The 356,804-nt window shown below is 66.8% G+C and carries 333 protein-coding genes, 2 tRNA genes, 1 other RNA gene, 3 pseudogenes and 3 riboswitches (1 of these 342 only partly in view); of the genes and pseudogenes, 170 read left to right on the forward strand and 169 right to left on the reverse strand.

All coding sequences use genetic code 11. The features are described from left to right. Positions 1-193 carry the 3' portion of a DUF3579 domain-containing protein gene (locus J2W36_RS00490; protein ID WP_307687692.1) on the forward strand. 134 nt of this gene lie to the left of the window's left edge, so only the last 193 of its 327 coding nucleotides appear in the window; its start codon lies beyond the left edge, outside the window; the stop codon is at positions 191-193. Between the two features lie 161 nt (positions 194-354). Here the strand turns inward: J2W36_RS00490 and rpsT are convergent, their stop codons facing one another. Then, positions 355-672: a 30S ribosomal protein S20 gene (gene rpsT, locus J2W36_RS00495; protein ID WP_307687693.1), complete on the reverse strand. Its 318-nt coding sequence runs from the start codon at positions 670-672 to the stop codon at positions 355-357. A gap of 217 nt (positions 673-889) precedes the next feature. Here rpsT and murJ point away from each other — a divergent pair, with 217 nt between their 5' ends. Genes murJ through J2W36_RS00515 form a run of 4 tightly spaced genes read left to right on the forward strand, consistent with a single transcriptional unit; the run spans position 890 to position 5,313 of the window. Then, the gene (gene murJ / locus J2W36_RS00500; protein ID WP_307687694.1) at positions 890-2,455 is read left to right on the forward strand and encodes a murein biosynthesis integral membrane protein MurJ; all 1,566 of its coding nucleotides are present in this window, start codon (positions 890-892) and stop codon (positions 2,453-2,455) included. Between the two features lie 54 nt (positions 2,456-2,509). After that, positions 2,510-3,358, forward strand: a complete 849-nt coding sequence (locus J2W36_RS00505) for a SirB1 family protein (RefSeq protein WP_307687695.1) — start codon at positions 2,510-2,512, stop codon at positions 3,356-3,358. After that, on the forward strand, positions 3,358-3,798 hold the full coding sequence (locus tag J2W36_RS00510) for a bleomycin resistance protein (RefSeq protein WP_307687696.1): 441 nt from the start codon (positions 3,358-3,360) through the stop codon (positions 3,796-3,798). Before J2W36_RS00505 ends, J2W36_RS00510 begins: the two co-directional genes overlap by 1 nt. A 12-nt stretch (positions 3,799-3,810) precedes the next feature. Then, the gene (locus tag J2W36_RS00515; RefSeq protein ID WP_307687697.1) at positions 3,811-5,313 is read left to right on the forward strand and encodes a M81 family metallopeptidase; all 1,503 of its coding nucleotides are present in this window, start codon (positions 3,811-3,813) and stop codon (positions 5,311-5,313) included. A 37-nt stretch (positions 5,314-5,350) separates the two neighbouring features. On the opposite strand, the gene J2W36_RS00520 is transcribed toward J2W36_RS00515, so the two are convergent. Continuing rightward, entirely contained in the window at positions 5,351-6,643 is a 1,293-nt protein-coding gene (locus tag J2W36_RS00520; RefSeq protein ID WP_307687698.1) for a D-amino acid dehydrogenase, read from the reverse strand. A 92-nt stretch (positions 6,644-6,735) separates the two neighbouring features. Next, a riboswitch (glycine riboswitch) is annotated at positions 6,736-6,841 on the reverse strand. Continuing rightward, positions 6,842-6,947: riboswitch (glycine riboswitch) on the reverse strand. It abuts the riboswitch before it with no gap. 91 nt (positions 6,948-7,038) lie between these two features. Here J2W36_RS00520 and yccS point away from each other — a divergent pair. Beyond that, positions 7,039-9,261: a YccS family putative transporter gene (gene yccS / locus J2W36_RS00525; RefSeq protein WP_307687699.1), complete on the forward strand. Its 2,223-nt coding sequence runs from the start codon at positions 7,039-7,041 to the stop codon at positions 9,259-9,261. Positions 9,262-9,368: 107 nt separating this feature from the next. Here the strand turns inward: yccS and J2W36_RS00530 are convergent, their stop codons facing one another. From J2W36_RS00530 to J2W36_RS00555, 7 genes and pseudogenes are all read right to left on the reverse strand, one after another. Beyond that, positions 9,369-9,509, reverse strand: coding sequence for a hypothetical protein (locus J2W36_RS00530; protein WP_307687700.1), 141 nt, complete (start codon positions 9,507-9,509; stop codon positions 9,369-9,371). Between the two features lie 24 nt (positions 9,510-9,533). Further along, positions 9,534-9,731: a hypothetical protein gene (locus J2W36_RS00535; protein WP_307687701.1), complete on the reverse strand. Its 198-nt coding sequence runs from the start codon at positions 9,729-9,731 to the stop codon at positions 9,534-9,536. A gap of 352 nt (positions 9,732-10,083) precedes the next feature. Further along, entirely contained in the window at positions 10,084-14,046 is a 3,963-nt protein-coding gene (locus J2W36_RS00540; RefSeq protein WP_307687702.1) for a hemagglutinin repeat-containing protein, read from the reverse strand. Positions 14,047-14,049: 3 nt separating this feature from the next. Continuing rightward, a complete protein-coding gene (locus J2W36_RS00545) occupies positions 14,050-14,376 on the reverse strand; it encodes a hypothetical protein (RefSeq protein WP_307687703.1) in 327 nt (108 codons plus the stop codon). Further along, a complete protein-coding gene (locus J2W36_RS00550; protein WP_307687704.1) occupies positions 14,373-15,518 on the reverse strand; it encodes a colicin E3/pyocin S6 family cytotoxin in 1,146 nt (381 codons plus the stop codon). The genes J2W36_RS00545 and J2W36_RS00550 overlap by 4 nt, the downstream gene beginning before the upstream one ends. Before the next feature lie 34 nt (positions 15,519-15,552). After that, a pseudogene (locus tag J2W36_RS26530) lies at positions 15,553-15,627 on the reverse strand (ESPR-type extended signal peptide-containing protein); the annotation flags it as partial. 119 nt (positions 15,628-15,746) lie between these two features. Continuing rightward, positions 15,747-17,546, reverse strand: coding sequence for a ShlB/FhaC/HecB family hemolysin secretion/activation protein (locus tag J2W36_RS00555; protein ID WP_307687705.1), 1,800 nt, complete (start codon positions 17,544-17,546; stop codon positions 15,747-15,749). A 244-nt stretch (positions 17,547-17,790) separates the two neighbouring features. On the opposite strand from J2W36_RS00555, the gene J2W36_RS00560 reads away from it, so the two are divergent. The 16 genes from J2W36_RS00560 (at position 17,791) to J2W36_RS00635 (ending at position 33,792) form a co-directional block, all read left to right on the forward strand. Next, positions 17,791-18,204 carry a DUF3830 family protein gene (locus J2W36_RS00560; RefSeq protein WP_307687706.1) on the forward strand — a complete coding sequence of 138 codons (414 nt, stop codon included), beginning with the start codon at positions 17,791-17,793 and terminating at the stop codon, positions 18,202-18,204. Positions 18,205-18,285: 81 nt separating this feature from the next. Beyond that, a complete protein-coding gene (locus J2W36_RS00565) occupies positions 18,286-20,604 on the forward strand; it encodes an FdhF/YdeP family oxidoreductase (protein ID WP_307687707.1) in 2,319 nt (772 codons plus the stop codon). Further along, entirely contained in the window at positions 20,588-21,460 is an 873-nt protein-coding gene (fdhD, locus tag J2W36_RS00570) for a formate dehydrogenase accessory sulfurtransferase FdhD (RefSeq protein ID WP_370869228.1), read from the forward strand. The genes J2W36_RS00565 and fdhD overlap by 17 nt, the downstream gene beginning before the upstream one ends. A gap of 67 nt (positions 21,461-21,527) precedes the next feature. Further along, complete coding sequence (locus tag J2W36_RS00575) at positions 21,528-22,133, forward strand: DUF3305 domain-containing protein (RefSeq protein WP_307687708.1); 606 nt, start codon at positions 21,528-21,530, stop codon at positions 22,131-22,133. Then, positions 22,126-22,755, forward strand: a complete 630-nt coding sequence (locus tag J2W36_RS00580) for a DUF3306 domain-containing protein (RefSeq protein ID WP_307687709.1) — start codon at positions 22,126-22,128, stop codon at positions 22,753-22,755. Before J2W36_RS00575 ends, J2W36_RS00580 begins: the two co-directional genes overlap by 8 nt. Then, positions 22,715-24,790, forward strand: a complete 2,076-nt coding sequence (locus J2W36_RS00585) for a 4Fe-4S binding protein (RefSeq protein WP_370869239.1) — start codon at positions 22,715-22,717, stop codon at positions 24,788-24,790. The genes J2W36_RS00580 and J2W36_RS00585 overlap by 41 nt, the downstream gene beginning before the upstream one ends. After that, positions 24,787-25,407 carry a TorD/DmsD family molecular chaperone gene (locus J2W36_RS00590; RefSeq protein ID WP_307687711.1) on the forward strand — a complete coding sequence of 207 codons (621 nt, stop codon included), beginning with the start codon at positions 24,787-24,789 and terminating at the stop codon, positions 25,405-25,407. The genes J2W36_RS00585 and J2W36_RS00590 overlap by 4 nt, the downstream gene beginning before the upstream one ends. 128 nt (positions 25,408-25,535) lie before the next feature. Then, on the forward strand, positions 25,536-25,763 hold the full coding sequence (locus J2W36_RS00595; protein ID WP_307687712.1) for a formate dehydrogenase: 228 nt from the start codon (positions 25,536-25,538) through the stop codon (positions 25,761-25,763). A 10-nt stretch (positions 25,764-25,773) separates the two neighbouring features. Continuing rightward, on the forward strand, positions 25,774-28,776 hold the full coding sequence (locus J2W36_RS00600) for a formate dehydrogenase subunit alpha (RefSeq protein WP_307687713.1): 3,003 nt from the start codon (positions 25,774-25,776) through the stop codon (positions 28,774-28,776). 93 nt (positions 28,777-28,869) lie between these two features. Continuing rightward, entirely contained in the window at positions 28,870-29,493 is a 624-nt protein-coding gene (gene fdh3B / locus J2W36_RS00605) for a formate dehydrogenase FDH3 subunit beta (protein ID WP_307687714.1), read from the forward strand. Continuing rightward, positions 29,490-29,738 (forward strand): hypothetical protein, encoded by a 249-nt coding sequence (locus tag J2W36_RS00610; RefSeq protein WP_307687715.1) that lies wholly within the window; start codon positions 29,490-29,492, stop codon positions 29,736-29,738. The genes fdh3B and J2W36_RS00610 overlap by 4 nt, the downstream gene beginning before the upstream one ends. A gap of 12 nt (positions 29,739-29,750) precedes the next feature. Then, positions 29,751-30,983: a formate dehydrogenase subunit gamma gene (locus J2W36_RS00615; protein ID WP_307687716.1), complete on the forward strand. Its 1,233-nt coding sequence runs from the start codon at positions 29,751-29,753 to the stop codon at positions 30,981-30,983. Next, positions 30,980-31,396 carry a hypothetical protein gene (locus J2W36_RS00620; RefSeq protein WP_307687717.1) on the forward strand — a complete coding sequence of 139 codons (417 nt, stop codon included), beginning with the start codon at positions 30,980-30,982 and terminating at the stop codon, positions 31,394-31,396. Before J2W36_RS00615 ends, J2W36_RS00620 begins: the two co-directional genes overlap by 4 nt. A gap of 67 nt (positions 31,397-31,463) precedes the next feature. Then, positions 31,464-32,474: an aldo/keto reductase gene (locus J2W36_RS00625; protein WP_307687718.1), complete on the forward strand. Its 1,011-nt coding sequence runs from the start codon at positions 31,464-31,466 to the stop codon at positions 32,472-32,474. A 24-nt stretch (positions 32,475-32,498) separates the two neighbouring features. Beyond that, a riboswitch (yybP-ykoY riboswitch) is annotated at positions 32,499-32,664 on the forward strand. 19 nt (positions 32,665-32,683) lie between these two features. Beyond that, positions 32,684-33,256 carry a manganese efflux pump MntP gene (gene mntP, locus J2W36_RS00630; RefSeq protein WP_307687719.1) on the forward strand — a complete coding sequence of 191 codons (573 nt, stop codon included), beginning with the start codon at positions 32,684-32,686 and terminating at the stop codon, positions 33,254-33,256. After that, a complete protein-coding gene (locus J2W36_RS00635; protein WP_307687720.1) occupies positions 33,253-33,792 on the forward strand; it encodes a cytochrome b in 540 nt (179 codons plus the stop codon). Before mntP ends, J2W36_RS00635 begins: the two co-directional genes overlap by 4 nt. 58 nt (positions 33,793-33,850) lie before the next feature. On the opposite strand, the gene mnmH is transcribed toward J2W36_RS00635, so the two are convergent. From mnmH to J2W36_RS00660, 5 genes are read right to left on the reverse strand one after another with little or no spacing between them, the layout of a single operon-like run. Continuing rightward, entirely contained in the window at positions 33,851-34,927 is a 1,077-nt protein-coding gene (mnmH, locus tag J2W36_RS00640) for a tRNA 2-selenouridine(34) synthase MnmH (protein ID WP_307687721.1), read from the reverse strand. After that, entirely contained in the window at positions 34,920-35,717 is a 798-nt protein-coding gene (phnE, locus tag J2W36_RS00645; RefSeq protein ID WP_307687722.1) for a phosphonate ABC transporter, permease protein PhnE, read from the reverse strand. The genes mnmH and phnE overlap by 8 nt, the downstream gene beginning before the upstream one ends. Next, positions 35,714-36,544 carry a PhnE/PtxC family ABC transporter permease gene (locus J2W36_RS00650; RefSeq protein ID WP_307687723.1) on the reverse strand — a complete coding sequence of 277 codons (831 nt, stop codon included), beginning with the start codon at positions 36,542-36,544 and terminating at the stop codon, positions 35,714-35,716. Before J2W36_RS00650 ends, phnE begins: the two co-directional genes overlap by 4 nt. Continuing rightward, complete coding sequence (locus J2W36_RS00655) at positions 36,541-37,362, reverse strand: phosphonate ABC transporter ATP-binding protein (protein ID WP_307687724.1); 822 nt, start codon at positions 37,360-37,362, stop codon at positions 36,541-36,543. The genes J2W36_RS00650 and J2W36_RS00655 overlap by 4 nt, the downstream gene beginning before the upstream one ends. Positions 37,363-37,369: 7 nt before the next feature. Continuing rightward, positions 37,370-38,227 (reverse strand): putative selenate ABC transporter substrate-binding protein, encoded by an 858-nt coding sequence (locus J2W36_RS00660; protein WP_307687725.1) that lies wholly within the window; start codon positions 38,225-38,227, stop codon positions 37,370-37,372. Positions 38,228-38,321: 94 nt separating this feature from the next. On the opposite strand from J2W36_RS00660, the gene selD reads away from it, so the two are divergent. After that, positions 38,322-39,398 carry a selenide, water dikinase SelD gene (gene selD / locus J2W36_RS00665; RefSeq protein ID WP_307687726.1) on the forward strand — a complete coding sequence of 359 codons (1,077 nt, stop codon included), beginning with the start codon at positions 38,322-38,324 and terminating at the stop codon, positions 39,396-39,398. A 29-nt stretch (positions 39,399-39,427) separates the two neighbouring features. On the opposite strand, the gene J2W36_RS00670 is transcribed toward selD, so the two are convergent. The 6 genes and pseudogenes from J2W36_RS00670 to J2W36_RS00685 all read right to left on the reverse strand — a co-directional run bounded on the left by J2W36_RS00670 (position 39,428) and on the right by J2W36_RS00685 (position 42,110). Beyond that, the gene (locus J2W36_RS00670) at positions 39,428-39,913 is read right to left on the reverse strand and encodes a GNAT family N-acetyltransferase (protein WP_307687727.1); all 486 of its coding nucleotides are present in this window, start codon (positions 39,911-39,913) and stop codon (positions 39,428-39,430) included. Between the two features lie 169 nt (positions 39,914-40,082). Next, positions 40,083-40,424: a zinc ribbon domain-containing protein YjdM gene (locus J2W36_RS00675; RefSeq protein WP_307687728.1), complete on the reverse strand. Its 342-nt coding sequence runs from the start codon at positions 40,422-40,424 to the stop codon at positions 40,083-40,085. A gap of 75 nt (positions 40,425-40,499) precedes the next feature. After that, positions 40,500-40,689, reverse strand: a pseudogene (locus tag J2W36_RS26535) (IS30 family transposase); the annotation flags it as partial. A 13-nt stretch (positions 40,690-40,702) separates the two neighbouring features. Beyond that, positions 40,703-40,873 (reverse strand): annotated as a pseudogene (locus tag J2W36_RS00680) (helix-turn-helix domain-containing protein); the annotation flags it as partial. Positions 40,874-40,890: 17 nt separating this feature from the next. Next, the gene (locus J2W36_RS26540) at positions 40,891-41,175 is read right to left on the reverse strand and encodes a DUF3253 domain-containing protein (protein WP_370869229.1); all 285 of its coding nucleotides are present in this window, start codon (positions 41,173-41,175) and stop codon (positions 40,891-40,893) included. Beyond that, the gene (locus J2W36_RS00685; RefSeq protein ID WP_307687729.1) at positions 41,172-42,110 is read right to left on the reverse strand and encodes a LysR substrate-binding domain-containing protein; all 939 of its coding nucleotides are present in this window, start codon (positions 42,108-42,110) and stop codon (positions 41,172-41,174) included. The genes J2W36_RS26540 and J2W36_RS00685 overlap by 4 nt, the downstream gene beginning before the upstream one ends. Before the next feature lie 106 nt (positions 42,111-42,216). Here J2W36_RS00685 and J2W36_RS00690 point away from each other — a divergent pair, with 106 nt between their 5' ends. The 3 genes from J2W36_RS00690 to J2W36_RS00700 all read left to right on the forward strand — a co-directional run bounded on the left by J2W36_RS00690 (position 42,217) and on the right by J2W36_RS00700 (position 43,816). Then, positions 42,217-43,221, forward strand: a complete 1,005-nt coding sequence (locus J2W36_RS00690; RefSeq protein WP_307687730.1) for a zinc-dependent alcohol dehydrogenase family protein — start codon at positions 42,217-42,219, stop codon at positions 43,219-43,221. Between the two features lie 89 nt (positions 43,222-43,310). Next, a complete protein-coding gene (locus J2W36_RS00695; RefSeq protein ID WP_307687731.1) occupies positions 43,311-43,556 on the forward strand; it encodes a type II toxin-antitoxin system Phd/YefM family antitoxin in 246 nt (81 codons plus the stop codon). After that, positions 43,556-43,816: a Txe/YoeB family addiction module toxin gene (locus J2W36_RS00700; protein ID WP_307687732.1), complete on the forward strand. Its 261-nt coding sequence runs from the start codon at positions 43,556-43,558 to the stop codon at positions 43,814-43,816. Before J2W36_RS00695 ends, J2W36_RS00700 begins: the two co-directional genes overlap by 1 nt. A 39-nt stretch (positions 43,817-43,855) precedes the next feature. On the opposite strand, the gene J2W36_RS00705 is transcribed toward J2W36_RS00700, so the two are convergent. After that, the gene (locus J2W36_RS00705) at positions 43,856-44,596 is read right to left on the reverse strand and encodes an SDR family NAD(P)-dependent oxidoreductase (RefSeq protein ID WP_307687733.1); all 741 of its coding nucleotides are present in this window, start codon (positions 44,594-44,596) and stop codon (positions 43,856-43,858) included. A 117-nt stretch (positions 44,597-44,713) separates the two neighbouring features. On the opposite strand from J2W36_RS00705, the gene J2W36_RS00710 reads away from it, so the two are divergent. The 3 genes from J2W36_RS00710 to J2W36_RS00720 are packed head-to-tail and all read left to right on the forward strand — an operon-like array spanning position 44,714 to position 48,617. Further along, positions 44,714-45,607, forward strand: a complete 894-nt coding sequence (locus tag J2W36_RS00710) for a LysR family transcriptional regulator (RefSeq protein WP_307687734.1) — start codon at positions 44,714-44,716, stop codon at positions 45,605-45,607. Positions 45,608-45,659: 52 nt separating this feature from the next. Then, positions 45,660-48,176 carry an ABC transporter permease gene (locus J2W36_RS00715; RefSeq protein ID WP_307687735.1) on the forward strand — a complete coding sequence of 839 codons (2,517 nt, stop codon included), beginning with the start codon at positions 45,660-45,662 and terminating at the stop codon, positions 48,174-48,176. Positions 48,177-48,197: 21 nt separating this feature from the next. Beyond that, entirely contained in the window at positions 48,198-48,617 is a 420-nt protein-coding gene (locus J2W36_RS00720) for a group II truncated hemoglobin (RefSeq protein ID WP_307687736.1), read from the forward strand. Between the two features lie 3 nt (positions 48,618-48,620). Here J2W36_RS00720 and J2W36_RS00725 read toward each other — a convergent pair whose 3' ends face one another. After that, the gene (locus tag J2W36_RS00725) at positions 48,621-49,277 is read right to left on the reverse strand and encodes a Smr/MutS family protein (RefSeq protein ID WP_307687737.1); all 657 of its coding nucleotides are present in this window, start codon (positions 49,275-49,277) and stop codon (positions 48,621-48,623) included. Continuing rightward, positions 49,278-49,955, reverse strand: a complete 678-nt coding sequence (gene radC, locus J2W36_RS00730; protein WP_307687738.1) for a RadC family protein — start codon at positions 49,953-49,955, stop codon at positions 49,278-49,280. Between the two features lie 61 nt (positions 49,956-50,016). Between radC and J2W36_RS00735 the strand changes: the two genes are divergently transcribed. The 6 genes from J2W36_RS00735 (at position 50,017) to J2W36_RS00760 (ending at position 55,551) form a co-directional block, all read left to right on the forward strand. Beyond that, positions 50,017-50,475: an FKBP-type peptidyl-prolyl cis-trans isomerase gene (locus J2W36_RS00735; RefSeq protein ID WP_307687739.1), complete on the forward strand. Its 459-nt coding sequence runs from the start codon at positions 50,017-50,019 to the stop codon at positions 50,473-50,475. Further along, complete coding sequence (gene ispH, locus J2W36_RS00740) at positions 50,472-51,443, forward strand: 4-hydroxy-3-methylbut-2-enyl diphosphate reductase (protein ID WP_307687740.1); 972 nt, start codon at positions 50,472-50,474, stop codon at positions 51,441-51,443. Before J2W36_RS00735 ends, ispH begins: the two co-directional genes overlap by 4 nt. An 11-nt stretch (positions 51,444-51,454) precedes the next feature. Continuing rightward, a complete protein-coding gene (locus J2W36_RS00745; protein WP_307687741.1) occupies positions 51,455-52,447 on the forward strand; it encodes a threonine/serine dehydratase in 993 nt (330 codons plus the stop codon). Between the two features lie 50 nt (positions 52,448-52,497). Beyond that, positions 52,498-53,841, forward strand: a complete 1,344-nt coding sequence (gene serS, locus J2W36_RS00750; protein WP_307687742.1) for a serine--tRNA ligase — start codon at positions 52,498-52,500, stop codon at positions 53,839-53,841. Positions 53,842-53,897: 56 nt separating this feature from the next. Beyond that, a tRNA-Ser gene (locus J2W36_RS00755) sits at positions 53,898-53,987 on the forward strand. Between the two features lie 130 nt (positions 53,988-54,117). Further along, positions 54,118-55,551: a sensor histidine kinase gene (locus J2W36_RS00760; protein ID WP_307687743.1), complete on the forward strand. Its 1,434-nt coding sequence runs from the start codon at positions 54,118-54,120 to the stop codon at positions 55,549-55,551. Between the two features lie 20 nt (positions 55,552-55,571). Here J2W36_RS00760 and J2W36_RS00765 read toward each other — a convergent pair whose 3' ends face one another. The 7 genes from J2W36_RS00765 to J2W36_RS00795 form a co-directional block, all read right to left on the reverse strand. Next, positions 55,572-56,168 carry a response regulator transcription factor gene (locus J2W36_RS00765; RefSeq protein ID WP_307687744.1) on the reverse strand — a complete coding sequence of 199 codons (597 nt, stop codon included), beginning with the start codon at positions 56,166-56,168 and terminating at the stop codon, positions 55,572-55,574. Positions 56,169-56,231: 63 nt separating this feature from the next. Further along, entirely contained in the window at positions 56,232-57,554 is a 1,323-nt protein-coding gene (locus J2W36_RS00770; RefSeq protein WP_307687745.1) for a tryptophan--tRNA ligase, read from the reverse strand. 13 nt (positions 57,555-57,567) lie between these two features. Continuing rightward, entirely contained in the window at positions 57,568-58,239 is a 672-nt protein-coding gene (locus J2W36_RS00775) for a site-2 protease family protein (RefSeq protein ID WP_307687746.1), read from the reverse strand. A 34-nt stretch (positions 58,240-58,273) separates the two neighbouring features. Beyond that, the gene (locus tag J2W36_RS00780) at positions 58,274-58,909 is read right to left on the reverse strand and encodes an L-threonylcarbamoyladenylate synthase (RefSeq protein ID WP_307687747.1); all 636 of its coding nucleotides are present in this window, start codon (positions 58,907-58,909) and stop codon (positions 58,274-58,276) included. Positions 58,910-58,960: 51 nt separating this feature from the next. Continuing rightward, positions 58,961-59,902: a DMT family transporter gene (locus J2W36_RS00785; protein ID WP_307687748.1), complete on the reverse strand. Its 942-nt coding sequence runs from the start codon at positions 59,900-59,902 to the stop codon at positions 58,961-58,963. Then, a complete protein-coding gene (locus tag J2W36_RS00790; RefSeq protein WP_307687749.1) occupies positions 59,899-60,753 on the reverse strand; it encodes a 3',5'-nucleoside bisphosphate phosphatase in 855 nt (284 codons plus the stop codon). The genes J2W36_RS00785 and J2W36_RS00790 overlap by 4 nt, the downstream gene beginning before the upstream one ends. Before the next feature lie 67 nt (positions 60,754-60,820). After that, positions 60,821-61,840: a transporter gene (locus J2W36_RS00795; RefSeq protein ID WP_307687750.1), complete on the reverse strand. Its 1,020-nt coding sequence runs from the start codon at positions 61,838-61,840 to the stop codon at positions 60,821-60,823. A 175-nt stretch (positions 61,841-62,015) separates the two neighbouring features. On the opposite strand from J2W36_RS00795, the gene ppk2 reads away from it, so the two are divergent. The 20 genes from ppk2 (at position 62,016) to J2W36_RS00895 (ending at position 87,920) form a co-directional block, all read left to right on the forward strand. Continuing rightward, positions 62,016-62,930 (forward strand): polyphosphate kinase 2, encoded by a 915-nt coding sequence (gene ppk2 / locus J2W36_RS00800; RefSeq protein WP_307688019.1) that lies wholly within the window; start codon positions 62,016-62,018, stop codon positions 62,928-62,930. A 55-nt stretch (positions 62,931-62,985) separates the two neighbouring features. Beyond that, positions 62,986-64,020: an extracellular catalytic domain type 1 short-chain-length polyhydroxyalkanoate depolymerase gene (locus tag J2W36_RS00805; RefSeq protein WP_307687751.1), complete on the forward strand. Its 1,035-nt coding sequence runs from the start codon at positions 62,986-62,988 to the stop codon at positions 64,018-64,020. Beyond that, complete coding sequence (locus J2W36_RS00810) at positions 64,017-64,967, forward strand: LysR family transcriptional regulator (RefSeq protein ID WP_307687752.1); 951 nt, start codon at positions 64,017-64,019, stop codon at positions 64,965-64,967. The genes J2W36_RS00805 and J2W36_RS00810 overlap by 4 nt, the downstream gene beginning before the upstream one ends. A 96-nt stretch (positions 64,968-65,063) precedes the next feature. Beyond that, the gene (locus tag J2W36_RS00815) at positions 65,064-66,524 is read left to right on the forward strand and encodes a sulfatase family protein (protein WP_307687753.1); all 1,461 of its coding nucleotides are present in this window, start codon (positions 65,064-65,066) and stop codon (positions 66,522-66,524) included. A gap of 4 nt (positions 66,525-66,528) precedes the next feature. Then, on the forward strand, positions 66,529-67,890 hold the full coding sequence (locus tag J2W36_RS00820) for an FAD-binding oxidoreductase (protein WP_307687754.1): 1,362 nt from the start codon (positions 66,529-66,531) through the stop codon (positions 67,888-67,890). After that, on the forward strand, positions 67,860-68,837 hold the full coding sequence (locus tag J2W36_RS00825; RefSeq protein ID WP_307687755.1) for a Bug family tripartite tricarboxylate transporter substrate binding protein: 978 nt from the start codon (positions 67,860-67,862) through the stop codon (positions 68,835-68,837). Before J2W36_RS00820 ends, J2W36_RS00825 begins: the two co-directional genes overlap by 31 nt. Before the next feature lie 93 nt (positions 68,838-68,930). Next, positions 68,931-69,848 (forward strand): LysR family transcriptional regulator, encoded by a 918-nt coding sequence (locus J2W36_RS00830; RefSeq protein WP_307687756.1) that lies wholly within the window; start codon positions 68,931-68,933, stop codon positions 69,846-69,848. 127 nt (positions 69,849-69,975) lie between these two features. Beyond that, positions 69,976-71,298 (forward strand): arylsulfatase, encoded by a 1,323-nt coding sequence (locus J2W36_RS00835; RefSeq protein WP_307687757.1) that lies wholly within the window; start codon positions 69,976-69,978, stop codon positions 71,296-71,298. 78 nt (positions 71,299-71,376) lie between these two features. Beyond that, on the forward strand, positions 71,377-72,366 hold the full coding sequence (locus J2W36_RS00840) for a Bug family tripartite tricarboxylate transporter substrate binding protein (protein WP_307687758.1): 990 nt from the start codon (positions 71,377-71,379) through the stop codon (positions 72,364-72,366). A 120-nt stretch (positions 72,367-72,486) separates the two neighbouring features. Continuing rightward, on the forward strand, positions 72,487-73,755 hold the full coding sequence (urtA, locus tag J2W36_RS00845) for an urea ABC transporter substrate-binding protein (protein WP_307687759.1): 1,269 nt from the start codon (positions 72,487-72,489) through the stop codon (positions 73,753-73,755). A gap of 138 nt (positions 73,756-73,893) precedes the next feature. Continuing rightward, the gene (gene urtB / locus J2W36_RS00850; protein ID WP_307687760.1) at positions 73,894-75,477 is read left to right on the forward strand and encodes an urea ABC transporter permease subunit UrtB; all 1,584 of its coding nucleotides are present in this window, start codon (positions 73,894-73,896) and stop codon (positions 75,475-75,477) included. Then, positions 75,474-76,688: an urea ABC transporter permease subunit UrtC gene (gene urtC / locus J2W36_RS00855; RefSeq protein ID WP_307687761.1), complete on the forward strand. Its 1,215-nt coding sequence runs from the start codon at positions 75,474-75,476 to the stop codon at positions 76,686-76,688. Before urtB ends, urtC begins: the two co-directional genes overlap by 4 nt. Further along, positions 76,685-77,563, forward strand: coding sequence for an urea ABC transporter ATP-binding protein UrtD (gene urtD / locus J2W36_RS00860; protein ID WP_307687762.1), 879 nt, complete (start codon positions 76,685-76,687; stop codon positions 77,561-77,563). The genes urtC and urtD overlap by 4 nt, the downstream gene beginning before the upstream one ends. Before the next feature lie 246 nt (positions 77,564-77,809). After that, complete coding sequence (gene urtE / locus J2W36_RS00865; RefSeq protein ID WP_307687763.1) at positions 77,810-78,502, forward strand: urea ABC transporter ATP-binding subunit UrtE; 693 nt, start codon at positions 77,810-77,812, stop codon at positions 78,500-78,502. Between the two features lie 104 nt (positions 78,503-78,606). Then, a complete protein-coding gene (locus tag J2W36_RS00870) occupies positions 78,607-80,142 on the forward strand; it encodes an efflux transporter outer membrane subunit (RefSeq protein WP_307687764.1) in 1,536 nt (511 codons plus the stop codon). Between the two features lie 4 nt (positions 80,143-80,146). After that, the gene (locus J2W36_RS00875; RefSeq protein ID WP_307687765.1) at positions 80,147-81,319 is read left to right on the forward strand and encodes an efflux RND transporter periplasmic adaptor subunit; all 1,173 of its coding nucleotides are present in this window, start codon (positions 80,147-80,149) and stop codon (positions 81,317-81,319) included. Beyond that, positions 81,316-84,480, forward strand: coding sequence for a multidrug efflux RND transporter permease subunit (locus J2W36_RS00880; protein WP_307687766.1), 3,165 nt, complete (start codon positions 81,316-81,318; stop codon positions 84,478-84,480). The genes J2W36_RS00875 and J2W36_RS00880 overlap by 4 nt, the downstream gene beginning before the upstream one ends. Continuing rightward, positions 84,477-85,175 (forward strand): heavy metal response regulator transcription factor, encoded by a 699-nt coding sequence (locus J2W36_RS00885; protein WP_307687767.1) that lies wholly within the window; start codon positions 84,477-84,479, stop codon positions 85,173-85,175. The genes J2W36_RS00880 and J2W36_RS00885 overlap by 4 nt, the downstream gene beginning before the upstream one ends. Further along, positions 85,172-86,569 carry a heavy metal sensor histidine kinase gene (locus J2W36_RS00890; protein WP_307687768.1) on the forward strand — a complete coding sequence of 466 codons (1,398 nt, stop codon included), beginning with the start codon at positions 85,172-85,174 and terminating at the stop codon, positions 86,567-86,569. The genes J2W36_RS00885 and J2W36_RS00890 overlap by 4 nt, the downstream gene beginning before the upstream one ends. Positions 86,570-86,648: 79 nt before the next feature. Then, positions 86,649-87,920, forward strand: coding sequence for an MFS transporter (locus tag J2W36_RS00895; protein ID WP_307687769.1), 1,272 nt, complete (start codon positions 86,649-86,651; stop codon positions 87,918-87,920). 8 nt (positions 87,921-87,928) lie between these two features. Here the strand turns inward: J2W36_RS00895 and J2W36_RS00900 are convergent, their stop codons facing one another. Together J2W36_RS00900 and J2W36_RS00905 are read right to left on the reverse strand one after the other, a co-directional pair. Further along, positions 87,929-88,663, reverse strand: coding sequence for an amino acid ABC transporter ATP-binding protein (locus J2W36_RS00900; RefSeq protein WP_307687770.1), 735 nt, complete (start codon positions 88,661-88,663; stop codon positions 87,929-87,931). Positions 88,664-88,701: 38 nt separating this feature from the next. Further along, positions 88,702-91,704: an FAD-dependent oxidoreductase gene (locus tag J2W36_RS00905; protein ID WP_370869230.1), complete on the reverse strand. Its 3,003-nt coding sequence runs from the start codon at positions 91,702-91,704 to the stop codon at positions 88,702-88,704. Positions 91,705-91,729: 25 nt separating this feature from the next. Here J2W36_RS00905 and J2W36_RS00910 point away from each other — a divergent pair, with 25 nt between their 5' ends. From J2W36_RS00910 to J2W36_RS00940, 7 genes are all read left to right on the forward strand, one after another. Further along, complete coding sequence (locus J2W36_RS00910; protein WP_307687772.1) at positions 91,730-92,626, forward strand: dihydrodipicolinate synthase family protein; 897 nt, start codon at positions 91,730-91,732, stop codon at positions 92,624-92,626. 86 nt (positions 92,627-92,712) lie between these two features. Beyond that, positions 92,713-93,543: an ABC transporter substrate-binding protein gene (locus J2W36_RS00915; protein WP_307687773.1), complete on the forward strand. Its 831-nt coding sequence runs from the start codon at positions 92,713-92,715 to the stop codon at positions 93,541-93,543. A gap of 6 nt (positions 93,544-93,549) precedes the next feature. Then, entirely contained in the window at positions 93,550-94,275 is a 726-nt protein-coding gene (locus tag J2W36_RS00920; protein WP_307687774.1) for an amino acid ABC transporter permease, read from the forward strand. Positions 94,276-94,357: 82 nt separating this feature from the next. After that, positions 94,358-95,044 carry a GntR family transcriptional regulator gene (locus J2W36_RS00925; RefSeq protein WP_307687775.1) on the forward strand — a complete coding sequence of 229 codons (687 nt, stop codon included), beginning with the start codon at positions 94,358-94,360 and terminating at the stop codon, positions 95,042-95,044. Beyond that, positions 95,041-95,541: an EVE domain-containing protein gene (locus J2W36_RS00930; protein WP_307687776.1), complete on the forward strand. Its 501-nt coding sequence runs from the start codon at positions 95,041-95,043 to the stop codon at positions 95,539-95,541. Before J2W36_RS00925 ends, J2W36_RS00930 begins: the two co-directional genes overlap by 4 nt. Continuing rightward, positions 95,538-96,134, forward strand: a complete 597-nt coding sequence (locus tag J2W36_RS00935; protein ID WP_307687777.1) for a GNAT family N-acetyltransferase — start codon at positions 95,538-95,540, stop codon at positions 96,132-96,134. Before J2W36_RS00930 ends, J2W36_RS00935 begins: the two co-directional genes overlap by 4 nt. Before the next feature lie 92 nt (positions 96,135-96,226). Further along, positions 96,227-96,802 (forward strand): hypothetical protein, encoded by a 576-nt coding sequence (locus J2W36_RS00940; protein WP_307687778.1) that lies wholly within the window; start codon positions 96,227-96,229, stop codon positions 96,800-96,802. 43 nt (positions 96,803-96,845) lie between these two features. On the opposite strand, the gene J2W36_RS00945 is transcribed toward J2W36_RS00940, so the two are convergent. The 14 genes from J2W36_RS00945 to J2W36_RS01010 all read right to left on the reverse strand — a co-directional run bounded on the left by J2W36_RS00945 (position 96,846) and on the right by J2W36_RS01010 (position 110,838). Further along, positions 96,846-97,583: a DUF2894 domain-containing protein gene (locus J2W36_RS00945; protein WP_307687779.1), complete on the reverse strand. Its 738-nt coding sequence runs from the start codon at positions 97,581-97,583 to the stop codon at positions 96,846-96,848. Positions 97,584-97,586: 3 nt separating this feature from the next. Then, positions 97,587-98,234: an OmpA family protein gene (locus tag J2W36_RS00950; RefSeq protein ID WP_307688020.1), complete on the reverse strand. Its 648-nt coding sequence runs from the start codon at positions 98,232-98,234 to the stop codon at positions 97,587-97,589. Beyond that, positions 98,234-100,327: a DUF802 domain-containing protein gene (locus tag J2W36_RS00955; protein ID WP_307687780.1), complete on the reverse strand. Its 2,094-nt coding sequence runs from the start codon at positions 100,325-100,327 to the stop codon at positions 98,234-98,236. Before J2W36_RS00955 ends, J2W36_RS00950 begins: the two co-directional genes overlap by 1 nt. Before the next feature lie 19 nt (positions 100,328-100,346). After that, the gene (locus J2W36_RS00960; protein ID WP_307687781.1) at positions 100,347-101,117 is read right to left on the reverse strand and encodes a DUF3348 domain-containing protein; all 771 of its coding nucleotides are present in this window, start codon (positions 101,115-101,117) and stop codon (positions 100,347-100,349) included. Positions 101,118-101,172: 55 nt separating this feature from the next. Further along, positions 101,173-102,123 (reverse strand): hydroxyacid dehydrogenase, encoded by a 951-nt coding sequence (locus tag J2W36_RS00965; RefSeq protein ID WP_307687782.1) that lies wholly within the window; start codon positions 102,121-102,123, stop codon positions 101,173-101,175. Positions 102,124-102,127: 4 nt separating this feature from the next. Beyond that, complete coding sequence (locus J2W36_RS00970) at positions 102,128-103,057, reverse strand: SMP-30/gluconolactonase/LRE family protein (protein ID WP_307687783.1); 930 nt, start codon at positions 103,055-103,057, stop codon at positions 102,128-102,130. A gap of 24 nt (positions 103,058-103,081) precedes the next feature. After that, on the reverse strand, positions 103,082-103,969 hold the full coding sequence (locus tag J2W36_RS00975) for an amidohydrolase family protein (protein ID WP_307687784.1): 888 nt from the start codon (positions 103,967-103,969) through the stop codon (positions 103,082-103,084). A gap of 112 nt (positions 103,970-104,081) precedes the next feature. After that, positions 104,082-105,038: a tripartite tricarboxylate transporter substrate binding protein gene (locus J2W36_RS00980; RefSeq protein ID WP_307687785.1), complete on the reverse strand. Its 957-nt coding sequence runs from the start codon at positions 105,036-105,038 to the stop codon at positions 104,082-104,084. Positions 105,039-105,114: 76 nt separating this feature from the next. After that, entirely contained in the window at positions 105,115-106,095 is a 981-nt protein-coding gene (locus J2W36_RS00985) for a Bug family tripartite tricarboxylate transporter substrate binding protein (protein ID WP_307687786.1), read from the reverse strand. Between the two features lie 80 nt (positions 106,096-106,175). After that, on the reverse strand, positions 106,176-107,138 hold the full coding sequence (locus tag J2W36_RS00990) for an NAD(P)-dependent oxidoreductase (protein ID WP_307687787.1): 963 nt from the start codon (positions 107,136-107,138) through the stop codon (positions 106,176-106,178). After that, positions 107,135-107,821: an RraA family protein gene (locus J2W36_RS00995; RefSeq protein ID WP_307687788.1), complete on the reverse strand. Its 687-nt coding sequence runs from the start codon at positions 107,819-107,821 to the stop codon at positions 107,135-107,137. The genes J2W36_RS00990 and J2W36_RS00995 overlap by 4 nt, the downstream gene beginning before the upstream one ends. Before the next feature lie 65 nt (positions 107,822-107,886). Beyond that, on the reverse strand, positions 107,887-108,894 hold the full coding sequence (locus tag J2W36_RS01000; protein WP_307687789.1) for a Bug family tripartite tricarboxylate transporter substrate binding protein: 1,008 nt from the start codon (positions 108,892-108,894) through the stop codon (positions 107,887-107,889). Positions 108,895-108,907: 13 nt separating this feature from the next. Continuing rightward, positions 108,908-109,819, reverse strand: coding sequence for an amidohydrolase family protein (locus J2W36_RS01005; RefSeq protein ID WP_307687790.1), 912 nt, complete (start codon positions 109,817-109,819; stop codon positions 108,908-108,910). A 23-nt stretch (positions 109,820-109,842) separates the two neighbouring features. Further along, the gene (locus J2W36_RS01010; protein ID WP_307687791.1) at positions 109,843-110,838 is read right to left on the reverse strand and encodes a Bug family tripartite tricarboxylate transporter substrate binding protein; all 996 of its coding nucleotides are present in this window, start codon (positions 110,836-110,838) and stop codon (positions 109,843-109,845) included. A 109-nt stretch (positions 110,839-110,947) separates the two neighbouring features. On the opposite strand from J2W36_RS01010, the gene J2W36_RS01015 reads away from it, so the two are divergent. Then, the gene (locus J2W36_RS01015; RefSeq protein WP_307687792.1) at positions 110,948-111,733 is read left to right on the forward strand and encodes an IclR family transcriptional regulator; all 786 of its coding nucleotides are present in this window, start codon (positions 110,948-110,950) and stop codon (positions 111,731-111,733) included. A 60-nt stretch (positions 111,734-111,793) separates the two neighbouring features. Here J2W36_RS01015 and J2W36_RS01020 read toward each other — a convergent pair whose 3' ends face one another. The 16 genes from J2W36_RS01020 to J2W36_RS01095 all read right to left on the reverse strand — a co-directional run bounded on the left by J2W36_RS01020 (position 111,794) and on the right by J2W36_RS01095 (position 128,102). Next, the gene (locus J2W36_RS01020) at positions 111,794-112,393 is read right to left on the reverse strand and encodes a hypothetical protein (RefSeq protein ID WP_307687793.1); all 600 of its coding nucleotides are present in this window, start codon (positions 112,391-112,393) and stop codon (positions 111,794-111,796) included. Positions 112,394-112,664: 271 nt separating this feature from the next. Then, the gene (locus J2W36_RS01025) at positions 112,665-113,135 is read right to left on the reverse strand and encodes a hypothetical protein (RefSeq protein ID WP_307687794.1); all 471 of its coding nucleotides are present in this window, start codon (positions 113,133-113,135) and stop codon (positions 112,665-112,667) included. Then, positions 113,132-114,598, reverse strand: coding sequence for an MFS transporter (locus J2W36_RS01030; protein WP_307687795.1), 1,467 nt, complete (start codon positions 114,596-114,598; stop codon positions 113,132-113,134). Before J2W36_RS01030 ends, J2W36_RS01025 begins: the two co-directional genes overlap by 4 nt. Before the next feature lie 101 nt (positions 114,599-114,699). Beyond that, positions 114,700-115,902 (reverse strand): MFS transporter, encoded by a 1,203-nt coding sequence (locus J2W36_RS01035; protein WP_307687796.1) that lies wholly within the window; start codon positions 115,900-115,902, stop codon positions 114,700-114,702. Beyond that, positions 115,899-116,651, reverse strand: coding sequence for an aspartate/glutamate racemase family protein (locus J2W36_RS01040; RefSeq protein ID WP_307687797.1), 753 nt, complete (start codon positions 116,649-116,651; stop codon positions 115,899-115,901). Before J2W36_RS01040 ends, J2W36_RS01035 begins: the two co-directional genes overlap by 4 nt. Before the next feature lie 16 nt (positions 116,652-116,667). Then, positions 116,668-118,080 (reverse strand): dihydropyrimidinase, encoded by a 1,413-nt coding sequence (hydA, locus tag J2W36_RS01045; RefSeq protein ID WP_307687798.1) that lies wholly within the window; start codon positions 118,078-118,080, stop codon positions 116,668-116,670. Positions 118,081-118,109: 29 nt separating this feature from the next. Continuing rightward, on the reverse strand, positions 118,110-118,916 hold the full coding sequence (locus J2W36_RS01050) for an SDR family NAD(P)-dependent oxidoreductase (RefSeq protein ID WP_307687799.1): 807 nt from the start codon (positions 118,914-118,916) through the stop codon (positions 118,110-118,112). Continuing rightward, positions 118,909-119,901, reverse strand: a complete 993-nt coding sequence (locus J2W36_RS01055; RefSeq protein WP_307687800.1) for an NAD-dependent epimerase/dehydratase family protein — start codon at positions 119,899-119,901, stop codon at positions 118,909-118,911. The genes J2W36_RS01050 and J2W36_RS01055 overlap by 8 nt, the downstream gene beginning before the upstream one ends. A 164-nt stretch (positions 119,902-120,065) precedes the next feature. Beyond that, on the reverse strand, positions 120,066-120,830 hold the full coding sequence (locus J2W36_RS01060) for an ABC transporter ATP-binding protein (protein ID WP_307687801.1): 765 nt from the start codon (positions 120,828-120,830) through the stop codon (positions 120,066-120,068). A 4-nt stretch (positions 120,831-120,834) separates the two neighbouring features. After that, positions 120,835-121,659 (reverse strand): ABC transporter permease, encoded by an 825-nt coding sequence (locus J2W36_RS01065; protein ID WP_307687802.1) that lies wholly within the window; start codon positions 121,657-121,659, stop codon positions 120,835-120,837. Between the two features lie 12 nt (positions 121,660-121,671). Beyond that, a complete protein-coding gene (locus tag J2W36_RS01070) occupies positions 121,672-122,673 on the reverse strand; it encodes an ABC transporter substrate-binding protein (protein WP_307687803.1) in 1,002 nt (333 codons plus the stop codon). Positions 122,674-122,837: 164 nt separating this feature from the next. Next, positions 122,838-124,199, reverse strand: coding sequence for an amidohydrolase family protein (locus tag J2W36_RS01075; protein WP_307687804.1), 1,362 nt, complete (start codon positions 124,197-124,199; stop codon positions 122,838-122,840). 27 nt (positions 124,200-124,226) lie between these two features. Further along, positions 124,227-125,042, reverse strand: coding sequence for an ABC transporter permease (locus J2W36_RS01080; protein ID WP_307687805.1), 816 nt, complete (start codon positions 125,040-125,042; stop codon positions 124,227-124,229). A 1-nt stretch (position 125,043) separates the two neighbouring features. Then, on the reverse strand, positions 125,044-125,910 hold the full coding sequence (locus tag J2W36_RS01085) for an ABC transporter permease (RefSeq protein WP_307687806.1): 867 nt from the start codon (positions 125,908-125,910) through the stop codon (positions 125,044-125,046). A 4-nt stretch (positions 125,911-125,914) separates the two neighbouring features. After that, positions 125,915-126,958: an ABC transporter substrate-binding protein gene (locus tag J2W36_RS01090; protein ID WP_307687807.1), complete on the reverse strand. Its 1,044-nt coding sequence runs from the start codon at positions 126,956-126,958 to the stop codon at positions 125,915-125,917. Between the two features lie 52 nt (positions 126,959-127,010). Continuing rightward, positions 127,011-128,102: an ABC transporter ATP-binding protein gene (locus J2W36_RS01095; RefSeq protein WP_307687808.1), complete on the reverse strand. Its 1,092-nt coding sequence runs from the start codon at positions 128,100-128,102 to the stop codon at positions 127,011-127,013. A 265-nt stretch (positions 128,103-128,367) separates the two neighbouring features. Here J2W36_RS01095 and J2W36_RS01100 point away from each other — a divergent pair, with 265 nt between their 5' ends. Beyond that, a complete protein-coding gene (locus tag J2W36_RS01100) occupies positions 128,368-129,801 on the forward strand; it encodes an amidase (protein WP_307687809.1) in 1,434 nt (477 codons plus the stop codon). A gap of 15 nt (positions 129,802-129,816) precedes the next feature. Here J2W36_RS01100 and J2W36_RS01105 read toward each other — a convergent pair whose 3' ends face one another. Beyond that, positions 129,817-130,551 carry a GntR family transcriptional regulator gene (locus tag J2W36_RS01105; RefSeq protein WP_307687810.1) on the reverse strand — a complete coding sequence of 245 codons (735 nt, stop codon included), beginning with the start codon at positions 130,549-130,551 and terminating at the stop codon, positions 129,817-129,819. Positions 130,552-130,699: 148 nt separating this feature from the next. Between J2W36_RS01105 and J2W36_RS01110 the strand changes: the two genes are divergently transcribed. Next, positions 130,700-131,434, forward strand: coding sequence for a maleate cis-trans isomerase family protein (locus J2W36_RS01110; protein WP_307687811.1), 735 nt, complete (start codon positions 130,700-130,702; stop codon positions 131,432-131,434). Positions 131,435-131,494: 60 nt separating this feature from the next. Here J2W36_RS01110 and adh read toward each other — a convergent pair whose 3' ends face one another. Further along, complete coding sequence (gene adh, locus J2W36_RS01115) at positions 131,495-133,015, reverse strand: aldehyde dehydrogenase (RefSeq protein ID WP_307687812.1); 1,521 nt, start codon at positions 133,013-133,015, stop codon at positions 131,495-131,497. A 216-nt stretch (positions 133,016-133,231) separates the two neighbouring features. On the opposite strand from adh, the gene J2W36_RS01120 reads away from it, so the two are divergent. Next, on the forward strand, positions 133,232-135,100 hold the full coding sequence (locus J2W36_RS01120) for a sigma-54-dependent Fis family transcriptional regulator (RefSeq protein ID WP_307687813.1): 1,869 nt from the start codon (positions 133,232-133,234) through the stop codon (positions 135,098-135,100). A 68-nt stretch (positions 135,101-135,168) separates the two neighbouring features. Here the strand turns inward: J2W36_RS01120 and J2W36_RS01125 are convergent, their stop codons facing one another. The 4 genes from J2W36_RS01125 to J2W36_RS01140 all read right to left on the reverse strand — a co-directional run bounded on the left by J2W36_RS01125 (position 135,169) and on the right by J2W36_RS01140 (position 138,365). Beyond that, positions 135,169-136,236 (reverse strand): NAD(P)-dependent alcohol dehydrogenase, encoded by a 1,068-nt coding sequence (locus tag J2W36_RS01125; protein WP_307687814.1) that lies wholly within the window; start codon positions 136,234-136,236, stop codon positions 135,169-135,171. A 108-nt stretch (positions 136,237-136,344) separates the two neighbouring features. Further along, complete coding sequence (locus tag J2W36_RS01130; protein ID WP_307687815.1) at positions 136,345-137,175, reverse strand: urease accessory protein UreD; 831 nt, start codon at positions 137,173-137,175, stop codon at positions 136,345-136,347. A gap of 20 nt (positions 137,176-137,195) precedes the next feature. After that, positions 137,196-137,717 carry a nucleoside deaminase gene (locus J2W36_RS01135; RefSeq protein WP_307687816.1) on the reverse strand — a complete coding sequence of 174 codons (522 nt, stop codon included), beginning with the start codon at positions 137,715-137,717 and terminating at the stop codon, positions 137,196-137,198. A 114-nt stretch (positions 137,718-137,831) separates the two neighbouring features. Continuing rightward, the gene (locus tag J2W36_RS01140) at positions 137,832-138,365 is read right to left on the reverse strand and encodes a C40 family peptidase (protein WP_307687817.1); all 534 of its coding nucleotides are present in this window, start codon (positions 138,363-138,365) and stop codon (positions 137,832-137,834) included. 173 nt (positions 138,366-138,538) lie between these two features. Between J2W36_RS01140 and J2W36_RS01145 the strand changes: the two genes are divergently transcribed. Genes J2W36_RS01145 through J2W36_RS01155 form a run of 3 tightly spaced genes read left to right on the forward strand, consistent with a single transcriptional unit; the run spans position 138,539 to position 141,017 of the window. Continuing rightward, positions 138,539-139,615, forward strand: a complete 1,077-nt coding sequence (locus J2W36_RS01145; protein ID WP_307687818.1) for an aromatic ring-hydroxylating dioxygenase subunit alpha — start codon at positions 138,539-138,541, stop codon at positions 139,613-139,615. Between the two features lie 56 nt (positions 139,616-139,671). Then, positions 139,672-140,283: a sulfite oxidase-like oxidoreductase gene (locus tag J2W36_RS01150; RefSeq protein WP_307687820.1), complete on the forward strand. Its 612-nt coding sequence runs from the start codon at positions 139,672-139,674 to the stop codon at positions 140,281-140,283. Continuing rightward, a complete protein-coding gene (locus tag J2W36_RS01155; protein WP_307687821.1) occupies positions 140,283-141,017 on the forward strand; it encodes an FAD-binding oxidoreductase in 735 nt (244 codons plus the stop codon). The genes J2W36_RS01150 and J2W36_RS01155 overlap by 1 nt, the downstream gene beginning before the upstream one ends. Here the strand turns inward: J2W36_RS01155 and J2W36_RS01160 are convergent. From J2W36_RS01160 to J2W36_RS01175, 4 genes are all read right to left on the reverse strand, one after another. Next, on the reverse strand, positions 141,002-141,406 hold the full coding sequence (locus tag J2W36_RS01160) for a VOC family protein (protein WP_307687822.1): 405 nt from the start codon (positions 141,404-141,406) through the stop codon (positions 141,002-141,004). The two genes, J2W36_RS01155 and J2W36_RS01160, sit on opposite strands and share 16 nt — an antisense overlap. Then, positions 141,403-142,422: an isopenicillin N synthase family dioxygenase gene (locus J2W36_RS01165; RefSeq protein ID WP_307687823.1), complete on the reverse strand. Its 1,020-nt coding sequence runs from the start codon at positions 142,420-142,422 to the stop codon at positions 141,403-141,405. The genes J2W36_RS01160 and J2W36_RS01165 overlap by 4 nt, the downstream gene beginning before the upstream one ends. A gap of 16 nt (positions 142,423-142,438) precedes the next feature. Then, positions 142,439-143,467 carry an ABC transporter substrate-binding protein gene (locus J2W36_RS01170; RefSeq protein WP_307687824.1) on the reverse strand — a complete coding sequence of 343 codons (1,029 nt, stop codon included), beginning with the start codon at positions 143,465-143,467 and terminating at the stop codon, positions 142,439-142,441. A gap of 212 nt (positions 143,468-143,679) precedes the next feature. Further along, on the reverse strand, positions 143,680-144,372 hold the full coding sequence (locus J2W36_RS01175; RefSeq protein ID WP_307687825.1) for a FadR/GntR family transcriptional regulator: 693 nt from the start codon (positions 144,370-144,372) through the stop codon (positions 143,680-143,682). Between the two features lie 207 nt (positions 144,373-144,579). Between J2W36_RS01175 and J2W36_RS01180 the strand changes: the two genes are divergently transcribed. From J2W36_RS01180 to J2W36_RS01215, 8 genes are read left to right on the forward strand one after another with little or no spacing between them, the layout of a single operon-like run. After that, positions 144,580-145,263 (forward strand): amino acid ABC transporter permease, encoded by a 684-nt coding sequence (locus J2W36_RS01180; protein ID WP_307687826.1) that lies wholly within the window; start codon positions 144,580-144,582, stop codon positions 145,261-145,263. 18 nt (positions 145,264-145,281) lie between these two features. Further along, positions 145,282-145,932 carry an amino acid ABC transporter permease gene (locus J2W36_RS01185; RefSeq protein ID WP_307687827.1) on the forward strand — a complete coding sequence of 217 codons (651 nt, stop codon included), beginning with the start codon at positions 145,282-145,284 and terminating at the stop codon, positions 145,930-145,932. Beyond that, positions 145,916-146,644, forward strand: coding sequence for an amino acid ABC transporter ATP-binding protein (locus J2W36_RS01190; RefSeq protein ID WP_307687828.1), 729 nt, complete (start codon positions 145,916-145,918; stop codon positions 146,642-146,644). The genes J2W36_RS01185 and J2W36_RS01190 overlap by 17 nt, the downstream gene beginning before the upstream one ends. Positions 146,645-146,683: 39 nt before the next feature. Continuing rightward, positions 146,684-147,460 carry a transporter substrate-binding domain-containing protein gene (locus tag J2W36_RS01195; protein WP_307687829.1) on the forward strand — a complete coding sequence of 259 codons (777 nt, stop codon included), beginning with the start codon at positions 146,684-146,686 and terminating at the stop codon, positions 147,458-147,460. A 52-nt stretch (positions 147,461-147,512) separates the two neighbouring features. Continuing rightward, positions 147,513-148,523 (forward strand): zinc-binding alcohol dehydrogenase family protein, encoded by a 1,011-nt coding sequence (locus J2W36_RS01200; protein WP_307687830.1) that lies wholly within the window; start codon positions 147,513-147,515, stop codon positions 148,521-148,523. Between the two features lie 7 nt (positions 148,524-148,530). Next, a complete protein-coding gene (locus J2W36_RS01205) occupies positions 148,531-149,685 on the forward strand; it encodes a mannitol dehydrogenase family protein (protein WP_307687831.1) in 1,155 nt (384 codons plus the stop codon). 24 nt (positions 149,686-149,709) lie between these two features. Next, a complete protein-coding gene (locus J2W36_RS01210; RefSeq protein ID WP_307687832.1) occupies positions 149,710-151,248 on the forward strand; it encodes a UxaA family hydrolase in 1,539 nt (512 codons plus the stop codon). Further along, complete coding sequence (locus J2W36_RS01215; RefSeq protein ID WP_307687833.1) at positions 151,248-152,216, forward strand: sugar kinase; 969 nt, start codon at positions 151,248-151,250, stop codon at positions 152,214-152,216. Before J2W36_RS01210 ends, J2W36_RS01215 begins: the two co-directional genes overlap by 1 nt. 9 nt (positions 152,217-152,225) lie before the next feature. On the opposite strand, the gene J2W36_RS01220 is transcribed toward J2W36_RS01215, so the two are convergent. From J2W36_RS01220 to J2W36_RS01260, 9 genes are all read right to left on the reverse strand, one after another. After that, a complete protein-coding gene (locus tag J2W36_RS01220; RefSeq protein ID WP_307687834.1) occupies positions 152,226-152,699 on the reverse strand; it encodes a nucleoside deaminase in 474 nt (157 codons plus the stop codon). Positions 152,700-152,777: 78 nt separating this feature from the next. Next, positions 152,778-153,548, reverse strand: coding sequence for an ABC transporter permease (locus J2W36_RS01225; protein WP_307688021.1), 771 nt, complete (start codon positions 153,546-153,548; stop codon positions 152,778-152,780). Next, entirely contained in the window at positions 153,548-154,414 is an 867-nt protein-coding gene (locus J2W36_RS01230) for an ABC transporter ATP-binding protein (protein WP_307687835.1), read from the reverse strand. Before J2W36_RS01230 ends, J2W36_RS01225 begins: the two co-directional genes overlap by 1 nt. After that, on the reverse strand, positions 154,414-155,439 hold the full coding sequence (locus tag J2W36_RS01235) for an ABC transporter substrate-binding protein (RefSeq protein WP_307687836.1): 1,026 nt from the start codon (positions 155,437-155,439) through the stop codon (positions 154,414-154,416). The genes J2W36_RS01230 and J2W36_RS01235 overlap by 1 nt, the downstream gene beginning before the upstream one ends. A gap of 194 nt (positions 155,440-155,633) precedes the next feature. Next, positions 155,634-157,934: an NADP-dependent malic enzyme gene (locus tag J2W36_RS01240; protein ID WP_307687837.1), complete on the reverse strand. Its 2,301-nt coding sequence runs from the start codon at positions 157,932-157,934 to the stop codon at positions 155,634-155,636. 130 nt (positions 157,935-158,064) lie between these two features. Then, entirely contained in the window at positions 158,065-159,138 is a 1,074-nt protein-coding gene (locus J2W36_RS01245; RefSeq protein WP_307687838.1) for an AI-2E family transporter, read from the reverse strand. Positions 159,139-159,177: 39 nt separating this feature from the next. Continuing rightward, positions 159,178-159,888 carry a GntR family transcriptional regulator gene (locus J2W36_RS01250; RefSeq protein ID WP_307687839.1) on the reverse strand — a complete coding sequence of 237 codons (711 nt, stop codon included), beginning with the start codon at positions 159,886-159,888 and terminating at the stop codon, positions 159,178-159,180. Next, positions 159,885-161,192, reverse strand: coding sequence for a C4-dicarboxylate transporter DctA (locus tag J2W36_RS01255; protein ID WP_307687840.1), 1,308 nt, complete (start codon positions 161,190-161,192; stop codon positions 159,885-159,887). Before J2W36_RS01255 ends, J2W36_RS01250 begins: the two co-directional genes overlap by 4 nt. Before the next feature lie 120 nt (positions 161,193-161,312). After that, positions 161,313-162,800: a nucleobase:cation symporter-2 family protein gene (locus J2W36_RS01260; RefSeq protein ID WP_307687841.1), complete on the reverse strand. Its 1,488-nt coding sequence runs from the start codon at positions 162,798-162,800 to the stop codon at positions 161,313-161,315. A gap of 113 nt (positions 162,801-162,913) precedes the next feature. Between J2W36_RS01260 and J2W36_RS01265 the strand changes: the two genes are divergently transcribed. The 3 genes from J2W36_RS01265 (at position 162,914) to J2W36_RS01275 (ending at position 175,048) form a co-directional block, all read left to right on the forward strand. After that, positions 162,914-163,804 (forward strand): LysR family transcriptional regulator, encoded by an 891-nt coding sequence (locus J2W36_RS01265; RefSeq protein ID WP_307687842.1) that lies wholly within the window; start codon positions 162,914-162,916, stop codon positions 163,802-163,804. A gap of 122 nt (positions 163,805-163,926) precedes the next feature. Next, on the forward strand, positions 163,927-173,292 hold the full coding sequence (locus J2W36_RS01270) for a YDG domain-containing protein (RefSeq protein ID WP_307687843.1): 9,366 nt from the start codon (positions 163,927-163,929) through the stop codon (positions 173,290-173,292). Positions 173,293-173,353: 61 nt separating this feature from the next. Beyond that, positions 173,354-175,048 (forward strand): ShlB/FhaC/HecB family hemolysin secretion/activation protein, encoded by a 1,695-nt coding sequence (locus J2W36_RS01275; protein ID WP_307687844.1) that lies wholly within the window; start codon positions 173,354-173,356, stop codon positions 175,046-175,048. A 32-nt stretch (positions 175,049-175,080) separates the two neighbouring features. On the opposite strand, the gene J2W36_RS01280 is transcribed toward J2W36_RS01275, so the two are convergent. From J2W36_RS01280 to J2W36_RS01295, 4 genes are read right to left on the reverse strand one after another with little or no spacing between them, the layout of a single operon-like run. Next, on the reverse strand, positions 175,081-176,304 hold the full coding sequence (locus J2W36_RS01280) for a M20 family metallopeptidase (RefSeq protein ID WP_307687845.1): 1,224 nt from the start codon (positions 176,302-176,304) through the stop codon (positions 175,081-175,083). Next, on the reverse strand, positions 176,301-178,091 hold the full coding sequence (gene uraD, locus J2W36_RS01285; protein WP_307687846.1) for a 2-oxo-4-hydroxy-4-carboxy-5-ureidoimidazoline decarboxylase: 1,791 nt from the start codon (positions 178,089-178,091) through the stop codon (positions 176,301-176,303). Before uraD ends, J2W36_RS01280 begins: the two co-directional genes overlap by 4 nt. 1 nt (position 178,092) lies before the next feature. Next, entirely contained in the window at positions 178,093-179,076 is a 984-nt protein-coding gene (puuE, locus tag J2W36_RS01290) for an allantoinase PuuE (protein WP_307687847.1), read from the reverse strand. A 7-nt stretch (positions 179,077-179,083) separates the two neighbouring features. Beyond that, complete coding sequence (locus tag J2W36_RS01295) at positions 179,084-179,749, reverse strand: GntR family transcriptional regulator (RefSeq protein ID WP_307687848.1); 666 nt, start codon at positions 179,747-179,749, stop codon at positions 179,084-179,086. A gap of 84 nt (positions 179,750-179,833) precedes the next feature. Here J2W36_RS01295 and uraH point away from each other — a divergent pair, with 84 nt between their 5' ends. Beyond that, entirely contained in the window at positions 179,834-180,184 is a 351-nt protein-coding gene (gene uraH / locus J2W36_RS01300; RefSeq protein WP_307687849.1) for a hydroxyisourate hydrolase, read from the forward strand. Between the two features lie 11 nt (positions 180,185-180,195). Here uraH and J2W36_RS01305 read toward each other — a convergent pair whose 3' ends face one another. Beyond that, the gene (locus J2W36_RS01305) at positions 180,196-180,711 is read right to left on the reverse strand and encodes a hypothetical protein (protein WP_307687850.1); all 516 of its coding nucleotides are present in this window, start codon (positions 180,709-180,711) and stop codon (positions 180,196-180,198) included. A 53-nt stretch (positions 180,712-180,764) separates the two neighbouring features. On the opposite strand from J2W36_RS01305, the gene xdhC reads away from it, so the two are divergent. The 5 genes from xdhC (at position 180,765) to J2W36_RS01330 (ending at position 186,494) form a co-directional block, all read left to right on the forward strand. After that, positions 180,765-181,583, forward strand: a complete 819-nt coding sequence (xdhC, locus tag J2W36_RS01310; protein WP_307687851.1) for a xanthine dehydrogenase accessory protein XdhC — start codon at positions 180,765-180,767, stop codon at positions 181,581-181,583. Between the two features lie 203 nt (positions 181,584-181,786). Continuing rightward, positions 181,787-182,992: a urate hydroxylase PuuD gene (locus J2W36_RS01315; RefSeq protein ID WP_307687852.1), complete on the forward strand. Its 1,206-nt coding sequence runs from the start codon at positions 181,787-181,789 to the stop codon at positions 182,990-182,992. Between the two features lie 153 nt (positions 182,993-183,145). Next, positions 183,146-185,314, forward strand: a complete 2,169-nt coding sequence (locus J2W36_RS01320) for a TonB-dependent receptor (RefSeq protein WP_307687853.1) — start codon at positions 183,146-183,148, stop codon at positions 185,312-185,314. Between the two features lie 66 nt (positions 185,315-185,380). Continuing rightward, positions 185,381-185,803, forward strand: a complete 423-nt coding sequence (locus J2W36_RS01325; RefSeq protein WP_307687854.1) for a hypothetical protein — start codon at positions 185,381-185,383, stop codon at positions 185,801-185,803. Positions 185,804-185,825: 22 nt separating this feature from the next. Further along, entirely contained in the window at positions 185,826-186,494 is a 669-nt protein-coding gene (locus J2W36_RS01330) for an Asp/Glu/hydantoin racemase (RefSeq protein WP_307687855.1), read from the forward strand. Positions 186,495-186,497: 3 nt separating this feature from the next. Here the strand turns inward: J2W36_RS01330 and J2W36_RS01335 are convergent, their stop codons facing one another. Next, positions 186,498-187,895 carry an 8-oxoguanine deaminase gene (locus tag J2W36_RS01335; RefSeq protein WP_307687856.1) on the reverse strand — a complete coding sequence of 466 codons (1,398 nt, stop codon included), beginning with the start codon at positions 187,893-187,895 and terminating at the stop codon, positions 186,498-186,500. Between the two features lie 38 nt (positions 187,896-187,933). Between J2W36_RS01335 and J2W36_RS01340 the strand changes: the two genes are divergently transcribed. After that, complete coding sequence (locus J2W36_RS01340; protein WP_307687857.1) at positions 187,934-189,280, forward strand: glycerate kinase type-2 family protein; 1,347 nt, start codon at positions 187,934-187,936, stop codon at positions 189,278-189,280. A 21-nt stretch (positions 189,281-189,301) separates the two neighbouring features. Here the strand turns inward: J2W36_RS01340 and arsH are convergent, their stop codons facing one another. The 6 genes from arsH to J2W36_RS01370 all read right to left on the reverse strand — a co-directional run bounded on the left by arsH (position 189,302) and on the right by J2W36_RS01370 (position 194,877). Continuing rightward, on the reverse strand, positions 189,302-190,021 hold the full coding sequence (gene arsH, locus J2W36_RS01345) for an arsenical resistance protein ArsH (protein WP_307687858.1): 720 nt from the start codon (positions 190,019-190,021) through the stop codon (positions 189,302-189,304). After that, a complete protein-coding gene (arsC, locus tag J2W36_RS01350; RefSeq protein WP_307687859.1) occupies positions 190,005-190,436 on the reverse strand; it encodes an arsenate reductase (glutaredoxin) in 432 nt (143 codons plus the stop codon). The genes arsH and arsC overlap by 17 nt, the downstream gene beginning before the upstream one ends. Before the next feature lie 30 nt (positions 190,437-190,466). Next, positions 190,467-191,747, reverse strand: a complete 1,281-nt coding sequence (locus J2W36_RS01355) for an arsenic transporter (protein WP_307687860.1) — start codon at positions 191,745-191,747, stop codon at positions 190,467-190,469. Next, positions 191,741-192,064 carry an ArsR/SmtB family transcription factor gene (locus J2W36_RS01360; RefSeq protein WP_307687861.1) on the reverse strand — a complete coding sequence of 108 codons (324 nt, stop codon included), beginning with the start codon at positions 192,062-192,064 and terminating at the stop codon, positions 191,741-191,743. Before J2W36_RS01360 ends, J2W36_RS01355 begins: the two co-directional genes overlap by 7 nt. A gap of 73 nt (positions 192,065-192,137) precedes the next feature. Further along, entirely contained in the window at positions 192,138-194,018 is a 1,881-nt protein-coding gene (locus tag J2W36_RS01365) for an FUSC family protein (RefSeq protein ID WP_307687862.1), read from the reverse strand. Between the two features lie 25 nt (positions 194,019-194,043). Beyond that, positions 194,044-194,877 (reverse strand): alpha/beta hydrolase, encoded by an 834-nt coding sequence (locus J2W36_RS01370; RefSeq protein ID WP_307687863.1) that lies wholly within the window; start codon positions 194,875-194,877, stop codon positions 194,044-194,046. A 261-nt stretch (positions 194,878-195,138) separates the two neighbouring features. Between J2W36_RS01370 and xdhA the strand changes: the two genes are divergently transcribed. The 7 genes from xdhA to J2W36_RS01405 all read left to right on the forward strand — a co-directional run bounded on the left by xdhA (position 195,139) and on the right by J2W36_RS01405 (position 205,080). Then, entirely contained in the window at positions 195,139-196,740 is a 1,602-nt protein-coding gene (gene xdhA, locus J2W36_RS01375; RefSeq protein ID WP_307687864.1) for a xanthine dehydrogenase small subunit, read from the forward strand. Between the two features lies 1 nt (position 196,741). Then, positions 196,742-199,180 (forward strand): xanthine dehydrogenase molybdopterin binding subunit, encoded by a 2,439-nt coding sequence (gene xdhB, locus J2W36_RS01380; RefSeq protein WP_307687865.1) that lies wholly within the window; start codon positions 196,742-196,744, stop codon positions 199,178-199,180. A gap of 46 nt (positions 199,181-199,226) precedes the next feature. After that, entirely contained in the window at positions 199,227-200,180 is a 954-nt protein-coding gene (locus tag J2W36_RS01385) for a LysR family transcriptional regulator (protein ID WP_307687866.1), read from the forward strand. Between the two features lie 10 nt (positions 200,181-200,190). Next, on the forward strand, positions 200,191-201,723 hold the full coding sequence (locus J2W36_RS01390; RefSeq protein WP_307687867.1) for an ABC transporter ATP-binding protein: 1,533 nt from the start codon (positions 200,191-200,193) through the stop codon (positions 201,721-201,723). Beyond that, on the forward strand, positions 201,716-202,819 hold the full coding sequence (locus J2W36_RS01395; protein ID WP_307687868.1) for an ABC transporter permease: 1,104 nt from the start codon (positions 201,716-201,718) through the stop codon (positions 202,817-202,819). Before J2W36_RS01390 ends, J2W36_RS01395 begins: the two co-directional genes overlap by 8 nt. Continuing rightward, positions 202,819-203,739, forward strand: a complete 921-nt coding sequence (locus J2W36_RS01400; RefSeq protein WP_307687869.1) for an ABC transporter permease — start codon at positions 202,819-202,821, stop codon at positions 203,737-203,739. The genes J2W36_RS01395 and J2W36_RS01400 overlap by 1 nt, the downstream gene beginning before the upstream one ends. Positions 203,740-203,910: 171 nt before the next feature. Beyond that, positions 203,911-205,080, forward strand: coding sequence for a BMP family ABC transporter substrate-binding protein (locus J2W36_RS01405; RefSeq protein WP_307687870.1), 1,170 nt, complete (start codon positions 203,911-203,913; stop codon positions 205,078-205,080). A 60-nt stretch (positions 205,081-205,140) separates the two neighbouring features. Here the strand turns inward: J2W36_RS01405 and J2W36_RS01410 are convergent, their stop codons facing one another. Continuing rightward, positions 205,141-206,460: an MFS transporter gene (locus J2W36_RS01410; RefSeq protein WP_307687871.1), complete on the reverse strand. Its 1,320-nt coding sequence runs from the start codon at positions 206,458-206,460 to the stop codon at positions 205,141-205,143. A gap of 79 nt (positions 206,461-206,539) precedes the next feature. Between J2W36_RS01410 and J2W36_RS01415 the strand changes: the two genes are divergently transcribed. Then, positions 206,540-207,508, forward strand: coding sequence for a LysR substrate-binding domain-containing protein (locus J2W36_RS01415; protein WP_307687872.1), 969 nt, complete (start codon positions 206,540-206,542; stop codon positions 207,506-207,508). Positions 207,509-207,548: 40 nt separating this feature from the next. On the opposite strand, the gene J2W36_RS01420 is transcribed toward J2W36_RS01415, so the two are convergent. From J2W36_RS01420 to J2W36_RS01435, 4 genes are read right to left on the reverse strand one after another with little or no spacing between them, the layout of a single operon-like run. Then, on the reverse strand, positions 207,549-208,841 hold the full coding sequence (locus tag J2W36_RS01420) for an NAD(P)/FAD-dependent oxidoreductase (protein WP_307687873.1): 1,293 nt from the start codon (positions 208,839-208,841) through the stop codon (positions 207,549-207,551). Beyond that, complete coding sequence (locus J2W36_RS01425; RefSeq protein WP_307687874.1) at positions 208,838-209,596, reverse strand: amino acid ABC transporter ATP-binding protein; 759 nt, start codon at positions 209,594-209,596, stop codon at positions 208,838-208,840. Before J2W36_RS01425 ends, J2W36_RS01420 begins: the two co-directional genes overlap by 4 nt. Further along, positions 209,593-210,261 (reverse strand): ectoine/hydroxyectoine ABC transporter permease subunit EhuD, encoded by a 669-nt coding sequence (gene ehuD, locus J2W36_RS01430; protein WP_307687876.1) that lies wholly within the window; start codon positions 210,259-210,261, stop codon positions 209,593-209,595. The genes J2W36_RS01425 and ehuD overlap by 4 nt, the downstream gene beginning before the upstream one ends. A 19-nt stretch (positions 210,262-210,280) precedes the next feature. Next, on the reverse strand, positions 210,281-211,048 hold the full coding sequence (locus tag J2W36_RS01435) for an ABC transporter substrate-binding protein (RefSeq protein WP_307687877.1): 768 nt from the start codon (positions 211,046-211,048) through the stop codon (positions 210,281-210,283). Between the two features lie 178 nt (positions 211,049-211,226). Here J2W36_RS01435 and J2W36_RS01440 point away from each other — a divergent pair, with 178 nt between their 5' ends. Next, entirely contained in the window at positions 211,227-212,027 is an 801-nt protein-coding gene (locus J2W36_RS01440) for an IclR family transcriptional regulator (RefSeq protein ID WP_307687878.1), read from the forward strand. A 39-nt stretch (positions 212,028-212,066) separates the two neighbouring features. Here the strand turns inward: J2W36_RS01440 and J2W36_RS01445 are convergent, their stop codons facing one another. Both J2W36_RS01445 and J2W36_RS01450 read right to left on the reverse strand, forming a co-directional pair. Beyond that, positions 212,067-213,518, reverse strand: coding sequence for a SulP family inorganic anion transporter (locus J2W36_RS01445; protein ID WP_307687879.1), 1,452 nt, complete (start codon positions 213,516-213,518; stop codon positions 212,067-212,069). Positions 213,519-213,607: 89 nt separating this feature from the next. After that, positions 213,608-214,867, reverse strand: coding sequence for a phosphatase PAP2 family protein (locus J2W36_RS01450; RefSeq protein WP_307687880.1), 1,260 nt, complete (start codon positions 214,865-214,867; stop codon positions 213,608-213,610). Positions 214,868-214,969: 102 nt separating this feature from the next. On the opposite strand from J2W36_RS01450, the gene J2W36_RS01455 reads away from it, so the two are divergent. From J2W36_RS01455 to J2W36_RS01505, 11 genes are all read left to right on the forward strand, one after another. After that, positions 214,970-216,016 carry an adenosine deaminase gene (locus tag J2W36_RS01455; RefSeq protein ID WP_307687881.1) on the forward strand — a complete coding sequence of 349 codons (1,047 nt, stop codon included), beginning with the start codon at positions 214,970-214,972 and terminating at the stop codon, positions 216,014-216,016. A 93-nt stretch (positions 216,017-216,109) separates the two neighbouring features. After that, positions 216,110-216,895 (forward strand): GntR family transcriptional regulator, encoded by a 786-nt coding sequence (locus tag J2W36_RS01460; protein WP_307687882.1) that lies wholly within the window; start codon positions 216,110-216,112, stop codon positions 216,893-216,895. A 301-nt stretch (positions 216,896-217,196) separates the two neighbouring features. After that, the gene (locus J2W36_RS01465) at positions 217,197-218,450 is read left to right on the forward strand and encodes an ABC transporter substrate-binding protein (protein WP_307687883.1); all 1,254 of its coding nucleotides are present in this window, start codon (positions 217,197-217,199) and stop codon (positions 218,448-218,450) included. 23 nt (positions 218,451-218,473) lie between these two features. Then, positions 218,474-219,403 (forward strand): carbohydrate ABC transporter permease, encoded by a 930-nt coding sequence (locus J2W36_RS01470; RefSeq protein ID WP_307687884.1) that lies wholly within the window; start codon positions 218,474-218,476, stop codon positions 219,401-219,403. Continuing rightward, entirely contained in the window at positions 219,400-220,233 is an 834-nt protein-coding gene (locus tag J2W36_RS01475; protein WP_307687885.1) for a carbohydrate ABC transporter permease, read from the forward strand. The genes J2W36_RS01470 and J2W36_RS01475 overlap by 4 nt, the downstream gene beginning before the upstream one ends. A 19-nt stretch (positions 220,234-220,252) precedes the next feature. Continuing rightward, the gene (locus tag J2W36_RS01480) at positions 220,253-221,437 is read left to right on the forward strand and encodes an ABC transporter ATP-binding protein (RefSeq protein ID WP_307687886.1); all 1,185 of its coding nucleotides are present in this window, start codon (positions 220,253-220,255) and stop codon (positions 221,435-221,437) included. 43 nt (positions 221,438-221,480) lie between these two features. Next, on the forward strand, positions 221,481-222,467 hold the full coding sequence (locus tag J2W36_RS01485) for a 2-hydroxyacid dehydrogenase (RefSeq protein ID WP_307687887.1): 987 nt from the start codon (positions 221,481-221,483) through the stop codon (positions 222,465-222,467). A 46-nt stretch (positions 222,468-222,513) separates the two neighbouring features. Further along, a complete protein-coding gene (locus tag J2W36_RS01490) occupies positions 222,514-223,569 on the forward strand; it encodes an L-idonate 5-dehydrogenase (protein ID WP_307687888.1) in 1,056 nt (351 codons plus the stop codon). Between the two features lie 19 nt (positions 223,570-223,588). Further along, the gene (locus J2W36_RS01495) at positions 223,589-224,356 is read left to right on the forward strand and encodes an SDR family oxidoreductase (protein ID WP_307687889.1); all 768 of its coding nucleotides are present in this window, start codon (positions 223,589-223,591) and stop codon (positions 224,354-224,356) included. A gap of 115 nt (positions 224,357-224,471) precedes the next feature. Continuing rightward, entirely contained in the window at positions 224,472-225,383 is a 912-nt protein-coding gene (locus tag J2W36_RS01500; protein ID WP_307687890.1) for a tripartite tricarboxylate transporter substrate binding protein, read from the forward strand. 43 nt (positions 225,384-225,426) lie between these two features. Continuing rightward, positions 225,427-226,674, forward strand: coding sequence for an enolase C-terminal domain-like protein (locus tag J2W36_RS01505; RefSeq protein ID WP_307687891.1), 1,248 nt, complete (start codon positions 225,427-225,429; stop codon positions 226,672-226,674). An 81-nt stretch (positions 226,675-226,755) separates the two neighbouring features. Here J2W36_RS01505 and J2W36_RS01510 read toward each other — a convergent pair whose 3' ends face one another. Further along, positions 226,756-228,873 carry a TonB-dependent siderophore receptor gene (locus J2W36_RS01510; RefSeq protein ID WP_307687892.1) on the reverse strand — a complete coding sequence of 706 codons (2,118 nt, stop codon included), beginning with the start codon at positions 228,871-228,873 and terminating at the stop codon, positions 226,756-226,758. Positions 228,874-229,258: 385 nt separating this feature from the next. Between J2W36_RS01510 and J2W36_RS01515 the strand changes: the two genes are divergently transcribed. Genes J2W36_RS01515 through J2W36_RS01525 form a run of 3 tightly spaced genes read left to right on the forward strand, consistent with a single transcriptional unit; the run spans position 229,259 to position 230,674 of the window. Further along, positions 229,259-229,897 carry a PAAR domain-containing protein gene (locus J2W36_RS01515; protein ID WP_307687893.1) on the forward strand — a complete coding sequence of 213 codons (639 nt, stop codon included), beginning with the start codon at positions 229,259-229,261 and terminating at the stop codon, positions 229,895-229,897. A gap of 32 nt (positions 229,898-229,929) precedes the next feature. Beyond that, positions 229,930-230,265 (forward strand): M35 family metallo-endopeptidase, encoded by a 336-nt coding sequence (locus J2W36_RS01520; RefSeq protein WP_307687894.1) that lies wholly within the window; start codon positions 229,930-229,932, stop codon positions 230,263-230,265. Positions 230,266-230,284: 19 nt separating this feature from the next. After that, positions 230,285-230,674, forward strand: a complete 390-nt coding sequence (locus J2W36_RS01525) for a hypothetical protein (RefSeq protein WP_307687895.1) — start codon at positions 230,285-230,287, stop codon at positions 230,672-230,674. Between the two features lie 199 nt (positions 230,675-230,873). Here J2W36_RS01525 and J2W36_RS01530 read toward each other — a convergent pair whose 3' ends face one another. From J2W36_RS01530 to purM, 5 genes are all read right to left on the reverse strand, one after another. Continuing rightward, positions 230,874-231,854, reverse strand: coding sequence for a GlxA family transcriptional regulator (locus J2W36_RS01530; protein ID WP_307688022.1), 981 nt, complete (start codon positions 231,852-231,854; stop codon positions 230,874-230,876). Between the two features lie 38 nt (positions 231,855-231,892). Further along, positions 231,893-232,531: a DJ-1/PfpI family protein gene (locus J2W36_RS01535; RefSeq protein ID WP_307687896.1), complete on the reverse strand. Its 639-nt coding sequence runs from the start codon at positions 232,529-232,531 to the stop codon at positions 231,893-231,895. After that, entirely contained in the window at positions 232,528-233,112 is a 585-nt protein-coding gene (locus J2W36_RS01540; RefSeq protein WP_307688023.1) for a cysteine hydrolase family protein, read from the reverse strand. The genes J2W36_RS01535 and J2W36_RS01540 overlap by 4 nt, the downstream gene beginning before the upstream one ends. A gap of 93 nt (positions 233,113-233,205) precedes the next feature. Continuing rightward, entirely contained in the window at positions 233,206-234,252 is a 1,047-nt protein-coding gene (locus J2W36_RS01545; RefSeq protein ID WP_307687897.1) for an AI-2E family transporter, read from the reverse strand. Positions 234,253-234,264: 12 nt separating this feature from the next. Then, the gene (gene purM / locus J2W36_RS01550; RefSeq protein ID WP_307687898.1) at positions 234,265-235,305 is read right to left on the reverse strand and encodes a phosphoribosylformylglycinamidine cyclo-ligase; all 1,041 of its coding nucleotides are present in this window, start codon (positions 235,303-235,305) and stop codon (positions 234,265-234,267) included. Positions 235,306-235,470: 165 nt separating this feature from the next. On the opposite strand from purM, the gene hda reads away from it, so the two are divergent. From hda to J2W36_RS01575, 5 genes are all read left to right on the forward strand, one after another. After that, a complete protein-coding gene (gene hda / locus J2W36_RS01555) occupies positions 235,471-236,157 on the forward strand; it encodes a DnaA regulatory inactivator Hda (protein WP_307687899.1) in 687 nt (228 codons plus the stop codon). Between the two features lie 28 nt (positions 236,158-236,185). Next, positions 236,186-237,868 (forward strand): polynucleotide adenylyltransferase PcnB, encoded by a 1,683-nt coding sequence (gene pcnB / locus J2W36_RS01560; RefSeq protein ID WP_307687900.1) that lies wholly within the window; start codon positions 236,186-236,188, stop codon positions 237,866-237,868. A gap of 13 nt (positions 237,869-237,881) precedes the next feature. Further along, positions 237,882-238,337 carry a 2-amino-4-hydroxy-6-hydroxymethyldihydropteridine diphosphokinase gene (folK, locus tag J2W36_RS01565; protein ID WP_307687901.1) on the forward strand — a complete coding sequence of 152 codons (456 nt, stop codon included), beginning with the start codon at positions 237,882-237,884 and terminating at the stop codon, positions 238,335-238,337. Positions 238,338-238,456: 119 nt separating this feature from the next. Beyond that, positions 238,457-239,101 (forward strand): DUF47 domain-containing protein, encoded by a 645-nt coding sequence (locus J2W36_RS01570; protein ID WP_307687902.1) that lies wholly within the window; start codon positions 238,457-238,459, stop codon positions 239,099-239,101. 13 nt (positions 239,102-239,114) lie between these two features. Beyond that, entirely contained in the window at positions 239,115-240,119 is a 1,005-nt protein-coding gene (locus J2W36_RS01575; protein ID WP_307687903.1) for an inorganic phosphate transporter, read from the forward strand. Between the two features lie 6 nt (positions 240,120-240,125). On the opposite strand, the gene J2W36_RS01580 is transcribed toward J2W36_RS01575, so the two are convergent. After that, positions 240,126-240,572 carry a TM2 domain-containing protein gene (locus J2W36_RS01580; protein WP_307687904.1) on the reverse strand — a complete coding sequence of 149 codons (447 nt, stop codon included), beginning with the start codon at positions 240,570-240,572 and terminating at the stop codon, positions 240,126-240,128. Positions 240,573-240,579: 7 nt separating this feature from the next. Next, on the reverse strand, positions 240,580-241,116 hold the full coding sequence (locus J2W36_RS01585; RefSeq protein WP_307687905.1) for a GNAT family N-acetyltransferase: 537 nt from the start codon (positions 241,114-241,116) through the stop codon (positions 240,580-240,582). 177 nt (positions 241,117-241,293) lie between these two features. Here J2W36_RS01585 and rpsP point away from each other — a divergent pair, with 177 nt between their 5' ends. The 7 genes from rpsP (at position 241,294) to hisC (ending at position 246,435) form a co-directional block, all read left to right on the forward strand. Next, complete coding sequence (gene rpsP / locus J2W36_RS01590) at positions 241,294-241,557, forward strand: 30S ribosomal protein S16 (RefSeq protein WP_307687906.1); 264 nt, start codon at positions 241,294-241,296, stop codon at positions 241,555-241,557. A 16-nt stretch (positions 241,558-241,573) separates the two neighbouring features. Next, a complete protein-coding gene (gene rimM / locus J2W36_RS01595; protein ID WP_307687907.1) occupies positions 241,574-242,128 on the forward strand; it encodes a ribosome maturation factor RimM in 555 nt (184 codons plus the stop codon). 11 nt (positions 242,129-242,139) lie between these two features. Next, the gene (trmD, locus tag J2W36_RS01600) at positions 242,140-242,892 is read left to right on the forward strand and encodes a tRNA (guanosine(37)-N1)-methyltransferase TrmD (RefSeq protein WP_307687908.1); all 753 of its coding nucleotides are present in this window, start codon (positions 242,140-242,142) and stop codon (positions 242,890-242,892) included. Positions 242,893-243,010: 118 nt separating this feature from the next. Beyond that, complete coding sequence (gene rplS / locus J2W36_RS01605; RefSeq protein ID WP_307687909.1) at positions 243,011-243,397, forward strand: 50S ribosomal protein L19; 387 nt, start codon at positions 243,011-243,013, stop codon at positions 243,395-243,397. A 252-nt stretch (positions 243,398-243,649) separates the two neighbouring features. Continuing rightward, complete coding sequence (locus J2W36_RS01610; RefSeq protein ID WP_307688025.1) at positions 243,650-244,279, forward strand: CoA pyrophosphatase; 630 nt, start codon at positions 243,650-243,652, stop codon at positions 244,277-244,279. 55 nt (positions 244,280-244,334) lie between these two features. After that, positions 244,335-245,330 (forward strand): CobD/CbiB family protein, encoded by a 996-nt coding sequence (locus J2W36_RS01615; RefSeq protein ID WP_307687910.1) that lies wholly within the window; start codon positions 244,335-244,337, stop codon positions 245,328-245,330. A 13-nt stretch (positions 245,331-245,343) separates the two neighbouring features. Beyond that, positions 245,344-246,435 (forward strand): histidinol-phosphate transaminase, encoded by a 1,092-nt coding sequence (hisC, locus tag J2W36_RS01620; RefSeq protein WP_307687911.1) that lies wholly within the window; start codon positions 245,344-245,346, stop codon positions 246,433-246,435. Positions 246,436-246,445: 10 nt separating this feature from the next. Here the strand turns inward: hisC and rsgA are convergent, their stop codons facing one another. From rsgA to J2W36_RS01635, 3 genes are read right to left on the reverse strand one after another with little or no spacing between them, the layout of a single operon-like run. Further along, a complete protein-coding gene (gene rsgA, locus J2W36_RS01625; RefSeq protein ID WP_307687912.1) occupies positions 246,446-247,387 on the reverse strand; it encodes a ribosome small subunit-dependent GTPase A in 942 nt (313 codons plus the stop codon). 18 nt (positions 247,388-247,405) lie between these two features. Beyond that, positions 247,406-247,750, reverse strand: coding sequence for a 4a-hydroxytetrahydrobiopterin dehydratase (locus tag J2W36_RS01630; RefSeq protein ID WP_307687913.1), 345 nt, complete (start codon positions 247,748-247,750; stop codon positions 247,406-247,408). A gap of 18 nt (positions 247,751-247,768) precedes the next feature. Beyond that, entirely contained in the window at positions 247,769-249,028 is a 1,260-nt protein-coding gene (locus J2W36_RS01635) for a M48 family metallopeptidase (protein ID WP_307687914.1), read from the reverse strand. A 77-nt stretch (positions 249,029-249,105) separates the two neighbouring features. Here J2W36_RS01635 and orn point away from each other — a divergent pair, with 77 nt between their 5' ends. Together orn and J2W36_RS01645 are read left to right on the forward strand one after the other, a co-directional pair. Then, positions 249,106-249,702, forward strand: coding sequence for an oligoribonuclease (gene orn / locus J2W36_RS01640; protein WP_307687915.1), 597 nt, complete (start codon positions 249,106-249,108; stop codon positions 249,700-249,702). A gap of 247 nt (positions 249,703-249,949) precedes the next feature. Beyond that, positions 249,950-251,824, forward strand: a complete 1,875-nt coding sequence (locus tag J2W36_RS01645) for a DEAD/DEAH box helicase (RefSeq protein ID WP_307687916.1) — start codon at positions 249,950-249,952, stop codon at positions 251,822-251,824. A gap of 122 nt (positions 251,825-251,946) precedes the next feature. Here the strand turns inward: J2W36_RS01645 and J2W36_RS01650 are convergent, their stop codons facing one another. Then, a complete protein-coding gene (locus tag J2W36_RS01650) occupies positions 251,947-252,081 on the reverse strand; it encodes a hypothetical protein (protein ID WP_307687917.1) in 135 nt (44 codons plus the stop codon). A 172-nt stretch (positions 252,082-252,253) separates the two neighbouring features. Here J2W36_RS01650 and J2W36_RS01655 point away from each other — a divergent pair, with 172 nt between their 5' ends. Beyond that, positions 252,254-253,030 (forward strand): EAL domain-containing protein, encoded by a 777-nt coding sequence (locus J2W36_RS01655; protein ID WP_307687918.1) that lies wholly within the window; start codon positions 252,254-252,256, stop codon positions 253,028-253,030. 32 nt (positions 253,031-253,062) lie between these two features. Here J2W36_RS01655 and J2W36_RS01660 read toward each other — a convergent pair whose 3' ends face one another. Both J2W36_RS01660 and J2W36_RS01665 read right to left on the reverse strand, forming a co-directional pair. Next, a complete protein-coding gene (locus J2W36_RS01660; RefSeq protein ID WP_307687919.1) occupies positions 253,063-253,674 on the reverse strand; it encodes a Dps family protein in 612 nt (203 codons plus the stop codon). 174 nt (positions 253,675-253,848) lie between these two features. After that, positions 253,849-253,924: transfer RNA gene (locus J2W36_RS01665), tRNA-Lys, on the reverse strand. 177 nt (positions 253,925-254,101) lie between these two features. Between J2W36_RS01665 and J2W36_RS01670 the strand changes: the two genes are divergently transcribed. Further along, on the forward strand, positions 254,102-254,971 hold the full coding sequence (locus J2W36_RS01670) for an alpha/beta hydrolase (protein WP_307687920.1): 870 nt from the start codon (positions 254,102-254,104) through the stop codon (positions 254,969-254,971). Between the two features lie 19 nt (positions 254,972-254,990). Here the strand turns inward: J2W36_RS01670 and J2W36_RS01675 are convergent, their stop codons facing one another. After that, on the reverse strand, positions 254,991-255,968 hold the full coding sequence (locus J2W36_RS01675; protein ID WP_307687921.1) for a GMP reductase: 978 nt from the start codon (positions 255,966-255,968) through the stop codon (positions 254,991-254,993). 318 nt (positions 255,969-256,286) lie between these two features. Further along, positions 256,287-256,940, reverse strand: coding sequence for an OmpW/AlkL family protein (locus tag J2W36_RS01680; protein WP_307687922.1), 654 nt, complete (start codon positions 256,938-256,940; stop codon positions 256,287-256,289). Between the two features lie 230 nt (positions 256,941-257,170). Between J2W36_RS01680 and azu the strand changes: the two genes are divergently transcribed. After that, positions 257,171-257,623, forward strand: coding sequence for an azurin (azu, locus tag J2W36_RS01685; RefSeq protein WP_307687923.1), 453 nt, complete (start codon positions 257,171-257,173; stop codon positions 257,621-257,623). 44 nt (positions 257,624-257,667) lie between these two features. Beyond that, a complete protein-coding gene (locus J2W36_RS01690) occupies positions 257,668-260,070 on the forward strand; it encodes a UvrD-helicase domain-containing protein (RefSeq protein ID WP_307687924.1) in 2,403 nt (800 codons plus the stop codon). 31 nt (positions 260,071-260,101) lie between these two features. On the opposite strand, the gene J2W36_RS01695 is transcribed toward J2W36_RS01690, so the two are convergent. The 3 genes from J2W36_RS01695 to J2W36_RS01705 are packed head-to-tail and all read right to left on the reverse strand — an operon-like array spanning position 260,102 to position 262,326. Next, positions 260,102-260,893 (reverse strand): BPSS1780 family membrane protein, encoded by a 792-nt coding sequence (locus J2W36_RS01695; RefSeq protein ID WP_307687925.1) that lies wholly within the window; start codon positions 260,891-260,893, stop codon positions 260,102-260,104. Between the two features lie 9 nt (positions 260,894-260,902). Next, positions 260,903-261,955, reverse strand: coding sequence for a homoserine kinase (locus tag J2W36_RS01700; RefSeq protein WP_307687926.1), 1,053 nt, complete (start codon positions 261,953-261,955; stop codon positions 260,903-260,905). Positions 261,956-261,963: 8 nt separating this feature from the next. After that, positions 261,964-262,326, reverse strand: coding sequence for a hypothetical protein (locus J2W36_RS01705; RefSeq protein ID WP_307687927.1), 363 nt, complete (start codon positions 262,324-262,326; stop codon positions 261,964-261,966). Between the two features lie 98 nt (positions 262,327-262,424). On the opposite strand from J2W36_RS01705, the gene polA reads away from it, so the two are divergent. From polA to J2W36_RS01720, 3 genes are all read left to right on the forward strand, one after another. Continuing rightward, the gene (polA, locus tag J2W36_RS01710; RefSeq protein ID WP_307687928.1) at positions 262,425-265,244 is read left to right on the forward strand and encodes a DNA polymerase I; all 2,820 of its coding nucleotides are present in this window, start codon (positions 262,425-262,427) and stop codon (positions 265,242-265,244) included. Between the two features lie 156 nt (positions 265,245-265,400). Next, positions 265,401-266,693: a M20/M25/M40 family metallo-hydrolase gene (locus J2W36_RS01715; protein ID WP_370869234.1), complete on the forward strand. Its 1,293-nt coding sequence runs from the start codon at positions 265,401-265,403 to the stop codon at positions 266,691-266,693. A 10-nt stretch (positions 266,694-266,703) separates the two neighbouring features. Continuing rightward, on the forward strand, positions 266,704-267,609 hold the full coding sequence (locus J2W36_RS01720) for a LysR family transcriptional regulator (protein ID WP_307687930.1): 906 nt from the start codon (positions 266,704-266,706) through the stop codon (positions 267,607-267,609). A 41-nt stretch (positions 267,610-267,650) separates the two neighbouring features. Here J2W36_RS01720 and J2W36_RS01725 read toward each other — a convergent pair whose 3' ends face one another. Next, a complete protein-coding gene (locus tag J2W36_RS01725) occupies positions 267,651-268,856 on the reverse strand; it encodes a D-amino acid dehydrogenase (protein ID WP_307687931.1) in 1,206 nt (401 codons plus the stop codon). Positions 268,857-269,069: 213 nt separating this feature from the next. Here J2W36_RS01725 and J2W36_RS01730 point away from each other — a divergent pair, with 213 nt between their 5' ends. The 5 genes from J2W36_RS01730 (at position 269,070) to J2W36_RS01750 (ending at position 273,103) form a co-directional block, all read left to right on the forward strand. Further along, positions 269,070-269,948 (forward strand): transporter substrate-binding domain-containing protein, encoded by an 879-nt coding sequence (locus J2W36_RS01730; RefSeq protein WP_307687932.1) that lies wholly within the window; start codon positions 269,070-269,072, stop codon positions 269,946-269,948. 3 nt (positions 269,949-269,951) lie between these two features. After that, positions 269,952-270,701 carry an aspartate/glutamate racemase family protein gene (locus tag J2W36_RS01735; RefSeq protein WP_307687933.1) on the forward strand — a complete coding sequence of 250 codons (750 nt, stop codon included), beginning with the start codon at positions 269,952-269,954 and terminating at the stop codon, positions 270,699-270,701. A 141-nt stretch (positions 270,702-270,842) separates the two neighbouring features. Further along, positions 270,843-271,751: a dienelactone hydrolase family protein gene (locus J2W36_RS01740; RefSeq protein ID WP_307687934.1), complete on the forward strand. Its 909-nt coding sequence runs from the start codon at positions 270,843-270,845 to the stop codon at positions 271,749-271,751. 118 nt (positions 271,752-271,869) lie between these two features. After that, positions 271,870-272,751: a ZIP family metal transporter gene (locus J2W36_RS01745; protein ID WP_307687935.1), complete on the forward strand. Its 882-nt coding sequence runs from the start codon at positions 271,870-271,872 to the stop codon at positions 272,749-272,751. 136 nt (positions 272,752-272,887) lie between these two features. Further along, entirely contained in the window at positions 272,888-273,103 is a 216-nt protein-coding gene (locus J2W36_RS01750; protein WP_307687936.1) for a hypothetical protein, read from the forward strand. A 90-nt stretch (positions 273,104-273,193) separates the two neighbouring features. Here the strand turns inward: J2W36_RS01750 and J2W36_RS01755 are convergent, their stop codons facing one another. From J2W36_RS01755 to J2W36_RS01790, 8 genes are all read right to left on the reverse strand, one after another. Beyond that, positions 273,194-274,903: a DUF3300 domain-containing protein gene (locus J2W36_RS01755; RefSeq protein ID WP_307687937.1), complete on the reverse strand. Its 1,710-nt coding sequence runs from the start codon at positions 274,901-274,903 to the stop codon at positions 273,194-273,196. Between the two features lie 158 nt (positions 274,904-275,061). Continuing rightward, positions 275,062-275,688: a DUF3299 domain-containing protein gene (locus J2W36_RS01760; protein ID WP_307688026.1), complete on the reverse strand. Its 627-nt coding sequence runs from the start codon at positions 275,686-275,688 to the stop codon at positions 275,062-275,064. 19 nt (positions 275,689-275,707) lie between these two features. Continuing rightward, a complete protein-coding gene (locus tag J2W36_RS01765; protein ID WP_307687938.1) occupies positions 275,708-276,970 on the reverse strand; it encodes an ABC transporter permease in 1,263 nt (420 codons plus the stop codon). Beyond that, positions 276,967-277,671, reverse strand: coding sequence for an ABC transporter ATP-binding protein (locus J2W36_RS01770; RefSeq protein WP_370869235.1), 705 nt, complete (start codon positions 277,669-277,671; stop codon positions 276,967-276,969). Before J2W36_RS01770 ends, J2W36_RS01765 begins: the two co-directional genes overlap by 4 nt. Before the next feature lie 7 nt (positions 277,672-277,678). Beyond that, positions 277,679-278,233: a DUF2796 domain-containing protein gene (locus tag J2W36_RS01775; RefSeq protein WP_307687940.1), complete on the reverse strand. Its 555-nt coding sequence runs from the start codon at positions 278,231-278,233 to the stop codon at positions 277,679-277,681. After that, complete coding sequence (locus J2W36_RS01780) at positions 278,230-279,135, reverse strand: sulfurtransferase (RefSeq protein WP_307687941.1); 906 nt, start codon at positions 279,133-279,135, stop codon at positions 278,230-278,232. Before J2W36_RS01780 ends, J2W36_RS01775 begins: the two co-directional genes overlap by 4 nt. A 19-nt stretch (positions 279,136-279,154) precedes the next feature. Continuing rightward, positions 279,155-280,072 (reverse strand): DMT family transporter, encoded by a 918-nt coding sequence (locus J2W36_RS01785; RefSeq protein ID WP_307688027.1) that lies wholly within the window; start codon positions 280,070-280,072, stop codon positions 279,155-279,157. Positions 280,073-280,114: 42 nt separating this feature from the next. After that, positions 280,115-281,257, reverse strand: coding sequence for an aromatic ring-hydroxylating oxygenase subunit alpha (locus tag J2W36_RS01790; protein WP_307687942.1), 1,143 nt, complete (start codon positions 281,255-281,257; stop codon positions 280,115-280,117). A gap of 175 nt (positions 281,258-281,432) precedes the next feature. Here J2W36_RS01790 and xseB point away from each other — a divergent pair, with 175 nt between their 5' ends. Genes xseB through dxs form a run of 3 tightly spaced genes read left to right on the forward strand, consistent with a single transcriptional unit; the run spans position 281,433 to position 284,530 of the window. Next, positions 281,433-281,702, forward strand: a complete 270-nt coding sequence (xseB, locus tag J2W36_RS01795) for an exodeoxyribonuclease VII small subunit (protein ID WP_307687943.1) — start codon at positions 281,433-281,435, stop codon at positions 281,700-281,702. A 41-nt stretch (positions 281,703-281,743) separates the two neighbouring features. Beyond that, complete coding sequence (locus J2W36_RS01800) at positions 281,744-282,649, forward strand: polyprenyl synthetase family protein (protein WP_307687944.1); 906 nt, start codon at positions 281,744-281,746, stop codon at positions 282,647-282,649. Between the two features lie 30 nt (positions 282,650-282,679). Next, a complete protein-coding gene (dxs, locus tag J2W36_RS01805) occupies positions 282,680-284,530 on the forward strand; it encodes a 1-deoxy-D-xylulose-5-phosphate synthase (RefSeq protein ID WP_307687945.1) in 1,851 nt (616 codons plus the stop codon). 45 nt (positions 284,531-284,575) lie between these two features. Here dxs and J2W36_RS01810 read toward each other — a convergent pair whose 3' ends face one another. From J2W36_RS01810 to J2W36_RS01830, 5 genes are all read right to left on the reverse strand, one after another. After that, a complete protein-coding gene (locus tag J2W36_RS01810) occupies positions 284,576-285,298 on the reverse strand; it encodes an ABC transporter ATP-binding protein (RefSeq protein ID WP_307687946.1) in 723 nt (240 codons plus the stop codon). Further along, positions 285,295-286,119: an ABC transporter ATP-binding protein gene (locus J2W36_RS01815; protein WP_307687947.1), complete on the reverse strand. Its 825-nt coding sequence runs from the start codon at positions 286,117-286,119 to the stop codon at positions 285,295-285,297. Before J2W36_RS01815 ends, J2W36_RS01810 begins: the two co-directional genes overlap by 4 nt. Further along, positions 286,116-286,979: a branched-chain amino acid ABC transporter permease gene (locus tag J2W36_RS01820; protein ID WP_307687948.1), complete on the reverse strand. Its 864-nt coding sequence runs from the start codon at positions 286,977-286,979 to the stop codon at positions 286,116-286,118. The genes J2W36_RS01815 and J2W36_RS01820 overlap by 4 nt, the downstream gene beginning before the upstream one ends. After that, entirely contained in the window at positions 286,979-287,860 is an 882-nt protein-coding gene (locus tag J2W36_RS01825) for a branched-chain amino acid ABC transporter permease (protein WP_307687949.1), read from the reverse strand. Before J2W36_RS01825 ends, J2W36_RS01820 begins: the two co-directional genes overlap by 1 nt. A gap of 130 nt (positions 287,861-287,990) precedes the next feature. Continuing rightward, positions 287,991-289,148, reverse strand: a complete 1,158-nt coding sequence (locus J2W36_RS01830) for an ABC transporter substrate-binding protein (RefSeq protein WP_307687950.1) — start codon at positions 289,146-289,148, stop codon at positions 287,991-287,993. A gap of 162 nt (positions 289,149-289,310) precedes the next feature. Here J2W36_RS01830 and J2W36_RS01835 point away from each other — a divergent pair, with 162 nt between their 5' ends. Together J2W36_RS01835 and J2W36_RS01840 are read left to right on the forward strand one after the other, a co-directional pair. After that, entirely contained in the window at positions 289,311-290,408 is a 1,098-nt protein-coding gene (locus J2W36_RS01835; protein ID WP_307687951.1) for a TRAP transporter substrate-binding protein, read from the forward strand. Between the two features lie 60 nt (positions 290,409-290,468). Next, on the forward strand, positions 290,469-291,749 hold the full coding sequence (locus tag J2W36_RS01840; RefSeq protein WP_307687952.1) for an SUMF1/EgtB/PvdO family nonheme iron enzyme: 1,281 nt from the start codon (positions 290,469-290,471) through the stop codon (positions 291,747-291,749). 19 nt (positions 291,750-291,768) lie between these two features. On the opposite strand, the gene J2W36_RS01845 is transcribed toward J2W36_RS01840, so the two are convergent. Further along, on the reverse strand, positions 291,769-292,863 hold the full coding sequence (locus J2W36_RS01845) for a substrate-binding domain-containing protein (protein WP_307687953.1): 1,095 nt from the start codon (positions 292,861-292,863) through the stop codon (positions 291,769-291,771). A gap of 139 nt (positions 292,864-293,002) precedes the next feature. Here J2W36_RS01845 and J2W36_RS01850 point away from each other — a divergent pair, with 139 nt between their 5' ends. Genes J2W36_RS01850 through J2W36_RS01860 form a run of 3 tightly spaced genes read left to right on the forward strand, consistent with a single transcriptional unit; the run spans position 293,003 to position 295,272 of the window. After that, on the forward strand, positions 293,003-293,749 hold the full coding sequence (locus tag J2W36_RS01850) for an ABC transporter permease (RefSeq protein WP_307687954.1): 747 nt from the start codon (positions 293,003-293,005) through the stop codon (positions 293,747-293,749). After that, a complete protein-coding gene (locus J2W36_RS01855) occupies positions 293,746-294,438 on the forward strand; it encodes an ATP-binding cassette domain-containing protein (protein ID WP_307687955.1) in 693 nt (230 codons plus the stop codon). Before J2W36_RS01850 ends, J2W36_RS01855 begins: the two co-directional genes overlap by 4 nt. Next, entirely contained in the window at positions 294,439-295,272 is an 834-nt protein-coding gene (locus J2W36_RS01860; RefSeq protein WP_307687956.1) for an ABC transporter substrate-binding protein, read from the forward strand. Positions 295,273-295,281: 9 nt separating this feature from the next. Here the strand turns inward: J2W36_RS01860 and J2W36_RS01865 are convergent, their stop codons facing one another. Genes J2W36_RS01865 through modA form a run of 3 tightly spaced genes read right to left on the reverse strand, consistent with a single transcriptional unit; the run spans position 295,282 to position 297,457 of the window. Continuing rightward, on the reverse strand, positions 295,282-296,010 hold the full coding sequence (locus J2W36_RS01865; protein ID WP_307687957.1) for an ATP-binding cassette domain-containing protein: 729 nt from the start codon (positions 296,008-296,010) through the stop codon (positions 295,282-295,284). Then, positions 296,010-296,663, reverse strand: a complete 654-nt coding sequence (modB, locus tag J2W36_RS01870; protein ID WP_307687958.1) for a molybdate ABC transporter permease subunit — start codon at positions 296,661-296,663, stop codon at positions 296,010-296,012. Before modB ends, J2W36_RS01865 begins: the two co-directional genes overlap by 1 nt. Positions 296,664-296,665: 2 nt before the next feature. Next, positions 296,666-297,457 (reverse strand): molybdate ABC transporter substrate-binding protein, encoded by a 792-nt coding sequence (gene modA / locus J2W36_RS01875; RefSeq protein ID WP_370869236.1) that lies wholly within the window; start codon positions 297,455-297,457, stop codon positions 296,666-296,668. 61 nt (positions 297,458-297,518) lie between these two features. On the opposite strand from modA, the gene J2W36_RS01880 reads away from it, so the two are divergent. Beyond that, positions 297,519-298,289 carry a TOBE domain-containing protein gene (locus J2W36_RS01880; protein ID WP_307687961.1) on the forward strand — a complete coding sequence of 257 codons (771 nt, stop codon included), beginning with the start codon at positions 297,519-297,521 and terminating at the stop codon, positions 298,287-298,289. Positions 298,290-298,334: 45 nt separating this feature from the next. On the opposite strand, the gene J2W36_RS01885 is transcribed toward J2W36_RS01880, so the two are convergent. Beyond that, on the reverse strand, positions 298,335-299,501 hold the full coding sequence (locus tag J2W36_RS01885) for a helix-turn-helix domain-containing protein (RefSeq protein ID WP_307687962.1): 1,167 nt from the start codon (positions 299,499-299,501) through the stop codon (positions 298,335-298,337). 158 nt (positions 299,502-299,659) lie between these two features. On the opposite strand from J2W36_RS01885, the gene J2W36_RS01890 reads away from it, so the two are divergent. From J2W36_RS01890 to J2W36_RS01920, 7 genes are read left to right on the forward strand one after another with little or no spacing between them, the layout of a single operon-like run. Next, the gene (locus J2W36_RS01890; protein ID WP_307687963.1) at positions 299,660-300,148 is read left to right on the forward strand and encodes a (2Fe-2S)-binding protein; all 489 of its coding nucleotides are present in this window, start codon (positions 299,660-299,662) and stop codon (positions 300,146-300,148) included. 14 nt (positions 300,149-300,162) lie between these two features. Beyond that, the gene (locus tag J2W36_RS01895; protein WP_307687964.1) at positions 300,163-302,607 is read left to right on the forward strand and encodes a xanthine dehydrogenase family protein molybdopterin-binding subunit; all 2,445 of its coding nucleotides are present in this window, start codon (positions 300,163-300,165) and stop codon (positions 302,605-302,607) included. Between the two features lie 14 nt (positions 302,608-302,621). Then, entirely contained in the window at positions 302,622-303,413 is a 792-nt protein-coding gene (locus J2W36_RS01900; protein WP_307687965.1) for an FAD binding domain-containing protein, read from the forward strand. A gap of 7 nt (positions 303,414-303,420) precedes the next feature. Next, entirely contained in the window at positions 303,421-304,320 is a 900-nt protein-coding gene (locus J2W36_RS01905; protein WP_307687966.1) for an AAA family ATPase, read from the forward strand. A 19-nt stretch (positions 304,321-304,339) separates the two neighbouring features. Continuing rightward, positions 304,340-305,533, forward strand: coding sequence for a vWA domain-containing protein (locus J2W36_RS01910; protein ID WP_307688028.1), 1,194 nt, complete (start codon positions 304,340-304,342; stop codon positions 305,531-305,533). 39 nt (positions 305,534-305,572) lie between these two features. Continuing rightward, complete coding sequence (locus J2W36_RS01915; RefSeq protein WP_307687967.1) at positions 305,573-306,136, forward strand: SRPBCC family protein; 564 nt, start codon at positions 305,573-305,575, stop codon at positions 306,134-306,136. Continuing rightward, the gene (locus tag J2W36_RS01920; RefSeq protein WP_307687968.1) at positions 306,136-307,149 is read left to right on the forward strand and encodes an XdhC family protein; all 1,014 of its coding nucleotides are present in this window, start codon (positions 306,136-306,138) and stop codon (positions 307,147-307,149) included. The genes J2W36_RS01915 and J2W36_RS01920 overlap by 1 nt, the downstream gene beginning before the upstream one ends. A 38-nt stretch (positions 307,150-307,187) precedes the next feature. Here the strand turns inward: J2W36_RS01920 and J2W36_RS01925 are convergent, their stop codons facing one another. From J2W36_RS01925 to J2W36_RS01940, 4 genes are read right to left on the reverse strand one after another with little or no spacing between them, the layout of a single operon-like run. Continuing rightward, positions 307,188-307,976: an SDR family oxidoreductase gene (locus tag J2W36_RS01925; RefSeq protein ID WP_307687969.1), complete on the reverse strand. Its 789-nt coding sequence runs from the start codon at positions 307,974-307,976 to the stop codon at positions 307,188-307,190. Next, positions 307,973-308,566: a cysteine hydrolase family protein gene (locus tag J2W36_RS01930; protein WP_307687970.1), complete on the reverse strand. Its 594-nt coding sequence runs from the start codon at positions 308,564-308,566 to the stop codon at positions 307,973-307,975. The genes J2W36_RS01925 and J2W36_RS01930 overlap by 4 nt, the downstream gene beginning before the upstream one ends. Beyond that, on the reverse strand, positions 308,563-309,048 hold the full coding sequence (locus tag J2W36_RS01935; RefSeq protein WP_307687971.1) for an aromatic-ring-hydroxylating dioxygenase subunit beta: 486 nt from the start codon (positions 309,046-309,048) through the stop codon (positions 308,563-308,565). The genes J2W36_RS01930 and J2W36_RS01935 overlap by 4 nt, the downstream gene beginning before the upstream one ends. Continuing rightward, positions 309,045-310,337 carry an aromatic ring-hydroxylating dioxygenase subunit alpha gene (locus J2W36_RS01940; protein WP_307688029.1) on the reverse strand — a complete coding sequence of 431 codons (1,293 nt, stop codon included), beginning with the start codon at positions 310,335-310,337 and terminating at the stop codon, positions 309,045-309,047. The genes J2W36_RS01935 and J2W36_RS01940 overlap by 4 nt, the downstream gene beginning before the upstream one ends. 188 nt (positions 310,338-310,525) lie before the next feature. Between J2W36_RS01940 and J2W36_RS01945 the strand changes: the two genes are divergently transcribed. Together J2W36_RS01945 and J2W36_RS01950 are read left to right on the forward strand one after the other, a co-directional pair. Then, positions 310,526-311,716, forward strand: a complete 1,191-nt coding sequence (locus tag J2W36_RS01945) for an ABC transporter substrate-binding protein (protein WP_307687972.1) — start codon at positions 310,526-310,528, stop codon at positions 311,714-311,716. Positions 311,717-311,830: 114 nt separating this feature from the next. Next, positions 311,831-312,883, forward strand: a complete 1,053-nt coding sequence (locus tag J2W36_RS01950; protein ID WP_307687973.1) for an AraC family transcriptional regulator — start codon at positions 311,831-311,833, stop codon at positions 312,881-312,883. A gap of 58 nt (positions 312,884-312,941) precedes the next feature. Here the strand turns inward: J2W36_RS01950 and J2W36_RS01955 are convergent, their stop codons facing one another. The 24 genes from J2W36_RS01955 to gyrA all read right to left on the reverse strand — a co-directional run bounded on the left by J2W36_RS01955 (position 312,942) and on the right by gyrA (position 340,480). Then, positions 312,942-315,194 carry a xanthine dehydrogenase family protein molybdopterin-binding subunit gene (locus J2W36_RS01955; protein WP_307687974.1) on the reverse strand — a complete coding sequence of 751 codons (2,253 nt, stop codon included), beginning with the start codon at positions 315,192-315,194 and terminating at the stop codon, positions 312,942-312,944. Between the two features lie 10 nt (positions 315,195-315,204). Continuing rightward, a complete protein-coding gene (locus J2W36_RS01960; protein WP_307687975.1) occupies positions 315,205-316,194 on the reverse strand; it encodes an FAD binding domain-containing protein in 990 nt (329 codons plus the stop codon). Then, positions 316,191-316,889 carry an aldehyde dehydrogenase iron-sulfur subunit PaoA gene (gene paoA, locus J2W36_RS01965; protein WP_307687976.1) on the reverse strand — a complete coding sequence of 233 codons (699 nt, stop codon included), beginning with the start codon at positions 316,887-316,889 and terminating at the stop codon, positions 316,191-316,193. Before paoA ends, J2W36_RS01960 begins: the two co-directional genes overlap by 4 nt. A gap of 175 nt (positions 316,890-317,064) precedes the next feature. Then, positions 317,065-317,436: a monovalent cation/H(+) antiporter subunit G gene (mnhG, locus tag J2W36_RS01970; RefSeq protein WP_307687977.1), complete on the reverse strand. Its 372-nt coding sequence runs from the start codon at positions 317,434-317,436 to the stop codon at positions 317,065-317,067. Beyond that, the gene (locus J2W36_RS01975; RefSeq protein ID WP_307687978.1) at positions 317,433-317,711 is read right to left on the reverse strand and encodes a K+/H+ antiporter subunit F; all 279 of its coding nucleotides are present in this window, start codon (positions 317,709-317,711) and stop codon (positions 317,433-317,435) included. Before J2W36_RS01975 ends, mnhG begins: the two co-directional genes overlap by 4 nt. Beyond that, entirely contained in the window at positions 317,708-318,199 is a 492-nt protein-coding gene (locus J2W36_RS01980) for a Na+/H+ antiporter subunit E (RefSeq protein ID WP_307688030.1), read from the reverse strand. The genes J2W36_RS01975 and J2W36_RS01980 overlap by 4 nt, the downstream gene beginning before the upstream one ends. Beyond that, complete coding sequence (locus J2W36_RS01985) at positions 318,199-319,896, reverse strand: monovalent cation/H+ antiporter subunit D (protein ID WP_307687979.1); 1,698 nt, start codon at positions 319,894-319,896, stop codon at positions 318,199-318,201. Before J2W36_RS01985 ends, J2W36_RS01980 begins: the two co-directional genes overlap by 1 nt. After that, positions 319,893-320,237: a Na+/H+ antiporter subunit C gene (locus J2W36_RS01990; protein ID WP_307687980.1), complete on the reverse strand. Its 345-nt coding sequence runs from the start codon at positions 320,235-320,237 to the stop codon at positions 319,893-319,895. The genes J2W36_RS01985 and J2W36_RS01990 overlap by 4 nt, the downstream gene beginning before the upstream one ends. Next, positions 320,237-323,206, reverse strand: a complete 2,970-nt coding sequence (locus J2W36_RS01995) for a monovalent cation/H+ antiporter subunit A (RefSeq protein WP_307687981.1) — start codon at positions 323,204-323,206, stop codon at positions 320,237-320,239. Before J2W36_RS01995 ends, J2W36_RS01990 begins: the two co-directional genes overlap by 1 nt. Before the next feature lie 189 nt (positions 323,207-323,395). Further along, a complete protein-coding gene (locus J2W36_RS02000) occupies positions 323,396-324,616 on the reverse strand; it encodes an alpha/beta hydrolase (protein WP_307687982.1) in 1,221 nt (406 codons plus the stop codon). Between the two features lie 129 nt (positions 324,617-324,745). Then, a complete protein-coding gene (locus J2W36_RS02005; RefSeq protein WP_307687983.1) occupies positions 324,746-326,059 on the reverse strand; it encodes a TRAP transporter large permease in 1,314 nt (437 codons plus the stop codon). Positions 326,060-326,068: 9 nt separating this feature from the next. Then, positions 326,069-326,602, reverse strand: coding sequence for a TRAP transporter small permease (locus J2W36_RS02010; protein ID WP_307687984.1), 534 nt, complete (start codon positions 326,600-326,602; stop codon positions 326,069-326,071). A 3-nt stretch (positions 326,603-326,605) separates the two neighbouring features. Then, entirely contained in the window at positions 326,606-327,574 is a 969-nt protein-coding gene (locus J2W36_RS02015) for a TRAP transporter substrate-binding protein (protein WP_307687985.1), read from the reverse strand. Positions 327,575-327,764: 190 nt separating this feature from the next. Further along, positions 327,765-328,091 (reverse strand): ComEA family DNA-binding protein, encoded by a 327-nt coding sequence (locus tag J2W36_RS02020; RefSeq protein ID WP_307687986.1) that lies wholly within the window; start codon positions 328,089-328,091, stop codon positions 327,765-327,767. Between the two features lie 128 nt (positions 328,092-328,219). Beyond that, positions 328,220-329,404 carry a lipopolysaccharide assembly protein LapB gene (lapB, locus tag J2W36_RS02025; RefSeq protein ID WP_307687987.1) on the reverse strand — a complete coding sequence of 395 codons (1,185 nt, stop codon included), beginning with the start codon at positions 329,402-329,404 and terminating at the stop codon, positions 328,220-328,222. Then, the gene (locus J2W36_RS02030) at positions 329,394-329,711 is read right to left on the reverse strand and encodes a LapA family protein (RefSeq protein ID WP_307687988.1); all 318 of its coding nucleotides are present in this window, start codon (positions 329,709-329,711) and stop codon (positions 329,394-329,396) included. The genes lapB and J2W36_RS02030 overlap by 11 nt, the downstream gene beginning before the upstream one ends. A 40-nt stretch (positions 329,712-329,751) precedes the next feature. Beyond that, the gene (locus J2W36_RS02035; protein WP_307687989.1) at positions 329,752-330,069 is read right to left on the reverse strand and encodes an integration host factor subunit beta; all 318 of its coding nucleotides are present in this window, start codon (positions 330,067-330,069) and stop codon (positions 329,752-329,754) included. Positions 330,070-330,224: 155 nt separating this feature from the next. After that, positions 330,225-331,910, reverse strand: coding sequence for a 30S ribosomal protein S1 (gene rpsA / locus J2W36_RS02040; protein WP_307687990.1), 1,686 nt, complete (start codon positions 331,908-331,910; stop codon positions 330,225-330,227). Positions 331,911-332,069: 159 nt separating this feature from the next. Beyond that, positions 332,070-334,085, reverse strand: a complete 2,016-nt coding sequence (locus tag J2W36_RS02045) for a bifunctional 3-phosphoshikimate 1-carboxyvinyltransferase/cytidylate kinase (RefSeq protein WP_307687991.1) — start codon at positions 334,083-334,085, stop codon at positions 332,070-332,072. 3 nt (positions 334,086-334,088) lie between these two features. Further along, positions 334,089-334,991, reverse strand: a complete 903-nt coding sequence (locus J2W36_RS02050) for a prephenate dehydrogenase (protein WP_307687992.1) — start codon at positions 334,989-334,991, stop codon at positions 334,089-334,091. 4 nt (positions 334,992-334,995) lie between these two features. Beyond that, entirely contained in the window at positions 334,996-336,120 is a 1,125-nt protein-coding gene (gene pheA / locus J2W36_RS02055; protein WP_307687993.1) for a prephenate dehydratase, read from the reverse strand. Positions 336,121-336,135: 15 nt separating this feature from the next. Then, positions 336,136-337,257, reverse strand: a complete 1,122-nt coding sequence (gene serC / locus J2W36_RS02060; RefSeq protein WP_307687994.1) for a 3-phosphoserine/phosphohydroxythreonine transaminase — start codon at positions 337,255-337,257, stop codon at positions 336,136-336,138. Then, positions 337,257-337,844 carry a DUF2059 domain-containing protein gene (locus tag J2W36_RS02065; protein WP_307687995.1) on the reverse strand — a complete coding sequence of 196 codons (588 nt, stop codon included), beginning with the start codon at positions 337,842-337,844 and terminating at the stop codon, positions 337,257-337,259. Before J2W36_RS02065 ends, serC begins: the two co-directional genes overlap by 1 nt. Beyond that, the gene (gyrA, locus tag J2W36_RS02070; RefSeq protein ID WP_307687996.1) at positions 337,841-340,480 is read right to left on the reverse strand and encodes a DNA gyrase subunit A; all 2,640 of its coding nucleotides are present in this window, start codon (positions 340,478-340,480) and stop codon (positions 337,841-337,843) included. The genes J2W36_RS02065 and gyrA overlap by 4 nt, the downstream gene beginning before the upstream one ends. Before the next feature lie 224 nt (positions 340,481-340,704). Here gyrA and ompA point away from each other — a divergent pair, with 224 nt between their 5' ends. From ompA to ssrA, 4 genes are all read left to right on the forward strand, one after another. Then, complete coding sequence (ompA, locus tag J2W36_RS02075; RefSeq protein ID WP_307687997.1) at positions 340,705-341,364, forward strand: outer membrane protein OmpA; 660 nt, start codon at positions 340,705-340,707, stop codon at positions 341,362-341,364. 121 nt (positions 341,365-341,485) lie between these two features. Next, on the forward strand, positions 341,486-342,196 hold the full coding sequence (ubiG, locus tag J2W36_RS02080; protein ID WP_307687998.1) for a bifunctional 2-polyprenyl-6-hydroxyphenol methylase/3-demethylubiquinol 3-O-methyltransferase UbiG: 711 nt from the start codon (positions 341,486-341,488) through the stop codon (positions 342,194-342,196). Then, positions 342,193-342,864: an HAD family hydrolase gene (locus J2W36_RS02085; protein WP_307687999.1), complete on the forward strand. Its 672-nt coding sequence runs from the start codon at positions 342,193-342,195 to the stop codon at positions 342,862-342,864. The genes ubiG and J2W36_RS02085 overlap by 4 nt, the downstream gene beginning before the upstream one ends. Positions 342,865-342,876: 12 nt before the next feature. Next, positions 342,877-343,263: a transfer-messenger RNA gene (gene ssrA, locus J2W36_RS02090) on the forward strand. 548 nt (positions 343,264-343,811) lie between these two features. Here the strand turns inward: ssrA and J2W36_RS02095 are convergent. Beyond that, positions 343,812-344,072: a hypothetical protein gene (locus J2W36_RS02095; protein ID WP_307688000.1), complete on the reverse strand. Its 261-nt coding sequence runs from the start codon at positions 344,070-344,072 to the stop codon at positions 343,812-343,814. Positions 344,073-344,219: 147 nt separating this feature from the next. On the opposite strand from J2W36_RS02095, the gene J2W36_RS02100 reads away from it, so the two are divergent. The 10 genes from J2W36_RS02100 (at position 344,220) to ntrC (ending at position 354,481) form a co-directional block, all read left to right on the forward strand. Further along, the gene (locus J2W36_RS02100; protein WP_307688001.1) at positions 344,220-344,960 is read left to right on the forward strand and encodes a pseudouridine synthase; all 741 of its coding nucleotides are present in this window, start codon (positions 344,220-344,222) and stop codon (positions 344,958-344,960) included. A 75-nt stretch (positions 344,961-345,035) separates the two neighbouring features. Beyond that, positions 345,036-346,040, forward strand: coding sequence for a YncE family protein (locus J2W36_RS02105; protein WP_370869237.1), 1,005 nt, complete (start codon positions 345,036-345,038; stop codon positions 346,038-346,040). Continuing rightward, positions 346,027-346,833, forward strand: a complete 807-nt coding sequence (locus J2W36_RS02110; protein WP_370869238.1) for a polysaccharide deacetylase family protein — start codon at positions 346,027-346,029, stop codon at positions 346,831-346,833. Before J2W36_RS02105 ends, J2W36_RS02110 begins: the two co-directional genes overlap by 14 nt. 39 nt (positions 346,834-346,872) lie before the next feature. After that, positions 346,873-347,844, forward strand: coding sequence for a sterol desaturase family protein (locus J2W36_RS02115; protein WP_307688002.1), 972 nt, complete (start codon positions 346,873-346,875; stop codon positions 347,842-347,844). 37 nt (positions 347,845-347,881) lie between these two features. Next, entirely contained in the window at positions 347,882-348,763 is an 882-nt protein-coding gene (locus J2W36_RS02120) for an EI24 domain-containing protein (protein WP_307688003.1), read from the forward strand. Continuing rightward, the gene (locus tag J2W36_RS02125) at positions 348,760-349,560 is read left to right on the forward strand and encodes a competence/damage-inducible protein A (protein WP_307688004.1); all 801 of its coding nucleotides are present in this window, start codon (positions 348,760-348,762) and stop codon (positions 349,558-349,560) included. Before J2W36_RS02120 ends, J2W36_RS02125 begins: the two co-directional genes overlap by 4 nt. 146 nt (positions 349,561-349,706) lie before the next feature. Continuing rightward, positions 349,707-351,122: a type I glutamate--ammonia ligase gene (gene glnA / locus J2W36_RS02130; RefSeq protein ID WP_307688005.1), complete on the forward strand. Its 1,416-nt coding sequence runs from the start codon at positions 349,707-349,709 to the stop codon at positions 351,120-351,122. A 141-nt stretch (positions 351,123-351,263) separates the two neighbouring features. Then, complete coding sequence (locus tag J2W36_RS02135; protein ID WP_307688006.1) at positions 351,264-351,791, forward strand: hypothetical protein; 528 nt, start codon at positions 351,264-351,266, stop codon at positions 351,789-351,791. A 1-nt stretch (position 351,792) separates the two neighbouring features. Next, a complete protein-coding gene (gene glnL, locus J2W36_RS02140; protein ID WP_307688007.1) occupies positions 351,793-352,869 on the forward strand; it encodes a nitrogen regulation protein NR(II) in 1,077 nt (358 codons plus the stop codon). Between the two features lie 22 nt (positions 352,870-352,891). Further along, the gene (gene ntrC / locus J2W36_RS02145; protein WP_307688008.1) at positions 352,892-354,481 is read left to right on the forward strand and encodes a nitrogen regulation protein NR(I); all 1,590 of its coding nucleotides are present in this window, start codon (positions 352,892-352,894) and stop codon (positions 354,479-354,481) included. A 10-nt stretch (positions 354,482-354,491) separates the two neighbouring features. On the opposite strand, the gene J2W36_RS02150 is transcribed toward ntrC, so the two are convergent. Next, positions 354,492-354,920 carry a hypothetical protein gene (locus J2W36_RS02150; RefSeq protein ID WP_307688009.1) on the reverse strand — a complete coding sequence of 143 codons (429 nt, stop codon included), beginning with the start codon at positions 354,918-354,920 and terminating at the stop codon, positions 354,492-354,494. Positions 354,921-355,029: 109 nt separating this feature from the next. After that, a complete protein-coding gene (xth, locus tag J2W36_RS02155) occupies positions 355,030-355,815 on the reverse strand; it encodes an exodeoxyribonuclease III (protein WP_307688010.1) in 786 nt (261 codons plus the stop codon). 231 nt (positions 355,816-356,046) lie between these two features. Here xth and J2W36_RS02160 point away from each other — a divergent pair, with 231 nt between their 5' ends. Beyond that, positions 356,047-356,526 carry a hypothetical protein gene (locus J2W36_RS02160; protein ID WP_307688011.1) on the forward strand — a complete coding sequence of 160 codons (480 nt, stop codon included), beginning with the start codon at positions 356,047-356,049 and terminating at the stop codon, positions 356,524-356,526. Beyond that, on the forward strand, positions 356,523-356,729 hold the full coding sequence (locus J2W36_RS02165) for an RAD55 family ATPase (protein ID WP_307688012.1): 207 nt from the start codon (positions 356,523-356,525) through the stop codon (positions 356,727-356,729). The genes J2W36_RS02160 and J2W36_RS02165 overlap by 4 nt, the downstream gene beginning before the upstream one ends. Positions 356,730-356,804: the final 75 nt, after the last annotated feature.

Raw genomic sequence — 356,804 nt, forward strand, 5'->3', positions numbered from 1 at the left:
CAGCCACCTGAGCTATTCGCCCTGGTGCGTGCCCACCACGATCAACGGCGTCAAGTGCGTGGTGGTGAATCGCGACCTGCGCGATCACGAAGTCATGGCCTGGGATTTCGTCATGAACTTTGCCCGCGACAACGGGCTGCAGATCGCCGAGGCCTGTCTGGTGCCCGACGCGGCGCCACCTGCCAAGGGTTGAGTGCGGCGGCGGGCTCTCGCTCGCGCCTGCGCATCGTTTCTTTTTCCATCGATCGCCCATGAAAAAACCGCCCGAAGGCGGTTTTTCACTTTTTTGCTGCAGCGCACCCCGATCAAACGGCGGACTGCCTGATCAGGCGGTCCGGGCTGTTTGCCTGAAGATCAGGCGGCGGCGGCTGCCGGAGCAGCGAGTGCCAGGGCCTTGACCTTGGCGGACAGACGGCTCTTGTCGCGAGCGGCCTTGTTCTTGTGGAAGATGCCCTTGTCGGCGACGGTGTCGACGATGCTCTGGGCCTTGGCGAAGAGTTCGGTCGCCTTGGTCTTGTCGCCGGCCAGCACGGCCTTTTCGACATTCTTCACGGCGGTGCGGTACTTCGAGCGCAGCGAGGTGTTCGCGGCGTTGAGCTTGACGTCCTGGCGGACGCGCTTGCGACCGGAGGCGAGGCGGGGGTTCTTCTTTTTGGGCTTAGCGGATGCCATAGTATGTGTTTCCTAGTGTCTGAGGATGATGCAGCAAAGCCAAAGATTATAGCTCGCCCCCAGGCTGCGCGCACTTCGTGTCGCTTCGCCTTCCCCCTACCGGGGGCAACACCGGCGGCCCGGCGGAGCCGGTTCCGCGGTGTTTCTGGTGTTTTTGGCTCGCGCCACTTCGTGGCGCATTGCCCGGCGGCCGGGGTGGGGCGCCTACACTTCTTGGGTGTCGCTGTTCAAATCTGCCTCTGCCGTCTCGCTCTTCACGCTCGCCTCGCGAGTCACAGGGCTTCTTCGCGACCTGCTGGTGGCTTCGGTGTTCGGGGTCAGCCCGCTGACTGACGCCTTCAACGTCGCCTTCCGCATTCCCAACCTGTTTCGTCGCGTGCTGGGCGAGGGCGCGTTCAGCCAGGCTTTCGTGCCGGTGCTGGCCGCCACCAAGACCGAGCACGGGGACGAGGGCGCCCGCGCGCTGGTCGACCATGTGGCGACGCTGCTGACGTGGACGCTGGTGCTGCTCTGCGTGGCGGGCGTCGTCGGGGCGCCTTTGCTGGTGTGGGCCATGGCCAGCGGCCTGGGCCAGACCGAGCGCGGCTACGACGCGGCCATCGTCATGACGCGCTGGATGTTTCCGTACATCGGCTTCATGTCGCTGGTGGCGCTGGCGGGTGGCGTTCTCAATACCTGGCGCAAGTTCGCGGTCCCGGCCGCCTCACCGGTGCTGTTGAACGTGGCGATGATCGCGTCGATCGTCCTGGGGGCGCCCTTGTTCCGGCGCTGGGGCATCGAGCCGATCTACGCCCAGTGCGTGGGCGTGATGGTCGGCGGCGTGCTGCAACTGGCCATCCAGCTGCCAGCCTTGCGCCGGATCGGCATGCTGCCGCGCGTGGGCCTGCGCTGGGCAGCGCTGCGTGCGGCATGGGTCGACCCGACCACCCGCAAGATCCTGCAGCTGATGCTGCCCGCACTGCTGGGCGTCAGCGTCGCGCAGATCTCGCTGCTGATCAACACGCAGATCGCCTCGCATCTGGCGCCAGGCAGCGTCACCTGGTTGAGCTATGCCGACCGGCTCATGGAGTTCCCGACGGCGATGCTGGGCGTTGCGCTCGGCGTGGTGCTGATGCCGCAACTCGCCGGCGCGCGTGCCGCCAAGGACGACGCGCGCTACTCGGCCCTGCTCGACTGGGGGCTGCGGCTGGTCGTGCTGCTGTCGGTGCCATGCGCGGTGGCGTTGCTCGTGTTCGCCACGCCGCTGGTGTCGGTGCTGTTCCACAACGGTGCGCTCACGGGCACCGACGTCGAGCGCATCGCTGCCGCGCTGACCTCCTATGGCGTGGGCCTGCTGGGCATCGTGGCCATCAAGGTGCTGGCGCCAGGTTACTACGCGCGCCACGACATGCGCACGCCCATGCTGATCGCGGTGTGTGTGCTGGTGCTCACGCAGGTGCTCAACTTCTTCCTTGTACCGCTGCTGCAGCACGCGGCGCTGACGCTGTCGATCGGCATCGGCGCCATGGTCAACGCGCTGTGGCTGTTGATCGGCCTGCTGCGCCGTGGCAGCTACCGGCCGGAGCCGGGCTGGGGCCGCTTCGTGCTGCAGGTGACGGTGGCCGTGCTGCTGCTGGGGGCTTTTCTGATGTGGGGCGCGCAACACTTCGACTGGATCGCCTTGCGCGCACAGCGCCTGTACCGCGCCGGGCTGCTGGCTGCGATGGTGGCGGGGGCGGGGCTGCTCTATTTCGGCGCACTCACGGCCATGGGCCTGCGGCTGCGCAATTTTGTCAAGCGCTGAAGCGCATTGAAAAGCGTCTTGACGCTCCCTGCGCGCTCCTCTACAAAGAGACACATGACCTTCAGCTTCCCCACGCCGACCGCACTCGACTATTTCGGTTCGCTCGTCCGGAGCGACGAGGCCTTCCCGCTGCTCGAAGCTGCCGCCAGCCTGGCGCAGGACGAGTACCCCGAGCTCGACGTGCAGCAGGTGCTCGGCGACGTCGACCAACTGCTCGCTCGCCTCAAGCGCCGGTTGCCTGCAGACGCCGCGCCGCTCGCGCGCCTGCGTGCACTCAACCAGTTCTTCTTCCACGACCTGAACTTCGGCGGCAACGTCAACGACTACTACGACCCCGACAACAGCTACCTGAATGCGGTGCTGCGCACGCGCCGCGGTATTCCGATCTCGCTGGCGGTGCTGTGGATGGAGCTGGCGCAAGGCCTCGGACTGGAGGCGCGTGGCGTGTCCTTCCCGGGCCACTTCATGCTCAAGGTCACCTTGCCCAAGGGGCAGGTGGTGATCGATCCGTTCACCGGCAAGTCGCTGTCGCGCGAGGAACTCACCGAACGCATTGAACCCTACAAGCGCAGCAGCGGGCTGGTGGGCGACTTCGATGTGCCACTGGGGCTTTATCTGCAGCCGGCGTCGCCGCGTGAAATCATCGGGCGCATGCTGCGCAACCTCAAGGAAGTGCACCAGGCGCAGGAAGACTGGCAGCGCGTGATTGCGGTGCAGGACCGGCTGGTGGCGCTGCTGCCCACGGCCTGGAGCGAGCACCGCGACCGCGGACTGGCTCATGCCGGGCAGGGCAACTACACCCTCGCCGTGCGCGACCTGGAAACCTACCTGCAGCATGCGGACGATGCGCTGGACATCGACGCTATCGCTGAACACATCGCCGAACTTCGCCGGGCCGGCTGATGGACCCGGTGCTCAAGGCTGTGGCGCCGGACCTGGGCGCGTTGCACCAGTTTCACGGCGTGCAGCCGGTGCTACCTGTGGCCGACGCGGCCCGCGCCGCGCGTTATTTCTGCGAGGTGCTGGGTTTCGAACTCGACTTCATCGCGGGCGAGCCGCCGAGCTATGCGCGCGTCAAGCAGGGCGTGCGCAAGCCGGGTGAAGCGGGCTGGGGTGACCCGGTCTATCTGCGGCTGTGGCAATGCAATACGCGCGAGGCCCGGCCCTGGCGCGGCGAGATCGTGATCCACGTCGGGTACGACGTCGACGGCTTGCACGCGGCCTACGTCAAGCGCGGCGTGAGCGTGATCGAGCCCCCGACCTCGCAACCTTGGGGCCTTCGTGAGTTCGCCATCCGCGAGCCCGATGGGCATGTGCTGCGCTTTTGCGGCTATCTGGGTTGATCTGAGAATGCCATGAAAGTCTTCATCGCCGGTTTCCAGCACGAGACCAACACCTTCGCGCCCAGCAAGGCCGACTGGGCTGCCTTCCACGCGGGCTCCAGCTTTCCGCCTTACCGGCGCGGTGCGGCCGTCGTCCAGTCGTACGCGGGGCGCAACATTCCCATCGGCGGCTTCATTGATGCGGCGCGCGAGAAGGGCTGGACGCTCGTGCCTTCGGCCTGGGCCGGTGCCACGCCGTCGGCGCACGTGACCGAAGACGCCTTCGAGCGCATCTCGGCGGCCATCACCGAGGACCTGGCGTCGGCACTGGCCGACGGCGGCATCGACGCGGTCTACCTCGACCTGCACGGCGCGGCCGTGACGGAACACCTGGAAGACCCCGAGGGTGAACTGATCGCACGCATTCGCGCGCGGGTCGGCCCCGACGTGCCGATCGTCGCCAGCCTGGACCTGCACGGCAACATCACCGCGCAGATGCTGGCCGAGGCCGATGCGCTGGCTGCCTACCGCACCTATCCGCACGTCGACATGGCCGACACCGGCCGCCTCGCGGCAACGCTGCTGGAACGCCGCATGGCGCGCGGTTCGCGCGAGCCGCTGCATGCGCGGCGGCTGGGTTTCCTGCTGCCGTTGAATGTGCAGTCGACCATGATCGAACCGGCCGCGTCCGTCTATGGCCTGCTCAAGGACCTCGACGTGAAGCACGACGCAGTGCTGAGTTTTGCCACCGGCTTCCCGGCCGCCGACATCGCCGAGTGCGGGCCGGTGGTGTGGGGTTACGGCGACGACGCCGGTGCCGCCGTGGCCACGCTGTACGAGCGCATCGATCAGCCGCGTTCGCAGTGGCGGCTGGACGTGCTGGAACCCCGCGTGGCGGTGGCGCGCGCCCTGGAACTGGCCGAAGGTGCGCGCCAGCCGGTGGTGATTGCCGACACGCAGGACAACCCCGGCGCGGGCGCCGACAGCAACACCACCGGCATGCTGCACGCCCTGCTGGCCGAAGGCGCGGGCAAGCGCTTTCCAGGCCAGGTCGCGCTCGGGCTGATGTTCGACCCAGGCGCTGCGGCTGCGGCCCGCGCCGCTGGGGTGGGCGCGCAGATCCGCATTGCGCTCGGTACCTCGGTGCCCACCTGGGGCGGCCAGTTCAGCGATGCGCCGGTCGAAGGCGTGTTCACCGTGACCGCGCTCAGCGACGGCCAGGTGCAGGGCAAAGGACCGATGTCGCGTGGCGGCACCGTGTCGCTCGGGCCGAGCGCCTGCCTGGAGATCGAGGGCGTGCGCATCGCCGTGGCCAGTGGCAAGAGCCAGATGCTCGACCGGGAGTTCTTCCGTTACCTGGGCATCGAGCCCGAGGCGATGAAGGTGCTGGTCAACAAGAGTTCGGTGCATTTTCGCGCCGACTTCGCACCGATCGCCAGTGCGATCCTGGTCGCCAAGGCGCCCGGGCCGATGGCGGCCGATCCGGCCGACCTGCCCTGGACCCGGCTGCCCGCCACGATGGCGTTGCAGCCCTGATACCCGGGCGCTGCTGCTCAGTCTGCTACCAGTCTGCTCATCCGCCCCGGCCGGTGAAGGCGAAGTCGACCTCCGGCGCAAGGCCGCTCACGATGCGCGCGATCGATTTGCCAGAGCCGCAGGCATGCGTCCAGCCCAGCGTGCCGTGGCCGGTGTTGAGGAACAGATTGCCGATCTTCGTCTTGCCGATCATCGGCACGTTGCTGGGTGTCGCGGGGCGCAGGCCGGTCCAGAACTGGGCTTGCGTCGCATCGCCGGCGCCGGGGAACAGCGCCTCCACGCGGCGCACGATGGCCTCGCAGCGCACGCGGTTCAGGTCGCGGTCGTAGCCGTTGAGTTCAGCCGTGCCGGCAATGCGAAGCACGTCCCGCCCTGGCAGGCGGTCGTTGGCCGCGGAGGTGTAGCGCGAGAAAACGAGCTTGAACTCGTCGTCGGTCAGCGAAACCTGATGCGCCTTGGCGGCGTCCTTCACCGGCATCGTCACAGAGTAGCCCTTGGCCGGGTAGATCGGCAAGCGGATGCCCAGCGGTGCCGCATACAGCGGGCTCAGCGAGCCCATGGCCAGCACGAAGGCATCGCCACGGATGCGCTGGAAGCGGCCTTCGTCGTCCGTCGCTTCCACATGGTCGATGCTGCCGCCGGCTTCACGCAGCGCAGTCACGGTGTGGCTCATCAGGAACTTGACGCCGGCCGCGCGGGCCAGTGCAACGAGTTCGCGCGCGAAGCGGTTGGCGTCGCCGGATTCGTCCTCCGCCGTGTAGGTCGCACCGGCGAGCTGCGGCCGGATGTGGGCGAGTGCCGGCTCCAGCTTTACGGCCTCGTCGGCCGAGATCACCTGCCGGTCGCAGCCGAGCGCGCGCATCTGCTCGGCCGGCTTGAGCGCACCGTCGAATTCCTTTTGCGTCGTGTAGAAGTGCAGGATGCCCTGCGTGCGCTGGTGGTAGTCGATGCCCGTGTCGCGCCGCAGCTGCTGCAGCGTGTCCCGGCTGTAGGTGCCCAGCCGCACGATCTGCTCGATGTTGTGGCGGGTGCGCGCCGGCGTGCATTCACGCAGGAACTGCAGGCCCCACAGCCATTGCCGCATGTCGGCGCGGATCCGAAAGAGCAGGGGAGCGTCTTCCTTGCCCAGCCATTGCAGCACCTTGAGCGGTGCACTCGGGTTGGCCCAGGGCTCGGCATGGCTCACCGAGATCTGGCCGCCGTTGGCGAAGCTGGTTTCAGCGGCCGGTGTGGCCTGACGGTCGATCACGGTCACCTCGTGACCGAGTTGCTGGAGGTAGTAAGCCGAAGTGACGCCAAGCAGGCCGGCACCGAGAACAATCACGCGCATGTCGAGAACCCTCAAAGGTTGCAGCGCCCGGACTGTGCGGATTCGATTGCGTTGCGCAAGGCGGCAGGCAACCGGACGCGGATGTCCAGGTGGCCGCTCCCCCTGTCCTTGGTACCTGAGAGTTTCACCTGCTGCGCCCGCAACAGGTTTGCTCCTTCGGTGCATCACATGGCGTGATGGCTCTCCAGACGGCTTTGATGGTGTGTTGCAGTACAAGCCCTGTTCAAGGGCCGACCTGAGCGTTCATGGGAGTTTGCGCCTTCGGTGGGGCAACCTGGGTTGCCCGCTCTCCTGCAGCGCAGGATTGTAAGCGCACTCTCTCTTGCGTGCGTTGTGCGTTATGTCCGGGCGTCCGAGGCCGGTGGCACATATAGTGCTGAACAAAAAAACACATCATGAATTCCCAGACTCTCGACACCCTGCGCGAATGGCTGCGCGCCTTCGCCGGCCGGGCCCAACCGCTGCGCGTGTTGCTGACGCTCGGCAGCCTCATGGCGCTGGGCGTAGGCAGCGGCCATCACGACGCGATCATTCCCCTGTTCCTCGGCGCCATCGCGAGCGCGCTGGCCGAGACCGACGACAGCTGGCGTGGCCGGCTGCGCTCGCAATTGCTCACGCTGGTGTGCTTTGCGGGCGCGGCCGTCGCGGTCGAACTGCTGTTCGGCCACACCGTCGCGTTCATCGTCGCCATGGCCCTCGCGGCGTTCTGGCTCACGATGCTCGGCGCGGTCGAGGCGCGCTACAAGGCCATCGGCTATGCCACGCTCATCCTGGCGATGTACACGACGCTCAGCCTCGATCACCACACGGGGCAGGGCGGGGTCGGCGGCTGGCGCCAGGCCTTCTACCTGCTGGCCGGCGCGACCTGGTACGGCATGTTCTCGGTGCTGTGGTGCGCGATATTTCCGGCCCAGCCGGTGCAGGATCGGCTGGTCAGGCTGTTCTGGGTGCTGGGCGACTTCGTGCGCTTCAAGGCCTCGCTGTTCGAACCGCTGCGCGGCATCGACATCGAGCGCAAGCGGCTGTCACTCGCACAACTCAATGCCGAGGTCGTCGCGGAGCTGAATGCTGCCAAGGAAAGCATCTTCCGGCGCATCGGCGCGCGTGCGCCCACGGGGCGGATATCGCGTTACCGCGGCCTCTACCTGATCGCGCAGGACGTGCACGAGCGTGCCAGCTCGTCGCACGACGACTACAACGCGCTGGCCGACGCCTTCTTCCACAGCGACCTGCTCTACCGGTGCCAACGCGTGCTGTCGTTGCAGGGGCAGGCGTGCCAGCGGCTGTCGATGTCGATCGAGCGCCGCGAGCCTTTCGTGATCGACAGCGCCAGCGTGCAGGCGATGGCCGACCTGCGAGGTGCCGTCGAGCACGAGCGCGAAAGCGCGCTGACACCCGAGCGCCAGGCGCTGCTTGCGTCGGTCGATGCACTTGCACGCAACCTGGCACAGCTCGATGGGCAGCTCGCCGGCGCCAGTCAGCCGTCCGCCCAGGCGGGCCGCACGGAGATGGGCCTGTTCGACCGGTCGCCTAGGTCGTGGCGCGACATGGTCGAGCGCGTGCGCCGGCAGCTTTCGCCGCGCTCGGCGCTGTTCCGCCACGCGTTGCGGCTGGCCGTGGCGCTGACCGCAGGCTACGTGCTGATGCTGCTGATCCACCCCGCGCAAGGCTACTGGATCCTGCTGACGACGCTGTTCGTCTGCCAGCAGACCTATGGCGAGACAATTTCACGCATGGGTCAGCGCATCACCGGCACCGCCATTGGCGTGGTGCTCGGCTGGGCCTTGCTCGAACTGTTTCCGCAGCCGCTGCTGCAGTCGCTGCTCGCGGTCGCCGCAGGGGTAGTTTTCTTTACCTTCCGGCAGTCGCGCTACATGCTGGCCACCGCAGCCATGACCTTGTTGGTGCTCCTGTGTTTCAACCAGGTGGGCAACGGCGCCGGGCTCATCGTGCCGCGGCTGGTCGACACCGCCATCGGCAGTGCGATCGCGGGCCTGGCCGTGCTGCTGGTGTTTCCGCACTGGCAGGCGGGCCGCATCAACGAGACGGCCGCGACCGCCATGCGCACGCATGCAGGTTACCTGCGCCAGATCGTGGAACAGTACCGCTCGGGCGCGCGCGACAACCTCGACTACCGGCTGGCGCGCCGCAACGACCACAATGCCGATGCCGCGTTGTCGACCGCCGTCGCCCACATGTTCCGCGAGCCGGGCTTCGTGCGGCCCCGCGGGGGGGTGGTGCTGCGTTTCCTGATCCGTTCACACACGCTGCTGAGCTACCTGTCGGCGCTGGGTGCGCATCGCGCCGCGTTGCCGAACGCCCAGCGCGCGGCCGTGTTGCGCGAGGCGGCAGAAAGCGCTGCCAAGGCGCTGGAGGCGCTGGCGGCCGAACTGCAGAGCGGTGAGCCTGCCGCGCCGCGGGATATGGCATCGGCGGCCGAAGAGGTGGCAGTGCGCGCAGCATTGGCCGACGTGGTCGGCCCCGACGACGAGTCGGACCAGGCCGCCCGCCTGTTTCGCACGGAGCTCACGCTGGTCTGGCTGCAGATCGACGCGCTGCGGCTGCACGCGCGGGAGTGGCTGGGCAAAGGCGAGGCTGCGCAGGGGCTGCGTGATTAGGGTCGTATACCGGCGGGCGGATTCAACGTCAATTGCACAGCGATTCGATCCTGTTCGGCCGCGCTCGCATGCTCGCCGCCGGCCTTGGCGCTGCTGGTGCTGACACTTCACACGCCTGCGCCCTCGCTGACAGTGCCGCCTACGCTTGTCTGCGTGCCTTCGAGCGTCAGGTCGCGACCGGCCACTAGCTGCAGGTCCTGGCCCATCGTCACCTGGCTGACGTTCGCCTGCGTGTCCTCGCGCGACATGCTCGACGCGTCGATCTGCGCCTGTTAGCTGCTCGCGGTCGCAAAGCTGTCGAACTTCACGTCGCGGCCAGCCCCGATGAAGCCCGTGCCGCCCGAGCCGATCCGCCCGGCGGTATTGACCACGTCGCGCCCCGCGTCGATCACCAATCGGTCCTTCGCCACGATGCGCGCCACGTTCGACAGGCTCGTGATGTTCCCGGCCGCCGTGACCTGCGCGCCCACTGCCACTAACCTGGAAGCACCCGGCCCAGGTACTCTCGCGCGAAGACGACGATTGCAATGCATGTGGTCACGACAGCTACCGTGGTGATGATTCTTCGCAGCATGGAGGAGCGTGTTTCAGTCAACCATGCATGGGTCGTGAAAAACGCCCCGGCGATGACGCCAACTATCGCACCCAAGACCACGAACTGCAGCCATTCCCTCGGAGCAGACCAGCGCCATCTATTCAAAAAAATCCATCGAAGTAGGGGCAGCAAGAGCACTTCGTTGGCAATGACCATGAAAACGATTGTGAGCCCGGAGATCAGGGCTGAGAGAGCGAACCGTTTCAGCCAAAAGGAGCCACCCATGTTCATTTGCCTTGCCTCTGACCTATGGCGTTCTTGATCTCGTTGCCGAATCTCTCCTGCACCAAGCTCGATCCGACATTCCCTAGTGCGCCTGGAATCGCACTAGGCGTATTCGGACGAGACATCCCCATTCCCATGTCAATCCACTGAGGACGATACCAATTCTGTGGATCAACTGCCCTTTGAACCCCGCCCTGCACGCCAGCGCCAAGCCCGTAACCCACCACGGTTCCGACGGCTGCAGCCCCCATCCCTGCATTCGGGTTCTCGCCCTTGATCCCTGAACCGAGCACCGATCCACCCGTGTTGATCATGACGGACGAGCCTAAGCCCAAGCCGGATGTCAAGAAGCCAGTGCCGCCTGCTATGCCCACATCGAGCCAATCGGTGGGCTGCCCTCCAGACTGAAATGCATAGTTGGCGAGCGCCCCCACGCCCGCTCCAAACACCTTCACTCCTGTTGCTGCGCCAGCGCCACCCATCAGGTACCCCAGCCCAACCATCCCCGCCCCGGCCACCGTGGCGCCGACTGGATCGTTTTGGATGTTGCTTGCCACCAGTTGGTTGTAGGTCTTGCCGGTTGGCAGTTGCCCAAGCCCTCGGTCATAGCCTTCTTGGTTGCCGCTGATGTATTGGCTGTTGAAGTCCGCGTTCGCATAGTTCGGATCGGTTTTCGAGGCGTTGCAGTTGAGGTTCTGGCAGCCGATGACGCCTCGTACTTCGTAGTCGTGAACGCCGCCGGTGCCTTCCGCGGTGTCCTTGTCCGAATTCCGGAGCATCTCCGCGACGATACGCCCCTCGGCATCGCTTTCGCTGATGCCGAGCTTCTTGGCAACGAGCTTTGCATTCTTCTTCGCGTAGTCATATTCGCGTTGATGCAACTGCCTGTTGTTCAAGTCTTCGTTGAGCCCTGCCGCTGCTCCGCCAGAGCCTCCAACCGATGCGCCAAGGCCAGCTGCCAGACCCGCACCCACCGCCCCTTTCACCGAGTCGGGCAGGTCTTTGGTCAGGTCGCTGATGGCCGGCGCCGCAAGCGCTGCGAAGCCAGCTCCTGCCGCACCTTGCATGCCACCGGTGAGCCCGCCGAGCAGCGCGTGGGCCAGGCTGCGGTTCGTGCCGCCTTCGTCCCACGCCTTGGCTTCTTCCTCCTTGCCTTCGCGCCGCAGCTCTGCGGCCTTGTCGCCCGCATAGTCCCCCACGGCCTTGCTGGCATTCGCGCCGAACCCCTGCGTGATCTGCGCCTGCGCCTGCACATCCTTGACCAGGGTGTCGGTGTTCCAGGTCTTCGCGAGTGCATGGGTGCTGTCGGTGTCGGTGCGCACCGCCTCGTCACCGGCAATGCCGCTAATGCCCGATCGGGTCACGCTTGTCTCATGGCCCGACGCCTTGCCGGCACCAGCGCTGCCTCCGGTTCGGGTCGGCAGGGCGTAGCCGTTCTTGTCGCTGCCGCCCGAGAGGCCCACGCCCAGGGTCGCACCGCTGGCTTTGTAGGTGTCTCGGTTCACGATGTCGCTGGTCGCGATGCTGGCGGTCTGGAAGCTGTTCATCTTCCCGTCGATGGCCGCCTGCGTGCTGCTGATGACGCCGCCCTTGAGGTCGGTATCGCCTTGGACGTTCACATCGAAGCCGCCATCGCCGGCCTTGATGCCCGACCGTTCGGTCACGCTCGCATACTCGCCACTGGCCTTGGCGCTGCTGGCGCTGACGCTGGCACTCCACACGCCTGCGCCCACGCTGACAGCGCCGCCCGCGCTCTGCTGCTTGCTGTCGGACTTGGCGCGGTCCTGCAGGCTTTCGATGCGCAGGTCGCCGCCCACATCGGCCTTGACCGCGTTCGCCGCCACCACCGCCCCCCGCAGCGTTGTGTCGCCCCCGCTCACCAGCGTGGCTTTGTCGCCGGCCGTCACGTGGGTGTTCGTGTACAGCGTCTCGGTGCCGTCGGAGCGGCCCTTGCTCTGACTGGCACTTGCGTTGACGAGGAAGCCGCTGGTGCCGAAGCTCACGCCGAGGCTCGCCGCGCTGCCTTTGTTGGTGCTGTGTTGGTCCCAGTCGTTCTGCGCTGCCAGCAGGCTGATCTGGTTGTCCGCCAGCAGGGTGACACCTTGCCCCGCACGGATGTCGCCGCCCTGGACGGTGAGGTTGCTGTCGGTGCCCGCACCTGTCGCCGCGATCACCACGTTACCGCCGCCCACCACAGTGCTGCCGCGTGCAGCGTCGCTGTGCTCGGTGCTGTTGCTCTGGTTGCGGCTGCTGCCAATGCTGATCGACAGGTTGATGCCGGCCGCCTGGCTCGGGCTTTGCGCGACGGTGTCCACCACGCTCTTGGCGCCCATTGCCACGCTGGCGGCGCCCAAGGCTTGCGCGCGGGCATTGCCGGTCTGGCCGACGGCGCGTGCCGTGCTTGCGACGCCCTGTGCGGCGGTGAGAACGGGCGCCGTCGGCGCAATCGTCAGCCCGCCGGAGCGTTGCTTTTGTTCGGTGTCGCTCCGGTAGGTCTCGCGCGCCTCGACGATGTCGACGTTCTTGGCCAGGATGCCGACGTCCCCGCCGGGCGCGAGCACGTCGCTGCCCACCTGCCGGTACGTGTTGCCAGCGACCATGGTGACGTTGCCCGCGATGGCGCCGATGGTGCTCGCTGATGCGGTGGTGCTGGCCGATTTCTGGTCTTCGCTTTGCGCACGGCTGCCGATGGTCACGCCGATGCCGCCGCTGCCCATGAGACCGGATTTCTTCTCCTCATGGAACTGGCTCTGCGTGAAGGTGTTCGTCGCCGCTTCAATGGCGATGTTGTTCTTGGCCATCAGCGTGGTGCCCTGGTCGGCGATGATTTCGCTGCCGGTGACTTGGAGGTCACGGCCTGAAGACAACATGACCGTCTTGCCGCCGACCGAGCTACCCGCCGCCACGTCGCTGCCTCGCGTTTCGCTGTCGGTCGTCGACTTCTTCGACAGGAAGCCATTGCGATTGCTATGGGTGAAGTCGTCCGATGCCTGGGTCTGACGGGTCGTATCGATCACGATATCGCGGCTCGCGCCGAGGGCGGTCGCGCCCTTGGCGTCCAGCTGGCTCCCGGTCACCGTCAGGTTGCCCGCCTCCTGCGTCCCCGCATTGGCCGTCAGGTCACCCCCGGCCTTCACGCTCGCTCCCTGCACCGTCGTCTGGCTGCGTGTCTGCCGGTATTGCGTCCCGACGGGATCGCTGCGCTGGTCGCTCGCCTGGCCGCTGGTGGCTGCTTCAAGGCTCAGGTCGCCGCCTGCGCGGAGGAGGGCGGTGCCGCCCGAGCTCGCCTGCGTACCTTCGAGCTTCAGGTCGCGACCGGCCACGATCTGCAGGTCCTTGCCCACCGTCACCTGACCGACGTTCGCCTGCGTGTCCTCGCGCAGCATGCTCGATGCGCCGATCTGCGCCTGATAGCTGCTGCCGGTCGCCAGGCTGTCGAACTTCAAGTCGCGGCCAGCCCCGATGCTGGCCGTGCCGCCCGAGCCGATCCGCCCGGCGGTGTCGACCACGTCGCGCCCCGCGTCGATGACCAGCGCGTTGCCCGCTTGGATGCGGCCGACGTTCGACAGGCTGGTGATGCGCCCGGCGGCCATGACCTGGGCGTCGTTCTGCCCGTAGGTCTGCGTCTTCGTCAGTGTTTGGTTGAGGATGTCGCCCCCCGCCTTCAGGCCCACCGCGTCCGCCTGGATCACGCCGCCCTGGTTGACGATGTCCGCGCTGGCCACGAGCACCGCGCGCTGCGTGTTCGCACCGCCGAGGGTGCCGCCCCGGTTGACGATGTTCCCCGCCTCGATGCGGATGTCGTCGCCGGTGATGAGCGCGCCGCCGGGCTTGACGGCGTTGGGGCCCGTCTGCGCGACGTACACCTTGGGCACCAGCACGTCCTGCGTGCTGCCGTCGGGCAGGGTGACGGTCTGGGTCTGCATCCAGACGATGTCGCTGGTGAGCGTGGCCGCCCTATACATAGGTCAGATGTTTTCAATAACCTTTGGGCATTTAATGTGTTTGAGTATCTGAGTCTCCCCTTCAGAAATGACCCACCAACCAAAGTCTAGGTAATTCAATTTTTTCCCGCAGCGTGCGCAATTTTCTGGCCAACCGGAGTATCTCCAGCTTGCCAATGTACGCCAATTTGCACCTTGCGCTTTCGCCGTCCACTCATGCCGGGTCAGATTCAGCAAGCTCGCAACTTCTGCTGAAAACTCTGACTCAATTATTGAATCAAAAATTAAATCAGCTTCGTCTTCATTTAGCGAGCCATGATGGACTTCATTCAATATGTCTAGATTTTTCATAGCTTAATGCGCCTTCCGGGGACTGGTGGCTTGTAAAGCTCACCCGTGACCGGATCTATCGAGCCCAAATGGTTTCCACGTCGATCGTATTGTTCGATATCATTGTGTGTATAGTCCCATTCATAGTATCGCTTCCCCGACCCACTGCCAGACGTTTTTCTCCCATTGCCAGCGTTATCAAGATCTGCCCAAACGGGACTATCTTGTTTTGAGGGATTAGAGTTTTTTCCCTCATTGAGCGTCAGCGTAGCTGTGTTTGCTTGATTTGGCTTGGAAGCCGCCCCCAGTTGCGCCATTGCCTGATAGGCTCGGTATATTGGACCCAGCACCGGATTGCTGACGACGAGATCATCTAGGCTGGGAAGCCCTGGGAGCATCAACGGCGGCGATCCTCCCACCCACTGTCCACTCTTAGGGTCACGATAACCCTGATCTGCACTCGAAGCACTGTTGCCCCCTGCGACAGCGGCCCCTGCGGCTGCGCCCCCACCCGTTGCTCCTATGCCAGCCAGTGGGAACACGACCGACGTGTTCGCGCTGCCTCCCCCGCCGACGACCGTGTCAGCGCCACCCGGTGTGCCAAAGTAATCCTGCCCAATACCGACGGCAGCAGTGAAGAAGCTCTGAAGGTTTTGAAGCTGCTGCTTCTGCTCGGGCGTCAGGCTGAGGTCGTTCTGCAACCGGTCGAACTCGCTACGTGCCCGATCGATCTCGTTCGGCGCCATTCGTCCGGATGCATTGCCTCCAGCCAGCAGGGCATTGATTTTCTCAACAAGCTGCGGCGTCATCTCCACCAAGATGCCGGTCGCTGTGGACGTGATTCGCACCTGCGCATTCACGTCTTTCAGAAGCTCGCCGGCCGCCCAACTCGGCCTCAGCCCGTTGCTGCCGTCTCCGGTGCGCACATGTGCGTTGCCTGCAGCGCCCGAAATGCCCGATGGCGTGATGCTCGTGCTCCCGCTGCTCGCCTTTCCGGCGCCGATCGACGATGTGCTGTTGTAGCCCGCCGCGACGCTGTAGCCCGACGCATTGAACGTATCGACGTTGACCACATCGCTCATCTTCAGGCTGCCCGTCGTGAAGCCGTTCTTGCCCCCATCGACCGCCTGGTCTGACCGCGGCGCTGCCTGCGCCTGCGCCACCGCGGGTCGCCTTGCGCGCGCCACGGCCGGTGCTTCGGGCCGTCTCCTGCACCACCATGCGCATCCCGCGCGCGGCGTTGAAGACGATTCGGTAGAGGTGCTTGTTCATTGTTTTTTCTCCCTGCTATTCATCACGATGGAGTTCGCGTGAGTTCGATGCGCGCGAGCACGAGAACTGCGGCCAGAACGGAGCCGAATGAAACGTAGCGACGCGCAGTATTTGTCATGTCAAAAGCTGTAATTCAGGTTGAAACCCGCAGTGGTCTTCGCGGTGCGATAGCCCTCGGGTTTGCTGATGGGCACTCCGATGAAGAGGTCGTAGCTCAGGCCTTGAACGGCGCCTCGCACGCCGATCGCACCGCCCATCAGATGGCGCCCGTACATGAGACCGGCCGATGGCCCGCCGATCGCGCCGTAGTCCAGCCCCGCGTACAGCTCGGCACCGGTCTGGCCCAGCGCCCAGCCCAGGTCGTTGCGCACGAGCCAGCCGCGGTCGCCCATCAGGCTGCTTTCGCCGTCGAAGCCGCGCACCGTGTAGCGTCCGCCGATGGAAAAGCGGTCCTGCGGCGTGAGCGGCGTGCGGTTCCATTGCGCGCGCCACAGCGCGATGTAGCGCAGCCTCTGGCCGCCCGCCGCAAAGGGCAGGTTCAGGCTGGCATCGGCGGTGAACATGCGCATGCGCGAGGTGCCTTCGTCGAAGCCTTCCTCGGGGGCTGGCAGCGCGCCGAAGGCGCCGGTGCCGCGGCGGTACTGCAGGTTGGCGTCCAGCGTCGCCCCGTTGCCGAAGACGTCAAAGAACTCCCGGTGGTTCATCCCCAGCTCCCAGCCACCGACCACGCGGCGCTGCACGCCGATCTCGGTGTCTTCAACGAAACTGTTCGACGCACGCCGAAAGCCGCGCAGCGACACGGTGGTCTTGCGCTGCTGGTCACGGTAGATCAGCCGCGACAGGCGCAGCTCTGCGTTGCGTGATTCACCGCTGTAGACGTAGCTCTGCAAATAGCCAGCGACCGACTGGTGATACCTGTTCTGGCTGGCTGTCGCGCCCAGCAGCCAGTCGCCGTAGGGAATCGAGTAGTGCAGCGTCTGGCCGCTGGTGCCCTGGCCGCTGTGGTTGAAGGCGTCGTGGTTCAGGCTGACATAGGCCAGGTCGTTCAGGCCGAGTGGGCCGTCCCAGGCGAGGGTCAGGCCAGCCTGGGTGCGGCCGGTGGTCTCGGTGCCGCTGTCGTCCAGGCTCAGGGTGGTGCGCAGCGGCGACTTGCGCGTGTACTTGACGACCAGGTCGCTGTCGCCAGGGTGCGCGCCCGCGGCGGTGGAGGGCTCGATCTGGATGTCGGCGTCGGCCGTGGGCAGGCGCTTGAAATTCTCCAGTGCCTGTTCGATGTCGCGCAGGTTGAGCAGATCGCCCGGCCGCGCGGCAATGGCGTTGCGCAGGTCGGTGGTGGCGTTCGAACCCTCGGCGAAGCGGATGGCCGCGATGCGCCCGGGCACGAGCGTGAGGGTCAGCGTGCCTGAGGCGAGGTCCTGTGGTGCCGCGAGCACCCGGGTGGTGACCCAGCCGCGGCCAATGAGCGCCTGCTGCACGCGGGCCAGAACGATGTTGACGCCCGCGGTGCCCAGGCAGCGGCCCAATGGCGCCTCGGTGCCCCCGCCGGCGGCAGCGACTTCGCCGGCGGCGGACAGCGCCCACTCGAAGTCTTCGGCGCGTTCACCCGCGAGTATCAGCCGGTCGATCTGAAAGCAGGGCGTCTCGGCCTCGGGCAAGCGGTTCGCCAGGAGCCCTGCTGGCGCCGGCAGGCGGGCGTCGACCCTGGGTTCCTGCTGTTGGCGCAGTGCGCGTTCACGCTCCTGCTGTCGCTGTTCATCGACGAAGGGCCCGAAGGCCCGCGGTGCCGAGGCATTGGCCTGCGCCCAGACGCCGTGGGTCGCGCACAGCCAGATTGCGGCGACAGCACACGGGCGCAGTGCCGCTCGCCGTGCATGCGTCCGCCCTTGGGCTCCACGCCCCACCGCCTGTCTGTTCGACATTGCTCCTCCCTGTACCTGCTCTTGAGGCGGGGATTCTGGCGACGGACTCGGGCTTCAAACGTCAATGAATGTGGCCGAAGCTTGAAGCTGGGCAAATTGACGGCGTTTGTGTGAAAGATGCCGCAGCTTCTAAGTGGGTGAAAAAAGACGATTCGTAACTCTATGTGGAGCAGACCGCGCCATGTGCCCACAGCATGGCGCCCGACTTCGCGAGCAAGATGTCGGCATCCGCGACAATTCAGCGATGTCACGTCTACAAATCACTGCCGCTGGCCTTCGCTTCGTGGCCGAAACCCATCCCGACGCGCCGCTCACCGTCGCTGCCTTCCTCAAGCTGCTGCCTTATCGCCAGAAGATCATCCACGTCCGCTGGAGCGGCGAGGGCGTCTGGGTGCCGCTGGGCGACTGGAAGCTGGGCGTCGATTTCGAGAATCACACCGCCCATCCGTCGCGCGGCGACATCCTGTTCTATCCGGGCGGCTACAGCGAAACCGAGATCATCTGGGCCTACGGTTCGTGCAGCTTCGCCAGCAAGATGGGCCAGCTCGCAGGCAACCATTTCCTGACCATCGTCGAGGGCCAGGAGCAACTGGCGGCGCTGGGCCGCAAGGTGCTGTGGGAAGGTGCGCAGGACGTCGTGTTCGAACTGCTGGACTGACGGCGTCCGTCATTCGCATCTTGAATCGCCGCATGTCGCGATTCAATTGGACAGGTGCGCGTCGGTGCCCAACACTGCCGCATGAAAGAACAGAAGATCGAGCGCTACACCGGCCCGGCCGGTGGTTGGGGTGCGTTGCGCAGCGTCACCCAGGCGCTGCTGCGCCAGGACATTCCGGTCAAGGGGGCCCGAACGCTGTTGTCGGCCAACCAGCCCGACGGCTTCGACTGCCCGGGTTGCGCCTGGCCCGACCGCAACCATGCGTCGAGCTTCGAATTCTGCGAGAACGGCGTCAAGGCCGTGGCGGCCGAGGCCACCGCACGGCGCGCCGGCCCTGAACTGTTCGCCAGGCACACCGTGGAAGAACTCGCCGCCCAGAGCGATTTCTGGCTCGAAGACCAGGGTCGGCTCACGCACCCGATGGTCTACGACGCGGCCAGCGACAGGTACGTGCCCATCGCATGGGATGCGGCCTTTGCACTGGTCGCCCGGCACCTGAATGCCTTGCCCGACCCGAACCAGGCGGTGTTCTACACGTCCGGGCGCGCCAGCAACGAGGCGGCGTTTCTCTACCAGCTGTTCGTGCGCGAGTACGGCACCAACAACTTCCCCGACTGCTCGAACATGTGCCACGAGCCCAGCGGCAGCGGCATGCGCGCGCAGTTCGGCGTGGGCAAGGGCACGGTGACGTTGCAAGACTTCGAGCTGGCCGACGCCGTCTTCATCTTCGGCCAGAACCCCGGCACCAACCACCCGCGCATGCTTGGCGAACTGCGTGCCGCGCACAAGCGCGGCGCGCGCATCGTGAGCTTCAACCCGCTGCGCGAGCGCGGCCTGGAACGCTTTGCCGACCCGCAGGACAAGCGCGAGATGGCGACCCTGGGCTCCACCGACATCAGCACGCACTACTACCAGTTGCGTGTGGGCGGCGACCTGGCAGCAGTCAAGGGGATGATGAAGCACCTCGTCGAGCGCGAGGATGCGGGCGAGCGGCTGTTCGACCGGGCCTTCATCGCCGAGCACACGCGCGGCCTCGACGCGCTCATGGCCGACCTGCGCACGGAACCGTGGGCCGGGCTGGTGGAGGAATCGGGCCTGACCGAGGCGCAACTGCGCGCTGCGGGCGACGTGTATGCGGCGGCCGAGCGCACCATCGTCTGCTGGGGCATGGGCATCACGCAGCACCGCGACGCGGTCGCGACCATCCAGATGCTGGGCAACCTGCTGCTGCTGCGCGGCAACGTCGGGCGGCCCGGTGCCGGCCCCTGTCCGGTGCGCGGGCACAGCAACGTCCAAGGCGACCGCACCATGGGCATCTGGGAAAAGCCGCCGGCTGCGTTGCTCGACCGGCTCGGCGAGGTGTTCGGGTTCGAGCCGCCGCGCACGCCGGGCTGGGACACGGTGGAGTCGATCCGCGCGATGCGCGAAGGCAAGGGCCGGGTGTTCTTCGCGCTGGGCGGCAACTTTGCCGCGGCCACGCCCGACACCCATGAAACCTGGAAAGCGCTGCGCCAGTGCGATCTGACGGTGCATGTCACGACCAAGCTCAACCGCAGCCATGTCGTGCATGGGCGCGAAGCGCTGATCCTGCCGTGCCTGGGCCGCACCGAAATCGACATGCAGGCCACCGGCGTGCAAGGCGTGACGGTGGAGGACTCGATGAGCATGGTGCACCTGTCCAGCGGCATCAATCCGCCGGCCTCGCCGCACCTGCTGTCGGAGCCCGCCATCGTCGCGCGCCTGGCGGCCGCGACCATCGGCGAGCGCAGCCGCACGCCGTGGCTGCAACTGGTCGAAGACTACGGACGCATCCGCGACAAGATCGAGGCCGTGTTCGACGACTTCAAGGACTTCAACGCGCGCGTGGCGGTGCCGGGGGGCTTTCGGCTGCGCAACACGGCGAGCGAACGCGTGTGGAACACCCTTTCGGGCAAGGCCGACTTCTTCGTGCACGCGGTGCCGCGCGACACGCCGTCGCACCGTGCGCGGGCGCTGCGGCGCGACACGGTCGTCTTCACGCTCATGACGACGCGGTCGCACGATCAGTACAACACCACCATCTACGGGCAGGACGATCGCTACCGTGGCGTGTTCGGCCAGCGCCGTGTCGTGTTCATCCATGCCGCCGACATCCAGGCGCTGGGCATGAAGGATGGCGACTGGGTCGACCTGCAGACCGTGTGGGACGACGGCCAGCAGCGCCGCGCCGACCGCTTCAAGCTCGTGGCCTACGGCATTCCGCGCGGCAACCTCGCGGCTTACTATCCCGAGACCAACGCGCTGGTGCCGCTGTCCGCGGTCGCACTTCATGCAGGCACGCCCACCTCGAAGTCGATCCCGGTCGTGCTGGTGCCCTCTGCGCCGATCGATGCACACTCGGGGAATGACGCCCTTGACTGACGACGCTTCCGTTTCATTCACGCTGCCCTCGCTGTCGCCGCAGACCGTGCGCGCGTTCGATGCGGCCCATGCCGAGGGCATGCCGCGCACCGACACGCTGGCCGCCGAGGTGCCGGTAGCGCTGGTCTTCAACGGCATCTCCCATGCGGTGATGATGGCCACGCCGCAGGACCTGGACGATTTTGCGCTCGGCTTTGCGCTGAGCGAAGGCATCCTCGATCAGGCGCACGACTGCCGCGACATCGTCGTGCAGTCGCTGCGCGCCGCCGACGCGGGCCTGCCCGGCGGCATCGATGCGGTGGAGGTGCGGCTGGAGATTTCCACCCGCGCCTTCGAGCGGCTGAAGGGCCGTCGCCGCAGCATGTCGGGCCGCACGGGCTGTGGCGTGTGCGGCGTGGAGAGTTTCGCTGGCCTCGAGCTCACGCCCGAGGCGCTGCCGGCGCACGGCTGGATCGACCGCGTCGATCTGCCGACCGTGCTGCGTGCGCTCGACGCACTGCCTGCGCGCCAGGTGCTCAACGCCGAGGCCGGCGCGATCCACGCGGCGGGCTGGGCCACGCTCGACGGCGCGCTCACCGAAGTGCGCGAAGACGTGGGGCGCCACAACGCGCTCGACAAGCTCATCGGCGTGCTCGCCGCGCAGGGGCAGCTCGGCACGCCGGGCTTCGTCGTGCTGTCCAGCCGTGGCAGCCACGAGCTCGTTCGCAAGTGCGCCCGCGTGGGCATCGCCGCGCTCGCCACCATCTCCGCGCCGACCGCCATGGGCGTGCGCGTGGCCGAGATGGCCGGCGTGCGGCTGTGGGGCATGTGCCGCTCGCCCAAGGCGGTGCGCTACACGTCCGGGCGGGGCGCCTGATTGCACACCGTGCTGCCGCAAGCCCCGCGCCCCGAAAGGAAACGCCGCATCGGCTATCGTGCTGCGCATGCCGTCGCCCGCTGAAACCCCGGAAACCCCACCGTCCCGCACCGAACGCGAACGCCCTTCGCTCGACGTCGCCGTGCTGATGCGGCGCGAGCGCGTGCACGGCCCGTCCGCCCACTGGCAGCCCTTTCGATGGGTGCTCGACAGCGTGGTGCCCGACGCACCTGCCTTTGGCGACGCCCCGCGCTGCCTGCGGGAGCAGGACGGCGAAGCGCTGTGGCTGCATCCCGGCTTCAAGGCCGAGTTGTTCCGAGACGACGCCGAGGGCTATCACCTGAACGTGACCACCCCGGCGCCCTGCTGGTTCGTGCTGTGGCGCATGGAAGTGGCGCCCGCCGAGGGCACCGAGCCCCGCGCGATGCCGGTGGTCGTGAGCCTGAGCTACAACGAGGCCGGCCGCTGGCTCGATGCGCAGGAGACGGTCGAGCAGGTGCCCGCGCCGCCCGAGGTGGTCGACTGGGTGCGCGGGTTCGCGTCGGCGCATTACGTGATCGAGCCCAAGAAGCGCAAGCGACCCGAGAGTTTCCGCCCGCTGGTCGACCGCTTCGGCAATGCGGCCAGCGTGAGCACCGAGAAAAAGCGCGGCCGGGGCGCAGGCGATGTCTGAAGGCTTTTTCGACCGCTGGTCCCGGCGCAAGCAGCAGGCGAGGGAGGAACCCGCGCCCCCCGCGCCCTCTGCGCTCCCCGTAGCGCCGGCCGAGGCGGCAAGCCCCCCGCCGGAACTTTCGCCGGAAGAGGAGGGCGTCACCACCCCGAGCACTGCAGGGCCGCCGCCGCTGACGCTGGCCGACACCGAAAGCCTCACCATCGGGTCGGACTTTCGCCCCTTCGTCGCCAAGGGCGTGCAGCCCGAGGTCAAGAACGCCGCCTTCCGCAAGCTCTTTGCCGATCCGCACTTCAACGTGATGGACGGCATGGATACGTACATCGACGACTATTCCAAGCCCACGCCGATCCCCGACAGCGTGCTGCGCCAGATGGCCAGTGCCAAGTTTCTCAAGCTCTTCGAGGAGGAGGAAGGCCCAGCGCCCGAACTCGCACCCGAACAAGCCCAGGAAAGCGATGGCGTCCCGGACGTGGCACAGTCGGACGCCCCCGGGAATCTCCCCAGCCCGCTGGTTGCCGATGCGCAGCCTGCCAGCCACATGACCGATGACCCAAACGCTGATCTGCGACTGCAACCAGACGATGCCGCTCGAGCCGAAGATGCTCGGGCGCGCGCTGGCTGAAGACCTTCCCCTGCATTCCTCCCTGTGCCGGCGCGAGGCGCCGGCTTTCCAGCGTGCGGTGCAATCGGGCGACGAGGTCATCGTCGCCTGCACGCAGGAGCGGCGGCTGTTCAATGCGCTGGCCGACCAGACCCCCGACGCCACGTCGCCGATTCGCTTCGTCAACATCCGCGAGACCGGTGGATGGGGGCGCGACGCCAGGAATGCGGGCCCCAAGATCGCCGCGCTGCTGGCGGCTGCGGCGCTGCCCGAGCCCGATCCGGTCGCGACCGTCGGCTATGCGAGCCAGGGCCGGCTGCTGATCGTCGGTGCGCTCGACATAGCCGAGCGTGCCGCCGCGCTGGTGGCCGACACGCTCGACGTGACGATCCTCTCGCAAGGGCAGGGCGTCGCAGGCGGCGCGCAGGAACGCCGCTGGCCAGTCGTTGCGGGCCGCGTCGAGACGCTGACCGGCTGGCTCGGCGCCTTCGCGCTGACGCTGGTGCGTGACAACCCGATCGATCTCGACCTGTGCACCCGCTGCAACGCCTGTGTCACCGCCTGTCCGGAGCAGGCCATTGGCCTGGACTACCAGATCGACCTGGCCAAGTGCACGTCGCACCGCGACTGCGAGCGTGCCTGCACGGTGGCCGGCGCGATCCGCTTCGACCGCACACCGGACCGCGTCGCTGCGTCCTACGACCTGGTGCTCGACCTCGGCGCTGTGCCGCTGATCGACTGGCACGCGCCGCCGCAGGGCTACTTCCACCTGGGCGAGGGGCTGGCCACGGCCGAGGCGCTGCAGACGCTGCTGAATCTGCGCGAGATGGTCGGCGAGTTCGAGAAGCCCAAGTTCTTCGACTACAAGCAAAAGCTCTGTGCGCACAGCCGCAATGAGCAGCTCGGCTGCAACGCCTGCGTCGAGGTCTGCTCGGCGCACGCGATTTCCAGCGACAAGGCGCGCCAGCGCATCGTCGTGAACCCGAACCTTTGCGTCGGCTGCGGCGCCTGCACCACGGTGTGTCCCACCGGCGCGCTGGGCTACAGCTACCCGCGCGCGCCTGACCAGGGCGGCAAGCTGCGCACGTTGCTGTCGACCTATGCACACGCCGGCGGACGCGATGCCGTGCTGCTGCTGCACAGCCAGGAGGCCGGCCAGACGCTGGTCGAGCGCCTGGGGCGCGACGCGCAGCTCGGCAAGGCACAGGGCGTACCGGCGCAGGTGATACCGGTCGCGCTGTGGCATGCGGCGAGCACCGGCATCGACCTGTGGCTCGGCGCGATCGCCTTCGGTGCCTCGCAGGTCGTGGTGCTCTCGACGGGCGAGGAAGCGCCGGCCTACCTGGCCGCCCTGAAGCAGCAGATGGACATCGCCCAGACATTGCTGCGTGGACTCGGCTACACGGGCAGCCATTTCCGGCTGATCGAGGCGGCCACGGTGGCGGCGCTGGACACGGCGCTGGCCGGCCTGTCGGGCACCCGCCAGTTGCGGCCGGCCGAGGCGGCGCGTTTTGCGGTCGCGGCCGAGAAGCGCAACACGCTGGAACTGGTGCTCGACCACCTGATGGAAGGCGCCCCGGCGCTCAAAACGGCCGAGGCGCCGCTCACCATTGCGCTGCCGACGGGCTCGCCCTGGGGTGCCATCACTGTGAACAAGGACAGCTGCACGCTGTGCCTGGCCTGTGTGAGCGCCTGCCCGGCCAGCGCGCTGCAGGACAACCAGAATGCGCCGCAATTGCGCTTCATCGAGAAGAATTGCGTGCAATGCGGCCTGTGCGAAAGCACCTGCCCCGAAAACGCGATTGCGCTGGTGCCGCGCCTGCTGGCCACGCCCGAGCGCAAGCAGCCCGTGCTGCTCAACGAGGCCAAGCCCTGGGCCTGCATCCGCTGCAGCAAGCCCTTCGGCACCCAGAAGGCGATCGAGTCGATGCTGGGCAAGCTTGCAGGCCATGCCATGTTCCAGGGCGAGGCGCTGGAGCGCCTGAAGATGTGCAGCGACTGCCGCGTCATCGACCTGTACAGCGCCCGCAACGAAATGAAGATCACCGACCTATGAGCGAACGTTTTCCCGCCACGTCGGCGCTGGACGAGGAACTGGCACGTGCCGAGGTCTATGGGCTGCTGTCGCGCCTGTGGTTTGCCGCTCCCGACGGCGAGCTGCTGGCGGCATTGCAGGTGGCGCCGACCGAGGCCCCGGCGGCAGGGGCATACCTGGAAGAGCCATGGCGCCAGTTGGTAGGCGCCGCACGCGAGACCGACGTGGCCGCCGTGGCCGCCGAATACGACGCGCTCTTCGGCGGCATCGGCAAACCCGAGGTCTACCTGTTCGGCTCGCACCACCTCAGTGGTTTCCTCAACGACAAGCCGCTGGCCCAGTTGCGTGGCGACCTCGCCCGGCTGGGCCTGACGCGCGACGAGGCCATCTACGAAACCGAGGACCACATCGCCTGCTTGTGCGAGGTGATGCGCTACCTGATCGCGGGCGACGACGTGGCCGTGGCCAACCTGGCCCAGCAGCAGCGCTTTTTTGCCGCGCACGTGCAGTCGTGGGTCACGGGTCTGTGCGCGGCGGTGGCCGGGCATGCCAAGGCACGGTTCTATGCAGCGCTCGCCGTCTTCACCGCCGCATTCGTCGAGGTCGAGGCCCAGGGTTTCGACATGCTCGAGGGCTGAGGCAAAGAGCCCTCGTCCGGCTGCGCGAATGGCGCAGTCCCACACGGGGACTTAAGGGTCTCGACTAGTATCCAAACCTATGCAAATCGGTTCATATCTGATTTGTGCCAGCCACTCCTGGAGTTGATATGCAGGACAGCCAGTCTTCGGGCGCCACGCCGCCCTCCCGCAGGGGATTCTTTTTCGGTGCTGCCGCCGTCGGCGCGGCCACTGCCGCCGTGGCCGTGTTGCCACGGATCGTCGATGCGCCCGCACCCGTCGAGGCCGCCGCGGCACTGCCGCCCGCACCGGAGAACGGTGGCGGCTATTCGCTGAGCGAGCACGTCAAGCGCTATTACCGCACCGCTGCGGCCTGAGAAAGCGTCCATGCTGCTGACCAAGAAGCGTCCTGCCGTCACGAACGACGGCCCTTCGCAACCTGCCGCATCCGCGGCCACCGCTGCGTCGCCCTTCCTGCACAGTCTGCGCCGCGGGCTGTCCAACGCGCTGCCGACCATGGACCGCCGCGCCTTCCTGCGCCGCTCCGGCCTGGGGGTCGGCGTGGGCCTGGCTGCCGGCCAGCTCACCTTGATGCGCCGTGCCAGCGCCGCCGATGCGAGCCGACCGACGGCCATCGGCGCGGGCAAGATCGAGGTCAAGCGCACCGTGTGCTCGCACTGCTCGGTGGGCTGCGCATCGGACGCAGTGGTCGAAAACGGCGTCTGGGTCCGGCAGGAGCCGGTGTTCGACTCGCCGATCAACCTCGGCGCGCACTGCGCCAAGGGCGCGGCCTTGCGCGAGCACGGCCATGGCGAGTACCGGCTGCGCTACCCGATGAAGCTGGTCAACGGCAAGTACCAGCGCATCAGCTGGGACACCGCGCTCGACGAAATCTCGGCCCGCATCAAGGATCTGCGCCAGGCCAGCGGGCCGGACTCGGTCTACTGGATCGGCTCGTCCAAGCACAGCAACGAGCAGGCCTACCTGCTGCGCAAGTTCGTGAGCTTCTTCGGCAGCAACAACTGCGACCATCAGGCGCGCATCTGTCACTCGACCACGGTGGCTGGCGTGGCGAACACATGGGGCTACGGCGCCATGACCAATTCGTACAACGACATGCGCGGCGCCAAGGTGGCGATGTACATCGGTTCGAACGCGGCCGAGGCGCACCCGGTGAGCATGCTGCATCTGCTGCACGCCAAGGAAAACGGCTGCAAGGTCATCGTGATCGACCCGCGCTTCACCCGCACGGCGGCCAAGGCCGACGAATACGTGCGCATTCGCTCCGGCTCGGACATCGCGTTCCTCTTCGGCATCCTGCACCACATCTTCAAGAACGGCTGGGAAGACAAGCAGTACCTCAACGACCGCGTGTTCGGCATGGACAAGGTGCGCGAGGAGGTCATGACCAAGTGGACGCCCGACAAGGTCGAGGAGGCCTGCGGCGTCAAGGAGGCGCAGGTGCTCAAGGTGGCGACCTGGCTCAACGAGAACCGCCCCGGCACCGTCGTCTGGTGCATGGGCCAGACCCAGCACACCATCGGCAATGCCATCGTGCGGGCCTCTTGCATTCTCCAGCTCGCGCTCGGCAACATCGGCAAGTCCGGTGGCGGCACCAACATCTTCCGTGGCCACGACAACGTGCAGGGCGCGACGGACGTCGGCCCGAACCCGGACTCGCTGCCGGCCTACTACGGCCTGGTCGACGGCTCGTGGCGGCACTTCGCCGACGCCTGGGGCGTCGACTACAACTGGCTCAAGAGCCGTTTCGCCTCGCCCGTGATGATGACCAAGCCGGGCATCACGCTGTCGCGCTGGATCGACGGCGTGCTCGAAAAGAACGAGCTGATCGATCAGGACTCGAACCTGCGCGGCGTCGTGTACTGGGGCCACTCGCCCAACTCGCAGACGCGCGGGCTGGAGATGAAGCGCGCCATGGACAAGCTCGACCTGCTGGTGGTGGTCGACCCGTATCCGTCGGCCACTGCGGCGATGGCCGCCATGCCCGGCACGGCGGGTGACCTGAACCCGAACCGCGCGGTCTACCTGCTGCCAGCTTGCACGCAGTTCGAGACCAGCGGCTCGGTGACGGCGTCGAACCGCTCGATCCAGTGGCGCGAGAAGGTGATCGAGCCGCTTTGGGAAAGCCGCAGCGACCACATGATCATGCAGCAGTTCGCCGACCGCTTCGGCTTCGGCAAGGAGCTGAGCAAGAACTTCCGCATGCAGAAGGTCAAGGGCATGGACGAGCCCGTGCCCGAGGACATCCTGCGCGAAATCAACAAGAGCTGCTGGGCCGTGGGCTACACCGGACAGAGCCCCGAACGCATCCAGGCGCACATGCGCAACATGGGCGCCTTCGACGTGCGCACGCTCAAGGCCAAGGGTGCCGTCAAGGACAAGGTCAACGGCTACGACATTTCGGGCGACTACTTCGGCCTGCCGTGGCCCTGCTACGGCACGCCCGCACTCAAGCACCCGGGCTCACCCAACCTGTACGACACCTCCAAGCACGTGATGGACGGCGGCGGCAACTTCCGCGCGAACTTCGGCGTGGAGCGCGACGGCCAGAGCCTGCTGGCCGAGGACGGCTCGCATTCGATGGGGGCCGACATCACCACTGGCTACCCCGAACTCGACCACCTGCTGCTCAAGAAACTGGGCTGGTGGGACGAACTCACCGAGGCCGAAAAGGCCAAGGCCGAGGGCAAGAACTGGAAGACCGACAACTCGGGCGGCATGATCCGCGTGTTCATGCAGAACCACGGCTGCCACCCCTTCGGCAACGCGAAGGCGCGCGCCGTGGTCTGGAACTTCCCGGACCCCATTCCGCAGCACCGCGAGCCGCTCTACGGCAACCGGCCGGACCTGATGGTCAAGTACCCGACGCATGACGACAAGATGGCGTTCTGGCGCCTGCCCACGCTCTACAAGAGCATTCAGCAGAAGAACATCGCCGACAAGGTGGCCGACCGGTTCCCGCTGGTGCTGACGTCCGGGCGCTTGGTCGAGTACGAAGGCGGCGGCGAAGAAACGCGCTCGAACCCCTGGCTGGCCGAACTGCAGCAGGAGATGTTCATCGAGATCAACCCGAAGGTGGCGGCCGAAAAGGGCATCTCCAACGGTGGCCGCGCATGGGTGCACACGCCCACCGGCGCGAAGCTCAACGTGCAGGCGCTGGTGACCGAGCGCGTCGGCCCTGACACGGTGTTCATGCCCTTCCACTTCTCTGGCCACTGGCAGGGCGTGGACATGCTGCCGTACTACCCCGACGGCGCGCATCCGATCGTGCGCGGCGAAGCGATCAACACCGGCACCACGTACGGCTACGACAGCGTGACGATGATGCAAGAAACCAAAACGACGATCTGCAACGTCGAGAAAGCCTGAAACGATCATGCGCCCCCACGCTCATCACTTCGTGTATTCGCTGCCCCCCGAGGGGGCGTTGACCTCCTTTGAGGCGGCTCGGCAGGAGGCCCCATGGCAAGAATGAAGTTCGTCTGTGACACCGAGCGCTGCATCGAATGCAACGGCTGCGTCACCGCATGCAAGAACGAGAACGAGGTGCCGTGGGGCGTGAACCGCCGCCGCGTGGTCACGCTCAACGATGGCGTCCCGGGTGAGAAGTCGATCTCGGTGGCCTGCATGCACTGCTCCGACGCGCCCTGCATGGCGGTGTGTCCGGTGCAGTGCTTCTATCGCACGGAAGAGGGCGTGGTGCTGCACGACAAAGACGTCTGCATCGGTTGCGGCTACTGCTCTTACGCCTGCCCGTTCGGCGCGCCGCAGTTCCCTTCGCAAGGCACCTTCGGCGTGCGCGGCAAGATGGACAAGTGCACCTTCTGTGCCGGCGGCCCCGAAGCCAATGGCTCGGAAGCCGAGTTCGAGAAGTACGGCCGCAACCGCCTGGCCGAAGGCAAGCTGCCGGCCTGTGCCGAGATGTGCTCGACCAAGGCGCTGCTCGCCGGCGACGGCGATGTGGTGGCCGACATCTTCCGCACGCGCGTCGTGCATCGCGGCAAGGGTGCCGAAGTCTGGGGTTGGGGCACCGCTTACGGCTCGCAGCAGGCCGGCAACCCGCCCGCCACCGAGGTCAAGCGATGAGCCGCGCATTGACGCTTGCGTGTATCGCCGCCGGCGTGGCGTTGCTGGCCGCTTGCGGCGAGAAGCCGCAGACCAACACCCATGGCGTGAGGTTCGACGCGGTGCCCTGGAGTGGCACGGGCACCCAGTCGAACACCGGCACCGCGTTCACGGCGCCGGGCTGGAAGATCGGCGACAAGACCGCGTGGGAGCAGCAGATCAAGACGCGGATGAACGGTCAGAACGAGTACGTCAAAGAAAACTGAGCCGGAGGCGAAATGAGACATGCGCTGACAGCTTTCGTGATGGCGGCCAGCCTCGGCTGGGGTACAGCCTCGGCGCAGGCGCCCTCTGCATCGCCCGCACCAGCTGCACCCGATGCAACGGCGACGGCGACCCTGACACCCACGCCGCAACTACAGCCGGCCACCGGCGGCATCCAGGGCCAGAACATCTTCGAGGTCAAACCCGAAGCCAGTGCCGACCCGAACTACGCCACGCAGACCAATGGCGAGCGCATGAAGGTGCAACCGGGCAACAACGCGCCCATGTGGCGCCAGGTCGGCAGCGGCGTGACCGGCTACAGCAGCCTGCCGCTGTCGGAGGCGCCGGAAGCGGGCAACCTGATCCAGCGCTTCGTGCAGTACCCGGGCTCGCGTTTCACCAACGCGGGCGAAGCGTGGCGCCAGGTGCGCAACGACTGGATCATTCCGTACGGCGCGGCGCTGTTGTTCGTGGTGCTGCTGGCGCTGGCGATCTTCTATTTCGCGCGGGGCCCGATCGGCCTGCATGGCAAGGAGACGGGCCGCAGGATCGAGCGCTTCACACCCTTCGAACGCGCGACGCATTGGTCGAACGCTATCGCCTTCGTCACGCTCGCGGTCAGCGGGATCGTCATGGCGTTCGGCAAGTTCTTCCTGCTGCCGGTGCTCGGCAGCGCGCTGTTCGGCTGGCTGGCCTATGCGCTGAAGAACGTGCACAACTTCGTCGGGCCGTTGTTCGTGATCACCACGCTGTTCATGATCTTCACCTTCATCCGCGATAACTTTCCCAAGAAGGTCGACTGGGACTGGATCAAGAGCGCGGGTGGCCTGTTCGGTGGCCGCGAGGTACCGTCGCATCGCTTCAATGCCGGCGAGAAGCTGGTGTTCTGGGGCGGTGTGCTCTTTCTCGGCACCATCGTCATCGGTTCGGGCCTGTTCCTCGACAAGCTGCTGCCGGGCTTCGTCTATACCCGCGGCGAAATGCAGGTTGCACACATGATCCACGCTGTTGCAACGATGCTGATGATGGCCATGATCATGGGTCACATCTACATCGGAACGCTGGGCATGAAGGGCGCCTACAAGGCCATGCGCACCGGCTATGTCGACGAGACCTGGGCGCGCGAACACCACGAACTCTGGTACGACGACATCGCCGCCGGCAAGATTCCGGCGCAGCGCACGCCCGCGCCGGGCAGTGCCTCCACCGCCGCGCGCGCGATGCCTGTGCAAGGGACTTCCACATGATCAAGAACAAGTTCAAGAACACGCTCGTCATGGCGGCCGGCATGGCATTGACTGGCATCGCCGTGTCGCCCGCCATGGCCAAGCTGGCTGCGCCCACCCCCGAGGCCAAAGCCAAGGCCGACGAGACTTCGGCCAAGGCCGCCTGGAGCGCCCGCATGGACGGCTACAAGCTGTGTCAGGCGCAGGACCAGGTGGCCGCCAAGTACCGCGCCAGCGCCGCGGCCGCTGGCAAGCCGGTGCCGACACCGAGCGCCACGCCACCCTGTTCCGACCCCGGCCCCTTCGCGTACGCCGCGCCGGGCGAGGCCAAGCCCATCGAGGCGGCGGGCGCGCACTCTCCGGCCACCACGGCCGCTTCGCCGCCCAACACCAACCAGCCGTCGTCCGAAGCGCATCCGGCCACCAAGAAGTAACGTTGGCGCCTGCAGGCAGGGCGAGGATTGTCTAGACTGGTCGGCCACCCCGCACAAGGACCGCCCGATGAGCATCCCCACCACCCGCCTCGGCCGCACCGGCCTGACCGTGTCGCGCCTCGCGCTCGGCACCATGACCTTCGGCCTGCAGACCGAAGAGTCGGTCTCCCATGCCATCCTGGACAAGGCCACTGACGCCGGCATCAACTTTCTCGACATCGCCGACGTGTACCCGCTGGGCGGGGGGCTCGACACCGCCGGGCGCACCGAGGAGATCGTCGGCCGCTGGCTGAAGAACCAGGGCGCGAGCCGGCGCGACAACTTCATCGTCGCGACCAAGGCCGTCGGCAAGATGGGCCCGAACGCTTGGGACCAGGGCGCGTCGCGCAAGCACCTGCTGAGTGCCATCGACGCATCGCTCAAGCGCCTACAGCTCGACCACGTCGACCTGTACCAGTTGCACAGCGACGACCGCGAGACGCCGCTCGACGAAGCCATCGAGGCGATGGACACCATCGTCAAGTCGGGCCGTGCGCGCTACATCGGCGTGTCGAACTTCCTGGCCTACCGCCTGGCGCGCGCGCTGGGTCGCGCCGACTTCCTGCGGCTCACGCGCTTCGTGTCGGTGCAGCCGCGCTACAGCCTGCTGTTCCGCGAGATCGAGCGCGAACTGCTGCCGCTGGTCGGCGAAGAGGGCCTGGGCGTGATTCCGTACAACCCGCTGGCCGGTGGCCTGCTGACCGGCAAGTACAAGCCGGGCGCCAAGCCCGAGGAGAACACGCGCTTCACCCTCGGCACCGCCGGGGCGATGTACCAGGACCGCTACTGGAACGAGCGCAGCTTCAATGCCGTGCAGCGCCTGCATGCCGTCGCCGAAGAAGCGGGTGTGCCATTGGCAACGCTGGCCGTGGCCTGGGTGATGGCCAACCCGCTGATCACCGCACCGCTGCTCGGCGCCAGCCGGCCCGACCAGCTCGACGCCACGCTGGCGGCAGCCGAGTACAAGCTCGACCCGGCGCTCAAGACGAAGCTCGACGAGCTCACCGCTGAATTCCGCAAGGGTGACGCGCCGCGCTGAGTGCGCGCCCCTTATACTGGCCGTCCCTTTGGGGAGTAGCCGGCTTCCGCTTCTGGAAGCGCCTGCGTCAACACACTCGGCATCTTGCATGCTGTGGCGCAGGCAACCGTTCTTCGGTTGGCGAGACCATCGGCATGTCACCGCGACGCAGGTCGGGCAGTGGTGACGTGCCGTTGCGCTCTCGCCCGACCCTATAGAACGAATCCCACATGAATTTCGCTTCCACCGCGTTGCTGGCGCTGGCCATGTCGACCGATGCCTTTGCCGCGGCCGTCGGCAAGGGCACCGCACTGCAAAAACCGAAATGGTCCGAGGCGCTGCGCACAGGTGCGATCTTTGGCGTCATCGAGGCGATCACGCCCGTGATCGGCTGGGGTCTCGGGTTGGCCGCCGCCGATTACGTGAAGACCTGGGACCACTGGATCGCGTTCGTGCTGCTGCTGGTGCTCGGCGGCCGCATGGTCTGGGTCGCCGCGCGGAAGCCGGCCGAGGCGGAGGCCGAGAAGCCGCGCAGGCACGGGTTCTGGCTGCTGGCAGCGACCGGATTCGCGACGAGCATCGACGCGATGGCCGTCGGCGTGGGCCTGGCCTTCCTGAACGTGAGCATCCTTCCAGTGGCCGCCGCGATCGGCGTGGCGACCTTCGTGATGGTCGCCCTCGGTGTGATGGTCGGTCGCGTGCTGGGTGACGTAGTCGGGCGTTGGGCAGAGGCGATCGGCGGCATACTGCTCATCGGCATCGGCTCTGTCATCCTCTACGAACACCTCACGGCCCTCACATGAACACCCCCATCGGATCGCGCTACCCGGCCTTCCTGCGGCACACGCACTGGATCACGTTCGTTCTCGTGCTCCTGGCCTACATCACCATCAACGCGAGGAAGTTTCTTGAACGCGGCTCCGCGGAGCGCCTCTTCGCCGTCGAGTCGCACTTCCTGCTCGGCATGCTGGTGTTGCTGATCACCGTGCCGAGGATTGTCGTGCGCCTGCGGCACGCGGCCCCGCCGATCGTCCCGGAGCCCGGCGTGGCTTCTCGTCTGGCAGCATGGACGGCGCATCTGGCGCTTTTCGTGTTCCTGGTAGTGCAGCCGGTGCTGGGCATCGCGTCCAGGCTGCTTTCCGGCCGCGGCATCGGCTTGCCGTTGACCGAGTGGGCGATTCCCTCGGTCGGTGCCGCGCAACCCGAGCTGGCGGAATCCCTGGAGCATCTGCACGAGTTCGTCGGCGAGGCCTTCTACTACGTGATCGGCATCCACATCCTGGCGGCGCTCTGGCACTGGCTCGGCCGGCGTGACAACGCGCTGCAGCGGATGCTCTAGCCGCAAGCGCGGCGGGCGTGGTGGCCGGAGCGCGCCGGCCCGCGCCGGCCCGTGCCGGTCAAGTCCGCGCTGGCAGTTGCCGGATCGCCTCGGCCACCGCCTCGATGCCCGCAGGCGTCAGGTCCGACGCCGCCACCCGGTCGCGCTGCGGCCAGGCCGTGAAGTGCCGGGCCTGGGAGTGCGCATAGTGCGGGTCGTAATGCAGCGTCATCAGCTCTGCGAAGAGCGGCGGCAGTTCACCGGCCTCGGCCCAGGCCTGCCAGCGCTGCACGGTTTCCTTGCCCTGCATTTCCTTGAGCCGGCCCAGCGTCTCGGCCAGCCCGCCGCGGTCGTCGGCCAGATAGGCGTAGTCGCGCAGCAGGTAGTCGAGCCGCGCCTCGGGCGTCGCCTCGACCTCGATGCAGTGCGCCGCGCGCATGCGCGTCACCAGCGGCACCGGCAGCGCGATGCGGCCGATGCGCGCGCTCTCGCCTTCGACGTAGAGCGGGCGCGACAGGTCGAGGTTCTCCAGCGCGGTCGCGATGAGCGTCTCGAAGCGTTTCTGCGACGGCTGCGGCACGCCGGGCAGGCCGCCCAGCAGCGAGCCCTTGTGGCTGGCGCAATGCTCCAGGTCGAGCACCTGCTCGCCGCGCGCTGCCAGGGCTTCGAGCACCCGCGTCTTGGCGCTGCCCGTGGCGCCGCAGATCACCAGCAGCTGCAACCGCGGCACCACCGTCTCGATGATCTGCAGCACATGGTGGCGGAAGGCCTTGTAGCCGCTCGCGAGCTGGCGGGCGTCCCAGCCGACCAGGCGCATCCAGTTGACCATCGATCCACTGCGCAGCCCGCCGCGCCAGCAATAGACCATCGGCCGCCAGTCGGCGGGCTTGTCGGCCCATTGCTCGCGCAGGTGGCGCGCAAGGTTGGCCGCGACCATCGCACCGCCCACGCGGCGGGCCTCGAAGGCGCCGGTCTGCTTGTAGAGGGTGCCGACGATGCGGCGCTCGTCATCGTCGAGCACCGGGCAGTTGACGGCGCCCGGGATGTGGTCGAGCGCGAACTCGGACGGCGAACGCGCGTCGATGATGGTGTCGAAGTCGTGCCGGTCGGTGACGCGGGTTGGCCGTCGGCGATGGTTGTTGTTGTCTTCAGGCATAGGCAGGACCCAGTGTGCGCCGCAGCCGGCCGCTGGCGAAGTCGACCAGCACCACCAGCGCGAACATGGCGATCAGCACCGTCATGGCCTGCGGCTGCTGGAAGATCGACAGGTGAAAGTACAGCAGCTGGCCCAGCCCGCCGCCACCGACGAAGCCCAGCACCGCCGCCATGCGGATGTTCATTTCCCAACGGTAGAGCGTGTACGCCAGCCACTGGGGCAGCACCAGCGGCAGGCTGCCGTAGGCGAAGGCCGCGACTGCGCCTGACCCGCTGTGCCGCAGTGCCTGTTCCGGCTCGCGCGGCGCGTTCTCCAGGCTCTCGGCGAAGAGCCGCCCCAGCACGCCCGTGGTGTGCAGTGCCAAGGCCAGCGCCCCCGCGAAGGGGCCGATGCCCGCGGCCAGCACCATCAGCGCGGCCCAGACCAGCTCGGGCACGCTGCGCAGCAGGTTCAGCACGAAGCGCGACACCTGCCGCGCCACGGCACCGCCACGACCCGACGCGGGCAGCGCCAGCACGGCACCCGCCGCCACGGCCAGCAGCGTGCCGAGCGCGGAGACGGCCAAGGTCTGCAGCGCGCCCCATGCGGTCTTGGCGACGAAGCCGGCCGACAGGTCGGGCGGGAAGAACTCGGCGATGAAGGTGCCCATGAAGCCCAGCGACTCTCGCGTGAAGAGCGCGCGGTAGTCGATGGCGAGGTAGGCGAAGCTCGCGACCACGGCCGCCAGCACGAGGCCGAGCACGGCCCAGCAGCGCAGGCAGGGCGGCGGCGCGGTGGGCATGGCGTTCATGCGAGCAGCTTTCTCAGCGCGTTGCTCAGCGCATCCGCCAGCAGCACCAGCGCCAGGAACACCAGCAGGATGCTGCTCGCCTCGCCGCCGTTGAGCATCTTCATCGATTGGTCCATCAGCTGGCCCAGCCCGCCTGCGCCGACGAAGCCCATCACCACCGACGCGCGCACCGCGCATTCCCAGCGGTACACGGTGTACGAGACGAGCTCCTGCGCACAGTGGGGCAGCAGCCCGTAGCACAGGGCCGATAGCCGGCTGCTGCCCGCTTCGAGCAGCGCGCGCGAGGGGCGGGTGTCGGTCGACTCCAGCACCTCGGCGTACACCTTGCCCAGCATGCCGCCGTAGGTGATGGCCAACGCCAGCACGCCTGCGGCGGGGCCGAGACCCAGCGCCCGCACGAAGATCAGCGCCCACACGATCTCGGGGATGGCGCGCATCACCATCAGCACGCTGCGTGCGGCCTGCCGCACCACGCCCGCCCGCACGCGGCCCGGCCCCGGGCCGATGCGCGACACCGACAGCGCGCGCGTCGTGACGAAGGCCAGCGGCGTGCCGATGACGAAGGCCAGCGCCGTGCCGGCCGTGGCCATGGCCAGCGTTTCGAGCGTGGCCTTGAGCAGCAGCGCGAGGAAGGCCGGCGCCGTCTCGGGCGGCAGGAAAGCGCCGAGGAAGCCGCCGATGACCTGCAGGTTGCCCGACGCGAACAGCGCCGCCGGATTGAACTCAGCCAGCTTCAGCATCGGCCAGGCGATGACCAGCGCCGCGAGCAGGCCAACGAGGCGGCGCCGCGCGGCCGGGTCGTGCAGTGATGCGCTCGCCGGGGTCACAGGCAGTCCGGCCGCGGCACCGCCACGGCGGCGGCACGCACGGGCAATGCATCCGGCGTGCCCTGCATCGGCAGCACGCCTTCGCTCGCGTACAGCGCCGTCAGCATCTGCGGCGTGACGTCGCCCACCGGCGCGTCGAACAGCACCTGCCCGTCGCGCATGCCGACGATGCGCGGAAACCAGCGCAGTGCCAGGTCGACCGCATGCAGCGAAGCCACCAGCGTCGCGCCGGTCGATTCGCTCTGCGCCACCAGCTGCTGCAGCGTGGCGTCGGCCAGCGTCGGGTCGAGCGCGGACACGGGCTCGTCAGCCAGCAGCAGGCGCGGCCGCTGGTACAGCGCACGCGCAATGCCCACACGCTGCAGCTGCCCGCCCGAGAGGCGGTCGCAGCGGTCGAACAGGCGGTCTTCCATCGCGACGCGCGACAGCGCCTCGTGCGCGCCTGCGATGTCCGACGGATGCAGCAGCGATGACAGTGCCCGCAGCGCCGACCATTCGCCCAGCCGCCCCGACAGCACGGCCGTCACCACGCGCAGCCGCGGCGCGATCGGCGGGCTCTGGTGCACCGTGCCGATCTGCGCGCGCAGCTTGCGCAACGCAGGGCCGGCGATCTGCCACGGCGCCGTGTCGAGCAGCGTGGCCGTGCCTTCGCTCGGCCGCAGCGCGGCGCCGAGCACGCGCAGCAGCGTCGTCTTGCCCGCGCCCGACGGCCCGATGACCGCGAGCCGTTCGCCCGCGCGTGCCGCCAGCGTCACGCCCTGCAGCGCACGGTGCCCGTTCGGATGCACCAAGCCGACGGCGGCCAGCGAGAAGCTCATCTGCGGATTACTTGATCAGGCCGGCCGACTTGCCCGCCGTCTCGATGCCGTCGTAGTTCGACGACTTGGTGGGGATGAACTTGCTCGCGCGCTGCAGCGCCATGATGTCCTTGTCCGCCGGGTTGGCCGGGTCGAGCTTGAGGAAGGCGTCGGTCAGCTTCTTCTGCAGGGCCGCGTCCATGCCGGGGCGCACCGTCCAGTTGTAGTCGTAGTAGGTCGGCGTGGTCGCCAGCACGCGCACCTTGGCGGCGTTGGGGTTCTTCGACTCGACCAGCTTGTCCCACACCGACGCGTTGAGCACGCCCGCTTCGGCGCGCGATGCGGCCACGAAGGCCACCGTGGCGTCGTGCGCGCCCGAGAACGCGACCGTCTTGAAGTCCTTCTCGGGGTTGATGCCCGCCTGCAGCAGGAAGTAGCGCGGCATCAGGCTGCCCGAGGTCGAGGAGGGCGCGCCGAAGGCGAAAGTCTTGCCCTTCAGGTCGGCCAGCGTCTTGGCGGTGCTGTCGATCGGCACGATGAACTTGCTGGTGAACACCTCATCTTCGGCGCGCTGCACGATCGGCACCGCGCCGCCGTTGGTGCGGATGCGCGCCTGCACGTAGGTGAAGCCGCCCAGCCAGGCCAGGTCGATCTTGTTCGTGGCCAGGCCCTCGACCACCGCGGCGTAGTCGGTCACGGGCGTGAACTGCACGTCCATGCCGGTTTCCTTCTTCAGGTAGTCGCCCAGCGGCGCGAACTTGCGCTGCAGCTCGGTCGGCGCCTCGTCGGGGATGGCCGACACGCGCAGCACCTTGCCCTGTGCGGAGGCGCCGAGCGCGGCGAAGGAAAGGGACAACGCAAGCGTCAGTCGGAGGATCGTTTTCATGGGGAGGCGCCTCGGAGGCGTGCGGACAAGGAGAGGGCGCCATTGTAGAAAGCACACGACGTACAAGGCGGGCTGGCGATTCGATAATCCCTGCATGAACCCCACGCCCATGAACCCGCTCGCGCCGCTGCGCCTTACCAGTTTTTCGCACGGCGGCGGCTGCGGCTGCAAGATCGCGCCCGGCGTGCTGTCGGAGATCCTCAAGAACAGCGGGATCGGAGGTAACGGCCTCATCCCGCCCGAGCTGCTGGTCGGCATCGAGACCGCCGACGACGCGGCCGTCTACAAGCTCAACGACAGCCAGGCGCTCATCGCCACCACCGACTTCTTCATGCCGATCGTGGACGACCCCTACGAGTTCGGCCGCATCGCCGCCACCAACGCCATCAGCGACGTCTACGCCATGGGCGGCAAGCCCATCATGGCGCTGGCCCTGGTCGCCATGCCCGTCAACCAGCTGCCGCTCGAAGTCATTGGCGACATCGTGCGCGGCGGCCAGGACGTGTGCCGCGCCGCCGGCATCCCCATCGCGGGCGGCCACACCATCGACTCGGTCGAACCCATTTACGGCCTCGTCGTGATGGGCCTGGTGCACCCCGACCGCGTGCGCCGCAACGCTGGCGCCCAGCCCGGCGACGTGCTCATCCTCGGAAAGCCGCTGGGCGTCGGCGTGCTGTCGGCCGCGCTGAAGAAGGAGCAACTGAGCGAATCCGGCTACCGCCAACTGATCGACACCACCACGAAGCTCAACACCCCCGGCATCGCGCTGGCGCAACTCGACGGCGTGCATGCCCTGACCGACGTCACCGGCTTCGGCTTGGCCGGCCACGCGCTGGAACTGGCGCGCGGCGCGGGGCTGATGGCCGTGATCGAGTGGTCGAAGGTGCCGCTGCTCGACGGCGTGGAGGCGATGGTGGCCGAGGGGGTCGTGACCGGGGCTTCGGGGCGGAACTGGGCGGCGTACGGGGCGGATGTCCAACTGGCCGAGGGGCTGCCGGCGACGGCGCAGAGTCTGTTGAGCGATCCGCAGACTTCGGGGGGGCTGTTGGTGAGTTGTGCGGCGGAGGCTGTTGACGCGGTGCTGGAGATATTCAGGGGGGAGGGGTTTGGGGCGGCGAAGGTGATTGGGCGGGCGGAGGCAGGACTGCCTGGCCTAACAGTGCTGCTCTGAATGGTGTCCCCGCGCGGCTGGTGACGGCTTCATTCAGGCAGTCTCAACTGGTAGAACCGGGTTGAGGCGGCAACTCTTGGAAAGGTCGCGGGCAGTGCGCTCTCCGGTATGCGGGTAAAGCCGTTTTTCTCGTAGAACCGATGCGCTGCGAGATAGCGCTTTGTCGTGCCGAGAAAGATGTTGGACAACGTCCCCTTCGATGCCTCGATCAGATGCCCGAGAAGCAGGGCGGCAACCGAGTGTTCCTTGCCCCGATGCGTGGCCCTGACGAACATTTTTCGGAGGGCGCCATTGCGATTCCCGATGTCGCGCAGCGCGATGGTTCCGACCACTTGTCCGCCGTCAAGTGCGACCCAGAACCCGCCACAGCCAGACTGATAGAAGTTCGGGATGTCTAACAGGTCTGGTTGGTTCTCTATGGCCGAGGGGAAGCCGAACTCTTCCTGTTGAATAGGAAGAATGACGTCGATGACGTCGGCTTGAAAAGTACTGGAGAACGGTGCAATTTCGATCATGCGGTGGGGTTTCGCTATGAAGTCCAACGAAAACAGCTAACCGGCGCCGCCTGCACCGAGGCGCTGAGCGAAGCCGAGGAAGTAGAGAGACGAGCAAGAGCAGAAGACAGTGCAGGCGGGGTCCGAATTGAGCGCAGGGTGAGTGCTGGTGTTCGATTAGTCGAAAGGCTCAACTCTTTTTGACAAATTCTGATTTCAGGTTCATTGCGCCGAATCCGTCGATTTTGCAATCGATGTTGTGATCGCCATCCACTAAGCGAATATTTTTGACTTTGGTGCCCATCTTTAGCGGAGACGTGCTTCCTTTGACTTTTAGATCTTTGACAAGGGTGACGGAATCACCGTCTTTCAGGACGTTTCCGTTGGCATCACGGACGATCATTTCCTGTTCGCGATGATCTGATTCCAATTTCGAGGCCCATTCGTGTCCGCATTCCGGACAAATGAACACACTTTCGCCCTCATAGGTGTATTCGGAGTTGCATTTTGGGCAGTTTGGTAAATTTTTCAAGGTTTAACATCCTTTGTTGAAGTTTCAGATGAATATCGAAAGGCGGATTCAAAAGTGAAGTGCAACGCCCTGAGTTCAATGAATCAAGTTTGAAGAGTGCGAGCTGTTGAGCAGCAAACTCGCGATAGACGGCCATTGGAGATCGTACGCCCAACCCCTTGCGCGGACGGTCGTTGATCTCGTCGGCAATGGCATCGAGTTGCGCCTGGGTGTAGCCCGACAGATCGATGCCCTTTGGGGTACAGGCGCGCGAGCGCCAAGGCGATCTGCTCGGGCGACTCGCGGCTGATGGTGCTGGTCGGGCGGTTGAGCAGGCGGGCCATGGCACGGATGCTGTAGCTTTGCTGCTGCAAGCTCGCCAGCGTCATGCGGTCTTCAGGTTGGAGATAAGTGTTTTCTGGGACGAGGCGACATCGACGGACCTTGCAGGGGCAGGTGCTGCAGTTCACTTTTGAATCCGACCCCTTTATGGACGCCGAATCCGAATCGGCCCACCCCTCGAAAGCGCATCTACTTCCACTTTTCCCCGCGTGACCTTCACCCGGCCCTGCGTCGCAAGCTGCGCAGCCACCCGCCGAACATCAGGCATTTTGGCCCGCCAAGCCTTTTCATCTGCCACCATCGCACGCGCCACATCCGACGGACAGATCGAGGCCGAAGGCGCGCGTGCAGCCAGCAGTGCCAGAATCGCGCCTGCGATCGCTTCGTCCTCTTCCGGACTCGGGTCACCGGCCGCCGCGTCGGCACTCACGGTGCAGACCCCGCCGCCAGCAACCCCGGCATCCGCTCCGCCAGCAGATCGATCACCACCCGCACCTTCATCGGCAAGGTGCGCATCCTTGGCCAGACCGCATTGAGTTCATAGCCGAAGGGCAGGGCTTCTTCGAACACGCGCACCAGCCGCCCCGCCGCGACGTCGCGCGCGGCCATCCACACCGGCAGGCGCGCCAGGCCCCAACCGGCGATGGTGGCGTCCATCACCACATCGTGCGAGTCGAAGACAAAGCGCGATTCGATGTCGAGCGGGAGGACGATGGCTGCGTTTTCTTCCGCTGACGCAAAACTCCAGGGCTGCCGCCAGCCGCCCCGCGCGTAGCCCACGAAGCGATGCGATTCGCGTTGCTTCACGAGCTCGTCGAAGGACGCCGGTCGCGGGTGCTCCGCGAGGTAACCCGGTGCCGCGTAGACCGCCATCACTTGCCGGCCCAGAGGCCGCGCTGCCAGCGTCGTGCTGTCGTCGAGCACGCCGCTGCGGATGGCCAGGTCGATGCCTTCTTCGATCAGGTCGACCCGCCTGTCGCTGTAGCTGATGTCGAAGGTCAGTTGCGCGTGGCGCTCGCCAAGCTCGAACAACAGCGGCGTGATCAACGGTCGGCCAATGATGATGGGCATGGTGAGTCGCACGCGGCCCATCGGCGCTTGCCGTCCGGCTTCGAGCGCTTCGCCCGCAGCGGTCAGCTCGTCCAGCGCCCGCCGGCACCGCTCGTAATAGGACTGTCCGGGCTCGGTCAGGCGATGGCTGCGCGTGGTGCGGTGGAAGAGCCGCGTGTCGAGTCGGGCCTCGAGCCGCGCAACGCTCTTGCCGACCGCGGAGCGCGTGAGCTTCAGTTTGTCGGCAGCCGCCGAGAAGTTGCCGGTTTCGACCACCGCCACGAAAACCTCGATACCGTCCAGACGTTCGCTCATTGGGGAATTCTAGGCCGCAATCTGGCAACGAATAAGCATCACTGGGGACGCAGGAGAATCAATAGCATCGAGCGCATCGACATCCCTATTTGGAAGAGAACCCTCCATGACACGCACGATCCAACGTTGGCAGATCGAGTCCTTCGACCGCCGCAGCCTGAGGCAGGTCGAGGCGCCGATGCCGTCGCCCGCAGCCGGCCAGATCCTGGTTCGCACGCAAGCGGTCTCGCTGAACTACCGCGACCTGATGCTCACGAGCAATACCTACGGGTGGGCGCCGCCCTTGCCCTTCACGCCAGGCTCCGACCTGGCCGGCGTGGTCGAAGCCGTGGGCCCGGGCGTAACGCGTTGGAAAGGCGGCGAGCAGGTCATCGGCACCTTCGTGGCCGGGTGGATCGACGGCCAGGCGCCTGCGGGCACTTTCTCGCTCGGCGGCCCCGGGCCGGGCGCCCTGGCCACGCATGTGCTGCTCGACGCGCACTGGGCCGTGGCCGCGCCGCAAACGCTCCATGCCGAACAGGCGTCGACCTTGCCTTGCGCGGCGCTCACGGCCTGGTTCGCCCTGTTCGAGGAAGGCTCGCTCAAGGCCGGCGACATGGTCTTGATTCACGGCACGGGTGGCGTCGCGTTGTTCGGGCTGCAGTTCGCGGCGATGCACGGCGCAACGGTGATCATGGTGTCGGGCGGTGCCGAGAAGCGCGACAAGGCACTGGCGCTCGGCGCTGCACATGTCCTTGCCCGAGATGCGGACTGGCCGGTAGAGGTCAAGCGCCTGACCGGTGGTCGCGGCGCCGATCACGTGCTGGAAACCGTCGGCGGCGCCAATCTGGGCCGCTCGCTGACGGCCTTGGCGCAAGGGGGCCGGGTATCGCTGATCGGCGTGATCGATGGCGGCAGCGTGGAGGCATCTGCCTTCGACATCATCCGAAGCCGGGCGGTCGTTCAAGGCATCAGCGTGGGGCATCGTCGAGCGCTGGAAGACATGGTCCGCGCCATCGATGCGACGCACCTGCAGCCCGTCATCGACAAGGTCTACGGCTTTGCGGATGTGCCGGCGGCTTTCGCGCAGTTGGAACGCGGAGCCTTCGGCAAGGTGGTCGTCGCGATGTGATCGCGGGCGACTGACTGGGTCGGAGCCATGTGCTCATGTTGACGAAGCGTTCGTTTTTTCGTACGCTTGGTGTTCTTTAGGAGCGTGCAATGACCCCCCCGATCACCGCAAGCGAAGCCCGCGCAAGCCTGTATCGGCTGATCGATCAGGCGAGCGAGTCGCATCAGCCCATCCTGATTGCCGGCAAACGCAGCAGCGCGGTGCTGGTGTCGGCCGACGACTGGCAGGCCATCCAGGAGACGCTGTATCTGCTGTCTGTTCCCGGTATGCGGGAGTCCATTCAGGAAGGCCGGGCGGAGCCCTTGGGCAAGAGCGCGAAGAAGCTCGACTGGTAATGTGGACCATCGTGTATGCGAAGCATGCCGTCAAGGACGCCGGCAAGCTCGCATCGGCCGGGTTGAAGGGCAAGGCGCAGGCCCTTCTCGACGTTCTGGCGGTCGACCCTTTTCAGAACCCGCCGCCCTACGAAAAGCTGGTGGGTGACCTCGACGGCACCTACTCCCGGCGGATCAACATCCAGCACCGGCTCGTCTACGAAGTCTTCAAGAAGGAGCGCACCGTTCGCGTCCTTCGCATGTGGAGCCACTACGAATGAAGTGACGCGTGGCTCCCCGGAGACTGCAGGCAGCAAACTCTAGAACACCATCCCACCCGCCACATCGATGGTGGTCCCCGTCACCCACGCTGCATCCTCAGACACCGCATACGACACCGCCGCCGCGATGTCGCTCGGTTGCCCCACGCGGCCCAGCGGCGTCTTGCCCACCAGATAGTCCGTCATGTCCTTGGCGGATTCGGCGTTGCCTTCGGTGGTGACGAAGCCGGGGGCAATGCCGACGACGCGGATCTGGCGCGGCCCGAGCTCGGCGCCCAAGGTGCGCGTCAGCGTGTCGACCGCACCCTTGGTGGCGCAGTAGACATGCACCATCGGCAACGGGCTCTTGGCGACACCGGAGCTGATGTTGACGATGACGCCGCCAGCGGGCAGAACGCGTGCGGCCGCCTGGGTCATGAGCAGCAGGCCGCGGACGTTGATGTTGAAGTGTTCATCGATGCTCTGGGCGCTGAGCGACTCGAGCGAATCGACTTTGTAGACACCGGCGTTGTTGATCAGGATGTCGAGCCGGCCAAAGTGCTTCAGGGCGGCATCGACCAGCGGTTGGATCTGTTCCGGTTTGCCGATGTCGGCCTTCACGGCGAAGGCCTTGCCGCCCGCTGCGACGATCGCTTGCACGACGGCCTGCGCATCTTCTTCGCTGCGCGTGTAGTTGACGATGACCGATGCGCCGTCGGCAGCGAGCCGCTTGGCGATGCCGGCGCCGATGCCTTTGGATGAGCCGGTGACGAGGGCGACCTTGCCGGAGAGATTGCGCATGACGATGTCCTTGGAAGTGGAATGTGCACGGGAAAGCACGCACGTTAGCCATGCCATGGCTTTAGATAAATGGCATTGAGTCGAAAGCGGTATGAAGGTCAGCTTCACAATCGCCGCATGTCATCCGATCTCTTTCCCGCCATTGCCGCGTTCGCACGCGTCGCGCATCACGCCAGCTTCACCCGGGCCGCGGCAGAGCTCGGCGTGTCGCCGTCGGCGCTGTCCCAGACCCTTCGCATGCTGGAAAGCCGGCTCGGTGTACGGCTGCTCGACCGGTCGACGCGCCGCGTAGGCGTGACCGAGATCGGCCAGCGATTTCTGTCGGACGCGCGGCTCGGGCTCACGGCCCTCGAAGCCGCCGTCGAGGCGGTGAACGAAAGCCGCGAGAAGCCCACCGGCCTGCTGCGCCTGAACCTTTCGCGCACGGCCGCCGACATCCTCGTGATGCCGCATCTGGTCGCGTTCACCGACGCGTACCCGGCCATCACGCTGGAGTTGAATTGCGACAACGCCTTCATCGACCTCATCGGCAACGGCTTCGATGCCGGCATCCGGCTTGGCGAGAACCTGGCGCAGGACGTGGTGGCCGTTCCGCTGAGCGGCCGGCAGCGCATTGCAACCTTTGCCGCGCCGCAGTACCTGCAGGATCGTATGGCGCCGCGCACACCCGACGACCTGAAGGACCATCGGTGCCTCAATGCGCGGTTGGGCGACAGGATCTATCGCTGGGGGTTCTCGCACAAGGGCCGCGACTTCGACATCGAAGTGCCCGGCCCCTTGGTGACCAACGATGGTGAGATTCTTCTGGCGGCGGCGCGCGCCGGTGCCGGCATTGCCTGCGCGTTCGAAGCGCAGGTGCAGGACGACCTCGCCGCTGGCCGGTTGATGCCCTTGCTCAAGCCCTGGTGGCCGACTTTTCCCGGCTTCTGCCTGTACTACCCGAGCCGCGTGCACATGCCGCGCAAGCTGCGGGTGTTCATCGACTTCATGCAACAGCGCTTGAACGGCTGAGCGCATCACCCCATAACCGCAGGCCTACCCCACCTCAGCTATCGTCCACCCCATGACTTCCTCCCTTCGCCTCGGTTGGCGCACCCTCTGGCGCGATCTGCGCGCTGGCGAGCTGCGGCTTCTCATCGTTGCCGTGCTGCTCGCGGTCGCCGCGCTCACGGCCGTCGGTTTCTTCGCCGATCGGCTCAAGGGCGGGCTGCAGCGCGATGCGCGTCAGCTGCTCGGCGGCGATGCGGTGCTGGCCAGCGACAACCCGACGCCACCGGCCTTCCTCGAGCGCGCACGGTCGCTCGGCCTGGACGCCACGTCGACCTACGGCTTCCCGACCATGGCCCGCGCCTCCGAGGAGCAGGGCGGGGCCAGCAAGCTGGTGTCGCTCAAGGCGGTGACCACCGGCTACCCGCTGCGCGGCAGCGTGCAGGTCGCGACCACGAGCGACGGCCCCGGCCAGTCCACACGGGACGTGCCGGCGCCGGGCGAAACCTGGGTCGACGCGTCGCTGCTCGAATCGCTGGGCCTGAAGGTGGGCGACATGCTGCTGCTGGGCGATGCCGGCCTGCGCGTGTCGCGCGTGATCACGCTGGAGCCTGACCGGGGCGGTGGCTTCGCGAGCTTCTCGCCGCGCGTGATGCTCAATCAGGCCGACGTGGCGCGCACGGCGCTCGTGCAGCCGGCCAGCCGCGTCAGCTACCGTTTCGCCGTGGCCGGCGACGACCGGGCGGTAAAGAGCTTCAGCGAATGGACCGAGGCAGCGCTGAAGAATGGCGACCTGCGTGGCGCGCGGCTCGAGTCCCTGGAAAGCGGCCGGCCCGAGATGCGCCAGACGCTCGACCGTGCCGAGAAATTCCTCAACCTGGTGGCGCTGCTCGCGGCGCTGCTGAGCGCGGTGGCCGTGGCGCTGGCGGCGCGCGGCTTCGCGGCCAGCCACCTCGATGACTGCGCGATGCTGCGCGTGCTGGGCCAGAGCCAGCGCACGATTGCCGGCGCCTACGCCTTCGAGTTCTTCATCGTCGGCCTGGTGGCGAGCGGGTTGGGCGTGGCGATCGGCTTCGGCGTGCATTACGCCTTCGTACTGCTGCTGGCCGGTCTGGTCGAAACGGCGCTGCCCGCGCCCACGCTGTGGCCGGTGGCCTTTGGCCTGGGCATGGGGCTGGTGCTGCTGTTCACTTTCGGGCTGCCGCCCGTGCTGCAGCTCGCGCGCGTGCCGCCGCTGCGCGTCATCCGGCGTGATGTCGGCGGGCTCAAGCCGGCCTCGCTCGCGGTGCTGGGCATTGGCGCGCTGGGCTTCGTCGCAATGCTGCTGGCGGCCAGCAGTGACCTGAAGCTGGGGCTGATCGCGGTCGGCGGCTTCGCGGGCGCGGTGGCGGTGTTCGCGGTGCTGAGCTGGGTCGCGGTGAAGGTGCTGCGCCGCAGCGTCAATGAGACCACGGCGCCCCGCTGGCTCGTGCTGGCCACGCGGCAGATCTCGGCGCGGCCGGTGTACGCGGTGGTGCAGGTCAGTGCGCTGGCCGTCGGCCTGCTGGCCCTGGTGCTGCTGGTGCTGCTGCGCACCGACCTGGTGTCGAGCTGGCGCCGCGCGACGCCGCCCGACGCGCCCAACCGCTTCGTCATCAACGTGATGCCCGACCAGAGCCAAGCTTTCCAGAAGTCGCTGCGTGATGGCGGTGTCGCCAAGTTCGACTGGTACCCGATGATCCGAGGTCGCCTGGTCGCGATCAACGACAAACCCGTTTCGCCCGACGACTACACCGAGGACCGCGCCAAGCGCCTGGTCGACCGCGAGTTCAACCTGAGCAACAGCGCCGAGGCACCGCCGCACAACGGCATCACCGCCGGCGCCTGGAAGCCCAATGCACCGGGCGAGGTCAGCGTGGAAGACGGCCTGGCCGAGACGCTGGGCCTGAAGCTGGGCGACACGCTGCGCTTCGACATCGGCGGCATCCAGAACGACGCGCGCATCACCTCGCTGCGCAAGGTCGACTGGGGTTCGCTGCATGCCAACTTCTTCGTGATGTATACGGTGGCCGAGCTGCCCGACGTGCCGGTGACCTACATGGGCGCCTTTCGCGCGCCCGAGACCAAGGGCTTCGACAACGCGCTGGTGCGCGCCTACCCGAACGTGACCAACGTCGACATGAGCGCGACCATCGGCCAGGTGCAGCGGGTGCTCGACCAGGTGATCCGCGCGGTGGAGTTCCTGTTCGGCTTCACGCTCGCGGCCGGCCTGGTGGTGCTGTTCGCTGCGGTCACGGCCACGCGGGAAGAGCGCGCCCGCGAATTCGCGGTGATGCGTGCGGTCGGCGCGCGCGCGTCGCTGCTGCGGCAGGTGCAGCGTGCCGAGTTGGCGGGCGTCGGGTTGCTGGCGGGCTTCCTCGCGAGCATCGCCGCGTCGGCCATCGGCTGGGGCCTGGCGCGCTATGTGTTCGATTTCACCTGGACGGCGTCGCTGTGGGTGCCGGTCGCCGGCGCGCTGGCCGGCGCGGTGCTGGCGCTGGCGGCCGGCTGGTGGGGCTTGCGCGAGGTGCTGCGCCGGCCGGTGGTAGAAACGCTGCGCCGCGCCGCGGAGTAGCGCTCACCCCGAGGTCACCCTATGCAGATTCAAGAGAAAACCCCCTTCGCCACACCCTTCGAATGGATCGGCGGCGAGCCCAAGGTGCAGGCGCTGGTCGACCGCTTCTATGACCTGATGGAACTGGAGCCCGCGTACGCGCAACTGCGTTCGGTTCATGGCAACACGCTGGACAACGCGCGCCAGCGCCTGTTCTGGTTCCTGTGCGGCTGGCTGGGCGGTCCTCAGCATTACACCGACCGCTTCGGCCACCCGATGCTGCGTGCCCGCCACCTGCCGCAAAGCATCGGCGGCCACAGCATCGGCATCCGCGAGCGCGACGAGTGGCTGGCCTGCATGGACCAGGCGATGGGCGAGACCGGGGTGCCCGACGACCTGCGCGCGCGACTGCGCGATTCCTTCTTCCAGACGGCGGACTGGATGCGCAACCGGGGCGGGTAAGGCTCAGCGCCCCACCGGCGCCAGCAGCACCACCAGCGCCCCTGCGCCACCTTCGGCCGGCTTGGCCTGCACGAAAGCCAGCACCTCGTTCTTCTGGATCAGCCAGCGCTGTGTCTTGGTCTTCAACACCGGCTGCTTGCCGGGTGAACCCAGCCCCTTGCCGTGGACCACGCGCACGCAGCGCATGCCGTGCTTGTGGGCCGTGCGGATGAAGTTGCCCAGGGCATCGCGGGCCTCGTCGCTACGCATGCCGTGCAGGTCGAGCTGGCGCTGGATCGACCATTCGCCTGCGCGCAGCTTGCGCGTGATTTCGGTGCTGATGCCGGGGCGCCGGAAGCTCATGGCGTCGTCGACGTCGAGCAGCGTGGTCACGTCGAACTCATCGGACAGCGATTCGCGCAGCACGCGCTGCTCGTCGAGCTGGTGCTGCACCGGAATGGGGGCGGGCGGCTCGGGCGACAGCGGCACCGCCGCCGGCCTGCGCAGCGGCTGCGTGGCGCCGATCGCGCGCGAGAACAGGTCGCGCTCGGCCAGGCGTTTTTGCTCGGCGGCGGCGCGCGCGGCCGCAGCGGCTGCTTCGCGCGCGCGGGTTTCCGCCAGCGTGTGCTGCACCTGCTTGAGGTCGGCCAACGTCTTGAGTGCAGTGGGCTTGTTTGCCATTCAGATCAATCCTCGCTGCGCCATCGACAGCGTCTTTCCGGCGCCGACGATCACATGATCGAGCACACGCACATCGACCAGCGCCAGCGCGGTCTTGAGCGTCTGCGTGAGCGCCTCGTCGGCGCGCGAGGGCTCGACGCCCCCGCTCGGGTGATTGTGCGCCAGCACCACCGCCGCGGCGTGGTGGTGGAGCGCGCGCACCACCACTTCGCGGGGGTATACGCTGGTCTGGGTCAGGGTGCCGCGAAACAGCTCCTCAAGCACGATCAGGCGGTGCTGCGCGTCGAGAAAAAGCACGGCGAAGATTTCGTGCGAACGCGCGGCCAGGTGCAGCTGCAGATACTGGCCGACCGCATCGGGCGAGTCGAACACGGCGCGTTCGCGCAATTGCTGTGCCATGGCGCGGCGCGCCAGTTCGAGCACCGCCACCAGTTCGGCCCGCTTGGCCGTGCCACCCAGGCCCTTGATCGGCTTCAGGTCGTCGGGTTGCGCATGCAGCAGGCCGGCGATGCCGCCGAAATGCGCCAGCACCTCGGCGGCCAGCACCAGCACGTTCTTGCCGGGCAGGCCGGTGCGCAGCAGCAGCGCCAGCAATTCGGCGTCGCCCAGCGCACCGGCGCCTCGCGCGATGAGTTTTTCGCGCGGGCGCGCGTCTGCCGGCAGGTCTTTGAATGCCATTGCTGCGGCGGGCTGTGCCCGTCCTCCCTAAAATGGCCTCCAGTTTATCGGGACGCCCACTTTGTCTTTGCCTTCGACCCCTGCCGTGGTTTCACCCGGCGCCTTTCTCACGCTGCACTACCGGCTGGCCGGTCCTGCGGGCGACATCATCAACACCTTCGCCGAAAAGCCTGCGACGCTGTCGCTGGGCACCGGCGAGCTGTCGCCGGCCGTCGAGCAGCGCCTGATGGGGCTGGAGGAGGGCACGCGCGCCACTTTCGACATTCCGGCTGGTGAAGCCTTCGGCGACCGCAACCCCGACATGCAGCAATGGGTCGCCAAGACCCTGCTGGCCAAGATGGGCGACCCCGACGAACGCTATGCGGTCGGCGACGTGGTGCAGTTCCCCACGCCCGACGGCCTGGGCAGCTATGCGGGCGCGGTCATCGCCGCCAACGACACCGCCGTTCAGTTCGACTTCAACCATCCGCTCGCAGGCCAGCCAGTGACCTTCGAGGTTCAACTGATCGGCGTGTTGTGAGCGAGTCCGGCGTCAGCGAGATTCTGCTTGCCGAGCCGCGCGGCTTCTGCGCGGGCGTGGACCGCGCCATCGAGATCGTCGAGCGCGCGCTGGCCAAGTTCGGCGCGCCCATCTACGTGCGCCACGAGATCGTGCACAACACCTACGTCGTCAACGAGCTCAAGTCCAAGGGCGCGATCTTCATCGAGGATCTGGCCGAGGTGCCGCCCGGCGCCACGCTGATCTTCAGCGCGCACGGCGTGAGCAAGGCTGTGCAGGAAGAAGCGCATGCGCGCGGCTTCGAGGTGTTCGACGCCACCTGCCCGCTGGTGACCAAGGTCCACGTCGAAGTGGCCAAGCTCGCCAAGGAAGGCTTCGAGTTCATCATGATCGGCCACAAGGGCCATCCGGAAGTCGAAGGCACGATGGGCCAGCTCTCCAGCGGCATCCACCTGGTCGAAGACGTGGCCGACGTGGCGCGCGTGCAGCCGGGCCAGAGCGACAAGCTGGCCGTGGTCACCCAGACCACGCTGTCGGTCGACGACGCGGCAGAGATCGCCGCGGCCGTGCGCGCACGCTTCCCGAAGATTCGCGAGCCCAAGCAGCAGGACATCTGCTACGCCACGCAGAACCGCCAGGACGCGGTCAAGATCATGAGCCCGCAGGTCGACATCCTGATCGTGGTCGGCAGCCCGACCAGCTCCAACAGCAATCGCCTGCGCGAGCTGGCGCAGCGCCTGGGCACCGACAGCTACATGGTCGACTCGGCCGAAGAATTGAGGCCTGAGTGGTTCGAGGGCAAGTCGCGCGTGGGCCTGACGGCCGGCGCGTCGGCGCCCGAGGTGCTGGTCGACGAAGTGATCGACCGCGTGCGCGCGCTCGGCGCGGTGTCCGTGCGCAAGATGGACGGCATTCAGGAAACGACCAAGTTCCCGCTGCCCAAGGGCCTGAAGCTCGACGACCAGTCGCTGCCAGGGCATATTTCGTGAACGGCGACGGCATGACCCCCTCCATCCACCCCGCATCGAATCCAGCACCAGCAGCCGACTGGCATGCCGATGCCCAGGCGGCCGCGCAACGCATCGCCGCGGGCGCGCCTGGCTTCCTGCGCGAGACGCCGCTGTGGAAGCTGTCCCCCGCCACCTTCGGCCTGGCGCTCGCGCCCGGCGTCGAGCTCTGGCTGAAGCTGGAGCACCTGCAGGTCGGTGGCAGCTTCAAGGCGCGCGGCATGATGAACCGCCTGCTGGCCCACGACATTCCCGCCAGCGGCGTCGTGGTGGCGTCCGGTGGCAATGCTGGCATCGCCACGGCGGCCGCGGCCCGCGCCCTGGGCGTGCGCTGCGAGGTGTTTCTGCCCGGCGTTTCGCCCGAGGCCAAGCGTGCCAAGCTGCGCGCGCTGGGCGCGCAGGTCACCGTGGTCGGCGAGATGTACGCCGAGGCGCTGGCCGCTTGTCTTGCGCGCCAGCGCGATTCGGGCGCCTTGCTAACGCACGCCTACGACCAGCCCGAAGTGGTGGCCGGCGCCGGCACGCTGGGCATCGAGATCGAGGCCCAGGGCGGGTTGCCCGACACGGTGCTCGTGAGCGTGGGCGGCGGCGGCCTGATCGGCGGCCTGGCCGGCTGGTTCGGTGAGCGCAGCCGCGTTGTCGCGTTGGAGCCCGAACGCGCGCCCACGCTGTACCGTGCCCGCGAGGCCGGCGAACCGGTGGACGTCGACGTCAGCGGCGTGGCGGCCGACTCGCTGGGCGCGCGCCGCATCGGCGACATTGCCTGGCAGGTCACCCAGGAGCATGTGCGCGATGCATTGCTGCTCGACGACGATGCGATCCGCGCCGCCCAGGTGTGGCTGTGGAAGGAAATGAAGCTGGGCGTGGAAGCCGCTGCGGCGCTGCCGCTGGCTGCGCTGCAGACCGGCGCCTACGTGCCGCGCGCGGGCGATAAGGTGTGCCTGATCGTGTGCGGTGCCAACGTGGACCCTGCCACGCTTCAGTGAGATCGGCCAGGAGCGGGGAGAGCGGCGCTTGCGCCGCCTAAAATCGCGGCATGCTCGACATCACCCTGCTCCGCAAAGACCTGGCTGCCGCCGTCGCCGGCCTGGAAAAGCGCAAGAAAAACCAACCCTACCTCGACGTCCACGCCTTCACGGCACTGGAGTCCGAACGCAAGATCCTGCAGACCCGCACCGAGGAACTGCAGGCGCGCCGCAATGTGCTCAACAAGCAGATCGGGCCGCTGAAGGCCAAGGGCGAGGCGGGCGCTGCCGAAGTGCAGGCGCTCATGACCGAGGTCAACGCGCTGAAGGCCGAGCAGGAATCGCAGTCCCGCCGACTGGAAGCGATCCAGCCCGAATTGCACGCGTTGCTCCTGGCCGTGCCCAACCTGCCGCATGCCAGCGTGCCGCTTGGCGAAGACGAGACGGGCAACGTCGAGATGCGCCGCTGGGCACCGCAGGGTGGGGCTGGCGCGTCGGCCACGCCGCTGGCTTTTACGCCGAAGGACCACGTCGATCTGGGCGCCCCCCTGGGCCTGGACTTCGAGATGGGCGTCAAGCTGACCGGGTCGCGCTTCACCGTGATGAAGGGCCCGATCGCCAAGCTGCACCGTGCGCTGTCGCAGTTCATGATCGACCTGCAGACCGAACGCCACGGCTACACCGAGTGCTATGTGCCGTACATCGTGAACGCGGCCACGCTCAGCGGTACCGGCCAGCTGCCCAAGTTCGAAGGCGATCTGTTCGCTGCCAAGAAGGGCGGGCAGGACGGAGAGCCTGCGCCCGACCATTCGGCGCTGTACCTGATTCCGACGTCCGAAGTGCCGCTGACCAACTTCGTGCGCGACGAGGTCGTGCCCGAGGCGCAGTTGCCGATCAAGCTCACGGCGCACACGCCGTGCTTCCGCTCGGAGGCGGGCAGCGCCGGCCGCGACACGCGCGGCATGATCCGCCAGCACCAGTTCGACAAGGTCGAGATGGTGCAGATCGTGCATCCGGAGAAGAGCTACGAGGCACTCGAAGCCATGACCGGCCATGCCGAGGCCGTGCTGCAGGCGCTGGAGCTGCCGTACCGCGTGGTGCTGTTGTGCACCGGCGACATGGGTTTTGGCGCGACCAAGACCTACGACCTCGAAGTCTGGCTGCCAGCGCAGGACACCTACCGGGAGATCAGCTCGGTGTCGAACTGCGAGGCGTTCCAGGCGCGTCGTCTGCAGGCGCGCTTCAAGAACGCCCAGGGCAAGAACGAACTGGTGCACACGCTCAACGGTTCGGGCCTGGCCGTGGGCCGCGCGCTGGTGGCTGTGCTGGAAAACCACCAGAACGAAGACGGATCGATTCGCGTGCCGGTGGCGTTGCGCCCCTACCTGCGTGGCGTGGAAATCCTCAGCGCCTGAAGAAATTTTGCGGCAACGCTGAAAAATCCTCTATAATCGAAGGCTCGACAGACACCGGAGAGGTGGCAGAGTGGTCGAATGTACCTGACTCGAAATCAGGCGTACTAGCGATAGTACCGAGGGTTCGAATCCCTCCCTCTCCTCCAGTTAAAGTACCCCACATGCTGGGGTATTTTTTCGTCTGCGTTTTCGTCTGAATTTGTTGCGGGCGCGGCGACTCCCCATCCTTCACGCGGCAGCCCGAGCCATGCCTGGGGCGTCCGCACCAGGTACGCAATGAACGATCGTTCTTCGTCTTTCGCCCTGCACGGCCCTTCTGCATTGGCCGGCCGCACGACCGCCCCCGAATCTGCGGACGAGGCCGAATCCTGGGTCCGCGGCGAGATGATCCGCAGTCTCATGCGGTTGTCGCGCGGCTCTTATCTCGTGGCTGCGGCGTTGATGCCTGCCATTGCCGGGCTGAGCTGGGGCTATGTGCCCGCATGGCAACTTCTGGCCTGGCTCGCGTTGGGCTGCGTTGCCACCTGCTTGCGCATGTGGGGCATGCGCCGCTATGCGCAAAAGTACGCCGATCAGGACTCTGCCGCGCAGCAGCACTTCGTCGACCACTACAGCATGCTCTGGAGCGCCAGTGCGGTGCTTTGGGGCATGTCGGTGCTGCTCTTCTTCGAGCGTGTGCCATTGGCCAACCAGTACATGAGCTGGTTGATCGTGGCCGGCGTGGCCACCTTTCCGCTGAACGGGCTGGCGCTGTATCCGCGCCTGCTGCAACGCTATGTGAACGTGCTTTTCAGCACCATGCTGCTCGCGGTGATTTTCCGGCTGGCGCAGCGTGGCTTCGACACGCCGCATTCCCACTATGTGTTTCTGCTGCTGCCCACGCTGCATTGGGGACTGTTGCTGCGCGCCGGCCGTCGGGTGCATGAGACCACGCGCAACAGCTTCGAGCTGCTCTTTCACAACCACATCCTGATCAAGTCGCTCACGCAGCAGCGCCAGGCGGCCGTGGCGGCCGTCGCCATGAAGAACCGCTTCCTGGCCAGTGCGGCGCACGACATGCGCCAGCCGGTGCTGGCGCTGTCGCTCTATGCGGACTGGCTGCGCAACGAGCCCGACCTGGTGCACGAAATCGCGCCGAAGATCGTGCGTGCCACCCATGCGGTCAATGCGCTGTTCGATTCGCTGTTCGACCTGGCGCGCATCGACGCGGGCCAGGTCAAGCTGCGCATCGAAGCCGTCGATGTCAGCCAGCTGCTGCGCGACCTTGAGCTGCAGTATCGGCCGGTGGCTCAGGCCAAGGGCCTGCAATTTCGCGTGCATGTAACGCCGGGCACCGTCATGACCGATCCGATCCGCGTGCGCCGCATGATCGGCAACCTGCTGGCCAATGCCATCAAGTACACCGAGCGCGGCGGCGTGCTGCTGGCGTCGCGCCAGACCGCCAACGGCCTGTGCGTCGAGGTCTGGGACACGGGCATCGGCATTGCGCGTGAGCACCTCGGCGACATTTTTCTCGAGTTCTACAAGGTGGCCGACCACTCGGGCACATCGGATGGCTTCGGCCTGGGGCTGGCGATCGTCAGTCGCCTGTCGCACGCGCTGGGCCATCCGGTGACGGTGCGTTCGCAGCCCGGGCGAGGCAGCATGTTCCGTGTGGCGCTGGTCGACGCCGACGAGTCGCAGGCACGCGTTTCGAGCGCCATTGGCTAGCCGCCGCGCGCTCCCGGCGCTCAGGAGTTCGACAGCAGCCCGTGGTTGCGTGCGTGGTGCAGGGCCTGCGTGCGGCTCTTGACGCCCAGGCGGCGGAACAGGCGCCACAGGTGCACTTTCACCGTGTGCTCGCTGATGTCCAGTTCGGTGGCGATGTCGCGGTTGCTCATGCCACGGTCCAGCATGGCGATGAGCTGGGTCTGGCGCTTGGACAGCTTGCTGCTGGCTGCCATTGCTTCGTCGCCTTCGTTGTCGGCCATCAGAAGGCCCCGCAGTGCGGCGGCGAGTTCGGCCGCGCTGGCGGATTTCTCGATGTAGGTGTCTGCACCCGATTCGATGCAGGCCTCTTCCATGTCGGCGGCCGGCGAGGCCGAATACACGGCGATCGGGATGCCCGGATAGGCCTGCTTGACGCGCACCACGCCTGAACATTCGGTGGCGTCGGGCAGCTTCAGGTCGAGGCAGAAGAGGTCGGGTGCGCCGTGTTGCTTGACGGCGGCTTCCAGCTTGTCGAGACGATCGAGTTCGACGATGTTTTCCGACGGCTTGAGGCGGCGCAGGACCATCACGATGGCATCGCGCATGAGGGGGTGATCGTCGATGACGTAAATGCTCATGATTTATGGCTCTTTTTCAGATGGCGCTGGGGGCTGCTGCTGAGGTTGCTCGAACGGGCGGGTTCATTGTCCCGGTGCGGGTTCGGCGAAGGCTTCCAGGGCCTCGGCTGCAGCCTGAAGTCCGGCATGGTCGAGAGGTTCCAGCTGGGCGCCCAGCGCAGCCAGGCCCGCACCGCGCTGTTCCTGAAGGGCCGCGATGGCGCGGCCGGCTTCCTGCGGCGTGGCAAAGCCCTTGCTTTGCAGCAGCAGCGTGCCGCGTGCATCGTTGAGCTTGAAGTAGAACTGGCCGTCGCGCTCGCGGTATTGCTTGAAGCTCGGCCTGGCGACCTTGGCCGCCTTGGCGCTGGCGCTGCCCGCGTCCTGCGCAGCCAGGTTGCGCAGGCCGACCGCATGGCGCAATTCGCCGATGAAGGGGCGGGCGATGGCCCGCGCCTTCTCGGCACCGGCCAGCAGGATTTTCTCCAGGCGCGCCGGATCGGCGAGCAGCGATTCGTAGTGCGCGCGCATCGGCGCGATCTCGCGATCGATGCGCTCGAACACCGCCTGCTTGGCATCGCCCCAGCCGATGCCGTCCGCGAAGGCGCGGCGCAGCGATTCGGTTTCTTCGGGCTCGGCAAACGCCTGGTAGATCTGGAACAGGGCCGATCCTTCGGTGTCCTTGGGTTCGCCGGGCGCGCGTGAATCGGTCACGATGCTGCCAATGAGCTTTTGCAACTGCGCCCGGGGTGTGAACAGCGGGATCGTGTTGTTGTAGCTCTTGCTCATCTTGCGCCCGTCGAGACCGGGCAGGGTGGCCACCGCCTCGTCGATCTCGGCTTCGGGCAGCGTGAAGTGCTCGCCATAGAGATGGTTGAAGCTCTGCGCCATGTCGCGCGCCATCTCGATGTGCTGGACCTGATCGCGGCCCACCGGCACCTTGTGCGCGTTGAACATCAGGATGTCGGCGCCCATGAGCACCGGGTACATGAACAGGCCGGCCGTGACGTCGGCGTCGGGGTCCTCGCCCCGGGCCACGTTCTTGTCGACCGAGGCCTTGTAGGCATGGGCGCGGTTGAGCATGCCCTTGCCGCTCACGCAGGTCAGGAACCAGGTGAGCTCCGGTATTTCGGGGATGTCCGACTGGCGGTAGAAAGTCACCCGCTCCGGGTCGAGCCCGCACGCCAGCCAGCTGGCGGCGATCTCGCGCGTCGAGCGTTGCACGCGGGCCGGTTCGCCCACCTTGATGAGCGCGTGGTAGTCCGCAAGGAAGTAGAAGCTCTGCACGCCAGGCTGGCGGCTGAAACGCACCGAATGGCGCACCGAGCCGACGTAGTTGCCCAGGTGCGGCGTGCCGCTGGTGGTGATGCCGGTGAGGACGCGGACGGGAGCAGGGGAAGGAATGGCCATGGGAAAAAGAAACTCAGCCCATCAGGGCAGTCAAGGGAGTGATCAGCAGGCGGATGGCGCGGTAGCCGAGTGCCATGAGCGGGCTCAGCCAGTAGGTGCTCACGATGCCCGCGATCACCAGGCCCATCACGATGAAGAAGCCAAAGGGCTCGATGCGCGCGAGCAGGGTCTGTGCGCCGCCGCGCGGCAGCAGGCCCGCCAGCACGCGGCCGCCGTCGAGCGGTGGCAGCGGAAAGAGGTTGAACGCCCACATGACGAGGTTGACGAGCACCCCGCCCTGCGCCATCTTGATGAAAAAGGTCTCTTCGATACCGGACGCTACCAGGGCCACCAGCAGCAGGGCCCAGCCGATGGCCATGGCGAAGTTCGATCCTGGGCCGGCGAGTGCCACCCAGATCATGTGGCGCTTGGGGTTGCGCAGCATCCCGAAGTTGACTGGCACCGGCTTCGCGTAGCCGAACAGGAAGGCGCCCGAGGTCGCGAAATAGAGCATCAGCGGCATCAGGATGGTGCCCACCGGATCGATGTGGCGCATCGGATTGAGCGTCACCCGCCCCATCCGGTAGGCCGTGTCGTCGCCGAAGTAGCGCGCCGCGTAGCCGTGGGCCGCTTCATGGACCGTGATCGCGAAGATCACGGGCAGCGCATAGATCAGGACCGTTTGAATGAGATTGGAAATATCCACGCGTCGATTGTGTCAGACGCACACCGGCGTTCGCTTACAGGCCCAGCACGGTGAGCGCGCCGCGGCCTTCGCGAATGAGCGTGGGTTCGAGCCCGGTGGCCAGTGGCGTGAGGTCGACCACGGTGGTGGGCTCCAGCGGGCAGGCGCCGGCATCGACCACGCCACCGATGAGCTTTTCGAAGCGCGCGCGGATTTCCTGCGCGTCATTCATCGGGGCGGTCTCGCCCGGTGCGATCAGCGTGGTTGCCAGCAGCGGCGCACCATGCAGCGCCAGCAGTTCGCTGAGTACGCGGTGGTCGGGCACGCGCAGGCCGATGGTCTTGCGCTGCGGATGGCTCACGCGGCGCGGCACCTCCTTGGTCGCCTCCAGGATGAAGGTGTAGGGCCCCGGTGTCGCGGCCTTGAGCAGGCGGTACTGCTTGTTGTCCACGCGCGCATAGTTGGCGAGCTCGCTCAGGTCCCGGCACAGCAGCGTGAGGTGATGCTTGTCGTCGACCTGACGGATGCGCCGCAGCTTGTCGACCGCGTCCTTGTCGTCGAGATGGCAGACCAGCGCATAGCTGGAATCGGTAGGAACGGCGATGACTTCGCCGCGTTCGAGCAGCGCCACGGCCTGCTTGAGCAGCCGTGGCTGCGGGTTCTCTGGGTGGACTTCGAAAAACTGTGCCATAGGTGTCTAGGTGGGGGCGAGCAGCCTGAAAGCAATCCGCTCGCGGGGATTTCAGGCCTCGGCGGGCTCGATGGGCACGCGGCGCTCGCGCACGGTCAGCCAGGCGCCGGCCGCGCCGCACAGCGCGATCAGCCCCATGCCGGCGAGCGACACGGCGTCGGGCACGTGCGAAAACATGATCCAGCCGCCAAGCATGGCGAACCCGATCTGCGCGTACAGGTAGGGCGTGAGGGTGGAGGCGGGTGCCCGCTGAAAGGCCAGGATCAGCAGGAAATGACCCACCGTTCCCATGAAGCCCATCAGGCACAGCAGCGCCCACCAGTGCCAGGACGGCAATGTGCTCCAGACGAAGGGCAGGGCGCACGACGCGATCAGCGTACCGACCCAGCCGGTGTAGAAGTGCATCGTCAGCGGGTTCTCGGTTTGCGCGAGCTTGCTGGTGAGGACCTGAAACCACGCGTTGGTCAGCACCAGCCCGGCCGGCAGCAGCACTGCCCAGCTGAAGGCGCCGCCGCCCGGCCGCAGGATGACCAGCGTGCCTGCGAAGCCGCCCGCCACCAGCGTCCACCGCAGCGGCGAGACCTGCTCCTTGAGCACCGTGGCGGCCAGCAGCGTGACTGCCAGCGGCCCCATCAGCACGATGGCGGTGAATTCCGGCAGCGGCATGTAGCGCAGGCTCAGGAACGCGAAGATGCTGGTCGCCAGCAGCAGCGCGCCGCGCAGCACGTGGTAGCGCGGATGCGCGGTGCGCAGCAGCGACGTGCCATGCAGGGGCAGCAGCACGACCGAGGTGGCAACCGCCTGGAAGGCGTAGCGGAACCACACGCCCATCAGAATCGGCACCGCCGTGACGGACACCTTGGTGGCGGTGTCGAGCGTGGAAAAGCAGGCGACCGCCAGGATCACCAGCCCGATGGCCGCAAGAATGCGTTCGGACGCCAGGTCGCGCGTGCTGACGACCGCTGCGCGTTCGACCTCGGGCGTGCCGCTCACTGGATGCGGTCTTCGAGCAGTTCCCAGACAGGAGTGAGCGTGCCGGGCAGCAGGGGCAGCTTGCCCAGGTCGACGTGGCTTTCGTCGGGGCTGTGGAAGTCGCTGCCGCGGGAGGCCGCAAAGCCGAACTCGATGGCCTTGTCCGCATACTCGATGTATTCCGCGGGCGCATGGCTGCCGGTCACGACCTCGATGGCGCGGCCGCCATGGGCCTGGAATTCGGTGAAGAGCGCGTATTCCTCGTTGGGCGTGAACTTGTAGCGCCCGGGGTGAGCGATCACGGCGATGCCTCCGGCGTCGGTGATCCAGTGCACCGCGTCCTTGAGCGATGCCCAGCGATGCGGCACGTAGCCCGGCTTGCCTTCGGTCAGGTACTTGCGAAACACTTCCGCGGTGTCCTTGCACACGCCCGACTCCACGAGGAAGCGCGCAAAGTGGGTGCGCGAGATCAGTTCGGGGTTGCCCACGAACGTCAGGGCACCGTCGTAGGCACCCTCGATGCCCACCTTGGCCAGGCCCGCCGACATTTCCTGCGCCCGCACGCCGCGGCCGCCGCGCGTGGCGATCAGTCCGTCGCGCAGGCCCGCGTCGTCGGGGTCGAAGCCCAGGCCGACGATGTGCACCGTTTCATTGGCGAAGGTGACCGAGATTTCGGCGCCGGTGAGGTACTTCATGCCCGCTGCATGAGCAGCGGCGCGCGCCCGGTGCTGGCCGCCGATTTCGTCGTGATCGGTCAGCGCCCAGAGCTCGACGCCGTTGCCGGCCGCGCGCACGGCCAGTTCCTCGGGGGTGAGGGTGCCGTCGGAGACGACGGAATGGCAATGGAGATCGGCGTTGAGTATGGAGGGCACGCACCCATTTTAGGACGTATGCCCCAATGGTGCAGGAGGCGGGCCATCCACGCGGCCTGGGTGGGGGCTAGCTGCGTTTCGGGCCTTTCTTGCGAAAGGCGATCCATGCGGCCACGGCCGTGAAGCCTGCCACCAGGGAGACGACGATCCAGAAGCCGTGCTTGTGCTCGGCCAGCGGAATGCCGCCCACGTTCATGCCGAACAGGCCGGCCAGGATGTTGATCGGCAGCGCCAGCACGGTGACGATGGTCAGCACGAACAGGCTGCGGTTGTTGTCCTCGTTCACGCTGGCGGCAATTTCCTCCTGCAGCAGCTTGATGCGCTCCTGCAGCCCTTGCATGTCGCGCAGCACCACCGAGAATTCTTCGGTCGAGCCACGCAGTTCCTGTACGTCGTCCTCGGCCATCCAGGCCGGCGGATGCTGCAGCAGCCGGAACAGCGCCGCAGGCTCGGGTGCCAGCAGGCGCTGCAGGCGCACCAGCAGCCGGCGCAGCACGCCCAGGCGGGCGCGTTCGTGGTCCAGGCGTTGCGCCAGCAGTTCGTCCTCGATCTCGTCCACGCGGGCGGTCACGCCGCGCACGATGCCCACCAGCCCGTCGGCCTGGGTGCGCATGAGCTGTTCGAGCAGCACCACGGGCGAGCGTGGCAGCTCGCCGCGCCGCACGGCCGTACGCAACGCGTCGACCGAACGCAGCGGCTGCGCGCGCGCTGTGACCACCAGCCGCGGCCCGACGCCGATCCAGAGCGTGGCGATGTCCGATGGCTCGAAACCGAAGTCGAAATGCACGTCGTTCACCACGGCGATCAGGTGCTCCTCGTCGCGCTCGATGCGAGTGGAATGCGAGCCGTCCTTGAGCGCTTCGAAAAAGGCGTCGGGCAGCTCGGCATGGCGCACCAGCCAGCGCTCGGCCTGGGCATGGCTCAGGTTGAAGTGCAGCCAGACAAACGCATCGCCCGCGTCCGTGGGGCTGGCAAGCCAGGCAGCGGCCTCGGCGGAGTCGATGGCGCGCGCGCCCTCTGTCGCAGAACTGTCAAAAAGGTAGCCGCAAATCAGGCCCGCTTCGTCGCCACCGTAGAGGGGGCTCATGGCGCCAGCCGGGGGCGTGGTCATCGCGTGGAAATGGGGTCGGGTATCGGGATGCCGATCCTGACGCAAGAATGTGACAGCCGCATGTCAAGGGGTGGCGTCTGTCATGCGCACGTCATGTCGGCCCGCCAGCATGCGGGTAACCACCTTTCCCGCTTCGAGCGCCATTTTCATGATGCTGCCCCCCATGCAACCCGACCACGACGAACTCATGCAGCGCATTGCGCGCGATCTGATCGACAGTTACGACGAGGAGCTCGAGTTGGAAATCGAAGACCGCCATGTCGACGAAGCCGGTGCGCCGGCGAGTGTCGACAAGGCAGCGCGTGCGGCCTATTTCCGCGAACTGTTCCGCCTGCAGGGCGAACTCGTCGAACTGCAGGACTGGGTGCAGCACAGCAAGCAGAAGGTCGTGATCCTCTTCGAAGGGCGCGATGCCGCCGGCAAGGGCGGCGTCATCAAGCGCATTACCCAGCGGCTCAACCCGCGCGTGGCACGCGTGGCGGCGCTGCCGGCGCCCAACGACCGCGAGCGCACGCAGTGGTACTTCCAGCGCTACATCGCCCACCTCCCGGCTGCTGGCGAAATGGTGCTGTTCGACCGCAGCTGGTACAACCGCGCCGGCGTCGAAAAGGTCATGGGCTTTTGCACCGACGACGAGTACGAGGAGTTCTTTCGCAGCGTGCCCGAGTTCGAGAAGATGCTGGTGCGATCGGGCATCAAGCTCATCAAGTACTGGTTCTCCATCACCGACGATGAGCAGCACCTGCGCTTCCTCGGCCGCATCCACGACCCGCTCAAGCAGTGGAAGCTCAGCCCGATGGACCTGGAAAGCCGCCGCCGCTGGGAGGAATACACCCGTGCCAAAGAGGTCATGCTCGAGCGCACGCACATCCCCGAGGCGCCCTGGTGGATCGTGCAGGCGGTCGATAAGAAGAAGGCGCGTCTGAACTGCATCGCCCACCTGCTCGAGCAATTGCCCTACCAGGACGTCCCGCACCCGCCCGTCGAGTTGCCCGCACGCGTGCGCAACCCTGACTACCTGCGCCAGCCAGTGCCTGAGAACATGTACGTGCCCGAGCGCTACTGAGGCAATTTCTCAGGCGTATCGCGGCACGCGGCGCGGAAACTGCTACCGTGCGCCCATGGCCCGCCGTTCCACCACCTCCGCGCTGACGCGTGCCTACGCGCGCAACCTGCGCGTGCTCACCAATGCGACGCTGGGCGCCGGCAAGCGCGTCGCGGCGAAGATGCAGCAGGCGGCGGTCCAGCAGAACAAGCCGCCACCCGGGCCGGGCGAGTGGCTGGCCGGCATGGCGGTCGGCCCGGCCGGGGCGCGGCGCTATCACCTGTACCGGCCGCCCGGCCTGAAGCTGGCCCAGGGCGAGAAGCTGCCCCTGCTGGTCATGCTGCACGGCTGCGGCCAGACCGGCCGCGACCTCGCCGAGAGCTCGCGCATGAACCGCCTTGCCACGCGCGAGCGCTTCCTCGTGCTCTACCCCGAGCAGGACCGCATGGTGAATCCGCACGGTTGCTGGAACTGGTACGACACCCGTTCCGGCAAGGCCCGCGCCGAGGCGACCACGCTGATGGCTGCGATCGACCAGGTCTGTCTCTTCCATCCGGTGGACCGCGACCGCATCGCCGTCGCCGGGCTCTCGGCTGGTGCGAGCATGGCGGTGCTGATGGCCACCCACTTTCCCGGCCGCTTCAAGGCCGTGGCGATGCATTCGGGTGTCGCACCCGGCGCGGCGCAGTCGTCGGCCACCGCGCTGGGCGCGATGCGCGGCAGGCGTGCGCCGGTGGTGCCAGTCACGGCCGTCGGCAAGGCCATGGGCGCGGCCGCAGTGGGAGCCAGTCTTCCGCCGCTGCTGGTGCTGCATGGCGATGCCGACAGCGTGGTTACCGCAGGCAATGCCACCGACACCGCCGCGGTGTGGGCGACCGCCACCGGCGCGCGGCCTGGCGCGCCGCGCATGCTGCAGCGCGGCCAGCGTCGGCCGATGCGCGTCACCGACTTCACGCGCGACGGACGCACCCGCGTGCGGCTTTGCGAGATCGGCGGCCTGGGCCATGCGTGGAGCGGCGGCACCTTGCGGCAGGCCTTCAGCGACCCGGCGGGGCCGGACGCTTCGAAGCTGATCTGGGCGTTCGTGTCGAAGCAGTTTCAGGACGCATGAACGTCACGCTTCGCCAGCTCAGGTACTTCGTCGAAATCGCGCGCAGCCGCAGTTTCTCGCGTGCGTCCGAGCACCTGAACATCGCGCAGCCGGCGCTGAGCCAGAATATCTCGGCGCTGGAAGAAGACCTGGGCAGAAGCTTGTTCGACCGCCGTCCGCGCGGCGTCGAGCTCACCGCCGCGGGACATCGCTTGTTGGCCAGCGCAATGGAACTGCTGGCGCGTGCCGATGGACTCAAGGGCGACCTCGAAGGCGGCGAAGCGCGCCCAGCCGGCGCGGTGCGTTTGTGGGTGGCAGGCTCGCTCGCGGGGACGTTGGTCGCGCCGCTGTTCAAGGCTGTAGCGGCGCAGTGTCCTGGCGTCGAGCTCACGGTGCGCGAAGGGCTGTCGTTCGAGGCGCCTGCGCTGGTTGAATCGGGGCAAGCGCATCTGGCCGTGATGCCCAGCCCGTCGGAACTGCAGGGAATGGAATCGCTGCCTATCTTCGAAGAGCGCTTCATGCTCTTCGGCGCGCATGCCCTCATGCGCCGCAAGCCGGACGAGATCGCTTTTTCCGATGTCGTGGACTTGCCGCTGGCCGAGCCCGACCGCGCGCACGACCTGCGCAAGATCATCGAGCGCGCAGCCAATGCCATCGACCGGCGACTCGATGTGCGCTACGAACTCAACAGCCCCGCCATGCTTGTTGGCGTGGTGAAAGAAGGGCTCGCCTTCTCGATCATGCCTCCCAGCGCATGCCGTGAGGCCGTCGCGGCAAGGGCCATTGCGGGGCGGCCCGTGGTGGGCCCTGAACTCTCGCGCGTGCAGGCCGTGGTGTGGCCGCGCGACCGGGCCTTGACGGCAGCGGCGTCGGTGGTGCGCGACATGCTCGTCAAGCTGATCCGCGAAATGGTGCAGGACGGCCGCCTCGAAGGACGCCTGATCGGCTCGACCCATAAGAAAAAATGATCTCGTGCCATCCGTAGACGGTATTGGATTTGTCCAGCCCGCGCGATCACAGTCTTTCCAAAGGGCATGCCCACAGGCCCTCACCGGAGACAAAAAATGGCACAGAAGAACGTCGTGGTCATCATGTCCGATGAACACGATCCACGAATGATGGGTTGCTCAGGGCATCCTTTCGTCCAAACTCCCAACCTCGACGCGCTTGCCGCGCGCGGCGTGCGCTTCACCAGCGCTTACACGCCCAGCCCCATCTGCGTGCCGGCGCGCGCGGCCTTCGCCACGGGACAACGCGTGCATCAGCTGCGCCTGTGGGACAACGCGATGCCCTACACGGGAGAGCAACGCGGCTGGGGCCATGTGTTGCAGCAGCACGGCGTGCGCGTCGAAAGCATCGGCAAGCTGCACTACCGCAACGAAGAAGACCCGGCCGGTTTCGACGCCGAGCATCTGCCGATGCACGTCGTCGGTGGGCACGGCATGGTGTGGGCTTCGATCCGCAACCCGTACCGCCCACGCCCCGACGGCCCGCGCATGCTGGGCGAGCGCATCGGCCCGGGCGAGTCTTCCTACACGCAGTACGACCGCGCTGTGACGCAACGCGCCGTCGAGTGGCTGCAGGACGCCGGAACACGCAAGAGCGAAGCTGAAAGCGAGAGCTTCGTGCTCTACGTCGGCCTCGTCGCGCCACACTTTCCGCTCGTCGTTCCCGAAGCGTTCTACAAGCTCTATCCGACCGACAAGATGCCCGAGCCCAAGCTCACGGCGGCCAGCGGCTACCAGCGCCACCCGTGGGTGCAGGCGTACTGCGACTTCATGGGCTCGGACGAGAAATTCGTCGATGAAGCCGAGCGCCTGCGCGCCTTCTCGGCCTACTATGGCTTGTGCACCTGGCTCGACCACAACGTCGGACAGATCCTCGGTGCGCTAAGTGCTGCCGGCCTGGACGACACGACGCAAGTGATCTACACCTCGGACCACGGCGACAACCTGGGTGCACGCGGCGTGTGGGGCAAGTCGACGCTGTACGAAGAGAGCGCGAAGGTACCCATGCTGATCGCCGGCCCCGGCATCGCGCCTTCGGTCTGCGAGACGCCGGTCGACCTGCTCGACCTGTTCCCGACCATCCTGCTGGGGGCTGGCATCGATCCGGCGCCCGAGATGGGCGACCGGCCCGGTCGCGCATTGACCGACTTGGCCACATCGGCGCCTGACCTGGAGCGCCCGATCCTCAGCGAATACCACGCAGCCGGCAGCAACTCCGGCGGTTTCATGTTGCGCAAGGGGCGGTGGAAGTACCACTTCTACGTGGGTTTCGCGCCCGAGCTGTTCGATCTGCAGAACGATCCTGAGGAACTGAACGATCTGGCCGCCAGCCCCGCGCATGCGGATGTGATCGCGAAGCTGCACGCGGCCCTGCTTGCCATCTGCGATCCCCTGGCTGTGGATGCCCAGGCACATGCCGACCAGGCCGCACTGATCGAACACCATGGTGGCCCCGAAGCGGCGCACAAGCTCGGCTCGTCCACCTCGACGCCCGTCAAGCTCCCCGCTGCGGCCTGAGCCCGTGGACGCGCGTTTTCTCAACGATTGGAGCGGTGTCGCCGCGGGCACGCCAAGCGAAGTCCATCGGCCGACGAACACCGACGAGGTCGCTGCCATCGTGCGCCGCTGCCAGGTGCAGAACCAGCGCATCACCGTGCAGGGCGGCATGACAGGCCTTGCCGGTGGCGCGGTGCCGGGCGACGGGGACGTAGTGATCAACCTGGAACGCATGAACCGCGTCGAGGAGGTCGACGCGCTCGAAGGGGTGATGCTTGTGCAGGCCGGCGCCACGCTCCAGCAGGTGCAGGAGGCCGCGGCGCAGCACGGCTGGATGTTCCCGCTCGACCTCGGCGCGCGCGGCAGCTGCCAGGTCGGCGGCAATGCCGCCACCAATGCGGGCGGCATTCGCGTGATCCGCTACGGCACCATGCGCGATGCGGTGCTCGGCGTGGAGGCCGTGCTGGCCGACGGAACCGTCGTCTCGTCGCTGTCGCGGCTGGTGAAGAACAGCACGGGCTTCGATCCGCGCTTTCTTTTCATCGGCACCGAAGGGACGTTGGGCATCATCACGCGGCTCACGTTGCGGCTGCAGCCGCCGATGGGCGAGCTGTCGACGGCCTGGGTGACGGCCTCGCGCTTCGAGGCGCTGCCGGAACTGCTGCGCGGGCTCAAGTTGCGGCTCGGTCCGTCGCTGTGCGCCTTTGAGTTCATGTCGGGCGCTTTCGTGTCACTGGCCGCTCCGCTGTCTGGCCAGGAGCCGCCGGCCGCCGCGTCGATGCCTTGGCATGTGCTGATCGAAGCCTCGGGCGCGCCCAACCGGTCGGCCGATGAAGAACTGCATGCGGCGCTGGCCGATGCGATGGAGGCGGGCCATATCGACGACTGCGCACTGGCGAGCACCATCGCGCACCGGCAGGCTTTCTGGCGCCTGCGTGAGTCCATCCCCGAGGTGCTCACGCACCTGAAGCCAACAGCCGCGCTCGACATTGGCATGCCGTGGACGCAGACCGCCGACTATATGAAAGAGGTCGGTGCAGCGCTCGCCTTGGCGCAGCCCGACGCGCAGCACCTGTTCCTCGGCCACCTGGGCGACCACAACCTGCACCTGATCAGTGGCCCGGTCGACGCACAGGGCTTGCATGCGGTGGACGAGATCGCCTATCGCGCACTGCGGGGCCGCCACGGCACCATCAGTGCCGAGCACGGCGTGGGCCGCCTGAAGAAGCCTTACCTTCACATGACGCGCTCGCCTGGCGAGATCGAACTCATGCGGCGCCTCAAGCAGGCGATGGACCCGGCGCAGAGACTGAACCCGGGCCGGATATTCGACGACGATAAAAACGGAGACACACGATGCAACGCAGAACCGCGCTCGCCACCCTAGGCGCCTCGATGCTGGGCGCCATGGCACCCGCATGGGCGCAGGGCTTTCCTAACGCAGCCGTCAAGCTGATCGTGCCGTATTCGGCCGGCGGTGGTGCGGACGCCGTGGCGCGGCTGCTTGCGCTGGGCATGGGAGAGGAACTCAAGCAGGGGGTGATCGTCGACAACCGCGCGGGCGCAGGCGGCATGGTCGGGGCCGAGGCCGTGGCCAAGGCAGCGCCCGACGGCTACACCGTGCTCTTCGCGGGCAATCCCGAACTCACCATCGTGCCGTGGCTGCATCCGAAATTGTCCTATGCGCCGCTGACCGATTTCACACCCCTGGTGTTGGTGTCCCAGTCGCCGAACGTGCTGGTGGCGAATGCATCGCTGTCGGCGAAGACATTGCGTGCCGCGCTGGAGACCGCGCGCAAGGCGCCCGGCGGCATCACCATCGGCACGCCGGGCAACGGTACGCCCCAACATATTGCGGTGGAACTGCTCAAGCAGCAGTCGGGCATGGACATCGTGCATGTGCCCTACAAAGGGGCGAGCCCGGCCACAGTGGCTGCACTGGGCGGTGAGGTGTCGTTCGCACTCGTCGGCGCGCCGCCGTTGTTACCGCACCTGGCTTCCGGCAAACTCGTCCCGTTGGCCGTGACGCAACCGAAGCGCTCGCCCCTTCTGCCCGAGGTGCCCACGTTGGGCGAAGCCATCGGCCTGATGCGAGACGACGACTTCGTGGCCTGGTATGGGGTGCTGGTGCCTTCACGCACGCCGCCCGAGACCGCAAAGCAGCTCGAAAAAGCAGCATTCGCGGTTCTGAAACGCTCCGACACTCAGGCCAAGCTCGCTTCGCTCGGCACTGACCTCGTCGCGTTGCCCACAGACAAGTTTTCAGAGCGCATGCGCAATGAAAGCAAGCGCTACTCGGAGATCATCCATCGTTTCGGCATTAAAGCGGCCTGAAGCGGCAGGGGGCGCACGGCTTCCTGGACATGGGGCCGGGCCGTGGAGAGGTCCGGCTTCGCAGTCACCGCGTTATGGGGCAAAGTCGAACAGATGAGTTTCTCCCCCACTGATATCACCTACTTCCTCGAAGTGGCGCGCCAGAGTCATGTCGGCCGTGCGGCCGATGCCGTGGGCGTGACGCAGCCCGCGGTCTCCAAGGCAATTCGACGGCTGGAAGACGCCGTCGGCGTTGCGCTGTTCGAGCGTGGCGCGCACGGCGCTCGCCTCACCGCCGAGGGCCAGCTCTTCCTCGAATCGGCGCGGCGCTTCGACGCCGAGCACATCGAGCTGATGCGTTCCGCCACCGAGCTGCGCGCGCAGCATGCGGGCCTCTTGCGCGTGGGCCTGACCAATGCGGCCAGCGACGGCCCCGCCGTGCGCGTGCTGTCGGACATGGTCCGCCGTCGGCCCGGTCTGCGCCTGGCGATGGTCATCGGCAAGTCCGATGCGCTCAACGATGCGGTGGCGAAGGCCGAGCTCGACGTGGCTGTCGTGCCGTCCTATCCGGGCATCTCCTTGAGCTGCGACCAGTTGGCGCTGAGCGAGGACACGGTGCGCGTCGCTGCACGTATCGACCATCCGCTCGCGCGGCGGACCGCGCTGGCGCCGGCCGACCTGGCTGATTGCGCCTGGGCCATGCCGAGCCGTCAGAGCGCCGCGCGCCGCCTGGTGACGCAGATCTTCGAGCAGGCCGGCGCACCCGCGCCGCGCGTCACGCTGGAGGCCGACTACATGTCGGACGCCGCGATGGGGCTGATCGCCAGCACCGATCTGCTGGGCCTGGTGCCAGCCTCGGTGATGCGCGCCTGGCGCGGCCGCGTCGAAGCGTTGCCCTTGCCGATGCTCGAACTGCGGCGCACGCTGGTGCTGCTCACCCGGCCGCAGGCCCGATGGTCACCGCTGATGGCGGCCTTCCGCGACCAATTGCTGGCGGACAGCGCGCCGCCTGCTGCGGCCATCCCCCGCTGATCCCGGCGAGGGGCACGGCGCGTTGCCGCGCATTCCTGTTCGTTATCGGATTCTCTATCGCAGGGAATGGCGTCTGGCACCGGTCTGGCTAGATTGAAGCGACCTACAGCTTCAGCGAGAACTGACCGTGAATCCACCCAACATCGTCCTCATCGTTGCCGACAACCTCGGCTGGGGCGAACTCGGCTGCTACGGCGGCGGCGCGCTTCGCGGCGCACCCACGCCGCGCATCGACGCACTGGCCCGCCAGGGCCTGCTGCTGCAGAACTTCAATGTCGAGAGCGACTGCGTGCCGACCCGGTCCGCGCTGATGAGCGGGCGGCATCCCATCCGCACCGGTTGCCTGCAGTCGGTGCCGCCGGGCCTGCCGCAGGGCCTCACGCGCTGGGAGGTGACGCTCGCCGAACTGCTGTCGGCGCAGGGCTATGCCACGGCGCACTTCGGCAAGTGGCACCTCGGTGATATCGAGGGCCGTTATCCGTCGGACCGCGGCTTCGACGAGTGGTATGGCATCCCGCGCACCACCGACGAAAGCCAGTTCACCTCGACGGTCGGCTTCGATCCGTCGGTCGCCGACATCCCGCACATCATGCGCGGGCGTCGGGGCGAGCCGTCGGAGATCGTGAAGGTCTACGACCTCGACAGCCGCCGCGGCATCGATGCCGAACTCGTCGAACACTCGCAGGCCTTCATGCAGCGCCACCATGCAGCGCGCAAGCCTTTTTTCCTGTACCTGCCGCTGGTGCACCTGCACTTTCCGACTTTGCCGCATCCGGACTTCGCGGGGCGCACCGGCGCGGGCGACTTCGCGGATTCGATGGTCGAGATGGACCACCGCGTCGGCCAGATCGTCGACGAGGTCGAGCGGCTCGGCATTGCCGACGACACGCTCTTCATCTTTTGCAGCGACAACGGACCGGAGTTCCGTGCGCCGTACCGCGGCACCGCAGGTCCCTGGCGGGGCACGTACCACACCGCGATGGAAGGCAGCCTGCGCGTGCCGTTCATCGCGCGCTGGCCGGGCAAGATCGAGCCCGGCCGCATCAGCAACGAAATGGTGCACGTGACCGACCTCTTCACCACGCTGGCGGCCGTGGCCGGCGCACCGCTACCGGACGACCGCCCCATCGATGGCGTGGACCAGCGCGCCTTCCTCTTCGGCGAAGAAGAGAAGTCGGCGCGTGAGGGCTTTCTTTTCTACATCAAGAACGACCTGCGTGCGGTGAAATGGCGCGACTGGAAGCTGCACTTCTACTGGGAGCCGGAGGTGAACGAGGGCAAGGGCAAGCTCGAGTCGCCCTATCTTTTCAACATCACGCGCGACCCCAAGGAAGAGACCGACGTCCTGGTCTTCAACACCTGGGTGCTCGGCCCCGTCCTGCGCATGGTGCAGGCCTTCAACCAGAGTTGCCAGCAGTTTCCGAACACGCCGCCGGGCAAGGCCGATTGAGTGCACGCCATTGGTTTCCCCGGTCCGCGTTGCTCTGATAGGCACGCTCATTCCCTGTCCTGCATCCTTGGAGTTCCTATGTCTTCCCAATCTTCTTCTCGTCGGCGCCTTGCATTGACCTTGATGGCGTGGTCGACGGCCTTCGTGCTGCCGCTGTCCAGCCATGCCGCGGGCGACCCGGCCGCGTGGCCGAATGCGAAACCGATCACCTGGATCGTCGGCTTCCCGCCGGGTGGCACGGTGGATGTGTTGACCCGTATCGCCGCGCGCAAGCTGGCCGAGAAGACCGGGCAGTCCGTGGTCGTGGACAACCGGCCTGGCGCGTCAGGGGCACTGGGATTGCAGGCGGCTGCCAAGGCGGCGCCCGATGGCTACACGCTGATCACGGTGCCGGGCCCGATCCTGCATGCCGCTCAGCCGCCAGAGCTCGGCAAGGAGCTGGTGGCCATCGCGACCCTGGCGCAGGGGCCGATGGTGCTGGTCAGTGGCCTCGCGAATCCGCCGGCCAACGTGGCCGAGCTGGTCAAGGCGATGCAAAAGGACCCGAAGGCCTGGAGCTACGCCAGCTCGGGCACCGGCACCTCGCAGCATCTTGCCGGTGAACTGTTCAATGTGACGGCTGGGACCGCCATGACGCACATCCCGTACAAGGGCGGCGGCCAAGCGGTGGTCGACGTGGTCGGCGGGCAGGTGCCGCTCGCCATGCTGGGCGTGACGCCGGTGCTGCCGCACATCAAGTCCGGCAAGCTCAAGGCCTATGCCGTGACGACGACCTACCGCATTGAAAGCCTGCCGGACGTGCCGACGATGCAGGAGGCCGGCCTCAAAGGCTACGACGCCGCGCAGTGGTACGTGGTTGGCGCGCCCAAGGGCCTGCCGGCCGAGCAGGCTGCGCGCTTGAACGCCTGGCTCAACGAGATCGGCGCGTCCGCGGACATGAAGCCTGCGCTTGTCACCAGCGGCTCGGTTGCCGGCAAGGGCAGCGCCAAGGATGCACAGGACTTCGTCGCGGCCGACACCCGCAAGTGGAAGGAACTGGCGAAGAAGTCGAAGCTCGACCTCGAATGACTTGGCGATGCCCCATACGCCACCCGGCGTATTGGTCGGCACCGCTGTAGTCCGGACACTCTCTCCATCGTCGGCAAACAGGCTGGCGAACGGTTCTTAAACACCCAGGAGAAGAGTCACATGCAACGTCGTTTCACCCTCAAGGCGCTGACAGCCAGCGTCGCGCTCGCCGCCCTCGGCACGGCTCCCGCCTTTGCCGCCGACACCATCAAGGTCGGTGTGCTGCACTCGCTGTCGGGCACGATGGCGATCTCCGAAACCGTGCTCAAGGACACGGTGCTGATGGCCATCGAGGACATCAACAAGAAGGGCGGCGTGATGGGCAAGCAGCTCGAACCCGTGATCGTCGACCCGGCCTCCAACTGGCCGCTGTTTGCCGAGAAGACCAAGCAGCTGCTCGGCCAGGACAAGGTGGCGGTGATCTTCGGTTGCTGGACGTCGGTGTCGCGCAAGTCGGTGCTGCCGGTGGTCGAGGAAATGAACGGCCTGCTGTTTTACCCGGTGCAGTACGAGGGTGAAGAGCTGTCGAAGAACGTGTTCTACACGGGTGCGGCACCCAACCAGCAGGCCATTCCGGCTGTCGACTACCTGATGAGCAAGGAAGGCGGCGGCGCCAAGCGCTGGGTGCTGCTGGGCACCGACTATGTGTACCCGCGCACCACCAACAAGATCCTGCGCGCCTACTTGAAGAGCAAGGGCGTGAAGGACACCGACATCGACGAGAAGTACACCCCCTTCGGCCACAGCGATTACCAGACCATCGTCGCCGACATCAAGAAGTTCTCGGCCGGCGGCAAGACGGCGGTGGTGTCGACCATCAACGGCGACTCCAACGTGCCCTTCTACAAGGAACTGGGCAACGCCGGCCTGAAGGCCAAGGACGTGCCGGTCGTTGCCTTCTCGGTGGGTGAAGAAGAGCTGCGCGGCGTGGACACCAAGCCGCTGGTGGGCCACCTGGCCGCATGGAACTACTTCATGTCGATCAAGAACCCGACCAACACCGCTTTCATCAAGCAGTGGAGCGACTACGCCAAGGCCAACAAGATCCCTGGCCACATGGACAAGCCACTGACCAACGACCCGATGGAAGCCACCTGGATCGGCATCCACATGTGGAAGCAGGCCGTCGAGAAGGCCAAGTCGACCGACACCGACAAGGTGATCGCCGCCATGGCCGGCCAGACCTTCAACGCACCGTCGGGCATCGTCTCGAAGATGGACGAGAAGAACCACCACCTGCACAAGAGCGTGTTCATCGGCGAGATCAAGGCCGACGGCCAATTCAACGTGGTGTGGAAGACGCCGGGCCCGGTCAAGGCCAAGCCGTGGAGCCCGTACATCGAAGGCAACGACAAGAAGCCCGACCAGCCTGCCGGCAAGTCGATGTAAGTTGGCTCGCCCCCCGGATGCGGCGCACTGCGTGTCGCCTCCTCCCACCCCCTACCGGGGGCAACACCTGCGGCCCGGCGAAGCCGGTTCCGCGGTGTTCCTGGTTCAGCCCATAGAGAGATTGCTGTGCAGTTACACATGCGCTTCCTTCATGCGTGCGCGGCGGTTTCGCTTGCGCTTGCCGCGGTTTCGTCCGCGCACGCGCTGAGCTCCGAAGAAGCCCGCGCCATCGCCTCGGGCGACACCGAGGCCCGCATCGCCGCGCTCGACAAGGCGGTGCTTACCGCCGACGAGAAGACGGCGGCCTTCATTCAGGCGATGGCCGACGACGCGGTCAAGTACACCGCGGACAAGGTCTTCGTCATCAAGGACGACAAGGGTTATGACCCGGTCACCGGCATCGAGCTGAAGGTGCCCGACGACGCCGAGGATGTCGTCAACAACAACCTGATGCGCGGTGCCTTCGACGCCGCGCAGGCCGTGCTGCGGCTCACCAGCAAGGACGACAAGGTGCGTGCCGAAGCGGCGCAGGGCCTGCTCAAGGAGCCCAGCGAATCGCGCCTGCCGGCGGTGGAAAAGGCACTGGCCGCCGAGACGGATCCGTCGATCAAGGCCCAGCTCGAACTGGTGCGTGCCGCATCGATGCTCAACAGCGCAGACGCCGCCAAACGCATTGCGGCGGCCAAGGCTTTGGGCGAGCGCAAGAGCCCCGACACCAAACTTCTGCTCAATCAGCGGCTGGCCGACGAGACCGATGCCGGCGTGAAGACCGCGATTCTGGCTTCGGTGGCGAGCATCGACGGTGCGCTGGTCTGGGGCGATCGCATCAACGCGATCTTCAGCGGCATCAGCCTGGGCTCGGTGCTGCTGCTGGCCGCACTCGGCCTGGCCATCACCTATGGGCTGATGGGTGTGATCAACATGGCGCATGGCGAGCTGATGATGATCGGCGCCTATGCCACCTACGTCATGCAGACGCTGTTCCAGAAGTACCTGCCGGAGGCTGCCTTCGGTTGGTACCTGGTGGCTGCCATCCCCGTGTCCTTCATGGCGTCTGCGCTGGTCGGTGCCGTGCTCGAACGCGGCGTGATCCGCTTCCTGTACGGCCGGCCGCTGGAAACGCTGCTCGCGACCTGGGGCATCAGCCTGATGCTTCAACAACTGGTGCGCACGCTCTTTGGCGCGCAGAACGTCGGCGTGGAGAACCCCGGCTGGATGAGCGGCGGCTTCACCATGCTGAGCAACGTGACGCTGCCCTGGAACCGCATCGGCATCGTCGTCTTCGCGGTGCTGGTGCTGCTGGCGATGGGTTGGCTCATCGGCCGCACGCGGCTCGGCCTGTTCGTGCGTGGTGTGACGCAGAACCGGCCCATCGCCTCGTGCATGGGCGTGAACACCGCGCGCATCGATACCTACGCCTTCGCGCTGGGCTCAGGCATTGCCGGCCTGGCGGGCTGCGCGCTGAGCCAGATCGGCAACGTCGGCCCCGACCTCGGCCAGAGCTACATCGTCGACTCGTTCATGGTGGTGGTGATGGGTGGCGTCGGCCAGCTCGCTGGCACCGTCTACGCCGCGATGGGGCTTGGCATCCTGAACAAGTTCATCGAAGGCTGGGCCGGCGCGGTGCTCGCGAAGATCGCGGTGCTGGTCTTCATCATCATCTTCATCCAGAAGCGGCCGCAGGGCATCTTCGCGATGAAGGGCCGGAGCGCAGAAGCATGAGCAAGGTTGTTCTTCCCACCAAGGGTCCATTGCTGACTGGCAAGGGCTGGACCGTCTTTTTCGTCGCGCTGATCGTCGTGTGCGCCGTGGCGCCCATGCTCAACCTGCTGGTGCCGCGCGAGAGCATGTTCTACATGAGCGACTATGCGGTGGCGCTGGTCGGCAAGATCATGTGCTACGCCATCTGCGCGCTGGCCATGGACCTGATCTGGGGCTACACCGGCATTCTGTCGCTCGGCCACGGCATGTTCTTCGCGCTGGGCGGCTACATGATGGGCATGTACCTCATGCGCCAGATCGGCCGCGACGGCAACTACAAGAGCGACCTGCCGGACTTCATGGTGTTCCTCGACTGGAAGACGCTGCCCTGGCACTGGACCTTCAGCGACAGTTTCGTCATGACCTTGATCCTGATCGTCGTGGTACCCGGCCTGATCGCCTTCGTGTTCGGCTTCTTCGCCTTCCGTTCGCGCATCAAGGGCGTGTACTTCTCGATCATCACGCAGGCCATGACTTTCGCCGCAATGCTGCTGTTCTTCCGCAACGAGACAGGCTTCGGCGGCAACAACGGCTTCACCGACTTCAAGCGCATCCTCGGCATCCCGATCGCGACGCAGGAGATGCGCATGACGCTGTTCGCGCTCACCGGCGCAACGCTGCTGGGCTTCTTCCTGTTCAGCAAGTGGCTCATCGGCAGCAAGTTCGGACGGGTGCTGCAGGCCATCCGCGACGCGGAGACGCGCGTGATGTTCTCGGGCTACAACCCGCTGCCGTACAAGCTCACGATCTGGGTCATCTCTGCCATCATGTGCGGCGTGGCCGGCGCGCTGTATGTGCCGCAGGTCGGCATCATCAACCCGAGCGAGATGAGCGCGGCCAACTCGATCGAGATCGCGGTGTGGGCCGCCGTCGGCGGGCGCGCAACGCTCATTGGCCCGATCATCGGCGCCTTCATCGTCAACGGCGCGAAGAGCTGGCTGACGGTGGCCTACCCCGAGTACTGGCTCTACTTTTTGGGCGCGCTGTTCATCGCCGTCACGCTGTTCTTGCCGAACGGCATCGTCGGGCTGGTGCGCAAGTGGCGGTCGAAGGGCAAGAACACGTTGAGCGATGGTCGCCTGGAAGCCCAGCGCGCGCTGGCCGCATCCGAAGGCGTGGAACCGAGCGCTCTGCCACCGATCGCTGTCGAGCCGAAGGGAGCCCGCGCATGACCCCCGACCTGATGGAATCCGGCGCCCAGCGCACGGCGCGTGCCCACGGCCTGCCGTACCCCGGCGGCAGCACCGAATCCGGTGGCCGTGCCGCCGACTTCGGCCGGCATGCGACGCCAGGCGAAGTCGACATCACGCACGGTCGCATCCTCTACCTGGAGGACGTGTGCGTGAGCTTCGACGGCTTCAAGGCGATCAACAAGCTCAGCCTGGACATCGCGCCCGGCGAGCTGCGCTGCATCATCGGCCCGAACGGCGCCGGCAAGACCACGATGATGGACATCATCACCGGCAAGACACGGCCTGACAGCGGCACCGTGTTCTTCGGCAGCACCATCGACCTGCTGCGCCACAAGGAAGCCGAGATCGCCCAACTGGGCATCGGCCGCAAGTTCCAGAAGCCGACCGTGTTCGAGCAACTCACCGTGTTCGAGAACCTCGAGCTCGCCCTGAAGACCGACAAGGGCGTGAAGCGCTCGATGCTGTTCAAGCTCGATTCGGCGCAGAGCGACCGGCTGGCCGAGATCATCGAGACGATTCACCTGGCCGACAGCGTGTCGCGCATGGCAGGCAACCTGAGCCACGGCCAGAAGCAGTGGCTGGAGATCGGCATGCTGCTGATGCAGGACCCGAAGCTGCTGCTGCTCGACGAACCCGTGGCCGGCATGACCGACGAGGAAACGGCGCGGACGGCGGAACTGTTCCTTACGCTGAAGGGCAAGCACTCGCTGATGGTGGTGGAGCACGACATGAGCTTCATCCGCACGATCTCGGAGATCGTGACGGTGCTGTGCGACGGCTCTGTTCTGGCGCAAGGCACGTTGGATGAGGTGCAGGCGGATGAGCGGGTGATCGAGGTTTATCTTGGGCGTTGAATTGCGCCACCCCAAGCCCGGCAGGCGGTGCGGGCCGGGCGATCCCCTCTGCGCCGCTGAGGAGTGCAGCCTGTCGCGGACCAGGGCTCGCGATTGTCTGAGCGCAGCGAGTTTGAGCGAGACCCCGCGAAAGGCGAGCACCGCAAGGCAGCCCGAAGGGCCGGCGCAGTGGGGTCGTCTGGCCCGTGCCGCCTGCCGGGCGCCCACCCACGGGACGCAAAACCCAAGCTGACCAAGGAACAAAGAATGCTCACAGTCAAGAACATCCACCAGTACTACGGCGGCTCCCACATCCTGCGCGACGTGAGCTTCACCGCCACGCTCGGCAAGGTCACCGTGCTGCTCGGCCGCAACGGCGTCGGCAAGACCACGCTGCTCAAGTCGCTGATGGGCCTGGTGCCGATCAAGAGCGGCAGCATCGAATTCGACGGCCAGCCGATCCAGAAGCAGACGCCCTACGAGCGTGCCCGCGCCGGCATGGGCTTCGTGCCGCAGGGCCGCGAGATCTTCGCGCGGCTGACGGTGGAGGAGAACCTGCGCATGGGCCTGGCGTACAAGAGCGGCAGCACGCCGATTCCGGCCGAGCTGTTCGAGCTGTTCCCGATCCTCAAACAGTTCATGAACCGCCGCGGCGGCGATCTTTCCGGCGGGCAGCAGCAGCAGCTGGCCATCGCCCGCGCGCTTGCGCCCAAGCCCAAGCTGCTGATCCTCGACGAGCCGACCGAAGGCATCCAGCCGAGCATCATCAAGGACATCGGCCGTGTCATCCGCATGCTGGCCGACCGCGGCGACATGGCGATCGTGCTGTGCGAGCAGTACTACGACTTCGCGCAGGAGCTGGCCGACGACTACCTCGTGATGGAGCGTGGCGAAGTCATCGCGCGCGGCCTGGGCAAGGACATGGAAGCCAACGGCGTCCGGCAGCTCGTCGCCATCTGATCGTCGGCTGGCAGGCCTGTCCGGGGCGGTGCATCCCAAACTGACAAAACCGTCATTCAGCCGACAGCGTGCAGTCGGCGCCGGGTCCCTAGAGTGCATCCACCATGGACCGATCCGATGCACCTGTGCGCCTTTTTTTCGCCACACCCAGACTGACGGCGCTGGCCCTGGCCGCGTTGCTCGCTGGCTGTGCAGTCGGCCCAGACTATGTCCGACCTACGGTGGAGGTACCGGCGGCCTACAAGGAAGACAGCGGCTGGAAGCCCGCCACACCGCAGCTCGTCGACGCCTCCCGGCCCTGGTGGGATCTCTACGGCGATCCGACGCTGAGCGCGTTGATGGCGCAGGCGAACCGGGCGAACCAGAGCATCAAGCAGTCCGAGGCCGCCTACCGCCAGGCGCGTGCCATTGCCGATGCGGCGCGTGCCGGCTTCTGGCCGACGGTGGGGCTCAATGGCGGTGCCAAGCGCGCGAAGACCAACACCGACGGCATCAAGCTGGGCGACAACTACAGCCTCGGTTTTTCCGCAAGCTGGGAGCCGGATGTGTGGGGCGCCGTACGACGCGCGGTCGAGGCCGACGATGCCGGCACGCAGGCCAGTGCGGCCGACCTGGCGGCGGCCAAGCTGAGCATCCAGTCGACGCTGGCGCAGGACTATCTGCAACTGCGCGTGACCGACCTGCAGCGCCGCCTCTATGCGGCCACCACCGATGCCTATGCGAAGTCGCTGGCGCTCACCCAGCACCAGTACGCGGCCGGTGTGGCGCTGCGTTCGGACGTGGCGCTGGCTGAAAGCCAGCTTGCCTCTGCCCAGGCCCAGGCGGTCGATCTCGACGCGACGCGCAACCAGCTTGAACACGCCATCGCGGTACTGACCGGCCAGCCGCCGTCGACCTTTGCGCTCGCGCCGCTGGACGCGACAAGCGACGCCACGCTGGCGAACATTCCCGTGATCCCGGCCGGCGTGCCTTCCACGCTGCTGGAACGCCGGCCCGACATCGCGGGCGCCGAGCGCCGTGTGCTGGCGGCCAATGCCAACATCGGCGTGGCGCAGGCGGCCTTTTTCCCGGAACTCGTGCTGAGTGCGAGCGGCGGCTTCAGCAGCGGGAGGATCGGCGCGTTGTTCAACACGCCTAGCCGCGTGTTCTCCCTCGGTGGGACCCTGGCCCAGACGCTCTTCGACGGCGGGCTTCGCCGCGCGCACAGCGACCAGGCCATCGCCACCTACGACGCGACCGTGGCCCAGTACAAGGAAACCGTGCTGGCCGCTTTCCAGCAGGTCGAGGACGACCTTTCCACGCTGCGGGTGCTCGAAGGCGAATCGACGCTGCAGGCGCGAGCGGTGGCCGCATCGCAGCTGTCGGAACGGCTTGCGCTGAGCCAGTACCGTGCAGGCACCTCGAGCTACCTGAACGTGGTGACGGCGCAGGCGCAGTCGCTGTCGAACCAGCGCAGCGCGGCCCAGCTTCTGGGGCGGCGGCTCAGTGCCAGCGTCTCGCTGATCGCGGCCACTGGCGGCGGCTGGCACGCGAACGATCTCGCCACCGCCCCGGACGCCGCTGCCTCCTCTTTCTCCTCCTCTCAACCCCCCGTGCCGCAGCAGGCCGCTGCCGACCTGCACGCCCGCGCCGGAAGCTGATGCCATGACCACGACGAACCCCTTCCTTCAACGCCGCACCCGATGGATCGCCGGTGCCGCCTTCCTGGTGGTGTGCGGCGGCGTGGCCTGGTCGCTCCACCGGCCGGCCCGTGCCGCAGCACCTGAGGCCGCAGCGAAACCGCCGCCGGTGCAGGTGACGACGACCCGTGTCAAGCAGCAGGACGTGCAGGTCTACAGGGCCGGCATCGGCACGGTGAACTCGATGGCCACCGTCACGGTGAAGGCGCGCATCGACGGCCAGCTCGACAAGGTCGGCTTCACCGAAGGGCAGGACGTGAAGGCGGGTCAGTTGCTGGCCCAGCTCGACCCACGCACGCTGCAGGCGCAGCTCGCGCAGTCGCAGGCCGCCCGTGCCAAGGACCAGGCGCAGCTTGCCAACGCGCAGGCCGACCTGCAGCGCTACACCACGCTGATCGCGCAGGATGCGGCGACCCAGCAGCAGCTCGACACCCAGAAGGCCTTGGTCGCCCAGCTCGCGGCGGCCGTGCAGACCGACAGCGCAGCAGTGCAGTACGCCCAGGTACAGCTGAGCTTCACCCGCATCGTCTCGCCCATCGACGGCCGCGCGGGCGCGCGGCTGGTCGACCCCGGCAACATCGTGCACGCCGCCGACACCGGCGGGCTGGTCGTGATCAACCAGATCGATCCGATTGCCGTGCAGTTCACGCTGCCCGAGGACGCGGTGCAGGACATCCACCGCGCGCAGCAGCAGGGCACCCAGCCGCTCGGCGTGGTGGCGTACGACCGCAGCGGCACCGAAGTGCTCGGTACCGGCAAGCTGATCCTGTTGAACAACCAGATCGACACCACGACCGGCACCGTGCAGCTCAAGGGCAGCTTCGCCAACCCCACGCGCGCGCTGTGGCCCGGCCAGTTCGTCAACGTGCGGCTGCAACTTGGCCTGCGCCACAACGCGCTCACCGTGCCGGCCGCTGCCGTGCAGCGCGGCCAGGACGCGACCTATGTGTGGACGGTGAGCGACGACGGCACCGTGGCCAGCACGCCGGTGCACGTGGTGCAGATCGCCGATGGCACCGCCGTGATCGACAAGGGCCTGACCGGTGGCCAGCGCGTGGTGGTCGACGGGCAGTACAAATTGCGCCCGGGTGCGCACATTGCCGAGCCTGCCAGGCCTGCAAGCGGGAGCGCCAATTGAGCATTTCCGCTGCCTTCATCAAGCGTCCCATTGGCACCACGCTGCTGGCGATCGCCATCCTGTTGGTCGGCGCGGCGGTGTTTCCATTGCTGCCGGTGGCGCCGTTGCCGCAGGTCGACTTCCCGACCATCCAGGTGTCGGCGTCTTTGCCAGGGGCCAGCCCAGAAACCATGGCGTCGAACGTGGCGCAGCCGCTGGAGCGCCAGTTCTCTCTGATCGCCGGGCTGTCGCAGATGACCTCGACCAGCGGCCTTGGCTCGACCCAGGTCACGCTGCAGTTCGACCTCGATCGCAGCATCGACGCGGCGGCGCTGGACGTGCAGGCCGCCATCAACGCGTCGAGCGGCCAGTTGCCGGCCAATCTGCCGAGCCCGCCGACCTTCCGCAAGGTGAACCCGGCCGATTCGCCGATCCTGATCCTGGCGGTGCAATCGAAGACGCTGCCACTGACCGAGGTCAACGACTATGCGGACAACATCCTCGCGCAGCAGATCTCGCAGATCTCCGGTGTGGGTCTGGTCAACATCGGCGGCGTGCAGAAACCCGCGGTACGGGTGCAGCTCGACCCGGCCAAGCTCGCCGCGCTGAACCTGAGCCTGGAAGACGTGCGCACCGTGCTGTCCTCGGCCACGGTCAACGCACCCAAGGGCACGATCGACGGGCAGAACCAGAGCTTCACCGTCTACACCAACGACCAGCTGCTCAAGGCCGGTCCATGGAACGACGTGATCCTGGCCTACCGCAACGGCGCGCCGATCCGGGTGCGTGACCTGGGTGTGGCGGTGGACGGTCCCGAGAACGCGAAGATCGCCGGCTGGGCCTATGCGGGCGCCGCGGCGCCGGCTGGCAACACCGTGCAGAACGGCCGCTCCATCGTGCTGGCCATCACCAAGCAGCCGGGCGCCAACGTGATCGACACGGTCGACCGCATCAACGCCGCGCTGCCCCGCCTCAAGGCCTCGATCCCGCCAACGGTGGAGGTCAATGCCATCATCGACCGCACCGAGACCATCCGCGCATCGGTCAAGGATGTGGAATTCACGCTGCTGCTGACCATCGCCCTGGTGGTGATGGTGATCTTCCTGTTCCTGCGCAACGTGCCGGCCACGCTGATCCCGAGCGTGACGGTGCCGCTGGCGCTGCTGGGCACCGTGGCCGTGATGTACCTGGTCGGCTACAGCCTGGACAACCTGTCGCTGATGGCGCTGACCATCGCGGTCGGCTTCGTGGTGGACGATGCCATCGTGATGCTGGAGAACATCTACCGCTACGTGGAAGAGGGCATGAGCCCGATGGAGGCCGCATACAAGGGCGCGAGCGAGATCGGCTTCACCATCATCTCGATTTCCGTATCGCTGGTGGCGGTGTTCATTCCACTGCTGCTGATGGGCGGCATCGTCGGGCGGCTGTTCCGCGAGTTCGCAGTCACGGTCACGCTGACCATCGTGGTGTCGGTGGTGATCTCGCTGACGCTCACGCCGATGCTGTGCTCGCGCTTCCTGAAGAACGAGCATGCCCGCCAGCACGGCCGCATGTACCAGCTGTTCGAACGCGGCTTCGACAAAATGCTGGGCGGCTACAAGCGCGGCCTGCATGTCGTGCTCGACCACCAGTTCCTCACGCTGTGCGCGTTCATCGCCACGGTGGCGGCCACCGCTTTCCTGTTCGTGGTCATTCCCAAGGGTTTCTTTCCGCAGCAGGACACCGGCTTCATCTCGGGCTTCGCCGAATCGGCGCAGGACACGTCCTTCTCGTCGATGAACGCCCGCATGATCGCGCTGGCCGACGTGGTGCGGCGCGACCCCGATGTGACGGGCTTTGGCATGAACGGCAGCTCGTCGACCTTCAACACCGGCAGCTTCTTCATCAGCCTGAAGCCCAAGGAAGAGGGCCGCACGGCCACTGCCGACGAAATCATCGCGCGGCTGCGCCCGCAGCTCGCCCGGGTGCAGGGCGTGAACCTGTTCCTGCAGGCGGGCCAGGACATCCGCGTGGGCGGACGGTCGTCGCGCACGCAGTACCAGTACACGGTCACGGACTCCAACCTCGACGAGCTCAACACCTGGGCGCCCAAGCTGCTGCAACGCTTTCGTCAGCTGCCCGAGCTGACCGACCTGGCGTCCGACCAGCAGAACGCAGCGGCCTCGGCCGTGCTGACGATCGACCGCGACCGGGCGTCGAGCTTTGGCATCACGCCGTCGACCATCGACGCTACGCTCTACGACGCCATCGGCCAGCGGCAGGTGGCGCAGTACTTCACGCAGCTCAACAGCTACCACGTGGTGATGGAGGTGACGCCCGCGCTGCAGCAGGATCCGTCGCTCTTTGGCAGGCTCTACCTGAACTCGCCATTGACCGGCCAGCAGGTGCCGCTGTCGACCTTCGTGAAGGTCGACACCAGCAAGACCGCCTACCTGGCGATCAACCACCAGGGCCAGTTCCCGGCGGTGACGATCTCGTTCAACCTGGCGCCGGGCCATGCGCTGGGCGAAGCGGTCGACGCCATCAACAAGGCGCAGGCCGACATGGGCCTGCCGCAGTCGCTCACCGGCGCGTTCCAGGGCACGGCGCAGGCCTTCCGCGATTCACTGTCTTCGCAGCCGTACCTGATCCTGGCGGCGCTGGTGGCGGTGTATATCGTGCTGGGCCTGCTCTACGAGAGCTACATCCATCCGCTGACGATTCTCTCCACGCTGCCCTCGGCCGGGGTGGGTGCGCTGCTGATCCTGATGGCCGGCGGCTACGATCTGAGCGTGATCGCGCTGATCGGCATCATCCTGCTGATTGGCATCGTCAAGAAGAACGGCATCATGATGATCGACTTTGCGCTCAAGGCCGAGCGCGAGCAGGGCATGGCGCCGCAGGAGGCGATCTACCAGGCCTGCCTGCTGCGCTTCCGGCCGATCATGATGACGACCATGTGCGCGCTGCTGTCGGGCCTGCCGTTGATGCTGGGCCACGGCTCGGGCTCCGAGTTGCGTCGGCCCCTGGGCTACGCGATGGTCGGCGGTCTGATACTGTCGCAGGCACTCACTCTGTTCACGACACCCGTGGTCTACCTTTACCTCGATCGCGCCCACTACTGGTACCAGCGCCGCAAGGAGGCCCGTGCGGCCCGCAAGGCGGCGCGCCTGCACGGCACCCCCGCCGCCGCTCCATGAAGATCCTGATCGTCGAGGACGAGCTCAAGACCGCCGACTACCTGCACAAGGGGTTGACCGAGCAGGGTTGCGCGGTCGACATGGCCCACAACGGCCTGGACGGTCAGCACCTGGCGATGCAGCACGACTACGACGTGATCGTGCTCGACGCGATGCTGCCTGGCCTCGACGGTTTTTCGGTGCTGCGGTCGCTGCGCACGCTCAAGCAGACGCCGGTGATCATGCTGACGGCACGCGACAGCGTGGAGGACCGCATCAAGGGCCTGCACGACGGTGCCGACGACTACCTGATCAAGCCCTTCTCCTTCCTTGAACTGCTCGCGCGGCTGCAGGCGCTCAACCGGCGCGGGCGCACGCAGGAACCGATGCAGTTGCGCATCGCCAACCTGCAGATCGACCTGCTGAGCCGCAAGGCCGCTCGTGGCGGCATACGCATCGACCTCACAGCCAAGGAGTTCGCGCTGCTGGCCGTGCTGGCGCGGCGCCAGGGTGAAATCCTGTCGAAGACGGCCATCGCCGAGCTGGTCTGGGACATGAACTTCGACAGCAACACGAACGTGGTCGAGGTGGCGATCAAGCGGCTGCGCGACAAGATCGACGTGCCCTTCAGCGCCGGGTCGCCCAAGCTGCTGCACACGATCCGCGGCATGGGCTACGTGATGGAAGTGCGCGCGGAGGAGGGGCCGCCGGCGTGAGGCGATCGATCACCACGCGTCTGGTGCTCATGTTCGCTGCGGCGGCGCTGGCGACCTTTGCGCTCATTGGTGCGGCGCTGCAGGGCGTGCTCGCGCGCGAGCTGGAACGCCACCAGCACGATGAACTCGCCACCACGCTCAAGGGCCTGCAGTACTGGATCCAGACGATCGGCACGCCCGAACGCTGGACCCGGGTGCAGGCCCGCATGGACGCGCTCACGCCCGAGGACGGCAGCCTGCGCTTCTGGGTGCTGAGCGACGATCCGCGCTTCCAGTACGGCAAGGGGTTGGCCGAGATCGACGGTCTGGTGCGCGAGGCCGACGGGCACGGCAGCAACGTCATGCTGCCCGGCCAGGACCGGCCGTTCCGCACGCTGTCGGTGCGCATTCCCCCCTTCGAGAGCCGGCCCGCCGTGCGGCTGGTCGTCGGCCGCAACTCCGAGCCCTATGCCCGAACGCGCGAAACCTTCCTCACGGCCCTTGTCGCGCTGGGGTTGGGTGCGATGCTGGTGGTGGCGTTTGCCGGCTACTGGATCGCGCGGGTCGGCCTGCGGCCTCTGCAGCAACTGTCGCAGGAGGCCCAGGCACTGCGGCCCAAGACGCTCTCGCAGCGGCTGCAGGCCGAGGCGCTGCCGGTCGAGCTGTCGGCGCTGGCCGAAGCCTTCAACGGCGCACTCGCGCGGCTCGAACAGGCCTATGCCCAGCTCGAGGCCTTCAATGCCGACGTCGCGCACGAGCTGCGCACGCCGCTGGCCAACCTGATCGGCGGCACCCAGGTGGCGCTGTCGCGCCCGCGTGCTGCGCCGGAACTGCAGGAGGTGCTGGCCTCGAACCTCGAGGACCTGGAGCGGCTGCGTTCCATCGTCAACGACATGCTGTTCCTCGCGCGCGCCGACCGGGGCGAGGTCGCCACCGGGCTCATGCTCACGCCGGTGGCCGAGGAAGTGCGCAAGACCATCGAGTTCTTCGAATTCGTTCTCGACGAGACCGGTGGGCAGGTGCGCGTCGAAGGCGACCTGACAGCGCAGGCGCAGCTCGAGCGCGCGCTGTTCCGCCGGGCGCTGTCGAACCTGCTGCAGAACGCGATCGAGCATTCCGGCCCCGGCACCGTGGTGACGGTGACGCTGCGCGAGGAGGCCGACGGCACCTGGATCCGCGTGTCCAACCCCGGCGCGCCGATCGGCGACGATCACCTGCCGCACCTCTTCGACCGCTTCTACCGGGTTGACGAAGCACGCCGTGGGCAGGGCGAGCACCACGGCCATGGCCTGGGTCTGGCGATCGTCAAGGCGGTGGCCGCCATGCATGGCGGGCGGGTCGGCGCGGCGAGTGCCGACGGGATCAACACCTTCGGTTTCAGCGTTTCGGCAGGGATGGCGACACGGGAAGACTGAGCCGACTGCAGTCTGGTGCTGCCCGTGGTACGGTCGCGGTATCAGGGTAATCACCCATTCGCCAGCCATTGCACATTCGATGAATCCCGCCAGCGCTTCCACGCCCGTCCCGCCAGGCTCTTCGGGCCCCACGGCGTCCTCCTCGCCCTTGTCGCCCGTGACCGACGCCGAGCGCGACCGCACCCTGATCAAGGCCGTGCTGGCCCTGGGCGTCGGCGGCTTCGCCATCGGCACGGGCGAATTCGTCATCATGGGTCTGCTGCCCGAGGTCGCGCGCGACATCGGCGTGAGCATTCCGCAGGCGGGCCACGTGATCAGCGCCTACGCGCTGGGCGTCGTCATCGGCGCGCCTGTGCTCGCGGTGCTGGCCGCCGGGTGGCATCGGCGAGCGCTGCTGATCGCGCTGATCGCCTTTTTCGCCGTCGGCAACTTTGCCAGCGCGCTGGCGCCGGGCTACCTGTCGCTGAACCTGCTGCGCTTTGCGACCGGGCTGCCGCACGGCACTTACTTCGGCGTGGCCGCGCTGGTGGCTGCCACGCTGGCACCTCCCGGGCGCCGGGCGCGCGCGGTCGGCATGGTGATGCTCGGGCTCACGGGCGCCACGCTCGTGGGCGTGCCGATCGCGGCCTGGCTCGGCCAGCTCTTCGGCTGGCGCGCGGCCTTCGTCTTCGTCGGCCTGATCGCGGCGCTGGCCATTGTGCTGCTGCACCGTGCCATTCCCGACATGCCGGCGGCTGCTGGCGCCAGCCCGATGCGCGAACTGGGTGCCTTCAAGCGCAAGCAGGTCTGGCTCACGCTGGGCATCGCGGCCATCGGCTTTGGCGGCATGTTCTCGGTGTTCAGCTACATCAAGCCGACGCTCACCGAAGTCACGGGCCTGGCGGTGGGCGGCGTGCCGGTCGTGCTGGCGCTGTTCGGCCTGGGCATGGTGGTGGGCAACCTGATCGGATCGCGCCTGGCCGACAAGTCGTTGATGCGCACCATCGGCGGCCTGCTGCTGTATGCGGTGGTGGTGCTCACGGCCTTCAGCTTCAGCGCGCACTACCTCGTGCCCATGGGCATCAATGTGTTCCTGATCGGCACCACGGTGGCCATCGGCCCGGCGCTGCAGATCCGCCTGATGGACGTCGCCGGAGACGCGCAGACGCTGGCCGCCGCGCTCAACCATTCGGCCTTCAACATGGCCAATGCGCTGGGCGCCTGGCTCGGCGGCATGGCCATCAGCGCCGGCCTGGGCTGGACGTCGACCGGCTGGGTCGGCGCGCTGCTGGCGGTCGCCGGTTTCGGCATCTTCTGGTGGTCGCTCTCGGCGCAGCGCCGGTCGCTGCGGGTGGCGGCGGGGCGCGCCTGAACTGGCGTTCAGTGCTGCAGGATCTTTGAGAGAAACTGCTGCGCGCGGTCGGAGCGCGCGGCGGTGTTGCCGAAGAACTCTTCCTTGGCGCAGTCTTCCACGATGCTGCCGCCATCCATGAAGATCACGCGATTCGCCACCTTGCGGGCAAAGCCCATCTCATGGGTGACGCACATCATCGTCATGCCGTCGCGGGCCAGGCTCACCATGACGTCGAGCACCTCGGTGACCATCTCCGGGTCGAGCGCGGAGGTCGGCTCGTCGAACAGCATGGCAATGGGGTCCATCGCCAGCGCCCGGGCGATGGCGACGCGCTGCTGCTGACCGCCCGAGAGCTGCGACGGGTACTTGTGCGCATGCGCCTGCATGCCCACGCGTTCGAGCAAGGCAAGCGACTTGTCGCGCGCCTGCGAGGCCGAGCGCTTCAACACCTTGCGTTGCGCCAGCGACAGGTTCTGCTCGATCGACAGGTGCGGGAACAGCTCGAAGTGCTGGAACACCATGCCCACGCGTGCGCGCAGCGCATTGAGGTCGATCTTCGGGTCGCCGACCGACACGCCATCGACCTTGATGATGCCCTTCTGAAAGGGCTCCAGCGCGTTCACGCACTTGATGAGCGTCGACTTGCCCGAGCCTGACGGGCCGCACACCACGACCACCTCGCCCTTGCGGATGGTGGTGGTGCAGCCGGTCAGGACGCGGAAGTCGCCATACCATTTGCTCACCTGTTGAATCTCGATCACGCGCGGGCTCCTTGGAAGAATGCTGAAGAGGGAAGAGGTCAGAGAAAGCGGTCGATGCGAAACGGCCGCAGGTCGACGTCGGCGTGGCCGTGCACCATCAGTTGGGTGACGAGCCAGGCCGCGATCGGTGCGAGCGTGTAGCCGTTGGAAGTGACCGCGTTGTAGAAGCCCGGCACGCCCGGCACGTCGCCCAGGATCGGCGCGCCGTCGATGTTCACGTTCATGCCGGCCCAGCTGCGCACCATGTGCAGGCCACTGACGGCCGGCAGCACGCCGCGCGCTACCCACAGGCTGCCCTCGATGCTCGCGCGTTCGGCGCGGTTCAGGCGCATGCCTGCATCGAAGGCGGCCGTCCAGCCGCCTCCGATGATCAGGCCTCCGCTGGCCGCCTGCTTGAGGCTCAGGTGGCGGTCGGCATGCGCAATCAGGTGATCGACCAGCGGTGGGGCGGGTTCGGTCACGATCATCTGCAGCGGTGCCCCCTTCACCGGAATGCGCACGCCGAGCATGTCGCCCACGGTGCTCGACCAGGCGCCGCTCGCGTTCACGATGCGGCCGGCGCGGATCGGTCCGCGCGAGGTCTGCACCAGGAACCCGGCCGCGTTGCCCGGCAGCCGTTCGATGGCCGTCACATTGCAGCCTCGCTCGAAGCGTGCACCGCGTCGCGCGGCGCGCGCCGCCACCGCATAAGTGGCGCGCAGTGGGTTGATCTTGCCTTCCATCGGGCAGAGTTCGGCGCCCAGCAAGGCGCCCGACAGCGCGGGTGAAAGCCGGCGCAGTTCGGCGCCGTCGATCACGTGCGCGTCGATGCCGCGGCTGCGCTCGAGCGCAGCCTTGGCTTCGATGAAGCGCATGCCAGCCTCGCTGTCGGCAACCATCAGCCCACCGGTGATCTTGATCTCCAGGTCTTCGCCGCAGTCGGCTTCGATCTCCTGCCACAGGCGCACCGACATCGGCCCAAGCGGCAGCGTGTCCGCCGCCGGGCCGCCGCCCTGCTGCGCCTTGGCGCCGAAGTCGAAGGACAGCAACTGCACGTGCAGGCTGCCCGCGTTGGCGCCGGAGGCCTGCAGGTTGAGTTCGTCGCGGTCGATCACCATCACGTCCTGGTCGGCCTTCGAGAGGTAGTAGCCCAGGCAGGCACCGAGCACGCCCGCGCCGATCACCACGACGTCGGCCTGCTGCGCTGCAGGCAGTGCGCCGTGCACGACGGGGCGTGCCAGGTTGGGGGTGATGGCCGGCTTGTGGCCGCCCCACTCGGGCTTCTCGAAACCGAGGGCACCCGCGGGCACCGGGCGTGCGGGCGGGCGAGGAGCGAAGTACTGGTCGGGCTCCGGTGCACGCCCCGTCATCTCGCCGACCAGGCGTGCGGCTGTCACCGCACAGTAGCGGCCCTGGCAGCGGCCCATGCCCAGGCGCGTGTTGCGCTTGAGCGCGGCCAGCGTGTCGCGGCCGGCACGGATCTGCGCCCGCACTGATCCGAAGGTGATGTCTTCGCAGCGGCACAGCAGCGTGCCGTCGCTCACGCAGGCCAGCGACACCGGCGGCGCCGCGTAGAGCGACCACAGCGCCTGCTGGAAGCGTTCGGCCTGATGCAGTTGGGCGAGCGTGACGGGCGACGCCTCGGCGACCAGCCCGAGCGCCCGTGCGGCCGAGGCACCGGCCAGGGCGCCGCGTGCGAGCGCCACGCGCGCGCCGCCCAGGTCAGCGCCGTCGCCGACCACGAACACGCCGGGCAGGCTGGTGGCGCCGTCTTCGCGCGTGATGGTGGCCAGGTGGCCGACATGGCGATCGACCGTGCGGTGCGCGCAGCCCAGCATGCGGGCGAGCTCGGTCGATGGAATGAAGCCGTAGCCCAGGCAGAGCGTGTCGGCATCGAAGGACAGCGGCGCACCCTCGGGCCGGCCGGCCGCGTCGAGCGCGGTGGCCACGACGCCGGCCACGCGGTCAGTGCCGGTGGCCGCAGTCACCTGATGTCGCCACAGCACCGGCACGCCATGCGCGCGCAAGGTGCGCAGGTAATGCCAGCCTTGCCACAACAGATCGGGCGCGGTGCGCGCCGCGGTGATCAGCGCGCGGGCATCGCGCAGCGTGGGCCGTGCAGCCGATTCGAGCACGGCCACCACATGGGCACCGCCGGCGACCAGTTCGGCGGCGAGCTGCAGGTTGAGCGGGCCGTTGCCGGCGATCAGCACGCGCTGGCCGGGCGCCACGCGGTAGGCGCGTGCCAGCGTCTGGCCCGCACCCGTGGTCATCACGCCGGGCAGCGTCCATCCCAGGAAGGGCACCGGACGCTCGTAGGCACCCGGTGCCACCACCAACTGGCCGCAGGTGACGACATGGGCGCGCCCGCCGAGGAGCGCGCCGACCTCGGTCGGCGAAAAAGCCGCCCACACCTGCGCGCCCTGGTGCACGACCACGCCCGACGCGCGCACCTCGCGCTCCAGCGCCAGGCCCTCGGCGAACTGCCGATCGGCCGGGGTGGCGGCCTGATGCGAAGGCGCCAGCGGCTTGTAGAACTGGCCGCCGCTCTGCGGGCGCTCGTCGAGCACGATGACCTGCGCACCCGCGCGGCGCGCAGCCAGCGCGGCGGCCAGACCCGCCGGCCCGGCACCGATCACCAGCACGTCGCAAGCCAGCGTGGCCGGTTCGGCATCGGCAGGCGGGGTGAGGGCGCGCAGCGGATCGTCGGCCGTGCCGGCGGGCATGGCCGAGCGCACCTGTTGACCATCGGCCGCCTTGGTCAGGCAGGCGCGCTGGCTGGCCTGGCCGTCGACCGTGACCAGGCATTCGAAGCATGCGCCCATGCCGCAATAGATGCCGCGGCGTTCGCCGCCACGCGTGGGCCGCAAGGGGGCGATGCCGGCGGCGGTGAGCGAGGCGGCGATGGTTTCGCCGTCCAGCGCGTCGATCGGCTGGCCGTCGTACCAGAAGCGGATGGGCTGGCCGCTGGCGGCGATGGAGGGGTGGGACAGGCGGGACAAAAAGATTTTTGACTTCGTATTCGGTATACGTATACTACATGTATACGTTAATTCCGTCATCCGAATTCAGACCCGAGGACGCTTCATGGCCGCTTTTCGTGGCACCTACACGGTGCTCATCACCCCGCTGACCGCCGACGGCAAGCACGTGGACGTGCCAGCGCTCAAGAAGCTGGTCGACTGGCAGATCGAAGAGGGCATCCACGGGCTGATCCCGCTGGGCAGCACGGGGGAGTTCCTGTCGCTCGACCCCGAGGAGCGCAACCTGGTGATCGAGACCTGCATCACCACTGCAGCAAAACGTGTGCCCGTGTTGATCGGCACCGGCGCCGAATGGACCGATGAGTGCGTGCGGCTGAGCCGCGAGGCCGAATCGATGGGCGCTGACGGCGTGATGATCATTCCGCCGTTCTACAGCTCGCCCACCGACGATGAGCTGTTCGCCCACTACCGCAAGGTGGGCGAGGCGATCAACGTGCCGATCATGGTCTACAACAACCCGGCGACGGCCAACGTCGACCTCAAGCCCGAGCTGGTCGCGCGCCTCTCGCGCATCGACAACTGCAGCTACATCAAGGAGTCCACGCTGGAGGTGACGCGCGTGCGGGACATCATCGAGCTGTGCGGCGACCGCATGACGGTGTTTGCCGGCATCCTCGGCTACGAGTCGTTCTGGCTGGGTGCACAGGGCTGGGTGGCGGTGTGCTCCAACCTGATCCCGAAGATGTCGGCGCGTCTGTTCGAGCTGGTGGCCGACGAGCGCAACATGCCCGCCGCGCTGGCGCTCTACAAGGAAATGCTGCCCATCGTCCGCTGGGTCGGTGGCCATCGTTACGTGGCTGCGTCCAAGGACGGCCTGGGGATGATGGGCCTGCCGGTCGGCCAGCCACGGGCGCCCCGCCTGCCGCTGCCCGAGGCCGATGCGCGCGACCTGCGCGCCGCGCTCGACAGGCTCGGGCTGCTCGATTCGATCCCTGCCTGAACGCCACCTGAGCGCCGTCCCCTCCGTCCCGCCGCATCCACCTGCCTTTCCGTCCTCCCAGTCTTTCACTTTTCCCAGGAACCGCCATGAAACTGCTTCCCGCCCTCGTCTCGGCCGCTGCGTTCTTCGTCTTCTGCATGGGCAGCGCGAACGCACAGGCCTGCAAGTCGCCCGTGCCCGACGCGGCCCTTGTCAAGAAGGGCACGCTCACGATGTCGGTCAACCCGACGCTGCCGCCGATGCAGTTCGTCGATGCCACCGGCACGCTCAAGGGCATGCGCGTGGAGCTGGGCGAGATGATCGCCAAGCGCCTGTGCCTGACGCCCGAGTACGTTCGCATCGAGTTCTCGGCCATGGTGCCGGGCCTGCAGGCCGGCCGCTGGGACATGATCAACACCGGCATCTTCTACACCGAGGAGCGCGCCAAGATCATGCAGATGCTGCAGTACGAAGACCAGGCGATCAGCATCAGCACGGCCAAGGGCAACCCGCTGAAGATCGCCAGACCTGAAGACCTGTCGGGCAAGACCATCGGCGTGGAGATCGGCGGCTTCGAGGAGCGCAAGACGCGCGAGCTCGACAAGCAGCTCACCGACAAGGGCATGAAGGGTATGAACATCCGCACCTTCGAGAACTTCGCCATGTCGTTCCAGTCGCTGCGCGCAGGCCAGGTCGAGGTGGCGCTGTCGATCGACTCCACCGCGGCCGAATACCAGAAGCGCGGCGACTTCGACCGAGTCCTCAGCGGCCTGTTCCCCACGCCGGTGGCCCTGGCCACCAAGAACAAGGATCTGGCCGAAGCCGTTGCCAAGGTGCTCAACGCGATGAAGGCCGACGGCAGCTTCCAGAAGCTGCTCGACCAATACGGCGTGAAGTCGACCGACGGCCCGGTGCTGGTGCGCGGCCCTGCGGCCTGATCGTCCATGGCACAAGGCTGGAACTGGCAGGGGTTCGCCGACTACCTGGTCAACCCCTACATCCTGCAGGGAGCGATCACCACGCTGTGGCTGACGCTCGCCTCCATCGCCGGCGGGCTGGTGCTGGGCGGCGCACTCGCACTGGCCCGGCTGTCGAGCCGGCTGTGGCTGCACGCCCCGGCGCACTTCTACATCTGGGTGTTCCGCGGCACGCCGCTGCTGGTGCAGCTCATCATCATCTACACCGGCCTGCCGCAACTGGGGCTCAAGCTCTCGGTGGTCGAGTCGGCACTGCTCGGGCTGATCCTCAACGAGGCGGCCTATCTGGCCGAGGTCATCCGCGGCGGCATCCAGGGCGTGCCCGCGGGACAGGTGAATGCGGCCCGCGCGGTCGGGCTGAGTGCCAGCCAGTCGATGCGCTTCGTCGTGATGCCGCAGGCCATGCGCCTGATCGTGCCGACGCTGGGCAACAGCATCAACGGCCTGCTCAAGACCACCTCCGTCACCTCGGTCATCTCCATGGAAGAGCTGCTGCGCCGCACACAGGTGCTGATCCAGGAGAAGTTCATGGTGCTCGAATTGTTCGTGGTCGCGGCGCTGTACTACCTGCTGATGACCACGGCGTGGGACTTCGTCCAGCGGCGCATCGAGCGCCACTACGGCCGTGCCTACCGCACCAGTTCGGCCGCCGCCGCACCGGCCACGGACGCGGGTGCGCTCGCTTCCCGCTGAGGCCGCAGGGCAGGGCGGTGCAGGCGGCTCGCTCAGCCAGCCTGCTAAGCTTTTGAATCCGCTTTCGGAAAAAAACGCCCGCATGCCCAGCCTTCCCAGTCCCGCCCAGCCTGCCACCATCACCATCGCGCCGCTCGACGTGCGTTCGGCCAGCCTGGCCGAACAGGCGTATGAACGCCTGCGCGGCCTGATCCTCGATCGGCAGATTCCCGCGGGCAGCCCGCTGCAGGAGGCACGTCTGGCCGACGATCTGCGCATCTCGCGCACCCCCATGCGCGAGGCGCTGGTGCGCCTGGCCGGCGAAGGCCTGCTGGTGCGGCGCGATGCGCGTTCCTACGCGGTGCGCGCGCTCGGTACCAAGGAGTACTTCGACTGCATGCGGGCGCGTGAGGTCATCGAATGCGAAGCCATCGGGCTGGCCGTGGGCAAGGTGTCCGATGCCGAACTCGACCAGTTGGCGCGCGAGGTCGAAGCGCTCAATGCCGGCGAGCACGACGAAACCGAGCATTGGCATTTCGACGATCGCTTTCACGTGCTCATCGCCGGCGCCAGCGGCAACGTCGTCTTTCCGCGGCTGGTCGAGGAGCTGCGCGTGAACGCACGCCTGTTCCGCCTGCACAGTCCCCTGCATCGCCAGCGCGAGAACCACGACGAGCACGGCGAGATCATCCGCGCCCTGCGTGCGCGCGATGCCGGTGCGGCGCGCGATGCCATGCGCGCCCACCTGCGCAGCCTGCAGGAAGACGTGCGCCGCGCGATCATCGAATGACCCGTGTGCTCGAGGAAGCCGCCGTGCCCCCCGCTCCCCGCTACTGGCTGATGAAGTCCGAGCCCGACGAGTGCTCGATCGACGATGCGCTGGCCGCGCCCGATGCCACCGTGGCGTGGACCGGCGTGCGCAACTACCAGGCGCGCAACTTCATGCGCGACGCCATGCGGGTCGGTGACGGCGTGCTGTTCTATCACTCCAGCTGCGCCGAGCCTGGCATCGTCGGCATCGCGCGCGTCGCGTCGGGCACGCGGGCCGACCCGACGCAGTTCGACGCGGCATCGCCGTACTTCGATGCCACGTCCCGGCTCGACGATCCGCGCTGGCTGCTGCTGGACGTGCAGGCCGTGCGCAAGACCCGGGTGCTCGGGCTGCCCGAACTGCGCGCCGTGCCTGCACTGGCCGACATGGTGGTGCTGCGCAAGGGCAACCGGCTGTCGGTGATGCCGGTGGAGGCCGCGCACTGGGCGCTGATCGTGGGGGAGTTGCTGGCATGAGCGAATCCAGCCACCCATCGATGGCATCGGCATTGGCTCCGATGCAGCTGGTCTGGCCTTCGCCGCTGTACCTGCCGAGCTATGTGGCGGCGCTGGAGCGCGGATGGTCTCCCAACAATCTGCGCCCCGAGGCCGCACAGGAAGAACTGGCCGCCATCCAGGCCGACCCGTCGGGCTTCCTTGACGGTCTGATCGATCGCGACGCCAAGGGGCCGCCCGTGCACTTGCCTGACGGCGGCACAGTGCCGAAGCTGCCGGGTTACCGGCGCTGGATGTGGGACGACGAGTTCTGCGGCAGCATTGCGCTGCGTTGGCAGCGTGGCTCCAACGCGCTGCCGGACTACTGCCTGGGCCACATCGGGTATGCCGTTGTGCCCTGGAAGCACAGGCGCGGCTATGCGACACAGGCCCTGCGCGCGATGCTTTTGGAGGCACCGTCGGCAGGTCTGTCTTATGTCGAGATCACGACCAGTCCGGACAACATCGCGTCGCAGCGTGTCATCGAGGCCAACGGTGGCGTTCTGGTGGAACGCTTCGACAAGCTTGCCAGCTTGGGCGGGACGCCGGAGTTGCGCTTTCGCATTGCGTTGTGAGCTGGGGCAGACGCGCCGGGGCGTATCGTGACATCATGAAGCATCCCTTTTCGAGGTCATGTTTCATGCGCTTGTTACTCTCCACTTTCGTTTTGTCCGCAGTCGCAACCGTTGCCTCCGCGCAGGTGGCCGAGCCCGTGGTGCGCCTGCGTGGCACCGTGCAGGCCGTGACGCCCAACACGCTGACCGTGAAGGTGCGCAGTGGCGGCGACACCGTGGCACTGGCGATCGCCGACAAGCTGGTGGTGCAGGAGGTCTACCCGATTGCACTCGGTGACATCCGGCCCGGCAGCTTCATCGGCACAGCCGCCACGCCGATGCCGGACGGCACGCAGCGCGCGATTGCCGTGACGGTGTTTCCGGAATCCGCGCGAGGGCTTGGCGAAGGCCACAGGCCCTTCGACCTGCAGCCCGACAGCACCATGACCAACGCGACCGTGGCCGACCTGGCGGAGGCGCCAACCGGCCGCACGCTGCGCCTGAAATACAAGGATGGCGAGAAGACCGTCGTGGTGCCGGCCGATGCGCCGGTCGTCACCTTCCGTCCGGGCGACCGCAGCCTGCTGGTGCCCGGCGCCAGCGTGTCGTTGACTGCCCAGGTGGTGAATGGCAAGCCGACGGTGCAGCGTATCAACGCCGGGCGCAACGGCTTCGCGCTGCCTTATTGAGCTTGACGAGACTGCGGCGTGGCCTGCGGGCGCGCCGGGTGCCTCACGCGGACTTTGGGCGCACGGTCTTCCTGGCGCCCGTGGGGCCCTTGTCGGCTTTATCGGACTTGTCGCCTTTGGACGATTTGGCTACTTTGGCACCCTCGGCGCGGGGCGTCTCCGTGCCGGCCGACACACCGCCCGACCCGTGCATCTGCTCGATCGACAGCAGTGCGTCCGCATAGGACATGAACTGGTTGAAGTACGCCGGCGAAAGCTCGCGCATGAGTGTGAGCGAGCGGTGCAGCAGGTGGTGCGAGTTCAGCGGGCCGGCGTTCTCCGGTACCGCGGCCAGCGACTGCACCCAGCGGCGATCGGCACTGAGCCGGGACCAAGTGCTGCGGAAGTAGCTCAGCGTTTTCAGCTCGGGCACCGTGCCCGCCGTCCTCAAGCCGTCACCGACATCGTTCGGCAACCCGGACGACTGCCGGGCGATGTGGTCGACCAGTTCTGCGAGCGGGCCACGCGATGGAGGCGGCGCCGCAGCGGCCTTGTGTCGCGCAGGAGCGGGCGCCGCGGTTGCCGCCGGCATCTTCTCCAGCGCCTGGGCATACGCCGCCATCAGGGTGGCGAGCCTGGCGTCCAGCACGCGCCGCGCGGCGCCCCGGTGCCCCGCAGCGCGGCGCGCCATGGCTTCGATCAGGCGAAAGCGCACCGGGTCCAGGCGCTCGCCGCCGCGCGCACGCCAGGCGTCGAGCGTGGCCTCCGCTTTGTCTTCGTCCGTGCGTGCGACCACGTCCATCGCCTACTCCCGCGGCTTGGCAGGCGACGCCGACGGACGGGGCGTGGGCGCCATCTCCACGCGACGGTTCTTCGATCGGCCCTCGGCATCGGCGTTCGACGCCACCGCCTGCTCGGAACCGAAGGCGGCAGCGAAGATCAGCGCCGACGGAATGCCTTCCTCGATCATCACGCGCGTCACCGTGAGCGCGCGCTGCGCCGACAGCTCCCAGTTGTCGGCGAAGCGGCGGTTGCCGTCGCGCACCTGGCGATCGTCGGTGAAACCGCTGACCATCAGGATCTCGTTGCGCGATTGCAGGTAGGCCGTCAGCGGCGCCGTCAGGCTCTTGAGGAGCTGCCGGCCCTCGGGCTGCAACTCGGCCGAATTGAGCGCGAACAGCACGCTGCCGTTGATGCCGATGCGTCCGTTGGTCAGCGTCACGCGGCCGGCCGCCAGCGGTGTGGCCAGCGCTTTTTCCAGCGTCTGCAGGCGCTGTGTCTCGGCCTGCCGCTGCTTGACCTCGGATTCGAGCTGCGTGGCGAGCTCGAGCTGGATGCCCAGCGCGCAGACCAGGATCAGCACGAAGGCGCCCAGCAGCCCGGCCATCAGGTCGCCGAAGACCGCCCACACCGGCACGGCGGATTCAAGGCCGGCGTCGAAGTCCTCGGTCATCATGCGTCGCTGCCCACAGCCGCGTGCTGGCGGGTGGCGAGCTGCTGCAGGTCTTCGACGATCTGCTTTTGCGACATGATGCTCAGGTCAATGACTTCGCGGGCCTGTGCCACGTAGTAGGCGAGCTGCTCGTCGCTGCGTGCCATCGACTTGCCGAGCGCGCCTTCGATGCGCTGCAACTGTGCGCCCAGCTTGTCGCTGGATTCGCCGAAGCGCTGCACTGCCGCACCGAAGGCCTCGCCCAGGCTGGCCACTTCAACGGCACTGCCCGTCATCTGCGCAGTGACCTCGGCCATCTTGCCGGTTTCGGCATCGACCTGCGCGGTAAAGCGGTTGCCCACGCGGTCGAGCAGGTCGGCCGAGGTGGTGACCAGGGCGTCGATGGCGGTGCGCTGTTCGGTGGACGCGTGGTTCACCGCATCGAGCAAGGTCTCCAGCGTGCCCAGGATGCGGCTGCGTTCGTCGAGCATCGCGTTGTCGCGCGCCATGCTGTCGGCCAGCTTCTGGCGCAGCTCGACGATCACCTCGGCTGCGGCGCGCGGTGCTTCGGCCGCGGTCTGCATGAGCTGGGCGACTTCGGCGATGGTGGCACGCGCGTGCGCGTCGGTCTGTGCCGCCATCTCGCGGGCAGTGTCGGCCAGCGTCTTGCCAACGGCCTCCTGCTGGGCGGCGGTGCGCGCGCCGGTTGCCTGCCATTCTTGCTGGAGCGATGCGGCCATCGCTGCCAGCGCATCGGTCCAGGCCGTCAGGCGCTGGGTGTCGCGCGCCGCAAGCTCGGCCTGCAGGCCGGCGTGCGATTGGTCGACCGTGCGCAGCAGCGACGCGGCATGCCCTTCGAAGGTGGCCGCCGCCGCGACCAGCGCGCGCTGCGTGTCGCCCGACAGCGCCTGGCTCGTGCGCTCGTGCTGCGCCAGCGCGCCCTGCCAGGTATCGGCCACGCTGCCGACCGTGCGCTCGAGCCGGGCCGCAACGCCGTCGACCCAGGCCGACGAGCGCTGGTCGAAGGTCGTCGTGAACTGGTCGAGCGCACCGCGCAGGTCGCTGGCCTGGGCCGCGTTCGTGTGCCGCTGTTCGGCGAGTGCGGCCTTCCAGAGTTCGCCGACGTTGGCGGTGGTGGCCTCCAGCCGGCTCGACAGGCCGTCGAGCTGCCGTTCGACGGCCTGCGCCACCGTGCCGTGCAGCGCAGCCGTCTCGCGCGCGATGCCGCTCATGGTGGCCTCGACCACCGGCTGGATGGTCGCGCCGGCGATGCGGGCGCCTTCGGTCAGGCTCTCCTTGAGCGAACGGTCGACCGAGGCGGCCAGGCTTGCGTAGGCGGTCTCGGCCTTGCCGTGGAAACCGTCCTGGCTGGCGAGCAGGCGTTCGTTGAGCGCCGCGCTCTGGTGTTCCATCGCGTCCATCATGCGTTGCAGCCGGTCGACCAGCGCGGGCATCAACTGGCCTTGCTGCTCCAGCAGCCGGAACGAGGCTTCGCGCTGATGGGCCAGCGAGAACACGCGCAGCGTGGTTGCGATCTTCGTGTCGAGCAACTGGGCGGCCTGCAGCCGGTCGCGGCGGCACAGGGCCGACACCAGGCCGAGCATGGCCGAGGCGGCCACGCCGGCCAGCGAGGTGCCGAACGCCAGGCCGAGGCCACGCACGGGTGCGGCCAGCGACGAGCGGATGGCCAGCAGGTCCGACGCGCTTTCGAGCGCCAGGCCGGTGCCGTTGAGCGTGACCACCATGCCCAGAAAGGTGCCCAGCATGCCCAGCAGCACGAGCAGGCCGGCCAGGTACGGCGTCAGGGCAGGGCCGGGCAGGCCGACGCGTTCGCCTTCGATGCGCAGGCGCACCGCGTTGCGCAGCGACGGGTGCAGCGTGTCGAGCCAGGGCCCGAGGCTCGGCGGTGCGGCCGGCATGTCGGAAACGGCGCGTGCAAGGGTGGCTGTCGCCTGGTCGAAGCGGCGCAGTTCGGCGGCACCCATCAGATAGAAGGCGCCGATCAGCAAGGTGATGAGCAGTGCCAGCGGATTCGAGCCGATGTAGCCGATGGCGACCCAGGAGATGGCCGCCAGGCCCAGCACGAAGGCGATGTAATGAAGAAGTCGGGTCATGCGTTGTGCGTCGTTCAGTTCACTTCATGCGAAGGGCATCGAGGAGCCCTTCGACCGGTTGCAATCGAATATCCAGTTCTGCCAGCAACACGCCCTGCATGTCCTGGCAGAACGCGTCCAGCCAAGCGCCGTCGGGCAGTGCGCTCGGGCCGGGCACGTGTTCCGGCGGCTCTGCAGCACCTTCGGCAGGCGCGGCGCGCTCGCCGTCGTGGGCCGACCTCAGGCGCGCGAAATGCCTTTCGAGCAGCGTGGGCACCGTGGCCAGCAGCGCGTGCTCGCGTGCACCCAACGCCTGTTCCATGACCCCATCCACCGCAGCCAGGCGCGCCATGTCGGGCGATCGCGTGGCCAGCGCGGCACGCACCCTGCTGCGCAAGGGGGCGATGCGCGTGACCATCGCCTGCTGCCGGGTGAGGTAGCGCCGCCGATAGGGCGCAAAGGCGCTGCTCGCGCTCATCGACGCATCGGGCGCAAGGGCCGGCGCATGGCGGGACACCTTGCCGGGCGGGGTGGCGAAGTCCTCGGCGATGTCGTTCATCAACATCGTGCGCACCCGCAGGCATTCGGCCTCTTCGGCACCGACCGACGCCGCGCGGGCGCCGGCGGGTGCAGCCATCAGGCCGCCGTCGAGCGCCGTCGACAGCGCGATCGCATCCGTCCAACGCAGCCATTGGCTGAGTCGGTCCGCAAAGGATTGTCGGGATTCGGGGACGTCGGTGTCCCCCAGTCGAGCGAGCAAGCGAATGAGCGCCGGACCGGTGAAACCTGCGCGCCTTGACACTTGCACCATACCGCCGGGTCGAAAAACCCGCCAGTCTACACTGCTGCCTTGGGCGGGGCCGGCGTCAGCCTGCAGCGCCGGCTTCGCGGGTTTCCGGGCGCCCGAGATGCCGAAGGATGTTCTCCGCCGCCCCGACGGCCATGCCGCGCAGCCCGCCGTCGGTGGTGCCGCCGATGTGGGGCGTGAGGACCGCGTTCGGGGTGCCGAGCCACGGCGAGTCTTCGGCCATCGGCTCGACCGCGAAGCAGTCCATGCCCAGCTGCAGGTGGCCGGCCCGGAGCCGGGCCTGTATCGCTGCCTCGTCGATCAGCCCGGCGCGGGCGGTGTTGATGACGATGGCGTTCTTCTTGAGCAGGCCGAGCCGGCGCGCATCCAGCAGGCCGCGGGTGGTGTCGTCCAGCGGGCAATGCAGCGAGAGCACATCGCACAGCGGCAGCAGTTCTTCCAGCGCGCACAGGACGACGCCTGGGGGCAAGGTGGACGGCTCGATGTACGGATCGCACACCCGCACGTTCATGCCGATGGCCAGGGCGAAGCGCATCACCCGCGCACCGATCGAGCCGCAGCCGACGATGCCGAGCGTCGCGCCCGACAGTTCCAGCCCCATGTAGCCGGCCTTGTCCCAGTGGCCGTCATGCATCCGCCGGTCCAGCCAGGGGATGCGGCGCGCGCAGGCCAGCATCAGGCCCAGTGCGTGCTCGGCGACGGCCTGGCTGTTGGAGCCGATGGCGGCGACGGCCGCGATGCCCAGTTCGCGCGCGGCCTGCTGGTCGATGGCGTCCATGCCGACGCCGTGGCGGCCGACCACCTTCAGGCGCTGCGAGGCCGACAGCACGCGGCGATCGATCCGCCCGTAGCGCGCGAGGATCGCGACCGGTTGCGCGCGCTCGCACAGCGCGACGAGTTCGTCCTGCGTGAACTTGGCGCCGGTGTAAACCAGCCGGTAGCCAGCCAGCAGGGCGACGGCGTCCGGATGGATCTTCGCTTCGGTGACGACGATGGTGTCGGTGGCCATGGCGCTACCTGCTCCCTGCCGCCGCGCGATGCAGCGCCAACCCCGGCACGCCCGGCTCCGCGCGCAGCACCGCGCCGTGGGTCGAGTCGGTGACGTACAGCGTGCCGCGCCCGGGCCCGCCGAAGGCCAGGTTGGTGATCGACGCGCCGGGCGCGCCGCGCAGCACCAGTTCGGGCTCGGCGCGGGTATTCAGCACCCAAACGTAGCCCAGGCCCGGGTTGGCCACGAGCAGCCGGCCGCTTTGATCCACGGCCAGGCCGTCGGGGCCGCTGGCGCCGTAGGAGGTGAAGAACTGGCTCACCTTGGAGACGCTGCCGTCCACGAGCAGCGGCACGCGCCAGACGCAGTTGCCCCGCGTCACCGCGAGGTACAGCACCTTCTCGTCCGGCGACAGCGCCACGCCGTTGGGGCTGGGCACGTTCCCCAGGAGCAGGTCGAGCTGGCCCGAGGGGCGCAGCCGGTACAGGCGGCCCGTGGGGTCGTGCAGGCCAGTCTGCCCCTGGTCGGTGAAGTACAGGTTGCCCTGGCTGTCGAAGACCAGATCGTTCACGCCCTTGAAGCGTTCGCTGTTGCGGCGCTCCAGCCAGGGCTCGACCCGGCCGCTGGCGATGTCCAGTCGCATCAGACCGTTCTTGTAGTCGGTGATGAGCAGGGTGTGCGCGTCCATCAGCTTCATGCCGTTGGGTTCGCCGTCGTACTCGGCGACCAGCGTCCACTCGCCCGCTGCGTCGATGCGGAAGATGCGGCCGAACGGAATGTCGGTCACATACAGGTTGCCCTGGTCGTCGACCACGGGGCCTTCGAGGAAGGACTCCGTCGGATGGCCGCCCCGGTTGGCCCGGCTCCAGTCGCTGTGCTGGCGCTCGCGGAACCGGTCCGGCAGGCGGGTGAAGGGCTGGAGGTCGGCGACCTGGGGTGGCTGGAGCAGGAACATGGCGGTGTCGTGAGGTCGGTGGGGTCAGTCGAAGCCGTACAGGGCGGCGGGGTTGTCGACGAGGATGCGGTCGATCTGCTGGTCGTTGGCGCACCAGCTGCGGAACCGGTCGAGCAGTTGCGCGTCGTCGATGCTGCCGGCCGACGCGACGGTGTGGGGCCAGTCGCTGCCCCAGAGCATGCGCTCGGGCGCCACGGCCAGCAGCGCTCGCGCCACCGCGTCCTTGGCTTCATGACCCGGCGCACCGGCGTCCGCCTCGATGTACGGGGCGGAGAGCTTCATCCACGTTCGGCCGCCGTCGAGCAGCGCGCGCACCGACGCGAAAGCGTCGCCGTCCGCGCCGTCCATCGAGCCGATCAGCCCGAGATGGTCGATCACCAGCGGTACCGGCAGCGACCGCAGCACCGGCGCGAGTTCCACCAGCGTGCCCGGCCGCGCCAGCACCTGGACGTGCCAGCCGAGCGCGGCGACCTTGTCCGCCAGCGTGGTCAGCATCTGCGGCGTGGTCAGGCCCCAGGACTGCGGGCTGTAGAAGTTGACGCGCAGGCCGCGGATGCCGTGCCGGTCGAGGCGCTGCAGCTCGGCGGCATCGATGTCCGCATCGACCACCGCCACGCCGCGTGCCTGCGGACCGAGTTCCGCCAGCGCGGCCAGCGTGCACCGGTTGTCCACGCCGTAGGTCGACGGCGTGACGACGACGGTGCGCGTCGTGCCGATGCGCTGCTGCAGCAGCCGGTAGGCCGGCACGTCGGCCACCGGCGGCGTGCGACGCCAGTGCGGCGACGGCGGGAAGCGCGGATCGAAGATGTGCATGTGGCTGTCGCAAGCGCCCGCCGGCAGCGCGCGTGCGGGCGCCGCGGTGCCGGCCGAATGCGGGACGACGATGCTCGCCACCTCAGTTGAATCCGACATGACCGAAGCCAGGAACACCGCGGAACCGGCTTTGCCGGGCCGCCGGTGTTGCCCCCGGCGAGGGGGTTGGCGCAGCGACACGCAGTGCGCGAAGACTGGGGGAGAGCCTCATTCAGTCGACCTTGATGTTGCCCTTGCGGATCACGGCCGACCACTTGGCCGATTCCTTCTGCAGGAAGTCGGCGAACTCGGCGGGCGTGTTGCCGACCGGCTGGGCGCCCATGTCGGCGAAACGCTTCTTCAGCTCTTCGTCCTGCAGCGATTCGGCGACCGCCTTGTGCAACTGTTGCACCACGGCGTCGGGCGTCCCTGCGGGCAGCAGCAGACCGTTCCATTCGTAGGCTTCGTAGCCGGGCAGCACGGATTCGGCCACGGTCGGCACGTCGGGCAGCAGAGGGGAGCGCTTGGGCGAGGAGATGGCGAGGGCGCGCAGCTTGCCCGAGCTCACCAGCGGATTGCTCGCGGCCAGCGTGCCGAACATGAAGTCGACCTGGCCGCCCATCACGTCGGAGATCGCCGGGCCGCCGCTCTTGTAGGGCACGTGCAGCATGTCCAGGTTCAGCCCCTGGCGGTACAACTCGGCCGCCAGGCGCTGCACCGTGCCGCTGCCGCCCGAGGCGAAGGTGAGCTTGCCGGGCTCGGCCTTGGCTTTGGCGACCAGGTCCTTCTGGTCCTTGATCGGCGACTCCTTGCGCACGATCAGCACGTTGGGCGAGAGCGACACCAGCGACAGCGGCTGGAAGCTCTTGCCCGTGAAGCTCAGGTTCGCGTAGAGCGAGGGGTTGATGGAGAACGGCGTCGCGTCGTACAGCATGGTGTAGCCATCGGCCGGTGCGCGCGCGACGAAGGCCTGGCCGATCGTGCCGCTCGCGCCCGGACGGTTGTCGATGATGACGCTGGTGCCCAGCTTGGCCCCCATGCGCACCCCAAGCTGGCGGGCCAGCGCGTCGGCGGCGCCGCCGGGCGCGTAGGGGACGACGATCGTGATCGTGCGCTCGGGGAAGGCCGCATGCGCGGCGCCGGCGATCACGGCGCAGGCCACGACCAGGGAGTTCAGAATCTTTTTCATGTCTCGATCTTTCTCGTATCGGTGAACAGCGCAACGGGTGGTTGTCGACGGGAATCGGCAGGCCGATCGCGGCGACTCATTCGAGCTTCAGGTTCAGCCCGCGGGCCGTCTTGGTGGCGGCCTTGATTTCGTTGTCGAGTTGCGAGGTGAAGGCGCCGCCGCAGGTGTTCTGCGGCTGCATGCCCAGGCCGCGCAGCTTCTCGGCGGTGGATGGCGCGCGGGCAAAGTCGCCGGACACCTGGGTCAGCTTCGCCAGGATCTCGGGCGGCGTGCCGGCCGGCGCGAGCAGGCCGTACCAGGCATCGGCCGAGTAGCCCTTGACGCCCGATTCCTCGAAGGTCGGCACATCCGGCAGCAGCGGCGAGCGCTTTGGCGACGCCACCGCCAGTGCGCGCAGCTTGCCGCTTTGCACCTGCGGAAGTACCGAGCCGAGCGTGGCGAAGGAGCTGTCCACCTGGCCGCCCATCAGGTCGGTCACAGCGGGTGCGGCGCCCTTGTACGGAATGTGGTTCATGCGCGTTCCGACCAGGCTGTTGAACTGCTCGCTGGCGAAGTGCCCGCCGCTGCCGCTGCCAGGCGTCGCGTAAGTGCGCTCGCCGGGGTTCGCGCGCACTGCCTGCAGGAATTCGGACAAGGTCTTGACCGGCATCGACGGCCCCACCACGAGCACCGTCGGACTGACGGCCAGCGAACACACCGGCGCAAAGGAACGCAGCGCGTCGAACTTGACCCGGTTGCTGTAGAGCGCCGGGATCATTGTGTGGTTGAGCGCGCCCAGCAGCAGGGTGTAGCCATCGGGCGGCGCGGAGGCCACGGCTTCGGCCGCCAGGATGGTGTTGGCGCCGGGCTTGTTGTCGACCACGATGGGCTGGCCGAGCGCGCGCGAGGCGAAGTCGCCGAAGGCCCGGGCGACCACGTCGGTCGGTCCGCCGGCCGGGAAGCCGACGACGAGGCGAATCGGCTTGGTCGGATAGTTGGCCTGCGCTTGCGCGAAGGGCGCGAAGGCGGCGAGGCCGAGCAAGGCCAGGACGGCAGTGGTGCGAGCGGTGAAATGCATCTCGTGTCTCCTTCGGTGTTCGGATGCCGCCCGGCTCCTCTGCGGAAGCCTGGGTCGGCGCTGTCGGGCTGCGGGCCCGTTCAGGCGACGGCCGAGGGCTCTACGCCCTCGATCACCGAGCGCACGTTGCGCGCCGCGGCGGTGCCCATGTTCACGTAGGCGTCGCTCGTGACGCCGCCGATGTGCGGGCTCAGGATGAAGCCCGGCAGGTCCTTGAACACGTTGTCGGCCGCGAGCGGTTCGACGGCGAAGCTGTCGAGCCCGGCGGCGCGCACCTGGCCGCTCTGCACGGCGGCCAGCAGCGCGGGTTCGTCGATCAGGCCGCCGCGCGCGGTGTTGACCACGATCACGCCCTTCCTGCAGCGCGACAGGCTGGAGGCGTTGAGCAGGCCGCGGTTCTCGTCGGTCAGGGGACAATGCAGGGAGATCGCGTCCGATTCGCGGAACAGGGTTTCCATGTCCACCACCTGGATGTAGTCGGGCAGGTCCTTCGCGAACGGGTCGAAGCCGATGACCTTCATGCCCATGGCGTCGCACATCTTCGCGAAGCGTTGGCCGATGGCGCCCAGGCCCACCAGGCCGATGGTGCGGCCGCCGAGCTCCAGGCTCTTGTGCGTGGCCTTGTCCCAGTGGCCGGCGTGCATGCGCTCGTTGAGCTGCGTGACCGACTTGGCGCAGGCCAGCAGCAGCGCCAGTGCCTGCTCGGCCACCGCGGCAGCGTTGGCGCCGATGGCCGCGCGCACCGCGATGCCGCGCGCGGCGGCCGCCGTCTTGTCGATGGTGTCGGTGCCGCTGCCGTGCTTGGAGATCACCTTCAGCGACGGTGCGGCGTCCATGGCGGCGGCGTTGACGCCGTTGTAGCGCACGATGACCGCGACCGGGTCATGGGCATGGCACAGCGCCACGATGTCGTCGGCCGTCGGCGTCTTGCCGGCGTAGACGACGTTGTAGCCGTCGAGCAGCGCCAGCGCCTGGGGCGCGAGGTCGGCGCCGGTGACCAGCACCACGGGCCGCTTGGCAACGGATTCGGGCAGGGCGCTCACAGCGATTCGCCTTCCTTCAGCACGCCGGCCGCGCGCAGGGCCGCGGGCAGCCATTTGCTGGCGGTATCGCCACGACCGATGGCGTCCAGGCGCGCGGCTTCGTCGGCCACCTTCTTCACGGCCAGGTCCATCATGCCGGGCGCCTTGGCGCGCTCGATCACCGTCACGCCATCGGCGTCGCCGACGACCAGGTCGCCCGGGTTCACGGTGATGCCGCCCGCGGAAATCGGGTGGTTGATGCGGCCGGGCACGTACTTGGTCGGGCCGGCAGGGTTGAAGCCGGCACTGAAGACGGGGAAGTCGAGTTCGAGGATTTCCAGCTTGTCGCGGATCGCGCCATCGACGATCACGCCAGCCAGTCCGCGCTTCTTGCAGGCGCTGAGCATCAGCGTGCCCATCAGCGCGGCGGTCTGGTCGCCCTTGCCGTCGATGACCAGCACGTCGCCGGGCTGGGCCAGGGCGATCGCGGCGTGGATCATCAGGTTGTCGCCGGGGCGCACTTCGACGGTGAACGCCGGGCCGGCGACGATCATCTGCTTGTCCACCGGCGCGACACGCGCGTGCATGGTGCCGCGGCGGCCCGCCACGTCGGCCAGGATGGCGGCCTGGAAGGTCTTCGCCTGGGCGACGACTTCGGGGGCGACACGTTCGATGTCGCGGATGATTTCTGGGAGCTGGCTCATGGGATGGTCCTGTAGGTAGACGGTCGGAAATGGAGAAGGAAAAACGGGAGTGCGGCGGCGCAAGCTCAGTCGAGCTTGATGTTTCCGTCGCGGATGACCTGGGCCCACTTGGCGGAGTCGGCCTTCTGCAGATCACCGAGCTGGCGGGGCGTGCCGCCGACCAGGGTGACGCCCAGGCGGTTGGCCAGCGCGACGATGTCGGCGCTCTTGAGCGCCTTGTTGATCTCGGCGTTGAGACGCCCGACCACATCGGCGGGCGTGCCGGCCGGTGCGAAGACCGCCTGCCATTGCTCGACCACGAAGTTCGTCATGCCCGACTCGCCCATGGTCGGCACGTCGGGCAGTGACTTCAGGCGCGCGGCAGAGGTCACGGCCAGGGCGCGCAGCTTGCCGCTCTGCACGTGCTGCAACGCGGCGGCCACGGGCGCGAACATGAACTGCACCTGTTCGCCCAGGGTGTCCTGCAATGCGGGGGTGTCGCCCTTGTAGGGCACGTGGATGAACTTCGCGCCCGTCTGCTGGCTCAGCAGCTCCCCCTGCATCTGCAGGATGGTGCCGCTGCCGCCGGAGGCGTAGGCCAGCTTGCCTGGCTGCGCCTTCGCTGCGGCGACCAGCTCGGCCACGGTCTTGAAAGGCTGCTTCGCACCGACCACCAGGATGTGCGGGATGGTGCCGATGGTGACCACCGGCTCGAAGCCGGCGATCGGGTCGTAGGGCAGCTTGCCCATCAGGTGCGGCGCGATGGCCTGCGGGCCGATCGAGGTGCCCAGCAGCGTGTAGCCGTCGGGTGCCGACTTGGCCACGTAGGCCGCACCGATGGTGCCGGTGGCGCCGGCGCGGTTGTCCACGATCACGTTGGTGCCGAGCCCGGCGGAAATGTGCTGTGCCACGCTGCGGCCCAGCACGTCGGTGCTGCCACCCGGAGGGTACGGCACGACCCAGGTGATCACCTTGCCGGTGGGCCACTGGCCCTGCGCGTGCGCCAGCGGCGCCATGGCGGTGAGGCTGGCTGCGGCGGCCAGTGCGAGCACGTGGCGGCGGGAGATGGGCGTGGCTGTGTCTTTGATGTTCATGTCGCTTGTCTCGTCAGGAAAGGGAGGCCGGGCGGACCGGTGTGAAGCCGTACAGGGCGACGGGGTTGTCCACCAGCACGCGGCGCAACGTGGCCTCGTCGCCGCACCAACGTGCGAGGGCGTCGACCTGCACCGCGTCGTCCGGCATGGGATGCCGGCCGGCGGATGCGGTGGCATGCGGCCAGTCGCTGCCCCAGACCACGCGGTGGGGCGCGGCCTCCAGGTAGCTGCGCGCCAGCGCGTCGAGCGCGGCGTCGTCGGCGCGGTGCGTCGCGCTGACGATGTAGCCGCCCGACAGCTTCACCCAGGCGCGGCCTTTGCGCAGCAGGTCGAGCACCAGCGCATGCGCGGCATGCCGGCCGGCGTCGGCCGGCGCGATGCGCCCGAGGTGATCGAACACCAGTGCCACCGGCAGATCGCGCAGCACCGGCGCCAGCGCCAGCAGCGTGTCGGGCGGTGCCAGCAACTGGAGGTGCCAGCCCAGCGGCGCGATGCGCTCGGCCATCGGACGCAGCGACCCGGCGGGCGGGTGTGCGCCGAGCGACAGGTTGAAACGGATGCCGCGCACGCCCAGGGCGTGCAGCGTCTGCAGCGCCTCGTCGGACACTGTTTCGTCGAGCACGGCCACCCCGCGTGCGGTATCGCCGAGCGCCGCAAGGCCGGCGAGCATGCAGCGGTTGTCGATGCCGTAGGTGGAAGGCGTGACCAGCACGACGCGACCGGTGCCGATGCGCCGCTGAAGCAGACGGTAGTCGTCCACCGACGCGTCGGGCGGCAGCAGCCGGGCATCGGGCGTTGCAGGGAAGCGCGCGTCGTACACATGCACATGGCAGTCGCAGGCCCCCGCCGGCAGCGCCGTCTGCGGCGGCGCTGTGCCGTCGGAGAATGGCACTTTCAGCCATGGGGCTTCGATCGTCCGGGGCATGGGGGCGCGTGCTTCAGAGGCCATCAGTCGATGGTCGCGCCCGATTCCTTGACGATCTTTCCCCAACGCGGAAGGTCGGCCTTGAGCAGCGCAGCGAAGGCTTCCGGCGTACCGCCCATCACGTCGCCGCCGTCGGCCTTGAGCTTGGAGGCGGAATCCGGGTTCTGCAGCACCTTGTTGATTTCGGTGTTGAGGGTCTTGACGATGGCCGCCGGCGTGCCGGCAGGCGCCAGGATGCCGAACCAGGAGACGGCATCGGAATTCTTGTAGCCCGCCTCGGCCAGCGTGGGCGTGTCGGGCAGTTGCTCGGAGCGCTTGGTCGAGGTCACCGCCAGTGCGCGGATCTTCTTGTTGCGGATCTGGCCGATGAGCGTCGGGATGGAGGATGCGTAAATGTCGATCTGGCCGCTGACCAGGTCGGTCAACGCCTGTGCGGCGCCCTTGTACGGCACATGCTGCAACTCGATGCCGGCCGCGTTCTCGGCGATTTCGCTCGACAGGTGAGCCACCGTGCCGTTGCCTGAATAACCCAGCGTGAGCTTGCCGGGCTTGCCCTTGGACGCGGCGACCACATCGCCAAAGGTCTTGTAGGGCGACGATTCGGACACCGCGAAGACGATGGGCGAATTGCTTACCAGCACCACGGGCGTCAGGTCCTTGAGCGGGTCGTAGGGCAGCTTGGAATACAGCGCCGGGTTGATCGCCAGGTTGCTGGTCTGCCCCATCACCAGCGTGTAGCCGTCGGCCGGTGCCTTGGCAACCTGGTCCACGCCCAGGTTGCCGCCGGCGCCCGGGCGGTTGTCGATGACGATCGTCCACTTCAGCGTCTCGGTCAGCTTCTGTGCCACGGTGCGGGCAATCAGGTCGGTGCCGCCGCCGGGTGGGAAGGGCACGACCAGGCGGATCGGCTTGTTCGGGTAGGCACCTTGCGCAAACGCAGAAGGGGTCGCAAAGGCGCTCACCGCCATGGCAGCGGCTATCAGGCAGGCGCGGCGGCCGAGGGTCGTGCGTACGGTCATTTTGTCTCCGATAAAGGGTGGGTGGCTGTCGCTGTGCAGCCGTGCCCGGACTGTAGTTAGGCGTTTCAATCCATACAATATGGTTTCGACTGTCGAAACATGGGTCAATATGCGAAACGGATTTAAGGGCAAACCCGAAGCTGAAAAAGGTCCGGCGTCGCCCGGTGAACCGAGCACAGGCAGCGTCGTCGCGGTGGCCAGGGCCGTGCAGTTGTTGGGGGCTTTTGCACTGGGCGAGGCGCAACTCAGCCTGGCGGAATTGAGCCGCCGATGCGGCCTGCACAAGACCACCGTGCTGCGCATCGCACGCACGCTGGCCATGCATGGCTACATGGTCCAGCGCGAGGACGGCGAATGGCGCCTGGGGCCGGCATCGGGCTGGCTGGGCGCACGCTACCAGTCGGCATTCGACATGCAGAACGTGGTCGAGCCGATGCTGCGTGACCTGACCCGGCTGACCGGCGAAAGCGCGGCGTTCTACGTGCGGGAAGGCGATTTCCGCACATGCCTTGTGCGGGTTGAAGGCCCGCATCCGCTGCGCCACCACGCACGCATGGGCGAGGCGCTGCCGCTGAACCGCGGCTCGCCGGGCCGGGTCATCCTGGCTTTTTCAGGCGAGGCTGGCGCGGTCTACGAAACCATCCGTGCGCGCGGCTACCACCTGTCCATCGGCGAGCGCGAGAAGGGCGTCGCAACGGTGTCGGCACCGGTGTTCGGACTCAACTGGCGGCTGCTCGGCTCGGTGTGCATCTCGGGCCCGGCGTCGCGTCTGTCCGAAGAGCAACTCACCGCCATGGCACAGGACGTGATGGGTTCGGCCAATCAGCTTTCCTACAGCCTGGCGGGCGCCGCCTCGACCAACACGCCTTCCTTCATCAGCACCTGGCACCCTTGACCAGGCGCGCTCGCTACCCAGGCGCAGGCCTCGGCCCGTACGAGCGCCGGTCTGGCCAACCTAATCGGCAAAGTTCTCCGTATAGCCCAGCAACAGCGTGCGGCGCCCCGTCAACAGCAACGCGAGCGCGTTCCATGCCGCCGCCGCTGCGTCCGCATCCTCGGAGGGGTAAATCATCGCGAGGTCGCGCACGAGTTGGCGGGCCGCCTTCTCGTCGGGCGCTTGCCTGCGCACGAAGCCCAGCCATGAGGCACCGATGCCGAAAAAGCGGTAGCCGTGCGTGGCCTCGAGCTGGCGGATGAGCGCGTGGTTCTGGAACACGTTCCAGTCGGCCGAGAAGTAGCCGTTGGGCAGGCCAGCGATGAGCAGGTCGTCGCGGGCCACAGGCAGGCGCTGCACGTAGACGTTGTCGTCGTTGGCCAGCAGCTGATCGGGGTCGCGGTTCATCGCGACCAGCGCCTCCACGTCGGCCTGTGAACTCAGCCGCGCCTGTGCCAAGGCACGCCAGTCCTGCTGCAACGCGGACACGTCGAGCTGCGCCTGCACGTGCGCAAGCTGCCGGGCCTCGGAGGCGTGAACGGACACCGGATCGTCGTAGTCCACCTCGGCCTCCGGGCCGTCGTCCGCGGGCTGGAGCAGCTCGTGGTTGCTGGCGTGCATGCTCGTATAGCAGCACTGGCCCGGATCGTCGAGCGTGCACAGGAAGCGGTGACCCGGCTCGCGCTGGCGGGAGGTCTTCCAGGCAGGCCAGCACCTCGGCCAGCGACGCGATGTCGCTCAGACGGACACAGGTGAAGGTATTGACTGTTTTGAATGGCAGTTTCTCGCTGAGATCGACGGGGATGATCTGCATGCCGTTTCTCCTGGAAGCTTCGTGTGTTCGTCGCGGATGAGCTGTCGCGCGCCTCTGCAGAATGCTGGGACTTCGAACCTACTTCGGCGCCTTGCGCTCAGTCTTGCGTTCCGAATGGACCGGACCCGGCACGATCGACGCTGCGGGGGGATAGGGATAAGGGGGTGGAGGCTTGGCTGCATCCATCACGCTGTCCTGCGGCTCCCGAGCTTCCTGCAGCAGCCGTTCGGCCTCCTGCTCTGCCTGCTCGACATCGCGAGTCGCCTGGCTTTCCTGCGGCAAGGCGATGTCCATGGGCATCATCACCGTGTCCGAGGTCGTTGCGCTCTCGGTGGTGGTGGTGGGGACCTCGGTGGTGCGCCTGCCGTCTTGCGACAGCGCGCCGAGGGCACACACGATCACCAGCAGTCCCCAGAGACCGCCGATCTTCCAGCGCGACGGCGTCTTGCCGTTGAAGCGGAACCACTGCGGCCGCACCAGGCTCATGAGCAGGCTGACGGCGCACACCGGGCTCAGCAAGCCGAACCAGAGCGCCAGCGGTGTTGTCATGCGTCGTGTCCCTTTCGCGCGGTTCCAGTGGTTGCCGTGTCGTGCGTGCTCATGGGCGGTGCGATGTCTTCGAGCGCGCGCCGTTCCGCGTCCACGCCATAGCGCCATGCAAGCAGCCCGGCTGCGATCACCAGCACGGCGCCAATCGCATAGCCTACAGCCACTGCGCTGCGGTCACCCGTGGCGATGAGGGTGCCAAAAAGCCAGGGTGCGACGAATCCGCCCGCACCGGTGCCCACTGCATAGAACAGCGAGATGGCCAGGGCACGCATCTCCAGCGGAAACACCTCGCTCACGGTGAGGTAGGCCGAACTCGCCGCGGCCGATGCGAGAAAGAACACGGCCGACCAGGCCAGTGCCTGACTCATCGCATCGAGCCAGCCCTGCATGAAGGCCCAGCCCGTGATGCCAAGGCCGACACCCGAGAGCACATAGGTCAGGGCGATCATGCGGCGCCGGCCCACGCGGTCGAACAGCGGGCCGAGCAGCAGCGGCCCGAGCACATTGCCGAGCGCAAACGGAAAGATGTACAGCGCCACGCGACCTTCCGGCACGCCGTAGAAGCGCGTGAGCACCAGTGCGTAGGTGAAGAAGATCGCGTTGTAGAAGAAGGCCTGCGAGACCATCAGCGCCAGCGCGACGATGCTGCGCTGGCGGTAGCGGTGCAGCAGCACCTGTGCGATCTCGCGCAGCGTCGGGCTGTGCCGTTCGCGGTAAGCGACCGATCCGACGGCCACGGGCAGCGGGCCGTGCTGCGCTTCGACCTGGGCCTCGATGTCGCGCACCACCCGCTCGGCCTCGTCGGCGCGCCCGTGCGAAATCAGCCAGCGCGGGCTCTCCGGCACATCGCGCCGCACCAGCAGGATGGCGATGGCGAGCGCGCCGCCCAGCGCAAAGGCGGCGCGCCAGCCCCACACGGGGCCCAGCACCTGCGGGTCGAGCAGCACCAGGCTCAGGCCGGCACCGAGCGCCGCACCCAGCCAGAAGCTGCCGTTGATCGCCAGGTTCACGCGGCCGCGCACGCGCGCCGGAATCAGCTCGTCGATGGCCGAATTGATGGCCGCGTACTCGCCGCCGATGCCCACACCGGTGATGAAGCGACACACCGCGAAGAACGCGAAGTGGGGCGAAAAGGCGGTCGCGAGCGTGGCCGCGGTGTACACCGCCAGCGTGATCAGGAACAGCCGCTTGCGGCCCAGCCGGTCGGCCAGTCGGCCGAAGATCAGCGCGCCCACCACGGCGCCGCCGATGTAGAGCGAGCCCGACGCGCCCACCTGGGCCGCGGTCAGGCCGAGCGTGTCGCCGCGTTCCAGCACGCCGCCGATGGAGCCGACCAGCGTCACTTCCAGGCCGTCGAGCACCCAGGCCACGCCGAGCGCGATCACCACCCGCCAATGCCAGCGCGACCAGGGCAGCCGGTCGAGCCGAGCGGGAATGTCGGAGTGATGCACGGTGGTGGTCATGCGTGCGTACCGTACGGGATAAGCCGCCGCCTGGCTGTCGGCGGATGTCGCGTGCGCCGTCGACGCGCCGCTCAGGTGCCGCGGTGGGCTCAGCCGTAGGCTCAGCGGGGTGGGCGCTGCAACGGATTCGGCGGATGCAGCGGGCGGCGCAGCAGCAGGAGGCCCATGATGCTCGTGGCCGTCAGCAGGGCCGCGAAAGCAATGGGGGTGCCGAAGGCCTTGCCCAGCGCCGCAAACGTCAGCGGCGCGATGGCGATGCCCGTGTAGCTGAACAGCAGCGCGGCACCCGTCACGGCGCCGGCGCGTGCCGGTCCGGCGATGCGCGCGAGCTCGGCAATCATCACGCCGTTCCAGCCGCTCGCGCTCAGGCCGACCAGCATGAAGAGCACGCCCAGTGCCGCCGGCGGCGGCGTGCCGGGCCACAGGAAGAGCAACAGGCCGGCGGCACCCATTGCCAGACCCAGCCCGCCCAGCAAATGCAGGGTCGGCATGCCGGGGCGTTGCGCCACGCGGCCCCACAGCAGCCGGCCGACGAGGCCTGCACCCTGCATCAGCGCCAGCCAGCCCGCTGCCGCGGGCACCGGCAACTGCCAGTGATGCACGGCATGACTCATCGAGAAGAAGTTGAGGCTCACCTGTGTGGCCATGTAGACGACCATGGTGAACGTCAGCAGGCGCAGCGCTGGCGATGCCACCAGTTCGGCCAGGCCGCTGCCGTCGCTGGTGGCTGCGAGGGTTGGCGCGCCGCCGTCGCTGCGAACCAGGCCGATGCACCACAGGCCCACCGCCAGCGCCAGCACCGCCACCAGTGCAAAGGGCCAGGCCGCATGCTGCACCAGCAGCAGCGGCAACAGCAGCGAACCGGCGATGGCGCCGATCTGGTTGCCGGTCTGGCGCACCGAAAAGATCCACGGCCGCCGCGCCAGCGGCGTCACGCGCGCCAGCACCGAAGCGCTGGCCGGTGTCTCGGGGCCGAAGGCGAAGCCCAGCAGCAGCACGGCGGGCCAGGACGACCATCGCGCAGGGCCGACGCCCAGCGCTTCGACCGACAGGCACGTCATTGCAAGCGTGACCGCGGCCATGCAGAGCCCGGCAAGCTGCAGGTCGCCCAAGCGGCGTATCAGCCAGCCCGCGGTCACCGAGGAGAGCGCGCCGATGCCGAACATCACGCTGCCCAGGATGCCGAGCGACTGCACGTCGACGCCCAACTGCGGCGCCAGCACCGACAGTGCAAAGACGCCCATGGCGACCATCGCCTGCACGGCCGTCATGGCCGGCAGCGTGCGCGCGATGGCGCTGCTCAAGAAGGCATCCGGCGGTCGAGCAGCCGTGCCAGCGCGTCCGGCAGGCCGCGGTTCGGCTTGAGGGGCGGTGGTGCAAAGCTGCCGGCGGCGGCCTTTCCGGGTTGCAGCGCGACGAGGCTTTCCGCGTGGCGCACCGCGCTCGACACGCCGTCGACCACCGGCACCGGCAGTCGGCCGTGCAGCGCGCGCGCCAGGCCTGCCAGTGGCGCACCGGCCAGCACGATGACCTCGGCGCCGTCTTCTTGCACGGCGCGCTCGCACAGTGCCAGCAGCGCTGCTTCGTGTTCGCCCTGCACGTTGCCGATGCTGGCCAGCGGCCGGTCGAGCGCGCGGATGCTGGCCAGTCGGCCGACCAGCCCGTTCGCCTCGACCACCTCGCGGTACCAGGCCTGGATGCGTTGGGAGATCGCGATGATCGAAAAGCGATGGCCCAGCAGGCAGGCGGTGGCAAGCGCCGATTCAGTCATGCCGAGCACCGGGATCGGCATCGCCTCGCGGATGCCCGCGAGCCCCGGGTCGCCGAAGGCCGCGAGGATCACCGCATCGTGGCCGACATGGTGCTCGGCCGCGAGCTGCGCGCAGGCGTAGGCGCCGATGAGCGCCTCGAAGCGGGTCTCGATGTAGGCCACGCCGAAGGGCGCCGTCTGCATCGTGATCTGCGTGCCCGGCGATGCGGTGCGCCGCGCCTCGGCCTCGATCAGTGCGGTGACGCTCTCGGAAATGTTGGGGTTGATGACGAGCAGGCGCATGGCGGGCGATGTTCGCTCAGCGGCGACGTGGCATCAAGGTCGGGATGCCGCAGACCAGCAGTTCGCCGCGGCCGGGTTGTGGGTGGAAACTGCCGTCCCACACCACTTCGCCGCGCGCGAGCGTCACGCCGGGCCAGGCCTTCAGCGTCATGCCTTCGTAGGGCGTGTAGTCGACCTCGTGATGCAGCTGCTCGTTCTTCAGCACGAACTCACGTTCGTCCCAGATCACCAGGTCGGCATCGGCGCCGACGGCGATCGTGCCCTTCTTCGGATGCAGGCCATACGCCTTCGCAGGGCCGGTGGCGGTCAGCTCGACGAAGCGGTTTTCCGTCATGCGGCCGGCCAGCACCCCTTCGGACCAGAGCAGCGCCATGCGCGTCTCCAGGCCCGGAATGCCGTTCGGAATGTGGCGGAAGGCGACCTCTTCGCCGCCGGGCTTCTTGCCTTCCGGCGCGTCGTACTTGAAGGGCGCATGGTCCGACGAGAACACGGTGAACAGGCCGTCGTTCAGGCCATCCCAGATCACCTGCTGGTTCGCCTTGTCGCGCGGCGGCGGGCTGCACACGCACTTGGCGCCCTTGTAGCTGTCGTCGATGCCGAGGTCTTCGGCCGTGAGGAACAGGTACTGCGGGCAGGTTTCGGCAAAGATGTTGAGCCCGTGCGCGCGGCCCCAGCGGATCTGCTCGACCGCCTCGCGGCCCGACACGTGGACGATGAGGATCGGCACGTCGACCAGCTCGGCCAGCGCGATGGCACGGTGCGTGGCTTCGCGCTCGACCAGCATCGGCCGTGAGTGCGCATGGAAGCGCGGCGCGGTGCGGCCGGCTGCTTCGAGGCGTTTGGTCAGCCATTCGATGCAGTCGGAATTTTCCGCATGCAGCATGGCCATCGCCCCGTGCTCGCGGGCCACGGACAGCACGTCGAGGATCTGGCCATCGTCGAGCTTCATATCGTCGTAGGTCATGTAGATCTTGAACGAGGTGAAGCCTTCCTTGATCAGTGCGGGCAGCTCTTCTTTCAGCACCGTGGGCGTTGGGTCGCTCACGATCAGGTGGAAGGCATAGTCGACATGCGCCTTGCCTGCGGCACGCTGGCGATAGTCCTCCACCGCGGCTCGCAGCGACTGGCCCTTCTGCTGTGCGGCAAAGGGAATCACGGTGGTCGTGCCACCGCAGGCCGCCGAGCGCGTGCCGGTGTTGAAGTCGTCGGCGTTGCGCGTGGGCGGCGCCATCGGCTGGTCGAGGTGGCAGTGCGCGTCGACGCCGCCGGGCGTCACGGCACGGCCTGCCGCGTCGATCTCGCGCGCACCGGCGCCCAGCCGGGCGCCCAGTTGCACGATGCGGCCGTCGGCGATGCCGATGTCGCAGTCGAAGGTGTCGGAGGCGGTGACAACGCGCGCGTTGCGCACGACAAGGTCGAAGTCGGTCATGGTGTCTCTGTGGGTGAGGGTTGCGTGGTTCAGGCGGCCATCCAGCCGCCATCGACCATCAGTTCGGCGCCGGTGATGAAGCTGGCGTCGCTGCTGGCGAGGAAAAGAACGGCCTGCGCCACATCGTCGGGGCGGCCGAGTCGGGGCCAGGGTGTGCGGCGGTGCGCACGCTCCAGCACGTGGGGGTCGACCGCGCGGCCGCCCGCGCCGGTCTGGATCTTGCCGGGCGCAACCGCGTTGCAGACGATGCCCTGCGCGGCGTAGTCGGTCGCGACCTGGCGCGTGAGGTAGGCGATGCCGGCCTTGCTGGTGCCATAGGCCAGGTCGCCGGGCGCGGCGATCATGCCGTGCTGCGAGGAGAGGTTGACGATGCGCCCGCGCACCTCGTCCGTGGCGTCCTGCGTGACCATCTGACGCACCGCCGCGCGGCAGCAGCGGTACACGCCGCCGAGGTTCACGTCGAGCACGCGCTGCCAGTCGGCCTCGTCGAGTTCGAGCAGCGGGCGCGCATGGCGGATGCAGGCGTTGTTGACCAGCAGGTCCAGTCGGCCATGGCGCGCCACGGTACCCGCGACGAGCGCATCGACTTGGGCGCTGTCGGCCACGTCGGTGCGAACGAACTCGGCGCTGCCGCCTTCTGACGCGATCAGCTCGGCCGTGGGCTCGCCGCCTTCGATGACCTCGGTGCCGATGTCGGCAATCACCACCGTCGCGCCATGGCGCGCGAGCAGCCGTGCGATCGCGCGGCCGATGCCCGATGCGGCACCGGTGACGATGCAGATGTGGCCTTGCATGCGGCGGGCGTCGACGGGGAGAAGGGCGGCGAGTTCAGACATGGTGCGCAGCCTGCAGCCAGGCGTGGAAATCGGCCGAGGCCGCGGGCAGGTCGAAGCGTGGCGCGAAGCCGGTGTCGGCCCGCAGCCGTTCGATCGACATCGGCGCGCGGTCGTAAGGTGCGTAGTACGAGACGTTGGCTTGTTCGTCGTCTCTGTCCGGCTGTGCGATGCGCCAGTCGAATCCGGGCTGCCATTCGGCGACCTGCTGGCACCACTGCGTCATCGACCACTGAAAGCCGGCCGCGAGGTTGTAGACCGGCGAGGTCGGCGATGCATGGTCGAGCAGTGCAGTCAGTGCCGCTGCGGCATCGCGCACGTAGAGCCAGTCCCGCCTGCTGTCGCGTGGCAGCCGGACGGCGCGGGCACTGTGCGCGTGCTGCAGCACCTGGTAGGGCGCGCTCAGCGTGTCGCGCACGCCGGTTTCCGATTCCCACGGTCCGAAGCAGGTACCGAGCCGTCCGATGCGCAGGTCGATGCCGTGCAGCGAAGCCAGCCGCAGTGCGGCCGATTCGGCCGTCTGCTTCGAGATACCGTAGAGCCCTTCGGGCTGTGGGGGCGTGTCGACCTCGTCGAGCAGCGCAGCGGTGCGCCCGCTGGCGCCGTACACAGAGCCCGAGCTGCCCAGCAGCACACGCGGCTTTCGCGCCGTGGCCGCAGCGTTCAGCGCTGCGAGTACGCCACCGACATTCACCTCGAAGATTGCCTGCGGCATGGCGCACTCGCGCCCAGCATCGGCCGTGATCGCGGCCAGCAACACCACCCGGTCGACGTGATGCATGCGCATCGCGCGGCCCAGCATCTCCGAATCGCGCACATCGCCGCCGATCGCAGCGAAACGGCCCGGCAGCGCTGCGAAGGCGCACAACGCGGCAGTGGGCGGTGGCGCGAGGTCGTAGCCGATGACGTGGTCGCCGCGCGCGAGCAGATGCTCCGTGAGCGCCAGGCCCACGAAGCCGCTTGCACCGGTAATTAAGACATTTGGCATGTCAGCTTCTCAGCGGGCTGTGCTGTGATCCGCGACGCATGAAACCGACGTACGCAAGGCCAGGACCACCGCGGAACCGGCTTTGCCGGGCCGCCGGTGTTGCCCCCTGAAAGGGGGGTGGCGAAGCGACACGAAGTGCGCGAAGACTGGGGGTGAGCTTCATCTTAGGCTGCAAGCGCCTCGGGGCGCAGCAGATTCAGGATGTGGCGCTTGTAGTCGTTGAACTGCGGGCTGGTCGCATCGCGGGGGCGCGCCAGGTCGATCGGTATCAGCTCGCGGATGCGGCCGGGCCGCGCCGACATCACGGCCACGTGCGTGCCGAGCGCCAGCGACTCATCGATGCCATGCGTCACGAAGACGATGGTGCTTTGGCTTTCGCGCCAGATGCGCACCAGCTCGGCGTGCATTTCCATCTTGGTCTGCTCGTCGAGCGCGCCGAAGGGCTCGTCCATCAGGATCACCTCGGGGTTCATGAGCAGGGCGCGGGCGATGCCCACGCGCTGGTTCATGCCGCCCGACAGTTCGCTCGGGAAATGGTTCTCGAAGCCGGTGAGCCGCACCATGTCGATGAAGCGCTGCGCCTTCTCGCGGCGCTCGCGCTTGTCCATGCCGCGCATCGTGAGGTGGAAGGCCACGTTCTCCCAGACGGTGAGCCAGGGCATCAGCGTGGGCTGCTGGAAGACGAAGCCGCGGTCGGAGCCCGGCGCACTCACGACCTGGCCGCCGACCGAGACCGTGCCGCTGCTGGGCTTGTCGAAGCCCGCGATCATGTTGAGCAAGGTCGACTTGCCGCAGCCGCTCGGCCCGAGCAGGCAGAGGAATTCGTTGCGGCCCACGCTCAGGCTGATGTCGTCGAGCGCCTTGACTGTGGTGTTCCGCTTGGGGTCGTTGAACAGGCGCGAGACGCGGTCGATGGTGATGAGTGCCATGAGATCAGCCTTCCTTGGCTTGCAGGGTGGAGCCGCGTTGCCAGCGCAGAACGCGCGCAGCCACCAGCTTGATGACGAGGTCGCTGAGGTAGCCCAGCAGGCCGATGCTGACCATGGCCGCGATCACGAGGTCGTAGCGCAGGAAGTAATAGGAATCCCACAGCACATAGCCGACACCGCTCTTCACCGCGACCATCTCGGCGGTGACGGTGAGCATCCAGGCCGAACCGATGGCGATGCGCAGGCCCGAGAAGATGCTCGGTAGCGCGGCCGGAAAAACGATGTGCGTCAGCAGCTTCTGCGGCGTGCCGCCGGCCATCGCGCCCGCGCGCAGCAGGTTGCGGTCGACCGTCTTCACGCCGTGGATGGTGCTCAGCAGCACCGGGAAGAAAGAGCCGAGGAACACCAGGAAGATGGCCGGCTTGTCGGCGATGCCGAACCAGATGATGGCCAGCGGAATCCACGACACCGGTGGCACCGGCCGCAGCACCTGCAGCACCGGCTCGATCAGCTTCTCGACAGTGCGCGACCAGCCGATCGCCATGCCGATGCCCACGCCCAGCACGGTGGCCAGCGCGAAGCCCGAGAACACGCGCGTTGCGCTGGCGGCCGTGTCCATGATCCAGTGGCCGCTGTAGCTCTGGGTGTTTCCATCGGTCGCGAAGATCCAGTCGGCCCAGGCCACCAGCACCTGCGACGGTGCCGGAAGCAAGGCGCGCGGCAGGACGCCGGAACGGGAAAACACCTCCCAACCGACGAGAAGCAGCACCGGCACGATGGCGCGCTCGATGCGGCGGTAGAAGCTGCCGAGGAAAGAGGTGCCTGCCATCACGTTGCGGCCTCAGTAACCTAGCGCCGACTTGGGCTTGCCCGTGGCGGCCTCGAGGAAGCGGTAGTCCATGTTCTTCTCGATCGCAGCCGACACGTCGGAGTTGATGTACTTCAGGTCGCGCATCATCGCGCCGATGGCGACCGCCGGGCCGCGGTACATCTTGTAGTCGGGGTACAGGTTCTCGACGGCGCCTGCGGCGATCGCCTTGTCCAGGCCGGTGACCTTCTGGATGGTGTCGACGAACAGGCCCTTGTCGGCGACCATCATGTCGTTGACCTTGATGATCGAGCGCACGGTTTCTTCGACGGCCTTCGGCTTGCTCGCGATCACGTCGGAGCGCGTGACGATCAGGTTGGTGAGCTTGCCTGCGGCCTGGTCGTAAGGGTAGGCGAAGAACTTGGCGGCGCCGAGCTGGCGGATCTGCGTGGCGAAGGGGTCGACCGAGCAGATGAGCTCCACCTCGCCGCGGCGCAGCGCCTGCACGTGGTCCGATGGGTTCGGGATATTGATGAACTGCACGTCCTTGTTGACGTCAATGCCCTGCTTGGCAAAGGCGCCGCGCATGTGGATGTCCTGCGCGTTGCCGCGCGAGGCCGCCACGCGGAAGGGCTTGCCGGCCGCCTTGTAGTCGGCGATGACCTTCTTCAGGCTGGCCCAGTCGTTTTCCTTGATGGGCAGGTCGTTGCCCACCAGGATCTGCGAGCCGCCATTGACCTGGCCCGAGATGGCGACCACGTCGAAGCCCTTGTCGAGTGCGGTGGCGTAGTGCAGGTAGGTGACCTGGGCCACGTCGATGCTCTTGGACAGCAGCGCGGTCAGCACGTCGTTGCCGGTGTTGAAGCCAATGGCTTCGAGTTTCACGTTGACGGCGTTCTGCGGCGTGAGCGACAACGGGGTGCAGTGCGCGCACTTGGCATAGCCGAGCTTGATCTCGGGCGTGCCCTGGGCCTGGCTGGCCAGGGGCAGCACGGCGGCCACCGCCAGCACGAATTTCGCAATGGATCTGAACATTCGGGTTCCTCGGAGAGTGTGGATGGACGACTGAAGTGGCGCCGCCTTCCGCAGATGCAGCAAGTGCTGTGCCAGACTGTATCCAATCTACAGGATCAGATTGGATACAAAGTGTCGTTTGATGGTGCGCCATGCACGCTGTGGGGGCGGGCGCCGCACCGGTCTCAGCGCCAGTAGGGCTTGCCCTCGGCGCCCCAGAGCGCGCGGGCGGCGGCCTCGGCCTCTGCGCAGATGGCTTCCATGTCAACCTGCGTGGGCAGGCCGTTCTCCACGAGGATGTCGCCTGCGACCATCACCAGCTGCACGTCACGCCCTTGGCCGGTGTGCACCAGATTGCCCAGCGGGTTGACGTGGGGGCGCAGGTGCGGCCGGTTGCCGTCGAACACCACCAGGTCGGCCGCCTTGCCGACTTCGAGGCTGCCGATCTCGTCGGCCATGCCCAGCGCCCGCGCGCCGCCCATCGTCGTCATGTGGAACACATGGTGCGGCTGCCAGTGGTCGTCGACGCCGCCTTCCTGCACGCGCGCGGTGACGAGCGCCCAGCGCATCAGCTCGACCATGTCACCGTGCTGCGTGTCGGTGGCCAGCGCGATGTTCACGCCGGCCCGCTTGAGCATCGGCGTGGGTGCGAGGCGGCCGGAGGTGGCGTTGCACTTGGGGATGTGCACGGCGTGCGCACCGGCCTGGGCCATCTTCGCCACGTCGCTTTCGCTCACGTAGATGCAATGGCCGCCCATCAGGCGGTGGTTCAGCAGGCCGGTCTCCTCCAGCACCTCGGTCGAGCTGCGGCCGGTGCGCTCCTTCACTCGGTCGACCTCGGTGCGGCTCTGGCCCAGGTGGGTGCTGACGACCAGGTCCTTCGCCTGCGCCGCTGCGGCGATCTCGCGCAGGAAATCGTTCGAGCAGGTGTCGACCGCATGTGCGGCCAGATTCACGCGCACACGCGGATGCCCGGCCCAGCGCGCCTGCAGTGCCAGGCCTGCGTCGAGCGTGCGGCGGCCAATGGCGGTGCTGTGATGCCAGTCGCCATGCGCGACGCGCGAGAAGTCAACGTCGTGGATGCGCCAGCTCGGGCACAGGCGTACGCCGAGCTCGAGCATCGCCTCGGTGCCGACGTCGGCGTGCACGAAGTTGTCGCCGATCACGGTGGAGCCGAAGAGCAGCGCCTCGAGCGCGCCCAGCCGTGCCAGTGCGCGCGCCTGCGCGGGCGTGACACTGGTGCCCTTGGGAATGCCCGGCGTGTACGACGGCGCGAAACCCAGGTCGGCCGCGACGCCGCGCACCATGGTCAGCACGCTGTGGGTATGCGTGTTGACGAAGCCCGGCGTGACGAAGTGCCCGGGCAGGCGCAGCGTGCGCGCCGCGGTGTAGCGCTCGGGTGGCCGGCGGTCGAGCCATGCGATGCGGCCGGCGGTGATGCCGATGGCACAGTCGCGAAGCTCGGGCTGCAGCGGGTCTGCCGTCAGCGCGATCGCGTCGAGCAGCAGCAGGTCGAAGTCATGGTTGGTGGTGATCGGATCGGTCATGCCGTTCCTCGCGGTGGGCCCGGCGCGTCACCGGATGCGTTTGCTGATGCCGGTCAGGCGCTCCATCACGATCATCAGGATCAACGTGACGAGCACCATCAGGCTGGAGACGGCCGCGATGCTCACGTCGAGCCGGCCTTCGAGGTCCTGCCACATGCGGATCGGCAGCATGTCGGTGGACGCGTCGCGCAGGAAGAGCGACACCGGCACGTTGTCGAACGAGGACATGAAGCTGATGAAGGCACCGGCCGCGATGCCCGGCGCGATCAGCGGCAGCGTGACGCGGCGGAAGGTGTAGCTGCGGCTTGCGCCCAGGCTGGCCGAGCTTTCGAGCAGCGCGGGCGGCATTTGCGACAGCGCCGCGACCGTGGTGCGGATGACGTAGGGCACACCGACGACCGTGTGGCCGACGACCAGCGTCCATAGCGACAACTCGACGCCGATGCGCGAGAAGTAGATGAGCGAGGCGAGGCCAAAGGCCAGCGCGGGCAGGATGAGCGGCGACATGAAGAAGGCGTCAAGGACGCGCGCCATCGCCTTCTCGGAGCGGGCGATCGCCATGGCGGCCCCGACACCGAGCACCACGGCGATCAGGGTCGAGGCGCTCGCCACCTTCAGGCTGTTGAGCGCTGCGTACTGGAGCTGGAACGCGTCGGGCAGCGACGCGTACCAGCGCATCGAATAGCCCGGCGGCGGGAACTTGAGCGAGTAGCCGTTGGTGAAGGACAGCACGATCACCACGACCGTGGGGGCAAGCAGCAGCAGCGTCGCCAATGTGGCGATGGTGCCCAGCACGGCAGTGAGGGCGATGCTAGAGGCTTCGTGTTTGCGGCCGGCGCTCATTTCAGTTTCCCACTTGCCCACGGCTCAAGCGACCGAGGTAGTTGAACAGCGTCACACAAGCCATCACCGCGACCAGGAACACCAGCGAGATCGCTGCAGCGAACGGCCAGTTCTGCAGCGACGAGGCCTGCTGGTAGATGTACATCGGCATGAACAGCATCTGCCCGCCGCCGATGAGCGACTGCGAGATGAAGGCCGTGATGCTGGCCGCGAAGGTCAGGAGGCAACCGGCAAGGATGCCGGGCAGCGTCAGCGGAAGGGTGATCTTGACGAAGGTGCGCAAGGCACTTGCACCGAGCGCCGACGACGCGTCTTCGAGGTTCGGGTCGAGCTTCTGCAGCGCGGTGATGAGCGGCAGCGCCATCAGCGGCAACTGCACGTTGGCCAGCGCGACGATCAGCCCGCCGCGCGTGTACAGCAGCTTCACTGGCCCCTCGATCCAGCCCAACTCCAGCAGCACCGAATTCACGATGCCCTGGCGCCCCAGGATCACGACCCACGCAAAGGTGCGCACCACCACGCTGGTGAGCAGCGGCATGACGATGATGAGCATCAGCACCTTCTGCATGGGGCCGGGGCTGCGCACGTAGCTCCAGGCGAGCGCATAGCCCAGCACCAGGCACAGCAGCGTGGTCTGCACGCCGAGCCAGAGCGTGTCGAACAGCACCGGCAGCGTGAAGCCGTCGGTCGCGATCTTCACGTACTGGTCCGGGCCGACGGCCTTGAGCTCGGGTGTGGTGTAGAAGCTGATGGCGATCAGCAGCAACAGCGGCGCGAGGAAGAACAGCACGAAGAACGCCGCCAGCGGCGAGGCGAACGCAAGGCTGTAGCCCGTGACGGGTGGGCCCTTGATGCTGGCGGTGCTCATGGACTCAGACCTTGATCTCGCGATTGAAACGGTCGATCCAGCTGGCGCGGTTCTCGTTGATCTTCTTCCAGTCCTGGAACACGAACTTCTTCTTCATGTCGGCCGTGTCCTTGGCCAGCACCTTGGCGATCTCGCCCTCCATCTTGACCTTGCCGTTGGTCGGCACCACCAGGTAGGGCGCCTGCATCAGCCTGCCCTGCACCTCGGGCGACAGCGCCACGTCGATGAGCTGGGCGGCCAGCGCCTTGTTCGGCGAATTCTTGACGATGTGGATGCTGGTCTTGAAGGCGATGGCGCCTTCCTTGGGCGCCACGAATTCCACCGGCACGCCGCGTGCCTTGAGGATCTGGATCGCATTGAAGTTGCCCGGGCTGATGTCGATCTGCCCCTGCTGGAACAGTGCGGCCAATGCGCCCGGGTTGGCGGCGACGGCCGCCAGGTTGGGCTTGAGCTTGTCGATGGCCTTGAAGCCTTCTTCGACGTTGCCTTCGTTGCCGCCGTGCATGCGCGCGATCTCCACCAGGAAGCCGGTGCCGAGTGTCGAGTTCAGGTTGGTGATGCCGACGCGGCCCTTGTACTCCGGCTTCCACAAGTCGGCCCACGAAGTGGGAGGCGTCTTGACCTTCTCTGGGTTGTAGGTCAGGCCCACGACCTGGAAGAACATCGAAGGCCCCATCGGGTCCTGCGCCTCGGGGATCAGGTCCTTGTAGTTCTTGCTGGATGCGACCGGGAAGGGCTCGACCAGGTCCTGCCCGATGGCGGTGAGTGCCGGACCCGGATCGTGCAGCATCACGTCGATCGGCGGGTTGGTGCGTGCGGCCGAGACCTTGGCGATCTGGTCGACCGAGAGCATCGCGTCGAGCAGCACGTCCTGGCCGCTGGCTTTCTTGAAGGCGGGCACCAGGACGTCGCGGTGCGCCTCTTCCCAGCTGCCGGTGAAGGTGGCGAACACCAGCTTGCGCGCCTGCGCGTGGCTGATGCCCGGAAAGAGCTCCATCGCGCTCAGGGTGAGCGCGCTGCCGAGCAGTTGACGACGGGAGAGTTGCATGGCGAACCTCTTGAAGTGGAAGGAGGAAGAGAAAAGAAGAGAAGAGAAGAAATCAGGGCGCGGCGAACACGGTCACGCTGGCCTGCGAGGCGGGTCGCACCCACACGGCAGCACCGCTGTCGCGCGGCCCGGTGCCCGGCGCGCGCGGCTCCGACAGCTTGAGCCGCTGGCCGTTGCGGGTGCGAATCTCGTGGACGATGGTCGCGCCCAGGGGCATGCCGAGTTCGACCTGGCCTTCGAGCGCGCCCGCGGGCGTGTCGCTCAGACGCAGGTTCTCCGGGCGGATGCAGGCGACCACCTGGCTGCCGGGGCCGAGCGCAGGGTCGGCCGGCGCGCGGGTGGCCAGCAGGGTGCCGTCTTCCAGCCGCACCAGGGCGCCTTCGGCCGTGAGGCTGTCCAGCGTGGCGGGCAGCACGTTGGCGGTGCCGACGAACTGGTTGACGAAGTAGGTCGCTGGCGTGTCGTACACGGCAGAGGGCGCGGCGAACTGCTCGAGCCGGCCCTGGCTCAGCACGGCCACGCGGTCGGCCATGCCGAGCGCTTCTTCCTGGTCGTGCGTGACGATGATGGCCGTGGTGCCGGCTGCGCGCTGGATGCGCTTGATCTCGATCTGCATGTCCAGGCGCAGGCTCTTGTCGAGCGCGGAAAAGGGTTCGTCGAGCAACAGCACGCGCGGCTCGATGGCCAGCGCACGAGCCAGCGCCACGCGCTGCTGCTGGCCGCCCGACAGCTGTTTGGTGAGGCGGTCGGCCAGATGGCCCAGCTGCACCATCTCCAGCATTTCTGTGGTGCGCTTGCGTGCCGCGTTGCGGTCGGTGCCGCGCGCCGCCAGCCCGTAGCCGACGTTGTCGGCCACCGTCATGTGCGGAAAGAGGGCGTAGTTCTGGAAGACGATGCCCACGTTGCGGCGCGCGGGCGGCAGGTCGTCGATGCGGCGCTCGCCGATCACCACCTTGCCGGAGGTCTGCGTGATGAAGCCCGCAATGATGCGCAGCAGCGTGGTCTTGCCGCAGCCGCTGGGCCCCAGCAGCGCGACCAGCTCACCCGCGGCGACCTCGAGCGTGACGTGATCGACCGCGAGCGAACCGCCATAGCGGTGCACGATGTCGTCGAGGGTGAGGCTTTGTCCGGCGGTCGATTGCATGCGAATGTCCATGCAATCCGTGTGCCAACTTTGTATCCAATCTTTCTTTGCATGGATTTGCGTGAAAGCCCCATGGGGTCACCTGCTTTCCCCAGAGGTGAACGGGGCGGTTTCGATGGCGCGAAGGCTGGAATCAGTCTTGCATCAGGAACTCCCGAAGCGCAGTGCGCTGTGGTAATCCGGTGCAGTGACGCACCAGATTGGATACAAAATAATGGGGATGGTGCATCCAGCCATCCATTCCCGCCGACTCAAGGATCACCCGATGACCTCCAGCATTCACCAATGGACCGCCCGCCACCTGGCCGCGCAGGTGGCCGCGCGTGCGGTTTCCGCCACGGATGTGGCCGAGACCATGACCGCACGCATCGTTCGCCTGGAGCCACAGCTCAACGCCTTTGCCGACTTCGATGCCGACGTTCCACTGGCGGCTGCGCGCGAGGTCGACGCGCGGCTGGCCGCCGGCGAGCAGTTGCCGCTGGCCGGTGTGCCATTCACGGTCAAGGACAACCTCTGGCTGGGCGGCCGGCCGGCCACCTTCGGCTCCAAGGTGTTCGAGGAGTTCGTTGCGCCGCGCGATTCCTGGAGCGTTGCGCGGCTGCGCGCGCTCGGCGCCGTGCCGCTGGGCGTGACCAACTGTTCGGAGTTCGCATGCAAGGGCATCACCGACACGCCGCTGCACGGCACCACGCGCAATCCCTGGGACCTGCAGCGCACGCCGGGCGGTTCGTCGGGCGGTGCGGTCGCTGCCGTCGCATCGGGCATCGGCCCGCTTGCGCTGGCCACCGATGCGGGCGGTTCGGTGCGCCGGCCTGCCGCGCACACGGGCCTGGTCGGCATGAAGCCCACGCTCGGGCGCGTGCCGGACCCCTGGGGCTTCGACGACCCCAACCATCTGCTGTCGGTGGTCGGCCAGATCGGCCGCAATGTGGAAGACGTCGCGTTCATGCTGGACGCACTCACCGCCTGGGTGCCGGCCGACCCGCGCTCGTCGCCCACCTTCGCCATGCCCGATGCGCTGGCGTCGCTGAAGACGCCGCTGACGCCGCTGACGCCGCTGCGCGTGGGCTGGTCGCCCCAGTTGGGCTGCGGACTGGCGGTGGACGCCGATGTCCGCGCCACGCTGGAGGCGGCCGTGGACCGCCTGCGCGCGGCCGGCTGGGCCATCGAGTGCATCGACCCGGCGTGGCCACCGCAAGCGCGCGAGTACCCGTTGATTGCGCTGCAGCAGGTGGGGCTGGCGCAGCGCTTTGGCGCGATCTGGCGCGCCACGCCCGATCGCATCGACCCGGACATCGGCGCACAGATCGAGCTGGGGCTGCAAGTGCCGGCTACGCGCGTGACCGAACTGCTCAAGCTGCGCGAGGCCTTTCACGACAGCTTCACCGCACTGTTCGCGCGCTGCGATGCGCTGCTGTGCCCGTCGAGTCCGGTCGAGGCCTGGCCGGTGGGCAGCCTGGGACCCAGCGAGATCGGTGGACTGCCGGCCGGACCGCGCGGCCATGCGGCCTTCACGCCCATCTTCAATTACGGCAGCGTGCCCGCCCTTTCCTTGCCTTGCGGGACCGGTCGTCAGGGCCTGCCCGTGGGTCTGCAGATCGCCGGGCCGCGCTTTGCCGACGCCCGCGTGCTGCAACTCGCCTGGCATGCCGAGCAGGTGCTGGGCACGGGACCGTTCTCGCCGATGATGCGGGCCTGACCCGCGGCTGCGGCGTCAGCCGAACAGCACGTCGGCCAGGTCGACTTCGGCCACGGCCTGCGCATCGAGCTTGAGCGCGTTCTCGATGTGATTGAGGTGATCGATCATCATGCGCGAGGCGCCTGCGGCGTCGCCCGCCTCGATGGCGTCGATCAGCAACGCATGCTCGTCGTTCGGGCAGGCCACGGCGGTGGGCGCCTCGAAGGTCAGGATGGCCAGGCAGGTCAGCGGCGTGAGTTCGCGCATCAGCCGCGCGAGAATGCTGCTGCCCGACACTTCGGCCAGCAGCACGTGGAAGTCGCCTGACAGCCGTACGGCCTGGCGCCGGTCGCCGCGGGCATGTGCCTGCTGCTCGCGCTTGACGAGGGCGCGCAGTTGCTTGACGGCGGTGGGGGCCTTGCCCGCGGCGATGCGTTCGATCAGCCGCACCACGGCCGCAGGCTCCAGCGTGCGCCGCACCGACAACACGTCGTGCGCTTCTTCGGCGCTCGGTGTGGTCACGAAGGCGCCGCGATTGGGGATGAGGGTGACCAGCTGCTCGACCGCCAACCGCTGCAGCGCGCCCCGCACCTGCGTTCGGCTCACCGAAAAAAGCTCGGCCACCCGCTCTTCCGACAGCTTGGTGCCGGGCAGCAGCCGGTGTTCGACGATGGCGTCGTAGATGCTTTGGTGGATGTCGGCCTGGCTGGCCGCCACGCTGCGTGCGCCCGGCAGGGCGGATTTGGCTGGGCTGGATTTCGATTTGGTCATGAAGGGTCGCTCGATGCTGCCATTCTCCAAGCAAGACGCTCGCCAGCGCTGCGCTGGTGGATACAAATAATTCATGCGATCGTATCCAATAGGTGCGAGCTGGCATGTTTCTGGCAGCGAGCCGGGCGATATGAACAAAGACAACACCATGCCACCACGCACCCTCCTTGGAATGCTGACCCCCTCATCGAATACCACGCTGGAGCCTGTCACAGCGGCCATGCTGGCGGGCCTGCCCGAGGTCAGCGCCCATTTCGGCCGTTTTCGCGTGACCGAGATCGCCTTGTCTGCGGGCGCGCTCGCACAGTTCGACAACCGCGAGATCCTGGCGGCGGCCGAACTGCTGTCGCATGCGCGCTGCGAGGTGATCGGCTGGAACGGAACCTCGTCGGGCTGGCTGGGGTTTGCCTCGGACCTCGCGCTGTGCGATGCCATCGAGCGCGCGACGGGTGCCAGGGCGTGCACCTCGGTGCTGGCGCTCAACGAGGTGCTGCAGGCCACCGGGGTGAAGCGCCTGGGCTTGGTATCACCCTACCGCGCCGATGTGCAGGCCGCCATCGTGCGCAACTACGCGGCCGAAGGCATCGACTGCGTGGCCGAGCGGCACCTGGGCCTGCAGGACAACTTTTCCTTTTCCGAAGTGGACGACGCGCAGATCCGCAGCATGGTGCGCGACGTGATGGCCGGCCCCGCCGACACCCGGCCGCAGGCGGTGGCGATCTTCTGCACCAACCTGCGCGGTGCACCGCTGGTGCCGGAACTGGAGGCCGAATTCGGCGTGCCGGTGTACGACACGATCGCCACGGTGGTGTGGAAGGCGCTGCAGCTCGCGGGTATCGACACGCGCCGCGTCACGGGGTGGGGCAGCCTGTTCGAGCGCTGACCCCTTCCTGTCGGCACGGGTGAAGGCCATGCGGCGCGTTTGCGCACGCCGTGGACTGGATCAGAAGAAACCGAGCTTGTTCTCGCTGTAGCTCACCAGCAGGTTCTTGGTCTGCTGATAGTGATCGAGCATCATCTTGTGGTTCTCCCGTCCGATGCCCGACTGCTTGTAGCCACCGAAGGCCGCATGCGCCGGATACTGGTGGTAGCAGTTGGTCCAGACCCGTCCTGCCTGGATGCCGCGGCCCATCCGGAAGGCGCGATTGCCGTCGCGACTCCAGACGCCGGCGCCCAGCCCATACAGGGTGTCGTTGGCGATGGCCAGCGCTTCGTCCTCGTCCTTGAAGGTCGTGACCGACAGCACCGGGCCGAAGATCTCCTCCTGGAAGATGCGCATCTTGTTGTGGCCCTTGAAGACGGTCGGCTGCACGTAGTAGCCGTCCTTCAGGTCGCCTTCGAGCACTTTGCGCGCGCCGCCGGTCAGCACCTGGGCGCCCTCCTGCCTGCCGATGTCGAGATAGGAAAGGATCTTCTCGAGCTGCTCGCTGGAGGCCTGCGCACCGATCATCGTCGACATGTCCAGCGGGTTGCCCTGCGTGATGGCGTTCACGCGCACCAGCGCCCGTTCGATGAAACGCTCGTAGATCGATTCGTGCACCAGCGCGCGCGACGGGCAGGTGCAGACCTCGCCCTGGTTCAACGCAAACATCGCGAAGCCTTCGAGCGCCTTGTCGAAGAAGCCGTCGTCCTTGTCCATCACGTCGGCGAAGAAGATGTTGGGCGACTTGCCGCCCAGCTCCAGCGTGACGGGAATCAGGTTCTGGCTCGCGTACTGCGCGATCAGGCGGCCGGTGCCGGTCTCGCCGGTGAAGGCGATCTTGGCGATGCGGTTGCTCGATGCCAGCGGTTTGCCCGCTTCCACCCCGAAACCGTTGACCACGTTGAGCACGCCCGGAGGCAGCAGGTCGGCGATGAGTTCCATGAGCACGAGGATCGATACCGGCGTCTGCTCGGCTGGCTTGAGCACCACGCAGTTGCCAGCGGCGAGTGCGGGCGCGAGCTTCCACACGGCCATGAGGATCGGGAAGTTCCACGGAATGATCTGTCCCACGACGCCCAGCGGTTCGTGGAAGTGATAGGCGAAGGTCTCGTGGTCGATCTCGCTGATACCGCCTTCTTGCGCGCGAATGCACGACGCGAAGTAACGGAAGTGGTCGGCCGCCAGCGGCAGGTCGGCCAGCGTGGTCTCGCGGATCGGCTTGCCGTTGTCCCAGGTCTCGGCCGCAGCGAGCATGGGCAGGTTTTCCTCGATGCGCTGCGCGATGCGGTTCAGGACGTTGGCGCGGTCGGTCGGTGAGGTCTTGCCCCAGGCGGTCTTGGCCTTGTGCGCTGCATCCAGGGCTCGGTCGATATCCTCGGCCGTGGAGCGCGGAATCTCGCAGAAGGCCTGCCCCGTCACCGGCGTGAAGTTCTCGAAGTACTGACCGCCAGAAGGTGCGACCCATTCGCCGCCGATGAAGTTACCGTAGCGCTTCTTGAAGTGAACGGCAGTTCCGAATTTGCCGGGTTCGAGCATGTCCATGTGTGTCTCCGTTGGATTGGCGCGCCACGACATGCGGCGCGTCGATGTGGGTTTGCAAGGCGTGTACCCGTCGAACTCGGTGGAATCCCTTGCTGCTGTTTGCCTCTTGAACGCGCGCCAGGCATGGTTTCCAATCGCGTTCTGCGACATATCCATGCGAATATCGCGTCAAGAATGTCGCAATCTGCGAAACAGAGACTCTGTCGGAGACAGGCCATGACCGAGACACATCCGAGCGCGGGCCAGGTTGCACTGGCGCGCGAACGCTTCTTCGAACAGGGGCTCGATCCGGCCCCGTGGATCGCGCCGCACATTTCGAGGTCCTGGCGACGCAGTCAACCGGTGGCGCACGCTGCACCGGCGCCGATGGGGCGTGTCATGCTGGACGAACGGCGCGAGCAAGCGATGCGCCTGCTCGCCTGCGCACAGGCCGAACTCGAAGGGCTGGCCGAGCACGCCACCGGCCATGGCTGCGTGGTCGTGCTGACGGATGCGCACGGCCTGATCCTGGAAGAGATCGGCAGCCCGGATTTCCTGCCCAAGGCCGAACGTTTCGCGCTGCTGCCGGGTGTCGACTGGTCGGAGCCCGCCTGCGGCACCAATGCGATCGGCACCGCCTTGGCCGAGCGCGAGGCGCTGACCGTGCTGGGGCGAGAACACTACCTCGCGCAGAACAGCGCGCTCGGCTGCGCGGCAGCACCCATCTTCACCAGCCGCGGCGGGATCGCTGGCGTCCTGGACATCTCTGGCGAGCCGCAGCAGATCAACCAGCATGCATTGGGCTTGGTTCGCATGGCGGCGCAGCAGGTCGAACACCGGCTGATGCGCAGCCAGACGCAGGGTCAGGTGCTGCGGTTTCATCGCCGCCCGGCGCTGCTCGGCTCCGCACGCGAGGGGCTGATGCACGTCCTGGAGGGGCAGATCGTGGGCGCCAACCGGGTGGCGCTCGAACTCTTCGGCATGTCGTGGGAGCAGCTGCTCGACCAGGACGTCGAATCCCTGCTCGGACGTCGCTGGACACGGGTCGAACAACAACGCGGCCTGCTCACGCTGCCCGATGGCGATCAGATCGCCGCCATCATGGAAGGGGCGGCGCGCGCCGAGGCGCGGCCGCATCGCGTCGCGCAGGCGGCGCTGCCGGGCATCGGTTGCGCCGCGCCAAGCCCGCACACCGATGCCGTCCTGCCGCTGCTGAGCCAGGCCGTGCGCGTGCTGAACCAGGGTGTCTCGGTGCTGATCGCGGGCGAGACGGGCAGCGGCAAGGAGGTGTTCGCACGCCGGCTGCACCAGGGCGGACGCCGCAGCGGCGGGCCGTTCGTGGCGGTCGATTGCGCATCGCTGCCCGAGACGCTGATCGAGGCCGAGCTGTTCGGCTATGCCGAGGGCGCCTTCACGGGCGCGCGTCGCCGTGGCATGCCCGGACGGATTCGCGAAGCCGACGGTGGCCTGCTGTTTCTCGACGAGATCGCCGAGATGCCGCTGAGCCTGCAGAGCCGGCTGCTGCGTGTGCTCGAGGAGCGGGTGGTGACTCCGCTTGGCGGTGGCCCCAGCGCGGCCGTGGATTTCGACCTGGTCTGTGCGACGCACGCCGACCTGCCAGCGATGGTCGCCGCCGGGCGCTTCCGCGCCGATCTGATGTACCGGGTCGCAGGCTTCGGCGCTTCGCTGCCCGCCCTGCGTGAGCGCACCGATCGTCGTGAACTCATCACTCGCCTGTTTGCGGAGCTGGGCGGCAGCGGCAAGCGACTGCAGCTCCAGCCGGATGCGCTGGATGCGCTGACGGCCTACCGTTGGCCTGGCAATGTGCGGGAGCTGCGCAGCGTGCTGCAGACGCTCGTGGCGCTGGCCGACCCGGACGATCTGGTCGGCCTGACGCATCTGCCGCTGGCCGTGCAGGGCGGGCCTACGGCCATCGGCTCGAACGCAGACCTGCCTGGGACGGCGCCGATGCCTCTGGCGACGATGACCCGGCAACGGATCGATCAGATCCTGCAGGACTGCGGCTTCGACGTGGCGGCGGCTGCATCGCGGTTGGGCGTGCATCGCAGCACGGTCTACCGGCATCTCGCGCGCCAGCGCAAGTGACTTGCAGCGCCACCGTCGCGCAAGGAGTGCATGCAGATGCCGTGCGCGGGTTGGTCCCGCCGGACGGTTCAGGCCGCCACGGCGTCCTGAACTGTCGCCATGTCGACCACGAAGCGGTATTTCACGTCGCTCTTGAGCATGCGCTCGTAGGCGTCGTTGATGCCTGCCATTGGAATGACCTCGATGTCCGAGACGATGCCGTGCTCGGCGCAGAAGTCGAGCATTTCCTGCGTTTCCGGGATACCTCCGATCAGCGAGCCAGCCAGGCGGCGGCGCTTCATGATCAGGCCGAACACGTTGGGCGACGGGTGCGGTGTGCCGGGCGCGCCCACCAGCGTCATCGTGCCATCGAGCTTGAGCAGCGCGAGGAAGGCGTCGAGGTTGTGCGGTGCGGCCACGGTGTTGAGGATGAAGTCGAAGCTGTTGGCGTGGGCTGCCATCTCGTCCTCGTTCTTCGAGACCACGACCTCCTTGGCGCCCAGGCGCAGCGCGTCGGCCTTCTTGCCGGCCGAGGTGGTGAAGAGCACCACGTGCGCGCCCATGGCCGCCGCGATCTTTACACCCATGTGACCCAGGCCGCCCAGGCCGACGATGCCGACTTTCATGCCGGGGCCGACCTTCCACTGGCGCAGCGGCGAGTAGGTGGTGATGCCGGCGCACAGCAGCGGCGCCACGGCGGCGAGATCCTTTTCGTCGTGCGACACGCGGAGCACGAACTTCTCGTGCACCACGATGTGGTCGGAATACCCGCCCAGCGTGTTGGCGCGCGAAACCTGCTCGGGGCTGTCGTAGGTGCCGGTGAAGCCGTTCTCGCAATACTGCTCCAGGCCATCGTTGCAGGGCTGGCAATGCTGGCAGCTGTCGACCATGCAGCCGACGCCCACCACGTCGCCGACCTGGAACTTGGAGACACCGTCACCCACCGCTGAGACGCGGCCGACGATCTCGTGGCCCGGCACGCACGGGTAGTTGGCGGGCCCCCATTCGCTGCGCGCGGTGTGCAGGTCGGAGTGGCAGACGCCGCAATGCAGGATGTCGATGGCGACATCGCGCGCAGTCGGCGTGCGGCGCTCGAAGCTGAAGGGCGCGAGGGGCGTGGTGGCCGAGGTGGCGGCGTAGGCGTGGGTGAGCGTCATGGGGTGTCCTGAAGGGCGTGATGCAAGGGAAAACCCTCAGACCTTAGCGCGATTTCGATGCCCTCACAGCACGTTGCCGCACCCCGTCACCCCGGTATGCGCGATGTCCTACATCGACCAGATGCGCGGCGAACTCGCAGGCAGGTTCCAGCGGGCGGCGCGCCAGGCCTGCCAGACCTGGCGCAGCAGCTGCATGGCCGGCTCCACCACCGGTGCGAGCACGCGCAGCACGACGATTTCGCCATGCGGGCTGGTCGCGCCCGCGCTGCCAGCCAGCGTGTGCACGTCGGCCAACCCGCGCGCGATGTCGAGCAGTGCGTCGCGTTGCGCGCGTGGCATCGGCGTGCCTGAAACGAAAAACAGCGACGCGATGCAGCAATGGCCAGCCAGGCCGATGGGGCTCCGCAGCAACCGGTGGTCGGTCGCGTCGATGCGTCCGCGTTCCAGCCAGACGCCGGGCACCTCGATGTGCTGCAGCAGGCTGCCGCGTTCGAAGGGTTTGCCGGCGTTCGGCAGGCCCAGCGCCGTCACGTCCCAGCCCATCAGCTCGGCCCCGGGTGCCACGTCGAGCGTGATGCGGTTCTCGGCACGGCAGCCGCTGTAGCAGATCGCCTCCAGCGGCAGCCATTCGAGCCGTGCGCCGGCGTCGAGCCGGATGCGCGTGCGTTGCAGCGCGAGCTCGCCGTCGGACCGGTAGAAGCGCGAGGCGCCCGGCGTGGTGACCAGGCCGTGGCTGCCGGCAGTGGCCGTGATGGCGATGTCCAGCGTGTCACCGCCGACCAGGCCCCCCGGCGGGTGCACCAGCACGTTGTGGCAGATCGCGTCGCCTTCGGGGTAGAGGCTCTGCAGGATGCGCAGCGGGCCGTCGTGGCGAAAGCGAGCGACGCTGCGCGGATGGTCGTGGGTGTAGTCGAGGTCGAGTCGGGCGTGCCAGGGCATGGGTGGAGTTTAAGGAGCCGTCAGGCCTTCCAGACACCCTCGTGCGCCGCGCTCGCCTCGTCGACCAACGCCGGTCCGATGCATTCGATCGGGTGCGGCGAGGCACGGAACACGTCGCGGCACGACAGTTCGGCGTCGCGCTGGTCCTGGCGTTCGCCGCGGAAGGCACGCAGTCGCTCGGCGTCGATGCCGAAGACCACGCGGCCGATGTTCGACCAGAAGATCGCGCCTGCGCACATCACGCAGGGCTCGGCCGATGAATACAGCGTGGCGCTGGCAAGGACGTCGCGCGGCACGCGCCTGTCGGCCAGCGCGCGGATGGCGTTGACCTCGGCATGGCCGGTGCAGTCGCCGGTTTCGGTCGAATTGCAGTAGCCCTCGGCAATGATTTCGTTGTCGGCGGTGACGATGATCGCGCCGAAAGGCCGGTTGCCGCGCCGGCCGGACGCATGCGACCAGATGATCGCCTTGCGCAGGTAACGGCCGTCGCGCTCGTCGAGCTCGGTGACGTCGGGAAGGTGTGGGGTTGGGCTGGGGCGCATGGGGTCATTGTGCGTTCGTGGCTGAACGCGCCTTCGGTTGCTCGGGACGGCACACGACGAGCGATGCACGACGCGTGCCAGCCACAGGACGCGGTGTATTTCAGGGCTGGCGAATCAGGGCCGGCGAACCGCCAGTGTCTGGCGCGACCAGTAGGGGCCGGCCAGACGGTCGAGCCGCACCTCGCCGCCCGTGGAAGGGGCATGCACGAAGCGACCCTCGCCCACATAGATGCCGGCATGGGTGGGCCGCCCTGCGCCGAAAAGCACTAGGTCGCCCGTGCGCAGTTCGTCCACGCCGACCGGTTGGCCGAAGTCGCTCAACTGCGACACGGTGCGCGGCGGCACCAGCCCTGCGCGGGTGCGGTACACATAGCCGATCAGCCCGCTGCAGTCGAAGCCGCCTTCGGGCGTGTTGCCGCCGTAGCGGTAGGGCGTGCCGACCAGGCCGAGCGCGTGGATCGCGATGTCGCTGGACTGTTCCTGCGTGAGCGTCGGATAGAACACGGGTCGCGGCGCATGGGCGGTCGAACGTGCGCGCGGCGGTGCGCTGCCGCAGGCGGCCAGCAGCAGGCTGGTGGCACCGCCGCCCAAGGCCAGGAGAAAGTGCCTGCGCAGGCGGTCGCGGTCGGCGGCGTCGGTGGCTGTCATGCCGCGAGCGTAAGCCAAGCGTGCATTTCGTCTCCGATTGCGAGACAATCGGGCTCGCGATTTGCAAGGCATTTCGCGCAGAGTAGAAGCGTTCAGCCCGGATGGCGTCGGCAGTCGGGTCGGAAATTGCTCTTTGAAGTTCGTTCCCCACACGCAACCCAAGGAGTCGATGCATGCTCGTCACCCAACAACCCGTTTTCCGCAAGTTCTGGCACGCCGTCATTCCGCTGACCGCGCTGGCCGACGGCCCCCGGCCCTTCAAGCTGCTCGGCGAGGACATCGTGCTTTTCCTCGATGCAGACGGCCAGCCCGCCGCGCTGCGTGACCGCTGCTGCCACCGCACCGCCAAGCTGTCGAAGGGCTGGTGCGTCGACGCCGAAGGCCAGGCCTGCGGGCAGGGCGCCATTCAGTGTGGCTACCACGGCTGGACCTACGACCGCAGCGGCCAGGTGGTGCGCATCCCGCAGTACGAGGCCGACCGCAAGATTTCTCCCGACTACAAGACTGCGGCCTACCACTGCACCGCGCGCTACGGCTATGCCTGGGTCGCGCTGGAAGACCCGATTGCCGACATTCCGGAGATCCCGGAATTCACCGACCCGGCCTACCGCACAATCCACCAGTTCTACGAGGAATGGCAGACCAGCCCGATGCGCGCGCTGGAAAATTCCTTCGACAACTCGCACTTCAGCTTCGTGCACCGCGCCACCTTCGGTGTGGCCGCCAGCCCCAAGCCAAGCAAGTACAACCTGGTGGAAAACGAGAACGGCTTCTACGCCGAAACGGTGATCGAAGCGGTCAACCCCGAGAAATTCCACGCGATCAGCGGCGTGACGGAGCCCATCACGACGCGCCACATGCGCAACGCCTACTTCCTGCCGTTCTCGCGCCGCCTGGACATCGAGTACCCGTCGGGCATCCGCCACATCATCATCAACTGCTTCACGCCCATCGACGACGGCCGCATGCAGCTGTGCCAGTGGCTGTTTCGCAATGACACCGAGGCGCAATGCAAGGCGCAGATGCTGATCGACTTCGACGAGGAGATCACGCGCGAGGACAAGGACATCCTGGAGTCGACCGACCCCGACGCGCTTGTCGACACGCGCCGCCGTGGCGTGGAATATTCCATGGAGTCCGACAAGCCTGGCATGTTGATCCGCAAGCACCTGATGCAGCTGCTCGCGCGCCACGGCGAGCCGGAGGTGTATCGCGGCATGAAGGTCATTGCGCTGGCCCAGGCGGCCTGACGCGGGCGCGTGACGCCACAACGCACTACGATGGGCGCTTCCCACCAGGAGCACCCATGGTCACCACCCGCGGATTCACAGGCAGACGGCCGTCTTCGCTCAAGGCTCCCCGGCTGCCGCCCGGCCAGTTCGAGACCGACGACTTTCCTGTGCTCTCCAAGGGGCCTGCGCCGCGCATCGACCTGGCCGCCTGGCGCTTCACGCTGAGCCACGGGCCGCGCCCGCTGGCCAGCTGGAGCTGGGCCGAGTTCGACGCGCTGCCGCGCACCACCTGGCAAGGCGACATCCACTGCGTGACGACCTGGTCGAAGTTCGACACCACCTGGGAGGGCGTGAGCTTCGACGACCTGCTGGCCGCCGCGGGCGTCGAGGCGCCCACGGCCTACCTGCTGGCGCTGTCGCTGGACGACTACGACACCAACGTGCAGGTGGCCGATCTCACGGGCGGCCGCGGCATGGTTGCGACCCGCTTCGGTGGCGAGCCGCTCACCGCCGAGCATGGCGGGCCGGCGCGGCTTCTGGTGCCGCACCTGTACTTCTGGAAGAGCGCCAAGTGGGTCAAGGGCCTGCGCTTCACCGCGCGCGACGAGGCCGGCTTCTGGGAGCTGCGCGGCTATCACATGCGCGGCGACCCCTGGCGCCAGCAGCGCTACTCGGACGACCCCTGATGGCCGTCGTGCCATCGCCCTGGCATGAAGCCACCGTGTTGCGCATCGAACGCGCCACGCCGCGCAGCCTGAGCGTGTTCCTGCGGGCACCGGTGGCGCGGTCCGTCGCGGGCCAGCACCTGGTGGTGCGCCTGAGCGCGCCTGACGGCTACGAGGCCAGTCGCAGCTATTCGATCGCTTCTGCGCCCGATGCGGCCGACATCGAGCTGCTGGTCGAGCGAATCGACGACGGCGAGGTCTCGCCCTTCGTGCACGACGTGCTGCGCCCGGGTGACCTGCTCGACGTGCGCGGGCCGCTGGGCGGCCACTTCATCTGGCGACCCGAAGGCAGCGGGCCGTTGCTGCTGGTCGCCGGCGGCTCGGGCATTGCACCGCTGATGGCGATGGTGCGCGACTGGGCGCGGCATGCGGCCAGCGTCCCGCTGCTGCTGATCGCGTCGGCGCGACGCTGGGACGACCTGGCCTTCCGCGACGAACTGCTGGCCTTGCAGGCGCGCGAAACGCAGTTCGCCTTCGTCGCCACCACCACGCGGGAAGCGACTGCGCGGCCCGGTCACTTCAACCAGCGTCTGGACGGTGCACTGCTGCGCCAGTGCCTGCAGCGCTGGCGCCAGGCGCCCCAGCACGTGTACGTCTGCGGCGCCAACCGCTTCGTCGAAGCCGTGGCCGGCGGGCTGCTCGACGCGGGCGTGCCCGCGAGTGCCATCCGGACCGAACGCTACGGCGGTGCTTGATGCGCGCTGAGCCGGAACACCTGTTGCTCCGGATCGCACAGCACAGCCTGCCACTGGCCGTAGTAGGTGGCGTAGGGTGCCTTGACGATGCGCCCGCCCAGCGCCGACACCCGTGCCGTCGCGGCGTCGACGGCGGCCGGCGTGTCGAGCATGAAGGTCGCGAAGCCCGTGACGGGCGGCGGCTGCGTGGCCGCGTCCGGCATGCGGTTGGCCAGGTTCAGCAAGGCGTAGGCCGGCTGCGCGTTGAAGCCGAATTCGACGCCCTCGTGCCGGAGCGCGCGGTAGATGGGCGAGCGGATCGCCTCGGCCTCGGGCCATCCGAGGAGCGCCCGGTAGAACTGCATCTGCGCTTCGATGTCTTCGCACAGCAGGTTGAACCAGAGCTTCATGCGGCGGCCGCTGCGGCTTTCAGCCCATAGGTCTTGCGGTACATCTCGCTCAGGTGTTCGCCTGCCGTGCAGGCCGCATGGCGCGGGGTTTCCCCGGCGGGCACGGTGCCGGGCACGGGCTCGATGCGCGCGAGATAGTCAGGCTCGTAGAAGAAGGGGATCGAGTAGCGCGGCGCGCCGCCCGAATGCAGATTGCGCACGCGGTGCGGGTTGGAGTGGTACAGGCCATTGGTCCAGCGTGGAATCATGTCGCCCAGGTTCACGACGAAACAGCCGGGCACCGGCGTGGCCGCGACCCAGGAACCATCGGGCATGCAGACCTCCAGTCCGCCGTGCGCGTCCTGTGCAAGGATGGTGAGCGCACCCCAGTCGGTGTGCGCGCCGGCACCGAACGTGCGCTCGTCCGCGCCTGTGGGATGGGCCGGGTAGCGCACCATGCGCAGCGTCACCATCGGGCTCTCGGCCGTGTGGTCGAAGTAGTGTTCCGACAGGCCCAGCGACAGCGCCATCAACTGCATGAGCCGCTGCGACAGCGCCAGCATCGTGCGGATGTAGCGCTCGCACTGCGCGGGTGCCGCGGGCAGTTCGGCCGGCCACTGGTTGTGGCCGTAGGTCTGGTAACCGGCCTGCACATACGGGTGGTCCGGCGGGTACGCCATGCCGCAGTAGAAGCTTTCCTTCAGGTCGGGGCGTGCCGCCGCGTCGAGCGTCTGCTCACCGAGGTTTTCAAAGCCGCGCATCGTCGGAGAATGCCGCATCGACAACGCCTCGCGCGTGGCGGCAGGCAGGTCCAGCAGCGTGCGGGCGAGGGCGAACTGCCGTGCCACGAGCTCGGCGTCGACGGCATGGTTGCGCACGTAGAAGAAGCCCGATGACATCGCCGCGGCGCGCAGCTGCCGAGCGACCTCGGCGCTGCGTGGACCGTTCGGCACAAGCGCGCCTTCGAGGTCGAGCACCGGGATGGGTAGGGCGGTGGCGTCTGCGGCGGCCGGGGCCGCGGGCCTGGAAGGCGACATGGCGCTGACCTCGGCCTCAGGCCTTGAGCTTGCGGTCTGCGGCCGTGGGCAGGAAGCGGTCGGTCCAGATGTCGGCCACCGCGGGGCTGCTCTTCAGGCCAAAGGCGCCGACGGTCTCGTCGATGGTGGCCTGCAGGCGCGCGGGCGTGGCGGCGCCCCAGCCGTTGGCGCGTGTCTCGGGCGTGTGCATGGCGCCGTCGACCACCAGCTTCAACCGTTCGAATTCGATCTCTTCGCTGGCAAGCGGCTCGCGCGCCTTCACCGCGGCGGCGCCGGCCTTCACGTCGGCCATGGCTTCGATCCAGCCGCGCGTCGTGGCCTTCACGAAGGCCTTCATCGCCTCGGGTTGCTCCTGCATGCTCTTGCCGCTGGCCACCAGGCCGTTGCCGTACGACTTCATGCCGAGGTCGGAGAAACGGAACACGGTGATCTGCTCGGGTCCCATGCCGCGCGACTTGAGGTTGAGCAGGCCGGTGAAAAAGAAGTAGGCCGCGGCGTCGAAGTCGCCCTTGACGAAGCGCGTGTCGCCGATGTCGGGCGCGACGTTCTCCCACTTCACGCTTGCCGGGTCGAAGCCCTGGGCCTTGGCAAAGGCCGGGAAGAGCTTGCGCGAGGCGTTGAACGGCTGGCCCAGGATCGACTTGCCGGCCAGGTCCGCCGGGGCCTTGATGGGACCGTTCTTGCGCACCAGGATCGCGTTCGGATTCAGGTCGTACTGGATGGCCACCGCGCGCAGGCCAGCCGCAGGATTGTTGACGTTGAACTCGACCATGGTCGCGAGGTCGGCCGAGGCGCAGTCGTAGGCGCCGCTGCCCACCAGGCTGATCGCCGCTGCCGAGCCATTGCCCGTGTCGATGGCGACGTCGAGCCCGGCGTCCCTGTAGTAGCCGCGTTGCTGCGCGAGCAGGAAGCCGGCGGCGGTGGCCTCGACCTTCCAGCCAAGATTGAACTTGAATTTCTGGAGCGAGCCCTGGGCCCGAACGAAAGGGGTGGCGGCGGCGAGGGCGCTGGCGCCGGCGGCGCGCAGCAGGGAACGACGTTGCATGAATGACTCCGTAGAACGAGGGCGGCAAGAACAACCTGGACGCAGCGCGAACGCTGCATCAGGAGCAATTTCCGGCCGTCGACTGCAGGCCGTGCACCAGCCCCGGGCACGTCGCGCTGCGAAACGGTGAACGCTTCTACTCCGTTGCCAGAGCTGCAGCTTTCATGCCAATGGCCATGCCAACCCCGCGCCGTCGGAGGGGGCCGCGGTCCTCAGGGCATGACCCAGCGATCGGCCGCGGCGCGGATGTGCGAGCGCATGGCCGACTCTGCGAGCAGGGGGTCACGCTGGTGGAGGCAGCGCAGGATCTGCTCGTGCTCGGCCAGTGCCTCGTTCCAGGTCGGCCGGCCTTCAAGGCGTTCGCGCATGTGGCTGGCCAGTGGCCCGCGCCGCTCGTCGAACAGGGTGCCCACCAGGCTCACGAGGATGGAATTGCCCGTCAGCTCGGCGATGCGCACATGGAACTCCCGGTCGTGCTCGAGCACGTCGCGCCCGGCCACGATGTCCGCCCGCATGGCCTCGACGCTCTCCTGCACGCGGGCCAGCCCCTCGGGTGTCGCATGCGCGCAGGCCAGCACGATGACGGCGCCTTCGAGCGCACCGCGGGCCTGCATCAGCTCGGCCGGACTTTCGCCCATCGACGGCGGCAGGGGTGAGCGTCGCAGCGTGCGGTTGCACACGTACACGCCCGACCCCATCCGGATCTCGACGCTGCCCTCGATTTCGAGCGCGATCAGCGCCTCGCGCAGCGACGGGCGTGACACGCCGAGCTGCTGTGCGAGGTCGCGCTCGGGCGGCAGCCTGTGGCCGTCCTTGTAGTTGCCCTGCTGGATCAGCAGGCGCACCTTGTCGGCGATCTGCTGGTAGAGGCGGCGCGGTTCGAGCGATTTAGCGAGGTCGTTCATGGGCAGGGCTCAGATTGGTCAGTCAATGTGGTTAGACCAATTACGGAGTTTGCGTGCATTCTGGCGTCGTCGCTCGCCAGTTTTGCTCTTTTCTCGTCGTTATTCTCCAAATCGGGGTTTACCCGGTAAGGCCAATTTGCAGTTTGCGGTTCAATTGGCCTTACCAAAGAACGAGGGCCATGCACCCTCCTGCACCAGGCCTCCACCGTGAATTACTCCTTCGACTTCTCCGCGCCGCTGGCCTACTGGCCTGACCTGCTGGCGGGCGCGTGGACCACGCTGACCCTGTCGCTGGCATCGACCTTCTTCGGCTTCCTGCTCGGCGTGTTCTGCGCGCTGGCCAACACCGGCAACACCCGGTGGCTGGCGCGGCTGGCCGGCGTCTACATCGAGGTGGTGCGCAACACGCCGCTGCTGGTACAGGTATTCATCGTTTACTTCGGCCTGTCGTCCATGGGTCTGCAGGTCGGCGCCTTCACCGCGGCCACGGTGGCATTGGTGGTCAACGTGGGTGCCTACACCAGCGAGATCGTGCGCGCGGGCATCGAATCGATCCCCAAGAGCCAGCTGGAAGCGGCCGAATGCATGGGCCTGTCGCGCTGGCAGATGCTGCGCCATGTGGTGCTGCCACCAGCCATCGAGCGCGTGTTCCCGGCGCTGTCGAGCCAGTACGTGCTGCTGATGCTGGCCTCGTCGATCTGCTCGCAGATCTCGGCCGAAGAATTGACGGCGGTGGCCAACCGCATTCAGTCGGACACCTTCCGCTCGGTCGAGACCTACCTCATCGTGGCGGTGGCCTACCTGGCGATGTCGCTCGTCATGCGCGGCGTGTTGTGGGCGGTGGCCATGGTCGCCTTCCCGCGCCGTCGCCGCCTGGGCACGCCCCTGTAAACCGAGGAGATGCACATCATGGGTTTCCTCAACGCTGCACATTTTCAATTCCTGTTCAACGGCCTGCTGTGGACGGTCGGGCTGTCGCTGCTGGCCTTTGCCGGCGGCGGGCTGCTCGGCTTTGCCGTGGCGCTGGGCAGTTCTTACGGGCCGCGCTGGTCGCGCCTGGCCGTGTCGGTCTACATCAAGCTGATCCAGGGCACGCCGCTGCTGGTACTGCTGCCGCTGGCGTACTTCGGCCTGCCCTCGCTGGGGCTGAACGTCGCGCCGCTCACCGCGGCGGCCCTGGCGCTGTCGATCTACGTGTCGGCGTATCTGGGTGAGATCTGGCGTGGCTGCATCGAATCGGTGCCGCGCACGCAGGCCGAAGCGGCCGAGTGCCTGGCCCTGCGTTGGCACCAGCGCGTGTGGAACGTGATCCTGCCGCAGGCCGTGAAGATCGCCACGCCGCCCACCGTGGGCTTCATGGTGCAGATCGTGAAGAACACGTCGCTCGCCTCGGCGATCGGCTTCGTGGAATTGGCTCGCGCGGGCCAGATCATCAACAACTCGACCTTCGAGCCGTTCGTCATCTTCGTGATCGTGGCGGCCTTGTACTTCGCCCTGTGTTACCCGCTGTCGGTGCTGAGCCGCCGCCTTGAGAGGAGCTTCCATGTCGCCCATCGTTGAGATCGAGAACATCTCCAAGTGCTTCGGCACCACCCGCGTGCTCGAGGGCGTGTCGTTCACGGTGAAGAAAGGGGCGGTCGTGGCCATCATCGGCCAGAGCGGCTCGGGCAAGAGCACGGCGCTGCGTTGCATCGACCGGCTGGAGACCGTCGACCAGGGCCGCATCCGCGTGTGCGGCCACGAGGTAACGGCGCCCGGGCTGGACCTGCACCAGCTGCGCCGCGACGTGGGCATCGTGTTCCAGAGCTACAACCTGTTCCCGCACCTGACCGTGCAGGAGAACATCATGCTGGCGCCACGCCTGGTGCAGAAGGTTGCCAAGGGCGAGGCCCGAGAGCGCGCGCTGGCCGTGCTCAACCAGGTCGGGCTGGCCGAGAAGGCCGACTGCTACCCCTCGCAGCTCTCGGGCGGCCAGCAGCAGCGCGTGGCCATCGCACGGTCGCTCGCCATGCAGCCGCAGTTGATGCTGTTCGATGAGGTCACTTCGGCGCTCGACCCGCAGCTCACCGGCGAGGTGCTGCGCGTGATGGAAAAGCTGGCGGCCGATGGCATGACCATGATCCTGGTCACCCACGAAATGGCCTTTGCCCGCAAGGTGGCCGACGAGGTCATCTTCATGCACAAGGGGCGCGTGTGGGAGCACGGCCCGGCTTCCATCCTCGACGCGCCGGCCACGACCGAGCTGCGCGATTTCGTCGGCAACGGGCTCTGAGCCCGCCTCCTTTTCTTGAATTCACAACGGAGACATTCCATGCACAGCAAGCGTTCCCTTCTGATCCGCAGCCTGGTCGCCTCGGCCGCCCTGCTGGCCTTCGGCGCCGGCACCGCCCATGCCGACCTGCTCAAGGACATCCGCGAGGCGAAGAAAATCCGCATCGCGCTGGACACCGGCTCGCCACCCTACGGCTTCGTCGACGACGCCATGAAGCCGGTGGGCTCCGACGTGGAAACCGCGCACCTGCTGGCGCAGGACCTGGGCGTGGCCATCGAGATCGTGCAGACCACCAGCCCCAACCGCATCCCGTTCCTGCAGACCGGCAAGGCCGACATCGTGGTGGCCTCGCTGTCGGTCACGCCCGAGCGCGAGAAGGTCATCGACTTCTCGGTGCCGTACGCGCAGATCCTTGCGGTGGTCGCCGGTCCCAAGGGCGCGTCGATCAAGAGCTTCGAGGACCTCAAGGGCAAGCGCGTGGCCACCACGCGCGGCTCCAACAACGACAAAGTCGTGACCACCGGTGCCAAGGACGCGCAGATCGTGCGCTACGACGACGACGCCACGCTGGTAACCGCGGCCGTGAGCGGCCAGGCCGACATCATCGCCACCTCGCCGGCCATCGTGAGCACCGTGCTGGCCAAGTCGCCGCAGAAGGACCTCGAGCAGAAGTTCGTGATGCAGACCGTGCCGCTGGGCATCGGCCTGCGCAAGAACGAGCCCGAACTCAAGGCCTGGATCAACGACTGGGTCGCCAAGAACACGGCCAACGGCAAGCTCGCCGTCATCTACAAGAAGTACCACGGCGGCCAGTAAGCCACTGCCCTGCCGCTCTTTCATCTCCTTCGCACCCACCCCTGGAACCACCATGCTGACCGTGATCTGTGAAACCCCCGGCACCCTGCGCGCCGAGCAACGCGAACGCCCCGTACGCGGCGACGGCGAAGTGCTGTTGCGCGTCAAGCGCGTTGGCGTCTGCGGCACCGACCTTCACATCTTCACGGGCAACCAGCCCTTCCTGCAGTACCCGCGCGTCATGGGGCACGAACTGTCGGGCGTGGTGGAAGAGGGCGTGCCGGGCGGTCGGCTGGCGGCGGGCGACACCGTCTACGTCATGCCCTACATCTCCTGCGGCACTTGCGTTGCCTGCCGCCAGGGCAAGACCAACTGTTGCGTGAACATCCAGGTGCTGGGCGTGCATCGCGACGGCGCCTTCACCGAATATCTGTCGCTGCCCGAAGCTTTCGTGCACAAGGCCGACGGCGCCACGCTTGACCAGGCCGCGATGATCGAGTTCCTCGCCATTGGTGCACACGCCGTGCGACGCGGCGACGTGCAGCCCGGCCAGCGTGTGCTGGTGGTGGGCGCGGGCCCGATCGGCATGGCCGCCATGATCTTCGCGCGCCTGCGCGGCGCACAGGTCACGGCCATCGACGGCCGGCAAGACCGCGTGGACTTCTGCCAGCGGGAGCTGGGTGTGGCCCATGCCGTCACACTGGGCGAGGGCGACGAGGCGAAGCTGTCGGCCGTCACGCAGGGCGAATTCTTCGACCAGGTCTTCGACGCCACCGGCAACGCCAAGGCCATCGAACGCGGCTTCGCGTTCGTGGCGCACGGCGGCAAGTACGTACTGATCTCGGTGGTGCGCGACACCATCACCTTCTCCGACCCGGAATTCCACAAGCGCGAGACCACCCTGCTGGGCAGCCGCAACGCGACCACCGAAGACTTCGAGACGGTGCTAGCCGCGATGCGCGCCGGCCAGGTGCCGACCGCTGCACTCAACACCCACCGCATGGCGCTGGCGGACGTGCCCGCCGACTTTGCGCAGCTGCTGGACCCGTCGCGCGGCGTGGTGAAGGCCATCGTGGAAGTCTGAACGCGCCATGGCCCAACCCATCCTTCAATTCGGCACCAGCCGCTTCCTGCAGGCGCACGTGGACCTGTTCGTCTCCGAGGCCCTGGCGGGCGAGGGGGGCGCGGGCGACGCACTGGGCGGCATCACGGTGGTGCAGACCACCGACCGGCCTGATGGTGCGGCACGCATTGCCGCGCTGGCGCAGGGCGGTGGCTATCCCGTGCGCATCCGCGGGCTGGCCGGTGGCCAGCGCGTGGACCGCGCCGTGCAGTGCACGTCGGTGCGCGAAGCCTGGCAGGCCTCGACCCATTGGCCGCAACTGCGCGACGCCGTGGTGCGCGACGTGCGCGTGATCGTCTCCAACACGGCCGACAAGGGCTACCTGCTCGACACGCGCGACAGCGCCGACGCATTGAAGGCCGGCCATCCGCCGCCGCACAGCTTTCCGGCCAAGCTGCTGGTGCTGCTGCACGGGCGCTGGCAACACGCGCCGGCCGCCCCCCTCACGCTGCTGCCCTGCGAGCTGATCGAGCGCAACGGCGATGTGCTGCGCGATGTGGTCGCCGGCCTGGCTGCCCGCTGGCAGCTCGCGCCCGCTTTCATGGACTGGTTGGGTGCCCACTGCGTCTGGGCCAACTCGCTGGTCGACCGCATCGTGTCCGAAGCCATCGAGCCCGTGGGCGCCGTGGCGGAACCCTATGCCGTGTGGGTGATCGAGCGGCAGCCGCGCCTGCAGTTGCCTTGCACGCACCCGGCGATCGTGCTGACCGACTACCTCGCGTTCTACGAGCGCCTGAAGCTCTTTTTGCTGAACGCAGGCCACACCTACCTGGCCGAACGCTGGCTGCAGGACGGCCGCTCGGCCGACGAGACTGTGCGCCAGGCCATGGCCGACGCCGACCTTCGCAGCGGGCTCGAGGCCCTGTGGACCGAAGAAATCCTGCCTGTGTTCGATGCGCTGGGCGCGTCGGCGCGCGCGCAGGCCGACGCCTACCTGGTCGACGTGCGCGAGCGCTTCGAGAACCCGTTTCTCGACCATCGCATCGCCGACATTGCGCAGAACCATGTGCAGAAAAAGCAGCGCCGCTTCGGCCCGATCGTGGCGCTTGCGGCCGAGCGTGCGCCGCAGTTGCAGCAGCCACGTCTGCAGGCGGCCCTGGCCTCGGCCGCGCCTGTTCACTGATACCTGACCCTTGCCCTTGCTTCGATGACGACCGACACGCCGACCACTCCCCCCGCCCTGCAACTCGGCGCCGCCGACAACGTGGCCGTCGCGCGCCATGCGCTGGAGGCCGGTACGCGCGTCGTCGTGGGCACCCACGAGGTGGTGTTGCGCGATCCGATCGCCTCGGGCCACAAGCTTGCGCTGGTGCCCATCGCCCGGGGCAGCATGGTGCTGAAGTATGGGCAGAGCATCGGCGTTGCCACGGCCGACATTGCGCCGGGCGACCACGTGCACGTGCACAACGTCGGCATGGCCGAGCCGAGCCACGCGCATGCGGCCGGTGCCGGCTACCGTGCCACCTCCATGCAGGCCGACGCGCTCACCTTCGATGGCTACGTACGTGCCGATGGCCGCGTCGCCACGCGCAACTACGTGGGCGTGATCTCCAGCGTGAACTGCTCGGCCACGGTCTGCCGCCACATCGCCGACGCCTTCAGGGGCGAGGCGCTGGCGGCCTTTCCGAACGTGGACGGCGTGGTCGCCATCACGCATGGCAGCGGCTGCGGCATGGGCGGCAACGGTGAAGGGCTGGCGCTGCTGCAGCGCACGCTGCGCGGCTATGCCAACCATCCCAATTTCGCAGGCGTGCTGGTCATCGGCCTGGGTTGCGAGGTCAACCAGATCGCGCCGCTGGTGGAGACGCTGACCGCGCGCAGCCCCGGCATGTTCGCCACCCTGACCATCCAGGACGAGGGCGGCACGCGCGAAACCATTGCCCAGGGCAAGCTGCTGGTGCAGGACATGCTCGCCCAGGCCGACCAGGCGCGGCGCTCGCCGGTGCCGCTTCGCCACCTTGCGCTGGGCCTGCAATGCGGCGGGTCCGACGGCTATTCGGGCATCAGCGCCAACCCGGCACTGGGTGCGGCGGTCGACCTGCTGGTGCGCCATGGCGGCACCGCCATCCTGTCGGAAACGCCCGAGATCTACGGCGCCGAGCACCTGCTGACGCACCGTGCAGCCACGCCCGCGGTGGCCGACAAGCTGCTGGAGCGCCTGCGCTGGTGGGAGCGTTATGCGGCGCTGCACGGTGGCGACCTGAACAACAACCCGTCGCCCGGCAATAAGGCCGGCGGCATTACCACCATCCTGGAGAAATCGCTGGGTGCCGTGGCCAAGGCGGGCTCGACCGGTCTCATGGATGTCGTCGAATACGCCGAGCCCGTGCGCACGCAGGGTCTGGTGTTCATGGATACGCCGGGCTACGACCCGGTCTCGGCCACCGGCCAGGTGGCCGGCGGCGCCAACCTCATCTGCTTCACCACGGGCCGCGGCTCCACCTACGGCTGCAAGCCCACGCCCTCGCTCAAGCTGGCGACCAACACGCCGATGTTCGAGCGCATGTCGCTCGACATGGACTTCGACTGCGGCGGCATCGTCGACGGGCGGCAGAGCATCGCCGAAGCCGGCGAAGCGCTGTTCCGGCTGATGATCGCCACGGCCTCTGGTGAGCGCAGCCGCAGCGAGGACAACGGCCTGGGCGACAACGAGTTCCTGCCGTGGCAACTCGGCGCGGTGATGTGATGCAACCCGCCACGACCTTCGAGGCCCCTGCGCCCGTGCTGGACGTGCTCACCGTCGGCGAGCCCATGGCGCTCTTCATGGCCACGTCGCCCGGCGAACTGCATGCGGTGTCGGACTACCGGCGCGTGGCCGCGGGCGCGGAGCTGAACGTGGCCACCGGCCTGGCCCGGCTCGGCTTGCGCACGGGCTACATCACGCGCCTGGGCGCCGATTCGTTCGGTCGCTTCCTGCAGGGCGAGTTGGCCCGTGAAGGCATCGACGAGCGCCACGTGGCCATCGATGCGGCGCACTCGACCGGCTTCATGATGAAGACGCGCGCCGACGATGGCCGCGACCCGCAGATCGAATACTTCCGCAAGGGCTCGGCCGCCAGCCACCTGTCGATCGCCGATGCGCCGGCGGGCGGCTTTCCTGCGCGCCACCTGCATCTGACTGGCATCACGCCGGCGCTGTCGCCCGCCACGCGCGAACTGGCATTCCATCTGGCGCGGCAGGCGCGGGCCGCTGGCGCCACCATCTCCTTCGACCCCAACCTGCGCCCGCGCCTCTGGCCGTCGCGCGAGGCGATGGTCGACTGCATCAACGCGCTGGCGGCGCTCAGCGACCTGGTGCTGCCCGGTCTTTCCGAAGGCGAGTTGCTCACGGGGCACACCACGCCTGAAGCCGTGGCGGATTTCTACCTGTCGCAAGGTGCGCGGCAGGTGGTGGTCAAGCTCGGGCCCGAGGGAGCGTTCTTTGCGGAGCAAGGCGGCGCGTCCGGCATCGCGGCGGGTCTGCCGGTCTCGCGCGTGGTGGACACGGTGGGTGCGGGTGACGGCTTTGCAGTGGGCGTGGTCAGCGGCTTGCTCGAAGGCCTGACGCTGACGGGTGCCGCGGCGCGCGGCAATGCGATCGGTGCACGCGTGGTGCAGTTTCCCGGCGACTCCGACGGCCTGCCGACCCGCGCGGAGCTCGACGCCGCGCGCTGAAGACCCGGTTCAGCGCTTCCAGAAGCTCCGATGGGGCGCGGTGATTTCGGCCTCCAGCGCCGGCACCGGGCCGATCACCTCCGTCGGACGTTGCCCACTCGCCAGCACCGTGCGGCAGGGCAGGCTCAGCGTCGGGTTCTCCGGATGGTCCCCCGTCAGCGCCAGCAGTGCAGATTCTTCCGCGCCATACACCACGCGGCCGATGCCTGCCCAGTACACCGTGCCCGCGCACATGGCGCAAGGCTCGAAGGTGGTGACCAGCGTGCACTGCGCCAGGTAGGCGCCTGGATAGTTGGCTGCAGCCGTTCGCGCCAGCGTCGATTCGGCATGGTTCACCGTATCGATGTTGCCCTGTTCGGCCAGCACCGTGTCGCCGTCGGGTGCCACCAGCAGCGCGCCGAACGGATGCCGGCCCATTGCCATCGCGCGCAGCGCCACCTGGTTGGCGCGCCGCAGTGCGACCACTGTCTGTGCGGGCGTCATGGATGTTCCTGCCTTCTCGCCAAACACCGCGGAACCGGTCTTGCCGGGCCGCTGGTGTTACCCCCGGCAGGGGGCGAGCTAATCATTTTGTGAGCCGCGGTGGGCCCAGCCCGTGGTGTGCTTCTCGATCGCGCTGAAGAGCTCATACATCAGCATCGCCATCGCCCCGACGACCATCAGGCCGGCGAAGGCCAGGCCCATTTGCATGGACGAACCTGCCGAGATCAGCAGGTAGCCGATGCCCTCGTTGGCCGCCGTCATCTCGGACACCGTGGTGCCGACGAAGGCCAGCGTGATCGCCACCTTCAGCGATGCGTAGAAGTAGGGCATCGAGCGTGGCAGGCCGATCTTCACCAGCACGTCCCAGCGCTTGGCGCCCAGCACGCGCAGCACGTCTTCCAGCTCGGGCTCGAGCGTGGCCAGGCCTGTCGCGATGTTCACCATGATCGGGAAGAAGCTGATGAGGAACGCCGTCAGGATGGCCGGGCCGGCGCCGATGCCGAACCACACCACCAGGATCGGCACGAAGGCGGCCTTGGGCAGCGCGTTGAAGGCCGTCATGAGCGGGTACATCGCCGCGTAGGCCAGGCGCGAACTGCCGATGACGAAGCCCAGCAGCACGCCCACCACGATGGCCATGCCGAAGCCGACCATCGTCACCCAGAAGGTGCGCCAGGCATGGCCCGCGATGATGAGCTTGAACTCCCAGAACTGCGTCCAGATGCGCCAGGGGCTCGGGAAGATGAAATCGGAGACTTCGAAGGCCGAGCAGACGATCTGCCACAGCACGATCACCGCCACCAGCAGCAGCCAGGGCGACCAGCGTTCGATTTGCTTGGTGTTCTTCATCATGTCGCGGAGGTTGCGGCAGCGGTCTGTGCTGCGCTGATGCCGGTGTTTCGGATGGCACCGATGTGCCCGCGCAGTTCCAGCACGATGTCGGTGAACTCCTTGGTGTAGGTCACTTCCAGGTCGCGCGGGCGCGGCAGTTCGATCTCGCGCCGGACCACGAAGCGCCCCGGGCTCTTGCTCATCACGTACACCGTGTCGGCCAGGAAGACCGATTCGCGCAGATCGTGGGTGACCAGGATCACGTTGAACTGCTGCTCGGTCCAGAGGTCGCGCAGGATGCACCAGAGCTCTTCGCGCGTGAACGCATCGAGTGCGCCGAAGGGTTCGTCGAGCAGCAGCATCTTGGGCTCGTGGATCAGCGCGCGGCAGATGCTCGCGCGCTGCTGCATGCCGCCCGAGAGCTGCCACGGGAACTTGTCCTCGTAGCCGGCCAGGCCGACCTTCTGCAGCAGTCGGCGGGCGCGCTCGACGTATTCCTTGCGCTTGGCCTTGAAGGTCGAGCGGTAGGGTTCGACGATCTCCAGCGGGAGCAGCACATTGTCGACCGTGGTGCGCCAGGGCAGCAACGACGGTGCCTGGAAGGCCATGCCGGAAATCTTGAGCGGACCGGTCACCGGTTGGCCGTCGATGCGGATCTTGCCCATCGACGGCATTCTCAGGCCCGTCGTGAGCTTCATGAAGGTCGACTTGCCGCAGCCCGAAGGGCCGACGATGGCAATGAATTCGCCACGCTTGACCTTGAGGTCGATGGCCTCGACCGCGAAGTGGTTCTCGCGCAGCAACTGCTCGTTATAGGCGAGCCAGACGTCCTGGAAGTCGACGAAAGGCGCGTTGGCGCCCCCGGTGGCAGGTGCCGTTGCCATCACTTGTGCAGGATGTTCAGCTGCGCAGCCGGTGGCAGCAGCGTGCCGTTCCACACCGCGTCGGCGCTCACGCGCGTCTTGGTGTTGAAGGCGTCCGACACCTGCGAGGCCATCAGCGACAGGCGGCCCGGGTTGATGGCGCCGAAGCCTTCGGCACGCGCGTCGGGGCTGTTGATGACGGTGTCGATGGCCAACTGCAGGCGGCGCGTCTCCAGCTTGCTGTCGATGATGCCGTCGCGCGCCTTGACCGATTCAATGGCCACGGCCGGGTTTGAGATCACCTCGGCAGCGCCTTTGGCAAATGCGGTCAGGAACGCCTTGACTGCGGCCGGGTTCTCCTTGATGAGCTTGGGCGACGCGATGATCACGTTGCCGTACAGCTTGACGCCGTAGTCCGGGTAGGGCAGTACGACCACGTCGGAGGCCTTCGCGCCGCGCGCCTCCAGATTCAACAGCGAGGTGAAGGTGAAGCCCGTGATGGCATCGATGTCGCCGCGCATCAGCATGGTCTCGCGCAGGGTCGGGTCCATGGCGGTCCAGCTGACCGCGCCCACGCCATTGGCCTTGGCGAAGATCGGGAATGCGCGGCGGCCGGCGTCGAACACCGGTGCGCCGAGCTTCTTGCCGGTGAGGTCGGCAGGCTTGGTGATGCCGCTCTTCTTGAGCGCCATGACCGAGGCCGGTGTGTTGTTGTAGACCATCATCACCGCGACCGGCTTGTTCGGACTGTCGGGATTGTTGGCGTGGAATTCCATCAGCGCGGCCATGTCGGCAAAGCCCATGTCGTAGGCGCCCGAGGCCACGCGCGTGACAGTGCCGCCCGACCCGTTGCCCGCATCGATGGCGACATCCAGGCCGGCGCCCTTGAAGTAGCCCTTGGCGGCGGGATGCAGGAACAGGGCGGCCGGGCCTTCGAAGCGCCAGTCGAGTTGGAACTTGATCGGCGTTTGCGCATGCGCGGTGCCCAGGCCCAAGCAGAGGGCCGAGGCGGCGAGGAAGGACTGGAGCAACTGGCGCTTATTCATGGAGGACGTCTCGGTAAGGAAATGTCTTCCATTCAAGCAATATCGATGCCCGCACGCCATTGGTGCGAATCCGCAGAAGGCTCCAAACAAGTGCATGGCGCAATGCTCGGCTGTCACCGAGCACGCACATGGCAAAAGCAAGGCAAAACGCCCCATCGATTGCACCTCGATGGGGCGTTTTCAGCGTGCGTGCACTATTTCTGGATTGAGGCCTGCGCGACCGCCAAGGCCGTCATGTTGACCACGCGGCGCACGGTGGCCGACGCCGTGAGGATGTGCGCGGAATGCGCGGCACCCAGGAGCACCGGGCCGACCGTGACGCCGTTGGCGCCGGTCATCTTGAGCACGTTGAACAGGATGTTCGCCGCGTCCAGGTTCGGGCAGATCAACAGGTTGGCCTGGCCGGTGAGGGTGGAGTCGGGCAACACATGGCGGCGCACGTCTTCGGAAAGCGCCGCGTCGCCGTGCATCTCGCCGTCGCATTCGACGTCCGGTGCCATCTTGGCGAAGAGGTCGCGCGCCAGGCGCATCTTGCGCGCCGATCCGCGCTCGGACGAGCCGAAGTTCGAATGCGACAGGAATGCCACCTTGGGCGGCAGGCCGAAGCGGCGCACCTCTTCGGCCGCCATCATGGCGATGCTGGCGAGCGTTTCAGCGCTCGGGTCTTCATGCACGCTGGTGTCGGCAATGAAGAGCGTGAACTTCTCCAGCGTCAGCGCATTCATGGTGGCGAAACCCGGCGAGCCGCGCTTGACGCCCAGCACTTCGCGCAGGATCTTCAGATGGCTGTCGAAGCGGCCGACCAGGCCGCAAAGCATGGCGTCGGCGTCGCCCAGATGCACCATGAGCGAGGCGATGGTGGTGTTGGAGCGGCGCACCATCGCCTTGGCCGCCTCCGGCGTGATGCCGCGGCGGCCCATGAGCTGCTGGTAGCTTTCCCAGTACGTGCGAAAACGCGGGTCGTCTTCCGGATCGACGCAGTCGACGTCCACGCCAATGCGGATACGCAGGCCGGCCTTCTGGATGCGCGAGGCGATCACGCCCGGCCGCCCGATCAGGATCGGCTGCGCCAGGCCTTCGTCGACGGCGGTCTGTGCCGCGCGCAGCACGCGGTCATCTTCGCCCTCGGCATAGGCCACGCGTTTGGCGGTGGCGGCCTTGGCTGCGGAGAACACCGGACGCATGAACATGCCCGTCTGGTAGACGAACTGGGTGAGGTGTTGCCGGTAGGCCTCGAGGTCTTCGATCGGCCGCGTGGCAACGCCTGACGCCGCGGCCGCCTTGGCGACGGCGGGCGCAATGCGCAGGATCAGGCGTGAGTCGAAAGGCTTGGGAATGAGGTACTCGGGGCCGAACACCAGTTCCTGGCCGGCGTAGGCGGTGGCCACCTCCTCGCTGATGTCGGCCTTGGTCAGGTCGGCGATCTCGCGCACGCAGGCGAGCTTCATTTCTTCCGTGATCTTGGTCGCGCCGCAGTCGAGTGCGCCGCGGAAGATGTACGGGAAGCACAGCACGTTGTTGACCTGGTTCGGGTAGTCCGAGCGGCCGGTGGCGATGATGCAGTCGGGCCGAACGGCCTTGGCGAGTTCCGGGCGGATCTCGGGTTCCGGGTTGGCCAGCGCCAGGATGATCGGCTGCGTGCCCATGCTCTTGACCATGTCGGCCGTCAGCACGCCCGGCGCCGAGCAGCCGAGGAACACGTCGGCCTGCTGCACCACGTCGGCGAGCGTGCGCGCGCCGGTGTCCTTTTGCGCGTAGCGTGCCTTCGATTCGTCGAAGCCGCCGGCGCGCCCCATGTAGATCAGGCCCTTGGAGTCGACGGCATGGATGTTCTGCGGCTTGGCGCCCAGGCCGACCATCACGTCCAGGCAGGCCAGCGCGGCGGCGCCCGCACCTGAGACGGCGATCTTGACGTCCTCGATCTTCTTGCCGACCAGCTCGAGGCCGTTGAGCAGCGCTGCGGCCGAGATGATGGCGGTGCCGTGCTGGTCGTCGTGGAACACCGGAATGTTCATGCGCTCGCGCAGCTTCTTCTCGATGTAGAAGCACTCGGGCGCCTTGATGTCTTCGAGGTTGATGCCGCCGAGCGTCGGCTCCAGTGCCGCGATGATGTCCACCAGCTTGTCGGGGTCGTTCTCGGCCAGCTCGATGTCGAACACATCGATGCCCGCGAACTTCTTGAACAGGCAGCCCTTGCCCTCCATCACCGGCTTGGAGGCCAGCGGGCCGATGTTGCCCAGGCCCAGCACGGCGGTGCCATTGGTCACGACGCCAACGAGGTTCCCCCGCGAGGTGTATTCAGCGGCCAGTGCCGGGTCGGCGGCGATGTCCAGGCAGGGATAGGCCACGCCCGGAGAGTAGGCCAGCGACAGGTCGCGCTGGTTGAGCAGTGGCTTGGTCGGCGTGATCGAGATCTTGCCCTTGACGGGGCTGCGGTGGTATTCGCGTGCGGCATCGCGCAACGCTTCTTCAGCGGGGGAGAGGGGTGTGGACATGGCGCTCCTGTGGTTCTTTGCGACCTGGGAAGGCTACCCCAAAGCACAGGGCTTCGGCCTTGTGGCAAATACCGAAGTTGCATGGATGCGCGATCTCCCCGAGGTTCGCCACCTTCGGGGAGGGCGGCGCTCAGGGCACCGGTGGCGCGTTGCCGTCTTCGTCGTTCGAAGCGGAGAACAGGCTCCAGGCGGCCATGAAGAGCGCGGCGATCACCGGGCCGAGCACGAAACCGTTGATACCGAAGATCGCCATGCCCCCGATGGTGGACATCAGCACGATGTAGTCGGGCATCTGGGTGTCCTTGCCCACCAGCAGCGGGCGCAGGATGTTGTCGACCAGGCCGATCACGAACACGCCGACGAAGATCAGGACACCGCCCTGCACCCATTGCCCGGTCGCCAGGAAATAGATGGCCACCGGTCCCCAGATGATCGCAGCCCCCACCGCCGGCAGCAGCGACAGGAAGGCCATCAGCACCGCCCACAGCAGGGCGCCCTGCACGCCCAGGAACCAGAAGGCCAATCCGCCGATGGTGCCTTGCGCCACCGCCACGGCCACGTTGCCCTTGATGGTCGCGCGGATCACCGTGGTGAACTTGTTGAGCAGGTAATGCGTGTGCGGCTTGGCGAAGGGCAACGCGTCGCGCACCGTCTTGGACAGCGCACCACCGTCGCGCATGACGAAGTACAGCAGGTACAGCATCACGAAGAAGCTGACGACGAAATTGAAGGTGTTCTGGCCGATCGTCAGCGCCTGGCTTGCCACCACCTGGCTGCCTTGGGTGGCCACGTCCGAGATGCGTGCCTGCCAGGCGGCCATGTTCCCCAGGTTGAAGCGGTCGAGCAGGCTGATGATCCAGCGTGGCGTGGCATCGAGGATCTGCTGGAAGTAGCTGGCGAAATTCAACTGGCCGGAACGGATGTTCTGCGTGACCAGCACCACCTCCTGGATCAGCGACACCGTCACCGCCGCCAGCGGCAGGATCACGATCACCAGGCAGATCGTCAGTGTGGCGAGGGCGGCCAGGTTGCGACGGCCCGGCATCCTGCGCAGCAGCCGCTTGTAGAGCGGCGTGAACAGGATTGCCAGCGCAACGCCCCACATCACTGCGCCGAAGAACGGCAGCAGGATCCAGATGAAGGCGCAGGTGACGGTCAGCAGCATCAGGAGAAATGCGCCGCGCTGGACTTGAGGTGAATTCATGGTGACCGGAAATGTAGCCGACCGGATTCCCGGCTCCTGTCAGCCGCCGCGCCGCGCTGCCAATGGAGCCAGCGTTGTGCGCAATCGTTCACGCCGGTCGGGCGCCGCCGCGTCTGCGATGTCGAGCGCCTGCTCCACGTTGCCGATGTGCGCGATCATCAACGTGCGGGCCAGGCCGTGGTCGCCGGCCTCCAGCGCAGTCACGATGGCTGCGTGTTCCGCGCACGACCGGTCGGCTGCGTGGCGCGACTGGTAGAGCGTGGCGGCCAGCGTGGTGCGCGCCGTCAGGTCCCGCAGCACGTCGGCGAGCAGGCGGTGGCCCATGCGTTCGGCCAGGCACACGTGAAAGTCCGCCAGCAGGAAGGCGCGGGTGGCGGCGTCTGCGCCATCGACGGCGCTTTGCTCATCGGCCACGTGGCGCCGTAGCGCACCGATGACCGCCTGCAGCGGCCGGCCCGCATCCTCGAGGATGCCGGCCTCGACGATGCGGCGGGCAGCGAAGGCGTCGCGTGCCTGCGCTGCCGAGGGCTTCACCACGTACCACCCGCGCTTGGACTGCACTTCCACGAAGCCGCGCGCCTGCAACTGCATGAGGGCCTCGCGCACCATGGTGCGGCTCACCCCGAAATGGTCGGCCAGCGCCTGTTCGCCCAGCCGCTCGCCTGGCGCGAGCTTCTGCGCGAGGATGGACTCCACCACGCGCTCGGCGATCCGGGTCGGGCTGATGTCGGGTGGCCTGGCCACGCTCATGCGTGCTGGGCCTCGGGCGCGTCCTCGACGTCATCGTGCGGCAAGGCGCGCCCGTCGAGCACCGCATGGGCGCGCTCGCGGTCGATGTCGCCTTCCCAGGCAGCGATTGCCACCGTGGCCACGCAATTGCCCACCAGGTTGCCCAGCGCGCGCGCGATGCCCATGAACCAGTCGACCGACAGCACCAGCACCAGGCCGATGGCCGGGATCGCCGGGATGGCGTGCAGCGTGGCCGCCAGCACCACGATGGCCGAGCCTGGCACCCCATGGGCGCCCTTGGAAGTCACCAGCGCGATCGCCAGGATGGTCAGCAGGTCGGCCATGCCGATGGGCGTGTTGGTCGCCTGCGCGATGAACACGGCCGCCAGCGTGATGTAGATCGAGAAGGCATCGAGGTTGAAGGAGTAGCCGGTGGGAATCACCAGGCCCACCGTCGAGTCGCGGATGCCCATGCGGCGCAATTTGGCCATGACCTGCGGCAGCACGCTGTCCGATGAGGTGGTTGCGAAGACGATGGCCAATTCCTCGCGCAGATAGCGCAGCAGCTTGATCAGGCTGAAGCCCGACAGCCGCATCACCAGACCCAGCACCACGAAGACGAACGCCAGCACCGCCCCGTAATACAGTGCCACCAGCATGCCCAGTTGCTTGAGCGAGCCGATGCCGTAGCGTCCCACCGTGAAGGCGATCGCGCCGAGCACACCCAGCGGCGCCAGCTTGATGAGGATGCCCATGATCTTGAACAGCACCAGCGACAGCGCATCCACCACCGCCGCCACCGGCCGGCCGCGTTCACCCAGCAGCGACAGGGCGCAGCCGAAGAGCACGGCGATCAGCAGCACCTGGAGCACGTCGCCGGTGGCGAACGCACTGACGATGTTGGTCGGGATGAGCTTCATGAGGAACTCGACCGTACCCCCACCGGTGAGCTTGCTGGCGTTGTCGACATAGCCGCTCATGGCGCTGGCGTCCAGCTGGGCCGGGTCGACGTTCATGCCAACGCCCGGCTTGAAGACGAAGGCGAGGACCAGGCCCATCACCAGCGCGACCGTGGTGAGCACCTCGAAGTAGATCAGCGCCTTGATGCCCACCCGCCCCACGCGCCGCAGGTCGCCGGCGCCGGCGATCCCGTGCACCACCACGCAGAACACCAGCACCGGAATGATCATCTTGATCAGCTTGATGAACGCGTCGCCCAGCGGCTTGAGCTTGACGGCCAACTCCGGAAAGAAAAGCCCTGCGGCCACGCCCAGCACGAGTGCAAGGACGACCTGACCGAAGAGGGAGGTGGCAAAACGGCGCATCGGACGGCTTTCCAGTATCTTGTGTTTTTTTTATGCATGCAAGAAATGAGGAGTCTTGCATGCAAGAAATGTAGACAAGATCGGGCGCGTTGCCTTGCGGGTATTCCCGCGGCCTGACGCTCAGTGCGCCTCGGCCTGCCGGGCCGCAGCGATCACCGCGGCATCGTCCTGGCGGGCGCCGTTCAAGAACAGGTTGAGCAGCACCGCCGTGATCGATGCCAGCAGGATGCCGGACTCGATCAGCGAATGCAGCGCGTGCGGCATCCATTGCTTGAAGTTGGGTGCGATCAGAGGAATCATGCCGATGCCGATCGACACCGCGACGATCATCGCGTTGTGGCGGTTGGTCTTGAAGTCCACACCCGAGAGGATGCGGATGCCGGTGGCGGCCACCATGCCGAACATCACGATGCCCGCCCCGCCGAGCACCACCGTGGGCAGCGACTCGATCAGCGCCGCCATCTTGGGCAACAGGCCCAGCACGATCAGGATCACGCCGCCCGCCACGCACACGTAGCGGCTCCTTACGCCCGTCACCGCCACCAGGCCCACGTTCTGCGAGAAGCTGGTGTACGGGAAGGTGTTGAAGATGCCGCCAATCAGCGTGCCCAGGCCGTCGGTGCGCAGGCCCTTGGCGAGGTCCTGCTGCGAGACCTTGCGCCCGGTCATCTCGCCCAGGGCGAGGAACATGCCCGTCGACTCGATCATCACCACGATCATGATCAGCGTCATGGTCAGGATCAACACCGGGTCGAACAGCGGCATGCCGAAGTGAAAGGGCATGACGATGTCGAACCACGGTGCCTTGCCCACCTTCTCGAAGGTCATGATGCCCAGGGCCGTGGCCACCACCGCGCCGATGGCGATGCCCAGCAGCACCGAGATGTTGGCAATGAAGCCGCGCGCGTACTTCACGATCAGCAGGATGGACACCAGCACCACGGCAGCGACGCCGAAGCCCGTGAGGTCGGCGTACTTCGGGTTGGGCACCGTGGGCATGATGGCAAAGCCCTTGGGCACGGCCGGAATGGCGCTCCCGGGCGAGGTGACGTCGGCCAGCCATTTGACGTAGGCAGGGTCGACGATGGAGGGGGCCGTCGGACCGAACGGATTGCCGAAGATCCAGTTGATGCCCACGCGCATCAGGCTGATGCCGATGACCGCGATGATCGTGCCCGTGACCACGGGCGGGAAGAAGCGCAGCAGGCGGCTGACCAGCGGCGCAATCAGAATCGAAACGACGCCAGCGCCGATGATGGCGCCGAACAGCAACTGCGCCCCCGCCACGCCGGGATTCGCGTTGGCAATGGCCACCATGGGGGCCACCGACGCAAAGGTCACGCCCATCATCACCGGCAGCCTGATGCCGAACCACTGCGTCGCGCCCAGCGACTGGATCAGCGTGGCAATGCCACAGCAGAAAAGGTCGGCCGAAATGAGCAGTGCCACTTCGCTGGGGCTCAGCTTGAGTGCGCGCCCGACGATCAGCGGCACGGCCACCGCACCCGCATACATCACCAGCACATGCTGCAACCCCAGCGCGCCGAGCTTGCCGATGGGAAGGCGCTGGTCCACGGGGTGAACTGCGTCGGAAGCTGAAGAACTCATGAACGACTCCTGGCCGAAAGTGCGGGCACGCCGGGCGTGCGACGGCCGCAAGAATAGAGGTTCGGCTTCCATCAGAAAAGACGCACAATTCAATAAATCAATCGTCTTTCACGATGAAACCAAATCTGAGCGAGCTGCAGGTGTTCGTCACCCTGGCCGAAAGCAGTCATTTCACGCGGGCGGCAGAGCGTCTGGGCATCTCGCAGTCTTCGTTGAGCGCGGCGCTGGTCAAGCTCGAAAAGCAACTGGGTGCCCGGCTGTTCGATCGCCACACGCGGGCCTGCAGCCTCACGGACACCGGGGTCGCACTGTTGCCCGCCGCGCGGCGCCTGCTGGCTGACTGGGAGCATCTGCTGTCGGACGCCCGCGACTTCGCGCAGTTCACGCGTGGGCGTGTCACCGTTGCGGCGCCCAACGCGCAATGCGCGCTGTTGCTGCCGCCCGTGATCCGGGCCTTCCGCGAAAGCCATCCGGGCGTGCGCGTGGTGCTGCACGACGTGCCCGAGCACGAGGTGCACACCCTGGTGCGCACCGGCGCCGCCGATCTGGGCATTGCCACGCAGACCGACGCCCGCATCGACCTGACGGCCACTGCGCTGTTCACCGACCAGTTCGTCGCCGTGTTGCCGCCCGGGCATGCGCTGAGCGCTCGGCGATCGCTGGAATGGGCGCAGTTGGCGCGCGAATCGATCATCGGCTACCTACCGGGCAATCCGGTGCGTCGCCTGCTCGACGAAAAGCTCGCCGATCGCGGCATCGCACTCGACTACGCCTTCGAGATCGCCTTGCCCTGGACGATGATCGGCCTCGCGCGCGAAGGACTGGGCATCGCCGTGGTCACGATGGCGCTGCGGCCGCTGGCACAGTGGCACGGGCTGGAGGTGAGACCCATCGGGCGGCCTCAACTGGCACGCACGCTGGTGCTGCTGCGCACGCCAGGCAACTCGCTGTCGCCAGCGGCAGCGGCCTTTCGGGACTTGCTGACGGGTGCGACGCCTGCCTGAATCAGGTCGACACTTCGAACGGTACGGCATGCGAAGCAAGGACGGTAAAGGCCCTCACATCGCGGCTTCGAAAATGGGACGTACGTTCACACTTGCATCTGTCCTATTTTGTTACAAATGCAATGTCCACCTTCCGTCACGGCTCGTTCAATCGCGCATTCTCACTGGTCTGGAATGAACAATCGCAGGCGTGGGTGCCCGCGCCGGAGGGCTCCCGAGCTCGTGGCAAACGCGGCGCGACGGCGATCGCCGCTGCCGTCCTGACAACGCTGGCGGGCTCGGCGTATGCCGACGGTGCGTTACCGACAGGCGGGACGGTGACCGCCGGCAGTGCCTTCATCGGACAAGTCGGTTCGGCCATGACCATCCGGCAGGCCAGCGACAAGGCGGTCATCGACTGGAAGGGCTTTAGCATCGGCGCGGGCAACAGCGTGACTTTCGCCCAGCCGTCCAGCGCCTCCATCGTGCTGAACCGCGTGGTCGGGCAGGACCCGACGCAGATTCTCGGCACCATGCAGGCCAACGGGCAGGTGTTCCTGGTCAATCCCAACGGCGTCGTGTTCGCGCAGGGCGCTCAGGTGAGTACGGCCGGCCTGGTCGCCTCTACGCGCGACATTGCCACCACCGATTTCATGAACGGCCGATTTGCCTTCAGCGGCAGCGGCACTGGCCGCGTGGTGAACCAGGGCACACTGGCGGCGCAGAGCGGTGGCTACGTGGCGTTGATCGGCGCGCAGGTCGTCAACGGCGGCACCATCCAGGCACCCGGCGGCGACGTGCGCATGGCCGCGGCCGACGCCGTCTCGCTGCGCATCGACGGCGCTGGTCTCACCGGCTTCACGGTCGAACGCGGCACGCTCGACGGCCTGGCGGCCAACCAGGGCCTGATTCAGGCCGCGGGCGGACGCATTGCACTGACGGCCGACGCGGTCGACGCGCTGTCCCGCGCGGTGGTCAACCACACCGGCATCATCGAGGCACAGAGCGCCGAGGGCCGCAATGGCGTGGTTGAACTGCGCGGTGATGCGGCCGTGGGCCAGGTTGGGGTTTCCGGTCGCATCGACGTGTCTTCAGCGAGCGGCGCCGGCGGCGTGGTCGGCATCACCGGCCGCGAGGTGGCTCTAGAGGGTACGGCTGCCATCGACGCGTCCGGTGCCACCGGCGGCGGCATGGTGCGTGTGGGCGGCGGTTGGCAGGGCAAGGACGCGGATCTGGCGAACGCGTCGAAGGTCGCCATGGCGCCCGGCGCGACGATCGACGTCAGCGCCAGACAGCGCGGCAACGGCGGAACCGCCGTGCTTTGGTCGCAGGACTACACCGCCTTCTCCGGCAGCATCGCCGCGCGTGGCGGTGCATCGGGCGGCAACGGCGGCAAGGTCGAGACGTCTTCGCACGACCTGCTGCAGGCGCTCGGCCGCGTGGACAGCACGGCGCTCGCCGGTCTTGGCGGCGCGTGGCTGCTGGACCCGTACAACGTGACCATCGCCTCGTCAGGCGCGGCTGGCACGGCCTACGCTGCCAACTATTCGCCCACGGCCGATTCGACCATCCTGGCGAGTTCTATCGCCAGCTCGCTCAACGCCGGCACCAATGTCACCATCACCACTGGCAGCTCGGGCACGTCGGCGGGCAACATCACCGTCGCCGCGCCGATCACGGTGAGCAACAACAACTACTTCGTTGGCCCGACGCTGACCCTGCAGGCGGCCAACGACATCAACGTCAACGCCGCGATCACCAACAGCAGCACGACGCCGAACAATCGGCTGAATGTGGTGCTCACGCCCGGCAACTCCGGTTCGGTCAACTTCGGCGCCACCGGCAGCATCACCACGCACGGCGGCAACGTCTACGTCGGCGCCCTGTCTGGCACGGGCACGGCAGAAACCGTCTCGGCCCAGGGCAACAACCTCACGATGACGGCCGGCAGCTTCATCGAGACCAACGGCGGCATGCTCGACGCCCGGGTCAACGGCAGCATTTCCCTGGCCGCAGGCAGCATTCGTAGCGACGGCAGCAACTCGGCCTACTACACCACCGCCCCCACCACCGGCTCGCAGCGCGGCATCGCCATCCACTTGGCGGCCGCCGCCATCGACAGCACCAACACCAGCGCGACCACCGCAGACATCCGCACGCAGGTCGATACCTCGCTGCAGGCCGGCAGCGTGGGCAGCAGCGCCAACCCGATCAAAATCGGCACTGCTGGCGCCTACGATGGCTACGGTCGGCTCACGGTAAGCAACAGCACGGGCAGTTCCTACGTGAACGAGGTGGGTGCGTACCAGTCGTTCGCGACGGTTGCGGTCAACGTCGGCTCGCAGGCCTCGGCCACGCAGGACATCCGTATCCTGGGCGACTTCGGCGGCAACGGCCACGACGGCACGGGCCACATCCTGGTGCAGAACGATGCCAACGGTGTGACCGCATTGAACACCGGTGATATCAACACCGTTGGCAGCGGTCGCGCGACCAGCGTGGAGGTTGCAGGCAACACCCTCACGTTCGCCGACAACGCGGTGAAGACCGGCGACGGCTACTTCTCCGCATCGGCCACGACGCTCAAGGGCGCGGCCGCTGGCAACGGCGTTGCCGACATCGTTTCGGCCGATATCCGCCTGACTGGCGCCGACGTGGGCGCGCAGTCCCATCCGATCGAGCTGGCCACCACGCCCGGATACAACCTGCCCTATTACAACTACAGCAGTCTCACAGTCAGCAATACCGGCGGATCAACCTACCTGAAGGTCGTGGACGATTCGTTCAACTACATCAACCTCAGCAACGTCAAAGACGCAGGTTCGCACCACATTCTGTTTTCGGGCGGCGACCACATCGACTACTCGACGGATGGCGGCAATGTGGTGCTGCCCACCCTCAGCGGCGGTGCGACCGACGGCAGCACCTTCTTCGCTACGACCGGCATCGACACCACGCGCAGCCCGACGAACCCGCGCTACCTGGGGATGACCGCCACCAGCGGCGGCTTCGTGTTCGACGACAACTCGGTCAATCTCGGCGCCGGCAGCTATTCAGTCGTGATCCCCAGGTCCAACGCCACGGGCACCATCGCGGCGCAGAACACCTATAACGCCAGCGCGCCGGTGGCTCAGATCACGGCGGGCGACGTGTCCTTCAACGTGCAAAACGATGTCACCCCGGGTGTCACCACGATTGGCGATGGTGGCAAGGACATCCAGATCGCCCAGGGGGTCGGCGCTGCCGGCAACACCCTGTCGGTCTCAACGCAGCAGGGCAACGTGAACATCCACGAGCTCACGCAGAACCACTTCAAGTCGATCCAGCTCAACCTTGGCTCGGCGAGCGCCGCGCAGACCATCGCGATCGACCTGGCCGGTGCCGACGACATCAACTTCAGCGATTCAGGCAGTCTGGTGCTGGTTGACCCCACCAAGGTGGCAGTCTCCGCCAACAACCGCAATTTCTCGCTCAGCGCCTACGAACGCAATATCGAGACCGATGGCAACGCGCTCACGACCGGCTCTTACTCGCTGAGCACCGGCCAGCTGCTCAAGCTCAACGGCGACGTGCGCACAGACGGCGGTGACATCAGCCTTTCTGGCTCGCGCGGCGTGGATCTGATGAAATCCGTGCGGGTCGACAGCAACGTCGGCCGTCTGGGCGCTGGCGGAAACATCAACATCGGCACCGATTCGTCCACGCCGAGCTACACCGTCTCTTCCACCGGCGGGCAGAACACGCTGACGGTGGATTCGAGCTCGATCGACAACATCGGCGGCAACATCGGTTTCTCGAGCAACGTCGATTCGCGGGCGGGCGCCTTCCTGGCCGGCCTGACGCTCAATGCCGGCGGCGCCGCCCCCACAGCGGCTGGCGTCAGCAACGACGGCAGTGTTTCCATCGGCAGCTACAGCAACAACAACGCCAGCGCCAGCAGCATCCTGCTCAAGGGCAGCTTCGCCTCGACCGGCCTGAACTACCTGGCCAGCCTGTATGGCCAGACCATCGATACCGAGCAGGGCAACACCGGCTCGGCCGGCAACATCACTTTCGGTGGAGGGGAGTTCTCAAGCAACGCCAGCTATGGCGCGCTGAAGTTCGATGCCAGCACCACCGCCACCGCAGGCAACGGCGGCAGCGTCAACCTGGCCACCCGCCATGACCTGGGCCGGACCCTGCTTGCCGGCGCGATGACCGTCACCGCCACCGCAGGCACGGGCGGCACGGCCGGCGACATCACGCTGGGCGCGGTGAGCACCAGCAACGCCAGCTACAACGGCACGGGCGCCGGCTCGCAGAGCTACACCGGCGGCGCCATCACGTTGACCGACAACCTCACCACGACCAACGCGGCCATCGGGCTGAACGGCAGCGCGATACGCATCGGCGCCGCGAGCGTCGTCATCGACACCAACAGCAGCAACAGCGGCAACTCGGGCAGCGTGACGATGTCGGGCGCACTGGCGGGCTCGGTGACGGGCGCGCTGCTCGCCATCGACACGACGTCTTCGTCCGGTAGCGGCGGTGCGGTGAGTCTGGGACAGGGCGCGGGCAATGGCGGCGGCCATTACCTGGGCGGCTTGAACATCAACACCGCGCGCGGCGGCAGCGGCACCCATGGCGCCATCAACCTCTCAGCCGCGGTGGCCACCGAGGGCACCCAGACCTACGCGGGTGGCGTTGTCTCCAGCACTGTCGGGCTGTCGACCAACGGCGGCGACATCGACCTGCGCAGCGCGGCTGGCATCGCACTCACTGGTACGGCCGGCGCGGCCTACACCATCAGCACCGACCGTGCGGGCGGCAGCAACGATGCCGGTGCGCTATCACTCGGCGCGTTGGCGCTCAACGGCTCCTACGCCCTCAGCATTGACACCACTGCAGACGGCGGCGGCGCGGGCAAGGCGCTGAGCCTCAATGCCACGGGCGCGACGACCGCGTTCGCGTCGGTCAGTACGGCGTCCAGCAACCTGGTGCTCAACGGCACGGTGCGGGCTTCCGGCCCCGTCACCATGGAAGCGCGCGGCGCCACGTCGAACCTGACCATCGCCAACACCGGCTCGGTCGTCACCACCAACGCCAGCGACATCGTGCTGGCCGCAGGCGGCAACTTCACCAACAACAAGGGCGCGACCGGCATCGTGCCAGGCTCGGGCGGGCGCTATTTTGTCTACGCCAGCGATCCTTCCCTCAGCACCGAGGGCATGACGGGCTACAGCAAGCACTACAACCAGACCTATACAGCAGGGGCCACGCCCGCATATGCCAGCAGCACCGGCAACTGGTTCCTGTACGCCATCGCGCCGGTCGTCAGCGTGGTTCCGAACGCCACCAGCGTGGTCTACGGCAGCGCGGATCCGTCGACCGCACTGACGGCCGGCAACTACCACGGGCTGATCGACGGCGACACGCTGTCGTCCTTTGGCGGCAGCCAGGCGCTCACGCTGGCCTCGGCCGGAACGCTCTCCGGCGCGGGCTTGCGCCAGGCGGGCAACTACGCATACACGCTCAACGGAACGCTCACCGACAGCCTGGGCTACACCTACGCGCCCTTCGCGCAGAGCCTGACCGTGACACCGCGCGCGCTGGCGCTGAGCGGCATCGCTGTGAGCAACAAGGCCTACGACGGCACCACCGTCGCAACCATCACCGGCATGGCGTCGGCCTCGGCGGCGCTCCCGGGCGATTTTGTGACCGTCTCCGGCACGGGCACTGGCTCCTTCGCTAGCGCCAATGCCGGCGGCAACATCGCCGTGACGGTCGGCGGCTACGCCATTGGCGGCACTGACGGCGGCAACTACCTCGCCTCGCAACCCACAGGCCTGCAGGCCAGCATCACGCCCAAGGCACTGACGATCGCCGGCAGCAGCGTCGTCGCCAAGACGTACGACGGCGGCACCTCGGCCACCATCGTGGCGGGCAACCTCAACGGTCTGGTCGGCAGTGAGACATTGGGCGTGTCCGGCAGCGGCACCTTCGCCGACAAGAACGCGGGCACCGCCAAGAACGTGACGACGGCCTACACGCTGGCCAACGGCACGGACAACAACGCCGGCCTGGCGTCGAACTACAGCCTGGCCGGTCAGACGCTTGCCGGCGACATCGTGGCCAAGACGATCGCGGTCACCGCCACCGGGGTGAACAAGACCTACGACGGTTCGACCTCGGCCGCCGCCACGCTGGCGAGCGCAGGCATCGTCGGCAACGACGTGGTGAATTTCTCCGGCAACGCGACCTTCGCCGACAAAAACGCCAGCACCGGCAAGACCGTGACCGTTGCCGACATGACCGCCGCCGGCACCGATTCGGGCAACTACAGCATCGCCAACGCCACCGCCACGACCACCGCCGACATCTCGGCCAAGGCCATCACGGTGACCGCAACCGGCGTCGGCAAGACCTATGACGGCACGACCGGGGCGACGGCCACCCTGGCCAGCACCGGCGTGATCGGCAACGACGTGGTGAGTTTCAGCGGCAACGCCAGCTATGCCGACAAGAACGTCGGCGCCAACAAGGCCGTGAGCGTGACTGGCATCGGTGCAAGCGGCGCCGACGCGCTCAACTACACCGTGTCCTCCAGCAGCGCCGCCACCACCGCAAGCATCGTCGCCAGGACCATCACGGTTGCGGCCACGGGTGTGGGCAAGACCTACGACGGCGGCACCTCGGCCACGGCCACGCTGTCGAGCGCTGGCGTGGTCGCGGGCGACACGGTGAGCTTTGGCGGCAGCGCCAGCTTCGCCGACAAGAACGCCGGCACCGCCAAGGCGTTGAACGTGACCAACATCGGCAAGAGCGGCGCGGACGCGGGCAACTACCTGTTGTCCGGCACCACGGCCGCGACCACGGCGGACATCGCCGCCAAGGTCATCACCGTAACCGCGACCGGCCTCGGCAAGACCTACGACGGCACCACCGCCGCCACGGCCACGCTGGCCAGCAACGGCGTGATCGGCAACGACGCGGTGAGTTTCAGCGGCACCGCCACGCTCGCCGACAAGAACGTCGGCACCGGCAAGGCGGTCAGTGTGGCCAACATCTCTGCCGACGGCGCGGATGCGGGCAACTACACCTTCAACACGACGGCGGCCACCACCGCCGCCGTGACGGCCAAGACCATCACCGTCGCCGCCACCGGCGTAGGCAAGACCTACGACGGCACCACCGCAGCGAACGCCAACCTGGCGAGCGCGGGCGTGGTGGCCGGCGACGCGGTGAACTTCAGCGGCACTGCCAGCTATACCGACAAGAATGTCGGCACGGGCAAGACGGTCAACATCGCCGGTATCTCCAAGAGCGGTGGGGACGCGGGCAACTACCTGCTCACCGGCACCACGGCCGCGACGACCGCCGATATCGCCGCCAAGGCCATCACCGTCGCCGCAAGCGGTGTCGGCAAGACCTACGATGGCACCACCGCCGCGAGCGCCGACTTGGCGAGCGCGGGCGTTGTGGTCGGCGACACGGTGAACTTCAGCGGCTCGGCCAGCTATGCCGACAAGAACGCCGGTACGGGCAAGACGGTGAATGTCGCCGACATCTCCAAGAGCGGCGCGGACGCGGGCAACTACCTGCTCACCGGTACGACGGCCGCCACCAGCGCCGACATCGCGGCCAAGGCCATCACCGTCGCCGCGACCGGTGTCGGCAAGACCTACGACGGCACGACGGCCGCCGCGGCCACCCTGGCGAGCAGCGGCGTTGTCGGCAACGACGTGGTGAACTTCGACGGTACCGCCAGCTATGCCGACAAGAACGCCGGCACGGGCAAGGCGGTCAATGTTGCCGGCATCTCCAAGAGCGGCGCAGACGCGGGCAACTACCTGTTGTCCGGCACGACGGCCACAACCACGGCCGACATCGCGGTCAAGGCCATCACCGTCGCTGCAACTGGCGTCGGCAAGACTTATGACGGCACCACCGCCGCCACGGCCACCCTCGCGAGCAGCGGCGTCGTCGGCAACGACGTGGTGAACTTCAGCGGCACCGCCAGCTATGCGGACAAGAACGCCGGCATGGGCAAGACGGTCAACATCGCCGGCATCGCCAAGAGCGGCGCGGACGCGGAAAACTATGTGCTGGCGACCACCGGCGCGAGCACCACGGCGGACATCGCCGCCAAGGTCATCACCGTAACCGCGACCGGCCTCGGCAAGACCTACGACGGCACCACCGCCGCCACGGCCACGCTGGCGGGCAACGGCGTGATCGGCAACGATGCGGTGAGTTTCAGCGGCACCGCCACGCTCGCCGACAAGAACGTCGGCACCGGCAAGGCGGTGACGGTCGCGGGCATCGCTTCCAGCGGCGCGGACGCGGGCAACTACACCTTCAACACGACAGCGGCCACCACCGCCGACGTCGCGGCCAAGACGATCAACGTTGACGCCACTGGCATCGGCAAGACCTACGACGGCACCACCGCCGCGACCGCCAACCTGGCGAGCGCGGGGGTTATCGCGGGCGACACGGTGAACTTCAGCGGCACCGCCAGCTATGCCGACAAGAATGTCGGCACGGGCAAGACGGTCAGCATCGCCAACATCGCCGCCAGCGGCACCGACGCGGGCAACTACATGCTGGCAAACACCGGTGCAAGCACCACAGCCGACATCGCTGCCAAGGCCATCGCCGTGACCGCCAGCAGCGCCGGCAAGGTCTACGACAGCACGACGGCGGTGGGCGTGAGCCTGACGCCGGTCGGCATCATCGCGGGCGACACCGTGACGGTCGCGGGCGCGGCCACCCTGGCCAATGGCAATGCGGGCACGGACAAGGCCGTCGCGGTCACCGGCATCACGCTGGGCGGCAGCGACGCTGGCAACTACCGCGCCGACAGCACGGCCAGCACCACCGCCACCGTTGCGCCGCGCCAGCTCGCCGTGGCGCTGCAGGGCCCGGTCGCCAAGTCCGAGGACGGCAACAACACCGCCACGCTGAGTTCGGGCAACTACGTCATTGCCGGCCTGGTCGGCGGCGACGCGATCAGCATCACCCACGCCACCGGCCTCTATGCCGACGGTAAGGTGGGCTCCGACAAGCTGGTTTCGACCACGCTCGGCGCGGGCGACTATCAGGCCTCCGGTCAGACGCTGCTTGCCAACTACCTGCCCTATGTGGGACCGGTGAGCGGCGCGGTCGGGCTGGTGCAGGACGCGACGACCACCTCATCCGGCTACCGGGCGGCGGTCAGCAATGCCGTCACGGCGGCCCTGGCAATCGCACCGCAGGCCAGCGACGTGCAACTTTCCCTGAACAGCGCCGCGCCGCTGCCCGAGGCGGCCGCGCAGTCGCAAGCCTCCGGCGCGCAGGCCGAGAGAACGATAGGCGAGGGGGGCGATGCCAGCCCGCCGCGCCAGGGCACCGCGCGCCGCAGCGAAGTCACAGCGGTCAGCTCCAACAGCGCCGAGAACCTGATACAGCGCCGCACCTTCAGCGTGGCCGACGGCGGCATCCGCCTGCCGGCCGGCGTGCGAGGCTCCGACAGGGACGCCTCCCAGTAAACCGACGCCGCGCGAAGTGCGCGGCCGTCCTCTTCACCCCGAATTCGAGATCAAACCGTCCATGAGCATTTCCATCACCGAGGCTGGCAGCAGCCGCAGCCGGCTCAACCTGAGCATCCTGGCCCTGCTGGCCGCCTTCCCTGCGCTGCCAGCGCTGGCCCAGGGCATTGCGCCGCCCGACGCCGGGCAGGTGCTGCGCGACCTGCGCCCGTCGCTCGAGAACGCGCCACGCGGCAATATCACGCTCGCGCTGCCGGCCGATGCCGACACCAGCGCGGACACCGGCCTGCGTTTCCACGTCCGCGAGATCCGCCTGCAGGGCATGCAGCAGATCGACGAGGCCACGCTGCATGCCTTGGTCGCACCGCTCGAAGGCGGCGAAACCACGCTCGGCGGCCTGCGCCAGGCGGCCCAGCGCATCACGCAGTTCTACCGCCAGCGCGGCTTCATCGTCGCGCGTGCCTTCGTGCCCGCCCAGCAGTTGACCGACGGTGTGGTCACCATCGCGGTGCTCGAAAGTTCCATGGCCTCCTATCGGCTGGACAACCGCAGTACCGTGCGCGATGACGCAATGTCCCGCGTGGTCGATGCGCAGTCCATGCAGGACCAGCCCATCGTGGCCGACCGCATGGACCGCACGCTGCTGCTGCTGGCCGACCTGCCCGGTGTCGGCAACGTCAATGGCGACTTGAAGCCTGGGGAGAAAGTCGGCACTTCCGATCTGGTCATCCATGCCGAGCCCGGCAAGAGCATCGAAGGCGATTTCTCCGTCGACAACTACGGCAACCGCTTCACCGGGCAGAACCGTGCCAACGCGCACCTCACCTTCAACAACCTCAATCATGCGGGCGACCGGCTCGACCTCCGCGGCACCGGCTCCAACCAGGACCTGCTGTCCGGCCGTGCCGCCTACGACATGCCGCTGTCGGGCAACGGCCTGCGCGGCGGCCTGGCGCTCAGCAGCACCCGCTATGAACTCGGCCGCGAATTCGCCAATCTCGACGCCAACGGCACCGCCCGCACCGCCAGCGCCTACGCCAGCTACCCGCTGCTGCGCGGCATCAACCAGAACGTCTGGTTCGCGGGCTCGCTGGAATACCGCGCGCTGCGCGACCGGGTGGGGCTGATCTCCTCGCAGACCGACAAGCAGGCCCGCGTCGCAACGCTGGAAGCCTATGGCGACCTTGCCGACTCGCTGGGCGGCGGCGGTTACAACACGTGGCGAATCGCCGGCACCGGGGGCCAGCTGGACATCCAGACGCCCGCGGCGGAGGCCATCGATGCCGCAGGCCCCCGCGCCGCCGGCGGCTATGGCAAGCTGCAACTGGCCGCCAGCCGGCTGCAAAGCCTGCCGGGCGACTTCACGCTGGCGGTGCAGGCCTCCGGTCAGGTGGCACACAAGAACCTGGACTCGTCCGAGAAATTCGTGACGGGCGGCGCCTACGGCGTGCGCGCCTATCCGCAGGGCGAGGGTGTGGGCGACGACGGCTGGTTGCTGAACGTGGAACTGCGCCGAAGCATCGTGCCGGGCTTGCAGGCCAGCGTCTTCTACGACGCGGGCGGCGCCCGTTTCAGCCACGACGCTTACGCCACCGGCCGCAATCGCGAGACGCTGCGCGGCTATGGCTTCGGGCTGCAGGGCCGGTGGAAGGAGTTCTACGGACAGGCGACCATCGCCTGGCGCGACGGCCAGGCTCCCTTGACCGCACCTGACCGCAATCCACGTTTGTGGCTAGCGACCGGCTGGCGGTTCTGAGGGGGCGCGCTGGACGCAGGAGCGGCAGGAGATCAGGCCAGCAGGTCCGCCAGCGTTCGCGCGATCACCTTGGTGGCGCGGCGCAGGTCTTCGAGCACCAGGCGTTCGTCGCTGCGCTTGGCGTGCGACTCCAGCACGGTGCGCGGGCCGGCACCGTAGATCACGCCCGGAATGCCGGCTTCGCCGTAGAGGCGCACGTCGGTGTAGAGCGGTGTGCCCATCGCCTTGATCGGCTCGCCGAAGAGCGCCTGGCCATGCTTCTGGATCGCCTCGACCAGGGGCTGGTTGCCTGCCAGCGGGCGCATCGAATTGGCCAGCAGCAGGCGCTTGATATCGACCGTGATGCCTGCGAAGCTCGCTGCGGCGTCGGCAATCACCTGGCGAATCGATGTTTCGACCTCTGCCGGGTTCTCTTCGGGAATCATCCGGCGGTCCAGCTTGAAGACCACCTTGCCGGGCACCACGTTGGTGTTGGTGCCGCCTTCAATGCGGCCCACGTTGAGGTAGGGATGGTCGATGCCATCGACCGCCGAAGTCTGTTGTTTGTAGAGCGCGTTCTGTGCGTAGAGTGCGTTCAGGATGTGCACCGCCCCCTGCAGCGCGTCGACGCCGGTCGACGGAATGGCCGCGTGTGCCATCTTGCCGTGCACCGTGACTTCCATCTGCAGGCAGCCGTTGTGCGCGGTGACCACTTCGTAGCTGAAGCCGGCGGCGATCATCAGGTCGGGCTTGGTCAGGCCCTTCTGCAGCAGCCAACCGGGGCCGAGCAGGCCGCCGAATTCCTCGTCGTAGGTGAAGTGAAGCTCGACGCTGCCCTGGGTCGGTCGTGCGACCGCTTCCAGCGCGCGCAACGCGAAGGTGAAGCTCGCGAAGTCGCTTTTGCTCACGGCGGCCGCGCGCGCATAGAGCTTGCCGTCCTCGATCTCGCCGCCGTAGGGATCATGGGTCCAGCCTTCACCGGGCGGCACGACGTCGCCATGCGCGTTCAGCGCGATGGTCAGGCCGTTGCCGTAGCGCCGGCGCACGATCAGGTTGGTGATCGATTCGAGGCCGTAGTCCTTGACCTCCTGCGCGGGCACCGGGTGCTGCTCGGCGTCGAAGCCGAAGTCCTTCAACAGCTCGGCCGTGCGTTCGGCATGCGGCGCGTTGTTGCCCGGTGGCGTGTCGGTGGGCACGCGCACCAGTTGCTGCAGGAATTTCACTTCGTCGTCGAAGTGGGCGTCGATCCAGGCGTCGAGTGGGGCGTAGTCGGTCATGGGGTCGGGGGAATCTGTGCTTCGGTCGCGAGGTTGTCGAGCAGGTGCTGGAAGGCTTGCACCGCCAGCTGGATGTCGTCGTTGGTGCTCGATTCGAGCGGGTTGTGGCTGATGCCGGCATTCAGGCCACGCACGAAGAGCATGGCTTGCGGCATGACCTCGTGCAGCTTCATGGCGTCGTGGCCGGCGCCGCTGGGCATGCGGAAAAGCGGCAGCCCCAGCGCGTCGACCGCCCGTTCCCAGCGTTGCTGCCAGTCGGGCGCGCTCGGCGCGGCGGCGGCCTTCATGGCCAGTTCCATGCTGAAGCCCAGCCCCCGGCGCTGCATGATGTCGCGCAACGCGGCCGTCACGTCATCGACCATGGCATCGCGCTGCGCGTCGGTTGGCGCTCGCAGGTCCAGGCTGAACTTGCAGCGGCCGGGCACCACGTTGATGGAACCACCCGGCACTTCGAGCATGCCGACGGTGCCGACCGAGTCGCCGTCGCGGGCGGCACGCTGCTCGACATAGAGCATGAGTTCGGCCACGCCGGCCGCGGCGTCGCGGCGGCGGTCCATCGGCGTGGTGCCGGCGTGGCTGGCCATGCCGATCGCTTCGCAGACATAGCGCACACCGCCGTTGATGGACGTGACGATCCCCAGCGGAATGTCGAGCTCGTTGAGCACGGGCCCCTGTTCGATGTGCACCTCGACGAAGCCCAGGTAGCGGGCCGGATCGCGCTGGATCGCCGGAATGTCCGCCTCGCGCAGGCCGGCGTGCTGCATGGCCTGGCGCATGGTGACGCCGTCGGCGTCCTTCTGCTCGAGCCACATGGGATTGAAGTGGCCGATGAGTGCGCCCGAGCCCAGGAAGGTCGCCTTGTAGCGCTGGCCTTCTTCTTCCGCAAAGCCGACGACCTCGAAGGCGAAGGGCAGGCGGCGGCCTTGCCGCTTGAGTTCACGCACGCAGGCAATGGGCACGAAGATGCCGAGCCGGCCGTCGTACTTGCCGCCGTTGCGCACCGTGTCGTAGTGTGAGCCGGTGAGCAGGGCGCGCGCACCGGGCGTGGCCGCTTCATAGCGGCCGACCACGTTGCCGACCGCATCGATCTCGACGGTATCGAAACCGACCTCGCGCATCAGCGCGGCAATCTGCGCGGCGCAGGCGCGGTGTGCATCGGTGAGGTAGGTGACGGTGAGCTGCCCTTTCTCCTGGAAGCCCGGGTCGCTGTGCACGGCCAGTTGCTCATGCCAGTCCCACACGTCCTTGCCCAGGGTGGGCTGCATGCCGAACTTGTCGTTCAGGCGGATTTCGGCAATGCGGTGGATGTTGCGCAGCGACTCGGCACGCTCGAAGTCCGGATGGTGGTCGAGCCGGCGCGTGAAGGTGTCGATGATCTCCTGCTTGCGCAGGCCCGTACCGCGCGGCCCGCGCACCGCCAGGATGAAAGGAAAGCCGAACTTCTCGCGGTACGCGAAGTTGAGCTGCGCAATGGTCGCCAGCTCTTCGGGCGTGCAGTCGGTCAGGCCGGCCTTGCGCTGCTCGTGGGTCGACTCGGCCGTCAGCGTCTGGCTGGTCATGGCCTTGCCCGCGAGCTCGGGGTGGGCGCAGATGAGCGCGAGCTGCTCGTCGGGCGTCGCGTCGTTCACCGCACGCGCCATCGCATGCTTGAGGTGCTGCAGCGAGCGGAACGGCGCGGCGGCGAGTGCGCGTTGAGCGACCCACGGCGAATGCTCGTAGGTGCCTTCGAGCAGCGTGACCGCCTCCTGCGGCGTGGCCGCGTTGAGCGCGTCGATGGTGAGGGTCATGTCAGGCTCCTTGGGCTGGCGTGGCGGCGGGCACGGGTGCGGTGAACGGATGCGTCTGTTTCCAGTGGCGCGCGATGTCCACACGGCGGCAGACCCAGACGTGTTCATGGCGCGCGACGTGGTCGAGAAAGCGCTGCAGCGCGGTGATGCGGCCCGGGCGTCCGAGCAGGCGGCAGTGCATGCCGATGCTGAGCATCTTCGGCCGGTCGTCGCCGGCCGGATCACCCTCGGCATAGAGCGCGTCGAAGCTGTCCTTCATGTACTGGTAGAAGGGGTCGGCATGCGAGTAGCCCTGCGGCAGCGCGAAGCGCATGTCGTTGCAGTCGAGCGTGTACGGCACGATGAGCTGCGGCACGACGCTGCCGTCGGTCTTCTGCACATGCATCCAGAAGGGCAGGTCGTCGCCGTAGTAGTCGCTGTCGTACTCGAAGCCGCCGAAGTCGGCCACCAGCCGGCGCGTGCGCGGGCTGTCGCGGCCGGTGTACCAGCCGAGCGCGCGCTCGCCAGTCAGGCGTTCGATGGCCGCCATGCCCAAGGCCATGTGCGCGCGCTCGGTGGCTTCGTCGACGTGCTGGTAGTGGATCCAGCGCCAGCCGTGGCAGGCGATCTCGTGGCCCAGTTCCTTGAAGGCGGCCGTGAGCTCGGGGTGGCGCTCGAGCGCCATGCCCACGCCGAACACCGTCAGCGGCAGGCCGCGCTTCTCGAACTCGCGCAGGATGCGCCAGACACCGGCACGCGAGCCGTATTCGTAGATGCCCTCCATGCTGATGTGGCGCTCGGGGTAGCTCGCCGGATTGAACATTTCCGACAGGAACTGCTCCGAACCTGCGTCGCCGTGCAGCACGCTGTTCTCGCCGCCTTCCTCGTAATTCAGCACGAATTGCACCGCGATGCGCGCGCCTTGCGGCCAGCGGGCGTGCGGTACGTCGCGGCCGTAGCCGATCAGGTCGCGGGGGTAGGAATGGGTGGAGTCGTAGGTGGTCATGGCATTTTCAGGACAGCGCCAGCGCGATGTCGCTGGTCGGCACCTTGCGGTCGAAGGTGAGGCTGGCCTCGACGTGTTCGAGGTGTTCGGTCATCAGGCGCACGGCGCGCTCGGCATCCTTGGCCGCCAGGGCACGCACGATGTCGGCATGCTCCTCGTTCGAATGCTCGGCGGCGCTGCTCGACTGGTACATGAGCGTGATGAGCGCGCAGCGCGAGATGAGTTCGCCCAGCATCTGCGCGAGCACCTCGTTGCCCATGAGCTCGGCCATGCGCACATGAAAGTCGCCCAGCAGCTCGGTGCGGTCGGACACGTCGGCGCGTACCACGGCGGCCTTCTCCAGCGCCACGTGTTCGCGCAGCGCCTTGATGCGCGCGGGAGTGACGTTCGCGACGAACTCGCGCGTCATGCCGGCCTCCAGCATCCGACGCACGGCGAAGACCTGGCGCGCTTCTTGAATGGTAGGTGCGGCGACGAAAGCGCCGCGCGCGGGTTCCATGCGGATCAGATGGTTCTGCGACAGCTGGAACAGGGCTTGCCGCACCAGCGTGCGCGACACCCCGAAGTGGTCGGCCAGCTTCTGCTCGGCCAGCTTGGAGCCCGGTTGGAGTCGATGCTCCACAATGGCCTTGGTCAAGGCGTCGACAATCGCGCGCGTGGTGGTCGAGTCCATGGGGCGGATGATAGCGGCATCGCCAATAACTGTATACACTTTTGTCGACCGGATTGTCCGGCCGCAATTTCAGGAGCAAATCGCATGGGCTTGAGCACCCACGTTCTGGACACGATGCACGGCGCGCCCGCTGTCGGCATGTCGGTGGCGCTGTACGTCACCGACGGCGAGCAGGCTACGCTGGTCAAGCGTTTCACGCTGAACGCCGACGGCCGCACCGACGCGCCGCTCTACGACAACCACACGCTCAAGGTCGGTACCTACAGGCTGGTGTTCGACGTGGCGGCGTACTTCAAGTCACGCGGCGTCGTGCTGCCGCAGCCGAACTTCCTCGATCGCGTGGCGCTCGACTTCGGCGTGGCACACACCGACCAGCACTACCACGTGCCGCTTCTGGTGAGCCCGTGGGCGTACTCCACCTACCGCGGCTCGTGACCCCGCTTCGGCTACTGCTGGCCTTCGGTCAGTGTGTCGAGCTGGAACTTGCCGCCCTGGTCCCAGAGCCAGGTGTCCGTCCAGATGACCGGGCCCAGCTGCGTGGCGGCCGGGTAGGGCGCTGCGGCCAGCACGGTGCGCTCGATCTCGGCGATCACTTCGGGGGCGTGCTGCGGCGCGCGCATCCAGTGCATGGCCGTGACCTTGCCCTGGGCATCAAGGTGCACCTGCAGCGTGCCGACCGCATACAGCACCGGCGGCAGCTTGCCGGGGTAGATCCGGTCGCCGTTGGCGTCGTAGATGTGGCGTGCGGCGTCGCGGCGGTAGTCACGCGGATTGGCGGCATTGGAGCTGCGCGGCGTTCTGGCGGGGGATTGCGCGGGTGCCGACGTGGCGTCGGACAACTGGCCGGGCACGCTGCCATGGGAGGTCGCGCCAGGGCCGGTGCTGCCGCAGCCGGCCATCAGGAGCGTGGTGAGCAGCGCGGCGCCGAGCGCGGCGCGGCGGGGAGTGAACGGGAAGGTCATGGCCGGGGTTATACCGTGGCACGGCGGCGCGCCTGCAACAGAAGGTCAGGGCGATGAACGGCCCGCTTGACGAACTGCTCGGCCGACTGGCGCGTGAAGACGCGGTGCTGGTGCGCGTCACGCAGACGCAGGGATCGGTGCCGCGCGAAGCTGGCACTTGGATGGCGGTGTGGGCCGATGGCCTGACCGGCACCATCGGCGGCGGCCAACTCGAATTCCAGGCCATCCAGCAGGCGCGAGCGTTCCTGGCCGATGCGGCGGCTGCACTGCCGACCGGCGCGCAGCGCTGTCCGCTCGGGCCGAGCCTGGGCCAGTGCTGCGGTGGCGTGGTGTTCCTCGGGTTCCAGCGCGTGGGCGCCGCCGACCGCGTTGCGCTGCAGGGGGCGCTGTCGTCGCGCTTTGCGCCCGTGGCGCTCTTCGGTGGCGGCCATGTCGGCGCTGCGCTCGCGCGGTTGCTGGCCACGCTGCCGCTGGCTGTGCGCTGGATCGACAGCCGCGAAGGCGTTTTTCCGCCCGCGCTGCCGGTACAGGTCGAGATCGACCATTCGGAGCCGGTGCAGGATGCGGTGGCCGGCCTGACGCCGGGTTCGCGCGTGCTGATCATGAGCTTCAGCCATGCCGAAGACCTGGACATCGTCATCGCCTGCCTGCGCCGCCTGCGCGCGCAGGACGACTTGCCCTACATCGGCCTGATCGGCAGCAAGACGAAATGGGCGACCTTTCGTCATCGGCTGTCCGAGCGCGGCTTCACCGATGCCGAGCTGGCGCGCGTCACGTGTCCGATCGGGGTGCCGGGGATTGCAGGCAAGGAGCCTGAAGTGATCGCCGTCGCGGTGGCGGCACAGTTATTGCAAACGATGCACAACGGCTGAGGGCACCCGCCCTGGCCGGTGCGGAAAAAAGTCGCAATCCGGCCTCAATGCTGTATACACTTCAGTCCACAACAAAGCCGCAGCGGAGCGAGGCCGACCCTTGTCAGGCCTGCGTTCGCGGCATTTTTCTGCTTACAGCGCCCGCAGTGGTGAGCAGTGCAAACCCGTTCTTCGGCGCCCCACGCGCCGACTAGGTTGAGAGCATGGAAAGCTATTACCTCGACTGGGCCAACCTGCTGCTGCGCTGGGTCCACGTCATCACCGCCATCGCCTGGATCGGCGCCTCCTTCTACTTCGTGATGCTGGACAACAGCCTCGAAAAACCGCAGGACGCCGAGTCGCTCGACAAAGGCGTCGGTGGCGAACAGTGGGCGGTGCACGGCGGCGGCTTCTACAACATGCAGAAGTACGCGCTGGCCCCGAAGAAGCTGCCCGACCACCTGCACTGGTCGTACTGGGAGAGCTATTCCACCTGGCTTACCGGCTTCGCGCTCTTCACGATGTCGTACCTGTGGAATGCCAGCACGTACCTCATCGACAAGTCCAAGATGGATTGGCAGCCGGGCGCCGCCATCTCGGTGGCACTGGCCTTCTTCGTCGTATTCTGGATCGTCTACGACGGCATCTGCCAGATCTTCGGCCGTCGCAAGCACGGCGATGCGATCGTCGGCGTGCTGGTCGCGATCTTCGTCGCCTTCGCCGCCTGGCTGGCCTGCCACTGGTTCGCCGGCCGCGCGGCCTTCCTGCTGGTCGGCGCGATGATGGCCACGACCATGAGCGGCAACGTGTTCTTCTGGATCATCCCCGGCCAGCGCGAGAACGTGGCACTGATGCGCCAGGGCAAGCCGGTCAACCCGATCCACGGCCAGCGCGGCAAGCAGCGCAGCGTGCACAACACCTACTTCACGCTGCCGGTGCTGTTCGCGATGCTGAGCAACCACTACAGCTTCACCTACACGCACAAGTACAACTGGGTGGTGCTGCTGCTCATCATGCTCGGCGGCGCCGCCATCCGGCAGTTTTTCGTGGTGCGCCACCGCTTCAAGCTGGGCAATGCGAAGAATCCGCTGCCTTACGCGATGGTCGGCGTCGCCGTGCTCGGGCTGACCATCGTCTGGATGAAGCCCGAGCCCGTCGCGGCACCGGCGCCCGGCACGCCCGTGGCGACGGTGAGCTTCGGCGAGGTGCAGAAGGTGCTGGAGCAGCGCTGCTACATGTGCCACGGCGCCGCGGTGCAGATGAAGAACGTGCGGCTGGACACGCCCGACCAGGTCGCATTGCACGCCCAGGCGGTCTACCAGCAGGCGGTGGTCACGAAGATCATGCCGATGAACAATGCCACCGGCATCACGGATGCGGAACGTGACCTGATCGGGCGCTGGTTCATCGCCGGCGCCAAGACCCACTGACGCGCGGCAGGCAGACCTTGCCGCTGCCAGATTTCACACGGAAGACCGGTTCCAGTCAGGTTGACTGGCTATAGTCCCGCGGTCCCCGCAAGCCAGAACGCGAAAGAAGTTCCAGCCAGCGAACGTTGTCAAACGCTCCACCTGGTCTTCTTCATGCTTCTCTCCATTCCCACGGCGCGCTGCGCCGTCGCGCAGGCCGCGCTCATGGTGCTGGCCGCCTACGCCGTCACGGCGCAGGCGCAAACCCTCCCACAAGTGGACGTCACGTCGGACCAGACGCACGGCGCGGACTACGCGCCCGCCGACAGCACCACCGCGGCCAAGGTGAACGCGCCGCTGCGCGACATTCCGCAGACGGTCAACATCGTGACGCAGGAAGTCATGCGCGACCAGGGCGCCCGCAGCGTGCAGGACGTGATGAAGACCGTGCCGTCCGTCGGCCTCGCCACCGGCGACGGGCAGCGTGATGCGACCGTGATCCGCGGCTTCACCGCGCTGTACGACATCTATCTCGACGGCGTGCGCGACGATGCGCAGTATTTTCGCGACCTCTACAACATCGAGCGCGTCGAGGTCCTCAAGGGCCCGGCCGCGGCGCTCTACGGCCGAGGTTCGTCGGGCGGGCTGATCAACCTCGTCACGAAGAAGCCGTCCTTCACAGCGGGCGGTGATGTCGGTGTGACCGTCGGCAGCTACGGCCTCAAGCGCACCGACTTCGGCATCAACCAGCCGGTGAACGATAACCTCGCCGTGCGGCTCGACGGCGCGCTGGAAGATTCCGACAGCTATCGCACCAACGGCTACGTGCGCAGCCAGGCCATCTCGCCCAGCATCCTGTGGAAAGACGCCGACCAGAGTCTGCTGGTGCAGTTCAACTACCAGCACCAGGAACGCAGCATCGACTTCGGCGTGCCGGGCCTGGCGTCCACCGGCCGGCCGGCGGACGTGCCGCGCAACACCTACTACGGCGCGGCCGACGCCAACCGCCTCGATCACACCATCTCCACGATGGAGGCCAGCACCATTCAGTACAAGCGGCGCCTGTCCGACACGACGGGGTTCACCAACACGCTGCGTTACTACGATTATTCGCTCGACCGGCGCCACACCCGGATCGGCTCTGTCAACGACAGCGGCGCGGTGCCATTGGCGCTGCTGTCGCGTGGCTCAGTCCAGCGCTACGAGCATGGCTGGTTCAACCAGTCCGAGATCAGCCACGACCTGACGCTCGGCGACACCACGCACAAGCTTCTGTTCGGCATCGAGGTCGGCGAGCAGGACCGCTTCCAGGCCGTCACCAACGCGGCCACCAACCGCGCCGGGTATTCGTTCAGCACCCCTGTTTTCGCGCCGGTCGTTCGCGACCTGCCGTACGACGTGCCGCTGTCGCAGGCGTCTTCCCCGACCACGGGCTACACGGTGAACACCACGCGCAGCGCCTATGTGCAGTCGCTGTCGACCTGGACGCCGACCATCAAGACCCTGGTCGGCCTGCGCTACGACGTCTTCGGGCAGAAATACGACGACCAGTTGCCGGCCAACGCCGACCTGTCGCGCACCGATCGCAACTTCTCGCCGCGCGCCGGCCTGGTGTGGCAGCCCACGACGACCCAGAGTTACTACGTCTCGGGCACCCGGTCGTACCAGCCCTCGGGCGAAGCGGGCCCGCTGGCCACCAACAACGCAGACCTCCAGCCCGAGCAGAGCACCAACTGGGAAGTGGGTTCCAAGACCGACCTGTTCAATGGCGCCGCCTCGGTCACCGCGGCGATCTACCAGTTGACGCGCAGCGACGTGAAATACACCGACCCGGTGCTGAACAAGCTGGTGAACATCGGCGAGCAGCGCGCCCGCGGCCTTGAACTGAGCTTCGCAGGCCAGATTGCGCTGGGCCTCCAGTTGCTGGCCGGCTATTCGTACCTTCAGGCCGAAGTGACGCGCGGCGTGGGAACGGTGACTGCACCGTTCTCGTCCGCCAAACCGACTCCCCTGCAGGGCAAGACGCTGGCGCTGGCGCCGCGCAACAGCCTGAACCTGTGGCTGCTGAAGTCGCTGGACGCCTGGGTGCCTGGCGTGCAGATCGGCGGTGGCATCACGGCACGCAGCTACGAGTACGCCAACGTCGACAACGCCGTCCGGCTCCCAGGCTATCTCACGGCCGACATGGCGGTGTATTGGCGCCCTGCGCCCAAGGGCTGGAGCGCAGCGGTCAACCTGAAGAACGTGTTCGACAGGCATTACTACATATCGGCCAACAACGATGTCGGCATCCTTCCCGGTGCGCCGCGCTCCATCGAATTGAGTGCGCGCTACAGCTTCTGAGGCGGTGCCGGCAGCGTACGCTGATTGACAATGGCGCTTTCCAGACCAAGGAGGCGCTTGCGCACCATGTTGACTCATGCCATCCAGCACGTCGGCGACGATCTTCCTCTCGAGCCGCAAGGCGCGACCAACTTCATCGCGTTTCGCCAGGCCATCGATGCCTTTCCGTGGGCCGACGAACATGCGCAATGGGACGAGCGGCAAGAAGGCCCGTTTCCGGCGCTGGTGTTGCAGAACGCAGCAGAACAGCGCCAACTCTGGGTCACCGCCCTCAGCGCCGACCTGGCCGGCGAGTACCAACTGCAATCGGTGTCGATGCAGCTTCGCAAGGGCTTCTTCGGCAAAGCGAAGATGGAGCAGGACGCGACGGTGGTCGACGCGCACGACCGCACCGAAGTCGATCGTCTCTGCGAGCTGTTCTGCGACGCGCAGTACGAGGCGCTGGACCGTGAGGTCGAGCGGCTGGCGGCACGCGCCAGCGATGATTGAGCAGAGCGATTCGAACCGGCCTATGCACGATCACATTGCCTTTGTGCATACGTCGCCCGTCCATGTACGAACCTTCGACGGCCTGATGGCAGAGCTGGCGCCGGAGCTTCGCGTACGCCATGTGGTTGCGAAGGAACTGTTGGCGCTGGCGATGAAGGTCGGCACGAACGACCCAGGGCTGGCCGAACACATCCAGCGCCGCATGCGCGAGGCTGCCGCGACCGGCGCCCGAGTGGTCGTTTGCACCTGCTCCACGATCGGCGGCGTGGTCGAACAATCACCGACCGACGGCCGCTACGTTGCCGCCCGGATCGACAGGGCCATGGCGGATCGAGCCGTGACGGCAGGCTCGCGCGTGCTGGTCGTGGCTGCGCTCGAAAGCACGCTGGCACCGACATACGAACTGCTCATGGATTCGGCCCGGACGCTCGGTCAGGAACTGCGCGTCGACTGTCTTCTCGTGCCCGATGCGTGGGCGCATTTCGTGGCGGGCGAGACGCAAGCGTATGTCGATTGCGTGGTGGCCGCCGTGGCCGCAGCCGTGCCTCCTCCCGGCGTCGTGGTTCTGGCACAGGCATCGATGGCGCCTGCAACACCGCTGTTGGAGGTAATCGGCATCAACGCGGTGTCGAGCCCACGCCTCGGCGTACAGCGCGCCATCGCGCAGTTTCAGGCGCAGGCGGCCCGCTGACCTTCAGCGTGCCGCAAGCGCCAACGTCACAGCCAGCCGGTTGTGCCGCTCCACCAGCGGCCCCAGATCGACGGTCGCTAACTGACCCTCTCTCACCACCACGCGCCCATTGACCACCGTGTACGCCGCCTGCGGGCTGGCGCACAGCAGCAGGCTCGCAACCGGGTCGTGCACCGCGCCGCCGGCAAAGGCGACGGTGTTCAGGTCGAACAGCGCCAGGTCGGCGCACATGCCTGGCGCGAGGTGGCCGATGTCGGTTCGGCCCAGCACCTCGGCACCGCCGCGGGTGGCGATGGCGAGCGCGTCGCGTGCCGTCATTTCCGAAGGGCCGTGGTCGCAGCCGAAGGGTTCGAGCGATCGGCCCACGCGCGCCAGCAACAACGCCTGACGTGCTTCGTTGACCATGTGCGCGCCGTCGTTGCTCGCACTGCCGTCCACGCCCAGACCCACCGGCACGCCGGCATCGAGCATGCGGCGGATGGGCGCGATGCCCGAGGCGAGCCGCATGTTGCTGCAGGGGCAGTGCGCCACGCCGGTCTTGGTCTTCGCGAAGAGCGCGATGCCGGCAGCGTCGAGCTTCACGCAGTGCGCATGCCACACGTCGTGGCCGAGCCAGCCGAGGTCCTGCGCGTACTCGGTGGGCGTGCAGTTGAACTTCTCGCGGCTGTAGGCGATGTCGTGGTCGTTCTCGGCCAGGTGGGTGTGCAGTCGCACGCCTTGTCCCTTGAACGAGCGCGCCAGCAGCGCCGATTCGCGCATCAGGTCGCGGCTCACGCTGAAGGGCGAGCAAGGCGCCACCGCCACGTTCACCATCGCGCCGTGTGCGGCGTCGTGGTGCGTTTCGATCAGGCGCTGCGTGTCGGCCAGGATGGCGTCTTCGCGTTCGACCACGCGGTCGGGCGGCAGGCCGCCCTGCGAGGCGCCGACGCTCATGCTGCCGCGGGTCGCCACGAAGCGCATGCCGATCTCGCGCGCCGCGTCGATGCTGTCGTCCAGCCGCACGCCGTTGGGGTAGATGTAGAGGTGGTCGCTGCTGGTGGTGCAGCCCGACAACAGCAGCTCGGCCATGGCGACCTGGGTCGACACGTGCACCATTTCCGGCGTGAGCCCCGACCAGATCGGGTACAGGCCGCGCAACCACGAGAACAGTTCCGCGTCCTGCACGGCAGGAATGGCCCGCGTGAGCGACTGGTACATGTGGTGGTGCGTGTTCACCAGCCCAGGCACGACGAGATGGCCGCGCGCATCGATCACCTCGTCCGCCGTCTGCGGCAAGTCGGCCGTCGATCCGATGGCCTCGATGCGGTTTTCGCGCACGAAGACCGACGCATCGCGCCACTCGGTGCGGTTGTCGTCGAAGGTGGCGACGCAGGTCGCGTTGCGGATCAGCAGGGTGGTCATGGCGCGAGCAGACAGAATAGAGTGTGGAGACAACGCAAATGATCGCACCGAACACCTCTTCCGAAGCACCCGGCGTGCCCGATGCACGCACTGCCCCGCGCGAGTTCCTCGCGCATCTGTACGGCGTTGCCGTCGAACGCGCCTTGCCGCTCATCGGCATGGCGCCGTGCCTGCCAAAGCCGCCCAACGGCCGGACGCTGGTGCTGGGCGCCGGCAAAGCCGGCGGCTCGATGGCGCAGGCGCTCGAGGCCCTGTGGCCGGCCGACGCACCGCTGTCGGGCCTGGTGGTCACGCGCTACGGCCACATCCCGCTGCGGCCCGACGGGCTCGCATCGCGCATCGAGGTTGTCGAGGCCGCGCACCCCGTGCCCGACGCGGCCGGGTTGAAGGCGGCGGAGCGCATCCTGGCGCTGACCGAAGGGCTCACGGCCGACGATCTGGTGCTGTGCCTGATCTCCGGCGGGGGGTCGGCGCTGCTCACGCTGCCGGCCGACGGACTGACGCTGGAAGACAAGCAGCGCATCAATACGCAACTGCTCGAGAGCGGTGCCCACATCGGCGAGATGAACTGCGTGCGCAAGCACCTGTCGCGCATCAAGGGCGGCCGGCTGGCGGCGGCCTGCGCGCCGGCGCGGGTGGTCACGCTCACCATCAGCGACGTGCCGGGCGACGACCCGGCTGTCATCGCGAGCGGCCCCACGGTGCCCGACGCCACCACCTGCGCCGACGCGATGGTGATCCTCGATCGCTACGGCATCGAGGTGCCGGCGCCGGTGCGTGCGCAGCTGGAAAGCGGCGCGCTCGAAACACCCAAGCCGCAAGACGCCGTGTTCCAGGGCCACACCACGCACCTCATTGCGACGCCGCAGCAATCGCTCGAAGCGGCGGCCGACGCCGCACGCGCGGCGGGTATCGAAGCGCACATCCTGAGCGACGAGATGGAAGGCGAATCACGCGAGGTCGGCAAGGTGCATGGCGCGCTGGCGCGTGCGGTCGCGCTGCGGGGGGCGCCCTTCGCGAAGCCCTGCGTGATCCTCTCGGGCGGCGAGACCACGGTGACGATCCGCCCGCGCCAGCCCGGCCAGGCCAAGGGCCGCGGAGGCCGTGCCGGCGAGTTCTGCCTGGGCCTGGCTGGCGCGCTGGCCGGCCAGCCCGGCGTGTGGGCGCTGGCGGCGGACACCGACGGCATCGACGGCGTGGAGGACAACGCCGGCGCCTTCGTCGCGCCGGACACCCTGGCGCGCGCGACGGCCCAGGGCCGCAAGCTCGCCGACCACCTCGACCGCAACGACGCCTATGGCTACTTCGAGGCCATCGGCGACCTGCTGGTCACGGGGCCGACCCACACCAACGTCAACGACTTCCGGGCGCTGCTGATTCTCTGAGCGGCGTGCCTCTCAGCCATCTCAGATGGCGCGCTGATTCACGCGTGCCGAGAGCTGCTCCGCGCTTTCCCTGCGCTCGCTGTAGCGGTCCACCAGGTAGCCGGCCGCGTCGCGGGTGAGCAGGGTGAACTTCACCAGTTCCTCCATCACATCGACCACGCGCTCGTAGTACGCCGACGGCTTCATGCGGCCGGCATCGTCGAACTCCAGGAACGCCTTGGCCACCGACGACTGGTTGGGGATGGTGACCATGCGCATCCAGCGCCCGAGCACCCGCAGCTGGTTGACGGCGTTGAAGGACTGCGAGCCGCCCGACACCTCCATCACCGCCAGCGTCTTGCCCTGCGTGGGCCGTGCGGCCCCGATGGACAAGGGAAGCCAGTCGATCTGCGCCTTCATGAGGCCGGTCATGGCGCCGTGGCGCTCGGGCGAGGTCCAGACCATGCCCTCGGACCATTGCGCCAGGTCGCGCAGCTCCTGCACCTTCGGGTGATCGTCGGGCGCGTCGTCCGGCATCGGCAGGCCGCGTGGGTCGAAGATGCGCGGCTCCGCGCCCAGGGCCTGCAGCAGCCGTGCCGCCTCTTCGGTCAGAAGGCGGCTGTACGAACGCTCGCGCAGCGAGCCGTAGAGCAGCAGGATACGGGGCGGGTGCGCGGCCCGCTCGGCCGGGTGCAGCCGTTGCAGATCTGTCTTGTGGAAAAGCCCGGCGTCGATGTTGGGAAGCTCAGGACTTGTCGACACGCTGCCCCTTCGCGTCGACCACCGCTTCGCCGTCTTCCTTGGCGAACGCGCCCTGTTGGGGTTGCGGCAGGATGTCAAGCACCACCTCCGACGGCCGGCACAGCCGGGTGCCCAGCGGCGTGACGACGATGGGCCGGTTGATCAGGATCGGGTGCTGCAGCATGAAGTCGATGAGCTGCGCGTCGGTCCACTTCGGGTCGCCGAGGCCGAGCTCGTCGTAGGGCGAGCCCTTTTGCCGCAGCACGTCGCGCACGGGCACGCCCATCGCGGCGATCAGGCGTTCGAGCGTGGCGCGGTCGGGCGGGGTCTTGAGGTACTCGATCACGGTGGGATCTTCGCCCGAATTGCGGATCAGCGCGAGCACGTTGCGGGAGGTGCCGCAGGCGGGGTTGTGATAGATCGTGATGTGGGTCATGGGGATCGATGAAAGGATGGTCGTCGGGATTCAGCCGAGGCGGAAGGCCAGTGCGGCCAGGGTGGCAAACAGCACCGGCACGGTCAGCACGACACCGACCTGGAAGTAGTAGCCCCAGGCGATGGTGGTGCCCTTTTTCGCCAGCACGTGCAGCCAGAGCAGCGTGGCCAGGCTGCCGATGGGCGTGATCTTCGGGCCGAGGTCGCAGCCGATGACGTTGGCGTAGATCATCGCTTCCTTCACCACGCCGGTGGCACCCGAAGCGTCGATGGACAGCGCGCCGATCAGCACGGTGGGCATGTTGTTCATCACGGACGACAGCAGCGCCGTGAGGAAGCCGGTGCCCAGCGCCGCGCCCCAGACGCCGCCCTGCGCAAAGACGTTCAGCAGCCCGGCGATGCGGTCGGTGAGCCCGGCGTTGCGCAGACCGTAGACCACCAGGTACATGCCGAGCGAGAAGATCACGATCTGCCAAGGTGCGCCGCGCAGCACCTTGCGCGTGCTGATCACCGAGCCGCGCGCCGCCACGGCCAGAAGCAGGGCGGCACCGACGGCGGCCACCGCGCTCACCGGCACGCCCAGCGGCTCCAGGCCGAAGAAGCCGATGAGCAGCAGAACCAGCACCACCCAGCCCGCGCGGAAGGTCGCCCGGTCCTTGATCGCGGCCGAAGGCGACTTGAGTTGCCCCAGGTCGTAGGTGGCAGGAATGACGCGCCGGAAATACAGCATCAGCACCGCCAGACTGGCCAGCACCGAGGCCATGTTGACCGGGACCATCACCGCGGCGTACGCGTCGAAGCCGATCTTGAAGAAGTCGGCCGAGACGATGTTCACCAGGTTCGAGACGATCAGCGGCAGGCTGGCGGTGTCGGCGATGAAGCCGGCCGCCATGACGAAGGCCAGGGTGGCCGCCGGCGTGAAGCCCAGGGCGACCAGCATGGCCATGACGATGGGCGTGAGGATCAGCGCCGCGCCATCGTTGGCGAAAAGCGCCGACACGGCCGCGCCGAGCAGCACGATGAAGGCGAACAGCAGCCGCCCGCGGCCGCCACCCCAGCGCGCGACGTGCAGGGCGGCCCATTCGAAGAAACCGGCCTCATCGAGCAGCAGGCTGATGAGGATCACGGCCACGAAGGTGGCGGTCGCGTTCCAGACGATGCCCCAGACGACCGCGATGTCGCTGAGTTGGACAACGCCCAGCACCAGGGCGATCACGGCGCCGAGCGACGCACTCCAGCCGATGCCCAGTCCCCTGGGTTGCCAGATGACCAGGACAAGCGTGACGATGAAAAGGAGGATCGCCGTCAGCATGCGCAGGCCCCAGCGCCGGTGGCGGTGCAGGGTTCGCCCTGGCAGCAGTTTTCCGTGAGGTAGCCGAGCAGTGCATTCATCCGTTCGAAGGCGGCGCGGTAGATGAGGTTGCGGCCCTGCCGCTCCTGGGACACAAGGCCGGCGTGCGTCAGCTCCTTGAGGTGGAACGACAGGCTGGTGGCAGGGACGCCGATGGCTTCGACCAGGGCGCCAGGGGTCAGCCCTTCGGGGCCGGCCACGACCAGGCAGCGAAAGACCTGCAGGCGGACAGGCTGGGCCAAGGCGGCGAGTGACCGAACGGCATCGTTTGATTCCATGATTCAATAATAGTCGAATTATGGGGCGATCATGTGAATGCCGTCTGAAGCCCTGTCCGTCACGCGGCGCAGCTTATGCAGGCGCGGACTGCCGCAGCGCATCGACCAAGTCATGCACGCTGTCAGTGAGGGGGGCTGAGGGCGCGATGCCCAGTGCGGTCAGAGCGCATTGCGCCGCGGCTTCGGGGTCGTCCAGGCGCTCGGACAGCGCAGCGCGCACCGCTTGGGCGGCGGGCGTGTCGTTGGCGCTGCGGGCGAGTGCGGCCAGGCTGTGCCCGATATTCAGGATCGCCAACAAGCCGATGGCGTTGCCCTCGTTGCGTTGCAAGCGTTGCAGATCCAGCGCACGGCGCTGCAATCGGTTGTTCATGCGTGCCTGCCAGGCGTCGAGCGCCATGGCCGAGGGCCGGTGCGTGACCATGCGCGCCAGATCCCGCCGGATGGCTTCCTTCGCGTGGCGCAGACGGGCTGCACGGCCTTCCGGTGCCAGCAGAAAGCCGCCAGCCACCAGCAGCGCCGCGAGCATCAGCGCGGCCGACCCGCTCGCGATCACCCCGCCCGGTACCGCGGGCATGCCGGCCTGGCTGCCCAGCATGAAGCACATGTTGGCGTCCAGCGCCGGCGCCGCCGTTCGTGGATGCACACGTGTCCAGGCGCCCGCGGCAATCATGGGCGTCACACTGAGGATCAAGGCCACGGTGCCATGGACATGCGGCTGCACGAACAAGCGGTAGGCCGCCGCGACGACCACACCGACCGCTACGCCGATGATCATCTTTGGCGCCACCGAACGCGGTTCCGGCAGGGCGCCGAGCACCATCGCGAAGATGCAGACGCCGAGTGCCATGAGTTCGGCGGCACCCCATCCCGAGAGGTGCCCGAGCGACGCGACGACGAAGGTGCCGATGCCCGAGACGAGGCCGCTGATCCGTGCGCGCCGCCCGTCGCGTGGCGGTGACAGGGTGGGCGGCAACCGCGTGGCCGAAGGCTCGATGGCGAAGAGTGCACGCTCGGCTGCTTCCAAGCTCGCCATGGCGTCGTGCAGTCGCGCCGCGGGACCGGACCGTGCGGACGGTGGTGTCGAGTGCGGGGCGGCAGCACCGGCGCCGGGGGCTGCGTTGCGCAAGGCAAGCGCGTGCGCCGCCATGCGAGCGGCGAGCCCTTCCTCTACGGCAGCGCCCCGCGCGATGCGTCCGCGCACCGCGACGGCTGCGGCCATCAACGACAGTGCCGACGACACCAGCACGCGACTGGCCCGCAAGCGGCGGTAGCCATCGAGCGAGCCGGCGGCCCAGATGCGCGCCGCCGCATCGGCTTCGCTGAGTTCGGTCAGCACGCGGCGCCCCGAGTCAGGCGTCTCACCGGACGACACACCCGACACCGCCTGTGCAGCGAAGTCGACCGCGTCTGCGCAGAGCCGCCGGATACGCGCGTAAAAGTCCTGTCGTGGCGAGGCTGGCGTGTAGAAACCGGTGACCAGCGTGACGACCACCACGCCGATCAAGGTGCATTCGACGCGGGCGCTGGCGAGGTCCAGCATGTGCTGCGGCGCATCGACGGATGGCAGCACCACCACCGCAGCCGTCATGCCGGCCAGCGTGGCGCCGTAAGCGACGACGCCCGGCAGCAGGTGGGTCGCGCCGGCGCTCAGTGCCACCCACAGGCCTAGCAGCAAGAACAGCACGAAGGGGTTGTGCGTGACCTGGATCAGCACAAAGCCGACGGTCGCGCCGAGCAGGGTGCCAAGGATACGGAAGAAGCCGCGCTCCAAGAGCAGACCGCGCTGCGACTGGGCCACGACCCACACCGGCATGGCGGCCCAGTACGCGTTCTGCACGTGTAGCAGCGCTGCGATGGAAAAGGCGAGCAGGGCCGCGCAGGCCATGCGCAATGCCAGCGTCGCCTCGCGCAGGTCGAGGCCGGCGAACCGGGGTGAAGTCGACGTAGCGTTCATGCAACGAATTGTCCGTCCGCCGCGATCACGCAGCTTTGGGCTCGGGCAATACCGCCGTCAGCGCGAAATCGACCAGGTGCAGCCATGTCGACTCCAACCCCATGATGTTGTGGTGATCGGAACCCGTCACCGTCTGCACGTGGACCGGCGTGGGCCAGGCGTCGATGAGCTTTTGCGAGCGCTCCGGCAGCACCACGTCGTCGCGCTCGGCCAGCAGGACGTAGGTCTTGGCAGCGACCTCGCGGCTGTGCGTGAGTGAATCGAAGCGATGGCGCAGCAGCAGCGACAGCGGCACCAGAGGGAAGCGCCGCTTGGCCACTTCCAGCATCGAATCGTAGGGCGTGATCAACTGCAGGCTCGCGAAGTCCTGCCGCGCCACCAACTGGATGGCCACGCCCGTGCCCAGGCTGCGACCGACCACATGCAGCCGCGCCTGCGGGAATGCGCGGCGCAGGTGCCTGGCGAACTGGTTGGCGTCCTCGACCGAGGCGATTTCCGACGGGTGCCCCTCCGAGTCGGCGACGCCGCGGTAGTTGATCGCCGCGAAGCCGAAGCCTGCCGGCAGCCACGTGAGCGCCTTGGCGGTGGCGCGCACGTCCTCGCCGCGGCCCGCGAAATAGATGAAAAGGTCCTGCAGCGCTTCTTCGCCGTGCGGGTGATACACGTAGCCGCGCACCATGCCGCCGGGCACCGGGTGCGAATAGGTCGAGAAGTCGTCAGAGAGCGGCACGACCGGCAGCTTGCGGGCGTTGAAGAGGATGTGCCCCTGCCGCGTAGCGAGAAGCGTCCAGTAGGTCGCGATGCCGCCGACGGTGGCAGCCGAGGCGGCGAGGGCGATGCGAAAGGCTTTGGATGACAAGGGCGGGCTCCAGGACAGGCAGCGAACGAGCCCGCTAGTTTCGCCGCTCTCGGGGACGGGCCTGTTTCGGTGGGTTTCGCGCTCGCATGGCGCGACAATTGCTCTGACTTACGCGGGCTGCGGACTTGACCCCAGCGTGCCGACTGAATCCGACGTGTATAGGCACTATCGGCGCAGTGGTATGAATGCGGTCTGCCCAGCCCTTAAGTTCCAGTGTCGGCGGATTCCGCCCAAACAAAGAACAAGCCAGCCCCAGCGAACATGAGCCAGCCCCTGATGACCTCTCCGATCCGCTTTTTCCACCAGGGCCGCACGGTCGAGGTGGCGGGCGTGCACCCCACGCGCTCGGTGCTCGACTGGCTGCGCGAGGACGCCCACTGCACCGGCACCAAGGAGGGGTGCAACGAAGGCGATTGCGGTGCGTGCACGGTGGTGGTCGGCGAACTGGCGGAGGGCGTGGTCGGAGGCCTGAAGCTGCAGACGATCAATGCCTGCATCCAGTTCCTGCCGACGCTGCATGGCAAGGCGCTCTTCACGGTGGAAGACTTGAAGAGCGGCCTGCTCAACGACGGCGGCAAGACGCGCGACGCGCGCCGCCACGACAAGCACCCGGTGCAGTGCCTGCACCCGGTCCAGCAGGCGATGGTCGACTGCCATGGTTCGCAGTGCGGCTTCTGCACCCCCGGCTTCGTGATGTCGCTCTGGTCGAGCTACGAGCACCACCGCGCGGCCGGCAGCGTGCCGACGCGCCAGCAACTGGCCGACGACCTGTCGGGCAACCTGTGCCGCTGCACCGGCTACCGGCCGATCCTCGACGCCGGCCAGCGCATGTTCGACCTGCCGCCGATGCAACTGGACACGCAGACGGTGGTGCAAGCGCTCACGCAGTTGCAGCGCGAGGGTGGTTTTGACTACGCGGCGGTCCGAGACGGTCGCACCGACCACTTTCATGCGCCGAAGACACTCGACGACCTCGCCGCGCTGCGCGAGCGCAAACCCCAGGCCCGCCTGTTGGCTGGCTCGACCGACATCGGCCTGTGGGTCAACAAGCAGTTCCGCGATGTTGGCGACCTGATCTACATCGGCGACGTGGCCGAGCTGAAGACCGTGGAGGCGCGCGGCGACACGCTGCACATCGGCGCCGGCGCCTCGCTCGAAGACGCCTGGCGCGCGCTGGCGCAGCGCGCGCCCTCGCTCACCGACGTGTGGCTGCGCTTCGCGTCGCCGCCGATCCGGCATGCCGGCACCATGGGGGGCAACGTGGCCAACGGTTCGCCCATCGGCGACTCGCCGCCGGTGCTCATGGCGCTGGACGCGCAGATCGTGCTGCGGCGCGGCACGCAGCTGCGCCGCCTGCCGTTGACCGACTTCTACGTCGACTACATGAAGAACGAACTGGCGCCGGGCGAGTTCGTCCAGGGGCTGGAAGTGCCGCTGGCCGCGCTGCAGCGCCAGGTGCGGGCGTACAAGATCAGCAAGCGCTTCGACTGCGACATCTCGGCGCTGTGCGGTGGCTTCGCGCTGGCGCTCGACGGCGACGTGGTGAAGGAGGTGCGGTTGGCCTTCGGCGGCATGGCCGGCATCGTGAAGCGGGCCGCCAAGGCCGAGGCCGCGCTGATCGGCCAGCCCTGGACCCAGGCCTCCGTGAATGCGGCGAAGCAGGCGCTGGCCGACGACTTCCAGCCGCTGTCGGACATGCGCGCCTCGGCGGCCTACCGGCTGCAGGTGGCGCAGAACCTGATCCAGCGCCTGTGGCTAGAAACCCGCACGACCGATGCGCTGCCGGCGGACGCCACCAGCGTGTGGAGCGTGATGCCGCACGACGTGCTGCCAGCCGCAGCACAAGCCGTTCAAGGAGCCTGAGATGAACAAGCCCATCGACATCGCACTGCTCCAGCCCGTGGAACCCTTCGCCGATTACCAGGCCAACATCGCCGCGCGCATCGACCGCGGTGCCGAGGCCAAGGCGCAGGACGGCGGTGCGCGCGTCGGCATCAGCCGGCCGCACGAATCGGCGGCGCTGCATGTGGCCGGCGAGGCGACCTACATCGACGACATCCCCGAACTGCGCGGCACGCTGCATTGCGCGCTGGGCCTGTCGCCGGTTGCCAACGGCCGGCTGCAGGGCATGGACCTCGATGTGCTGCGCGCCATGCCCGGCGTGGTGGCGGTGCTGTCGGCCGAGGACATCCCGGGCAGTAACGACTGCGGTTCGATCGTCCACGACGACCCCATCCTCTGCAGCGGCGAGATCCGCTACCTCGGCCAGCCGGTGTTCGCCGTGATCGCGCAGACGCGCGAAGTGGCCCGTCGCGTCGCCGCGCGCGCCAAGGAGGTGCTGACGATCGAGGCCGCCCCGCCAGTGCTCACGCCGCAGGATGCGCACGCCAAGGGCCAGTACGTGGTTCCGCCGATGCACCTGCTGCGCAGCGCGAGCGACCCCGACGGCGACGAGCAGGCCGTGGTGCGCGCCGCCATCGCCGCCGCGCCGCATCGACTGAAGGACACGCTGGAGGTCGGCGGGCAGGAGCAGTTCTACCTGGAAGGCCAGATCAGCTACGCGATTCCGAAAGAGGGCGGCAGCATGCATGTGCACTGCTCGACGCAGCACCCGACCGAGATGCAGCATCTGGTGTCGCACGCGCTGCACCTCAACGCCAACGAGGTGCATGTCGAGTGCCGGCGCATGGGCGGCGGCTTCGGCGGCAAGGAATCGCAGTCGGGCCTGTTCGCCTGCGTGGCGGCGGTGGCGGCGGCCAAGCTCAAGCGCCCGGTCAAGCTGCGGCTGGACCGCGACGACGACTTCCTGGTCACTGGCCGGCGCCACTGCTTCTGGTACGACTACGAGGTCGGCTACGACAACGAAGGCCGGCTGCTCGGTGCGGAGATCACCATGGTCTCGCGCGCCGGTCATTCGGCCGACCTGTCGGGGCCGGTGATGACCCGCGCGCTGTGCCACTTCGACAACGCCTACTGGCTGCCTGAGGTCGCGATCCACGGGTATTCGGGCAAGACCAACACCCAGAGCAACACAGCCTTTCGTGGCTTCGGCGGGCCGCAGGGCGCGATTGCGGTGGAGAACATCCTCGACACGGTGGCGCGGCGTCTGGGCCGCGACCCGCTGGAGGTGCGGCGCATCAATTTCTACGGCAAGGATGAGCGCAACGTCACGCCCTACGCCCAGGTCGTGACCGACAACATCGTCCACGAACTGGTGGGCGAACTCGAGGCCAGCAGCGACTACCGCGCGCGGCGCGACGCCATCGCGGCCTACAACGCGCGCAGCCCCGTGCTCAAGCGCGGCATCGCGCTGGCGCCGCTGAAGTTCGGCATCTCCTTCAACGTGCCGCACTTCAACCAGGCGGGTGCGCTGGTGCATGTCTACAGCGACGGCTCGGTGCTGGTGAACCACGGCGGCACCGAGATGGGCCAGGGCCTGAACACCAAGGTCGCCCAGGTGGTGGCGCACGAGCTGGGCGTGAGCTTCGAGTGCGTGCGCGCCACGGCCACCGACACGACCAAGGTCGCCAACACTTCGGCCACGGCCGCGTCGACCGGCGCCGACCTGAACGGCAAGGCCGCGCAGGACGCCGCACGGCAGATCCGCGCGCGCCTGGCGGCCTGTGCCGCCGCACGCCACGGCGGCGAGGCGGCCGACGTGCGTTTCGCCAACGACAAGGTCGAGGTCAACGGCCGCACCCTGGGCTTCGCCACGCTGGTCGGCGAGGCCTACCTCGACCGCGTGCAGCTGTGGTCCGACGGCTTCTATTCGACACCGGGCCTCAGCTGGGACCGCGACACGCTCAAGGGCCGCCCGTTCTACTACTACGCCTACGGCGCGGCGGTCAGCGAGGTCGTCGTCGACACGCTGACCGGCGAATGGAAGCTGCTGCGCGCCGACATCCTGCACGACGCCGGCAAGTCGCTCAACCCGGCCATCGACATCGGCCAGGTCGAGGGCGCCTTCATCCAGGGCATGGGGTGGCTCACCACCGAAGAACTGGTGTGGCATCCGCAGAGCGGCAAGCTGACCACGCACGCACCGAGCACCTACAAGATCCCGACGGCCAACGACTGCCCGCCGGTCTTCAACGTGAAGCTGTTCGAGGGGCCGAATTTCGAGGACTCCATCCACCGCAGCAAGGCCGTGGGCGAGCCGCCCTTGCTGCTGCCGTTCTCGGTGTTCTTCGCGATCCGCGACGCGGTGTCGGCGGTCGGCGGCCACCGGGTCGACCCGCCGCTGCGCGCGCCGGCGACCAGCGAGGCGATCCTGGCCGCGATCACGGCCGTGCAATTGGTCTGACGCGCTCGATTGGCGGTATAAGGTCCCGGACCGTTTTCTACCGACCATGCGCGACCAAACCCTGTTCGACAAGATCGATCTCCATCTCATCCGGGTGCTTCACACCGTGCTGACCGACCGCAGCGTCTCACGCGCTGCCATCCGCCTGGGGATGTACCAGCCGGCCGTTTCGGCCGCGCTCAAGCGCCTGCGCGCGCTCGCGGGCGACCCGCTGCTGGTGCGCTCGGGCAGTGGCATGGTGCCCACCGACGCGGCGCTGCGCATGATCGAGCCGGCCGCCAGCATCCTGCGCTCGGCCGAGGTGCTGTTCAGCGACGCGCGCGGCTTCGACCCGCAGACCGCCACCCACACCTTTCGCATTGCTGCGAGCGACTACCTTGATCCGCTCTTCCTGCCGATGATGGTCGCGCAGATCAAGACCCAGGCGCCGCTGTGCGGCATCGAGATCCACCCGCTGTCGTCCGACTCGAACTACCACGCGCAGTTGTCGCTGGGCAATGTCGACCTGGTCATCGGCAACTGGCTGAAGCCGCCCGAAGACCTGCACATGGCGCGGCTCTTCGGCGACGAGATCGTCTCGCTGATCAGCAACGACCATCCGGCGGCGCGGCGCGGCTGGGACGTCCAGACCTGGCTGGATGCCGAGCACATCGCACCCACGCCCATGCATCCGGGTGCGCGCGGCATCATCGACCAGATGCTTGACGCGCAGCAGCTGCAGCGCCACATCGTGGCGCGCTGTGCGCATTTCGGTCTGATTCCGGACATGGTGGCATCGAGCTTGCTGGTGTTGACCACCGGGCGGCAGTACTGCGAGCGATTCGTCGCGCGCCTGCCGGTGAAGATCGTCGCCTGCCCGGTAGCGTTTCCGCGGCTCATGTACTACCAGCTGTGGCATGAGCGCACCCACGCGTCGAGTTCGGCGCGCTGGCTGCGCGACTGCATCAAGTCGGTGGCGGCGTCGCTGCGGCCGGCGACGGCATCGAAGAATTCCCATTGAGAGCGATCGAATGACACTCCCCCGACTCCAGCTCGCCCACATCACCAAGCGCTATCCCGCGGTGGTGGCCAACAGCGACGTTTCGCTGACGGTGATGCCGGGCGAAACCCATGCCGTCCTCGGCGAGAACGGCGCCGGCAAGTCGACGCTGATGAAGATCATCTACGGCTCGGTCAAGCCCGACGAGGGCAGCGTGATGTTCAATGGCCAGGCAGTGAACGTGCGCAATCCGCAGGAGGCGCGCGCACTGGGCATCAGCATGGTGTTCCAGCACTTCAGCCTGTTCGACACGCTGACCGTCGCAGAGAACGTCTGGCTCGGGCTCGACAAGCACCTCGCGCTGGCCGAGGTCACGCGGCGCATCACGGCCAAGGCGAGCGAGTACGGGCTGGACATCGATCCCTCGCGTCCGGTGCACACGCTGTCGGTCGGCGAGATGCAGCGCGTGGAGATCATCCGCGCGCTGCTCACCGACCCCCAACTGCTGATCCTCGACGAGCCGACCTCGGTGCTCACGCCGCAGGCGGTCACCAAGCTCTTCGTGGTGCTCAAGAAGCTGGCGTCCGAAGGCTGCAGCATCCTCTACATCAGCCACAAGCTGCACGAGATCCGCGAGCTGTGCACTGCCTGCACGGTGCTGCGCGGCGGCAAGGTCACGGGCGTGTGCAACCCGCAGAACGAGACCAACGAGTCGCTCTCGCGCCTGATGATCGGTGCCGAGCCGCCCCCGCTGCAGCACCGCGCGTTGCACACCGGCGCGGTCGCGTTGCGCGTGCGTCAGCTCACGCTGGCGCGCGAGGACCAGTTCGGCGTCGATCTGGAAGGCGTGTCGCTCGACGTGCGTGCGGGCGAGGTGGTGGGCATCGCGGGCGTGTCGGGCAATGGCCAGAAGGAGCTGCTGTACGCGCTGTCGGGCGAAGACACGCGCGCCGAGCCCGCGACGATCGAACTGCTTGGCCAGCCGGCCGCACGCCTCGGCCCGCGCAAGCGCCGTGCGCTGGGGCTGCATTTCGTGCCCGAGGAGCGGCTGGGTCGTGGCGCGGTGCCGACGCTGGGCCTTGCCCACAACCTGTTGCTCACGCGCAGCAATGCGGTCGGCCGCGGGGGGTGGATCCGCACCGGCTCGCTGGCGGGCCATGCGAACAAGATCATCGAGCGCTTCAAGGTCAAGGCCGGCGGGCCGGATTCGGCCGCGCGTTCGCTGTCGGGCGGCAACCTGCAGAAGTTCATCGTCGGTCGCGAGATCGACGCCGACCCCAAGGTCTTCATCGTCGCGCAGCCGACCTGGGGCGTGGACGTGGGCGCGGCCGCGCTGATCCGCGGCGAAATCCTTGCGTTGCGCGACGCGGGCTGTGCCGTGCTGGTGGTCAGCGAGGAGCTCGACGAGCTGTTCGAGATCTGCGACCGGCTGCACGTGATCGCCAAGGGCCGCCTGTCGCCCTCGGTCGACCGCGCCGACGCCACGGTGCCACGCATCGGCGAATGGATGAGCGGGCTGTGGGACGCATCACCGGTCGCCGCCAAGGAGATGGCCCATGCTTAAGCTCGAACCCCGCCCGCAGCTCTCGCGGTTCTGGAGCTACGGCTCGCCCATCCTCGCGCTGCTCATCACGGTGGCCATCGGCACGGCGCTGTTCGCGCTGCTGGGCAAGGACCCGGTCAAGGGTCTGCTGATCTTCTTCTGGGAGCCGATCAAGAGCGGCTACGCGCTCGGCGAACTGATGGTCAAGGCCACGCCGCTGCTCATCATCGCGCTGGGCCTGGCGGTGTGCTTTCGCTCCAACGTGTGGAACATCGGCGCCGAGGGCCAGTTCGTGATTGGCGCGATCGCTGCGGGCTATGTGGCGCTGCTGGCCGACAAGAGCACCGGGCCATGGATCATCGCGGCCATCCTCGCGGCGGGCATCCTGGGCGGCATGTTCTGGGCGGCCATCGTCGCCTTCCTGCGTGACCGCTTCAATGCCAACGAGATCCTGGTGAGCCTGATGCTGGTGTACGTGGCCACACTGGTGCTTGGCTACGTGGTGGCTGGACCGCTGAAGGACCCGATGGGCTTCAACTTTCCGCAGAGCAAGACCTTCGATGCGGTCACCCAGATCCCGCGTCTCATGAAAGGCTCGCGTGTGAGCATCGGGCTGGTGATTGCCCTTGCTGGCGCGGCAATGCTGTGGGTCTTCCTGTTCCGCACGCGTGTGGGCTTTGCGCAGCAGGTGGGCGGCCTCGCGCCGGCGGCTGCGCGCTATGCCGGCTTCTCTGCGCGCCGTGCGGTGTGGGTGGCGCTGCTGACTTCGGGCGGCGCGGCCGGCCTGGCAGGTGCACTCGAGGTGGCCGGCCCGATTGGTCAGCTGACGCCGTACGTGCCTGCGGGCTACGGCTTCGCTGCGATCATCGTGGCGTTTGTCGGCCGGCTGCATCCGGTGGGCATGATCTTCTCGGCCATCCTGATGAGCATGTTCTACATCGGCGGCGAGCTGGCGCAGTCCCGGCTGGGCCTGCCCAAGTCGCTGACGGGCGTTTTCCAGGGCCTGCTGCTGTTCACGCTGCTGGCCTGCGACACGCTCATCGCCTACCGCATCCGCCGCAAGGTGGCACCCAAAGTCATCGTGCCGGTGGCGCGCACCACGCAAGGAGTCCTGTGATGGAGGTCTACATCGGTCTGCTCGGGCTCGTGTTCAGCGCGGGCACGGCGCTGGCGATCGCCTCGCTCGGCCTGCTGATCAACGAGAAGGCAGGCATCGTGAATCTCGGCGCCGAGGGCATGATGCTGTGCGCCGCCGTGGCGGGGGTCATGGTCACCGTGGCCACCGGCAGCACCTGGGCCGGCCTGCTGGCGGGCATGGCTGCGGGGGGTGTGCTGGCCGCCATCTTCGGTCTGCTGGTGATCTGGCTCAACACCAACCAGTACGCCACGGGCCTGGCGCTGAGCCTGTTCGGCACGGGCTTCTCCGCCTTCGTCGGCACTGAATACACGAAGGCCACGCTGCCCGCACTCACACCGTTCCAGATCCCGTTTCTCGGCGACCTGCCGGTGGTCGGCCCGGCGCTGTTCCGCCAGCATCCGCTGGTGTATCTGGTGATCGTCTTCGCCTTTGCGCTGATCTGGTTCCTGTACCGCACGCGCGCCGGGCTGGTGCTGCGCGCCGTGGGCGAATCGCCCGAGTCGGCGCATGCCCTGGGCTATCCGGTGCGGCGCATCCGGCTGCTGGCGGTGGTGGTCGGTGGCGCGCTGTGCGGGCTGGCGGGCGCCTACCTGTCGGAGATCTATTCGCGCGGCTGGAACGAGGGCATGGTGTCGGGGCGCGGCTGGATTGCGCTGGCACTCACCACCTTTGCGACATGGCGGCCGGCCCGCGTGCTGCTGGGTGCCTACCTGTTCGGCGGCGTGACGATGCTCGGCTTCCATCTGCAGAACACCGGCGTGGACATCCCCAGCCAGTTCCTGAACATGATGCCGTACGTGGCCACCATCGTCGTGCTGGCACTGATCTCGCGCAACCCTGCCTTCATCCGCGTGAACATGCCCGCGTCGATCGGGAAACCGTTCTACCCCGGCTCATAATGTCCCACCCCCGTATCTGCTCACTTCGTGTAGCCGAGTCCCCCCTCAAGGGGGCAACACCAGCGGGCCGGCAAAGCCGGTTCCGCGGTGTTTTCGCTTCGGCTGCGCCGGTTTCAACTGCCACCACTGCTTTTGATTTTTCCGCCAACCTGTCCATCGAGGATTCCAAAAATGAATGATCTGAACAAGCGTTCCCTGCTCAAGCTGGCTGCCCTTACGGCCGTCGCATCCGCCGCCCTCATCGGCTGCGGCAAGAAGGAAGAAGCGGCGGCACCGGCTGCAGCCCCTGCACCCGCACCGGCCGCCGCTGCGGCGCCTGCACCCGCCGCGCCGCTGAACATCGCATTCGCCTACGTCGGCCCGGTGGGCGACGGCGGCTGGTCCTTCGCGCACGACAACGGCCGCAAGGCGCTGGAGAAGGAATTCGGCGACAAGATCAAGACCACCTTCGTGGAAAGCGTGCCCGAATCAGCCGACGCCGAACGTGTGTTCCGCGACTTCGTGGGCCAAGGCAACAAGCTGATCTTCGGCACCACCTTCGGCTACATGGAGCCGATGCTCAAGGTCGCAGCCGACAGCAAGGACGTGAAGTTCGAGCATGCGACCGGCTACAAGACGGCCGAGAACATGCGCACCTATGACAGCCGCACCTACGAAGGCGCGTACATGGCCGGCATCATCGCCGGCGCCATGACCAAGACCAATACGCTCGGCGTGGTCGGCTCGGTGCCGATCCCCGAGGTGCTGCGCAACATCAACAGCTTCACGCTGGGTGCGCAGTCGGTCAACCCGAAGATCACGACCAAGGTGGTGTGGGTCAACGAATGGTTCAGCCCGCCCAAGGAAACCGAAGCGGCCACCACGCTGATCAACGGCGGCGCCGACGTGCTGTTCCAGAACACCGACTCGCCGGCCGTGCTCAAGACCGCTCAGGAGAAGGGCAAGCGCGCGTTCGGCTGGGATTCGGACATGACCGCCTACGGCCCCAAGGCCCACCTGGCCTCGGCCGTGATCAACTGGGGTCCGTACTACATCAAGACCACCCAGGATGCGCTCGACGGCAAGTGGACCACCGGCCAGAGCTGGTGGGGCGTCAAGGAAGGTGCCATCGACATCGTGTCGATCGCCGACGACGTGCCTGCCGACGTCAAGACCAAGGTCGAGACCGTCAAGGCTGGCCTGAAGGACGGCAGCTTCTCGATCTGGAAGGGTCCGATCGTGGGCCAGGACGGCAAGGAACTGGTCGCCGCTGGTGCGGTGGCAGACGACAAGTTCCTGTCGGGCGTCAACTTCTACATCAAGGGCGTGGACGGCAAGGTGCCGGGCGGCGACAAGAAGTAAAGCATTTTTCGCCAGCGAAAAGGCCGCCTGTCCGGGCGGCCTTTTTCGTTCTGTGCGCCGTCAGGGGCAGGGAACCGGCCGCATGCCAGCAGGTGCGAGCAGCGGACGAGCCACCAGCGCACAGGCCGCGGCGACGAACCACACCAGCGGCCAGCCCTGCAGCGCGATCAGGTGCGGGATCGACAGGGGCGTGACGAAGCAGACCACGAAGACGCTGGTGTTCGCCATGCCGAGCGCGGTGCCGGCGCGCGTGGCACCGGCCAGGCTGGCCAGCTCGGTGTAGGCCACACCGTGCCAGGCCGACACACAGACACCGGCCAGCGCCAGCAGTACCACCAGTCCCATGCGTCCGCTGGAAGCGCCGGTCAGCAGGTCGCCCGAGAACGCCAGCATGCCCAGCGCCACGAACAGCAGCACGCTCAGCAGCGCGCAGCCGCGCAGGAAGGCCGGCCGGTTGCGGCGGCGGTCGGTCCAGCGGCCGCTCCAGATACGCATTCCCATCGCACCCACCTGCAGTGCCACCATGGCTGCGGTGATGGCGGCCTGACTTGCATGGCCGAAGTCGTGCAGGAACACGGTGCCAAAGGAGAGCACCGCGAATTGCGGCCCGCACAGGATGCCGATGCCAGCCACGATGCGCCACACCCGCAGGTCGTGCAATGGCCCCCGGTCGACCACGACGCATGCCGTCTTCGCCGCCACTTGCGCCGGTTGGCGTGCCGGAGTCGGCCCTGCGGGTGAAGGCGGCTCGTGCACCCAGGCCATCACGATCAGCGCGCCCATTGCGCACAGGCCGGCGAGTACGGCGTACACCGCCCCGAAGCCACCATGCAGAACGAGCGCTGGCAGCAGCAAGGCGCCGATGCCACCACCGAGTGGCGTGGCGGTCTGCCGAATGCTCATCGCCAGGCCGCGCTCGCCTTCGCCGAACCACATCATCACGGCCCGGCCGCTGGCGCCGTTCACGCTGCCGCCGAGCAAGCCGACGAGCAGCAGCCCGCCAGCGAGCCAGCTCAGAGGTGGGATCTGCTCGCCGTGAGGCGCAGCCCACAGCGCCATCGCGGCCAAGGCCGCAGCGGTGCTGGACAAGCCCGTCAGCAACACGGGTCGGTCACCCCAGCGATCGGTCAGCAACCCCCACGGCAACTCGCTCAACGCAATGCCCAGGCCCATGAGGCCGAGCATGAGACCGAGGGTGGCCGTGTCGAGCCGGTAACCGGAACGCATCAGCACCGCAGTCATCGGGATACCACTGAAGGCCATGGAGAAAGCGGCGTTCGCGACCACGCCGGCGGCCAGCACCTTCCAGCGGTGGCGCGAGTCGAAAGAGGACGCAGCGAGCAGAGCCGGCGCTGCGGTGGCGGAGGTGTTGCGTGGCATGTCGGCAGTGTCGAAGGTTGCAATCATTCTGAATATCAGAAAATATAGGCCAGACCATCCACCAATTCAGGACTGTTCCATGGCTTCCCCCGTGTTTGATCTCGACGTGCTTCGCAGCTTTGCGACCGGTATGGCGCTGGGCAGCTACGCGCGCGCCGCCGACAGGCTGGGCCGCTCGACCTCGGCGGTGAGCGCGCAGTTGAAGAAGCTCGAGGCGCAGGCCGGTACGGCGCTGTTTCGAAAGGCAGGTCGCGGGCTGGCACTGACCGACGCCGGCCAGACCATGCTGGCCTACGCACACCGCCTGCTCGAACTCAACGACGAGGCCGCCGCGGCCATGCGCGGCGCCCGTCTGCATGGCCTGGTCCGGCTCGGGCTGCAGGAGGACTTTGGCGAGACGTTGCTTCCTGGTGTGCTCGGCCGCTTCACGCGCGCGCATCCTCAGGTGCGGGTCGAGGCCTGCATGGCGCGCTGCACCGAACTGCGCGAGCGTCTGAGCCTGGGCAAACTCGACCTGGCCCTGGTCTGGGAAACGGGCAACCAGGCGCCACTGCCTCATGGCGAGTGTGTGCTCGAAGCGCCGCTGCAATGGATCGGCGCTGCGAGCGATCACGCCGCTGAACGGCCGCCCTGGTGGCCGAAGGGCCGGGCCGGAGGCGGCAGGCATGCGCAACCGTTGCCGTTGGTCCTGCTCGATGCGCCGTGCCCGGTGCGCGAGATGACCACGGCGGCGCTCGACCGTGCGGGCATTCCGTGGCGCCACGGGTTCAGCAGTTCGAGCCTGGCGGCGCTGTGGGCGGCGAGCGCAGCGGGCCTGGGTCTGACAGTGCGGACCTCGTTCGGATTGCCGCGCAGCGTGGAGGTGCTCGATGCGTCGGCGGCCGGGCTGCCGGAACTTCCAGCGATCAGCCTGTGGCTCTATCGTGCGCAGGCACAGCCCGAAGCGACGGTCGCGCGTCTCGCGGATCTGTTGCGCCAGGCGCTGCCGCAGAGCGAGGCGCCCACCCGGCAGACGGCTGCAAGCCGGCCGCAGGGGGTCCCCGCTTGAACAACGCCTGGGGCAGACTGTTTTGCCCAGCGATGGCCCATCAACCCGACAGGCGGTCCAGCAGGCTGTACCAGGCGACGCCCGCCGCGATGTAGAAGCGCTGCAGGCCGTGCATGGGAATGGGCTGTATCGGTGTCACCGGGTAGGGAAAGTCGGAGGGGCCAGCCATCAGGCGGCGTGCCAGATGTTTGCCCATGCTGGTGGCCAGCGCGATGCCACGGCCGTTGTAGCCCAGGGCCATCGTGAGGCCCGGTGCCGGGTTGTGCACATGCGGCATGAAGTCGCGCGTGACGGCGATGCGACCCGCCCATCGGTACTCGAACTGCAGAGGGCCAAGCTGCGGGAACAGCAGCGCCAGAGAGCGTTCCAGATGTGCGAAGTCCTGCGGCCCGGTGGGGTCCCTGAAGTGGCCGCGACCGCCCATCAGCAAGCGCCCCTGCGCATCCTTGCGGAAGTACAGCAGCAGCCGCTGGGACGTGGAGGCCGTCTCTCCGCGTGCGAGGATGGCGTCGGCATCCGGGCCCGTCAGGGGCTGCGTGGCGACGATGAAGCTGTTGGCCGCCAGGACCGTGCGCGCCAAGCCGGGCCACAGTCCGTCGGTGTAGCCGTTGGTCGCCAGCACCACCTGCTCCGCGACGACGGTGGCGCCGCCATCGGTGGTTGCATGCCACTGCGTGCCGCGTCGCTCCAGTGCCGTCACCCGCGTCTGCCCATGCACGCGACCGCCCGAGGTTTGCACGGCGCGCACCAAGCCGCGCGTGTAGGCCAGCGGCTGCAGCCCGCCAGCGCGGCCGTCGAGCCAGCCACCTGCAAACACCTGCGTTCCCACTCGCTTCGCCACCGCCGCGCGATCCAGCGTGTCTACCGGGGCACCGCGTCGCTCCCACTGTGCCGCGCGCGATTGCATGCCTTCCAACGCCTTTTCCGAGTAGGCCAGTTGCAGCCAGCCGCTGCGCACCGCAGCGCAGTCGATGGCATGACGCCGGACCAGATCGAACACGTTGTCTGCTGAATGCGAGACGGCATCGATCAGTGGCTCGGCCCTGGCCGCACCGTAGAGGCGCACCAGTTCGTCCGGGTCGTGCTTGAGCGTCGGATTGACCTGGCCGCCGTTGCGCCCGGAGGCGCCCCAGCCGGGTTCATATGCTTCCAGCACACAGACCTGGCAACCGGCTTCGGCCAGGTGAAGCGCGGTCGAGAGGCCGGTGAAGCCACCGCCCACGATCAGCACGTCGGTCTTCAGGGATTCCGCCAGCTTCGGTGTCGGCGATGCAGGCGGGGCCGTAGCGGCCCACAGCGAGGGCGCGGAGGGCGTTGATGGATGGCGTGTCACTTCGGCTCCATCCCCGACAGCGTCACCGGCGCTTGCAGCACCCTGCGCAGGAAGTCCTGGGTGCGCGCATGCGTCGGTGTGCCCAGCACCTGGGCGGCCCGGCCTTCTTCGACGATGCTGCCGCTGTGCAGGAAGCAGACGCGGTCGGCGACTTCGCGCGCGAAACCCATTTCATGCGTCACGACGATCATGGTCATGCCTTCGTCGGCCAGCGTACGCATGACGGCGAGCACGTCGCCGACCAGTTCGGGGTCGAGCGCCGAGGTCGGCTCGTCGAACAGCATGGCTTCGGGTTTCATCGCCAACGCCCGCGCAATGGCCACGCGCTGCTGCTGGCCACCCGAGAGCTGGGCCGGGAACGCCGCTGCCTTCTCCGCGAGACCGACTTTCTCGAGCAGTGCCATCGCCTCGCGTCGCACCTGAGCGGCGCTCTCGCGCTTCACGAAAAGCGGGCCTTCCATCACGTTCTGCAGCACGCTGCGGTGCGCAAACAAATTGAAGCGCTGGAACACCATGCCCATGCGGCTGCGCAGCGTGTGGATGTCGGCGGACCGCCGATCGACACGCCGGCCGAAGGCCGTCACCTCGCCGCCCTCGTAAGACTCGAGTCCGTTGATGCAGCGCAGGACGGTGGACTTCCCCGAGCCCGATGGCCCGATGAGGCAAACGACCTCACCTGCGTCCACGTGCAGGCTCACGCCCTGGAGCACCCGATGGTCGCCGAAGCTTTTTTGCAGGTCGGTGATGCGGATCATCGTCTGCCCCCAACGCCGAAACGCCGTTCGAGTCGGCGCAGTCCGTAGACCAACGGCAGGCTCATGATCAGGTAGAGGAGGGCGACCAAGGTGTACACCGTCATGTTCTGGAAGGTGGAGGAGGCGATCAACTGGCCGGCCCGCGTCATCTCCGCGACGGTGATGGTAGAAACCAGCGAGGAGTCCTTGAGCATCATGACCAGCGTGTTGCCGTAGGGCGGCAGCGCGATGCGGAAAGCCTGCGGCAGGATCACGCGGCGCATGATCAGAGTCGACCGCATGCCCATTGCTTGCGCGGCCTCGCGCTGGCCCGGGTCGACCGCCTCGATGCCGGCGCGGAAGTTCTCCGCCTGGTAGGCCGAATACGCGATGCCCAGGCCGATGACGCCGGCCTGGAAGGCACTGAGCTGGATGCCCAGGTCGGGCAACACGAAGTAGATGTAGAAAAGCTGCACGATGATCGGCAGCCCGCGGATGATGTTGATGACCGTCGATGCAGTCACCGACACACTGCGCACCGGCGACAGCTTCAGCAGCGCGAGTGCCAGCCCGAGCACGCTGCTGAGCAGGAAGGCCAGAACGGTCACCTCAATGGTGACCACGGCACCCTTCAACAGGATCGGGAGGAAGTCGATGGCGTTCTGCAGGAAGGCGGATGCATTCATGGCGGACAACAAACGCAGCTCAGACGCCCCACTTCTGGATGATCTTCGCGAGCGTGCCGTCCGTCTTCACCGCGGCGATGGCCTTGTTCAGCCGCGTGAGCATCTCGGTGTCGCCCTTGCGCACCACGAAGCAGACGTCGCCCACATTGACTGGCTTGTAGCTTCCGACGAGCTTCACGCCGGGGAAGGCGTTCTGGCGAATCTGGTAGGCAATGATGGGTTGGTCGGCGAGGCCGGCCTTGATGCGGCCCAGCGTGAGGTCGCGCGTCATGTCGGCGACCGAGTCGTAGCTGCGCACCTCCTTGAAGCCGCCTTTCTTGCTCAGCATGTCCAGGAAGACTGTGCCGACCTGCGCCCCCACGATCTCGCCGCTCAGATCGTCGAGCGAGGTGTAGGCCTTGGCATCGTCGGCCTTCACGATCAGACCTTCGCCGTAGGAATAGACCGGATCGCTGAAGTCCACCACCTGCTGCCGCGCCGGCGTCTTGAGCATGGCGGCAGAGATCAGGTCGATCTTGCTGGAGGTCAGCGAAGGAATGAGCGCGGCGAATGCCGTCTGCTGGATGTTGACGCCGAAACCGCCCGCCTTGCCCACCGCCGTCACGGTGTCGACCATCATCCCCTGGATCGTGTTCGTCTTCACGTCGAGGAACGTGAAGGGCACGCCGGTGGCCGTCGCACCGACGTTGTAGCTCGGCGCCGCGCCCTGAGCGGCAGCGAATGAAACGGCGGTGGTGGCGAGCAGGCCCAGGGCCAGGCGGCGGAAGCGAAGCGCGAAGCTGTGCATGAGAACACTCCAAGTGAAGATGGGTACCGCGGCGGTCGATCCGACGCTGTGTGGGTCGATTGCAAGAAGAGTGCCAATAATCGATTCAATCGAAGCTTATATCAATAAGAGAAATCCACTATACGACTTGAAAGAATCGATATGCGATTCAATAGCGCGCCAAAGCTATACTTGCCGCATGACCAGCCCTCTCGAAGTGCCCGAACCGCAAGCCAGCCTTTTGTTCAATCAGTCGCTCGAAAAGGGCTTGGCGGTGCTGTGCGCCTTCAGTGCGAAGAACCGAACGATGACCTTGGCGGAGGTGGCGGCGGCCGTCGGAATCACCAAGAGTTCGGCGCAGCGCATGGTCTTCACGCTCGAAGGCCTGGGCTATGTCCGCAAGCACCCACAGACGCGGCGCTATCAGTTGACGCCGCGGGTCATGGCGATCGGCTTCAACTACCTGGCGGCCGATCCTGTCATCGACCTGGCCAATCCCTTCCTGTCGGAACTCACCAAGTCGACGACCGAGACCTCTTGCCTGACCGAGCCGGATGGCCTGGAAATGGTCTACGTCGCGCGCTTCGTGAGCGCGCATTTCGTTCCGGTTCACATGCCCATCGGCAGTCGCATCCCGATGTACTGCACCGCCTCCGGTCGCGCCTACCTCAGCGCGCTGCCCGAAGACGAGGCACTGTCATTGGTCGAACGCGCCGAGCGCATCTCGCACACCGTGCACACGCGCACCGATGTGGACGCGATCATGGCCATCTTGCGCGAGACGCGCTCGCGTGGATTCGCGACCAACTGCGAGGAACTGTTCCTCGGCGACATGACCATCGCAGCATCCGTGCTCGGCGCGCAGGGCAGGCCGGTGGCAAGCGTGCATCTGGTCGCGCCGACCGGCCGTTGGACTCTGGGGGAGGTGGAGCGAAAGCTGGCGCCACCCCTGCTCCAGTGCGCGCGGTCCCTGACGAGTTCGGCGCGCTCGGTGGGGTAAGACGTCGAGGTGGGGCCGTGGCGCGATCGGCACGTGACCTCAGCGTTGCGGCCCCAGCCGATCCACCAGCACCGCGCTCGCCGCGTTGAGCCCTGTCACCTCGACCGTGCTGCCGTGCTTGCGCAGCCGCTGCACCACCTTGTCGAGCGCCGCGACGGCAGTCACGTCCCAGAAGTGCGCCTGCGTGACGTCAATGCGCACAGGGCGGTCCTCGGTATCCAGCGTGTCGAACGCATCGACGAACACGTCGGCCGAGGCGAAGAAGACCTGGCCCGTGACGCGGTAGGTGCGCGTGCCGGTGCCCGGATCGTCCTCGGCCTGCACGGCGAGCAGGCGCGACACCTTGAAGGTGAAGAACACGCCGCTGAGCATCACGCCGACGGCCACGCCGGCGGCCAGGTTGTCGGTGGCCACGGTGACCACGACCGTGGCCAGCATCACCATGCTCGACAGGCGGGGATGGCGTACGACACTGCGCAGCGATCCCCAATCGAAAGTCGAGGCCGACACCATCACCATGATTGCGACCAGCGCCGCCACCGGCACCTGCGACACCCAGGGCTTGAGCAGCACCATCAGGATCAGCAGGAAGACGCCGGCGAACAGCGTCGACAGCCGGCCGCGGCCGCCGTACCGCACGTTGCTCACCGTCTGGCCGATCATTCCGCAGCCGGCGATGCCGCCGAACAGGCTGGCCGCGATGTTGGCCGCACCAAGGCCGCTGCATTCGCGGTTCTTCGAACTGGGCGTGTCGGTGAGTTCGTCGACCACGCTGGCGGTCATCATCGATTCGAGCAGGCCGACCATGGCGATCGCCAGCGCCGGGAAGGCGATAAGCCGCAAGGTTTCGAGGGTGAGCGGCACGTCCAGCCACGCGAAGACCGGCAGGGCGTCGGGCAGCGTGCCAAGGTCGGCCACGGTCTTCAGCGGCAGGCCGAACCAGGAGGCGATCACGGTCAGCACCACGATGCAGATGAGCGGTGATGGCACGGCGGAAGTGATGCGCGGCAGGCCGTAGATGATCACCAGCCCCAGGCCGACCATCCCCCAGGTGGCGGCGTTCGCACCCAGCAGATGCGGCATCTGCGCCGCGAAGATCAGGATGGCAAGCGCGTTGACGAAGCCGGTGCGCACCGACGACGACACGAAGCGCATCAGCACGCCCAGTCGAAGCAGGCCGAACAGCACCTGCACCAGACCGGCCAGTGCGCCGGCGGCGAGCAGGTAGGGCAGGCCGTGTGCGTGCACCAGGGGCGCCGCCACCAGGGCGACCGAGCCGGCCGCCGCGGAAATCATGGCGGGCCGGCCGCCGGTGAAGGCGATCACGATGCTGATCACGAACGATGCGAACAGCCCGACCGACGGGTCGACGCCCGCCACGAAGGAGAAGGCGATGACTTCGGGGATGAGCGCGAAGGTGGCGACGGCGCCGGCCATCAGTTCGCGCGGAATGTGCGGCGCCCATTCGGCGCGAAGGCGGGTCAGTGCCATGGGAAGAGGCGTCCGCGCAGGGGCGAACGTGTGGACAGCGGTGAGGAGCGGGGAAGGGTGCAGCCCGGGCGGGCCGCGCAGCGCCGATGTTAGGCGAGTCGGGGGCTGCCCCGGTGGGAGCCGTCGGCATTCCGGCGGAACCAGGTCGGGTACCTGCCCATCTGCAACTGCAGCAGGCCGAGCACCGCCAGCACCGGCAGGGCCAACTCAAGGACTTCTTCCATGCTCAGCATCAGATAACGCAGTGTGGCCGGCAGGTGGCGCAGGCTGTTGCCGTCGGCGAGCATGGCTTGCAGTTGATCGAGCGATCCGGCCGTCAACAGAGCGACGCCGAAAGCGGCGACCGTGCGCGCGGCGGGACGCCAGCGCCGCCGCAGGAGCGCGCTGCGCCACACCATCCACAGACGCCGGGTCAGCCAGATCGCCGCCGCCGCCACCGTGCCTGAAACGGCAATGGCCAGCGCGATCTGCGGCGATGCTCCGACGCCCGGGAAGCGGGCTTGCAGAAGGTCCATGTCGAACATCGCCACGTGCAGGTTGGCATCGTGTGCTGCCAGCGCGAGCAGCACGATGCACAGTGCACCCGCATCGCGCCACGACCAGGCTGGTGGCCGCATCCTCAGCACCAGCATGGCCGCGACGACATAGAGCACGAGCGTGCCGTTCTCGACCGTGCCACCCTCCAGGACGAAGCCGGGCCCGATCGTCAGCGGCATGTTCAGGCCGAGTCCTACCGCGGCCATGGCGAAGCCGCCCAGCAGCCAGAGCCCGAGACCCGGACCGGCCAGGCGTTGTGTGAGCCAGGCAAGTTGCGGATCGGCGCGCGTACGCAGGCGGTTCGCGCCCTGGATGGCCGCCTGGGCAGCACCGGCAATGCAGGCGCCGAGCACTGCGCCCGCCGCGACGTCGGCCGGAAAGTGCACACCGATGTAGATGCGCGCCCAGCCCGTCGCGATCGCCATGGAAAGCACGGCAAGACCGATCGTGCGCAGCCGCAAGTCGGCGGTGAGCATGAAGGCGACGGTGAACATCACCGATGCGTGTGTGCTGGGCAGGCCCGCGCGTGCCCCGTGCGAGATGTGCTCCGGGCTGAGCCCCAGCATGAACGGGCGTGGCGCGCCGATGGCGCTGGCCAGTTCGCGCGACACCATGGACGCGAACGCCGCGACGACGAGCACCAGCGCGATGTGGGAACGTACGGCCGGCTGCATGAACACCGCCACCAGGATGAGTGCGGCGCACAGCCAGGTCGAGCCTTCCGCCAGCAACGATGCCACGCGCAGCAGCCCGCTGTCGGGCTGGTGGCCGCCGGCAATGAGCGCGAAGAGCTTCAGGTTCCAGGTATTCATGGGTGCGGTGATTCTCGCTGCCGACCATGGACGGCAGATGAATGCCGTGTGACGCCGCGCGGGACACTCGCGCGCGGGGTGCGATGGACGTACAGTGACGTCATGATTGCCCACGAATTCAATATTCCCGCCGAACGCCTGCCCGCGCTGCTGTGCGCGATGCCCAAGGCTGAACTCCACATGCATATCGAGGGCTCGCTTGAGCCTGAGCTGATTTTTGCGCTCGCACAGCGCAACGGCGTCGCGCTGCCCTACGCCGACGTGGAGGCGCTGCGCCGTGCCTATGCCTTCACCAACCTGCAGAGCTTCCTCGACATCTACTATGCCGGCGCCAGCGTGCTGCTCAAGGAGCAGGATTTCTATGACATGGCCTGGGCCTACCTCGAACGCGCAGCCGCCGACAACGTGGTGCGCACCGAGATGTTCTTCGACCCGCAGACCCACACTGCGCGGGGCGTGGACATCCAGGTGGTCATCGAGGGCCTGCACCGCGCCTGTGTCGACGCCGAGGCGAAGCTGGGCGTGAGCGCCGCGCTGATCCTCTGTTTCCTGCGCCATCTGAGCGAGGAAGAGGCCTTCGAGACGCTCGAGCAGGCGCTGCCTTATGCGACCAAGTTCATCGGCGTGGGCCTCGATTCGAGCGAAGTCGGCCATCCGCCGGAGAAGTTCGCGAAGGTGTTCGCGCGCTGCCGTGAACTCGGGCTGCATCTCGTGGCGCATGCCGGTGAGGAGGGCCCGCCGGCCTATGTGTGGAGCGCGCTCGATGTCCTCAAGGTGGAGCGCGTCGACCATGGCGTGCAGAGCGCAAAGGATCCAGTCCTGATGGCGCGTCTGGCCAAGGACCGCATCCCGCTGACCGTTTGCCCACTGTCGAACCTCAAGCTCTGCGTGTTCCCCGACCTGAAACAGCACAACTTGAAGACGCTGCTTGATGCCGGGCTGGTCGCCACGGTCAACTCCGACGATCCGGCTTACTTCGGCGGCTACATGAACGAGAACTTTCTGCAGACCTTCGCTGCCACCGGTCTGACGGCGCAGCACGCTTGGCAGCTTGCAGCCAACAGCTTCGAGGGCAGCTTCATCGACGATGCCGCCAAGGCGCGCTACATCGATCGGCTCAACGAGACCTTCGCGCGTTTCGCCGGCTGAGCACGACGCGGCCGGCTGTACCCTGACATGCAAGGAGCCTGTTCGGATCCTTCTAAGATGCCAGCGTATATTCGCTTGCCTTCGGAGACCCCCTTGCCCCCTACTGCCCCGCAGCGTTCCCGGCCGGTCGGCGTCTGCGCCACCAAGACGCAGGCACCGACGGACGGCCCCAGTGTGGGGCGCAATCCCCGCAACCTGTATGCGCAGGCGCACGAGGCCATCGAAGAGCGCTTGGTGACCTGCCAGCTGCAGCCCGGTCGTTATCTGGCGATGCAGGAGTTGCAGGAACTCGTGCAGTTGGGGCGTACTCCTGTTCACCAGGCGGTCACGCGGCTGGCCGGGGACACGCTGCTGCGGGTGCATCCGCGCCGTGGCTTGCAGGTCGCGCCGATCGACCTGGCGCGCGAGCGCATCCTGCTGCGGCTGCGGCGCGACATGGAGCGCTTCGTGATCCGGCTGGCAGCCGAGAAGTCGAGTTCGTCGCATCGCAACCAGATGCTCCATCTCAAGCGCCATCTGCGCGAGAACCAGGCAGAGATGACGATCGATGCCTTCAACGTGATCGACCGTCGCCTGGACCGCCTGTTCCTGGCCGCGGCAGGCGAGCCGTTCGTCGAGAACACCTTGCGCCCACTGCACACCATCTTCCGCCGGACCGGATGGCTGTACCACAGCAAGGTGTCGCCCGGCGACGGACTGTCGAAGACCATCGACGTCCACCTGGCCTTGCTCGACGCGGTCGCCAACTGCCATGCCGAGCAGGCCATCGAGGCTTCCGACGCGCTCATCGGCTTCGTCGATGGCATGTTCGATGTGCTGGAGCGCGACATCGATCCCGTGCTGCTCGACTGCAGCATGAGCGATTTCGACAACCTCTGAGCCCGATGCTGCGCGGTCGGCGCCTCGGGCGTTCCGGCGCGCCTGAAGCGAGCTGACACACGAATTCGCATCTGATATTTCAGTTGTTGATATCTGCTCCTGCCAAGCGCTGAGCGTAGCGATCGATTGCGGAAAGTGAGTATCGTGCTGTGGTAAACCCTATCGATACTTGTGAAATATCACGACATACTACGTTCGACACCCGGGCGTTGCGGACTGCGCTGACGCTCTGCCTCAGTCATGCGAAAGCCGCCCTTTCGGGCCACGTCGAGGCATTCAACAACAAGCAGGAGACAAGCCCATGCACACCCTCAGCATCCCATCCCGTCGCCGCGCCCTGTTCGGGGCTGTCGCTGTCGCCGCGATGGTCGCGGGCCGCCCCGAGGTGGCCCTGGCACAACCCAGGGAAACACTCACCTTCGCGGCGGTCACCTTCAGCGAGGCTGGCCGGGGAGAGCGCCTCAAGGCCTGGGTCGAGAAATTCAACAAGAGCCAGGCGACCGTGGAGATCCAGCCGATCGCCATTCCCTTCGGCAGCTTCGCCAAGACGGTCTTCACGCAGATGGGCGGCGGTGCAGGGCCTGACCTCGTGCGCATGGACGGCATCGACTACTACGCCGCCGTGCAGAGCAAGAGCGTGCTCCCGCTGGACGACCTGCTCAAGGGAGGCGGCTACAGGTTCACGGCGCCCGACAAGTACATGTTCATCGACGGCAAGCGCTACGGCGTGCCTTTCGAGCTCAGCAACTACGTGATGCTGTACAACCCGGCGCTGCTCAAGGGCGGCAAGCCGCCGGCGAACTTTGACGAGTTCCTCGCCGCCACCAAGGCCGCGACGGGCAACGGCATCTATGGCTACGCGTACCGCGCCACCATGGCCGAAGGCAACGGCTTCTGGCAGGACGTGTGCAACTTCGTCTACGGTTTTGGAGGCCGGTGGAGCGATGCGCAAGGCAACCTCACACTGAACGACCCCAAGGTCGTCGAAGGTGTGACCGCCTACAAGAAGGTCTACGACGCGGGCGTGATTCCCAAGGGCGCGGACGCCTCGACGTACCGCCGCATGTTCTGGGAACGCAAGGTGGCCATCGAGATCGACAACGGCGGCGTGGCAGGCATCTTCAGCCAGCAGGCGCCGGAACTGGCGTTCGAGGCGGCACCGTCTCCTTTCCCGACGCGCGCCCAGGGCATGGTCCTGACCGCGCTCACGATCAACAGCAACACGAAGCACAAGGCCGCCGCCGAGGCCTTCATCAAGTGGACACTGCAGCCCGAGAACCAGAAGGACCTGCAGGAATTGCTGGGCGCCAGCAATGTGGCCACGGTGATCGAGCGCAGCCCGGAGCTGGTGGCCAAGCGGCCCTGGCTGAAGGTCTACGACGACCAGTCCGCCCATAGCGTGCCGCAGCTGGTGCAGGGCCTGGAGGTCAAGACGCCGGAGATCCAGCAGATCGTGCTGGAGCAGGTGCTCAAGGTCCTGCAGGGCGGCGTCGACCCGAAGAAGGCGATGGACGACGCGCAGCGCCTGGTGTCGTCGCGCGTGCTGCGCAAGTAAGCCGTCCACCGGAGACCTCCCCGATGCATGCTGCTTCATCGTCGGCAGGCGCCGCGTCGCCGCCCAAGACCGGTCGCGACTGGACGCCCTACTGGTTTGCGGCGCCCGTGGCCATCTACCTGCTGCTGTTCCAGGGCTATCCCCTGGTCCAGGAGCTCTACCTGAGCTTCACGTCGACCTCGTTGCTGTCGCCGGGGCAGCACACCTATGTCGGCTTGCAGAACTACACGGACCTGGTGACGCAGGAGGAGTTCCGCCATGTCTTCCTGATCACTGCCGTCTACACGGTTGTCTGCGTGGTGGCGGCCATCGGCATGGGCCTGGGTGCAGCGTTGCTGCTCGATGCGCCATTCCGCGGACGCGGTCTCGCGCGGGCGCTGGTGACGATTCCCTGGGCCGCGCCACCGGTGGCCGTCGCGCTGACCTTCATCTGGATCTACAACGGGCAGTACGGCATCTTCAATCACCTGCTCGGTGCGCTGGGCGTCGCGGCCGGGTTCGAGAGCTGGCTCGACAGCCCGATGCTGGCCTTGCCCGCCGTCTTGCTGACGACCATCTGGCAGATCTTCCCGTTCGCCTCGGTCGTCATCCTGGCCGCCCTGCAAGGGGTGTCCTCCGAGCTGCGCGAGGCCGCAGTCATCGATGGTGCGGATCGGCTGAGCGTGTTTCGCGCCGTGGTCTGGCCGACCATCCAACCGTCCGTGGCGTTGCTGGCGTTGTTCCTGACCATCTGGTCGCTGCGCCGTTTCGACCTGATCTGGCTCATGACGCAGGGCGGCCCGATCGGCTCGACCAACACCATGGTGATCGAGTTGTACCGCCGTGCCTTCGTCTACCGCGACCTGGGGCAGGGCGCTGCGGTCGGCATGGTCGGCCTGTCGATCGCACTGGTCATCACGGTCGTCTACTTCCGCTACACGCAGCGCGCCGAGCGCGCCAAGGGGCAGCGATGAGCCGAGCCCTGTCCTGGCGCCACGCGCTGCGCATCGCCCTGGTGCTGGCCGTGCTTGGTGTCGCGGTCTTCCCGATCTACTGGATGCTGGTCACGTCGCTGACGGCCTCGCCCGAACTGTTCGCGGCCACGCCTCGCCTGCTGCCGGACCTGTCGCAATGGGCGGTGTATACGCATGCCTTCAGCGCCACCGCCGTCGCGTCCTGGCTGAGGAACAGTGCGATCGTCGCCTTCGGCACGGCAGCGCTCAGCATCGCACTGGCCATCCTGCCGGCCTATGTGCTGTCGCGCTATCGCATGCGGGCGGTGGCCGTTCTCGGCGTGGCGCTGTTCGTCACGCAGATGCTGCCCGAGGCCATGTTGGTAGTGCCGCTCTATGCGATCTTCGGCCAGCTGGGCCTGCTCAACAGCCTGACCGGGCTGATCCTGGCCAACACCGCGTTCACGGTGCCGGTGATCACCCTGATCCTCAAGGGCGCGGTCGATGGCGTGCCGATCGACATCGAGGAGGCCGCCAGCATCGATGGCTGCTCGCGCCTGGGCATCGTGCTGACCGTGGTGCTGCCGCTGGTGGCGCCGAGCCTCGCTGCCGCGGCCGTGATCGCGTTCTTCCACGGCTGGAACGAGTACGTGTTCGCGCAGACGCTGATCAGCGACCAGGGCCTGCAGACCGCGTCGGTCGGCCTGGCCGGCTTCGTCGGCGAGCTGAGCACGCCCATGCACACCGTGATGGCCATCGGGCTGATGTACACGCTGCCCGCCGTCGTCTTCTATCTCTTCGTGCAGCGCTACGTCGTCTCCGGCATGACCGCTGGCAGCGTCAAGGGCTGACCCTTTCCGGACATCCACCATGGCATCCATCTCCCTCAAGGGCGTCACCAAGATCTTCGGCGGCAAGAAGGCCGCCAACCAGATCACGTTCGACGTTGCCGACCGCGAATTTCTCGTGCTGCTCGGGCCGTCGGGTTGCGGCAAGTCGACGCTGCTGCGCATGTTGGCAGGCCTGGAACAGGTCACCAGCGGCGAGATCCATGTCGGCGAGCGCCGCGTCGATGCCTTGCCGCCCAGTGCCCGCGACATGGCCTTCGTGTTCCAGTCGTATGCGCTGTACCCGCACATGACGGTCAAGCGCAACATCACCTTCCCGCTGATCATGCGCAAGCACCGGTGGTGGTTCCATCTGCCACTCATCGGCGGCTTCGCGAAGCGGCGCATCGAACGGACACCGGCAGTGCGCAGCCTGGTGGAGCGCACCGCCAAGACACTGGCGCTGACCGACATGCTCGAGCAGTACCCGCGCACGCTGTCGGGCGGGCAGCGCCAGCGCGTGGCGCTGGGACGGGCGATGGTGCGCCAGCCCGATGTGTTCCTGATGGACGAGCCACTGTCCAACCTCGACGCCAAGCTGCGCACCTCGATGCGCGCAGAAATCATCAAGCTGCACCGCGAGGTCGGTGGCACCTTCGTCTACGTGACGCACGACCAGATCGAGGCCATGACCATGGGCACGCGCATCGCGCTGATGCGTGACGGCGAGGTGCAGCAGTTCGGCACGCCGCGCGAGATCTACACCGACCCGGCCAACACCTTCGTGGCCCGCTTCATCGGCACGCCGCCCATGAACCTGATCGAGGCGCGCATCGATCCACAGCGGGGACTCGTCGTCGGCGATGCCGTGCTGCCATTGCCGGCACATCTGGGCGCGTTGGGGCACCATGCACGCGATGTGCTGCTGGGCGTCCGTCCGCAGGCGCTGACCCTGGGCGGCGGCGCGCTGGCGGGCCAGGTCGTGCTGGTCGAACACGTCGGCGCCGAATCCATCGTGAGCATCAAGCTCGACCATGCCAACACCGCCCACAGCGACGAGGGTGCGAGTGGCGACGACGTGATGGTCGTGGTGCAGGGCTACAGCGACCTGCGGGCCGGCCAGCCCGTGACCCTGTCCCTCGATCTCGGCGAGGCCGTGCTGTTCGGGCGTGACGGCAAGCGCATCCGCGTGCCGTCGCCCGTGCGGTCGCAGTTGCAGCCGGCCTGATCGTCGAAATCTTCCATCACCGTTCGCTGACTGGAACAGCCCCATGAAAACCGCCAAGATCGTCTTCCACGGCGAGAACGCCGCCAATTTCCGCCAGGGCTTCGAGGCCCTGGTCGACCCCCGGCACCAGATCGTCGACCTGAGCGACACGCTGGCCGGCGCCGGTGAGCGCGAACACTACGAGAGCGCCGACGTCATCGTCGGCATCAAGCTCAACCGCGAGATGCCGGTACCGCGACGAGCGAGCCTGTTCCATGCGCCTTCTGCGGGCACGGATGCGATCGACACCGCGCTGCTGCCGCCCGGCGCCGTGCTGTGCAATTGCTTCGGGCACGAGCACGCCATCGCCGAATACGTGATGGCCGCCTTGCTGCAACGTCATGTCCCGCTGGCGCAGGCCGATGCCGATCTGCGCCAGCAGCGCTGGACCTACTGGGCCGGCCGGCCGACGGCATTGCGCAGCGAGTTGGGCGCCCAGACGATGGGTCTGCTCGGCTTCGGCCACATCTCCCAGGCCATCCTGGCGCGCGCCAAGGCCTTCGGCATGCGTGTCACCGTCGCCAACCGCAGTCCTGTGCAGGACGCGCGCGTGGACCGGAGCTTCACCCTCGACCAGCTGCCGGCCTTCATGGCGTCGGCCGATGCCATCGTGGTTTCGCTGCCCCTGACGGCGCAGACGACGGGCATCGTCGGTGCCGAGGCCCTGGCCGCCATGCGGCCCGATGCCGTGATCCTCAACGTCGGGCGCGGTCCGGTGATCGACGAGCAGGCGCTGTACGACGCCCTGGCCCAGCGCCGTATCGGCGGTGCCGTCATCGACACCTGGTACCGCTATCCGACGCCCGAGCAGGCCGAGTGCGCGCCGTCGCAGCTGGATTTCGAGTCGCTGCCGAATCTGCTCATGACGCCGCACATGTCGGGCTGGACGGCCGGCACGGTGCGTCGGCGCCAGGAGACCATGGCCGACAACATCCAGCGCTGGATCGAGGGCCGGCCATTGGCCAACGTGCTGTGGCCCACGTCGCGGTAGTGCGCGTCGTCGCTGCGCTTCCACCCCATTTCAAGGAGTACATGACATGAGCGAACGCTATCTCGCGCTGGTGCTGCACGCGCCCGCCGATCTGCGGCTGGACGAAAGAGAAATCGGCGACATCGGCCCCGGCCAGGTGCTGGTGCGTGTCGGCATGGGCGGCATCTGCGGCTCTGACCTGCACTACTTCCACCAGGGCGGTTTCGGCGCCATCCGCATCAAGGAGCCGATGGCACTCGGGCACGAGGTTGCCGGCACGGTGGCGGCCGTGGCGCCCGATGTGACCTCGGTGCAGGTGGGTGACCGCGTGGCCGTCAACCCCAGCCTGCCTTGCGGGCATTGCCGCTACTGCCTCGAGGGCTTGCCCAACCAGTGCATGGACATGCGCTACTTCGGCAGCGCGATGCGCACCCCGCACATCCAGGGGGCGTTCCGCAACCGGCTGGTCTGCGAGGCGGTGCAGTGCGTCAAGGTCGCGCCCGGCATCTCGATGTCGCTGGCGTCGCTCGCCGAGCCCTTCTCGGTCGGGCTGCATGCCGTGTCGCGTGCCGGCTCCCTTCTCGGCAAGCGGGTGCTGGTGTCGGGCTGCGGCCCGATCGGCGCGATGGTGGTGGCGGCCGCACGCCTGCACGGCGCGGCCGAGATCATCGCCACCGATGTGGTCGACGAGCCGCTCGTGGTGGTGAAGGCCCTGGGCGCCGACACGACGATCAACGTCGCAGCGGACCCGGACTGGGTTCAGCGCTATGCGGCGGACAAGGGCCAGATCGACGTGATGATCGAATGCTCCGGCAACGAGCGCGCACTGCGCAACGGCCTGGAGACCCTGCGCCCGCGCGGCGTGGTGGTGCAACTGGGCCTGGGTGGCGACGTCAGCGTGCCGCAGAACGTGATCGTCGCGAAAGAGCTGCTCATGATGGGCTCCTTCCGCTTCCACGCCGAGTTCGCGCTCGCGGTCCAGCTCATCAACGACGGGCGCGTCGATCTGTCGCCTGTCATCACCCGTTCGTTCGGGATGCACCAGGCGGTCGAGGCCTTCGAGCTCGCCAGCGACCGCAAGCGGGCGATGAAGGTGCTGATCGACTTCGGCATCGAAGCCTGAATTCCCGAAGGAGAACCCCATGTCCACACTGTTCGATCTGACCGGGCGCACCGCGCTCATCACCGGGTCCGCCCGCGGCCTGGGCTACGCCTTCGCGCTCGGCCTGGCCGAGGCGGGCGCCAAGGTCGTCATCAACGCACGCAATGTCGAGCAGGTCGCGCAGGCCGTCGACCAGCTGCGCGCCCAGGGCCATGATGCACGCGGCCTGCCGTTCGACGTCACCGACGAGGCGGCCGTCGCCGCCGCGTTCGCGGCGCTGGACGCGCAGGGCGTCGAGATCGACATCCTGATCAACAACGCCGGCATCCAGCACCGCGCGCCCATGGTCGAACTGGCGCTGGCGGATTGGCAGCGCGTGATCGACACCAACCTCACGAGCGCCTTCATCGTCGGCAAGGAGGCCGCCAAACGCATGATCGCGCGCGGTCGCGGCGGCAAGGTCATCAACATCGGTTCGCTGACCAGTGAAGCCGCGCGCGCCACGGTGGCGCCTTACACGGCGGCCAAGGGCGGCATCAAGATGCTCTCGCGTGCAATGGCAGCCGAGTGGGCGCAATTCGGCATCCAGGTCAACACGATCGGGCCGGGCTACATCCAGACCGACATGAACACCGCCCTCATCAACAACCCGACGTTCGACGCGTGGGTGAAGGCGAGCAATCCGACCCAGCGCTGGGGCAAGCCGGAGGAGCTGATGGGGACGGCCGTCTTCCTGTCGTCGCGTGCCTCCGACTACGTCAACGGCCAGATCATCTATGTCGACGGGGGCTGGCTGTCGGTGCTCTAGCCGCCGCGCCCTTGTCCTTCTTCCTTTCGATCCGATCCACCGCCATGACCACCTGCCCATTGCCATGACCTCCAGACGCCTCTTCCTAGCGACGGCCCTTCTTTCCGGTGCCGCCATGTCCCCCTTCGCCCTGGCCGCAGACTTTCCGAGCAAGCCGATCGAGCTCATCGTGCCGTCATCACCAGGAGGCGGCACGGACATCATGGCGAGGCGTTTCGCCGACCTCGCCCGCAAGTACAGCACGCAGAGCTTCATCGTGACGAACAAGCCGGGTGCAAGCGGCGGCATCGCGATGACCGAGGTGCAGCGCGCCGCGCCGGACGGCTACAAGGTGGGTGTGCTGATCTCCGAGCTGGCCATCATTCCGCATCTGGGCATGACCAAGGTCACGACGCGCGACTTCATTCCGTTGGCCCGGCTCAACGGCGATCCGGGCCTGGTCGCCGTGCGCGCGGATTCGCCGCTCAAGTCGATCGAAGAGCTGCTGGCCCTGGCACGCAAGCAGCCGGGCGAGTTCTCGGTGGGGAACGCGGGCACCGGCACGATCTGGCATCTGGCCGCTGTCGCGCTCGAGGACAAGACGGGGGTGCGTTTCAATCATGTGCCGCACCAGGGCGCCGCACCCAGCGTCATGGCGCTCGCAGGCGGGCACGTTCAGGCCATCGTGGTCAGCCCGGCGGAAATCGGCTCGTTCGTGCAGGCAGGAAAGATCCGTGTGCTGGCGTCCATGGCGGACCGTCGCCTGCCGGCGCCGTATGCCGAGGTCCAGACACTCAAGGAAAAGGGGATCGACCTCGTGGTCGGAACCTGGCGCGGCCTGGGCGTTCCGTTGAACACGCCGCCCGCCGTGGTCAGCTACCTGCGCGACGTGGCGGCCAAGACTGCCGCCGATCCGGAGTTCCCGGCGGCGCTGCTGGCGGCCAACCTGCAACCGGCCTACCTGCCGGGCGAAGAGTTCCAGACCTTCATGGACAGCCAGTCCGCCTACTTCAAGCAGCTCCTGGGCCGACTCAACCTCCAGAAGTAGACCGTTCGTTCTTCACCGATTCATTGCAGCGACCCGCATCCCCATGGCCATCCTCATCACCGACGTCAAAGTCATCCTCACCGCCCCCGAAGGCATCAATCTGCTGGTGGTCAAGGTCGAAACCAACCAGCCTGGCCTCACAGGCCTGGGCTGCGCCACCTTCGCGTACCGCCATCTCGCGGTCAAGTGCGTGATCGAGGAATACCTGCGGCCCTTGCTGATCGGCCGTGACGCCGAGGCCATCGAGGAGCTGTGGCAGCTGATGCACCAGAACGCCTACTGGCGCAACGGCCCGATCGAGAACAACGCGCTCTCGGGCATCGACATGGCCTTGTGGGACATCAAGGGCAAGCTGGCCAACATGCCGCTGTACCAGCTGTTCGGCGGCAAGTGCCGTGAAGGCGTGCCCATCTACCGGCATGCGGACGGCAGGGACCTGGCGGAACTCTGCGACAACATCCAGAAGTACCGCGAACAGGGCATTACGCACATCCGCTGCCAGAACGGCGGCTACGGTGGTGCGGGCTACGGCGCCGCGCCGTCGGGCACGCCCCGCGGCGCACCCGACGGCATCTACCTGGACAGCCGCAAGTACATGCGCGAGACGCTCCGGATGTTCGACGAGTTGCGCAGCCGCGTGGGCTTCGACGTGGAGCTGTGCCATGACGTCCATGAACGCCTGAAGCCAGTCGATGCCATCCGGTTCGCTTGCGCGCTCGAACCCTACGAGCTGTTCTTCCTGGAAGATGCGATCCCGCTGGAGGAGGGCGAGTGGCTGCGGCAGTTGCGCGCCAAGACCACCACGCCGCTGGCGCAGGGGGAGCTGTTCAACCATCCCTTCGAATGGCGCTCCCTCATTGCCGAACGCCTGATCGACTACATCCGTGTGCACCTGAGCCAGGTCGGCGGCATCACGCCGGGGCGCAAGCTGCAACTCTTCGCCGAGCAATACGGCGTGCGCACCGCTTGGCACGGCCCGGGCGACATGTCACCCCTGGCCCATGCCGCCAACATCCACATCGATCTGGCTGCGCGCAATTTCGGCGTGCAGGAATGGTCGGGCACGGAGCCGCCCAACTTCGTGATCCAGGATCTCAAGGGTCCCAAGGAAGCACTGCTCGATGTGTTTCCTGGCCTGCCTGAATTCCGGCAGGGCTACGTCTATGCGAACGACAAGCCTGGCTTGGGCGTCGATCTCGACGAGGCAGAGGCGGCCAAGTACCCCTGCGAAAGCGGCGTCACGACCTGGACGCAGACCCGGTTGATGGACGGCACGCTGCAGACCCCTTGACTGGGGGCGCAATGAACGACTCTCGGCGCCAGGCCAGGCAGTGCCAAGGCTTTTCAGGAACGCGGCGGCCAGCGACTCGGGTCAGAAGTCCAGCTTCGCGCTCAGGCTGAAGGTGCGCGGGTCGCCGGCCTTGATGTAGTTTTCGTACTGGTATTCCCAGTACTTGCGGTTGGCCACGTTGTTCACCGCAAAGCGGAAGGTGGTGTCGTAGCCGCCCAGGCGCGTGACGTAGCTCGCGCCCACGTTGGCCACGGCATAGCCCGGTACCTTGAGCTGGTTCGACGCATTCAGCATCGTGCTGCCGGTGTACTTCACATCGGCCGAGAGCTTGAGGCCGGGCAACTGTGCGACGTCGTACCCCAGGCTCGCAGTGGCCACCAGATGCGGTGCACCCGCCACGCGATTCCCCACGTAGGTACTGCCCTGTTCGTAGCTGCTGTCGAGCGCCATCAGGCTGGCGCCCAGGCGCCATTGCGAACCCAGGCGTGTCGATGCGGCCAGTTCCAGGCCCTGGTAGATCGACAGGCCGTCCTGCACCAGCACGTTGGCGCTGTTCGCATACTCCGCTCCGCGTTCGATGCGAAACAGCGCGGCCGTAGCACTCCAGCGTTCGCGCTCGGTCTTCACGCCCAGTTCGTACTGTTTGCTCTTGAGCGGATCGAGCACCGCGCCATAGTTGGCGTAGGTGATGCCCGCCGAACTGCCCGGCTCCAGCGATTCGACATAGCTGGCGTACAACGTGGTGTCCGGCGCAGGCTTGAACATCAACGCGAGCGTGGGCGTCCACACGCCGCTCTTCTTGTACTGCGAGCTGAGCACGCCACTGGCGGTATAGCCGTTCTGCTCGTAATCGGTGCTGCGCAGCCCTGCAAGCACCGACCAGTGGTCGGACAGCGCCACCGTGTCGCTGGCGAACACCGCGCGCTGCGTGATGTCGCTGGCACGGTAGACCGCGAAGTCGGTGTTGCTGAAATAGCTGTTCGTGTTCCGCGCGTAGATGTTGCCGCTGCCGATGGCCTGGTAGACGGAATTGCTGCTGTAGCGGTTGACCTGCTCTTGCCACGAGGCACCCAACACCAGCTGGTGGCCAATGGCGCCGGTGCGCAGCCGACCTTCGGCCGTGACCTGCCACTGGTCGAAGCGATGCCCTTCCTGCGAGTCGGACCGGTAGTCGGTGTAATTGCCGCTGGTGTCCAGCAGGTAGAGCACGCCTTCATTGCGGCTGCGCTCCGAGGTGCTGTGGCTGTAGCCGGCTGCCAGCGTCCAGTCGGGTGACAGCTTGTACTGCAGGCCCGTCGAAGCCATCTTCAGATCGGTCGTGATGTGCTGGCCGGCGCTCAGCAGATTCTGGTTGTCGCTGCTGATGACGCTGGGCAGGGTCGTGCCGGTATAGCTGCCGGTGTAGATCGAAGCGGCCTGCCCGGTCGACTTGCGCTTGTTGTAGAGCCCGTCGAAGGTCCAGGTCAGGTCGCGCGTCAGACGGGCATCGAGCGAGAGCGATACCGAGTCGCGCTGGGTGTGGCCGCCATTGAAGGTCTTGCCTTCCTCGTGCGTAGCATTCAGCCGGTAGCCAAAGCGGTCGTCGGTGCCGGCGCGGCCACCCAGGTCGACATGCTCGCTCCAGATGCCCTGCGTCTTGTAGCCGATCTCGATGCTGTGTACGGGCTGGTCGGTCGGCTTCTTGGTCACGTAGTTCACGATGCCGCCCGGTGTGCCGAAGCCGTACATGAAACCCGAAGCCCCCTTGAGCAGTTCGATGCGCTCCATGTGTTCGTAAGGCAGGGTGATCGCGTAGGCGAGGAAGGGCTTGCCGTCGAGGCGGTAGCCGTTCTGCCAATCGATCGGCAAGCCTCGGATGGTGATGTAGCTGGCCCAGGCGTTGTAGGCATCGCTGTTGTCCGATACCGACGCGTCGAGCGCGAACACGTCCCCCAGCTTGGAGACCTGGCGATCGGCCAGCTCCTCGTGGGTGACCACCGTGGTGGAAAAGGGCGTGTCCAGCTGGCTCGCGGTCCCGAGTGCGCCGTTGCCGATCTTCGTGCCGAGATGCTGGGGCGAAGCGCCAGGCGCGTCGGCCGTGACGGTCACGGCGGGCAGGGCGCCATCACCTGATGCGGTGTCCTGGGCGAACGTACCGCGGGAAAGGGCGCACAGCAGCAGTGCGGCATGTGCAACGCAATGGCGTCGTATCGTCGTCAAGTCGATCTCTCAAAGATTGAATGACAATGATTATCATTAATGATTTCGGAGAGAAATTGTCGAATCGCTGGCAGCTCGCGCCGCGCCGCTCGCAGCGCGCGCATCGTGTCCCGTGACCTGCAGTTGGTCGACCGCGGCGGGCAAAAATTATGATCACTTCTTCGTAGTCTCGAACCGCACCGAGTGGCAGGAGCTGATCGTCTATAGCTGGTACCAGAAGGCAGAGCCTGCTGGCCTGTTTTGATCCTTGTAGTTCTCTTGAAGGCAGAAATGGCCACCAGCCGTGAAAAAGTCGCCGCACGCCCAACGGCCGTTCTCATCGATTGGGGCTGGCATCACTTGAACCCGAGTACAAGTTGCCATTCTCAATTTGGACATCCTCAGAATGATGCGACGAATTCTTGTGGTGGGTGACGCGCCGGTCCCCGGTGGCGCTGTGCTGCCGTATGGCGGCCCCGAATCTACGATTCACGGCCATCGGGTTGCGCTAATCGGCGGACGGGCCTACTGCGAGGGCTGCAACAGCGTGGGCATCATTGCCAAGGCTGGTGGACAAGGGCGAACTCGGTTCTACGATGCCGAAGTCGCGTTGGAGGGCGATGTCGTCATCTGCCATTGCCCCGTGCCGCCGCCGCTGATGTCCACGTTGCAGACGACCTCTTACCACAACGACTTGAGAGGCGGCTTGGGAACGTTCGATCCAAGCTTCTCCGAACTCCCAGGTTGGTTTGCAGGGGATTCGGCGGCAGTGGCGGCGAGCAGCAAGATTGTTGACGACCTCGTGGAACACCCGCCCGAGGCAGAGCAGACGGAGAACATCTGCCCGAACATGACCAACAAGGAATTTTGCACGTTGGTACTCGACCTGCGTGCCGATGCGGTAAAGATGGTCGAGGGTCGTCTGAAGGAACTGGATCTTTGGGGCAAGCCTGAAAAGGCGCGAGTCAAGCAGTGGTTTGGAACAGACGACGAGACGACGAGACGACGAGACAGTATCTGCGGAGCGGACTTTCCAGGTGTCTGAAAGTACTCCATGGGCTTACCTGCGACAATTTCGTGCGCTATTCAGAGCAGTTGATGCGGAATGTCGGGTGCACGCCGTCAGGAAACAAAGGGAGTCTCATTGCTGAAGTCTGCAAGCCAGATATCAGAACGCACACCATCGGTATTGCTATCGGCTTCTGCGGTCTTCGCTCCAGGTCGGCGGAGGCCGACTCGCAGCTGCAGACATTAATCCACGAAGTCACACATTTTGATGACGTCTTTGGTTCAAATGATGATGTTTACACGATGTGGAAAAGTTTGTCGATATCCGACGATACGAAGAGAGCTCTAAAAAATGCTGACAGCATTGTGGGTTATATCGCGTACGGGGTCAGCTATGCGGGGTAGATTCCTGATCCCTCTTTTGATGGGAATTCAAGTCGCTGGTTCTGCTCACGCCTGCTCAAGATCGTTCTCAACGGATCTGGATTTTGCGGCGGGTTCCGCTGTTCTTGAAAAAGACGAAATCGTTAAATTGGTAGCATGGCTCGACAAGTGGAGGGCGGTTTTTTCGCGTTTCGAAAGTGTACTGGTCGACGGCATTGCTCCCGCAAATGCCGAAGACGCAAAGACGCTATCGAGGCTTCGTGCAGAGGCCACGACGCGTGCCGTTCGCCAATTGCTGGAGGGGGTGCCAATCAGTACGAGCTCACACCTGAATTGGCCCACATCCAAATTCAAGGGGGGAAATTATGTTGGGATTGACCTGATACCTTTCCAAGAGGATATGCCCGACTGCGGCAAGCCAATCAAGTAGGCCGTTCGATGGTTTGCCAGTTCGGTCTAGCGGAAACTCGTATTCGCCGTCGATGCAATCGCACCGGGACTACGCCGTCATTCAACTGAACCCAATGAACGTCCCTGACTGCAACCCAATCCCGATCCCTGAGAAATTGTCGACTCGAGGGAGAGCTCGCACCACCCCGCGGGACGCCGCCGCAGGGGCTTGACGCCGGTCAGCGACCGTCCACGGCCTGCAACGCCGACGGCGAACCGGCGAGCCCGAACTGATGCCAGGCGCGCCGCAACTGCGTGTCGGAACCAAAGCCCGAGAGTTCGGCCGCCCGCGTGACGTTGGCGCCCGATTGCAGTGCCAGTTGCGCTGCGGCCAGGCGCAATCGGCGCAGGTAGGTCAACGGTGCGACGCCGGCATGCGTCACGAACAGGCGCGTGAGATGTCGTGGCGAGGTGTGCGCCACGTCGGCCATGCGCGGTACGGTCCAGTCGGCCTGCGGCTGTTCGCTCACGGCGTCCTGCACGCGGTGCAGCGCCGCGTGCAGATGGTTGCGGTAAGCCAGAAAGGGCGACAGTTCAGGGTCGTTCGGTCCGCGCCGCAGTGCCACGACCATGGTCTGCGCCACCTGGGCGGCCAGCGCCTCGCCGCAGGTGTCGGCGATGCGATGCAGCATCAGGTCGATGCCAGTGGTCACGCCAGCGCTGCTGTAGACCGGCGCGTCAAGCACGAACACGCGGTTGGCTACGACCTCGCAGCGCGCTTCGACCCGCCGCAGTTCGTCGAGGTGGTGGTGGTGCGTGGTGGCGCGCCGTCCGGCCAGCACGCCTGCATGGGCGGCCAGCACGGCGCCGGCGCAGATCGTCACGAGCTCAAGGCGGTCGCGTTCGAAGCGTTGGGCGCGCAACCAGTGCAGCACGGCCTGGGCCTCAGGCCCTTCGACAGCGATGGTGCGCCCGGGCAGGCCGACGAGCACGATCCAGGCGGGGCCGTCCCAGCGTGCAGGCAGCGGTACCAGTCCCGAGAGTGTCACGCCCACCGAGCCCGCCGAGGTCGGCGTGGGCGAGGCGAACTCCAGCACGAAGCGTGGCGGGTGTCCCCGCGCCTGCAGTTGCTGGTTGGCGATGCGCAGCGCTTCGGCCGGTCCGGCCCAGTCCAGTACCAGGCTTTGAGGCAGCAGCACGAAGACCACGCGGATGGCCATAGCGCGCGCAGCGGTGTCGGTCGCGAGCGCGCCTGGGCTCAGGCGTTCTGCGTCCATGTGAAGTCCATCTGCCGTGCCGTGCGTTCGGCCAGCGTGCGCCCGGCCAGTCGTTCGACGATGTGCAGGCTCATGTCGATGCCGGCGCTGATTCCAGCGGAACTCAGCACGCGCCCGTTGTCGACCCAGCGCACGCCTTCGACCACCTGCAACGCCGGAAAGCCCGCGCGCAGGTCGGCCACGTCTTCCCAGTGGGTGGTCACGCGGTCCGAGGTCAGTAGGCCGCTGGCGGCCAGCAGAAAGGCGCCGGTGCACACCGAGGCGGTGATGCGCGCTGACGCTGCCTGGCTGGCAATCCAGCCGAGCGTGTCGGGGCTCGCCAACGGTGCGTCGACCACGCCACCAGGCACGATGAGCACGTCGGCCCGGGGCGCCTCGTCGAGCGCATGGTCTGCAAGCAGGCGCAGACCGGCGCGGGCCTGCACCGGATGCAGGGCATGCGGCCGTTGCGCCGCCGAGGTGACGTCGAACAGCGCGGGTGCTGCGGGATGCAGCCGCTGATGCATGCGCGTGGCTGTCGTGAAAACCTCGAACGGGCCTGCGAAATCGAGCGCCTCGACACCATCGAAAGCCAAGATGACGACGCGCCAGGGCGCCGTGCGCGGGGCGTCTGCGGTCATGCGGGCCGCCCGGCGAGGGTCGAGGGCATCGCCCGTTCGAGTGCCTGGGCGGCGCTGCAGACCTGGGCAAAACGGTCCTGCAGCACGGTGGCTGTGCGCATCTGGATGTCGGCGGCGCCCAGCGTGGCACCGTCGGGTTGGACCATGTCGAAGGTCAGCGTCGCGTCGAGTGCGAAGTCGACCTTCCAGCCCAGATCGGACGCATGGCGCGTGGTGGTCTCGCAGCATTGTTCGGTGCGGATGCCGCTCACGATCAGTCGGCCGATGCCCTGCTGGGTGAGCCAGACGTCCAGCCCGGTGTTCACCAGCGCACTGTGGCGGTGCTTGTGGAAGGTGGCTGCCGCCTCGAAATCCACCAGTCCGCGGATCGGTCTGACATGGCCTGATTCGATGGCGAACGGGTTCGACGCGAGTGCCGGGCCGTCAACGTGGAAGACCCGCACGATCGGCACGCCGCCGGCCGCACAGCCTTCGATGAGGGTGTTCTGTGCGGCGAGATAAGGGGCCATGTCGCGGTCGGTGGAATATGGGCGATGCCGGAAGGATTCCTGGGCGTCGATCACAATCAGACAGGTTTGGATGGACATCGAAGTGGCCGGAAGTGGATGATGCGCCAATTGTCCAGCCGGTGCTGCCCAAGGTCCGTCACGATTGAGGACCTGAATCGATCACTTTCAGACCAGCCGCGCGGCCTGGAGCTCTTTCTTCAGATAGGCGTAGAACAGCGGCGCCGCGACCAGTCCCGCGGGGCCGAACACCGCTTCTGCCACGAACATCACGGCCAGCAGTTCCCAGACCGCCATCCGCGTGCGGCTGCCGACCACCTTCGCGTTGATCAGGTATTCCGCCTTGTGGATCAGGATCAGGAAGCCCAGGCAGGCGAGTGCCGCCACCGGCGACACCGACAGCCCGACCATCGTGATCACCGCATTGCACAGCAGGTTGCCGACGATGGGCACCAGGCCCGCGACGAAGGTGAGGGTGATGAGGGCGGGCGTGTAGGGCAGGCCCAAGTCCCAGATCGGCAGCAGAACCAGCAGGAACACTGCGGTCAGCACGGCGTTGAAGGCCGCGATCCAGAACTGCGCCGCCACGATCTGGCTGAAGGCGTCCCCGAAGAGTCGGATGCGTTGTTTGAGCTGCTCTGCCAAGGGTCCGCCCGTGTTCGCGGTCACGCTGGCGCCGGCCAGTGCGCCGACCAGCAATCCGACGTAGGCAAACAGCAAGGCGCCCAGCCAGGCCCGGCCGGTGAGGGCCAGCATGCCGGCCTGGCCACGCAGGTAGTTGGCGACGAGCCGCTGCACATCCGCCACGCCCTCGGGCAGGTACACCGCGATGTCCGGCGGCAGTTTCAGGCGCAACTCGAGCACCGTGCGCGCGATGTAGTCCAGCAGCTCCTTGTATTGCCCTGGTGCGTTCAGTACGAATTCGCGCGCCTCGGAGAACGCCAGCGCCATGGCCACGATCGGTGCCAGCATCACCAAAGTGGCCGCCACCACCCGCAGCAGGGCGGGCGGCTGGGCGCCGCGAGGCGACAACGACGGGCGGCGCCGCGCTTTCAGCAGCAACTGCGCCAGCCACCGGGTGGCGAGGAAGCCGATGCAGACGCACAGCAGGCCGGGCAGCAGCCCGTGCAGCATGACGAGCAGCAGCGTGCCGGCGATCAGCAGGTAGCTGGCGGTCTTCAGGGCGAGCGGATGGGCAGCGATGGGGGCTCTCACGCGTGGCGGGGTTCAGCCGACGATCACGGCTGCGCCGGTGCCGCGCTCGGCGATGGCGCCGATCTCGAACACAGTCTCGCCCGAAGCGCGCAGCGTTGCGGAGCAGGCTGCAGCTTCGGCGGCGTCGATGACGACCACCATGCCGATGCCGTTGTTGAAGGTGCGGTTCATCTCGATGTCGTCAATGCCGGCCACCTTCTGCAGCCAGGCGAAGAGTTCGGTCTGCGGCCAGCTGCCCTTCTTCAGGTGGGCGGCGGTGCCTTCGGGCAGCACGCGCGGGATGTTCTCCAGCAGGCCGCCGCCGGTGATGTGGGCCAGCGCCTTGATCGGATGCTTGCCCAGCGCTTCAAGCACCGGCTTCACATAGAGGTGCGTGGGTTCCATCACGGCTTCACGGAAGGGCTTGCCGTCGAGCGTAGCGGGCAGGTCGGTGCCTGCGCGTTCGATCACCTTGCGCACCAGGCTGAAGCCGTTGGAGTGCACGCCTGCGGAGGCCAGGCCAAGCACCACGTCGCCCGGCTTGACATCCTGGCCCGTGAGGATCTTCGACTTTTCGACCGCGCCAACGGCAAAGCCCGCCAGGTCGTACTCGCCGGCCGGGTACATGCCGGGCATTTCGGCCGTCTCACCGCCGATCAGGGCGCAGCCCGAGAGTTCGCAGCCGCGCGCGATGCCGCCAACCACCGCCGCCGCCGTGTCCACGTCGAGCTTGCCGCAGGCGAAGTAATCGAGGAAGAAGAGCGGCTCGGCGCCCTGCACCAGCACGTCGTTCACACTCATGGCGACCAGGTCGATGCCGACCGTGTCGTGCATGTTCCATTCGAAGGCCAGCTTGAGCTTGGTACCCACGCCGTCCGTGCCGCTCACCAGCACCGGTTCCTTGTACTTCTTGGGTACCTCGAACAAGGCGCCGAAGCCGCCGATGCCGGCCAGCACACCTTCGCGCATGGTCTTTTTCGCGAGCGGCTTGATGCGGTCGACCAGCGCGTCGCCGGCGTCGATGTCGACGCCAGCGTCCTTGTAGCTGAGCGGGGTGGGCGGTGTGGAGTTCATGGCAGACAGGGCAGTGCGTACAGGGGAAGGGCAAGGCGCCGGCAGCCGAAGCGGCCGGACCGATAGAATTCCTCACGATTTTAAGGGCGCACGCGTGCCCTGGCCCATGAACCCTTCTTTCGCATTCCCTACGCCCTTGCGGTCCATCGCAGCGCCACGCCCGGCATGAAGCAGCTCGCGCTCGACATCGGCCTGGCCACCGGACCCACCCTCGACGGCTTCTTTGCCGGTCCCAACGAACCCACCCTGCGCCATCTGCGCCTGTGGGCTGGGGACGCGCACGTGCCGACACTGCATTCGCCCGTGCCCACCTATCTGTGGGGCGACAGCGGCAGCGGCAAGACCCACCTGCTCGAAGCCGTGGGCGGTGCGCTCAGCGCGCAGGGTGCCACGGTCGGCTGGTTGCATGCAGGGGTCATGGAGCCGCCCGAATTCGACGAGCGCTGGCTCGCCGTGCTGCTGGACGACGTTCACCTCTACACTGCGGTCCAGCAGCACGCGGCCTTCAACTGGTTCATCAACGCGCAGAGCCTGCAGCGTGGCGTGGTCGCCGCTGGCAAACTGCCACCGGCTGACCTGCCGCTGCGCGAAGACCTGCGCACCCGGCTCGGCTGGGGACACGTTTTTCACCTGCAGGTGCTCAGCGAGAGCGACCGCCGCGTGGTGCTGCGCCAGGCTGCCGATGCGCGGGGCCTGGTGCTGTCGGACGACGTGATCGACTACATGCTCCATCGTTTCAGCCGAGACCTCGGCAGTCTGATGGAATTGCTCAACCACCTCGACGACTACGCCCTGCGAACCCAGCGCGCGGTCACCATTCCGTTGATTCGCTCGATGTTCGAGAATGAATGAGGCGCTTGCGGCGCCGCCACCGAATCCCATGATCAAGAAATTCATCGACAAACTGCTCGGCAAATCGGCCGGCACCGCCAGTGGCGCGAAATCGCGCTTCGGCAAGCGCAGCGAGGTGCCCGCCAGTGTGCACGGCATCGATCCTGCCCTGGTCGACGAGCGCGCCAGAAACGTGGTGACCACGCTGCAGGACGCTGGCTACGAGGCCTACGTCGTCGGCGGTGCGGTGCGTGACCTGCTGCTGGGCCTGCGGCCCAAGGACTTCGACGTGGCGACCAACGCCACGCCGGAACAGGTCAAGAGCCTGTTCCGGCGCGCCTTCATCATCGGCCGGCGCTTTCGCATCGTGCACGTCGTGTACGGGCGTGGCCGCGAGCATGAGGTCATCGAGGTGTCGACCTTTCGCGCCTACATGGACAACGCGGCGGCCGAGCAGGTCAAGGGCAACGAGCGCACCAGCAAGGGCGAGCTCGCGGGCATGACGCATGCGGTGGATTCGAGTGGCCGCGTGCTGCGCGACAACGTGTGGGGCCCGCAGGAAGAAGACGCCGCGCGCCGCGACTTCACCGTCAACGCCATGTACTACGACCCGGCCAGCCAGATCGTGGTGGATTACCACAACGGCATCAAGGACGCCAAGAAGCTCGTGCTGCGGATGATCGGCGACCCTGTCACACGCTACCGCGAAGACCCGGTGCGCATCATCCGGGCCATCCGCTTTTCAGCCAAACTGGCCGCGCTGGGCTTCGAAATCGAACCCAAGACCGCCGCCCCGCTGATCGAGTCGTCGCGTCTGCTGGCCGACGTGCCGCAGAGCCGGTTGTTCGACGAAATGCTCAAGCTGCTGCAGACCGGTCATGCGATCGCGACCATCGCGCAACTGCGCAAGCTCGGCCTGTCCAAGGGCATCTACCCTTTGCTCGACGTGGTGGTCGAGCGTGCCGATCAGCCCTTCGTGAACGCCGCATTGGCCGACACCGATCGCCGCGTCGGCGAAGGCAAGCCCGTGGCGCCGAGCTTTCTGCTGGCCTGCGTGTTGTGGGCCGATGTGCGCGACGGCTGGGCCACTCGCATGGAAGGCCGTCACGGTCAGCGTGCACAACAGCCATTCCCCGCACTGCAGGATGCCATCGACGAGGTGTTCGATTCCCGCATCGGCGACGTGTCCGGCCGCGGAAAGCTCGCCGCGGACATGCGCGAGATCTGGATGATGCAGCCGCGCTTCGACAAGCGCACGGGTTCCACGCCCTACAGCCTGATCGATCAGGCGCGCTTTCGCGCGGCCTTCGACTTCATGCGTCTGCGCGCAGACGTCGGCGAGGTCAGCGAGGCGATCGCCGAATGGTGGCAGGAGTTCAGCACGGCCGACGACTTGCGTCGCCAGGACCTGCTCGACCAGGTGCGCGACGAACTCAAGATCCAGGCCCGAACCCGTGTCCGGTTGCGCGAGTCTGCACCCGCTGCAACGCGCGCACGGACCGACAAGGCGCCGCTGCCCCGTGCGCCCAGAGAAGACCGCGGAGAACGCGACGAACGCCCTGCGCAAGCGCAAGCGCAAGCACCGTTCGAGGACGCCGATGCGCAGGATGATGCCGCCCCAGCGGCTTTCATCGCCGACGGCGACGCCGCCACGGCACCGCGCAAGCGCCGCCGTCGCCGCAACAAGCCGCGCACCGAAGGTGGTGGCGGCGAAGGCGCGAGCGAAGCCTGATCCCTTTGGACGCATGACGCGGGCCTTTGTTGCCATCGGCGGCAATCTCGGCGACGCCCGGGACGCGGTGGTGCGCGCCATGGGCGCCATCGGCGCGCTCCCTGGCACCCACCTGTTGGCGCGCTCGTCGCTCTACCGCAGCGCGCCGGTCGATGCCGCTGGCCCCGACTTCATCAATGCGGTCGTTGCCGTCGAGACGACCCTGGCGCCGCTGGCGTTGCTGGCGGCCTTGCAAGGCCTGGAGCAGGATGCCGGCCGAGAGCGGCCGTACCGCAACGCGCCACGCACCCTCGACCTTGACCTGCTCGTGCATGGAGAGACGGTCATGGACACGCCGGTGCTCACCCTGCCGCACCCGCGCATGGCACAGCGTGCCTTTGTGCTGCAGCCCTTGGCAGAAATCGCACCCGAGCGCGTGGGTGCAGCAGCGCTCGCCCTCGTCGCCGATCAGGCCATCACCCGGCTCTGAGCGCCGCGTCAAGGGGCTGTTGGGCGCTGGCGACACACTGTGTCGGAGGCCGCTTACACTTCCGGCTGTCACGAATTCGTCATCACGGCGACACACGCATCGTTTAAGGAGCCAACGTCATGTTCGGCAAGCTGCTGCCCCGAGAGGGCAATTTTTTTGAGATGTTCAACCAGCATGCCGAACGCATCGTCGAGGCGGCGCGCGCATTCGAGCATCTGGTAGCCAACTACAACGACGTCCATCTGCGCGAGCAATACAACCGCGACGTGGACAACGCCGAACGTGCCGCCGACCGTGTCACGCACGACGTCAATCGGATGTTGCACAAGACCTTCATCACGCCGATCGACCGTGAGCAGATCCACAAGCTCATCAACACGATGGACGACGTGGCCGACCTGATCCAGGATTCGGCCGAGACCATGGCGCTCTACGACGTGCGCCACATGACCGACGAAATCAAGCGGCTCACCGCGCTCAGCGTGAAGTGTTGTGAGCGCGTGAAGGAAGCCGTCAAGTTCCTCGGCAAGATTGCCGAGCCGGCCGTGGCCGAGGCCACGCTCAAGACCTGCGAAGAAATCGACCGACTCGAATCCGATGCCGACCGCGTGATGCGCAGCGCCATGAGCAAGCTGTTCCGTGAAGAGCCTGACGTGCGCGAGGTGATCAAGCTCAAGGCGATCTACGAGTTGCTCGAGACCATCACCGACAAGTGCGAGGACGTCGCCAACGTCATCGAGGGCATCGTCCTCGAGAACTCCTGAGTCGCAGGCTCCCATGGCAACGGTTCAGGTGGCCCTGTGGGTCGTGGTACTGCTCGTGGTGCTGGCGATCCTGTTCGACTTCATGAACGGCTTTCACGACGCGGCGAACTCGATCGCGACCGTGGTGTCGACCGGCGTGCTCAAGCCGGGTCAGGCGGTGGTGTTCGCGGCGTTCTTCAATCTGATTGCGATTTTCGTGTTCCACCTGAGCGTGGCAGCCACGGTGGGCAAGGGCATCGTGCATCCGGGCATCGTCGATGTGCACGTCGTTTTCGGCGCGTTGATGGGTGCGATCAGCTGGAACCTCGTGACCTGGTACTACGGCATCCCGAGCAGTTCCTCGCATGCGCTCATAGGCGGCATCGTGGGCTCGGTGATCGCCAAGGCCGGTTCCGGCGCGCTGGTGGCTTCGGGCATCTGGAAGACGGTGGCGTTCATCTTCGTCTCGCCGCTGTTGGGCTTCCTGCTCGGCTCCTTCATGATGATCATCGTGGCCTGGGTCTGCCGGCGGGCCACGCCCTCGCGCATCGATGGCTGGTTCCGGCGGCTGCAGCTGGTGTCCGCGGGAGCCTACAGCCTGGGCCACGGTGGCAATGACGCGCAGAAGACCATCGGCATCATCTGGATGCTGCTGATGGCCACCGGCCACGCAAGCGCCGATGCGCCACCGACCTGGACCATCGTGAGCTGCTACACCGCCATTGCGCTGGGCACCATGTTCGGCGGCTGGCGCATCGTGAAGACGATGGGCCAGAAGATCACCAAGCTCAAGCCCGTGGGCGGTTTCTGCGCCGAGACGGGCGGTGCGTTGACGCTGTTCCTGGCAACCGCGCTGGGCATTCCGGTGTCGACCACGCACACCATCACCGGCGCCATCGTCGGCGTGGGCTCGGTGCAGCGCATGAGCGCGGTGCGTTGGGGCGTGGCCGGCACCATCGTCTGGGCCTGGATCTTCACCATCCCGGCGTCGGCCTTTGTGGCGGCCCTCGCCTACTGGGTCAGCCTGCAGATTTTCTAAACGCAGCTACTGCGAGATCTTCCGGCCTTCTTCGACCTGGTGCTCGAAGTAGCGCTGGAAGCTGAAGGCGATGCTGGCCATCAGCACCGTGCTGCCGATCAGCAGCGAGCACACCACCGCGCCGATGGTGAGCCAGCCCGTGCGGCCAGGCGCCGCGTCCTCTGCAGCACCGGCGTTGAAGCGGGCGTTCCATTTTTCCTGGCTCATGAGCCCGTAGAAGATGGCCGTCAGCGCGCAACCGGCAATGGTGAAGCCGACCAGCGGGATCAACAGCCAGCTCACACCATCGTCCAGGCCGATCAAGCGCGCGCGTTCGATGCCGTAGAGCCCCAGGGCCGTGGGGATCGGCAGCATCCAGCCGACCAGATCGCCCAGGCCATGCAGGTAGAAGCGATGCAGGCCCAGGGGGCCGCCCACAAAGGCCAGCCATGCGGCGATCGTCTTGTTCTTCATTCGGCTCTCAGTCTGTTACGGGTTCAGGCGAGGTCGTGCTGCCTTCGCCCAGTGTTTTTTCCATCAGCACCACGTCGCGCCACTGGCCGAACTTCCACCCGCAGTCCTTGATCACGCCGACCGGTGTGAAGCCCTGCGCGCGATGCACGCCAATCGAGCCGGCATTGGCCGAATCGCCGATGACCGCGATCAGCTTGCGCACGCCCACGTCCTGGGCGGCCTGCGACAGCGCTGCGAGCAATTGTGCGCCCAGGCCCTTGCCGCGTGCCTTCTCTGCCATGTAGATCGAGTCTTCGGCGGAAAAGCGATAGGCCGGACGGGGCTTGAACCAATTGCAATAGGCAAAGCCGAGCACTTCGCCGTCGACCTCGGCTACCAGATAGGGAAACTTCTTGGACAGCACGTCGGCGCGGCGCGCCGCCATGTCGGCCGCAGAGGGCGGCTCGGTCTCGAAGGTGCCGGTGCCGTGCAGCACGTGGTGGGCGTAGATGGCGGTGACGGCTGCGATGTCTTGGTCGCGGCTCGGGCGGATGGTTGTGGTCATGAAGAGACGCCGAATGGGCCTTCGGCAAAAGGTTCTGGGGAGCGATGAAGTGCAGCGGGCTATAATCGTGGGCTTTTCAGCGTGTCGCTGGCCGGGTGGCCATGTCGCGTGTCTCGACGCTGGAAGAACTCTGTGGGCGGCCCTTTCGGGTTTGCTGCACCACCCGAAGGATAAATCATGGTCGTCATTCGACTCTCCCGCGGCGGCTCCAAAGGCCGTCCGTTTTTCAACATCGTCGTGTCGGACAAGCGTGTTCGCCGCGATGGACGCTTCATCGAGCGTCTGGGTTTCTACAACCCGACTGCCAAGGAAAACGAAGAAGGCATCCGCATTGCCCAAGACCGCCTGACCTACTGGAAGAGCGTGGGCGCACAGGCTTCGCCGACCGTCGAGCGCCTGATCAAGCAAGCCGCTGCGGCTGCTCCCAAGGCTGCGGCCTAACTGCCGCACCCAGACGATGCTGCCCGCACTCGAAGCCGCCGTTCTGCCGGCGGACGCGATCGAGGTCGGGCGCATCGTTGACGCCTGGGGCATCAAGGGCTGGTTCAAGGTCCTGTCCCATAGCGCACAGCCCGAAGCCCTGTTCTCATCGAAACGTTGGTTGATCCAGCCGCCCGGTGCGACGGGTTCCGGCGCTTTCCGGCTCGCCATCAGCGAAGCCAAAGAACATTCCGACCTCATCGTCGCCACGTCGCCCGATGTGCCCGACCGCAATGCGGCCGAGGTGTTGCGCGGCGCGCGCGTGTTCGTTCCGCGTTCGAGTTTTCCGACGGCTGGCGACGACGAGTATTACTGGGTCGACCTGATCGGCCTGGCCGTGGTCAACCGCGAGGGTGTGGCCCTTGGCGCGGTTCGTGAACTGCTCGCCACCGGACCGCAGACCACGCTGGTGCTGCAAGCCGAAGAAGACGGCAAGTCCATCGAGCGCATGGTTCCGTTCGTCTCCGTCTTCGTCGACAAGGTCGACCTCGCAGGCCGCACCATCACGGTCGACTGGCAGCCGGACTACTGATCGGCTGCCGGATGCGCTTCGACATCCTGACCCTGTTTCCCGAATTGTTCGCGCCTTTCCTGGCCAGCGGCGTGACCCGTCGCGCCTACGATTCGGGCCAGGTCGAGGTGGTCTTCTGGAATCCGCGGGACCACGCTGAAGGCAACTACCGGCGGGTCGACGATCGACCGTTTGGCGGTGGACCGGGCATGGTCATGATGCCCGAGCCATTATCGGCCTGCCTCGATGCGGCGCTTGCTGCCCGCGCTTCGGTCGATCCGGTGCCGGTGGTGCTGTTCTCGCCGATCGGTCAGACGCTGTGCCACGCCGACGTCGAAGGCTGGGCAGCGAGTGACGGTGCCGTCCTGGTCTGTGGCCGTTACGAGGGCATCGATCAGCGCTTCATCGACTCCCGTGTCACGCACCAGATCAGCCTGGGTGATTTCGTGCTGTCGGGCGGGGAGATCGCCGCGCTGGCGCTGCTCGATGCGGTGGTGCGGCTGCAGCCGGGCGTGCTGGGCGACGAAGCCAGCCACATCCAGGACAGCTTCAATCCGGCGCTTGACGGCCTGCTCGACTGCCCGCACTACACCCGGCCCGAGCACTGGAAGGGGCATGCCGTGCCCGCGCCACTGATGTCGGGCCACCATGCGCAGATCGAACGCTGGCGCCGGGACCAGCGCCTGTCGATCACGGCCGCGCGGCGTCCCGAACTCATCGATGCGGCGCGTGCTGCAGGGCGGCTCGATGCGCTGGATGAGAAGACTTTGAAAAAAAAGCTATAATCTTTGGCTCCCCGATCCTCTGCCCCGCCGCGGACAGGATACAGCGCCATCATGCAGATGGCGCCCAAGCCCTGATCGCCTTTTGTGTAGCGTGCGCACGATCGAATTCAGGACCCTCATGAATCTCATCGAAACCCTCGAGCAGGAAGAAATCGCCCGTCTCGGCAAGAAGATCCCCGATTTCATGCCCGGTGACACGGTCATCGTCAGCGTGAACGTCGTCGAAGGCACCCGCAAGCGCGTGCAGGCCTACGAAGGTGTGGTGATCGCCAAGCGCAACCGCGGCCTCAACAGCGGCTTCATCGTGCGCAAGATCTCCAGTGGCGAAGGCGTGGAGCGTACGTTCCAGACCTACAGCCCGCTGATCGCCGGCATCGAAGTCAAGCGCCGCGGCGACGTTCGTCGTGCCAAGCTGTACTACCTGCGCGAGCGCAGCGGTCGTTCGGCACGCATCAAGGAAAAGCTGCCGGGCCGCAAGACGACCGCAGCAGTCGCCGCACAATAAGCGTCTCTCTGTCGTGTTTGAAAAAGCCGCCGCTTCAGGCGGCTTTTTTCATTTTCGGGCATGCCTGCGAGCCCGTCATCACCCGTTGAATGGGGTCGCCTTGTGCACCGCCGGTCCGGTTTTTGCGTTGATTCATACTCAGGTTTTTTCTTGACATCCTCCGATCACGTCGTGTCCTCCACTGCCACCCCCGAACAGATCAACGCCGTCGCCACCGTGGTGTTGGATCCGCGCGCCGTGCCTGTGGTGCAGATGGGCGACGTGCTGCCAGCCGTGGCGCCATCGCAGTTGACCGTGGCGTCGTTGCGCGCGCGTTTCGCAAATCCGCCAGTGTGGACGCCCGAAGTGCGGCGCGAACCGCGCATTGCCGACCGCACGCCAGCCCAGGCTGCTGTGCTGGTGCCCATCGTGCTGCGTGAGCAGCCGATGGTGCTGTTGACTGAGCGTGCCACGCAGATGAGCACGCATTCGGGGCAAGTCGCCTTTCCTGGCGGGCGGGTTGACCCGGGCGATGCCAACGTGGCTGCGGCCGCCTTGCGCGAGGCGTGGGAGGAGGTCGGCCTGTCGGCAGATTTCATCGAGGTCCTCGGCGCCTTGCCGACCTACACGACCATCACTTCCTTCATCGTCACGCCGGTGGTGGCGTTGGTGCAGCCCGGTTTCGCGCTCACGCTGAGCCCTTCGGAAGTGGCCGACGCCTTCGAGGTGCCGCTGGCCTTCCTGATGGACCCGGCCAACCATCGCCGCCATCAGATGGCCGGGCAGGGCGCCGACGCGCGGCAATGGTTCTCCATGCCCTACCAGGACGGCGCGCAGGAGCGCTACGTCTGGGGCGCCACCGCCGGCATGCTGCGCAACCTCTACCGCTTCCTGATCGCCTGAAGCGCGTGCACGCGCCCGCCTTGGGGGCGCCAGGCGCAGTCGCTATCATCGGGTGATGAGCTTCTTTGCGATCCTGTGCGCATTGCTGATCGAGCAGGTGCGTCCGCTCGCGCAGCACAACCCCGTGTATGCCGCGGTGCTGGCCTGGACGCGCTGGACCAGCCGCAATTTCGATGCGGGCAAGCCCGTGCATGGGTGGGTGGCCTGGAGCCTCGCGGTGTTCGTTCCCACCCTGGTGGCGCTGGGTGTGCACTGGCTGCTGGTGCTCACGCTCGGCCTGCCGTTCGCCGTGTTGTGGAGCATTGCGGTGCTCTACGTCACGCTGGGGTTCCGGCAATTCAGCCACCATTTCACCGGTATCCGCGACGCGCTCGACGACGGCGATGAGCCGCTCGCGCGCTCGCTGCTCGCGCACTGGCAGCACGTCGATGCCGCGGACTTGCCGCGCAGCGAGATCGTGCGCCACGTGATCGAGCACTCGGTGATCGCCGCGCACCGGCATGTGTTCGGCGTGCTGGCCTGGTTCTCGATCCTGGCCGCGCTGGGCCTGGGCCCCGCCGGCGCGGCCTTCTATCGCATGGGCGAATTCGTTTCGCGCTACTGGGTCCACAAGGACGGCGCGGCGGTGCAGCCTTCGAGCGTCTGGGTGCGTCAGGCCGCTGCGCGGGCCTGGTCGGTCATCGACTGGGTGCCCGCGCGCATCACGGCGCTGGGCTTTGCGGTGGTTGGCAGCTTCGAGGACGCCATCGATTGCTGGCGCAACGACGCGCGGCGCTTTCCGAACCCGAACGACGGCGTCATTCTCGCGGCCACGTCGGGCGCCGTGAATGTGCGCTTGGGTGGTGGCACCTTGCGCGCGATGCCGGTGGCCGATGCGCTCTCACCCGCGCAGGCGGGCGAATCGGGGGGCGAGACGGCCGACAGCGGCAGCACGCCCGGTCGGCAGCCGGAGGTGGCACACCTGCGCAGCGTGGTAGGGCTGGTGTGGCGTTCGGTCGTGATGTGGATGGTGCTGCTGGCGCTGCTCACGCTGGCGCGGCTGCTCGGTTAGGTCCGCACACGGCATGCAGGACGTTCCCACCTTCTGGAGCCCGCGCATTGCCGCGCTCCAGCCCTACCTACCCGGCGAACAGCCGCGCATTCCCAGGCTGATCAAGCTCAACACCAACGAGAATCCGTACCCGCCGTCGCCGCGCGCCATCGATGCGGTGCAGCGTGCCGCCGAGGAAGGGTTGGAGCGCTACCCCGACCCCGAATCGCTGGCGCTGCGCGAAGCGGTGGCGGCGCGCCATGGCCTGTCGAGCGCGCAGGTGTTCGCGGGCAACGGGTCCGACGAGGTGCTCGCGCACGCCTTCTTCGCATTCTTCCAGCAGGCCGAGCCCCTGCTGTTCGTCGATGTGACGTACAGCTTCTACAAGGTCTACGCGCAGCTCTATGGGATCGCATGCGAATTGCAGCCGGTCGATGCGGCGCTGCGCGTCGACTTCGATGCACTTGCACGGCGTGCGGCGCAGGGTTGCGGCGGCATCGTGGTGGCCAACCCGAATGCACCCACCGGCATCGGTGCCTCGCTCGTGCAGATCGAGCAGTTGCTGTTGGCCTGCCCGCAGCGCGTGGTACTGGTCGACGAGGCCTATGTCGATTTTGGTGGCCAGAGCGCCATACCGCTGATCGCGCGCCATCCCAATCTGCTGGTGGTGCAGACGCTGTCCAAGTCGCGCTCGCTGGCTGGCTTGCGCGTGGGGTTTGCCTGTGGGCAAGTGCCGCTGATCGATGGCCTGGTGCGCGTCAAGAACAGCTTCAATTCCTATCCGCTCGACCGCCTGGCCTCTGCCGGGGCGGTGGCGGCGTTGGAGGACGAGGCTTGGTTCGAGAAAACCCGCGATGCGGTCGTCCATACGCGCGAAGGCCTCGCGTTGCAGCTGGAAGACCTCGGCTTCGAGGTACTGCCCTCGCAGGCGAACTTCGTCTTCGTGCGCCACCCCGCGCACGATGCGGCCGTTCTGGCCGCAGCCCTGCGTGAACGTGCGGTGCTGGTGCGCCATTTCCGCCACCCGCGTATTGCGCAGTACCTGCGCATCAGCATCGGCACGCGAGACCAGTGCGCAGCGTTGGTCGACGCGCTGCAGCAGATCCTGCAGCCGGCCACGCCGTAGCGTTGCCGCGTCAGTAGCGGCTCTGGCTGAGCTCGGCGAAGAGTTCGCCGTAGATGCGGTACCGCGTCGCGTTGATCGCACCGTCCGGATTCTTGGGCGACTCGACCTGTGCGATCACGCCGCAGCCGGGCTCGTGCAGGTGCGAGCAGTTGTAGAACTTGCACTGCGTCGCGTGCTCGGCAATATCGGGCATCAGATGCGCGAGTTGCATCGGCTCGATGTGGTGCAGGCCGAACTCCTGAAAGCCGGGCGAGTCGATCAGGCCGGTGGTGCGTTCGGCATCCACCCAGTACCAGGTCGTGCTGGTGGTCGTGTGCTTGCCCGAGTTCAACGCGTAGGAAATCTCGTTGGTGAGCGCCGTGGCGCCAGGCACCAGCAGGTTGATCAGCGTGCTCTTGCCGGCACCGGAGGGGCCGAGCACCAGCGTGCTCTTGCCCGCCAGCAGCTTCATGAGCGCGGCATGGTCGACTTCGCCCGAGGCCTTGAGCGACAGCGGCAGTACGCCATGGTGCATGCGCCGGTACGGTGCCAGGCGTGCCCAGGCGCGCTCGAACGGCTGCACCAGATCGCTCTTGTTGAGCGCAATGATGGGCGTGATGCGCTGGGCTTCGGCGGCGATCAGGGCCCGGGCAAGCTGGTGCTCGGAGAATTCCGGCTCGGCCGCGATCAGGATCAGCACATGGTCCAGGTTGGCCGCAAAGGACTTGGTGCGGATCTCGTCCTGACGGTAGAACAGGTTATGCCGCTCCATCACCTGCTCGATGGTGCCTTCGTCCTCGCTCGCCTGCCATTTCACGCGATCACCGACCACGGCCTGGCTCTTCTTGCCGCGCGGGTGGCAGATCAACCGTTCGCCTTCGGGTGTCTCGACCAGGCAGTGACGGCCATGGCTGGCGATGACCAGGCCATCGCGCAAGGCCGCGGTGGCGGCAGCGCTGCGCGGCTTAGCCAACGGCGGGGCTCCGTGGCGTCATGCGCAGGCGAGCAGGGCGTTGGCCTGCGCGGCACATTCGAGATCGGTCGCCGAAATGCCGCCCACGTCGTGCGTGTTGAAGCGCACGACGCAGCGGTTGTAGTGCACCGACAGGTCGGGGTGATGGTCCTGCCGGTGCGCGACCAGCGCCAGCGCGTTCACGAAGGCGATGGTCTCGAAGTAGTTCATGAAGGCGAAGGTCTTTTCGATGGCGACCGCTTCGCCGTCGCCGGCGAGCTTCCAGCCCTCGACCCGCGACAGGCCGCTGACGATTTCCGTGGCGCTGAGCGCGCGGCGCGGCGGTTCGGACTTCCAGTCCTTGATGGTGAGCATGCTGGTCATGGTGGCAGGAACCCTTTGTCAGGCCGCCGCCATGCGCGCGAGGCGCTCGGAGGCCGGTGGATGGGAATAGTAGAACTTGACGAAGACCGGGTCGGGCGTGAGCGTGGACGCATTGTCCTGGTAGAGCTTGAGCAACGCGGCCGAAAGGTCCGCGCCACTGGTCTGGGCCACGGCGTAGGCGTCGGCTTCGAACTCGTGCTTGCGCGAGAGCCGGGCGGGCAGCGGTGCGACGAAGAAGCCGAACGCCGGCACTGCGATCATGAAGAGCAGCAGCGCCAGGGCGTTGTTCGGTGCTGCCATGTTCGGCTGCACGCCCAGGCCGGTGTAGAACCAAGCCTGTCCCGACACCCAGCCCAGCAGCGCGAAACCGGCCAGGCTCAGCGCGAACATCGACACCATGCGCTTGACGATGTGGCGATGCTTGAAGTGGCCCAGCTCGTGGGCGAGCACGGCCTCGACCTCACCGGCATTGAGCTGGCGCAGCAGCGTGTCGTAGAACACCACGCGCTTGCTGGCGCCGAAGCCGGTGAAATAGGCGTTGGCGTGCGCACTGCGCTTGCTGCCGTCCATCACGAACAGGCCCTTGGCCGCAAAGCCGCAGCGCTGCATCAGTGCAGTCACGCGCGCCTTCAGGCCGGCATCGTCGAGCGGCTTGAACTTGTTGAACATCGGCGCGATGAAGCTCGGGTAGATCAGCATCAGCAGCAGGTTGAAGCCGGTCCATGCCGCCCACGCCCACAGCCACCACAAGGTGCCCGTCGCACCCATGAGCCAGAGAATCAGCGCCGCAATCGGCAGTCCGATGATGGCGCCGACCAGCGTGCCCTTGAGCGCGTCGGTCAGCCACAGCCTGAACGTCATCTTGTTGAACCCGAAGCGCTCTTCCAGCCGGAAGGTCTGCCAGAGCGTGAAGGGCAGGTCGAGCAGGCTCCCCAGCAGCGCAAACGCGACCAGAAGCGCGAGCTGCTGCACCATGCCTGCGCCAAGAAAAGCCAACAGCACCTTGTTGAGCAGGTCGAGGCCTCCCAGCAGGGTCCAGCCCAGCAGCACCGCGGTGCCGAACGCCAATTCGAGCAGGCCGAAGCGCGTCTTGGCAATGGTGTAGTCGGCCGCCTTCTGGTGCGCAGCAAGCGTGATGACCTGGGCGAACGGCGCCGGCACGCTGTGGCGGTGGCGCGCGACGTGGCGGATCTGGCGCGAGGCCAGCCAGAACTTCACGCACAGGCCGGCGACCAGCGCGGCGGCGAAAACAAGGGTGAAGGTCAGCGAAGGGGACATGGGCGCGGAGTTTAGCCCTGCGCGGCGGCCAGGCGGGTGACCCGCCTGGCGTGGAGGCCATCGGCGACAATCGGGCGATGCCTGAATCCACCGAATCCAACGCCGCCACCCCGACCGCCACGCTCAAGAAGAGCGACCAGAACCTGGTCTGGCTCGACTGCGAGATGACCGGCCTCGATCCCGAGCGCGAACGCCTGATCGAAATCGCCGTGGTCGTCACCAGCGCCGACCTGACCGTCCGAATCGACGGCCCCGTGCTCGTGATCCACCAGAGCGACGAGGTGCTCGATGCCATGGATGCCTGGAACAAGGGCACGCACGGCCGCAGCGGCCTGATCGACAAGGTCAAGGCATCGCCGATCAACGAGGAAACCGCCGAAAAGCAACTGCTCGAATTCGTCGCTCGCTACATTCCCAAGCAAGGCTCGCCGATGTGCGGCAACACCATTGGCCAGGATCGGCGTTTTCTGGTGAAGTTCATGCCCAAGCTGGAGGCGTACTTTCACTACCGCAATCTCGACGTCAGCACGTTGAAGGAGCTGGCCAAGCGCTGGAAGCCCTCGGCCTACAGCAGCTTCAAGAAACAGCAGGCGCACACGGCACTGGCTGACGTGCACGAGTCCATCGAAGAGCTTGCGCATTACCGGACAACTTTTCTTCGTTTGGAAGATTAGGTAAAAACCCCAAGCCGTGTCATAATCGACGGCTTCGCTGCAGTACGCCTTTGTAGGCAGCGCTTCTTGCATCTCCCTATCTTGCACACCGCGCCCGATTAACGGGCCACAGCACAGGCAGAACGCCGGTCACCGCTTCGACGGTTCACCGGCCACAAAGCCAAGCTGAAATGTCGTTGGATGGTTGATGTTTTTAACCACCCGACGGGGCGCCTGCCTACGGCAGCGCTCGCGTATGAGACTTTCTATGACCGACGCTTATGAAGCGCAGGGCGATTTCGCGCCTGTGCAATCCGATGAATTCGCTGTTGTTGGCGAATCCTTTGCATCCACTACCACCGACGCGCCCGCACTTGAAGTGCTCGACGCGGTCGCTGAAGAACCCAAGAAGCCCAACGGCTTCATCAAGCTCGGTCTTGCGCCCGAGCTGATCGCCGCCACGGAAGACCTGGGCTTCACCCAGCCGACCTCCGTGCAGGAAAAGGTCATCCCCCTGGCGATGACCAACTCCGAAGAAGGCAATGCGCGCTTCGTCGACCTGCTGGTTTCCAGCCAGACCGGCAGCGGCAAGACCGCCGCCTTCCTGCTGCCCGTGCTGCACACCCTGCTCAAGCAGGAAGCCGAAGCAGAGGCTGCTGCCAAGGCCGAATTCCAGCGTCTGGCTGCCGAAGCCACCGCCCGCGGCGAAGTGGCCCCCAAGAAGGCCAAGCGCAAGGACCCGACCAACACGCGCAATTTCAAGGCCGCCACCCCCGGCGCCCTGATCCTGTGCCCGACGCGCGAACTCGCCCAGCAAGTGGCGCACGACGCCATCGACCTGGTCAAGCATTGCCGCGGCCTGCGCGTCGCCAGCGTGGTGGGCGGCATGCCCTACCAGCTGCAGATCGCCAAGCTGCAAAACGCCAACCTCGTGGTCGCCACGCCCGGCCGTCTGCTCGACCTGCAACGCTCGATGCAGATCAAGCTCGATCAGGTCCAGTTCCTGGTGGTCGATGAGGCCGACCGTATGCTCGACCTCGGCTTTGCCGACGATCTGGCCGAAGTCAACCAGCTCACCATCGAGCGCAAGCAGACGATGATGTTCAGCGCGACCTTTGCGCCGCGCATCCAGCAACTCGCGACCCGCGTCATGCGCCAGCCGCAGAAGGTGCAGATCGACTCGCCGCAAGAAAAGCACGCCAACATCAAGCAGGTGCTGTTCTGGGCCGACAACACCCAGCACAAGCGCAAGATGCTCGACCATTGGCTGCGCGACACGACGATCAACCAGGCCATCGTGTTCGCCAGCACGCAGGTCGAATGCGACGGCTTGGCCAACGACCTGCAGCAGGACGGCTTCAGCGCCGTCGCATTGCACGGTGCCCTGAGCCAGGGCCTGCGCAACCGTCGCCTGATGGCACTGCGTCAAGGCCAGGTGCAGATCCTGGTCGCCACCGACGTCGCTGCCCGCGGCATCGATGTGCCCACCATCACCCACGTCTTCAACTTCGGCCTGCCGATGAAGGCCGAGGACTACACCCACCGCATTGGCCGCACCGGCCGTGCCGGTCGCGACGGCATCGCCGTCACGTTCGCCGAGTTCCGTGATCGCCGCAAGATCATGGACATCGAGCACTACAGCCATCAGCAGTTCAAGGCCGAGACCATTCCAGGCCTGGAACCCCAGCAGCGCATGCCCCAGTCGCGTCCGCAAGGCAACTTCGGTGGCCGTGGCGAAGGCGGCCCGTCCCGTGACCGCAAGTTCGGCGGCGGTGCAGGCGGTGGCTACCGTGGCGGCAACGCCGGCGGCTTTGGCGGCGGCAATGCCAGCAACTATGCGGGCGCAAGCGGTTTCAATGACCGTGGTTCACGTCCTCCTGCAGCGGGTCCAGGCCCGCGTGCCCATCAAGGTCATGCTGGCGGCGGCCACAATGCCGGCTTCGGCGGCGGTCGTGACCGCGAAGAAGGCGGCGGCTATGGTCGCAAGCCAGGTTGGGGTGACAGTGCCCCGCGCGGTGCCGGTCCAGGTGCAGGTCGCAACGAGGGCTTTGCACCCCGTGGCAACGGCGGCGGTCACGCCGGCGGTGGCAAGGTGTTCGTGCCCCGTGACGCAGCCAAGCGCGCCTTCAAGCCGGCCCGCTGATCGAGTCTGATGCGGCCTTTTCGGCTGCCTCCACGAAAAAGCCCGCACTTCTCAAGAGGTGCGGGCTTTTTCCATGGGTTTTTCATACAACGCCGCATCAAGCGGCTCTTGTCACGCGGTGATCAACGGCTGGCCGAGGCGCCCAGCAGTTGCAGCGCACTCCATTCGTCACCGGCTGCAGCACCAGCCGGAACGGACAACATGAGCAGTGCGGCCGATGCCAGTGAAGCAGCGATGGTGAGGATGAAGCGGTTCATGGGAAAGATTGTCTGAAGCCGTCATGTATCCACATGTAGGTCGGCGTCGATTGCCGTTGCGCGCCGGTACCGCATCGTTGAAAAGCAGGATTCGACGCGTAGGAGTTGCACTACGGAAGATGGCGATGTTTGGCGTGGCTGCGTCGTACAGCTGTTCGCACAATACCGACCGATGGTCGCGAAAGACAACCCTACCCCCGGCCCCGCTGGATGCGATGGCTGCCGCAACGCCGATGGACTCGGATTCGAATTCACGATGGCGTTCCAGCCAATCGTCGATACGTCGAGCCGTACCGTCTATGCCCACGAGGCCCTGGTGCGAGGCCTGAAAGGAGAGGGCGCTGCCAGCATCCTCTCGCGTGTCGATGCCAGCAATCGCTACGCTTTCGACCAGGCATGCCGGGTCCGGGCCATTGAGCTGGCGACGTCGCTGGGGATGCAATCCAAGCTGAGCATCAACTTTCTCCCGAATGCGGTCTACCGTCCGCAAGCCTGTATCCGCACGACGCTGTCGGCCGCCAGGCGGTGTGGATTTCCATTGGAGAACATCATGTTCGAGCTGACGGAGGATGAGCGGGCGACCGATCTCGCCCACCTCGCGGCCATCTTCGACGAATATGGACGACACGGTTTTGTGACGGCCATCGACGATTTCGGCGCGGGCTATGCCGGCCTCGAGCTGCTGGCCGCGTTCCAGCCGCACATCATCAAGATCGACATGGGGCTGGTTCGAGGCATCGACAGTCATCAGCCGCGCCGGTCGATCGTGGCGGGCATCATGGGAATCTGCACGGAGCTCGGCATTCGTGTCATCGCAGAAGGGGTCGAAACCGCCGCAGAGTTCAAGGCATTGCGTGCGATGGGCGTTACTTTATTCCAGGGCTACCTCTTTGCGCGACCGGCGCTGCAGGCGCTACCCGCTGTCGATTGGCGTGCGCTGGAAGCCTGAACCTTCAGGGTCCAGGCGCGGGGCGGGGTGGATCAGGCTTCGACCGGCGATGCCGCCACGAGATGCTCCGTCAGGAACCAGACCTGCAACTCGTTGGTACGCAGGACGTTCGAGACGAACACATCGTTGCTGCCATCGTCGCCGATCTCGTCGACTTTCTTGGCGGCTTCGCGAGCGCCGATGATGATCATTTCGTGGGCTTCGGCGAGTCGACGGATCTGCACAGCAGCCGGCTCACGACCGCGCGGCGGCCTTGGAATGCGCGTGGTTTCTGCGATATCGCCGGCCATGGCCAGCGCGATGCCGCCCAGCAGTTGAATGCGCTCGGCCAGGATGTCGACGAGCAGCACCTGCGCTTCGAAGTGCTGGTCGTACATGAGGTGCAGCTGGTTGAAGGTCGGGCCAACCACTTGCCAGTGGTGCTTCTTGTACATGTCGCGCAGCGTGATCGTGTCCGCCAGGCATTGGTTGAGCAACTCCACGCTCTTCTTGCAGACATCTTCGGACAGACCGTTGGGCAGTTTGACGATCTCGCCATACTTTTGCGTTTCGTGCGACTGCTGATGCAGATTGGGCTGCACGGCCTGTGCCGCGGCGGTCTTGGGTGCGCCGGGGAGGGGTTGGGATTTTCGAGTCGATGCCATGGTCATTCCTGGAAAGGTAGTGGGATGCCATGGTGTAGGCCTGCCGCGGCCATCGCGGCGTAGGTGCGCGGGCCGTGATGCTGCGCGTGCGCAGGCACATTGTCCAATTACCGGAATGAAAAACGCCCGCCATCCTCAGGATGGCGGGCGTTTTAAACGCTTGCGCGGTGTTGGTGGTGGGCCCTGAGTGACTCGAACACTCGACCTACGGATTAAGAGTCCGCTGCTCTACCAACTGAGCTAAGAGCCCCTGTATCAAGCATTGCTGCTGACCAGTCAATCCAGCGATTATACGCACAGATTCGTTGGGTTGGCAAATCGAACGATGAAATTTGTCTACGAAATTGCACGGCGTGCATCAGGGCTCGAAGTGCATGCCAACATCGCAGGCTGGTTGAATCCATCGAAAGCCCACTGAATGACCGCAATGACTGCACACGATTCCGCCTGGTTCGAGGCCATGTACAACAACCGGGTACGGGTGCCCGACAGTGGGGACTACATGGCGCGTTGGGCGCGTGATTCCGCCGCCGTGCGGGCGGTGGCGGCCTGCGCGCTCGACGTAGCGTACGGCAATGGGGCGGGCGAGACGCTCGACGTGTTTCCGGCATCCAGTCCCGCTGCGCCGGTGCTTTTCTTCATCCATGGCGGCTACTGGCGTGCGCTCGACAAAAGCGACCATTCTTTTCTCGCGCCTGCGTTCACCGCGCAGGACGTGTGCGTGGTGGTGCCGAACTACGCGCTGTGCCCCGGCACGCCGGCGCACCCGGTCACGGTCGCGGACATCGCGTCGCAGATGGTGCGTGCCCTGGTCTGGACGTGGCGCCATGTTGCCGCGTACGGTGGCGATCCGTCGCGCATCACCGTGGCGGGGCATTCTGCCGGGGGTCATCTGACGGCGATGATGCTCGGTTGCCTGTGGCCCGAAGTGGCGCCGGATTTGCCGACGCTCCTGGTACGCAACGGCTTGTCTATTTCGGGACTTTACATGCTGGAGCCGCTGCGCCACGTGCCTTTCCTGGGCAACTCGCTCGGCCTCACGCCGGACAATGTGCGCCCGCTCAGTCCCGCACTCTGGCCGGCGCCTGAAAACGGCGCGCTCCACAGCGTGGTGGGTGGCGACGAGAGCGATGAATTCATCCGGCAGAACGCGTTGATCCGGTCTGCATGGGGTGCGGATCGGGTGCCGGTGTGCGATACGTTGCCGGGCCTGCAGCATTTCAGCGTGCTGGACGCGCTGGCGCAGCCAGACCACGTCCTGCATGCACACGCAATGAGGCTGCTGCGGCAGGCCTGAGCGAGACGCCGCAAGGCGCTCACATCAGCAGGTGTTCTCCCTCGTTGGCACCGCCGAGCGTGACGTAGTTGACCTTGCGGATGTCCATCAGCGCCTTGCCGCCGGCATAGCTGATGGAGCTCTGCACGTCCTGCTCCATCTCGATCAGCGTGTCGGCCAGCTTGCCCTTGATCGGCTCCAGGATGCGCTTGCCTTCGACGTGCTTGTACTCGCCCTTGTTGAAGTCGCTGGCCGAGCCGTAGTACTCCTTGAAGAGCACACCGTCGACCTCGACCGTCTTGCCGGGCGATTCCTCATGGCCGGCGAAGAGCGAACCGATCATCACCATCGACGCGCCGAAGCGGATGCTCTTGGCAATGTCGCCGTGGTCGCGGATGCCGCCGTCGGCAATGATCGGCTTGGTCGCCACCCGGGCACACCACTTGAGCGCGCTCAGCTGCCAGCCACCCGTGCCGAAACCGGTCTTGAGCTTGGTGATGCACACCTTGCCCGGGCCGATGCCGACCTTGGTCGCATCGGCGCCCCAGTTCTCGAGGTCGATGATCGCCTCGGGCGTGCCGACATTGCCCGCGATGACGAAGCTCTTGGGCAGCTTGTCCTTGAGGTAGCCGATCATGTTCTTCACCGTGTCGGCGTGGCCGTGCGCGATGTCGATCGTGATGTACTCCGGCACCAGGCCCGCCGCGACCAGCTGGTCGACCGTGTCGTAGTCGGCCTGCTTCACGCCCAGCGAGATCGAGGCGAAGGTGCCCTGAGCGTGCATGTGCCTGACGAACGCGACGTTGTCGAGGTCGAAGCGGTGCATCACGTAGAAGTAGCCGTTCTGCGCCAGCCAGAGGCTGATGGTCTCGTCGACCACCGTCTTCATGTTGGCCGGCACGACCGGGAGGCGGAAGCTGCGGTCGCCGAGCGTGACGCTCGCGTCGCATTCCGAACGGCTTTCCACGCGGCATTTGCGCGGCAGCAACAGGATGTTGTCGTAATCGAAGATCTGCATGAGAAACCAAGCTCCTGTGAAGGTGCACCGCGGAACGATTTCCGGCGGCGTTGGGCGCTTGGTCCCGGCCCGGTCGTTTCGACGTCCTCGCGGACGAAAAAAAACCGGGCGACAAGAAACTTGGGCCCGGTGGCTGATTCTAGGCAGGTGCCGCTTCGCGTGCGCTGTAACTTTCGTATAGACCTTATTCGCGGCGGTGATCTCCCCCGATCGGTCCCAGGGATACCGCGGAACTGGCTTTGCCAGGCCGCCGGTATCGCTCCCTTGAGGGGGAGGCGGTGACACGCAGTGCGCCGCTTCGGGGGGGTGCCAATATTTCTAGAAGCGGTAGCCGATGCCCACGCCGATCAGCAGCGGGTCGACCTTGACCGTCGACAGCTTGGTCCCATTCAGGCTCACATCGGTACGGATCTGGACCTTCTTCACGTCGAAGTTCAGGAACACGTTCTTGGCGACCTTGATGTCGAAACCCGCGCCCACGGCCAGGCCGAAGCTGTTGTGGTCCAAGTCCAGCCGACCGACGGTCGGCACGGTCAGGTTGGTCGAACTGATGCGCGTGTAGTTGAGCCCGGCACCGACATAGGGTCGGAAGGTGCCTTCGGGCAAAAAGTGGTACTGCAGCGTGAGCGTCGGCGGCAGGTGCTTGAAGGTGCCAATGTCCACCGGGCCACCGAGCGCACTCTGCTCGATCGTCACATGCTGCTTCTGCGGCACGGTCAGCACCAGTTCTGTCGCGATGTTCGGCGTGAAGAAGTAGGTGATGTCGAGTTCAGGGATCGTCTTCTTGTCGATGGTGATCGCGTTTTCCGGCACGGCCAGCGCGCCGATGGCGTCTGACTTGTTGGCCGGCTCGAGGCGCACGGCGCGCGCGCGCACCAGCCAGTTGCCCTGGGCTTCCTGCGCCAGCGCAGGAACGGCGCACATCGTGCCGAGCAGGGTGGCGGCAAGGGCGCGGGCGAGATTCGTCTTCATGGTCTTGGAACTCCAGTAGTGGCCGACACGTGTTGTCGGAAGCCGCAGTCAGTTTCGGCACACCGCGTCATTGCGTCCTTGATCCATGGCAAACGTTTGCCGGGCGGTGTTTCAAACCTGCAACGGGGTGCGCGTGCCTTGACGCAGGTCAGTGCCTGGGCCGTACGAGCCTTCAGACTGCCTGCACCGCAGCGCTTCCGCGCGGCTTCACCCTCCTGGAGATATTTCCCATGCTTTGTCATCGTCTTGCTGCTCTCGCCGTTCTGGCGCTCGCTTCGTCTTCTGTCTTCGCAGCCGACTGCACGGTCCAGATCGAGGGCAACGACGCCATGCAGTTCAACAAGACCGCCATCGAGGTCAGCAAGACCTGCAAGGACTTCACCGTCCAGCTCAAGCACGCCGGCAAGCTGCCCAAGCAGGCCATGGGCCACAACTGGGTGCTGGCCAAGACGGCCGACGTGCAGGGCGTTGCCACCGACGGCATCGCCGCGGGTCTGCCGCAGAACTACGTGAAGGCCGGCGACGCGCGCGTCGTGGCCCACACCAAGATCGTCGGGGGTGGCGAGACCGACAGCGTGACCTTTGCCGTGGCCAAGCTCGGCGCGGCCGACAGCTACACCTACTTTTGTTCCTTCCCTGGTCATTCGGCGATCATGAAGGGCACGCTCAAGCTGGTGAAATAAGCCGGACCGGTGCCGCGCGGACCCCGGCTTCCTACAATGTCGGAATGTCTCTTTTCGGCTCGCACGACGCCTCCGCCGGCGCCCCCTCTTTCCCAGCGGCCGCATCGCCCCTGCTCGCCAACCTCAACCCCGAGCAGCTCGCCGCGGTCACGCTGCCTGTGGGCAACGCGCTGATCCTCGCCGGGGCCGGCTCCGGCAAGACGCGGGTGCTCACCACCCGCATCGCCTGGCTGATGCAGACGGGCCAGGTGTCGCCCGGTGGCATCCTCGCCGTGACCTTCACCAACAAGGCGGCCAAGGAAATGATGACGCGGTTGACCGCCATGCTGCCGGTCAACGTGCGCGGCATGTGGATCGGCACCTTCCACGGCCTGTGCAACCGCCTGCTGCGCGCGCACTGGAAACTGGCCCACCTGCCCTCGACCTTCCAGATCCTCGACACGCAGGACCAGCTCTCGGCGATCAAGCGGCTGATGAAGCAGTACAACGTCGACGACGAACGCTTTCCTGCCAAACAGACGCAATGGTTCATTGCCGGCGCCAAGGAAGACGGGCTGCGACCGCGCGACGTCGAAGTGCGCAGCGACGACGATCGCAAGAAGGTCGAGCTTTACCAGCTCTACGAGGAGCAATGCCAGCGCGAAGGCGTGGTCGACTTCGGTGAGTTGATGCTGCGCAGCTACGAACTGCTGCGCGACAACGACGCCGTGCGCGAGCACTACCAGCGGCGCTTTCGTCACATCATGATCGACGAGTTCCAGGACACCAACCGCCTGCAGTACGCCTGGATCAAGATGCTGTCGGGCCGCACGGCCGAAGGCCGCTTCGAGCCCAGCGGTCACAACAGCGTGATCGCCGTGGGTGACGACGACCAGAGCATCTACGCCTTTCGCGGCGCCCGCGTGGGCAACATGGCCGATTTCGTGCGCGAGTTCGACGTGCAGCGCCAGATCAAGCTGGAACAGAACTACCGCAGTTTCGGCAACATCCTCGATTCGGCCAACGCGCTGATCAGCAACAACACCAAGCGCCTGGGCAAGAGCCTGCGCACCGAGCAGGGACCGGGCGAGCCGGTGCGCGTGTACGAATCGACCAGCGATTTTGCCGAGGCGCAATGGATGGTCGAAGAGATGCGGCAGCTCGCGCGCGAGGGCATCGACCGCAAGGAGATGGCCGTGCTCTACCGCAGCAATGCGCAGAGCCGCGTGATCGAAACCGCGCTCTTCAATGCCGCCGTGCCCTACCGCGTGTATGGCGGCCTGCGCTTTTTCGAGCGCGCCGAAATCAAGCATGCGCTGGCTTACCTGCGCCTGCTGGAGAACAAGGATGACGACACCAGCTTCCTGCGTGTCGTCAACTTCCCGCCGCGTGGCATCGGTGCGCGCAGCATCGAGCAGCTGCAGGACGCAGCACGCGCGGCCGGCCATTCGTTGCACGATGCGGTGAGCGCCGTGGGCGGCAAGGCGGGTGCCAACCTGTCGGCCTTCGTCGCCAAGATCGACGTGCTGCGCGAGCAGACCGTTGGCATCTCGCTGCGCGAGATCATCGAACTGGTGCTCGACCACAGCGGGCTCATCGAGCACTACAAGGCCGACCGCGAGGGCGCTGACCGCATCGAGAATCTGGAAGAACTGGTCAATGCGGCCGAGAGCTTCGTCACGCAGGAGGGCTTCGGTCGTGATGCGGTCGCGCTGCCGGTGGACGAGCTGCGCCAGTCGCCGGCCAGCCAGGGGCTGGACCCCAGCTTGCCCGTGATCGACGAGCCACTTGCGCCTGACGCCGAAACCGGCGAGACGCTCAGCCCGCTCGCCGCCTTCCTGACCCACGCCGCGCTGGAGTCCGGCGACAACCAGGCGCAGGCCGGACAGGACGCCGTGCAGCTCATGACGGTGCATGCCGCCAAGGGCCTGGAGTTCGATTGCGTGTTCATCACCGGTATGGAGGAGGGCCTGTTCCCGCACGAGAACTCGATGAGCGACTTCGATGGGCTCGAAGAGGAGCGCCGCCTGATGTACGTCGCCATCACCCGTGCACGCCAGCGCCTGTACATGAGCCATTCGCAGACGCGCATGCTGCACGGCCAGACCCGCTACAACCTCAAGAGCCGCTTCTACGACGAGCTGCCCGAAGGCGCGCTCAAGTGGCTCACGCCGAAGAACCAGGGCTTCGCGCCTTCAGCCTTCGGCTACGGTGGCGGCTATGCGACGTCGCGGGGGGCAGGTGGTGGTTACAGCAAGGATTCCTTCGCAAGCCCGCCGGTGCCGCCACAGAAGGCCGCGCCGTCGCATGGGCTGCGCTCGGGCATGCAGGTGTTCCACAACAAGTTTGGCGAAGGCACCGTGGTGTCGCTGGAAGGCAGTGGCGACGACGCGCGTGCGCAGATCAATTTCCCGCGCCATGGGGTCAAGTGGTTGGCGTTGTCGGTGGCGAAGCTCACGCCGGTCTGATATTGCTCCGCAAGCCCGGCCACGGCCCGCGTCAGTTCGGGTTGAAGCTGTCCCTGAATGTGAACCAGGTGCTGGTGAAGAACATGGCCGCCATGACCAAAGCACCACCGAGCATCACGGCACCGCTTGCGGCGGTTGTGCCGCCGTCGCCTCCGCCCACCGCCACCATCAGGCTGGCGACGATGCTCAGCACGATGCCTACGCCGATGAACACGCCGAACCAGGCGAGGCCGAACAGGCTGAGGGCACCGAAGTTCTTGAAGCAGGCGACGAAGCTGAAGAACAGGCTCTTGGCTGGCGGCACGCGGTGCCAGTGCACCAGCGCTGGGGCATGCCAAAACGCGAGCGACAGCGGCAAGTACAGGCCCATCGCGATCCACACGGCCACCTGGAATTCCGTTTTCTCAGCAACTTCGCGCGTCAATGGCTCGCCCATCAGGTAAATGCGTGCGAATTCACCACCGTCGGCGATCGCCGAAATTGCCATCACCAGCAGAAACAGGATGGCGTAGAGCGCGCCCAGTCCCATCATCGGGCGCACGTCGCTGCGAACGGCGTGGATCGCAGCCTTGAATACTGCGCCGGCCATCGGCTTTTCAGGTCCGGCGGCCTCAGCGGCAGCGGCCATGAGGCCCAGCGTCATGCTGGGCAGCAGCATCAACGCCAGCACGGTCCCGAGAAATGGAATCAGCGAGGCGATGGAGACCACCGCCATGAAAAAGAAGAAGAGCGAAATGAAGGCCAGCGGCTGCCGGAAAAAGGTCTTGAGTCCGGTACGGACCCATGACACGCCGGTTCGAGCCGGCACCAGGTTGAGTTTCATCGGTTCAGTTCAGGCCGCCACGGCTTCGTGGGGCGCTTGCAAGGGGAGGGCGAGCGGCGTCGGTGCGCCGGCGCGCTCGCGCAGCACCCGCTCGAAGTGCGTCGGATCGTGCGGCGTGAGCATGCTGGCCTCACGCGGCAGGTGGAAGTCCCAGAGACGCGAAATCCAGAAGCGCAACGCGGCCGCTCGCAGCATGGCGGGCAGCAACTGGCGTTCGGCGGCCTCCAGCGGGCGCACCGTCTGGTAGGCGTCAAGGAGCGCCGCGGCACGTGCCGCTTCGTGGCGCCCGGTGGGCAGGTCGATCGCCCAGTCGTTCAGGCAGACGGCCAGGTCGAACAACCAGGTGTCGGTGCCGGCAAAGTAGAAATCGAACACACCACTCAGGCGCGGCGTGCTGCCCTCCACATCGAACATCACATTGTCGCGGAACAGGTCGGCATGTACCGGTCCGCGTGGCAACGCCTTGTAAGCCGACGATGCAGCAATGTGGTTCTGATAGGCCAGTTCACTGCGCAGCAAGGCGCTTTGCGGCACGTCCAGATGCGGCAGCACCACCGGGGCGGTGTCGTTCCACCAGCCCAGGCCGCGCAGGTTGGGCTGCACGCGATCGAAGTCGCGGCCCGCCAGATGCATGCGTGCCAGCAGCGACCCGAGTTCGGCACAGTGCCAGGCCGTGGGCGACAGTTCGCTTCGGCCCGACAGGCGCTGCACGACGGCGGCGGGCTTGCCCGCCACGAAGTGCAGCAGTTCGCAGCGCGCGCGATCGGTCGGCTGCACAAGGTCGGCGCCCGTGGCAGGCCGCACTTGGGGCTCGGCCACCGGCTCCGGCACCGGAATGCCGCGCCGCGCCAGGTGTTGCATCAGGCAGAGGTAGTACGGCAGTTGCTCGGCCGAAAGCCGTTCGAACAGCGTCAGGACGTAAGCGCCCTTGGCCGTGTGAACGAAATAATTGGTGTTTTCGATGCCGCCCTCGATGCCCCTGAGGTCGCTCAAGGCACCCAGGCCCAGACGCTGGACCAGCGCGTCTGCTTCGTCGAATCCGACGTTGGTGTAGACCGCCACGATGCCCCTCAGAACTTCATCAGGTTCCAGACGCGAGGGCCATTGCCCCCGCTGCCAGTCTCGGACTGGCCCTGGCGCTCGCGTCCACCGTCGTTGGGCAGGACCTCGTAACCCGGCACGTTGGCCTTGGGCTTGACCGTGATGCTCTGGGTCTTGCCTCCGTAACGCACTTCATCGACCGTCGCACCGCCGTCTTCGACGTGGATGTTCTCGATCTTCTGGTTTTTCCGGCCTTCAGCGGGCGGCGCGTCGCCGGCGGGCGGTGGCGTCTGCGCCTGGGCCGCCATCAGCGGCGCCGCGCAGGCGAGTGCGAGCAGAAGACGGGCCAAAGAAGACATCGGGCCGGGTGTGGGGCGGGAGGTGGAGGGCATGTGTCAATTGTAGGTGGGACCCCTGCGTCTCGCCTGTCGGCGCGCAGCGAACGACCGCGTGGTTCGGCATCCTGGCCCGCGCGCGGCAAAATGCCCCGATGAACGACAAGAAAACGCTGCTGCTCGTGGACGGATCGAGCTACCTCTACCGCGCCTTCCACGCCATGCCCGATCTGCGCGCGGTGCCGGGCGATCCGGCCAGCCCGGCCACGGGCGCCATTCGCGGCATGATCAACATGATGCAGGCGCTGCGTCGCGAGGTGCGCGCGGACTACGCAGCCTGTGTGTTCGATGCGCCTGGAAAGACCTTTCGCGACGACTGGTATCCAGCCTACAAGGCCAACCGTTCACCCATGCCCGACGATCTGCGCAGCCAGATCGAGCCGATCCACGAAGTGGTGCGCCTGCTCGGCTGGCCTGTGCTGCATGTGCCGCTGATCGAGGCCGATGATGTGATCGGCACGCTGGCCAAGACGGCCGCCGCGCAGGGCATCGAAGTGATCGTCTCCAGCGGCGACAAGGACATGAGCCAGCTGGTCGATGAGCACATCACCATCATCGACACGATGAACGGCAAGAAGCGCGACGTGGCGGGGGTCACCGCCGAATTCGGCGTGCCGCCCTCGCTCATGATCGATTACCAGACGCTGGTGGGCGACACGGTCGACAACGTGCCGGGCGTGGACAAGGTCGGCCCCAAGACCGCCGCCAAGTGGTTGCTGCAATACGGGTCGCTCGAAGGCTTGCTCGAACACGCCGCCGACATCAAGGGCCAGGCCGGCGAGAACCTGAGAAAGGCGCTCGACTGGTTGCCACAGGGGCGCCGGCTGGTGACGATCCGCACCGACTGCGATCTGGCGGGGCACGTCGAAGGATTGCCTGCGCTCGACGGCATCGCCATCGGTGCCCAGCAGGTCGATGCGCTCAAGGACTTCTACGAACGCTATGGCTTCAAGAGCCTGGTGAAGGCGCTGGAGTCGCATGCGGTGCCGCCCGAACTGATCGAGGAAAACAACCGCAAGAAGAAGGGCAAGGGCAGGGCGGCCGACACCGGCCCCGGCCTGTTCGACGAGGCGGCCGACAGCCTGGGCGATGAAGCGGTCGAAAAGGCCAGCAACCTGGCCTACGACACGGTGCTGACCTGGGAGGCCTTCGACGCCTGGCTCGTGAAGATCGAGGCGGCCGAGCTGGTTGCACTCGACACCGAAACCACTTCGCTCGACGAAATGCATGCGCAGATCGTCGGGCTGAGCTTCAGCGTGACGCCCGGCGAGGCAGCGTACATTCCGCTTGCGCACAACTATCCCGATGCGCCGGAACAGCTCAACCGCGAAGACGTCATTGCCCGGCTCAAGCCCTGGCTGGAAGACGGCACGAAGAAGAAGCTGGGCCAGCACGTCAAGTACGACCGCCATGTGCTTGCCAACCATGGCGTCGAGGTCCGGGGCTACGCGCACGACACCATGCTGCAGAGCTACGTGCTCGAAGTCCACAAGCCGCACGGCCTCGCGAGCCTGGCCGAACGGCACCTGGGCCGCAGCGGCATCGCCTACGAAGACCTGTGCGGCAAGGGCGCACACCAGATTTCCTTCAGCCAGGTGGCGATCGACAAGGCGGCGGAATATTCCTGCGAGGACAGCGACCAGACGCTCGACGTGCACCGCGTGCTCTGGCCGCAACTCGAAGCCGACGACAAGCTGCGCTTCATCTATCAGCTGGAGATGGACAGCAGCGAGGCGCTCTACCGCATCGAGCGCAACGGCGTGCTGATCGATGCGCCCACGCTGGCCACGCAGAGCCACGAACTGGGCACGCGCATCATGGCGCTGGAGCAGGAGGCCTATGACATCGCCGGCCAGCCCTTCAACATCGGCAGCCCCAAGCAGATTGCCGAGATCTTCTTCACGAAGATGGGGCTGCCCGTGATCAAGAAGACGCCCAGCGGCGCGCCGAGCACCGACGAAGAGGTGCTGGAAAAGCTGGCCGAGGACTATCCGCTGCCCGCCAAGATCCTGGAATACCGCGGCCTGTCCAAGCTCAAGGGCACCTACACCGACAAGCTCGGGCAGCTGGCCAACCCGCGCAGCGGCCGGGTGCACACGCATTACGCGCAGGCGGTGGCGGTGACCGGCCGGCTCAGCAGCAACGACCCGAACCTGCAGAACATCCCGATCCGCACGGCCGAAGGGCGGCGCGTGCGCGAGGCCTTCGTGGCCCCCGCGGGCAGCGTGATCGCGAGCGCCGACTATTCGCAGATCGAGCTGCGCATCATGGCTCACATCAGCGGCGACGAATCGTTGCTGCGCGCCTTCAAGGAAGGCATCGACGTGCACCGTGCCACCGCCGCCGAGGTGTTCGGCGTGCCGGTCGATCAGGTGTCGAGCGAACAGCGCCGCTATGCCAAGGTGATCAATTTCGGGCTTATCTACGGCATGAGCAGCTTCGGTCTTGCCAAGAACCTGGGCATCGAGACCAAGGCCGCGGCGTCGTACATCGACCGTTACTTCGCGCGCTATCCGGGCGTCAAGCAGTACATGGACGAGACGCGCGCCAGCGCCAAGGAAACGGGCTATGTCGAGACCGTGTTCGGCCGGCGCCTGTACCTGCCCGAGATCAATTCGCCGAATGGCCCGCGACGCGGCGGTGCCGAGCGTGCGGCCATCAATGCGCCGATGCAGGGCACGGCGGCCGACCTGATCAAGTTGAGCATGGTCAAGGTGCAGAACGTGCTTGATGAAGAGCAACGCGCCACCAAGATGATCATGCAGGTGCACGATGAACTGGTGTTCGAAGTGCCCGAGGCAGAGGTCGACTGGGTCCGCACCGAAATACCGCGCCTGATGGCGGGCGTGGCCGATCTCAAGGTGCCGCTCTTGGCCGAGCTGGGCATCGGGCCCAACTGGGACAAGGCGCATTGATGGGGTTCGCCCCCAGGCTTGCGCACTGCGTGTCGCGGCGCCTACCCCCTTCCGGGGGCCCGGCCTGCGGCCCGGCGAAGCCGGTTCCGCGGCCGGTCTGGCATGGGATCGTGGTCGTGATAGTGATCGTTTTATAAAGGCAATTGGATGAGAATGATGAACCCTGTATTCGCCGGCGTCCGCAAGGGCTTTGCGTTCGCCGCCCTGTGCGCCGCCTGCACGGCGACCCTCGCCGCGCCCGATGCGCGCATTGCGGCACTTGCGGCCCAGGAGAAACCGGCGCTGCTCGACACCCTGAAGGCGCTGGTGTCGATCGAATCCGGCAGCCGCGACCTCGAAGGGCTGGAGAAGATCTCTGCGCTGATCGCGGGCAAGTTCCGCGCCCTTGGCGGCCAGGTCGAACTCATCGATCCGAGCAGCGAGATGTACCGCATGGAAGATTCGCCAGAGCGCGTGGGCAAGGTCGTGCAGGCCACCTTCAAGGGCACAGGGAGCAAGAAGATCTTGCTGATCGCGCACATGGACACGGTCTACCAGATTGGCATGGGCAGCAGGCAACCCTTTCGCATCGAGGGCGACAAGGCGTATGGGCTGGGCATCTCCGATGACAAGCAGGGCATTGCCGTCATCACCCACATCGTGTCGTTGCTCAAGGCGATGGACTTCAAGGAGTACGGCACGCTCACCGTGCTGATCAACGCCGACGAGGAGATCAGCTCGCCGGGCTCGCGCGCGCTCATCACGCGCATGGGCGCCGAACACGATGCGGTGATGTCGTTCGAAGGCGCGTACATCAAGGAAGACAAGCTGTCGCTGGCGACGGCGGGCATCGCTTCGGTGACGCTCAACGTGACGGGCAAGGCCTCGCACGCCGGCTCCGCACCTGAAATGGGCGTGAACGCGCTCTACGAACTTTCGCACCAGATCCTGCAGATGCGCGACCTGTCGGATCCGGCCACGGGCCTGAAAATGAACTGGACCGTGTCGCGCTCGGGCACCAACCGCAACGTGATTCCAGCCAGCGCCACGGCCGGTGCCGATGTGCGCGTGATCAAGGTGGCCGACTACGACCGCATCGAGCAACAGGTGAACGAGCGTGTGAAGACGCAGCTCATCCCTGAGGCCAAGGTGGACTTGAAATTCGAACGCCGCCGTCCGCCGCTGGAGGCCACGGACGCCTCGCGCGCCATGGCACGCCATGCGCAGCAGATCTACCAGGACGAACTGGGCCGGCCGCTGGCCGCTGACGACAAGGTCGCCGGTGGAGGCACCGACGCCGCGTTCGCAGCGCTCAAGACCCGTGCGCCGGTTGTCGAGCGCTTCGGCCTGCAGGGCTTCGGCGCGCATTCGGCCGACGCCGAATATGTGCTGATCGACTCCATCGAGCCGCGGCTCTACCTGGGCGCGCGCATGGTCATGGACATCGCGCGCGGCAAGGCCGGCTTCTAGCCGTTGCGCGATGCGGCTGCGGCACATCGAGGTCTTCAACGCGATCATGCTCACGGGCAGCGTGAGTGCGGCGGCGCGGTTGATCAACATCACCCAGCCGGCCGTGAGCCGCACGCTGCAGCATGCGGAACTGCAACTGGGCTTTGCCTTGTTCCAGCGCATCAAGGGGCGGCTCACGCCGACCACCGAGGCGCTCACGCTGTATCCGCACATCGAGCAGTTGTTCGCGCAGCTCGACGAGGTGCAGCGCCTTGCCACCAACCTGCGCACCGCCAGCGTGGCGGGCGAGCTGCGCATCCTCACCGTGCTCGCGCTCAGCTACGAGGTGCTGCCACGAGCGCTCAAGGTCTTTCGCGAGCAGCATCCGGCCGTCGCCGTGACGGTGGAGTCGCTGCATTCCCCGCAGATCATGTCGGCCCTGCTGCTGCAGCAGGCCGATGTAGGCTTTGCCTTCAGCCCTGCCGTGCATCCCTCCCTGGTGCAGGAGTCGCTCGCCGACAGCCGCATGGTCTGCATCGCGCCCAAGGGCATGCTGCCGCGCGCGCTGGTTCGCAACGGATCGGTCGCGTTGCACGATCTGGTGGAGCTGCCGGTGGTGGGCCTGGACAGCCGCGACCCGGTCGGCACCAGCCTGAGCCAGGCCTGCCGGCAGGCGGGCGTGGGCTTTCACCAAGCCGTGGTCACGGTGCAGACCTACCATGCGGCACTGGCCATGGCACACCACGGCCTGGGTGTGGCGCTGGTCGACGGCTGCACGGCGGGGTCGGCCGATCCCGACAAGGTCGACGTGCTGGCGCTCGAGCCGCACATTCCGGTACCGATCCGCGCCTTGCGGTTGGCGGGGCGGCCCGATTCGGTGGCGGTGCGCGGCATCACGCGCTGCATGCAGCAGGCGATCCAGTCGCTGTCTCTCTAGCGCTAGAGGACGGCAGGGCGGCCAGTGTCGCGGACCTGCGGTCATGCGGCCAGCGCAGCCTCGACCCTGCGCGCCGAACCGAAGGCAAGCGTGAAGCCGAGTGCGCCATGGCCCGTGTTGAACAGCAGGTTGGCCGGCGCGCCGGGACGGCGTCCGATGATCGGCAGGCCGGTGGGCGTGGCCGGCCGCATGCCGGTCCAGGGGTTCAGCACGTCGAAGCGGCTGGCCTGGGGAAAGACCGCGCGGGTGGCCGCCACGAGCGCCTCGATGCGCCCCGCCGGAATGCGCTCGTCCTGCCCGACCAGCTCCGCCATACCTGCCACCCGCAGGCGGGAGCCCAGGCGTGCGAACACCACCTTGCGCGCGCTGTCGGTCACGCTCACGCGCGGTGCGGCGATGTCATCGACCTCCACCGTGATGCTGTAACCCTTGAGCGGATAGACCGGCAGGTACATGCCGAGCTGGCGGCCGAACCGGTGCGACGCGGTGCCCAACGCCAGCACGAACGCATCGGCTGCCACGTCGCCGGCGCTCGTCTGGACGGCGGCGACGCGCCCGGCACGCACATCGAAGCCGCGCACGTCGGTGTCCAGCAGAAAATGCACGCCACGCGCGTGCAGTACGCGCAGCAATTCCTGGCAGACCTTCAGGCAATCGGCGGCGCATTCGCTGGGCGTGTGCACCGCGCCCGCGATGTGCGCGCGGTAGCCAGCCAGGGCAGGCTCGATGGCAATGCATTCGTCGGCCGATACCAGGCGCTGGACGCTGCCCAGCGCGCGTTGCAGCGCAATCTGCCGCTCGGCGCCCGCGAGGCTGGCAGCGCTGCTGTACAGCACCAGCTTGCCGGTGGCGGAAAAGTCGCAATCGGGTGCCACGTCGGCACGCATGGCCTCGAAGCCTGCGCGGCTGTCGGCGGCCAGTGCGAGCAGTTCGGCAGTGCTGCGCCGGGAGGTGCCCGCATTGCAGGCGGCCAGGAATTCGACGCCCCAACGCCACTGCAGTGGATCGAGTTGCGGCCGGAGCTTGAGCGGCGATGCGGGCGACAGCAGCAGCTTGGGCAGCTGTCGCCAGATGGCTGGATCGGCCAGCGGCTGTACGTACGAATAGCTCAGCTGGGCGCCGTTGCCGCCGCTGGCGCCCGCGCCTGCTTGCGCCCGGTCGACCACCGTGACCGCATGGCCCTGGCGTTCGAGCTGCCATGCCGTGGCCAGGCCGACGATGCCCGCGCCCATCACACACACGCGCATGACTTGCTTTCCTGAGTTGCCTGAACGTGCCGACTGTAGGCGCGTGCAGCGGGCCGAGGAAATGCCAAAAGCACCCAGACCCATAGCCAAAACTCATGGATCGGCGACCCATGAGTTTTGGGCATGCCCCTGGGTTCAAAAGGAATGATGGACACAGGCCTACAAGTTTTTACACTGCTCCTTCGTTCCAACCACGCCACCGAAAGGGCTCGCATGAAACTCACCGTACTGATGGCCGCCATCCTGCTGACGGCAACTGGCGCCCAGGCCGCCGACACGCTGGCGAAGATCGCCTCGTCGAACAAGATCACGATGGCGTACCGGGAATCTTCCGTGCCCTTCAGCTATCTCGATGGCCCCAGCAAGCCGATCGGCTTTTCGGTGGAACTGTCGAACGCCATCTTCGCGGCGGTGAAGACGCGGCTCAACAAGCCGGGCCTCGAAAGCGCCTGGATGGCCGTGACGTCGCAGAACCGCATTCCGTTGCTGCAGAACGGGACCATCGACCTCGAATGCGGCTCCACCACGAACAACAGCGCGCGTGGCAAGGACGTGGCCTTCGCCATCAACCACTTCTACACCGGCACGCGTCTCCTGGTGAAGACGAACTCAGGCATCAAGAACTACGCGGATCTCAAGGGCAAGAAGGTGGCCATCACCACCGGCACGACCAACATGCTGGTCGTGCGCAAGTACAACGAAGAGAAGAAACTGGACATCGACATTCTCTCGGCCAAGGACCATGCCGACGCGCTGTTGCTGGTCGAGAGCGACCGCGCCTCGGCCTTTGCCATGGACGACATCCTGCTGTTCGGCCTGCGCTCGAATTCCAAGAGCCCAGCCGAACTCGAAGTCGTCGGCGACGCACTCCAGGTCGAGCCCTATGCCTGCATGTTGCCCAAGGACGATCCGCAGTTCAAGGCGCTGGTCGACGGCGTGATCACCGGCATGATGAAGTCCGGCGAATTCGAGAAGCTGTACAACAAGTGGTTCCTGGCACCCATCCCGCCCAAGGGCCTGCCGATCGGCCTGCCGATGAGCCAGGAACTGCGCGACAACATCAAGACCCCGACCGACAAACCGGCGACCTGATCCATGACACAAGTGGTCGGCATTCTGGGCGGCATGGGTCCGGCGGCGGGAGCGGACTTCGTGCGCATCTTCGTCGACGCCTGCGCGCAGCACATGCGCGCGCAGGGCCAACCGGTGCGCGACCAGGCCTTTCCGGAGCACTGGCTCGCCCAGGTGCCGGTGCCCGACCGCAGCGGCGCGCTGGAGGCCACCGGCGCGGGCGCGCACCAGCCGCTCGAGCCCATGCTGCAGGCGCTGGGCCGGCTGGCTGCGCTCGGCAGCCGGGCCGTTGCCATCGCCTGCAACACGGCGCATGCCTGGCATGCGACGCTGCAGGAGCGCTTTCCGCAGGTCGAGCTGCTGCATGTCGCGCGCGAGGTCGCCTCGCATCTGGCGGGGCAGGGCGTGCGGGAGGTCGCACTCATGGCGACCGAAGGCACCTACCGCGTGCGTCTTTACGAGCAGGCGCTCTCCGATGCGGGTCTGGTGTGCCATCTGCCCGTGGCCGAGGAGCGTACGCTGCTCATGCGCGGCATCTACGAAGGCGTGAAGGCGGGCGACCTGGTGCTGGCTGAGCAGTGCTTTGCCGACGTGGCGCAGAGGCTGGTGGCGCGCCACGGTCCGGTGGCATTGATCATGGGCTGCACCGAGGTGCCGCTGGGCCTCCAGGGCTCGACCGCCGTGGCGGGGATGCGGCTGGTCGATCCGGCCCGGGTGCTCGCCTCGGCGCTTGCCGTTCGCGCTTATGGCCCGGGTGGTCGGCGCATCTCCTGAAGCACCGGCCGCGCTTCATCGGTATTCACGCAGGGGTATCGAGGCCTCTTGCACGGGTTGGGACTCGATCGCCTACATTGCGCGGTGTGCCTGCGGGCATGCCTCTGTCCCGACCTGTACCGAAGCTTCCACGGAGAAACCATGTCCCAATTCGACGACCGTACCGGGCTGCAAGCCGACTTCGACTCGCTGCGCCCCGGCCAGAGCAATGAACAGGGCGCCACACGCCGTACCGCGCTGCTGACGGCGCTCGGCGTGGGCTACGCGGCGGCGGCACTCCCTGTGGCCGCCCAGACCGCGATCACCACGTCCACCGACGGCTTGCAGGCCGGTCCGGTCAAGTTCAAGGTTGCCGGTTTCGATGTGCCGGCCTACGTGGCGCAGCCCAGCGGCAAGACCGGGTTGCCGGTGGTGCTCGTGGTCCAGGAGATCTTCGGCGTGCACGAGTACATCGCCGACACCTGCCGCCGCTTTGCCAAGCTCGGTTATCTGGCGATCGCGCCCGACCTGTACGCGCGCCAGGGCGACGCGCGCGGCTACACCGAGATTCCCAAGCTGATGGCCGAGATCGTCTCCAAGGTGCCCGACGCCCAGGTGATGGCCGACCTCGATGGCGCCGTGGCCTATGCGGCCCAGCATGGCGGTGACGTTTCCAAGGCCGGCATCACCGGTTTCTGCTGGGGTGGCCGCATCACCTGGTTGTATGCGGCAACCGGCAAGGTCAAGGCGGGGGTGGCGTGGTACGGACGCCTGGTGGGGGAGCCCAGCGCGCTCACGCCCCGGCATCCGGTGGACATCGCGGCCGAACTCAAGGCGCCGGTGCTCGGCCTGTATGGCGGAAAAGACCAGGGCATCCCTCTTGACACGGTTGATAAGATGAAAACTGTCCTGTCCAGCGGTTCGCCGGCGGCCAGGGCGTCGGAGTTCGTTGTGTACCCTGAAGCGGGCCACGCGTTCCACGCAGACTATCGGCCCAGCTACCTCAAGGAAGCGGCAGAAGACGGCTGGAAGCGCGCCCTGGCCTGGTTCAAAGCCCACGGCGTTGCCTAGTTCCCCCGGACTGGCGGCGCTGCAAGCCGCTTTCCGCTGAAAGCCGTCCCAATGGACGGCTTTTCTTTTTTTATGATCGAGCCAAGACCATCGGTCCTGCTCCTTTTTGCAAGAAATTATGACTTTGCTGGCCATCATCGCGGCGACCCTGTTCGCCGGTATCGGAAGTGTGTGGGTCGCCGCGTTGCTGATGCGGGTGGGCGTCCGCAGCGGCGGAGGTGGCATCAATGCGCAACACCTGCTGAGCCTGGCGGCCGGTGCGCTGCTCGCGACGGCCTTCATGCATCTGCTGCCCGAAGCTTTCGAAAGCGGCATCGAGCCAGCGGTGCTGTTTGCCGTGCTGCTGTTCGGTCTGGTGTTTTTCTTCCTGCTCGACAAGGCCGAACTCTGGCACCACGGCCATGAGCACCATCAGACCGAAGGGCGCGACGGGCACGCGCACGGGCATGTGCACGACCACGGCCATCATCACCATTCGCATGCGCCCCAGGGCGGTAGCTGGGCGGTGCTCACCGGCGACAGCGTGCACTGTTTTGGCGATGGCATTCTCATCGCCTCGGCCTTCGTGGCAGACGTTCGCCTAGGCCTGGTTGCCGCGCTGGCGGTGCTGGCACACGAGGTGCCTCACCACATCGGCGACCTGGTGGTGCTGCGCCAGAGTTCAGCCAGTTCACGCATGGCGCTGCTCAAGGTGTCGCTGGCCGGCACCATGACTGCGCTGGGTGGCATTGTGGGCTGGTGGCTGGTCGACCAGCTCCACAGCTGGTTGCCGTACTTTCTGGTGCTGGCCGGCAGCAGTTTTGTCTATGTCGCGCTGGCCGACCTGATTCCGCAGCTCCAAAAGCGCTTGCCCGCCCGCCAGACGGCCGCACAGATCGTCTGGCTGGCCATCGGCATCGCCCTGGTGACGCTGGTGAGCCGTCTCGCGCATGGCGAGCATGGCCACGAACATGACGCGCACGATGGTCACGCGCACACTGAAGAAGTCCACACACGGTAACGCGTCTTCGGCGGAACGGGCGCAGCAGGCGCGCCGGGTCGGGTTTTTCCGACGTGCGGGCAGGAGGTTGCCTGTTGCGTGGTGCTGCGGCAAGGCGCAGGATGCAGTTTTCCATTGGACCGCAAGGAAGCCGCACATGAATCCCGCAGACCCCAAGCTCACTCAAGAGAATCCTCTGGACGAGGACATCGACGAAGTCGACGGCGCCCTGGATGACGGCGACGATGCACCCGAGAATGAGGCTGAGCTCGCCGATGCGACTGGCATCGACCTGAGCGATGCCAGCGAACTCGATGCGGACCATGTTCCGATCGACGAGGAGGCCGCTCGCGTGGTTCACGCGCCGGACTGACGCCCGGCGCATTCCTTCACAACGATCTCTGGCGGGGCAACGGGCGGGCGCCCAGGTCCGCCATGCCAGTGAGCTGCCCTGAATTGACGCTCAGGGCTTCTGCTCTTGCGCCTGACGGCGTTCACCTGCGCGCTGCTCGGCGTGGTGTTGTTCCTGCTGCCGGTGCTGTTGGGCCTGCTGCTCGTGTTGCAGGTGTTGTTGCTGCTGCTGCCTGGCCTGCTGTTCCGCCTGTTGCTGCTGCTGCCGCTGTTGCTGCTCGGCCTGTTGGCGTTGCTGCTGCATCTGGCGACTCTGTTGCTCAGCCTGCTGGCGCTGTTGCTCCTGCTGGTGCCTTGCCTGCTCTTGCTGTTGGCGCTGCTGTTCTTGCTGCTGGCGTGCCCGCTCCTGTTGCTGCCTGGCTTGATCGGCGCGCTGCTGCTGCGTCTGCTCCTGTTGATGACGGAGCTGCTCCTGCTGATGACGCGCCTGATCTTGCTGCTGCGCTTGCATCTGCATCTGTTGCTGGCGTTGCTGTTCCTGTTGTTGGCGCGCCTGGTCGTTACGGTGTTGCTGGGCCTGCATCTGTTGATCGCGGGCTTGCTGCTGGCGCACCTGTTCCTGCTGTTGCTGTTGCTGGCGCACCTGAGCCATTTGCATCTGCGCCTGGTTCCGCTGCTGCTCCCTCTGCACCTGGTCGCGCTGCATCTGGACCTGCTGCGCCTGGTGTTCCAACTGCGCCTGTTGCGCCTGATCACCTCGCGGTGCCGGGCCATTGTTGTAGACGTTGCGGATGTTGTTGTTCACCACGGTTTCGGAGCGCGACACGTAGGTCGAACGGTTGTATACGACGGCCGGCTGTTCGTAACTGCGGCCATCCCTGCCCGGTGGGGGGCGGCGGTCGTCTCCGCGGCTGCCCCAGTTCACGCCCCACGAGTGCCAGCCCCAGTCATGCCGCTCCAGCGCCGACCCGACCACCACGCCGAGCCCGAAGGTCAGTGCGCCTGCCGTGGCGATCTGTGCGTTGCTGTAGCGGGGCTCGCTGTAGACGGGCTGCGGCGGTGCATAGACGTAGCCGGGGTAGACGCGCACGGGTTCGCCATAGATGCGCTGCGGGTCGTAGGCAGGCACATAGACCACGTCCGGCTGTGCAGGCGCGATCGTGATGTATTGCGTGGGCGGTTCCACAACCGCCTGGCCACTGTAGACAGGGACCACATTGGGGTTGGGTGTGTAGTTGATCTGCGGATTGCCCGTCGCCACCTTCAGTTGCGGCGTGCTCTTGAGCTGGCCTGCGCGTGAGGCGCGCTGGCGCATCACCTGGATCGCGTTCATCACGTCGCTCGGGTCGTTGTAGTAAGCCTCGCCGAGCGCCGTGGTCCAGGGCAGGTTTTTCGCCATCTGGTCGAGCACGCTGCGAAAGGCGGTCAGCGACTTGATGCTGGGATCCCAGGGTTGCCGGTCGGCCGCGTCGGCCAGCGGACCGGCCTTGAGGCTGGCGTTCTGGTGCAGCCACTGGTCTGCATCAGTGACTTGGGCGGGGTAGGTGGAGCCTGCCAGAACCTGGGCTACCAGTTTGTCGGGATAGAGGGCGATCGGCGCCACCATCTGGTAGAGCTGGTCGGCAGTCGGCGGCGTATAGCTCGGTACCGCAGGCGCTGCTGCGACAGGTGCGGGTGCTGCTTCAGCGGGTGCAGTGGCTGCAGGTGCTGGTGCTGGTGCCGTGGCTGGCGTGTCTGCTGTCTTGTTGCAGCCCGCCAGAGTGATGCCTGCGGCGGCCAGGGCAATCGCCAGCAGGCGGTGGTTGGAAGGGGGATGGGCCATGGGAAGCTCCCTGGAATCGGGGGTCGTTGATCGATGGGCCGCGCCTCGCGGCGCTGTCCTGTTCATGGATCTACAACGTCTGGCTTCCGGCCCTCGACGACTTCAGTTGTGACAGTGGGTTTCTGCTGCGCATGTCAGTGCACTGCCCGAGCCGCGCCTTACTTGGCCGCGCCGGTGTACTTGGTTACGGCCTGCGCCGTCATCGCGTAGCCGCTCACACCCATCATCGAATCGTTGCGTGTGGTCTGCAGCCGGCCTGTCACCCATACCGTGTCCATCGACCTGAACTTCGCACCCTTTTCGGGGCGCACATGCAGGATCTGGTTGGCGGGTGGCGGCGGTGTGTGGATGCACGCGCCGAAGTAGGGCACCAGCAGGAATTCGGTGATCTCACCCTTGCTTTCCTCGAGCGGCACCACAAAGCCGGGGATCTTCACCAGCGCGCCGTTCAATGCCGAATTCGCCGGTGCGTTGTCTGACACTTCTTGCATTTTGAGAAGAAGTTCGGCGGCCTTGGGGTCGGCGTCGTCGAGCTTGCTGAAGTCGATGCCTTTGTACGCCTTCATCGGGTCCCAGTCCTTGGGAACGAGCTCCTCCCAGGTGATCTCCCGCGGCTGGCCGGGCGCCGCCGGCGCGGTGGCGGTTGCGCCTGCCTTGCCGCCGAGGGGGTTGGCGGGCGTGGTCGCCGCAGGCGCTGGGCCTGCGGCCCAGGCCGCGCCGGCGAGGCCGATGCAGCCCAGCGCCAGAACGTTACGCAGAAGAACGGGAACAGATTGCAGGGTCATGGCAAATCCTCGAGAAAGGTCAGATGCGGGGCGAAAGGCCATCGGTCAGCGAGAGCCGGTACGCGCGCAGGCCAGGCAACAGGCTGGCCACGAATCCACCGGCCAGCAGGCTTGCGAGCAGCAGCCATTCATTGAGGGTGGGCAGGCCCAGTGTCAAGGCCAGGCCGAACTGCGCCTGCAGCCAGGGCGACAGGAAGGCGATGCCGAGCACTGCGAACAGTATGCCGATCGCCACACCGATCAGTGTGACCATCGCGCCTTCCATGGCCAGCAGGGCGATCACGTGCCGCAAGCTCGCACCCACGGCGCGCAGCACCGCGAGCTCGCGCCGTCGTTCATTGAGCCCGGCCATCACCACCGACACCAGGCCCGCCAGGCTCACCAGTGCCACCAGCGCCGACATCGCCAGCAATGCGTTTTCGCCGACGCCCACCACGCTCCACAGTTCGTCGAGCGCGACACCGGGCAGGATGGCCATCAGCGCCTCGTCGGGGTAGGTCGAGACCCAACGCTGGACGCGGAACACCGCTGCACGGTTCTTGAGTCCGACCAGCGCGGCCGTGACGTTCTTGGGCGTGAGATCGAACTTGCGCACCTGCTCTGCAGGTATGTGAACCCCCGGCAAAGGCGCGCCGCTGAACCAGTCGAGGTGGATGGCCTCCATGGCGTCCAGGCCGATGTGCACGGTGCGATCGACGGGCGTTCCAGTGCGCGCGAGCACGCCGACCACCGTGAAGGGCTTGTCGGCATGCTCGGCCACGTTGAGCTCGCCACTGCCATGCGCCAGCGTGATCTTCTGCCCCACGTGGTAGCCCAGACGGTCGGCCACCTCCGCCCCGACCACGGCATCGAACAGCGCAGAGAAAGGTTGGCCTTCGCGCAGCGCCAGCGACTGGCGGTCGCCATACCGAAAGCGCGTGAAGTAGGCCGGGGTGGTGGCAAGGACGGAGAAGCCGCGGTGCGAATCGCCCAGCGACAGCGGAACCACCCAGGCGACGCCCGGATTTGCCTCCAGTGCCTGCACGCTCTTCCAGCCGATGTTGTTGGTGGCCGACCCGATGCGAAACACCGAATAAAGCAGCAGTTGGGTCGAACCGGTGCGCGCGCCGACGATCAGGTCGGTGCCGGAAACCGAGGATGAGAAGTTGTCGCGCAACTGGGAGCGGATGCGTTCCACGCCCAGCAGCAAAAAGGTCGACAGCGCAATCGACAGGACCGTCAGCGAGAGCGTGAAGCGTCGGTTCCAGGCGCTGCGCCAGGCAATGGTGAACAGCGGGTTCACGATGCCTCGCTCCGTGCGGCGCGGTTGATGCCGGGCAGCAGCACCTGGCGCGAGAAGCGCGAAGCAATGCGCTGGTCATGGCTCACGAACACCAGCGCGCTGCGGTGCGTGCGGCAGGCCGAGAGCAAGACGTCGAGAAAGGCTTCGCGCCGGTCTTCATCGAGCGCGGAGGTCGGTTCGTCCGCAATGACCAGTTCGGGTTGGCCGATGAGCGCGCGTGCCGCTGCCACGCGCTGCTGCTGGCCCACCGAGAGCGTCATGGCGGGCCGCCGCCACAGCGCGGCGTCCAGTCCCATCTGCGAGAGCAGTGCCTCGGCTTGGGCGCGTGGCGTGCCTTCGCGCGAGGCCTGGGCGTGGCGCTGCGCGGAGAAGCGGCAGGGAAGCAGCACGTTGTCGATCACGCTCAGGTAAGGCAGGAGGTTGAACTGCTGGAAGATATAGCCCACGTGTGCCACGCGGCGGCGGTCGCGGGCCGCGGCGGACTGGGCCGCCCAGTCTTGGCCAAGCAGCACCACGCGGCCCGAGTCGGCCACCAGCACACCCGCGAGCAGCGACAGCAAGGTGCTCTTGCCGCAGCCGCTGGGGCCGTGCAGGAACACGGTTTCCCCGGCCTGCACTTCGAGCTGGTCGATGTCGATGCAGGGCGCATCGGCGCCAGGCCAGGTGAACCGGAGCACATCGGCAATGAGAACCGGGTTCACGGTCAGGTCACTTGCCCCAGGCCAGGCGCGCATTCGGCCGTTTCAGCGTGCGCTGGAACTGACCTTGTGCGGTGGCGATCTGCGCGTCGATCTGGCGCGGCCCCTTGAAGGCCGTGAACAGGCCCACGTCGATGAATTTTGCAGCCGTCGCGTTCGTGCAGTTGAACGCGAAGGTGGCGTCCAGGTCGGCGTGTGCGTCGGCGGGGGCTGTGGTCGCCTGCTTGCCCCAGCCGAGTACCGCCGACTGCAACTCGACCGGGCCGAGCTTGCAGTTGGCGGTCGGGTCGATCAGGAACAGCTTGTCCGCGGCTCGCAGCGTGGCGGCCGCGTCCTCGACCGTTTGGCGCTCGGCGTCGGTGCGTGGCGCACGCTCGAAGCCCACGATGTTGTCGAGCGGCGACTCCATCGAGATCACGACGGTCGGGCCTTCGACCGCGATGTCCAGCTTGAGCTGGCCGTGGACGTGTGCGTGCTGCGTCTGCGCAAACACCGCATTCACGCCCAAAGTTGCACCAATCAATGTCGCCAGTCCAAAAAGGACGGCCGGTTTTCCAGGGGTCATGGTTGTGCGCCTTGCCGGGTCGGCAGCCCCGGCGTGTTGCTCCACTCGCTCCAGCTGCCGGCATAGAGCGCGGTCGCGCCGAAACCGGCGATCTTCATCGCCAGCAGGTTCGGCACGGCGCTCACGCCGCTGCCGCACTGGTGCACGACCGTCGCCGGGTCGCGGCCGGCCAGCAGGGCGTCGAACTCGGCGCGCAACTGCGCAGCGGGCTTGAACTTGCCGTCCGGGCCGATGTTCTCGGCGAAGGGCCGGTTCAAGGCCCCGGGGATGTGACCTGCGATCGGGTCCAGAGGTTCCACCTCGCCGCGGTAACGCGCGCCGGCGCGTGCGTCGATCAGGGTCTGGTCAGGGTGGCCCAGCCGGCCGTGCACCATGGCCGTGGTTGCCAGCGGCAAGCGTGGCTCGCCCGGCACGAAGTTCGACTGGAAGTGCGCGGGCTCCTCCTGCGACGTCACCGCGCCGCCTTCGGCTTCCCAGGCCTGCAGGCCGCCGTCGAGCACGGCCACGGCCTCGTGGCCCATCCACTGCAGCATCCACCACAGGCGGCCGCAGTAGTTGGCGCCGTTGCGGTCGTACACCACCGCCTGCATGTCATTGGTCAGGCCGACACTCGACAGCCAGGCGGCGAACTTCTCGCGGCTCGGCAAGGGATGGCGGCCGCCGGAGGCCGGCACGCCGTCGTCGTGCGCGACCACCACCCCATGCTTGCCCGGAGCGCCGTGCGCCGCGCTCAGGTCGGTGTCGAGGTTTGCATGGACAGCGCCCGGGATGTGCGACGCGGCATATTGCACGTGGCCGGCCTGCGGTTGCATCAGGTCGAAGCTGCAGTCGAAGACCATCAAGGGCGTTCTGGCGGCCTGCAGCGCCTGGAGTTCGGCGACCGAGATGAGCGTGGTGTACATGATGGAGCGTTCCTTCGTTTCAATGTTCCTCGGCGGGCGCCTTGGGCAGCGAGCGCTGGCGCAGCACCGTCGCCGCGATGCCGCTGAACACGATCAGCGCCATGCCCGCCCAGCCCGTCGCGTCGATGCGATCCCCGAACAGCAGCACACTGTAGATCGACGCGAAGACGATGCCCGAATATTGGAGGTTGGCCACCAGGAGCGTGCCGCTCTCGGTCTTGGCCGACGCGTAGGCGCGTGTCATGCACAACTGGCCCAGTGCCGCCAGCACGCCCACCGGCAGCAGCCAGGCCGCGTGTCCCCATGTCCATTCCGCCCAGGGCGTGAAGCCCGTGGCCACCGTTGCCATGCCGCCCGCCACCGCCGAGCCCACCGCGAAATAGAACACGGTGCGCGCTTCGGGCTCTTTCAGGCGGGAGAGCGCGACGACCTGCATGTACGCGAAGGCGGCCGTCAGGCCCGACAGCAGGCCCAGGACGCCGGCAAAACCCTGGTTGTCGCCCACGCTCGGCTTGAGCACCAACACCACGCCGGCGAAGCCCGCCAGCACCGTCAGAATGAGCGGCCCTTGCAAGGGCGGGCGCGGCACCTTGCCGTCGCGGCCAGGCACCGGCACCCAGGCCAGCAGCGCGCCGCCGACCAGGAAGGCCGCGATCCACACGCTGCTCATGTAGTTGAGCGTCATGGCGGTGGCCAGCGGCATGTGGGCAATGGCATAGAACCACGCACCCAGGGAGACCACGCCGATCAGGCTGCGCCAGGCATGCATGAGCGGATAACGGGTCTTCAGCGGCACGCCGCGCTGGCGCGCAAGCAGCCAGAGAAACACGATGCCGATGAGGCCGCGGTAGAACACCAGCTCGGCGCTTGAAAACCACTGCGATGCGATCTTCACGCACACGCCCATGCTCGCGAAAATCAGGGCGCCGAGCACCATCCATAGCGCTTGCACGGTCTGGTCACTCCCCCGCGAACGCGGTCACGCTGCGGGTCGCATTTCGTTGCGATACCACTCGTGGAACTGCTGCATGCCGTCTTCCATCGGGCTCTGGTAGGGGCCGGACTCGTCGTCGCCGCGCAGCATGAGCGCGCGGCGGCCGGCGTCCATGCGCTCGGCAATCTCGTCGTCTTCGACACAGGTTTCCATGTAGGCAGCCTGCTGCGCCTCCACGAACTCACGCTCGAAGGCGACGATCTCCTCGGGGTAGAAGAACTCGACCATGTTGAGCGTCTTCTGCGGGCCGATGGGGTGCAGGGTCGACACCGTCAGCACATGCGGGTACCACTCGACCATCACGTGCGGGTAGTAGGTCAGCCAGATGGCCCCGTACTTGGGCGGCTTGCCGTCGCGGTACTTGAGCAACTGCTCCTGCCACCGCTGGTAAACCGGGCTGCCGGCGCGGCCGAGCCGGTTGGCCACGCCCACGGTCTGTACGGAGAAATGGCGGTTGAACTCCCAGCGCAGGTCGTCGCAGGTGACGAAGCTGCCCAGGCCGGGATGGAAGGGCCCGACGTGGTAGTCCTCCAGGTAGACCTCGATGAAGGTCTTCCAGTTGTAGTTGCACTCGTGCAGTTCGACGCGGTCGAGCGCGTAGCCTGAGAAATCGAGGTCGGCGCGCGGGCCGAGCCGCGCCAGGTCGTCGCCCACGTTGCGTCCGCTGCCGTCGCGGTTCTTCTCGAACAGCAGGCCGTTCCATTCCTCGATCGGATAGTTGTGCAGGTTCAGGCACGGGTCCTGCGCGAAATGCGGAGCGCCGATGAGCGTGCCGGTGGTGCGCGGGTCGGACGCTGCGTAGGTCCAGCGATGCAGCGGACAGACGATGTTGCCGCCCGTGCGTGCGTCGAGCTGGCCGCGGCCCTGCAGGATCACTGCCTGGCGGTGGCGGCACACGTTGGAGACGAGCTCTACGCCTTTGGGCGTATGCACCAGCGCGCGGCCTTCGTGCTCCTGCGGTAACGTGTGGAAATTGCCCGGTTCGGGCACGGCAAGGCGATGGCCGACATAGCGCGGACCGTTGGCAAAAAGCGTTTGCAGCTCGCGGGCATAGAGCGCTTCGTCGAAGTACGCGGAAACCGGGAGTTGGCTCGTGGCCTGCTGCAGTTGAAGACTTAAATCAGACATGGGTGACCTGACCAAGCTCCCCACAGGGAGAAAGGGAGAAAAGGCGCCGTTCGGAGCGGACGGCCCGTGGAAAGTTCGCTGATGGAACACCAGCGCAGAAGAAAGCGATTGTACCCGGCGGGTCCTTTTCCTGCCCCACTCTAAAATGATTCGTTTCATCAAGACCTCACGCTCCATGCCCAAGGGTTCCCCCTCCCCATCTCTTGACGGTGCCATCGTGCCATCCGACATCGCGCCAATGCCTGCGAGCTACGAGTCCGGGCTCCAGGAGCTCGAACGGCTGGTGGGTGAGCTCGAGTCGGGCCAGTTGCCGCTCGACCAGCTGCTGGAGAGCTACCGCCGCGGCGCCGCGTTGCTCGCCTTCTGCCGCGACAAGCTGCAGGCGGTCGAAGACCAGATCAAGGTGCTGGACGCGGGCAGCCTGAAGGCCTGGTCGGCCGAATGAGGGCCGTGTCCGATTCCGCGGCCGATTCCATAGTCGATTCCATGGCCGATCGATGGGACGCGGCGCGGCTGGCCGCGTGGTGCGGGTTGCATCTGCGCGCGGTCGAGGACGCGCTTACCCGCTGGGTCGGCATCGACGCACCCGTGAAGCTGGGCGATGCCATGCGTTATGCGGTCCTCGACGGTGGCAAGCGCCTTCGCCCGCTGCTGGTGATGGCTGCGAGCGAGTCGGCCGGCGGCAATCCGAAGGCCGCGATTCGCGCGGCCTGTTCGGTCGAGCTCATCCATGCCTATTCCCTGGTGCACGACGATCTGCCTTGCATGGACAACGATGTGTTGCGTCGCGGCAAACCTACCGTGCACGTGCAGTTCGGCGAAGCCGACGCGTTGCTCGCGGGCGATGCCCTGCAGGCGCTGGCCTTCGAGTTGCTCACGCCCGACGACGGCAGCGTGACGCCCCAAGTGCAGGCCACGCTGTGCCGGCTGCTCGCGCGCGCTGCAGGCGGCCAGGGCATGGCAGGCGGCCAGGCGATCGACCTGGCCAGCGTGGGTGTCGCGCTGGACGAAGCGCGGTTGCGTGAGATGCACCGCCTGAAGACCGGCGCGTTGCTGCAAGGCAGCGTCGAGATGGGCGCCGCGTGCGCCGACGTCGTTTCGCCCACGGCGCTGCAGGCCCTGCGTGCCTACGGCGCAGCGCTGGGCCTGGCGTTCCAGGTGGTCGATGACATCCTCGATGTGACGGCCGATTCCAGCACGCTGGGCAAGACCGCCGGCAAGGATGCAGCCAGCGACAAGCCGACCTACGTGTCGCTGCTCGGTCTTGATGGTGCGCGCGACCAGGCGCAGGCCCTGCTCGCCGAAGCCCTGGCCGCGCTCGAAGGCAGCGGGCTGTCCGACGTTGGTGCGCTGCGCGCACTGGCATACATGGTCGTGGATCGCGACCGATAACAACCATCCAAAAGAACAACAACGTCCTCCATGGCTGCGCTGCTTCCCCAACTCCACGACCCCTCGGCATTGCGTCAATTCGACCGGACCCAGCTCAAGCAACTGGCCGACGAGGTGCGCGCCTGCGTGCTCGACAACGTGTCGCGCACCGGCGGCCACCTGAGCTCCAACCTGGGCACGGTCGAGCTGACGGTGGCACTGCATCACGTGTTCAACACGCCGCACGACCGGTTGGTCTGGGACGTGGGCCATCAGACCTACCCGCACAAGATTCTCACGGGGCGCCGCGATCGCATGCCCACGCTGCGCCAGGTCGGCGGCATCTCCGGCTTTCCGCAGCGCAGCGAAAGCGAATACGACACCTTCGGCACGGCGCACTCGTCGACCAGCATCTCTGCGGCGCTCGGCATGGCCATGGCGGCCAAGCAGAAGGGGGAGGACCGCCATGCGGTGGCGATCATCGGTGACGGCGCGCTGACCGCGGGCATGGCCTTCGAGGCGCTCAACAATGCGGGCGTGTGCGACTGCAAGCTGCTGGTGATCCTCAACGACAACGACATGTCGATCAGCCCGCCGGTGGGTGCGCTCAATCGCTATCTTGCCCAGCTGATGAGCGGCAACTTCTATGCGGCGGCCAAGAACGTCGGCAAGAGCGTGCTGCGTGCGGCGCCGCCGCTGTTCGAGTTGGCCAAGCGCTTCGAGCAGCATGCCAAGGGCATGGTCGTGCCCGCCACGCTGTTCGAGCAGTTCGGTTTCAACTATGTCGGTCCCATCGACGGCCATGACCTCGATTCGCTGGTGCCCACGCTGGAGAACCTCAAGCAGCTCGACGGGCCGCAGTTCCTGCACGTGGTGACGAAGAAGGGCCAGGGCTACAAGCTGGCCGAGGCCGACCCGGTGGCCTACCACGGGCCGGGCAAGTTCGACCCGAAGGTAGGGCTGGTCAAGTCGACGGCGCCGGCCAAGCAGACCTTCACGCAGGTCTTTGGCCAATGGCTGTGCGACATGGCGGCCCAGGACGGTCGCCTGGTCGGCATCACGCCCGCCATGCGCGAGGGCTCCGGGCTGGTTGAATTCGAACAGCGCTTTCCGACGCGTTATTTCGACGTGGGCATCGCCGAGCAGCATGCGGTCACCTTCGCCGCGGGCCTGGCCTGCGAGGGCCTGAAGCCCGTGGTGGCGATCTACTCGACCTTCCTGCAGCGCGCCTATGACCAGCTGATCCACGACGTGGCGATCCAGAATCTGCCGGTGGTGTTCGCGCTCGACCGTGCAGGCCTGGTCGGGGCCGACGGCGCCACGCACGCGGGCGCGTACGACATCGCTTTCCTGCGGTGCATCCCGAACATGAGCATCGCCTGTCCCGCCGATGAGGGCGAGTGCCGTCAACTGCTCAGCACGGCCTATGCACAGGATCACCCGGTCGCCGTGCGCTACCCGCGCGGTGCGGGTGCGGGCGTTGTGCCGCCGCTCACGCTCGACGGCTTGCCTTTCGGCAAGGGCGAGCTGCGCCGTGAAGGTTCGCGCATCGCGATCCTGGCCTTCGGCACGCTGCTGTATCCCGCGATGACGGCGGCTGAGGCGCTCGATGCCACGGTTGTCAACATGCGCTGGGCCAAGCCGCTGGACGTCGAGTTGCTGCTGAAGGTGGCGGCGTCGCACGACGCCATCGTCACGCTGGAAGAGGGCGCCATCATGGGCGGTGCCGGCAGTGCGGTACTCGAGGCCCTGCAGGCCGCAGGCGTCCAGAAGCCGGTGCTGCAGCTCGGCCTGCCGGACCTCTTCATCGAGCACGGCGATCCGGTGACGCTGATGGCCGGCATCGGGCTCAACGCCGCAGGCATCGAGAAAGCCATTGCTGACCGCTTCGGCCGCAGCTGATCTGGATACCTCTCCCGGCCCACTGCGCAGGGAGAGGCGTCCGGTTCAATGGCCCAGGTACGCGTCCTGCACCTTTGGGTCGCCGAGCAGTTCTCGCCCCGTGCCGTGCAGCACGATCGAACCCGTTTCGATCACATAGGCGCGGTCGGCGATCTTCAGCGCCTGGCGCACATTCTGTTCGACCAGGAAAATCGTCAGCCCTTGCTGGTTGATTTCCCGCAGCGTACGGAAGATGTCCTGGACGATGATCGGCGCCAGACCCATCGAAGGCTCGTCGAGCAGCAGCACGCGGGGCCGTGCCATCATGGCCCGACCGATTGCCAGCATCTGCTGTTCACCGCCGGAGAGATTGCCGGCCAGGCCTTCGGAGCGCTCCTTCAGCACCGGGAACAGTGTGAAGATCTGTTCCATGTCCTGGGCTCGCGCGGCGGTCCCGTCGCGGCGCGTGTAGGCCCCGAGTTCAAGATTTTCGCGCACCGTCAGCGTGGTCAGCGTGGCACGGCCTTCAGCCACCTGCACCACGCCGCCCGAGACGATCTTGTGCGGTGCCAGACCGGTGATGTCTCGGTCGTCGAACATCACCCGGCCGGCCGCCTTCTTCACCAGGCCCGACAGCGCCAGCAGGGTGGTCGACTTGCCGGCACCGTTGGCGCCGACCAAGGTCGTGATCTGGCCCTCGTGCAGTTCGAAGTCGATGCCCTTGACTGCCTCGACATGGCCGAACGACACCTTCAGGCCCTCGACCTTGAGCAATGGCGTGGCGCTCATGCCGTGGCTCCTTCGGTCGTGGCTTCGTCATCCTCGCGGCCCAGGTAGGCCTCGATCACCTGCGGGTCGTTGCGGATCGCTTCCGGGCCGCCGCGCGCGATGATGCGGCCGAAGTTCAGCACCGCGATCTGCTCGCACAGGCCCATCACGAAGCGCATGTCGTGTTCGATCATGAAGACGGTGTAGCCGCGGGCCGCGATGTTCTCGATTTCTCGCATCAGGTCCAGTTTCTCGGTGCTGTTCATGCCGGCCACGGGCTCGTCGAGCAGCAGCAGGCGGGGTTCGGTGGCGAGCGCACGCGCGAGTTCGAGCTTGCGTTGGTCGCCATACGACAGGTTGTCGGCCAGTTCGCCGGCCTTGTGGTCGAGCTTGACCCAGCTGAGCAGTTCGCGGGCGCGCTCGCGGGCGCGGCGTTCCTCGCTGCGAAACACCCGGGTGCCCGCCAGCAGGCCAAACGGGCCGTAGCGCAGGTGCGCGTCCATGCCGACGATCACGTTCTCGAGCAGCGACATTTCCTTGAACACGCGGATGTTCTGGAAGGTGCGCGCGATGCCGCCGCGCGTGATCTGGAACGGCTTGCGGCCGGCCAGGTCCTGTCCGTCGAAAAGAATGGTGCCACTGGTCGTCGGCAGCAGGCCGGTGATCAGGTTGAACACCGTCGTCTTGCCGGCGCCGTTCGGCCCGATCAGGCCGAAGATGCCGCTCTTCGGCACGGCGAGGTTCACGTCCTGCAGCACCTTGAGGCCGCCGAAATGGCGCGACACGCTGGTGAGTTGCAGGAGTGGCTCGCTGTGCGAGCCGGGGGTCTGGATCGTGCTCATGCGGCATCTCCCTTGCGACCGAACCATTGGCGCAAGCGCACCGGGTCCCAGATGCCCTTGGGCAGGAACAGCACGATCAGCACCAGAATCAGGCCGTTGATCACCAGGCGGAAGCCGGCAAGCCCACGCAGCGCTTCCGGCAGGATGGTGAGGATCACCGCGCCCAGCACCGGCCCGGTCAGGCCGTTGATGCCGCCGAGGATGGTCATCGTGAGGATGTCGACCGCGCGGTTGAAACCATACTCGCCGGGGCCGATGAAGAAAGTCAGGTGCGCGTTGAGCGTGCCGGCCAGGCCGGCGATGGCGCCGCCGAGCACGAAGGCGAGCATCTTGTGCGCGGCGACGTCGATGCCCATCAGGCCTGCGGCCGTTTCATCTTCCTTGATGGCCTCGAAGGCCCGGCCCACTTTGGAGCGACGCACGCGCCACAGCACGAGCAGCACCAGCACCAGCGCCAACAGCACATGCCACCATTGAGTCGATTGGGGAATGCCGTTGAGACCCAGTGCGCCGCCGGTGAGCGACTCCGCATTCAGGATGGCGATGCGCACCACTTCGCCGAAGGCCAGTGTCGCCATGGCCAGATAGACGCCCGACAGCCGCAGCGTCGGCTTGCCCATGATGAAGGCGACCAGCGCCGGTGCGGCCATGCCGCCCGCAATGGCCACCGGGAATGGCACGCCGTAGTTCATCGTGAGGATCGACGCAGTGTACGCGCCGATGCCCATGAAGGCCGCATTGGCGATGGCCAGCATGCCGCAGGCCAGCGTCAGCCAGATCGAGAGCGCGAGCAGCGAGTTGATGCCCAGCGAGAGGATCAGGTTGCTGTAGACCGCCCAGAAGTTGTCGAAGGAGCTCATCAGACCTTGCGCTCCTGCAGTGAGCCGAACAGGCCCTTGGGTCGCACCAGCAGCACCAGGAACAGCATGCCGAAGGCCACCGCGTCGCGCATGGTCGAGCCGATGTAGGCCACCGACAGCACCTCGGCAAAGCCGAGGAACAGACCGCCCAGCATCGCGCCGCGGATGTCGCCCATGCCGCCCAGGATGATCACGGCAATGCCCTTCTCCAGCATCGGCTGGCCCATCAGCGGGAACAGGGCGTTCGAGTAGAGGCCGATCAGCACGCCGGCCAGGCCGCCCAGGCCGGCTGCGACGAAGGAGGTCAGGTAGAACAGGCCTTCGACGTTCACGCCGACCAGGTAGGCCGCCTTGGGCGATTCAGCGATCGCGCGCAGCGCGCGGCCCATCTGCGTGCGCTTGAGTGCGAGCATCAGCAGGCCCATCAACACGAAGGAAACCAGGATGATGCCGAGCTCCAGCACCGTCACGTGGATACCGGCGAACTCCAGGTCGTTGTTTGGAATGGTCCCGGCGGGGAAGCGCAGGTTCTCGGCGCCGAAGATCGCCTGCACGCCGTTGTTCAGGATGATGGCGACGCCAATGGTCGCGATCATGGGAATCAGGTGGGGTGCATTGCGCTTGCGCAGCGGCTTGAGCACCAGCACGTCGATCAGCAGGCCCATGGCGCCGCTGAACAGGAACGCGCCGAGCAGCCCGGTCCACAGCGGCAGCGTGAACACGCGCATGAATTCGGCCGCGGCATAGGCACCCACCATGAACACGGCGCCGTGCGACAGGTTGATGACGCCGAGCACGCCGAAGATGAGGGTGAAGCCGAGCGCGAAGAGTGCGTAGACGCATCCGAGCGACAAGGCATTGACAAGCTGCTGATCGAGCACGATGGGTTCCGACGTTCACAGCATGGTGCTGCGCAAAAACAAAAATGAAAACGGCGCAGATGTCTGCGCCTGGAGGGGGCCACCCCCGAAGCGCCTGCGGCGCCCCGGTAGGGGTAGGTGTACCGGTTGCTTACTTCTCGATGACGAACTGCGTGCCCTTGGTCACACCGACGATCGCCTGCTGTTGTGCATCATAGCCAGCAGGTTTGCCGGTGCGGTCCTTGGCGCGTGCGAAGGCAAAGGCGCCGGTCGCGCCGGTCCACTTGACGTTGGGCAGTGCATCGCGCAGCGCGGCCCGGTCGGCCGTCAGGTTGCCGCTGACCTTGACGGTCTTGAGCGCCTGCGCGGCAATGTACATGCCGTCGTACGCCTGGGCGGCGAACTGGTCGGGCGCCATCTTGTACTTGTCGCTGTAGGCCTTGATGAACTTGGTGTTCTCGGGCGTCGCGTTGCTCGACGACCAGGGGCTGCCAACGTACAGGTTGTCCGAGCTGCCCTTGGCCAGTTCGAAGATCTTGACCGAGTTCATGCCGTTGCCGCCGATGAAGGGCACGTTGATGCCCAGCTGGCGGGCCTGCACCATCACCGGCGCGCCTTCGGCCAGCAGCGCCGACAGCACGATCGCGTCGGGGTTGGTGGCCTTGATCTTGGTCAGCTGTGCCTTGAAGTCGACGTCGCCCTTGGCGAAGGTTTCGGTGGTGGTCACCGGCAGCTTCAGGTCGTCCAGCGCCTTCTTGAAGTTGTCGTAGCCACTCTTGGTGAACACGTCGTCGTTGCCGTAGAGCACGGCGACCTTCTTGATGTTGGCGTTCTTGATGGCCACGCGCAGCGTCTCGGGCAGCACGTCGGCTTCGGTCACCGAGTTGCGGAACACGTAGTCGCCGATCGAGGTGATGCCGTCCGCCGTGTTCGAGGTGCCGAACGCCACGGTCTTGGCGGCCTGGGCAATCGGGTCGGCTGCCTGGGCCGAGTTCGACAGGGTCGGACCGAAAACCATCAGCACGTTGTCCTGGAAGATCAGTTTCTTGAAGACGTTGATCGCGTCTTCCTTCTTGCCTTGCTCGTCCTCGACGACCAGCACGATCTTGTTGCCGTTGATGCCGCCAGCGGCGTTGATTTCGTCGGTCGCCAGTTGGAAGCCGTTGCGGATGGCCGTGCCGTACTGGGCGGCTCCGCCCGACAGCGCTTCCGCCACGCCGATCTTGAGGTCAGCTGCCAGGGCGCCGCCCGCGAACGCCGACGCGGCGAGGAGTGCGACCAGCGCGGGTTTGAATCGGATGGAGCTCATCTTGGATTGCACTTTGGATAGAGTTGTAGGGAAGAGGGTGCGCATTTTATGTCGTGCCCGCATGTGCAAAGACGCCGTGCAGCAGGGGAAAACCCCTGCACGTGCATGCTGCGGCTGTCGAAGGCGCCTTCCGTCAACCCACAAAGAGACATCAAAAGAACCATGGAGATTCCATCGATGGGCCGTCGCCGGCTCCTCAAGCAGGCCGGCATCGCCGCCGTGCTGGCCACCGGGCTTGCGCCGGCCGTGCACGCGCAGGCCGTGGTGCGCTGGCGCCTGGCATCGAGCTTTCCGCGCAGCTCGGCCGTCGGTTACGGCGCCGCCGAAACCTTTGTCCAGATCGTACGCGCGCTGTCGGGGGGGCGTTTCGACATCGCCGTTCATGCGGGCGGCGAACTCATGACGCCGCTGGGCGTGCTGGATGCCGTGCAGGGCGGCTCTATCGAGGCCGCCCACACGGTGCCTGGCTGGTTCCACGATCGCCATCCCTGCTTTGCCATCGGCTCGATGCTGCCTTTCGGTCCCGATGCGCGCCAGACCCAGGCCTGGATGACTGCCGGCAATGGCCGCACGCTCATGAATGCGTTCTATGCCGGCCAGGGACTCGTGGCGCTCGACGGCGGCAGCACCGGGCTGCAGATGAGCGGCTGGTTCCGACGGGCCCCACGCAGTGCGGCCGACTTCAAGGGCCTGCGCCTGCGAACCGCAGGCGGCCCGATGGACGCGGTCATGGCGCGGCTCGGTGCAGTGCCGCAGAAGCTCGCTGCCACGGGGATCGCCGACGCCTTGGCCAAGGGTCGCATCGATGCGGCGGAATGGCTCGGTCCGGCCGATGACCAGGCGCTGGGCCTCGGGTCGGCGGCGCCGCTCTACGGCGCGTCCGGCTGGTGGGTCGACGGCCTCGGCCTTGGCATCCTGATCCAGCAGAAGGCGCTGGCCGCACTGTCGTCCGACCAGCGGGCCATGATCGAAGCGGCCGCCGCGCAGTCGGCGGCGATGCTGACGGCGCGCTACGACGTGATGAACGCGGTCGCGCTCAAGCAGCTCGCGGCCGCCGGAACCAAGGTGGTGTCGTTGCCGCAGCCAGTGATGCAGGCGGTGTTCTCGGCCTGGACCGCCGTCGCGGCCGACAGCGCCGCGAAGAATGCCGACTGGCAGCGGATTCACGCCGATCTGCGCGCCTTCCAGCGGGCGCAGGGCCAGGCCACGCGTCTGACGGGATCGCGCCTGGAGGCCTTCATGGCGAACCGCTCGCCCTGAGACCGGTGCAGCCGGCGAGGCCCTGAGGTTCGTGAGGCCACGGGCTGGCCATAATGCGCCATGCCTGCATCTGCTCCCGAGCCGCGCCAAGCCGTCGATTCGCCGGCGATGTGCGTCGCCGGCAAGGACCTGCTGTCGCTGGCGTTGATCGACGCACGCAACCACACGCTGCACCTGCTCTCGTGCTACGAAGAGGCGCTTGGCTCGCAAGCTTTGACGGTACCCCACAGGTCCGGTGAGCCCTGCGTGCTGCCGCCGCTCTGGCTGGCCGGCCACGTCGGCTGGTTCGCCGAGTGGTGGATTGCGCGCAACACCCAGCGTGCCTTCGGTGCCGACTGCCCGCAACGGCCGACGCGGCTGGCTTCCATCGCCCCCGCAGCCGACTTCTGGTGGGATCCGCGCAGCTGGAGCGGCGAAGATCCTGCATTGCCCGACGCACGCTGGTCGTCCGAAGCCCCCGATGTGGCGGTGGTGCGCAGCTACCTGCGCGACACGCTGGAATGCACGCTCGAACTGCTCGAGCGTGCCGCCGAGACCGACGCCGGGCTGTATTTCTACCGGCTTGCGTTGTTCCACGAAGACCTGCGCGGCGAGCAGCTCGTCATGTGCGCCCAGACCCTGGGCCTGCCGCTGCAATGGGAGCCGCAGGCCGTCGCCGAGCCGCGTGAACCGTTGTGGCTGCCGCCAACCCGTTGGCAGCTGGGCAGCCCCGCCACCGGTTTCTGTTTTTCGCAGGAGCGCGGCCGCCTGGAGGTGGACGTGCCCGAATTCGAGATCGATGCGCAGCCGGTGACCTGGCAGCAGTTCGCCGAATTCGTCGACGACGGCGGCTACGACCAGGAAGCGCTCTGGCAGCCCGCGGGCCGGGCCTGGTTGGCGCAGCAGATCGACGGGCGCCGTGCGCCGCGCCACGTCGAGCAGATCGGTGCGGGCCGCGCGGTGCTGCGGCATCGCTTCGGCCGCCTGGTGCAGGCCCCGGGCCACCAGCCTGCCATGCACCTGAGCTGGTGGGAGGCCGACGCCTGGGCGCGCTGGGCAGGCCGCCGGCTGGCGACCGAAGTCGAATGGGAGGTGGCCGCGCACGCAGGTGCGCACCGGGGTTTTCGTTGGGGCGAGGTGCAGGAGTGGACGGCAGGGACGCTGCAGCCCTGGCCCGGTTACGTCGCCGACCCGTGGAGCCAGGGCACCGATTTCGATGCGGCCGCGGCCTTCGGGCAGGCGCGTGTCGTGCGCGGCACGTCTTTCGCCGCGCGTGCCCGCCTGCGCTCGCCGCGCCGCCGTGGCTTTGCACTGCCGCCACGCGACGACGCCTTCATCGGATTTCGAACCTGCGCGGTGTGAAATCCGGCGGGCAGCAGGCTCACTTCCGGTTTCGGAAGTTCCACCAGGGCAGCAGCGCGCTGAGCGACTCGATTGCGCCGCAATTCACGCTTTCGTAGCCTGTGAGGGTGCTCAGTTCGTGCTGCCACGCCGTGCCTCTCAGCACGCCGAGCAGCGCTGCCATGCCCGGTTGGTCGAGTGCCGACTTCAGGCAGGCCAGGTGGTAGCGTTCCCGCACCAGCGGCACGAAGTCCAGCCCCGCGTTGCGTGCCGCCGATGCCAGGCCGAGGCCGGTGTCGGCCTGCCCCGACGCCACCGCCTGCGCCACGGCGGCGTGCGAAGGTTCGGTGCGATCGTGGCCCTCGATGTCCTGCGGGTCGATGCCGGCGTCTGCGAGCAGTTCATCGATCAGCACCCGCGTGCCGGTGCCCATCGGCCGGTTCACGTAGCGGGCGCGGCGCCGTGCCACGTCGGCCAGTGAGCGCAGCGCGAGTGGATTGCCTGGTGCGACGATCAGCCCCTGCGTGCGGCGCGCAAAGCCGATCAGCTTGTGCAGGCCCGGCTTGAGCAGCGGCTTGTAGGTGCGCTGGGCGAGCGAGCCGACTGGTGGCCGCTCCAGCGTGTGGAAGCCTGCCAGCACGCAGCGCCCCTGATTGAGTGCCGCGATCGCGTCCACGCTGCCGGTGAAATGGATGTCCATCTGCAGGCTGGCATGCGCGGCGGCATGGGCGCGCAGCAGCACCAGTGCGTCGTCGTGGCTCGCATGCAGGCTCAGCACATGCGTGCTGTCGTCGAAGGCCAGCGCAAACACGCGTTCGAGGTCGGCGTGCAGCGCTTCGATCTGCGGCGCCAGCCGCGCCTGTGCCTGGCGCTCGGCCCACAGGAGCTTGTCGCCGAACTCCGAGAGCTGCGCCGAGCGGCCCTGTTCACCCGTGACCAACGCATGGCCGAAGGTGTCTTCCCAGCGCTTGAGCTCACCCCAGACGTGCCGGTAGGACAGGCCCAGCGCCCGTGCGGCCGCCGAGATGGAGCCGTGGCCGCGCACCGCCTGCAGCAGTTCCATCAGCGGGTTGCGGATGAGGCCGCGACCGCCGCGCCGCGGCGCGATGGCATAGGAGAGTTCGATCTGTTGCACGAAAAGAAGAGGGCGGGTCGCTGGCAAAGTTGTACCGATTATGCAGAGCCGCCTGCGAAAGCCCTTGACCTATGAAATGGCATGCATAGGTCGGCTGCGTGCTTTTTCGATACTGCGCGGCCCCGATGAAGATTTACCCATGAACACTTTTGCAGACAGTCTGAGCGCCGCCTGGCAGCTGTTGCTTGCCCGCGATCCCGTGCTTCTGGCCATCGTGGGCCGGTCGCTGGGCGTGAGTGCCAGTGCGTGCCTGCTCGCCTGTGGTGCCGGCCTGCTGCTGGGCGCCTGGCTGGCGGTGGGGCGTTTTCGTGGGCGGGGCCTTTTGCTCACGCTGCTCAATACGCTGCTCGCGCTGCCTTCGGTGGTGGTCGGCCTCATCGTGTACCTGCTGCTGTCGCGCTCGGGTCCGCTGGGCGGACTGGGATGGCTGTTCTCGTTCCAGGCCATGGTGCTCGCGCAGACGGTGCTCGTGCTGCCGGTGGTGACTGCGCTCACGCGCCAGGCCATCGAGGACGCCGACCGTGCCCACGGCGAGCAGTTGCGTTCGCTGGGTGCCGGCCTGTTCACGCGTGCGCTGTTGCTGGTCTGGGACGAACGTTATGCGCTGGTCACGGTGCTGATCGCCGCGTTCGGCCGCGCCGTGTCGGAGGTTGGCGCGGTGATGATCGTGGGCGGCAACATCGACGGCTTCACGCGCGTCATGACCACCGCCATCGCGCTGGAGACCAGCAAGGGCGATCTGCCACTGGCGCTGGCGCTGGGCCTGCTCCTGCTGGCCGTCGTCCTGGTGCTCAACCTGGCGATTGCGCTGTTGCGCAGCTGGCGCGAGCGCGTCGATGGCGGTGCGACCGACGCCACCGCGCTGCGTGCGGGAGCGGTGGTTTGATCGGCCACACCGTCTTTGCGCTCGATGGCGCGGCTGTGCGTTTTGCGCGCGTGCAGGCGCTGCATCCGACCACCTTGTCGATTGGCGCGGGCGAGCGCGTGGCGCTGATCGGCGCCAACGGCAGCGGCAAGAGCACGCTGCTGCGCGTGCTGCATGGGCTGGTGCCTGTCGCCTCGGGCCAGGTGCAGTCTATGGTGCCGCGGCGCGCGCAGGCCATGCTGTTCCAGCGTCCTCACCTGCTGCGCGCGAGCGTGCGACACAACGTTGCGCTCGCGTTGTGGTTGCACGGTGCGCGCTGGCGGGGTGCGCAGCAGGTCGCGTGCGATGCGCTCGACCGGGTCGGCCTGTCGGCGCTGGCCGAGCGCAACGCGCGCACGCTGTCGGGCGGCCAGCAACAGCGGCTGGCGCTGGCGCGCGCCTGGGCGTTGCAGCCCGACGTGCTGTTCCTCGACGAGCCCACGGCCAGCCTCGATCCGACGGCCAAGCGCGAGGTCGAGGCCCTGCTCGGGCAGATGGCGCAGGGCCGCACCATGGTTTTCGCCAGCCACAATCTCGGCCAGGTCAAACGCCTGGCGAGCCGCGTGATCTACCTCGAGCAGGGTCGGGTGCTGGCCGACCGCAGCGTTCATGATTTCTTCCATGGGCCGTTGCCCGAGGAAGCCCGTTTGTTTGTCAAAGGAGAGACCTGAATGTTCACCTTCCCCCGTCTTCGCACCGTGGCGCTTGCCGTTCTGGCCGTGGCCTCCATCGGCGCGCAGGCCGAGACACTGACCATGGCGTCCACCACGTCGACCGAACAGTCAGGCCTGTTCTCGCAATTGCTCCCCGCCTTCAAGCAGGCCAGCGACATCGATGTGAAGGTGGTGGCCGTCGGCACCGGCCAGGCCATCGACATGGCACGCCGCGGCGATGCCGACGTGCTGTTCGTGCACGACACCGCCGCCGAGGAAAAGTTCGTGGCCGAAGGCTTCGCGGCCCGGCGCTATCCGGTGATGTACAACGACTTCGTGCTCGTCGGTCCGAAGAACGATCCGGCTGGCGTCAAAGGCAAGGACATCGTCGCAGCATTGAAGAAGATTGCTGCGGGCAATGCCGCCTTCGTCTCGCGCGGAGACAAGAGCGGTACCGACGCGGCCGAGCGTCGCCTCTGGGCACAGACCGGCATGGCGGATGCGGGCCAGCCTCTGGCCAACGACCGCAAGGGCAGTGGCTACAAGGAATGCGGCTGCGGCATGGGCCCCGCGCTCAACATCGCCGCATCCAGCGGCGCCTACGTGGTGGCCGACCGTGGCACGTGGCTGAGCTTCAAGAACCGCGCCGACCTCGCGGTGCTGGTTGAAGGCGACCAGCGTCTTTTCAACCAGTACGGCGTGATGGTGCCGAGCGCCGCGAAATTCCCGCAGCTCAACCACACCGGCGCGCAGAAGTTCGTCGACTGGGTGGTCTCCCCGGCGGGCCAGTCGGTCATCGCTTCCTACAAGATCGGCGGCGAACAGCTGTTCTTCCCGAACGCGACGAAGTGACGGCGGCGGTCAGGCGCCGCCGGTGGCGCACGCGGGTGCGCTGACCACGCGGCCTTGGTCCAGGTGCACGACCGCCTGTGCCAGCACCTCGACGTCCTGCGGGTCGTGCGTGACCAGCAGCGTGGGTATCTGCACGCGTTCCAGCATCTCGGCCAGCTCGTGGCGCAAGCGCGCGCGCAGCGGGGCGTCCAGCGCCGACAGGGGCTCGTCGAGCAGCAGGAGCCGGGGCGAGGGCGCCAGCGCACGCGCGAGGGCAACGCGCTGGCGCTGGCCGCCCGAGAGGTCCTGCGGCCGCGCGGCACGCAGTGTGCCCAGGTCGAACTGGGCGATCAGCGCATCGATACGCGCCTGATCGGCCTCGTTCAGGCTGTGACCCAGGCGACGCATGCCGAAGCCGAGGTTCTGCGCCACGGTCAGGTGCGGGAACAGCGCGTAGTCCTGGAATACCACGCCCACGCCGCGCGCCCGCGCGGGCAGATCGATGCCGCTTGCCGTGTCGAGCAGTGTGTCGGCGCCGACGCGCACATGGCCGTGCGTGCCCGGCAGCAGGCCGGCCACGGCCATCAGCACGGTCGACTTGCCCGAACCGGAGGCCCCCATGAGCGCAGTGCGCATGACCGGCGAGCGCAGGGCGGCGTCGAGCGAAAAGGTGCGTCCGGGCGAGCGCAGCACGCGCTGAACGTGGAGGTCGAGCACGGCTGCCGCCTCTTCGGGCCGGGAGGTCGAATGGCCTGCCATCAGTGCCTCACCTGCAACAGGCGACCCGAGACCACGAGCACGACGATGCAGACCACCGAGATCACCAGCGTGAGCCAGAGTGCCTGGGCGTCGCGGCCAGCCTGCACCGCGTCGTAGATGGCGATCGACAGCGTCTGCGTCTTGCCCGGCAGGTTGCCCGCGATCATCAGCGTGGCACCGAATTCGCCCATGGCGCGCGCAAAGGCGAGCATCAGCCCGGCCGCGATGCCGCGCAGCGCCAGTGGCAGTGCGATGCGCACGAACACTTCGAACTCGCCCGCGCCCAGCGTGCGCGCAGCATGCAGCAGCCGGGGGTCGAGCTCTTCGAACGCGGCGCGCGCGGCCTTGTAGATCAATGGCAGCGACACGATGGCAGCGGCGATCACCGCCCCCTGCCAGGTGAACATCAGGTTGATGCCGAACCAGCGGTCGAGATACTGGCCGAGCACACCGTTGCGCCCGATCAGCACGATCAGGTAGTAGCCGAGCACGGTGGGCGGCAGCACCATCGGCAGCATCAGGAGCGCGTCGGCGATGCCCTGTCCGGCAAAACGGCGGCGCGACATGCCCCAGGCCAACGCGATGCCCAGCACGCCGGCCACCAGCGTGGCGAGCAGTGCGACCTTCAGCGTGAGCCAGAGTGGCGTGAGCAAGGTCAGGGCGCGCCGGGGGGCGAGAAGCCGAAGTCGGCGAGGATCTGCTGGCCCGGCGCGCTGCGCACGAAGGCAACGAAGTCCTTGCCCACCGTGGCGTTCCTGCTGGCAGCGACCTGCGCGATCGGGTAGCGGACGGCCGGGGTGGTCGGCACGGTCAGCGCGATGCGCGTCTTGTCACGTTCGATGAGCGCGTCGGTGCGGTAGACGAAGCCGGCGTCGACTTCGCCGCGCGCGACGTAGTTGAGTACCTGTCGCACGCTTTCGCCGTAGATCCATTTGGGCGCGAGGGCCGCCGACAGCCCCGTCTGGTTCAGCGCCTCCATCGTGTAGCGGCCCACCGGCACCGATGCCGGCGTGCCGGTGGCGATGCGGCGGTAGGCCGGCGTTGCCAGGTCCTGGAGCTTCTGCGGCTCGGCGCCCTGGGCCGGCACGATCAGCACCAGCGTGTTCTGCGCGAAGTCGACGCGGGTGCCGTCCATCAGCAGCCGGGCCTGTGCCGCGCGGTTCATGGTGTCCTCGTCGGCCGAGGCGAACACATCGACGGGCGCGCCTTGCTGTATCTGCGCGAGCAGGGCGCCGGACGCGGCGAAGTTGAAGGTGACCTTGGTGCCCGGATGCGTCTTCTCGAAGGCCTGGCCGATGGCCTGGAACGCATTGGTGAGGCTGGCGGCCGCCGACACCACGATCTCTTGCGCATGCAGGGCGCCACTGAGCACAAGGGTGGCCAGCGCTGCAACAACGCGCCAACGACGTGTGGATGTCATCTCGAATCCCTCGCTTTCGCTATTCATTTATGGAATAGCGAATCATAGCAACGCGGCCGTCGCCTCGCCGCATTGCACAATCTGGCGCATGGCAATCCCTCGCTTCATCGACGCCCTCGGTCACGGCATGGCCGACAAGCGCATCGAGATCCTGCGCGGCATCGCGCGCAGCGGCAGCATCTCGCAAGCCGCGCGGGAATCGGCGGTGAGCTACAAGGCAGCCTGGCAGGCCATCGACACGCTGACCAACCTCGCGGGCGTGCCGCTGGTGGCGCGTGCGGTGGGCGGCGCGGGTGGCGGCGGCGCGGTGCTGACCGCGCAGGGTGCACATCTTCTGGACTTGGCGCAGGCGCTCGACGTGGCGCGGCAGGACGTGCATGCGCGCTGGTCTCAGCGCGAGGGCGGTACGGCCCCTCACATCGACACCGCCCTGCAGCGGCTGTCGGTGCGCACCAGCATGCGCAATCAATTGCCGGCGGTGGTCGCGTCCATTGCCACCATGGGCCGCATCGCGCACGTCGTGATGCATCTGGGTGAGTCGGGGCAGGTGGCGGCACGCATCACGCAGGAGAGCGCCGAACTGCTTGGGCTGGCAGTGGACATGCCGGTGCTCGCGCTGTGCAAGGCCACGGCGGTACGTGTGATGCGCGCTGGCGATGCGGCTTCCATCGAGGGCAACCGGCTCGCCGGGACGGCCGCCAGCGTCGAGCCGGGGGAAGGTGGCGACGAAATAGCCGTCGCGTTGCCTGGGGGGATGCAGCTGGTGGGTTTCGCGCCCAGTGGGAGTGCGCTGCGCAAGCGCCAGCGTGTGAGTGCGGAGGTGGACGCGTCGGCCGTGGTGGTGGCGCTGCCGGGTTGAACGGGCACTCTGCGCGCTGTCGATCCGCTGACAGGGCTTAAGCGATCAGCTGCGCCCGCGGGCCAGCTTGCGATACACCGTTGCCCGGCTGATGCCCAGCGCAAGCGCGGCCTGTGCCACGTTGCCGCGTGCCTCCTCGACGGCTTGGTGGATCCAGGCGGATTCCGCGTCGCGCAGGCGGGCGCCAGGAGTGGCCGGCGCGGCCGGTGTGGTGTGGGGTGCGGTCGCTGTGCCGCGGCGGCGTGTCGCCTGCACCTGCAGCCGCAAGCCCGACCACAGGGGGACTTCGCTGGTCGCCGGATGCCGGCGCGCCAGGTCGAACAGCAGCGCCGTCGGCACCGCGAAGAGGTCAGTGCACAGCGGCCATCGCCCCTGCGCGGCGGACGCTGCCTGCAATTGAAGCAGTTGCCGCGCGGCGGCGTTGCTGCCGATCACCTGGCCATCGCCGTCCACGCTCAGCAGCCCGTCGCCGTCACCTGGCGCGCCCTGCGTCGACAGGCAACCCGGCCAGTTCAAGCTCAGCAGCAGCGCGCCGGGCAGCGCACGCACCAGCGCGTCTTCGATGGCGGCAGCCGAACGCTGGGCCAGGTGCTGGAGTTCGGGCCGTTCGACCACGTTCACGCCGGTCAGGTCGAGCATGCCGATGCACTGGCCGTGCGGATCGAACAGCGGCGCGCCGGCGCAGGTGTAAACGCTGGTGTCGTCGAAGAAATGTTCGCCGCGGTGCAGCCACACGCTGCGCTGCTCGGCCAGCGCGGCGCCGATGGCGGAGGTGCCAATGGCGCTTTCAGACAGGTCCAGGCCGATCCGCGCGATGTCGCGTGCGTGGCCTGCGGCGGCGTCGCTGCCCGCCGGCAGGGCGCCCACGTCGATCACCAGCCCGGCCGCATCCGTGAGGATGGCGAAGTAGCGGGTGTCGGCGATCGCGTGCGACAGCCGGTCCAGCACCGGTCGGGCGGCCGCCAGGAGCGCGCGATTGCGCTCGATCAACTGGGCCCGCAACGGGCGGCTGACCTCGTTGAACAGCACCCGTTGGCGCGGTGCGTGGCCGGCGCGCAGGCACCTTTGCCACGACCGCACCAGCCACGGCGCGACCGGCACCGGGGCGTCCTGTGCCGGCGGCAGGCCTTCAATCCAGTGCTGGCGCGCCAGCGCGATGGTCTGGGCGCGGCCGGGAAGTTCGGCTTGGAGCGCGCTGGGAATGGGGGTCATCAGGGCAGGGTGCGGGGTGGCGGGGCGGCAGGTTGTTTCATTTTGAGAATTTAAGCGGTCCCGTGCAAGTGCCGAGGGTTTTGCCTAGGATGGAGGACGTGCGCGGCGTCCAAGATGCCAGTCGCTGACACAGCCATCACCTTCACGGAGACAGCCACATGCAGGTTTCTTTCACCGTCAACGGCCGCGCGGCCACGGTCGACGCTCCCCCCAACACTTTCCTCGTGCACGCGATCCGCGAGCACCTTCACCTGACCGGCACCCACGTGGGCTGCGACACGGCCCAGTGCGGCGCGTGCACCGTCCACGTCAACGGCCGCGCCGTCAAGTCGTGCAACGTGCTGGTCGGCCAGGTGGCCGGTGCCGAGATCACGACGATCGAGGGCGTCGCCCAGCCCGACGGCACCATGCACCCGATGCAGGCGGCCTTCAAGGAGTGCCATGGCCTGCAATGCGGCTTCTGCACCCCTGGCATGGTGATGAGCGCCATCGACCTGTGCACCTACCATCCGAATTCGAGCGAGACCGAGATCCGCGCGCTGCTCGACGGCAACCTCTGCCGCTGCACCGGCTACCAGAACATCGTGAAAGCGGTGCAAATGGGCGGCAAGGACATGGCCGCCGCATCCAAGCCCGTCGCGGCCTGAAACGGGAGCACACCATGGGTGCATCCGATTTCGCCAACCTCCCGCACATCGGCGAGGCGGTCCGCCGCAAGGAGGACTACCGCTTCCTGACCGGCGCCGGCAATTACACCGACGACGTGACCATGGCCGCGCAGAGCCATGCCATCTTCGTGCGCTCGCCGCACGCCCACGCGACCATCAAATCGGTCGACATCGCCGAGGCGTCGAAGATGCCCGGCGTGGTCGGCATCTTCAGCGGCAAGGACATCGAAGGCAAGATGGGCGGGCTGCCCTGCGGCTGGCTCATCAACAACCCCGACGGCACGCCGATGAAGGAGCCGCTGCACCCGATCCTCGCGATCAAGAAGGTGCGCTACGTCGGCGACCACGTCGCCATGGTCGTGGCCGAGACGGTCGAGCAGGCCAAGAACGCCGCCGAGGCGGTGGTGGTCGACTACGAGGTGCACACCCCTCTTGTGAGCGTGGCCGACGCGGCGAAGAAACAGAGCGGCGTGACCATCCACGACGAGGCGCCCGACAACCAGTGCTACAAGTGGACGCTGGGCGACAAGGCCGGTGTCGACGCAGCCTTCGCCAACGCGGCGCACGTGACGAAGCTCGACCTGGTCAACAACCGGCTCATCCCGAACCCGATCGAGCCGCGCGTCGCCATCGGCAACTACAGCCGTGCGACCGAGGAGTACGTGCTCTACGTGTCGAACCAGAATCCGCACGTCGAACGCCTGCTGATGACGGCCTTCGTGCTGGGCCTGCCCGAGCACAAGGTGCGCGTGATTGCGCCCGACGTCGGCGGCGGCTTCGGCTCCAAGATCTACCTCTACGCTGAGGACGTGTGCCTGACCTGGGCCGCCAAGCAACTCAACCGCAGCATCAAGTGGACCGGCGAGCGCTCGGAATGCTTCCTGTCCGACGCGCATGGGCGCGACCACGTGAGCCATGCCGAGATGGCGATGGACGCGCAGGGCAAGTTCCTCGCGATGCGCGTGCACACCGACGCCAACCTCGGCGCCTACCTGTCGACCTTCTCGACAGCCATCCCCACCATCCTCTACGCGACCCTGCTGGCCGGCCAGTACGCCACGCCGCAGATCTATGTCGAGGTCGATGCCTGGTTCACCAACACCGCGCCGGTCGACGCCTACCGCGGCGCAGGCCGGCCCGAAGCGACCTACCTGCTGGAGCGGCTGGTGTCGCGCTGCGCCTGGGAGATGAACCTGGGGCAGGACGAGATCCGCCGGCGCAACTTCATCAGCAGCTTCCCGTACCAGACGCCGGTCGCACTGCAGTACGACACCGGCGATTTCCCGGCGCTGCTGAACCGCGCCAACGAACTGGCCGAAGTCGCCGGCTTCGCGGCGCGCAAGGCCGAGAGCGAGAAGAATGGCAAGCTGCGCGGCCTCGGCTACTCCTGCTACATCGAGGCCTGCGGCCTGGCGCCGTCGAACGTGGCGGGGGCGCTCGGTGCCCGCGCCGGCCTGTTCGAGGCCGGCGAGGTGCGGGTGCATCCGACTGGCAGCGTGACGGTGTTCACCGGCTCGCACAGCCACGGCCAGGGGCATGAGACGACCTTCGCGCAGCTGGTGGCGGCGCGCCTGGGCATCCCGGTGGAGAACGTCGACATCGTGCACGGCGACACGGGCCGCGTGCCCTTCGGCATGGGCACGTACGGCTCGCGCTCGCTGTCGGTCGGCGGCACGGCGATCATGAAAGCGCTCGACAAGATCGAGACCAAGGCCAAGAAGATCGCCGCGCACCTGATGGAGGCGAGCGACGCCGACATCGAGTTCGCCAACGGTGAATTCACCGTCAAGGGCACCGACAAGAAGATCCCGTTCGGCCAGGTGGCACTGACGGCCTATGTGCCGCACAACTACCCGCTCGACAAGCTGGAGCCGGGTCTGAACGAAACCGCTTTCTACGACCCGACCAACTTCACCTATCCGGCCGGCGCCTACGTCTGCGAGGTCGAAATCGACAAGAGCACCGGCGAAGTCAAGATCGACCGCTTCACCGCGGTGGACGACTTCGGCACCATCATCAATCCGATGATCGTGGAAGGCCAGGTGCATGGCGGCATCGTGCAGGGCATCGGCCAGGCACTGATGGAGAACTGCGTGTACGACAACGAGACCGGGCAGCTGCTCACCGGCAGCTTCATGGACTACGCCATGCCGCGCGCCGCCGACTTCCCGAACTTCAAGCTCGACACGCTGAGCACGCCCTGCACCCACAACCCGATCGGCTCGAAGGGCTGCGGCGAGGCGGGCGCCATTGGCTCGCCGCCGGCCGTCATCAACGCCGTGCTCGACGCGCTCGCGCCGCTGGGCGTCAAGGAGTTCGACATGCCCGCGTCGCCGCACCGCGTGTGGGAGGCGATGCAAAAGGGCGCCACCACGCCGACGCAGCAACCGCAGACCCCGTCGCTCGCCGCGAGCACCCAGGGCCGTCCGGCCGCCTGAACCAGGAACACACCATGTATCCCTTCACCCTCGAACGTCCGGCCAGCGTGGCCGATGCCGCCAAGCTCGCCACCGCCGGTGGCAAGCCGCTGGCCGGTGGGCAAACCTTGCTCGCCTCGATGAAGCTGCGCCTCTCCGCGCCGGAGCAACTGGTCGACCTCGGCGGCATCGCCGAACTGGCCGGCATCACGAAGGACGGCGACACCCTGGTCATCGGCGCGATGGCGCGGCACCTGGCCGTGGCGAACGATGCCGCCGTCAAGGCCGCGTACCCGGCACTGGCCGACCTGGCCTCGCGCATCGGCGACCGGCAGGTGCGCGCGATGGGCACGCTCGGCGGCTCGGTCGCCAACAACGACCCGGCCGCCTGCTACCCGAGCGCGGTGCTGGCCTCCGGCGCGACCATCGTCACCGACAAGCGCGAGATCGCAGCCGACGATTTCTTTCAGGGCCTGTTCACCACCGCGCTGGAAGAGGGCGAGCTGATCACCGCCATCCGCTTCCCGATCCCGAAGCGCGCGCACTACGAAAAGCTGCGCCAGAAGGCGTCGCACTTCCCGCTGGTCGGCGTGTTCATCGCGCAGTACGACGCGGGCGTGCGCGTGGCCATCACCGGTGCGGGCAATGGCGTGTTCCGCCACACCGGTCTCGAAGACGCGTTGAACCAGAGCTTCACGCCGGAGGCCGCGGCCGCGGTGAAGATCGATGCGAGCGATCTCAACAGTGACCTGCACGCGTCGGCGCCGTACCGCGCCAACCTGATCAGCGTGCTCACGCAGCGCGCCGTCCGGGCCGCGCTGGGTTGATGCAGGGGTGATCTTCTCCAGCATCGATGCGGTCGCGGCCGGCCTGCAGCAGGCCGGCTACTTCGCTGATCGGCGGCTGGCGACCGCCGTCTTCCTCGCCCTCAAGCTGCAGCGCCCGCTGTTGCTCGAAGGCGAGCCTGGCGTTGGCAAGACCGAACTGGCCAAGGCGCTGTCGACAGCGTTGCAACGTGAGTTGCTTCGCCTGCAGTGCTACGACGGCCTGGAGCAGCGCGAGGCGCTCTACGAATGGAACTACGCGGCGCAGTTGCTGCACATGCGTGCCGCCGAAGCGCATGGCGCATCGAGCGATGTGGAGTCCGAGGTTTACCAGCCGCGCTACCTGATTCGTCGCCCGCTGCTGCAGGCGCTGCAGACGCCCGCACCGGGCGCGGTGCTGCTGATCGACGAGGTCGACCGCGCCGACGAGCCCTTCGAAGCCTTCCTGCTCGAATACCTGGGCGAGTACCAGGTGAGCATCCCCGAACTCGGCGCCATCACCGCGGCGGTGCCACCGGTGACCATCCTCACCAGCAACCGCACGCGTGAACTCAACGACGCGGTCAAGCGCCGCTGCCTCTACCACTGGCTCGACTACCCCGAGCGGGAGCGCGAGCTCGCCATCGTGCGCGCCCAGGTGCCCGATGCCGGCGACGCGCTGTCCAAGCAGGTGGCCGATTTCGTCGGCCGGTTGCGCAGCGCGCCCTTCGCCAGCGCCTTCCAGCGCGCGCCCGGCATCGCCGAAAGCGTGGAGTGGGCGCGGGCGCTGGTTGCGCTCGATGCGCTGGTACTCGACCCCGAGGTGGTGGTCGACACCGCCGGCATCCTCTTCAAGCAGCGCGACGACGTGGCCGCGGTCACGCAGACGCTTGCTGCCGAACTTCTACAACCGGAAGACGCGGGCGCCTGAGCGCCTGCACCCCGACGCGATGGAGCAGCTCGGTGATGCGCGCAAGGGCAAGATGGCCGGCAACATCGCCGGCTTCGGTCGCGCGTTGCGCCGCGCCGGCGTGCCCATCGATGCGGCGCGCATCGCGCTCGCGACCGAAGCGGCGGTGCTGGTCGGCGTCGATGCCCGCGACGACCTCTGCGCCGCGATGGAGGCGGTGATGGTCGGCCGCGAGCAGGACCGCCTGGCCTTCCGCGAACTGTTCGACGCCTGGTTCCGCGACCCCGAACTGGCCAACAAGATGCTGGCGCAGATGCTGCCCAGCGCCGAAGGCAAGATGGAGCCCTCGAAGCGCCGCCCTCGCGTGCGCGAGGCGCTGGCCGCACCACGCGAGGCTGACAAGCCCGCGCAGGGCGAGCGCGAGATCCAGTTCGACGCGGCCATGACCGCCAGCGACCTGCAGCGCCTTCACCACGCCGATTTCAATGCGCTCGGTGCCGCGGAGTACCGCCTGGTCGAACGCCTGGCGCGCGACATCGCGCTGCCCGTGCCCACCGTGCCGTCGCGGCGCCTGCGCGTGGCGGCCGGTGCGGGCACGCATGCGCGCATGCACTGGCCCGGCGTGCTGCACGAAGCGGCGCGCACCGGCGGCGAGATGCTGCGCCTGCCCCGGCTCGCACGCCGCGCGCAGCCCCTGCCGCTGCTGGTGCTGATCGACGTCTCCGGCTCCATGGAGCGCTATGCCCGCCTGCTGCTCGCCTTTCTGCATGCGGCCACGCGCCGTGCCGGGCGGCGCGACGTGTTCGCCTTCGGCACCCGCCTGACCGACCTGACGCCTGCCTTCCGGCTGGCCGACACCGACGACATGCTGGCCACCGCCAGCGCGGCCATCGACGACTTCGCCGGCGGCACGCGGCTGGGCGATTCGCTCGCGCAATTGCGGCGCGACCATGCCCGGCGCCTGACCGGCCGCCGCACGCTGGTGCTGGTCATCAGCGACGGCCTGGACACCGGCGAGCCCGCGGTGCTCGACCACGAACTGCAATGGCTCAAGCGCCATGCGCGCCGCGTGCTGTGGCTCAACCCGCTGCTGCGTTTCGAGGGCTACGCTCCCCTTGCACGCGGTGCGGCCTTGTTACATCGGCATGCAGACGCGATGCTGGCGGTTCACAATCTCAGCGCACTCGAACAGCTGGCAGCCAGCCTTGCCGCACTCATGCGCACCGCGCGCTAGCACCTCGATCCCACGAACAACCAAAACGAAGGAAGCACCATGGAAATGCTCGGCAATCGCCGTCTCGGCGTCACGCAGCAACAGGCTTGGGAAGCACTCAACGACCCGGAAACGCTCAAGAAATGCATTCCCGGTTGCGACAAGTTCGAACTCACCGGCGAAGGCCAGTACACCGTGTCGGCGGCCGTCAAGGTTGGGCCGGTGTCGGCCAAGTTTGCCGGAAAGGTCACGTTGACCGACATCACGCCGCCCGACGGCTACAAGCTGAGCTTCGAGGGGCAGGGTGGCGTGGCCGGTTTTGCCAAGGGCGCGTCGAGCGTCACGCTCAAGCCGGCGGCAGACGGCGGCGAAGGGTGTGAGCTCGACTACACCGTGCAGGCGCAGGTCGGCGGCAAGATCGCGCAGCTCGGCCAGCGCCTGATCGACGGCGCGGCCAAGTCCACCGCCGACGACTTCTTCAAGCGCTTCGACGCCGAGATGCAGCGTCGTTACGGTGCGCCGCCGCCCGAGGTACCGCAAGCCGAGGAAAAGACGGGCGCGGTCAAAGGCTTCATGAACAAGATCGGCCTGGGCGGCGGCAAGAAAGACGCGGACGCCGCCTGATGGAAAACCTCGACGTCATGGTGTTGCGGACCCTGCGCGACTGGCGCCAAGCGGGCCGCCGCGCACTGCTGACGACCGTGGTACGGACCTGGGGTTCGTCGCCGCGGCCGGTCGGCTCGATCATGGCGCTGGCCGAGGATGGCGCGGTGGTTGGCTCCGTGTCGGGTGGTTGCATCGAGGACGATCTGATCGCGCACTACAGCCGTGCCCACGGCAGCGGTGCCATGCCCACAGGCGCACCCGCGCTCGTGAAGTACGGCATCACGGCCGACGAGGCGCACCGCTTCGGGCTGCCCTGTGGCGGCACACTGGAACTGCTGCTCGAATACGACCCCGCGCTGGCCGAACTCGACACGCTGGTGAGCGCGCTGGGCCAGGGGAGGATGATGCAGCGCGCCGTGGCCCTGGCCGACGGCACCGCGCGGTTGAGCGATGCCCACGCACCTGCCGCGCTTCGCGTGAGCGACACCGAACTGGTGAACACCTTCGGCCCCGAATACCGCATGCTGCTGATTGGCGCGGGCCAATTGGCGGAGTACCTGGCGACGATGGCGAAGTTCAGCGGCTTTGCGGTCACGCTGTGCGATCCGCGCGCGGAGTACCGCAGCGCATGGACGCTGCCCGGTGTGACCATCACCACCGAAATGCCCGACGACGCGGTCACCGCGTTCCGCCCCGACCACCGCAGCTGCGTGGTCGGCCTGACGCACGATCCCAAGCTCGACGACCTCGCGCTGCTCGAAGCCTTGCAGACCGACGCGTTCTATGTCGGCGCGATCGGCTCGCGCCGCAATGCGCAGGCGCGGCGCGAACGCATGATCGAGCACTTCGACCAGACCGAGGAGTCGCTCGCGCGGCTGCGTGGACCCATCGGCATCTACATCGGCAGCAAGACGCCACCGGAGATCGCCGTGAGCGTGATGGCCGAAATCCTGGCGGTGAAGAATGCGGTGCAGCTGCCACGCGAGACGGTGGTGGCAACCGCCAAGGCGCTGCAGGAGTCGCTGGCCTAGCGGCGGCAGCAGAGCCATTGCAGCAGCAGCCGCAGCGCTCAGTTCTCCCTGGCGAACCAGTCCCTGGCCGACCGCCCCTGGTCGGGTCCCAGCATCGAAAAGCCACCGTCCACCGGAATGTCAGCACCCGTCACGAAGCGTGCCGCGTCGGAGCAAAGGAACAGCACCACCTGCGCTACATCGTCCGCATCGCCTGCGCGGCCCAGTGGATGCAGCGGCGCCGCCATGGCATCGGCGTGGGCGCGGTTGCCCCCTGCCATGCGCGACAGCGCGTCCGACCAGGTCCACCCCGGGGACACCGAATTCACACGCACCCGGTCCGGTGCCAGCGTCGCGGCCTGGTTGCGGGTCAGCTGCAGGATGGCCGCTTTGGCCGCCGGGTAGAGCGCACTGCCCGCGGTGCCGAACTTGCCGCCGACGCTGCCCATGTTCACCACCGCACCGGCATGCACCGCGAGGTGTGGGCTGGCCTTGTGCACCAGCAGCGCGCCGGAAACCAGGTTGATGTCGAGCGCGTGCAGCCACTCGGCGCGGGTGGCCTCGGGGCCGCGGTCCCCGTAGAACACGGCGTTGTTCACGACGAAGTCGATGCGGCCCGCGAAGTCGAGCGCGGCCTGCACGATGGCGTCGAGCGTGTCGTCGATGCCGATATCGCCGTGCATGAAGCGGCAGCGCGGACCGAGCGTTGCATGCAGCGTTCGACCGCGCGCCTCGTCGATGTCCACCGCCAGCACGAAGGCCCCCGCATCGACCAGCGTTCGGACGATGGCGCTGCCGATCACCGCCGACGCGCCGGTCACGATGGCAAGCCTGCCATCGAGCCTCATGAGGTTGCTCCCATCTGCGCGACCGCCTGGTCGACCGTGACGATGTCCGCGAGCATCGACAGCGTTTCCAGGCTGGCCGCATGCAGATGCGGCTTGGCCGTGCTGCAGGCGTCGCCGACCACCGCCACCTCGTAGCCCAGGTCACTGGCATGGCGCGCGCCGTGTTCGACCACGTAGTTGGTTGCAATGCCGGCCATGTAGAGACGTGTGGCGCCGGTGCGCTGCACGACCTCGGTGAGATCGGTTTCCCAGAACGGGTTGTCACGCCGGTGGGTGACCACCGTTTCGCCCTCGCGTGGCGCCAGTGCCTCGAAGAACTCGGCACCCCAGTCGCCCTCCTGCACCGCGCCACTGGCTGCCACGTTGCGAAAGAGCGCGCAGTTGCGCAGGCAGTCGGCATAGCCTGGCGCGAAGGCGATGCGCACCGAGATCACCGGCACGCCGTGGCGCCGCGCCGCGGCCAGCAACCGGGTGGCGGCGTCGATGAGCATCTGCCGCTTCGGATCGTTCGCGGCCATGCCCACGCGCACCTTGCCGTCGGCATGCAGCACGTCGTTCTGGTAGTGCATGGCGAGCAGCGCCGCCTTCACAGGAACACCTGCAGGGCTTCGTGCGGTGCTTCGCAGTTGACCAGGTCGATGCGCTTCATCGCGATGCGCCAGCTGTCGCCGTGGGTCTTGAGCGTGTGCAGCACGCTGCCGCCGAAGCTGCGCGGGTCGCCCTTGCGCCATTCGAGCACGTGCAGCGTCGACGCGACCGTGAGGCCGTCGGCTTCGCGCGAGACGACCGACACGTTGCCTGTGACGTGCGCGGTGCGCGTCACGGGCTGCTGCGAGTAGGCGCGCGCCTGTTCGAGCCGGCGCACGCGCATCGACCGCAGCAACGCGTCCTCGAGGAACAACGAAGCGTGGTTCAGGTGGTCCGTCTGCCCGTGCACCAGGGGCACCCAGTAGAGGCCGTCGGCGGTGAAGAGTTGAAGCCATTCGGCCCAGCGGTGCGCGTCGAGCAGGCGCGCCTCGTGGTACAGGAACTCGGTCACCTGCTGCTGTTCTTGCCAGTCGTGAAAGCTCATGCCTGGCCTTTCGGTGCCATGTAGCCGGCCCAGGCGCGGAACATGTTGCGCATGGGCATTTCGCTGTTGCCGTTGGAACTGCAACCGCCGGGCAGGGACTGGTCGCGCCCGGCCGCGCGCTGCAGGCTCACCCAGTCGCCACCGTCGGAGCCCAGGCCCTCCTGCACGCGGTTGTAGGCTTCGAGGTCGTCGGGCATCACGTTGGAGGAGGGCGAGTTGACCACGTTGGTGTATTTCAGCGCCCGCTGGAAGGTGCTGTCGGGCGCGCCTTTGAGGCGGAAGGTGAATATCTCCACGAGCGTGCGGTCGACCGCGAGCGGGCGGATCACGCGGATCTGCTGGAAGGAGGTGTGCGGTGAGCAGCTCGGGTACACGATGGTGTTGTGCCGGTTCACGCGCAGGATTTCGTCAGCGCGCGTTGCACCCTGGCTCGCCTCGAGCGCCGCGACGTAGGCCAGGCTGACGGGGTCCTGGGGAGGCGTGAAGATGCCTTCCATGTAGCCGTGGCCGCCGTCATAGCCCTTGAGTTCGAGCTTCTCCCAGAATTCGAGAGGCTCGCCGTTGCCGTCGACGATCACGATCTCGAAAGGCTTGGGCGTGCCCTCGGGCATCGACGCGTACTCCTCCTTGGCCGCGCGCCACGACGATTCGTGCGTGGCCACCGCGTGGACGGTGTCATGCAGGTTCTCGAAGAAGATCTTCCAGTTGTTGCGCTGGATCACCCGCTGCACGCCGCCGGCCACCTCGACCTCGCCTTCTGGTGCGCGGTCGCAGAAGTTATCGAGCGACGTCGCCACGCCGCCCAGGAAGTCGGGCAGCGATGGCCCTTCGGCGGCCATGCTGGCGAACACGAAACCGCGGTAGGTGGCCACGCGCGCGAGTCTGCGCACGCCGTTCTGGGGGTCCTTCAGGTCGAGCGAGGTGTCTTCGTAACCGCTGCGAAGCGGCACCGACAGCAGGCTGCCGTCGCACTTGAAGGTCCAGCCGTGGTAGAGGCAGCGCAGGAACTTGCCCGCGCTGCCGCTGCCGTCGGGCACGATCTTGGCGCCCTTGTGCGGGCAACGGTTGTAGAGCACGTGCACTTCGCCGTCGCTGTGGCGCAGCATGACGACGGGCTCCCGGCCCAGCCGGGTGGTGAAGTAGTCGCCAGTGCGCGGCACCTGGCTTTCGTGGCCGACATACAGCCAGGCCTGGCCGAAGACGCGGTCCATTTCGAGCTCGAAGATGGCCGGGTCGGTGTAGACGCGCTTGTGCACGCGGTCGCCGCGCCAGAGCGCGTGGGGTGGCATGTCGGCGGCGGTGGCCGCGGGCGTATCGAGGGGCGTGGGCATGGGATGGGTCTCCTGGCCGTCATTCTGGGCACCGGTTGCAGGCCTGTCTGTCCGTTTCGTGCCGTCGATGCCTTGCCCGAAACGGATAGCGGGCAGGTCCGGCTGCCACCAGACTCATGCCACTTCCACGCACCACGAGGACTTTCATGCCGCCCCTGATTCCACGCAGCACTGCCTGCCTGAGCATTCTCTTGTCCGCCCTGCTGTCGGCCGCGCCTGCGTTGGCGCAAGGCGTCAAGGTGGGTCTGGCGCTCGACATGTCCGGGCCCTTCGCTGCCCTGGGCGCCGAGTCCAAGGCCGGCTTCGCCGTGGCGATGAAGCAGCTCGGCGGCACGCTCGGTGGTGTCCCGGTGGAATACGTGGAGGCCGACACGGGCGGCAGCCCCGACCTCGCGCGTCAGGCGGTCGACCGCATGATCCAGCGCGAGAAGATCGACCTGTTCACCGGCCCGATCGGCTCGCCGGTGGCGCTGGCCGTGGGGCCGGTGCTGTTCGCGGCCAAGGTGCCGTACCTGTCGAACAACACGGGCCCGAGCGCCTATTCGGGCGCGCAGTGCAACGCCTACTTTTTCGGCGCGTCCTACCAGAACGACGCGTACCACGAGTCGGCGGGCAAGTTCGCGTCGGACAAAGGTTTCCGGAAAACAGCCCTGATTGCGCCCAACTACCCCGGCGGCAAGGACGCGGTCAACGGCTTCAAGCGTACCTACAAGGGCACGGTGGGCGACGAGATCTTCACCAAGCTCGGGCAGATCGACTACGCCGCCGAGCTCGCGCAGTTGCGCGCGAGCAAGCCCGATTCGCTCTACTACTTCCTGCCGGGCGCCATGGGCATTGCCTTCATCAAGCAGTTCGTGGCGGCTGGGTTGTCCAAGGACATCACGCTCGTTTCCACCGCCTTTTCAGCCGACGAGGACATGATCACGGGGGTGGGTGAACCCATGCTCGGCATCTTCAACACCGCACACTGGGCGCACGACCTCGACAACGATGCGAACCGGCGCTTCGTGGCGGACTTCCGCGCGCAGAACGGCGGGCGCTATCCGTCGCTGTATGCCGCGCAGGCCTATGACGTGCTGATGGCCATGGACGGCGCGGTGCGCGACGTGGGCGGCAAGGTGGCCGACCGCCCCGCATTGCTCAAGGCGTTGAAGGCGGCGCGCTACAAGTCGGTGCGGGGCGACTTCAAGTACGGCAGCAACAACTTTCCGATAGAAAATTTCTACCTGCGCGTGGTCGGCAAGGATGCGAGCGGCCGCATCACCAACAAGCTCATCGGTACCGTCATGACGAACTACCAGGACACGGGCGCAGCCCTTTGCACGGCGAAGCTCTGACGCGTGGGCCGGCAGGCCGGGATGTCGGGTAAGCGAGGGGGCGCCCGGCGCCTTGCCAGGGGCATGCTTGTTGCTTGAAAGCAGCAGGTCCATGTCCATAGGTGCGGGGTTCCGATGAACGCTTTGTCCAGCCAGCAGCTGTCGCCGTTGTACCGGCACGAGGTGTTTCGCTCACGTCACGCCGACGAAACCCACGCACGCGTCACCGCGGAGCTCAAGGCGCACCGCAGCCGCTGGGGCCGGGGCTCGGTGGATGCGGCCTTCTTCCGTGCGCGGACCGGGCCGATGTCGCTGTGCATCCTGCGTTACGGTTGCGAAGTCGAGATCGAGCCCGACGCGCTCGATAGTTTCGTTCTCGTGCAGATGCCCTTGCGCGGGCGTGCGGAGGTGCACATCGGCCGCGAGGTGGTGCAGATCCACGCGGGGCAGGGTGCCGTCATCTCGGCGCACCGTCCCGTGAAGGTGCACTGGCACGCCGGCTGCGAGCAACTGCTGCTCAAGATCGAACGCAGCCATCTCGATGCGGTGGCGCGCGAGGCGTTTGCCACGCCCAGCGGCCCCATCTCGCGCGACATCGAGTTCGACACACCGCTGCGGCTCGACGATGCCGTTGGAAGGCAGTGGCGCTGGCTGGTGGCCGGACTGGCCGGTTCGCTGCCCGCGCCGGGACACGAGCCTTGCGACGCCGGCTGGTTGCGCGCCTACGAAGACAACCTGCTGCACTACCTGCTGCGTCACCATCCCAACTCCGCGCTGGCGCGCGACCGTGCCACATCCACGGCGCCACCGCAGGCAGACGGCGGTGCGACGCTCGCACCGTTGCTGCGTGCCGAGGAGTTCATGCGCAACCGTTGCGGCGAGAGTCAGTCCCTCGACGACATTGCGTTGGCGGCGGGTGTGAGCCGCCGTACCTTGTGCGCCTTGTTCCGACGGCATCGCGCCATGTCACCGATGGAAACGCTGCGCAATCTGCGCCTGGACGCCGCCCACGCGTTGCTGGCGCGGCCGTCGGCCGGCAGCGTGACCGACGTGGCACTGCGGTGCGGCTTTGCGCACCTGAGCCGATTTGCAGCGTCCTACCGCGAACGTTTCGGTCAGCTGCCCCACGAAACATGGCGCGGCGCGCAGCGCCTGACCCTGCACACGCCGCCACGAACCACGCATTGAAGTCGCTGGGGTCCGTGACACCGGCGGGCGCCTCGTGGTGTGCGTCGTTGCGCGCCTGTCAGGCCCTGGCCGCGCCCTGGGCCTGGCGTCCCGCCAACACCTTGTCCAGCGTCAGCGGGTACTCGCGAATGCGCACGCCCGTTGCGTTGTAGACCGCGTTCGCGACCGCCGCACCCGCGCCGCAGATGCCCAGCTCGCCCACGCCCTTGATCTTCAGGGGGTTGGCCTTGTCGTCGACTTCCTCCAGAAACACAGCCTCGATGGCCGGGATGTCGGCATGTGCCGGAACATGGTATTCACCCAGGTCGTGATTGACGAAATAGCCGTAGCGGGGGTCCACCACGGCGTCTTCGTGCAGCGCCGACCCGACGCCCCAGATCATCGCGCCTGTCGCCTGGCTCGTGGCCGTCTTCATGTTGAGAATGCGGCCCGCAGTGAACACGCCCAGCATGCGGCGCAGCCGGATTTCGCCCGTATCCATGTCGACCGCAACCTCTGCGAAGTGCGCGCCGTAGCCTTGCTGGGAGAACTTCTTGGCCATGTCGCCCTTCTTGATCTGCCCCTCGGCCTTCATGCCGACCGTACCGGCGAGCGCGCCGATCGATGCCGACTTGCCGTCGGCGCTGACTTGCCCGTCTGCAAAACGCACGTCCGCTGCGTTGGTAGCGCCCAGTTTGCGGGCCAGCTGCGCCCGCAGGTTGGTGCAGGCGTCGTACAAGGCCGATCCCGCACTCGCCGCGCCCCAGGAGCCGCCGGAGCCCGGCGTCTCCGGGAAGTCGCTGTCGCCCAGTTCCATGCGAATGCGTTCCATCGGCAGGCCCAGCATTTCGGCCGCGATCTGCGAAAGCACTGTGTAGCTGCCGGTGCCGATGTCGGTCATTGCCATGCGCACGGTCAGCACGCCTTGTTTGTCCAGGGCGATGGCGCATTTCGAGTCCATCAGCAGATTCGAGCGGATGGCCGTCGAGAAGCCCATGCCGATCTGCCAGCGCCCCTCGCGCACGCTGCCCGGTCGTGCCTGGCGTCGTGCCCAGCCGAAGCGTTCGGCACCTTCCTTCATGCAACGCAGCAGTTGCCGCGTGGAAAAGGGAATGTTCAGTTCCGGGTCCATCGTGGGCTCGTTGCGCACACGCAGTTCGATGGGATCGATGCCCAGCTTTTCCGCCAGTTCGTCCATGGCCTGCTCCAGTGCCAGCATGCCCACGGCTTCACCTGGTGCGCGGGTGGAGTCGGAAATCGGCAGGTCGAGCTGCACCACGCGGTGGGTGGTCAACCGGTTCGGTGCCGCGTACAGCGTGCGCGTCTGCGTACTGGCGTTTTCGTAGTTGTTGTCGAAGCGCGCGGTGTTCGACAGCGTGTCGTGGCCGATGGCGACGAGCTTGCCGTCGGCGCTCGCGCCCAGCCGCACACGCTGCACCGTGTCGCTGCGGTGCGTGGTGACGTGGAACATCTGCTGGCGTGTGAGCGCGGTTTTCACGGGACGCTGGAGTTGGCGCGACGCCAAGGCCGAGAGCATCACGTCCGCGTACACCGGCAGCTTGCCGCCGAAGCCGCCGCCGATGTACCGACTGACGATGCGCACCTTGTCGGGTGCGATCTGCAGCGTGCTGGCGACCGCTTTCTGCGCGCTGTCGATCAGCTGCGCCGAGCAGTGCACGGTGACCCGGTCCCCATCCCACGACGCGATGGTGGCGTGCGGCTCCATCTGCGCATGGATGTGGACGGGCGTGGTGTAGGTGGCATCGACTTTCACTGCTGCGGCGGCAAAGCCTTGCTCGAAGTTGCCTACGTGGCTGTCGGCCTTGCCCTGTTCGGTGTCGGCAGGCTTCGTGGCCTTGGCTTCGTTGCCGGCCATCTCATAGTCGCCGGCCGACTGCGCATAGCGCACACGCACCTGCTTGGCAGCCGAACGTGCCTGCTCGAAACTTTCGGCGACCACGAAGGCGACGGTCTCTCCGTAGTAGCGCACCTGGTCACTGGCCAGCTGTGGCGATGCGCGTGCAAACCTGTTGGGTGCTTCCAGCGGTCCCCACGCGCCCTGGCGCGGCGCGTTCTTGTGCGTCATGACCATCAGCACGCCCGGCGCGCCTTCGGCGGAGGTGGTGTCGATGTCGGCAATGCGCCCCTTGGCGATGGTGGCCTCGACGATGAAGCCGTAGGCCGTGCGTGCGGTGTCCTGCTGCACTTCATACGCGTAAGTCGCCTGGCCCGTGACCTTGAGGCGACCATCCACACGGTCGATGGATTTGCCGATGAGCCCGTTGCGGTTGTCGTCGATCGGGTTGCGCCCCGATGGTGCTGTCATTTCCATGGATATTCCTTCAGCCGGCTGCGGCTTCGTTGAGGGCGGCCTGCAAGGTACGGCGCACCAGCGGGATCTTGAAGTCGTTGTGGCCATGGCCACGCGCACCGGCGAGTACGCCGTCGGCGGCGGCCTGGAAGGCCGTGCCGGACGCGTCGCCGAGCGTGGCGCCAGCCAATGCCGCTTCCGCGGCTTCCACACGCCAGGGTTTGTGCGCCAGGCCGCCGAAGGCCATGCGCGCAGAACGGATGCGGCCATCGCCAGCATCGACGATTGCCGCCACCGACACGACCGCAAAGGCATACGACGCGCGGTCGCGCACCTTGCGATAGATGTGACGACCACCGGCCGGCGCGGGCAGCGTGACCGACGTGATGAGCTCACCCTGCTGCAGGTTGGTATCGATCTGAGGCGTGTTGCCTGGCAGGCGATGAAAGTCGGCGATGGGAATCACGCGCCGCGCGCCGTCGGCAGATACCGTTTCCACCTTGGCATCGAGCACGCGCATGGCAACCGCCATGTCGGACGGATGCGTGGCGATGCATTGATCGCTTGCGCCCACGATGGCATGGATGCGGTTGTACCCCTGCAGCGCCGCACACCCGCTGCCCGGCTGGCGTTTGTTGCATGGCCGTGCGGTGTCGTAGAAGTAGTAGCAGCGTGTGCGCTGCAGCAGGTTGCCGCCGGTCGTCGCCTTGTTGCGCAACTGGCCGGAGGCGCCTGCGAGCAGGGCGCGGCTGAGGACGCCGTAGTCCTTGCGGATGCGCGCATCGGCTGCGAGGTCGGCGTTGCGCACCAGTGTGCCGATGCGCAAGCCGCCATCGGCCGTCGGCTCGATGCGGTCGAGCCCCAGGCGGTTGATGTCCACCAGGTGCACGGGCGTCTCGACCTGCAGTTTCATCAAGTCCAGCAGGTTGGTGCCGCCGGCGATCAGGCGTGCACCGGGGCGTGTGGCGGCGGCGGCGGCCGCTTCGGGCGTCTGTGGTCGTTCGTAGCTGAAGGCTTTCATGCGGCGGCTCCCGACACGTCCTTGATGGCGGCCACGATGTTCGGATAGGCGCTGCAGCGGCACAGATTGCCGCTCATGCGCTCACGGATCTCCTCATCGGTCAGCGGGCCGGCAGGCGCATTCAGGTCGCGGGTCACGTGGCTGGGCATGCCCATCTTCACCTCCGCCAGCATGCCTGCGGTCGAACAGATCTGCCCCGGTGTGCAGTAGCCACACTGGAACCCGTCGTGCTTGAGGAAAGCAGCCTGGATCGGGTGAAGTGCATCGCCCTGGGCCAGTCCCTCGATGGTGGTGACGGCTTGACCGTCGTGCATCACGGCCAAGGTCAGGCAGGAGTTGGTGCGTCGGCCGTCGATGAGCACGGTGCAAGCTCCGCACTGGCCGTGGTCGCACCCTTTCTTGGTGCCGGTCAGATGCAGGTTTTCGCGCAGGGCGTCCAGGAGGGTGGTCCGCGTGTCCACCATCAACTGGCGAGCCTGGCCGTTGATGTCCAGCGTGATCGCCATGCGCTGGGGCGGCAATTCGGACGCCGCCTGCGGGCCGGGCGTGGCGGGCGATGCATTGCCAGGCGCAGCCTGGGCCTGGACGATCGACGAAGCGGTGACGGTGGCGAGCGCGGCGCCGGTGTGGAAAACCGCGCGGCGAGTGACGCCGTGCGAGCTGTCGTCGCGCGCGGCTTGATTCTCGAATTTCATGTGGGGATCCTTCAAGCCGATCTGGGTGGCCCTGGACAATGGGCACCAACGGTCGGTCTGAAAATGATCCTAGGGAGCGTGCGCCAGGCTCGCGGGCCGCCTGCGCGCTGTTGTGCTGTAGGCTGATTCCGATGCGGCCTGCATCCTCGGCCGACGCGCTCTTTGGCGCAGCGCGTCAGTCGCCGCCCTGCTCCTCGATCGGCGCTGGAGGAACGTTGCCGCCTTTCTGGCGCTCGCGGAACAGCGCCGCGCGCATCAGGAAGATGGTGGTCACAGGCGCCGTGAGCGCCACGAAGAGTGCGATCAGCACGGCGTGCAGGAAGAGGTTGTAGCCCTGCACCGAAAAATAGACGATCGTGGCCACCGTCATGCACCACACACCGGCCGTCGCGCCCAGTGTGGGCGCATGGATGCGGCTGAAAAAGGTCGGCAGGCGCACCAGGCCGAAAGAGCCGACGGCCGCAAAAGCGGCACCGAGCACGGCGAACACTGCCGTGATGATTTCAGCCCAGAGCGGCAGTGGTCCGGTGATGAAGTCGGGCGTCATTCGATCACCTCGCCGCGCAGCAGGAACTTGGCCGTGGCCGTGGAGCTGACGAAGCCGAACAGCGCGATCAGCATGGCCGCCTCGAAGTACACGTTGCTCGCATACACGATGCCCAGCACCAGCATCATCAGCATGCCGTTGATGTAGAGGCAGTCGAGTGCCATCACGCGGTCTTGCGCGGTGGGGCCGATCAGCAGACGCGTGACCGCGCACAGCATGGCGACGGCCAGCAGGAAGAGGGCGGCCTTGAGCGCCCAGAACAGCACAGGGGTCATGACTCGAAGATCTCCATCAGCGGGCGTTCGTACCGGGTCTTGATCAGGTCGATGAAAACCTGTTCGTCGTGCAGGTCGAACACATGGATGAGCAGCGTCGTGCGGTCGAAGGACACTTCGCCCCAGGCCGTGCCTGGCGTCAGGCAGCAGATCATGGCCAGCGCGGCGAGTGCGTTCGGGTCGCGCACGTCGAGCGGCACATGCACGAAAGCGCCGGCGATGCGCGCGGAGCGGCGTGTCAGCAGCGCACGCGCCACCGAACAGGCCGAATGCAGCAGGTCGTAGAGCACGCGCAGCGTGAGGCGCAATGCCACGCCGGGCCGTCGCATGCGCACGCGCGCCGGCCGCAGGCCCTTGGTGATGAGCGGCACCACGACGGCCAGCACTGCCGCCAGCAGCAGCGTGGTGACATGAAGCGACTGATTGAGCAGCAACCAGACGACGAAGAGCGCAATCGACAGCGGGGGTGAAGGGATCCAGCGCTTGATCATGGCTTGGCCTCCGGCCGCACGGGGTTGGCGATCTGCTGTGCGCCCATGACGGCGTCGCGGTACGCGGTCGGTGTGTGCAGGCCGACGGCGGTGTCGCTGGCATGCTGCATTACCGGCTCGGCCTCGATCGTCAGGGCCACACAGGCCGCCAGCAGTGCGGCCACGGGCAGCACTTCGAGTGCGCGCAGGGCTGGCATGCTGGTCAGCGGCTGGGTCCAGAAGTGCCGGATGCCCGTGCGGCTCAGCGCAATCAGCGTGAGGAAGCCCGACGCGAGCAGCAGCGCAAGGAAGGTCCAGCTTGCCGCTGCCACCTGCGGGGCTTCGAACAGGCCCGACAGCATGACGAACTTGCCGACGAAGCCCGACAGCGGTGGCAGGCCGGCCAGCAGCAGCGTGCAGGCGATGAAGCTCAGGCCGAGGAAGGCCACACCGGCCGGGATCGCGCGGCCGTAGAGTGCCTGTTGCTCGTCATCGAGGTTCACGTCGTCGAAGGGGCGCAGGTCTTCGGAAAGAAAAGGTGCATTGCCCGCCGATTCATGCGCGGCGATGCTGGCACCTGCGTTGCGCCAGCGTTCGATCATGTCGATCAGCAGGAAGAACGCGCTCACCGCGAGTGTGGAGCTCAGCAGGTAGTAGAGCGCGCCGGCCCAGACGGCGGGCTGGCCGAGCCCGACCGCCGTGAGCAGCGTGCCCGCGGAAATCAGCACGCTGTAGCCCGCCAGGTTCGACAGCCGCTGCGTGCCGACGATGCCGAGCGCCCCGACGAACAGCGTGGCCAGGCCGGCGGCGATCAGCACCTCTTGGCCGAACTGCACGGAGGCGCCCGCGTCGGGCGCGAACAGAAGGCTCCAGAGCCGCAGCACCGTGTAAACCCCCAGCTTGGTCAGGAGCGCGAACACGGCGCTGACCGGCGACACCGCCGCGCTGTATGCGGGCACCAGCCAGAAGTTGAGCGGCCAGGCACCGGCCTTGGCAAAGAAGGCCGTGGCCAGGATGGCCGCCGCCGCATGCACCAGGCCACGATCGCCGTCGTTGAGCTGCGCAATGCGCACGCTCAGGTCGGCCATGTTCAGGGTGCCGGTCACGCCGTAGAGCAGTGCCGCGCCGATCAGGAACAGCGACGAAGCGGCCAGGTTGATCGCGATGTAGTGCAACCCCGCCTGCACCCGCAGGCGCCCCGACCCGTGCAGCAGCAGGCCGTAGGACGCGGCCAGCATCACCTCGAAGAACACGAACAGGTTGAACAGGTCGCCGGTGAGAAAGGCGCCGTTGAGCCCCATCAACTGCAGTTGCAGCAGCGGGTGGAAGTGCACGCCTGCGCGGTCCCAGCGCGAGGTGGAGTAGATCGATGCCGCAAAAGCGACCACGGCGGTCAGCGCCACCATCAGCGTGGAGAGCCGGTCGGCGACGAGCACGATGCCGAAGGGCGCGCGCCAGTTGCCGGGCAGGTAGACGCCGATCGAACCCGGGCCGCTGCCCGTGTCGGTGGCGTTGACCCAGCGCAGCAGCGCCAGCGCGGCCATGAGGCCGATCAGGCCCGACACCACGCTGAGTGCAGCCTTGGTGCGTCGCCGCTGCTCGCCCATGAGCAGCATGAGCGCTGCCGTCAGCATGGGCACCAGGATCGGCACGGCCACCAGGTGCGGCATGCTCAATTCGAGCAGCCGGTCGAGCAATCCGGTGATCTCGGTCATTCGCCCTGCTCCTCACCGTCCACGTGGTCGGTGCCGGTCAGGCCGCGCGAGGCGAGCATCACCACCAGGAAGAGTGCGGTCATCGCAAAGCCGATCACGATGGCCGTGAGCACCAGGGCCTGAGGCATCGGGTCGGCTGTGTTCGCCAGCGTCGACGCGACGCCCTGTGTGAGCACCGGCTCGCTGTCGACCTTGAGCCGGCCCATGCTGAAGATGAAAAGGTTGACGGCGTAGGAGATGAGCGTGAGCCCCATGATGACCTGGAAGGTGCGAGGCCGCAGCAACAGGTAGACGCCCGAGCTGGTGAGCACGCCGATGGCGAGCGCGAGAACGATTTCCATCAGCGCACTCCCTCGGTGCTGTCCGCTGCCGCTTCGGCGGCGTCGGCCGCGTCGGCCAACTCTGCCTTCTTTTTCTCGTCCTGCTCGTCGCTCCAGCGGTGGCTGCGCACCGACTGGTGGGCCAGGCCGGTCAGGATCAGCATGGTCGCACCAAGCACCATCGCGAACACGCCCATATCGAAGAACATCGCGCTCGGCACGTGGATCTCGCCGAGGACCGGCAGATCGAAGTGCGCGGTGTGGGTGGTCAGGAATGGATAGCCCAGCACCACCGCGCCGCCGCCCGTGGCCAAGGCCAACAGCAGGCCGATGGCGATCCAGCGGCGCGGATAGATGCGCAGGTGCTCTTCCACCCACTCGGTGCCCGAAACGATGAACTGCAGCACCAGCGCGACCGACATCACCAGTCCCGCGACAAAGCCGCCACCGGGCGCGTTGTGGCCGCGCATGAAGAAGTACACCGCCACCAGCACCGACAGCGGCAACAGAAGCCGCACCAGCACGGCCGGCACCATCAGATAGCCCACGGCGGTGTCGGCGGCGCGGCGCGGGTTGAGCAGGTCGCTGCTGCCGTCGTCGATCTGCAGGCGCTGCTGCACCGGCAGCGCCATCGACTCGATGGCAGGCCGGAAACGGCGCAGCAGTGCGTACACGGTGAGTGCCACCACGCCGAGCACCGTGATCTCGCCGAACGTATCGAATCCGCGGAAGTCCACCAGCATGACGTTGACCACATTGGTGCCACCGCCGTCGGGCAGCGCGTGTTCCAGGAAAAAGGGCGAGATGCTGTCGGCGAAGCGCCGCGTCATCATCATCCAGGCCAGCGAAGCCATGCCGCAGCCGGCGATGGCGGCCACCAGCAGGTCGCGGCCACGCCGGCCCCACGGCCGAAGGCGCGCCGACGCCGGCTGAGGAATCGCCTTTCGCATCGGCAGCCAGCGCAGGCCCAGCAGGATGAGCACGGTGGTCACAGCTTCGACCACCAGCTGGGTGAGTGCGAGGTCGGGCGCGGAGAACCAGATGTAGGTGATGCAGCACACCAGGCCCGATGCCGCAGCCAGCATGAGCGAGGCGAGCCGGTGGAACTTGGCCTGCCAGGCGGCGGCCAGCGCGCAGCCGCCGCCGATCAGCCAGGTCATGGCGAACATCGGCGAGAAGCTCAGCGGCTCGCGCAACCCGTGCGACGCGGGTGTGTACCACAGCGATGCGCCCGCGCCGGCCACGGCGACCAGCACCAGCATGAGCAGTTGCGCCTGCATGCGCCGGGTGCCCAGCAGCCGGCGACTGCGTCGGCCGGCCTCGCTCAGGCGCGCGAGCAGGTTCTCGAAAATGCGCTGGCCGTCGATCCGGTGCAGCATCGGCGTGTGTTCCAGATGGCCTGCGGCGCGCCCGCGGCGCTGCACCATGTAGAGCGCGGCCCCGCCCGCCAGCGCGATCAGGCTCATGACCAGCGGCACATTGAAGCCGTGCCACAGCGCCAGGCTGTAGTCGGGCAGCACGCCACCGACCACAGGCGCCGCAGCGGCGGCCAGCATCGGGCCGACCGACCAGGCCGGTGCCACGCCCACCACCAGGCAGACCAGTACCAGCAGCTCGACCGGCACGCGCATCCAGTGCGGCGGTTCGTGCGGCTGCTTGGGCACGGCGTCGCCACTTGGGGGGCCGAAGAACACATCGAACACGAACCGCGCTGAATAGGCCACGCTGAAGACGCCTGCCACGGTGGCGATCACCGGCAGGCTGAAATTGACCCACGGCGTGGACTGGATGAACACCGTCTCGGCGAAGAACATCTCCTTGGACAGGAAGCCGTTGAGCAGCGGAACCCCCGCCATCGATGCGCTCGCGATGATGGCCAGCATGCCGGTGATCGGCATCAGGCGCAGCAGTCCGCTGAGCTTGCGGATGTCGCGCGTGCCGGTTTCGTGGTCGATGATGCCCGCAGCCATGAACAGCGACGCCTTGAAGGTCGCGTGGTTCATGATGTGGAACACTGCCGCCACGGCCGCCAGCGGACTGTTGAGCCCGAGCAGCAGGGTGATGAGCCCCAGGTGCGAGATCGTCGAATAGGCCAGCAACGCCTTGAGGTCGCGCTGGAACATGGCGATGAAACCGCCCAGCAGCAGCGTGATCGCCCCCGCACCGCCCACCAGCCAGAACCAGGCGTCGGTGCCCGAGAGCACCGGCCAGAGCCGCGCCATCAGGAACACGCCCAACTTGACCATGGTTGCCGAATGCAGGTAAGCCGATACCGGCGTGGGTGCCGCCATGGCACGTGGCAGCCAGAAGTGGAAAGGAAACTGCGCGCTCTTGGTGAACGCGCCGAGCAGCACCAGCACGAGGGCGGTCGCATACAGCGGATGCGCACGAATCACATCACCCGAGGCCAGCACCGCATCGAGTTCGTAGCTCCCGACGATGTGCCCCAGCACCAACACGCCCGCCAACAGGCACAGCCCGCCCGCGCCCGTGACGGTGAGCGCCATGCGCGCGCCGCGCCGCGCGTCACGCCGGTGGTGCCAGTAGCCGATGAGCAGGAAGGAGAAAAGGCTGGTGAGCTCCCAGAAGAGCACCATCTGCACCAGATTGCCTGACAGTACGACCCCCATCATCGCGCCCATGAAGGCAAGGAAGAAGGAGAAGAAGCGAGGCACCGGGTCGGAGGCCGACATGTAGTAGCGCGCGTACAGCACCACCAGCGCGCCGATGCCCAACACCAGCATGCAGAACAGCCAGGCAAAGCCGTCCATGCGCAGCACGAGGTTCAGGCCGAAGGCGGGCAACCATTCGATCTCCTGGCGGATCACATTGCCGTTGGACAGCCGAGGAAACAGGGATGCGACCCCGATGGCGCAACCCAATGCGACCAGTCCGGCCAGTGTCGACTCCCTGTTGCGGGCGTTCGACGGCAGAAAAGCCGCCAGCACGCTGGCCATGAAGGGGAGGGCGACGAGGAGGACAAGGGGCATCACGGTCGATTCTATCGACCGGGCTCGAGCTCCTGATGCGAAAAAACCTCAGCCAGGCGTGGCGCTTTGTCAAAACGCGTCGGCGAGGAGGCGCCGTGCCTTGGCGTATCAACGCGCCCACACAGCCAGCACCGCATATCAGCGCCGGGCCATGACGCATCCATGTGGCGTGTGTTCAAGACAGAGGGTTCAGCGACCGTCGAACCAGGACTTCCACTGCGGTACCGCGGTGGCGAAGGTGCCGCGGTGCGTGGTCGGGCCGGTGGAGATGGCTTCGACGGCCTTGTTGCCGGCGCCGAGTGCCTGCGCGTAGGTCTGCGCGAGGCGGCCGACGCCCACGGTGATGGCTTCGTCCGTGTCACCGTAGTAGTTTCGGACCGGCGATTTGATGACCCAGCGGTACGACTGCGTCTCTGCGATCAGCTTGCCGAAGGCGGAGTCGGCGAAATACTGCGGGTTGAAGTAGTCGGGCTTGAGCAGCTTGTGCAGATCGGTTGGGATGTCGGCAGGGTTGACGGGCGGACCTGCCGGGCGGTCGTAGGCCTTCTTGGCTACATCGTAGTAGGCATCGTTGAGCACCGACCGGGCCAGGCCGGGCACGCCGTAGTAGTTCTCATACGAGAAGGCGGACAGGATGAAGATGCTGTTGAGCCAGACGGCGTCGTAGGACCGCGGGAAATTAAGGAAACCGCTCATGGCGATGCCGAGATCAAGCGGCGCGCTCGCGGTGGCCGCACCATTCACCGGAATGCCGGTCTTTTCAAGCTTTTCGAGCAACGCCATCGTCACGAATCCGCCCTGTGACCATCCGGCCAGGTACAGCTTGTCGGTCTTGCGGCCGAGGCTCGCCAGCACGCCCTTGGAAGCGGTCAGCAGGTCAAAGCAGGCCTGCTGCTGGCTGGCCTTCACAAGATAGCCCTCGGGCTCGGTCGAGACACCCAGGCCGAAGTAGTCGGCACCGATGAGCGCGTAGCCCTGGCCGGCGAACTGGGCAATCATCAATTGCGTTTCCGGGGACTGCTCAGCGAACGACGGGACTTCCTGGCGACCGTACACGGTGCCGTGCTGGTAGGACACCAACGGCAGCGTCGTGTCCTGGGTGTCGGGGAGTGCCAGCAGGCCCGATGCGCGCGTGGGCTTGTTGCCCTTTTCGGGTACCACGGTCGAATACGTGATCCGGTAGAGGTTCACGCCGGTGCGCGCGGGCGTGTAGGGCACGTTGATGCCCGAGAACTTGGGCGTGTCGCTCGTGAGGATCGCATTGAGCTTGGCAACGTCCCAGTGCGCGACCAGTTCGAATTTTGTATCGCCGACGATCGTCTTCACGGCTGTGTCTTGGGCGTGCACGGGCGCAGCGATCACCGTAGCCATTGCGCCGGCGACGAGCAGCGCGTTGAGGAATTTGAGCATTTTCTTGGCGTAGTTTGGATACACAAAAACAAAGCGATCGGGCGCGCAAAGACTGCTGCCACACCGGAGCGTTTCGAAATGTATCTCAATTTGGAAGCCGCGTCGAGGCGAGGCGAAGCGGGCCTCGCGCTAGCGCTCGGAACCCATCATCAGGTTCGGAACGATGGTCACGATGCTTGGAAAGACCGTGATCAGCCCGATGCACAGCACGAGGCACATGAAGAAGGGGATGGCCGCTTTCGCGATCACGTTGCTGTCCTTGCCGGTCATGTTCTGCAGCACGAAGAGGTTGAAACCCACCGGTGGGGTGACCTCGGCGATCTCGACCAGCAGCACGATGAAGATGCCGAACCAGACCAGGTCGAAGCCGGCCTTCTGGATCATCGGCAGCACGACCGCGCTGGTCAGCACGATCATCGAGATGCCGTCGAGCGCCGTACCCAGCACCAGGTAGACGATCACCAGCGAGCCGATGAGTGCATAGGGCGACAGGTGCATGCTGTCGACCCATTCGGCCAGTTCGCGCGGAATGCCGGTGAAAGCCATGGTCTTGGTGAGGAAGGCCGCTCCGGCCAGGATGAACATGATCATGCAACTGGTGCGCGTGGCACCCATTAGCGCGTCCTTGAAGTTCTTCCAGGTCAGGCTCCTGCCGTAGGCGGCAATCGCCAGCGAACCCAGCACCCCGAAGGCCGCGCACTCGGTGGCGGTCGCCCAGCCGGCGACCAGCACCCAGATGATGAAGACGATCAGCAGCGTGCAGGGGATCAGGTTGCCTGACAGGCGGATCTTCTCCATGAAGGTGGTCGGTGGATCTGCGGGTGGTACCTTGGTCGGATTGCGCCAGCTCCACCAGGCGATGTAGCCCGAGAACAGCAGCATCAGCAGCAGACCGGGCAGGAAGCCGGCCAGGAAGATGCGGATGATCGACGCATCGGCGGCGACCGCGTAGACCACCATGGTGATCGATGGCGGGATCAGGATGCCCAGCGTGCCGGCCGTCGCGAGCGAGCCGATGGCCAGCTTCTCGTCGTAGCCGCGGCGCTTGAGTTCGGGCAGCGCCACCTTGGCGATCGTGGCACAGGTCGCGGCCGAGGAGCCGGACACCGAACCGAACACGCCGCAGCCGATGATGGTGGTGTGCATCAGCCGGCCCGGCACGCGGTTGAGCCACGGGCGCAGGCCTTCGAACATCTCTTCGCTGAGCTTGGTGCGGAACAGGATCTCGCCCATCCAGATGAACAGGGGCAGCGCCGCCAGTTCCCAACTCGCATTGCTCTCCCAGAAGGAAGAGAACAGGTTCTTGGCAGGCAGCGTGCTGGTGAAGAAGGCCTGGCCGACCCAGCCGACGATGGCCAGCGTCATGGCGATCCACACGCCGCCGGCCAGCAGCACCAGCATGATGACGAGCAGCAGCGCGCCCATCAGGAGGGTTTCGATCATGATGCGCTGTCAGACGTCGGAGGAAAAGTCGCCGGCGGCATGCCGCTCTTCGATGGCGCGCTGGTAGCTGGGTTTCTCGCCACGCACCACGCCCACCAGTTCGTCGACCATGGCGAGCAGCAGCAGCCAGCAACCCAGCACGAAGGTCGATTGCGGGATCCAGATCGGAATCACCACCAGTCCCGTGGCCATCTCCGCGAACTCGTAGCTCTCCCAGGTGAAGCTGGTGGCCGCGTAGGTGAGGTAGGCCACCGACACAGAGGCGATCAGCAGGCAGATGACGTCGAGTGCACGGCGCAGGCGAGGGCCGACGGCGTCCAGCAGCAGGGTCACGCGGACGAAGTCGCCATGGCGAAACGCATGCGCCATGGCAAAGAACGCAGCCGCTGCGCACAGCCAGGCCACCACGTCGTTGAGCCCGCTCACATGCCAGTTCATCTGTCGGCCGACGCCCGCGACGATCATCAGCACGAAGATCAGGAATACGCAGAACGCGCCCAGTGCGCCGGCACCGTCGTACAGGCGGTCCAGAAAGCGGCGCATGGATCAGTTCTTCTTGTAGGCGTCGACGATCGCGGCGCCATCGGCACCCGCAACCTTGAGCCAGTCGGCCTGCATGATGCCGCCGACCTGGCGCATGTCGGCGTCCAGCTTGGGCGAGGGCTTGTGGATCTTCATGCCGCGCTCGGCCAACAGGCGTTTGTATTCGGCGTTCTTTTCTTCGGCGACCTTCCAGCCACGTGCCTCGGCGTCGGCAGCCGCCTTGAGCACGGCCGCCTTGGTGGGCGCGTCGAGCGCATCGAAAGATTTGGCATTCACCAGGATCGCATTCTTCGGAATCCAGGCCTGGGTGTCGTAGAAATTCTTGATGCTCTCGTAGGTCTTGGTGTCATAGCCGGTGGAGCCGGAACTCATGTAGCTTTCGATCACGCCCGTGGCCATGGCGGCGCTCAGCTCGGCCTGCTGGATCTGCACGGGCTGCGCACCGATGAGTTCGGCAATCTTTGCCGTGGCCGGGCTGTAGGCGCGCCACTTGACGCCGCGCAGGTCGGCCACCGAGCCGATTTCCTTCTTCACGTAGATGCCCTGCGGCGCCCAGGGCACCATGAACAGCACCTTGATGCCTTGCGCGGCCAGCAGCTTTTCCATGGCGGGCTTGGATGCGCCGTAAAGCTTTTTGGCTTCAGGGTAGGTGGTGGCCAGGAAGGGCACGCCGTCCAGCGCGTAGATCGGGTTTTCATTGGCAAAGTTCGCCAGCAGGATCTCACCGGCCTGCGCCTGGCCGCTCTGCACCGCGCGTTTGATTTCCGGGGCCTTGAACAGCGACGCGTTGGCGTGCACCGTGATCTTGACCTTGCCACCCGTCGCTGCATCCACGTCCTTGGCGAACTGCGTGATGTTTTCGGTGTGGTAGTTGGTCGCAGGATAGGCGGTCGGCAGGTCCCAGCGGGTTTGAGCGAAGGAAGCCGCACCGAAGGCGAGACCGGCGACGGCGATGCAAAACTTGCGATTCATGGGTGCTCCGAACAGGAAGTGAAGGGCAGAACAACGATGCGTCTCTCCCTGCAAATATCGGGCCACTCCCGCCCTTGAGCCAGCATGAATACCCTGAATGCAACCTGACCCAGCACAAAAAAACCGCCTGGTGAGGCGGTTTTCAGTCGCGCGACCCGGCACCGCGCGGGGTGCCAGGCGATACGGATGCTCAGGGCTTGGCGGCTGCTGCTTTTGCAGGTGCAGCCTTGGCCGCAGGCGCCATGCTGCCACCCCTGAAGCTCTCGCCGTTCACTGTCATGCCTTCAGCGGACAGCTTGGAGGCCGACTTTTCCTTGACGCCCTTGACGCGGAGCATGAGGTCGGGCCAGTCCTTGAACGCACCTTGCTGGCGCGCATCGAGGATGCGTTTGGACAGCGATGGGCCGACACCCTTGAGTCCGTCGAGGTCGGCGGCCGTCGCCTTGTTGGCGTCGACTGCGGCATAGGACGCCAAAGCGAACAGCATGACCGAAGCGGCCAGAAATTTCTTCAACATGAACAACTCTCCCTGAGTCTTATGGTGATGGATAAAAGATCGGATGTGCATGCTCAGCCTCGGGCTGGCGTGCATCGAAAGCTTATCCCTCTTTGCGAAAATCGCCCTGTTGAAAAAGTTACGGTTGCTCAGAGTTCTTCGACCCGGCGTGGCGGATAGCTGTCCCAGGCCTGGCAACCTGGGCAATGCCAGAAGTACTGGTGGGCCTCGAAGCCGCAGGCTGCGCAACGGTAGCGCATCAACGGACGCGTGGCCTGGTCGAGTGCCCGCTGGACCTGGGGGTGGAACTGTTCGTGCTCGAAGCGTTCGCCAGCCAGCCAGCGCGAAGCGGCGACCAGCGAGGGCTGATGTGCGAGATGGGCAATGTAGCCGTCACGCGGCACGGGTGCGTCGTCGGGCGATGGCAGTGCGCCAGGCAACGCCGGGGGCACGCCGCCCAGCGCGATGACCGCTTCCAGCACGTCGATGGAGGGGGACTCCTCATAGCGCCGCTGCAGCAGCGCCAGTGCCTCGCCGGCGTGGCCCGCCGCCACAGCGGCCTGCTGCAGCATCGCTGCGTACAGGGGCAGTGCGAGCGGCGCTCGCTCGCTGAGTGCGCGCAGCGTAGCGAAGGCCGCATTCGCGTCGTCGCGGCGCAGTTGCAGCGCCGCCATGTCGATGGCTGGACGCGGCGCGTCGGGCGCGAGGGCTGCGGCCTGCTGCAGCATCGCGCTCGCAGTGGTTGCGTTGCCGGCGCTGATCTGTTCGTCCGCCTGTTCGCACAGGTGGTGGGCGCGCCGCGCCGTGTAGCTCGCCTGCTCGGTCGCGTCGAGCTTTTGGGCTACGGCAGCAGCTTGGACCCACTCCCGCGAACGTTCGTAGATGGCCAGCAGCGACAGCAGGGCCGCATTTTCGTAGTGGGTGCCCTCGAGTTTCTGCAGGGCGGCTTCTGCGCGGTCGAGCAGACCGGCACGCAGGAAGTCCTGTGCCAGTGCATGTTGCGCGCGGTCGCGGTCGGCGCGGCTCAGGTCGCCCCGGCTCAGCAAATGCTCATGCACGCGCACTGCGCGTTGGTACTCGCCGCGGCGGCGAAACAGGTTGCCCAGCGCAAAGTGCAGTTCCTGTGTGTCAGGATCGTTCTGCACTGCCTCGATGAACGCATCGATGGCCTGATCCTGCTGCTCGTTGAGCAAGAAGTTGAGGCCACGAAAGTAGGCCTTGGGCGCCTGCCGGTTCTCGAAGCGCAACTGACGCAGGTCGAAGCGTGAGGCCAGCCAGCCCAGCACGAAGGCGATCGGCAGGCTCAGCAGCAGCCAGGTGAAGTCAAAGTCCATGTTGGCGAACGGCAGGCAGGTCGGTGGTGGGCGGGACGGGTGCCGCGGGCGTCGGCCCGGGCGGCGCAACTTCGCGCGCAGCGGCGGGGCGCGTGGCGGCGCTGCGATGCTTCCACCATCCCGGCAGCATACCGAGTGCGCCGACCACCAGGCCGCCGGTGAATGCGGCGAGCACGACCAGCACCAGCGGCGCACGCCAATACGTTCCGAAGAAGAAGTAGACGGTCGCGTCGTGCTGGTTGTTCAGCGCGAAAGCGAAGAGGGTAAAAAAAATGGCTGCCTTGAGCAGCCACAGGAGGTATTTCATGCGCATCCCCTAAGGCAGGCGGATTCTACTTTTGCAGGCGTCATGCCTTTTCGACCTTGGCGCCATCGAGCTCTGCCGTGCGCGCGTCGACTGCCTCGCGCAGGGCTTTGCCTGGCTTGAAATGCGGCACCCGCTTTTCCGGGATCTGCACGCTTTCACCTGAGCGCGGATTGCGCCCGATGCGCGGCGGGCGCCGGTTGACCGAGAAGCTGCCAAAGCCGCGGATCTCGATGCGATGCCCGCGCACCATGGCATCGCTCATGGCGTCCAGGATGGTCTTGACCGCGTATTCGGCATCGCGGTGCGTCAGTTGCGAGAAGCGGGCTGCAAGTTCTTCGACAAGATCAGAGCGGGTCATAGGCAAAAAGAGTGCAAATAAAAAAAGGCGCCATTCAGCGCCCTTCTCAATCCCGGCAACACCGCGGAACGGGCTCCGCCCGGCCGCAGGTGTTGCCCCCGGTAGGGGGTAGGCGCAGGCGACACGAAGTGCGCCGCAGCCTGGGGGCGAGTCAATTACTTGTCGTTGTTGTCCAGCTTGGCGCGCAGCAGGGCGCCCAGGCTGGTCGTGCCCGCATTTTCGCGTGCCGACTGCTGGCTCAGGTTGGCCATGGCGCCTTGTTCGTCGACCATGTCCTTTTGCTTGATCGACAGCTGGATGTTGCGGGTCTTGCGATCCACGTTGAGCACCACGGCCGTGACTTCGTCGCCTTCCTTGAGCACGTTGCGTGCATCTTCCACGCGATCGCGCGAGATTTCGCTGGCGCGCAGGTAGCCGAGGATGTCTTCGCCCAGGTCGATTTCAGCACCGCGTGCGTCCACCGTCTTGACCTTGCCGGTGACGATCTGGCCCTTGTCGTTCACCGTGGTGAACGTCGTGAACGGATCGCTGTCGAGCTGCTTGATGCCCAGGCTGATGCGTTCGCGGTCGACATCGACGGCCAACACGAGCGCTTCGACTTCCTGGCCCTTCTTGTAGTTGCGAACGGCAGCTTCGCCGGTTTCGTTCCACGAGAGGTCGGACAGGTGAACCAGTCCGTCGATGCCGGCAGCCAGACCCACGAACACGCCGAAGTCGGTGATCGACTTGATCGGGCCCTTGACGCGGTCGCCGCGCTTGGTGTTTTGCGCGAACTCTTGCCACGGGTTGGCCTTGCACTGCTTCATGCCCAGGCTGATGCGGCGCTTGTCTTCGTCGATTTCCAGGACCATGACTTCGACTTCGTCGCCGAGCGAAACGATCTTGTTCGGTGCGATGTTCTTGTTGGTCCAGTCCATTTCGGAGACGTGCACCAGGCCTTCGATGCCGGGTTCGAGTTCGACGAACGCGCCGTAGTCGGCAATGTTCGTGACCTTGCCGAACAGGCGGGTCGATTGCGGGTAGCGACGCGAAACGCCCATCCACGGGTCGTCACCCATTTGCTTGAGACCCAGCGAGACACGGTTCTTTTCGGTGTCGAACTTGAGGATCTTGGCGGTGATTTCCTGGCCTGCCTGAACAACTTCGCTCGGGTGGCGGACGCGGCGCCATGCCATGTCGGTGATGTGCAGCAGGCCGTCGATGCCGCCGAGGTCCACGAACGCACCGTATTCGGTGATGTTCTTGACCACGCCACGGACAACGGCGCCTTCCTTGAGGGTTTCCATCAGCTTGGCGCGCTCTTCGCCCATGCTGGCTTCGACCACGGCACGGCGCGACAGCACGACGTTGTTGCGCTTGCGGTCGAGCTTGATGACCTTGAATTCCAGGGTCTTGTTTTCGTACGGGGTCAGGTCCTTGATCGGACGCGTGTCGATCAGCGAACCCGGCAGGAATGCACGGATGCCGTTGACCAAGACGGTCAGGCCGCCCTTGACCTTGCCGCTGGTGGTGCCGGTGACGAAGTCGCCCGATTCCAGGGCCTTCTCCAGGGCGAGCCACGAAGCCAGACGCTTGGCGGTGTCGCGCGAGAGGATGGTGTCGCCGTAGCCGTTTTCGACCGAGCCGATGGCCACGGAAACGAAATCGCCGGCCTGGACTTCGAGTTCACCCTTGTCGTTCTTGAATTCCTCGATCGGCACGTACGCTTCGGACTTCAGGCCGGCGTTCACGACGACGTGGTTGTGTTCGACACGAACGACTTCAGCGGTGATGACCTCGCCGCTGCGCATTTCGGAGCGCTTCAGGGATTCTTCGAACAGGTCGGCAAAAGATTCAGACATTGATTTTTCCTTCCGTCATGCAGGGTTTGCAGGCACACCATTGCGACTGCGTAGGGTCTGGAGACGGCGGTTGTGGGCAAGAGCCCGGGTTGGAGTTGAAAAAACCAGCAGGCCGGTGCGCTGTCGCGCGGCGGGGACCTGCCAGACCGAAAAAGCCGATCAAGCGGGCTTGAAAGGCTGTGTGTCCTGCCACCAGTTCAACACCTGGTCGATCGATTGCTCGATCGACAGCGCGGAGTTGTCCAGGCGACGGGCATCCTGCGCCGGCAGGAGAGGCGCCACGCTGCGGGAGGAGTCCCGGGCGTCGCGTGCCTCCAAGTCGGCGCGAAGACTGTCGAGTGTAGTCGAAATCCCCTTTGAAATCAACTGCTTATGCCGGCGTTCCGCGCGCTGTGCGGCGCTGGCCGTCAAAAACACCTTGAGCGGGGCGTCGGGGAAGATCACCGTGCCCATGTCGCGGCCGTCGGCCACCAGTCCCGGCAGTTGCCGAAAGCGCTTTTGCAGCGCCAGCAGGGCCCTGCGCACGGCCGGCAACGTCGACACGCGCGATGCGTCCATGCCAGCGGCTTCAGTGCGGATCAGGTCGCTCACGTCCTCGCCATCGAGCAGCACCCGGCCCTTGACGAACTGCAGCGGCAGGCCTTCAGCCAGGGCCGCGATCTGTGCCTCATGCGCGGGCTCGGGCGTGAGGCCCTGGCGTCGCATGGCCATGCCGGTCACCCGGTAGAGCGAGCCCGAGTCGAGGTAGTGGTAGCCCAGCTCGTGCGCCACCTCGACTGCCAGCGTGCCCTTGCCCGACGCGGTCGGGCCGTCGATGCAGATCACCGGGATGTGCGGTGCCTCCACCACGGAGAACAGCGTTTCGAAGTAGTCAGGGAAGGTCTTGGCAACGCATTTCGGGTCGAGGATGCGCACCGGCAAGCCGGCCGGATTGAAGGCCGCCAGCGAAAAGCACATCGCAATCCGGTGGTCGTCGTAGGTGTGGATGGCGGCGGCCCGCCAGCCGGCCGGGGCCAGCGGATGCACGCAGATCGAGTCGGGGCTGGTCTCCACCGTGGCGCCCAGCTTGCGCAATTCGTGGGCCATGGCGTCGATGCGGTCGGTTTCCTTCACGCGCCAGCTTGCGATGTTGCGCAGCGTGCTCGGGCCGTCGGCGAAAAGCGCCATCACCGCCAGTGTCATGGCCGCATCGGGAATGTGATTGGCATCGAGGTCGATCGCCCGCAGCGGCCAGGCGTCGCGCGACACCTGCAGCCAGTTGGCGCCGCTGTCGACGCGAGCGCCCATCTGGCGGGCGGCTTCGACGAATCGGATGTCGCCCTGGATCGAGCCGGCGCCGACGCCTTCGATACGCAGGGCCTGGCCCGGCGCACCGGCCGCCAGCGCGCCCAGGGCGATGAAGTAGCTCGCCGACGAGGCGTCGGCCTCGACGTGGATTTCGCCGGGCGAGCGGTAGCGGCAACCCGCGTGAATGGTGAAGCGTTCCCAGCCGTCGCGCTGCACTGCGATGCCAAAGCGCGCGAGCAGGTTGAGCGTGATCTCGATGTAGGGCTTGGAGATCAGCTCGCCGACCACGTCGATCACGACGGCCTTGCCGGATGCGCCCGCAGCCAGCGGCAGTGCCAGCAGCAGGGCGGTCAGGAACTGGCTGGAGACGTCGCCGCGCACGCGGATCGGCGCATCGAGCGACAGGGTCGCGATATCGCTCGGATGAATGCGCAAGGGCGGAAAGCCGGGGTTGCCCAGGTAGTCGATGCGGCAACCGAGTTGCGTGAGTGCATCGACCAGGTCGCCGATCGGGCGTTCGTGCATGCGCGGCACGCCGCTCAGTTCGAAATCGCCGCCCAGCAGCGCGAGCGCTGCCGTGAGCGGACGCATGGCGGTTCCGGCATTGCCGAGAAACAGATCGGCGGTGGGCTGCTTGAGCGTGCCGTCGAGTCCCTCGATGCGCAGGCTGTCGGCCGACAGCCGCTCGACGCCGCAGCCCAGTGCGCGCAAGGCGTCGATCATGACGCGGGTGTCGTCGGAGTCGAGCAGGTCGTGCACCGTGGTCGTGCCGCCGGCCAGCGCGGCGAGCAGCAGAACACGGTTCGAAATGCTCTTGGAGCCCGGCAGCTGGACGGTGCCCGTGGCGCTCGCGAGTGCCGGAATGTCAAGGAAAGGCGTGGAGAACATGGGTCAGGCGGGCGTGGAAGCGGAGGTGGCATCGACAACGGGCCCGGTACCCATCGTCCATTGGGAGCGGGTTGCGCTGGCGGCCGCGATGGCTTGCCCGAGGCCGGTGGCGTCACCGGCCTGCATCAGCGCTTCGAGGTCGGCAAGGGCGCCGCGGAAGGCGTCGAGCTGAAGTTGGACTTGGGTGCGGTTGGCCAATAGCACGTCGCGCCAGAGCGTGGGCTCGGCGGCGGCGATACGGGAAAAGTCGCGAAAGCCGGGACCGGCCAGTTCGAAGAAATGTGCGCTGTTGGCCTGAGCGGTCAGGCCGTTGGTGAAGGCAAAGGCCAGCAGGTGTGGCAGGTGGCTGACTGCGGCCAGGGCGCTGTCGTGCGACTCGGGCGTCATGCTGCGCACATGCGCGCCCAGCGCCGACCAGACAGCGTTTGCACGCTGCGTCTGCGCCAGCCGGGTCTCAGGCAGGGGGGTGAGGATCACCTGGCGGCCCGTGTACAGGTGGGGGTCGGCATGGTCGACCCCCGCGCATTCCTTGCCAGCGATGGGATGGGCGGGAACGAAGTTGCCCAGGCGTTCGGCCAGGCCGTGCCGGGCGGCCTCGATCACGTCGCACTTGGTGGAGCCCACGTCCATCACCAGCGCACCGGCTCCCAGGGCCGGGCGGATGGCCTGGAAGGTGGAGAGCGACGCGGCCACGGGCACTGCCACCAGCACCAGGTCGGCACCGTGGGCGGCCTCCTGGGCCGAGTGTGCAGCCACGTCGATCACGCCCAGTTGCCGGGCGCGCTCGGTGGAGGCGGGGGAATGGCTGTAGCCGACGATCTGCCGGACCAGCCCTGCGCGTCGCAGCGCGAGGGCGAAGGATCCGCCCATCAGGCCGCAGCCGATCAAGCCGAGCTGTTCGAACATGCGCTCAGGCCGTGACGGGGTAGGCGCCCAGGACTTTGTAGAAAGCGCACAACGTACGCAGTTCGGCCAGTGCCGCGGCCACATTCGGTTGCGAGGGATGGCCGTCCAGGTCGATGTAGAAGTAGTACTCCCACTGGCCGGTACGGGCCGGGCGCGACTCGAAGCGCGTCATCGACACATTGTTCTTCTTCAGCGGCACCAGCAGGTCATGCACCGCGCCGGGCTGGTTGGGCACCGACACCACGAGGCTGGTGCAGTCGCGGCCCGAGGCCGGCGGCATGGCCAGCGTCTGCGGCAGGCAGATCACGGCGAAGCGGGTGCGGTTGTAGGAGTCGTCCTGGACCGCATGCGCAATGATGTGCAGGCCGAAGCGCGTGGCCGCGCGTTCGCCGGCGAGCGCCGCCCAGGCCGGGTTCTCGGCAGCCAGGCGGGCGCCCTCGGCGTTGCTGGAGACCGCGCGGCGCTCGGCGTGGGGCAGGTGCTTGGACAGCCAGGTCTGGCACTGCGCCAACGCCTGCGGATGGGCGAGCACCGCCTCGACGCCTTCGAGCGTGTTGCTCCGGCGCATGAGGTGGTGGCGCACCAGCAGGCTGACCTCGCCGACCACATGGGTGGGCGAGTGCAGGAAGAGGTCGAGCGAGCGCGTGACCACACCTTCGGTCGAGTTCTCCACGCCCACCACGCCGTACTGGGCGCTGCCTGCCGCCGTGGCATGGAACACTTCGTCGAAGCTGGCGCAGTAGATGAGGTCGGCCGCACCGCCGAAGTATTCGACGGCCGCCTGTTCGCAGAACGTGCCCTCGGGGCCGAGCACTGCCACGCGCTGCGGCGATTCGAGTGCCAGGCAGGCAGACATGATCTCGCGCCAGATGGCCGCCACGTGCAGGTCCTTGAGCGGACCTGCATTGGCGTGCTGGATCTTGTCGATGACCTGTGCGACGCGGTCGGGACGAAAGAAGGGCGTGCCCTCGCGCTTCTTGACCTCGCCCACCTGCTCGGCGACACGCGCGCGCTGGTTCAGGAGGTCGAGCAGGCGCTGGTCCAGCGAGTCGATCTGCACACGCAGATCGGACAGGCTGTGCGAGGGCGATTCGGAGGAGGGTGAGGGAGGTGGTGCAGAGGCGGTCATCGGTCTGTCGCGCATCTATGCATGCGACTTCTCGAATTCTCGCATGTAGGACACCAATGCCTGCACGCCTGCCATCGGCATGGCGTTGTAGATGCTCGCGCGCATGCCGCCCACGGACTTGTGGCCCTTGAGTTGCAGCAGGCCAGCTGCCCGTGCGCCCGCCAGAAAGGCGTCGTTGCGGCTCTCGTCCTTCAGGAAAAACGGCACGTTCATGCGTGAACGGCACTCGGTGCTGATGCGGTTTTCGTAGAAGTCGGAGGCGTCGATGTAGCCGTACAGGAAATCCGCCTTGGCGATGTTGCGATGCTCCATCGCGGCAACGCCGGTCAGATCGCCTTCGCGCTGCTGGCGCAGCCACTGGAAGGTCAGGCCGGCCACGTAGATGCCCCAGGTCGGTGGCGTGTTGAACATCGACTGGTTGTCGGCCACGGTCTTGTAGTTGAACGCGCTGGGGCATATTTCCAGTGCGTGGCCCAGCAGGTCGTCCCGCACGATCACGATCGTGAGGCCGGCCGGCCCCAGGTTCTTCTGCGCCCCGCCGAAGGCCAGGCCCACGCGTTGCCAGTCGACGCTGCGCGAGGCCACGTGCGACGAAAAGTCGATCACCAGGGGGGCCTTGCTGCCAAGCGCAGCCAGGTCTGGCAGCGTGTGGTACTCCAGGCCGTGGATGGTTTCGTTGCTGCAGATGTGCACGTAGGCCGCATCGGCAGACAGCTTCCAGCCCGCCGCGTCGGGCAGGCGGGTGAAGTGGTCGGCAGCATTGCTGGCGATCACGCGCGCGTCGCAGTAGCGCAGGGCTTCCTTCTGCGACTTGGCGCTCCAGCTGCCGCTGACCACGAAGTCGGCGACCGCGCCGCGCGACAGGTTCATCGGCACGATGGCGTTTTCCGCCAGGCCGCCACCCTGCATGAACAGGATGTGGAAATTGGCCGGCACTGCGAGCAGGTGCCGCAGGTCGGCTTCCGCCTGCGTGGCGATGGCGCCGAACTCCTTGCCGCGATGGCTCATTTCCATCACACCCATGCCGCTGCCGTTCCAGTCGAGCATGTCGGCGGCCGCGCGCTGCAGCACGGCCTCGGGCATGGCCGCAGGGCCGGCGGAGAAGTTGTAGGGCCGAATGCCCGCAGGCTGCGTCATCACTTCTTCGCGGGTGCCTTGGCCGGCGTCTTGGCGGCCGGTGCCTGCGCTGCTGGCGCTTCGGTGGGCGCACCCAGTGCCTTGGCCACGGCCGTGTCGAGCGTGCGCATCTTCGGTTCAACCGTCGAGCGGGTGTCGGTCACCAGCTTCTCGGTGAGCGCTGCCTGCATCTTGGGGTTGAGGTCCTGGTACTTCTTGCTCAGGGGCGAGCTGATCCATGCCAGCAGCTGGCGCAGTTCGTCTTCAGTGAAGGTCTGTTCCATGAGCGGGCCGATGGCCGTGGGGGCCAGTTGCACCGCCCGATCGCGCACGATCGGGTACGTTTCGTCGAAATACTTCTTGAGTTCGACGTCGGCTGCCTTGGCGGCGGCTTCACGCTTGTCGGCAGGCACCTGCGTCTGCAGGTACTGCGAGCCAGCCTGCGCGATGGGCGCGCTGGACTGTTCGACCAGACCGCGTGCGAGCGCTTCGATGCCGGGGCGTTGCAGATCGATGAACTGCTTGACCAGCGCGGACTTGTCCTGCGCCATGGCGAAGGAACTGGTGGCCAGTGCCGCTGTCAGAAGCGCGAGTTTGATTTTCTTCACTGAGGGTTCTCCGTTGAGGGTGTAGATGTGTTGTCGGGGTCGGTGTCGGCAATGGCATCGTTCTCGACGATGCGCTGCAGCCCGCTGAGCTTTGCGCCTTCGTCCAGACCGATGAGCGTGACGCCCTGCGTCGCGCGCCCGAGTTCCCGGATTTCGGCAACGCGGGTGCGTACGAGAACACCCTTGTCGGTGATGAGCATGATCTCGTCGTCGGCGTGCACGAGGGTCGCAGCCACCACCTTGCCGTTGCGCTCACTCTGTTGAATCGCAATCATGCCTTTGGTTCCGCGGCCATGACGCGTGTATTCGGTAATGCTTGTGCGTTTTCCGTAACCGTTGGCCGTGGCTGTCAGCACGCTCTGTGCTTCGTCCTCGGCGACCAGCATGGCGATCACGCCCTGGCCGGCCTCCAGGGACATGCCACGCACGCCGCGCGCGTTGCGGCCCAGCGGCCGCACATCGTCTTCGTCGAAGCGCACGGCTTTGCCGCCGTCGCTGAACAGCATCACGTCGTGCTTGCCATCGGTGAGGGCCGCGCCGATGAGGTAGTCGCCCTCATCGAGGTTGACTGCGATGATGCCGCCCTTGCGCGGATTGTTGAATTCGTCGAGCGCCGTTTTCTTGACGGTGCCCATCGAGGTGGCCATGAACACATACTGGTCGGCGGGGAACGTGCGCTTTTCTCCGGTCAACGCGAGTACCACGTTGATCTTTTCGCCTTCCTGCAGCGGGAACATGTTGACGATCGGCCGTCCGCGCGAACCGCGCGAGCCGGCCGGGACCTCCCACACCTTGAGCCAGTACAGCCGGCCCCGGTTGGAAAAACACAGGATGTAGTCGTGCGTATTGGCGATGAAGAGCTGGTCGATCCAGTCGTCTTCCTTCGTCGCCGTGGCCTGCTTGCCGCGTCCGCCGCGCTTCTGCGCGCGGTATTCGCCCAGCGGTTGGCTCTTGATGTAGCCACTGTGCGACAGCGTCACGACCATGTCGGTCGGCGTGATGAGGTCTTCGGTCGACAGGTCGAAGGCGCTGTGTTCGACCTGGCTGCGGCGCGCGCCCAGCTTGGTTTGGCCGAACTCGGTCTTGATGGTGGTCAGCTCGTCGCCGATGATCACCGACACACGTTCAGGCTTGGCCAGGATGTCGAGCAGATCGTCGATCTCGGCCATGACTTCCTTGTACTCGGCGACGATCTTGTCCTGCTCCAGGCCGGTCAGGCGCTGCAGGCGCATCTGCAGGATTTCCTGGGCCTGCGTGTCCGACAGGCGGTAGAGGCCGTTGTCGCCCATGCCGAACTCGCGGCCCAGGCTGTCGGGACGGTAATCGTCGGCATTGATCACGCCGCCGTCGGCACGCGTGCGTGTGAGCATCTCGCGCACGAGCTTGCTGTCCCAACTGCGGGTCATCAGCTCGGCCTTGGCCACGGGTGGCGTGGGTGCGTTGCGGATGATCGCGATGAATTCATCGATGTTGGCCAGCGCCACGGCCAGGCCTTCGAGCACGTGGCCGCGCTCGCGCGCCTTGCGTAGCGTGAATACGGTGCGGCGCGTGACCACTTCGCGACGGTGCGTGAGGAAGACCTCGAGCAGATCCTTCAGGCTGCACAGCTTGGGCTGGCCATCGACCAGCGCGACGATGTTGATGCCGAAGGTGTCCTGCAGCTGCGTCTGCTTGTACAGGTTGTTGAGTACCACCTCGGGCACTTCCCCGCGCTTGAGCTCGATCACCAGGCGCATGCCCGACTTGTCGGACTCGTCCTGGATGTGGCTGATGCCCTCGATCTTTTTCTCGTGCACCAGCTCGGCCATGCGCTCCTGCAGCGTCTTCTTGTTGACCTGATACGGCAGTTCGTCGACGATGATGGCTTGGCGCTGGCCGCGGTCGATGTCCTCGAAGTGGCACTTGGCGCGCATCACGACCCTGCCGCGACCGGTGCGGTAGCCATCCTTGATGCCGTTGATGCCGTAGATGATGCCGCCCGTGGGGAAGTCGGGCGCCGGGACGATCTCCATCAGTTCTTCGATGGACGCGTCCGGGTGTTGCAGCAGATGCAGGCAGGCATCCACCACCTCGTTGAGGTTGTGGGGCGGCACGTTGGTGGCCATGCCCACGGCAATGCCTGTCGAACCATTGACGAGCAGGTTCGGAAAGCGTGCCGGCAGCACCAGCGGTTCCTGCTCGGAGCCGTCGTAGTTGGGCCCGAAGTCGACTGTTTCCTTGTCGATATCGGCGAGCAGCTCGTGAGCGATCTTGGTCAGCCGGATTTCGGTATAGCGCATGGCCGCCGCGTTGTCACCGTCCACCGAACCGAAGTTGCCCTGGCCATCGACCAGCATGTGCCGCAGCGAAAAGGGCTGTGCCATCCGGACGATGGTGTCGTAGATCGCGCTGTCACCGTGCGGGTGATACTTACCCATGACGTCGCCGACGATGCGCGCGCTCTTGCGGAATGGACGGTTCCAGTCGTTGTTCTGCTCGTGCATGCCGTACAGCACGCGCCGATGAACGGGCTTGAGGCCGTCGCGGGCGTCGGGGAGCGCGCGGCCTACGATCACGCTCATGGCGTAGTCGAGGTAGCTCCGGCGCATTTCCTCTTCAAGACTGATGGGCAGGGTTTCTTTGGCGAAGGAGGTCATGGGCGGCAGACAGACAGCAAGGAGGCGAAATTTTACGCCGTCCGCGGTGTCGTACCGCAGCAACACTCACCGGGTATTCCGCCTCCGTCCTACGTTTAGCGCCGGCCTGCAAGCCTGTTTGCCAAAGACCCTATGGCACAATCACCTCAACGTTTTGGGTGGTGGTCACTTAAAGCGTCCTTGATTCGCAGCGCGGCTGCGGCTTTTTCCCCAAGAGGAGAACCATGAAGAAACTGAATAAAGTGGCGATGATGTTTGCAGTCGCTGCGCTCGCCACTGCCGCCGGCGCGCAGACCCGTGTCACCGCAGCAAATGGCGGTCCCGTCATCGACAACTGGCAAAATGGCACCGGCGAACTCGTCTGGAAGAATGGCACCAACGAACTGTGCTGGCGCGATGCCAACTGGACGCCTGCTACCGCAGCCGCCGGTTGCGATGGCGCTCTGGTTCGCGCTGCAGCGCCTGTTGCTGCAACGCCTGCTGCTCCTGTCGCTCCGCCGCCTGCACCGCCGGCTCCTCCCGCAGCTTCGAAGGTCACCTTCGCTGCTGACGCGTTCTTCGACTTCGACAAGTCGGTTCTGAAGCCCGAAGGCCGCGCCAAGCTGGACGATCTGGTCTCCAAGATCCGTGACGTCAACCTGGAAGTCATCATTGCCGTGGGCCACACCGACTCGATCGGTACCGATGCCTACAACCAGCGTCTGTCGGTTCGCCGCGCTGAAGCTGTCAAGGCCTATCTGGTCTCGAAGGGCATCGAACGCAACCGCGTGTACACCGAAGGCAAGGGCGAGAAGCAGCCAGTGGCTGATAACCGCACCAAGGAAGGCCGCGCCAAGAACCGTCGCGTGGAAATCGAAGTGGTCGGCACCCGCGCCAACCGTTGATTCCCAGGAATCCTCGATCAAGAAAACCCCGCTTCGGCGGGGTTTTTTTATACCTGCGGCTTTTGCGTTTGTAGCTTTCGGCTGGCATGGCAGTTCGTGCCTGGCGTTCCATAATGGCGCCATGAATGACACTGTGAATGCCGACCCGGCTGAACTCGCCAAATTTTCGGAACTTGCTCATCGCTGGTGGGACATGGAGAGCGAATTTCGCCCACTCCATGAAATCAATCCGCTGCGCCTCGACTGGATCGATGGTTTGGCGCCCATATCCGGCCGGCGTGTGTTGGACGTCGGCTGCGGCGGTGGCATCCTGGCAGATTCGATGGCACGCAAGGGTGCCGATGTGCTGGGGATCGACCTGGCCGACAAGGCGCTCAAGGTGGCGCAACTCCATGCGCTCGAAGCCGGCACGCGCGGCGTGAAATACCGCGAAGTGAGCGTCGAGGCGCTCGCTGCCGAGCAGCCCGCCAGTTTCGACGTGGTCACCTGCATGGAAATGCTGGAACACGTACCGCAGCCAGCGTCGGTGGTCAAGGCTTGTGCGGATTTGGTGAAACCGGGCGGATGGGTGTTCTTTTCGACCATCAACCGCAGTCCGAAGTCCTTTTTGTTTGCGATCGTGGGCGCGGAATACGTGTTGGGACTGCTGCCCCGTGGCACCCACGAGTACCAGAAGATGATCAGGCCGAGCGAACTGGCTGCCCACTGCCGGGCCGCCGCCCTCGACCTGCAGCAGACCCGAGGCATGGAATACAACCCGCTGACGCGGCGCTACTGGCTGAGCGCGAACACCAGTGTGAACTACATGTTCGCCACAAGGAAGCCTTTGTGAAAGCGCGTCCGACGATTGAAGCCGTGCTGTTCGATCTGGACGGCACACTGATCGACAGTGCTCCCGACCTGGGTGCTGCCGCCGACAAGATGCGGGTCGATCGTGGTCTGCCATCGCTGCCGATCGAGAGCTATCGCCACATGGCCGGTGCCGGCGCGCGCGGCATGTTGGGCATCGCCTTCGGCATGACGCCCGAATCGCCCGGTTATCCGGAAATGCGCGAGGAGTTCTTCGTGAACTACGAGGCGCGGATGCTGCTCAATACCTTCGTGTTCGACGGGGTGAGTCGATTGCTCGAAACGCTGGGTGCGCGTGGTTTGCAGTGGGGTGTGGTCACGAACAAGTCCATGCGCTTCACTGACCCGCTCACGCAGTCGATGCCGCTGTTCGCGACAGCGGGCGCGGTGGTAAGTGGTGATACCACGCCACACGCCAAGCCCCATCCTGAGCCGCTCTTCGAGGCGGCTCGCCGGCTGGGCATTGCGCCCGAGCGCTGCGTGTACGTGGGCGACGACGAACGTGACATCGTGGCTGGCCGCGCCGCAGGCATGCGTACGGTGGCCGCGACCTACGGCTACATGGGCGCGCAGGGCGACGCCACGCGCTGGGAAGCCGATACTTCGATCGCATCGCCACTGGAGCTCTTGCAATGGCTGAATACAGCCTAAAATAGCAGTCTTGGGGCTGCACTGGTTTCGACGTGGGTTCGGAATCGCAGCGGGGCATGTCGAGCTGAATGCGCTCGTAAAACAGATTCAAACAAACTAACTGCAAACGACGAACGTTTCGCACTCGCCGCTTAATTGCCGGTGAGCTTTGCAACAGCAGGCCGATGGGCTGGGCAAGGGGGTGACAGAGCAATCTGAAGCCTCCCGGCTGCAAAGATAATTACATGGGCTGGTTTCGACCCGGGTACCTTGGGTTGGAACGAGAAAATAGGGTACTGGCGTCCGGTTTAGCGTGCGGCTGCGCGACTCCGGAAGTGAGACTCAAATCAGACCGCTAAACATGTAGAACTGCGCGAAGATGGCTTGCGGACGGGGGTTCAAATCCCCCCAGCTCCACCATTCATAAAAGGCTAAGTCGTTGTAAATCAATGACTTGGCCTTTTTCATTCCGGCCGGAAACGTCCTTCGTTTCACCCGTTCTTCGGCTCCATTTTTGCCTTGATCTGGGCAACGCCGGCAAGCATTCACGACTGTATGGCGATGGCGGACGGTCGAGGGCGCAGGCACGGCATCCGGGAGCCCGGGTAAGTCCACTCTGAGGATGCCGACCGATACGCCGCCGGAGTCTGTGGTTTTGCCAATTTTTCTACTGGATGCGCGTGCATCATGACTGCGTCGGCCGTGCCTTATGAGCGTCGCCGCCATGAGCGACACGCTCATGCGCCTGTGCAAAAGCAGCGCAACGGCACGCTGCGGTAGGTCGAATTTTCAATCGAACAGGGCCTCAGGCCATGAAAGCAATACTTTTGATCCTCGCCGCGATGCAGGGGGGCGGCGTGGTGCTCATGCTGATCATCCTCTGGCAGCGCCGCCATCGGTGGAAAGACGGGTAAGGACCGCGAGTTGGGTGCTGCATGCACGCAGGGAGCAACAGGTCGGCTGTCTGCTCAACCCGCAAGCGCAGTACGCACGCCATCGATCGACACCACGATCCCTGGCGACGTGTCGTCGATTTCCAGTGCCGTCCCCATGAAACGATCGGCCTCGATCTCTCCGGTAGCGGCCAGCGCCGTTCGACCGATGCGACGGATGTCCATCAGGCTGTGGTGCTGGGCGCTGGCCAGCACGATCTTTTGCGGATACTTGTTGTCGTGCGCGCGCCAATGCTGCTGGATGGCCGCGATGACCTGATCGTAGATGCTGCTCATGCTGGTATTTTCACGGTGTTTGCGGTCGCTTGCGCGGCTATAGTCTGCGCCTGCAGGCCCTACGCGCAGACTTGGTCCGTGTCGGCCCCCATGGCGCCTTACTTTTTCCCTTCTTCAGCTGCCGGGTCCCAAGGCTCGGCTTCCGTCATGCAACTCCAGGAACTTCTCTACACCCAAGGCTTTGGCACGCGTCGCGTGTGCTTCGGTCTCGTCCAGCAAGGCCTGGTGACGGTCGATGGCCAAATCGTCACCGACCCGTCCGCCGATGTGGATGCCGTGGAGGGATTGCCTTACACCGTGCAGGGCACCGCCTGGGAATACCATGAAAAAGCCTATCTGATGCTGCACAAGCCTGCGGGCACCGAATGCTCACAGAAGCCATCGACTTACCCGAGCATCTACACGCTGCTGCCTTCGCCGTTGCGCTTGCGTCCCAACAAGGGTGCCGTGCAAGGCGTGCAGGCCATCGGACGGCTCGATCAGGACACCACCGGGCTGCTGCTGCTCACGGACGACGGGCAATTCATTCACCGGATGGGGTCGCCCAAGCACCATGTGCCCAAGGTCTATGAGGTCACGACCAAGCATCCCATCGACGATGCGCAGGTTGCGCGGCTGCTGGGGGGTGTGGTGCTCGACGACGATCCCAAGCCCGTGCGTGCGGCGGCCTGCGAGGCGGTGGCGCCGCTGCACTTGCGGCTGACGCTTACCGAAGGCAAGTACCACCAGGTCAAACGCATGCTGGCAGCGGTGGGCAACCGGGTCGAAGGGTTGGATCGATCCCGGATCGGCGACCTGGTGCTGCCCGCCGACCTCGCGCCTGGCCAGTGGCGCTGGTTGACCAGCGAGCAGGTCGATGCGCTGAAAACGGCCAAAAAACACACCTGAACGACAGGACGTGGGGGGCATGCAGGTCAGCCAATCGCAAGTGTTGGGCGTTAAAGTCAAATCCGCTGTCACCGAATGATTCCCTTGCGCCTTACTGCTTCATCGCCCAGCCGCTTCGCGGCACTGTTGCTCGCCCTGTCGGGTCTGTGTTCCCTGGCCGTTTCGGCCGCCGAGCGCCCACCGCTTTTCGTGCTCAATTCGCTGGACGCGACAGTCAGCGTGATCGATCCCGTGACATGGACGGAAAAGCAACGGATTCCGACCGGCAAGGAGCCTCATCACATCTACATGACGCCCGACGAGAAATCGGTCATCGTTGCGAACTCGGCGGGCGATTCACTCACCTTCCTCAATCCCCGCACGGCTGAAGTGCAGCGCGTCGTGTACGGCATCATCGACCCGTACCAACTGCAGTTTTCGCGAGACATGAAGTGGTTCGTGACGGCGGCCAACCGCCTGAACCACGTCGATATCTACAGTTGGGACGGCAAGGACCTGAAGCTGGCCAAGCGCATCGCCACCGGCAAGACGCCCAGCCACATCTGGATCGACGCGACCAGCACGGTGGCTTACGTGACCATGCAGGACAGTGACGAGCTCATTGCGGTCGACCTGCGCACGCAAACCATCCGCTGGCGCATGCCCACCGGCCCCATGCCTGCGGACATCTTCGGCGTGCACAACGACCGCACTTTGCTCGTCGGGCTCACTGGCGGCGATGGCGTGCAGGTGTTCGACGTGGCTGGCGCGCAGCCGAAGCTGATCGGCCAGATCCCGACGGGCAAGGGCGCCCATGCGTTTCGCGCCGCCGGCGACGGGCGCAGTGTCTTCGTGAGTAATCGTGTGGCCAACAGCATCAGCCGTATCGACCTGCAGTCGCTCAAGGTGACCGACAACTACCCGGTGCCCGGCGGCCCCGACTGCATGGATGTGTCGGCCGACGGAAAGACGCTCTATGTCACCTCGCGCTGGGCCAAGAAGCTCAGCGTGGTCGATCTGGCGAGCCACACCGTGACCCGCCAGGTCAACGTCGGGCGTTCGCCGCACGGCGTCTGGACGCTCGACCATGCCAACCGTTGAGTGCGCGGGACGTCGCTGGCAGAGCCGGCTGATGCTCGGGGCGCTGGTACTTGCCCTTGCAGGCAGTGCGCTCGCTCAGAGCGCCTGCCAGAAGCCCGTCTATCTGACGCTCGACACGGGCCACATGGGCATCGCGCCGCTGGTGGCCGAGGTGCTGCATCGTCAGAACGTGCGCGTGACCTTCTTTGCGGCGGCCGAGCGCACGCAGACCGAAGGCAACAGCCTGGACGACCACTGGGCGCCCTGGTGGAAAGCGCGCGCGGCCGAGGGCAATGAGTTCGCGTCGCACACCTACGACCATGTCTACTGGCGCGCAGACGACAAGGATGGCTTCCGGGTACAGCCCTCGGCCGGCGCGCAGAACGGTCAGAAGCTGACCTGGACTGCCGCGCAATACTGCGCGAACATCGACAAGGCCCGCGACCGGCTGGCACAGATGACCGGCAAGAAGCCGTTGCCGCTGTTCCGAGCGCCGGGTGGCAAGACCTCGCCCAAGCTGCTCGCCGCGGCCAGGGCCTGCGGCTATGCGCATGCAGGCTGGTCGCCCGCCGGCTTCCTCGGCGACGAATTGCCCAGCGAAACGTTCAGCAACGAGAAGCTGTTGCGGCAGGCGCTCGACCGCATTCGGCCGGGCGACGTGCTGCTGGCGCATCTGGGCATCTGGTCGCGCAAGGACCCGTGGGCACCGGCCGACCTGGAGCCGCTCATTGTCGGGCTGAAGGCCAAGGGCTTCTGTTTCGAGACCTTGCGCCAGCATCCCGCCTACCGGGACTGGATCGCCACGCATCCCTGATTCTTTGATTTCGACCTGCAGGAAAGACGCGCATCGTTCATGGAGTGGTTCACAGACCTGTTCGCCAACGTACAGCAATGGCTGTTCGAGGCCGTGGTGCAGCCTTTGGTCTATGCGGTCGGCCTGGGTGGCTGGGTCGAAGACGCCTTCGACGCGACGGGCTGGCTGATGGTGGGCCTGATCCAGGTCCTGGTCCTGATGGCCGTCATTGGCCCGCTGCAACGCTGGCGACCCGTTGAACCGGTCGTGGACCGCCGTGCCGTGCGCACGGACATCCTGTACACGCTCATTCACCGGCTGGGCCTGTTCCGTCTGGGCATTTTCTTTGCCATGCAGCCGCTGTTCGATCTGACGATGGGCCTGTTGCGCAGTCACGGCTGGGGCACGCTGCATCTGGACGAACTCTGGCCTGGCGTGACCGACGTGCCGTGGATCGCGTTCGCCATCTACCTGGTGGTCCTGGATTTCTTCGAGTACCTGATTCACCGGGGACAGCATCATTTCAATTGGTGGTGGGCACTGCATTCGCTGCACCACTCCCAGCGCCAGATGACGATGTGGAGCGACAACCGCAATCACCTGCTCGACGATGTCATTCACGACGTCATCATCGTGGTCGTGGCGCAGTTGATCGGTGTGGCGCCGGGCCAGTTCATCGCGTTGGTGGCGTTGACCCAGCTCAGCGAAAGCCTGCAGCACGCGAACCTGCGGCTCTCGTTCGGACGGATCGGCGAGCGGCTGTGGATCAGCCCGCGCTTTCATCGGTTGCACCATGCCATCGGCATCGGTCATGAGCGGCGCGGACCGCAGACGCTGGGCGGACGCAATTTCGGCGTGTTGCTGCCCTGGTGGGACATGCTGTTTCGCACGGTCGACTTCGAGGCCCGCTATTACCGCACAGGCGTGCGCGATCAGGTCGAGCCCGATGCGTACGGTCGCGTGCGCGACTACGGGCGCGGCTTCTGGGCGCAGCAGTGGCTGGGCCTGCGGCGTCTGATAGGCCGCGGCTGACGCCAAAGGGCGTGCGTGGCGTTATCCTCGGCACCCGATGCGTCTTCTTCTCGACTCCTTCTGGCGTGCCGTCGCCTACTGCCTCCTGCCGCGGGTGATCCTGCTGTCGCTGGCTCCATTGGTCGTGATGATCGCACTGGCGGCCGGCCTGTCCTATTTCTACTGGGATGCAAGCGTTGCCTGGACGCGCGGCGCGCTGGATGCTTGGCCGTTGCTGTCGACCGTCTGGGGCTGGATCGGCAATATCTTCTCAGGGGACGTCACCGCGTTCCTTGCCCCCCTGATGGTGGTGTTCGCGGTCACGCCGATGATCGTCGTGCTCTCACTGTTGATCGTCGCAGCGCTGATGTCGCCGGCACTCACGCGCCTGGTCGCCGACCGGCGCTTTGCCGGGCTCGAGCAGAAGAAGGGCGCTTCGATGCTCTGGAGCATCGCGCGCTCCTTTGGGTTGACGGTGCTGGCGATGCTTGCGCTGGTGGTGTCGATGCCGCTGTGGCTCATTCCGCCCTTGGTGCTCGTGCTGCCACCGCTGATCTGGGGCTGGCTGACCTACCGTGTGATGAGCTTCGACGCGCTGGCCGACCACGCAAGCGCCGAGGAGCGCGCCACGTTGCTGCGGACCCACCGCCTGCCTTTGCTGGCCATCGGCGTGCTCTGTGGGTATCTGGGCGCCGCACCGAGCATCGTGTGGGCCTCCGGCTTGCTGTTCGCGGCTGCGTTCTTCATCCTGATCCCCCTGGCGATCTGGATCTACACGCTGGTCTTCGCATTCTCGGCGCTCTGGTTTGCCCACTACGGCCTCGACGCGCTGGCTCAGTTGCGAGCACAGCGCACTGCTGCGGCATCTTCCGCACCCCTGCTGCCTGCGGACGCGCTCGACGCTGAACGCAGGCTTGCCTCATCTCGGGAAATCACGTGACCCCCACTTTCGGCCTGATCATCGTCGGCGACGAAATTCTCTCCGGCAAGCGTCTGGACAAGCACATGCCCAAGGTCATTGCGCTGCTGGCTGCCCGTGGCCTTCAACTCGGCTGGGCCGAGTATGTGGGCGATGTGCCCGAGCGCATCACCGCTGCGCTCGCGCGGGCCTTCGCATCCGGCGACGTGGTGTTTTCGACCGGCGGCATTGGTGCCACGCCTGACGACCATACCCGCCAATGCGCGGCCCGAGCGCTCGGCGTGCCGCTCGCTCTGCATCCGGAGGCTGAATTGCTCATCCGCGAACGCATGCAGGACACGGCGCGCGAGCAGGGGACGGCCTACGAGCCCGACCGCCCCGACAACGTGCATCGCCTGAACATGGGCGTGTTCCCCGAAGGTGCATCGATCATTCGAAATCCGTACAACAAGATCCCCGGCTTCAGCATGGGGCACGTGCATTTCGTGCCCGGTTTTCCGGTCATGGCTTGGCCGATGATCGAATCCGTGCTCGACGACCGTTACGCCGACCTGTTTTCGACCGGTCAGATGCTCGAGAAGTCGGTCGTGGTATTCGGTTCGATGGAAGCGACGCTCACGCCTCTGATGGAGGCCATCGAGGCCGGCCATGCGGGCGTGAAGGTGTTCAGTCTCCCAAGCGTCGATCATCCCGAGCACGGCCGTCACATCGAATTGGGCGTCAAAGGCCACGCCAGCGTCGTTGATGCCGCGTATGCTCAGTTGCTCGACGGGCTGCGCACCTTCAATGCTCAGCTGGGACCCGAATTGGTGCGCTGAAGAAGAATGCACCAATAAAGTGCTTTCATGGCTGTTTTTGGGGATTTGCATGGACAACTGGCACGCGGCAGGCCCCCACGCAATGGCACAGAAACTGCATTCCTACCGTTCGTATTTCTAACTACCTATCCAACCAGGAGAAACTGATGGCAAAGACCGTCGCCGATGTACTCAAGCTCGTCAAGGAAAACGAGGTCAAGTTCATCGACTTTCGCTTCACCGACACCCGTGGCAAAGAGCAGCACGTCACCGTGCCGGTCTCTGCTTTCGACGAAGACAAGTTCACCTCGGGCCACGCGTTCGACGGCTCGTCCATCGCCGGCTGGAAGGGCATCGAAGCCTCGGACATGCAGCTCATGCCCGACCCGAACACCGCCAACATCGACCCGTTCTTCGAAGAAACGACGCTGATCCTCACCTGCGACGTGATCGACCCGGCCGACGGCAAGGCCTATGAGCGCGATCCGCGCTCGCTGGCCAAGCGCGCCGAGGCGTACATGAAGGCTTCCGGCCTGGGCGACACCGCCTTCTTCGGACCGGAACCCGAATTCTTCGTGTTCGACGGCGTGCGCTGGAAGAATGACATGTCGGGCTGCTTCGTCAAGATCGACTCCGAAGAAGCTTCGTGGAACACGGACAAGGAATACGAGCACGGGAACACGGGCCACCGCCCGGCTGTCAAGGGTGGCTACTTCCCGGTTCCTCCAGTCGACAGCTTCCAGGACATGCGCTCGGAAATGTGCCTGGTGCTCGAATCGCTCGGCATCCCGGTCGAAGTGCATCACCATGAAGTGGCCAACGCCGGCCAGATGGAACTTGGCACCAAGTTCAGCACGCTGGTTCAGCGCGCCGACTGGGTCCAACTGCAGAAGTACGTGATCCACAACGTGGCCCACGCCTACGGCAAGACCGCCACCTTCATGCCCAAGCCCATCGTGGGCGACAACGGCTCGGGCATGCACGTGCACCAGTCGGTCTGGAAAGACGGCAAGAACCTGTTCGCCGGTGACGGCTACGCCGGCCTGTCGGAATTCGCGCTGCACTACATCGGCGGCATCATCAAGCACGCACGTGCCCTGAACGCCATCACGAACCCTGGTACCAACAGCTACAAGCGCCTGGTGCCCGGCTTCGAAGCCCCGGTGAAGCTGGCCTACTCGGCCAAGAACCGCTCGGCCTCGATCCGTATCCCGTTCGTGGCCAACCCCAAGGGCCGCCGCGTGGAAGCGCGCTTCCCTGATCCGCTGATGAACCCGTACCTCGGTTTCGCCGCGCTGCTGATGGCTGGCCTCGACGGCGTCGAGAACAAGATCGATCCGGGCGAGGCTGCTTCGAAGGATCTGTACCATCTCCCGCCGGAAGAAGACGCGCTGATCCCGACCGTCTGCCACAGCCTCGACCAGGCGCTCGAGTACCTCGACAAGGATCGTGCGTTCCTGACCAAGGGCGGCGTGTTCACCGACTCGTACATCGACGCTTACATCGAGCTGAAGATGCAGGAAGTCACGCGTTTCCGCATGGCGACCCATCCGGTCGAATTCGACATGTACTACTCGCTGTAAGCGGTTCTCCGCCCAGGCAGTCAAAGGACGGCGCAAGCCGTCCTTTTTCATTGGGCGGAACCCGCCGCGTCCCCGCACATTCAGTCCGGTTCGCGGCATGCACGAAAATCCGGTCTCATGTTTCCGACGACCCCTTCATCCATGAAATTGATCGCGTTGCTGATCTTGCCTGCGGCCACTGCAGCGTTCGTGTTTCCCGCCATGGGGCAGGAACGTGTCTGGCGTTGTGGCAACGAATACACCAACAACGCAGCAGTGGCCGGCCAACGCAAATGCCAGGTGATGGAGGGCGGCAACGTGACGGTGATCCAGGGCACGCGGCCCTCGGGTGCGCGCGTTCAGCCGGCGCCCAGCGGTGATCCCGGAACCGGTTTGGCCGCATCGCGCGCGCCCTCGGGCAGCCCGCGCGTTGACGCCGCCGAGCAACGCGCGCGTGACGGCGAAGCGCGCAGCGTGCTTCAGGCCGAACTGCGGCGCGCGGAGGCCCGGCAGGCCGAACTGCAGCGCGAGTACAACGGCGGCGAGCCCGAAAAGCAGGGGGCCGAAGCACGCAATCACCAGAAGTACCTCGACCGCGTGGCAGAGATGAAAGCCGCGCTGGCCCGCAACGACATGGACATCGCCGGTATCCGGCGAGAACTCGGGCGCCTGCCGCCCTTAGGGAACTGAGATGGCATTCGGCAAACCCGCGGCGCCCAACAAGCGCTTTCAGAGCTTCGACCTGCTCTCCACGCTGATCGCTGTCGTCAAGATGGACGGCGCTGTGCTCTTTGCCAATGCCGCGCTCGAAGACGCGCTGGGCACCTCGCGCCGCACGCTGGAGGGTTCGCGCTTCGGCGTGTGTTTCCAGGAGCCCCAGGTGCTGGCGACAGCGATCGAGGGTGCGCGGAGCAACGACTTCGCCACGCTGCGTTACGAGGCCCATCTGCGTCGCTTCAATCACGAGCCGATGCCGGTGCTGGTGACGCTCGCGCATGGTGACAAGGCAGGTGAGCTCATCATGGAGATGTCGCCGCTCGAGCAGCAGGTGCGCCAGGACCGTGAAGAACGGCTGATCGACCAGGCGCAGGCCAACAAGGAGCTGATCCGCAATCTTGCCCACGAGATCAAGAACCCGTTGGGCGGCATCCGCGGCGCGGCGCAACTGCTGCAGATGGAAGTCGAGTCGCGCGACCTCATTGAATACACCCAGGTCATCATTCACGAGGCTGACCGGCTGCAGTCGCTGGTCGACCGGTTGTTGGCACCGCACCGCCGGCCCCACGTGGTGGGCGATGTGAACATCCACGAAGTCTGCGAGCGGGTGCGCTCGGTCATCCTGGCCGAGTTTCCGCGGGACCTGCACATCGAGCGCGACTTCGACGTGTCGATTCCGGAATTTCGCGGCGACCGCGAGCAGCTGATCCAGGCCACGCTCAACATCGTCCACAACGCCGCGCAAGCCCTCGCAGAACGCCGTGCGGCCGGCGATGCGTGCATCACCTTCAAGACGCGCATCGCCCGTCAGGTGATCTTCAATAAACAGTGGTACCGACTGGCACTGGAATTGCATGTCATCGACAACGGACCGGGCGTGCCGGACGCCATCAAGGACCGCATCTTCTATCCGCTGGTGTCGGGCAGGGATGGCGGAACAGGGCTCGGACTGACGCTGGCTCAGACCTTCGTGCAGCAGCACCATGGGGTGATCGAGTGCGACAGTGTCCCGGGCCGGACCGATTTCAAGATATTGATACCGCTGCCATAGCAGCAAGGCGACAAGGAGCTGCATGAAGCCGATCTGGATAGTAGATGACGACCAATCGATCCGCTTCGTGCTGGAAAAGGCGTTGCTGCGCGAGGACTTGCCCACGCGCAGTTTCACCAATACACGCGAAGTGCTGGCCGCCCTCGAGGCCGCGGCCGACGATGAAATGCAGGGTCCCCAGGTCCTGGTGAGCGACATCCGCATGCCGGGCGGTTCGGGCCTGGACCTGCTCGACAAGATCAAGGCCAAGCATCCCGGCCTGCCCGTCATCATCATGACGGCCTTCTCCGACCTCGACAGCGCCGTGTCGGCCTTTCAGGGCGGAGCTTTCGAATACCTGCCCAAGCCCTTCGATCTGCCGCGCGCGGTCGAACTGATCCGCCGCGCCGTCGACGAGAGCCAACGCGAGGAGGTATCGGAAGAGCGCATGCAGGCCGCGCCCGAGATGCTCGGCCAGGCGCCGGCGATGCAGGACGTTTTCCGTGCCATCGGACGGTTGTCGCAGAGCAACGTGACGGTGCTGATCACCGGCGAATCGGGCTCCGGCAAGGAGTTGGTCGCGCGGGCGCTGCACAAGCATTCGCCGCGTGCCAATGGGCCTTTCGTGGCCATCAACACTGCGGCCATCCCGAAGGACCTGCTCGAGAGCGAACTCTTCGGGCATGAGCGCGGCGCCTTCACGGGGGCGCAGACCATGCGCCGCGGTCGCTTCGAACAGGCCGAGGGTGGCACGCTGTTTCTCGATGAAATCGGCGACATGCCGTTCGACCTGCAGACGCGGCTGTTGCGCGTGCTCAGCGACGGGCATTTCTACCGCGTCGGTGGTCACAATTCGGTCAAGGCCAACGTGCGCGTGATCGCCGCCACCCACCAGGACCTGGAGCAGCGCGTCAAGCTCGGTGGGTTTCGCGAAGACTTGTTCCATCGCCTGAACGTGATCCGCCTGCGGTTGCCCGCCCTGCGTGAGCGCGGCGAGGACGTGCCTGCGCTCACGCGCCACTTCCTGCAGCAAAGCGCCAAGCAGCTGGGTGTGGAGCCCAAGCGCATTTCCGATCCGGCGCTCGTGCGTCTGGCGGCGTTCGGTTTTCCGGGCAATGTGCGGCAGTTGGAGAACATCTGCCATTGGCTGACCGTGATGGCGCCCGCGCAATTGATTGAAACCAAGGACCTGCCGCCGGAGGTGATGGCGGTGGGCGCCAGCGATGCCTTGCCGATGACGGCCATGCCCGCGTTGGCTTCGACGGTCGCCGCCACACCGATGGCGGCCACGATGCCTGTCGGCGCACTGCCTGCGGCAGTGTTCGACCACGAGATGCCTTTGACGGCGCCTGCAGCCTTGCCCGGAGCCATGCCGAGCGCCGCCGCCATCCACCTTGTCGATGCCAATGCGGTTGCTTCGGCGGGCTGGGAAAGCGGGTTGGAGGTCGAAGCCCAGGCATTGCTTTCGGCCGGCCACACTGACGTGTGGGATGCGCTCTCGCGCCGCTTCGAGTCGCGGTTGATCCTCACGGCTTTGGCCAACACGCGCGGCCGCCGTATCGAAGCCGCGCAGAAGCTCGGCATCGGGCGCAACACCATCACCCGCAAGATCCAGGAACTCGGCTTGGAATGAACGACGAGGTTCAGCGGTCGCGCTGGCCCTGGGTCAGCGTGTCCAGCTGGAACTTGTCGCTGCGGTCCCATAGCCACGTATCGACATAGGTGTGGCCGCCCAGCCGTCCCGGGTTGGGCAGGGGAGACGCTGCGCGGATCAACGCTTCGATTTCTGCGGGCACTTCGGGCGCATGGCTGGGCACACGGGAAAAGTAGACGCCGGTTACGCGGCCGGTGGCGTCGATGTCCGTTTCCACCACCGTGATCGCGTGCATGAGCGGTGGCAGCTTGCCCTTGAAAATCCGGTCCGAATAGACCTTGTAGAGGTGGTTCGCCGCCATCTTGCGGTACGCGCGCACCGCCGGTGTCTGCGCCGTGATCAGGCGCACGCTGGGTACGCGTGCCGAAGGGCCGCTGCCACTTGCGGCAGGGAGGGTCGGGTCGTCATCCTTGGACATCGACGCGTCCCCGCCCGCTTTGTTGGGCCAACCCGCGCATCCGGCCAGGCAGAGTGCGGTGACCAGCGCCGCAGCGGCTCGCACAGGAATGAGGCGGCAATACCCCATTTCAGCCGGCCAGGGCAAGGTCCAGCACCACGGGTGCGTGGTCGCTTGGCTTTTCCCACTTGCGCGGCACGCGGTCGACCACGCACCCCACCGCCTTGGGCACCAGCGGTGCGCTCACGAGGATGTGGTCGATGCGAAGGCCCCGATTCTTCGGATAGCCGAGCATGCGGTAGTCCCACCACGAATAGCTCTTGGCGGGTTGTTCGAACAGGCGAAACGCATCGGTCAGGCCCAGGCCCAGCAGCGCCTTGAAGTGTTCCCGCTCCTCGGTCGTGTGATGGATGGTTTCTCGCAGCCCGTCGGGGTCGAAGCTGTCCCGATCTTCCGGCGTGATGTTGAAGTCGCCCAGCAGCACGAGCTGCGGATGCATGGCCAGTTCGGCCCTCAGCCACTCGCGCAGTGCGTCGAGCCACTTCATCTTGTAGGCGAACTTTTCGCTGCCCGGCGCCTGTCCGTTCACGAAGTAGCCATTGACCACGCGCACGGGGCCGGCCGGTGTGTCGAGCGTGGCGGCGATCACGCGCGATTGCTCGTCGGTGAAGCCTTCGATGTTGCGCGCCACGTCGCGCGAGGCGGTGCGGCTGAGGATGGCGACGCCGTTGTAAGTCTTCTGGCCGAACACAGCCGCCTCGTAACCCGCGGCCTTGAGCACGTCGAGCGGAAACTTGTCGTCCGTCATCTTGAGCTCCTGCAGGCAGAGCACGTCGATCGGGTTGGCTGCCAGCCAGTCCAGCACATGCTGGAGGCGGGCGGTGAGGGAGTTGACGTTCCAGGTGGCAATTTTCATAAGAATCCTAAATATTTGTTTTTGTTGATTTTCGTTTCACTGGCATTTTGCCGGGCGCTGCCAGCACTCCCAGCGTATCGATTGGCGGCCGGGGGCGGCCCCACCCGATATGTACGATAGCGAACAGACGAGCCTTCCATTGTTGGTTACACCGGGCTGTGGCTACGTTTTACTTTCGGGCCGACGGGAGAGTCTGATCTCTGTTTGCTCACTCACTAACAGAAAGTTGGCATGACGCAGTTCCATGAATCGATTACTGAGTCAAGCACCACAACGGCATCCGCACCGGACGAAGAAGGCGACGGAATCACCTGCTACTTCACGGATATTCCTACAGCCGGGCGCTCCTCGGACCGCATTGCGCAGATCGTCGGGACCACCTTTGCCGCGATCGAGCAAGCCCTGTCTCCCATCCTCGGACAGCGTGGTGTTGCGGCGCTTTACAAGCGGTCGCTGCACCTCGCCAAGAAAAAATATTCTTGGCTGCCTGATTCACCAGCGAGCGACAGGACCGCCATCGATGTCTGTTCCCTCATGAATGCCCTGGCCCAGCAAGAGCCCATGGACGCAGGGAAAGCTGGGACCGCTGTCCTCAGAGACTTCTATGCGCTCCTCTCCAGCTTGATCGGTCCCTCGCTCACCGAACGCTTGCTGCGACCTGTCTGGGTTGATTTTCTGAGCGGATCAACCACACAGGACGAAACGCGATGACAGGCAAGCTGGTCATCAACCGGCTCAAGACAGGCGTACCCGGCCTCGACGACATCCTCGGGGGCGGATTGCCCGAATACTCCTTCAATCTGATCGCCGGGCAACCGGGCTCAGGCAAGACCACGCTTGCGCACCAGATCATGTTCGCGCTTGCTACGATCGATCGTCCGGCCATTTATTTCATGAGCTGGCCCCTTGAATGACAGGACACGGTCTATCGCTTATCTTTGAAGATAGGAGTAGGACTGTGAATACGACTAGGAATACGGATACCGTCG

It is taken from the genome of Variovorax ginsengisoli, assembly GCF_030811835.1.
GTDB lineage: Bacteria > Pseudomonadota > Gammaproteobacteria > Burkholderiales > Burkholderiaceae_C > Variovorax > Variovorax ginsengisoli_C.

Bases quoted from the DNA above. Each gene is read 5' to 3' on its own strand.
- J2W36_RS00580 (WP_307687709.1), top strand. From the start codon at position 22,126: ATGTCTGAAGGCTTTTTCGACCGCTGGTCCCGGCGCAAGCAGCAGGCG.
- J2W36_RS01495 (WP_307687889.1), top strand. From the start codon at position 223,589: ATGTCCACACTGTTCGATCTGACCGGGCGCACCGCGCTCATCACCGGG.
- J2W36_RS01125 (WP_307687814.1), bottom strand. From the start codon at position 136,236: ATGACGCTCACCCACGCCTACGCCGCCACCTCGGCCACCACGCCCCTC.
- phnE (WP_307687722.1), bottom strand. From the start codon at position 35,717: ATGAACGCCATGCCCACCGCGCCGCCGCCCTGCCTGCGCTGCTGGGCC.
- J2W36_RS01760 (WP_307688026.1), bottom strand. From the start codon at position 275,688: ATGACCCTGCAATCTGTTCCCGTTCTTCTGCGTAACGTTCTGGCGCTG.
- J2W36_RS01360 (WP_307687861.1), bottom strand. From the start codon at position 192,064: ATGGAATCAAACGATGCCGTTCGGTCACTCGCCGCCTTGGCCCAGCCT.
- J2W36_RS01160 (WP_307687822.1), bottom strand. From the start codon at position 141,406: ATGAAGCTCTGGTTCAACCTGCTGTGCGAAGACATCGAAGCGCAGATG.
- J2W36_RS01000 (WP_307687789.1), bottom strand. From the start codon at position 108,894: ATGAACATCAAAGACACAGCCACGCCCATCTCCCGCCGCCACGTGCTC.
- J2W36_RS00715 (WP_307687735.1), top strand. From the start codon at position 45,660: ATGACTTCCTCCCTTCGCCTCGGTTGGCGCACCCTCTGGCGCGATCTG.
- J2W36_RS00710 (WP_307687734.1), top strand. From the start codon at position 44,714: ATGTCATCCGATCTCTTTCCCGCCATTGCCGCGTTCGCACGCGTCGCG.
- J2W36_RS00700 (WP_307687732.1), top strand. From the start codon at position 43,556: ATGTGGACCATCGTGTATGCGAAGCATGCCGTCAAGGACGCCGGCAAG.
- J2W36_RS01100 (WP_307687809.1), top strand. From the start codon at position 128,368: ATGACCTCCAGCATTCACCAATGGACCGCCCGCCACCTGGCCGCGCAG.
- J2W36_RS00705 (WP_307687733.1), bottom strand. From the start codon at position 44,596: ATGCGCAATCTCTCCGGCAAGGTCGCCCTCGTCACCGGCTCATCCAAA.
- J2W36_RS01105 (WP_307687810.1), bottom strand. From the start codon at position 130,551: ATGACCAAATCGAAATCCAGCCCAGCCAAATCCGCCCTGCCGGGCGCA.
- J2W36_RS02150 (WP_307688009.1), bottom strand. From the start codon at position 354,920: ATGTCCAAGGATGACGACCCGACCCTCCCTGCCGCAAGTGGCAGCGGC.
- J2W36_RS00925 (WP_307687775.1), top strand. From the start codon at position 94,358: ATGCCCAGCCTTCCCAGTCCCGCCCAGCCTGCCACCATCACCATCGCG.
- J2W36_RS00590 (WP_307687711.1), top strand. From the start codon at position 24,787: ATGAGCGAACGTTTTCCCGCCACGTCGGCGCTGGACGAGGAACTGGCA.
- J2W36_RS01235 (WP_307687836.1), bottom strand. From the start codon at position 155,439: ATGAATAAGCGCCAGTTGCTCCAGTCCTTCCTCGCCGCCTCGGCCCTC.
- J2W36_RS01725 (WP_307687931.1), bottom strand. From the start codon at position 268,856: ATGCGCGTGTGTGTGATGGGCGCGGGCATCGTCGGCCTGGCCACGGCA.
- J2W36_RS01230 (WP_307687835.1), bottom strand. From the start codon at position 154,414: ATGGCAACGGCACCTGCCACCGGGGGCGCCAACGCGCCTTTCGTCGAC.
- J2W36_RS00505 (WP_307687695.1), top strand. From the start codon at position 2,510: ATGACCTTCAGCTTCCCCACGCCGACCGCACTCGACTATTTCGGTTCG.
- J2W36_RS01225 (WP_307688021.1), bottom strand. From the start codon at position 153,548: ATGAAGAACACCAAGCAAATCGAACGCTGGTCGCCCTGGCTGCTGCTG.
- J2W36_RS01135 (WP_307687816.1), bottom strand. From the start codon at position 137,717: ATGCGCCCCAGCCCAACCCCACACCTTCCCGACGTCACCGAGCTCGAC.
- J2W36_RS01535 (WP_307687896.1), bottom strand. From the start codon at position 232,531: ATGACCGCAGACGCCCCGCGCACGGCGCCCTGGCGCGTCGTCATCTTG.
- J2W36_RS01690 (WP_307687924.1), top strand. From the start codon at position 257,668: ATGTCTCTTTTCGGCTCGCACGACGCCTCCGCCGGCGCCCCCTCTTTC.
- J2W36_RS01585 (WP_307687905.1), bottom strand. From the start codon at position 241,116: ATGACCACAACCATCCGCCCGAGCCGCGACCAAGACATCGCAGCCGTC.
- serC (WP_307687994.1), bottom strand. From the start codon at position 337,257: ATGACGCAGCCTGCGGGCATTCGGCCCTACAACTTCTCCGCCGGCCCT.
- J2W36_RS01095 (WP_307687808.1), bottom strand. From the start codon at position 128,102: ATGCAATCGACCGCCGGACAAAGCCTCACCCTCGACGACATCGTGCAC.
- J2W36_RS01645 (WP_307687916.1), top strand. From the start codon at position 249,950: ATGACCGACGCTTATGAAGCGCAGGGCGATTTCGCGCCTGTGCAATCC.
- folK (WP_307687901.1), top strand. From the start codon at position 237,882: ATGACGCGGGCCTTTGTTGCCATCGGCGGCAATCTCGGCGACGCCCGG.
- J2W36_RS01185 (WP_307687827.1), top strand. From the start codon at position 145,282: ATGGGTTTCCTCAACGCTGCACATTTTCAATTCCTGTTCAACGGCCTG.
- glnL (WP_307688007.1), top strand. From the start codon at position 351,793: ATGGCATTCGGCAAACCCGCGGCGCCCAACAAGCGCTTTCAGAGCTTC.
- J2W36_RS01170 (WP_307687824.1), bottom strand. From the start codon at position 143,467: ATGCAACGTCGTTCCCTGCTGCGCGCCGCCGGCGCCAGCGCCCTCGCC.
- J2W36_RS00725 (WP_307687737.1), bottom strand. From the start codon at position 49,277: ATGGCAAACAAGCCCACTGCACTCAAGACGTTGGCCGACCTCAAGCAG.
- J2W36_RS01245 (WP_307687838.1), bottom strand. From the start codon at position 159,138: ATGAATTCACCTCAAGTCCAGCGCGGCGCATTTCTCCTGATGCTGCTG.
- rpsP (WP_307687906.1), top strand. From the start codon at position 241,294: ATGGTCGTCATTCGACTCTCCCGCGGCGGCTCCAAAGGCCGTCCGTTT.
- J2W36_RS00765 (WP_307687744.1), bottom strand. From the start codon at position 56,168: ATGAGCATTTACGTCATCGACGATCACCCCCTCATGCGCGATGCCATC.
- polA (WP_307687928.1), top strand. From the start codon at position 262,425: ATGAACGACAAGAAAACGCTGCTGCTCGTGGACGGATCGAGCTACCTC.
- rimM (WP_307687907.1), top strand. From the start codon at position 241,574: ATGCTGCCCGCACTCGAAGCCGCCGTTCTGCCGGCGGACGCGATCGAG.
- J2W36_RS01320 (WP_307687853.1), top strand. From the start codon at position 183,146: ATGCTTCTCTCCATTCCCACGGCGCGCTGCGCCGTCGCGCAGGCCGCG.
- J2W36_RS01050 (WP_307687799.1), bottom strand. From the start codon at position 118,916: ATGTCTGAACTCGCCGCCCTTCTCCCCGTCGACGCCCGCCGCATGCAA.
- J2W36_RS01465 (WP_307687883.1), top strand. From the start codon at position 217,197: ATGCACACCCTCAGCATCCCATCCCGTCGCCGCGCCCTGTTCGGGGCT.
- J2W36_RS01715 (WP_370869234.1), top strand. From the start codon at position 265,401: ATGAACCCTGTATTCGCCGGCGTCCGCAAGGGCTTTGCGTTCGCCGCC.
- uraD (WP_307687846.1), bottom strand. From the start codon at position 178,091: ATGACCCTCACCATCGACGCGCTCAACGCGGCCACGCCGCAGGAGGCG.
- J2W36_RS01745 (WP_307687935.1), top strand. From the start codon at position 271,870: ATGACTTTGCTGGCCATCATCGCGGCGACCCTGTTCGCCGGTATCGGA.
- ehuD (WP_307687876.1), bottom strand. From the start codon at position 210,261: ATGAATGCATCCGCCTTCCTGCAGAACGCCATCGACTTCCTCCCGATC.
- J2W36_RS01280 (WP_307687845.1), bottom strand. From the start codon at position 176,304: ATGACCGACTACGCCCCACTCGACGCCTGGATCGACGCCCACTTCGAC.
- serS (WP_307687742.1), top strand. From the start codon at position 52,498: ATGCTCGACATCACCCTGCTCCGCAAAGACCTGGCTGCCGCCGTCGCC.
- J2W36_RS00625 (WP_307687718.1), top strand. From the start codon at position 31,464: ATGAGCATCCCCACCACCCGCCTCGGCCGCACCGGCCTGACCGTGTCG.
- J2W36_RS01695 (WP_307687925.1), bottom strand. From the start codon at position 260,893: ATGAAACTCAACCTGGTGCCGGCTCGAACCGGCGTGTCATGGGTCCGT.
- J2W36_RS01575 (WP_307687903.1), top strand. From the start codon at position 239,115: ATGGCAACGGTTCAGGTGGCCCTGTGGGTCGTGGTACTGCTCGTGGTG.
- J2W36_RS00825 (WP_307687755.1), top strand. From the start codon at position 67,860: ATGCAACGCAGAACCGCGCTCGCCACCCTAGGCGCCTCGATGCTGGGC.
- J2W36_RS02095 (WP_307688000.1), bottom strand. From the start codon at position 344,072: ATGAGCAGCATCTACGATCAGGTCATCGCGGCCATCCAGCAGCATTGG.
- J2W36_RS01500 (WP_307687890.1), top strand. From the start codon at position 224,472: ATGTCCCCCTTCGCCCTGGCCGCAGACTTTCCGAGCAAGCCGATCGAG.
- J2W36_RS01880 (WP_307687961.1), top strand. From the start codon at position 297,519: ATGGCAATCCCTCGCTTCATCGACGCCCTCGGTCACGGCATGGCCGAC.
- J2W36_RS00905 (WP_370869230.1), bottom strand. From the start codon at position 91,704: ATGACGGAATTAACGTATACATGTAGTATACGTATACCGAATACGAAG.
- orn (WP_307687915.1), top strand. From the start codon at position 249,106: ATGCCTGAATCCACCGAATCCAACGCCGCCACCCCGACCGCCACGCTC.
- J2W36_RS01340 (WP_307687857.1), top strand. From the start codon at position 187,934: ATGATCGCACCGAACACCTCTTCCGAAGCACCCGGCGTGCCCGATGCA.
- J2W36_RS01415 (WP_307687872.1), top strand. From the start codon at position 206,540: ATGGCTTCCCCCGTGTTTGATCTCGACGTGCTTCGCAGCTTTGCGACC.
- gyrA (WP_307687996.1), bottom strand. From the start codon at position 340,480: ATGACCTCCTTCGCCAAAGAAACCCTGCCCATCAGTCTTGAAGAGGAA.
- J2W36_RS01580 (WP_307687904.1), bottom strand. From the start codon at position 240,572: ATGAAGAACAAGACGATCGCCGCATGGCTGGCCTTTGTGGGCGGCCCC.
- J2W36_RS02010 (WP_307687984.1), bottom strand. From the start codon at position 326,602: ATGCGCCGCTTTCTGGACCGCCTGTACGACGGTGCCGGCGCACTGGGC.
- J2W36_RS00955 (WP_307687780.1), bottom strand. From the start codon at position 100,327: ATGACCCGACTTCTTCATTACATCGCCTTCGTGCTGGGCCTGGCGGCC.
- J2W36_RS00795 (WP_307687750.1), bottom strand. From the start codon at position 61,840: ATGAGCCCCCTCTACGGTGGCGACGAAGCGGGCCTGATTTGCGGCTAC.
- J2W36_RS01850 (WP_307687954.1), top strand. From the start codon at position 293,003: ATGAACACTTTTGCAGACAGTCTGAGCGCCGCCTGGCAGCTGTTGCTT.
- J2W36_RS00540 (WP_307687702.1), bottom strand. From the start codon at position 14,046: ATGTATAGGGCGGCCACGCTCACCAGCGACATCGTCTGGATGCAGACC.
- J2W36_RS01480 (WP_307687886.1), top strand. From the start codon at position 220,253: ATGGCATCCATCTCCCTCAAGGGCGTCACCAAGATCTTCGGCGGCAAG.
- J2W36_RS01975 (WP_307687978.1), bottom strand. From the start codon at position 317,711: ATGACCCCTGTGCTGTTCTGGGCGCTCAAGGCCGCCCTCTTCCTGCTG.
- J2W36_RS01910 (WP_307688028.1), top strand. From the start codon at position 304,340: ATGGAGCAGCTCGGTGATGCGCGCAAGGGCAAGATGGCCGGCAACATC.
- J2W36_RS00660 (WP_307687725.1), bottom strand. From the start codon at position 38,227: ATGAAAACGATCCTCCGACTGACGCTTGCGTTGTCCCTTTCCTTCGCC.
- J2W36_RS00875 (WP_307687765.1), top strand. From the start codon at position 80,147: ATGACCACGACGAACCCCTTCCTTCAACGCCGCACCCGATGGATCGCC.
- J2W36_RS01020 (WP_307687793.1), bottom strand. From the start codon at position 112,393: ATGCACGCCAGCAACCACGAGCTGCTCCAGCCCGCGGACGACGGCCCG.
- dxs (WP_307687945.1), top strand. From the start codon at position 282,680: ATGGCTGCGCTGCTTCCCCAACTCCACGACCCCTCGGCATTGCGTCAA.
- J2W36_RS01985 (WP_307687979.1), bottom strand. From the start codon at position 319,896: ATGACCGAGATCACCGGATTGCTCGACCGGCTGCTCGAATTGAGCATG.
- J2W36_RS01900 (WP_307687965.1), top strand. From the start codon at position 302,622: ATGTATCCCTTCACCCTCGAACGTCCGGCCAGCGTGGCCGATGCCGCC.
- J2W36_RS01040 (WP_307687797.1), bottom strand. From the start codon at position 116,651: ATGCGCCTGCTCGTCATCAACCCCAACATTTCCGAGAGCGTCACCGCA.
- J2W36_RS02135 (WP_307688006.1), top strand. From the start codon at position 351,264: ATGAAATTGATCGCGTTGCTGATCTTGCCTGCGGCCACTGCAGCGTTC.
- J2W36_RS01675 (WP_307687921.1), bottom strand. From the start codon at position 255,968: ATGCAGATCTTCGATTACGACAACATCCTGTTGCTGCCGCGCAAATGC.
- J2W36_RS02015 (WP_307687985.1), bottom strand. From the start codon at position 327,574: ATGAATCGCAAGTTTTGCATCGCCGTCGCCGGTCTCGCCTTCGGTGCG.
- J2W36_RS02005 (WP_307687983.1), bottom strand. From the start codon at position 326,059: ATGATCGAAACCCTCCTGATGGGCGCGCTGCTGCTCGTCATCATGCTG.
- yccS (WP_307687699.1), top strand. From the start codon at position 7,039: ATGAATTCCCAGACTCTCGACACCCTGCGCGAATGGCTGCGCGCCTTC.
- J2W36_RS01630 (WP_307687913.1), bottom strand. From the start codon at position 247,750: ATGACCAGCATGCTCACCATCAAGGACTGGAAGTCCGAACCGCCGCGC.
- J2W36_RS01130 (WP_307687815.1), bottom strand. From the start codon at position 137,175: ATGCCCTGGCACGCCCGACTCGACCTCGACTACACCCACGACCATCCG.
- J2W36_RS01615 (WP_307687910.1), top strand. From the start codon at position 244,335: ATGAGCTTCTTTGCGATCCTGTGCGCATTGCTGATCGAGCAGGTGCGT.
- J2W36_RS01655 (WP_307687918.1), top strand. From the start codon at position 252,254: ATGGTCGCGAAAGACAACCCTACCCCCGGCCCCGCTGGATGCGATGGC.
- trmD (WP_307687908.1), top strand. From the start codon at position 242,140: ATGCGCTTCGACATCCTGACCCTGTTTCCCGAATTGTTCGCGCCTTTC.
- J2W36_RS00745 (WP_307687741.1), top strand. From the start codon at position 51,455: ATGACCCCCTCCATCCACCCCGCATCGAATCCAGCACCAGCAGCCGAC.
- J2W36_RS01705 (WP_307687927.1), bottom strand. From the start codon at position 262,326: ATGCCCTCCACCTCCCGCCCCACACCCGGCCCGATGTCTTCTTTGGCC.
- modA (WP_370869236.1), bottom strand. From the start codon at position 297,457: ATGAATAGCGAAAGCGAGGGATTCGAGATGACATCCACACGTCGTTGG.
- azu (WP_307687923.1), top strand. From the start codon at position 257,171: ATGCTTTGTCATCGTCTTGCTGCTCTCGCCGTTCTGGCGCTCGCTTCG.
- J2W36_RS01935 (WP_307687971.1), bottom strand. From the start codon at position 309,048: ATGAGCTTTCACGACTGGCAAGAACAGCAGCAGGTGACCGAGTTCCTG.
- J2W36_RS02045 (WP_307687991.1), bottom strand. From the start codon at position 334,085: ATGTTCTCCACGCCTTTCCTTGACATTCCGGCACTCGCGAGCGCCACG.
- J2W36_RS01570 (WP_307687902.1), top strand. From the start codon at position 238,457: ATGTTCGGCAAGCTGCTGCCCCGAGAGGGCAATTTTTTTGAGATGTTC.
- J2W36_RS00960 (WP_307687781.1), bottom strand. From the start codon at position 101,117: ATGGTGCAAGTGTCAAGGCGCGCAGGTTTCACCGGTCCGGCGCTCATT.
- J2W36_RS01515 (WP_307687893.1), top strand. From the start codon at position 229,259: ATGATGCGACGAATTCTTGTGGTGGGTGACGCGCCGGTCCCCGGTGGC.
- J2W36_RS00770 (WP_307687745.1), bottom strand. From the start codon at position 57,554: ATGGCCATTCCTTCCCCTGCTCCCGTCCGCGTCCTCACCGGCATCACC.
- J2W36_RS00995 (WP_307687788.1), bottom strand. From the start codon at position 107,821: ATGAGCCAGCTCCCAGAAATCATCCGCGACATCGAACGTGTCGCCCCC.
- J2W36_RS01995 (WP_307687981.1), bottom strand. From the start codon at position 323,206: ATGCCCCTTGTCCTCCTCGTCGCCCTCCCCTTCATGGCCAGCGTGCTG.
- J2W36_RS01080 (WP_307687805.1), bottom strand. From the start codon at position 125,042: ATGAGCGCCGGCCGCAAACACGAAGCCTCTAGCATCGCCCTCACTGCC.
- J2W36_RS01775 (WP_307687940.1), bottom strand. From the start codon at position 278,233: ATGACCCCTGGAAAACCGGCCGTCCTTTTTGGACTGGCGACATTGATT.
- ppk2 (WP_307688019.1), top strand. From the start codon at position 62,016: ATGCTGCCCCCCATGCAACCCGACCACGACGAACTCATGCAGCGCATT.
- xth (WP_307688010.1), bottom strand. From the start codon at position 355,815: ATGAAAATTGCCACCTGGAACGTCAACTCCCTCACCGCCCGCCTCCAG.
- J2W36_RS02050 (WP_307687992.1), bottom strand. From the start codon at position 334,991: ATGTTCGAACAGCTCGGCTTGATCGGCTGCGGCCTGATGGGCGGATCC.
- J2W36_RS00920 (WP_307687774.1), top strand. From the start codon at position 93,550: ATGGCACAAGGCTGGAACTGGCAGGGGTTCGCCGACTACCTGGTCAAC.
- J2W36_RS00685 (WP_307687729.1), bottom strand. From the start codon at position 42,110: ATGAGCGAACGTCTGGACGGTATCGAGGTTTTCGTGGCGGTGGTCGAA.
- J2W36_RS01030 (WP_307687795.1), bottom strand. From the start codon at position 114,598: ATGACCACCACCGTGCATCACTCCGACATTCCCGCTCGGCTCGACCGG.
- glnA (WP_307688005.1), top strand. From the start codon at position 349,707: ATGGCAAAGACCGTCGCCGATGTACTCAAGCTCGTCAAGGAAAACGAG.
- J2W36_RS01260 (WP_307687841.1), bottom strand. From the start codon at position 162,800: ATGAGTTCTTCAGCTTCCGACGCAGTTCACCCCGTGGACCAGCGCCTT.
- ompA (WP_307687997.1), top strand. From the start codon at position 340,705: ATGAAGAAACTGAATAAAGTGGCGATGATGTTTGCAGTCGCTGCGCTC.
- J2W36_RS00635 (WP_307687720.1), top strand. From the start codon at position 33,253: ATGAACACCCCCATCGGATCGCGCTACCCGGCCTTCCTGCGGCACACG.
- J2W36_RS01530 (WP_307688022.1), bottom strand. From the start codon at position 231,854: ATGGCCATCCGCGTGGTCTTCGTGCTGCTGCCTCAAAGCCTGGTACTG.
- urtC (WP_307687761.1), top strand. From the start codon at position 75,474: ATGAGCAAGGTTGTTCTTCCCACCAAGGGTCCATTGCTGACTGGCAAG.
- J2W36_RS01065 (WP_307687802.1), bottom strand. From the start codon at position 121,659: ATGGCAGGCACCTCTTTCCTCGGCAGCTTCTACCGCCGCATCGAGCGC.
- J2W36_RS01005 (WP_307687790.1), bottom strand. From the start codon at position 109,819: ATGCCCCGGACGATCGAAGCCCCATGGCTGAAAGTGCCATTCTCCGAC.
- J2W36_RS02100 (WP_307688001.1), top strand. From the start codon at position 344,220: ATGCAACTCCAGGAACTTCTCTACACCCAAGGCTTTGGCACGCGTCGC.
- J2W36_RS01755 (WP_307687937.1), bottom strand. From the start codon at position 274,903: ATGGCCCATCCCCCTTCCAACCACCGCCTGCTGGCGATTGCCCTGGCC.
- J2W36_RS01175 (WP_307687825.1), bottom strand. From the start codon at position 144,372: ATGAACGACCTCGCTAAATCGCTCGAACCGCGCCGCCTCTACCAGCAG.
- J2W36_RS01610 (WP_307688025.1), top strand. From the start codon at position 243,650: ATGGGCGACGTGCTGCCAGCCGTGGCGCCATCGCAGTTGACCGTGGCG.
- hydA (WP_307687798.1), bottom strand. From the start codon at position 118,080: ATGACCGACTTCGACCTTGTCGTGCGCAACGCGCGCGTTGTCACCGCC.
- J2W36_RS01815 (WP_307687947.1), bottom strand. From the start codon at position 286,119: ATGAGCACGATCCAGACCCCCGGCTCGCACAGCGAGCCACTCCTGCAA.
- J2W36_RS01200 (WP_307687830.1), top strand. From the start codon at position 147,513: ATGCTGACCGTGATCTGTGAAACCCCCGGCACCCTGCGCGCCGAGCAA.
- J2W36_RS00655 (WP_307687724.1), bottom strand. From the start codon at position 37,362: ATGAGCTTCTCGCTGGCCGCCGTCGGCTTGGTGCATCCGAACGGGCAC.
- J2W36_RS01785 (WP_307688027.1), bottom strand. From the start codon at position 280,072: ATGGTGCTCGGCGCCCTGATTTTCGCGAGCATGGGCGTGTGCGTGAAG.
- pheA (WP_307687993.1), bottom strand. From the start codon at position 336,120: ATGACCGCCTCTGCACCACCTCCCTCACCCTCCTCCGAATCGCCCTCG.
- xdhA (WP_307687864.1), top strand. From the start codon at position 195,139: ATGAGCCAGCCCCTGATGACCTCTCCGATCCGCTTTTTCCACCAGGGC.
- J2W36_RS00575 (WP_307687708.1), top strand. From the start codon at position 21,528: ATGCCGTCGCCCGCTGAAACCCCGGAAACCCCACCGTCCCGCACCGAA.
- J2W36_RS01395 (WP_307687868.1), top strand. From the start codon at position 201,716: ATGCTTAAGCTCGAACCCCGCCCGCAGCTCTCGCGGTTCTGGAGCTAC.
- J2W36_RS01120 (WP_307687813.1), top strand. From the start codon at position 133,232: ATGACCGAGACACATCCGAGCGCGGGCCAGGTTGCACTGGCGCGCGAA.
- mnhG (WP_307687977.1), bottom strand. From the start codon at position 317,436: ATGACGCCCGACTTCATCACCGGACCACTGCCGCTCTGGGCTGAAATC.
- J2W36_RS01275 (WP_307687844.1), top strand. From the start codon at position 173,354: ATGAGCATTTCCATCACCGAGGCTGGCAGCAGCCGCAGCCGGCTCAAC.
- J2W36_RS00985 (WP_307687786.1), bottom strand. From the start codon at position 106,095: ATGCATTTCACCGCTCGCACCACTGCCGTCCTGGCCTTGCTCGGCCTC.
- J2W36_RS00840 (WP_307687758.1), top strand. From the start codon at position 71,377: ATGTCTTCCCAATCTTCTTCTCGTCGGCGCCTTGCATTGACCTTGATG.
- J2W36_RS01835 (WP_307687951.1), top strand. From the start codon at position 289,311: ATGGAGATTCCATCGATGGGCCGTCGCCGGCTCCTCAAGCAGGCCGGC.
- J2W36_RS01390 (WP_307687867.1), top strand. From the start codon at position 200,191: ATGACACTCCCCCGACTCCAGCTCGCCCACATCACCAAGCGCTATCCC.
- J2W36_RS00610 (WP_307687715.1), top strand. From the start codon at position 29,490: ATGAGCCGCGCATTGACGCTTGCGTGTATCGCCGCCGGCGTGGCGTTG.
- urtE (WP_307687763.1), top strand. From the start codon at position 77,810: ATGCTCACAGTCAAGAACATCCACCAGTACTACGGCGGCTCCCACATC.
- J2W36_RS01670 (WP_307687920.1), top strand. From the start codon at position 254,102: ATGACTGCACACGATTCCGCCTGGTTCGAGGCCATGTACAACAACCGG.
- J2W36_RS01505 (WP_307687891.1), top strand. From the start codon at position 225,427: ATGGCCATCCTCATCACCGACGTCAAAGTCATCCTCACCGCCCCCGAA.
- J2W36_RS00915 (WP_307687773.1), top strand. From the start codon at position 92,713: ATGAAACTGCTTCCCGCCCTCGTCTCGGCCGCTGCGTTCTTCGTCTTC.
- J2W36_RS00930 (WP_307687776.1), top strand. From the start codon at position 95,041: ATGACCCGTGTGCTCGAGGAAGCCGCCGTGCCCCCCGCTCCCCGCTAC.
- radC (WP_307687738.1), bottom strand. From the start codon at position 49,955: ATGGCATTCAAAGACCTGCCGGCAGACGCGCGCCCGCGCGAAAAACTC.
- J2W36_RS01925 (WP_307687969.1), bottom strand. From the start codon at position 307,976: ATGAGGCTCGATGGCAGGCTTGCCATCGTGACCGGCGCGTCGGCGGTG.
- J2W36_RS01730 (WP_307687932.1), top strand. From the start codon at position 269,070: ATGAAACTCACCGTACTGATGGCCGCCATCCTGCTGACGGCAACTGGC.
- J2W36_RS01750 (WP_307687936.1), top strand. From the start codon at position 272,888: ATGAATCCCGCAGACCCCAAGCTCACTCAAGAGAATCCTCTGGACGAG.
- ntrC (WP_307688008.1), top strand. From the start codon at position 352,892: ATGAAGCCGATCTGGATAGTAGATGACGACCAATCGATCCGCTTCGTG.
- J2W36_RS02165 (WP_307688012.1), top strand. From the start codon at position 356,523: ATGACAGGCAAGCTGGTCATCAACCGGCTCAAGACAGGCGTACCCGGC.
- J2W36_RS01885 (WP_307687962.1), bottom strand. From the start codon at position 299,501: ATGACCCCCATTCCCAGCGCGCTCCAAGCCGAACTTCCCGGCCGCGCC.
- J2W36_RS01215 (WP_307687833.1), top strand. From the start codon at position 151,248: ATGCAACCCGCCACGACCTTCGAGGCCCCTGCGCCCGTGCTGGACGTG.
- J2W36_RS00565 (WP_307687707.1), top strand. From the start codon at position 18,286: ATGAAAGAACAGAAGATCGAGCGCTACACCGGCCCGGCCGGTGGTTGG.
- J2W36_RS01865 (WP_307687957.1), bottom strand. From the start codon at position 296,010: ATGGCAGGCCATTCGACCTCCCGGCCCGAAGAGGCGGCAGCCGTGCTC.
- rpsA (WP_307687990.1), bottom strand. From the start codon at position 331,910: ATGTCTGAATCTTTTGCCGACCTGTTCGAAGAATCCCTGAAGCGCTCC.
- J2W36_RS01455 (WP_307687881.1), top strand. From the start codon at position 214,970: ATGATTGCCCACGAATTCAATATTCCCGCCGAACGCCTGCCCGCGCTG.
- J2W36_RS01840 (WP_307687952.1), top strand. From the start codon at position 290,469: ATGCCTGCATCTGCTCCCGAGCCGCGCCAAGCCGTCGATTCGCCGGCG.
- J2W36_RS00690 (WP_307687730.1), top strand. From the start codon at position 42,217: ATGACACGCACGATCCAACGTTGGCAGATCGAGTCCTTCGACCGCCGC.
- J2W36_RS01385 (WP_307687866.1), top strand. From the start codon at position 199,227: ATGCGCGACCAAACCCTGTTCGACAAGATCGATCTCCATCTCATCCGG.
- J2W36_RS01735 (WP_307687933.1), top strand. From the start codon at position 269,952: ATGACACAAGTGGTCGGCATTCTGGGCGGCATGGGTCCGGCGGCGGGA.
- J2W36_RS02105 (WP_370869237.1), top strand. From the start codon at position 345,036: ATGATTCCCTTGCGCCTTACTGCTTCATCGCCCAGCCGCTTCGCGGCA.
- J2W36_RS01110 (WP_307687811.1), top strand. From the start codon at position 130,700: ATGCCACCACGCACCCTCCTTGGAATGCTGACCCCCTCATCGAATACC.
- J2W36_RS01025 (WP_307687794.1), bottom strand. From the start codon at position 113,135: ATGACAACACCGCTGGCGCTCTGGTTCGGCTTGCTGAGCCCGGTGTGC.
- J2W36_RS01990 (WP_307687980.1), bottom strand. From the start codon at position 320,237: ATGGAAATCGTTCTCGCGCTCGCCATCGGCGTGCTCACCAGCTCGGGC.
- J2W36_RS01475 (WP_307687885.1), top strand. From the start codon at position 219,400: ATGAGCCGAGCCCTGTCCTGGCGCCACGCGCTGCGCATCGCCCTGGTG.
- J2W36_RS00945 (WP_307687779.1), bottom strand. From the start codon at position 97,583: ATGGACGTGGTCGCACGCACGGACGAAGACAAAGCGGAGGCCACGCTC.
- J2W36_RS01195 (WP_307687829.1), top strand. From the start codon at position 146,684: ATGCACAGCAAGCGTTCCCTTCTGATCCGCAGCCTGGTCGCCTCGGCC.
- J2W36_RS00780 (WP_307687747.1), bottom strand. From the start codon at position 58,909: ATGGCACAGTTTTTCGAAGTCCACCCAGAGAACCCGCAGCCACGGCTG.
- urtD (WP_307687762.1), top strand. From the start codon at position 76,685: ATGACCCCCGACCTGATGGAATCCGGCGCCCAGCGCACGGCGCGTGCC.
- J2W36_RS00695 (WP_307687731.1), top strand. From the start codon at position 43,311: ATGACCCCCCCGATCACCGCAAGCGAAGCCCGCGCAAGCCTGTATCGG.
- J2W36_RS02000 (WP_307687982.1), bottom strand. From the start codon at position 324,616: ATGCTCAAATTCCTCAACGCGCTGCTCGTCGCCGGCGCAATGGCTACG.
- arsC (WP_307687859.1), bottom strand. From the start codon at position 190,436: ATGACCCACATCACGATCTATCACAACCCCGCCTGCGGCACCTCCCGC.
- J2W36_RS01400 (WP_307687869.1), top strand. From the start codon at position 202,819: ATGGAGGTCTACATCGGTCTGCTCGGGCTCGTGTTCAGCGCGGGCACG.
- J2W36_RS00620 (WP_307687717.1), top strand. From the start codon at position 30,980: ATGATCAAGAACAAGTTCAAGAACACGCTCGTCATGGCGGCCGGCATG.
- J2W36_RS01250 (WP_307687839.1), bottom strand. From the start codon at position 159,888: ATGAGCGTGGCCAGGCCACCCGACATCAGCCCGACCCGGATCGCCGAG.
- J2W36_RS01255 (WP_307687840.1), bottom strand. From the start codon at position 161,192: ATGCGCCGTTTTGCCACCTCCCTCTTCGGTCAGGTCGTCCTTGCACTC.
- J2W36_RS01780 (WP_307687941.1), bottom strand. From the start codon at position 279,135: ATGTACACCACGCTCATCTCGGTCGCCGAACTCCAGGCGCTGCAGGCC.
- J2W36_RS01790 (WP_307687942.1), bottom strand. From the start codon at position 281,257: ATGTCTGATTTAAGTCTTCAACTGCAGCAGGCCACGAGCCAACTCCCG.
- J2W36_RS01950 (WP_307687973.1), top strand. From the start codon at position 311,831: ATGAACGCTTTGTCCAGCCAGCAGCTGTCGCCGTTGTACCGGCACGAG.
- J2W36_RS01740 (WP_307687934.1), top strand. From the start codon at position 270,843: ATGTCCCAATTCGACGACCGTACCGGGCTGCAAGCCGACTTCGACTCG.
- pcnB (WP_307687900.1), top strand. From the start codon at position 236,186: ATGATCAAGAAATTCATCGACAAACTGCTCGGCAAATCGGCCGGCACC.
- J2W36_RS01090 (WP_307687807.1), bottom strand. From the start codon at position 126,958: ATGCAACTCTCCCGTCGTCAACTGCTCGGCAGCGCGCTCACCCTGAGC.
- J2W36_RS01890 (WP_307687963.1), top strand. From the start codon at position 299,660: ATGCAGGTTTCTTTCACCGTCAACGGCCGCGCGGCCACGGTCGACGCT.
- adh (WP_307687812.1), bottom strand. From the start codon at position 133,015: ATGGACATGCTCGAACCCGGCAAATTCGGAACTGCCGTTCACTTCAAG.
- J2W36_RS00830 (WP_307687756.1), top strand. From the start codon at position 68,931: ATGAGTTTCTCCCCCACTGATATCACCTACTTCCTCGAAGTGGCGCGC.
- J2W36_RS00595 (WP_307687712.1), top strand. From the start codon at position 25,536: ATGCAGGACAGCCAGTCTTCGGGCGCCACGCCGCCCTCCCGCAGGGGA.
- J2W36_RS00950 (WP_307688020.1), bottom strand. From the start codon at position 98,234: ATGACCGAGGACTTCGACGCCGGCCTTGAATCCGCCGTGCCGGTGTGG.
- J2W36_RS00720 (WP_307687736.1), top strand. From the start codon at position 48,198: ATGCAGATTCAAGAGAAAACCCCCTTCGCCACACCCTTCGAATGGATC.
- rpsT (WP_307687693.1), bottom strand. From the start codon at position 672: ATGGCATCCGCTAAGCCCAAAAAGAAGAACCCCCGCCTCGCCTCCGGT.
- mntP (WP_307687719.1), top strand. From the start codon at position 32,684: ATGAATTTCGCTTCCACCGCGTTGCTGGCGCTGGCCATGTCGACCGAT.
- purM (WP_307687898.1), bottom strand. From the start codon at position 235,305: ATGAACTCCACACCGCCCACCCCGCTCAGCTACAAGGACGCTGGCGTC.
- J2W36_RS01210 (WP_307687832.1), top strand. From the start codon at position 149,710: ATGACGACCGACACGCCGACCACTCCCCCCGCCCTGCAACTCGGCGCC.
- J2W36_RS02030 (WP_307687988.1), bottom strand. From the start codon at position 329,711: ATGAAATACCTCCTGTGGCTGCTCAAGGCAGCCATTTTTTTTACCCTC.
- J2W36_RS00555 (WP_307687705.1), bottom strand. From the start codon at position 17,546: ATGTCGAACAGACAGGCGGTGGGGCGTGGAGCCCAAGGGCGGACGCAT.
- J2W36_RS01435 (WP_307687877.1), bottom strand. From the start codon at position 211,048: ATGCACAGCTTCGCGCTTCGCTTCCGCCGCCTGGCCCTGGGCCTGCTC.
- J2W36_RS00585 (WP_370869239.1), top strand. From the start codon at position 22,715: ATGCCGCTCGAGCCGAAGATGCTCGGGCGCGCGCTGGCTGAAGACCTT.
- J2W36_RS00970 (WP_307687783.1), bottom strand. From the start codon at position 103,057: ATGTTCCTGCTCCAGCCACCCCAGGTCGCCGACCTCCAGCCCTTCACC.
- urtB (WP_307687760.1), top strand. From the start codon at position 73,894: ATGCGCTTCCTTCATGCGTGCGCGGCGGTTTCGCTTGCGCTTGCCGCG.
- J2W36_RS01915 (WP_307687967.1), top strand. From the start codon at position 305,573: ATGGAAATGCTCGGCAATCGCCGTCTCGGCGTCACGCAGCAACAGGCT.
- J2W36_RS01270 (WP_307687843.1), top strand. From the start codon at position 163,927: ATGTCCACCTTCCGTCACGGCTCGTTCAATCGCGCATTCTCACTGGTC.
- J2W36_RS00935 (WP_307687777.1), top strand. From the start codon at position 95,538: ATGAGCGAATCCAGCCACCCATCGATGGCATCGGCATTGGCTCCGATG.
- selD (WP_307687726.1), top strand. From the start codon at position 38,322: ATGAACCCCACGCCCATGAACCCGCTCGCGCCGCTGCGCCTTACCAGT.
- J2W36_RS00520 (WP_307687698.1), bottom strand. From the start codon at position 6,643: ATGCGCGTGATTGTTCTCGGTGCCGGCCTGCTTGGCGTCACTTCGGCT.
- J2W36_RS01680 (WP_307687922.1), bottom strand. From the start codon at position 256,940: ATGAAGACGAATCTCGCCCGCGCCCTTGCCGCCACCCTGCTCGGCACG.
- J2W36_RS02120 (WP_307688003.1), top strand. From the start codon at position 347,882: ATGCGTCTTCTTCTCGACTCCTTCTGGCGTGCCGTCGCCTACTGCCTC.
- J2W36_RS01205 (WP_307687831.1), top strand. From the start codon at position 148,531: ATGGCCCAACCCATCCTTCAATTCGGCACCAGCCGCTTCCTGCAGGCG.
- J2W36_RS00965 (WP_307687782.1), bottom strand. From the start codon at position 102,123: ATGGCCACCGACACCATCGTCGTCACCGAAGCGAAGATCCATCCGGAC.
- J2W36_RS01440 (WP_307687878.1), top strand. From the start codon at position 211,227: ATGACCAGCCCTCTCGAAGTGCCCGAACCGCAAGCCAGCCTTTTGTTC.
- J2W36_RS00515 (WP_307687697.1), top strand. From the start codon at position 3,811: ATGAAAGTCTTCATCGCCGGTTTCCAGCACGAGACCAACACCTTCGCG.
- J2W36_RS01060 (WP_307687801.1), bottom strand. From the start codon at position 120,830: ATGGCACTCATCACCATCGACCGCGTCTCGCGCCTGTTCAACGACCCC.
- J2W36_RS01635 (WP_307687914.1), bottom strand. From the start codon at position 249,028: ATGTCCCCTTCGCTGACCTTCACCCTTGTTTTCGCCGCCGCGCTGGTC.
- ubiG (WP_307687998.1), top strand. From the start codon at position 341,486: ATGAATGACACTGTGAATGCCGACCCGGCTGAACTCGCCAAATTTTCG.
- mnmH (WP_307687721.1), bottom strand. From the start codon at position 34,927: ATGCCTGAAGACAACAACAACCATCGCCGACGGCCAACCCGCGTCACC.
- J2W36_RS01660 (WP_307687919.1), bottom strand. From the start codon at position 253,674: ATGGCATCGACTCGAAAATCCCAACCCCTCCCCGGCGCACCCAAGACC.
- puuE (WP_307687847.1), bottom strand. From the start codon at position 179,076: ATGACCACCTACGACTCCACCCATTCCTACCCCCGCGACCTGATCGGC.
- J2W36_RS01410 (WP_307687871.1), bottom strand. From the start codon at position 206,460: ATGCCACGCAACACCTCCGCCACCGCAGCGCCGGCTCTGCTCGCTGCG.
- J2W36_RS01450 (WP_307687880.1), bottom strand. From the start codon at position 214,867: ATGAATACCTGGAACCTGAAGCTCTTCGCGCTCATTGCCGGCGGCCAC.
- J2W36_RS01330 (WP_307687855.1), top strand. From the start codon at position 185,826: ATGCACGATCACATTGCCTTTGTGCATACGTCGCCCGTCCATGTACGA.
- J2W36_RS00510 (WP_307687696.1), top strand. From the start codon at position 3,358: ATGGACCCGGTGCTCAAGGCTGTGGCGCCGGACCTGGGCGCGTTGCAC.
- J2W36_RS01720 (WP_307687930.1), top strand. From the start codon at position 266,704: ATGCGGCTGCGGCACATCGAGGTCTTCAACGCGATCATGCTCACGGGC.
- J2W36_RS00895 (WP_307687769.1), top strand. From the start codon at position 86,649: ATGAATCCCGCCAGCGCTTCCACGCCCGTCCCGCCAGGCTCTTCGGGC.
- J2W36_RS01010 (WP_307687791.1), bottom strand. From the start codon at position 110,838: ATGACCGTACGCACGACCCTCGGCCGCCGCGCCTGCCTGATAGCCGCT.
- J2W36_RS02115 (WP_307688002.1), top strand. From the start codon at position 346,873: ATGGAGTGGTTCACAGACCTGTTCGCCAACGTACAGCAATGGCTGTTC.
- paoA (WP_307687976.1), bottom strand. From the start codon at position 316,889: ATGAAATTCGAGAATCAAGCCGCGCGCGACGACAGCTCGCACGGCGTC.
- xseB (WP_307687943.1), top strand. From the start codon at position 281,433: ATGCCCAAGGGTTCCCCCTCCCCATCTCTTGACGGTGCCATCGTGCCA.
- J2W36_RS01305 (WP_307687850.1), bottom strand. From the start codon at position 180,711: ATGACCTTCCCGTTCACTCCCCGCCGCGCCGCGCTCGGCGCCGCGCTG.
- J2W36_RS01810 (WP_307687946.1), bottom strand. From the start codon at position 285,298: ATGAGCGCCACGCCATTGCTCAAGGTCGAGGGCCTGAAGGTGTCGTTC.
- J2W36_RS01140 (WP_307687817.1), bottom strand. From the start codon at position 138,365: ATGACAGCCACCGACGCCGCCGACCGCGACCGCCTGCGCAGGCACTTT.
- lapB (WP_307687987.1), bottom strand. From the start codon at position 329,404: ATGGACTTTGACTTCACCTGGCTGCTGCTGAGCCTGCCGATCGCCTTC.
- J2W36_RS02035 (WP_307687989.1), bottom strand. From the start codon at position 330,069: ATGACCCGCTCTGATCTTGTCGAAGAACTTGCAGCCCGCTTCTCGCAA.
- J2W36_RS01820 (WP_307687948.1), bottom strand. From the start codon at position 286,979: ATGAGCTCCTTCGACAACTTCTGGGCGGTCTACAGCAACCTGATCCTC.
- J2W36_RS01265 (WP_307687842.1), top strand. From the start codon at position 162,914: ATGAAACCAAATCTGAGCGAGCTGCAGGTGTTCGTCACCCTGGCCGAA.
- J2W36_RS01240 (WP_307687837.1), bottom strand. From the start codon at position 157,934: ATGTCCACACCCCTCTCCCCCGCTGAAGAAGCGTTGCGCGATGCCGCA.
- fdhD (WP_370869228.1), top strand. From the start codon at position 20,588: ATGACGCCCTTGACTGACGACGCTTCCGTTTCATTCACGCTGCCCTCG.
- J2W36_RS01165 (WP_307687823.1), bottom strand. From the start codon at position 142,422: ATGTCGCCTTCCAGGCCCGCGGCCCCGGCCGCCGCAGACGCCACCGCC.
- J2W36_RS00545 (WP_307687703.1), bottom strand. From the start codon at position 14,376: ATGAAAAATCTAGACATATTGAATGAAGTCCATCATGGCTCGCTAAAT.
- J2W36_RS00805 (WP_307687751.1), top strand. From the start codon at position 62,986: ATGGCCCGCCGTTCCACCACCTCCGCGCTGACGCGTGCCTACGCGCGC.
- J2W36_RS01860 (WP_307687956.1), top strand. From the start codon at position 294,439: ATGTTCACCTTCCCCCGTCTTCGCACCGTGGCGCTTGCCGTTCTGGCC.
- hda (WP_307687899.1), top strand. From the start codon at position 235,471: ATGAAGCAGCTCGCGCTCGACATCGGCCTGGCCACCGGACCCACCCTC.
- J2W36_RS01075 (WP_307687804.1), bottom strand. From the start codon at position 124,199: ATGACCGATCCGATCACCACCAACCATGACTTCGACCTGCTGCTGCTC.
- J2W36_RS01405 (WP_307687870.1), top strand. From the start codon at position 203,911: ATGAATGATCTGAACAAGCGTTCCCTGCTCAAGCTGGCTGCCCTTACG.
- J2W36_RS01470 (WP_307687884.1), top strand. From the start codon at position 218,474: ATGCATGCTGCTTCATCGTCGGCAGGCGCCGCGTCGCCGCCCAAGACC.
- J2W36_RS01220 (WP_307687834.1), bottom strand. From the start codon at position 152,699: ATGACGCCCGCACAGACAGTGGTCGCACTGCGGCGCGCCAACCAGGTG.
- J2W36_RS01490 (WP_307687888.1), top strand. From the start codon at position 222,514: ATGAGCGAACGCTATCTCGCGCTGGTGCTGCACGCGCCCGCCGATCTG.
- rplS (WP_307687909.1), top strand. From the start codon at position 243,011: ATGAATCTCATCGAAACCCTCGAGCAGGAAGAAATCGCCCGTCTCGGC.
- J2W36_RS00810 (WP_307687752.1), top strand. From the start codon at position 64,017: ATGAACGTCACGCTTCGCCAGCTCAGGTACTTCGTCGAAATCGCGCGC.
- J2W36_RS01940 (WP_307688029.1), bottom strand. From the start codon at position 310,337: ATGCCACCCCACGCGCTCTGGCGCGGCGACCGCGTGCACAAGCGCGTC.
- J2W36_RS01800 (WP_307687944.1), top strand. From the start codon at position 281,744: ATGGCCGATCGATGGGACGCGGCGCGGCTGGCCGCGTGGTGCGGGTTG.
- J2W36_RS01015 (WP_307687792.1), top strand. From the start codon at position 110,948: ATGCGAAACGGATTTAAGGGCAAACCCGAAGCTGAAAAAGGTCCGGCG.
- J2W36_RS01365 (WP_307687862.1), bottom strand. From the start codon at position 194,018: ATGAACGCTACGTCGACTTCACCCCGGTTCGCCGGCCTCGACCTGCGC.
- J2W36_RS02160 (WP_307688011.1), top strand. From the start codon at position 356,047: ATGACGCAGTTCCATGAATCGATTACTGAGTCAAGCACCACAACGGCA.
- J2W36_RS00600 (WP_307687713.1), top strand. From the start codon at position 25,774: ATGCTGCTGACCAAGAAGCGTCCTGCCGTCACGAACGACGGCCCTTCG.
- J2W36_RS00670 (WP_307687727.1), bottom strand. From the start codon at position 39,913: ATGATCGAAATTGCACCGTTCTCCAGTACTTTTCAAGCCGACGTCATC.
- J2W36_RS01425 (WP_307687874.1), bottom strand. From the start codon at position 209,596: ATGATCCGCATCACCGACCTGCAAAAAAGCTTCGGCGACCATCGGGTG.
- J2W36_RS00910 (WP_307687772.1), top strand. From the start codon at position 91,730: ATGGCCGCTTTTCGTGGCACCTACACGGTGCTCATCACCCCGCTGACC.
- xdhB (WP_307687865.1), top strand. From the start codon at position 196,742: ATGAACAAGCCCATCGACATCGCACTGCTCCAGCCCGTGGAACCCTTC.
- xdhC (WP_307687851.1), top strand. From the start codon at position 180,765: ATGAACGGCCCGCTTGACGAACTGCTCGGCCGACTGGCGCGTGAAGAC.
- J2W36_RS01055 (WP_307687800.1), bottom strand. From the start codon at position 119,901: ATGCCAAATGTCTTAATTACCGGTGCAAGCGGCTTCGTGGGCCTGGCG.
- hisC (WP_307687911.1), top strand. From the start codon at position 245,344: ATGCAGGACGTTCCCACCTTCTGGAGCCCGCGCATTGCCGCGCTCCAG.
- uraH (WP_307687849.1), top strand. From the start codon at position 179,834: ATGGGCTTGAGCACCCACGTTCTGGACACGATGCACGGCGCGCCCGCT.
- J2W36_RS00885 (WP_307687767.1), top strand. From the start codon at position 84,477: ATGAAGATCCTGATCGTCGAGGACGAGCTCAAGACCGCCGACTACCTG.
- J2W36_RS00980 (WP_307687785.1), bottom strand. From the start codon at position 105,038: ATGAAAAAGATTCTGAACTCCCTGGTCGTGGCCTGCGCCGTGATCGCC.
- J2W36_RS01295 (WP_307687848.1), bottom strand. From the start codon at position 179,749: ATGGACTCGACCACCACGCGCGCGATTGTCGACGCCTTGACCAAGGCC.
- J2W36_RS01830 (WP_307687950.1), bottom strand. From the start codon at position 289,148: ATGAGCTCCATCCGATTCAAACCCGCGCTGGTCGCACTCCTCGCCGCG.
- J2W36_RS01445 (WP_307687879.1), bottom strand. From the start codon at position 213,518: ATGGCACTGACCCGCCTTCGCGCCGAATGGGCGCCGCACATTCCGCGC.
- urtA (WP_307687759.1), top strand. From the start codon at position 72,487: ATGCAACGTCGTTTCACCCTCAAGGCGCTGACAGCCAGCGTCGCGCTC.
- J2W36_RS01190 (WP_307687828.1), top strand. From the start codon at position 145,916: ATGTCGCCCATCGTTGAGATCGAGAACATCTCCAAGTGCTTCGGCACC.
- J2W36_RS01920 (WP_307687968.1), top strand. From the start codon at position 306,136: ATGGAAAACCTCGACGTCATGGTGTTGCGGACCCTGCGCGACTGGCGC.
- J2W36_RS01485 (WP_307687887.1), top strand. From the start codon at position 221,481: ATGAAAACCGCCAAGATCGTCTTCCACGGCGAGAACGCCGCCAATTTC.
- J2W36_RS01315 (WP_307687852.1), top strand. From the start codon at position 181,787: ATGGAAAGCTATTACCTCGACTGGGCCAACCTGCTGCTGCGCTGGGTC.
- J2W36_RS00560 (WP_307687706.1), top strand. From the start codon at position 17,791: ATGTCACGTCTACAAATCACTGCCGCTGGCCTTCGCTTCGTGGCCGAA.
- J2W36_RS01150 (WP_307687820.1), top strand. From the start codon at position 139,672: ATGGTCACCACCCGCGGATTCACAGGCAGACGGCCGTCTTCGCTCAAG.
- J2W36_RS00615 (WP_307687716.1), top strand. From the start codon at position 29,751: ATGAGACATGCGCTGACAGCTTTCGTGATGGCGGCCAGCCTCGGCTGG.
- J2W36_RS00530 (WP_307687700.1), bottom strand. From the start codon at position 9,509: ATGTCGCGCGAGGACACGCAGGCGAACGTCAGCCAGGTGACGATGGGC.
- J2W36_RS02110 (WP_370869238.1), top strand. From the start codon at position 346,027: ATGCCAACCGTTGAGTGCGCGGGACGTCGCTGGCAGAGCCGGCTGATG.
- J2W36_RS00815 (WP_307687753.1), top strand. From the start codon at position 65,064: ATGGCACAGAAGAACGTCGTGGTCATCATGTCCGATGAACACGATCCA.
- J2W36_RS01895 (WP_307687964.1), top strand. From the start codon at position 300,163: ATGGGTGCATCCGATTTCGCCAACCTCCCGCACATCGGCGAGGCGGTC.
- J2W36_RS01955 (WP_307687974.1), bottom strand. From the start codon at position 315,194: ATGGAAATGACAGCACCATCGGGGCGCAACCCGATCGACGACAACCGC.
- J2W36_RS01650 (WP_307687917.1), bottom strand. From the start codon at position 252,081: ATGAACCGCTTCATCCTCACCATCGCTGCTTCACTGGCATCGGCCGCA.
- J2W36_RS01085 (WP_307687806.1), bottom strand. From the start codon at position 125,910: ATGAGCACCGCCAGCATCAAGGGCCCACCCGTCACGGGCTACAGCCTT.
- J2W36_RS00760 (WP_307687743.1), top strand. From the start codon at position 54,118: ATGAACGATCGTTCTTCGTCTTTCGCCCTGCACGGCCCTTCTGCATTG.
- fdh3B (WP_307687714.1), top strand. From the start codon at position 28,870: ATGGCAAGAATGAAGTTCGTCTGTGACACCGAGCGCTGCATCGAATGC.
- J2W36_RS01325 (WP_307687854.1), top strand. From the start codon at position 185,381: ATGTTGACTCATGCCATCCAGCACGTCGGCGACGATCTTCCTCTCGAG.
- J2W36_RS01355 (WP_307687860.1), bottom strand. From the start codon at position 191,747: ATGCTGACGGCGATCCTCCTTTTCATCGTCACGCTTGTCCTGGTCATC.
- J2W36_RS01070 (WP_307687803.1), bottom strand. From the start codon at position 122,673: ATGTTCAGATCCATTGCGAAATTCGTGCTGGCGGTGGCCGCCGTGCTG.
- J2W36_RS01155 (WP_307687821.1), top strand. From the start codon at position 140,283: ATGGCCGTCGTGCCATCGCCCTGGCATGAAGCCACCGTGTTGCGCATC.
- J2W36_RS00870 (WP_307687764.1), top strand. From the start codon at position 78,607: ATGGACCGATCCGATGCACCTGTGCGCCTTTTTTTCGCCACACCCAGA.
- J2W36_RS01145 (WP_307687818.1), top strand. From the start codon at position 138,539: ATGCTCGTCACCCAACAACCCGTTTTCCGCAAGTTCTGGCACGCCGTC.
- J2W36_RS01335 (WP_307687856.1), bottom strand. From the start codon at position 187,895: ATGACCACCCTGCTGATCCGCAACGCGACCTGCGTCGCCACCTTCGAC.
- J2W36_RS01945 (WP_307687972.1), top strand. From the start codon at position 310,526: ATGCCGCCCCTGATTCCACGCAGCACTGCCTGCCTGAGCATTCTCTTG.
- J2W36_RS01525 (WP_307687895.1), top strand. From the start codon at position 230,285: ATGGGAATTCAAGTCGCTGGTTCTGCTCACGCCTGCTCAAGATCGTTC.
- J2W36_RS02020 (WP_307687986.1), bottom strand. From the start codon at position 328,091: ATGTTGAAGAAATTTCTGGCCGCTTCGGTCATGCTGTTCGCTTTGGCG.
- J2W36_RS01960 (WP_307687975.1), bottom strand. From the start codon at position 316,194: ATGAAAGCCTTCAGCTACGAACGACCACAGACGCCCGAAGCGGCCGCC.
- J2W36_RS00975 (WP_307687784.1), bottom strand. From the start codon at position 103,969: ATGTCGGATTCAACTGAGGTGGCGAGCATCGTCGTCCCGCATTCGGCC.